This is a genomic window from Aeromonas dhakensis (assembly GCF_000820305.1).
In the GTDB taxonomy this organism is placed as follows: domain Bacteria; phylum Pseudomonadota; class Gammaproteobacteria; order Enterobacterales; family Aeromonadaceae; genus Aeromonas; species Aeromonas dhakensis.
Genome location: NZ_CDBH01000061.1, coordinates 1 through 338,913, shown reverse-complemented (window position 1 = coordinate 338,913; position 338,913 = coordinate 1). Strand labels below are relative to the sequence as shown.

Here is a 338,913-nt window from a genome sequence, read left to right as displayed (position 1 = left end):
TGGGGGTGCGCAGCTCGTGACTGGCGAAGCGGCTGAACTCCTGCTCGCGGGCAAACACGGCAGCCACCTCCTGCTTGCCGGCCAGCAGCGCTAGCTCGATGTCCCTGAGCTCCTGCCAGGGGGCATCGGGCACGAAGTCCGCCTGATCCGGGGTGAGGTGGGCGACCCGCTGCTGCAGCCGTTGCAGCGGCCGGGTGATGTGGCGCACCAGCCAGATGCCGAAGCCGATGCAGCCGAGCAGCAGGGTCAGCCCGATCAGCCGGGTGGCCAGGTGCAGCTGATCCTCGTAGGGATCCAGGTAGTCGTCGGCGTCGTCGTTGAACACCAGATAGAGCAGCCCCTTACCGGACGGATGGGGCCGCACCAGGAAGTGTTTGTCCTCGTCCCCCAGCACGTGTTCGTAGAAGCCCGGGCTCTGGTAGGGCTTGAGCCAGACCGGCAGGCGGCCGGCCTCGGTCCAGTAGCTGGAGAACTGGCGCGGGCTGGGGGCGGGGGCCGCCATGCCGAGCCGCAACCAGTCGTCGCTGTAGCGGGTCACCTCCGCCTCCAACCAGTGGCGCAGGCTGAGCTCCTCCATCTTGTCCTCGGCCACCACCATCAGCAGGCTGATGATGACCAGCAGCAGCAGGCCGGCGCCGCTCAGGGTGAGGATCAGGCGACGGCGCAGGCTGGGCAGGCTCATGATGGCCTCCCTGCGGGCAGGGTCAGGCAGCACTGGCGGCCCATCATGGGGTCACCAGTCGATAGCCCTGGCCGTGCAGGGTTTCCAGCATGGGGGTAGGGAAGGGTTTATCGAGGGCGTTGCGCAGGGCATAGATGTGGCTGCGCAGGGCGTCGGAGTCCGGCTCCTCGTCGCCCCAGACGGTGTCGAGCACCTCCTGGCGGGTGACCAGAGCGGGGGCCCGGCGGGCCAGCAGGGTGAGGATCTGGAACGGGATCTTGCCGAGCTTGAGCTCGACCCCGGCCCGGGTGGCGCGGCCGCTGGCGGGATCCAGGGTCAGCTCGCCCACGCACAGGGCCCCCATGTCGCTGCGGGGGCCGCGCAGGGCCAGCGCCTGCAGCCGCACTTCCAGCTCCTCCATGGCGAACGGCTTGACCAGATAGTCGTCGCCGCCGGCCTTGAAGCCTGCCAGCTTGTCATCCAGGCTGTCGCGGGCGGTGAGAAACAGCACCGGGGTCGGGATCCCCTGCTCCCGCAGGCGGGCTACCGTGCTGAGGCCGTCGAGGCGCGGCATCATGACGTCCATTATGATGACGTCGAAGCGCTGCTCGGCCAGCAACTGCAGGGCCGCCTGGCCGTGATAGGCGCAGTCCAGCCGGTGGCCCGCCAGCTCCAGATAATCCATGATGGTTTCCGCGACCTGGGGATTGTCTTCCACCACCAGTATTTTCATGCTTTGATCTCCTGGTTCCGACCGCCATTTCACGGTCATCTCACACCGGATGAGGCATCCTGTGTGGCAGTGTAACCCCGAGGATCCCCGATGAAGAAGTCTCTCTGCACTCTCCTGCTGCTGATCTTGCTGCCATTCGGCGCTGCGCAGTCGGCGGAGTTCAAATTGACCGGCCGCACCACCTGGCAGCTGGGCCAACTGATGGTCAACGGCATTCCCTTTGTGCTCGACGAACAGACCCGCTTCAAGGACGGGCTGAGAGAGGACGATCTCGGCGGTACCTGGGTCGATCTGGAAGGGGTGGTCGAGGGCGAACTGCGGCTGATCCGGGAGGTCGAGAAGCTGGAAGAGGATGACGAGATGGATCTGGAAGGGCCGGTGGAACAGGGGCGGATCTGGGGTTATGTCACCTCGGACGACAGCCTGGCCCCGTTCGAAGGACGCTGGCTGGAGCTGGAGTGCAAGTTTGACGGCATGCGCCTGAGCCGCTGCCGCGAGGATGACTGATGCACGGCAAGACGAACCGGGCGGAAAAAACCACTCACCGGGCCCATAGTTAAACCTCGCACGGTTTGACCATGGGCCTTCTGCTATGACACGCACCTCCCTCCTGCTGCTGACACTGCCGCTCTGCGCTCTGGCCGCCGATGGCGAACTCTGGCTGGTGGAGCTGGAACACAACGATGGCCTGCGCCTGCAGTTTCAGGGGGCTGAGGTGGAGCTTGGGAGCGCCCCGGTCTGGCGGCTTGGTGAGCCGTGGCAGCACCCCTTGCGGCCGGGTGATCACCTGGCCCTGCAGGTGACTGATGGGGTGGCTACCCGGATTGAGCTGTTGGCGGCCGGATCTCCGGCGATATCAGGCCGTTGGCAGCGGGCAGAGGATCGTTTGCGATCCTTCGATGGTCGGCACCTGGTGCTGGCTACACTCGGCACCTTGTCGCTCGACCGAAATGTGCGTTGGGTCAACGGTTCGGCTACCGACTTGCACGAGGGTAGTGCGCTGGTGCTGCTGCGTTCTGCAGATGGAATTTTACGTGAGATAACCATAATTAATCCGGAAGAGTAATTCAGGAACTTCTTATTTAATAAACGCCGTCATGTCCTGGATTGATATTAAATTATCCCGCCAGAATAATTATGATTAATCCCTCAATAAAGTTGCCGCTCTAATTATTTTCCCGCCTTGTATATATTTTGTTTGTCATGGATGAATTTTGGTGGTTTATTTTGTCTGTGGCGGGGCTCATTGGAGTTCATGCCTGTCAAAATGAAAGGTGTTATTTCTGCATAATAAAAACTATCGTCTGTCTGAAAGAGGAATAAATGATGAATAAAATAATAACAGTCAATCTGGTGCTGTTGGCATCTTCATTGATGCTCGTCCAGGCCCAGGCGGCTGAGCCAGTCTATCCTGACCAGGTCAAATGGTTCGGTCTGGGGGAGGGAGTCTGTGCCAGCAGCTATCGCCCCCTTACCCGTGATGAAGCCATGAGCATCAAGGGCAATCTGGTCAGCCGTATGGGACAGTGGCAGATTACCGGGCTGGCCAATCGCTGGGTGATCATGGGACCTGGATATAATGGAGAAATAAAACAGGGAACGGCGGGTGAAACATGGTGTTACCCCAACGCCCCTATCTCTGGAGAAATTCCTTCCCTCTCCGCATGGAATATTCCGGCAGGTGATGAAGTCGATGTGCAATGGCGAATGGTGCATGACAAAGATTATTTCATCAAACCTGTGAGCTATCTTGCCCACTATTTGGGATACGCCTGGGTGGGCGGGAATCATAGCCCCTATGTCGGGGAAGATATGGATGTGACCAGGCTCAGCGATGGCTGGTTGATAAAGGGAAATAATGATGGTGGTTGCTCTGGATACCGTTGTGGGGAGAAAAGTTCCATCAAGGTGAGCAACTTCTCGTACACGCTGGAGCCGGATTCCTTCAGTCATGGCCAGGTTACCGAGAGTGGCAAACAGCTGATCAAGACCATCACCGCCAATGCGACCAACTACACGGATCTGCCTCAGCAGGTGGTGGTTACCCTTAAGTATGACAAGGCCACCAACTGGTCCAAGACGGATACCTACAGTCTCAGCGAGAAGGTCGGCATCAAGAAGACGTTCCAGATCCCGCAGGTTTCCAGCACTGAATACTCGGTCGAGATTTCTTCAACCCAGAGCTGGGCCGAACAGAAGGGGGGAGCGACCACCGAGACCGTGTCGGTCGAGGCTCGCCCCACTGTGCCACCCCACTCCAGCGTGCCGGTGCGCGTCGCTCTCTACAAGTCCAACATCTCCTACCCCTATGAGTTCAAGGCCGAGGTGAATTATGACCTGACCATGAAGGGGTTCCTGCGCTGGGGAGGCAATGCCTGGTACACCCATCCGACCAATCGTCCGACCTGGGAACATACCTTTGCCGTTGGCCCGTTCCGCGACAAGGCCAGCAGCATCCGTTATCAGTGGGACAAACGCTACATCCCGGGTGAAGTGAAGTGGTGGGACTGGAACTGGACCATCGGCGAGTATGGCCTGTCGACCATGCAGAATAACCTTGGCCGCGTGTTGCGTCCGACCCGTTCGGCCGTGACCGGCGACTTCTATGCCGAAAGCCAGTTTGCCGGCGATATCGAGATTGGGCAGCCCCAGACTCGCGCCGCAGCGGCTGTTCAGCAACGAAGCGCTTCTGCCGAAGGGGTGGCTCTCACCGCTCTGGAACTGGATCAGGATACGCTTGCCAGCGAAGGCTTTGGCAATGTGACCCTGACCATTACTCCAGCTCAATAATCCTCTTTAGCAGGCCACTTCATGGGGTCTGCTGCTGACGCTTGCGGTGAACCATTTTTCCATTGGGGAGACCTGAGCTCTTGCTATCTATGTCGCCCGGTTTTCTTGGCCTTCGATGATGCGACTTGCTGACGGAATGATTGCGGGTTGAGCTTCAGCCGGACTGAAAACGGGGACAGAGTGGTAGCGAATAGTGTCGTCTGACCGGGTGGAGATGCATAGCTAAAGCAGCGCCACTGAGTGGCGCTGCTTTTCCTGTCACTGAAAGTGCATGTTTTCGAGAGGGATCTGGATGGCGTTCCAGGAGGTGGCACAGGGGATTGCACTCGGATAGGTAAACTCGAAGAGTTTCTGCTTCTCCTTGTTTATGCCTTGAATGATAACCCTGGTCCGGTTGTCGGCTGCTGCATAGTTGATGAGATAATCCCCTTGAGCTGCCAGCTTGTCTTCATAGATGCTGGAACAGATATCGGAATAGATGCCATCGTCAAAACTCCAGACCACTTGAGCCGTCTTGCTCTGGCTGTCGATAGCAAAGATGGCGGTCTGGCTGGTGGCCAGATCTATGCCGCTCGGGGTGCCGATAGGGTTGTTGAAACTCCTTCGCCCGTTGTTGAACAACATCAGTTTGCCATCCTTGGTCATGGAGATGGCATGCTGTCCTACCGGTGTCTGTCCGGAGGAGAGCGACAACGCCAGCTTCTGCAGGGAAGGATAGGAGTACCAGTGTTTGGTTTCATCACCAAGCAACCAGATCAGCTTGCCGGTGTTGTAGTCCAATTTGACGACAAAATTTTCCCGGCTGGAGACTACCAAAGTGTCATCGGACGGGTCATAGGTAGCTGCGTTCATGTGGAACCAGTCAGCACCGTTTCTGACAAAATTGCTGGGGTCGTCCCCCTCTTGCAACATGTATTCAGAAAATATCTTGCCGAGATCCCACTCCTTGATGACCTTGCCGTCAGTATTTATTTCACTGAGGAAAGATTCTAATTTCAATGCACCATCAGTGGTTCCATCCAGTTCAATCAATATTCCATGCTTGCCCTGATCAATATTATGATGGAAATATGCATCATTTTCCATGGCTGTGCCATTGACTTCAAGTGAGGTTGCTTTCCCATAAAGAGTGGTAGCGTATATCAATTTATTTTTTACATCCCCTGTCAGAAATTCTCCATCAATAAACACTGATGACCCAGATGCTCTTTTTATATTGGCATCCCAACGAATTTCTCCATCAATATCCATGATGATAGGAGACTTTAATGAGCCTTTTATATAAAAATAACTATAAGTCGGTGTAGCAGAGGGTTTGATACTGATTCCTACGTTGTCATAGACTCCTGCGCTGTCGATATAGGTATCGGTGGCAATTGTCTTTTTAAATACATAGTTACTGGTATCAACAAACTGAATGTTGACGGTCACTTCATTGGTATAGGCGCTGTATAAACCAAAGATGGGAAGCTGGACTCTGTTGCTGGATGCATCATACAACCCATTGGTTAAAATATATTGCCAATCATATGTGGCTGTAACCGGTTTGGCATAATTTCCTACTTTGGGGTTTATGGTGAAAGCGATGCTTTTAATTTTACTATTATCCAACCCTGACAAGTCCAGTGCCGAAATAAAAACGGAGTCATGGATGTCATTTTCAACAACTTGGGTTGCAGGATCATACTTGAATTGTTCAGCCAGTGTTTTACTGTTGTCACTTCCTCCGTTACAACCATATAGTCCGAGACATACGAGACTGAACAAAAATGACTTTTTCATGTACATAGCAAACACCATCCCTGTGTTAATGAATTGCCCCAGTGTAGCGAAAAAATCAGGGTTGAGTAAAAAAATAAGCCATATATACTGGCGCCATCTTGTCGGAGTGCTGACCGTCGAACGACGCTAAGCTGAGACCGTTAATTCGGGATCCGTGGAACCTGATCAGGTTAAGACCTGCGAAGGGAAACAAGGGTAACTTGCGGGTTACCGCGCCGGGGAAGGAGCACCTTCCCGCCAGCCAGAGGCAGACCGCCTCTGGCCGCTACAGGCGCACAGGGGGAGGCTGCCCCTACCGGTCGTCCATCAGGCACCGGCTCTCCTGTCAGGGAGAGAGGGGCAGCAGGGCAGAAGAGATCCATCGCCCACTCCCCCGAGCACACCCCGCCGCAAGTTCATCTTCTCCTCGAACTCCAGACAAGCAAACACCCATAACTTCAACCAGTTAATGTGAGTTTTGCTATGTCTACCAATGTTTCTGATACCAATAAATCCAGCCGCCGCGAGCAGCGCTCCAGCGCCCAGACCTTTATCGATAACCTGAAGGGGATGGCTCACCCCAACTCCCGCCGCATCTTTATTGAAGGTTCTCGCCCCGACATCCGGGTGCCCCTGCGTGAAATCCAGCTGGCCGATACCTTCGTCGGCGGCACCAAGGAAGCCCCCCAGTTCGAGCCCAACGAGCCGGTGCCGGTCTACGACACTTCGGGTCCCTATGGGGAAGAGGCCGCCCCCATCGACGTGCGCCGCGGCCTGCCGCGCCTGCGCGAGGAGTGGGTGCTGGAGCGCGCTGACACCGAGGCGCTGGAAGGGCTGAGCTCCACCTTCACCCAGGAGCGCCTGGCCGACGAGGGGCTGGATCACCTGCGGTTCGAACACCTGCCGAGCGCTCGGCGCGCCAAGCCGGGCCGCCGGGTCACCCAGCTGCACTACGCCCGCGCCGGCATCGTCACCCCCGAGATGGAATTTATCGCCCTGCGCGAGAACATGGGCCGCGAGCGGGTTCGCTCAGAACTCTTGCGCACCCAGCATCCGGGTCAGGGCTTTGGCGCCAGACTGCCCCAGAACATCACCCCTGAGTTCGTGCGGGGTGAAGTGGCCGCCGGCCGCGCCATCATCCCCAGCAACATCAACCACCCGGAAGCGGAGCCCATGATCATCGGCCGCAACTTCCTGGTGAAGATCAACGCCAACATCGGCAACTCGGCGGTCACCTCCAGCATCGAGGAGGAAGTGGAGAAGCTGGTGTGGTCGACCCGCTGGGGCGCCGACACCGTGATGGATCTCTCCACCGGCCGCTACATCCACGAGACCCGCGAGTGGATCCTGCGCAACAGTCCGGTGCCCATCGGTACCGTGCCCATCTACCAGGCGCTGGAGAAGACGGGCGGCATCGCCGAGGATCTCACCTGGGAGCTGTTCCGCGACACCCTGCTCGAACAAGCCGAGCAGGGGGTGGACTACTTCACCATCCATGCCGGCGTCTTGCTGCGCTTCGTGCCCATGACCGCCAAGCGCCTCACCGGCATCGTGTCGCGCGGTGGCAGCATCATGGCCAAGTGGTGCCTCTCCCACCACAAGGAGAACTTCCTCTACGAGCACTTCCGCGAGATCTGCGAGATCTGCGCCGCCTACGACGTCAGCCTGTCGCTGGGTGATGGCCTGCGTCCGGGCTCCGTCTATGACGCCAACGACGAGGCCCAGTTCGCCGAGCTGCGCACCCTGGGCGAGCTCACCAAAATTGCCTGGGAATACGACGTGCAGGTGATGATCGAGGGCCCCGGCCACGTGCCCATGCACATGATCGAGCGCAACATGACCGAGCAGCTTGAGCACTGCCACGAGGCCCCCTTCTATACCCTGGGCCCGCTCACCACCGATATCGCCCCGGGCTACGATCACTTCACCTCCGGCATCGGCGCCGCGCTTATCGGCTGGTACGGCTGCGCCATGCTCTGCTACGTGACCCCCAAGGAGCACCTGGGCCTGCCGAACAAGGAGGACGTGAAGCAGGGGCTCATCACCTACAAGATCGCCGCCCACGCAGCTGACCTTGCCAAGGGCCACCCGGGCGCCCAGATCCGCGACAACGCCATGTCCAAGGCGCGCTTCGAGTTCCGCTGGGAGGATCAGTTCAATCTGGCGCTGGATCCCGACACCGCCCGTGCCTATCACGACGAGACCCTGCCCCAGGAGTCCGGCAAGGTGGCCCACTTCTGCTCCATGTGCGGGCCCAAGTTCTGCTCCATGAAGATCACCCAGGACGTGCGCGACTACGCCGCCAAGCTGGAAGCGGTGGAGATCAAGATGGTGGGCATGGACGGCCAGCAGGAGCGGGTCGTGGCCGAGGTGGAGAGCGGCATGGCGCGGATGGCCGAGACCTTCAAGGAGACCGGCGGCGAGATCTACCACCAGGCGGCGACCCTGAAGCAGGCCGCAGGGGAGGAGGCGTGAGCAGCGAGCGCGGGGCTGTCAGCCCCGCCGACCAGTCGCCCGTGACCGACTCTCGCCCTGTGGTCTGGACCATCGCCGGTTCAGACTCCGGCGGTGGCGCCGGCATTCAGGCCGACCTGCACACCCTGCACGACCTCGGCGTGCACGGCTGCTCGGTCATCTCCGCCATCACGGCCCAGAACTCGGTGGCGGTGAAGATGGTCGACCCCGTGTTGATGCAGACCTTCACCGCCCAGATCGACGCCCTGGGGCTGGATCTGCCACCCGCCGCCATCAAGATTGGCCTGCTGCCGACCCGGCTGCACGTGGAGGTGCTGGCCCGCAGGTTGTCGACCGTCGATGCTCCCTTCGTGGTCTACGATCCGGTGGCCATCGCCAGCACCGGCACCCCCATGGCGGAGCCCGGCATGCTGGCGGCGGTGCGCGAGCACCTGCTGCCGCGCCTCTCCTTGATCACCCCCAACGGCCCCGAGCTGGAGGCCCTGACCGGCTTGCCGGTCAGCAGCCCCGAGCTGGTGCGCCTCGCCGCACGGCGCCTGCGCGAACTCGGCGCCCGCGCCGTGCTGGTGAAGGGGGGCCACCTTGCGTGGGGCGGGGATCTCTGCCTCGACTACTACCAGGACGAGAGCCGCGAATTCTGGCTTGCCGCGCCGCGCCTCGATACCCGCCACGGCCACGGCACCGGCTGCTGCTACGCCAGCGCCATCGCCGCCGTGGTGGCACAGGACTACCCGGTGGAAGACGCCATCACCCTGGCGCGCGCCTACCTGCAACAGGGCTTGGCGGCGGCACAGGGGGTGGGGGCAGGCCCAGGCCCCATCGCCCACCTGGGTTGGCCAGACAATCTCGCCCACTTCCCCCGTGCCGTATTGGCGGGATCAAAGCTCGATCGCCGTTTCGGCCTGTATGAGGCGAGCAGCGCCCGCCTGCCGCAGGGCCCCTTCGCGCCGACCGAACAGAGCCTCGGCCTCTATCCGGTGGTGGATTCGGTCAAGTGGCTCAAGCGCCTGCTGGGGCAGGGGGTCAAGACCATCCAGCTGCGCATCAAGGATCTGCCCGCCGCCCAGGTGGCGCCGGCCATTGCCGAGGCGGTCGCGCTCGGTCGCCGTCATGGGGCACGGCTCTTTATCAACGACTACTGGCAGCAGGCCATCGAGGCGGGCGCCTGGGGCGTGCACCTGGGGCAGGAGGACATGGAGACCTCCGATCTCGCCGCCATTCAGGCCGCCGGGCTGCGCCTTGGCATATCCACCCACGGTTACTTCGAGCTGATGCGGGCCCGCGAGCTGGCCCCCTCCTATATCGCACTCGGCCATATCTTCCCGACCAACACCAAGGCGATGCCTTCGCGCCCCCAGGGGCTGGAGCGGCTGCACCGCTACCGCGCCCTGATGTGCGACTGGCCGACGGTCGCCATCGGCGGCATCAGCGAGGAGCGGGTGGCGGCGGTCAAGGGGAGCGGGGTCGGCAGCATTGCGCTGGTCTCGGCCATCACTGCCAGCGACGACTGGCAGGGAGCGACCGAGTGGCTGCTCGCGGCCGTGGGGGCAGGGGATGAGCCGCGCTCGGCCACTGACATAAGAGAGGTGGAACATGCGCTCTGATGCCACGTCTCTCAGTGACGAAGAGTATTTGCGCTATGGTCGCCAGCTGATGCTGGGGGAGATCGGGGAAGACGGTCAGGCGCGGCTAAAAGGCAAATCCGTGTTGATCGTGGGCCTGGGCGGGCTCGGCTCGCCGCTGGCCCTCTATCTGGCCGGGGCTGGTGTGGGCACCTTGTGGCTCGCCGATGGCGACACGGTGGATTCCAGCAATCTGCCGCGCCAGATCCTGTTCGATGTTGATGCGGTCAACCACTCCAAGGCGGAGCTGGCCCGCGAGCGCTTGGCCGCCCACAACCCGCTGGTGGAGCTGATTGCCATCAACCAGCGGCTCGATGCCGCCAGCCTGCCCGGTTTTGTGGCCGAGGTGGATCTGGTTGTCGACTGCTGCGACAACCTGGCCACCCGCCAGGCCATCAACGCCGCCTGCGTGGCTCAGGGCAAGCCCTGGATCTCCGCCGCGGCGGTGGGTTGGCAGGGGCAGCTGATGGCACGAGTAAACAGCGATCACGCCTGCTACGCCTGCCTCTATCCGCAGGATACGAAAGTCAGTCAGAGCTGCGAGACCAGCGGCGTCACCGGCCCGCTGGTCGGGGTGATGGGCACCCTGCAGGCGCTGGAGGCACTGAAACTGTTGCTCGGCCTGCCGAGCCCGGTCGCCGGCACATTGCGCCGCTTCGATGCGCTGGCCCATCAGTGGCAGACCCTCACTCTGGCCCCCGATCCCGATTGCCCGGTTTGCGGGCCGCACAAGGAGATCACCCCATGACCTTGACCATTCGACTCAATGATGAAGCCCAGCCGCTGGCGGCAGGGCAGAGTGTCGCCGACCTGCTGGCGGCGCAAGACGTTAATCCACAGGGGGTAGCGGTGGCCCTTAACGGCGCCGTGCTGCCACGTGGCCGCTGGGCCGAGACCCGTCTCAATGATGGGGACGAACTTCACCTCTTTACCGCCATTGCAGGAGGCTGACCCATGATGCTCACAGTCCCATCTTCGCGTGCTCTGCCTTGCTGCGGGGCCTCATCTCTTCTTACCACTGTGGCTGGAGGCTGACATGCTCACCATTGCCGATCACACCTTCTCTTCGCGCCTCTTTACCGGCACCGGCAAGTTTGCCCGTCCGGATCTGATGGCCGCCGCCATCGAGGCAAGCGGCTCCCAGCTGGTCACCATGGCCATCAAGCGGCTGGAACCGGGCAAGGCCCACGACGATATCCTGAGCCCCTTGCTGCAACTCGGGGTCAAGCTGCTGCCCAACACCTCCGGCGCCAAGACCGCCGCCGAGGCGGTATTTGCCGCCCACCTCGCCCGCGAGGCGCTGGGGACGAACTGGCTCAAGCTGGAGATCCACCCCGACCCGCGCTATCTCTTGCCCGATCCCATCGAGACGCTCAAGGCCGCCGAGCAGCTGGTGAAAGAGGGGTTTGTGGTGTTGCCCTACTGCGGGGCGGATCCCGTGCTGTGCAAGCGGCTGGAAGAGGTGGGCTGCGCCGCCGTGATGCCGCTCGGTGCGCCCATCGGCTCCAATCAGGGGCTGGTGACCCGGGAGTTTCTCTCCATCATCGCCCTGCAGGCCAATGTACCCGTGGTGGTGGATGCGGGCATCGGTGCCCCGAGCCACGCTGCAGCCGCCTTTGAGCTGGGTGCCGACGCCGTGCTGGTCAACACCGCCATCGCCGTCAGCGGCGATCCGGTCGCCATGGGCCGCGCCTTCGCGTTGGCCTGTGAGGCAGGTCGCAGCGCCTATGAGGCTGGTCTAGGCGCCCGCGCCCTGCAGGCGCAAGCCTCCAGCCCGCTCACCGATTTTCTGGGGGCGCTATGAGTCATGATGCAGGTGCGATCATGAATACTTCCCCCTTACCCCAAACGCAGTCAGAGGCTTGCCCCCCTCTCGGCTCTTCACAAAATAAGGGAGAGGGGCTGGGGGTGAGGGCGCCGGGGGCAATGGAATCAGAGACCGCCCCTTCCTTTCTCGACCGTTGGCAGGAGCTGGAGTGGGACGACGTGGGCATGCAGATCCGCGCCAAGACTGCCGCGGACGTGGAGCGCGCCCTGAGCACCCCGCGCCGCACCCTGGCGGACTTTATGGCGCTGATCTCGCCAGCTGCCGAAGCCTATTTGCCGCAGATGGCAGCCGAGGCCGAGCGCCTCACCCGCCAGCGCTTTGGCAACACCATCGGCTTCTATGTGCCGCTCTATCTGTCGAACCTGTGCGCCAACGACTGCACCTACTGCGGCTTCTCCATGAGCAACCGTCTCAAGCGCAAGACCTTGAATAGCGAGGAGATAGAGCGCGAGTGTCTGGCCATCAAGGCGCGCGGTTTCGACAGCGTGCTGCTGGTGACCGGCGAGCATGAGCACAAGGTGGGGCTCGCCTATTTTCGGCAGGTGATGCCCATCATCCGCCGCCACTTCAGCACGGTGGCGATGGAGGTGCAGCCCCTCTCGCAAGACGAATACGCCGAGCTCAAGACCCTCGGCCTCGATTCGGTCATGGTCTATCAGGAGACTTACCACGCCCCCACCTACGCCCGCCACCATCTGCGCGGCAACAAGCAGGACATCGCATGGCGACTCGCCACGCCGGACCGGCTGGGTCGTGCCGGCATCGACAAGATAGGGTTGGGGGCGCTGATCGGTCTCTCCTCGGACTGGCGTGCCGACAGCTATTTTGTCGCCGAGCACCTCACCTGGCTCGAGCGTCACCACTGGCAGAGCCGCTATTCCCTCTCCTTCCCGCGCCTGCGTCCCTGCACCGGTGGGCTGGAGCCGGAAGTTATCATGTCGGATCGCCAGCTGGCCCAGCTTATCTGCGCCTGGCGCCTCTTCTCGCCGACCCTGGACTTGTCCCTCTCGACCCGGGAATCGCCGGCGTTTCGCAACGGCGCGGTGCGCCTTGGCATTACCCAGATGTCGGCCGAGTCGCGCACTCAGCCGGGTGGCTATGCCGAGGGGGATAAAGAGGAGCTGGAGCAGTTCGCCATCCACGACGACCGCCCGGTAGGGGAAGTGGCCGCCGCCGTGCGGCAGGCAGGGTTGCAGCCGGTGTTCAAGGATTGGGAACCCTTCCTGGGCCGATAGGGGCGGCCACGCCCCTTTGCCGGTGGCATCCCGACGTCCAGCCAGACTCCGTGCCTGTGGCAATCAGGCACGGCTACACCGTGCAATCGTAGGGTCGATTAGCCGTCAGGCGTAATCGTCCGTACCGTGTGATGGGGGGCATGGCACGGCCTTGCCGTGCAGGACGCGAGGCCGCTGGCCTCGAAGAGGTTTCGCCCGCCCTTCGGGCTGGGGCGAGTGACTTTGGAAAGACCCAAAGTCACCAAAGGTCTTCTCCCCCGCCAATCCGACCGCTACGCGGTTTCCCTCGAATAAGGTGCAAGGTCGGACGGACCGCCGCAGACGGCACATCCCTGTGCCGACTGCGTCTGCGCCATCATCCCTGATGGCGCTCCTGACCTTGCCCCTTCCCCTCGGCGGATTGGAGGGGGAACCAAAACCGTGCCCGCCATTACCTCAGGGGAATCGTAGGGTGCAATAATCAGATCGCATTAAACCGATTTTTTGAATATAGAGGTGCAATTCACCTCGTTCACTGCATCCTACGAATCTATTCATTTACGTAATTAATTAGCGTTGAAATTGGTATGAAACCATGCAGTTTTGTCGAGTGATCATGTTTAGCAGAGCCTATAGAGGCAATACCGATGACTTCAAGCTTTTCATTTAGTACCGGGCCTCCGCTGTTTCCATGAATTACAGGAATGTCAAGTAGCCATACATTGTTTCCAAACAAAATTTTGGATTGTACTATTTTTCCACTATTAATATATGCTGTCTCTCCTGGTGAATATTGAGGGAAACCCATAACAGTTACTTTTGAACCTATTTTTAAAATTGAGTCATCTCCAACTTTAAGTCTTTTTATTCCGTTGAAATCTGTTGTTGGTTTTAGAATGGCTAAGTCTTTTGCACGACATGATTTATCAAAGTTTGATTTACGCTTTTTGTCTTGCTCAAAATGACGATAAATCTCAAGCAACACGCTGTTATCTTTGTCAATGCCATCAACAACATGCTGATTGGTTACTAATCCAATGCCATCAAGTAGAAATCCAGTTCCCTGAGAATCATCTAACGCATTTTCAATGATGAAAATAGATTCGCCAATTTTATCCAATGGTGTGTTAATTAGCGATTTATTTGGTTTTCCTATGCGCTCAGTGTATGAGTAAAGGATTTCTCTAAAGAGGCGATCACTTTTACCTCGAACCATGCCAATGAAATTAATCCTACCTAAAACAATTTCACTAAAGAAAAAACCCTGATCTTCATTATTTTTTATAAATATCTGATGTTTTTCTAAAATAGATTTGTCGTGATATTTTGATAGATACTCTAATGCGGCATTAACAAGTCCAAATTTCTTCCAAGCGTATATCATAGACCTTGTTTGGCGAATAAAAGCTCTCGAAACATTGACTCTTTCATTGACAACTAAACCAGTTACAACTTGTCTGAAGTTTTGTGAGAAACATCTGGACTTTTCATTGTTAATTTTAAATCCATTCTTTTCAATGATAGAGATAAGTTTTTCACCTAGCTTTAAGTTATTCTCTTTTAATACAGTAGCGATATCTCTGGGAAGCCTGCGTCTAGACTGGGTGAATGAAAAAGTAATATCATCAACATATCTTGTATATGTAGAGCGATTATTTGCAGCTAGCTGATGAAGATCTTTATCAAGCTTATATGCAATCATGTTGGAAATTATAGGGGATGTTGGAGCACCCTGAGGTAATTTTCCGTTCAAGCAACATATATGGGCTAAAACTGTTGCAACAGGTGGTGCAAGATTTAATGGATAAGATTGAAATAAATTTCGCACTCGACCAAAATGCAAAGAGTCAAAGAACCCAAGCAGTTCAATATTTAAAACGAATTTTTTACCAACATGCATGGATGCATTTGTTAATATGCTTTTTCCTTGAATGAATCCATGCGCTGATTTTCTAGGGGAGTAAACATTGTTGAGGGATTGAGATATTGCTCTCTGAATTGACTTTAACTTTTTATTGGGCGCTGAAATCAGCCTTTTATCTCCATTTTTCTTATCTATATAAAAAGGTCTATATAGATTATTTACTGATGGATAAATTAACTCTTGGAGTTCATTATAATTCTGAAATCCCAAGAATAAGGCTAGGGCATCAGTAGAATGACAACACGTAATGCAAGTTGGTTTGACCGGTTTAAGATGTTGTTTCACTGCACTGGGTGAAAGAAAGGTCGCATTTGGCTGTGTCATAGGAAAGTCCAGAATGGTGAAGAAGGGGCGAATATGCTTTCTCTTTTACCATGTGCCGGTGGCAACCGTGACGAGTGCAACCGGGAAAAAGAAACATGTAAATGACCACCGCAGATTAACGGCAGAAAGTTAAACTCTCGCCCCTTCCATTAAAAAACTATCCCAAAAAAATATAAATCAACGGCATATTGGTGATTATGTTATTTGTATCACACTAAAAGACAAGGTGGGGCGAATTAATCTCCATCCAGCAAGATGGTAGATGCCCTATTGCAGAACGCTATTCGATGGCGAGTGATGCCATCATGTTTCATCTGTGGAAACAAGCGAATAGATATATGCATCAAGAGGCTGGCCACGGAGGAATATGCGATTCCTTGCCCGACACTCAAAGGTAGCGCCGGCAGCGATGGCAACGGCTTCGCTGGCGGTGTTACCGACTCCCATCACGATCTCCAGCCGAAATAGCCCCAACTGCTGAAAGCCAAAGTCACGGAGCAGGGCGACCGCCTGTCGGGCGATGCCGCAGCCTTGGCGGGACTGGCGCACCCAATAACCTATATTGCCGTAGCGATGATGGGGCGACAGCTGGTTGATTCCGGCGCCACCCAAGAGCTGGCCGGTGGCGGCGCAGAAGAGGCCCATATCAAAGGCGCGTCCCGCCTTGCGATCCTGATCGCAGGCAGCAAACCAGGCCAGCGCCTGCTCCCTGTTGAACGAGGGAGTGCACCAGCTCATCCAGCTGCCGACCGTCTCGACCGATTCGTGGGCCGCGCGGACAAACTCGTCGGCATCGCCCGCTTCGAAGGGGCGAATAACGAGTATGTCGTTGGCAAGGGGCTGGAATGTCATTGGCTGTCCTGCTTTTTCATCTGGATGATTGGTCAGGACTTTACGACGGCAACCCGCTTAAGCCCCATACCAACACTGGCAGGAGCCGTGAGCGAGAAACCGAATTGTTGATAGAGTCGGTAAGCCTCCCCATCTGCCAGCAAGCTGACATAGCCTGACTCCGGTACTTCGCGGGCGATATAGTCCGCGATCTCCGCCATGATCTTTTTGCCTACCCCCTGACCCTGATATTCAGGCAGTACTGCAATATCAACCACTTGATAAAATGTCCCGCCATCTCCGATGATGCGACCCATGCCGATGGCGGTCTGACCGCAAAATATCTGGACGGCAAACAGCGTATTGGGCAGACCAAGCTCTGCGGCTTCAAGCGTCTTTGGGCTAAGTCCGGCAGCGGTTCGAAGATAGCGATAGGTTTCGACGGGCGGCGTTGAGTGGACGACAGTGAAAACGGGTGTTGGTGCGGTCATTCGGGTAACTCCATGTAGGGCCTGATTGTTTTAAATGCCCATGTAACGCACTGATCTGGTGATGGATCCGTGCTCTCCAGGGCTGTAGGGGGAGGTTCTAGGTGGGCAGCTATCACCCCACCCTCTCCAACTCGCCAATTTCCCCGCTGCTTATCAGCGGCAGGTGGCGGCTAATTTGCTCCACCGGCCAGTCCCACCAGGTGAGGGCGTTGAGGCGCGCTATGGTGTCGTCATCGAAGCGGTAGCGGATCACTTTAGCCGGGTTGCCACCGACCACGGCGTAGTCGGGCACATCAGTGGTGACTACGGAGCGGGCGGCGATAATGGCGCCGTTACCGACCTTGGCCCCCGGCATTATCAGTGCCTCATAGCCAATCCAGACGTCGTTGCCGATGACGGTATCCCCCTTGTAGGGGAGGCTGCCCGGGGCGGGTGCGGCATGCTCCCAGCCGTTGCCGAAGATAAAGAAGGGGTAGGTGGAGAAGCCGGAGGTCTGGTGGTTGGCGCCGTTCATGATGAACTTGACCCCGCGGGCGATGGCGCAGAACTTGCCGATGATGAGCTTGTCGCCGACGAAGGGGAAGTGGTAGAGGACGTTGCGCTCGAAGCCCGCCGAATCCTCCGGATCGTCGTAATAGGTGTAATCACCCACCTCGATATTGGGCCCCTTGATGGTGTTCTTGATAAAGCACACCTGGGGGAAGCCCGCCATGGGGTGCGGGTTGGCGGGGTCGGGTCCGTGCATGGGGTGCTCCTCTGGCGTTTGGGCTCAGGCTACCCTAACGGAATCGGGTGGAGCCGTGCCAGCTTTTTGTGGGCCCAGGTTCGCCAGTCTCTGTCGCCCGGTGGTGGTGGGCGCATCGACCCCGCCGGGGTTTGTCTCTAGCATAAGGAGGATGCGGGGCAGGGGCTCCGCCATGCGGGCGGTGGTTGATGCCCGTTTACGGACTTCTGGCGGAGAGAAAAGATGAAGCTGCGTTCCTTGTTGATGGTGGGGGCCCTGATGCTGGGCGGTTGTGCGGTCAATCCCTACGGCGGCACTCAGGCCCCGGTGAGCGAGCCGGATGCCCCCGTGGTGCAGCCGGACAAGCCGGTAACCAAGCCGGATACCGGGGCGCCGCTGCCCAAGCCGGTGGCGCCGACCGGGTTGGCGCTGGCCATGGCCGATGCCTTTGTGCAGGCACCCGAGGTGCGGGAGCTGGCGCAAACCGGTCAGCCGGTGCTGCTGCTCACTCCGCCCCAGAACGGTACCGGCGAGCCGGTGGATACCCGCGCCATGGCGGCAGCCATGAGCAAGCGCATCCAGAGCAAGAGCGGTTTTCGCTTTGTCGACCCGGGTCAGGTGGCCGCCATCACCGGCCAGCTTGAGTATCAGCAGGGCAGGATGAACCCTGCCTCCCTGGTGCGGCTCGGTCGCCAGACCGGCGCCAGTTACATGCTCTACGGGGATCTGGTGGCCGAGGGCAGCCGCTATCGGTTGTCGATGACTCTGATGGAGCTGCGCAGCGGCGAGCTGCTCTGGAGCGGCAGTCGCTCCGCCAGCCACTGAGGATGCCGAAGGGCTGACAAGTTTGTCAGCCCTTCACGCTTTGGACGGTGCCAGCAGGTTGAGGTAATCGAGCAGTGAGAAAGGGTGCGCAAAGCCCGTCAGCTTGGCCAGCCTGTCCAGCTCTGTCTGTCCAACTTGCTGTAACTGTGCCTGCTGAGCCGGCGTGAGCGTCGTGGCTCTTGCTTTGATCAGGGCATCGAGCAAGGTGCGGTCTCCGGCGACTGCCTGATGAAACGCCTTGATCGCCAGCGCATCTACCTCTGCTGCGGTGCAGCGTTCCATGCTCTTCTCATGCAGGTAGACAAGCACCGTCACCTGCTGCTCTCTTTCCAGCAACCAGAAGCGGTCCTCTTTGGGAGGCAACGCGGGTTTGTGGCGGGCCTTGCTTGCCTCACAACGCGCAAACGCCGGATCCAGATCGTGCAACGACAGGGCCATGGCACTCTGGCTTGTGGTCAGCAACAGACACAGTGCACCCAAGGCCGGGCTGAGAAGCTTGGGTTTGGCCTTGCCCTTGGTGGTGAGTGGCGACAGCGGCCTCATACCTGCTTTTTCAGAAAATAGGTGATGTGCCCAGGCGGCATGTCCGGCAGTTCGCCAAAGACCTGGTAACCCTGCTTCTGGTAGAAGGGCAGCGCCTGGAAGCTGGTGGTTTCCAGATGAAAGTTGCTGATGCCCTTGCTTTTGGCGTACTGCTCCATGGTGGCGAGCAATCGGCCGCCCCAGCCATCCTGGCGGATGCGCTCGTCAATCCAGAGCCAGTCCACGTGCAGCCAACCCCACTTGAGGTCGGCGGTGATGCCGCCGTGCACCTTGCCCGCTTCATCCTTGATAAAACTGGCGATGTGCTCGCGCAGGTGGGTGCCGGCCTGGCTGATGTTGTAGCCCGACAGGCCGATGCGCAGCGCGTCGACATCCTGCTCGGCAGGGGGTTGGGGCGGGGTCAGGTGCATGGTCTCTCCAGAGCCGGATCAAGGGCCTCTATCAATAACCGTTCAGACTCAATCTGGTCAAGCCATTGCCCCTTCCCGGCTGCCGCCGGCCCGGCGTCACAGCTGCGGGAAGTAGCAGGCGGCCATGTCGACCGGGTGATCGGGGCTGCCGGGCAGGTAGAAGTGCCAGCCCGCATCGGTGAAGGCGCGCAGCTCGCTCTCCACGAACTTGAGGGCGAGGCTGAGGGCCTGCAGGGCATCGACGCCATAGATGAAGGTCTTGTTGCCAAGGCCGTCCAGCTTCACCTTGCAGCGCCAGTCGCCGCCGGCGGACTTGGGATCCGGCTCGGGGGCTCCGATGGCAACCTTCACGGTCAGCTGTTCCCCCTCGATGCTGATGGCATCGAAGCGCGCTTTCACTATGGCTCTCTTCATCTGGACGATCCTTTTCCGGGGCCGGCGTCTGCCTGGCCGGGCTGATGGGGGGTGAGTCGGCAAGGAGGGCAGACTCAGGAAGGTCAGCCTAATGGATGCGGGCGCCACAGACAACGGGCGCAGCGGCGGCTTGTGAGGTGGCTTGAAGATCCGTGATTGCTGCTCTTTTGATCAGCGGGCGGCGGGGCAAGCGCTATTTTCCCGTATTGCTTGATGCGCATCCATGAATGGCCGGATTCGCTGCTGGTTCGGCGCCGCACCCAGCCCGATAATTGGGGCAGGCGGCCAGCCCGGCGTGCGCCTCTCGTTCCCCGGATCCAAGGAAACCGCATGGCACTTTCGGTCGAGCAATTATATGAAGTGATGGCCCAGCTGCCCGATCCCGTCTTCATCCTGAGCGAAGACGGCTACTACATCGAATACATCGGCGGGGTGGAGCAGCAATCCTATCAGGATGGCAACCCGCTGGCGGGCAAGCGACTGGCCGATGTGCTGCCCGCCGACATGACCCGCTGGGTGATGGAGCAGGTGACCCTGGCGCTGGATTCGGGCCAGGTGCAGGTGGTGGAGTACGAGCTGGCGGCGGTGGAGGTGGAGGGGATCGACGCCTCGGTCGGACCGCAGGGGATGCAGCGCTTCGAGGGCAAGATTGCGCCGCTGCCCTCCCGCTATGACGGCAAGCGGGCGGTGGCCTGGGTGACCCGCAACATTACCGGCCAGCACGAGCTGCAGCAGCGGCTCAAGCTGCAGAGCGAAACCGACCAGCTGACCGGCCTCTACAACCGCCGCTATTTCTTCGAGCACTGCCGGCAGCGGCGGGAGAGAGAGGCTCCCTGCAGTCTGGTGATGCTGGACATAGACCACTTCAAGCAGATCAACGATCGCTTCGGCCATCAGCAGGGCGACCGGGCGCTGCAGCGCTTCTGCGACTGCGTGGCCGCCCAGCTGCGGGCGGACGATCTGTTCGTGCGCAGCGGCGGCGAGGAGTTTCTGATCCTGCTACCCGGCATGAGCGAGCCGGATCTGCAGGCGCTGCCGGCGGATCCGGTGGCCTTTACCGTCAGTCTGGGCACCACCCTGGTGCAGCCGGGGGAGGAGATCAACCAGGCGCTGGCCCGCGCCGACGAGTGGCTCTATCGGGCCAAGCGGGCGGGTCGCAACCGGGTCGCTCACTGCCCTGCGGGTGGCCGTCGCAAGGAGGCAAAACAGGGGAAGCCAACCCCCTGATATATGGCGGCAGGACCGGCACCAATATATTGGCGGCGGTCGGGGCCATTTATTGCATAATTGGCTGATATTGCCGGGCTGATGCTGTTAATATTAACGGGCCACTCTCTGGCCTTATTCAAGTTGTTGAGCAACTCATCGAGGTTTTGTCGTTATGTTATCAGACGGAGCTGAATTGATTATCTTGAGGCCAAAATGACACATCTTATTTCCTTTTGAAACAAGCTGATTCAAACAGTCATGAATTATTAACCTTGACCTTTATGGCGATTTCAACGATGGTAGCGTGGCATCCCCGTTTCCTCTTGGTGATCATGTTGATCGCAGGCGGGCTTGTTTTTTCTACGATCCGGTCGATATGCCGCGGCATGTCGCCACGCCTAATTACACGGGCCAATAAAATATAAGATGACAGATTAATAAGGTGTATATCGCAATGAGTGTTGCTATTGCTGAGAAGAGTAATTCCGCATCAAAGTTGAAATGGGAGAAAAGTGATTCGGTATGGACCATGGGCTTATATGCCACTGCAGTCGGTGCCGGTACACTGTTTCTCCCAATTACCGTTGGCAGTAATTCGCCGGTTATTTTGCTGTTTATATTATTGATGGCATTTCCGCTTTCTTATTATTCCCATCGGGCATTGAGTCGTTTCGTATTATCCAGCTCTCACCGGGAAGGGGATATTACCCACGTGGTGGAAGAGCACTTCGGTGCGCGGGCAGGCAAGCTGCTGATGCTGGTCTACCTGATGGCCTTCTACCCCATCATTCTGGTCTACAGCATCTCCATCACCAACGCGATCCAGAGTTTTGTGGTGCACCAGCTGGGCAATGCCGAGATCCCGCGCGGCCTGCTGGTGCTGGGGGTAATGCTGGGGCTGCACCTGGTGCTGCTGGCGGGCAAGCAGATCGTGGTGTCGGCCATCAGCGTGCTGGCCCTGCCCATGGTTGCCTTTCTCATCGGCCTCTCCATTTATCTGCTGCCCCAGTGGAGCCTCTCCTACTTCAGCGAGAGTCAGGGGGTGGACTGGCGTGATCCGGCGTTCTGGAAATCCCTCTGGCTGATCGTGCCGGTGATGGTGTTCTCCTTCAGCCACGCCCCCATCATCTCCTCCTTCAGTGCGGCGCAGAAGAAGCGCTGTCAGGCGAGCGCCGACCAGCGCGCCAAACGGATCATCAAGTGCAGCAGCCTGCTGATTTGCGGCAGCGTGCTGTTCTTCGTGGTGAGCTGCGTGATGAGCCTGAGTCAGGCCGAGATGGCGCAGGCCCGCATCGACAATATTTCGGTGCTGTCGGCGCTGGCGAACAAGTTCTCCAATCCGCTGATCGCCTACGTGGGGCCGCTCATCGCCATTCTGGCCATGTCCAAATCCTTCCTCGGCACCTCCATGGGGGTGAGCGAGGGGACGGTGAGCATGGTGAACGGTGCCTGTCAGGGGCTGGGGCTGTCGCTGCGTGAAGCGACCATAGCGCGGGTCTCGTCGGTCATCCTGTTCGTGGTGACCGGGGTCATCACCTACTTGAACCCGAACGTGCTGGAGATCATCGAGAAGGTGAGCGGGCCGCTCATCGCGGTGATCCTGTTCCTGCTGCCGGCCTGCTCCATCTATCGTCTGCCTGCCCTCAAGCGTTATCGCGGGGCGAGCACCCTCTTCGTGCTGGTGATCGGGCTGCTGGCCATCTCGGCCCTTATCTACGATCTGCTGTAACGGCGGATCCCGCACAAGTCAAAAAGGGCGACCCATGGGTCGCCCTTTTTCTTGGTGTTGCCGTTAGCCGAACAGGGTGGAGACGCTCTGGCCGGCCATCAGCAGGCCGATGGCCAGGGCGCTGAACCAGACCAGGGTGGCGCTCACCAGCAGGTAGCCGCTGGCGACGAACAGGCCGTCGCGCTGCAGCATGCCGATGGCCAGCAGCAGGATGGCCCAGGCCGGCATGGCGTTGGTGAAGGGGATGGCGCCCAGCGGCAGCATCAGCAGCAGGGCCGCCAGCATGATCAGCAGGCCGTTGCAGCGGTTGATGGTGCTGCTGCCGGTCAGCAGCAGCAGGCGCGGGCGGATGAAGCGGTCGATGCGGGCCAGCAGATCCGCCCCCTTGTGCAGGGTCGGCTTGAGCTGATCGGCGGCGAAGCGGCGCTCCATCAGGATGGCTGGCAGCCAGGGCACCCGGTTGAGGGTGATGCCGATGCCGATAAACAGGATCAACAGGCCAAAGGGGGTGCTGACGCCGGGGATGGAGACCGGCAGCAGGAAGGGCACGGTGAGCAGCACGCAAAACAGCAGCATGCCCTGCTCGCCGACCAGGGCCAGCATCTGGCGCAGGCTGATATGGCTATCCTCGATGGCGTGAGCGGTGGCCCGCAGGGTGTCGGAGAGCTTGTTCTGGGGGTCGTTGAGTTGCGCGGCAACCATTCCCTGTGTCCTTCTGGTGAGTGGCACCGGCCCACCATGAGCCGGCTGCCGGCCAGCATACGGGGCAGAGGTTAATCGAGGATGAATAACGGGCGGGACGGCCGAGTGTGATCCTTGCGGCGAAAACGGCGCGATACAGGCTGGGTTTAGGATAGGGGCCAGGGGGCTCTGATATGCTTGACGGGCACTGGTGCAGCGCACGGAGGAGCCGTGATGAAACGAGCAGGGATCATGATGATGGGGCTGTTGTTGCCGCTGGGGCAGGCCTGGAGCGCAGAGGGGGAGGCCGCCCCCGGCTGGCAGGTGACGCCGTTCTTCGGTTACAGCTCGGCCATCGACTTCGAGGCCAATGACGACCCCCAACCGACGCCTGTCGCCACCCGGCTGGAGTCCTTGCAGGGGGAGCGCTCCGGCAGTTGGGGCCTGTTCATCAGCAGGGAGGTGGACGACCCCGGCATGATAGAGCTGCTCTACAGCCATCAGTCCACCCACCTCTCCCCCGATCAGCCGGAGCGGTTGACGGTGGATACCCTCCACTTCGCCGGGGCGCTCACCCTGTCGGACAACCTGATGGCCCCCTATATCGGCGCCGGGATCGGGGCGACCCGCTTCGCCGCCTACGACAGCGACGTCGCTCCCTCCATGTCGCTGGCGCTCGGGGTGCAGCCGCGCTTGACCGAGCATCTGGCGCTGCGGGCCGAGGTGCGCGGTTATGGCGCCCTGGTCAACGACAACAGCGAGTTTCTCTGCAACCCGGATCAGTGCGTGTTCAAGGTGCGCGGCGAGCTGGTGACCCAGTGGCAGGCCAATATCGGCCTGACCCTGCGCTTTTGAGCACCATGCACCGCAGCGCCCTGCCGCCCCTGCCTCGTGCACTGCCCTCGCTGTCGACCCCGCGCTTGCTGCTGCGGGCGTTTGATGCCAAAGACAGTGCCGATCTGTTCGCCATCTACGGGGATCCCCTGGTCATGCGTTTCGTCGGCGAGCCGCCGTTTCCCTCCCTCGCCACCGTGGCGCAGATGCTGGCGAGCGTGGAGCGGTTGCTGGCCGCCGGCGAGTCGCTGGAGTGGGGGCTGGTGGCGCGCGACAGCGAGCGCCTTATCGGCACCTGCGGCCTGCACAGCTTTGCAAACGAGGTCGGTCTGCGCCAGGCAGAGGTGGGCTGCATGCTGGCTCGCCGACATTGGGGAGAGGGATGGATGGCAGAGGCGCTGACGGCCCTGATTGCCTATGCCCGCCGGCTCGGCCTTGCCACGCTGCTGGCGGATATCGAGCCGGACAATCTGCCCAGCCAGCGGTTGTTTGAACGGCTGGGCTTTGTCTGGCAGCAGGATGGCTGCTACCGCCTGGCGCTGGGCGAGGGGATCACTGCAGACCGCGGGTGAGGCGGCTGAGGGGCTCGTTGACGTCGAACAGCTTGAACTGCACCGCGCTGGCGCCCATGGCGAGCACCCGCTGCTCGTGCATGGTGGCGTAGGCGAGGGCGCTCGCCTCATCCTCGAACAGATAGATGCCGCCCGCCTCGCCGGTGCGCGGGTTTTCGGTCCAGATCTTGGAGATGAAGCCCGGCTCCCTGGTGATGGACTCGGCCAGCGGCATGGCCGCGCTCGTGAGGGCCGGCCCCATCAGCTCGGCGGGGAAGTTGAAATGGATCTGCAGCAGGCTGGGCATGGTGCACCTCTCGTGGGTGTTGATTGACGGAGTCCGCATCATAGGAAGCCGGCATCTTGGCTGCAAGAAGGCACATTTTCGTGGCATAGTTACCGCAAAGTAACCACTCGCGAGCCATCCCTTGTCCTCATTGCCCTGTCCCGCCTATCGGGTGCTGCGCCTGCTGGCCGGCAAATGGAAACCGGCCATCCTGTTTCATCTGTGCGCGCAGACCCTGCGCTTTGGCGACCTGCGTCGCAGCCTGCCCGAGGTGAGCCAGAAGGTGCTCACCGCCCAGCTCAAGGAGCTGGAGAGCGACGGCGTCATCATCCGCACCCTCTACCCGGACGTGCCGCCCCGGGTGGAGTACAGCCTGAGCCCGCTCGGGGTCGCCTTGACCCCCCTGCTCCAGCAGATGCACGACTTCGCGCTGAGCCACGGCGATCTGCTGGCGCTGAGTGAAGCGGAGGCGGCCCGCGAGGAGCCCCATCCCGCCAAGCGCCGTTAAGCCTGCGCCGGCCAGACCATTACCCACTCGGCGCAGCCGGTGTGGGGATCCACGGCGTCGGCCGCCACCTGAAATCCTTGCGCGCGATAGAAGTCGCACGCGGTCCGGTTCTGCTGATAGACCTGCAGCCGCAGGGTCGGCAACTGCCCCTTGGCGTGCTCGAGCAGGGCCTTGCCCAACCCTTTCCCTTGCTGCGCGGGGGCCACGAAGAGGGCGGCCAGGGATCCCTCGTGCAGGGAGTAGAAGCCCAGTACCTGCCGATCCCGACAGATCAGCTGGCTGTCGGCGGCGGGCAGATAGATCTCCCGCATCGGCGCCAGGTTGGCGTGCCAGTAAGCGGGCTCGATGAAGTGGTGGGCCTGCAGGGAGGCCTCCAGCCAGATGGCGAGGACGGCCTCGGTGTCGGCCGGGGTGAAGGGGCGTATCTGCATGAGTGTCTCGTCTGGATTCGTCAAAAGAGGGGCATGGTAGCAGCACAGGCTCTGCCGTCACCCGCCAGCGGGCAAAAGTGGAGCCCTCGTAACAAAAAAGGCGACCCGCAGGCCGCCTGTTGCCGTTAGCCGGCGTAGGGGAGGGAGGAGTGGTGCAGCACGATGCGCACCTTGCCGTCGTCCCCCTTCTTGAAGCCCCAGGTCTTGTCGACCGTGGTCTGCTTGTTGTCTCGGTCGGTCAGGTGCACCTTGCCCATGGTGAGGGCCATGTCGCCGTTGATGTAGACGGCGGCATTGCTGTAGTCGTAGCTCTGCCAGTTCTTGAGGGCGAAGCCGCTGTCGGCGGGATAGGCCTTGTTGTTGCCGACGAAGTAGGCCAGCGCCCCCTCCCGGTTGATGCGAAAGGTCTGCTCGCCGCCGGCCAGGGTTGGCTTGAACAGTACCGGCCCCTGAGCGTAGCCGTAGGCGCTGTCGAGCACGGCGCCGGCGGTGGCTCTGGCCTTGTCGATGCCGCCGCTGCGGTAGTCGTCGCTGATCTGGATCAGGGCCTTGCCCCAGGCATCCTGGGCGGCCTTGATCTCGGCTTCGGTGATGTTGTTGTTGGCGATTTCGGCGGCGCTGAGGGAGCCGCTGGCGGCGAGCAGAACGAGGACAAGGCCGGCTTGCTTGGTAAACAGGGTCTTGGTGAACAACGTCATGGGATGATGACTCCTGGGTTCGCGTTTAAGGAGTCCCGGAGTTTATCTATCCGCGATGAATAAAAATTGAACCCATCATTCAGCCTCGAGTAGGGAGGGATCTGCCTCCCTCCCATCCTCTATTCCCCTCAGCGGGCCCGCAGCAGCCGGCGACTGACCGGGAGCGCCGCCAACAGCCGATAGCCGAGCAGGGAGAGCGCCAGCAGCGCCGGCACCTTCAGCAGCTCCCACCACACCAGCTTGCCCTGGGGGCCGAAGATCATCAGCCACGCCACCAGCATCATGTGCAGACAATAGAGACCCAGCACCTTGGGGGCCTGGCGCTCGAGCCAGCTGCCCCGGCCCCAGCCGGGGTTGGCCAGCAGCAGGCCGAACAGTCCCAGCGCCCAGGGGAGCGAACCCAGCAGGAAGTCGTGGCGATTGAGGGGCACGGCGGCCAGGTGCAGCAGGCCTGCGGCCTCCAGGGCGTAGAGCCCCATCCCGGCCGCCATCAGCAGGGTGCAGCGCCTGGCGTCCGGCTGCCAGACGCGCAGGCGCAGCTCGGCGCCGAGGGCCACGAACAGCAGTGAGAAGAAGGGGCCGTTGCGGGTCAGCAGGGCCCACTCGCCCCCCAGCAGCGGTGGGCCATAGGAGCCACCGAGCAGGGCCAGCCCGTAGAGCAGGACGCCCAGCAGCAGGGCCAGCCGGGGTAGACGGGCCTGCTGGCAGAGCGCCAGGATCAGCACCGCCAGCATCAGGGCGGGCAGGAACCAGAGGTGGATCATGCCGCCCACCCACCAGACGTTGAGCGGATCCCCCAGCTGCATCTGCCACTGGCCTGCCATGGCTGGCAGGTAGCCCTCGCTCACCGCCGCGAGCGGGTTGAAGGGGATCAGCAGGTAGAGCAGGCTCCACGCCAGCCAGAGCCCCAGCAGGGGGCGGCAGTAGCGCAGCGCCACCGTCAGGGGGCGGCCTGCGGCGAGGGCGGGTTGCAGAAAGTAGCCGGCGCAGAGGAAGAACAGCGGTACCGCGAAGCGGCAGAGCTGGTTGATGATGGCCCCGAGCAGGGGGTAGGGCGTGCCGTCCCACAGGGTGGGATCGAAGGGATTGCTGAAGGGGGAGAGGTGAATGGTCATCACCGCCAGGATGGCCACTACCCGTCCGCATTCGATGCTGGAGATGCGCATGCTGCCTCTTGCCGCTGGGATTGAGGGCGCACCCTAGCAGCTGCGGGCGGCCCCCATCCAGCCGCCAGGCCGGCAACTGTGAACCCCATCGGCGGCCGGTTACCCTTTGTTACCCGAGGTGCAGGCAAGGTTACCGCCGCCGAGAGGCCGATCCCGTTTTGTCGTCGGTAAACGCCCTAGAGCAGGGCCACCAGCACGGTGACCAGGGCGCCCAGCAGCAGCAGGGCGATGCCGCGCGCGGCCGGGCCATGCAGCTTGTTCCACATCAGCAGGCTGGTGAGGGCCAGCAGCAGCATGGCCAGCGCCGCCAGATCCCCCACCAGCTGCCACGGCAGGCCGGTGCCCATGCCACGGTGCAGCCGGTTGAGGCTGGCGGCGAAGTTGGCCTGTTGCAGTTCGGTGCGCACCAGCAGGGTGCCTTCCACATAGCTGGCGGCCACGCTTTCGCTCAGGATGACGCCGCGCATCTCCCAGCGGGCCGGCAGGGTGAGCGGGCCGTCGGGGGTGGGCAGGGTCTGGGGCGGGCTGAGCTGGACGCGCCCCTCCTCGAACCCTGCTGGATAGCGTTGTTGCAGCAGGCTTTTCAGCTCATCCGGGCTGGTCAGCGGCGCGCTCAGTACTATCTCTTCACTGGATTTCTCGGTATGGGGGCCGGGCAGCGGCAGCACGGCCCTGTGTTGCAGCCAGAGGCCGGTGAGGCCGTAGAGCAGCATCAGGGTGAGGGTGGCAAAGCCGGCCCAGGCGTGGATGCGGCGCACCCACTTGTTGTTGTGCAGGGGGAGTTTTCTGCGTCTCATTGCTCGGTGCTTCATAAAAATCTGGCCAGCAGGAGCTGGCCAGAGGGATCGGGAAAAGGGAGGGATCAGAAGCGGTAGGCGGCGCTCAGATGCAGCTGACGGGGTGTGCCCGGCATGATCTGGGAGGCGCTGGTGGCGCTGACGAAGTAGTCGTGATCGGTCAGGTTCTCCACGCTCAGCTGGGCTTCCCACTGCTGCCAGCGGTAGCCGGCACGGGCGTCGAAGCGGGCGTAACCGGGCAGGGTGGTGGTGTTGGCGTTGTCGGCGAAGCGATCGCCCACCGCGGTCACCCCGGTCTCGCCGAACCAGCCCTGCTTGCCGCTCTGATAGCCGGCGAACAGCTCGCCGTTCTGGCGAGAGACGTTCATCGGCCGCTTGCCTTGCAGATCGGCGTCCGCCTTGACCTGCTCGGCATCCTGGATGGCGATGCCGCCGCGCAGGTAGAGCTCGTCGGTCAGCTGGGCGCGGGCGCTCAGCTCGATCCCCTCGGTGCGCTGCAGGCCGGTGAGGATCACCTTGGTGGGATCCAGCGGATCCTTGCTGCGCTTGTTGTACATCTCCAGCCGGTAGAGGGAGAGGGTGGTCGCCAGGCGGCCATCCAGCCAGTCGCTCTTCACGCCGCCCTCGTACAGCCGGGTGTGTTGGGGATCCAGGTTGTTGTTCTTGTCGCCCGGGGTGATGCCGATAAGCTCGCCGCCCACCGGGGTGAAGGTCTTGCTGTAGGAGGCGTAGAAGGCGTGCTCCTCGATCGGGTTCCACACCAGGCCCAGGCGCGGGCTCAGGCTGGTGACCGAGACGGTCTCCTCCTTGTTGAGGTCGTTGCGGCGGCTGGTGACGGTGAAGTCGTCGCGGCGCAGACCCGCCAGCAGGTGCCAGTCGCCCAGGCTGAGCTGATCCTGCACATAGAGGCCATAGCCGCGCACCTTGTGGTTGGCGTCGCTGGAGAGCTTCATGGCGCCGTCGTAGGTGGGCAGGGAGCCCGGATCATAGAGGTTGCCGGCCGGGATCGCGGTGGCGTTCTGGTAGAGCTTGGGGGTGCGCTCCTGCCAGTTCTGCTCGAAGCCCACCAGCAGGCGGTGCTCGACGGGGCCGGTCTGCAGCTGGCCTTCGACCTCGGTGTTGCTGATCAGGCTGCTGGCCTTGAGATCCTGTTGCCAGCGGGCGCGGGTCACCTTGTCACCCTTGACGCTGGTGACATAGGTGTTGTCGAACTGGCTGTCGAGGCTGGTGTAGCCCAGCTGCTGGCGCAGTTGCCACTGATCGTTGATGTCCCAGCTGAGGCGCGAGCGGGTGGACTGGGCCACATCGTCGATGAAGTCGCGGCGGGTATCGCTGTAGACATACTCCTTCGGCACGTCGGCCGGGCGACCGTTGACGCCGGGGATGCCGCGATCCGGGGTGCGGTCGTGCTCGTTGCGCTCGTACTGCAGCAGCCAGTTCAGCTTGTCGTTGATCTCCCAGTTGACGGAGGGGGCCAGCAGGGTGCGTTTGCTGGTCACGCCGTTGCGAAAGCTCTCCTTGTCTTCCTGAGCCAGGTTGAGGCGCACCTGCACCTGCTCACCCGCTTCGCCGTTGAGATCGGCAGCCAGTCGGCGGCTGTCGAAGCTGCCGACCTGGGCGCTGACGCTGGACTCCAGCCCTTTCTGCGGCTTCTTGCTGACCCGGTTGACGATGCCGCCTGTGCTGCCACGGCCGTAGAGCACCGCCGCCGGCCCCTTGAGCACTTCGACCCGCTCGGTGTTGCCAAGGTCGCGGGTGTACTGCATGTCGTCGCGAAAACCGTCCAGATAGAAGTCGTTGCTGGCGCTGAAGCCGCGGATGTTGACCCCATCGAAGCGGGTGTCACCGCTGGCGTTGACGCCGGGGATGCCGGTCAGGGCCTCGCTCAGGGTGGGCTGGCCGAAGGCGGTCAGCTCGCTCGCCTTGACGCTGTCGATGGCCTGCGGCACCAACTTGGCCGGGGTGTTGGTACGGGTCGCAGTGGCGACCTCTTCATGTTGGCTGCGTTTGCCGACCACTGTCATGGTCTCGTCTTCGGCGTGCGCGCCGGCGCTCAGGGCCAGCAGGGCGACACTCAGCAGAGTGCGCGGGTGGTGAGGTGTGTGCATGTTGCGTGTTGACTCTTGAAGAAGCGACCTGATGGTCTGAACTTATTGATTTATTTGTAATTATTTTGTTCTCTCTCATTTGAGAGGATGCTAATGATATTGATTTTCATTAGCTGTGCAATAGAAACATGTTTTGACGATGGGGCTGGGTATCGGATGACTCGCCCTGCCGGCAGGGGGCCCTGTCGGCAAGGTAACGGGAGGAGAGAAGAAGGGGGATGAGGGGCTCAGTGGTCGGCGGCGGCGGGGGCGATCCCGGCCAGCTGCTTGCCCAGCACCAGCCGCGGCGCCGGGTCGGTCTGCAGCGGGATATCCTGCAGCGGGGTGCCCTGCAGGTTGCGGTGGATGATGTTGGCCGCCATCCGGCCGAGGGCCTGATAGCTGCTGATGGTGCCGATGGTGCAGCCGTGCTCCACATAGAGCTCGGCGCTGCAGATGGTGGGGATGCCAGCCTCGTTGAGGGCGGCCAGCAGCTCGGGGGCGATGGAGAGCAGGTAGCTGTCGGCGGCGAGAAACACGATGCTCTCTTTGGCGTCGCGCTGCAGCCGCTTGAGCTCGTTGGCCAGTCGCCGCTTGTCCGGTGCGATGCGCCAGGTGGTGAGTTCCCACTGGTAGCGCCGGGCCTCGCGCAGCAGCATCTCGCCGGTCAGCAGGGTGTTTTGCTCGCGCGGGTTGAACGGCAGCAGCAGCCCCTTGCTGGCGGGCAGATAGCGGCGGGCGTTGGCGAGCTGCAGCGCCATCGGCACCATGTTGCTGGTGCCGGCCACCATCCGGTTTTCCGTCTTGTCGTCGGACAGGAAGCCGGCCCCGACGGGGTCGGACACTATGCTGAAAATCAGCGGCTTGCGGTTGCCCACCAGGCTCTTGACCATGGCCGTGGCGGTGGTGCCGAAGCAGTAGATGTAGTCGTAGTCGGCGAGGGAGGGCAGCAGCTGCTGGCGCAGCAGGGTGGCCAGCGCGGTTCTGTCCTGATTGGCGTTGAAGGTGACGAAGGTGGGGTGATGACCGAGCCGGTTGAGCTCGTCGCGAAAGCCGCGCTCGGCGTCCGTTTCGCCGCGCCACAGCACCATGGCGATGGTCAGCGCCTGAACGGGCAGGGCGCAGAGCAGGCAGCAGCAGATGAGCAGGCGTAGCGGCATGTTGATCTCCTCGTCTTGGCTCTGTTGAGCCTAGATCATGGAGGGCCGGGCGCGTCGGGGCGGACAAAAAAGAGCGCGCCGGCATCAGCCGGCGCGCGCAGAGCAGAGGGGCCCGACTTAGAAGTCGTAGCGGGCCGCCAGCTGGAAGTCATCCTTGACGTTGAGCTTGCCGCTCTCTTTGCTGTCGAGGTTGTTGATGCGGTACTCGCCGATGACGCGCAGGTTCTTGTTGAACTTGTACTGGGCGCCCAGGGTGTAGTAGTCGATGGAGTCGTAGTCGGCCTTGCCGGACTGCTCCACCTTCTGTTTGTTCCACAGCGCCATCAGGCCGAAGCCGTTCTCGAAGTTGTAGCCGAGCGCCCCTTCCCAGCCGGTGTGATCCTTGCCGGTGGCCAGGAAGTCGCTGCCGTCCGCATAGCTCAGGGCGGCGTAGACGGCCTTGTTGTCGTACTTGGCGGAGAGCAGCCACAGCTTGGCATCCTCTTCCCCGTTCTTGTCGCGGATACCCACGTTGTAGGCGGTACCCAGTGCCAGATTGAACGGGAAGGTGTAGGCCACGGCGGCGCCGTAGGCGGCATCGCTGTCCTTGCTGGTGGTCTCTTCGGTGTCACCGCCGTCGAACTTGTAGCTGGTATCGATCTGGAAGCCGTTGAACAGACCTGAGTACTTCAGCACGGAACCGGCGCGGTTGGTGGCGAAGGTGTCGGTCTTGGCGCCGAGGGCCTCGTTGCCGTAGCCGTCGGAGAGGGAAACGTCAGTCCAGTCGGCCAGGAAGCCCGGAGCCCCCTTCTGGCGACCGAAGGTGATGTTGCCCCAGTCGGCGCCGACACCGGCGAACGCCAGACGGGTGCGCAGGTTGTCGGAGTTCTCGCTGATGGTCTTCTCGCTGTCGTTGATGTACATCTGCACTTCGTACTGGGCCAGCGCCTTCAGTTGGCTGTTGATCTGGCTGTCGACCTTGGCGCCGAAGCGGACGAACTGGTTGGCGCCCTGCTTGTCGCTGTACTCCTGGGTGCCGTTCGGATGGGTGCTGTCGACCCCTTCCTTCTTGTCACCGAAGAACTGGCCGGCGTAGATGCGGCCGTACAGATCCAGGGTGGTGGTGTCATTCTTGTAAACTTCAACGGCTTGAGCCTGGAAGGCCGCGGTGAGAGCCAGTGCCACTACAGTCAGCTTTTTCATCTTAATCCCTTGTGTTGCAAGCTTTGTTGTAAAAGACGGGGGCCATGCTAGGCAGGGGGGATGACAGCGGGGTGACACTCTCGTGAAGTGTCGGTGGCGGTTTGATGTCAAATTGGTGAAAGGGCCGTGTTTTGTGTGACGAACCGCCACTTTTGCGCGCAAAGGTTTGCCCTTGTGGTAGAATGCCGCCCGTTTTCGAGCTCCAAAGGTTGGATATGCGATGAGACGTGAACTGGCAATCGAGTTTTCCCGAGTGACGGAAGCGGCTGCACTGGCTGGCTACAAGTGGCTCGGACGTGGTGACAAGAATATCGCCGATGGGGCGGCCGTTGCGGCCATGCGCCATATCCTCAATCAGATCCAGATCGATGGTGAGATTGTGATCGGCGAGGGTGAAATTGACGAAGCTCCCATGCTCTACATCGGCGAGAAGGTGGGCACCGGCATGGGCGACGCGGTGGACATCGCGGTCGATCCCATCGAGGGTACCCGCATGACCGCCATGGGTCAGGCCAATGCCCTGGCCGTGCTGGCCGTCGGCGACAAGGGCTCCTTCCTCAAGGCCCCCGACATGTACATGGAGAAGCTGATCGTGGGTCCCAAGGCCAAGGGTGCCATCGACCTCGATCAGGCCCTCGAGCTGAACCTCAAGGCCGTGGCCAAGGCGCTCGGCAAGCCGCTCTCCCGCCTGACCGTGATCACCCTGGCCAAGCCGCGTCACGACAAGGCGATCAAGGAGATGCAGGGTCTGGGTGTGCGGGTGTTCGCCATTCCCGACGGCGACGTGGCCGCCTCCATCCTCACCTGTCTGCCGGACAGCGAAGTGGACATGCTGTATGGCATCGGTGGCGCGCCGGAAGGGGTGATCTCGGCGGCGGTGATCCGCGCGCTGGACGGCGACATGCAGGCCCGCCTGGTGCCCCGTCATCAGGTCAAGGGCGACAGCCCGGAAGTGCGTGCGCTGGGCGAGCAGGAAATTGCCCGCTGCGAGGCGCTCGGCATCGACGTGAGCAAGGTGCTCAAGCTGGAAGACCTGGCCAAGAATGACAACGTCATCTTCTCGGCCACCGGCATCACCAAGGGTGATCTGCTGGACGGCATCACCAGCGACGGCGTCATGGCGACTACCGAGACCCTGCTGATCCGTGGCAAGTCGCGGACCATCCGTCGCATCAAGTCGATCCACTTCCTGGACCGCAAAGACAGCGTGGTGCGCGACATCATCCTGTAAGAAGGAAGATGGCTGTTGCTGAACGACCAAAGCCCGACACTGTCGGGCTTTTTGTTGCCGGTCGGCAAGGGTTATTTCATGGTGTGGCCGGGATAACAGTGAGTAAAATTCCCGCCCTTTGCTACACTGGCGCACCCTGCCGAGGAAAGCATTACATGGAATGTCGTCAAGGTTGCGGTGCCTGCTGCATTGCCCCCAGTATCAGCAGCGCCATTCCCGGCATGCCCGACGGCAAACCGGCCGGCGTGCCCTGTGTGCAGCTCGATGCGCGGCTGGGTTGCAAGATCTTCGGCCAGCCCGAGCGCCCGGCGGTGTGCAGCGGCTTTCGTCCCATGCAGGACGTGTGCGGCTACCACAGGGAAGAGGCCATCTGGCTTATCGGTGAGCTGGAGCGACTGACGGCCTGACCCCTTGACCCTCTCCCTCAGGGAGAGGGTAGGGTGAGGGTGGTAGCTGGTTCCCCCTCATCCCCGACCCTTCTCCCGCGAGGGGAGAAGGGAAATCTGCCATTCGGAACAATCCCAATAAAAAGAGGCCGCAAATGCGGCCTCTTTTTATTTCGCGACGAACTGCGTCAAACATCTGCCAGCTGCAATGCCTGGCGGTAGTACTCGTTGGCCTTGTTGGTGAGGCGGCGCTTGTCCATCACCTGACCGAGAGCGTGGTAGACGGCGGCATTGGGCGCCTTCGCCACCTCCTGCTCCAGCAGGCGCTGGGCCTCGTCCAGCTGACCGGCCAGCAGGTAGACCTGGGCCAGCGCGGCGTCGACGCCCGGCTGATCCTGGATCTTCTGCAGCAGGGTCAGCAGGGGCTGGTAGCTGTCGAGCCTGAGCTTGGGCAGACGGGCCAGCAGCTGGGGCGAGACCTGCTTGCGCAGTGCATCCAGCCACAGCTCGGCCGCTTCATTGTCGGCCCCCAGCTGGCGCAGGCGATCGCCATAGGCGGCCAGCAGCTCGGGATCCTGGCGTAGCTTGCGCGGCAGTGCCTGCCACACCGGGCGCAGGGTATCGAGGGCGCCGCTGGCGGCGTTCAGGCGGCCACGCCAGGCCTGTTGCAGCAGATCCTCTTCCTGTTTGGGGGTCAGCTTGCCCACCTTGTGCAGCGCCGGAATGAGGTCGATGAGGGCGGTCCAGTCCTCGCGGGCCAGGTGCACCTGACGCAGCTGATCCAGCACCATGGGATGGCGCGGGTTGAGGGAGTAGACGGATTCCAGCATGGCCAGCGCGGTGTCGTACTGGCCCTGCTCGATCTGCAGCTGGGTCTGGGTCAGGGTCAGCGCCAGCTCGGCCTTGGGGTTCTCCTCCTGCGCCTTTTGCAGGTATTGATCCCGGCGCACGTCATCGCCCCGTGCCTGGGCCGCCTTGGCGGCGCTCAGGTAGTTGAGCAGCGGGGTGTCGCTGTTGCTGGCGCCCTTGAGCATCAGCTTCTCGGCCTGGCTGTAGTGTCCCTCGGCCATGGCCAGGGTAGCGGCCACGGTCTGCTGGTTGGCCTTGCGGCGCCGGCGCGAGCCATACCAGCCCAGCGTCTTGCGGCGCAGGCCGAATACCCGGCCCAGCACCCACTCGACAATGAGCAGCAGACCGTAGAACAGCACCGCCAGGATCACCGCGCTGGTGACCGAAGACTCCACCGTGTAGTTGCCCAGCGAGATCAGCACATAACCCTTGTTGCCGGAGGCCTGCGGGCCGAAGATGAGGCCGGCCACCATCACGGCCACCAGTACAATCAGACGAATCATGGTGCCCTCCTCAGTTGCTGGCCAGAATGCGCTGCAGGCGCTCGGTCAGCACCTCTTCCAGCATGGCCTGGGTCTTGAAGCGATCCGGGTAGTTGAACTGGATCTGCTCCCCCTTGAGCTTGTCCAGCTCGGACTGCATGTAGTGGGTGGCGCTGTTGTCGGTGTCGAAATACTGGGTCAGCCAGCGCTGGGCCTTGTCCAGGCTGTCGTCATAGAGAGCCTGCTGCTCACGGTAGACGGCGAGCTGGGCCTGCAGCAGCTTGGTCTTGAGGTTCTCGCGCAGGAAGATCTCCTGCTGCGGGGAGAGCAGGGCCTCCACCGCGCCGTCGCGACGGCGGATGGTGATGAAGTTTTCGGTGAACTTGACCCAGTTCTTCTTCAGGTTGCTTTCCCACTCGTCTGGGTTGGTGCTGACGGTCTGATCCGGCTCTGCCTTGGCTTCCGGCATGCTGACGGTGGAGAGCGGCAGCAGCTCGATCTGATCGGAGAGGGCGGCCAGCTTCAGGGTCAGCCCCTCGCGGTCGATGCGCGGCATCCCCTTGAGCTGGGCGATGTCTTCGGCCAGCGCCTTGCGAATGGGCATCAGGCTGGGATCGTTGAGGGCCTTGATGCGCTCGTCTGCATTGCCGAGCAATGTGATGGCGGAGACGAGGTCGTGTTCCAGCCACAGCTTGCGACCGGCCATCCGCACCAGGTATTCGGATTCGGCCAGCATCCAGTCGTTGGGGCGCTTATCGTTGAGATCCAGCACCCGGGTCTGCAGACCCTTGAGCTCGTCCTGCAGCAGTTGTTGCTGCTTGCCGAGGGCGGCCAGCTGTTCGCCATCCTTGCTGTTGCTCTGATCCAGTTTGGCCATGGCGTCAGCCAGCTGCTGCTTGAGGGCGCCAAGTTCGGCCTGCTGGGCCACTGCGTTCTGGTGGCCATGCAGATAGAGTCCGCCGGTCAGGCCGAGAGCCAGCAGGATGGCGATACCGCCGAGCACTGCACCCGAGCCGCCCTTCTTGTTGTTGGTGACCTGCTGGCCGGGTTGCTTGTTGTCGGCCACGGAGGCCGCGGCACTCGGCTGGACTTCTTGCTGTTCAGTCATTCCATCTTCCTCAGTTCCAGAGCGGCCGTCAGGGCCTGGTTGGATGCACCCTGGGCAATCGTGATATGGGTAAAGCCCGCCGCCGCGGCCATCTCGGCCACCCGCGGGCTGGGGACCACCAGCAGGCGGTCGTGCAGCCAGGGCTGCTGCCGGTCCGGGACCAGTTCCAGCAGCCGTTGCAGCAGTTCGCCACTGGTGACGAGCAGGCTGTCGAGCCCGGCCGCCTGCCAGTGGCGGGTCAATGCGTCCCCGTCCAGAGCGGGGTAGTGGCGCTCATAGGCCGCACAATAGTGCACCAGTGCGCCGCGTGAGGCCAGCGTCCGGGCGATGAGATCCCGGCCGCCATTGCCGCGCAGGATCAGCACCCGCTTGCCGTTCACCTGTTGCAGGCCGGACAGGGCCAGCAGCCCCTCGCTGCGCGGATCCTCCGGGCAGGCTGCCGTGATACCGACGGCCGAAAAGGCGTCCGCGCTGGCCTGGCCGACTGCAAAGTAGTCAATATTTGGCCAGGTCTGACCAGTTTGCAACAGAAAATGATGAGTGAAATTAACTGCATGCATGCTGACGGCGATGACGATGTCGGCCTGGGGCAGCAGTTCGGGCAGGCGCTGCAGCTCGCCGCCCGCCACGGTTTCCAGCAGCGGGCAGCAGAGCGGTGCGTGGCCGTGCTGGCGCAGCAGTGCCACCAGTTCGGCGGCCTGGGCGGCCGGGCGCACCACCAGCGGGACCATCAGGGCTGGCTCCGGCATGCAGGCCATGCTTCGAACCGGCCCGCACTCATGCCCGGTAGACCTCGGCCAGGATGGCATCGGCACCATCGGCCAGCAGGCGCTGGGCCAGGGTGTGACCGAGGGCCTCGCCGTCGGCCAGCGGGCCGCGGATCTCGTCGCGGATGACGCGGCTGCCATCCGGGCTGCCCACCAGGCCGCGCAGCCACACTTCTTCTCCCTCTACCAGGGCGTAGGCCCCGATGGGGACCTGACAGCCCCCCTGCAGGGCACGGTTCATGGCGCGCTCGGTCAGCACCCGGATCCGGGTTTCGGGGTGCTCGAGCGGGGCCAGCAGGGCGTGCAGTTCGTGATCGTCGAGGCGGCACTCGATGCCGACCGCGCCCTGGCCATTGGCGGGCAGGCTCTGTTCCGGCTCGATGAAGGCGGTGATGCGGTGCGCCATCTCCAGCCGTTTCAGGCCGGCGGCGGCGAGGATGATGGCGTCGTATTCACCGGCGTCCAGCTTGGCGAGACGGGTGTTGACGTTGCCGCGCAGGTCGCGAATGACCAGATCCGGGCGTGCCGCTCGCAGCTGGCACTGGCGACGCAGGCTGGAGGTGCCGACCACGGCGCCTTGCGGCAGCTCGTCAATGGCGGTGAAGCGGTTGGAGACGAAGGCATCGCGCGGATCTTCGCGCTCGCAGATGGTGTGCAGGCCGAGCCCCTCGGGGAACTCAACCGGCACGTCTTTCATGGAGTGCACGGCGATGTCGGCCCGTCCCTCCAGCATGGCCGTTTCCAGCTCCTTGACGAACAACCCCTTGCCGCCGACCTTGGCGAGCGGGGTATCCAGGATCTTGTCACCCTGAGTGCTCATGGGGACCAGCTCGACCTGCAACTCGGGGTACAGGGCTTCCAGCCGGTCTTTGACGAAGTTGGCCTGCCACATGGCCAGGGGGCTCTTGCGAGTGGCAATTTTCAGGGTTCGGGCTGCCATATCAATCAGTTGTTTCATCTTTAGAAGGAAAACGATCTTACCACCCTTTGCAGGGGCTTTCATGGCACAGCCGGCAAAAGCGGGGCCAAGCTCAAAAACAGCGGCTGAAAATGATTTTCATTAAACTAAAATGCAAGGTTAATTGATTGAAATTTAAAAAAATTATTGCTTTCCAATGATACTGTTTAGTGACTTGTCATAAATAATCCGGCGATTGTGTGCGGGCTTGTTTACCGCCGCTGTTTGCATTGTTAACATGATCACACTTTTTTGACGTCTCCCCGTTTTGGTGCGTCATTTATCACCTCGTATAGGCAGGGCATTGCTGGTAAAACTCGACACGCTGGTGGCGCGCTACGACGACATCAATCGTCTCAAGACGCAGCGGGCGTTAGGTCTCATGAGTCGCTACGGGCAGCAGGTCTTCCAGCTGTTACCCGTCATGCTGCACTTCAATCACCCCCTGCTGCCCGGTTATGTGGCGGGGGATGTGCCGCACGGCATCTGGAGTTTTACCGCCAACGACGCCCAGCAGGCCTTCATCGAGGATCTCTGCCAGAACGCCAACTGCCAGAACGGCCTCACCACCCATGACAAGTCGATCCAGGGGCTCTACTCCATGGGCAGCACCTCGTCCATCGGTCAGTGCTGCCACTCGGATCTCGACATCTGGGTCTGCCACGTGGCCGGTCTGTCGCAGGAACGGCTCGCGCTGCTGGATCTCAAGTGTCAGCAACTCTCAAAGTGGGCCGAGCAGCGGGGGGTCGATCTCAACTTCTTCCTGATCCCCGAGGACAAGTTCCGCCAGCGCAACGACGCCCAGATGCAGGGGGAGAGCTGCGGCAGCGCCCAGCACCTGCTGCTGCTCGACGAGTTCTACCGCAGCGCTATGCACATCGCCGGCAAGCGGCTGCTCTGGTATCTGGTGCCGGCCGAGTATGACGATCACTACGACGACTACGTCAACGGCCTGTTTGCCCACGGCAAGCTGAGCCAGGATGACTGGCTCGATCTGGGGGGGTTCAACCGCATTCCGGCCGAGGAGTATTTCGGCTCTGCCCTCTGGCAGCTCTACAAGGGCATCGACTCCCCCTACAAGGCAGTGCTCAAGTCGGTGCTGATGGAGGCCTACTCCCACGAGTACCCCAACACCCGCCTGCTGTCGGTGACCAGCCGCGACTGGTTCCAGCACAACGAGGGGATGCACTACCGGCTCGACAACTACTGCCTGATGCTGGACAAGGTGACCAACTACCTCAAGTCCATCGGCGACATGCAGCGGCTCGATCTGGTGCGCCGCTGTTTCTATCTCAAAGTGTGCGACGGCCTCAGCCATCCGAAAGAGGATCACTCCCCGGCCTGGCGCCGCGAGCTGATGACCCAGCTGGTGGACTACTGGGGCTGGAGCCGGGAGAGGCTGCAGCATCTGGATCACCGCCAGGAGTGGAAGGTGGAGGACGTCAAGGTGGCCTACGCCGAGCTGCTGGAGGCCCTGATGCAGAGCTACCGCAACCTCATCCAGTTTGCCCGGCGCAACAACATCAGCGAGTCCATCAACCCGGAAGACATCGGCATACTGTCGCGCAAGCTCTATGCCGCGTTCGAGAGCCTGCCGGGCAAGGTGCAGCGTATCAACCTCAAGATAGCGCCGGACTTGAGCGAGCCGGATCTCAGCTTCGTGCAGGTGCCGCACGGCCGTCTGAACCGCGCCGGCTGGTATCTCTACAAGCATTCGCTGGAGCCGGTGGACATCATAGGCCGGGCGCCGCTCGAATATAACGGCTACATCAGCAAGCTGGTCTCCTGGGCCTACTTCAACGGTCTGCTGACGCCCCAGTCCCGGGTGCACCTGTTCAATCAGGGCTCGGATCTGCACATCGACAACCTGCACCAGTTCTGTCGCGATCTCTCCGGCACCTTCCCGGTCAAGTATCCCCGTGCCACCAACCTGGCCCTGAGCCGGCCCTGCGAAATTCGCCAGCTCTCCATCTTCCTCAACCTGGAGACGGACCCAACCAGCCACTGGGTGGGTCAGGTGATCGAATTCGACGCCAATGCCGCCGACGTCTTCTCGTTCGGCCGCAATCTGGAGTGTCTGGTGGGCTCGGTGGACCTGGTCTATCGCAACTCCTGGAGCGAGATCCGTACCCTCCACTTCCAGGGGGACGAAGCCGTGGTCGACGCCCTCACCACCATACTCGGCAAGATGCACCAGGATGCCGCCGCCCCCGAGATGATCGAGGTGTTCTGCTACAGCCAGCACTTCCGCTCCCTGGTGCGCAGCCGCTTCCAGCAGCTGGTGGCCGAGTGCATCGAGCTGCGTCTGGCCCGCGACAAGCAGCAGCTGGTCAAGACGCTGGCGCTTGGCAAGGAGAAGTACGGCATCTTCTTCGAGCGGCGCGGGGTGTCGGTCAAGAAGCTGGAGAACGCGGTCGACTTCTACCGCCACATCTCCCACAACAAGCTGGATCACCTGCCGCTGCGGCTCGACAAGACCCACAGCCAGCACCTGCCCGGCATCGTCGACGCCTACGCCAGCGAGGGGTTGGTGCAGTTCTTCTTCGATACCCGGGATGCGGGCACCAACATCTATATCCTGGATGAGGCGAACCGGGTGGAGATCTACCAGCACTTCGCCGGCAACAAGGATGAGCTGGTGCAGGGGGTGAACCGCTTCTACACCTCCAGCCACGAGCGCTTCAGCGACGCGGGCCAGTTCAGCAACTTCAACTTGCCCCAGTACTACGAGATAGTGCAGATCAATGGCGAGCTGGAGGTGATCCCCTATCGCAGCCAGGGTCAGCTGCGCGATGGCGGCCAGGGGCGCGAACTCGGCTCCGCCGCAGGCGCGGGGTAGGGCAGGGGCCGGTCCGGCGTGCGCGCAAGCGCCCCGGTCTCGGCCCCCTGCTGCACAGGATCATCGCCCATATCGAATGAAAACGGCCTGCATCTGCAGGCCGTTTGGCTATCCGAAGTTGACTCAGCCCGCGAGGCGGGCCAGCAGCCACTGGCGGATGTCGTCGAGCTGCGGGCGGCAGATCTCGTGGCGCATGGGGTACTCGTGCCACTCGGGGGAGAGTCCGGCCGCTTCCAGCCGGTTCTTGGCGTCCCAGCCCATGGAGAGGCTCACCACGTCGTCATAGATGCCGTGCATATAGCAGATGGGCAGGTCGCGGGCGGCTTCGCTCATCTCGCCAAGCAGGGCGTCGGGCGCCGCCAGGTAGGTGGACATGCAGAGCAGGCCCGCCAGGCGCTGCGGCAGGTGCAGGGCGGTGAAGGAGGCAATCACGCCCCCTTGGGAGAAGCCGGCCAGCACGATGCACTCGGGGGCGAAGCCCTCGGCCACCAGTTGCTCGATCAGCGCGGCGATGCGGGCCGCAGACTCCCTGACGTGGGACTCCACGGCGCGATCCGCCGGGTCCTCGAAGCTTCTGATGTCGTACCAGCCGCGCATCTTGTAGCCCATGTTGATGGTGATGGGCCGCTCGGGTGCATCGGGCAGCAGGTGACGCACCGGCAGGTCGGCGGGCAGGGCCAGCGCATCCACCAAGGGGGCCAGGCCGGCGCCGGAATCCCCCAACCCGTGCAGCCAGATCACCGCATGACGGGCATCGGCAGGGTGCAGGTCGATCATGGGAACTGGACGGGCTCGCCCGCCTGGGAGCTACAGGCCTGGCTCAGCAGGGTCTTGAGCTCGTGGCCGAAGCGGTTGTCGATCCAGCTTTCCCCTTGCAGCTCGAAGTGGAAGCCGTTCTCGCGGGTGGCGACCCAGATCTGGTGCAGGGGCTCCTGCTTGTTGATGATGACCTTGGTCTTGTTCTCGAAGCTCAGGGTCAAGACCCCGCCAGCGCGTTCGCAGTCGATATCCGGATACCCCTCGTCGATGGTGTCTTCCACATACTGGAAAAAGGCGTCGGTCAGGGCGTGATACTCGTGATCCTTCATCGGTTTATCCTGTTGCTTTTAACAATGTGAGTGCGATTATAGAGGGCCAAAAATTTTTTCGCAGCGAACCATTATGATTACCCAGCTTACCAAGTGTCTGCTTGCCACTCTTCTGTCTCTTGGTTTGGCCGCGTGTGGCCTGACGGGACCGCTCTACATGCCACCCCCCGAGCAGCCCCAGACCCAGAGCACACAGCAAGCACAGACGCCTGCGACCGCCGAGGCAGCCCCAGAGGCCGCGCCGCAATAATTTAGGAAGGAACCGCCCCCTTGGATCACTTTAACTACGACGCCGATGGCCAGCTTCAGGCCGAACACACCTCGCTGCAACAACTTGCCGAGCAGTACGGCACCCCGCTGTACGTCTACTCCCGCGCCACCCTGGAACGCCACTGGCACGCCTTCGACAAGGCAGCGGGCGACATCCCCCATCTGATCTGCTACGCGGTCAAGGCCAACTCCAACCTGGCGCTGCTCAACCTTCTGGCCCGCCTGGGTTCGGGTTTTGACATCGTCTCCGGCGGCGAGCTGTCGCGGGTGCTGGCGGCGGGCGGCGATCCGGCCAAGGTGGTCTTCTCCGGCGTCGCCAAGAGCGAGGCCGAGATGCGCCTCGCGCTGGATAAAGAGATCCTCTGCTTCAACCTGGAGTCGGAAGCCGAACTGGAGCGTCTGAACCGGGTGGCGGGCAGCATGGGCAAGAAGGCCCGGGTGTCGGTGCGGGTCAACCCCGACATCGACGCCGGTACTCATCCCTATATCTCCACCGGCCTCAAGCAGAACAAGTTCGGCATTCCCATCGAGCTGGCGCCCGCCATCTACCGCAAGGCGGCGGCCATGGCCAACATCGAGATCGTCGGGGTGGATTGCCATATCGGCTCGCAACTCACTGAATTGAATCCCTTTATGGAGGCGGCCGACAAGCTGCTGCGGCTGATCGACGGCCTGGCGGCGGAAGGCATCCACATCCACCACCTGGACGTGGGTGGCGGCCTGGGAGTCAACTATGGCGCCGAGCAGCCGCCCCATCCCAGCGAATATGCCGAGGCGCTCAAGCAGAAGCTCGCGGGCCGGGATCTGACCCTGCTGTTCGAACCGGGCCGTGCCATCGTCGCCAATGCCGGCGTGCTGCTGACCCGGGTCGAGTACCTCAAGCCGGGCGAGAGCCGCAACTTCGCCCTGATCGACGCCGGTATGAACGATCTGCTGCGCCCCTCTCTCTACGGCGCCTGGATGAACATCATCGAGGTGGACAGCCGCGCGAGCCACGAGCAGGCGGTTTACGACGTGGTCGGCCCGGTGTGCGAGACCGGCGACTTCCTCGGCAAGGAGCGCACCCTGGCGATCGCCGAGGGCTCCTTGCTGGCGGTGCGTTCCGCCGGTGCCTACGGCTTTACCATGTCCTCCAACTACAACACCCGTCCGCGCGCCGCCGAAGTGCTGGTGGACGGGGCGCAGTCGTTCCTCATCAGAGAGCGCGAGCAGTTGGCGGATCTCTGGCGCGGTGAGCACTTGCTGCCCTGATGGTTGATGGATTTCTCTAAGCGTTCCTCCGGGTGAGAGCGTGAACAAGGGTACAGGAACGCACGATGTTGATAGATTTTTCCAAGATGCACGGCCTCGGGAACGACTTCATGGTGGTGGATGGCGTCACCCAGAAGGTGTTTTTCAGCAATGACGTCATCAAGAAGCTGGCGGATCGCCACTTCGGCATCGGCTTCGACCAGCTGCTGCTGGTGGAGCCGCCTTATGATCCCGAGCTCGACTTTCACTACCGCATCTTCAATGCCGATGGCAGCGAGGTGGAGCAGTGCGGCAACGGTGCCCGCTGTTTCGCCCGCTTCGTCCGCCTCAAGGGGCTGATCAACCGGGATCGCATCGCGGTGAGCACGGCGCGCGGCCGCATCGTGCTGCAGCTGGAGGGGGAGAACCAGGTCACGGTCAACATGGGGGTGCCCCAGTTCGAGCCGGGCAAGATCCCGTTTCGGGCCCAGAAGGCGGAAAAAACCTACCTGCTGCGGGCCCAGGAGCATACTGTGATGTGCGGGGCCGTCTCCATGGGCAATCCCCACTGCGTCATCGAGGTGCCTTCGGTGGCCGATGCGCCGGTGGAGACCCTGGGTCCCATCATGGAGCGCCATGAACGCTTTCCCGAGCGGGTCAACGTCGGCTTCATGGAGACGGTCAACGCCAGCGAGATCAAGCTGCGGGTGTTCGAGCGCGGGGTGGGCGAGACGCTCGCCTGCGGCACCGGCGCCTGCGCCGCCGTGGTGATCGGCATCAGCCAGGGCAAGCTCAAGGAGCGGGTCACCGTCACCCTGCCGGGTGGCAAGCTGACCATCGCCTGGAAGGGGCCGGGTCAGCCGGTCTACATGACCGGGCCGGCCGAGCACGTGTTTGACGGCCAGATAGAGTTATAGGCACGGGCGGGGAGCCCCCGCACTGCCAAGCACTAATGTCGGGGCCCTTGGCCCCTTTTTCGGATGGACCAACCAAGTTATGAGCGAACTCAAACGGCAGGAACCACTGGTGGATGAAGCCACAGTGCTGGAGTACCTGGCCCGTTATCCCGAGTTTTTCCAGCGCCACGCGGCCATGCTGGACCGGATCCGCATTCCCCATGAACAAAAGGGTGCCATCTCCCTGGTGGAGCGCCAACTGGATCGCCAGCGCGAGCGCATCGAGCAGCTGGAGCAGGAGATCACCGAGCTGATGGGGATCGCCAGCGAGAACGAGCGGATCTTCCGGGTCTATGCCGATCTCTACGGCGAGCTGTACGGCTGTCGGAGCCTGTTCGAGGTGAGCGCGGTGATGGGCAAGGCGTTCGTGCAGCGGCTGCGACTGACCGGCCTGCGGCTCTGGCTCAGCCCGAAAAAATTCCAGTTGAGCGGCCCCGAGCAGAAGTTCATGGCGGAGGGCAAACAGCTCGAACAGCTGCTGGGTCAGCGCCTGCCGGGTCAGGATTATTACTTCGGCCGGCTCAACCAGAGCGAGAAGCAGGCGCTGTTCGGTCACGACGTGCTGGTCAACTCGGTGGCCCTGATGCGGCTCGGCGATCTCGGCGTGCTGGCCTTCGCCAGCTCGGACCCGAGCCACTTCACTCCCCACAACGACACCCTGCTGCTGGGTCAGCTCGGCCGCCTGCTGCAGCTGCGCCTGCCCGAGCTGGCCCGTGGCTAAGGCGCCAGCCAGCCCCTCCACCAAGGCGGCGCCTGCCGCCGAGCTCCTGCCGGCCGCGCTGGCGGGGGAGCTTGCGGCCTTCATCGAATACCTGCGGGTCGAGCGCCAGCTCAGCCCCCACACCCGCAGCAACTACCAGGCCCATCTGGAAGCCATGACCGCCGAGCTGGTGAAGCTCGGGGTCGATGACTGGGCCCGACTCGAGGCGAGCCAGGTGCGCAGCCTGGTGACCCGGATGCACAAGGCCGGGCTCGCGCCCCGCTCGCTCGCCACCAAGGTCTCCGCCCTGCGCAGCTTCTGTGACTGGCAGGTGCGCCAGGGGCGGCTGGTCGCCAATCCGGCCCGGGGCATCGTCACCCCCAAGCAGGGGCGGCCGCTGCCCAAGAATCTGGACGTGGACGAGATGTATCAGCTGCTCAACATCACCGACGAGCAGGATCCGCTGGCGGTGCGGGATCGCGCCATCATGGAGCTGATGTACTCCTCCGGCCTGCGGCTCGCCGAGCTGGTGGGGCTCAATCTGGCGGACGTGAAGCTCGACGAGCGCCAGCTCAGGGTGACCGGCAAGGGCTCGCGGGAGCGGGTGCTGCCGGTGGGGCGGATGGCGGTGGAGTGGCTGCAAAAATGGCTCAAGCTGCGCCCGCTGCTGGCCGGCGACGAGCAGGAGGCGCTGTTCGTCTCCAAACGCCGGCAGCGCCTGTCGGCCCGCTCGGTGCAGGAGCGGCTCGACGGCTGGGGCAACAAACAGGCGCTCAACGCCCATGTCCATCCCCACAAGCTGCGCCACAGCTTCGCCACCCACATGCTGGAGTCCTCCGGCGATCTGCGGGCGGTGCAGGAGCTGCTGGGGCACGCCGATCTCTCTACCACCCAGATCTACACCCACCTCGACTTCCAGCACCTGGCCAAGGTGTATGACAGCGCCCACCCACGGGCGAAGCGGGATCCCGCTACCCCGGACGACGAATGACGGGGGCCGGGTAGCCGGCCCCGACAAGAGGAGAGACCATGCAGTTCTATCGCCGCTGGCAGCCGGTGGCCGCCATCTCGTTTGACCTCGACGACACCCTCTATGACAACGGCCCCGCCATCGAGCGAGCCGAGCAGTGGATGCTGGCCCACCTGCGCAGCGAATACCTGGCCACCGCCATGCTGGACAGGCCGCGCTGGCTGGAGCTCAAGCGCAACCTGCTGCTGGAACAACCTGCGCTGCGCGACGACGTCAGCCTGGCGCGCCGGCACGGCATCCAGGCCGCGCTGATGGCGGGAGGCATGGCCGAGACCCGGGCCGCGCAGGAAGCTGAGTCGGTGTTCGCCGCGTTTCTGGCCGAGCGCTCGAAGATAGAGGTGAGCGACGAGACCCATGCCCTGCTGGCCCGGCTGGCGGCACGCTACCCGCTGGCAGTCATCACCAACGGCAACCTGGATCTGGTCCAGGCTGGCCTCGCGGATTACTTCACCCTGGTCTGCAAGGCTGGTCTTGGCAGCAGAATGAAGCCGGCGTCGGACATGTTCGTGCAGGTGCAAAAGACCCTGGGGCTCGCCCCCGACCGCATTTTGCACGTGGGGGACCACCCGCAGACCGACGTGCTTGGGGCCCGGCTGCACGGCTTCAAGGCCGCCTGGCTCAATGAGCATCAGCAACCCGGAGAGCGGCTGCAACTGCTGCCGGACGTGGAGCTGGCCGCGCTGGGCGAGCTAGCCGACCTGCTGCTCTAGTCAGACCTCAACAGCCGCCATGCATCCCTTGTCGGCCGCTCATTCACTGTTGGTCGAAACCGATACTCGGTCATGCCGGAGCAGTCACTCGCTGCGGCAAATCAGACCACGGAGATCGTAAGGGGCGGGCTGGTTGACCCGGCAGTAGCCTAACCCGGCGGGCAGCGCCTGTTGCAGGGTGATGGCAGTCTCCCGGTAGTGGCAGACCAGATAGAAGGGGCGCGGATTGTGGCGATCCAGGCTCCAGTAGTGGATGGCATGGCTGTCGCCGTTGTCCGGCTTGAGCTGGGCGCGCTCGTCGGGGTCGCCGTCGAACAGGGCCAGGTTCTCCAGCCGGTGGCGAAGAGGCTGGTGCTGCTCCCCCAGCTCGTTGCGGATAACGGCCTGCCACCCCTGGGTCGTGCCCAGCAGTTGCTGGCGGGTCTCGATGGTGGCGGGGCAGTCAAATTGCAGGGTGGCGCTCAGGGCCAGCGGGGTCAGCAGCATGGAACACGTCTCGAATGGAAAGTATGGGCTCCCATGCTACGTCATCGACCGCCAAACAGCGCCATCAGTTTGTCCAGCAGATCCCGTGGCGGGGCTATCTGCTTCATGGCCTCCGCCTCCCGTGCCAGCAGCTCCTGCTGCTCCTGCTGACGGGCACTCAACACCTTGTAGAGCGGCTCGAGCAGGGAGCCACGCTGGGCCACCAGCTCCTGGAACATGGCCTGATTGATGCGATAGGTTTCGACGGTCCCCTGGGCCCGCACCGTGAACGGGCTGGGCTCGCCGGTGAGCAGGCTCAACTCGCCGAAGAAGTCGCCGGCATTGAGGGTGCCGAGCGGCAGCTCGCGCCCCTCCACCTCCACCAGCATCTGGGCATCCCCCTTCACCAGCACGAACAGCCAGCCGGAGATCTCCCCCTGGCTCAGCATCCGATCGCCGTTGACGAAGGGGGCGAATTTGACCTGATCCGCCAGCCGCAGCAGCTCCTCCTCCTGCAGCATGGCGAACAGCGGCAGGCGGCGCAGGGTGTCGGTTCGCTCGGCGGTATGGCGCTTGTGGCGCTGATCCTTGTGATCCTGATCCGAGGTCATGAAGACGTTGAAGATGGGCGGTGTGAGGCGCCGGTCGTTGCGGCGCAGGGCGGCATCGATCAGGGTGCGCACCGCCGAGTCGGTGGGGTCGTCCACCGCCAGATCGGTGAGCCAGTAGCGCACCGCGTAGCGGGCGATGCCGTTCTCCACGTTCATCAGCAGGCAGTCCGGCTGCGGGCTGGCGGAGACGTTGCGGATGCGGGTCTCCCGCAGTGAGTGTTCCACCAGGGCGATGATCTGGGTGGGCAGGGTGTCCAGGGTGATGTCGAACCAGACCCAGCGACGCCACTGCAGGGGGGCGTCGCGGCGTCGCCCGAGCACGGTGAAGCGCTGCTTGAGCAGGTGGCTGTTGGGGATCACCACAGTCTCCCAGTTGCGGGTCTCTATGGTGGTGGCGCGCCAGTTGATCTCCACCACCCGGCCCTGGGTGGTCTCCACTTGTAGCCAGTCGCCGATGGCGATGGAGTTGTCGAGCTGGATCGAGACCCCGGCCAGCAGGTTGCCCAGGGTGTCCTGCATGGAGAAGGCGATGACGGCGGTGATGACGGCGGAGGTGGTGACTATCTCGCCGAGGGCCATGCCGGAGGCGTAGAGACGGAACAGGCACCAGCCGATGTAGCCAACCGTGATGACGATGTCGGCGATGATGCGCGGGATGCGGATCTGGCACAGGGGTAGCAGAAACTGGAACAGCAGGATCCCCCAGATCTTCACCAGCACCAGCCCGGCCAGCAGGCTGGAGATCTCCACCAGCCAGTGGCGGGGCAGGGGCAGGCGAAACCAGCCGCCTTCTAGCTGGATCAGCAGGATCACCACCAGGCTTATCATCACGAAGCCGAGCTCGCTCACCAGCTCACGGCGGCGACCCGGGCTGCGCAGGAAATGGGTGAAGAGCAGGAACAGGGTCAGCAGGGTCCAGAACGGGTGGTCGCCAATCCACAGCATGGTAGGTAGCGCAACGAGGTTATCGCCAAACATAGCAGCCCCTTATCATTGGTTATTTCCAGCATAGTTGGTTTCAATCCGCTAAATGGGTGCGGGGTCGAGGCAATTTCTTTATGCTGGGCACCTGTCTGACAAGGGAGTGGAGCGCGTGCGCAAGTGGAGCAAGGTGGCCTGGATTGCCGGGGCCTGGCTGCTGGTGGGTTGTGATCAGCTGGCCGACAAGTATCGGGTCGAGTTTCGTGATGGATCCTGGCGCGAGATCGCCATCACCCCCTTTTCAGACGAGGCGCGCTGGCGCGAGGGGTGTGCCACCGGTGAGGTGCTGAGCGACATGACGCTGCCGCTCAAGCGCGGCAAGACGGTCAACGGCCGCGAGCAGCTCTTGATCGGCGGCGAGCTGTTCGAGCTGGACGACAACGCCCTCTATCGCAGCAACGGCATGGTGTTCGGCCACACGCCGGATCACATCCAGCGCGGGCTCAAGGGGATGGAGGTGTGCCGTACCCTGCGCCCGTCTCGCGGTGCGCTGCCCAAGCTCAAGGCGCGCGGGTTCGGCGACTAGCCGGCGTCGTCAGACGCCGGTCAGGCGGGCCCGGCAGGCGTCGCCAAAGGCCTCGAAGATCTTGATGGAGTGAGGGTTCTGGCTCGCCTTCCACTCCGGATGCCACTGCACCGCCAGCAGGAAGGGGGAGAGGGCGGGGGCGTGGATCGCCTCGATCAGCCCGTCTTCGGCATGGGCCAGCGGCACCAGTCCCTTGGCCAGGGTCTTGATCCCCTGCCCGTGCAGCGAATTGACCGGGATCGATGGCTGTCCCATCAGCTCCGCCAGCCAGCTGCCCGGCACCAGTGTCACCTGATGGCTCTCACCATACTGGTCGTCCACCGGATCGTCCGCATCCTCCCGATGATCGTCATAGCCCGGCTCGCTGTAGACCTTCTGGTGGATGTCTCCCCCCAGTGCCACGTTGATCTCCTGCATGCCGCGGCAGATGCCGAGGATCGGCAGACCGCGGTCGAGGGCGGCGCGAACCAGCGCCATGTCGAACAGATCCCTGTCTCTGTCTTGCTGCTTCTCCGGGGTGAGGTTCTCCTGGCCGTAGAGGGTTGGATCTATGTTGGATCCGGCGCCGCTCAGATAGACCCCATCCGCCAGATCCAGATATTGCGCCAGATCCTCGGTGCCGCAGCAGGTGGGCACCAGCAGGGGGACGCAGCCGCTGATCTCCACCAGCGGCTGAATGTATTTGTGGGTCATCACCTGATAGGCGTGACCATTGCGGGGCTGGGCGCCCATGGTCATCAGTACGACGGGTTTACGCGGGGTGTGGGTGCTGCGAGTCATGATTCACCTTGGCTGTCCTTAGCGGTCCTGCGCCTTGGGCAGACCCTTGCCAGCGCAAGGGCATGCCTCAAGGCATGGTCGTGGGATCGGGGTCGTGCCGCAGTACCAGAATCGTCGGTCAGCCTGGGCAACGACAGCCTGGATCCTGATCCCAGTCTGCCAAGGCCGTTCAATATGTCAAACAAAATGATGCCAAAATGTTAAATATATTCTGCGCTCGGCTGGCTTGAGTCCCATTAAAAGGGGGCTGTAGCGAAGGGGAAGCGAGGGAAGGGTATTGTCGTGGTGGATATATTAAACATGTGGCCCCGCTTCCCAGACAGACCCGGACAGCAAAAGGGGCCCGCAGGCCCCTTGTCGACTCAGGCGTTCAAGATGAAATGCTCGATCACTTGGGCGACCCCGTCTTCATCGTTGCGCCCCGTGGTGTGCTGGGCCAGCGCCTTGATGTCGTCGGTGGCGTTGCCCATGGCCACCCCCAGCCCGGCGTACTCGATCATGTGGTGATCGTTGCCCGCATCCCCCACCGCGATGACCTGGGAGGCATCCAGCCCCAGGTGCTCGGCCAGAGCGGCAACGCCGGTCCCCTTGTTGCTCCGCTTGTTCATGAACTCGAGGAAGTAGGGGGCGCTGCGCACCACGGTATAGCGCTGGTAGAGCTCGGCCGGCAGCTTGGCGATGGCGGGGGAGAGCAGCGGCTCGGGATCGATCATCATCACCTTGAGGATCTGCTCGTCGGCGGGCAGGGTGGCGAAGTCCAGCAGCTTGATGGGCATGTCGATGAGGCGGGATTCGTGCTCGGTGTAGGGGCTGACCCTGGGGCTGATGAGTCCCTGGCTGACCGAGAAGCCGTGCACGTTGACGCCCAGCTCGTCGGCCAGGGCGGCGATGGCGCTGGCGTCGCTGCCGCTGAGCAGCTGGCTGCGGATGATGCGCTGATCGGCAACCTGCTGCACCAGGGCGCCGTTGTAGCAGATGACGTAGTCATCCTGGCCGGTGAGGCCGAGCTCGGCCAGATAGCGGCTCATCCCCTCCAGCGGGCGGCCGGAGGCCAGCACGACCGTGACTCCCCTGGCGCGGGCGGCGGCGATGGCCGCATGGGTGCGGGGGGAAATCTGGCCCTGAGAGTTCAACAGGGTGCCATCCATATCCAATGCGATCAGCTTGTACATCTCTCACTATCCTGCAGTCTGGCTGGCCCGCACTATGGGGCCAATGGGAGAGGGAGTGTAGCGAAATTCACCGTCCGGATCACGGCCGGAGGTGTGCGACGGGGGTGGCGGCGCTCACTTGTGGGGTTCGTAAGGGGTCAGCTGCAGCTGATCCTCGCGGATGGCGAAGTGGATGGGGCCGTGCTCTATGTCGACCCGGTAGTGGTGGTGGGCCATCTCCACCTCGACCCCGGGGAAGGCGTGCTGGGTGGCGATGATGTCCATCTCCGCCATCAGTTTCTGCAGCTCTTCCTGCGCCGCCTCCAGCTGCTCGTCGAGCTGCTTGCTCTCCTCGAGGCGCTGGACCCGGATCAGTTTGATCTTCTGCAGGGTCTGGGGATTGCGCTTGTCGCTCGGCAGCTGCAAGAGCTTGAGCAGCAGATCCTGCAGCTTGTCCAGCTGCTCCCGGCACTCCTGCTTGCGCTGGCGCAGCGCCTGCTCCTGCTCCTTGTGGGTGAAGTAGCCGCCGAGGATCTGCAACCGGGTCTGGTTGTGGGCCGAGGCCCCCAGGATCGGCGCCATGATGAGGCGGTTGGCGATGCTGATGCCCCCCAGCAGGTGGCCCTTGCGCATGGCGCTGTCGCCCACCTTGAGGTCCTGGCCGCTGCGGCTGTAGCTGTGGCTGAGCTGGGTCAGGACGTGGATGTCGCCGCCGGCCTCCAGCTTGGCGTACTGGGCATAGCTGGCGTGGATCTCCCCCTGGGCGTTGAGGTGGCAGAGGTACTCGTTGCTCTGCTCCAGCTTGCGGCCAATGACGCCGTTGCGCACCGTGATGGTGCCGCCCGATTCGATGTAGCCCCCCTCCACGAAGCCGCCGATCACCACGTCGCCGCTGGTCTTGACCTTCATGCCTGGGGTGACGTCTCCCGCCACGATCAGCGCCCCCTCGAAGATGATGTGGCCGTGGCGGATATCCACCTGCTTGACGCTCAGCACGTCGTCCACCTTCATGCCGCTCTTCTCCTGGCGCGGCAGGCCCGGGCGACTGGCCAGCAGCAGATTGGGGTCATCCGGCGAGATGAAGGTGCCTTCGCCGGCCACCATGGGGCTCTCCTTGCCATGTTTGGCGGGCAGCTCCTGGCCGGTGACGGTGAAGCCCGGCACGCCGGTGGTGGCCGGGTGGCGGCGCATCAGCTGGGCGCCGGCCTTGACGGTGAGCATGGTGCCGAGGTCGCGCATGTCGACCCGGCCGTGATCCAGCTCCTGGGGCTTGAGAATACGCTCGGCCGGGGTCTCCACCAGCCGCTCGAAGCGGGTGTCCTGACCGTTGACGGCGGCCTTGCCCTGCGCTACCGGCAACCTGAGCAGGGTGCCTGGCGTCGCCTCCTTGGCCGCCAGCACGGCGGCGGCGATGAGCTGGGGTTGTACCCCCTGCTTGATCTCGCTGGCCTGGATCGCCTGCTCCAGCTGTTCGCTGGTGAGGTATTTTCCGCCCCAGTCGGCGGTGATCTGGGCGGTGGCGCTCATCCGATCCTTCTCCACCAGCAGCAGGACGCTGGCATCGTGGCGCTGGGCGATGGGCACCGGATTGCCGGGCAGGGGGGCGGCAGGATCATTGAACAGGGTGTTGAGCAGGCTGATGGCCTGCTTGACCCCCTCCGCCAGCGGCTGATAGCGGCGGCAGTTGGAGGCCAGCAGCAGGGCCTGGATATCGTTTTCCGAGATGGGTTTGGTCAGCCCCGGCGCGATGCGCAGGCAGGCGTATTCCATATCGGCTGACAACAGTAACCACTCTGTGCTTAACACCGGATCCCTTCCCTCGCTGGCATCCCTGTCGGGATGGCTGCCTGTTTCCAGTTAATCGGCATCTTGTTAAAAATGCTAATCATCAACATAGTGCTGGTCTGCAGTATCCAGACATTTCTCCTTTTTGGTCAATGAGCTAAGCACAAATGGGTGAACTGGAGCGAGGAAATGAAAAGTAACAGCGAGTATGCTGACGGCACCGGGAGTCCGTCCGCAGGCCACCACTGGCCGTCGCCCACCGCGAAAGGAGTGTCAACCTTGCGTCATTGTCTGCTGCCTCTGGCCCTGACGGGCCTGCTCAGTGCCTGCCAGCCGCAGGCCCCCGCCACCGCCCTCGGCACTCTGGAGCGAGATCGGGTGCTGCTCACCGCCACCGCCGGCGAAATCATCCGCGCCCTGCCGGTAGCGGAGGGCAGCCAGGTGCAGGAGGGCACCCTGCTGGCCCGCCTCGATGACAGGCGCCAGCAGGCGGTGCTGGCCCAGGCGCGGGCGCGGGAGGCCCAGGCACGGGCCGCCCTCGCCCGGTTGACCAATGGCGAGCGGCCGGAAGACATCGCTGCCGCCCGGGCCAGCCTCGACAAGGCGCAGGCCGCCGTCAGGGAGAGCGAGCGCAACTTTGAGCGCGTAGACCGGCTGGTGCGCCAGAAGCTGGTGAGCCCGGCGGATCTCGACAAGGCCCGCGCCCAGCGCGACAGCGCCCTGGCCGAGCAGGATGGCGCACATCAGCAGCTCGACAAGCTGACGCGGGGTGTGCGGCGTGAAGATATCGACGAGGCGCACGCCGCCCTGCAGGCCGCCGGTGCCGAGGTGGCGCTGGCCGAGCGGGAACTGGCGGATCTCTCCATCGTCGCCACTCGCAGCGGCCGGCTCGACAGCCTGCCCTATCACCTCGGCGAGCGGGTGGCGGTCGGTGCCGTGCTGGCCGCGATCCAGGCAGATCAGGCCCCCTATGCCCGGGTCTATGTGCCCGAGCCCTCCCTCTCCGGCTATGGCGTCGGCAACCCTGTATTGGTGCGAGTGGACGGGGTGGCCGAGCCCTTCACCGGCCGGCTGCGCTGGATCTCGAAAGAGCCGGCCTTTACCCCCTATTACGCCCTCAACGAACGGGATCGGGCCCGGCTGGTCTACCTGGCAGAGATCGATCTGCCGGCGACGGCGCAGGATCTGCCGAGCGGTCTGCCGCTGCAGGCCGAGCCTGCCGGTGCAGGGGCCGGCCATGAGTGAGCTGGCGATCCGGGCAGAGGGAGTTAGCCGCCGTTTCGGCCAGTTTCTGGCGGTGGACGGGCTGGATCTCTGCGTGCCCAAGGGGCAGATCCACGGCTTTCTCGGCCCCAACGGCTGCGGCAAGTCCACCACCCTGCGCATGCTGACCGGCCTGCTCACCCCCTCGGCGGGGGAGGTGGAGGTGCTGGGGCTGAGCATCCCCCGCGAGGCCGAGACCCTGCGCCGGCGGATCGGCTACATGACCCAGAAGTTCTCCCTCTATGACGAGCTGACCGCCTGGGAGAACCTGGAGTTCATGGGGCGGATCCACGGCATGGGCGGCGCCGGGCTGGCCGCCCGCCTGCACGAGCTGCTTGCCACCTATGAGCTGGCGCCGCTGGCGCGGCAGCGGGCCGGTGCCATGAGCGGCGGCCAGAAGCAGCGGCTGGCGCTGGCGGCGGCGGTGATCCACCAGCCGGCGCTGCTGCTGCTCGATGAACCCACCTCGGCGGTGGACCCGCAGAACCGGCGCGATTTCTGGGAGAAGCTGTTCGACCTGAGCGAAGGGGGCACCACCATTCTGGTCACCACCCACTACATGGACGAGGCGGAACGCTGCCACCAGCTGGCCATCATGGAGGCGGGCCGGGTGCGGGCCCAGGGGGCGCCACAGGAGCTGATGGATGCCATGAGCACCCGGGTAGTGGAGGTGCAGGCTGCCGATCTGCGGCTGCTCAAGCAGCAACTGGTGCAGCTGGCGCCGGTGCGCTCCGCCGCCCAGCTCGGCCAGCGCCTGCGGGTGCTGGTGGACAAGGAGCTGGCGGAGCCGGTGGACTGGTTGCAGCAGGCCTGTCCGGCGCTGGCTGGCGCCAGCCTGGCGCTGGTCAGGCCGAGCCTCGAGGATGTGTTCGTCAGCTGCACCGGTCAGGAGCCAAGGGCATGAACGGCTGGCAAGGGCTCTGGACCATGACCCGGCAAGTACTTCGCCAGCCTGCAGGAGCGAATCGATGAACAGTCTGCGACGGCTCTGGGCCATTACCCAGAAAGAACTGCGCCAGCTGGCCAGAGACAGACTGACCTTTGGCATGGTAGTGATGATCCCGTTGATCCAGCTGCTGCTGTTCGGCTACGCCATCAACACCGACGTGCGCCAGATCCCGGTGGGACTGGTCGACATGAGCCAGAGCGTGCCGGGCCGCCTGCTGGTGGAGGCGGTGAAAGCGAGCCAGGTGGTGCACATCAAGCAGCAATATGTCGGGGTGCAGCAGGCCGAAGCGGCGCTGACCCGGGGCGAGGTGCGCGCCGTGCTGGTGCTGCCCGCCGATCTGAGTCGTCGGCTCAGCGCCGGCGAGACGGCGGGCCAGTGGCTGGTGGATGGCTCGGACACCATGATCGCCAGCGCCCTGCTCGGCCTTCGCAACATGCCGCTCTCCGATCTGAAACCCGACTTCAAGCCGGTTCCGCCCACCTTCGAGACCGTGCTCTACTTCAACCCGGCGCGCCGCTCGGCGGTCAACATAGTGCCCGGCCTGCTCGGGGTGATCCTCACCATGACCATGATCATGTTCACCTCGGCGGCCATAGTGCGGGAGCGGGAGCGCGGCAATCTGGAGCTGCTCATCACCACCCCGGTCAGCTCGATGGAGCTGATGCTGGGCAAGATCCTGCCCTATATCGGGGTGGGGCTGATCCAGGTGGCCATCATCCTCGGCCTTGGCCACTTCATCTTCGCGGTGCCCATCAACGGCGCCCTGAGCCAGGTGCTGCTGGCGACCCTGCTGTTCATCGCCGCCAGCCTGACCCTGGGGCTGCTCATCTCTACCCTGGCGCAGACCCAGCTGCAGGCGATGCAGATGACGGTGTTCATCCTGCTGCCCTCGATCCTGTTGTCGGGCTTCATGTTCCCCTACGAGGGGATGCCGCTGCCGGCCCAGTGGATTGCCGAGGTGCTGCCGGCTACCCACTTCATGCGGCTGATCCGGGGCATAGTGCTGCGCGGCGGCGAGCTTTCCGAGCTGCTGCCGGACGTGCTCTGGCTGGCGGGCTTCACCCTGCTGGTGCTGACCCTGGCCGCCCATCGCTTCAAGAAGAGTCTGGATTGATGCCCCGGGAGGGGTGAGAGCCTGGCTGCTGGCTGCTGGCTGCTGGCTGCTGGCTGCTGGCTGCTGGCTACTGGTTGTTAACGGCTGGCGGTGCGGGTCAGGGTGCGGTAGTCGCCGAGCACCGGCAGCCCCAGCAGGTGGCGGCGCAGCATGTCGAGGGCGGCGAAGGCGAGGATCCGGCGGCCGCTGTCGGGATCCGGGTGGCTGACCTTGAGGGTCTGGCCGTGCAGTTGCCCGTCGGCGCAAAGCAGCAGCGGCACGCCGTCCGGGCCTGCCCGGCCCAGGGTCAGGCTCAAAGGGGCCGCAGGCGCCGCCAGTTGCATCAGGTCACTGCTCAGGGTGTGGCTGAAGCCGGCCGCCAGGGCCGGGTGCTCGTGACACATGGCCAGCAGGGCGCCCCGGCTCTCCCCCTCCAGCAGCGTCAGCGGTCTCTCTCCCAACAGATCCAGGATCTGCCGCGCCGGCTCCTCGTCTCCCCGTCCCACCAGCCAGGGCTCGATGGCCGTTAGCAGCCGTGCCTCGGCGGCGTCCATGTCCGCCGCCGAGGCTCCGTGGCCGATGAGCTTGAGCTCGATGAGGGGCATGGAGGAGCGGTAGCCGAGCTCGATGCCGGCGGGCCAGGGGGCGGCATCCAGCATGTCGCTGAGGGCCGACTCCGAGACGCCAAACGTGTAGAAGCGGCGCAGCTCGGTGTCACTCTCTGCGCCGGCCATCGCCTTGAGGCGCGGCAAGATCTGTTCGCGCACCATCTGCTTGAACTCGAACGGCACGCCCGGGGTGAAGAAGAGCCGGCTCGGGCCCGCCTGCACCAGGAAGCCACAGGCTGTGCCCACCGGGTTGTCGAGGGGCTCGCACCCCTGCGGCAGCCAGGCCTGCTTGGCGTTGCTGGCGGGCATGGGTCGGCCGCGGCTGGCGTAGCGCGCTTCGATAGTGGCGAGCCAGTCCGGGAAGAGGGTGAGCGGCTGGTCGAAGGCCTCGGCCGCCGCCTGGGCGGTGAGGTCGTCGGCGGTGGGGCCGAGCCCGCCGCACACCAGCACCACCTCGGCGCGGGCGGCACTCTCTTGCAGCACAACCTTCAAGTCCTTGAGGTTGTCCCCCACGGTGACGCGGCGGCGCACCTGCCAGCCCTGCTCCAGCAGGAGGGCGCTGAGCCAGGCGGCGTTGGTGTCCACCACCAGGCCCGTCACTATCTCGTCGCCGGTGCTGATGATTTCGATGCGCATGAAGGGCTCCTCGGGGCTGGCGGTGGGGTTGGGGTGGCCACCTAGGTGGCCGGGTCAATCAGGGCTTGTTGTGTTCGAAGTAGTAGCTGATGCGGGTGCGCGGGTTGAGGTACTCAAACACCGCTGGCGGCAGTCGCTTGGGATGGATCACCTTGGCGATGGAGAGCTCGGCCTGCTGCAGGTCGATGATGGCCGCCTCCTGGCGCGGAATGCGCGGATCGTACACCAGCACCGAGGGGTAGAGCAGGCGAGAGGTGTTGACCGACATCACCAGCCCCACCTGCCCGTTGGAGAGCTGCACCACGCTGCCCGGCGGGTAGATCCCCATCAGCCGGATCAGCATGCCGAGGTAGTCCGGGTTGAACTGGGCCTTGCGCTGCTTGTAGAGACCGCTCAGGGCCGAGTAGGGCACCTTGGCCTGCATGTGGCAGAGGTTATCGTATTCGTTGATCAGCGAGACTATCTGGGTCAGCGGGTCGAGCTGCCCCTTCTTGAGCCCCTCCGGCCCGCTGCCGTCCAGGTATTCGTGGTGGTGCAGCACTATCCCCTTTGCCTCGGCCGGGAAGTCCTTGGCCAGGTTGAGCAGATCCAGCCCGTAGCGCGGGTGCTGGGCCATCAGGTTCCGTTCCGGTTTGGTGAGAGGCTCGGTCTTGCGCAGGATCTGGCTCGGGATCTTCAGCTTGCCGATGTCGTGGAACAGGGCCCCCATGCCGACCCGGCGGATTTCGTCGGCCGACATGTTGCACTCCTTGGCCAGCAGCATGCTGAGCACGCTGACGTTGAGGGAGTGGAAGTAGAGGTTGTTGCCATCCTCGCTGTCGGAGACCAGGTGCAGCACCATCTCGTCCACCGACAGCAGCTGCTCGGTCATGGCGTTTATCAGCTCCTGCGCCTCGCCGATGGCGTTGAGGGGGCGGGACTGGATCTTGCCCATCACGTTGCGCACCTGGGCCAGCGACTGCTGGAACTGCTTCTCGCACTGCTGCAGGTCGCGGCGGTACTGCTGCAACTGCTCGATGCGGCGCTCCTTCTCCTGCTGCATCTCGGCCTGACGCTGGGCCGTGTCTGGCGCCTCCTGCGGCTGGGCCTGAACCTGGTTCAGCGGCTTGGGCGGGGCGTCGCTCTTGTCCGGGATGATGGTGACGAGCTTGAGACCGAGTCGGCGAATGAGCTCGATCTCCTCTTCGTTCTTGAGTTTGAAGCTGGAAAACAGGAAGGGGTGTTCGCGCCAGCCAAGTGGCAGAGAGACGTAATTGCCGACTTGCAGCCGGTCTACTGAAATCTTGATACCTGTCATTGTCTTGGATGCGAGAGACACATTGAGCCGTATGCTAGTCAAAGGTGGGGGTGAATACAAAAGGTATCTGATGACAGGGTAGTCTCTTTATTATAGGCTTCTGGATGTCCAGACATATTTACCGATGCAGTACAGGGAGTAAGCATGCCGATCAAGATCCCGGATCAGTTACCCGCCGCCGAAGTGCTGGGGCAGGAGAACATCTTCGTGATGACGGAGTCCCGGGCCGTCACCCAGAACATCCGCCCGCTGCGGGTGCTCATCCTCAACCTGATGCCCAAGAAGATAGAGACCGAGATCCAGCTGATGCGGATGCTCTCCAACTCGCCGTTGCAGGTGGACGTGGATCTACTGCGCATCGACGATCGGGAGTCGAAGAACACCCCTCAGGCGCACCTGGAAAACTTCTATCACGACTTCGAACAGGTGCGGGGCAACAACTACGACGGCATGATCATCACGGGGGCGCCGCTCGGGCTGGTGGAGTTCGAGGAGGTGGTCTACTGGCCGCGTGTCGTCGAGATCATCGAGTGGTCCCATCAGCACGTCACCTCCACCCTGTTCCTCTGCTGGGCGGTGCAGGCGGCGCTGAAGGCCCTGTACGGCATGGAGAAGCAGACTCACGGCGAGAAGCTCTCCGGGGTCTATCGTCACCACAGGCTCGATGAACACGAGCCGCTGCTGCGCGGTTTCGATGACGAGTTTGTGGCGCCTCACTCCCGTTATGCGGCGTTTGACGGAGATCTTATCCGCGCCAACACGGATCTGCAGATTTTTGCCGAATCGGCAGAGGCGGGGGTCTATCTGGCGGCCACCAAGGATTGTCGCCAGGTGTTTGTCACCGGCCATCCCGAATACGATGCGCTGACCCTGGATGGCGAGTATCAGCGGGATCTGGCCGCCGGGCTTGAGCCCGTCATCCCTGTCAACTACTACCCGAACAACGACCCGAGCCAGACCCCGCGCGCCAGCTGGCGCAGCCACGGCCACCTGCTGTTTGCCAACTGGCTCAACTACTACGTCTACCAGCTCACCAGCTATCGGGTGGAGGATATCGGCAAGGTCTTCACCTACGACCAGGGTGGCAAGTAATCAGGCGTACTGATCCAGCTGCTCGGCCAGTTGGTCGAGCCATTGGCGGTGGCAGGCCAGGGTGAACGCCTTGGGTCTGTGAGCCTTGATGGCGGCCATCGCCTCCTGCTGGGGCTGGCCCAGGCTCATCAGCAGGGCTGCCGCCACCAGCCCGGTGCGACCGCTGCCGCCCTTGCAGTGGATGGCCAGGTGCCGCCCCTCGCGCAGCAGGGCCAGCAGCTGCGGCAGCGTCTGTTGCCAGGCGAGTTCGAAGGTGGCGTCGGGGGCCTGGTCATCCTCGATGGGCAGGTGAAACCAGTGCAATCCCTCGCGCGCGACCGTCTCGCCAAGGTGGGCCAGCTCGAGGCGGGCCAGTTCGGCGTCAGTCATCAGCGTGATGACGGCGCGGGCGCCGGCCAGCCTGAGCTGATCGAGGGCCAGCGGCAACGCGACCTGTTGGGTGCCGGGGCAGGGGGTCAGCAGCAGCTGGCCGTCGAGGCGCGGCACCTCCTGGCTCCAGAAGGGGTGGGACGGGTGCATAAAGCTCCTTATGAAGCCAGTGGCAGCGGGCGTGAGCTGGGTTTTGAGTGCGCCAAAGCATAGGGGGCGCGGCCCCGATGTCAATCTGCGTTGTGTTCAGCTCGGTTTACGGGCAGAGTCTAAAAAATTGAGCGGTTCAAGGAGTAAAGATGAGAAACCTGGATCAACTGGATTTGGATATCCTGGCCCATCTGTTTCGCGATGCGGGCATGACCAACAAGGATCTGGCCGCGCTGGTCGGGGTGGCACCGTCCACCTGTCTGGAGCGAGTGCGCAAGCTGCAGCAGGATGGGGTGCTCAAGGGCGCCCACTGCGAGGTGGATTACCAGGCGCTGGGGGGTCACATCCAGGCCATGGTGTCGCTGCAGCTGGCCCGCCACAGCCGCCAGATCATCGATGCGTTTCGCGATGCCATTCTGGCGCTGCCCGAGGTGATCAGCCTGTTCCACATGGGGGGCAAGGATGATTTCCTGGTGCATCTGTGCGTCTCTGACACCGAACACCTGCGCAACTTCGTGTTCGATCACTTCACCTCCCGCGAAGAGGTAGTGCACCTCGAGACCTCGCTGGTGTTCGAGCACAAGTTCAGCCGCTCGCTGCCCTGCTTCCTCAACACCTGATGCCTGTTGTCTTCCACAAAAAACCCGCCAATCGGCGGGTTTTGTTTTATGGCGCTCAGTTCAGCACGGTGCGGGTGTCCGGCGCCGTCCGGTAGAGCCCCTGCTGGTAGGCGAGGCTGCCCCAGAGGGCGAGGCCGAGGGCCGCGTCCTTCATGGTGGCCGGCTGCGGCGCCGGGGTGAGCGTCTCTGTCGCATCCTCATAGATGAAGCCTTCCGGCGCCCGCTCCGGCTGCAGGATCACCACGTCCTTGCCACGCATCAGGGCGAAGTTCTTGTCGTACTGCATGATGGCGCGTCCCGGCCAGTCGGCGGGCATGCGGGTCAGATCCTTGCCGAGCATGGGATAGTCGGCGCTGATCCCCATCAGGGAGAGCAGGGTCGGTGCCATGTCGATCTGGCTGACGATGCGGGGATCCTGTCTCGGCGCTATGCCGTCACCCACGATGATTCCCGGAATGTGGAAGCGGGGGATGGGCACCAGGCTGGCGCCGCTGACCCGGCTGTCGTGATCGGCGATGACCAGGAACAGGGTGTCCTGCCAGTAGTCCGACCGCTTCGCCTTCTTGAAGAACTCGCCGATGGCGTAGTCCGCATACTTGGCTGCGTTGTTGCGGGTCTGTTTGGGCTGCTCATAGAGGGCGATGCGATCGTCGGGAAACTCGAACGGATCGTGGTTGCTCGAGCTGAACACCAGGCTGAAGAAGGGTTTGCCCTGTTTGTGCAGGGCCTGGAAGGTCTGGTCGGCCTTGGCCATCAGATCTTCGTCAGAGGCGCCCCAGGAGCCCTCGAACACCGGGTTCTTGAAGTCCTTCTGCTCGACTATGGTGGTGAAGCCGTTGCCGAGGAAGAAGCTGCGCATGTTGTCGAAGTGGCTCTCGCCGCCGTAGATGAAGCTGGTGTCGTAGCCCCGCTGCTTGAGCAGATCGGCGATGGTGAAGAAGTTGGTCTGGCTCTTGCCAAGCTTGACCACGGCCTGGGCCGGGGTCGGAGTGAAGCCGGTCAGCACCGCCTCGATGCCGCGTACCGAACGGGTGCCGGTGGCGTAGAGCTGCTCGAACGCCCAACCCTCTTTCGACAAGGCATCGATGTTGGGGGTGAGCGGCAGGCCGCCGAGGGAGCCGACGAACTGGGCGCCCAGGCTCTCCTGCAGCAGGATCACCAGGTTCTTCGGCTTGCCGCCGTAGCTGGCCTCGTTGAAGGTCTGGCTGGGCAGGGTGTCGGAGCTGAACTCATGGGATTCGCGGCCGCTCTCCTGGCGTACCAGATCCAGGATGTGCTGGCGGGGCAGCTCACCGTAGAACTGGCTGGCATCCTCCTCGGCCCGCATCTGCTTGATGGCGAAGAAGAGGGAGTAGGAGGAGTTGACGGTGAGCGCATTGACCAGGGGATCGCTGGCAAATGCCACCATGGCCGGGTTGAGGGCGCGGTGGCCCAGGCTGGAGCGGGCACCGAGAAAACCGATGGCCAGGATCAGCAGGGCAAACGCCGGACGCAGATACCAGCGCGGGAAGCTGATGCCGCGCAAAAGACGGCCGCTCAGCCACCAGCCGCCCGCCAGCACGGCGCAACTGAACACCATCGCCAGCAGCAGCTCGCCCTTGCGGCCGGCCCACAGCATGGCGAACACCTCTTTGGGATAGATGAGGTACTCCACGTAGAGGCGGTTGGGGCGTACCCCGTACTCGGTCACGAAGGAGGGGGTGGAGATCTCCAGGAAGAGCAGCAGCCAGAGCCCCAGGGTCAGCCAGACCCGGATGAACTGCAGCCAGGCACGGCCCACGGCATGGGGGCCGGCCAGCAGCAGGGTGAATACGGCGGGCACGCCCCACAGCCAGCAGAGAGTGGCGAAGTCGACCCGCACTCCCTGCAGCAGCATCTCCTGCCAGCCGGCGACGGCGTCGACCCGCTCCAGTTGCCAGAGGCCGAGGGCGAGCCGGCTGATGGAGAGAGAGACGAGCGCGATCAATGAAAAAACGGCGATGGGCCAAAACGGTCCCAGCCATCGTCTGATAGTGGTCATTGTTGTTCCTACAAGCCTGTTTGCACCCGTCCACGGGCGCATTGTTTTTATATTGCAGGGTTATGACAGTGGTGGCGGGCAAAGGTTGCGTCGGGATCGTGCGAAAGCGCAACTTTTGGCACGTTTTATGATATTTCTGTGATGGCGGACAAGGGTTGCAGACAGCAGAAACGACTGGAAAAACTGTGATCCTGCCTGCAAAGCGAGGGCGGGGGCTTATCTATAATGGCGCCGATTTTTCTCAATCGGAGCCGAAGGGATGCCGGTCTTTATCGATGTGGAATATTTGCAGGGGTGGAGCCTGTTCGTGGTGCTCTCGGACGGTACCACGGGGGCGCTGGATCTCGCCCCCTGGCGCACCCAGCCGCTGTTCGCGGCGCTGGATTCGGAGCGACGCTTCGCCCGGGTCTTCATCAATCGTCACCATCAGCTGGAGTGGCCCGCCGGCTGTACCCTGTCGGCTCACGAGGTCTATCACCTGATCAAGCCCATCGACGAGCGGGAGGCCTTCAGCTAACTCCCTGTTTTTGTGAGCCATCACAAGATTCCTGTAACGGGAATGTTTGAGCGTTTGCCTTCCTCACCCATTTTGGGTAAAACCTGCGCAACATTTTGCCAACCCTAGCCTGGTTTCGCTTCTCAGGGCTTGCCGCCACCGCGCCGCAGGCCTTTTTTGCAGCCTGACGGCAAACCTTCCAGCAACTGAATGGTTTGGCAGTTGGAATTAAAACAACAAAATAAACAGAGAGATAAGGAAAGAGTATGGCTTGTCATATGCGCACCCCGCTGGCCCTGCTGGTGGGTGGTCTCGCCTGTCACGGCGCCGCCGGCCAGGAGACCGTTCAGCAGCTGGAACCCATGGTGGTGGTCGCCAGTCGCCCCGCCAGCACCCTGGAGGTGACCCTGGATCCCAAGAAACCGGGCTCCCCCATGCCGGCGGCCGACGGCGCCGGTTACCTCAAGAACGTCACCGGCATGAGCATGGTGCGCAAGGGGGGCCTGGGTGGCGATCCCGTGCTGCGGGGGATGGGCATGTCCCGCCTCAACGTGCAGATGGATGGCGGCATGCTGGCCGGCGGCTGCGGCGGCCGGATGGATCCACCCACCGCCTACGTCTTTCCTCAATCTTTCGACCGGATCCGGGTGCTGAAGGGGCCGCAATCCCTCGAGCAGGGGGCCACGCTGGCGGGGACCGTGCTGTTCGAGCGGGACAGGCCCGAGTTCACCGCCCCCGGCGTCAAGGCCGAGGCGTCGGCGCTCTATGGCAGCTTCGGGCGCGACGACCAGATGCTGGACGCCACGGTAGGGGCACCGCAGGGTTATCTGCGCGGCCAGTTCACCCACTCCGACAGCGATGACTATCGGGACGGCCACGGCGACAAGGTGCGCTCTTTCTACCGGCGCGAGAACGGCACCGCCCAGCTTGGCTGGACGCCCAGCGAGCACACCTGGCTGGAACTCACCGCCGAGCGCAGCAACGCCCGCGCCGCCTATGCGGATCGCACCATGGACGGCCCCATGTTCGACCGTGAATCCTTCGGCCTCAAGCTCAGGCAGGAGCAGATCACCACCCACTGGCAGCGCAGCGAGCTGACCCTGTGGGACAACGACATCGACCACATCATGGACAACTTCAGCCTGCGGCCGAACAGCGGCATGAAGATGCTCTCCAACCCGGATCGGCGCAACAGCGGCGGGCGCTGGGCCAACGACATCGCCCTGCCGGCCGACTGGCTGCTGACCGCCGGGCTCGATGCCAACCGGGATCAGCACAGGGCCCGCAGCGGGGTGGATTACGCCAGCCAGCCGCGCCAGCGCACCCTGCGTTTCGAGCAGCAGGGGGGCTTTGCCGAGCTGGGCCGTCAGCAGGGGGCCCACAGCTACAAGGGGGGCTACCGGCAGGACAGGGTCGAGACCACCCGTTACGGCGCGGGGGATCAGACCCTCTACAGCGATACCCTGACCCTGGACAGCGGCTTTGGCCGCTACGAATACCTGTGGTCGCCGGCCTGGTCGAGCTACCTGGCCTGGGGCCAGGCGAAACGGGCACCAGACTACTGGGAGCGCAGCAAGGACAGCGTGCCCTTCACCCTCAACCCCGAGCGCAGCCGCCAGTGGGATGCGGGGCTGGCCCTGCGCAGCCGCGATCTGGACCTGACCCTCTCCCTGTTCAGCGCCGACATTCAGGACTATCTGCTCTACAACAACAAGTCGAACAAGGTGCGCAACATCGACGCCCAGACCCGCGGCGGCGAGCTGGAGGGGCGCTGGCAGTTTGCCGAGCAGTGGCGTCTCGATGGCGGCCTGGCGGTGGTCTACGGCGAAAACCGCAGCGACAACAAGCCGCTGGCCCAGATGCCGCCCCTCGATGGCAAGCTGGCGCTCGGCTGGCAGCCAGCCGAGGCGTGGAACCTGACCCTGCTGGGCCGCGCCGTGGCCGCCCAGGAGCGGGTGGATGTGGGTTCCGGCACCGTAGCCGGCCAGGATCAGGGGGAGACCCCGGGCTTCTTCACCATGAACCTGAGCGCCGCCTGGCAGTTCCACCCGGGCTGGCAGCTGTCGGCCGGGGTGGACAACCTGTTCGACACCTTCTACTACGAGCACCTCTCCAAGTCGGTGCACGCCAGTCAGGCCGGGCTGGGCTACGAGCAGGTAGGGCGCATCCCGGAGCCGGGTCGTGCCTACTGGCTCTCCCTCAGCTATCGCTTCGCCTCGGCCGGCGTGCTCTGAGCGGGGATTAGCTAACCGGCTGAATCGGGTAACGTTTTCAGTCACAGACCCGTGCGGGCTGGGTCGCTATCATGGCCCCAGTGCGGCGCTTTGGGCGTCGATACCACCACAGCGGGAACATAACAATGAAACAAGGAACGTTGCGTCGTGGCGGCCTCATCGGGGCCGCCCTGTTACTTACGGCTTGCGGCAGCGGAGGCGGGAGCGGTTCCAGCGAGCCCCAGCCCCCGGTCATCAACCCGCCGCCGGCCACCGCCAGCCGCGCCTGCTACGGCAATGACCAGCCGGCCTGCAACCTGCGCACCTATCAGGTGATGGTGGAGTCCTTCGTCGACGGTGACGGCAGCGCCAACTACGGCGTCGGCTACGGCCCCTCCCAGCACAACGGCGATCTGCAGGGGATCATCGACAGCCTGGATCACATCAAGAGCCTCAACGTCAATGCCATCTGGCTGACCCCGGTGTTCGACTCCTGCGCCGGCCAGAGCGGGGATGACAGACTGGATGCCACCGGCTACTTCGCCTGCGACTTCTTCAACGTGGATCCCAACTTCGGCAGCAACGCCCAGCTCAAGAAGCTGGTGGACGGGGCGCACCAGCGCGGTCTCTACGTCTTCCTAGACGGGGTGTTCGGTCACGTCAACAAGGTGGGGGTGAGCAAGCCCTCGCCCGAGGGACGGCTGCCCGCCCTCAAGAGTGGCGGTGCCGGCTACCCGGGCCAGCTGGTGGATTACAGCCAGCCCGAGAGCCTGGCCTACTTCAAGGAGGTGGCCCGCTACTGGGTCGAGCAGTACGGCATCGACGGCTGGCGCCTCGATCAGGCCTATCAGCTCGATCTTGACGACTGGCGTGCCATTCGCAGCGAGGTGGAGCGGGCCAGCGCGGCGCGCAAGGCCGCCGGCCAGCAGTGGGGCACCCTCGGCTATATGGTCGGGGAAGTGTGGAAAGGGGCCGACGAGATCCGGGCCCAGGCGTATGGGCCGAGCGACAACCCGGCGCTCTCCTCGGCGTTCGACTTCCCGCTGCGCTACGGCCTGGTGCAGGCACTGGCGGTGGAGGAGTCCGGCAAGGGCGGGCAGGGGGCCAGCGTGCTCGATGCCAGCTGGAACAAGGTGGAAAACTACCCGGACCACGCCATGCCCAACCTGATGCTGGGCAACCACGATCTGGTGCGCTTCGGCGATCTGCTGGAGCGTGGCAACTTCAATCCGGCGGACTACTGGCAGCGGCACAAGGCGGCTTTCAGCTTCCTGGCGGCCCGCTCCGGCCCCATTACCCTCTACTACGGCGAGGAGTTTGGCGACGAGGTGCCTGGCTTTGCCAAGCAGGTGGGTGGCGACTGCGCCGCGCAGGGGCTCTGTGACGATCACGTGGCCCGCAGCGATGGCAAGGTGCCGGGTGCCACCGGTTTTGTGCCGAGCAGCGAGCAGAGCGAGCTGAAACAGTGGCTCAGCCAGTTGCTGGCCCTGCGTGCCGCCCACCCAGCCCTCTATCAGGGGGAGCGGGTCAAGCTGGTGGCCGAGGGCAGCGTTTATGGCGACATCAAGCAGACGGCGGCGGAGCAAGTAGTCTACCTGCTCAACGTCTCCGGCACGCCCCAGAGCTACGCGGTGCCGGTCGGCAAGCTGCGCAGTGGCAGCGCCCTGGTGGATCTGCAAAGCGGCGAGAGCCTGGCCATCGGCGGCAGCAGCGTGACGGTGGACTTGCCGCCGCTCACCGGCCGCTTCCTGCTGGTGCGCTGAGGCTGGTAAACAACAAGGGCTCCGTGATGGAGCCCTTGTTCATTGGGACGTTACTTCTCGATGCCGCTGCCGAGCTCGTCCTGATGGGGATCGGCCCGGCCGTTGCCATTGCCGTGCCGCCAGCTCTCCAGCCGGTTGTGCACGCCGCGGCGCAGGCCTTTGAAGCTGGTCTCCAGGTAGTCCACCCCCACCAGGATGGAGAGGGTGACGCCGGTGAGCAGCAGCGCCTGGTGCAGCATCTGCATGCCGATGAGGGCGCCGAGGGCGGCTAGCATCCAGACGGTGGCGGCGGAGGTGACCCCCAGTACCTGGCCATCCCGGGTCATCATCACCCCGGCGCCGAGAAAGCCGATGCCGGTGATGAGCTGGCCCAGTACCCGCGCCTGATCGGCGCTCTGGGGGCTGACGGCGGCACCGATGGCGAGAAAACAGTAGGTGCCGAGGATGATGAGCGAGGAGGTGCGGATGCCGACCGGCTTGCCGCGCAGTTGCCGCTCCAGCCCCACCAGGGTGCCGCACACCAGACAGACCAGGATGTTCTCCCAGCCAAGGGGCGCTATGTCCCACCAATCAGTCGTCATCATATCCACCTCTGCTCTCGATGCTTGTTATCCGGCCGCGCTCTGCCCCCGGTTTTCCAGCCGCTGGCGGAAGGCCCGGGCGAGGCGCTCGTAGAGGTCCTTTGCCTCTCTGTCCTCAATATCGCCACGTATCCAGGGATTGTCGATGATTTCCAGCAGCACGCAGTCACGCCCCTGCTGGCGCAGATCGACCCCGAACAGGCCGTTGCCGAGCTGATGGACGGCGCGGCGGGCGGTCTGCAACACCCGCTCCGGCACCTCGTTGAGCGGCAACGCCTCGATGCGGCTCATGTCGAGGGGGTGTTTGCGGCGGCGGATGCGGTTGCCGGGCTCGGGCCGGAAGCGGCGGCAGGCAAACAGCGGCGAGCCATCGAGAAAGCCGATGCGCCAGTCGAACTCGGCGGGGATCCGGCTCTGCACCAGCAGCAAGGCGGAGCGCCCCAGCCCCTCATCCAGCAGGCGAGCCAGCTGCTGCTCGTCGCTGGCCATGGCCAGATCGCGCCCCTGCGCCCCGTCGGGCACCTTCACCATCAGCGGCAGGCCGAGCCGCTGTACCAGCTCGTCCACGTGATGGCGGCCGCGGCGGGTCACCACCATGGTGGGCGGCATGGGCACGCCGCTGCGCACCATCAGCTCGTAGAGGTAGAGCTTGTTGCTGCAGGCGAGGATGGCGCGGGAGCTGTCGATCACCGGCATCTTGAGCTGCTCGGCGCGGCGGGCAAACTCGAAGGTGTAGTGGCCGACCGCGGTCTCGGAGCGTAGCCAGAGGGTATCGAACTCCGGCAGCCGCTCGATGGCGGATGGCGCCAGGATCTCGGCCCGGATCCCTTGGGCCGCGGCCGCCTGGATGAAGCGCTCCAGCGCCAGCGCATCGCTGCTGGCACGGCCGTCGTTGGGGTCGACCAGGATGGCGAGCTGGTAGAGCGGCGCCGCCTGCTCCTCGTCGCCGGTGCCCACCAGCGCCTGGGCGTGGTGCAGCATCAGTGTCTGCTCGCTTGGGCTCAGCGCCAGCGGCGACAGGCTCTGCTGCTGGCGCACCGACCAGCCGTGGCGGCCGCGCTTGAGGGTCAGCTCCTGCAGCGGCAACTGGCTCAGGCCGTAGTAGTAGCGGGCCAGCCCCGCCAGCTCGCTCTGCTCGCACTGGCCGAAGATGGCGCGCACCCGGATCCGATCCTCGCTCTGCTGGGCCAGCCAGCCCTGCAGCTTGCGCCACAGCTTGGCCGGCGGCTGCTGGGGTTGCAGCTGGCTGATGGCCTGCAGGCCCGGCAGGCAGTGGTGACCGCGGGCCTGGGCCAGCAGCGAGCAGTAGTAGCCGGCACCGAGGTGTTCCAGGTTGCGGCAGAGGTTGATGATGCGGGGACGGCCGCCGGTGGTGGGCACCCCGTGTTGCAGGTAGGTGCGGGCGGTCAGCAGATAATCGGCATGGCAAGGCCAGTCGCCCAGCTCTTCGACGATGACGTAGGTACTCATATTTTCGGCTCCACAGATGAAACTGCCTTAAGCGGCAGGATCCCCAGTGGGCTTCGATGCACCGACAAGCACGACAATGGCGCGAGGGGAAACAAGAGGTTACAGTGCCTAATATGCCGCCTTGGTAACTTGTGATACAAGTCGCATTTTTGGTGATGAAGATAAATAACCGAACAAGGATTCCCCGTGTTGACCGTGCGCGCGGCCCGGACCGATGATCTGGGCGCCATCGTTAAGCTGGAACGCTACTGTTTTCCCCCCGAAGTCGCCTTTGGCCGCAGCCGCTGGCACTATCTGCTGACCCAGGCTAAGGGGCGCACCCTGCTGGTGCTGGACCAGCAGGAGCAGCTGATGGGCTACCTCTGTTTGCTGGAGCACAGGGGCTGGGATCGGCTGATCATCCAGACCCTCGCCATCCGCTGGACCATCCGCCGCCAGGGTTGGGCCCGCCGCCTGCTGGAGCAGGTTATTCAGGAGGGCAAAGAGGCCGGCTGGGGGGCGATCCGGCTGGAGGTGGGCGATGCCAATGAAGAGGCGCAGGCCCTCTACCGCGGGCTGGGTTTTCGGCCAAGGCAGAAGCTGCTGGATTATTATGGCCACGGTCAGCATGCCCACCGGCTGGTGCTGAAGCTGGCCGGAGAGAGGAGAGAAGAGGAGAGGGGATGAGCTGCGACAACTGCCTCGCCACCGCCATCAGGGCCAAGCTGGGGCGCTGCCCGGTCTGCGCCGGCCAGACCTTCGCCATCGGCCTGGTAGGCTGGCTGGTCTGGTGGTGGTGTGGCGCCGACACCTCGGTCAATGCCCTCACCGGCCTGCTGTTCGCGTTGGGGGGCTCGGGCCTGTTTTTGCTCCACCTGCTGGTGTTCATCTGGCGCAAGGCGAGCGGGCGTGAATTGAGCGACGAATAGATAAGATTGATTTCAAACAGATAAATAACAATAGCGCTGTAGAAATGGAGGTTCAGATGATTGCAATGGTAACGGGCGCCTCGTCCGGTTTTGGTGAATCCATCAGCCGTCAGCTGGTGCAGGCGGGCTACAAGGTGATCGGCACCGGCCGCCGCGCCGAACGGCTGGCCGCCCTGGCCGACGAGCTGGGCGCCCAGTTCCTGCCGCTGGTGTTCGACGTGCAGGACAAGGCGGACACCCGCGCCGCCATCGACGGGCTGCCGGCCGAGTGGCGCGAGGTGGATCTGCTGGTCAACAACGCCGGGTTGGCGCTGGGGCTGGAGCCGGCCCACAAGGCAGACCTCGAGGACTGGGAGCAGATGATCGCCACCAACATCAGCGGTCTGACCCTGCTGACCCGCCTGCTGCTGCCGGGCATGGTCGAACGCAATCGCGGCCACGTCATCAACATCGGTTCCATCGCCGGCACCTACCCCTATCCGGGCGGCAACGTCTACGGCGCCACCAAGGCGTTCGTGAAGCAGTTCAGCCTCAACCTGCGCGCCGATCTGGCGGGCACCGCCATCCGTGTCACCAACGTGGAGCCAGGTCTGTGCGGCGGCACCGAGTTCTCCAACGTGCGCTTCCACGGTGACGACGCCAAGGCGGCCACCGTCTATCAGGGCGTGCAGGCGATCCAGCCGGAAGACATCGCCAATACCGTGCTCTGGATCAGCCAGCAGCCGGCTCACGTCAACATCAACAGCATCGAGATCATGCCGGTGGCGCAGACCTTCGGCCCGCTTCATATCAGCCGTCGCTGATGGCTGCTGCGGATGAAACAAGAGAGGCTCCCCTGGGAGCCTCTCTGTTTTGGGGCCTGTTTACAGGCTCATGATCTTCTTGAACTCCTCCGGCGAATACTTCTGCTCGGTGCGCTTGGTGAGATCCGTCATCAGCTTGTAGCGCAACTCTTTGGCCATCTGATAGCTCTTCTCCAGCTGGCCATAGGAGTAGTCGGATGCCAGCCCGATGGCGGTGGCCTTGTCGCTGGCATAGGCCTGCTTGAGGCTCTTGTCGAGCAGGGCCACCTCCTTGTAGAGCTTGCTGCTCTCCTTGCTCCAGACACCGCGCAGCAGCGGCAGGTATTTGTCCGGATCGGCGCTGGCCAGCGCGGTCAGGCTGCGGAACTGCCAGTAGGCGGAATCATCGGAGTAGCTGTCGCTGCCGGTGCGGTAGGGCAGGGGATAGGACTCCAGGGTGTTGTAGAGCGGCACCATCACGGATTCGGCCAGCACGCCGTAGCTCTGCCAGATGAGCCCCTGCAGCTCTTTGGGCATCTCCTTGCGCAGCTGGATGACGTGGGATTCGAGCTGGCGATCGATGCGGATCGGCCGCTCTGCCTTGCCCGCCAGTGGCGTACCCTCATAGGTGGCGCTCAGCAACCTGGCCACGTCCGGCACGGCGATGGGGGCATCCGGCTTCATGAAGAGCGGGTACTGCGCCTGCCGGGTTGGCTGCTTGTGAGAGGCCGTCAGCATTTTCTGGCCGAGCCACTCCCGATCCACGTTGTAGGGGTCGGCAATCACCCCGAATGCCTTGGCGAAGTTGAACTCTTTCGGGTCGGCGTTATCCAGCAGTTTGTGCTCGCGCACAAACTCCAGCAGTCTGGGCGAGTGCAGCACGTCGGCGCCGTCGAGATCGACGCCGTGGATGCGCAGGCCGTTGGCCACCATGGCGTAGCTGTCGTCCGGCACCCGCACTGCGATCCAGTGGTGGCCGGAGCCGATCTCCATCAGCCAGGCCTCGTTCACATCCGCCAGATAGAGGCTGTTGCCCTCACCGGCGCCATATTGCTCCACATAGCGGCCGAGCAGCTCGACCCCCTCTTTGGCCGTCCTGGCCTGCGGCAGGATCAGGGTCGGAATGATGGCCTCGATGACCCCCTTCTCAATCAGTGGATCGGCCTTCTGGGCCTTGTCGTTGACCTCGGCACTGGTGGTGGCCGAGATGGCGACGTTGGCCTCGTTGATGCCGCGCTCCTCGTAATACTTGCCGTCCGGGTCGCTGCCGGCGGCATCCCAGTCACGGATGGCGGAGTAGGCCAAGAAGGCTTTGGGCATCGGCACTTCCAGCCCGTTGCCCAGTTTCCAGGTCTTGCCCTCGTTTTGCTGCGCGGGCCGGAAGGCCAGGTATTTGTTCCAGTTGTTGACGCCAAAATCCTCGTTTCTGGCGATCATCACGCTGCCATCGGCACTGGCGCCCTTGCCGACGATGAGGCCGGTACAGGCGTCGGCACTGGTGCCAAGCAGGGTGAGCAGGGTGGCGGAGAGAAGACTCAAGGTGTGTTTTTTCATGGTTATGCCCGAAAGGTTGCGGTGGATGCGCGTCAGGGGGCGGGAGAAGCGGCCGGGAGTGACCGGACTGGGTCGGGGATCCGACGGTAGACAGGTCTGCATCTGCTTGATTTCGCAAACATATCATCCATAACGCTGCTTGCTTGCCCGATGGTGCGCCAAAATTGTATGCCTCACTGGTTGTTTGTTTTGTGATCGACAAGGCGTTCCTGCTGTTTATGTGGCGAGGAGTTTTATAGGTAGTTGTATGTGTCGGAAATCGGGATAAAAGCAGCGGATGAGTCATGATTCTGACGCCACATCAGGTCCGTGACCGGCGGCAGGCTTGCCACGGTGGGGATCTCGTTCACCCTGACAAGTTGGCCTGCAACTTGCTGGTTTTATTGCCAATGATGGGGCCAGGCGCCTCATACCATCGAATCAGCGACCTCGTCATGCCGGTTTGGCATGCAGACTGGAGCCCCCATGGATATCAAACCCTACAGCCAGCAGCTTGCCCAGAGCGCCTCCAACAATCGCGCCCTCGCGACCCTCAGCAGCGCCGACAGCGGTCAGGGTGGCGGCGGTTGGGAAGATCTGGTCAACCTCTCCTCCCAACGGATAACCGGCCAGGCCCAGCAGGCGCTGACCTATGAACACCTGGCCAAGAACAGCAAGCTGCCGCCGGCGCTCGACATGAGTTCCGACAAGGGGGGCGTGCTGCAGCAGCTGGTGGACAAGGCGCTCGGCTTTGATCGCAAGCAGTTCAACGAGATAGAAGAGAAGCTCAAGGCGATTGCCGACAACAAGCAGCTGAGCGCCGAGGAGCGGGCGGAGCAGAGCAAGCCGTTGAACGAGCAGCGGGACGCCATGCTGCAAGACGCCATGGACCGCCTCACCGGCAAGAAGAGCAGCAAGGAAGAGAGCAAGAGCGCCTGAGCAGCGGAATGACTCGAACGGCAATCCATGGTCAGCGGGGGCAAGCCCTTGCCCCCGCTGACCACAGTGGATGAGCGGCCCTGCCGGCAACCCGCATCCGCGGTGCAATGTGAGGGCGTGCCCGCGTTCTTTGACCTGTGGGGGCCACAGGCGCACAATCCCTCTGCATGCATTCAACCGAGGGCTCTGCCGTGTACAACTTCCAATATGCCAACCCCACCCGCGTCTGTTTCGGTGAAGGCCAGATCGCCAAACTGCCCGAACTGATCCCGGCCGGCAGCCGCCTGCTGGTGCTCTACGGCGGCGGCAGCATCAAGCAGAACGGGGTCTATGACCAGTTGACCCAGGCGCTGGCAGGCCGGGAGTGGCTGGAGTTCCCCGGCATCGGCGCCAATCCCCAGTACGACCAGCTGATGGAGGCGGTGGATCTGGTCAAGCGCGAGCGCATCGACTTCCTGCTGGCGGTGGGTGGCGGCTCAGTGGTGGACGGCAGCAAGTTCGTGGCCGCCGCGGCCCGTTTCGAGGGGGACGATCCCTGGGAGATCCTGCTGCACAAGGCCCCCATCAAGGCGGCGCTGCCGCTCGGCTGCGTGCTGACCCTGCCGGCCACCGGTTCGGAGAGCAACCCGGCCGCCGTGGTGAGCCGGGGGGAGGCGAAGCTCTCCTTCATGAACCCGCTGGTGCAGCCGGTGTTTGCGGTGCTGGATCCCACCACCACCTACAGCCTGCCGCCGCGCCAGGTGGGCAACGGGGTGGTGGATGCCTTCGTCCACATCCTCGAGCAGTACCTCACCTTCCCGGTGGGGGGCGAGGTGCAGGACCGGTTGGCGGAAGGCCTGCTGCAGGTGTTGGTGGACAACGGCCCGCGGGCGCTGGCGGAGCCCACCAACTACCAGGTGCGCGCCAACCTGATGTGGGCGGCCAGCCTGGCCCTCAACGGCCTCATCGGTCGCGGCGTGCCTCAGGACTGGTCCACCCACGCCATCGGTCACCAGCTCACCGCCCTGCACGGACTGGATCATGCCCAGAGTCTGGCGGTGGTGTTGCCCTCCCTGCTGCGCGAACAAGCGGCCCAGAAGCAGGAGAAGCTGGCCCAGTTCGCCGAGCGGGTGTGGCACTCCAGCCGCGAGGACAAGGCGTTGCGCATCGAGGAGGCGATCATCCGCACCGAGCAGTTCTTCCAGCAGATGGGGGTGGGCACCCGTCTCGCCGACTATGGCCTGGATGCGCGCTGCATCCCGGGGATCTGCTCCAACCTCAAGCTGTTCGGCCTGACCGCCCTCGGGGAGCAGCAGGACATAGATCCGGACAAGGTAGCCAGGATCCTCTCCCACGCGCTGTAAGTCATCCTGGCAACCATAGTGGCGCGGATCCTTTCCCACGCCCTCTGATCACTGACAGGCCAACGGAAAAGAAAACGCCCCGATCATCGGGGCGTTTTTCATGGTGGCGCCGGGCGCCAGGCCGCTTATCCGGCGCTGCGATCCAGCTCGCGCTCCAGCGCCGCCGCCTTCTGGCGGGCCGGATGAGTGTTGAGCCGCTGCCAGTAGGCCTGCAAATGCGGGAACTGGGCCAGTTGGCCGCTTTGCGCCAGCAGATCCACCAGGAAGGAGTTCAGGATGTCGGCGCCGGTGAGGCGAGCGGCCACCAGATAGCGGCGGCTTGCCAGCACCTCGTCGAGATAGCCCAGCACCTTGGCGCACTCGGCTTTGGCGTAGTCCGGCAGGAAGCGCATCGGGCTGCCGTCCTTGCGCACGAACATGTCGAGCAGCAGCGGCAAAATGCCCGAGCTCTCGGCGAAGTGGAGCCACTGCAGGTACTCGGCATAGTCCGGGCTGTCGGCGGCTGGCGCCAGCCGTTGCGGGGCGTGGCGGGCGATCAGGTATTCGGTGATGGCACCGGATTCTGCCAGCACCCGGCCGTCGAACTCGATGACCGGCGACTTGCCGAGGGGGTGGATGGCCTTGAGCTCGGGCGGTGCCAGAAAAGTGGCGGCATCGCGCTGGTAGGCCTTGATCTCATAGGGCAGGCCCAGCTCTTCGAGCAGCCAGATGATGCGCTGGGAGCGGGATTTGTTCAGGTGGTGCAGGACTATCATGGATACCTCGACGCAGTGACAAGAAGCGGTAGTACGCAGCGGCGCGGCGACGGGTTCACCGCTGCAGATAAAAAAGAGCGGGCTGATGCCCGCTCCCGCACCGTTTGCGTCAGGCCTCCAGCGCCTGATCCAGATCCGCCAGTATGTCCTCGATGGCCTCGATCCCCACCGACAGCCGGATCATCTCAGGTTTCACCCCGGCCTTGGCCTGCTCCTCTTCGCTGAGCTGGCGATGGGTGGTGGAGGCGGGGTGGCAGGCCAGCGACTTGGCGTCGCCGATGTTGACCAGCCGCTTGAAGATCTTGAGCGCATCGTAGAAGCGCACCCCCGCCTCGTAGCCCTCTTTCAGGCCGAACGAGAGGATGGCGGAGGGGCGGCCGGCCATGTACTTCTCCGCCAGCAGGTAGTGGGGGTGACCCGGCAGCCCGGCGTAGCTGACCCAGGCTACCTTGGGATGGTGCTTGAGGTGGTGGGCCACCTGCAAGGCGTTGTCCACGTGGCGCTCCATGCGCAGGCTCAGGGTCTCCAGCCCCTGCAGCAGCAGGAAGGCGTTCATCGGCGCCAGCGCCGCGCCGGTATTGCGCAGCGGCACGGTGCGCACCCGCCCGATGAAGGCGGCCGGACCGAAGGCCTCGGTGTAGACCACTCCGTGATAGGAGGGCTCGGGCTGGGTCAATTGGGGGAAGCGCTCGGCGTGATCCGCCCAGGGGAACTTGCCCGAGTCGACCACCACGCCCCCCAGCGAGTTGCCGTGGCCGCCGACATATTTGGTCAGGCTGTGCACCACGATGTCGGCGCCGTGCTCGATGGGTTTGCACAAGACCGGGGTGGCGACCGTGTTGTCGACGATGAGCGGCACGCCGCGGGCGTGGGCCACCTTGGCCAGGGCGGCTATGTCCACTATGTTGCCGGCCGGGTTGCCGATGCTCTCGCAGTAGACCGCCTTGGTCTTGTCGTCGATGAGGGCGGCGATGGCCTCGGCGCTGTCATCCTTGGCGAAGCGCACCTCGACCCCGAAGCTTGGCAGCATGTGGGCGAACAGGGTGTAGGTGCCGCCATAGAGCTGGGGGGTGGAGACGATATTGTCGCCGGCGGCGGTCAGCGCCTGGATGGCGTAGGTGATGGCGGCGGAACCCGCCGAGACCACTAGGCCGGCAATGCCCCCTTCCAGCGCGGCCATGCGCTGCTCCAGCACATCGTTGGTGGGGTTCATGATGCGGGTGTAGATGTTGCCAGGCACCGCCAGGTTGAACAGATCCGCCCCGTGCTGGGCGCTCTCGAACTCGTAGGCCACCGTCTGGTAGATGGGCACGGCAACGGCCTTGGTGGTGGGGTCGTTGGCAAAGCCGTGGTGCAGGGCCAGGGTCGCATCTTTCATCACACACTCCTTGTTGGATGTTGCTGGATAGCAGTCATAGATGGATAGACGTCCAATCTATCAGGCCCTTGGCCGATGTAAACCATCAGATCCGGCAAAGCAATCTCGTCGGGGCGTGAGGGAGGCCGGCTCAGAGGCGGCGGCGATACTCCTTGTCGTCGATCTGGTGCATGTCCCACTGCATCAGACGGTTGAGCTGGCTCATGGGATCCTCGATGAGCGGCAGCGGGCGGGGCAGGATCCGCTTGAAGTAACGGCGCAGGATCTGCTGGATCCGGTTCGGTTTGATGGGGTTGGCGTGGCTCATGATGGGGCTCCTGTGCTGTGGTTCTCACGTTCGCCAGCAGTATTGAGCTAAAATGCGGAAGTAAAAACTGATGACTTTCAGCACAAGGATTTCCTCTTTTATGCCCACCAGCCGCCTCTACCAGCAATTCCAACGGCTCGCCCAGCAGCTCGGTTGCGACGAGCGTGAAATCAGCCTCGCCGAGGTAGCGGATCTGCTCTGCTGTACCCCGCGCAACGCCCGCCTGCTGCTGCGCCGCATGCAGGAGCAGGGCTGGCTCGGCTGGTCCGCCGAGGCCGGGCGGGGACGGCGCTCCCGCCTCACCCTGCTGGACAACCAGGAGAGCCTGACCCGGCGCCGACTGCGGGAGCTGCTGAGCCAGGGCCAGCTGGCTCAGGCGGTGCGGCTGGCGGAAGATCGCCTCGATCTGCTCACCCCGCTGCTGATCGAACAGCTCGGGCAGGCCACCCGGGCAGGGCGCCAGATCCTGCGGGTGCCCTACTACCGGCCACTGCCCCAGCTACTGCCCACCGGCCCGCTGCGCCGATCAGAAATCCACCTGAGCCGCCAGATCTTCAATGGCCTGACCCGGCGAAATGAGGAAAATGGGGAAATCGAGGGGGATCTGGCCCACCACTGGGAGTGCCTCGGCCCCTGCCACTGGCGCTTCTACCTGAGGCCGGCGGTGCGTTTTCACCACGGCCGCGCCCTGACGGTGGAGGACGTGACGGAGAGCCTGCAGAGCCTGCGGGATCGTCCGCTGTTCGCCCATCTGGCGCGGCTGGAGAGCCCCTGGCCGCGCACCCTGGATCTGCACCTCGACAGCCCGGATCCCCTGCTGCCCCACCTGCTGGCCGAGCCGGTGGCCGTCATCCTGCCGCGCGAGCTCAAGGGGGAGGCGGGCTTTGCCCTGCAGCCGGTGGGCACCGGCCCCTATCGGGTGACCGCCAACGATCCCATGCACCTGTGCCTGGAGGCATTCGACGACTACTTCGGTCTGCGCGCCCTGCTCGACGAAATCGACATCTGGATGCTGCCGGAGCTGGCGGAACGGCTGGAGAGCCACCTGCAACTGGGGCGTGACAGCCCGGAGCTCGGCACCATGCGTGGCGAGTCCGAGCTGGAATCGGGTTGCTACTTCCTGCTGCAGGATGAGCGCTCCGGTGCCCTGCAGGATCCCGCCCTGCGCCAGTGGCTGGCCGGCCTGCTCAACCCCATCGCCCTGATGGCGCGGGTCGCCCCCGAGCTGCAGCGGGGCTGGACCAGTGCGCTGGGTCTCTTGCCCCACTGGCGGGAGGCGCAGCCGGCCCCGTTGCCGGCGCCGGCCGGGCGGCCACGTCAGCTGGTGCTGGCCTGCTTCAACCAGCACCTGGAGTTCAACGAGTGTGCCAACGCCATGAGCAGCCTGCTGGCAGAGCAGGGCATCGAGCTCGAGGTACGCACCCTGGATTACGGCCGCTGGGTGAGCGGGGCGGACGAGGACGTGGATCTCTGGCTCGGCACCCTCAACCTGGAGCACGAACACGCCTTCGCCCCCTACGCCTGGCTGCAGGGGACCCCGCTGCTGCGCAAGGTGTGGGGCGGCCAGCATGGCCTGTGGCAGGGGCTGACGCAGTGGCGTGCCAGCGGCGAGGAGCCGGGGCCGCGCGCGCTGCTGGCAAATGTGCAGCGGCAGGGCTGGTTCGTGCCGCTGTTTCACCACTGGCTGGAGCTGGAGAGCCGGGTCGGCGTGCACGGGGTGCGGATGACGGCGCTCGGCTGGTTCGATTTTCGCAGCGCCTGGCTGCGCCCGGAGCTGGCCGTCGGTGCCGGCGATACGACGGGGGAGCTTGAGTCCAGAGGCGGGCCGCGTTAGCCTGAGCGCGGTCCAACGACAAGGAGTCGATATCCATGCTGGAAATGCAGATCCAACCCCGTTTTCAAGAGACAGATGCCCTCGGCCACATCAACAACACGGTGCCGGCGGTCTGGTTTGAATCGGCCCGCGACCCGCTGTTTCGCATCTTCTCCCCCGAGCTGGATGTGCACAACTGGCATCTGATCATCGCGGGCTACACGGTGCAGTTCAAACGGGAGCTGTTCTACGGCCAGCAGGTATTGATCAAAACCGGGGTCCGCCGCATCGGCTCCAGCTCCTTCACGCTCTGGCAGGAAGCCTGGCAGGAGGGCGAGCTGGCGGTGACCGCCGAAACCACCCTGATCCATTTTGACTACCAGTCCCGCCAGTCCATCCCCCTGGGCGATCGCCACCGGGAGGAGCTGCGGGTCTGGCTGATAGAAAGCTAACCTTGGCCCTTCGGCCAATCACAGGACATTTATGCGCAATACCGTGATCGCCCTGAGCCTCGGCCTGGGACTGGGGCTCTGCTCCCTGCCTTCGATGGCGGCCTCCCTCGCCGAGCAGTTCTCCCTGATGGAAAAGGGGGCCGAGAGCGCCCTCGATACCCGTCTGTTCAGCCACGACGGCATAGACATCAAGGCCTGGGTGGATGGCGCTCCCGTCATCATCGCCGTGCCCATCATGAACGAGCAGGGCAAGCAGGAAGGGGAGAGCCGTTACTACTTCAAGGGCGGCAAGTTGTTCGGGGTGAAGGAGCCCGCCGCCCAGTTCGCCTTTGACGACGGCGGCAAGCTGACCCGGTGGCTGGACGAGAAGGGACAGCCCGCCGAGTTCGTCAGCAAGATGAGCATGCAGCAGCGTGAAGTCTGGCTCACCAAACGGGCGGCCGAGCTGGGCCAACTGTTTGCACCGAGCGCCGCCGAACAGAAGGTGGCCAAGGGGGGCGTCAAGCTCAAGGGGGCGGAGCTGGCCCACTGGCTCTGCAACGGCAAGCTGATGGCGCTGGCCGGGGGGGACAAGGTGACCTTCGAGCCGGCCAAGCTCAAGAGCCGTGCCGAGGGCATCGAGGGGGAGGTCTCCCTGCGCCAGGATAAGGGGTGGCAGGATCTGAGCCTCAAGTGCGAGGTGCAGGGTCCCCAGGTGACCCGCCTGACCTGGCAGCCGCTGCCGGGTGCCAACAAGCCGCAGTAAGCACGGCAGCAGCAAAGCAAGGGGCCCAGATGTGGGCCCCTTTTTATTTTGGTTATTGTGGCGGTCACTCGCCCAGCCTGAGCCGGGTGAGGGCTTCCACCCGTCGCCACTGGCCGGGCTCGAACCAGCGCGCCAGGATCTCCGACTGCTGCTCGGCCCGCCGCTCGGCGGGCAGGGGCTTGAGTTCGGCCAGATAGCCGGCCAGCTGCTGCTCGAACCCCTGCTGACTCTCCGTCAGCTGGTGCAGCCGGTCCGCTGCCTCCGGCCCCAGCTGCTCGCGCAGCATTGTGTCGCGCTCGGTTGCGGGCAGCCGCTCCAGACTCTGCAGATCGCCGAGCAGGCGGCTGTTGGCCTCCGCTTCCCGAAACCACTGGGGCTGCTCCGCCAGCCAGAGTTCGAGCTCGCTCGCCAGCAGCGGCTTGTCGGTATCGCTGGCCTCCGCCAGCGCCTTGCGGCGCAGGGTCCACTGCTCCATCAACCGATCCTCGGCAAACAGCTGCTCCTGTTCAGCCGGGGTGAAGCTCTGCTGGCGCAACTGCTCGCGCTCGTCGAACAGCACCTGCAGGCTGGCCAGGCCCGGATCGGTCGGCACCGTCAGGCTGCTTTCGGCGGCAAGAAAGGCCTCATAGCGAGCCTGCAGCGAGTGCTCAGCGGACGAAGAGGCGGCCTGCCGGGCGAGGGGGGAGGCCGGCTCGGCCTCTTGCGCCAAGGGGGCGGCCGAGTCGGGGCGCGGGGCGGGCCACAGCTGCCAACCCCCCAGCAGCAGGGCCGCTCCCAGCAAAGCGGCCATCAACCAGGCCTTGTTCATAACCCCAGTCTCTGCAGGCGGTTGGCGTGCTGGCGATAGAGGCCGACCGGGTCGGTCTCGAACAGGTGGCGAATGCCAAACGACTGGTTCACCTCGTCCAGATGGTTCATCCGGTAGTCGGTGCCGATCACCTTGCCGAGGTGGCTGCTGCACACTCCGACCAGGCCGTCGTTGGGCTCCTTGAAGAAGCTGCCGGTCAGCGCCAGCGCCGGATCCACCGGATCCAGGATGTTGGTCATGGTGCCGCGCCCGCTCCAGGAGAAGTAGTAGACCCCGTTGGCAGCCTGCATGGGCCCTTCGCCGCAATACTGGCTGGGCAGCCCTTCCGGGTAGCGCTGGTTGAAGCGCTGGGCGCCGGCGCTGGTGAGGGCGTCGAGGGCGGCGAGGGGATCCTGTGGCAGCTGGCTGCCCCCGGAGAGCAGTGAGATGACCCCGGACAGGGCCGAGGCGGCGGCCACCGCCAGCTTCTCGGCCACCGAGCCCGGTGCCACGTTGGCGCGCACCAGATCGGCGATCTCCGAGCCGTAGTTGACCCCGCCCACGCTGGTGGCGGAGGCGACCAGCTCGGGAGCGACCGAGGCGACGTAGCGAATGGTGGGGCCGCCGTGGGAGTGGCCGATGAGGTTCACCTTCTCCGCCCCGGTGATGGCGAGCACCTGCTGTACCTGCTTGAGTAGCTGCTCACCGCGCAGTTCCGAGCTCTGGGTGGCGGAGACCTGGGCCACGTAGACCCTGGCGCCATCCCGGGTCAGGGCCTGGGGGATGCCGTAGAAGTAATCGACCCCGAGCAGCTTGTCGAAACCGAACAGACCGTGCACCAGCACTATGGGGTAGCGGGTCTGGGTATAACCTGCCGCCTGGCCCAGCATGGGCAGGGCGCACAACAGCACCAATAGCCATTTTTTCATCTTGTCCATCCTTGTGAAGAGAGACTGCCGCAGCGGCAGCCACCGGCATCATGCCGATACCGACCAGCATGGCGGAACGGGACGTTTGCATCTGTGCAAATGATCACCAAACAGACAGATTCAAAAAAGCCCTACCCATATGGGCAGGGCTGTTGGCTGTGCCGGCACAACTATCCCTTGTGTTCGCCCCTCATATAAGTTAAATAATAATTATTATCATTTGTGGTGTTGGAGCCTATGTCGGCAAGCTGGGTAAGAGGTTGGGTAGGGACGGGGGAGAGCGACAGCAGCATGGTGCACTGGAAGGTGCAGACCATGAGCGGCAACCGCCATTTCGATGCCGGTGAGCACGCCAAGGCGCTCTCCTGCTATCAGCAGGCGCTGTGGCTGGCCCGCCAGCAGTTTGCCGACTGGCACGATGTGGACGAGGCGGTGGCCGCGCTGGTGGTGGCCCACCACAACCTGGCGGATCTGCTGGTGGCGATGACGCTGCCGGATCGGGCCGCCGACCTGCTGTGTCACATCCACGACTGCCTGCTCGCCACCAGCCAGTCCCCCGCCAGCTCCGGAGCCCTGCGGGATGCCGCCCTGCGCCACACCCGCAGCACCCATACCGAATTGCTCGCCTTCGTGCGCAAGCACGGCAGCCACGACGGCATCCGCCGCTGCCTCGGCCAGTGTCTGTGCCAGACCGAGCCAGCCCCGCAACTGCATTAATCACAATAAACAGAGGTGACCATGAGCCATACCCTGCCTGCCCTTGCCTATGCCTACGACGCACTGGAACCCCATATCGACGCGCTGACCATGGAGATCCATCACAGTCGCCATCACCAGACTTACATCAACAACCTCAATGCGGCGCTGGCCGATCACCCCGAACTGGCGGCGTTGCCGGTGGAGGAGCTGCTTGCCCGCTTCGACAGCCTGCCTGCCAAAGTGCAGGGGGCGGTGCGCAATCACGGTGGCGGTCACGCCAACCACAGCCTGTTCTGGCGGGTGATGAGCCCGCAGGGCGGCGGCGAGCCGGCCGGCGAGCTGGCTGCGGCGATCCAGCGGGATCTGGGTGGACTGGAGGCCTTCAAACAGGCCTTTACCCAGGCGGCGCTGAGCCGCTTTGGCAGCGGCTGGGCCTGGCTGGTGGTCGATCGCAGCGGCAAGCTGCAGGTAGTGAGCAGCGCTAACCAGGACAGCCCCCTGCAGGATGGGCTGGTACCCATTTTGGGGCTGGATGTGTGGGAGCACGCCTACTACCTCAAGTACCAGAACAAGCGTCCTGACTACATAGCCGCGTTTTACAAGGTGATCGACTGGAACGAGGTGGCGCGGCGTTACGTGGCGGCGCTGGCCTGATCGCTGGAAATACCAAGCCAATGAAAGAGACCCGCCTGATGGCGGGTCTCTGCTATTGAGGGGTCAGCGTGCTGCCGGTTGGCGGGGCCGCACTGGCGGCAGCCGGTTTGTCAGCAGCGGTAACTTCGCTCGGTACGGCGGCGCTGGTGGCTTGGGCACTGCTGGTTGGCGTTGCTGCATTGGTGATGGCTGGTTTGTCCGCAGTGGTGACTTCGCTCGGCACGGCGGCGCTGGTGGCCGTGGCTCCGCTGGTAGCGGCCGCCGCACTGGTGGCAGTTGCTGCACTCACCACCGCTGCCGGCTTGGCCTTCGGCTGATGAGAGGGCGGCTTGATGGGCAGGCAGGGTTGGCTCGCTCCTATGGTGCTCAACGCCTGGCAGGGAACCGGGCCGCCGATGACGATGGGCTCGCCGAGGAACTTGGGTCCCTTGTCCAGCACGTAGAGGTCGAGCAGCCCCATCAGGCGGGCGAACACCTCGCGTACCCGGGTCTTGATGCCCTGATAGGCGCTGGGATCCACGGCGTTGAAGCCGACCGCCTCGATACCGAAATGGCGGGCGATGAAGATGGCGCGCTCGTTGTGAAAGGCCTGCGAGACCACGGTGAAGTGGGCCTGACCGAACACCTCCTTGGCCCGCACGATGGAGTCCAGAGTCCGAAAGCCGGCGTAGTCGCTGTAGATGGCGCTGGCAGGGATGCCGGCCTGGATCAGGGCTCGCCGCATCTGGCGCGGCTCGTTGTACTGCACGGTGGCGTTGTCGCCGGAGACCAGGATGTAGTCCACCTTGCCGTTGTTGTAGAGCTCGGCGGCGGCCTTGATCCGGTATTTGAAGTAGTGGTTCGGGCTGCCGCCAATCAGGTATTTGGAGGTGCCGAGCACCAGGGCGACCCGGTTGTAGGGCACCGCATTGACGTCGTCATAGGTGTAGTGACGGGCGTCCGAGACGGTCCACTCGCTGTAGCCAAGCAGGGCGGCGGCAGAGGCCAGCAACAGGCAGAGGCAGGCGAGCAGGATCTTGGCAAACTTCTTCATGCGCGGTGCGGTTCGGGTCTGAAGTAAGAGATGACAGGGGGTCATTCTATTACAAGTTGCCGCCGCGCGTCAGGCTTGATGACCGCAGATGGCGTCACTCGGGCAGAGGTTGTCGCATGGCGGGAGTGGCTAACTGATTGATCCTGTGCTGCTTATCATCCTCCAATAAAAAGGGCGGCCATGGCCGCCCTTGGGTATTGATGCCAGCGCTTCAGTGGGAAGAGTCGTTGGCCTTGCACTCGTCGGAGTCCTTGTTGGCTTCCCACCAGGGCAGCAGCTCGCGGCCGAGCCACTGCTGGTAGGCCTCGCTGTCATTGGCAATGAGCTGGTCCAGCTCGGCTTCGAAGGCGCTCATCGCCTGCTGCTGATCCGGGTTGCGCAGGGCCTGGGCCATGGCCAGCCAGCTGGCGCCGCGACCGGTCTCGTTCAGGAAGCGATGCACCGTGTAGGACCAGGAGTAGACCATCTCGCCACCCTTGTCGTAATCCAGGTGCAGGATGTCGGCCAGGGCAGGACGATCGCCTGCCGGGCGGCCGGCGACGTTGTCCAGACCGCGGGCGAAGCACTGGCCGTGGGCGATGAATTCCGCCAGCCCTTCCGACCACCAGGTGGTGCGGTTGAGCGGGTAGTGGCCGAAGCTGCCGTACTGGTTGAAGCGGCCGTCCAGGTAGTGCACGTACTCGTGGCGCAGGTTCCACACCTGGAACGCAGGACGCTTCCACTCCGCCTCGTAGGCGAAGAAGCGGGCCTGGTTGCCGGGGCGAGCCGGATCTCCCTCAATGTAGATACCGCCGTTGTCGGTGGAAACGCCGCCAAACAGTGCGCTGCCGTAGCGTTTCCAGTCGGCGGAGGAGTCAAAGATCACCAGCTCCAGTGCCTCGTTGTGATCGTCCGCCACCGGCTGCCAGCCAGTTTCCATCTGCTGATGGAACTGCTGCTCTTCGGCGCCCAGTTCACGGCAGATCCCCTCGGCCTGATCCATGGTCAGATCCTGGGCTCGCAGGCGCAGGGTCGGCGAGCAGGTGTGCTCGAACGGCAGCACGTCTTCCACCCGGATCGGGGTGCAGAGCCCGGCGAAGTCGCCGCTAATGCAGGCTTCGCTGGTGCGGTCCGTGTAGGTCAGGTAGTAGGTGGAGAGGGTCAGCGACATGTCTTCCAGCAGATCCTGGCTCTGCTGACCACCGGGGATCAGGTCGTGGTGGCGAACGAGGGCGATAACGGAGTCATCCAGCAGCTTGCGGTAGCCGTCGAGCTCGTCCGGGCGGGTATAGCGGGCGATCCGGTAGAGGCGGGTGTAGGCATCCAGCACGTTGTTGAGCAAGAACAGATCGGCGCCATCCCGCCCTTTCCACAACGCGAGCTCGCTCATGCCGAGGGCGTGCAGTTGCTTGCGCAGCTCGCCATCCTGCTGGCGGAAATCGTTGGCGAAGGGATCGCTGTAGTCGCTGGCGAAGTCGAGGAAGTTGAGCAGATCGAACAGGCCGGTCGCCCAGGCGTGCTGGCCGTTGATCTCGCTGGCATGGCGGGTGCTGTAGGCCAGCATCTGGTTGAACTCGCCGAGCAGGGTACCAAAGCGGCTCTGTACTGCCGGGCTCTTGAACTGGCCGTGCAGGGCGATGCTCCAGGCACCGATCACGGAGCCCACCTCATCGGTGGGTTGCTCCGGGAAGAGCAGCGGATGGGCACCGAGCGCGGTCAGCGCCTCGGCCAGCGCCTCGGCGGCGGCCGGGCCGTCTTCCTTGTGCTTGCCGTAGTTGTGGTAGTTGTGGGCACGTACGTATTCCAGCAGCAGCTTCATGGCCGGATGGGCCGGCTGATTGGCCGCCAACAGGCTCTGGATGCCGCGGGACACGGCCAGCAGCTTGGCATCGTCGTGACCATAGTTCTCCTGCCAGACAGGGGCGGGCTGGCCACTGGCATCCTGCACTATCCTGGCCGCTTCGGCGTCCAGCAGATCGGTATCGGGCAGGTCCGGCTCGGAGCAGGCGCGGCCGTCGGCACGGCGGCAGTCGAGCTGCTCCTCCTTGCTGGCCAGCATGATGGGGCGATTGAGCACCCGGCTCTCCTGCCATTCGGTTGTTTCCGGCAGGGTCTGCCATTCGCTGCCCCCCACCGGGTATTGATAGCCGGTGTCCTTCAACACCACCTGCACCTCGCTGCCGGCGGGCAGGGTCTGACGGCACACCCGATAGCTGATGGTCTTGTCCCCTTCCTGACGAGTCTGGGGTTCATCGCACTCCTGCTGGGTCTTGGCCTGTTCCAGCAACCAGGTGTACTGGCGCCAGACGTGCAGCTCGCTCACCTGACGGGCTGCCTGGCTGCCCGCAACCGGCTGCAGACGGAAGAAGATCTGCTCGAGGCGGCCATCCCGCTCGTTGGGGGTCTCTTCCAGTACCTTCAACTGCTGCCAGTTTTGCGGCTGGTACTGCCATGCCTGCTCGGCGCAGCGCCCCTCGGCGTTGAGCTCGCAGCGATCCAGCTCCTGCTCGCTGTGACCCAGGATGACCCGCTCCGCCAGCGGCAGACGATCCTGACGCGGCGCGGTCGGGGTGCCTGCCAGGGGCTCCCAGCGGCCTTGTTTCATGCCGTAGCCAAAGTCATAGCTGCTGGCCGGGACGGCCTTGCCGGCCGGTACCACCTCTTCACAGCTGAGGTAGCGGATCTGCCAGCCCTGCTCGATCTTGAGTTGCGGCTCGCCGCACTGCTGTTCTGCCAGCGCAGCCAGGTTGGCTTCGCTCCAGTCGAAGCGACGATACACCCTCAGCTGTTGATAGGGGGCGTCGGTGCTGCGGGCGCTCAGCTCGTAGGTCACTTCGGTGAGCTGATCCCCCAGCTGACGGCTGGATTCACCTTTGAGTTGATACTGTTGCCAGTCGGAGGGGGAGTAGTTGGCCAGCGCCGAAGTGGCAAGCAGGCCCGGTGCTGCCAGCAGCAGCAACCTGGTACCCAGATTGTTCATTTTTATCCCTTTGCTTGATTGTCTGCGTGATTGACGCGTGCAATCTATTCAGCTCCAAAAGGATATCAACCCACCAATCAGGCCATATAAATCATTTATTTAGATTGAATCAAAACAAAGTGAGCCCCATTGGGGGCCTGGCTGATAGCAAGGACTCATCTGCCATCTGGGGGGGATCTCAGTCTGAGGCTGGCAACTGTGATCAAAGTCTCGTTTGAGATGTGCTGGTCATGTGGCGTCGCGACAATGCGAAGCCGGCAAACCCGCAGAAAAAGCGCTGACTTGTCTGAGCAGAAAGTTGGGGGCGTAGTGAGAAGGCAGTTGGCTGCGCTCGGTATGGACGCAGAAAAAATAGGAGGAAAAGTGATGGGGAGTCGCGGGCAGGCGTTATCAGCCGCTGCCTGAGCATGGCAGTGGGTGCTCACCCTTCACGGTGCGAGCAGATCCGCCCGAGGCAATGAACAACCTCGGGCGGGTGACGGAAATGACGGGATCAGAGGTAGCTGACGGTCACTATGGCCATGTTGCTGCTGCCAGCAGACAGCTTGTACTGCATGGTGCTGCTGATGGTATTGAGGCTGCCGGCCTGCTGCAGGCTGGCCAGATCCATGGTTTGACGCTGGGTGCCCGAGTAGCAGGTCACGCTGTTGTCGGCGAAGTCACAGGGGGCTTCGTAGATGGTACCGGTGAAGGTGACGCTGCCATCGTAGGCGGAGGCAGTAGCTGGCAACAAAGCGGCACCCAGCAGCATGGCTGCGGCGGCAGAAGAGGCAAAACGGATGGCGTTGTTGCGAACGGAAGCGGTGGAAGTGTTCATTTTTATGTCCTTTTCGTCACATGTCGTTGTACGAAAAGGGCAACGCAATCAAAGAGAATGACACAGATACAGCTGATGACATCGCTCTTCTCAGATGGCAGCTCCGCTGTCTTAGGTTATGAACCCTTAGACCGGTGGCTTTGCGTCCCGACCTTTCGATCGGTTTGCCCTTTACTCTATGTCTAGATGATAACATCGCACTTTGAGAAATCAATCACCATAAAAAAGTGTGAGGTATGGGTCACAAATAGTTTTTTATTCTCCGCGGTTCAGGATAAACGGCTGGTTTTCCTTAATGTTTTTTTGAATGAATATCCTGAAAAATTCATTCTTATCTCCCTTGCCATTATGATTAACGGGCGAACTCAGTATTTTTATGTCGATCACAAACATGGTTCAGCATGACCTTGGGAGTGAACAGGGGGATAATAAAAGGAAACATGTTGGAGTTTCCCTTCACAAATGGAACCTGGTTAGAATGATTACCTGATTACCTGATTACCTGATTACCTGATTACCTGAGCTGTTTTATGTATGACGTCAGGGGTATTCAAGAAACAAAAAACGTGATCTGGAATTATTTTGTTGTTGTGTTTTTGTTAATTGCTGTTAAGCGGTTGAGGTTGTCTGATTTAAAATAATCCAATCCGTGTTTGCTATATGAACGATATTTATTTTACGGCATTCATAAATGTGTTGTCATGGATGTAAGTAATTGTTTTTTATGTGTTTATAAAAGAATTTATAAAAATCAAAATGTATTTGATGTGCATCATATGAGTCGTTAATTTGTTCATCAAGCAAAAGCGGAGCACGGCTTTCTGCACAGACGACAGGGATGTATGTAGTTGTGCAGTTGAGGTGTAGCGGGAACTGCTCCTTATGCGGTGAGCTGCTTTTGCTTATTTAGATAAACCATAAAGGCACAGCAAGTTATTGATGCCGCCTCTCACCGGCTTAATGAGAGAACAGGCACCGGCATGCTGTGCAGTATATCGCGGCATCACTGAAGATCGTGACTCCAGCATGATTGGAGTGATGCAGTACAACACACGTTAATGTAGGTATAAACGAATGAAAGCTAACAAAATTCTGGTTGCTATGGGTGTTGGTTCCATGCTGCTGTGCGGCACCGCTTTTGCTGCCGGTGGCGCTGGTTCAGGCAAAGTCACCTTCAACGGTGAAATCATCAACGCTCCTTGCTCCGTTGCTCCTGAGTCTGTTGACCAGGTAGTTGAAATGGGTCAGATCAGCACCAAAGAGCTGGCCAACGGTGGCGAGTCCAACTCCAAGCCGTTCAGCATCAAGCTGCTGAATTGTGAAATCTCCGACAAGGAAGATGCCGTCAAGGTTACCTTCAGCGGTGCCAAAGACCCGGTAGATTCCAGCCTGCTGGTTATCGGTGGTGGTGACGCCAAGGGTGCCGGTATCAAGATGACCGCTCCGGGTGGTGCCGCTATCGTACTGGGTACCCCGACTGCCGCCTTCGGCCTGGTCAACGGTGACAACGAGCTGCCCTTCAGCGCCGTGCTGAAAGGTTATGCCGATCAGACCGCTAACCCGCTGCAGGCCGGTGCTTTCACTGCAGTGACCAACTTTACTCTCTCCTACGAGTAATCGACTGCCTTAACGTGTGACCAGGGTTGTGGTGGCTGATGCCACCACAACTTCACACCTTCTGTCTCCTCACATCGAACCTTGATCATGAAAACTTCAATGATGGCAGCCATGGTGCTGCAGCTGGTGATGATGGCGGGATCAGTCCACGCCAACGAGATTTCGGATGGGCTGGCCGAGTCGGGCTGTACCCTGGACGTGCAGCGCAGCATTCCTTTGCAGGCCAGGCAACCGGGCACGTTGAAAATCAGCGGCTGTCAGGTTGAAGGAGCAGCAGAGGCATCACTGCCTTTTATTTCCATGTCCGTGCGCGGTGCCATGAGCGATGAGCTTGGCATTCTCAACAACGGCCAATATCACAAGGTGTCCGGCGAGAGCTTTATTATTTCGGATATCGTCAACAGTGATCTGGAATTCAATTTGGGTCTGACCAGCAGTCAACTGTTTTTTCCTGACAGTACGACGCTGTTTGAACTCAATTATATGTAAGCAAGCCAATTGCTTAGTGTAGATACCTCATTACGTGAGACCGTTATGCAATTCCTAGAGTAAATATATGAGCGTTTCAACATCAGACTCTGTGAGAAAAAAACATTATTCCAAAATGGCTTTTATGCTGTGCGTGCCCGGCCTGATGGCGGTGGCGAATCATGCATGGGCAGAGACGGAGTTTAATATTGATGCGCTCGATCTGGACGAACGGACCAAGATCGACCTCTCCCAGTTTGCCGACGAAGGCTACATCCTGCCCGGCGACTACTACCTCGAGATCGAGGTCAACAAGAACAAGCTGCCCCTGCAGAAAATCCCCTTCTACGAGACCGACACCGGCAAGGGGAAGGGCGGGGTGGCCTGCCTGCCGCAAGAGGTGATCCCCAAGCTGGCGCTGATCGACGAGGCCATCGCCAAGATCGACAGCTGGCACGACGGTCAGTGTGCCAACCTGCTGGCGCTGGATGGCGTGGTGATCGCCAACGACATCGGCAACGGCCTGCTGCGCATCGCCGTGCCCCAGGCGTGGATGAAGTACAGCGATCCCAACTGGATTCCGCCCGAGCAGTGGGATGAAGGGATCCCGGGGATGATGCTGGACTACAACATCAACGCCCAGATCAACGAGGGCGATGGCTACTCCAACCGCAACATCAGCAGCTACGGCACCCTGGGGTTCAACTACGGCGCCTGGCGCCTGCGTGGCGACTATCAGGCCAATGCCTACTGGGGCGACAACGATCGGACCACTTCCGAGCTGAACCGCATCTATGCCTATCGTCCGCTGCCGAACATGGCCGCCAAGTTGACGGTGGGCGAGCAGCAGCTCAACTCCCAGCTGATCGACGGTTTTCGCTATACCGGCGTCAACCTGGCCAACGACGAGCGCATGCTGCCGCCGAGCCTGCAGGGTTATGCGCCGGAAGTGAGCGGCATCGCCAAGACCAACGCCAAGGTCACCATCTCTCAGTCCGGCCGGATCATCTATGAGACCAACGTGCCAGCCGGTCCGTTTCGCATCCAGGGGCTGGACAGCTCGGTGCGCGGCCGTCTCGATGTGCGGGTGGAGGAGCAGGATGGCAGTGTCAGCTCGTTCCAGGTCGACACCGCGACCGTCCCCTATCTGACTCGCCCCGGTTATGTCAGATACAACCTGGCGGTCGGCGCCCCTTCCGAACAGACGGATTCGGTGCACGATGTGCACGGCCCTGCCTTTGTGACCGGTGATTTCTCCTGGGGGGTGGCAAACTCCTGGTCGCTCTATGGCGGCAGTCTGGTTGCGGGTGAATACAACTCCATGGGACTGGGTATCGGTCGCGATCTCTATGCCTTCGGTGCCATTTCCGCCGACCTGACCCAATCCATTTCCAAGCTGCCCGGCCTGTCGACCAAGATTGGCCAGTCGGTGCGGGTGAACTACGCCAAGCAGTTCGATGAATACAACAGCTCGATCACCTTCGCCGGTTATCGCTTCTCCCAGCATGACTTCATGACCATGTCGCAGTTCCTCAATAACAAGGATCGGCTGGAGAAGAACGAGAACACCTCGAGCGATGACTACAACAACTGGGGTGACAAGGAGCTCTACACCATCACCGCCAACAAGACCTTCTGGGCGGATGATGCGGCCAAGGCGCTGACCGTCTACCTGGACTACACCCACAGAACCTATTGGGAACATGACGCCGAGGATCGCTACGGCCTCACCATCAACAAGAACGTGAACATCGGCAGCTTCAAGGATGTCTCCGTCTATGTGTCGGCCTACAAGACCAAGACCGAGAACTACGAGGATGACAAGAGCGTCATGCTGACCCTGAGCATGCCGATCGGGGACAGAAAGAGCGCGGGATACAGCGTGCAGTCCTCCAACGGCAAGGTGACCCACCTGGCCACCTATCAGGACTACAGCCGGCCGGATGATACCTATCAGCTGGGGGCGGGCGTGCAGAGCAATGGTCACGCCGTGGCGCGGGGTTACTACAACCACAACAGCGATATCGGGGCGGTCAGCCTCAATGCCTACAGCGTGCAGAGCGAGTACACCTCGGTCGGTGCCAGCCTGCGCGGTGGCCTGACGGCGACCGAGCACGGAGCAGCTCTGCATCAGGCGACCCGTCGTGGCGGCACCCGCATGATGGTGGATACCGACAAGACCTCCGGTGTCTCCTTCAACAACGGCCGCGCCGTGACCAACCGCTTTGGCGTCGCGGTGATCAGCGACATGACCGACTATCGCAAGAGCGACACCCGGGTCGACGTGGATCAGCTGAGCGACGACATCGATGCGATGAACGCCATCAAGCAGGGGACCCTGACCGAGGGGGCAATTGGGTATAATGCCTTCGAAATCGCCGAAGGATTCAAGCTGCTGGCCAACGTCAAGCTGTCCGATGGCTCAGTGCCGCCGTTTGGTGCCACCGTCGTCAGGGATTCCGGCCGTGTGCTCTCGGTGGTGGATGAAGATGGCCTGGTCTATCTGACCGGGGTGAAACCGAATGAAGCGTTTGAACTCTCCTGGGGCGGCGCCCGCCAGTGCAAGATAGTGGCACCGCAACAAGTAACCGATCTGTCGATGAAGACTCTCACTTGCAAGTAATGGGATACCGATGAAAAAGCTGCTCTCTTATACCTGTCTGGCCGTGCTGGGCATGACCTCGCTCAACGTCAGCGCTGCCATCGTGCTGGACCGTACTCGCGCCGTCTATCCGGGTGGTGCCAAGTCCATCAGCCTCAACATCAAGAACGAGAACCAGAAGCTGCCCTATCTGGCGCAGTCCTGGATTGAAGATGCCCAGGGGCAGAAGATCTCTTCACCCTTCGTGGTGCTGCCGCCGGTACAGCGGGTGGATGCCAACCAGAAGTCCATCGTGCGGATCGCCAGCGTGCCGGCCATCGACAGCCTGCCCAAGGATCGCGAGTCGATCTACTACTTCAACCTGCGCGAGATCCCGCCCAAGAGCGAGAAGAGCAACGTGATGCAGATTGCCGTGCAGTCCAAGATCAAGCTGTTCTACCGCCCCGAGGCCATTTTGCCCGAGCGCGGCGCCATCTGGCAGGATCAGGTGCTGATCACCAAGCAGGGCAAGGCCCTGCAGGTGAACAACCCCACCCCTTACTACATCACCTACGTGGGCCTGGGCCATCCGCAGGGCAAGGGGAGAACCGCCATCAAGGGCTTCTCCGCCTTTATGGTGGCACCCAAGTCCGAGCAGACGGTCAACATCCCGGAAGCGCTGGGCAATGAATTTGTGATCAGCTACGTCAATGACTACGGCGGATATATGGATATCAAATACCAGTGCGCAGGCAATGCCTGTAAAGCCGTGAAGAGCGAGTAAGGCCTATGCTACGTTCCATCTTCTGTTCAAGCCTTATGCTGTTTGCAGGAACGGCATTGGCAAATGGCTATGTGACGCCCAACCCAACCCATGATTACTATATATCGTTGGATAAGGCTGATATTCAAAACAAACCTGATTTTACTACCAAGGCGTTTGAGTGGAACTTGGGGGGGCAATATTCGGGTATCGTTACCTGCCCGGATAGAAGCATTCCACAATCTCCAGTGTACTATAAGGCGACCATGACGGATGGCTTGCCTCAAGCCGGTGATGGTTTTGTAAAACTAAATGACTTTCTGGATATGAAGGTCGAAATTTGGATAGCTGGTTGGAAGAAAAAGTTTGTTACGGCCCCATTTCCTAATGAAAGTAATGATTACCCAAATTACTCTTGTACTAAAGGAAAAGAGACAAGAATAAATAATTTCGAAAGTGGTAGCCGTGGGCGAGTAACCTTCCGTGTAAGAAAACAAATAATTAATGGTGTGCAAATATCGGATCGTCAAGTCGTAGAGATGTATGGCCGCTTAGGCTCTACTACTACAGATTTCAATAATTTGCCAATGTCTCGAATTACGATTACATCTGCAATTTTATATGTGCCGGAAGAATGCGTGATTAACGGTGGGCAGACTATTGAAGTGGAATTTGGTGATTTGCCAGGCTCGGGATTGGATGGGAATAATTTTGAAAAGACGGTCCCTCTGACATTTCAATGTCGCGGTGGTGTTTTCGAAGGGGATGCCTTGAAGATCAATCTTGGTATTTCTGGAAAACCAACCTCTTTCAACCAAGACTATCTGCGGACAACTCGGGATGGCTATCAGGGTGGAAATGTCATTTCCGATTTGGGCATAAAGTTCAAGCAGCTGGATGGTTCTCAGCTGAATTTGAATACATTTTATCCGGTTTCCATGCAAGGAAACATTGGTGACTGGGGCTTTATTGCCGCGCCGATAACACCGGTAGGCGCTGATATTCCTGCGGGTGACTTTTACGCCACCGCCACCATAGTTGCCGAATTTCAGTGAGGAATTGTCATATGTTGCGGACATTGTGGATAGGCCTGGCGCTGTGCCCGCTGTTGGCGGTAACGGCAGCTCCCCGTGCCAGCAATGATCTGGAGTTGCTTGGCAACACGGTCCACCTCCATGGCCGGATCATCGATCAGCCGTGCGAGATTGCTCCCGAATCCATCGAGCAGGAGGTCGAGATGGGGGTGGTCGACGTGAAGGAGCTCTATGCCAACGGGGCCGGGGTCCAGGTGCCTTTCTCCATCCGGCTGACCAACTGCAAGCCGGGGATCTTTCGCATGGCCAAGGTGACCTTTACCGGCTCGCAGGATCCCCAGCTAGGCGGCGGGTTGGCGTTTACCGCCGGGATGGCCAAGGGCGCCGGGATCCGCCTCTATGACGTGACCCAGTCACCACTGGATCTGGGCACCCCCTCCCGCGGTTATCTGCTGGGCGGTGCGGCGGACAATGAGCTGCAGTTCTTTGCCCGGGTGGAAGCGCATCCGGACGCGCTGGCAGCCAAGACTATCCAGCCCGGGGATTATTCCGCCGTGGCCAACTTTATCGTTGCCTATGAATAAGGTCAGAAGTCATTGCGCTGAATGACCTTTGAATTACCCAGACTGGGCCAATTGATGACGCCGCCCAGATAACTGGAGAGGTAAATGCCCCCCGGCAACTGCACAAACTGTGCTTTCTGTTTAGGGGGGGTCAAGGCGGCCACCAGGGTTGCCACCATGCCGTTATTGGTCAGTGCCTTTTGATCGATGTAATTGACGATGGTATTTTTTACCTCTACCGAAATATCGCCATCATCCCGCTCCAGATCCCCGACGGAATCCAGATTGAACAGCGTCTGACCCTGGCTGTCGGTAGCTATAATGGTTGCCACGACTATTTCACGGCTCAACGTAACAATAAATTTGTTCTTTCTGGTCAGCTCAACCCAGTTGTCCGGCGCCTGGCAATTGCTGTGATATCGAACTGTGGTGTCGGTATTGTTGTAATAGTTGTGGGAAACATTCTTTCCCTGCTGAGCCATGGTGGAAATAACGCATTGCACCTCTTCGGCAAGCGGATGACCATTGCGCAATAAAAAGACATTTTCTGACAGCTGGCGACTGTTGTTGTCGATGGAGAAATAGCTGATGGCTTCTTTTCCGACCAGCAGGGATACCTGCTCATCATCCTTGCGCGAAATTTTCTGGACCAGCGGTGAGAGCGCATCGATCTTTACCTTCAATGCTTGCTCGGTATCACTGGTCATATAAAGAGAAACATGGCCAAGATTGATGGTGCGCAGCGTATTGGCCGTTGCATAGTGATATATGCTGATGACCAGCGCGGTCAGCGATACCAGCAAGAGTACAACCAGCAAAATACGCTGCGGGCTGAAATAGCGATCATATTTACGGCGGGTATATTGCCGTCTGACCTGGGGCACATTGGCGGTTGCGACCGTCTGAATTTCTTCATTCGGCACTGCCTCCTCGGTCTCTCCGGCCACTTCAATGGGGGCGCAGAAGATATATCCCACCCGCGGGATAGTATCGATCGCATCCATCAAACCGAATGATTCCAGCTTTCGTCTCAACGAGAGGATCTGCCGGTTCAGGTTGGTGTCGGTATTGTCCTGGTTCGGCCACAAGGCATCCTGCAGCTTGCTTCTGGCAATGACAGTACCTGCCTCATCACACAGCATCTCGAGCAGCTCGGCTTCCTTGTTGCTGAGCTTGATGTCCTTGTCTCCTTTCGAGAGTCGGAATATTGCAGCGGAGAAAAAGATATCCTCTGCAATTTTATAATTTTTGTTACTCATGTGTGACTCGTCTTACTGCCAAGGAGAGCATTTTACCACCATGCAGTCTTTGTTCAAATAATGGGAAATTAGCAATATCTTTAACTATCAACTAGTTACCTTTGCGTTTAAATGCATGGCGGGGAATATGGTACTACAGGCGGCTCGTTCAGTTCAAAAAACACGCAAAAAGAGGGTCGTGTATGTAATCGTTCTCACTTCCTCCTGCCTGTGAGGGGTATTTTGACGCCCCCAGCATTTTCTTTCGAATAAAGTGTGTATTTGGATGGCTCCACCATGTCTGAAATTGTCGCATGGCTGATCATTGTTCCTGCAGCATGCGCTGATATTGCCTGCGCTGCGGCTTGAGCTGCCCCCCGAGATCGGGCCAGGGATGCCACTGATCCGGCACCATGAAGCCGGGCAGGGTCTGCCGGATCCAGGTTGCCAGCTCGGCATAAGGCCGCGGCTCGCCATGCCAGTCGATAAAGGCCGCCGGCCTCTGCCCCCACTCGTCGCTCGGCACCGGTACCACCAGCGCCTGCGCCACGGCGGGGTGATCCACCAGCCGCTGCTCTATGGTTTCGGGCTGGATGTTTTCCCCCCCCGAGATGAAGAGGTTGTCGAGCCGCCCCTCCACCACCAGTTCGCCATTCGCGGTGAAATGCCCCTTGTCGCGGGTGTGGAACCAGCCGTCCTCGTCGAGCGACCGCGCCAGCCCCCCTTCCTTGAAGTAGCCCGCAAACAGGGTGTCGCCGCGCACGCAGATCTCCCCCTGGCGGATACAGACCTCCCGTCCCGGCAGCGCCTTGCCCACCACGCCGGCGGCGGCCGGCCGGCCGGTGCAGACCTGGCTGCCCATCTCGGAGAGGCCGTAGCTCACCTTGGGCACCAGTCCCATGGCGGTGAGCCTGTGCACCAGCGGCAGGGGGATGGCGGCGCCGCCGAGCAGCAGCTCGCGCAGCCGGGTGCGAGCGGGATCGAAGCCCTGCGCCAGCAGTCGCCAGAGCTGGGTCGGCACCAGGGATAGATGGGTGATGGGTTGTTGTTCGAGCCGCTCCCTGAGCGGGCGGCTGCGATCGTCCAGCACCAGGGCTGCGCCCGCCAGAAAGACCCGAAACAGGATGGCGTAGCCGCCGACATGAAACAGCGGCAGGGAGAGCAGCCAGCCGCACTCGGCATCGAGCGGGATCTGGCTGGTGGAGCCTCGCGCCGAGGCCAGGTGGTTGACCAGCCGGTGCACCACGGCCTTGGGAGTGCCGCTGGAACCCGAGGTGAGGATCATGTTGTTGAGCCGGGCAGGATCCAGCATGCAGTCGCCTTCGTCCGCCACCAGCTCACGGGTGAAGTCGAGCCGTAGCGGTTGCCAGCTGCCGGCCGGGATCTCGCTCGCCGACCAGCAGGCCCTGACGTCGAGCAGGGTCGCGAGCTCCGTTTGCCGGGTCAGCGGAAAGGCGGGGTTGAGCGGGCAGAAGACGATGGCGCTGCGCACGCAGGCCCAGGCCAGCAGCACATCTTCCAGCGCACCGCGTACCACGGCGGCGAGGCGATCTCCCGGTTGCAAGCCGGCCATGGCCAGCTGTTGGCACAGGCTGTTGAGCCTGGCGTCCAGTTGCCGGTAGGTGAGCGGGACGGCGGCATGAATAGCGATGCGAGCGGGAGCGGATCGCGCCCAGTGACGGACCGGGCAGGGTTCGGGATGGGAGTGATGGTCAGACAAGGGTGGCATGCAGGCCCCTTCAATCGTGGTGAAACAGGGGCTCCAGCAGGCTTGGATCGGGTTTGCCGGCGGCGTCCAGCAGATCGGCGGCCAGCCAGCGCCTAGTATCCAGGCCGGGGGCCTGTTCCGGTGCCCATTCGCTGGCCAGATGGAACAGCTGGTTCAGACCGACGCCGGATTCGAAACAGGAAGAGACGATGACCTTGAGGCGCAGCTCGTGGGCCCGGGCCACCAGCGCCTCGCAATGGGCCAGCGAACCGAGCAGGGTCGGCTTGAGCACCAGGGCGCGCAGCTGGGGAATAGGCTCCCACGGCTTGCCCTGGGCCAGCAGCTCGTCGATGGCCACCGGCATGCTGGTGCGATTGGCCACGAAGGCGATGTCGGCAAAGTCGGCGCAGGGGTCTTCCAGATATTCGATCCGGTTTGGATCCAGATGACCGCAGAAGGCCCAGGCCTCCTCGCGGGTCCAGCCTTGGTTGGCGTCCAGCACCAGCTTGAGGGTGGGAATGCGGTCGCACAGCAGGCGGATCAGCGCCAGCTCGTCGCGCATGGGGTAACGGGCCACCTTCAGCTTGGCCTTGTTCGGGGTCTTGTGCAGCCAGTTCTTCCAGTTCTTCAGCAGCTCCTGGGGGGAGCCCTGAATAAGGGGATAGGGTTCGGGCAGCGGGGCTGTCTGGGCAGGCCAGCAGCGGCGGGCACAGTCCAGCCCGAATTGCACCGAAGGGAGCTGCGGGGCGATATCTTGCCCCGCAGCCAGCCGTTCCAGACAGGCGATGGCCTCGGCTTGCGCCTCGGCCAGGCTCTCGCGGGAGAAGCCGGGCAGGGGGGCGATTTCCCCCCAGCCGTCATCAACGCGAACCAGCAGGCCCTCTCGCGCCACCTCCACCTTGCCGTGAAAGGTCAGGGGCTGGGTAAAAGGCAGTTGGTAGCGATAGAGAGCGAGTGTCATCAGGGATTCCGCTTGTATTTGGAGAAGTCGGGACGGCGTTTCTCGTTGAACGCGTTGCGCCCTTCCTGACCCTCTTCGGTCATGTAGAACAGCATGGTGGCATTCCCCGCCAGCTCCTGCAAGCCGGCCTGGCCGTCGCAGTCGGCGTTGAGGGCGGCCTTCAGGCAGCGCAGCGCCATCGGGCTGTTCTGCAGCATCTCGCGGCACCAGCGCACGGTTTCACGCTCCAGCTCCGCCAGCGGCACGACGGTATTGACCAGCCCCATGTCGAGGGCTTGCTTGGCATCGTACATGCGGCAGAGGAACCAGATTTCGCGGGCCTTCTTCTGGCCGACGATGCGGGCCATGTAGGAGGCACCCCAGCCGCCGTCGAAGGAGCCCACTTTCGGGCCGGTCTGGCCGAACTGGGCGTTGTCGGCGGCGATGGTCAGATCGCACATCATGTGCAGCACGTGGCCGCCACCGACCGCATAGCCGGCCACCATGGCAACGACCGGTTTCGGGCAGGTGCGGATGTCGCGCTGGAAGTCGAGCACGTTGAGGTGATGGGTGCCCTCGTCATCGCGGTAGCCACCGTAGTCGCCACGGATCTTCTGGTCGCCACCGGCGCAGAAGGCTTTTTCACCGAAGCCGGTTAGGATGATGGTGCCGACCTGATCGTCGTAGCGGGCATCGGCCAGCGCCTGCAGCATCTCTTTGACGGTGCGGGGGCGGAAGGCGTTGCGCACCTGGGGGCGGTTGATGGTGATCTTGGCAATGCCATCGCCGGACTTGTGATAGAGGATGTCCTCGTAACCGGCGGAGCAATCACGCCACTCGACGGGGGCATAGAGTTCCGCTTCAGTCATTGCTTCAATCATGACGCTTCTCTTCTTGTTGTTGGTTGACCCACTCCGCGAGGAGCCGGGCAAAGGCCTCAGGCTGGTGGGCATGCAGGTTGTGGCCGCCATCCAGCTCCAAGTGGTTGATTTTGCTCTGCTGACTCGCCATGAGGCAAGCCAGCTGATGGAATTTGTGATCCCGCTTGCCGCTCACCCAGGTGACCGGCAGCGTGCCTTGCGCCAGCCAGGGGGCCAGGTTCGGCTGCTTGCCAAGGGAGGTGGCGCGCAGCATGGCGGCCACGGCCTGGCCGTCGTTGCCAAGGCGGTGGGCTATCTGGCGGGCGCGGGCAGCATCGTCCAGATCGGCGAACACCCCCTGCCGATACCAGTCCGCCAGCACGCTGGCCAGGGGCTCCTGCTCGAAGCGCCGGGCCCAGCTTTCGTCGTGGGCGAGGCGAGCCGGCCGCTCTGTCGGTGGCAGGCCGGGGTGGCAGTTCTCCAGCAGCAGGGCCTGCAACCCAGCCGGGGCCTGGCTGGCGTGATAGAGGGCGAGCCGCCCCCCCAGCGAATAGCCCGCCAACCGGTAGTGGTCGATGCCGCGCGCGGCCAGCTCGTCGCACAGCCAGCGATGGGCCTGCTCGAACCCTGCTACCCGCACAGCCTGGTTGCTGCCGTGACCCGGCAGATCCAGCGCCAGGCTGGGGAGGTCGGCCAGGGCTGCCTGCACGGGTTGCCAGTCGTTGGCATCGCCGAGCAGACCGTGCAGCAGCACCAGCGTCGGCTGGTCGGCACTAGCTGCCACGGATCGCGCTTCCCAGTGCCTTCAGATCCTCGGCGACTTCGCTGCTGGGGACCTTGATTTCAATCAGCGTTACCCCCTTTTCCAGCGCGGCGGCGTAGTCCCGCTCAAAGTCGGCGAGGGTAGTCGGCGCCCGGTAGTGGAGGCCGAACATGGTGGCGGCGTGCTCGAAGTGCAGGCCGTGGGGCAGGCAGTAGTAGGTCTCCAGCAGTGCGTCCTGGGTCGGCACCGGCAGCATGCGAAAGATGCTGCCGCCGTCGTTGTTGAGCAGGATCACCACCAGCGGCCGGCTCGCCTTGCCGAGCAGCGCCAGGCTGTTGAGATCGTGCAGGGCGCTGAGATCGCCGAGCAGCAGGGTGGTGGGCTCGTCGCTGCCCGGCTCGATCGATTGTGCGAAGCCGTAGGCGGTGGCGATGAGGCCGTCGATGCCGGAGGCGCCGCGGTTGGTCATCACCCGGCTAGGGCCCTTGCCCGCCTCGCCGAGCATGTCCATCAGCCGGGCCGGCATGCTGTTGCCAACGAACAGCTGGCCCCTGATCAGCTGGTTCAGGCGATGGCACACCCCGAGCTCGGAGAAACGCTCGCAGGCGCTGCGCACCTGCAGACTCACGGACTGCTGGCGCTCCGCCAGCCGGTGCCAGGGCAGGTGAGAATGCGCCACCGGATGGGCGGCGGCAAAGGCGTCGGGTTCGCACAGCAGGCGGCGGCGCAGCCGGTAGTCCGGGTCGAGCCGGGCTGGCTGCGGATCCACCAGCCAGTAATCCTGCCAGGAGTGCTGCTTGATGAACTGACCGAGTCGCTTGGAGATGAGACGGGCGCCAAATTGCAGCAGCACCTCGGCGCGGGCCAGTTCGGCCACGAAGCCGCTGTGTTGCAGGGCGAGATCGGCGTGCACCAGGTTGCGGCCATCAAAGCGCAGCTGGCTCTGCAGATCGGCCAGCAGGGGCCAGCCGAGCCGCTCGGCCAGGGCGGCGACTGCCTTGGCCTGGGCGGGATCCTGAATGCGGCCGGCGACGATGAGGCCGCGCTTGCCCTGCAGCTCGTCCCAGTCGGGTTGACGAGGGCAGGGGGCCTCGGCCTGCTGCCAGGGGCTCCAGGGCTCGGACGAGTGAAGCCAGTCGCCGAGGGGGGCCAGGTAGGCGGAAAAATCCAGGTACTCATCGCCCGGATAGAGGGGCTCCGGGTACATGCAGTTGAAGTGCACCGGCCCCGGCGTGCGCGCCTGCTGGGCCAGCGCCTGATCCACCGAGCTCAGCACGAAGGCGGCCGGGATGGTGGCGGTGGGGCTCGGCAGGTTCTGCTGATAGACGGGGTAGCGGCCGAAGATCCCCTGCTGGTCGATGGCCTGGTTGGCCCCGTTGTCGATGAGCTCGGGCGGCCGGTCGGCCGAGAGAATGATGAGCGACACGCCGGTGAGCTGGGCCTCGGCCACCGCCGGCCAGAGGTTGGCCACCGCGGTGCCCGAGGTCATGATCACCGCCACCGGGCGGCCACTGCCCTTGGCCAGCCCCAGCGCCATGAAGCCGAGGCCGCGCTCGTCAAAGTGCAGATGGCGGCGAAAGCCGGGGTGCGCGGCGGCCGCCATGGTGAGCGGCGCCGAGCGCGAGCCGGAGGCCAGTGCGATGTCGCGCACGCCGAGGCGAAAGAGTTCCTCCAGCAAGAGGGAAGACCAGACGTGGTTGAAGGTGGCATGGTGACTGGCGAACGCTTGGCTGGCAGACATGAGGCTCTCGTGGTGAGGAGTCGATGAGAAACGCTATCCCAGCAGGGAGAGCACATTGGCGATCTTGTTGTCGAGTTCGGCCCACTCGGCGGCAGGCTCGGATCCCGCGACGATACCGGCGCCGGCAAACAGGGTAATGGCCTGCGCCGTGATGCGGGCGCTGCGGATGGCGACCGAGAACTCGGAGGTCTCCTGGCTCAGCATGCCGCAGGCGCCGGCATACCAGCCGCGATCATAGGGCTCGCGTTCGCGGATGAAGGCCAACGCCGCCTCGCGCGGAGCGCCGCCCACCGCCGGGGTGGGGTGCAGCGCCTCCAGCAGTTGCCAGTCGCAGACGCCGGGCTTGAGTTCGGCCTCGATGTCGCACTTGAGGTGCTGCAGCAGCCGCAGTTTGAGAATGCGCGGCTCGGTCAGGGTGGCATCCGTGGTGAGCGGCGCCAGCCGGCTGAGGATGTCGGCGTGCACCAGCCGGTTTTCCAGCCGGTTCTTGCTGTCGGCCAGCAGCTCGGCGGCCAGCGCCGCGTCGGTCGCCTCGTCGCCGGAGCGGCGGATGGTGCCCGCCAGCGCCTCGGTGAAGAGGTGCTGCTGTTCGCGGCGGTAGAGCCGCTCGGGGGAGCAGGCGATGAAGCTCTGCTCGGGGGAAAACTGGAAGCCGAAGTGAAAGCAGTCCTGACCGTGCTGTGCCCAACTGGCCAGCAGCGACCAGGGGGCGACAGCCTGCGGCTCGGTGGCATTCGTCGCACCCTCATGGGTGAGCCGGCTCTGGCGCGACAGCACCACCTTGGGGGTGTGGGCTTGAAAGTCGGGGGCGGTCACCTGCTCGACCAGGGTCTGCCACTGGGGCTGGCTCGGACAATCTTCCCGCTGCCACGGGTGGCGGGCCAGCGGGGGCAGGGGCGCCTCCGGCTGGAGGGCGTCGAGGGCGGCGGCGGCGGCCTGCAGTTCGGCCTCGAAGGCATCGCCGCCGGTCTGCTCCGGCAGCCAGAGGTTGAGGCAGAGGGTGACGCACTCGCCACGGCGCACCAGCTCGATGCGGGGCAGCACGAAACGACAGGGGCCGAACCCCTGCCAGCCAGGCTGGGTGGGGTCGAATGCCAGTCCGCCATAGTAGCGAGGGCTGTCATCATGGGGCTGGCAGGTGTGCTCGCAGACCTGGCGGATCGCCCTGGGCTCGGTCAGCTCGCGCAGGCAGCCCAGTGCCACGTATTCGGGTTTGTCCTGTCCTCTGGCATGCCAATAGATGCGGGGATAGAGAGTCTGCGCCGCCAGCCAGCCCAGAAAGGAGCGAACCTCGATCGCGACGCGCAGTCGCACGAAGCCGCTGGCATTGCCATGACGCAGGGCGTCCAGTTGTTGCTTGATATGGGTCTGAGCCAACATGGATTTCGTCTATGAGCCGATAGTGACGGTCCATCCTGCAGAAGGATGCCGTTGGTTTATGCCAAAGGAGCGATTATTCCTATATATTATCTGCCCATTCGTCCATGTAAATCGCCCGGGGAGCCAACTCCCGAGGGGCCAAGTATACCGAAATCCGGTTCGATAACCCTTAACACGATCAATATCTGATTGTTTGGCCATCACAATATGACAAATACCTTATCTATTTGGTTGCTGGCGGCGCGTTTGCGAACGTTGCCGCTGGCGTGCTCCTCCATTTTGCTGGGATCTGGGCTTGCGGCCAGCCGCGGCGCCTTCGACGGCACCATCATGGCGCTCTCCCTGCTGACCGCCATTCTGCTGCAGATCCTCTCCAATCTGGCCAATGACTATGGGGATGCGGTATCCGGGGCGGACAATGGCGAGCGGATCGGCCCCCAGCGCGCCGTGGTCTCCGGCCTCATCACCCGCAAGCAGATGTGCGTGGCCATGGCGCTGACCGCGTTGGCCGCCGTGGTCAGCGGCCTCGCCCTGCTGGGCTGTGCCTTCGGCGATCAGTGGCTGCAGATCCTCACCTTCGTGTTGCTGGGCGGTGCCGCCATCGTGGCCGCCGTTACCTACACGGTGGGCAAGACCCCCTATGGCTATCGCGGCTTCGGCGACATCTCGGTGTTTCTCTTCTTCGGTCTGCTGGGGGTACTCGGCTCCTACTACCTGTTCACCAAGACCCTGCAGTGGGATCTGCTGCTGCCGGCCACCGCCTGCGGCCTGCTGGCGACCGCCGTGCTCAACATCAACAACGTGCGCGACATCGAGACCGACGCCGCCAGCGGCAAGATCACCCTGGCGGTGCGGCTCGGCCGCAACCGGGCCATCGCCTATCACTGGGTGCTGCTGGGAGCGGCGCTGCTGGCGACCATCGCCTTCATCCTGACCCAGCCTGCCAGCTTCTGGCCCTGGATCTTCCTGCCTGCCATGAAGCCGCTCACCGATGCCGCCAGAACCCTGCGCCAGAGCTTCGACGGTGAGGTGCTGACCGGTTCGCTCAAGAAGACCGCCATCAGCGCCTTCCTCTACAGCCTGCTGCTCTCCATCGGGCTGGCGCTATCCTGACGACCTTGTCTGGCAATGAAGAAAGGCTCCCGCAGGGGAGCCTTTTTGCTGGTTGGGGTATGCTGTCCGGCCATTCACTCATCGGCCAGGAGGGCCGCCATGCGCGACTCGCTCAAGCAGAAAATCATCCAGGTGTGCCAGCAGAAGATTGCCCAGAAGGGGGAGACGGTCGGCGTCTCCTTCTATGCGTTTTTTGCCAACCGCAATGACGACCCCGAGCTGCTGATGGAGGCGGCGACCTGGTGGATCCAGACCCAGCGCCTCGATCACTTCGAGAAGGCGAGGAAGATCCTCCAGCTGGTGAAGCTGGAGTAAAGATGGGTTGAAAACAAGCGGGCTCCCATTCGGGAGCCCGCTGGCTGGTGCGTCAGGTTGAGGTAACGCTAGCTGGCCCGTGCCAGCTTGGGAGCCCGACGGCGGGCGAAGAGCAGGCTGTCCAGCAGCCAGATCACCAGCATGGAGCCCCCCACCAGCGGGAAGCAGATGCCGAGCAGGATCAGCAGGGCAAGGGCGCCGCGCATGGGGGGCAGGGTGGTCGGCAGCGGCGGGGCGGCGAGGCGGCCCTGCGGACGACGGCTCCACCAGATCCAGAGCCCGCTCACCGAGCTCAGCAGCACCAGCAGGCAGATGAGCAGCATGGCGAGCTGATGCGGCCAGCCGTAGAGCTTGCCCATGTGCAGCATGACGCCGGTTTCCACCGTCTTGGCGACCGGGCCGTAGTCTTGCCAGCGCACGTCGGCCAATACCTTGCCACTGTATTGATCGATGTGCAGGGTGGCGTCGTTGCGCGGATCATCGGCAAAGATGGCGATGGTGTAGACACCGCTCGCCCCGGCCGGTGGCGTGATGCTGTAGCCCGGCGTGACCTGGCGCGCAGCGGCGATCTCCACCACCTGCTGCAGCGGGATGCGGTGCTCCGCCATCACCATGCCGTCATGCTCGCCACCGTGCCCCATGGCGCTGTGGTCGTGGGCCTTGGGCTCGGTCGAGCTGGGGATAGGGGTGTTCTCCACCGCCCAGGGCACGGTCTGCTGGTGGGCATGGTTGAGGCTGCGGGCCAGGGGCGCCGACTTGGGCACCTCGTTCCACATGGCGGCCGGGAAGCGGTTCCAGACGGCGGCAAACTGATCGCCCCAGAAACCGGTCCAGGTCATGCCGCTCAAGAGCAGCAGCAGCAGGAAACCGGCCCCCCAGAAGCCGACCACGGCGTGCAGGTCGCGCCACCAGAGCCGGCCACGCTGGCTCCAGCGAGGCCACAGGATGCCGCCAACCCCTGGCCCCTTGCGTGGCCACCAGAGATAGAGCCCGCTCAGGAGCAGCACTATGCCCCAGCCGGCGGCCAGCTCGATCAGCCTATCTCCGGTGGTGCCGAGCAGCAGATCGGCGTGCAGGGCGCGCGCCACCGCCTGCAGATTCCACTTGTTGTCCATGGTGCCGAGCAGGGCGCCGCTGGCGGGATCGAGGAACAGGGTCAGCTCGCTGCCCCCCTGGCGGACGATGAACTGGGCGCTGGCCTCCGGGCCTGTGGGGGGCAGGTATTTGCTCAGGCTGGCGTCCGGCATCGCCGCCATCGCCTTGACCAGCAGCTGGTCGGCGCTGAGCGGTTGGCTGACGGAGACGACCTTCATCAGCTCGGGATACATGAGGTTGTCGAGCTGGGGCTTGAACAGATAGACGATCCCGGTCAGCGAGAGCAGGATCAGGAAGGGGGCGACGAAGAGACCCGCATAGAAGTGCCAGCGCCAGATGCGCTGATAGTGGTTCGCGTCCCGATTTTTCATCTCTGTTCCTTGCGCCGTGAATTAACGTTTCAGTTGGTGGAATGTTGGTGGCGGCGCGGATGATAACAGCAACGTTTTATTAACTGCAACAGAACATGAGGGCTGGCCGTGGAGGTAGCCGAGTGCACGCAGAACCGGTTTGCCGCCGGTCAGAAGGTGGCGCAAACCCCTCTGGGCGAACCTGTCAAAATGGACTTTTGGCAGAGAGATCATTACCTTGTTGCAACATAAGAGAGTGCTTGCACGGCGAAGAATCCAGGGAAGGAGGCAGACGTGAAGTTGCGACCCCACGGCCATTTCGAGATGCAGCGACAGGGCCAGGTGCTGATCTGCCGGCCGAGCGGCCCCTTCAATCTGGCGGGGGCCATGGCCTATGAGGCGCAGTTCAGCCAGCAGATCGCCAGCCTGAGTGCCGGGCCCTGGGGCATAGTCGAGGTGGCGACCGAATTCGAGGCGGCCGGGCCCGAGGTGCTTGCCCGTTTTCGCCGTCAGTTCGAGTGGTGCGCCAACAACGGCTGCGCCTTTCTGGCGGTGGTGCTGGCGGGCAGTTTCAAGCAGTATCTGGCGGATCAGGTATTCAGCGGGTTGCCGTTTCAGGGGATCCGTTACTTCGAGCAGACCGACGAGGCGCTGCACTGGCTGGAGCAGCAACTGGCCGGGCTAGTCTGACCGCACATCATCGCGGTGAGTGCGATCGAGGGGCGGCTCAATCTAGCTTGATAAACCACTTGTCCCATTCGTCGATACAGTCCGGTTCACCCATCTCGAATTCACGGCAGATAAGGGGGCGCACCTCATGGATGCGGCACATCATCGCGGTGAGTGCGATCGAGGGGCGGCTCAATCGAGCTTGATAAACCACTTGTCCCGTTCGTCGATACAGTCCGGCTCACCCATCTCGAATTCCCGGCAGATCAGGGGGCGCACCTCATGGATGCGGCACATCATCGCGGTGAGTGCGATCGAGGGGCGGCTCACTCGAGCTTGATAAACCACTTGTCCCGCTCGTCGATACAGTCCGGTTCACCCATCTCGAACTCACGACAGATCAGGGGGCGTACCTCGTAGATGCGGCACATCATGGTGTTGCGATCGAGCGCCGCACACCAGCCATCTTCCAGCCGGTGCATTACCGGCACCTCGCCTTCCCGCTCTTCCACATAGCGATCCGGCACGCCGGTATCGGTAAACAGCATCACCTCGAGGCGGCAGCAGCAGGCCTCGCAGTTCTGGCAGCTCACATCTGGGGTCGTCATGGCACCTGCCTTGTTCTCATGGGCACGGATAAATATGAAACAGGCGCCGCTGGGGCGCCTGTGGTCTGAACCTTAGCCCAGTTTGCGGGCACGGTAGCTGCGCCCCTTGATCTTGCCTTCCTGCAGTCGCTTGAGCGCAGCCTTGGCCACGCCCTGCTTGACCGCCACGTAGGAGTACTGCTCGGCGATCTGGATCTTGCCCACATCGCTGCCGGCAATGCCGCCTTCGCCGGTCAGGGCGCCCAGGATGTCACCGGCGCGCACCTTGCTCTTGCGGCCCGCATCGATGGAGAGGGTCACCATCTGCGGGGCTATGGGTTTGATGGCGCGGCCGATGGCATCGAGATCCCCCAGCGGCAGCGGGGCCTGCTGGTACTCCTCGATGATGTTGACGCGCTGGGCCTCGTTCGGCTGATAGAGGCTCAGGGCCAGGCCCTGCTGGCCGGCGCGGCCGGTCCGACCGATGCGGTGCACGTGCACCTCGGGGTCATAGGTGAGCTCGTAGTTGATGACGGCGCCCAGCTCCTTGATATCCAGCCCGCGGGCCGCCACGTCGGTGGCCACCAGTATGGTGGCGCTGCCGTTGGCGAAGCGCACCAGCACCTGATCCCGCTCGCGCTGCTCCAGATCGCCGTTCAGCGCCAGGGCCGAGAAGCCCTTGGCGGCCAGGTGATCGGCCACGTCGTTGCAGGCCCGCTTGGTGTTGCAGAACACCACGCAGGAGCCCGGCTGATAGTGACTGAGCAGCCAGCCGAGGGCCTCGAGGCGCTGACCGGCCGGCACTTCATACAGCTTCTGTTCGATGGCGCTCTCCTCGTGCAGGGACTCCACGCTCACCTCGACCGGGTTGCGCTGCACGCCACGGCTCATCTGGGCGATCCCTTCCGGATAGGTGGCGGAGAAGAGCAGGGTCTGTCGATCCCGCGGGGCGTGGCTGATGACCCGGTTGATGTCTTCGCCAAAGCCCATGTCCAGCATGCGATCCGCTTCGTCCAGCACCAGCGTCTTGAGGCTGTCGAGCGCCAGGGTGCCCTGCTCCAGGTGCTTGAGGATCCGGCCCGGGGTGCCGACGGCGATATGGGCACCGAAGCTCAGGGTGGCCGATTGCGGTGCGGTCGGAGTGCCGCCGCACAGGGTCACCAGCTTGACGTTGGGCAGGGTACGGGCGAGACGACGGATCTCGGTGGCAACCTGATCCGCCAGCTCGCGAGTCGGGCAGAGTACCAGCGCCTGTACCTCGAGCCGGTTGACGTCGAGGTTGGCGAGCAGGCCGAGGCCGAAGGCCGCGGTCTTGCCGCTGCCGGTTTTTGCCTTGGCGATCAAGTCTTTGCCGTCGAGTACCAGGGGCAGGCTCTGGGCCTGGATCGGGGTCATCTGCAGATAACCCAGGCTGGCGAGGTTCTCGAGCAGGGCGGGGGAGAGGTTCAGGCTGCTAAATTCGTTGTTCACAAAAGGACTCTATATGGGAGAAAACGGGCTGCGCCGGGCGCAAGGGCGCGCATTGTACCAGAATCCGCCGTTGGATGTGCTGCAAATTTGAGCGACTGCTTCTGTTCGTGACTGTCAGCCCGGTGGCAAGGGGCCGGCTCACCGACCGCCCCCTGGCAATCCGGAGCAGCGGTTCGTGGTCGCGGAAATATGTATTTGGCTCCGTCAGTATTCATCGCAAATAAGATAAACGTTTTTCACCCTGCCTTGATTAAATAAATTTGTCGTAAATTTGTTCTGACCACTTCTACGTGGCCTTGCGAGTATTAAGTGAATGTAATTAAGCTGTAAAAACAGGACTTTACAAATACCTGATTTATTTTTAAGTGATTGTTTATATTGTATTTTGTTATTTATTGAACAATGATTGGATGCTTGTGTGAGCGTTTAATTAATTTAAAAACGTTTGTATTATCCAACATGCATATTTTTACCGCAGATTGTGATGGCTATCTGAATTTTTAAATATGCAAATGTCTATGATGGCGCCGGTCAAAAATTACAATTCACTCAGGTGCTACAGGTATGGAATACGTTCACTTTGTGCTCGGACTCGTCATGGTCCTCGCTCTGGCGTTGCTGGCAAACCGCCGCAACTGGAAACTGATCAAGCCGCGCTATATCGGCCAACTGCTGGTCGTCGAACTGGCGCTGGCCTGGTTCATGCTGAACTCCGAAGTGGGTCTGGCGGTAGTGGGTGGCTTTGCCGCCGGCTTCACCAAGCTGATGGAGTTTGCCAAACAGGGTACCGACTTCGTGTTCGGCGGCCTGGTCAATGAAGGGGCCTTCTCCTTCTTCCTGATGGTGCTGATGCCCATCGTCTTCATCTCTGTGCTGATCGGCATCCTGCAGTACATCCGTCTGCTGCCGCTGGTGATCCGCGGCATCGGTACCGTGCTGGCCAAGATCAACGGCATGGGCAAGCTGGAATCCTTCAACGCCATCAGCTCCATGATCGTCGGCCAGTCCGAGAACTTCATCGCGCTCAAGAACATACTGCCGCACCTGAACGAGAAGCAGATGTACACCCTGGCCGCTACCGCCATGTCCACCGTCTCCATGTCCATCGTCGGTGCCTACATGCAGCTGATCGAGCCGCGCTACGTGGTCGCCGCCCTGGTGCTCAACATGTTCAGCACCTTCGTCGTGCTGTCCCTCATCAACCCCTACGAGCCGGACAATACCGTGACCGACGCCAAGGCGCTGTCCGAGGGTGACGAGCACCACACCCCGAAGAAAGAGAACTTCTTCGAGATGCTGGGCGAGTACATCATGGCCGGTTTCACCGTGGCGGTGATCGTGGGTGCCATGCTGGTGGGCTTCATCGCCCTGATCGCCCTCATCAACTACCTGTTCGAGATGGCGTTCGGCGTCAACTTCCAGCACGTCATGGGCTACATCTTCTACCCCATCGCCTGGATCCTGGGCATCCCGGGCAGTGAAGCGCTGCAGGCCGGTTCCATCATGGCGACCAAGCTGGTGACCAACGAGTTCGTGGCCATGATGGATCTGGGCAAGATCGCGGCCCAGCTCTCTCCGCGCACCGTCGGCATCCTCTCCATCTTCATGGTGTCGTTCGCCAACTTCAGCTCCATCGGCATCATCGCCGGTGCGGTGAAGGCGCTGAATGAAGAGAAGGGCAACATGGTCTCCCGCTTCGGTCTGAAGCTGGTGTACGGCTCCACCCTAGTGAGCCTGCTCTCCGCCGTGATCGCCGGTGTGATGCTGTAAGCCATCCACCCGCTCTCACCACGACAACCCCCTGCCTCGGCAGGGGGTTGTTTTTTTGGCGGCCGACCACCTAGCCGGGCCAGTGGGCCCAGTAACCGGCGGCCAGCAGGGTGAGGGTGCAAAAGCCGGTCTCGAGGGCGCCGCCGCTTCTGAGTGGCCAGCCCGGCAGCCGGTAGCGGCGCTTGCTGGGCCAGAAGAGCGGGATGCCGGCCGGGGTGAGCCAGTCCCCCAGCAGGTGGCTGAGGTAGCCGATGATGAGGGCATCCTTGACCCCGACCGGCAGGGTGTCGGGCGGCAACTGCTGGTTGAGCCCCCAGATGGCGACCGCCACCGCCAGCAGGCTGTGGGTGAAGCCGCGATGACCGAACAGGCGAGAGAGGGGTTTCGAGATCCAGGGCAGCCGCTGCCCCAATACCGACTTGGGGTGGTCGAGGTCGGGCAGCAGGGCGCTGGCCAGGGCGGCGGGCACGGTCTGCCACAGGCTGGTGTCGGCCAGGGCCGGCGTCAGCTGGAGTTTGTGGGCGATCAGGGTGCAGGTAACGGAAAACAGCAGGTGCCCTTGGGCGGTCATGATGGCTACGACATGGGAAAATGGCGGCGCATCTTACCAGTGTCGCGGGCCATTGCAGCAAAAAACCGGGGCCCGGCGGGCGGCCCGGTCATTAACTGCGCGGATCTTCCACCTTGGTGTCGGCGGGCACCCGTTTCTTGCCCAGCACCATGGCGCGTACCAGGTCGCTGCGGGTGAGGCGATCGGTCAGGATCACCACGGCCGCATGGACACCGACGGCGGCCATCAGGGTGTTGGCAAGGATGCCGTGCAGCTCCTCCAGCCAGTCCTCGCCCCAGAAGGCATCCCAGGTGGTGAGCCAGCCGGTGACCACGGTGCCGACCAGAGACAGCAGCAGCAGCCAGATCATCAGGGCGCCGACCGGGTTGTGGCCGAGGTAGTAGGGGTGATGCCCGCTGGCCAGCTGGCGCAGGTAGTAGCGCACCCGGGCCGGGGTTGGCCACCACTGGCCGAAGCGGGCGTAATGAGGGCCGATCAGCCCCCACAGCAGGCGGATGATGAGCAGGATGCCCACCGCGTAGCCGGCGTACTTGTGGAGCTTGCTCCCCTCTTCCAGGATGAAGAAGTTGAGCAGGCAGAGGGTGACGGTAGCCCAGTGAAATACCCGGATGAGGGGATCCCAGACTTTCACTTCAGAGGTAGGGGTCATGGCAAGGCTCCAAGGCTGGGGCCGGCGCATTGCCGGCCCAACGCGGCGTTATTCGTCGATCTCTTCTTTCACTTTCTTCAGATCGGTCGGGTCGAAGTAGATCTCGACCTTGCGCTTATCCTTGTCCCAACCGTAAATCTCGTAGCAGTTGGTCTCGGTGACCTTGAACTTCTTGATGTCATAGCCCATCGCCTTGATCTGCTGTTGGGCGTCGGCTTCGCTCATCCACTTGCTCTTGTCGGCCTGGGTGCATTGGGGATCGGCCAGGGCTGCGCCGCTCAACAGAGGGATCAGTAACAACAGGGGGGTCAGTTTCATTGCTTGCTCCTTGCGGGTGGTTGGGTCAACAGCCACAAGGTTAGTTCAGCTCCCTTAAGAAAGAATTAAGCGCAGAAGGGGATGAACGGGTCTCCCCGGCAGGGTGCCGGGGAGCGGGCTCAGCTCAGCTTGCCCCTGACCAGCCACTTGTCCAGCGCGTTGGCGAAGCGCTGCTTGTCGGCCGCGTTGAGGGGGGCCGGGCCGCCGGTCTGGACCCCGGCCGAGCGCAGCTCTTCCATGAAGTTGCGCATGCCGAGCCGCGCCTTGATGGTCTCGCGGGTGTAGATCTCGCCGCGGGGATTGAGCGCCTCGCCGCCGGCATCGATCACCAGGGCGGCGAGGGGGATGTCGCCGGTGATCACCAGATCGCCGGGTTTGACCTGCTGGGCGATGACATGATCTGCCACATCGAAGCCCTTCTCCACCTGCTGGGTCTTGATGAAGGGGGAGGGGGGCACCCGCAGCCCCTGATTGGCCACCAGGGTTGTCACCACCTGGGCGCGGTGGGCGGCACGGTAGAGGATCTCCTTGACCGGAATGGGGCAGGCATCGGCATCAACCCAGATGGGCATGGCAGGGCTTCCTGTGTCTGAAACGAGTGGCGCATCTTAGCACGGCCGGGGGCGGCCGGCTGCCCCGGGGCTGAGTCGGGTCCGGCTTTGGTGTAAGCTGGGCCGATGAACATGAGCGAGAAGGACGAGCAGATGGATCGGGTGCCCAGTGACGTGATTTATGGCCTGACCCTGGATGGCAGGGGGGGCATGCAGCCGCTGGCGGCGGGCAGCGAGATTCCGGCAGCGCAGCCGGGTTGGCTGCATCTGGACTATGGCAACCCGGAGGCGGCGCGCTGGCTGTTGCAGACGCCGCTGCTGGGTGACGCGGCACGCGAATCCCTGCTCGGCCAGAGCAATCGCCCCAAGCTGGTGCGGATGGGCGAGACGGTGCTGCTGATCCTGCGCGGCATCAACCACAACAAGGATCACAGGCCCGAAGAGATGGTGGCGCTGCGGATCTTCATCACGCCGGACCTCATCATCAGCAGTCGGCGGCGGCCGCTGCTGTCGGAAAAAGATGTCTTCGAACAGCTGAAGCAGGGGGGCGGCGCCGACACCCCGGCCGACTGGCTGGTGGAGATCTGCGACGCCCTGACCGATCGGGCCGGAGAGTTCGTCGAGGAGCTGCACGATCAGATCCTGGATCTGGAAGAGCAGGTGCTGATGCGCGACCTGCCCGCCAACGGTAGGCTGGCGCTGATCCGCAAGCAGCTTATCATGATCCGCCGCTACCTCTCGCCGCAGCGGGATCTGGTGGCGCGCCTCGCCAACGAGAAGATCAGCTGGCTGGACGAGGACGACCGGCGCCGCCTGCTCGACATCGCCGATCGGCTGCGGCGCTGGCTCGACGATCTGGATGCCGGGGTGGCGCGCACCGCCGTGCTGGCGGACGAGATCAACAACCTGATGGCGGAGGCGACCAACCGCCGCGCCTACCAGATGTCGGTGATGGCGCTGCTGTTTCTGCCCGCCAGCTTCCTGACCGGCCTGTTCGGCATCAACCTGGGAGGCATCCCCGGAGCCGAGAGCCCGACCGCCTTCTGGATCTTCTGCGGATCCCTGGTGGCGCTGGCCGCCGGGCTGGCGGTCTGGCTCAAACACAGACGCTGGTGGTAAGGAGCCGACATGACCACATGGGAATCTTTTGGCGTGACCCTGCTGCTGTTGCTGGGCCACACCCTCATTCGCGGCCTCATTCACAAGAGCCTGATGGCCCTCGGCCAGAGCCGGCAGGTGAGCGAGAACCGGGTGCTCTACGTGGAGCACGTGTTCCACTTCCTGCTCGGTTGCGCCACCCTGCTGATCCTGGCAGGGGTGTGGGGGCTCGACTTCTCGCGGCTGGTGGTGCTGGCCTCCTCCTTCTTCGCTGTGCTGGGGGTCGCCATGGTGGCGCAGTGGTCGATCCTCTCCAACATCACCGCCAGCATCACCATCTTCTTCGCCTTCCCCTACCGGATTGGCGATCGGATCCGGATCCTCGACAAGGATGATTCCGTCACCGGGGTCATCACCGAGATCGGTCTCTTCTACGTGCGGGTGCGCGATGACAACGGCGATCTGGTCACCTATCCCGCCAACCTGATCCTGCAAAAGCCGGTCAGACGGCTGGAGGGCAAGGGGGCTGACCCCCTGCAACCGGAATGAGAAAAGGCTCCCGTGGGAGCCTTTTTTGCGCCTGCCAGCTTCTCAGCGTTCGAAGAAGCGGTAGAGGTGCTCGATCTGGATCGGGCAGTCCGCCACCAGATGCACATGCTGGCGGGCCTCTTCGACCGAGCCGAAGCTGAGGGGGCAACCCAGGGTGTCGGTCATCTCGTACAGTTTGCCGTCCTGTCCCCTGAACTCAACGATCCAGCCGGGCAGGATGGCATCCTGCAGGATCTCGGCTTCCTTGAAGGCTTGTTGCTGGTAGAGCAGACGAAGTTCATTGACTGTCATGACATCCTCCCGTGACGCTTGATGCCACTTCAAGTCTAGTGGTTGCGGCCGCCATCAGGCGGCTCATTTGGCCGTCTTGAGGTGTTCCCAGGCCCAGCGCAGGCGGATGAAGGTGTCGGCATCGCCCCCCCGATCCGGATGGTGTTGCAGTGCCAGCTCACGCCAGCGGCGGCGGATGGCGTCAGGCCCCGCCCCGGCCGGCAGGGCGAACAGGGTCAGCGCCTCGGCCCTGTGTTCATCCCGTGCGTAGGCCCGCCAGAAACTGCCGAGCAGCGCCTCCACCTCCTCCCGGTCGGTCTGCCAGAACACCTGCCAGTCGAGGTAGTAACTGCGCAGCGCCTCGCCCCGGGCGAGGGCGCTTCCCCCCTCGCGGGTGGCGAGTGGTTCGAGCCGGATATCCAGGGTGCTGATCAGCAGCCACCACCCTTCGCCATGAAGCTCGGCCTGCAGCTGGTAGAGGGCGTTCATGATGAGGAAGTTGAGCCGAAACAGCTGCAGCTGCTCATCCCCCGGCAGGGGCGGGATGGCCTCCAGGCGGCGCAGCTCGGCCAGCAGCTCGTGCACCTTGTAGCTGCCGCTGGCCTGCCTGAGCAGTGCCAGCAGCGGGGCGAGCAGCGGGTTGGCGGTCGGCTCGGCGGTCGATTCGGCAGAGTTCACTGGCCGGCTCCCTCTTTGGGGGGCTGCAGGGCGATCAGCAGCTCCCCGGCCAGTGGCTCGACGGGACCGGTGACGATGCGGGTCCGCCCCTTGCCATCCAGCACGAACAGCGGGATGGCGCCCGGGTTGGCCTCCTGATACTGGGCCCAGTCGAACGCCTCGCTCAGCCGGGTCGCCTTGATCTGGCCACCCCGGCTCAGCAGGCCGCTCAACCGGGCGTAGTTGATATCGGGACCGAACAGGTTCTGACGGGCGCGGAAGGTGGCGCTCTCCCGGTTGGCCTTGCCGTGCTGCTCGCTGGAGCGCAACGAGTAGACCTTCTCCTCGCCGTAGAGGTGGGCGAAGTGCAGCACGCCGAGGGCGTTGTTGTGGCGGTTGGGGGAGAGCGCCAGCACGGTACTGATGCTGGTGAGCGGCAGGTGCAGCTCGGCGTGTTCGGATTGCGGGTTGCCGAAGTAGCAGGGCAGGTTGCTCATGCGCGCCTGACGGCAGAACTCCCAGGCTGGATCGCAGAGCTGGACCGGCACCCCCTGATCTGCCAGCGCCCGGCCGATGGCCCGCGCCACCGAGTTGGCCCCGATGATGAGCCAGGTGTTGGGGGCGCTTTGGCGCATCTTGAGCAGCCCGGCCAGCGGTGCCGAAGTGAGGCTCTGCAGCACCACGGTGGAGATGATCACCGCAAACACCAGCGGCACCAGCTTGTCCGCATCGGCAATGCCGGCTTCATGCAGGCTGATGGCGAAGGAGGCGCTGACCGCCGCCGCCACTATGCCGCGCGGCGCGATCCAGCCGAGCAGGGCACGGGCCCGCCAGGAGAGATCGGATCCCCAGGTGGAGACCAGGATGCAGAGCGGACGCGCCACGAACTGCACCACGCACAGCAGCGCCAGCACCATGGGGCCGAGCTGCCAGAGCTGGGCAAGATCGAGGCGGGCCGCCAGCAGGATGAAGAGGGAGGAGATGAGGATGACGGCGAGATCCTCCTTGAAGGCCAGCACCTCCTCCAGATCCAGCCCCTCCTGATTGGCGAGCCAGATGCCGAACACGGTCACCGCCAGCAGGCCGGATTCGTGGCTGAGCCAGTTGGAGAGGCTGAAGGTGACCAGCACCAGCGCCAGCACCCCGAACTTGTGCAGACTGACCGGCAGCCAGTCCTTGCGGATCAGCAGGGTGGTGAGCCAGCCGGCACCGACCCCGATGAGCGAGCCCACCCCCACCGTCTTGGCCAGCGCCAGCAGGGTGTGGCCGACCAGATCCCCCTGGCTGCCGAGGCGCACCGCCTCGAACACCAGCACCGCAAACAGGGCGCCGATGGGATCGATGACGATCCCCTCCCAGCGCAGGATGCGGTCCACCTCCCGGGTCGGGCGGATCACGTTGAGCATGGGGGCGACCACGGTGGGGCCGGTCACCACCAGCACGGCGCCGAGTACCATGGCGACCCGCCAGTCCAGCCCCAGCAGGAAGTAACCGGCGCTGCCGATGACGGCGAAGCTCACCAGCATGCCGGTGGAGCAGAGGTTGCGCACCACCTTGCCGATCCCCTTGAGCTCGGCAAGGTGCAGGGTGAGCGCCCCCTCGAACAGGATGATGGCGACCGACAGGGAGACCAGCGGGAACAGCAGGTCGCCGAGCAGGGCATCGGGGTCGAGCAGGCCGCCGACCGGTCCCAGCAACAGGCCGGTGAGCAGCAGAAACAGGATGGCGGGTACCCGCAGCGACCAGGCGAGCCACTGGGCCAGCACTGAGACCAGGGCGATCCCGGCCAGGGAGAGAGCGATCATGCAGACCTCGGTTGGGGCAATGGACCTGGAGGAAGTGTAGTGGGGAAGATGGTCAGATTGACACCAGCCGGCGGCGGGAGCAAGGGGGGAAGCGGGTCGCGCGACAGCGGGCGTCACGGTTGCTGGGAAGGCGAGGCAGGGGGCCGCAGGTTGCGGCCATCAGCCGGATTAGATGGGGCTCTCTTTGTGGAGTTCGGTGACGCAGTCGGCCACCGCCAGCACCAGCGCCGAGCGCACCACCTGATCGAGCCGGTTCAGCTGCATCTGGTAGAAGGGCCAGTCCTCCTCGTTGGCGGGGGCCTCCTGCGGCATCATGCCGCCCTGGTTGACGCCGTGCAGGCGTGCCAGCAGATCGCGGATCGGCTTGTCGCTGAAGCGGTAATCCTTGGGGTCGCGCACCAGAAAATCGCGGATCTTCAGGTAAGCCTCGAGATCCTGATAGCGCTCGAGGGAGATGAGGCCGAGGGCGAAGATGAGCTTGAGGCGTACCTCCAGCTGGCCGAGGGGGCCGCTCTGGTTGAGCAAAGGTTCGATGGCGTATTTGACGGCATACTCCTCCTGACGGAACGCGCGTCGCATCAGGGAGTCGACCGCCTCTTCCAGGATGGTCACGACTTCGAGAAAGAAGCCGCGGGGGCCATCCTGCTCGTTCAGTCGTTCCAGTACTTCATCTTCCTGGTGTGTGGTCATAAGTGCATTGGGTCCAGCTGACTGGGAGAGAGTGGGCCTCTCTCCCGGTTTTTATCGTATGAGGCGCTTTGGTGGCCGGCCTGAGCGGGCCGGCACGGTGGCGCCTCATCAGGTCACTTCAAATTGCCATAACGGGTGACGATGGCGCTGACGATGTCGCTGTCGGCGGTCAGGCCGGTGATGCGCGCCAGGGCCTGGGCCGGGCCCAGCTCCGCCAGCAGCTGTTGCAGCTCCACCGCCTGCGGGTCATCGGCATTGCGATAGTGCAGCGCAGCGGCGATCCCCTCCTGCAGGTGATCGCTGGGCAGGCCGTACTCCAGGGTGCCGAGCAACGGCTTCACCAGCCGATCCCCCGCCGCCAGCTTGCGCAGCGGCTGACGGCCGACCCGGTCAATCTCGTCCACCAGATAGGGGTTGGCGAAGCGGGCCAGGATCTTCTCGATGTAGGCGGCGTGCAGGCGCGGGTCGAAACCGTAGCGTTGCACCAGCACGGCGCCGCTCTCCTCCATGGCGCGGCGTACCTTGCTGCGGATCAGCGGATCCTCGATCGCCTCGCGAATGGTGCGATAGCCCCTCAGCTTGCCGAGGTAGGCAGTGACGATGTGGCCGGTGTTGAGGGTGAACAGCTTGCGCTCGACGAAGGCCATCAGGTTGTCGGTGGGCTCCATGCCCGCCACCTGGGGCAGCTTGCCCTTGAACTGGGTCTGGTCGACGATCCACTCGCTGAAGCTCTCCACCGTCACTTCCAGCGGATCATCGTTGGCCGCAGCCGGCGGGACGATGCGGTCCACCGCCGAGTCGACGAAGCCGATGCAGGCGTCGAGGGTGGCATGATACGCGACCGGCAGGTACTTGAGTACCTCCTGCTTGAGGTGGCTGGTGCCGCGCACCATGTTCTCGCAGGCGATGACGTTGAGCGGCGTCAGGTTGCCGGCATCGAAGCGGGCCTGCAGCCCCTGGGCCAGGGTGCTGGCAATCTTGTCCAGAATGTTGGGGCCGACCGCGGTGGTGACCAGATCGGCGGTGATGATGCGGGCGATCACCTCGTGGCCGGCGGAGCTCACCGCCGCCACGTTGCGCACCACGTCCAGCTTCTGATCCGCTCCCACCACGTGCACCTTGTACTCTTGGCGGTGGTTGAGCTGGTCGATCAGGGTCTCGTTGACGTCGGCGAAGGTGACCTGGTGGCTGGCGTCAGCCAGCAGTTTTCCGATGAAGCCGCGACCGATATTACCGGCACCAAAATGCAATGTTTTCATGATATTAACCTCTTGAACCAAAGACGATGAAGGACGATCAGGCCGCCTGTTCGGCACCCAGCAGATCCAGGAACTCCTGGGGATCCTGGGTGCTGGCCAGCCGGTCGATGAGACCGGGTTCGTCCAGTGCATTGGTCAGGCGGGTTATCACCTGCATGTGTTCGTCGTTGCGGGCGGCGATGCCGATCACCAGCCGCGCCACTTCATCGGCCGCCTCGCCGAAGGCGACCCCGGCCGGGTATTGGCAGATGACGATGCCGGTGCGCTTCACAAACTCCTTGGCGGCGATGGTGCCATGGGGCACGGCGATGGATTCACCAAGGTAGGTGGAGACCAGCTGTTCGCGCTCCAGCATGGCGTTGACGTAGTCGGGCGCCACGTAGCCCCGTTCCGCCAGCAGCTTGCCGGCAGCCCGGATGGCGGCCTCCTTGTTGTCGGCCTTGAGCCCCAGGTGCACGTCATGCCGGCTCAGGGTGAACACTTCGGCCGCTTGCGGCTCGTAGCTGTCGTCGTTGGCAGCCACCAGCAGCTGCGGGTTGGCGACGTCATCGTTGGCGGCCTGGGTCAGGCTCTGTACCAGCTCCTGATAGAGACCGTTGTCGAGGAAGTTGGTGAGCGAGATGTGGTGGGCGTGCGGCGCGTGGCGACGGGCCCGCTCGGTCAGATCCTGGTGGGTGATGACCCAGTCCACCTGATCGTCAAGCTGATCGATGGCACGGTTGGTGACGCTGATGTCGAGGCCGGCGGCCTGCACCCGCTTGCGCAGCAGGCCGGCGCCCATGGCGCTGGATCCCATGCCCGCATCGCAGGCGACGACGATGTTGCGCACCGCCATCAGTTCACCGCCCGGCTTCTTGGCTGCGGCGGTCTCGGGCTTGGCACCCTTCATGGCTTTCATCTTGCGGGTGGCTTCACCCAATGCATCGGCCTCGTCGGCTTCCGGCTGCTGGGCACGCACGAACACGGCGGCGACCAGGAAGGAGACCAGGGTGGCGCTGATGATGGAGAGGGCGACCCCGATCAGGGAGGCTTTCGGTGTCATCAACAGCACGGCGAAGATGGAACCCGGCGAGGCGGGTGAGACCAGACCTGCGTTGAACAGGGTCAGGGTGAACACCCCGGTCATGCCGCCGGCGATCACCGCTAGGATGAGGCGCGGGTTCATCAGCACGTACGGGAAGTAGATCTCGTGGATGCCGCCGAAGAAGTGAATGATGGAGGCACCAGCAGCGGACTGCTTGGCGGCGCCGCGACCGAACACCATGTAGGCCAGCAGCACGCCCATGCCCGGGCCCGGGTTCGCTTCGATCAGGAAGAAGATGGAGCGGCCGTGCTCGGTGGCCTGCTGGATCCCCAGCGGCGAGAAGATGCCGTGGTTGATGGCATTGTTGAGGAACAGGATCTTGGCCGGTTCGACGAAGATGGAGGTGAGCGGCAGCAGGTTGTTGTCCACCAGGAAGCCGACGCCACCGGCCAGTACGCCGGAGAGCACCTTGACGAAGGGGCCGATCACGAAGAAGGCGAGGATTGCCAGCAGCATGCCGATGAGGCCGGCGGAGAAGTTGTTGACTAGCATCTCGAAGCCGCTCTTGACGCGACCTTCCATCGCCTTGTCAAACCGCTTGATGGCCCAGCCACCGAGCGGGCCGACCATCATGGCGCCCATGAACATGGGAATGTCGGTCCCCACGATGACGCCCATGGTGGTGATGGCACCGACCACGCCGCCGCGCTCACCGCCCATCAGCTTGCCGCCGGTATAGCCAATCAGCAGTGGCAGCAGGTAGGTGATCATGGGGCCGACCAGCTTGGCCAAGGTTTCGCTCGGCAGCCAGCCGGTGGGGATGAAGAGGGCGGTAATAAAGCCCCAGGCGATGAAGGCGCCTATGTTGGGCATGACCATATTGGACAGGAAGCGTCCAAAATTCTGTATCTTGACTTTGGTATCCGGTGATAACATGTCGGGACCCCGTTTTAAGCCTGTTTGATTAAAAGTGGTAGTCGGGCTGGCCGGTTTTGCCGAACCGCCATCCCTGTCGTCTAAGCAACTTCAATCTACCAGCTTGTGATCAAATTAGGCTGAAAACGGGGTGTCTTGTGACGCAGATCTCAAATACCTCGACCTCCCCCCTCCCTTCATAGTGACGTTGATCACATTCATTCTCTGTATTTCGGCTACATTTCGATCTTTGCTGCCGCGAGTATCGTTTTTATGTGATTCCAGTCACTCTTTGCTGTTTGCGCAAACCTGCTGTCAATGTGATCTGCTTCTCATTTTCATTATTTGTATTCAAATGGGGCGATCCGTCCGACCTGAAAACTGAGGGTGTTGACGATGGATTTCTTGAATCCACATTCAAATAACCAATGAGTCAATTATTTTGTAACCCACTTTCAGTTTTTCATGATCTCCTTCAGCCGCAGAGCCGACGCATCAGCCACTCCAGCGGGCCTCTCTCGAAGCGCTGACTCCAGAGATTGGCAAACAGCAGCGCCGCCAGGGTGAAGAGGCCGGCGGCCAGCACCACCTCGGGCAGATCCTGCCCCTGCAGCCAGCCGATGGCCTCCAGCATCCCCATGCCGAGCATGATGTGAGCCAGATAGAGGGTCAGGGTCTGCCGGCCGACCGGCAGCCACACTCGCCACCAGCGGGCCTCGGGCAGGGCGCGTCCCAGCCAGAGACAGAGGGCGATCAGGGTACTGGCCGCGCCCATGCCGAACAGCAGGTAGAGCGGCGCCGGGGGAATGGGCTGGGTCGCCAGCAACGGCGCCAGCTCTGGGTTCGGCAAGAGGGTCGGCAACCAGAGCGACAGCCCCCTGGCCAGCGCCATGGCACTCACCCCGCCGGCCAACAGCCAGCGCTGGGTGAGCGGATTGGCCAGAGATTGGCGGCTCAGCCAGAGGCCGTAGAGCAGAAAGCCCAGCCAGGGCACCACCGGGTGCCAGCCGTTGAACAGCAGATTGCGGACGAAACCGGCCAGGGTCCAGAACTCGGGATAGCTGAAGCTGTGCCACTGCCAGCCCCGATCGTAATCGAGCAGGAACAGCAGGCCGACGAAGCTTGCCGCCAGCAGCGGGATCAGGGCCAGCAGCCAGGGGGAGGGAAGCCGGAGACAGCAGGCCCCCAGCAGAAAGTAGACGGCGTAGTAGTGGATGATGTCGGCCGGAAACACCAGGTAGTTGAGCAGCCCCACGATCAGCAGAAACAGGGCCCGCCTGGCGGTGTGGGTTATGGCCGCCGACCACGCCAGCTTGCGGGTCGACAGTCCGAGCCCGATGCCGGCCAGCACCACGAAGCTGGCGGCGGAGCGCCCCTCCAGCACATCCAGCAGGGGCTTGAGCCAGGCCGGCCCGCCCGCCAACACCCCCATGGCGATGCGAAAATTCACCAGCACCATGCCGAGCAGGGCCATGGCGCGGGCCAGATCCAGTCCTTCCAGTCGATTGTGCGGGGTCGTCATGGTGGTGACTCCTTGGGGTGATCAGCAGGCCGGGCCTAACAGCTGCTCCAGCAGGGACGGCAACCTTTGCTCCACCGGCGCCTGCTCTGGATGCAGGGCCAGGGCGTGGCGCACCGCCTGACCTTCCAACGCGTCCAGCAGCAGCTGGGCCGTGAGATCCGGCTGCAGGTGGGCGGCCAGCTCTCCCGCCTGCTGGCCACGGTGCACCGTCGCCGCCAGGGCATCGCACAGCTGGCGCTGGTTACTGGCGAAGGTGGCTGCCATCTCGGGGTGGCGGGCCAGCTCGGCCAGGATCTCGGTGCCGAGCAGCAGGTTTTCCGGGGCCAGCGACCAGGCGAGGTAGCCGGCGGCGAAGCGGGCCAGCGCCGCCCGGGCCGGCCCCTGGACCAGCTCATCCAGCAGGGGTTGCAGCTCGGCCGCCTCCAGCGAGGCGATGTGGGCGATCAGCTCTTCCTTGCGGGCGAAGTGGTTGTAGAGGTTGCCGAGGCTCACCCCGGCGGCGGCGGCGATGTCGCGCATGCCGGTCTGGTGGAAGCCCCGCTCGATAAAGCAGCCGAGCGCCGCCTGGATGATCTGCTCGCGCCGCTGCTCCAGCCGCAGGTTGTTGGTGGTCATAGGGATGCCTCTTGCCTGAAAACTCTTTATGAGCGAACGTTCGTTCATTTGTGGATTCACTCTATGCCCGTGACGAGCCACTGGCAAGCTCGGGGCGTACAAAAAGTGATCTGCTGACTCGGCGGGCGGCATGACCCAATAAAAAAGCCCGCAGGGTGCGGGCTTTTGCAAGGAGGGAAGATCTGGCTTATTCGGCCTTGGGAGCTTCCGCCGCCGGTGCGGCTTCGGCTTCGCTCACCGGGGCGACCGGCGCCGGGCCCGGCACCAGCTCCACCGCCGGCTTGGCGATGAGGGAGCGGGTCTCTTCCACCGCTTCGGTCAGCTTGACCTCGATGATCTGGCCGAGCTCGTAGACCACCTCGGTCTTGTCCAGATAGACGCGGCCGTTGTCCCAGTTGCACTCCAGCCGCTCCTTGTTGTCGAGGATGTGGCGGGCGGGCATGAACACCACGGCACCGTTCTCCTGCAGGCGCAGCTTGAGGCCGGCACGCATCACGTCGATGATCTCGGCGTTGAACACCTTGTCGGTGCCCGCATCGGCCTTCAGGTAGCGCACATAGAGCCAGTCGCCGATGTCGCGCTCCACCATGCGGTGCAGGCGACGGCAGGCGGTCAGGTGCTCGGTCAGCTCCAGGCTCGGGCGCTCACCCGGGGTCTTGCCGGCGATGACGGCCTTGAGCAGGCGATGGTTGACCATGTCGCCGTACTTGCGGATCGGTGAGGTCCAGGTGGCGTAGGCATCCAGCCCCAGGCCGTAGTGGGCACCCGGTTCGGCGGACATCAGGGCATAGCTCTGGAAGCGGCGGATCTTGCCGTCCAGCCAGCGGGTGTCCAGGCTGTCGATCCAGCGGCGCAGGGCGCAGAAGCCGGACAGGCTGGCGATCTCTTCCTTCTCGAACGGGGCCTCGGCGCTTTTCAGCAGATCGATGGCGCCGTCGAGGGACTCCTCGTCAAAGCCGGTGTGGACGTTGAAGATGCCGTAGCCGACGCTCTTGCCCAGCACACGACCGGCGCAGATGTTGGCGGCGATCATCGACTCTTCCACCATGCGGTTGGCGATGCGGCGTGGCTCGACGTGGATGGCCAGCACAGCGCCGTTCTCTCCCAGCTCGAAGTCGTAGTCGGGGCGGTCCGGGAACACCAGGGCGTGCTCGGTGCGCCACTTGATGCGCGCCTCGGTCATCGCCTTCATCAACGGCAGCTGGGCCAGCACGCCTGCGTCGATATCCAGCGCTTTGCCGTGTTCGGCCCAGTCGGAGACGTCGTCATAGTTGAGGCGGGCGTGGGAGCAGATGCGGGCGGCGAAGAACTCGGTCTCCTCCAGCAGCAGGCCATCCTCGGCGATCAGCAGGCGGGCGCACAGGGTGTTGCGCTCCTCGCCCTCTTTCAGGGAGCAGAGCTCGTCGGAGAGGGTGCGCGGGATCATCGGCACGTTGCGGCCCGGCATGTAGACGGTGAAGGCGCGCTGGGCGGCCTCCTTGTCCAGCTCGCTCCCTTCGGCCACATAGGCGGTCGGGTCGGCGATGGCGACCAGCAGCTCCCAGCCGTTGTCCAGCTTGCGGATGGCCAGGGCATCGTCCATGTCCTTGGTCTTGGCGCCGTCGATGGTGAAGAAGGGGGTCGCGGTCAGATCGGTGCGGGGCAGCTCTTCCTCTTCGATCACCTTCCACTCCGGCAGATCCGCCGGCTCGACCTGGGCCAGGTTGTGGCGCGCCAGCACCACCCACCAGGGCACGTTGTGATCTTCCTGGGCGGCGATCTTCTGGGTGATCTCGGCGGAGAAGTTGCCGTCCACCAGGGCGTGACGCTTGAGGGTGGCGACCACCCAGTCCCCTTCCTTGAACTCTTTCTCGTCCAGCCCCTTCTTGACGCGGGCCTTGATGGCATCCTTGATCAGCGGATGATCGGCCACCACGTTGAGGCGGTCGCGGAACATCTTGACGCGGGCCACGAAGCGGGTGACGGACTGCTCCAGCAGCTCATCCGGCTCGGCCACTTCCTTCTCTTTCTCGGTGCGGATCAGGGCGGTCACCCGGTCACCGTGCATCACCTTTTTCATGTAGGGAGGCGGCACGAAATAGCTGGTCTTCTCATCGACCTCCAGGAAGCCGAAGCCCCGATCGGAGGCGCGGATCACACCCTCTTTCTTGGGGATGTTTTCGCGGATTTGTTGCTTGAGCTGGGCCAGCAGCGGATTGTCTTGGAACATAAATGGGGAACCTGAGTGGAGACCTGGTGGTTAATCGCCCAGCACTATACGTTTTTACCCCTCCAAAGCCAAGGTGAATGGCCCTGTCAGGGGCGTTGCAGCGCCCGGCGACCCTGCTCGATCAGACGCTGGGATATCTGTTTGTGCAGCCCGCGCTCCAGCACCCAGCGGTGCCAGTAGAGTCGCTCTATCAGGTGCTGTTCCGGGTTGAGATCGAGCAATGACCCCTCCGCCAGCTGGCGACGGATCTGCAGTTCCGGGATGAGGCAGCAGGCCAGCCCCTGCTCGGCCATGGCGACGAAGGCCTCCGACGAGCGCACCGTGTGGCAGGGGTAGCCGCCGGGCTCCAGCCCGAAGTGGCGGGCCATGTAGCTGACATGCATGTCGTCGCGCTGATCGAAGGCCACCGCCGGCGCCTTGGCCAGCGCCGCCAGGGTCAACCCCTGCGGGAAGTGGCGCTCGACGAAGGCGGGGTTGGCGGTGAGCAGGTAACGCATCTCGCCGAGCTCGTCGACGCAGCAGCCCGCCAGCGGCTGGCCGTGCAGGCTGACGGCGCCGAACGCCTGCCCCTCGCGCACCCGATCCAGGGTGCGGCTCTCGTCATCTACCAGCAGGTTGAGCTCGATGGGGTGCTGTTCCAGCAGCGGCGCCAGGGCGGGCAGAAACCAGGTGGCCAGGCTGTCGGCATTGACGGCAATGCTGACCCGGATCGGCGCCTGGGGTTCGGCGGGAGAGAGCTCGCCGGCCAGCTCCAGTTCCAGCTGGCGTACCTGGCGGTAGTGGGCCAGCAGCTTCTGCCCGAGCGCGGTGGCCTGCAGCGGCTGGCCGCGAATGATCAGCGGCTCGGCAAACTGCTGCTCCAGCTGCTTGATGCGCTGGGAGATGGCGGACTGGGTGATGTGCAGGCGCTGGGCGGCGCGCTCGAAGTTCTGCTCCTGCATCACCGCATCCAGCGCCAGCAGCAGCTTGTAGTCCAACGCCTTCATCAGCATTCCTTATCAGCAGGGAGATTGAGAAGGGATGCTACTCAAGTGGTGGCGAGAGAACAACCGAAGAGCGCTGAAAATGTCGGCAGCGCAGGCGGGACAAGGGCTGTGGGGTCAAAGCGGGTTTGTCACTGTGAGATGTGACAGTGGTGGTCAAAAGGCATTCAGTGGATACTCTTTTGCGTCCGTTTTTGCATGGGGTGGAAACGGGCCATAGCGAGAACTTTTAATCCCGGGTCTTACCCCGGGATTTTTTTGCGTCACCCTTATTCGGTGACCAGCTCGCGGGCTTCGTCATAGGCACCCTGCAGGGGCTGACCGACGGCACGGGCGAAACGCTCGTCCAGATGGAAGCGGATCCCCACCCCGCGCACGGCGCCCAGATCCACCGCCTGGCGGTGACCGAGCCGCTCGATGGGCAGGCCGAGGCGGCGGAAGATCCGCTCTACCGGCAGGCTGACCACGGCAACCAGCTCGCGGATCCCCTTCGCCCTGGCGAAGGCATAGACCTCGCGGAAGATGACGCAGGTCAGCTCGCTGACCCCGTTGCCCAGGCGCGGTGCCCGTTCGGCATCGATGGCGAGGCGGGTCAGTTCCCACACGTCGTTGCTGCGCGGCGGGGCTTCGCCGGCGAGGGCGGTGGGGAAGATGCTGGGCAGCATGTAATCCTGGGCACAGCTGAGCAGACGGATGCAGCCACACAGGCCTTCTTCGTCCTCAATCAGAACCCAGTGGGTGTCCGGGGTATCGAAACTGTCCTGCTCCAGACCACGGTGAGATTCCACATCCCAGCCGAGGCGATCGGAGAAGACGCGATTGCGAAAGCGATAAAGCTCGTTTTCTACCTCCCATCTGGGGTGTTCTTTTAATTTTCCTTTGAAAACAAGCATTCAGATGTCTCCATTTCAGTGTTCGGCGCTATAATCGAGGCCCTGGCCAGGGGGGCTAGCCTATGAAACAAGACCAACTGCTTGAGTACCTCGAACATTTCACTTCGGTAACGGACGGGGATCGTCTGGCCGAGTTGATCGGTCGGTTCACGCTCGGTATGGGTTACGACTACTACCGGTTTGCGCTGATCATTCCCATGTCGATGCAAAGACCCAAGGTGGTGCTGTTCAATCAGTGCCCCGACTCCTGGGTGCAGGCCTATACGGCAAACCATATGCTGGCCTGTGATCCCATCATTCAATTGGCCCGCAAGCAGACCTTGCCCATTTACTGGAACCGGCTGGATGAGCGAGCACGTTTTCTGCAAGAGGGCAGTCTGGACGTGATGGGGTTGGCGGCGGAGTTCGGGCTGCGCAACGGCATCTCGTTTCCGTTGCACGGGGCGGCGGGGGAAAACGGCATACTGTCGTTCATCACCGCCGAGCGGGCATCGAGCGATCTGCTGCTGGAGTCCTCGCCCGTCCTCTCCTGGATGTCCAACTACATCTTCGAGGCGGCGATCCGGATTGTGCGGGTCAGTCTGCGGGACGATGACCCTCAGGAGGCCCTGACTGACCGGGAGACCGAATGCCTGTTCTGGGCCAGTGAAGGGAAAACGTCGAGTGAAATCGCCTGCATCCTGGGGATCACGGAGCGAACCGTGAACTACCACCTCAATCAGGTCACCCGTAAAACGGGGTCGATGAATCGCTACCAGGCCATCGCCAAGGGGGTGAGCAGTGGCATCTTGCTGCCCAATCTCGAGCAGGTCGTGGTCACCAACTTCCCCAAGCTGATGCAATAAAACCCGATGATTCTCGGGGCAGAGTGACTGGCTAACAATTGTCAGATCCTGCAATTGACAGCCATGAACGGGTCTAGCCCCTTCTACCTCGAAGGGGTTGGGTCGAGCCCTCTGTCATTAGCAAAACAAATTGCTCAGCAGATTAATGAATTTCTCTAAACGTCTGGCCGCCCCTTATAGTGCCGTCCAATCACTCTGCTGGACGGTTCATCCATGTTTGCTACCACCCTGCAAGGCTTCACCCTAGGCCTTGCCATGATCATCCCCATCGGTGCCCAGAATGCCTTCGTGCTGAGCCGGGGTATCCACCGCAACCACCATCTGCTGACGGCGACCCTCTGCTGCCTGTGCGATCTCGTGCTGATCGGCATCGGGGTGTTCGGCGGGGCCAACCTGCTGGCGGCCAGCCCGATCGGACTGGCCCTGCTGACCTGGGGCGGCGTGCTGTTCCTCGGCTGGTTCGGTATCCGTTCCCTGCGCAGCGCCTGGCGTGGGCAGGGGGCTTCGCTTGCGGACTCACCCCAGTTGATGGGGGTCAAGAGCGTGCTGGCCATGACGCTCGGGGTGACCCTGCTCAACCCCCACGTCTACCTGGATACCCTGATGCTGCTCGGATCCTTCGGCAGCCAGTTTGCCGAAGAGTTGCGGCCCGCCTTTGCGGCGGGGGCCATGCTGGCCTCGCTGGTCTGGTTCTACAGCCTGGCGTTCGGGGCGGCCGCTCTCTCGCCCTGGCTCGCCCGCGGCAGGGTACAGCAAGCTATTGATACTATTGTTGGTTTCATCATGCTGGGGTTGGCGTTGCAGCTGGCGAGCGGGGCTTTGCTGGCGTCATAAGGCTATTTTTGTGCCGCACCTCATAAAAATTCACCCCGGCTTCATCCGCTGACATATTCGTCTGTTAAATTCCCGTCGCTGGTAAAGCGACACTCTAATAAAAGGGACAAGACAGTGAATAAATCCATGAAGCTGGGTGCTATTGCAGCCATCGTGCTGTTGTCTGCCTGTAGCAATGAAAACGACAGCAAGGCGCAACCGGGCGAGGTTGCCCTGCGTCTGATCCAGACCTCCGATATCCACTCCAACGTGCTGGGGTATGACTACTACCAGAACAAGGAGGATCGCAAGTTCGGCCTCTCCCGCACCGCGCTGCTGATCCGCGCGGCCCGCGCCGAAAACCCCAACAACCTGCTGCTCGACAACGGCGACCTGATCCAGGGCACGCCGCTGGCTGACTACATCTTCGAGCAGTCCGGTGCCGGTTACCTCGACAAGCAGGCCCACCCGGTGTTCAAGGCGATGAACGAGCTCGGCTACGACGCCGGCAACCTGGGTAACCACGAATTCAACTACGGTCTGGATTACCTCACCAAGACCCTGCAGGGGGCCAAGTTCCCCTATGTGAACGCCAACGTGTTCGAGGCGGGCGCCTTCAAGCGGGATGCCAAGGGGCAGATTGACTGGAGCGGCAACAAGTTCACCCCCTACCTGCTGCTGGAGCGCAAGGTGAAGGATGACAAGGGCCAGCTGCAGACCGTCAAGGTCGGCATCCTGGGGCTGACCCCGCCGCAGGTGCTGCAGTGGGACAAGCGCCATCTGGAAGGCAAGGTGGTGGTGGCCGACATGGTCGAGACCGCCAACCACTATGTGCCCGAGCTGCGCGCCAAGGGCGCCGACGTGGTCGTCGTTGTTGCCCACACCGGCATCAACGCCAGCAGCTACGAGGCCATGATGGAGAACTCCGCCTGGCACCTGGCCAAGGTGAAGGGGGTGGATGCCCTGATGCTGGGCCACGCCCACAAGAACTTCCCGGGTGACTTCCCGGATCTGCCGGAGGTGGACAACCAGGCCGGTACCCTGAGCGGCATTCCGACCGTGATGCCGGGTTACTGGGGCAACCACCTCGGCATCATCGACCTCAAGCTGGAGCAGGTGGACGGCAAGTGGCAGGTGAAACAGAGCCAGGCCAGCCTGCGCAAGATCGACTCCAGCGAAGGCAGCGCGGTGGATCAACGGGTGGTGGACCTGGTACAGGCCGACCACGACGCCACCAACCAGTGGCTGGATGAGCCGCTCGGCAAGATCACCTCCTCCATCCACAGCTTCTTCGCCCTGGTGCAGGATGATCCTTCGGTGCAGCTGGTGAGCGATGCCCAGCGCCGCTATGCCGAGCAGCTGCAAAAAGACGGCCTGCTCAAGGAGTCCTACCCCATCCTGTCGGTGGCGGCACCGTTCCGTGGCGGTCGCAACGGCATCAATGACTTCACCTACGTGGCCCAGGGCGACATCTCCCTGCGCAACGTCTCCGACCTCTACATCTATCCGAACACCCTGCAGGTGGTCGAGGTGAACGGGGCCACCGTCAAGGAGTGGCTGGAGATGAGTGCCGGCCAGTTCAACCAGATCGACACCGGCAAGACCGAGGTGCAGTGGCTGGTGAACGAGAAGTTCCCCACCTACAACTTCGACGTGATCGACGGGGTCAACTACGAGGTGGATATCACCCAGCCGGCCCGTTACAACAAGGAAGGGGCCAAGGTCAGCGACGGCCAGCGTATCAGCAGCCTCACCTTCAATGGTCAGCCCATCGATCCGGCCCAGAAGTTCTACGTGGTGACCAACAACTACCGCGCCAGCGGCGGCGGCCACTTCCCGGGTATCGACGGCAGCAACATCGTCCATGAAGATCCCTTCGAGACGCGCGAGATCATCGCCCAGTACCTGAAGGCCCAGTCTGCCGACAACCCGGCCGGCTTCAGCCCGGCGGCCAACAACAACTGGCACATGAAGGCCCTGCCGGCCAACGTGGACGTGCGGCTCTACTCCTCGCCCCGCGAGGAGGCCAAGCAGCTGGCCGGTGCGGATCTGGAGTACAAGTCCACCCTGCCGATGGATGACGCCCAGCACCCTGGCTACGCCATCTTCCGGCTGATCCGTCAGTAATTCCCGGCCGACATGACAATAAAAAAAGCCCTCGCACTGCGAGGGCTTTTTCATGGGCGGAGGGCTTAGTTGACCACGGCCACGTTGATGGTGCCGTTGCCCTGGGTCATGCGGACCCGGGCGCCCGGCACGAAGGTGGGGCTAGCCTTTTGCACCACCACGATGGATTCGCCGTTCTCTTTCTTGATCTCGAGTTCGACGCCGTCCACCTGGTTGAGCTTGTCCCCGGCTGCCTTGCCCGCTGCCGCACCCGCGATGGCGCCACCGGCCGCGGCGATGTCGCTGCCGCGCCCGCCGCCGATGGTGCTGCCGAGCAGGCCGCCGACCACGGCACCGCCGATGGTGCCGATCAGCGAGTTCTCATCGGCCTGGATCTTGACCGGGCGTGTGGAGAGGATGGTGCCGTAGCTGACGGTCTGTACCTGCTTGGCGCGATCCTTGGTGTAGACATCGCCGGAGTAGACGTCGCTGTTGGCGCAGCCGCTGAGGGTGGTGGCTGTGGTGGTGGCCAACAGGGCGATGAGGGTAATGCGTTTCAACATGATGGGCCTCCTGGGCTGGCATCTAATCTGGTTTGTTCGGTCAGTGATTCAACTCTACGCCAACCGGATTGAGCATGAAACCAGCAAAGTGTAACCAATTATAAGGCCCGGGCCCCGCAAACCCCGTCACCGCCGGCTCAGCCGAGCCGTTTTTCCAGCAGCAGGCGATCCTCGCCCTGGCCGAAATAGTCGCGCTCCTCGGCCAGTTGCTGATAACCGAGTCGAAAGTAGAGGCGCTGGGCCGGATTGGCCGGATCCACCGTCAGTCTGACCCGCTCGATCCCCAGTGTCAGCAGTGACTGCTCCACCTGCAGCATCATGCGTTCGGCCAGACCGAAGCCGCGCGCCCCCGGCAGCACCGCCAGCGACAGCAGCCAGCCCTGCGACCGATCCTGTCCCAGTCCACCCAGGGCATAGCCCAGCAGCTTGCCGTCCAGCTCGGCCACCAGCAGCAGCTCGGGCCACAGGTCCATGGCCTGGCGGAAGAAGAAGCCGGGATAGACATCCTCCCCGAACACATTGACGTCGATCTGCCAGATGGCGTGCATGTCGGTGTGGCGCGCCACTCTCAAAACGGGGGGCTGGTGCATCCGGGCTCCTGTAGTGTCGTACGTGCTGCCGGGCGGCAGTCAAAAAGGAGCCACAGGGTAGTGGGCCCGCCGGACTGATGCAAGCGGGTCTGGGGTTCTGAGCGTCAGGGCGGCCCCGGCTCAGGGCGGCAGGGGGCGGCTGCCCGGTCGCTTGGGGGCCTTGCGACGACTGTCCAGCAGGTGGCGCAGGGCCAGCCAGGGGTGATGCCACAGCATGCGCGGGCCGCTCCACTTCATTACCAGCTGGATCTGCTTGCGCATGGCCGGGGCATAGCAGTGGATGTGGCAGTTGGCACAGGTGGGCTTGTGGCCGTGACCATAGCGGCAGCGGCGCAGCCGCTGGTGGGCGAACTCCTGCAACTGCTGGCAGTGCCGGCAAGCGGGATCCTGATGATGGTGGTCGCAGTAGAGGCGGATCATGGCGCTGACCGTCTGCTGCTCCCGCTTGAGCCTGGGATGCACGGGCGCCTTGTCGGCACGGGCCGGGCGTGCGGGGTGGGTGTGATGGGTCGTCATGCAAGGCATTGTCCGGACCTGGGGCGACGGGGTCTTGATACAGGTCAAACCGGCGGGCAAAAAAACAGGGCCTGCAGGCCCTGTTTCATCAGACAACTTCGATTGTCTGCGCTTAGATAAGGCTGGTTGCCTGCTCCAGCCAGGCGAGATCCTCGCCCTCCAGCAGCGGGCTCAGGCGGCGGTAGACCTCGGCGTGGTACTCGTTGATCCAGCGGAACTCGGCCGGGCTCAGCAGGCTGCGATCGATGAGGCGGGTATCGAACGGTACATAGGTCAGCCGCTCGAAGCCCAGCATCGGCAGCTCGCCGATCTGCTCCTGTTCGGTAACCACCACCAGGTTCTCGCAACGGATGCCGAAGGCATCTTCCCGGTAGTAGCCGGGTTCGTTGGAGAGCACCATGCCCGGTTGCAGGGCCACCAGGCTGCCCTTGGGGGCGATGCGCTGCGGGCCTTCGTGCACGCTGAGGAAGTGGCCGACGCCGTGGCCGGTGCCGTGGTCGTAGTTGTAACCGGCCTGCCACAGCGGCATGCGGGCCAGCACGTCGAGCTGGATGCCGGCGGTGCCGCGCGGGAAGCGGGCCTGATCCAGCGCGATGTGACCCTGCAACACCCGGGTGAACATCGCCTTGTGCTCGTCGCTCAGCTCACCCACCTTGATGGTGCGGGTGATGTCGGTGGTGCCGTCCAGATACTGGGCGCCGGAGTCCACCAGATAGATGCTGTCCTGACCAAAGGTACGCGGGGTGCCGTTGGTGTGGCGGTAGTGGCACATGGCGGCGTTGGGGCCGAGCGCCGAGATGGTGTCGAAGCTCGGCTCGACGTAGTGCTCCTGCTCGCGGCGGAAGGTTTCCAGCTGGTCGGCCAGGGTGCCTTCATCCACGCCGTCGAACTCGCCGCTGGCGATCAGCCGATCCAGCCAGGCCAGGAAGCGGGTGACGGCGACACCATCGCGCAGATGGGCGGCGCGCATGCCGGCCAGCTCCACTTCGTTCTTGCACGCCTTCGGCAGCATGGTCGGATCCTGACCGGCTACCAGGATGGCGCCCGCTTCTTCCATGACCAGCTGGGTCCAGGCGTTGGCGGTGTTGGGATCGGCCAGCACCTTCTGCTGATCCTCGCCGATGCGTTTGAGCACGTCACCCAGCTTGTCGATGGGGTAGACGGAGACATCCTGCCCCACGTGCTGGCTGAAGGCGAAGCAGTCGATCTTGTCGGTGTCGACGAAGAAATCCATGGTGGCGTTGGCGTAGAGCACCGCAAAGCCCAGCACCACCGGCAGCCGCTCCACGTCGCGACCGCGCAGGTTGAGCAGCCAGTTGATGGGCTCGGCCTGGGTCAGCAGCACAGCATCCAGACCGCGCTTGCGCAGATCGCTGGCCAGCAGCTCGCGCTTGGCCTGGCTGGACTGGCCCGCCAGCGCCTCGCTGTAGAGGATGGCCGGATTCTTGGTGGGAGCGGGGCGATCGCTCCAGTGCAGATCGATGGGGTTCTGATCAACACGCACCAGCTCGATGCCGCGCTCGGTCAGGATCTCTTTGGCGTGTCGATACCAGGCCAGGCTGTGCAGGCGGGCATCGAAGCCGACCCGGGAACCGGCAGGCAGCTGCTCGGCCAGCCACTGCACGTGGGGATCTTCGTTCAGATGGAGAAACTCGAAGAGCTCGGCCGGTGCCTGCATGCGGGCCTGCACCGTGTAACGACCGTCGATGAACAGGGCCGCCCGCTGCGCCAGTATGATGGCGAGGCCGGCGGAGCCGTTGAAACCCGTGATCCAGTCCAGTCGCTCGGCGTAGGCGGGAATGTACTCCCCCAGGTGCTCGTCGTCATGGGGGACGATGAAGGCGTCCAGCTCCATCATGGCCAGTTCGGCCCTGACCTGGGCGACGCGGGTTTCAATAATCTCGAAATGATTCATGTCGTTAATGCCAGATTGTAGTGATGTGAGTGTTCAGTGGTTGTGGCCGCTGTCCAGGATCCGCTTGATTGACTGGCCAGCCGCCTCGATATGTTGCTTGAGCAGTACCACCGCCTCGTGCTTGCGGCGGGCGCGGCACAGCTCCAGCAGCTGGGCGTGTTCCCGCTCCGCCTTGTCGACGCCATCGCTGGCGAACAGCAGCTCGAAGCGCACATAGCGGTCACAGCTCAGATTGATCTGGGCGATCAGCTCCAGTGCCTGGGGGCGGCCGGCGGCCTGATAGAGGGTGGCGTGAAAACTGTGGTTCAGTTCGGCCCAGTGTTCGATCTGGGTGCCCGACTCGAGGGCCTGGTCGAACTGGGCGAGGATCGCCTGCGCCTTGGCGAAGGTCTCCTCCGTCATCAGGTCGACGGCGTGGAACAGGGTATCGGCTTCCAGCAGGGCTCGCAAATAAAAGAGCTCCTCGATGGCCGCGGCGTCCAGCATGGTGACCACGGCGCCGCGGTGGGCCTCGAACTTCACCAGCCCCTGAGCCTCCAGTTGCATCAGGGCCTCCCGCACCGGGATGCGGCTCACCGCCAACTCCTTGGCGATGGCGTCCTGGCGCAGGGGGGCGCCGGCGGGAAACTCACCGCGCAGGATCCGGCCACGGAGGTTTTCCATCACCATTTGGGTACGGGTCTTGTAGGGTGGGGTCATGATCGGGTCACAGGGGAATCGTTACAAAATTGTATATTGTATAAAGTTGGGCTGAATCTAACGCGCAAGGGCCCACAAGGCAAGGTTTGGCGGGAGTCAAACGCCGCGCTCTGCTCAAAAAAATACCGGTCAGCTGGGCTGACCGGTATGAGATTGGTTGTGAACGGGGTCGCTGTTACAGCTGCGGACCCGCCGCGACCAGACGCTTGCCTTCGTCGTTGTCGGTGAAGCGCTCGAAGTTCTTGATGAAACGCTGGGCCAGATCCTGCGCCTTGGCATCCCACTCGGCCTTGTTGGCGTAAGTGTCGCGCGGGTCGAGGATCGCCGGGTTCACGTCGTGCAGGGCGGTCGGCACTTCCAGATTGAAGATCGGCAGCACCTTGGTCTCGGCCTTCTCGATGGAGCCATCCAGGATGGCGTCGATGATGGCGCGGGTATCCTTGATGGAGATGCGCTTGCCGGTGCCGTTCCAGCCGGTGTTGACCAGGTAGGCTTCCGCGCCGGCCGCTTCCATCCGCTTCACCAGCTCCTGACCGTACTTGGTCGGGTGCAGGGAGAGGAAGGCCGCGCCGAAGCAGGAGGAGAAGGTCGGGGTCGGCTCTGTGATGCCGCGCTCGGTACCGGCCAGCTTGGCGGTGAAGCCAGACAGGAAGTGGTACTTGGTCTGCTCCTTGGTCAGCTTGGAGACCGGGGGCAGCACGCCGAAGGCGTCGGCGGTCAGGAAGATCACCTTGGTGGCGTGACCCGCCTTGGAGACCGGCTTGACGATGTTCTCGATGTGATAGATGGGGTAGGAGACCCGGGTGTTCTCGGTCTTGGAGCCATCGTCGAAGTCGATGGTGCCGTCGGCCGCCACGGTCACGTTTTCCAGCAGCGCATCGCGACGGATGGCGTTGTAGATGTCCGGCTCGGCTTCCTTGGAGAGCTTGATGGTCTTGGCGTAGCAGCCCCCTTCGAAGTTGAACACGCCGTCGTCGTCCCAGCCGTGCTCGTCATCGCCGATCAGCTGACGCTTGGGATCGGTGGAGAGGGTGGTCTTGCCGGTGCCGGAGAGGCCGAAGAAGATGGCCACGTCGCCGTCCTGACCCACGTTGGCGGAGCAGTGCATGGAGGCGATGCCGCGCAGGGGCAGGAAGTAGTTCATCATGGAGAACATCCCCTTCTTCATCTCGCCACCGTACCAGGTGCCGCCGATGAGCTGGATCTTCTCGGTCAGGTTGAAGGCGACGAAGTTCTCGGAGTTGAGACCCTGCTCCTTCCAGTTCGGGTTGGTGCACTTGGCACCGTTCATCACCACGAAGTCCGGTTTGAAGGTTTTCAGCTCTTCATCGCTCGGGCGAATGAACATGTTTTTCACGAAGTGAGCCTGCCAGGCCACCTCGGTGATGATGCGCACGGCCAGGCGGGTGTCCGGGTTGGCACCGCAGAAGCCGTCCACCACGAACAGGCGCTTGCCGGAGAGCTGCTTGGTCACCAGGGATTTCAGATGTGACCACACTTCCGGGCTGATGGCTTTGTTATCGTTTTTACCCTGGTCAGACCACCACACAGTATTCTGGGTAGTGGCGTCTTTGACGATATATTTATCTTTCGGGGAGCGGCCGGTGAAGATGCCGGTATTGACATTGACGGCCCCCAGTTCGGTCACTACGCCGCGCTCGAACCCTTCCAGGTCGGCACGAGTCTCTTCCGCGAACAGCTGGTCGTAGGAAGGGTTGCGCAGGATTTCAGTGGAGTTCTTGATACCGTACTGGTCCAGTCCTAATTGTTGGGCCAGGGTGGGTTCTGCCACGATTGTCATTGTATTCTCCTGGGTTCAGAGGTTGGTAGGGTTCTATCTGGCGTTCATCCTATCACTTAGGTGGTAGAGTTTAGCGATCGCCATCAAACTTTATAAAATAGGGTATTTTTTTGTTATTTAAGTTAAAGGCGGGTTTTGCCCGCCTTCAATTAGTGTAACTTGTTTGCATCATTACCGGGAGCCCCGCTGAACAGGGTTTCGACATCGATCCCGTCAAATTCGTACTGGGCGCCACAATAATCACAGTGCATGCCGATCTTGCCGAGCTCCTGCACCATCTCCATTACCTCTTCCTTCTCGATCTGCAACAGGGCCCCTTCGCAACGCTCGCGGGAGCAGGTGCAGCGGAATTCGACCGCCTGCGGATCGAACACCCGCACCTTGTCCTGGTGGTAGAGACGGTAGAGGATCTCTTCCGCTTCCAGACCGAACAGCTCTTCATCCTTGATGGTGCTGGTGAGCTGGGTCAGGTGCTCGAAGTCGTCGCCGTGATCCTCGCTCTGGGCGGGCAGCTCCTGCAGCAGGATCCCGGCGGCACGCGGCGCGCCTTCGTGGTAGCCGGTGCGGATCCAGAGCTTGGTCGCCAGCTGTTCGGACTGGGTAAAGTACTGCTCCAGGCAGCCGGCCAGGGTGTCGGCGTCCAGCGCTATGATGCCCTGATAGCGTTCACCCTGCTCCGGGGTGATGGTGATGACCAGCTGGCCTTCCCCGATCAGGCTCTGCAACTTGCCGTCGCTCGGCAGTTCACCCTCGTAGCGGGCCACGCCGCGCAACTGCTGGTTGTTGTCGCCGTTGATGACGGCCAGCCGTACCGGGCCGTTGCCCTGCAGCTGCACCGTGATGGAGCCTTCGAACTTGAGGGTGGCGGTCAGCAGGCTGGTGGCGACCAGCAGTTCACCCAGCAGTTTTTGCACCTGTACCGGGTAGTTCTGAGCCTCCACCACGTGGCGGTAGGTGTGGTCCAGCTGGACCAGCTCGCCCCGGACTTCGTACTCTTCGAACAGATAGCGATACAGGAGATCTTGGTTACTCATCATGCATTCCTGGGTTCTTCGGTGGGGTAAATAGATAAAAACATTAATAAACAGGTGGTTAGGAACTTATTCCGCCATCTGTCGTCATAAAAGGGCCATCTTGGCGGGTCAATATTGCTTGACCTTGATCAGCTGGCGCCGCTCCTGCTTGTCGGGACGACGCTCGGGGCTCGGGGCAAACTGGCTGTTGAAGCGGCGTGCCTCGCTGTTTTCCGCCCGTCGTTTCAGGCTGGCCTCGGTCTCTTCATAGAGCTGCTGGGCCAGCGGGGCGGATTTGCGCTGCTCGCTCACCTCGAGCACCCGCACTTCCCGCTCGTCCTGGCCCTGCCAGAAACGAATGAGGGCGCCGACCTCGACATGCTTGCCCGGCTTGCTGCGCTGGCCGTTGTAGTGCACCTTGCCCCCTTCAATCTGGTCGCGGGCCAGGCTGCGGGTCTTGTAAAAACGTGCCGCCCACAACCACTTGTCGAGACGGACCTGGGTTGGGATTTCTGCGGGGTTCGGCATGAATCGACTCCGGAATGGCTGAAAGGGGTGCCTGATTATACCAGAGGCAGGCCCCGGGATAGAAACAGGGGGCCCAAGGGTGTGACGGAATGTCAATTTTCGCAGCTTACTCCCATCCGGTCGGTTGTCTCTGGGTCCATTGCCGTACACAATAGCCAACCGATTTGGATGCCAGAAAATATTGATAAACATGACGCTACCGTTCAGGGATGACTTGTTGAGCTCCCTTCTGGCCCGTTGTAAAACCGTGCCACTCTCCCGTTTCAGCCAGCCTCTGTTCTGGCTTCTGCTGCTGTTGCTGGCCCACCAGTGTGCCGGCCTCACCTGGCGTCTGCTGGATCTCGGCAGCCGCCCCGTCAGTCAGCCCTGGCAGCCGTCGGTGGTAGCCAGTCAGGGCCAGGGTTCAAACCGGCTCGATCTGAGCGGCGTCAGCCGGTTGGCGCTGTTCGGCAAGGCCAGGCAGCAGGCCCAGGCGGCCGATGTTGTCGCAGCCGATGCTCCCAAGACCCAGCTCAACGCCCAGCTCAATGGCGTGCTGGCCAGTTCGGATCCCGCCAAGTCCATCGCCATCATCGCCCACAACGGGCTGCAGAACTCCTATGGCATCGGTGACCTCATCGACGGCACCCAGGCCAAGATCCGCCAGGTATTTGCCGATCGTGTCATCATCGAGCGGGATGGGCGCGACGAGACCCTGATGCTGGACGGGGAGGAGTACGGCAAGCCGCTGCCCCAGCAGGGCAAGCAGGACGACAAGCTCTCCTCGGTACGCAACGAACTGATGGGCAACCCCGGCAAGATCACCGATTACCTCAATATTTCCCCGGTCCGGGTCGATGGTCGCATGGTCGGCTATCGTCTCAATCCGGGTCGCAATCCGGAACTGTTCAATCAACTCGGGCTGGTCGCCAACGACATGGCGGTCAGCATCAACGGACTGGATCTGCGGGATAACGCTCAGGCCATGCAGGCGATGCAGCAGGTGGCTGGCGCAACGGAAATGACCGTCACCGTCGAGCGGCAAGGACAGCTCTACGACGTTTATGTCGGCTTGTCAGAATAATGAATTGGAGTAGCACCAAGAATGACAAATAAAGGGAAGGGCTGGCGTCTGGCCACCGTGGCCGCGGCGTTGATGATGGCAGGCTCAGCCTGGGCCACCGAATACTCCGCCAGCTTCAAGAATGCCGACATCGAAGAGTTCATCAACACGGTCGGCAAGAACCTGAACAAGACCATCATCATAGAGCCGTCGGTACGGGGCAAGATCAACGTCCGCAGCTATGACCTGCTCAACGAAGACCAGTACTACCAGTTCTTCCTGAGCGTGCTCGACGTCTATGGCTTCGCCGTGGTCCCGATGGACAACGGCGTGCTCAAGGTGGTGCGCTCCAAGGATGCCAAGACCTCCGCCATCCCGGTGGTGGACGAGAGCAACCCCGGCAGCGGTGACGAGATGGTGACCCGGGTCGTGCCGGTGCGCAACGTCTCGGTGCGCGAGCTGGCGCCGCTGCTGCGCCAGCTCAATGACAACGCCGGCGGCGGCAACGTGGTCCATTACGACCCCTCCAACGTGCTGCTGATTACCGGCCGCGCCGCCGTGGTCAACCGGCTGGTGGAAGTAGTGCGCCGGGTCGACAAGGCGGGCGACCAGGAAGTGGACATCGTCAAGCTGAAGTACGCCTCCGCCGGTGAAATGGTGCGGCTGGTGACCAACCTCAACAAGGATGGCAACAACCAGGGGGCCAACACCTCCCTGCTGCTGGCCCCCAAGGTGGTGGCCGACGAGCGCACCAACTCCGTGGTGGTGAGCGGCGAGCCCAAGGCGCGCGCCCGCATCATCCAGATGGTGCACCAGCTCGACCGTGACCTGCAGAGCCAGGGCAACACCCGGGTCTTCTATCTGAAATACGGCAAGGCCAAGGATCTGGTGGAGGTGCTCAAGGGCGTCAGCTCCAGCATTGAAGCGGACAAGAAGGGCGGCGCGGCCACCACCACAGGCGGTGGTGCCAGCATCGGCGGTGGCAAGCTGGCCATCTCTGCCGACGAGACCACCAATGCGCTGGTGATCACCGCCCAGCCGGACGTGATGGCCGAGCTGGAGCAGGTGGTGGCCAAGCTCGATATCCGCCGTGCCCAGGTGCTGGTGGAGGCGATCATCGTCGAGATCGCCGATGGCGACGGCCTCAACCTCGGGGTGCAGTGGGCCAACACCAATGGCGGTGGCACCCAGTTTACCGACACCAACCTGCCCATCGGCTCGGTGGCCATCGCGGCCAAGGATTACAAGGACAATGGCAATACGGACTCCTTGTCCAAGCTGGCGGGTGGCTTCAACGGCATGGCGGCCGGTTTCTACAGAGGCAACTGGGCCGCGCTGGTGACGGCCCTGTCGACCAATACCAAGAGCGATATTCTCTCCACCCCGAGTATCGTCACCATGGACAACAAGGAAGCCTCCTTCAACGTCGGCCAGGAAGTGCCGGTGCAGAGCGGCTCCCAGAGCTCTACCACCAGCGACCAGGTGTTCAACACCATAGAGCGCAAGACGGTGGGGACCAAGCTGGTGGTGACGCCGCAGATCAACGAAGGGGACTCCGTGCTGCTCAACATCGAGCAGGAGGTCTCCAGCGTGGCGCAGAAACAGGCGACCGGTACGGCTGATCTGGGCCCGACCTTCGATACCCGTACCATCAAGAACGCCGTGCTGGTGAAGAGTGGCGAGACAGTGGTGCTGGGCGGCCTGATGGACGAACAGAATCAGGAGAAGGTCTCCAAGGTGCCGCTGCTCGGCGACATCCCGGTGCTGGGCTATCTGTTCCGCTCCACCACCAATACCACCTCCAAGCGCAATCTGATGGTCTTTATCCGACCGACCATTTTGCGTGATGCAGACATCTACACCAGCCTCTCCAGCAACAAGTACTCCCAGTTCCGCTCCGAACAGCAGGAGGCGGCGGCGCAGGAAGGCTACCTCACCTCGCCCAAGCGTCAGGTGCTGCCCCAGTACGGCCAGGACGTGACCGTCTCGCCAGAGGCACAAAAGCAGCTCCAGCAGATGCAGTCGGCCCCGCAGACGAGCGGCGGATCCCAGCCATTCGTGGGTAACAAGTAATGGCGGCATACCAGCTGGATGGCGTCGATATGCCGGCAGCCCTGCCCGAGCTGCCGTTTGCCTTCGCCCGCAACTTCGGGGTGATCCTGACCGAGCGGCAGGGGACCCCGGTGCTGCTTTGCCGCCAGGGAGTGACGCCGCAAACCCTGCTGGAAGTGCGGCGGGTGGCGGGTTGTGCCTTCACGGTGGAGCAGATGGACGGCGAGGCCTTCGAAGAGCTGCTGATGGCCCACTACCAGCGTGACTCCTCCGAGGCGCGCCAGCTGATGGAGGATCTTGGCAACGAGATGGACTTCTTCGCACTGGCCGAAGAGCTGCCCCAGAGCGAAGACCTGCTGGATGCCGACGACGACGCCCCCATCATCCGCCTCATCAACGCCATGTTGAGCGAGGCGATCAAGGAAGAGGCGTCCGACATCCATATCGAGACCTTCGAGCGCGCCCTGGTGATCCGTTTTCGCATCGATGGGGTGCTGCGAGAGATCCTGCGCCCCCATCGCAAGCTCGCCTCCTTGCTGGTGTCGCGCATCAAGGTCATGTCTCGGATGGACATCGCCGAGAAGCGGGTGCCGCAGGATGGCCGCATCTCGTTGCGCATCGGCGGCCGGGCGGTGGACGTGCGGGTCTCCACCATGCCGTCCAGCTATGGCGAGCGGGTGGTATTGCGACTGCTCGACAAGAACAACGTGCGGCTCGAGCTCAAGCAGCTCGGCATGACGCTGGCCAACCGCAACATCATCAGCGAACTCATTCGCAAGCCTCACGGCATCATTCTGGTGACGGGCCCGACCGGTTCGGGCAAGTCGACTACCCTCTACGCGGCCCTCTCCGAGATCAACTCGCGGGATCGCAACATCCTGACCGTCGAAGACCCCATCGAATATGACCTCGAAGGGGTGGGCCAGACCCAGGTCAACAGCAAGGTGGACATGACCTTCGCCCGCGGTCTGCGCGCCATTCTGCGCCAAGACCCGGACGTGGTGATGGTGGGGGAAATCCGTGACCTCGAGACCGCCCAGATCGCGGTGCAGGCGTCGCTGACCGGTCACCTGGTGATGTCGACCCTGCACACCAACACCGCCATCGGTGCCATCACCCGGATGCGGGACATGGGCATCGAGCCCTTCCTGCTCTCCTCGTCACTGCTGGCGGTACTGGCCCAGCGGCTGGTGCGCACCCTCTGCCCCGATTGCCGCGCCCCGCGCCCCATCACCGAGCAGGAGCGCCTGGCCATGGGCATCGAGCTGGCGCCGGATCAGCAGGTGTGGCGACCGGTGGGCTGCGAGCAGTGCAACCACACCGGCTATCGCGGCCGGACCGGCATCCACGAGCTGGTGGTGGTAGACGAAGCGGTACGCGAGGCGATCCACAGCGCCAGCGGCGAGCTGGCCATCGAGCGACTGATCCGGGGCCATACCCCCAGCATCCGCCGCGACGGCATCGACAAGGTACTCAAGGGGCAGACCAGCCTCGAAGAGGTGCTGCGCGTGACCCGGGAAGACTGAGATGGCAGCATTCGAATACAAGGCCCTCGACGGCAAGGGACGCAACAAGAGTGGCGTGCTGGAGGGGGATTCCGCCCGTCAGGTACGCCAGCTGTTGCGCGAGCAGGGGCTGACCCCGCTCGAGGTGAACGAGACCACCGAGAAGGCCAAGCGCGAGGCGAACCGCTTCGTGTTGTTCCGCCGTGGTGCCAGCACCGCCGAGCTTGCGATGATCACCCGCCAGCTGGCGACCCTGGTGGGGGCCGGCCTCACCATCGAGGAGGCGCTCAAGGCCGTCGCCGAGCAGTGCGAGAAGGCCCACCTGCGCAGCATGGTGGCCACGGTGCGCAGCAAGGTGGTGGAGGGCTATTCGCTGGCCGATTCGCTGGGGGCCTTCCCCCATGTGTTCGATCAGCTGTTCCGCTCCATGGTGGCGGCCGGCGAGAAGTCCGGTCACCTGGAGAAGGTGCTCAACCGCCTCGCCGATTACACAGAGCAGCGCCAGCACATGCGCACCAAGCTGCTGCAGGCGATGATCTACCCCATCGTATTGACCTGCGTCGCCATCGGCGTCATCTCCATCCTGCTCACCGCCGTGGTGCCCAAGGTGGTGGCCCAGTTCGAACACATGGGTCAGCAACTGCCGGCCACCACCCGCTTCCTCATCGGTACCAGCGAGTTGATGCAGCACTACGGCCTCTGGTTCCTGTTGCTGCTGCTGGTGGGCGGCTTTGTCTGGCGCTGGTGGCTGACCGACGACAAGCGTCGCCGTCACTGGCACCAGCTAATCCTGCGCCTGCCGGTGATCGGCCGGGTCAGCCGCGGTCTCAACACCGCCCGCTTCGCCCGCACCTTAAGCATCCTCAACGCCAGCGCCGTGCCGCTGCTGGAGGGGATGAAGATCTCCGGCGAAGTGCTTTCCAACGACTTTGCCCGCATGCGTATCGGTGAGGCCACCGAGCGGGTGCGGGAGGGGACCAGCCTGCGCAAGTCGCTGGATGAAACCAAGATTTTTCCGCCCATGATGCTGCACATGATTGCCTCCGGCGAGCAGAGTGGTGAGCTCGACAACATGCTGGAGCGGGCGGCGGACAACCAGGATCGGGAGTTCGAAACCCAGGTGAACATCGCCCTCGGGGTGTTCGAACCCATGCTGGTGGTCTCCATGGCCGGGGTGGTGCTGTTTATCGTGATGTCGATCCTGCAGCCGATCCTCGAGCTCAACAATATGGTGAATTTGTAAGGTTCGGACGTTCGAATATGCTTCGCTATTCGAACCTACCAATCCAATCAACTCCGTAGGTTCGATTAGCCGACAGGCGTCATCGAACGATCGTGGTTTAACAGTTAATCGTTGATGGTTCATGCCATCTCATTTCGTGAGGGAGTAAGTCATGCAAAAGCGTCGTCAATCGGGTTTTACCCTGCTGGAAGTGATGGTGGTCATCGTGATCCTGGGGATCCTGGCCAGCCTGGTGGTGCCCAACCTGATGGGCAACAAGGAGAAGGCCGACCAGCAGAAAGCGGTCTCCGACATAGTGGCGCTGGAAAACGCCCTCGACATGTACAAGCTGGACAACAACCGCTACCCGACCACCGAGCAGGGGCTGGACGCACTGGTCAACAAGCCGACCGCCGCACCTGAGCCGCGCAGCTACCGGGAAGGGGGCTACATCAAGCGCCTGCCGCAGGATCCCTGGGGCAACCCGTATCAGATGCTGAGCCCGGGCCAGTTCGGCAAGATCGACATCTTCTCCATGGGGCTGGATGGCGAAGCCGGTACCGATGACGACATCGGCAACTGGAACCTGAAGGATTTCCAATAAGTGATCCCGCCGCGTCGCGCTCACCGAGACATGCCGAGGCTGCCTGAATGAAGGTGGCCTCTTCTGCCCGTCGCCAGGCCGGTTTTACCCTGCTGGAAGTGTTGCTGGTGGCCATGTTGATGGGTCTGGTGGCCACTGCCGTCACCCTCAGCATGGGCGGTGCCAGGGGGGATAGAGAGCTCGACAAGCAGGCACGCCGCTTCATGGCCGTGCTGCAGCAGGCGCAGGAGTACTCGGTGATGGATGGCCGGCTGGTGGGCCTGCGTGTCGAGGACAACGGCTGGCAGTTCATGCAGCGCGCGGCCAAGGATCGCAAGTGGCAGGTGATGAGCGGCGACAAGCTGCTGGATCGGGTCGAGCTGCCCGACAACATGCAGCTGGCCATCGAGCTCGAGGGTTTCAGCTGGCGGACCGACTCCGACGAAAAGTACGAGAAGGGGCGCGACGAGAAGGAGCGCACGCCCCAGGTGTTCATCTTTCCCGGTGGCGAGCTGACCCCCTTCGTGCTGACCCTGACCCAGCAGGACGACGATCAGCGCTATGTGCGCACGGTCAAGGCGGACGAGTTCGGCCGCCTGCGCCTGCTGCAGGACGAGGAGGAAGAGGAATGAACGCCCGCGGCATGACCCTGCTGGAAGTCATGGTGGCACTGGCGGTGTTCGCCATCGCCGGGCTGGCGGTGATGAAGACCGCCAGCGAACACCTCTCCGGCCTCAACTATCTGGAACAGAAGACCCTGGCAACCTGGGTGGTGGAGAACCAGCTGGTGCAGCAGAAGCTCGAAGCCAAGTGGCCAGGTGACAGCTGGGTGGAGGGGGACGAGCAGATGGCGGGCCAGACCTGGTACTGGCGCTATCGCGGCGTCGCCACCGCCGACAGCAACTTCAAGGCGCTGGACATGGAAGTGCGCACTGCGCCCAAGGCCGACAGCCCGGTGGCCATGATCCGGACCTATATCAGCCGATGAACCTGCATCAAGGTGTCTCCATAAGCCGGAGCCGGCATCAGCCGATGAACATTCACCAACGTCTCTCCATTAGCCGGCGTCAGGCGGGGTTTACCCTGCTGGAGATGCTGGTGGCCATCGCCATCTTCGCTGGCCTGAGCCTGGGCGCCTATCAGGTGCTGCAAGGAGTGCTCACCAGCGACGAGGTGGCCAAGCGCAAGGAGGCACGTCTCTCCGAACTGCAGCTGGCCTTCTCCGTGCTGGAGCGGGACGTCACCCAGATGGTGCCGCGCAGCGGCCGCATCGACGGCGAGAGCAACAAGGTGCTGCTGGCGGCCTCCCGCTTCGGTCAGCAGAGCGACGACTGGGGCATGGCCTTCATGCGCGGCGGCTGGCTCAACCCCGATGGCATGCTGCCGCGCTCCGGCCTGCAGCGGGTCGGCTGGCGGCTCAAGGATCACAAGCTGGAGCGGCTGAGCTACCTCTACCCGGATCCGGTGATAGGCACCGAGCCGCGCATTCAGCTGATGCTGGATCGGGTGACGGCGCTGCGACTCTACTTCTACGACAAGGGCAGCTGGAAAGAGGAGTGGACCCAGCGCAACGTGCTGCCCTACGGGTTGGCGGTAGAGCTGGATCTGGAAGACTATGGAACCATTCGCCGCCAGTTCCTGATCGGCGCCGGCGGCCAGCGAGCGGACAATGGCAATTAAGCGCGGCCGGGGCCGATCCCGCACCACACCGGGCCGTCAGGGGGGCATGGCCCTGCTGGTGGTGCTGCTCATCCTGTCGGTGATGGTGATCATCGCCAGCAACATGAGCGGTCGCCTGCAGCTGGAGCTGCGCCGCACCGCCAACCTCACCGCCGGCAAGCAGGCCTGGTGGTATGCCATGTCGGCGGAGGCACTGGTGAGCAAGGTGCTGGCCCAGGATTTCAAGGACGACCCCAACGTGGTCAGCCTGGGGCAGAACTGGGCGCGCCAGGATGCGGTCTTCCCGGTGGATGACGGCAAGCTCACCGGCCGGGTGCGGGATCTGCAATCCTGCTTCAACCTCAACAGCCTGAGCGTGCCGTTGAAGGACGGGATCAGCGGCGACGATCTGGAGAAGCAGCCCTATCCGGTCAAGGTGTTCAAGGCGTTGCTCAAGCAGCTCGAGGTGGAAGATTACGAGGCGGTGCAGTTGACCGATGCCATCCGCGACTGGACCGACAAGGATACCGTGCTGGTATCGAGCTACGGCGCCGAGGATGCCTATTACGAAGGGCTCACTCCCCCTTATCTGACCGCCAACCAGTGGATGCTCGGCACCGACGAGCTGCGGGCGGTGCGCGGGGTGAGCGCCAAACTGTACGCCCGGCTGGCGCCCTATGTGTGCGCCCTGCCCAACGACAAGCTGGTGGTGAACGTCAACACCATCCGGCCGGAGCAGTCGGCCCTGCTGGTGGCGCTCTATCTGGACAAGGTGGGGCTGGACGATGCCAAGCGGGTGCTGACCAGCCGTCCCCAGAAGGGGTGGAAGAACAAGAAGGAGATGACGGACCAGATGCCGGTGCAGGTGGGCAACATCCAGGGTCTGGATGCGGCGCTGGACGTCAAGAGCAGCTATTTCGAGGCCAGGCTGCTTGCCGAGGTGGGTGACACCCGGGCCAGGCTGGAGAGCGTCTTCGTGCGCGGCAAGGACAACAAGCTGGTGATGCTGCGCCGTCTGAACGGCGGCGCCGAATAACAAGGGAGGCGGGTGACGGTCGTTGGCCGGCCCGCGCCATCCCCCGATTGGACTGCAGCCCATGGCTGCGCGCCCGCCCATCCCGAGGGATGCGAGCGAGCATGGCAGGAGAGACATTAGTGAGCGAGAGTCTGGTCATCCGTCTGGGGACCAATGCGCAGCAGCCGGTCGAGTGGCTGGTGTGGTCGGGCGGGGAAGAGGAGGTGATCGCCTCCGGTACCCTGGCCTCGGCCCATGCCCTTGGCGAGCTGCAGGAGCGGGCCGGTGGCCGCCCGGCGGTGGTGCTGGTGCCCGGCAGCGATCTTATCTTCCGGCGGGTGAGCCTGCCGGGCAAATACAGCCGCCAGAGTGCGGCAGCGCTTCCCTATCTGCTAGAGGAGCAAATCGCCTCCGACGTGGATGAGCTGCACCTGGTGGTGCTGGGTCATCAGGGTCACGAGGTGGACCTGATGGCGGTCGACAAGGAGAAGATGCAGACCTGGCTCGGCTGGCTGGAGCAGGCCGGTCTCAAGAGCCGGCAGCTGCTGCCGGACGTGCTGGCGCTGCCGCAGGCGAGCGAGGGCTGGTCGGCGCTGCAGCTGGGCAAGGAGTGGCTGCTGCGCCAGGGGCCCTGTCAGGGCATCGTCGCCGACGAGCCGCTGCTGGCCATGCTGCTGTCGGCGGAGCCGGCGCCGGTGACCATTCACAGCCATACCCCGCCGCCGGCCATTGCGGCGGCCAGCTGGCAGGCGGCCGATCCCGAGCTGCCCATGCTGCTGCTGGCCCGGGGTGCGCTCGCCAGTCAGGCCAACCTGCTGCAGGGGCCCTACCGGCCGCAGACCGAATACTCCCGCTACTGGCAGCAGTGGCGCAAGGTGGCGGTGGTGGCCGGAGCGCTGCTGGTGGTGGCGTTTGCCCAGCGCGGCGTGCAGCTCTACCAGCTGGCGGAGCAGGACAAGGCGCTCAAGGCGGAGATCCGGCAGGTCTACACCCGGATCTTCCCGGGGGAGAGCCGTATCGTCAACGTGCGCAGCCAGATGACCCAGCACCTCCAGCAGCTGGGGCAGACGCCCCAGGACGGGGTGTTGATGGTGCTGACCGAGCTGGCGCCCACCTTCGCCGAAGTACCCGGCCTCAAGCCCGAGGTGCTGCGTTTCGATGCGGCTCGCGGCGAGCTCAGGCTGCAGGTGACGGCCCCCGGTTTTGCCGAGATCGAGCGTTTTCGCGAGCTGGCCGGCAAGCGCTTCGAGGTGCAGCAGGGGGAGGTGCGCAGTACCGAAGGCAAGGTTGAAGGGGCACTGGTGCTGAAGGGGAAATCATCATGATGGACAAACTACAAGGCTGGTGGCGGAGCATCAGCGCCCGCGAGCAGCGGCTGGTGGCGGTGGGTGGCAGCGTACTGTTGATCGGCTTCTGCTACTGGGTCATCTGGCAGCCCATCGGCAACCGCATCGACGAGCGCGAGCGGCAGGTATTGAGCCAGCAGCAGACTCTCGCCTGGCTGAAAGAGAAGGGTGAAGAGGTGCTGGCGCTGCAGGGTGGCCAGGGCCGCCAGCTCGATACCAGTGGCACCCTGGAAGGGGTGGTCAACCGCACCGCCTTCAACCAGAAGATCAAGATTGCCCGGCTGCAGCCCCAGGGCCAGGAGCTGCAGGTATGGATCGACACTGTGGCGTTCGATGATCTGTTGATCTGGCTGGCGACCCTGGCGGATCGCCATGGCGTGCAGGTACAGGTGATCGAGCTGGCCAGCGAGAATCTGGCGCCCGGTCTGGTCAAGGTACGCCGCTTGCAACTGAGCCGTCCCCAATGAAACCACGCGTCCCGAGCAGAGCCTCGCGCCTGATCGGGCGTTTGTAGTCGAGTCGTTTTCTATGAAGCAAAGAGTGCTGATTGCCGTGCTGTTTCTGGCGGCCTATCTGGTTTTCCTGTTGGCCAAGCTGCCGGCCTCTCTGGTGGTGCGCTACCTGCCGCTGCCGCCCCTGGTGCAGTTGGAAGGGGTGAGCGGCACCCTCTGGAGCGGCCAGGTTGCCCGCCTGCAATACGCCAGCGAGTCGCTGACCCAGCTGCGCTGGGAGCTCAACGGCTGGTCGCTGCTGCGCTTTGCCCCTGAGGTCTCCCTGCGCTTTGGTGAGCGCAGCGGCCTCAACGGGCAGGGGGTGGTTGGCTGGAGCGGCGCCGCCTTTGGCCGCGACATCACCCTCAACGTGCCGGCGCCCTGGCTGCTGGCGCGGGTGCCGATGCAGTTGCCGGTGCCGGTGACGGTGGCTGGCCAGCTGCAGCTCAAGCTCGATCAGTTTGCCCAGGGCAACCCCTGGTGCGACAACCTCTACGGCAACCTCTACTGGTACGGGGCCGATGCCGATACCCCGGCCGGCAAGCTGGTGCTGGGGGATCCCGAGATCAAGCTGACCTGCATCGACTCCCGGCTGGTGGCCGAGCTCAAGCAGGGCTCGGAGGCGGTACAGGTGCAGGGCAAGCTGGAGCTGCAGGCCAATCGCCAGTACCTGTTCCAGGGCACCCTCAAACCCGGGCCCGATCTGCCGGAGCAGATGAAGCAGGGACTTCCCTTCCTCGGCCAGCCCGATGGGCAGGGGCGCTTCCCGCTGCGCTACCAGGGCCGCATCTGACGGCGTAGCTGTTTGATCTGGCATGCATCAACACCACCCCGCCTCGGCGGGGTGGTGTCGTTATGGGGAGGTGCCGGCCGGCGCCGTGATGAGGTGATTGAGAAAGAAGCGGAACAGCTCGGCCCGCGAGCGCAGGTGCAGCTTGGCGTAGAGGTGCTTGCGATGATTTTTCACCGTGCCGCTGCCGATGCCAAGCGCTCCGGCAATGGCCTCGGTGTCGAGCCCCTGCAACAGCAATCCCGCCACTTGGCGCTCGCGACGGGTGAGGCTTGCGCCCCCCACGCTGGCGATGGCCTGCTCCACCGTCGCCTTGAGATCGGCGCCACCCGGCAGTGCCGGGCTTTGGGCCAGCAACGCGGCTCCCTCCCGCCAGTGCTGGCGGCACAGCGAATGCACCAGCGGAAACAGCGCCTCCAGACGGGCCAGCTCGTCACGACAGAGGGAGCTGCGCTTGTCGAGCCGACCCAGAAACAGCATCAGGGTGAGGCCGTCGCGTACCGGCAGGATCAGTCCCACCTCCTCCTGCCAGCCGGTGGCCTGATAGAAGTGGTGGCGATACTCGGGGTCGAGCCGCCCCCGCGACACCTGCGCCAGGGTCCAGACCCCGGCCCCCAGACCCTGTTCCAGCGCCTGCATAAAGGGATCCTGACTGAAGTGGCGGGTGAGGTAGCGGTCGAACAGCAGGGCCCGCTGATGGTGCAGGTTGTCGTAGAGGTAGACGGGGCGCTGCCCCACCCCGAGCAGCAGGGCACAGTCGAATGCCACCTGCTGCTGGATCAGGCGCACCAGGGCTGCCGGGAAGCCGCTGCCATGCAGGGCATCGACTACCTCGGTCATGCTGCGGGTCAGGGCATCTGTGGCGAGGGGCTGGGTCATGGGCGTTGGGTCATGGCGGTGGCTTCCGGGTGGCGGGCTTCCCGCGATGGTTGTGCGATGGTCACACGATAGCCGGATGCTAGCACGAGAGTGGCAAAACTGTCCCCTGGGGGACATATTCGGCGCAGGCCAGAGCGGCGAGGATGTGGCCTTTTCCCCTGCTGTTGGAACCCTCCATGACAAATCCTCACCTACTCGATGAGCTGACCCAACGCGGCCTGGTGGCCCAGAATTCCGACCCGGTGGCGCTGCGCGATCATCTAGCCACCCCGCGCACCGTCTACTGCGGGTTCGATCCCACCGCCGGCAGCCTGCATATCGGCCATCTGGTACCGCTGTTGATGCTGCGCCGCTTCCAGCTGGCGGGCCATACCCCGGTAGCGCTGGTGGGCGGTGCCACTGGCCTGATCGGCGATCCCAGCTTCAAGGCAAGCGAGCGCAGCCTCAACAGCGCCGAGACGGTGCAGGGCTGGGTAGCCAGCCTGTCGGCCCAGATAAGCGCGCTGCTGCCGGCCAGCGAAGGGCTGGCGGTGCCACTGCTGGTCAACAACGCCGACTGGATGGGGCAGATGTCGGTCCTCGATTTTCTGCGCGACATCGGCAAGCACTTCTCGGTCAACGCCATGCTGGCCCGCGAATCGGTGCGCCAGCGCCTGGCCCGTCCGGATCAGGGCATCTCGTTCACCGAGTTCTCCTACACCCTGCTGCAATCCCAGGACTTCGCCGTGCTCAACCAGCGCCTCGGCTGCACCCTGCAGATCGGCGGCAACGACCAGTGGGGCAACATCACCAGCGGCATGGATCTCACCCGGCGGCTGCATCAGGCCCAGGTCTATGGCATGACCCTGCCGCTCATCACCAAGGCGGACGGCACCAAGTTTGGCAAGACCGAGGGCGGCGCAATCTGGCTCGATCCGGCGCTCACCTCGCCCTACGCCTTCTACCAGTTCTGGCTCGGTACCGCGGATGAGGATGTCTACCGCTTCCTGCGCTACTACAGCTTTATGGCGCTGGCCGAGATTGAGGCGCTGGAGGCTGAGGATGCCAAGCGGCAGGGGCGCAAGCTGGCCCAGCAGGTGCTGGCTGACGAGCTGACCGAGCTGGTGCACGGCAAAGGGGCGCTGGCGGCGGCGCGGCGCATCAGCGAGCTGCTGTTCAGCGGTGACGTGGCCCACCTTGGCGAGAGCGATTTGGCTCAGCTGGCCCAGGATGGCCTGCCGAGCAGCCCCATCGAGGGGGAAACGGATCTGGTGACCCTGCTGGTGGCGTGTGGCCTGGCGAACTCCAGGCGCATCGCCCGCGAGCTGCTGGCGGCGGGGGCGGTCAGCCTCAACGGCGCTATCCGCCAGGATGGGCCAGTGACCGATGGCGACTGGCTGTTTGGCCGCTACCTGCTGCTGCGCCGGGGCAAGAAGCAGTACCACCTGGTGATCCGCTCATGAGGGGGTGAGCGCCTCGATGACGTAGTCGAGGAAGTGGCCGACCAGGGCCGACTCGGCCCGGCGCTGGGTGTAGAGGGCGTAGAAGCCGGTACCCTTGGGACGGTAGTCGGGCAGCACCTCGCGCACCACCCCCTCGGCCAGCTCGGCCGCCACCAGGTAGCGCGGCAGGCGGGCGATCCCCAGCCCCTGGCGCATCGCCTGGTGAATCGCCTTCTTGCTGCTGAAGGCCAGCTCGCCCGCCACTTCCAGCGGGATCTCGCGCCCCTGGGCAAGCAGGGTCCAGTGCTCGTGGCGGCTGTACTCCTGGCAGCGGGTGATGAGGGGGTGCTGCTGCAGATCCTGCGGCTCGCTCAAGGGCGGGTGGCAGTCCAGGTAGTCGGCGCTGGCGCAGAGCACCAGATCATCCACCGCGATGGGGCGCGCCAGATAGGGCTGAGTGCCGAGCTCGGTGCTGCGAAACGCCACGTGCAGGTTGTCGCGCAGCAGGTCGGCCGGGGTATTGCTGAAGTCGGCGATGATCCGTACCTCGGGGTGGTCGGCGCGAAAGCGCAGCAGCACCGGGGTCAGCACCACCTCGCCCCACAGATCCGGCGCCGTGATGCGCAGCTCCCCGCACAGGGCCGAGCGGCGGCGCTGCAGGCCGTCCAGCAACTGCTCGTGCAGGGCGATCATCTGGTCAGCCTGGCGGTAGGCGAGCTCCCCCGCGTCGGTCAGCTGCACCCGGCGGGTGGTGCGGCTCAGGAGCGTGTTGCCGAGGCTCTGCTCCAGGTGGCGCAGATCCTTGGACGCCTTGCTCGGGGTGATGCCGAGCTGGGCCGCCGCCGCGGCGAAGGATCCGCAGCGGACGATGGCGACCAGCAGGCGCATCAGGTAGAGGGTGTCGAGCTTGTGGTGACTCATGGGGGTGGCCTATTGTGTCTTGCTGGGAATGAATGCCTTGCTTGTGTGCCTGATTATATCCTCAACGCCCGGGTTTATAGTGGCGGCCATTCCATTGCGATCCCGGGAGAGGGCGATGAACAAGGCACTTGGCGACAGCTTCCACTTCGAACGGGCCGGATTGCGGCTCAAGAACCGGGCCGTGCTGGCCCCTTTGACCCACAACATGAGCGGTGCCGGCGGCGATCCCGCTCAGGCCGAGCTCGACTGGCTGGCGCGCTGCGCCCGCGGCGGTTTCGGCCTGCTCATCGCCGCCGCTACCCAGGTACAGCCCGGCGGACGCTGCTGGGCGGGGCAGCCGGCCCTGATGACCGACACCCAGCAGCAGGCCTTCACGGCCCTGGCCGACAGTGCGCGGCAGGCCGGGGCGCTGGCGGTGGTGCAGCTGCATCACGGCGGGATGCGGGCCCTGCCCGAGCTGAACGACGGGGCGCCAGTCGGCCCGTGCGAACTGGCACCGGGTGGACGCTACCCGCTCGGGGTCAAGGGGTTGATGGAAGAGGGGATTCTTACGCTCATTGAAGCCTTCATGGGCGCCGCCGAGCGGGCTCATGACGCCGGCCTGCACGGGGTCGAGCTGCACGGGGCCCACAACTTCCTGCTCTGCAACTTCCTCAACCCCCTGCACAACCGGCGTACCGACCGCTGGGGAGGTAGCATCGCCAACCGGGCGCGGATCCTGGTGGAGATAGTGCGCGGCATCCGCGCCCGTCTGCCCCGGGACTTTTTGGTCGGGGTGCGCCTCTCCCCCGAAAACTATGCCCATATCCAGGGCATAGAGCTGCCCCATCAGCTGGCGGTGGCGCACCTGCTGGCGGACGAGGGGATCGACTACCTGCACTTCTCCATGGGGGACAGCTTCAAGGCGGTGGCGGGGGATCCCGATGGCGGCGCCCTGCTGGAGGCGGTGCGGGTCGGGTTGGCCGGGCGGGTGCCGCTCATGGTGGCGGGCAAGATCCACGACGCCGCCTCGGCCGAGCTGGCTCTGGCCGGCGGCGCCGACCTGGTAGCGGTGGGCACGGCGGCGATCGGCAATCCGGACTGGATGGAACGGGTGAGCCGCGGCCTGCCCCTGCAGCGCGCCCCCTTCACGGCGGCGCACCTAGCGGAGATCGGATTCACCCCGAGCGCCCTCGACTACCTGGCCGGCATGGGGGTACTGGCCCCGCGCGATGCGGCCTGAGGGCTTTAATCAGCGGACTGGCTGCTGAGCCGATATGACAAGGCCCTCGCGATGAGGGCCTTGAGCGTATCAGGTGCCGAGGGGCAACAGCTCGGCGTAGTCGCGGATCGCCGGGAAGGCGGTGATGCGCTGCTCGGGCTGCCGGCTGTCCGGGTTCTGGATGGCGAGCTGGTAGCCGATGCCGTAATCGGCGGCGGCGCGCAGGATCCGCTCGCTGTCATCCACGAACAGGGTGCGGGCCGGGTCGAACGCCAGCCGCTCGGCCAGCGCTTGCCAGCAGTGCTGGCTCTCCTTTGACCAGCCCAGCTCGTGGGTGCTCACCATCAGATCGAGGTGCTTGGCGAGGCCGAGGTGCGCATCCTTGACCGACAGGCTGGCGGGGTGGGCATTGGTGAAGAGCACCAGCTGCTTGCCGGCGGCCTTGAGCGCGGCCAGGAAGGGGATGACGTTGGGGCGCCACTGGATCTTCTCCAGGATCTCCTGCTTGAAGGCGCGGATGTCGAGCCCGAGCGTCTCGCTCCAGTAATCTACGCAGTACCAGTCGAGGGTGCCGCTGACGGCCTGGTAGTGCGCCTCGATCTGCACTCTGGCCTCGGCCAGCGGCAGGCCGAGTCGCTCGGCATAGCGCTCGGGGACCAGCTGTTGCCAGAGGTGGTTGTCAAAATGGAGATCGATCAGGGTGCCATCCATATCGAGCAGGACAGTGTCTATCTGGTGCCAGGGCAGTGGGGTCGGCATGGGGCCTCGGTGGTCGGGTCGAAACGGGCGGGCATTATAACGGATTTTTCCCGCCGCTTTCCCACCCTTGCCCCGTGGTGTTCGAGAGGGGAGTCGTTTACTCTTGAAACACGATTTTTTAACGAGCAGCCAGCCCCGATGAGTGATCACCACCAACGCAAACCCGTCCACCTCAGCGTCGACACCATGGCGCACGACAAGAGCAAGCCGGAGATCCTCAAGGCCGAGATCGTGGCCGAGAGCCGGCTGTTCAAGGTGGAGTCGCTCCACCTCAAGTTTTCCAACGGCGAGGAGCGGGTCTACGAGCGGATGCGTGGCGGCAACCGGGGCGCCGTCATGGTGGTGCCGCTGTTTGATGCCCACACCCTGCTGCTGGTGCGCGAGTACGCGGCGGGCACCCACTCCTACGAGATGGGCTTTCCCAAGGGACTGATCGACCCGGGCGAAGATGCCTTCGAGGCGGGCAACCGGGAGCTGATGGAGGAGGCGGGCTTCGGGGCCAACAGCCTGACCCTGCTCAAGCAGGTGTCGCTGGCGCCGGGCTACTTCTCCAGCCGGATGGACATCTTGCTGGCGCGGGATCTCTTCCCCGAGCAGCGGGTGGGTGACGAGCCCGAGCCCCTCGAGGTGATCCCCTGGCCGCTGAACCGGATCGACGAATTGCTGGCGCGACCCGACTTCACGGAGTCGCGCAGCATCAGTGCGCTGCTGCTGGCCCAACGCTGGCTGGCGGAGCAGGCAGAGTAGCCCGCAGGGGCAGTTTGAATACAGAGGATAACAAGATGCAGGAGTTGTTGGCCTGGGTGCCGGGGGTCAAGGAGATCGCGCGCGAAGCGGGCAGGATCCTTCACGAAATCTATCACGGCGGTCAGTTCGAGCGTCAGCTGAAGGAGGATGCGACCCCGGTCACCAGTGCCGATCTTGCTGCCGATGCCTACCTCAAACAGGCGCTGTCGGCGCTCACTCCCCACGTGCCCGTGCTGACCGAAGAGGCGGCCGACATCCCCTTCAGTCAGCGCGCCAACTGGCGTCAGTACTGGCTGGTGGATCCCCTCGACGGCACCGGCGAGTTCATCGCCGGCAGCGGTGACTTCGCCACCCTGATCGCCCTGGTACAGGACAATGTGCCGGTACTCGGCGTCATCTATGCCCCCGAGTCGGACGTGCTCTACTGGGCGGTACGCGGTCATGGCGCCTTCAAGGAGGCGAACGGCGAGGTGCACCCCATCAGTGCCATGCACCACGAACACGATCAGCCCGATTCGCTGGTGGTGGCCATCAGCCGCCGCCAGAAGCTGGAGAATCTGACCCGCCGCCTCAACCCGGCCATCAACTACGAGCTGATCCCGCTCGGCTCCAGCTCCCTCAAGTCCTGTCTGGTGGCGGAAGGGGCGGCCGACTGCTACGTGCGGCTCGGCCCCACCGGCGAGTGGGACACCGCGGCCGCCCAGTGCATCGTCGAGGCGGCCGGTGGTCGCATCCTCAGCCTGGCACTGCAGCCGCTGCGCTACAACGAGACGGAGTCGCTGGAGAACCCGGACTTCATCGTGATGGGGGATCCGGATCTCGCCTGGGGCAGCATTCTGGCCCATTGAGCGGGTAAACAGGTCATCGTTGACGGCAATCAGGCGGCCCCATGGCCGCCTGATTGCATGGTGTGATCCGCTGGTTTTATCGGGGATGAACAGGAATATCCGCTGGCAAAGCGCGGGAATGACAGTGAATCATCACAAGAGAGGGCGGCGGAATGGCACGATTTTTCAGGTAATTCTGCAAACAATCATTTGGCCAAAATAAAAAATTGACCATTAATGAAAATTTGGTTTTAAATTTCGCTAATTTTACTGAATTTAGTTTTACTCATTTATGTGATCCCGATTCCATTCCCAATCTCACTGGCTGAAGCCCGTAATGGTAGTGATATGTTTCAGGGGGGATTTTTGAGAATTAAATCCCGATAAACCACAATGAACTCAGATTAAAACACTGACAAAAAGTGAATTAGTAATGAGTTTATCTGTAGACGTCACAGGGGAGCTGTCCGGTTCCCGCTCCACCACCGTCAGCGCCACCCCCTGGCGCCGCCACGACACCCACTGGGTCATCAGCCTGTTTGGTACCGCCGTCGGTGCCGGCATCCTGTTCCTGCCCATCAACCTGGGTCTGGGCGGGATCTGGCCTCTCATCATAGTCGCCGCGCTGGCCGGCCCCATGACCTTCCTGGCCCACCGCGGGCTGGCGCGCTTCGTGCTTTCCTCTTCGCGCCCCCACGCCGACTTCACCGAGGTGGCCCAGGAGCACTTCGGCAAGATGGCCGGCCGCCTCATCTCGGCGCTCTATTTCCTCTCCATCTTCCCGATCCTGCTCATCTACGGGGTCGGGCTGACCAACACGGTGGAGAGCTTCATGATCAATCAGCTCGGCATGGCGACCCCGAACCGGGTGATGCTCTCCGGCATGCTGGTGTTCGCCATGATCGCCGTGATGCTGGCCGGTGAGAAGGCGATGCTGCGCGCCTTTGCCGTCATGGTCTATCCGCTGGCGGCCATCCTGGCGGCGCTCTCCTGCTACCTGATCCCCCAGTGGCAGTGGCCACAGTTGGGCAGCCTGGAGGGCGGCAGTTTCCTCAACACCGTCTGGCTGGCGCTGCCGGTCACCGTGTTCGCCTTCAGTCACGCCGCCGCCATCTCCGGCTTTGCCAACGTGCAGCGCCGGGAGTACGGCGAGCAGGCGGAAGCAAAGAGCAGTCTGATCCTGCGCAACACCACCGTCATGCTGGTGGGCTTCGTGCTGTTCTTCGTCTTCTCCTGCGTGCTGAGCCTCTCGCCGGCCCAGCTGGCCGAGGCCAAGGCCCAGAACGTCTCGGTGCTCTCCTATCTTGCCAACATCACCGACAACCCGGTGATCGTGACCCTGGGGCCGCTCATCGCCTTCATCGCCATCAGCTCCTCCTTCCTCGGTCACTTCCTCGGTGCCCGCGAGAGCCTTAAAAGCCTGATCGCCAAGCCCACCGGCCTGTCGCTGGCGAAGGCGGACAAGCTCGGCATCGCCCTGATGTTCTTCTCCATCTGGGGCGCTGCCATCATCAACCCGGGGATCCTGGGGCTGATGGAGACCCTCTCCGGCCCGGTGATCGCCATGATCCTGTTCATCATGCCGGTGGTGGCCATCTACAAGGTGGAGGCGCTGGCGCGCTTCCGCCAGCGCTGGGCCAACGGCTTCATCCTGCTGACCGGCTCGCTGGCGGTGTCGGCGCTGATTTTCAGCCTGCTGAAGTAACGGCGGGCAACCAGCCGCAAAAGAGAGAGGCGACCCCAGGGTCGCCTCTCTTGTATCCGTCCGGTGATGGCATCAGCCGAGCTTGGCACCGTTCTCCACCGCCTGCTCGGGGATGGCGATCACTACGGCGCCATCCGGCCGGTAGAAGCCGGTCAGCAGAAACTCCGACTGGATCGGGCCTATCTGCTTGGGGGGGAAGTTCACCACGGCGACAATCTGGCGACCTACCAGATCCTCCGGTTGGTAGAGGTCGGTGATCTGGGCGCTGCTCTTGCGCACCCCGAGCTCGGGGCCGAAATCCGCCCACACCTTGTAGGCCGGGCGGCGCGCCTCGGGGAAGGGCTCGACCCGCACCAGGGTGCCCACCCTGAGCTCCACCATCTCGAAATCCTGCCAGCTTATGGTCTGCATCTTGGCTCCTCGTTGCCCATACCTTGCATGAGCCTCAGCATGCCTCGAAACCACCTGCGCCGTCTTCGGCAAACGGCCGCCCGGTTACGGCAAGCGGCCGTTTTGTTGGCGCCAGAGGGAAGGGGTTACTCCGGTTTCGGCCAGGAAGCGCTCGCCGAAGGCCCCCTGATTCTGGTAACCGCAGCGGCTGGCCACGTCGCCGACGGGCAGGGCGGTGTGGGCGAGCAGGGTACGCGCCAGTGCCATGCGCCGCGCCCGGATGTAGTGGGAGACGCTCATCCCCACCTGCTGCTGGAAGGCGTGCTTGAACTGGCTCTGGCCGAGGCAGGCGATGGCGGCCAGCCGCTCGTTGCTGAGAGGTTCGGCGAGATGCGCCTCGATATGACGCTGCACCTTGCCGATGCGCGGGGCGAGGCGGGCACGGCCGCGCGAGCCTGCCTGCTGCGCGTCTGCCAGCAGACCCAGCCACACCTGCTCCATGCCGGCCACGTGGCGCCCCTCGGCCACCATGCGGTGCAGGAAGGCGAGGTAGTGGCGCTGGGCCTCGTCCAGCTCGATGAAGGGGCGTTCGCCCAGCTCGCCGGGCAGCCAGTGACTCTCCTGCACCAGAAACGAGAGCGCCGGATCGGCGGCGTAGTCGTGCCGCTCACCGGGGGCGATGATGCAGGCAAAGCCGGGCGCAAGCCGCCGTCCCTGGCCCTGCACCTCGATCTCGATGGGACCGTCGAGGGGGATCACCAGCTGGGCATAGTCGTGGCTGTGGCTGCAGACGTCGCTCTGGTAGCGACGCAGGCTGAAAGGGGCGGATAGCGATGACGCGGCCTGGGGCCGCGTCATCGAAGGGGGTTTGCTGTTTGGCATCTGCTGCAGGATTACTCGGCGTCGAAATCTTCGATCTCTTTGCCCAGTGCTTCCATGATGGCACGCGCCTCGGCAGGGACGCTGTCCGGATGATCCTTGCGCAGATCTTCGTCGCAGGGCAGCGGCTGACCGGTGAAGGCGTGCAGGAAGGCTTCGCAGAGCAGCTCGCTGTTGGTCGCATGACGCAGGTTGTTCACCTGACGGCGGGTGCGCTCATCGGTCAACACCTTCAGCACCTTGAGCGGGATCGAGACGGTAATCTTCTTGACCTGTTCGCTCTTCTTGCCGTGCTCCGCGTAGGGGCTGACGTAGTCGCCGTTCCACTCTGTACCCATGATCCACCTGTTCTCGTTTAGCCGTGAGCGCGGATTTTAACCCTTAAGGAAATCAATGGCAATCCAACAGCAAAGCCATTTAGACGTCTAGAAGTGTTGACGGCCTTTTTAAGCTGGCGTAGTGTGGGTCACCATGAGCCTGCAATGGCGGGATGCGCGTGGCAGAAACAGCATGCCAGCGTGTGAAGAGACATCAAGGAGAGTGACATGACCCACAAGGCCACCCAGGCAGTGCGCACCGGGATTGAGACTGACCAGCAACACGGTGCCGTGGTGCCGCCCATTTACCTCTCCAGCAACTACACCTTTGCCGACTTTGGCGAGCCCCGTCAATACGATTATGCCCGCTCCGGCAACCCGACCCGCACCAATCTGGCGGACGCCCTGGCGGCCCTGGAAGGGGGCGCCGGCGCCGTGGTGACCGGCACCGGCATGGGGGCCGTTCATCTGGTCACCACCGCCCTGCTCAAGGCGGGGGATCTGCTGATCGCCCCCCACGACTGCTACGGCGGCACCTGGCGCCTGTTCGAGTACCTGGCGGCCAAGGGCCACTACCGGGTGCAGTTCGTTGATCAGGGGGATGCGGCGGCACTGGCCGAGGCACTGGCCCAGCAGCCTGCGCTGGTGTGGGTGGAGACCCCCTCCAACCCGCTGCTGCGGGTGGTGGACATCGCCGCCATCGCCGAGGCGTCCCACGCGGCGGGGGCCAAGGTGGCGGTGGACAACACCTTCCTCTCGCCACTGCTGCAACAGCCGCTGGCGCTGGGGGCCGATCTGGTGGTGCACTCCACCACCAAGTACATCAACGGCCACTCCGACGTGGTGGGCGGGGTGGCGATCGCCAAGGAACCCGAGCTGGCCGACTCACTGGTGTGGTGGGCCAACTGTCTGGGACTCACCTCCGGGGCATTCGACTCCTACCTCACCCTGCGCGGCCTGCGCACCCTGGCTCCCAGGTTGCGCGCCCATCAGGAGAACACCGACCGCATCCTCGCCTTCCTGCAGCAGCAGCCGCTGGTCAAACGCATCTATCACCCCAGCCTGCCGAGCCATCCGGGCCACGATATTGCGCGCCGTCAACAGTCCGGTTTCGGCGCCATGCTAAGTTTTGAGCTCGATTGCAGCGAGGCGGGCATTCGCGCCTTCCTGGCGGCCCTCACCCTCTTCTCGGTGGCCGAATCCCTTGGCGGGGTGGAGAGTCTGGTGGCCCATCCGGCCAGCATGACCCACAGGGCTATGACCCCGGCCGCCCAGCAGGCGGCAGGCATCAGCAGTCAGCTGCTGCGCCTGTCGGTCGGTATCGAGCACGGTGAGGATCTGGTGGCCGATCTGGCCCAGGCGTTTGCACAAGCACAGCAGGCACAGCAGGTGGCGAAGTAATGGAACAGCAGCAACAAGGAGAGATCGCGGTGGCAACAGAAGCAGGCTTGAAGCGACGTCACGTCCACAAATTCGGTGGCAGCAGCCTGGCGGATCCGGTCTGTTACCGCCGGGTCGCCAGCATTCTCGAACAACAAGCCGAGCAGCAGGGGGGCGGGCGAGAGCTGGTGGTGGTCTCCGCCGCCGGCAAGACCACCAACCGGCTGATCCAGCTGGTGGAGCTGGCCGAAGCCGGGGATGAAGCCGCCGGCGAGGCCATCTCGGCCCTGCAGGCCTATCAGCAGAGCCTGATCGACGGTCTGCTGGAAGGAGAGCTTCACCTCGAACTGAGCCAGCAGCTGGCCGACGACATGCAGCTCATCGCCAAGACCCTGGAGGGGCAGTTTGACCGCTTCGAGCGCAACGGCCTGCTCGCCTTTGGCGAGGTGTGGTCGGCGCGCCTGCTGGCCGCCCTGCTCACCAGTCGCGGTGACAAGGCCATCTGGCTCGATGCCCGCAGTTTCCTGCGCGCCGAGGATGGCGCCCTGGTCAAGGTGGATACCGCGCTCTCCAGCGAACTGCTCAAGGCGCGACTGGCCGAGCACACCGGTCGCATCGTGGTGACCGGTTTTATCGCCGCCGACATGGAGGGACGCTCCCTGCTGCTCGGCCGTAACGGCTCCGACTACAGCGCCAGCCTGTTGGCCCTGCTGGCGGACGGCGAATCCACCACCATCTGGAGCGACGTGGCCGGGGTCTACAGCGCCGACCCGCGCCGGGTCAAGGAGGCGCGCCTGCTGGAGCGCCTGAGCCTGGCCGAAGCCAACGAGCTGGCCCGCCTCGGCTCCTCGGTGCTGCACTCGCGCACCCTGCAGCCGGTGGCCGACAGCCGCCAGCGGCTCACCCTGCGCTGCAGCTACAACCCGGACGAGGGCTGCACTCACATCCTGCGCCGTGCCCCCCGCTCCGGCGGCGCCCGCATCGTCTCCTCGGTGGATCAGATCGCCCTCATCGAGCTCAAGGTGCTGCCGCAGACTGATTTTGAGCAGACAGTGGCAACCATCGAGGCTTATCTGGCCCGCCATCGCCTCAACCCGCTCACCTTGCAGCGCCAGCCGGATCGCCGGATCCTGCGCCTCGCCTACACCCTCGAGGTGGCGCAGGGGGCGTTCGAGCTGCTGCGCGACTTCCAGCTGCAGGGCAGCTTCACCGCTCTTATCCAGCGTGAAGGCTACAGCCTGGTGGCGCTGGTGGGGGCCGGCGTCACCGACAACGCCGAGCAGTGTCACCGCTTCTACCAGCTGCTGGCGGATCAGCCGCTGGAGTTCGTGCAGGTGGCCAAAGATGGCCTGAGCCTGGTGGCCGTGCTGCGCCAGGTGGTGCTGGAGCCGCTGCTGATCGCCCTGCACAGCGCCTTGTTCAGCCGCCCGAACCGGGTCGGGCTGGTGGTGTTCGGCAAGGGCAACATCGGCGGTCACTGGCTGAACCTCTATGCCCGGGAAAAGGCACGGCTCGAGCATGAACTGAACCTGGCGCTCACCCTCTACGGGGTGTTCAGCTCGGAAGGGGGCCTGCTGGATGAAGAGGGGCTGGATCCGCTCAAGGTGCAGGACAACTTCAATCCCAAGCCGCTGATCTGGCCCGAGCTGCTGGCCCAGCTGGAGCAACACGGCTTCGATACCCTGATTGCGCTGGACATGACCGCCAGCGAGACGGTGAGCCGCTACTACCCGGACTTCGCCCAGCTCGGCATTCACATCATCGCCGCCAACAAGTTTGCCGGCGCCGCCGACAGCGAGTTCTACCAGCGCATCAAGCAGACCTGCCGCGACCATCAGGTGCAGTGGCGCTACAACGCCACCGTCGGCGCCGGGCTGCCGATCCAGTCCAGCATCCAGATGCTGCGCCAGAGCGGCGACCGCATCCAGGGGGTCTCCGGCATCTTCTCCGGCACCCTCTCCTGGCTGTTCCAGCAGTATGACGGCAGTCGCCCCTTCTCCGAGCTGGTGGACGAGGCGTGGCAACACGGTCTGACCGAGCCGGATCCCCGCGAGGATCTCTCCGGCCAGGATGTGCGCCGCAAGCTGCTCATTCTGGCGCGGGAGGCGGGTTTCGAGCTCGACTCCGCCGACATCGAGCTGGAGAACCTGGTGCCCGTCTCCCTGCGCAAGGTGAGCACGGATCAGTTCATGGACAGGCTGAAAGAGCTGGATGACCCGATCCAGACCGCCTTCGAGGGGGCGCGCCGGGTCGGCAAGGTGCTGCGCTACGTCGCCCGTTTCGAGCACGACGGCAAGGCGCGGGTCGGGCTGGAGGCGCTGGAGCCGCACCACCCGTTCGCCAACCTCTTGCCCTGCGACAACGTGTTCGCCATCGAGAGCGACAGCTATCGCACCAACCCGCTGGTCATCCAGGGCCCGGGCGCCGGTCGGGAAGTGACGGCCGCCGCCATCCAGTACGACCTCTGGCAGATCTGTGCCAGCCTGTAACAGCGGACAAGCCGTTCAGTCAAAGAGGCGCCAGTGGCGCCTCTTTTTATTGTTTAGCGGCAGGTTTTTAGGTCTGCCGGCTGATTTCCCTATCCCGTAAGCGGCCCGTTTTTTAGCTTCTTCAACAGGTCGTTGGCAGGAGTCAGGTAATAATCGGACTTGCACAGGTAGCATGAACGGGCATTGCTCCCGCACAGACTGGTCAAGAACGGGCACGGTATTGGTTCCCCCTCTTATTCGCTGAGGCGAGTACGCTTGTCCAGGTCGCGAGACAGGATGTCGAGCGAGTGGCGCCGGGCCATGGATGGCCCGTCGGCGCGTGCCGTCGGACATGCGGGTGAGCCGAAGGTACCCGACGTAGTCGGGCGAAGAAGCGGGGGAGAAGACCTTTGGTGACTTTGGGTCTTTCCAAAGTCACTCGCCCCAGCCCGAAGGGCGGGCGACACCCCTTCGAGACCGGCAGGCTTGCATCCACCATCCTCTAAAGCTGTAAAGCGGGCGATTGCGCCTGATAGTTAATCGACCCTGCGATTCCATGGCAACGCCTAACGACCAAGGATTCTCCGGCAATATGGCTCCAGCATGCCCTGTAGATATGACAAAGGGCGCCGAGGCGCCCTTTGTCATTGAGGGGAGCTTGATAGCCCCGAGACTATCAACCGGTGTTGCGCATACCGGCGGCGATGCCGGCGATGGTGACCATCAGCGCCTGATCCAGCTCGGGATGCAGAGTTTCGGCATGGTTGCGCGAGCGGCCCAGCAGCTCGACCTGCAGCACGTTGAGCGGGTCTGTGTAGGGGTTGCGCAGCTTGATGGACTCCTTGATCCAGGGCTGGTCGTCGAGCAAGTCGCCCTGCGGGCGCAGCTCCAGCACCACCTGGATGGAGTCGGCAAGCTCCTGACGCAGCTGTTTGCCGAGGCCCCACAGCTCCTTGGGCACCAGCCGGGTGTCGTAGTACTCGGCCAGCCAGACGTCAGCCTTGAGGAACACCATCTCCAGCATCTCGAGGCGAGTGCGGAAGAAGGGCCACTGACGGCTCATCTCTTCCAGCACACCTTTCTGACCGTCGGCGATGGCTTGCTGCAGCCCCTTGTGGGCACCGAGCCAGGCCGGCAGCATCAGCCGGTTCTGGGTCCAGGCGAAGATCCAGGGGATGGCGCGCAGGCTCTCGACCCCACCGTTGGGTTTGCGCTTGGAGGGGCGCGAACCGAGCGGCAGCTTGCCAAGCTCCATCTCGGGGGTGGCGGCGCGGAAGTAGGGCACGAAGTCCGGGTGACCGCGCACGATACTGCGGTAGTGATCGCAGGAGACGGACGCCAGCTGCTCCATCACGGCGCGCCAGCACTCCTTGGGCTTGGGCGGCGGCAGCAGGTTCCCCTCCAGCACGGCGCTGGTGTAGAGGTTGAGGCTCTGGATGGCCACCTTGGGCAGGCCGAACTTGAAGCGGATCATCTCGCCCTGTTCGGTCACCCGCAGGCCACCGCGCAGGGATCCCGGCGGTTGCGACAGGATGGCCTGATGGGCAGGGGCGCCACCACGGCCCACGGTGCCGCCACGGCCATGGAACAGGGTGAGGCGCAGATTGTTGGCCTCGGCCAGTGCCACCAGGGATTCCATGGCGGCGTACTGGGCCCAGCCGGCGGCCATCATGCCCGCGTCCTTGGCAGAGTCGGAGTAGCCGATCATCACGTACTGACGGCCCTGGATGTAGCCGCGATACCAGTCCACCGACAGCAGGCGTTCCATCACGGCGGTGCCCGCCATCAGGTCTTCCTGGGTTTCGAACAGCGGGGCGACCGGCATGCGGAACTTGCAGCCGGCCTCTTTGAGCAACAGCTGCACCGCCAGCACGTCGGACGGCGCGCCAGCCATGGAGATGATGTAGATGCCGAACGCATCGGGATCGTGCTGGGCGATGACCTTGCAGGTGTCCAGGGTCTCGCGGGTCTCGTCGCTCGGCGCCCAGTCGCTCGGGATGAGCGGGCGGCGGGAGTTGAGTTCGTTGAGCAGGAAGGCCTGTTTGTCGTCCTCGCTCCACTCGGCGTAGTCACCCATGCCGAGGTAGCGGGTCAGCTCGGAGAAGACCTGGCCGTGGCGCTCGCCATCCTGACGGATGTCCAGCTTGACCAGGTGGATGCCGAAACAGGCCAGCTTGCGCAGCACGTCAAGCAGCATGCCATCGGCGATGTTGCCCATGCCGCAGGCGTGCAGGGAGTGGTAGCAGAGCTCCAGCGGCTCGCGCAGCTGGGCGGTGGTCTTGACCAGATCCCGGCTCTCGCTCGCCTGGCCCTGCACCTTGGCGGTCAGGAACTCCTGGGTCTCGCGCAACTGTTCGCGCAGCTCGCGGACCAGGGCGCGGTAGGGCTCGGGGTGATCGCCGACCCGTTCGCGCACGGCGTCGGTGCAGTCGGACATGGAGAGCTCGGAGGTGAGCTCCTTGATGTCCTTGTAGAACAGGCTCACCGCCATCCAGCGGCCCAGCTCCAGCACTTCGGCGGTCACCTTGGCGGTGACGAAGGGGTTGCCGTCGCGGTCACCGCCCATCCAGGAGGTGAACTTGACCGGCGCGGCATCCAGCGGCAGCCGCACACCCAGGTGGTGTTGCAGCCGCTCGTCCAGATTGCGCATGAATTCGGGGATGGCCGGCCACAGGCTGTTTTCCACCACGGCGAAGCCCCACTTGGCCTCGTCCACCGGGGTCGGGCGCTGTTCGCGGATCTCGTTGGTGTGCCAGGCCTGGTTGACCAGCTGTTCGATGCGATTGAGGATCTTGTCCCGCTCGCGGGGCAGCAGATCGGAGAGCTCCAGCGCCTCGAGGCAGTCGTTGAGCTGCACGTGCTTGTGGATCAGGGTGCGACGGGTCACCTCGGTGGGGTGGGCGGTCAGCACCAGATCGATGTCCAGCTCGCGCACGGCCTGGATGATGGCCTCCTGCGACAGGTTGGAGGCTTTCAGCTTGTCAAACATCTGCTCCAGCGGATCCGGGGTGCAGACCTGCTCTTCGCAGCGACGGGAGATGGTGTGGAACTGTTCGGCCACGTTGGCCAGGTTGAGGAACTGGCTGAAGGCGCGGGCCACCGGCAGCAGCTCGTCGTCGCTCAGGTTGCGCAGGGTGTCGAGCAGACGTTCCCGGTCCGTCTCATTGCCTTTGCGGGAGGATTTGGCCAGCTGGCGAATGGTTTCGATCTTGTCGAGGAAGGCCTGTCCCTGATGATCCTTGATGGACTTGCCCAGCAGTTGACCCAGCATGCCTACGTTGGCGCGTAGTGCGGCGTACTTTTCGTTCATTCCACATCCTTATCTTGTTGGTGCCTGACACCCATCCGGGGTGCGAGACGACCTCACTTATTGTTGTGCGATTACAACATATGCTCCGTCATCTTAGGGTGACAATCTACCCAGATTGTCTGCGCAAGGTCAAATAACAGGCCGATTCAGAACATGTATTTCCATCACCTGTCCCGAGGTGCGATGTCATGTAACTTACTTACATTCCCGTCAGTTCAGAGGCAGAAACGGCGGATCAGGTGCTGCAATACGCTGGTGGTCGGTTTAACGAACGACAGATCGAGATATTCGTCCGGCTGGTGGGCCTGGGCGATGTGGCCGGGACCCAGCACTATGGTTTCACAACCGAGCTGCTGGATGAAGGGGGCCTCGGTGCAATAGTTCACGGATTCGGCGGCCCGACCACTGGCCCGCTCGGCCTCGCGCACCAGCTCGGAGTCATCGGCGCAGGCATAGGCGGGGATTGGCTCGTGCAGGTGCTGCAGGTGCAGACAGCCAGGCTGGTGGATCTCGATGGGGGAGAGCGCTTCTTTGAGCATGCCCATCAGCTCGTCTGGGCCCACCTGCGGGGTGGGGCGCATGTCGATGTGCAGTTCGCAGCAGCCGCAGATGCGGTTCGGGCTGTCGCCCCCCTGGATGTAGCCGAGGTTCAGTGTCGGCTGCGGCACGGCGAATCTGTGGTCGGCGTACTTCTCCTTCAGGCTGTGCTGCAGCTTGAGCACCTGGCCCATGGCCTGGTGCATGATCTCCAGCGCGTTGACGCCGTTGGCGGGATCCGAGCTGTGACCGCTCTTGCCTGTGATGCGGATGGCTTCCGACATGTGGCCCTTGTGGGCCACCACCGGCACCAGCCCGGTTGGCTCGCCGATCACCGCGTAGTCGGGTTTCAGCTCGGCCGCGGCGGCGATGGCGCGGGCCCCTGCCATGGTGGTCTCTTCATCGGCGGTGGCCAGGATCCGCAGCGGCTTGCTGAGGGTCTTGAGGTCGATCTCCTTGAGCGCCTCGACGATAAAGGCGAAGAAGCCCTTCATGTCGATGGTACCGAGGCCATAGAGGCGGTTGCCCTCCTCGGTCACCTTGAAGGGATCCTTGCGCCAGGCTCCCTCGTCGAACGGCACAGTATCTGTGTGGCCCGCCAGCAGCAGCCCCCCTTCACCTTGACCTATCGTCGCCACCAGATTGAACTTGCCCGGCAGATCGGGCAGGGCGGTCACCTCGCACTGAAAGCCGAGCTGAGCGAACCAGTCGGCCAGCAGCCGGATCACCGCCTCATTGCTCTGATCCCAGCGGGGATCCGTGCTGCTGATGGACGGAATCGCAATAATATTCTTGTAGAGTGAAAAAAAATCCAGATTGGCCACCTGCTCCTCCTTGCTTCCCCGGAATGTTTCTGTTAGAAAATACAAATGCAAAGTGAGTGCATGAATATTCTGTAAGTTTGCCTGAATACGTGGCTCATCGACAAGGCTTCTAGTTGTAAGGGAAAGTTAATGTTCTGTCACCTGATCTATAACCGACGACACACACCCGCCTGAATTGCCCCTCCGCACTCGTGCATGGGGCATCGAACCCCCTTGCGCACCGCAGCACCATGCTGTGAATCTCGAACTCTGACTTGGAATACTCAACATGCTTAACACCGTTATCGTCGGTGCCAGTGGCTACGCGGGAGCCGAGCTGGCCGCCCTGGTCCAGAACCATCCACAACTCAAGCTGTTCGGCCTCTATGTTTCCGCCGGCAGCCAGGACGCCCACAAGCGTTTCTCTTCTCTGCATCCCCAGTGGGTCGGCGCGCTCGATCAGCCGCTGCTGCCGCTGGACGAAGATGGCATGACCCGGATCCTGACCCAGGCCGACCTGGTGCTGCTGGCCACCGCCCACGAGGTGAGCGCGGAACTTGCGCCCAAGTTCCTGGCCAAGGGGCTGCCGGTGTTCGATCTCTCCGGTGCCTTCCGGGTCAGGGATCAGCAGTTCTACGCCTCCTACTACGGCTTCACCCATGAGAGCGAGCAGTGGCTGGATCAGGCCGCCTACGGCCTGGCCGAGTGGAATGCCGAAGCGGTGAAGGCGGCCCAGCTGATTGCCGTGCCAGGTTGCTACCCGACCGCCTCCCTCTGCGCCCTCAAGCCGCTGCAGCAGGCTGGTCTCATCGCCAAGGGGTGGCAGCCCATCATCAACGCCGTCTCCGGGGTCTCCGGGGCCGGTCGCAAGGCGGCCATCAACACCAGCTTCTGCGAGGTGAGCCTCAACCCCTACGGCACCTTCAATCACAGGCACCAGCCGGAGATCAGCCACCACCTGGGCAAGGAGGTGCTGTTCCAGCCTCACCTTGGCAACTATGTGCGCGGCATCCTGGCCACCATCTATGTGCAGTTGGCGGACGGCGTGACACCGACCCAGGTGGATCAGGCCTACCTCAAGGCCTACGAGGGCAAGCCGCTGGTGCGTCTGACCGGCCAAATGCCCTCCATTCGTGGCGTCGCGGGCACCCCTTACTGCGACCTCGCCTGGCAACAGCAGGGCAACATGCTGGTGGTGGTATCCGCCATCGACAACCTGCTCAAGGGCGCCACCTCCCAGGCCATGCAGTGCATAAATATCAAATTCGGATTTGAACCGGCCACCGGCCTGATTTAAGGACTCAAGGAAGGATCGCAACGATGAACAAGCAGACTCTGGTAATCAAGCTGGGCGGCGCACTGATCGAGAACGACGAGGCGCTGACCGCCCTGTTCGCCACCCTCAAAAGCTTTCTGGATGAGCAGCACAGACCCCTGGTGCTGGTGCACGGCGGCGGCTGCCTGGTGGATGACCTGCTCAAGGGGCTGGGTCTCACCTCCACCAAGAAGAACGGTCTGCGGGTGACCCCGTTCGAGCAGATCCCGTTTATCGCCGGCGCGCTGGCCGGTACCGCCAACAAGCAGATGATGGCCAAGGCCATCGCCACCGGCATTCCGGCGGTGGGGCTCTGTCTGGCGGATGGCGGTCTGTGCCAGGTGACCCAGCTCGACCCGGCACTCGGCGCGGTCGGTGACTGCCAGCCGGGCAACCCGGCGCTGGTGGCGGGGATCCTCGCTCAGGGCTTCCTGCCGGTGGTGAGCTCCATCGGCATCACCGCAGACGGCCAGCTGATGAACGTCAACGCGGATCAGGCGGCTACCGCCATTGCCGAGGCGCTCGGCGCCGACCTGGTGATGCTCTCCGACGTGAGCGGCATCCTGGATGGCAAGGGCAAGCTGGTGCCCCAGCTCGACAAGGTGACCGCGCTGGATCTGATGGAGAAGGGGGTGATCAGCGACGGCATGGCGGTCAAGGTGAAAGCCGCCCTGCATGCCGCCGAGACCCTGGGCAAACCGGTCTGTGTCGCCAGCTGGCGCTACCCGGATCAGCTGCTCAAGCTGCTGGCTGGCGGTGCGGTCGGCACCCAGGTCTCTCTCTGATCTCCACCGGAACAAGGAACATCCGATGCAACATCTTCTGAAAGACAGCGACTTGAGCAAGGCCCAGATCGAGGCGCTGATCGCGCTAGGCAAATCGGTCAAGGCCGATCCGAAAAAGTACGGCCAGGCACTGGCGGGCAAGAGCGTGGTGACCCTGTTCGAGAAACCCTCCCTGCGCACCCGGGTCACCTTCGACATCGGCATCGCCAAACTGGGCGGCCACAGCGTCTATCTGGATCAGCAGAACGGCGCGCTCGGCAAGCGCGAATCGGTGAAGGATTTCGCCGCCAACCTGTCGCGCTGGTGTGACGCCATCGTCGCCCGGGTGTTCGATCACCAGACTCTGGTCGAGCTGGCGGAGCACGGCACTGTGCCGGTGGTGAACAGCCTGTGCAACCTCTACCACCCCTGCCAGGGGCTGGCGGACTTCATGACCATCAGCGAGCACTACGGGGATCTGTCCAAGGTGAAGCTGGCCTATCTCGGCGATGGCAACAACGTCAGCCACTCATTGCTGCTGCTGGGGGCGACTCTGGGCACCGACGTGACCCTGGTCTGCCCGAAAGGCCACGGCCCGGATACCCAGATCTTCCTGCAGGCCCAGGCGCTGGCGGCCCAGTCGGGGGCGACCATCCACATCAGCGACGACGTGGCGGCCATCGAAGGGTTTGACGTGGCCTACACGGATACCTGGGTCTCCATGGGTGACAACACGCCAATGGAGCAGGTAAAAGATATCTTTATGCCTTATCAGATCAACCAGGCCCTGCTCGACCGCACCGGCATCCAGCACGTGCTGCACTGCCAGCCGGCGCACCGGGAGCTGGAGATCACCTCTCAGGTCATGGACGGGTCTGGCTCCCTCATCATGGACGAGGCAGAAAACCGGATGCATATCCAGAACGCCGTACTGCTGACCCTGCTTGGGCACAAATAACGGCAACCGACCCCAAATCACACCCTTTATCGAATCATCATGGAGAGAAGTAAATGAGCGGAATCAACAAGATCGTACTGGCTTACTCGGGCGGACTGGATACCTCGGCCATCATTCCCTGGCTGAAGGAAAACTATGACGCGGAGATCATCGCCTTCGTCGCCGACGTCGGTCAGGAGCGTGACGATCTGGAAGGGATCGAGCAAAAAGCCATCGCCTCCGGCGCCACCAAGTGCATCGTCAAGGATCTGCGGGAAGAGTTCGTCAAAGAGTACGTCTACCCGACCCTGAAGACCGGCGCCGTTTATGAGGGCTCCTACCTGCTGGGGACCTCCATGGCCCGTCCGGTGATCGCCAAGGCGATGGTCGAGGCTGCGTTGGCGGAAGGGGCCGACGCCATCTCCCACGGTTGCACCGGCAAGGGTAACGATCAGGTGCGTTTCGAAGGTGCGGTCGCCGCACTGGCGCCCCAGCTGAAAGTGATCGCCCCCTGGCGTCTGTGGGACATGCGCTCCCGGGAAGATCTGCTGGCCTACCTAGAAGCCCGTCAGATCCCCTGCAAGGCGACCCTGAAGAAGATCTACAGTCGCGATGCCAACGCCTGGCACATCTCCACCGAGGGTGGCGAGCTGGAGAGCACCTGGAACGAGCCGTCCGAAGCGGTCTGGCAGTGGACCGTACCGGCCGAACAGGCACCGGATCAGCCGGAGTACGTCAAGCTGACCGTGGCCCAGGGTGAAGTGGTGGCCGTTGACGACCAGCCGCTCAGCCCGCACCAGATCCTGATGACCCTGAACGAGCGTGCCGGCAAGCACGGCGTGGGCCGCATCGACATCACCGAAAACCGGATGGTGGGCATGAAGTCACGCGGCTGCTACGAGACCCCGGGCGGTACCGTGATGGTCGCTGCGCTGCGCGCGGTAGAGGAGCTGGTCTTGGATCGCCCGACCCGCGCCTGGCGGGAAAAGCTGGGTGCCGAGTTCTCCCACCTGGTCTATGACGGTCGCTGGTTCACCCCGCTGTGCAAGGCCATCGTCGCCTCTGCCAACGCCATTGCCGAAGATCTGGACGGTGAAGTGGTGCTGAAGATGTACAAGGGTCAGGTCACCGCGGTGCAGAAGAAGTCGCCGAACAGTCTCTACTCCGAAGACTTCGCCACCTTCGGCGCCGACGAAGTGTACGACCAGAGCCATGCCGAAGGCTTTATCCGTCTCTACACCCTGGCCAGCCGGATCCGCGCCATGAAAGAGCAGCATCAGGCGATCGGTGGTGATCACACCCACGGCTAACCCTATAGGTTCCAAGCCGCAGAAACAGGTGAGGGGGCTTGGCCCCCTCACTCATAAGCGGCGACCTGATTCCCTCGCCTGTGAGCGGGGGAAGGATAACCGATGAGCTGTGACAAGAGGGCTGCGCCTGGGACATGTCTATGAGATAACAGGGGCGGCTTTCAATGAGGGGTGTGCTTTGCCCCCTTCTCCCGCTTACGTGGAAAACAGGGGGAGAAGGGTTGGGGATGAGGGGGGAAATTGCCCTCACCCTAGCCCTCTCCCAAAGGGAGAGGGGATCGGTTCGTAGTTGCTGGGTGTGACGTGTTCAACGGCAACAGCACTCCTCACCAGCGCACTGTTATACAGAAAAATACAGGGCAAGATTTCTGTGCGCAGGCCAAGAGGCCGCGCGAGTATGGCAGGCGCAAACGCCTACCGACAACGCATTCAAGGAGAGCAGTATGGCACTTTGGGGTGGACGCTTCAGTCAGGGAGCTGATAGCCGGTTCAAGCAGTTCAACGATTCGCTGCGGTTCGATTACCGGCTGGCGGAGCAGGATATTCAAGGCTCCATGGCCTGGGCCAAAGCGCTGGTCAAGGTGGGCGTGTTGACCGAGGGTGAACAGGGCAAGCTGCAACAGGCGATGGAAGTGCTGCTCGCCTCGGTGCAGCAGGATCCCCAGCAGATCCTGAGCTCGGACGCCGAAGATATCCACTCCTGGGTCGAGAGCCAGCTTATCGCCGCGGTCGGCGATCTTGGCAAGAAGCTGCACACCGGCCGCTCGCGCAACGATCAGGTCGCCACCGACCTCAAACTCTGGTGCAAGGCACAGGGTGAGCTGCTGCTCGGCTCCATCACCGCTCTGCAACAGGGGCTGGTGGCCTCCGCCCGCGCCAATCAGGCCGCCGTGCTGCCGGGCTACACCCATCTGCAGCGGGCCCAGCCGGTCACCTACGCCCACTGGGCGCTGGCCTATGTGGAGATGCTGGAGCGGGATTATTCCCGGCTGCAGGATGCCCTCAAGCGCCTCGACACCAGCCCGCTCGGCTGCGGTGCGCTGGCGGGCACCGCCTACGCCATCGACCGCGAAGCCTTGGCGCTCGATATGGGGTTTGCTGGCGCCACCCGCAACAGCCTGGATTCGGTCTCCGATCGGGATCACGTGGTGGAGCTGATGCACGTGGCGTCCCTCTCCATGACCCACCTGTCGCGCTTTGCCGAAGATCTCATCTTCTACAACACCGGCGAGGCGGGTTTTGTCGAGCTCTCCGATGCGGTTACTTCCGGCTCGTCGCTGATGCCGCAGAAGAAGAACCCGGATGCGCTGGAGCTTATTCGTGGCAAGACCGGCCGGGTGGTCGGCGCCCAGATGGGCATGCTGATGAGCCTCAAGGCGCTGCCGCTGGCCTACAACAAGGACATGCAGGAAGACAAAGAGGGGCTGTTCGATGCCCTCGACACCTGGCACGACTGCCTCGACATGGCGGCCCTGGTGCTGATCGATCTGAAGGTCAACGGCGAGCGCACCATGGCGGCGGCCCAGGGCGGCTACGCCAACGCCACCGAGCTGGCGGACTATCTGGTGGCCAAGGGCATTCCGTTCCGTGAGGCGCACCATATCGTCGGTGAAACCGTGGTCTACGCGATCCAGGTGAAGAAGCCGCTGGAGGAGCTGACCATCGGCGAGTTCCAGCGCTTCAGCCCGGTGGTGGGGGAGGATGTCTATCCGAACCTGGAGCTGGAGGCGACCCTGGCCAAGCGGGTCGCCAAGGGCGGCGTCGCCCGCGAGCAGATCGAGTTGGCCCTCACCGCCGCCGAACAGTGGCTGGCCAAACGCGCCTAAACGCACAGGAACATCCAGAGAGGGCGTCAGCCCTCTTTTTTATGTCGGCTTATCAGCCTGTTTCGCTTGCCCCGAGGGCGGCAAAGTGGGCATAAATCCCTGACCAGGCTGAATGGAACTCAGCGCCAACCAGAAGGAACCTGCATGTACCTGCCACCCCATTTTGCCGTCACCGACTCCGAGAGGCTGCACCAGCTGATCCGGGCCTATCCGCTGGGGGCTCTGATCACCCATGGTGAAGGGGGGCTGGATGCCAACCACCTGCCGTTCGAATTCGATGCTGGAGCAGGGGAACATGGCGTCCTGCGTGCCCATGTTGCCCGCAACAATCCACTCTGGCAGGAGGTGAAAGACGGTGACGAGGTGCTGGTGATCTTCAAGGCTGCAGATGGCTACATCTCTCCCAGCTGGTATCCGGGCAAGCAGGAGCATCACAAGCTGGTGCCGACCTGGAACTACAGCGTGGTGCATGCTCACGGTCGCATCCAGATCCGCGACGATGCCCGCTTCGTGCGCCGGCTGCTGGCAAATCTGACTCGTCATCATGAGGCCGGGGAGACGACCCCATGGAAGATGGCGGATGCGCCGCGAGACTATCTCGAGACCATGGTGCAGGCGGTCGTCGGCATTGAAATCGAGATAACCGGGCTGGTCGGCAAGTTCAAGTTGGGTCAGAACAAGGAGGCGGCCGACAGGTTGGGGGCTGTCGAGGCTCTACGAGGGCAGGGTAGGGGGGAGTTGGCCGCAGCCATACAAAGGTTGCTCGAACCGCTGGTATAGTATCTGCAGCTTTAATTTTTATCAGCAGTAAATGGCAGCCTTATTGGCTGCCATTTACTTAAAAATTATTGTAGATACATGCTGAGGGTTGGATCTTTCAGCAGGATTTCTTTCACGACAAAATCTGCTCCAGACGTGGATAAGTGGCCATAATCCCATACCAATGGCGTATTTTTGTCATCGACCTTGGCAAGACATTTTCCGTCCTCACAGAGGTGGTCAAGTAAAGATATATAGTTGGTTGAATTATATCCTGACATCATATCTTTCATTCTCCGGTCACTGGTAAAGAGGGACTGGTCAAATGAATTGTCATTGAATCTAACTTCATGTGTTGAAAAATGTCTAAGGGCTATCGTCCTTGGCAAGGATGGTTGCCATTGTGGTACAGGCCCTAATATAACGATATGTTTTATACCAATACCATCAAGGTGCTCAATGATATTGCTGAAATTGTTTTTATCATGATCACCTTTCTGAACCATGATGACTATTTCAGGCTTTAAACGAGCTATTTCATGCAAAGCAAATTCGTTGGACCGGTCACATGCCAGCTTGAACTCACCCTTAGTTGCAGAGTCCCCACCTAGATGTGGCTGACATGCAGAGGTAGCGACTTGGTATAATGATGTGTCTTTTTTGAGATGCAGTCTAAGACCATAGGATAGCGCTTGTGCGTGTGAATCTCCCCAAAGAAATACCCCACGCATTCCCTCTTGTTTCTGGGTGCAGGAAGCAGCTATTTCACCATGCTTTGCAATGTATTTTTCATCATCAAAAAAATCACATTCCAATCTGTATTCTGCCCTGGTAGAGGGCGTTAGATAATTATCTCTTGAATATTTGTCCATATACTCTGAAGATAATGATGAAGCACCTTGTCGCCACACATAATTGGCACCTTTGGTTGCAATGACACCATATGATGTAATGAGTATGAGCATTGCTGGGACGCCGATAAGTATCGGTTCTTTATACCTGCTCAGCTTGCCAAGGGTTATCCTGCTTGGGTTTTCAACAAACCGGAATGAGCACTCACCAGCTATAAGTGAGAGTAAAATCCCCAAGATTATTAAAGTGATGTTGCTCGTTTCCCCAAGATAATTCAATATGACGACCAATGGCCAATGCCATAAATAAATTGAATAGGAGCTTGCACCAAGATGTCGTGCGATGAAATTGCTAGTGAACAACGAGTTTTGTCTACCAGCAGCCAGTATTAACATAGCTCCTGCTGTTGGTAGCAGTGCATAAAATCCAGGCCATCCCATGGAGGCATCAAAGAACGCAATGGCACTCACTATCATGAGCATACCAACAGCTTCCATGACCTTTGCCGGCTGTACAGGAATGGTCCTTGATCTTATAGCCCACCATATAAACCCTCCTGCCAGCATTTCCCATGCTCTGGTTGGTAACAGGTAAAATGCAGCACTTGGCCAGCGTTGAGTTGTATAAATGGAAAGCACGAAAGAAGATAGGCCGATAATAGCCAAGGCTATTCTGACTCCTCGCTTTCCAAATAAACGCCACGCTAATATTACAACCAATGGTAATAGTATATAAAATTGCCACTCCACGGATAATGACCAGGTATGCAACAGCCATTTTTCATGTGACGCCGCATCAAAATAACCAGCTTCACGCCAAAACTGCATATTTGATAGGAAAGTAGTAGCTGCTGCAGTATGGGTTGCCAACATATTATAGTCAGCACTTGGTAACCAGAACCAACCAATGATCAGTAGAGCTGCGCATAGTACTAACAAGGCTGGAATTATTCTCCTGGCTCGGGCAAGGTAGAACTCCCAAAGAGAAAATTGACCACGCTCTACTCCGGAGATAATAATCCGAGTCATTAGAAAACCGGATATGACGAAAAAAACATCAACGCCAACAAATCCTCCGGAAAAACCGGGTACACCAAAATGGTACAGCACAACCGCTATGACAGCCCATGCTCTCAGGCCATTAATATCCTGCCGAAACGCTTTTGGCTGGACAGGAACAGAAGGTGTGAACATCGCTCAAGACTCGAATTAACGCGGGGTTCCGCAGGTATGAAAAGTCTGCACTATACCACAGACCCTTCTGTTATCTTCAGCCTCCCGAACGAAAGATAATCATCTTGTTAAACAAGGTTGTTGTCGTAAATTTTTTCTCACGCACTGGCATTGAGCAGCTTGCCGACGCCTTCCCCCTTGCCATTGGGCAGGGTCTGCTTGAAGGCGAAGAGCAGCTGATCGAGGCTGAGGTCGCTGTTGCCAAGGGAGCCCTTGAGGGTGTCGAGCTCGCCCTGCAGGGCGTCGAGACGGGTGCTCTGAGTGCCGTTTGCCAGCTGGGTGCGGGCGGCGTCGATGGCCTGGGGCAGGGACTGGCCCGAGTACTCCTGCCCCAGGGTCTGCATCAGCGCCCCCATGAAGTGGTTGATGGCGGGGCGGTTTTGCTCGCTGTTTGCCTCCTTGACGCCAAGTCGCTGGAACAGGCTCTGCACCGTGGGGGCGAGCCGCTCTTCCTGCACGGGGGGCTCGGCCTGGGCCGGTGGCGTGCTGTCCCCAAGCAGCTTGCTGCCGAGCTTGAGGGCGAGGGAGGCGAGGGGAAGCAGGGTGCCGATGGCGATCATGATGTCACTCTCCGTACTACTGATGTCATGACGGAGCAGGGAACGGGCCAGCTTGGCGAAAATTTAGTCTGAAAATGGCAGGGGACTGATCCTGCGGTGAATTTAGTTTTTGCCAGGCAGAGGGCGGGCGAGTGCGAGAGGGGGCGGCGGCAAACCCTTGCAGCCCGGGGGCTGGCGGTTTGCCGCCCGGCTTGCCGGATCAGAGCTCCTTGAACGGGCGGCGCTTCTCCTCCTCGATGACGATGGCCTCCAGATTGGCGATGCGCTCCTGCAGCTCGTTGATGAGCATGTCCTGCTTGCCGAGACGATCGGTGATGCGGGCATCCCCCAACTGGTAGCGGGCCCGCTTGCTGAGAAAGCCGAACAGAGCGCTGATGAAGACGATCAGCACGATACCGGTCCACATGGTCATGAATGACTCCTTGCCGATGAATAAACGAGAAAACAGCCTTGTTGTCATCTGTTGTCTCATACCCGATTGCCGGCTGCAATGGCCGGCAAGGGGGTGGACGGGAATGTCGAGAGGCTGCTTTGCCCGCGTCAGACCGTCTGCCAGAGCGGACGGCCGAGCCAGAGCCCCCACAGGGTCAGGTGCAGCAGCACGATGAACCAGAATACCCTGCGATAGCTCCCCTTCTGGGTCTTGTGGCGCAGCCAGTGGCGGGCCAGCAGGGCGCCGGGCCAGCCGCCGAACAGCTCGAGCAGATGGAGCCGGGACTCGGGGATGCGCCAGCCGCCGCGCACCGCCTGGCGCTTGTCGTGGGCGTAGGCCAGCATCGTCAGCAGACTCATGGTGGTGACTATGGCCAGCGGCCACCAGTTGGCGTCGGCCAGGCCGAGCCAGGCCGTCCACAGCAGGGGGAGCAGGGCGAGCCAGATCACAGGGCCAGCTCCCAGCCGCGGGGGGCGTCCGGGCTCAGGCTGCGGATCACGCGCGCCGGGTTGCCCACCGCCACCGAGTCGGCCGGGATGTCGCGGGTGACCACGGCGCCGGCCCCTATGATGGAACGGGGTCCTATGGTGACGCCGGGGCAGATGATGGCGCCACCGCCAATCCAGCAGTCATCGCCGATCCGCACCGGCTTGTTGTAGGCGGTCCAGTTGCGTCGTTCCAGATAGTCCATGGTGTGGGTGGCGGTGTAGATCTGCACGTTGGGGGCCAGCAGCACATGGCTGCCGATGTACACCTCGCCCACGTCGAGAATGGTGATGTTGAAGTTGAAGAAGCTCTTCTCGCCGATATGGATGTTGCGGCCGAATTCGCAGGTGAAGGGAGTGCTGATCCAGCAGGAGTCGGGGCAGTGACCGAACAGCTCGCCGCACAGGCGCTGGCGCAGGGCTTGGTCACCGGCCGGGGAGGCGTTGAGTTGTGCCAGCAGCGCCTGACCGCGGATCCGGTCGTTCGCTATCTCCTCGCTCTGGCTGTCCAGGGCGCCGCCCGCCAGAACCTTGTCCCAATCGCTTGCCATGCTACCGCTCCTCTCATGTGCCAAGAGGAGCCAGTATACGCGAGCACTTTGGCGGCGTCAGGCTGTCACTTGCTGCAACCTCAGGCGCCGGGCCAGATCAGCGGCAGGATCAGCAGGGCCGAGACGAAGTAGGGCAGCAGCACCCGCAGCCCCAGCCGGCGGCCGCCGATCCCCAGGGCCAGCAGCCCCTTCACCAGCGAGTTGACCAGCCCGGCCAGCAGGATGCCGCGGGCTGCCACCTCCAGCGCCAGCTCCTTGTGGGAGAGCTGGGAGAGCGACAAGGTGATGGCGTCCACGTCGGTGATGCCGGAGACCAGCGACAGCAGATAGACCCCGGAGTTGCCCACCTTGTTCTGCAACAGGGTGGCCATAAAGCCGATCAGCGCCAGCAGCAGGCCGAACTTGATGGCGGTGGCGAGATCGAGCGGGTTGCTGGTCTGGGGTTGCACCGGGCCGTCGGTCAGCTCCTCGCGCTGGCGCCAGAACCAGAAGGCGAAGCCGTAGACGGTGGCTGCCAGCAGCAGCAGGGGCGCCGCCAGGCGCATCGCCAGCTCGTTGTGGATGAGCAGCACCAGCACCAGCAGTCGCAGCCACATGGTGGCTCCCGCCAGCAGGATGCCGGTGGCCAGCAGCCGCTCCAGCCCCCCCTGCTCCTTGTTGAGACGGGCAAACTGCAGGGTGAGGGCGGTGGAGGAGGCGAGCCCGGCCAGCATGCTGGTGAGCACCAGCCCGGCGCGGGTGCCGAGCAGGCGTACCGCGAAGTGACCGCAGAACGAGATGCCGGCGATCACCACCACCATCAGCCAGATCTTGAAGGGGTTGAAGGCATCGAGCGGGCCCATCTCCTCGTTGGGCAGCACCGGCAGCAGCACCAGCGAGATGAGCAAAAAGCGCAGGGTGGCGTGAAATTCGGTCTCGCTCAGAAACAGCATCCCCTGCTGGATCTTGCCCTTGAGCCCCATCAGCAGGGCCGCCAGCACGGCGCAGGCCACTGCCTCGCTCGGGCTCAGCAGCACCGACATCAGCCCCAGCAGATAGGTGAGCAGCATGGCCACCGAGCTGGTGAGGCCGAACTCCCCCTGCCAGCGCTGGGCCAGCCAGACCGAGAGGCCGCAGCCAATCACCACCGCCAGCAGGCCGAGCAGCGGCAGCCAGGGGCCCAGGGTGGGCAGCAGCAGGGCGCAGACCCCACCTAGCAGGCCGATGAGACCGTAGGTCCGCATCCCGGCGATGCGTTGGTTGTCCCCCAGCTGGCGCACCTGCCAGCCGCGCTCCAGCCCGATGATGAGGCCGATGGCCAGCGACACCAGGGCACCATTGACGGGTTCTGCGTTGATCCACATAACGACTTCCTGTTCGTCATCTGCCTGCCTTGTTTCCATGATGGCACAGCTAGCACCGGGCCAGCGCGGCCTGGCTCACAGAGTGCGCGAATGGCGCCTTTGCCCTCCTGATATGAGCAAATGAGATAAGCAAAGCGTTATTTCTTGGTTCTCGGCATAACAAGCCCGCGGCATGCTGAACTCAACCCAACGAGATATGGAGTATCCCCATGAAACTGCGAACGACCGCCCTGACCCTGCTCTCCCTGCTGGCCCTCGGTCAGGCCAATGCCGCCGAGATCCGCCTGCTCAACGTCTCCTACGATCCGACCCGCGAACTGTTTCAGGAGTACAACGGCGCCTTCGCCAGGGAGTGGAAGGCGAAGACCGGCGACGATGTGGTGGTCAGCCAGTCCCATGGTGGCTCCGGCAAGCAGGCGCGCGCCGTGGTGGACGGGCTGGAAGCGGACGTGGTGTCGCTGGCGCTGGCCTACGACGTCAATGCCGTGGCCAGGCAGGGGCTGATTGGCGCCGACTGGCAGAGCCGGCTGGCCAACAATGCGGCGCCCTACACCTCCACCATCGTGTTCCTGGTGCGCAAGGACAATCCCAAGCAGATCAAGGACTGGGATGATCTGGTGCGCAAGGACGTGGCCATCGTCACCCCCAACCCCAAGACCTCCGGCGGGGCGCGCTGGAACTACCTGGCTGCCTGGGGCTACGCCCTGAAGAAGAGTGGCAGCGAGGAGGGAGCCAGGCAGTTCGTCGGCGATCTCTACAAGAACGTGAAGGTGCTGGACTCCGGCGCCCGTGGCGCCACCACCAGCTTCATCGAGCGCGGCCTCGGCGACGTGCTGCTGGCCTGGGAGAACGAAGCCCTGCTGGTGCTGGGTCAGCCCGGCAATCGCGACAAGTTTGAGCTGGTGGTGCCGTCGGTCTCCATCCTGGCCGAGCCGCCGGTGGCGGTGGTGGACAAGGTGGCCAGGAAGCACGGCACCGAGGCGGTGGCCAAGGCTTACCTCGACTATCTCTACTCCGACGAGGGGCAGCGCATCGTCGCCAAATATCACTACCGCCCCAGCAACCCGGCGATCCTGAAGGAGACCGCAGCCCAGTTCCCGCAGCTGACCCTGTTCACCGTCAAGGATCTGGAAGGGGACTGGGACAAGGCGCAGAAGAAGCACTTCGCCCAGGGCGCCCTGTTTGACCAGATCTACCAGCCGGGTCGCTGAGCGGCCGGCCATCGTCAACTGAACTGGCCCCTGTGCCAGCTGATAGGAGCACCAAGATGAACAAGATCCTCCTGGTTCCCGGTCTGCACAACAGCGGGCCGGATCACTGGCAGAGCCGCTGGCACCAACAATTCCCCCACTGGCAGCGGATGGTGGGGCTGCCGTGGGATCGGCCCGACCTCACGGTCTGGAGCGCCAAGCTGGCGAGCAAGCTCAAAAGCCGGCGCGGGCGGGCTCACCTGGTGGCCCACTCCTTCGGCGCGCTGGCAGCCATCACGGCGGCGCGCCGGCAGCCCGACAAGGTGGCCTCGCTGTTTATCGTGGCGCCGGCGGATCCGGCCCGCTTCGGCTTGCCAGACGAACTGCTGGCAGGCTCGCTCAAGGTGTCGGCCCAGCTGGTGGCCAGCCGCAACGATCCCTGGATGAGCTTTGAGCGGGCCGAATACTGGAGCCGCCAGTGGCAGGTGCCGCTGTTCGATGCCGGCGAGGTGGGCCACCTCAATGCCCAGTCCGGCCACGGTGAGTGGCACCAGGGGCTCAACCTGCTCGGCACCCTCTATCGGCGGGCCGAGATGGTGGTGGCGCCGACGCCGGCGGTGTGGGAACGGCGGGCGGCCTTGAGTTTTCGCTAAGCGGCGAGCGTTGAACACACAGATTTGAAATAGAGAAGGAGGGCAGGCAGCCGATACCACGACAGTTTGATTTGGATAGCTTGGTACATTGCACGACGCTCCATTTTTAGGTCTTTTATTTATATAAAAGACCTTTTTTTAATTTTATGGCTCTAAAAGCCTTGTATGTCGTTGTTAGATAAAAAAGTGCTTAGCAAAGGCGTTATTGGTGTTTGTTGCCCCTGACAGGAGTGCGCAGAATCGCTGTATCTAATGTTTTTCATAACAAACGGATGCGTTATGCGATTTGGTTCTTACTCCGTGCTGCCGGGCTTCGGCCCGACCCTCGGCTTCAGCCTGCTCTATCTGGGCGTGCTGGTGCTGCTGCCGCTCTCGGCGCTGGTGCTGTTTGCTGTGAACAATCTGACCCTGGCCGAGTTCTGGCAGGTGATAGGTTCACCGCGGGTGCTCGCCTCCTTTCGTCTGAGCTTCGGGGCCGCCCTGGTGGCGGCGCAGCTCAACGCCCTGTTCGGCCTGATCCTGGCCTGGGTGCTGGTGCGTTATACCTTCCCCGGTCGTCGACTGGTGGATGCCCTGATCGACCTGCCGTTCGCCATGCCCACCGCCGTCTCCGGCATCGCCCTGTGCGCCATCTTCGCCCCTAACGGCTGGATCGGGCAGTGGGTCGCCCCGTTTGGCATCGAGCTCGCCTACAACCCCATCGGCGTGGTGATTGCGCTCACCTTCATCGGGTTGCCGTTCGTGGTGCGCACCCTGCAGCCGGTGCTGCGGGAAGCCGAGACCGAGCAGGAGGAGGCCGCCGCCAGCCTGGGCGCCGATCGCTGGCAGACCTTCATCCGGGTGCTGTGGCCGACCCTGGTGCCGGCCCTGCTGACCGGCTTTGCCCTGGCCTTCGCGCGGGCGGTGGGGGAGTACGGCTCAGTCATCTTTATCGCCGGCAACCTGCCGATGGTGTCGGAGATCGCGCCGCTGATGATCATGAGCCACCTGGAGGAGTACGACTATGCCGGCGCCTCTGCCATCGCCGTGGTCATGCTGCTGATCTCTTTCATTTTGTTACTGCTTATCAACAAGTTGCAGGCCTGGAGCTGGGCCCGTATCGGGGGGAGCCGGATATGAACGCATCCAACGCAAGCCTGGCGCTGGCCACGGGCGAGGTGGCGCCGACCCCCTCGGTGCGCCAGCCCCCCGTCATCCGCGAGCCGGTCTGGGTCAAGTGGTTGCTGATCACGGTCGGCCTCGGCTGGTTTGCCGCCCTGCTGCTGCTGCCGCTGGCCACCGTCTTTATCCAGGCCTTGTCCCCCGGACTGAGCTTCTTCTGGCACGCCATCAGCGAGCCGGACGCCCTCAGTGCCCTCGGCCTCACCGCCCTGGTGACCCTCTGCTCGGTACCCCTCAACCTGCTGTTCGGGGTCGCCGCGGCCTGGGCCATCGCCCGCTTCCGCTTCCCGGGCCGGCAACTGCTCATCACCCTCATCGATCTGCCGTTCTCCGTGTCGCCGGTGATCGCGGGGCTGATGTTCGTGCTGATGTTCGGCAGCCGCGGCTGGTTTGGCGAATGGCTGAGCGAGCACGACATCAAGGTGATCTTCGCCACCCCCGGCATCATCCTGGCCACCACCTTCATCACTGTGCCCTTCGTGGTGCGCGAGCTGCTGCCCCAGATGGAGGCGCGCGGCCCGGAAGAGGAGGAGGCCGCCATCATGCTGGGGGCGAGCGGCCTGCAGATGTTCTGGCGGGTCACCCTGCCCGGCATCCGCTGGAGCCTGATGTACGGCCTGCTGCTCTGTACCGCCCGGGCGGTGGGGGAGTTTGGCGCCGTGTCGGTGGTCTCCGGCCACATTCGCGGCCAGACCAACACCCTGCCGCTGCACATCGAGATCCTCTACAACGAGTACCAGACCGGCGCGGCCTTCGCGGTAGCCAGCCTGTTGGCCCTGTTCGGGATCTTCACCCTGCTGGGGGAAACCCTGCTGGCCCGGCTGCGTGCCCAGCCCGTTCACTCTCACTGATCACCGAATTCAAGAGGCTGCCATGAGCATTCAGGTACAAGGACTCAACAAGCATTTCAACCAGTACGCGGCGCTGGCCGACATCAACCTCGACTTTCACGACGGTGAGCTGGTGGCGCTGCTCGGCCCCTCCGGCTGCGGCAAGACCACTCTGCTGCGGATCATCGCCGGGCTGGAGCAGGCCGACAGCGGCCACGTCATCATCCGCGGCGAGGATGCCTCGGATCTGCACGTGCGCGAGCGCAACGTCGGCTTCGTGTTCCAGCACTACGCCCTGTTTCGCCACATGACGGTGTTCGAGAACGTGGCGTTTGGCCTTAGGGTCAAGCCGCGCCGCGAGCGACCGGCCGAGGCGGCGATCCGCGCCAGGGTCAAGGAGCTGCTGGATCTGGTGCAGCTCAGCCACGTGGCCGCGCGCTACCCAACCCAGCTCTCCGGCGGTCAGCGTCAGCGGGTCGCCCTGGCCCGCGCGCTGGCGGTGCAGCCCAAGGTGTTGCTGCTGGACGAGCCCTTCGGCGCCCTCGACGCCCAGGTGCGCAAGGAGCTGCGCCGCTGGCTGCGCGAATTGCACGACGAGCTGCACGTCACCAGCCTGTTCGTCACCCACGATCAGGAGGAGGCGCTGGAGGTGGCGGATCGGGTGGTGCTGATGAACGCCGGCAAGGTCGAGCAGATCGGTACCCCGGCCGAGGTCTACGACCAGCCTGCCAGCTCCTTCGTGCACAGCTTCCTCGGCAGTGTGAACCTGTTTCGCGGCCGGGTGGCCGGGCAGGGGCTCGGCATCGGCGAGCAGCTACTGGGCGGGCCCATCAGCTCCCAGCTGGCGGAGGGCAGCGCCGCCGTCGCCTATGTGCGCCCCCACGAGCTGGAGATAGTGCCGGCGGATGCGCCGGGCGGCATCAGCGCCACCATCACCCGATTGCTGCCCATGGGGCCGCGCATCCGGGTGGAACTGCGTGGCAATGGGGATACAAACGGTGCACACTTCGAGGCCGAGCTGAGCAAGGAGGCAGCCCGTGCCTTCCACCCGGGCCAGGGGGTGCGGCTGGTGGCCAGACAGGCCCAGCTCTACCCGGATTACCAGATTTAAGTAGCAGGCCCCTGGGGGGCCGCGCAGGCAAGCAGCGTGACCAGGGCGGAGTCTGCCCGCCTGGGATGCAACAGGGTTAGTATGGCGGCCAGAGTTCAGGCTCGGGCAGTCAGACAAGATAACAACAAGGCGGCGGGGAGGGCCCCGACCGGCCGGTCAGCGCAGGAGGCGATGACGTGAATTTTCAGCAGTTGCGAATCATTCGGGAGGCGGCACGGCGGGATTACAACCTGACCGAGGTGGCCAATGCCCTGTTTACCTCCCAGTCCGGGGTCAGCCGCCATATCCGCGAGCTGGAAGAGGAGCTGGGGATCGAGTTGTTCATCCGCTACGGCAAGCGGCTGCTCGGCATGACAGAGCCGGGCAAGGAGCTGCTGGTGATCGCCGAGCGCATCCTCGGGGATGCCGAGAACATCCGCAAGCTGGCCAGCACCTTCGCCAACCGCGACTCGGGCCGGCTGCTGGTGGCGACCACCCATACCCAGGCTCGCTACGCCCTGCCGCGGGTGGTGAAGGCGTTTCGCGAGCAGTTCCCGCTGGTGCAGCTGGAACTGCGTCAGGGCGGTCCGGAGGAGATAGTGCGGTTGGTGCAGACCGGCGAGGTGGACATCGGCATCAGCAGCGAGCAGCTCGACAAGAGCGAAGGGGTGGTGGCGTTTCCCTACTACCGCTGGCACCACAACATAGTGGTGCCGGAGCAGCATCCGCTCAGTGCCGAGCAGGAGCTGACCCTGGCGGCGCTGGCCCAGTGGCCCATCATCACCTATCAGGCCGGGCTGACCGGGCGGGCGCGGGTGGACGAGGCGTTTGCCGAGGCCGGCATAGCCCCGCAGATCCTGCTGACCGCGCAGGACTCCGACGTCATCAAGACCTATGTCGAGCTGGAGATGGGGGTGGGCATACTGGCGGACATGGCGTTCGACACCCAGCGCGACAAGGGGCTGGTGCAGCTGGACGGCAGCCGGTTGTTTGCGCCCCACACCGCCTGGATCGGTCTCAAGCAGGGGCAGTTCCAGCACAACTTCGCCTGGCAGTTCATCCAGCTCTGCAACCCTGAGCTGGCGCTGGCGGACATTCAGGCCCGCGCCATGGGCGGCGAGCCCGCCATCGACTTCCAGATCTGAGCTGTCACACCAGAGAACACCAGAGAAAACGGGGAGCCAGTGGCTCCCCGTTTTGTTGATGGCGTCATGCTGCGCCTGAGGATCAGTTCACCAGGATCCAGGCATCCTGCCAATTGCTACCGACCCCGGGTTCATACTGGGTGGCGCTGGCCGACCACTGGCTGCACCAGCCGCGATAGGGGAAGGGCTTGCACTGGTAGATCTTGCCGTTCTTGGGCTGCAGCACCCTGGTGCCGTCGGTGTAGGACTTGAGCCCGTCCGGGAAGGTGAACTGGTAGTCACCGCCGGCGGCCGGATCCTTGAGCATCAGGTCCAGGGTCTGCTGCACCGCCTCGCCACCGGCCTTGGGTTTGCCTTCGATCACCAGCTGGTGGTGACCGGCGCTGAGCCCGGAGAGCGGCATGGTGAAGCTGTGGCTGCTGTCCTTGATGTCGGCGCTGGTCTGCCCCTTGGCGGCCCCACCGTGATCATACAGGGTATTGGTGACGGTCAGATCGCCCTCGGCGGCCACGGTAAAGTTGAGGGTCAGCTTGCCCTCGTCGAGCAGGTAGTCGCTCTCCAGGCCGCTCACGCTGACGCCGTTGCTCACCGGTGGCTGCTGCTGTTCGAGCTGGATCTCGACCCGCTCCAGCGCGCTGCCGGCCTTGAAGTAGACCGGGTTCTGGCCGTAGACGGGGTTGAACTGGCCTTCACCGCTCTGCTGGCCGGCGCGGATCTGGCTCTGCTCTGCATTGATCTTGCTCGCCAGGGCGTGGGTCCAGTTGTTCTTCTGGCCCTGCTCCGGGCTGGCGATGGTCAGCTCGGTCTGCAGATCGGGGCGCACGCCGTTGGCGTCGAACACCAGAGTTCTGGCCTTGTCGCCGACCGCCAGCTCGGTGGAGGGGTAGATGGTGCCGCCCTGGCTCCATTCCAGCGGTGGCTGGGTGCCACCCTGGAAGTTGGCATCGATCACGTTATAGAAGCTGTTGCTGGTGTCCCCCACTTCCCACACCCCCAGGATCACCTGATAGCCGGTGCGCTCGGGCAGGTTGCACTGGTGGGTGACCTGCTTGGGCGGCTGGGTCATGTTGCCGTCCACCACGCAGAAGGGGGTGAGCTCGAAGGAGGCGCGAGTCAGCGGCTGGTTCGGGTTCCAGTCCTGCTTGGTGAGGTAGTAGCGCCAGTTGCGGGTGACGTGGTTGGCGGTGAAGGTCCAGCTGATGGCGAAGGGGCCGGCTTGTACCTCGCGGCGGGTCCAGCGGTCGCTGGTCTGGGCGTTCAGCTCGCCCCAGCTGGCGCTGCCGGCCGAGGCGATCTGGCCGTCGGCAGGGCCGCCATTCGGGAAGCCGGAGGGGCCTTCCACGCTCTGGGGTTCCCATTGCACCGCGCCGCACTGGCTGTTGCCGCCGGTCTTGCACAGGTAGTTGCGCGATTCCGGCTGGCTGATGTAGCCGTGGGCGAGCACGCTGCCACTGACCAGCAGGGCCAGGGTTGCAGCGACGTGATTGAGTTGGATTTTTGCTGCCATACATTCCTCTGTTCGACAGATGTGGGCAGTCAAGTTGGCAGGGGCGTTCCCCGAAACACTGTGTGGCAACCCCGCTATCCTGGACGACATGTCTTTAGACCGGAGGCTTTGCGTCCTGGCCTTTCAACCAGTTTGCCAAATGACTACATAAAGGGTCATGGTGTCGCGTTTGGCGACAACTCATCATGACTATTTTTGATTAAATAATTAAGTGTAAATCTTTACAGCTTGACCTCATCGGAGTAGAGCAAACACTTAACTTTCTGTTTTTAAATGGCTATTAACTCGGCGTCACGGCATCAAGTTCGTCGAACAGGTCGACAAGATGCAAATATTTGGCATTTTTTCGCAATGAAAAACGCCCCCGTCAGCCGATCTGGCGGGGGCGTGCGCTGCGACAAGCCAGGACGGATCAGTGGCGGATGCGCGGGCGATCCGCCTGCTGCGGCGGTTGCGGCATCCGTGGCTGGGTTGCCGGCTGGTGGTTGGCCGAGCCCAGTTTGAACAGGGCCAGCCGCTCGTCCAGGCTGCGGGAGAGTCCGGCCAGCAGCTCGCTCTCCTGAGCCAGCTGGGAGGCGGACTGAGACATCTCCAGCGCCGAGTCGTTGATGCCGCTGACGTTGCGGTTCATGTCCTCCGCCACCATGCTCTGCTGCTCCGCCGCGGTGGCGATCTGGGTCGCCATGTCGCTGACGTGCTGGATGTGGTTGACGATGAGGGAGAGATCCTGGCCTGCCTTCTCCGACTGGCCGACGCTGCTCTCCGCCAGCTTGCGGCTGGCGTCCATGGCGTCGGCCGCACTCACCGCCCGCTGCTGCAGCTGGGCTATGGTGCTCTGGATCTCCTCGGTGGACTGGCGGGTGCGGCTCGCCAGCTGGCGCACCTCGTCGGCCACCACGGCAAAGCCGCGGCCCTGCTCGCCGGCGCGGGCCGCCTCGATGGCGGCGTTGAGGGCCAGCAGGTTGGTCTGCTCCGAGATGGCGCTGATGACCGCCGTCACCTCGCTTATCTGCATCACCCCCTCCTTGAGCTGGTTGACCTGCAAGGTGGCCTGCTCCACCTCGCTGGCCAGCGCCTGGATGCCGTGCACGCTGGCGTGCACGTCCCGGTTGCCGAGGCCGGCCTCGCTGGTGGCGTCCTGGGTGTCGCGGGCGGTGTTCTCGGCGTGGCCGGCCACGTCAGCGATGGTGGCGCTCATCTCGTTCATGGCGGTGGCGAGCTGGGCCAGCTGATCCCGCTGGCTGTTGACCGCCTGGTTGGTCTGTTCGGCGGAGGCGGCGATGCGCAGGGCGGCATCCGCCACGTTGCCGGCCCCCTGGCTTGCCTCCAGCAGGGCGTGCCGGATGGCGCTGAGCCCCTGATTGGTGCAGCTGGCGACGGCCCCCAGCTCATCCTTGCCATGCACCGGGATGCTCACCACCAGATCGCCGGCGGCCACCTGCTGCATGGCCCGGTTGATCTCGGCCAGCGGGTTGACGATGGAGCGGCTGATGGCAAAGCCCAGCAGCCCCATCAGCAGGGTCACCAGCAGGGTAGCGCCCCCCATCAGCTGGTACTGGGACCAGATGGTGGCCTGGATGTCCTGCAGCAGCACGCCGGAGCCGAGGATCCAGCCCCAGGGCTGATAGCCGGCCACCAGCGACAGTTTCTGGGCCGATTCGCCGGAGGGGGAGACCCACTGGTACTCCAGCCGACCCTGCTGACCCCCTCTGCCGAGATCCACCATCCGCTGCCAGTGCGCGCCGGCGGTGGCGGATCCGCTCTCGCCCATCTGCTGGCCGACCAGCTCGGGCCGGACGGGGTGCACCAGCATCCGGCGGTTCTCGTCCAGCACGAACAGGTAGTTGTCACCGTCAAAGCGCATGCTGTTGAGCATGGCCCTGGCCTCGGCCTGCGCCTGCGGGGCGGGCAGGGTGGCGGCCAGCGCCTGGATCCGGCTCATGGCCAGATCCAGCACAGCCTGCAGCCTGGCTTCCCGTTCACTCATCAGATTGCGCTGCAGGGCACTGGCGGAGATGAGCAGCAGTGCGATGAAGCCGACCAGCGCCAGTGAGAGCAACAGCATCAATTTGCGGCTCACGGCAATATCACCGAGCTTGAACATAGTCTCTTCCTTAACTTTCCCATGCGGGTCTGGTGGTGACCAGTCTGTCGGCTGGCCCTGATTATTTTTCATTTAACATTTAATTAACTTTCAAAGGCTTGGCGCGACAGCACGCCAATTGAGAAGTTTGACACCAGTATAGCCAGCAGACAGAAACCCTCGCTTTTGGTAGCGTGTTCGCGCGCATCCCGGCGCACCATTTGCCGGATTATTTGCAGAAAATGTGAATGAGTCAGCATTTCACCAAAAAGGAGTGGGCACCCCGTGCTGCCCCATAACAAGAGGGAATTTATGAGTTCCATTGCCAGGAATTATCTCAACCAGCTCAACGCCGACTACCTGCAGGTGCACAGGCGCAAGGAGGATCTGTTCTGGTCCACCTACATGGGCACCAGCGACGATCAGGCCGGTTTCACCGCCGCCGAGCAGGCCTACAAGGCGTTTTGCGCCGACCCGGCGCGCTTGCCGGTGCTGCGGGAGATGCATGCCATGGCCGAGGAGACCGAGCTCAAGCGCGGTCTGGCAGGCTGGATCGCCTTCTTCGAATGCAACGTCATCGAGGCGCCGGCCGCTGCCGCCCTGATGGACGAGCTGGTGGCCGCCGAGGCGGCGCTGTTCGCCCGCCGTCGGGAGCTGAAGCTGACCTTGCTGGACGAGCAGGGCCGCCAAGTGGCAGGCAGTCTGCCCGCCGCCAGCACGGCATTGGCCGCCAGTAGCAACGAGGCGGTGCGCCAGAGCGCGCTCGCCATGTTCCACACCCTGGAGAACTGGGTGGTCGACAACGGCTACCTGGCCATAGTCACGCTGCGCAACCGTTTCGCCCGGGCCATGGGTTATCGCGACTACTTCGACTACAAGGTGCACAAGAACGAGCAGATGAGCCCGGCGCAGCTGTTCGCCATCCTCGACGACTTCATCGCCGGCACCGAGCAGCGGCTGCACCAGAGCCTGGCCGAGCTGAAAGCGGCCAAGGGGGAGGCGGCTCTGCTGCCCCACAACCTGCGCTACAGCGTGAGCGGCGACGTGACTCGCCAGCTCGACCCTTACGTACCCTTCTCCCGCGCCTTGCAGGATTGGGTCGAGAGCTTCCGCCGCCTCGGCATCCAGTACCGCGGCGCCAGCCTCACTCTGGATCTGCTGACCCGGGAAGGGAAATACGAGAACGGCTTTTGCCACGGCCCGGTGCCGAGCTTCTGGCAGGAGGGGGAGTGGGTGCCGGCGGTGGTCAATTTCACCAGCCTGGCCGACCCGGCCCAGGTGGGCAGCGGCTGGAGCGGGCTCAACACCCTGTTCCACGAGGGGGGCCATGCGGCGCACTTTGCCAATGTCACCGGCAACGCCCCCTGCTTCTCCCAGGAGTTCCCGCCTACCTCCATGGCCTACGCCGAGACCCAGTCCATGTTCTGCGACAGCCTGCTGGATGACGCGGACTGGCTCAAGCGCTACGCCAGGAACGCGGCGGGGGAGCCGATCCCGGATGCGCTGATCAAGGCGATGATCGAGGCACGCCAGCCGTTTCGCGCCTTCAACGAGCGCCAGATCGCGCTGGTGGCCTACTTCGAGCGGGATCTCTACGCCATGGACGAGGCCGAACGCACCCCGGCTGCCGTGCTGGCGCTGGCCCGCCGCTGGGAGCGCCAGATCCTGGGGGTGGAGAGCCCGCGTCCGCTGCTGGCCATCCCGCACCTGCTCAACCAGGAGTCGGCCTGTGCCTATCACGGCTACCTGCTGGCGCTGATGGCGGTGGAGCAGACCCGCGCCTATTTCCTGAAGCGCGACGGCTACCTCACCGACAACCCGCGCATCGGGCCGGATCTGGCCGCCCACTACTGGGGGCCGGGCAACGGCATGACCCATGACGAGACCCTGCGCAGCCTGACCGGCAAGGGCTTCAGCGCCGGCCCGCTGGCCGCGGTGTGCAACCAGAGCGTGGCCGAGGCGTGGCAACAGGCCGAGGCCTGCATGGCGGCGGCCCGTCAGCGTCCGCCGGCCGGCGAGGGGGCACCGCTCGATGCCCGCATTCGGGTAGTTCACGGCGACCAGCTTATCGCCGACAATAGCGACTCAGAGGAAGCCATGCTGGCCGGCTTCGAACGCTGGATCCGCCACCACTACCAGGAGGCGGCCACCAGTCACTGAGGCGCAAGCCGGTGAACATGCGTTATGTCAGACCCCTGCCGCGGCAGGGGTCTGTTTTTCATGGGAAGGAGTCGAGGGTGGGAACAACAGTGCGGTGGAGATGGCTGCTGGCCACGCTGCTGCTGACGGGGTCGCTGGCGCAGCCGGCCCGGGCACTGCAGGCGCTGACCGAGCAGATGCCCCCTTACAACTACCAGCTGGCCGGCCAGCCGGTGAGCGGTTTCTCGGTGGATCTGCTGCAGGCTCTGCTGGCGCGCAGCGGCCTGGCGCTGCGCGGCGACATCCAGCTGCTGCCCTGGGCGCGGGCCTATCAGAATACCCGTTATCGGGCGGGCAGCATCCTCTTCTCGGTGGCGCGCACCCCGGAGCGGGAGCACCAGTTCCAGTGGGTGGGGCCGGTCGGGCCGCGCACCATCAGGGTGTGGCGGCTGAGTTCGCGCACCGACATCCAGCCCCGCAGCCTGCAGGAGGCGGGCGACTACCGGATCGCCGTGGTACGCAACTCGGCTTCGGCCCAGCAGCTGATCCGCCAGGGGCTGGCGCCGGTCAGCGTCAACAGCGAGGAGGACAAGTTTCGCATGCTGCTGCGCGGCCGGGTGGAGCTGGTGACGGCGCTGGATCTGGGGGCGGCCTTCCACATGCACCAGCTGGGGCACGGCTTCGAGGCGCTCACCCCGCTGTTCGTCTATGACGACAGCGAGCAGTACTACTTTGCCCTCAACCTGGCGACGGAGCCGGCCAAGGTGCAGGCCCTGCAGCAGGCCCTCGACCAGATGCGCCAGGATGGCTCGCTGGAGACCCTGCGCCGGCGCTGGCTCAACCTCCATGCGCAGCCCGCCGTCTCGCTCGGCGGGGCGGCCCCTTTCTGATCCCCCGTCACCCCGCCGGGTCTAGCCCTGGATCTTCAGCACGCTGACCGGTTTGCCCTTGAGCGCCACCAGCAGCTGCCGGCCCGCCAGCTTGTGGCCGTCGATCATGATGGAGTTGTGGCTGAAGTTGGCCACCAGCCGGCTGCCGTCGGAGAAGCGGGTCTCCTGCACCCGGCCCACCCCGTCACGCCAGCGAAAGCCCACCAGCGCTTTGTCCCACAGCGCCTCGTGCAGCGGGGTGAACTGCTCGCTCAGCCGGGTCAGCTCCGGCAGGCGACTGGCCAGCGTGCTGCGGCTCAGGTTGACCAGCGGCGGGGTGTTGTAGAGCAGGCCGAGCAGGGCGCGCTCCTCCTTGATGCCGGGGAATTTCAGGTTGTCCAGCAGCCAGTGGTGGCTGTTGAGCACGGAGTCGTGGAACACCGCCTGATAGAGGGGCAGCCGATCCGCCGGATTGAACACCGTCTTCAGGTAGCGCGGCTTGAGCCGGGCGGGCTGGAAGAAGACTTGCGGCGCTTCGTCCGGCCACCACTTGCCGAGGTAGTAGGGGGACTTGGCCTGCTTGCGCATGGCGGCATCCTCCCAGCCAAAGCCCCAGCTCTGGATACCGTGGGCAAACAACAGCGGCTTGCTGGTGAGGGCGTTGCCATCCTCCGAGCCCAGCACCAGGCCGAGGTGCTCCCCCACCCAGCTCATGCGGGCGTTGCGGTCGGCGACCATGGCCTGACTGCCCTGCTGGTGGGCCGGGTTGTAGTCGTTGGAGGCCATGGCGGTGCCATCCACGTCGAGGAACAGGCTGTTGATGCCGCTGGCCTTGGCCAGCTCGCTCATGCGGCTCTTGGCAAAGGGCAGGGTGCAGCCGGGGTTGAGATAGACCCCCTCGCCGCCAAAGCCCGGCTTGGGCTTGCCGTTGGCCTCGACGATGGCGCAGCGCTTGCCGATCTCCGGCGGCAGCTGGGCGGTGAGCCAGCTGTCGTTGGTGCCGGGCGCGATGGCGGTGTCGTAGGAGTCATAGCTGCCTACCAGATAGCCCTGGCGCTGGGCGGCGGTGAGGGCATAGCCCTGCTGCAGGGCCGCCGTCCACTGCGGAGTGCCGAGCCACAGCTTGCGCAGTCCCGCCTGCTGCAGCGCCTCGATCACCGGCAGCGACAGCCCCTGGCCCCAGCGCTCCTGGGGCACCAGCAGATCCCCCAGCTGACCCTTGACCCACTGCTGGCGCAGGGCCAGCACCTTGCTCTGGGCCTGCGGGCCCTGCTGGGCAGGCAGCGGCAGCTGGCTGGCAATCAGCCGGTTGAGGCCGGCCATGATCAGGCTCTGCTGCCAGATCTCGGGATGGGCGGCGGCCAGCGCCTCCCGCTCCTCGGCATTGAAGATCTGCAGCCATTCCGGCTTTTGCTGCAATCTGGCCTGCAAAGCGGGCCACGCTTTCACGTCCTGCCGATCGAGCAGGGCATCCCCCCACAGGTAGACATGGCTGGCGCCGATCAGTCGCCGGCCGGCCGGGACGCGGGCAATCTTGTCGGCCAGGGATTGCCAGGCCCCCTCGCTCTGCAACCACGCCCGGTAGCGGCGGGCGCCGGCCAGCCAGTCATCTCCCACGCTCAGCCGCACCACCATGCGCGCCTGAGCGTTGAAGCTGCTGAATTCGTGGCTGGCGCTCAGCTGCAGCCGGCCCCCCTGGCGGCTGAACTTGAGCCGGTTGTCGTAGGGGCTCTGCAGGATCCAGCTGTAGGTCTGCTTGCCCGCATCCTGGCTCCAGAGCGGCAGCTTGAGGTCGTAGTGGGTGTTGAGCTCGGCCAGCTCGTCGCCGACATAGCCGAGCCAGTCGCTGTCGCGCACCGAGAAGCGGCTGCCCTCGCCGATGGCGAGGGAGAGGTGGGTCTGGTTTCGCGGCAGGCTGTACCAGGTCAGCTGACGGGGACTGTCGCTGGCAAGCGTCAGCAGCAGGTCGTCGCCATCCAGCCTGACCTCCACCCTGGCCTCCTGGGCGGGCCAGCGCCAGCTGGCCTGCTGGTCATCCTGCTGCAGCTGATCGACCTGGCGGGCGGGCTGGCCCGCGCTGACCGGGATCCGGTTCACCGCAATGGCCAGGGTATCGGGATCGATGCTGTAACTTTGAGTCCCGCCCTGCAGGGTCAGGGGGGCGGCGGCCAGCGGCGCCGCCAGCCATGAAATTGCCAGCCAGCCCAGTGCTGGCGCCGTTATCCGCAAACCGTTCATGCAACATCCTTGACCTGATCAATGCCATCAGGGTACGCCGCAGCCCGCCTCCCGGTACAGCCAAATTTGTTTAACCCATATGGGGTGAAGGGAGTCATGCCGGTCGCTTTCACGGACGTTTTATCGCAGTAAAAAAGCATCATTCGAACCCTTCCTCAGCCCCCGCCAGCGCTGGCTTTGTCGACTCAAATGGATGTGCGCAAACACTAGCGTCGATTTTTCAGACGCCCCATATAGGGGGGTGCCAGCCTTGTCGCCAGTTTCTAGCATGCCCCCTCACTTTGAATGCAATTCATTGTTTTATAAGGATTGTTTTTGACTGGAGTATCAGTATGAAGAGAGCGAAATGGGGGCTTGGGCTGGCATTGTGCGCCCTCTTGGCCGGGGTGATCGGCTGGTGGCTGTGGTCGCAGCCGGTGGCGCCCGGCGCAGTGACGACAGGGGATGAGGCGCGTGCGGCAGAGTCGGCCCCGCTGGTGGAGCTGACGCCACTCGCCGCCATGCCGGTACCCGCGCTCAAGCCGGCGCCGGTCACGCCCCCCGCCAAGCAGGATCGGCTGCGGGAAGATGGCAGCCAGCAGCTGGAGACCCCCTGGCAGGCGGCCGAGGTGGATGCGGACTTTCCGCTGGCGGAGCCCGGCGATGCGGTCGAGCAACCCCAGCCGATCGCCCTGCAGGGCAGCGATCTGGAGCGGGCCCAGGTGGGTGACAGCGTGGCCCTGCCGCTGCCGGACGGCAGCACCCTGCAGGCCAGGGTGACCAAGGTCGAGCTGCAGCGGGGCGGGGAGCGCAACTGGCAAGGGGAGATTCGGGTCGACGGTGACAGCTACCCGGTCAATTTCACCGTCGGCAAGCAAGCGACTTTCGGGTTCATCGGCACGCCGCAAGGCAGTTACTCCGTCGAGACCCTGGGAGGCAAGGGCTGGGTTTACAAGAACCCGCCGCTGGATCTGGGTCATGGCGGCGATGACGCCCTGATCCCGACTCACCAATAACAACATAAAAGGAAGATCACATGCAGAAAACTACCTTGGGGATCATGATTGCGGGATTGCTCGGGGCGACCCCCGTGCTGGCGGAAACCATCGACCTGATGGTGCTGCACAGCCCGGGGCTGGCGGCCCGCTATCAGGGGGATGCGCAGACCCGGATCCAGCACATGATCAACGTCACCAACCAGATCTATGCCGCCAGCGGCCTGGATCTGACGGTGCGGAGCGTGCACGACCAGCAGGTCAATTACCCGGATGGCGGCACCGACGAATCCGCGCTCAACGCGGTGACCTACCAGCAGGATCCGGCTTTCAAGCAGGTACCGACCCTGCGCACCCGTTATGGCGCCGACATGGTGGTGCTGATGCGCCCCCAGACCGGTGACCACGGCAGCTGCGGGCTGGCCTGGGTTGGTGGTTCCGCGACCTATAGCGATGGCCGCAAGGCGTATGCCGACGGGGATGTCTCCCAGGATGCCGGCAGCATGTTCAGCCATGTCACGGCCACCGGCTGTGGCGACGTGGTGCTGGCACACGAGCTGGGTCACAACATGGGGCTCAACCACTCCCGCCTGCAAGATGGCACGGGGGGCACTTACCACTATGCGCTGGGACACGGGGTGCGGGGTTCCTTCGCCACCGTGATGGCCTATCCCTCCAGCTTCGGGGTCTACAGCCACGAGTACAAGTTCTCCAGCCCGGACCTGGTCTGCAAGGGGCAGCCGTGCGGCGTGGATTACCGGGATCAGGCCAACGGGGCCGATGCGGTGCGGGCGCTGAAGGTGACCACGCCGCAGATCGCCGCCTTCTACCCCACCATGGTGACGGAAGCGCTGCCGGATCTGGGCGAGCTGGAACGCTCCCTCGAAACCCGGCGCCAGGACCTGGCGGCGGCCCAGGAGCACTACAGCCAGCAGGTGGCGGCCAGAACCACCCTGCAGGATCGCCAGCAGACGCTCAAGGGCAACTTTGATCGCTACCAGCGCGAGCTGAACCAGCTGAACCAGCGCAACCGCCAGACGGTGCAGGAGATCAACCGGCTGGTGCGCGAGTACAACAGCTACAGCGGCAGCTACGGCCCGGAAGAGTATCGCCGGATCCGCGCCATCCAGGCGGGCCTGAGCACCCGCATCGATCAGCTGCACGATGAGAACAACGCCATCATTCGCCAGTCCAACGAGATCAGCCAGCGTTACCAGGCCGAGGTGAAGGAGTACAACGGCAGCTGGGATCGCTACAACCAGCTGGTGGCGGCGGTGAAGAGCGCCGACGGCAAGGTGGACGAGGCGCGCCGCGAGCTGGAGCTGGCCGAGCACAGGTATCAACTGGCATTGGCCCGTCAGCCGGCCGAGACGCAGCCGGCCTGATGCAACAAGGGCGCCCCGCAACAGGCGGGGCGCACGCTAGCTTGCTGGCACAGAGGAGCCGACCGGACAAGCCCGGTCGGCTCCTCTTTTTATGGCGGACTTATCTGGCCGCCGGTAGCTGGGCGAGGGCGGCCTGCACCGCGGCTGCCAGCTGGGGATCGCGCCCTGCCACCATGTCGGCCGGGGTCAGCGCCACCTGCACGTCCGGGATCAGCTCCTGATTCTCGTACAGAGTGCCGTCGGGGTTGCGCAGCCCCAGGGTCGGGATGCCGTAGGCAAGGCCCGGGATCAGCCTGGAGGTGTGGCCGTACACCATGGTGCCGGTGCCCGGCACTGGCTCACCGACGATGGGGCCCACCTTGAGGGTGCGGTAGTACTGGGGAAAGGCCGAGCCTTCCGAGTAGCTGCCCGCATTGACCAGCACCACCGAGGGCTTGGTCCACTGGCGGGTGGCGGCGTCCGTCTCACCCTTGCCAAGGCGCGGCCAGCTGCTGGCCATGCCCTGGGCGCTGCCGCTGCCGGTCAGGAACTCCACCAGGGTGTTGGCCAGATAGCCCCCCTTGTTGAAGCGCACGTCGACGATCAGCGCCTCGCGGTTGCGCTGGCGACCGAGGGCGTCGGCTACCACCTCCTCATAGACGGCGCTGCTCATCTCCGGCAGATAGACATAGCCGACCCGCCCCTGACTCAACTGTTCCACCTGGCTGCGGCGCTTGGCGATCCAGCCGTCGAGCTGCAGCTGATACTCCTGCTGCTGGTCGATGGCGGTGACCTCCAGCTGGTGCGGCTCCTTGGCCCCCTTGGGCAGCAGGGTGAGGGCCAGCCGCTGGCCGGCCTGATGGTTGAGCAGGGCATCCAGCTCGTTGAGGCTGTGCAGCTCGGTGCCGTTGATGGCCAGCAGGTGGGCGCCCGGCGCCAGATCCGTCTCCTGCTCCAGCGGGCCGCCGGCCAGCAGGGCGGCCAGCTCGACCGCTCCCTGCCGCTCGCGCCAGTAGCCGCCGAGGCTGGCGGTGTCGTCCGGCATGCGCTGGGAGGAGTCGGGGACGCTGCCCCAGGTGTGAGAAACATTGAGCTCGCCGGCCAGCTCCGCCAGCAGGTTGCCGAAGTCACGCTCGTTGCTGATGCCGGGCAGCAGGCGGCGATAGGCGGCCACGTAGCCGTCCCAGTCCATCCCGTTCATGTCGGCCCGGTAGAATTCGTCCCGGGTGAGGCGGGTGATCTGGTCGAAGGCAGCTGTCATCCGATCCTGCCAGCTGGCGGTGATCAGCAGAGTGAAGGGGTGGCTGCTGGCCTCGCCTGAGCGGGTATCGATGAGGGCTATTTCCCCCTCCCGCACCAGGGTGGCGAGGCTGGCATCCTGGTTGAGGCTGGCCAGCGCCGGCCCCGGCTGTTCGGCAAACAGCAGCTTGGTCTCGCCCTTGCGCAGATCCCGGGCGTAGCCCTTGATCTCGCTCTCGCCGTTGGCCCCGCTGGTCTCCACCAGATAGACCAGGTGATCGTCGACGATGCGGCTGGCGAGGACGGTGCCTTCTGGCTGCAACTGCAGCGCCTCGCGGTGTGCCAGCCGGTCGGTTTCGAAGCCGTAGCCAGCCTTGGGCGGCGCCTGTTCGGCAAGGAAGTCGCTTCTGGCGGCGCGGCTGCTGTAGAGGCCGAGCAGGCTGCCGCCGAGGGGCTCGCCATCGGCCCCCAGCACGCCGTACTTGGTGGATTGCCAATAGAGGATGCCGCCATCCTGACTCCAGGCCGGCTCACCATCCCGATAGCCGTTGAGGCTGACGTTGACCGGCTTGGCCTTGGCATCCCGGGTGTCGATGACGGCGATCTCCTGCTGGCTGGAGTCGGGCTGCACGGTCAGCGCCAGGTGGCGCGAGTCGGGGGCAAAGGCCAGCTCCACCGCATGGCGGGAGGGGTTGAACTCGGCGGCGACCAGCTGGCGCTGCTTGCCGCTGGCCAGATCCAGCAGATGGACGGCCTGGCCATCCACCACGAAGGCGAGCTGCTTGCCGTCGGGGGAGAGGGCGGGCTCGCGCAGCCAGAGCGGCTCGGCCGCCTGCAGGGGGGAGCAGATCAGCAAGAGCAGCAGGGATAGTCGGTATCGCATCGTGAGGTTCCTGAGAGGTGAAAAGCGCCTTATCTTCCCCCAATGTCCCGCCCGGGACTATCCCGAGATAGGGGGGTATCCCGTTGTTTTGGCAGTTAATTGTAACAATCTATAAAAGATGGCGCGGGATATGTTTCTCTGGATATATTGAGTATTGATGGCGATCCAATATGATGGCGCTCGCCCGCCACACCAGGCGGTGCAGTTCAGATGATTTGGTAACAGAAAAGCCCTTACCAGAGGCTTGCCGAGGGATGGAATGAGAGCCGTATTACTGTGTTTGCTGGGGCTGTGGCCCGCATTGAGTTTTGCCACCCTGTCCGCCGATATGGTGGTGGTGAAGAAATCGAGTTATAGCCTGACCCTGATGAAGGATGGCAAGGAGGTCAAACGCTACTGGATCGCTCTGGGTCCGGCTCCCAAGGGGCACAAGCAGCGGGAAGGGGATCAGCGCACGCCGGAAGGCCGTTACATCCTCGACTACAAGAAGACCAACTCCAACTATTACAAGGCCATCCATATCAACTACCCGAATCTGGACGACATCAAGGCGGCCAACGAGATGGGTGTGCGACCGGGCGGCATGATCATGATCCACGGTCAGCGCAACAGCATAGGCAACACCCGTTTGCAGCCGTCCAACTGGACCAATGGCTGCATCGCCATGCTCAACAAGGATCTGGACGAAGTGTGGAACGCCATCGAACCCGGCACTCCCATCATCATTCAGCCCTGACTCTCTGCAGCGCGCCACCTTCGGGTGGCGTTCTGTTTTTTGGCTCCCTCCTTTCTTTACCCGCAGCCTCTTGGTATCCGTCCCCGTGCTGTGCTAGTTTTTCCGGCTCGCCGTGGCCGCAACAAGGATGATCCCATGCCGTCAGCAACCCTCTCTCCGTCCGTCGGTGCCGAGAGTACCCGCGCGCTCTGGTGGCGCGCCTCCATCGATATTCTGCCGCTCTCCATCTCGGTGATCCCCTGGGGGATCCTGTGCGGCGCCCTGGCGCTGCAGGTGGGACTGAGCCCGCTGCAGGCCCAGCTGATGTCGCTGCTGGTCTATGCCGGCGCCGCCCAGCTCTCGGCCACCACCCTGTTCGGGGCAGGCACGCCGCTGCTGCCCATCATGGGCTCCACCTTCGTCATCACCTCCCAGCACCTGCTCTACGGCTTTACCTTTCGCCGCGACGTGCTGCCGCTCTCCCTGCGCTGGCGCGCCAGTCTCGCCTTCTTCCTGACCGACGAGATGTTCGCGGTGGCGCTCAAAGACAGGGAGCGCAGCGGCCGCTTCGATCCGGCCTACGCGCTCATCGCCGGCTTCGTCTTCTATCTGTTCTGGAATGCGGCGACCCTGCTCGGCATCGCCGCCGGCCAGTACATCGACGGGCTGGATCAGATGGGGCTGGACTTCGCCATCGCCGCCACCTTCATCGCCATGACCATTCCCGCCATGAAGAACCTGCCCATGGTGGCGGCCACCCTGGTGAGCGGGGCCATGGCGCTGCTCACCAAGCCGCTGCTGGCGGAGGTCTACATCATCATCTCGGCGCTCTCCGGCATGCTGGTGGGTTATGTGCTGCACCGGATGAGGAGGTAATCATGAGCTGGCTGATGATAGGCCTGCTGGCCCTGATCACCTTCTTCAACCGCTTCGCCTTCTTCTCGCGGCTGACCCGCTATCAGCCGGGCGCCGAGATGGGGGCCTTCCTCAGCTTCTCGGCCCAGTCGGTGCTGACCGCCATCTGGCTGCCCATCGTCTTCAGCTACCAGCCGGGCGCTGGGCTGAGCTGGGATCCGGACTACCTGGTCGCCACCCTGCTGGTGACGGCGCTGACCCTGCTGCGGCTGCCGACCCTGCTGGTGGTGGTGGTCGGCATGGGGGGCTTCTTCCTGCTGCGCTGGCAGGGGGGCATGGCCCAGCTGCTGCCCTGGCTGGACTAGGCCCGTGATCCTGCATGGCGGATGTCTTAATTGGATATCCGCCATGTTGTGAATGTCACTTCAAAAAACACCTCCCAAGTGTGAGGATTTAGCTCCCATCCGTCGAGGAGCGAGCCATGTCCTTCACCGAAACCTGCCAGCGCATCGTGCGCGATCCCCTGTTGTCACCGGCCCAGAAGAGCCATGCCCTGGCGCTGGCCGCCGAGAATGCGCTGCCCTATCCCGAGCTGCCTGCCGAGGTGAGCGAGGCGATGGCCAAGGGCTTTGTCTGCGACATGTTCGAGGGGCACGCTCCCTACAAGCCGCGCTATGTGCTGCCGGATTACGAGAAGTTTCTGCGCCAGGGCTCCGCCTGGCTGGAGCTGGCACCGCCGCAGGATTTCGACGAGGCGCTCGATGCTCTGCGCATCCTCTACCACCACGTGCCCTCCGTCACCGGCATGCCGGTCTGGCTGGGCCGGCTCGACCACCTGCTGCTGCCCTTCGTCGGTGAGCTGGATGACGAGGCCCTCTATCGCAAGCTGAAGGGGTTCTGGATCTACCTGGACCGGGTGCTGCCGGATGCCTTCATGCACGTCAACATAGGCCCGGATGACAACCGGCTCTGCCGGCTGATCCTGCGCATCGACGGCGAGCTCAAGCAGGTGGCCCCCAACCTCACCCTGTTCCACGATCCGGCGCAGACCCCGGACAGCCTGTTGCTGCAGGGGGTGCAGAACATCGCGGCCTGCAGCAAGCCCCACATCGCCAACTACCCGCTGCATCGCAACACCTTCGACGAGCGCGGCTTCGGCATCGTCAGCTGCTACAACGCCCTGCCCCAGGCGGGCGGTGCCAACACCCTGGTGCGGGTCTCCCTCAAGCGGGTGGCCGAGCAGGCCCACGGCATCGACGACTTCCTGGGCTGCCTGCTGCCCCACTACTGTCGCCTCGCCTCCCGTCTGATCGAGGTGCGCGCCGCCTTCCTGCACCAGGAGTCCGGCTTCTTCGACAGCTTCCTGGTGCAGGAGGGGCTGCTGGAGGAGGGGCGCTTCGTGCCGATGTTTGGCATCTACGGCATGGCCGAGGCGGTCAACCTTCTGATGGACAAGGAGAATCTGCCGGAGCGCTACGGCCGTGACGAGGAGGCGAACCAGCTGGGCTATCGCATCTCGGCCCAGCTCGCCCGCCACGTGAGCGAGACGCCGCAGCGCCACGCCTGGGGCGGCCGCGCCCTGCTCCACTCCCAGGGCGGGCTCAGCGTGGATCGCGGGGTGACCCCCGGGGTGCGCATCCCCTATGGCGAGGAGCCGGATCCCGCCAGCCACGTGCTGGCGCTGGCACCCCACCATGGCTTCTATCACTCCGGGATCAGCGAGATCCTCACCCTGGATCCCACCATCCGCCAGAACCCGCAGGCGTTGCTGCAGCTCTGCAAGGGGGCGCTTGCCATCGGCATGCGCGAGTTCACCGCCAACGTGGCGGACAGCGACCTGGTGCGGGTGACCGGCTACATGATCCGCAAGAGCGACGTGGCCCGCTTCGCGACCGAGGGCTCGCGGCTGCAGACCACCTGCCTCGGCGCCGAGGCGAGCGAGCTGACCGGGATCCGCCAGCGGGCGCCGCGGGTGGTGGGACGCGAGGCGACCCTGTGTGACTACTGAGTGCGACAGGCGGGCAGGGGCGGCGCGCAGCGCAACGGTGAGCCGCTGGCTGCCCTTCTCCTGCGTGGACGGCCCCGGCAACCGGCTGGTGCTGTTTCTGCAGGGCTGCAACTTCGCCTGCCCCGGTTGTCACAACCCGCACACCATCGGCCTCTGCGATCACTGCGGTGAGTGTGTGCCGGGCTGTCCGAGCGGGGCGCTGACCCTGCACGAGGGACGGGTGAGCTGGCAGGCGGCGCGCTGCACCGACTGCGATGCCTGTCTCGATGTCTGCCCCCGCAGCGCCAGCCCCAAGACCGCCACCATGACGGTGGCCGAGGTGCTGGCCCTGCTGCGCCGCTACGGCCCGTTGCTGACCGGCATCACCGTCTCCGGCGGTGAGGCCACCACCCAGCTGCCGTTCGTGATCGCGCTGTTCACGGCCATCAAGGGGGCGCCGGATCTGGCCCGTCTCGATTGCCTGCTCGACAGCAACGGTTCGCTCGCCGAGGCAGGCTGGCAGCGGCTGCTGCCGGTGCTGGACGGCGCCATGATCGACCTCAAGGGGTGGCGCGACTCTGTGCATCACACGCTGACCGGCTATGGCCGCGAGCGGGTGCTGGCCTCTCTGCAACTGCTGGCGCGGGCGGGCAAGCTGGCGGAGGTGCGTCTGCTGCAGGTGCCGGGGCAGAGCGATTATCTCGCCGCCGACGGCACGTTGGATGGCGGGCTCGCCGCCTTCTTGGACGCCCTCGGGCCCGTGCCCATCCGCCTCAACGGCTTTCGCCATCACGGCGTGCGCGGGGTGGCACTCGGCTGGCCAGAGGCGATGCGAGAGGAGCTGGAGCAACTGGCCGCGGCGCTGGCGGCGGCGAGGCTTGGCCCCGTCACTCTGCCGCCGCTGCTCTGAGTCGCTTGATGCTAATCAACTGATCGCAAAGGGATTTAATACGACAAGGCAAGATTGGACGGCGAACCGAGCGGTTCGGCGTGGCTTTTATGCTGCCTGAGTCTTGAGATGACGTAACTGTGATTGCTGTCTATTTGAGCTCTGCGAGGGGGCGGCTAGAATGGGTCAATCGCCCACCATCAACAGACGAACATGAGTGAATCCAACGCCTTATATCGAGTGCAGTTCATTTGTCACAACGAGCGTTACGAAGTCTATGTCAGGGAAGTGAGCCAGGGTCAGCTGTTCGGCTTTATCGAGATCGCCAACTTCGTGTGGGACAACCACACGGCGCTTATCGTCGACCCCAGCCACGAGAAGTTGAAGAGTGAGTTTGCCGACGTCAATCGCACCATGATCCCCATGCACCACGTGCTGCGGGTCGATCAGGTGCGCAAGCAGGGGGCCGCCCGCATCACCGAGCTGGGCAACAACGTCTCTCCTTTCCCCGGTCCCATCTACACCAAGAAACCCTGAGCACAGTCGTGCCTGGCACTGCCTGTGCCGGGCATGGCCCCCATCATGCCAGCGCGCGGGCCAGCTGCAGGATCCGCTGGCGAAACCAGCGCCGCGCCGGCTCCTCTCCTGCCGGGCCGTACCATACCAGGCTGTGGGTGACGGCGCCGTAATCAAACGGTACCGGCCGGCTCACCAGATTGTGCGGGGCCGCCTGCTCGGCCCAGCCGTTGACGGCGGTGAGGATCAGATCGCTCTGGCGCAGCAGGGTCGCCGCACTGCCAAAATCGGGCAGGATGGCGGCGATCTGCCGGCGTACCTGCAACTGGGCCAGGCTCTGCTCGAAGAAGGGGTTGGCCAGCTCCTGATCGCGAATGGCGATATGGCGCCAGCTCAGGTAGGCATCGAGATCCCAGGGCCGCGCCAGCGCCGGGTGATCCGCACGCAGCAGGCAGACCAGCTTGTCCTCTCGCAGTGTCTCCCACACCAGCCCTTGCTGGCGGGGCAGGGGCTGGCTCTGATCGTGGGGCAGGATCACGAAGTCCAGCTTGCCCGCCGCCAGGGCCGCCAGCCCCTGCTCATCCTTGTTGCGAATGTCGGGCACCAGGCCAGGCACCTCGCGCATCAGCTGTGCCAGGATGGGCCCCATGGGCCAGACCATGCCGCTCTCGCGCAGGGCAAATTTCAGCTGTCCCTGCCAGCTGGCGGGATCGAAGCCGCCCTGGCCGGTGAGGCCGTTGAGTTCGCTCAGCAGCCGGTGCAGGGTGGGGCCGAGCCGCTCGGCGAACGGGGTCAGCAACAGCTGGTTGCCCTGGCGGTAGAGCAGCTGATCGCCGAGCAGATCCCGCAACTGGTTGAGGGTCTTGCTGACGGTGGAGGGGGTGGTGCAGAGCCGCTCGGCGGTGCGGGTGACGCTCTGGCTGTCGAGCAGCAGGTGCAGGGTAACCAGGTGGCGGCCGCCGAGGCGGGAGAGGGCAATGAGATCCATAAGGGTTCCACGAGCAAACGGGACAAACAAAAAGCCCCGCCTGAGCGGGGCTTGCGGGGATCAGCCCTTGAGCACGGCGGCCATGGCGTCGGCCACGTAGTCGACGTTGCGGCTGTTGAGGCCCGCCACGCACATGCGACCGGAGCGCACCAGATAGACGGCGAACTCTTCGCGCAGGCGGTCCACCTGCTCCGGGGTGAAGCCGGTGTAGCTGAACATGCCGCGCTGGTTGATGAAGTAACTGAAGTCACGGCCCGGCACCTTGGCGCTCAGCACCTCGAACAGTTTCTGGCGCATCGCCTTGATGCGGGTGCGCATCTCGGTCACTTCACCGACCCACATGGCGTGCAGTTCGGGCTGGCTCATCACCGCTGCGGTGATCTGGCCACCGTGGGTGGGGGGGCTGGAGTAGTTGCGGCGCACGGTGGCCTTCATCTGGCCCAGTACCCGACCCGCCTCTTCGGCATCCTGGCAGATGACCGACAGGCCGCCGCAGCGCTCGCCGTAGAAGGAGAGGTTCTTGGAGAAGGAGTTGCTGACGAAGAAGCTGACGCCGGCGGCCACCATGGCGCGAATGGCATAGGCATCCTCCTCCAGCCCGTCGCCGAAGCCCTGATAGGCGATATCCATAAAGGGGATCAGCTGGCGTTCCACCACGAGTGTAATGACCTGGTCCCACTGGGCGCGGGAGAGATCCACCCCGGTCGGGTTGTGGCAGCAGGGGTGCAGCAGCACGATGCTCTTGGCCGGCAGGCTGCTCAGGCAGTCGATCATGGCGTCGAATTGCACGCCGCCGGTGGCCGCATCGTAGTAGGGATAGTCGTGCACCTTGATGCCGGCCCCCTCGAACATCGCCTTGTGGTTGTCCCAGGTGGGATTGCTGACCCACACCTCTGAGGTCGGGAAGTAGCGCTTGAGCAGATCGGCGCCGATCTTCAGCGCGCCTGAGCCGCCGATGGTCTGGATGGTGGCGATGCGACCCGCCTTGACCGCTTCGTGGTCGGCACCGAACAGCAGGTGCTGCACCGCGGTACGGTAGTTGGCGGCGCCTTCCATCGGCTGGTAGGGGCGCGGGGCCGGGGCGGCGGCGCGCTGGGCTTCGGCCTGCTGTACCGAGGCCAGCAGCGGAATGCGGCCCTGCTCGTCGTAATAGAGGCCGATCCCCAGGTTCACCTTCTGCTCGCGGGTGTCTTTGTGGAAGGTTTCGACCAGGGTCAGGATGGGGTCGCCAGCATAGGCATCGACGTGTTCAAACATGAGGGGTCCTTGCGAAATGGAATCCAGGGTATGGCGATCAATGATCGGCGGTCATCATGGCGTAAAGCCGGCGAGGGCTCAAGTCTGAAAGGGGCGCGGGCCGTGGGGCCGACGCCGCCCAGCCGTAAACGGGATGATGCGGCCCGCTCCACCGGCCTTACTTCAGATAGGATCGCAACACCCGCACCACCTGATCCAGATCCTCCAGCCGCTCGGCCGGGGTCGCCTCTTCGGCGCCGAGATGCTCGCGCATGTGGCCCTCCAGCACCTCCAGCATCAGGCCGTTGACGGCGCCGCGAATGGCGGCTATCTGCTGCAAGATGGCGGCGCAGTCGCTCTCCTGCTCCAGCGCGCTCTCCAGTGCCCCTGCCTGCCCCTTGATGCGGCGCACCCGCGCCAGCAGCTTCTTCTTGCCGTGAATGGTGTGTGACATGCAGGATCCTCTCGACCAATAAAACTATACTGGGGTATAGTATATTGCATCCTCGTCCTCAGGAGAAATCCATGTCACCCCTCGCCTCATCCCACTGCCACCAACCCGTCGTTCACGAAGGGAATCCGCTGGCCGAACAGAAGACCCGCTGGGCCGTGCTGCTGACCGTCGTCATGATGGTGGCGGAGATCGGTGGCGGCTGGTTCTACAACTCCATGGCACTGCTGGCCGACGGCTGGCACATGAGCTCCCATGCGCTGGCGCTCGGCCTGTCGGTGCTGGCCTACCGCGCCGCCCGCCACTTCGCCCGCGACCACAGATTCAGCTTCGGCACCTGGAAGATCGAGGTGCTGGGCGGCTTCACCAGCGCCCTCTTGCTGGTGGGGGTGGCCGGCATGATGCTGTTCGAGTCGGTGTTCCGGCTGCTGGATCCCAGCCCGATCCACTACCAGCAGGCCATCGCCATCGCCATCGTCGGCCTGCTGGTGAACCTGGCCTGTGCCTGGCTGCTCAAGGACGATCACGGTCATCACCACCATCACCACGACCACCATCATGATCATCACGACCAGGATCACTCACACGATCATCACGGCCATCAGGATCTCAATCTGCGCGCCGCCTACATCCACGTGCTGGCGGATGCGGCCACCTCGGTGCTGGCGATTCTGGCGCTGGTGGGGGGCATGCTGTGGGGGGCCGACTGGCTCGACCCCCTGATGGGCATAGTGGGCGCCGTGCTGGTGGCGGTGTGGGCCTGGGGCCTGCTGCGCGACTCCGGCCGGGTGCTGCTGGATGCCGAGATGGATGCGCCGCTGGTGGCAGAGATCCGCGAGGTGATAGCCGACTTGCCGGAAACCGAGATCAGCGATCTGCACGTCTGGCGGGTGGGCCAGCAGCAGTATGCCTGCGTGCTCTCCCTGCTGATGGCGGTGCCGCTCTCCGCCAGCGAGATCCGCGCCCGGCTCGCCATCCACGAGGAGCTGGTGCACGTCACCATAGAGGTGGGCACCCCCTGATCCTGGCCGGTGTGTCGCCCGCAACAGCAAGAAGGGGCCAATGCCCCTTCCTGTTTTTCTGGCTCAGTGCGGCGGGCCCTGCACATCGTCCGGTTTGTGCTGCCAGATGGCGCCGAGCAGCAGCTTGAGCAGCAGCCCGGGCGGATTGTCCAGCAGCCGGCCCGACTCCAGCTGCAGCTGGCCGTCGGGATGAAAGCCGAGGCTGGCGTGGACGGTGCCATCCTCGCCGCACACCTGGATGAGACCGCTCAGGCTGCCGCGCTCCCCCGGCTGGCAGCGCAGCCGCAGCTCCCGTGGCTCCCCCAGCAGGGTGAAGGCGCGGGCGAGGGGCGGGGTATCCTCGTAATCCGGCCAGTTGAAGAAGTGGTACTGCTCGGCCAGGGTGCCCGCCTGCTGGCAGAACTGGTCGAACAGCTGGGCAATCCCCTGATACTCCTGATCCAGCCGCCTGGCCTGCTCCTCAATCCGTTTCATCTCCGGTTGCTCCTTTGCTCGCTCTTGTTCACTTATCCATTTGATCGGAAATCTTTTTTTCCGAAATTGGACGCGCCTTCCGCTGGTATGGGCCGAAACGGACGACGGGTCTGTGAGCCCGATCCGATTTTCGTTATGAAAACGTTATCTTGTTGAAAGAGGTTAACTTTTTTGCCTTCCTGCTCACATTTGAAACGATTTCAGCTGATTAATATGGCCCCGCTCGGCAATGACCGGGTACTCGAATATCGAGACTAACTACAGCGGGAATTATAAAAAAATGGATATGAAAAAGACCAAGGTGGCGCTGGTAACAGCCTCACTGCTCGCGCTTTTGTCCGGCTGCAATGACAACAGCACTTCCCCCACCCCGGAACCCTCGGACGGCCCAGTCGCCCGTCTGCCCAATGTACAACCCCCGGCCGAACAGCTGGTGGCCGGGCCCGATCAGGCGGTGATCGCCCTGGTGGATACCCAGACCAGCGCCGCCCGCGGGGTCACTGGCCCCTTCGCCAACTACAGCCTGCACCTGTGGAACAACGACGCCTGCAACGCCACCGCCGAGAGCGGCCTCAACGCGGGCTGGGACGACAAGGCCAACACCCCGGCCGCGGTCGACGGCTTCGGCCCGAGCTGGGTGGTGCCCCTCAGCAAGGTGGAAGGGTGCATCAACTTCATCGCCCGCAACGGCGATCTGGCCAACCTGACCGGTAGCGACATGAAGGTGGTCTTCAGCGATCATCCGGACCGCACCGTGGCCATCGTCGCCGGCAAGAACGAGATCTTCGGCAGCCGGGCCGAGGCCTTCACCGCTGCCTTCGGTGTGGCGGGGGCCAGTGCCCACCTGATCGACGGCAGCACCCTGATCTGGCAAGGGGGCAAGGACAAGCCCCATGTCCGCCTCTACTACACCGACTCCGGCACCATCAAGGCCAATGCGGAAGGGGTGTTCGACTTCCCCTACATCACCCTTACCCCGACCAGCCTGACCGCCGAGCAGCAGGCCAAGTATCCGCATCTCAAGGATGCCGCCGCCTTCGCCCTGCCGGCTGGCAAGGATCTCAAGCCGCTGCTCAAGGGTGAGCTGGTGGCCATCGGTACCGACGCCGACGGCATTCTGCAGGGGGCGACCCTGGTACAGAGCGCCGGCGCCCTCGATGCCCTCTACAGCGAGGCGGCCACCAAGCTGAGCTATGGCGCCGTGGTCGAGGGGGGCAATGTCACCTTCCGGCTGTGGGCGCCGACCGCAAGATCGGTCAAGCTGGCGCTGTTCGACGAGCAGCACAAGTCGCTCGGCGAGCGCACCATGACCCTGGACGAGGCCAGCGGCAGCTGGAGCGTGCAGGGTGGCAGCGAGCTGGTGGGCAAGTTCTACCGCTACGACATCCAGGTCTATCACCCGGTCAGCCGCAAGCTGGAATCCTATCAGGTGACCGACCCCTACTCCCTGAGCCTGGCGATGAACTCCGAGTTCAGCCAGGTGGTGGATCTCAACGATCCGGCCCTCAAGCCGGAAGGGTGGGACAGCCTGAAGGCGCCCCACAGCCAGCAGAACCCCGCCGACATCACCATCTATGAGGCCCATGTCCGCGATCTGACCGGCAACGACGACTCCACCCCGGCCGAGCACCGCGGCAAGTTCCTCGGTCTGACCGATACCGACACGGCGCCGGTCAAGCACCTGCAGGCGCTGGCCAAGAGCGGCGTCAGCCACCTGCACCTGCTGCCGGTGTTCGACATCGCCACCGTCAATGAAGATCCGGCCAAGGTCGCCAACATCGGCGATGACTTCGGCAAGCTGTGCCAGGTCAACCCCGAGGTGCAGAACTCCAAGTTCGCCGGCTACTGCAGCAGCGGCCAGACCATCGCAGCCGTGCTCGGCGATCTGCAAGGGGGCGACAGCAAGGAGAACCCGCAGGTGCAGGAGCTCTACGGCTACCTGCGCGGCGTCGACTCCTTCAACTGGGGTTATGACCCCTACCACTACACCACCCCGGAAGGCTCCTACGCCACCAACGCCGAGGGCAGCCAGCGCATCCTGGAGTTCCGCGAAATGGTCAAGGCCATCAAGCAGAACATCGGCATGAACGTGGTGATGGACGTGGTCTACAACCACACCAACGAGGCGGGTCTGGGGCCCAAGTCGGTGCTCGACAAGATAGTGCCCTGGTACTATCAGCGCCTCAATCCGGAGACCGGCTCGGTGGAGAACTCCACCTGCTGCTCCAACACGGCGCCGGAACACGCCATGTTCGCCAAGCTGATGGATGACTCCCTGGTCACCTGGGCCCGCGACTACAAGATCGATGCCTTCCGCTTCGACCTGATGGGCCACCACCCGAAAGATCAGATGGTGCAGGCGCTGGCCGCGGTGAAGCAGGTCAACCCCGAGATGTACTTCTACGGCGAGGGCTGGAACTTCGGCGAGGTGCAGGATGACAAGCGCTTCGTGCAGGCGACCCAGAAACACCTGGCCGGCACCGGCATCGGCTCCTTCTCCGACCGGCTGCGGGATGCGGTGCGCGGTGGCAGTCCGTTCGACGGCGGCGACACCATTCGCAAGACCCAGGGCTTTGGCAACGGCGCCCTGGTGGATGCCAACGAGATGGATGGCGTCGATCGCGCCACTGCCTTGCATCAGAGCGACCTGGTGCGCCTCGGCATGGCCGGCAACCTGAAGGACTTCATTCTGACCGACAAGGACGGGATGCCGAAGAAGGGGGCCGACATCGACTACAACGGTCAGCCGGCGGGCTATGCCCAGGATCCGACCGAAATCCAGAACTACGTCGACAAGCACGACAACCAGACCCTGTTCGACAACCTGATCTACAAGGCGCCGCAAGGGGCCGATCTGGTGCGGATGCAGGGGGTATCGCTCGCCACCGCCATGCTGGGGCAGGGCATTCCCTTCACCCACGCCGGTGTCGAGCTGCTGCGCTCCAAGTCCATGGAGCGGGACAGCTACGACTCGGGTGACTGGTACAACCGGGTCGACTATACCCTGGCCGACAACAACTTCGACAAGGGGCTGCCGCGCAAGGACAAGGATGGCGACAACTATCCGCTGATCGAGAAAGTACTCGGCACGCACGTCAAGCCGAGCGGTGCCGACATGGCGACCATGGTGGGCTTCTATCAGGAGCTGGCCGAGCTGCGTCAATCCTCCCGTCTGCTGCGTCTGGGCAGTGGCACCGAGGTGATCAAGCGGGTCGATTTTCGCAATACCGGCCCGGATCAGGTGCCCGGCCTCATCGTGATGACGGTGGATGACGGCATCAATGCGGGTGCGGATCTGGATCCGGCCATCGACGGTCTGGTGGTGATGATCAACGCCACCAATGCTCCCCAGAGCGTCAACGACTTCCGTGACGGCAACGATCAGCCCATCGACCTGGCCAGCCTGCAGCTGAGCCCGGCCCACCACGGCGGCGAGAGCATCGCCCGCGATGCCGCCGTCAATGGCGGTACCCTGACCCTGGGGGCCTGGTCGGCGGCGGTGTTCGTCAAGCCGCAGAGCGGTGCCCAGGGCAGCGGCCTGCCGGTCGGCAAGAAGACTGATCTGAGCACGGTACCGCCGTTCGGTGACACCGCCGTCTATCTGAAGGGGTTTCTCGATGAGTGGGGCAACACCAACCAGATGACCTTCACCAGCAACTTCATGTACGAGTTCACCACCGAGGTGAGCAGCGACAAGCTGGGCACCACCAACGTCAAGATCGCGGATGCCAGCTGGGGTCCCCTCAACTACGGCAGCTGCAACGCCGGTGACAAGCTGGTGGTCGGCACTCCGCTGACCCTCTGCAAGGGTGGCGATACCGGCAACATCGGGCTCGATCTGGCCAAGGCGGGCAGCTACAAGTTCGTGTTTACCGCCATGAACAAGGACAAGCCCACCCTGAGCGTCAGCTTCACCGAGCCGGTGCAGAGCTGCAAGGTGCTGGACACAGTGGCGGGCAATCCGCTCGGCTACAACCTGTTCGTCAAGGGCGAGCTCTCCGGCTGGGCCGCTCAGTCACAGTACCAGTTGAGCTACAAGGGGATGGATGGCGATCTTGCCATCTATCAGGCGGCCTTCAACTACACCGGCAGCACCGAGTTCAAGGTGGCCAACGAGGACTGGAGCAAGGAGTTCCTGCTCAACGGTGGCGGTGCGCTGAAGGCGGAGACCGGTTACCCGTTCGCCTTCTCCCAGGCGGGCAGCGCCAACAACAGCATCACCTTGCCGCAAGGGCTGTGGAGCGTGCTGGTGAAGGTTGACCCGGCCGGTGCCAAGGCGGGTACCGCGGTGATCCAGGAGTGCAGCGCCAAGTAGTCATTCCCATCGAGCCCGGGGCTGACTCGGCAGCCCAGGGTTGAATTCCACCTTGCCAAGGGTGGGATAACACCGAGAGAGTAAGCAAAGCGCGACTGCCGACCGGCAGCCGCGCTTTTTCTTTGTCGTCGAAGGCGGTGCAATAAAAAAGCCGCCCACTAGGGGCGGCTTTAAGTTGTGCCGTTAACGGCCGGCTTAGCGCTTGCGCAGCAGACGCAGGGCGTTGGCGGTGACCAGGGCGGTGGCGCCGGTATCGGCCAGCACCGCAATCCACAGGCCGGTGATGCCGAGCAGGCTGGTGACCAGGAAGATGGCCTTGAGCCCCAGCGCCAGCGCTATGTTCTGGTGGATGTTGGCCAGTGCCGCGCGGGAGAGCCGGATCATGGCGGCGACCCCGCCGAGCTGGTTGTGGGTCAGCGCCGCATCGGCGGTCTCCAGCGCCACGTCGGTGCCGCCCCCCATGGCGATGCCGATGCTGGCCCGTTTCATGGCCGGCGCGTCGTTGATGCCGTCGCCGATCATCGCGACCTTTTGCGTCAGACCGAGCTTGGCGATCTCATCGACCTTGCCCTCCGGCAGCAGGCCGGCGCGCCAGCCCATGCCGAGCTCGCCGGCGATCGCCTCGGCGGCGCGGGGGTTGTCACCGGTCAGCATGATGCTCTGCAGGCCAAGCTCGCTCAGCTCGCGCAGGGCCGGGGCCGCCTCGGGGCGGATCTGGTCGCGCAGGGCCAGCAGGGCCGCTGGAGTGGCATCAGGCTGACCGAGCACCACCACCGTCTTGCCTTGCTGCTCCAGGGTGGCAACCCGGGCCTGCATCGCCGCATCCAGGGTGGCGACCCGGCTCGGTGCCAGCAGCTGCCAGAGGATGCCGTCGATGCGACCTTCCACCCCCATGCCGGGCAGGGCGCGCAGCTCCTGGGCCGCGGCCAGGCTGAGGCCCCGTTCGCCGGCCGCCGTCACCACGGCGCGGGCCAACGGGTGGTGGGAGCCCTGCTCGATGGCTGCCGCCAGTGCCAGCAGCTCGGCCTCAGGCTGGCCATTGAGGCTCACCAGTTCGGTCAGCTGCGGCTTGCCCAGGGTCAGGGTGCCGGTCTTGTCAAAGGCCAGGGTATCGATGTGGGCGAGGCGCTCCAGCGCGGCGCCCCCCTTGATGAGGGCCCCCTGCCGGGTGGCTGCCGCCAGCGCCGAGGTGACCGCCGCCGGGGTGGAGATGACCAGGGCACAGGGGCAACCGATCAGCAGCAGCGCCAGCCCGCGATAGACCCACTCGTCCCAGCTCTGGCCGAAGGCGAGCGGTGGTACCAGCACCACCAGCAGGGCGACCAGCATCATGGCCGGGGTATACCAGCGGCTGAAACGGTCGATGAAGCGCTCGATGGGGGCGCGCTGGGTCTCGGCCTCTTCGATGAGATGCAGGATGCGGTCGATGGCGTTGTTGCCGGGCTCGGACACCACCTCGAGGCGCAGCACCCGATCCGCCGCCAGGCTGCCGGCGGGCACCTTGTCACCCTGGCGGCGCTCCACCGGGATGGATTCGCCGGTCAGGGCGCTCTCGTCAAAGGCGCCGAGGGCGTCGAGCAGGCGGGCATCGGCCGGCAGACGGGCGCCCGGGGCGATCTCTATGATGTCGCCTGGACGCAGTTCATCGGCGGCCACCTCTTCCCGCACCTCGCCCTCGGCAGTAGTGCGGATGCGCAGCGCCTTGTCAGGCACCAGCGCCATCAGGGCGGTGACCCCGGCGCGGGCGCGGCCGGCGGCGTAGGCCTCCAGGTGTTCGCCCAGCATGAACAGCAGCAGCACCATGGCCGCTTCGGCGGTTTCACCGAGGAACAGGGCCCCCACGGCGGCGACCGTCATCAGGGTCTCGATGGCGAAGGGGGAGCCGCTCTTGGTCAGCGCCCACGCCTTGCGAGAGATGGGCCACAGCCCCCACAGGGTGGCCAGGGTAAACAGCGGCTGACCGATCTGGCTCGGCAGCAGGGCCGCTACCAGCATCAGGCCGGCCAGCGACAGCGGTTGCCAATATTTGCCGAGCAGGGTCTGCAGCGGGCCGCGTTCGCGGCCGGACTCCTGCTTGCCGGCGCGCTCGCCCTTGAGCTGAAAGCCGGCGGCCAGCACGGCGGCGGTGACGGGATCGGGGGAGAGGCCGGGGGCCAGATCCACCACCAGCTTCTCGGTGGCAAACAGCACGCGGGCCTGCTGCACGCCGCTCACCCGGCTGACGGCCGTCTCTATCTTGCGGGCGCAGCTGGGGCAGTCCATCCCCAGCACCTGCCAGCTGTGGCGGCGGCTGTTCTGCTCGGGGGCGTCCAGCGGCGGCTCGTCCGCGGCGGAGGCGTGATCGTGCGCATGACCCTGCTCATGGTGATGGCCGTGGTCGTGTTTGATGTCGGTGCAGCAGCCCCCTCTGGGGGGCTCTTCGTCGCCGGGGACGTCGGCGACCCCGCGCGCCTGATGATCGTGGGGAGCCGGGGTGGCCGCGCAACTGGCCGTTGCCGTGTTGTCACAGCAGTGGCTGGTGTGGCTGTGCTCGGCCTGGGAGGCGGCCGCCTTGCTGACGGCCTTGATGGGGGCGGCGTGTTGATGGCTGCAGCAGGATTTACTCATGGTGCGTTCCTCTTGAGGGACCCCGCCCCTGCGGGATCCTGGATGACTGAGCCGAGTGTAAACCTTGGTGTTAAGTCCAAGGTCAACCCCCTTTCTCTCTGCTCCTCCAGACGGGTGCTTTGGCGATCCTATATCCCTGTGATTGGCGGGTGTTTGTCCCCGCCCGGCGGGCCTATACTGGAGGCCCTGATCCTCCCTCGATAATCAAGGACATAACATGAGCAATACCGTTACTCTGCAAGGCAACCCGGTTTCCGTCGCCGGTCACTTCCCGGTTGCCGGCGAACAGGCCAAGCCCTTCTCCCTGGTGGCCAAGGATCTCTGTGACGTGACCCTGGCGAACTTCGCCGGTCAGCGCAAAATCCTGAACATCTTCCCGAGCGTCGATACCCCGACCTGCGCCACCTCAGTGCGCAAGTTCAACGAGCAGGCAAGCAGCCTGAACAACGCCGTGGTGCTGTGCATCTCCGCCGACCTGCCGTTCGCCCAGGCCCGCTTCTGCGGCGCCGAGGGTCTGGACAAGGTGGTGAACCTGTCCACCCTGCGTGGCGTCTCCTTCCTGCAGGACTACGGCGTGGCCTTCTCCTCCGGCCCGCTGGTGGGTCTGGCTGCCCGCGCCATCGTGGTGCTGGATGAGCACGACAAGGTGCTGCACAGCGAGCTGGTGGCCGAAGTGGCCGACGAGCCGAACTACGCCGCCGCCCTGGCCGTGCTGTAATCGCGTCGGGTCGACAAAAATCCCGCCGGGGCCATGCCCCGGCGGGATTTTTTATGGGCGGCTGCCGTCAGGGGGAGGTGGCGAGCGGCTGTGATGGGGGCTTGGGTTGCCACTCCACATAGGGGCGGTGCAACCTGGCGTAGATCTCGGCCAGCTTGCCGGAGGCGGCGAGCCGGTCAATCGCCTCGCCGAGGAAGCGATCCATTTCGTCGCCGGCAGGCCCTTTGGCGATGATGAAGACATCCTCGAAATCCCCCAAGTGTTCCCGATGGATGTTGGTGAGCTTGAGCCGGCGCAGCATCAGGTCGGCCTCCTCCTGGGCCCAGATGAAGGCATCGATGCGACCGCGGGATAGCTTGCGCAGGGACTGCTCTATGCTCATCGACCGCTGCAGCGGAATGGGCAGAAAGCCGGGGGTGGCCTCGATCAGCAGATCCCGCTTGGTGGGCACTATGCCGTAGGCCATGTCGGGGGTGATGATGTGGTCGGTATTGCTGTAGAGCACGTGGGTCACCTTGCCGAAACTGCGGGTGCTGAAGCGATAGGGCAGCAGGTCGGCATCCTGCAGGTTGCGGATGGCGGGCAGGCTGAAGTCGGCGGTGCCAGCGATCACCCCGGCCATGGCCCGGGCGAGGGGATAGATGGTGATCCGGATGCTGATATCCGGATAGAGATCGTCGATGGCGCGCACCAGATCGACAAAAGGACCTGTCTTGTCGGCATTGATCAGCCCCGGCAGCTCGCCGAGGTGGGCGTTGATGATGCGCACCGGTTTGGCGGCGGGGGTGGCCTGGGGATCGGCACGGGAGAGCCCCAGGCTGGTCAGCCCCAGCAGGGCGAGCAGCAGCAAGAGGGGCAGGGTGGGGGATCGGGTCATGGTCGGGTAGCTCCGCCTTGAGAGGTTTTCTGAAGTGTAGCCAGCGGCACCCTGGCGCGGCGGCCCGGCACCTGAGCGGATTGGGTTTTACTTATGGGCCCCCGCTCACTAGACTTCGCCCTCCCACTTGCTTATCCGTACCGTACCATGACCTTTGACCAACTCGCCCTTGCCCCCGCCCTGCTGGCGGCCCTGCCAACCAATCTTCAGCACCCGACCCGGGTACAACAACTGGCCATCCCGGCCGCGCTGGCGGGACGGGATCTGCTGGCGCTGGCCCGCACCGGCAGCGGCAAGACCCTGGCGTTCGGCTTGCCGCTGCTGCAGCGGCTGGATCCCGCCCTGGCAGAGGTGCAGGGGCTGGTGCTGGTACCGACCCGCGAGCTGGCGGTGCAGGTGAGCGAGGCGTTGCAGGGGCCGGCCGCCGGGCTGGGTCTGCGGCTGGTGACCCTGTGCGGCGGGGTGGAACAGGCGCAGCAACAGGCCGAGCTGGCGCTGGGGCCGCAGCTGCTGGTGGCGACCCCGGGGCGGCTGCGGGATCTGCTGGGCCAGCAGTTGCTGACCCTGGCCGGCCTGCGCACTCTGGTGCTGGACGAGGCGGACCGCCTGCTGGAGATGGGGTTCTGGCCCGATATTCAGTGGCTGATGAAGGCCATGCCGGTCGAGCGTCAGACTCTGCTGTTCTCCGCCACCCTGCCCGCCGAACTGGAGGCGCTGGCAACCGGTTTGCTGAAAGAGCCCGCGCGGGTGGAGGCGGATCCTCGCAACAGCGTGGCCGACGACATCGAAGAGCGGCTCTATCTGGTCAACAAGAGCAGCAAGGTGCCGGCGCTCATTAGCCTGCTCAAGGCCCACGAGTGGCCGCAGGTGCTGGTCTTCATCAGTGCGCGGGACGACGCCGACGGGGTGGCGAAGAAGCTCGCGAAGGCGGGCATCGCGGTGGCGGCCCTGCACGGTGAGAAGGAGCAGGCGGTGCGCGAGCAGGCGCTCGGCGACTTCAAGGCGGGCAAGGTGCGGGTGCTGGTGGCCACCGATCTGATGGCGCGCGGCATTCACGTGGAGGCGCTGCAGCTGGTGATCAACCTGGACTTGCCCGCCAGCGCCCCCGTCTACGTGCATCGTATCGGCCGCACCGCTCGGGCAGGGCGCAGCGGGCTCGCCATCTCCCTCACCTGCCATGGCGAGGCCGACACCCTGGCGGCGATCCGCACCCTCACCGGGCGTGAGCTGCCGCTGGCCGATCTCGCCGGCTTCCCGGTGACCGACAAGCCAGCCAGCGGGGAGGGCAAGCGCGCCCCCCGTGACAAACAGGCCAACCGTCGCACCCAGGCCAAGCGCAGCGTCAAGCAGTTCAAGGGCAAGGCGTAGCGCCCCTGCCATGACCGGTGTGACAGGCCGGTTCATCGCAGCGTCAAACAGTGAAAGGGTCGGGGCCAAACCCTGACCCTTTCTGTTTGCCCACCTGGTCACTATCAAACAGCGGTCGCTTCGCTATGCTCCATGGGTTTCACCATGGAGGGATGACGAATGACCAGTCTGGTAATGGGCCCCCTGCTGGGCCTCGAGTCAGAGACCGAGTACAGCATCTGTTTTATGGCGCAGGCCAGCTGCAAGAGTGCTGCCGTGCGGATCAACGGCGAGCTGCTGGCCGCCAGCAAGCAGGCGGATACCCCGAGAGGCGGCTTCTGGCGGCTGGTCTGGCAGGCCAGTCCCAAAAGCAAGGCCGGCACCCCCGTCGACTACGAGATCCTGCTGGACAAGCAGCCGGCGCAGGATCTGGCGGGATACGACAAGTGGCAGTTCCATCTGCCGGGCAAGAAGGAGCCGGTGCGGATAGGCTACGCCTCCTGCAACGGTTTCTCCGACTTCAAGCTGCTCACCTCCACTCCGGCCCCCTACGTCATGTGGGACAAGCTGGCCGCGGAGCACAAGGCCCATCCCTTCTCCCTGTTGCTGATGGGAGGAGATCAGATCTATGCGGACTCCCTCTGGACGAACGTGCCGACCCTCAAGGCCTGGAACGAGCTGGACCGGGCAGAGAAGGTCAAGCGCAAGGCGACCCGGGCCATGGTGGAGCAGCTCGACCGCTTCTATTGCGATCTCTACTGCAAACAGTGGGGCCGCCTCGAGGTTGCCTTCATGCTGGCCCGGGTGCCGAGCGCCATGATGTGGGACGACCACGACATCTTCGATGGCTGGGGCAGCTACCCCGAGGATCTGCAGCGCTGCGAGGTCTATCAGGCCATCTATGCCGCCGCCACCAAGTACTTCCGGCTGTTCCAGCTGCGCACCGGTGCCAACGGGGCGCTGCTGGACAAGACGCTGAATCACCACTCCTGGCGGCTCGGTTTCAGGGGCTACCAGATCCTGGCGCTGGACAACCGGGCCAATCGCACCCGCGACCAGGTGATGAGCCCGTCCCAGTGGGAACAGGTCAACGCCGCGCTGGCGGCCTGCGACACGGGCCACCTGCTGGTGTTGGCGGGGGTGCCCGTGGTCTATCGCGACTTCTCCTTCACCGAGGCGGCGTTCGATGCCACCCCCTGGGAGGAGGAGCTGACCGACGATCTCAAGGATCACTGGCGGGCCAAGGCCCATCAGGGGGAGCGGGCCCGCCTCATCATGCGGCTGCTGGACAACGCCAGGCAGCGGCGCCAGAAGGAGCCTGGCTGCAAGACCCTGATCCTCTCCGGCGACGTGCACGTGGGTTGCCTCGGGGTCATTCAGGACAAGCGGGAGGGGCTCAACGTGCACCAGCTGGTCTCCTCCGGCATCGTCCACCCCTGTCCCACCCAGTTCCAGTGGATGGGGATCCTCGCCATGACCAACGACGATCCCGAATACCTCGACGAGAGCCGGCTGATCCGCGCCGAGCTTATCAAGCCGTTCGGCGCCCCCGTCTACCTGCGTACCCGCAACTTCGCCACCCTGCTGATGGGCAGTGACGACAAGCTGTGGGCCAACTGGCATTGCGAGAACGGCCTGGCGGCCAGCTACCCGCTGGCCTGATGGCCGGGGAAATACGAAGGGCCCGTCAGGGCCCTTTTTTCATTGCGTTGGTGTGGCGGAGTCACGGGCGAAGAAGTCGCGCCGGAACTGGCCGAGCACCGCCTCCCTGTGCTGCTGCCAGCTCGCCTCGTCCATGTTGCCCCGGCTGGCTGCCAGCTGCTGCTCGAGCTCGGTCAACTGCTGCTGGTAGCGGCTGCGCTGATCCAGCTGCTGCTGGCGGCTGGCGGCAAACTGCAGGGTCGCCTCGGCCTCTGCAGCCGGCAGGAAGTGGTGGGCCAGGGTGGCGAGCTCCTCGTCTCCCCACAGCTGGCGTGCCTGCTGCAGCCGGGCCGCCGGGTTGAACAGTTCAGTCGCCAGATCCGGGTGCTCCGCCACCCACTCATCCTGCAAGCGGCTGAGGGCATCCAGCCGCTCGGCCAGCGGCAACTGCTCGTTCTCCTGCGCCAGCTGCTCGAGCGCCAGGGCGTAGCGCCCCTGCAACCGAAACAGACTCTCCCCCTCGCCAAGCCAGCTGGCCTCTGCACCTTCCAGATTGACGAGCCGCTCGGCCAGCGGCAGATCGCTGTCGCTTACCTCGCTGGCGAGCTGCTGGCTCAGCGCCTCCGGCATGGCTCGCCAGCTGGCGGGAGGTGGCTCGGAGCCGGTCTGTGTGGCGGCAACCGGCGAGGCGAGCGCCGGGGAGCCTGACAGCTGTGCCTGCACGGGCGCAGCGGTGCCCGATGGGGCCTGGCTGGAGGGGGCCGGGCGCGCCGGCTCCTCCTGTGCACTCAGGTTGAGCAGCAACAAGGCCAGCAGCGCCAGCGCCAGCAAGCCGTAACGGCGCTTCATCGGCTGATCTCTCCCTTGACCGGGAAGTGATCGGAGAGGTTGCTGGCGGGCCAGAGGCTGCCGTCGCTGCTGCGCGGGATCCAGACGCTGTTGAGGTTGTGGCTTGCGGCGCCGTACTCCCGGCTCACCACCAGATAGTCGAGGTACTCCACGTTGGCGCCGCCGGAGAGCGGGCCACCGGCATAGGGGTTGATCCTGGGATCGAAGGTGGCCTCGGTGTAGCCGCCGTAGGCCGGCTCGTCGGCGTTGAGATTGGCCAGCATGCCGGCGTAGTCATCGGCAAACTTGCGCTTGTTGACGTTGAAGTCGCCGCCGTAGATGACGGTGTCGCTGGCGGGAATATTGAGGCTGGCGGCCAGGGTGCGCATCTGGCCGAACTGGATCTGGCGCAGGCGGCGCGCCTCGTCGGTGTCGAAGCTGGCGGTGTGGGTGGCGAACAGGTGCCAGGCCTTGCCCCCCTTGATCACCTCCGCATACATCACCCCCTTGTCGGCGAAGCAGTCGGTGCCGGTGCACTGGGGATAGACCAGCTGGGCCTCGCGCACTATGGGGTAGCGGCTGACGATCACCACGCCGCCGTCGTGGATGTTGACCCCCGGCTTATCGAGCACCTTGGTCTGGTAGGGATACTCTTTGGCCAGCGCCTGCAGGAAGCCCTCGCGGCGGCCATCGAACACTTCCTGCAGCAGCAGGGCGTCATAGCCCTTGAGGTGTTCGGGCAGCAGCGCCAGCCGCTCGCCAATGCTGGAGGCGATCACCGGCAGTGCCCAGATGTTGTAGCTGGCCACCTTCAACCTGGTTTCGGCAGGCTCGGGTTGCTCCACCTGTTTGGGCGGGGTCAGCATGTAGTGCAGATCGTCGTAGCGACCGGTGAACTTGGCGGCAAAGGCCAGCTCCTGCGGCCCGTTCAGGCGGTGGATGGCGCGATCGCTCTGCCAGCCTGAGTTGTCTGCCGGCGTCTCGCCGCCGTGTTGCAGGGTGCTGTTCCACCAGGTGCCCTCCATCCGCTGGTTGAGGCGATAGGTGTCGCCGCTGGGGGTGGTGACCCGGGTTTCGAACAGATAGCTCTTGCCCGCCTTCACCCCCTCGTAGCGGTTGAAGCTGAGCACCATGGCGCTCTCCCAGGGGCCCAGCTCAGTCCTGTGCTGGATCCACTGGCTGCCGGCCTGCAGCTCGCCGGAGCCGCTCTGGCGGATCTCCAGCTGGACCGGATCCGGGCTGTTGTTGGTGAGGTAGACATCGGTATCGGCCAGCGCCTGCAGCGGAAACTGGCTGGCCAGCAGCAGGGCGGCATAACTGACGGGCTTGTGCATCATGAAGTCCTTTTGGTTGAGACACGCAGGAAAGTGACTGTTATGGCGGGCACAGAGGTCATTTCATTTACATTTTTGTTACAAACAAATGAAAGGCCCCATATGGGGAGGCAGGGCAAGCGGACAGGTTGGCGAAGAGGCGGGGCGTGCCGGTTGGCACGCCCCGAGGGGATCAGCGGCTGGCCAGCGGGTAGGTGAAGAGGGCCAGGTGGGCGAAGTTGAACAGGAAGTGGATCGCGATGGCGACGCTGAGGCGCCCGCTCAGCAGGAAGGCCAGACCATAGCAGGCCCCCGCCAGCGCGGCGAACAGCACCAGCAGCGGGCCACCGGCCAGGTGGGCGGCGCCGAACAGCAGGCTGGCTACCAGCACCCCAAGCCAGCGCCGGCTGTGTGCGGCGATCCCCTGCTGCAGGAAGCCGCGAAACAGCGCCTCTTCCGCCACGCAGGTAAACAGCAGGTTGTTGATGGCAAACAGCCACCACCAGCCGGGCAGGCCCACTTCGGGCTTGAGGGCTCCCAGCTGCCAGGCGGCGATCAGCAGGGCCGCCAGCGGCACCAGCAGCAGCGCCAGCCTGCGCCACTGAATGGCGCCGCCCGGGCCCAGCAAGGCGGGCCAGGCCAGCAGCAGGCCGAAGAAGACCAGCGGCTTGTCGAGGTTGAGGTACATGTTGAAGGGCACGCTGGCGGGGCCGGCCTGCACCTGATCCAGCACCTTCAGGTTGGTGAAGCCGGGGATGAGGTGCAGCATCAGCGCCACCGCCCACAGCAGTACGGCGCCCAGGGCGACGGCGCGCCAGGGCTGGGGCAGGGAGGGGGTACGCCAGGCCAGCAGCAGACCCGCCGCGCTGGCCAGCAGGGCGACAGGGCTCAGGTGGCCGAGGCCAAGAGCCGCCAGCAGGGCGACCGCCAGCATGATGAAGCCGGGCAGACGCTGCCGGGCCAGACAGAGCAAGACGGCCAGCGCCAGTGCTCCCCAGATGAGTGAATCAGGTAGAGGTAACATTGAGTCTCCAGGGCCGATGAAAGTGCCGCACCTTAACAATGGGACATCCCATGAGACAAGGCTCAATAAGCTGGTCGGATCCCCACGCGGCAGGAGAGAGCAGGCGAGCGGCCATAAAAAAACCGGAGCTGGGCTCCGGTTTTGGCAAGGGTGACAAGGCGTCTCAGCGGCCGGATTCGGCGATCACCCGGGCGATGATGTCGGCCCGCAGGTTGGCGTCCAGCTCGCCCAGGGCGATCAGGCCGGCCTTGAAGATCACGTTCTTCGGCAGGCTGACGTCGTCCAGGGTGGTGATGGCCTCTACGTGCAGGCCGTTCAGGCGGCTGGCATCGCGCGGGCTCAGGTTGACCTGGGTGTTCAGCACCTGCTTGCCCTTTTTCTTGGGCTGGGCGGGTTTCTTCGGCTGCTCTTCCAGGTCGTCTTCCGGCAGTTCGTCATCAAAATCGTAAATAGACATAGTCAATCCTGTTGGTTGGGCGAGGGGCCTTGAGCCCGACGTGGTTGTTCCGATGGGGTCAATCAGCCCATATCCTCGTTGCGGATAAAGGCGCGCCAGGAGACGAGCACCTGGGCAAAATCTTCCAGCCCGCACATGGCCAGCTGTTCATCATCGTAGTAGGCGAGATCGTCGAGATCCTCATCCTGCTCGATATTGAGGACGTTGGCCTTCACCTCGGCCTCCTCGTGGGTCAGCAGCAGGGAGTAGTCGCCGCCAAGCAGCCGGTATTCGGTGCGGGCCCGGCTGGAGAGCTGATCGATGATGGCGAACAGCTCGTCGAGTTTCTCCTCGTCCTTGCCCACTTCGTCGATCAGCCACTGACCGATGGCCTCGTGGCCCATGGAGAACCGGGCGCGATAACCGCCAAACGGATCGCGGCGAAATTCATAATCCATAGTTCAGTCCATAGCGGAAGGGTGAGTCGTCATGGGCAGGGGAAAATCCTGCTCCATGGCGGGGCGCATATAGCGTAAAGTGGCCTATTCTAGCGAGCCCCCCCTCGCTTGTCTTGAAGATGTGGCATCTTTGCCCCGGTGCAGGCGCTTTGTGGCCGGTCCGGCCCCCGCTTTGGAGATGTGATGCAGCTAGACGATACCCTCGCACGCCAGAGAGTCAGTCGGGCGATGAAGATCCTGTCGTGCTCGGTCAACATGATGGACGAGCACGGTCTTATCATCGCCTCAAGCTATGCCCGGTTCGTTCAGCGGAGTACCTATGCAGCTCAATGACACCCTCGCACGGCAGATTGTCAGCCGGGCCATGAAGATCCTCTCTTTCTCGGTCAACGTGATGGACGAGCACGGCCTGATCATCGCGTCCGGCAACCCGGAGCGGCTCCATCAGCGTCATGAGGGGGCCGTGCTGGCGCTGACCGAGAACCGGGTGGTGGAGATCAGCGACGCCACCGCCCGCGAGCTCAAGGGGGTGCGCCCCGGCATCAACCTGCCCATCGCCTATCAGGGGGAGCTGCTCGGGGTCATCGGCATCTCGGGCGATCCGGACGAAGTGCGTGCTTACGCCGAACTGGTGCGGATGACCGCCGAGCTCATTCTGGAGCAGGCGGCGCTCACCGAGCAGCTGCAGTGGGACAAGCGTCACAAGGAGGAGCTGGTGCTGCAGCTCATCCGTGGTGAAGGGCGCGAGGATCAGTTGCAGCAGGCGGCCCGCTTTCTCGGGCTGGATCTGGCCCAGCCGCGGGTGGTGGCGGTGCTGGCGCTGGAGGAGGCCGACCCGGCCCGGCTGCGGGAGCTGGTACACCTGCTGGAAAACCCGGAGCGGGACAACCTGGTGGCCATCAACGGCCTGGACGAGATAGTGGTGCTCAAGCCCGCCCAGCTCAGCGACGGCATCTGGCAGTCAGAGCAGGAGCGCAGTCGCATCAAGCAGTTGCTGGCCCGCATCCCCCACTTTCGGGTGCGCATCGGGGTGGGTGATTACTTCGCTGGCACCGGCGGGCTGGCGCGTTCCTACCAGACGGCGCGGGACACCTTGCGCCGCGGCATGCGGCAGGCGCCGCGCAAGCAGGTCTATTTCTTCGAGGATTACCGGTTGCCGGTGCTGCTCGGCAGTCTGGCGGACTCCTGGCAGGCGGATCAGCTGCGGGCCCCGCTGCACAAGCTGGCACAGGAGGATACAAAGGGAACACTGCAGAAGACGCTGCGCCAATATTTCTTGCAGGATTGTGATCTGCATCCCTGTGCCGAAGCCCTGTTCATCCACCCCAATACCCTGCGCTATCGGCTGACCCGGATCGAGCAGATAACCGGGTTGAATTTCAACAAGTTAGATGACAAGTTCCTGCTCTATCTCGGGCTCAATCTCGACAGCTGACTTGTTCATTCATACAAAAATCAGCGTTTTTATAAGGTGATGTTTGGTTTTTAGACCAAAGCATTCCGATCCCGGATCACCATAATGGCCACCATTCACTCACTAGAAAGGTGCCCGTCATGACCCCGGTTACAGCCCTTGGCGCCCTCGCGGCGCTCTCCATCGCCATCTTCCTGATCCTGAAGAAGGTGCCACCCGCTTACGGCATGATCGTCGGCGCCCTGGCCGGCGGCCTGATCGGCGGCGCCGATCTGACCCAGACCGTCGCCCTGATGATCGGCGGCGCCCAGGGGATCACCACGGCGGTGATGCGGATCCTGGCGGCGGGCGTACTGGCCGGCGTGCTGATCGAATCGGGCGCCGCCACCACCATCGCCGAGACCATCGTCAAGAAGCTGGGCGAAACCCGCGCCCTGCTGGCGCTGGCGCTGGCCACCCTGATCCTGACCGCGGTCGGCGTGTTCGTGGACGTGGCCGTCATCACGGTCGCCCCCATTGCGCTGGCCATCGCCCGCCGTGCCGATCTCTCCAAGGCGGCCATCCTGCTGGCGATGATCGGCGGCGGCAAGGCGGGCAACGTCATGTCGCCCAACCCCAACGCCATCGCGGCGGCGGACGCCTTCCACCTGCCGCTCACCTCTGTGATGGCGGCCGGCATCATCCCGGGCCTGTTCGGTCTGGTGATGGCCTACTGGCTGGCCAAGCGCCTCAACAACAAGGGCAGCAAGGTCGCCGCCGACGAGGTGGTGAGCTTCGATGGCAGCAAGCTGCCGGGCTTTGCCGCCGCCATCAGTGCGCCGCTGGTGGCCATCCTGCTGCTGGCCCTGCGCCCCATCGCCGGCATCGTTGTGGATCCGCTCATCGCACTGCCTCTCGGTGGTCTGGTAGGTGCCCTGATGATGGGCAAGTTCGGCAAGGTGAACCAGTTTGCCGTTTCGGGTCTCGCCCGCATGGCGCCGGTGGCCATCATGCTGCTGGGTACCGGTACCCTGGCGGGCATCATCGCCAACTCCGGCCTCAAGGATGTGCTGATCAGCGGCCTGACCGCCTCCGGCCTGCCCTCCTACCTGCTGGCCCCCATTTCCGGTGCCCTGATGTCGCTGGCGACCGCCTCGACCACCGCCGGTACTGTGGTAGCCTCCAACGTGTTCAGCTCCACCCTGCTCGAGCTTGGCATCAGCAGCCTGGCGGGGGCCGCCATGATCCACGCTGGTGCCACCGTATTCGACCACATGCCCCACGGCTCCTTCTTCCATGCCACCGGCGGCAGCGTCCACATGGGCGTGGGTGAGCGGCTCAAGCTCATCCCCTACGAAACCGCGGTCGGTCTGACCATCGCCGTTGTCTCCACCCTGATGTTTGGCGTGTTTGGCCTCGCCTAAGGAATTGATATGAAAATTGTTATCGCCCCCGATTCATTCAAGGAGAGCCTGAGCGCCATGGCGGTGGCCGATGCCATCGAGGCCGGTTTCAAGCAGGTGTTGCCGGATGCCACCTACGTCAAATTGCCGATGGCAGATGGCGGCGAGGGGACTGTGCAGTCCCTGGTGGACGCCACCGGTGGTCGCATTCTGCCCTTCCATGTGACCGCTCCCCTCGGCAACCAGGTAGAGGGCTTCGTCGGTCTGCTGGGGGATGGCGAGCGCGCGGTCATCGAGATGGCGGCGGCCTCCGGCCTGCATCTGGTGGCGCCTGAGCTGCGCAATCCGCTGCACACCTCGAGCAGTGGCACCGGCGAGCTGATCCTGGCAGCCCTCGACATGGGGGTGAAGCACCTGATCCTCGGCATCGGCGGCAGCGCCACCAATGACGGCGGTGCCGGCATGATCCAGGCGCTTGGCGGCAAGCTGCTCAAACGCGACGGCAGCCCCATAGCGCCGGGCGGCGCCGGTCTGGCCGAGCTGGCCACCATCGATCTGAGCGGGCTCGACTCGCGCCTTGCCAAGATCACCATCGAGGTGGCCTGCGATGTGGACAACCCGCTGTGCGGGCCGAAAGGGGCCTCCGCCGTGTTCGGTCCGCAGAAGGGGGCGACCCCCGCGATGGTGGCGCAGCTGGACGCCAACCTGGCCCACTATGCCGACTGCATCGAGCAGGCCCTCGGCAAGCAGGTGAAGGAGATCCCGGGGGCGGGCGCCGCCGGCGGCATGGGGGCGGCCCTGGTGGGCCTGCTCGGCGCCGAGCTCAAGCCCGGCATCCAGATCGTCATCGAGGCGTTGAAGTTGGCCGAGGCGGTGGCCGACGCGGATCTGGTCATCACCGGCGAGGGGCGCATCGACAGCCAGACCATTCACGGCAAGACGCCAATCGGTGTCGCACGCTGCGCCAAGCGGTTCGGCAAGCCGGTGATCGGCATCGCGGGTTGTCTGACCGACGACTGCGGCGTGGTGCACGAGCACGGGCTGGATGCGGTGTTTGCCGTGGTCAACCGCGCCATGTCCCTGCCGGAGGCGCTGGCCACCGCCACCACCAACCTGCAGCTCACGGCCCGCAACGTGGCGGCGCTCTACCTGCTGCGACCCTGACCCTCTTCTGGCCGGTGCCTGGCGCCGGCCAACCCCGCCCCGTGTTGCGGTGACGCCCGCTCAACTGCGGGTCAGCCCGAAACACCTTGCCGATCAGTCGATCGGCTTTTTTCATTATCCTGCTGTATCCCCAGTGCTTTTCTGCGGTTTCTGTATTCTGGCCGCCGACTTTGCGGCATAGTGATCCCCCATAGTACAAGGAGCGACCCATGATCTTGCTGACCCTGGGGGTACTGCTGTTTACCCTGACTCACCTCTACCCCTGCTTCGCGCCCGACCACAGGATCCGGCTGCGCGAGCGGTTGGGGGAGCATCGCTACAAGGGACTCTTCTCGCTGGTGCTGTTTATCGGCATCGCCTGCATCATCGCCGGCTGGCGCACCTCCAGCCCCTTGCCGCTCTATTTTCTGCCCGCCTGGGGACCGACCCTGATGATGGCGGTGATGCCCATCGCCCTGATCCTGTTCTGCTCCGGTCAGGGCCCCAACCACCTGCGGCGCTGGCTGGTGCATCCCCAACTGCTCGGCACCCTGCTCTGGGCCGGTGCCCATCTGGCGGTCAACAGCGAGGCCCGCTCCCTGGTGCTGTTTGGCGGCATCGGCCTGTGGGCGCTGGTGAGCATCGTCTGGATTTCGGTGCGGGACTGGCAGCGCCATCCCCGTCCGGTGGCCAACTGGTACGGCACCGGGCTCAGCGTGGGGGCCGGGCTGGCGCTCACCGCCCTGCTGATCTTCTGGGGACACGGCATGCTCACCGGCATCCCGCTCTATTGAGCCGGTGAACCGGCCGGCGTGTTCGCGCGTATGTCACTCATCTGCCTGACAGGAGTTACTCGATGAAAAGGATTGTCTTGTTGCTGACGCTGGCATCCGGCATGGCCGGCGCCGCCTGCCCCGACTACTTCAACGTGGAGATGCGGGAGCTCAACAGCACCCAGCGCCACAACCTCTGCCAGCTGACCGAGGGCAAGGTGGTGCTGGTGGTCAACACCGCCTCTTATTGTGGCTACAGCGGCCAGTTCCGGGATCTGGAGCGGCTCTATCAGGGCTACAAGGAGCAGGGACTGGTGGTGCTGGGCTTCCCCTCCAACGACTTCAGACAGGAGGCGGGCAACGAGAACAAGACCGCCGAGGTGTGCCGGCGCGACTACGGGGTCACCTTCCCCATGTTCAACCGGGTGGCGGTGCGGGGCTCGGATGCGGTACCCCTGTTCAAGGGGTTGGCGGCGGCAGCCGATGGCGATGCCCCCAACTGGAACTTCCACAAATACCTAGTGGGGCGCGACGGCAAACTCATCGGCAGCTACGGTGCCAACCAGAATCCGGCGGACGATCCCCTGCAACAAGAGGTCAAACGGGCGCTCGGCCTTTAGCGCTACCCCGCGGCGGGCCGCTCTGGAATAATGGGGGCCCGCTCTCCAGTCTGGTAATCCCGTGTTGCAACGTCTGCCCCAAATGGTGATCTTCGATGCCCTGGTCCGTGAACAGGGCATCTCTGCCGCCGCCCGGCGGCTCGGCGTCTCCAAATCCCACATCAGCAAGCAGCTGGCCCAGCTGGAGACCGAACTCGGCGCCCAGCTGGTGCAGCGCACCACCCGCCGCTTCTCCCTCACCGAACTCGGCCAAGAGTATGCCCGCCACTGCCGTGCCCTGGTGGCGGTGGCGCTGGAGGCGGACTCCATGGTGGCGGAGCGGCGCGGCAAGGTGAGCGGTGTGCTCCATCTGGGGGTCGGTCAATCCTTCGGCCGGCTGCACGTGATCCCGCGCCTCAAGGCGTTTCAGGATCGCTACCCCGAGCTGGAGCTGGAAGTCTCATTGTTCGATCACCGCACCAATCTGGTGGATGAGGGGCTGGATCTCTGGATCACCACCTACGAGGACAAACCCGAGGCCCTGGTGGGGCAGCGGCTGGCGGACATCGGCTTCGTGCTGGTGGCCTCGCCGGACTATCTCTTGAGCCACGGCACCCCGCTCCATCCCAAGGATCTGGCCCAGCACAACTGCATCACCTACCAGAGCCGGGAGCGGCGCTACCACGAGTGGTCGTTTCGCCAGGGCAAGGAGCGCCAGACGGTGCAGGTGGCCGGCAACTACCGGGTGGATCTGGCGGAGGCGGTGCGCGATGCCGCCCTGGCCGGGCTCGGCATCGCCTACGTGGCCAACTACCTGCTGGACAAGGAGTTGCAGACCGGCCAGCTGATCCCGCTGTTGCCCCAGTGGCGACCCAACCAGAAGATGGCGGTGCACGCCGTCTATGCCAGGCGCGAGCACCTGGATCCCAAGATCCGGCTGTTCATCGATTTCCTCAAGGAGGGTTTCGGCCCCCATCCCTACTGGGAACAGCGGCTGGCCCCCTGGCTCGGTGGCAAATTGTCCGGTACAGAGGAATAATCGTTTCCATATAAGAACACTGGCTTTCGCTTGATACCAAAATCGAGCCAAATCAGCCAGTTGCCGCAACCGGTATCGTGAAAACGTTTTTGCTAACAGGGCTGTAACCAACTGGACTTGCAGTGGCGAGGCTGGGAGAGCAGAATCCGCGCCCATCTTTTGCCCCACCTGATGGAGTCCCTATGATTGCCCTGCTCGGCATCCTGAGCATCCTGGCCCTGGCCACGCTCTGCTCTGATAATCGTCGTCGTATCCCGTTGCGAACAGTGGGCCTGGCCCTCTGCCTGCAGATCCTCTTCGCCGGCCTGGTGCTCTGGCTGCCCGCCGGTCAGCACGTGCTGAACGGGGTGAGCGAGAGCGTGAGCAGCGTGATCGGTTACGGTCAGGAGGGGATCGCCTTCCTGTTCGGCGATCTGGCCAAGTTCAAGCTGGGCTTCATTTTTGCCTTCAACGTGTTGCCGGTCATCATCTTCTTCTCCGCGGTGATCGCCATCCTCTACCACATCGGCCTGATGCCGAAAGTGATCGCCCTGCTTGGCGGCGGCCTGCAGAAGCTGCTGGGCACCGGCCGCGCCGAGAGCCTCTCTGCAACCGCCAACATCTTCGTCGGCATGGTGGAGGCGCCGCTGGTGGTCAAACCCTATCTCTCCAAGATGTCCGACTCCCAGTTCTTCGCGGTGATGAGCTGCGGCCTAGCCTCCGTGGCGGGCGGTACCCTGGTGGGTTACGCCAGCATCGGGGTCGAGCTGAAATACCTGATCGCGGCGGCCTTCATGTCGGCGCCGGCCGGTCTGGCCATGGCCAAGATCCTGGTGCCGCCTGCCGCCGAAGAAGAGGACCATCATCAGGACGTGGTGATCCCGCGTGCCACCAACGTGATTGAAGCGGCCGCCGATGGTGCCATGTCCGGTCTCAACATCGCGGTCGCCGTGGGGGCCACCCTGCTGGCCTTCGTCGGCGTGATCGCCATGCTCAACGGCCTGCTGGGCTGGGCCGGCGACCTGGTGGGGCTGGAGCTGAGCTTCCAGATCATCCTGGGCTGGCTGTTCGCTCCCGTCTCCTGGCTGATCGGCATCCCCTGGGAGCAGGCTCAGGCCGCCGGCGCCCTGATCGGCACCAAGATAGTGGTGAACGAGTTCGTTGCCTTCATCGCCCTGGTGCAGGACCAGACCCTGAGCGAATCGAGCAAGGCCATCGTCACCTTCGCTCTGTGCGGTTTCGCCAACATCTCCTCCATGGCGATCCTGATTGGCGGCCTGGGTGCCATGGTGCCCGAGCGCAAATCCTTCATCGCCCGTTACGGCATGCGCGCCATCCTGGCGGGGGTGCTGGCGAACCTGATGAGCGCCTCGCTGGCCGGCCTGTTCCTCGCCCTCTGATTGACCCCAGAAGTTAGCACCTTCCGGTCAGAGCCCGCTTCGGCGGGCTTTTTTGCGCCCGTCTGCCGGCAAAAAAAAAGCGCCTCAGGGAGGCGCGGGGGAAAAAGACAGATTGGAAGCGTCACATGGGTGCCACTTGAATGAGGGATGAGCCATGCCATCCAAGTGTGAAGCTATGATGCCTGAGGCTGTCTGAAGCCCTTCTGAGGCGATTCTTCATACTATGTTCATTTTGCTAAACGCAATGCGGGCTGGCTGGTCAGTGGCTCAGGGAGGCAGCGCGACGTCGTCTGCGGTCTGCTGTTCCAGCGCCGGCAACCAGGTTGCTAACGGGATGCCAGCCGCGGCTCAGGGGGTCAGCACAAAATGATCGGCAGTCTGCTGCTCCAGTGCCAGCAGCCAGCGTTTGATGGGGATGCCGCCGGCATAACCGGTCAGCTCGCCGCTGCGGCCGATCACCCGGTGGCAGGGCACTATGATGCTGAGCGGATTGCGGCCGTTGGCGGCACCCACCGCCCGCACCGCCTTGGGATTGCCGATGGCCTGGGCTATCTCGAGGTAGCTGACTGTCTCACCGTAGGGAATGTCGCCCAGGGCGCGCCATACCGATTGCTGAAAAGGGGTGCCCCGGGCGGCGAGCGGCAGATCGAAGCGGCGCAGCCGGCCGGCGAAGTAGGCAGCGAACTGCTCGATGAAAGGGGCGAGCGCCAGGTCGTCCCGCAGCCACTGGTCGGTCGGGGTCACCGGTTGCTCGCCTCGCACGAACTCCACGTAGCGCAGCCCGTCCCGATCGATGGCGATGAGCAGGGGGCCGTGGGCGCTGTCGCAAAAACTGTATTGCATGTTGTCATCCTCGGGTGTCGGGCCTAGTCCACGACCGGCTTGCCGCGGGTCGATTTGATCTCCCCCTTGCGCTTCTTGGCATCGACCCGCTTGCGCTGGGAGCTGCGGGTCGGCTTGGTGGCGTGGCGCGCCTTGGGGCGCCAGGCTGCTTTTTTCAGCAGCTCCACCAGGCGGTTCATCGCCTCCTTGCGATTCATGTCCTGACTGCGATGGGTCTCGACCCGGATCAGGATGAAGCCGTCGTGAACCCGGCTGTCGCTCAGCTTGTCGAGCCCCTCCTTGTAGAGCGGGGTGAGGCTGGGGGAGCTGCGGTAATCGAAGCGCAACCAGACGGCGGAGTCGGTCTTGTTGACGTGCTGGCCGCCGTTGCCCTGTGCCCGCATGGTCTGGAATTGCAGCTCATGCCAGGGCAGGGTGACGCTGTTGGAGATGACTAACATACTGCTGTGCTCTTGTTTGGTGCAGCGGCGCTGGCTGGTTCAGCTTGGTGCCTCATAATGGGGCGAGCTGCGCTCCCTTGGTGATGTCGGGAGAGTCCTGCTCCAGACGTAAATGCTATCTTTTTGAAATTAAACAATAAAAAGACTTGGCACAAGAATTGATTCCCCATTCATGACATACCATGGATTGGGAGCAACCAGATGAAGCTGATTACTGCGATTATCAAACCCTTCAAGTTGGATGACGTGCGCGAGGCCGTCGCCATCTTGGGGGTCGAGGGTCTGACCGTGTCCGAGGTCAAAGGGTTTGGCCGCCAGAAGGGGCACACCGAATTATACCGGGGAGCCGAGTATCAGGTCGACTTCCTGCCCAAGGTCAAGCTGGAGATCGCCACCGCCGATGACAACGTCGAAGGGGTGATCGAGGCGATCTGCAAGGCCGCTTACACCGGCAAGATAGGTGACGGCAAGATCTTCGTCTACGACCTGCTGCAGGCCGTGCGTATTCGGACCGGCGAGAACGACGACGAGGCGCTCTGACGGCCCTGACGGGGCTGGTGGTCGATGGGGTGTCGCTGATTGACTCCATGGTGGGGCTGGATAGGATTCTATCCGGCCCCTTTGTTTGAACGGCGTTTAAATATGTGATCCCGCAACGTCAGGATTTCTTGATCCTGCTGTCGAGCTCAATGCAAAATGCAAACAGCAATGGTTCTCACTCGGTATAGCAACTCAAGGAATGGATGATGAAAATGAAGATGTTGGCACTGGCTTTCTCTGCGTTGGCGGCTCAGTCGGCGTTTGCAGCAGGGGAAGTGAATGTCTACTCCAACCGCCAGGATGAGCTGATCAAGCCCATCATCCAGCAGTTCGAGAAAGAGTCTGGCATCAAGGTCAACGTGGTGTTCGCCAAAGAGGGTCTGAACGAGCGTCTGGAGCGGGAAGGCAAGCTCTCCCCGGCGGATCTGATGCTGACCGTCGACATCAGCCGGCTGACCGACCTGGTGGACAAGGGGCTGGTGCAGCCGGTGGACAGCAAGATCCTGCAGGAGAACATCCCCGCCATCTATCGCGATCCGGACAACCGCTGGTTCGCCCTGACCACCCGCGTGCGCGCCATCTATTCCAGCAAGGATCGCCTCGGCAAGCTGGACACTATCAGCTACGAAGATCTGGCCAAGCCTGAATTCAAAGGAAAAATCTGCACCCGCAGCGGCAAGCATGAGTACAATGTGGCGCTGGTCTCCTCCATGATCGCTCATCACGGCATGGCGGATGCTAAAACCTGGCTGGAAGGGGTCAAGGCCAACCTGGCGCGCAAGCCGCAGGGCAACGACCGGGATCAGGTCAAGGCGATCAAGGATGGTATCTGTGACCTGTCGCTCGGCAACAGCTACTACCTGGGCGCCATGCTGAAGGATCCGGCGCAGAAATCCTGGGCCGATGCCGTCTACATCAACTTCCCGAACCAGGGGGATCGCGGTGCCCACGTCAACGTGAGCGGCGTGGCCATGACCAAATATGCCAAGAACAAGGCCGAGGCCCAGAAGCTGATGGAGTTTCTGGCCGGCGACACCGCCCAGCACATGTATGCGGACGTGAATGCCGAGTATCCGGTCAAGGCCGGGGTCGAGCCTTCCGCCATGGTCAAGTCCTGGGGCAGTTTCAAGTCTGACGCCCTGCCGGTCAGCGATTACGCCAAGCACCGCAAGGACGCCTTGCAGCTGCTGGATGAAGTGAAATTCGACTTGTAATCAGATGGGGCCAACGGCCCCATCAACCTCTGTGGTCTCATGAAAAATTTTGGATGGATTACCGGCAGCTGGGCCAGCGCCCTGCTGCTGGCCTTGCCGGTGCTTGCCCTGGTCTTCTCCGCCTTCTCGGCCGACGGAGATCTGTTTAGCCACCTCGCCGATACCGTACTGTTCGACTATCTGACCAATACCCTGGGGCTGGTGGTTGGTGTTGTGCTGCTCAGCCTGCTGTTCGGCGTGCCGACCGCCTGGCTGGTGGCCATGTGTCAGGTGCCGGGGCGGCGGGCCCTGCAGTGGGCGCTGATGCTGCCCATGGCCATGCCCTCCTACATAGTGGCTTACGTCTACACGGATCTGCTCGACTACTCGGGTCCGCTGCAGGCGGGGCTGCGCCAGCTGTTTGGCTGGAGCAGTCCGGCCGATTACTGGTTTCCGGCCATCCGCTCCCTTGGCGGCGCCGCCTGGGTGCTGGCGCTGGTACTGTTTCCCTACGTCTATCTGCTGACCCGCGCCTCCTTTCTGGAGCAGTCGGTCAGCCTCATTCACTCCAGCCGTCTGCTGGGTTGCAGCCCCTGGCAGAGTTTTCGCCGCCTCAGCCTGCCGCTGGCGCGCCCGGCCATCATGGTGGCGGTATCACTGGTAGCGATGGAGACATTGGCCGACTTTGCCACTGTCCACTTCTTTGCCATCAACACCCTGACCACGGCGGTCTACGACACCTGGCTTGGCTACGGCAGTCTGGCCACCGCCGCCAAGCTCTCCTGCCTGATGCTGCTGGCGGTGGTGCTGCTGATCGCGTTGGAGCGCCGCTCCCGCAGTCGGCAGCAGGTGTTCCAGAAGTCCATGGGCCACGAACAGCCGCTGCGCTACCCGCTCAAGGGTGCGCGGCGCTGGCTGGCCGGTCTCTGGTGCTGGGGGCTGGTGCTGGCCGGCTTCGGCCTGCCGTTCGTCATTTTGCTGGACTACGGGGTGCGCTACTTCGAATTGTCGTGGACGCCGGAGTTTGTCCGCTTCGCCGGCAACAGCTTGGCTATCTCGGCGCTGACCGCCCTGCTGGCCATGGGCATCGCCCTGCTGCTCGGCTTCTGCCGTCGCCTTGATGGCGGGCCCAAGAGCCTGTTGCCCCTGCGCATCGCTGCCATGGGTTACGCCATGCCGGGTACCGTGCTCGCCATCGGGGTGCTGGTGCCGCTCACCGCCCTCGACTTTGCCATCAACGATCTGGCCGAGTGGCTGGGGCGTCAGGGGCCTGGGTTGCTGCTGACCGGCACCCTCACCGCCATCGTGTTCGGCTATCTGGTGCGTTTCGTGGCCATCGCCATCGGCTCGGTGGAGAGCAGCATGGGCAAGATCTCCCCCAGCCTCGACATGGCGGCCCGCTCCCTGGGGCAGGGGGATGGCGCCATGCTGCGGCGGGTGCACCTGCCACTGGTGCGGCGCGGCCTGTTTGCCGGTGCCATGCTGGTGTTCATCGAATCCATGAAGGAGCTGCCTGCCGCCCTGCTGCTGCGGCCGTTCAACTTCGATACCCTGGCTACCCACGTCTACCAGTTCGTGTCGGACGAGATGCTGGAGCGCGGCGCGCTCGGCGCCATCGTCATCGTGCTGGTAGGGCTGTTGCCGCTCATCTGGGTCAACCGCAACCTGGATGGGGCGGGGCACTGAGTCCGCCCACCCTGGAATGTTGTCCGGCCGCCGGTCGGTCTGGTTCAAAAGAATATGAGGAAGTCAGCCTTGTCCTGTTTGCAGGTTGAAAATGTCAGTTGCCGTTACAACGGCCGCAATGTGCTGGAACAGCTCTCCCTGACGGTGGCCGACAACGAGATCGTCTGCCTGCTGGGGGCCAGCGGTTGCGGCAAGACCACGCTGCTCAAGGCCATCGCTGGCCTGCTGCCGCTGGCGGAGGGCACGATTCGCCTCGGCGATACCCTGCTCGACGGGCCGGGTGCCAGCGTGCCGCCCGAGGCGCGCAACATCGGCATGATCTTTCAGGATTACGCCCTCTTCCCCCACCTGACGGTGGCGGACAACGTCGGTTTCGGTCTGACCCGGCTCGATCGCCGTGTCCGCCAGCAACAGGTGGACGAAGCGCTGGCGCTGGTCAATCTGCAGGGGCTGGGGGATCGCTATCCGCACCAGCTCTCCGGCGGCCAGCAGCAGCGGGTGGCCATCGCCCGCGCCCTGGTGTGCAAGCCGCGGCTGATGCTGCTGGACGAGCCCTTCTCCAACATCGACACCCAGGTGCGAATGAAGTTGATCCTTGAGATCCGCGCCCTGCTCAAGCAGCAGGGGATCGGCGCCATCTTCGTCAGCCACAGCAAGGAAGAGGCCTTTGCCTTCGCCGATCGGCTGGCGCTGTTTCGCGCGGGTCACATCGAGCAGGTGGGCCAGCCTGAGCAGCTCTATCGTCGCCCGCAGAATCGCTTCGTGGCGGAGTTTCTCGGCGGGGTCAACTACCTGGCGGCCGAGGTGGTGGACAGCCACTGCGTGCGCACGGCGCTCGGGGTCATCTGCGGCAGCGAGCCTCACGGCCGGGCTGTGGGTGAGTTGCTGCAACTGATGCTCAGGCCCCAGCAGTTGCTGCTGGAGAGCGCCGCGGATGGCGAGCTCAAGGTGGTGGAGCAGCAGTTCTTAGGCCACCACTGCCGGGTGCTGTTCGAGAGCGGCGAGTTGCGGCTGGAGGCGAGCATCGGCGAGCCGCTGGAGGGCGCGCGGGCGCGGGTCAGGGTGACCCCTCACGCCCTGGTGTTGTTTGACCCTTTACCCTGAACGCGTGATATCGTCGTGAAATCAATGAACTGGAACCGCGCTGGTTTATAATCGCGCAACGCCAATTGCCCATATCGCCAATGTCTGTTCAGGGGAGAGATATATGAAAGCCCAAGCCGGGATCTGCGCAGAGCCCAATCTGCACGCCCTCTATCTGATGTTCAACCGCACCGGTGACGCCGCCGAGCTGGTGGCCCGTCTGGCCAGGTTGCCGGCCCTGTGGGAGGCGGTGGCCGCCGATTTCCCCGCTGCCGGCTTCAGCGGTCTGGTGGCCGTCGGTGCCGACGCCTGGGATGGCCTCTATCCTGCCGCCCGTCCACCCCAGTTCCGCGGCTTCATGGCGCAATCCGCCAACGGTCAGGAGGCCCCTAACACCCCGTTCGATCTGTTCGTGCAGTTGCGCGCCGATCGGGTGGATGTGCTGCACCACGCCGGTCAGCGCGTCATGGCTCTGCTGGCCGGGCTGGTGGAGCTGGCGGAAGAGGTGCGCGGTTTTCGCAACCTCGACTGCCGCGATCTGACCGGTTTCGTCGACGGCACCGAGAACCCGCAGGATGAGCACCGCGCCGAAGTGGCGCTGCTGGCCGATGGCGAGTTTGCCGGCGGCTCCTACATCCACGTGCAGCGCTGGGTCCACGCCATGAGCGACTGGGAGAAGCTGGCGCAAAAAGAGCAGGAAGACATCATAGGTCGCACCAAGGTCGACAACATCGAGTACGAGTCGGCTGACAAGCCGCTGACCGCCCACATCAAGCGGGTCAACCTCAAGACGCCGAAAGGGGAGTCCATGGAGATCCTGCGCCAGAGCATGCCATGGGGCACCATGACCGAGCAGGGGCTCTACTTCATCTCCTGCTGTCGCACCCCGCTGCACTTCAACGCCATGCTGGCCAGCATGTACAAGGGGGAGGGCAGTCACTTCGATCACCTGCTGCGCTTCACCAGGGCGGTGACCGGCGCGGCCTTCTTCGCCCCCTCAGAAGATTTTCTGGTAGGGCAGGGCAAATAAGCCCGACCTGCAGATAACAAAAATCCCGGCCTTGGCCGGGATTTTGCGTTCTGGTGCAACAGCCACAGGGCGGTTGCCACCCTTACGGCGTCTGTTCGAACAGCTCGAGGGCGGAGAGATAGAGCTCCTCGATGTCGGTGTCGCTGGTCGGGGTGATGAAGATGGTGTCGTCACCGGCGATGGTGCCGAGGATCCCTTCGGCCTTGCCGAGGGAGTCGAGCAGGCGGGCGATCAGCTGGGCCGCACCCGGGCTAGTGTGGATCACCACCAGAGCGCCGTTGTGGTCGACATCCAGCACCAGATTCTTGAGCGGGCTGGAGGTGGTGGGCACGCCCAGTTCCACCGGCAGGCAGTAGACCATCTCCATCTTGGCATTGCGGGTGCGAACGGCGCCGAAGCGGCTCAACATGCGCGATACCTTGGACTGGTTGATGTTTTCGAAGCCCATCTCTTGCAGGGCAGTTACTATCTCTGCCTGGGAGCCAAATCGTTCTTCTTTCAGCAAGGCTTTAAAGGCCTTGGCCAGTTTTTCTTGCTTGTCGTTATGCTTCATCTTGGACTCACGAATGAGGAGGTTTGGCTGCCTGTCACGCTCAGGCGGCAGATATGAACAGCGTGCCCATTTTGCATTCATATGCCTATTTTTGCAAGGAAGCGGCGCTTGTTCTGCATATTGATTCAAATATAGCTTGCATCCACCCATGCCAGCGTTAGAATCAGGACGAAATTTTGAAAACTTATTCAATTGGGCTGTATGGGTATTGAATTAATCGGTATCGAAAAATCCTGGCACAAGGTGCCGGTACTGCAACAGGTCAGCTTTCGGACCGCGCCCGGTGAAACCCTGGTGCTGCTGGGTCCGAGCGGTGCCGGCAAGAGCTCTCTGCTGCGCATGATGAACCTGCTGGACACCCCGGATGCCGGTGTCCTGCGCATCGGTGAAAGTGAATTTTCTTTCCCCTCCAGCCTCTCCACCGCCGAGTTCAACCGCCAGACCCAGGCGCTGCGCCGCAAGGTGGGCATGGTGTTCCAGCAGTACAACCTGTGGCCCCATCTCACCGTGATGGAGAACCTCATCGAGGCGCCGGTCAAGCTGCTCGGCATGAGCAAGGCGGCGGCCATGGAGAAGGGGGGCTATCTGCTGGCCCAGCTGCAACTGGCCGACAAGCGCGACGCCTGGCCGGCGCGGCTGTCTGGCGGTCAGCAGCAGCGGGTGGCCATCGCCCGTACCCTGATGATGGACCCCCAGGTGCTGCTGTTTGACGAGCCGACCGCCGCCCTCGACCCCGAGATCACCAAGGAAGTGGCGGAGATCATCCGCAACCTTGGCCAGACCGGCATCACCCAGGTGGTGGTGACTCACGAGGTGGAGTTCGCCCGCAAGGTGGCCAGCCAGGTGATCTATCTGGAGAAGGGGCGGATCATCGAAGCGGGCTCCGCCGCCATTTTCCAAGCCCCGCAAACCAGCCGGTTTGCCGAATTCTTGATGCATTGATATTCAAATCGATAAGGAAGCTGTCATGAAAAAGAGTCTGTTGCTGATCGCGGCCATGGGCCTGCTGAGCACCCAGGTGCTGGCGAAAGAGATCAAGTTCGCCACCGAGGCCACCTACGCACCGTTCGAATACCTGGACGACAAGAACGAGTTCCAGGGGTTTGACATCGACCTGGCCCGCGCCATCTGTGAACAGGCCAAGCTGGAGTGCAGCTTCCACAACCAGGCTTTTGACAGCCTGATCCCCAGCCTGAAATTCCGTCGCTACGACGCCGCCATCGCCGCCATGGACGTGACCCCGGAGCGGGCCGCCCAGGTCGACTTCTCCGACATCTATTATCAGAACTCCGCCGTGTTCGTGACCAAGAAGGGTGACTTCAAGGGGCCGGAAGATCTGGTGGACAAGACTGTCGGCGTGCAGAACGGCAGCTCCCACCAGTCCTATCTGGTGGACAACTGGGTGAGCAAGGGGCTGCTGACCGTGCCCTACGCCAGCTACCAGAGTGCCTTCCTCGACATGATGAACGGCCGTACCGACGGCGTGTTTGCCGATACCGCGGTCGCCGCCGACTGGCTCAAGCAGCACAAGGAGTATGCCGTGATCGGCACGCCGGTGACTGACGCCAAGTACTTCGGTACCGGTTTTGGCATCGCGGTGGCCAAGGGCAATCAGGAACTGCTGACCCAGCTGAACAAGGGGCTGGCCGACATCAAGGCCAACGGCACCTATCAGAAGATCTACGACAAATATTTCGCGCACTAAGCCATGTTGAGCCTGTTGTTGGATGCAGCCTGGATGACCCTCGGGCTGGCCCTGGCCTCCCTGGTAGGGGGCATGGTGCTGGCGCTGGCGTTCAGCGCCGCCGAGCTGAGCAAGCAGCGCGCTCTGGTGTGGCCGGTGGCCACCCTCACCACGCTTATTCGCGGGTTGCCCGAGTTGCTGGTGGTGCTGTTCATCTACTTCGGCTCTACCCAGGTGCTGTTCCTCATCACCGGCGAGTACGTGGAGTTCAGCCCGTTCGCCTGCGGCGTGCTGGCGCTCTCCCTGCTGTTCGCCAGCTACGCCACCCAGACCCTGCGGGCCGCCCTCAATGCGGTGCCTGCCGGGCAGCGGCTGGCGGCGCTGGCGCTCGGCCTTGGCAAGCGTCACATCTTCTTTCGCATCGTGCTGCCCCAGGCCTGGCGTCACGCCCTGCCGGGGCTAGGCAACCAGTGGCTGGTGTTGCTCAAAGACACCGCACTGGTGTCGCTTATCGGGGTGAACGAGATGATGCGCCAGGCCCAGATGGCCTCGGCCAGTACCTATCAACCCTTCACTTGGTATGCCGCTGCCGCCCTCATCTACCTGGCCATCAGCCTGGTGAGTGAGTTCGGCTTGAAGCAGGCTGCCCGTTACACCCGCCGTTACGGAGGCTGATCATGCAGGATTACCTGATGACCCTGCTGGGTGGCCTGGCGATTACCCTGCAACTGACCGCCGGCAGTCTGCTGCTGGGCGTGCTGATGGCGGCGGCCATGACCTGGGTGCTGGAGCGCCGCATCCCGGTGGCGACCCAGCTGGTGCAGCTGTGGGTGCTGGTCTTCACCGGCACGCCGCTGCTGATCCAGATCTTCCTCATCTACTACGGGCCGGGCCAGTTTGCCTGGCTCAAGGAGGGGCCGCTCTGGCCGCTGCTCAAGCAGCCCTGGTTCTGCGCCGTGCTGGCGCTCGGTTTCAATACCGCCGCCTACTCCACCCGGCTGTTCAAGGGGGCGCTCGATGCCATCCCGGCCGGCGAGGTAGAGGCCTGCCGTGCGCTCGGCTTCTCCGCCGGCCAGACCCTGTGGATGAAGGTGCGTCATGCCGCCCGGCGACTGGTGCCCGCTTACTCCAACGAGGTGATCCTGGTACTCAAGGGGAGTTCGCTCGCCAGTACCATCACCATCATGGATGTGATGGGGCTGGCCCAGCGCCTCAATGCCCAGACCTATGACACCCTGGCGGTGTTCACCGTGGCCGGTGCCCTCTACCTGACCATGAACGGATTGTTAACAATTGGTTTTCGTTGGTGTGAACGCAGGGCGTTGGCCTTCCAGGGCTGAAATCGGCAGATCTACCTATTAATGGTGAGGGGGAGTGCAGGAAATCTGTGCTTCCCCTCCAATTTTTTGCATTTCCCCCCATTTTTATTCGCCGCCTGTTTATTGGCTCACAGAACCTGTGATTACAACTGTTATCAGATTGTTTTTTAGGGGGGGATCCTTTAAGGTTGGGCGCACAACAAGAAACAACCTTAAACCTACGCTTAAACATGGAGTTGATCATGAAAGTTGCCGTTCTGGGTGCCGCCGGTGGCATCGGCCAAGCCCTCGCTCTGCTGTTGAAAAACCGTCTGCCTGCTGGTTCCGAATTGAGCCTGTATGACATCGCTCCGGTGACCCCGGGCGTGGCGGTCGATCTGAGCCATATCCCGACTGACGTGAAAGTAAAAGGTTTCTGCGGTGAAGATCCGAGCCCGGCTCTGGTCGGCGCCGATGTCGTGCTGATCTCCGCCGGCGTGGCGCGCAAGCCCGGCATGGATCGTTCCGACCTGTTCAACATCAACGCCGGCATCGTCAAGAATCTGGTGGAAAAGTGCGCCGCCTCCTGCCCGAAAGCGCTGATCGGCATCATCACCAACCCGGTCAACACCACGGTCGCCATCGCTGCCGAAGTGCTGAAGAAGGCCGGTGTCTATGACAAGCGTCGCCTGTTCGGCGTCACCACCTTGGACGTGATCCGTGCCGAGACCTTCGTGGCCGACGCCAAGGGTCTGAACGTCGACAAGGTGCGCGTCAACGTGATCGGTGGCCACAGTGGCGTGACCATTCTGCCGCTGCTCTCCCAGATCGAAGGTGCCAGCTTCACCGCCGACGAAGTGGCCGCCATGACCAAGCGTATCCAGAACGCCGGTACCGAAGTGGTGGAAGCCAAGGCCGGTGGCGGTTCCGCCACTCTCTCCATGGGTCAGGCGGCCTGCCGTTTCGGTCTGTCGCTGATCAAGGGTCTGCAGGGTGAAGCCAACGTCATCGAGTGCGCCTACGTGGAAGGCGACGGCAAGCACGCCACTTTCTTCGCGCAGCCCATCCTGCTTGGCAAGAACGGCGTCGAAACCGTGCTGGACTACGGCAAGCTGAGCGCCTTCGAACAAGAGGCGATGGATGGCATGCTGGCCACCCTGAAAGCCGATATCCAGCTGGGTGTCGACTTCGTCAAGTAAGGCGTCCGGATGGACAGCAAGGGGAGCTTCGGCTCCCCTTTGTCGTTATGGGCAGGCGGTGCCGGACTAAGGGGATGCCGCCGGCTGCCGATAACAGGGTGCTGCAGGAGATCCTTATGATGAAACCCATTACCCTTGTCGGCCTGCTCTGTTTGCTGACGCCCCCATTGCTGACGGGCCAGGCGCAGGGGGCCGAGCCTTCCACCTCTGCCGCCGCCGCGACGAGCGGGGCCACGCCGGCGACCACTGCGCCGGCGCAGCCGGAGGTTGCCGCCCAGCCCTCTGCGGCTGCCCCGTCCTCTGCTGCGGCTCCCGCACCGGCTGCCGTGCCAACCACGGCAACGCCAGCCGCCAACCCCTCTGCACCGGTTGCGGCAGCGAGTGCAACACCCGCCGCTGCGCCAGCGGCAGCCCCCATTCCCGCGCCTGTCGCTGCAGAGGGCGACCGTTCGCCGAACAATCGTCCCATGACCAGCACCCCGGCCAGCGGTCTGACCGTGGACAGCGGCGCGCTGCAGGCGGTGCCGCTCTATCGCCAGGACGAGCTGCTCAACTGGATTGAGCAGGGCCGCCACCTGCAGCAGGTCAAGCAGGACAGGTGCCAGCTCACCCAGGATATCGAGGTGCGGGCCGAGGTGATGAAGATCCCCTCTTATCAGTTTCTGTGGGGGGACATGCTGGCCTGGGGGGTCTGCATCAAGCCCAATGCGGAGCTGGGGGTGAAATTCATGTGGGATGCGGCCAACCAGGGGCTGGCGCCGGCGCTGGAGCAGCTGGGTCGCTACTACTGGAAGGGCACCCTGGTGCAAAAGGACCTGCTCAAGGCCGAGACCCTGATGCGGGAGGCCGCCAGTCTGGGCTTCCAGCGGGCGCAGATCGAGTGGGTGGAGATGCTGTTGCAGGGGATGGGTAGCCCGCTCGACTACGAGGAGGCGTATCACTGGCTGCACGGCGCCGTCATCGGTGACAAGACCACCCACCAGAAGGCGGCGAGCCTGCTCAGCCGGCTCGGCAATCGCATGCCCGCCAATGCCATCGCCCGTGCCAAGGCGATGCACTGATCCCAAAAAATGACCCACGGATCTGCATCCGTGGGTCGGGAGGGGCCAGCCGCCGTGCCGTGACAGGCTGGCCCCTCATCAAGTTATAGGGATCCGCCCGCCTTACAGATCTTGGTGGGGACCAAAAACTTCGTAATGGAGCTGGCCGGCCGGAATACCCGCCGCGACCAGCTGCTGCTTGACGGCCTGCATGAAGCCAAGAGGGCCACAGAAGTAGTAGTGGGCCTGCGGCGTGATGCGCTCCTTCACTGCACTCAGATCCATGGTGCCGGCATGATGGTAGTCTTCGCCCTGCACGTCACTGGCCTGTGGCTCCCGATACCAGACCCGGCTCAGCAGGTTGGCGTGCTGGCGGGATTTTTGCTGAATATCCTCCCTGAAGGCATGCACGGCGCCCTGTTCGCAGGCGTGCAGCCAGGTGATGTCGGCCTGATGGCTGTTCGCCAGCAACTGGTTAAGCATGCTCATCATCGGCGTGACACCCACACCGGCCGAGAGCAGTACCACCGGGGTATGGCCATCGGCTTTCAGGTAGAAATCGCCGGTGGGCGGCATCAGCTCCACTTGATCGCCCTCTTGCAGATGATCGTGCAGCAGGTTGGAGACCTGGCCCTGCGGCTCGCGCTTGACGCTGATGCGGTAGTGCTGGCCGTTGGGGGCATCGGAGAGGGAGTACTGGCGGATCTCCTGATACTCGAGCTCGGGATGGACCAGCTTGATGCTGAGGTACTGGCCCGGCTTGAAGTCCAGCACAGGCTTGCCATCCACCGGTACCAGCAGGAAGGAGGTGATGAGCTCGCTCTCGACCCGCTTCTCCTTGATCAGGAAGGGGCGGGGGCCTTGCCAGCCACCGATCTCGTTCGCCTTCTCCTGATAAATCTCGCTCTCGCGGCCGATGAAGATGCTGGCGAGCACGCCGTAAGCCTTGCCCCAGGCATCCAGCACCTCGTCGGTGACCGCACTTCCGCCCAATTCTTTGAGCGTGGCCAAGAGATGACTACCTACAATGTGATATTGTTCTGGCTGGATCAGGAAACCTGTGTGCTTGTGGGCGATGCGTTCCACGGCACCGGCCAGTGCCCCCAGGTTGTCGATGTTCTTGGCGTAGGCCGCCACCGCATTGAACAGCGCCAACGGCTGACCGCCGCTGCGCTGGTGCGCCAGGTTGAAAATGTCCTTCAGCTCCGGGTTATGGCTGAACATGCGTTGGTAGAAATGCTGGGTGAGCGCGGGGCCCGCTGATTCGAGCAAAGGGATGGTGCTTTTGATGACGGCGATGGTGGCTTGGTCTAACATAGGGGTTCCTTGCTAATTGAACATCTAGAATGTCACTTAATAAGCTGCATCCTAGATGTTTATTTGATCTGAATCAATAATCAATTTCCGCGTGATGCGACACAGGCACTATGAGACTAACTAGCTATACCGATTTTGGATTGAGAGCCCTGCTCTATCTGGCGACCCTGCCGGAGGGCGAATTGTCTAGCGTGGCCAAGGTCTCCGCCTTGTATGACGTCTCCCGCAACCACATGGTGAAGGTGGTGAACCAGCTGGTGAAACTGGGCTACCTGCAGTCCCAGCGCGGCAAGAATGGCGGTATTCGCATGGCCTGCGCGCCGGAGAGCATCAACATCGGCCAGGTGATCCGGGCGCTGGAAGGGAACCTGGACGGCATCGACTGCAACTCGCCGGCCTGCCACATCGTCTCTGTCTGTCTGCTGAAGAGTGCCCTGAAAGAGGCGATGAATGCGTTTCTGGCGGTGATGGACAGCTACACGCTGCAGGATCTGCTGGCCAATCGCGACGAGCTGCAACAGGTCTTCGGCGAGTTGATCCCGACCCTGGTGCTGGAGCCTGGCGACGAAGATGAGTGAGCCGATCGCCGGCCAATGACGCAATAGAAAAAGGCTGCCATCGGCAGCCTTTTTTCAATCTTCCAGTCCCGACTCGTTTCGGTACAACGCCGGCATGATCCGCGCCATCTTCACCATGTTGTTCTCCACTTCCAGGATCTCGATGGGGTAGCCGGCCAGCCGCAGGCTGATGTTGGGCTGGGGGATCTCCTCCAGATATTCGAGGATGACGCCGTTGAGGGTACGGGGCCCGTCGATGGGCAGTTGCCAGTTCATCTCCTTGTTGAGCTCGCGGATGCTGGCCGAGCCCTCCACCAGGAAGGAGCCATCCGGCTGGGGATGGATCTCGTCGCTGGGCGCCGGGGTCATGGAGGTGGTGAAGTCGCCCACTATCTCTTCCAGGATGTCGTCCAGAGTGATCAGCCCCTGAATGTCGCCATACTCGTCGACGATGAGACCAATCCGCTCCTTGTTGCGCTGGAACTTGGCCAGTTGCACGTTGAGGGGCGTCCCTTCCGGAATGAAGTAAATTTCGTCCACTTCCCGCAGCAGGCTCGACTTGTTGAACTGATCCTTGGCCATCAGCCGCAGCGCGTCGCGGGCGTGCAGAAAACCCACCACGTCGTCGATGTTGTCGCGATAGAGCAGGATCTTGGTGTGGGCGCAGTGGGCCAGCTGACGCAGTATGGTCTTCCAGTCATCGTTGATGTCGATGGCGTAGATCTCGCTGCGCGGCACCATGATGTGCTCAACCGTCATCTTGTCCAGATCCAGGATGCTGAGCAGCATCTCCTGATGGCGCTGGGGGATCAGACTGCCCGCCTCGTTGACGATGGTGCGCAGCTCCTCGGTATTGAGGGAGTCATCCTTGTTCGGATTGATCTTCAGCAGCTTGAGCAGGCCGCTGGTGATGCCATTGATCATCCAGACGAAGGGGGCAAGCGGCACCATCAGCCCCTTGAGCACCCAGGAGGCGGGATAGGCGACTTTCTCCGGGAACATGGCCGCCAGGGTCTTTGGAGTCACTTCGCCAAACACCAGCACGATCAGGGTCAGGCCGAAAGTGGCGATGGCCACACCCAGATCCCCGAACAGACGAATACAGACGATGGTGGCGATGGCTGACGCCAGGATGTTGACCAGGTTGTTTCCGATCAGGATCAGCCCCAGCAGGCGGTCTGGTCGGGAGAGCAGTTTCTCCACCCGACGGGCAGCCTTGTGCTTGGTCTGGGCCAGATGCCGCAGCTTGTAGCGGTTGAGCGACATCATGCCGGTTTCAGAACTTGAGAAGAAGGCAGACATGAGGATCAAGATAACGAGAACAATCAGCAATGTACTCGTTGAGATACTGTCCAAGAAGGGCTCCTGTGGGACTGGGTGATGAAGAAGTAGTGGGCGATCAGCTCAGCAGCACTTCTTTGACGAAGCGACTGCCGAAGTAGGCCAGGGTCAGAATGAAGCTGCCGATCAGGCTCAAGGTGATCACCTTGCGACCGCGCCAGCCACGGGTATGGTGGCCCCACAGCAGCAGCACGTAGACGCACCAGGCCAGGATCGAGAGGATGGCCTTGTGGGATTTGCCCTGGGCGAACATGTCTTCGAGGAAGAAGAGGCCGGAGGCAATGGAGAGGGTCAGCAACAGGACACCGGCCGAGATGAGCTGGAACAGCCGCTTCTCGACCGTCATCAGGGGCGGCATGGCCGGCAGCTGGCTGATCTTGCGCGTCTTCAGTTGCCGGTCCAGACAGGCAAGTTGTAGCGCAAACAGGCAGGCGATCATCAATACCGAGTAGGCCATCAGCGCGAGGCCGATGTGCAGCAGCAGCTGGGGATGGGCCTCCAGGTGGGTGATGTAGCGACCGGGAATGAGGGCGCTGGCGGCCAGCAACAGGGCCGAGAAGCTGTAGACCACCGGCAGCAGGATCCAGCCGTTGAAGCGGCGGGTGACGCAGGTCATGAAGCAGCTGATGATGAGACTGACCAGCGATGCCACGTTGAGCATGCTCAGATTCTGCCCGGAGTGGGTCACCAGCACCTCGCCGGAGAGGGCGGCGCCATGGGCGATCAGGGCCAGTCCGATGCAGGCAAACAGGGGGGCTTGTCCCACTGGTTTGGCACTGAGCAGCAGGTGCAGAGAGGCGATGATGGCCAGCAGATAGAACGCCAGGGCCAGAACAGAGATCACGATCATAACCGGGTCGTTGTCGAGCAAGCGATTGGGAATAGGAAGGGCAGTATACCTTGCACAAGATGTGCTCGCCAGTTGTGCTGCCGCCGATCTGCCCATATATAGGCAGCATGTTGGGCCAGCCGCACAGGGCTGACCTCAGCCGAGTGCGGCGAATAATCGTCCTCATCGTGCGAGTGAGGTATAATGCCTCCCATTTGTTACGCCAAGAACCGGAATGCGTCATGTTTGAGAATTTGACTGAACGACTCTCGCGCACCCTGCGCAACGTCAGCGGCCGTGGCCGCCTGACTGAAGAGAACATCAAGGATACCTTGCGCGAAGTTCGCATGGCGCTGCTCGAGGCGGACGTCGCCCTGCCGGTGGTGCGTGACTTCGTCGCGCGCGTCAAGGAGCGGGCGGTGGGCCAGGAAGTGGCCAAGTCCCTGAGCCCGGGCCAGGCCTTCATCAAGATTGTGCACGGCGAACTGGTCTCCGTGATGGGGGAGGCCAACGAGCAGCTCAATCTGGCGGCCCAGCCGCCGGCCATCATCCTGATGGCGGGTCTGCAGGGTGCCGGTAAGACCACCACGGTCGGCAAGCTGGCCAAGCTGCTCAAGGAGCGCAACAAGAAGAAGGTGCTGGTGGTCAGTGCGGACGTCTACCGCCCGGCGGCCATCAAGCAGCTGGAGACCCTGGCCGGCGACATCGGCGTCGACTTCTTCCCGAGCGATGCCAGCCAGAAGCCGGTGGACATCGCCAACGCGGCCATCGATCAGGCGCGCAAGAAGTTCTATGACGTAGTGATCGTCGATACCGCCGGTCGTCTGCACGTCGATGGCGAGATGATGGAGGAGATCAAACACCTTCACGCCACCATCAAGCCGGTGGAGACCCTGTTCGTGGTTGACGCCATGACCGGTCAGGATGCCGCCAATACGGCCAAGGCGTTCAACGAGGCGCTGCCGCTCACCGGCGTGATCCTCACCAAGGCGGACGGCGATGCCCGCGGCGGTGCCGCCTTGTCGGTGCGCCACATCACCGGCAAGCCGGTCAAGTTCATCGGTATGGGCGAGAAGACCGACGCGCTGGAGCCCTTCCACCCGGATCGTCTCGCCTCCCGCATCCTCGGCATGGGCGATGTGCTCTCTCTCATCGAGGAGGTGGAGCGCACCGTCGATAAAGAGAAGGCAGCCAAGCTGGCCAGCAAGGTCAAGAGTGGCAAGGGCTTCGATCTGGAAGACTTCCGTGAGCAACTGGCCCAGATGCGCAACATGGGCGGCATGATGGGGATGCTCGACAAGCTGCCCGGCATGTCCGGCCTGCCGGACAACGTCAAGGATCAGATGGATGACAAGCTCACCGTGCGGATGGAGGCCATCATCAGCTCCATGACTCCCAAGGAGCGTGCCCATCCCGATCTCATCAAGGGCTCTCGCAAGCGCCGTATCGCTGCGGGCTCCGGCATGCAGGTGCAGGACGTCAACAAGCTGCTCAAGCAGTTCACCGAGATGCAGCGGATGATGAAGAAGATGTCCGGCAAGGGTGGCATGCGCAAGATGATGAGCCAGATGAAGAACATGCTGCCTCCCGGCTTCGGTGGCGGCCGCGGTCCGTTCTGATTATTCGGGCTGAGGTAGCGAGTGAGGGTCTGCCAGTGGCAGGCCCTTTTCATTGCGGCTCTGCGCAAAAAATGGCTGGCTTGGTTGCAATTATTACGAATCCAAGTAGAATTATGCGGCTTATTTTAAGCTAGGGTCCGCGTGTTTGCGGGCCTTGTTCATTAGATGTTAATGAGGACGATATGGTAACCATTCGTTTACAACGTGGTGGCGCGAAAAAGCGTCCGTTCTACCAGGTAGTAGTTGCTGACAGCCGTAACGCCCGCGACGGTCGTTTCATCGAGCGCGTTGGTTTCTTCAACCCGGTTGCTTCTGGTAACGCTGAAAAGCTGAACCTGGACCTGGCTCGTATCGAGCATTGGGTTGCTACTGGTGCCGCTGTTTCTGACCGCGTTGCCAAGCTGATCAAAGACGCTGCCAAAGCTGCTTAATCAGCCAAACGGTAAGGAGTTAAGGTGGAAAAACCTGTAGTTCTGGGCACCCTGGGTACCGTTTACGGCATCAAGGGCTGGCTTAAAGTGAACTCCTTCACCGATGTTGCCGAAGCGATTTTCGATTACAACCCCTGGCTGATCAATCAGAACGGGGTGTGGCGTGAAATTCAGGTTTCATCCTGGAAGCGTCACAACAAGGGTCTGATCTGCAAACTCGATGGTATCGACGTGCGCGAGGATGCCCTGGCATTGACCAATGTCGAGATTGGCGTAGCCGCCGATCTGTTGCCTGCGTTGCCTGAGGGCGAGTTCTACTGGCGTGACCTGATTGGTTGCTCCGTAGTGACCACCAAGGGATACGACATGGGCAAGGTGACCGAATTGATGGAAACCGGCTCCAACGATGTGTTGGTGGTTGAGGCCAATGTAAAAGATGCCTTTGGTGCAAAGGAGCGGTTGATTCCGTTCCTGGAAGAGCAGGTGATCAAGAATATTGATCTGACTGCTCGAACAATCGAAGTTGATTGGGATCCTGGTTTCTAGTTTCCCGCGGTAACACGAGTGCCGGAGGTTTCTTATGTGGATTGGGGTGATTAGCCTCTTCCCTGAAATGTTCCGAGCCATTACCGAGCACGGGGTAACGGGTCGGGCCGTCAAGAGTGGCCTGCTGCAGATTGAGTGCTGGAACCCCCGGGACTTTACCCACGACAAACACCGTACGGTCGATGATCGTCCTTATGGTGGTGGGCCCGGCATGCTAATGATGGTTCAGCCGCTGCGTGACGCGATTCATGCAGCCAAGCAAGCGGCGGGAGACGGGGCGAAAGTCATCTATCTCTCTCCTCAGGGACGCAAGCTGACTCAAGCGGGCGTGACCGAGTTGGCGACGAATCAGAAACTGATTCTGGTAGCCGGTCGATACGAAGGTATCGATGAACGCGTGATACAAACCGAAGTCGACGAAGAGTGGTCTATCGGGGATTACGTGTTAAGTGGTGGCGAGTTGCCTGCCATGACCCTGATCGATGCGGTTTCGCGTCTGGTCCCAGGGGTCTTGGGTGATCAGGCCAGTGCCGAGCAGGACTCCTTCACGGACGGTCTGCTGGATCATCCCCACTATACTCGGCCGGAGGTGTTGGATGGGTTGGCGGTGCCCGAGGCGCTGACAAGCGGCAATCACGAAGTGATTCGACGCTGGCGTCTCAAGCAATCGCTCGGACGAACCTGGCAAAGAAGGCCGGAACTTATTAACAACCTAGCTCTGACTGACGAGCAAGAATCACTTCTTGCCGAGTATGTCCGCGAAGTGCGTGACAGCGTTAAGTAGAGTTTTCAGTTTATCCTAGGTAAGGAAAGACAATGAGCAAGATTATTCAGCAGCTTGAACAAGAGCAAATGCGTACCGACATCCCGGCTTTTGCCCAGGGCGACACTGTACGTGTTCAAGTTCGTGTTAAAGAAGGTGGTAAAGAGCGTCTGCAGGCTTTCGAAGGCATCGTGATTGCCAAGCGTAACCGCGGTCTGCACTCTGCTTTCACCGTTCGCAAGATCTCCAACGGCGAAGGTGTTGAGCGTGTATTCCAGACTCACTCTCCGCTGATCCACAGTGTAGAACTGAAGCGTCGTGGTGATGTTCGCCGCGCCAAACTGTACTACCTGCGCAACCTGTCCGGTAAAGCTGCTCGTATCAAAGAGAAGCTCAACTAATTCGATTCGAATTGGTGTCGATATGTCGGCGAAATGCTCGACAGGTAGTGAAAAGGCTCGCCAATGGCGAGCCTTTTTTGTATCCACTTTCGGGTGTGCCGACTCAACCTGGCTGGCTGACCCGCACCACAGAGTTGTCTCGCCCGAAGGGGCCGGGTACGTAGTCATCCGCCGCCCAGTCGTTGTCGTAGCGGGTCTCCCCGTTCGGCTGAACCAGCTGATAGCAGTATTCGAAATGACTGGGGCCATCGGTCGGCAGGTTGAGGGTGGTCTTGAACTCACCGCTCTTCATCCGCTTGAGCTCGATGGGTTGCCACTGGCTAAACTCTCCCAGCAACAACACCTGCTCAGCCTCTCCTGCGGCCTCCCTTTCCACGGCAAAGGTCACCTTGACCTCGGGGCGGGACTTGAGAAATTGCTTGTTGATCGGCATGACGCCTCCTTGTCCTGATTGCGAAAAATAGCGACTGTCTATTTTTATATCACTTTATGACAAGGATGTTGATAACAGAGATCAAGCGGGCAGGGCAAAGTGGCGCTGCAGCAGGCCGTGGGTGAAACCTATCTTGAGGTAAAAACCGCGGGGCAGGGTCAGGATCGGTTGGCCATTGCGACCGATGGCCCGGGTCAGCGCCTTGTTGTTGGCCGCCTTGGGACGAAGTTGCAGCACCTGGCCGTGGCGGGCGCTGATCTGCTCCACCTCTCCCAGCACTATCATGTCCATCAGCTCTTCCCAGTCCTGGCGCAGCAGCATCTCCTCCTCTTCATTCGGGCTCCACAGCAGCGGCATGCCGATCCGGCGCTCGCCGATGGGAATGTCGCGGCTGCCCTCGACCGGGATCCAGAGCACGCGGGAGAGCTTGTTGCGCACGTTGGACTCCTCCCAGCGCTGGCCGCTGACACCGATCAGCGGTGCCACGCAGACGAAGGTGGTTTCCAGCGGCTTGCCCTGAGGATCGATGGGGATCGTCTTGAGCTCGATGCCGAGATCCGGGAAGTCCTGCTCCGGCTTGCTGCCGGCGCTAGCTCCCAGCTGCCACTCGATCAGCTGGCCGACCCAGCCCTTGTCCCGACGCAGATCCGCCGGCACGGCGATGTTGGCGTCGGCGGCCAGCTGGGCCAGGGTGAAGCCGGCCATGGCGTAGGCGCGGGCCAGCAGTTCCTGTTCTGAGCGGGGGTTGGCGGGCATGAGTGACTCCTGCAAAGAGGGATTATTCTAGCAACTCTGATCCTCCCTGAGGATCGCTGTTTTTATAACCGATCCTGGCAGGGGTATGCACAGGGGGGGCGGTTTTGTGTGTAAGTGTTTATCCTAGTGATTTTAAAGGGATTTGTCTCCAATTTATCGATGGGCGTTGCGCTGGATCCCGCCTTGAAATAGTTGTCCAAGGGTTTGCTCGCGCTGTTTCACACAGTTATCCACAGAAATCTTGGATAACTGCTTAAAAGTAGGAATAGTCACCCTGTTGTTACAAAAAAATGTGAAACGGCACCGATTTCTGCGGCGATATCGGGGCAGATAGTGTGCCACTCCTGTGGATAAAATGGCCGTGGTGGATCTTTGAACAGTCGAACTTGTTCACAATCCGGATCCCGGATCGCCGGCGGTAAAAGATATGGATCTTGATCCAGCATTCTTTGTTTAACACCATGTATTTAAATACATATTTTGTTTTATATTGCATCCTGTATGCTGTGGGGCAGTTTGGAGCAGATAAATAAAACTACTGTATATACCCGCTTGCTCACAGGCTTATGCACAGTCTGGGTGGGCAACTTGCAGGATCTGATCCTTTAATTTGTTTATAAGTTTGCTTGAAATCGAAAGTTATTCATGAATGGGGGATTGCAGTCCTTGTTTGCTGCCACGAGGTGAATGTGGAACAATCCCCTTATAGATTCAGCCTTTATAAGGTGATCACGTGATAGATGGCGACGGGTTTCGTCCCAATGTCGGAATCGTGATCTGTAACCGTGACGGACAAGTATTGTGGGCCAAGCGTTATGGGCAGCACTCCTGGCAGTTTCCGCAGGGAGGAGTTGATGACGGTGAGACGCCAGAGCAGGCCATGTATCGTGAGCTGTATGAGGAGATAGGCCTCAAGCCCGAGGATGTGACCATCATGGCGACCAGTCGCAACTGGTTGAAGTATCGCTTGCCAAAACGCCTCGTTCGTTGGGACAGTTCACCGGTCTGTATTGGCCAAAAACAAAAATGGTTTCTGCTGCAGCTGGATCCGGGCAGGGAGTCCAGGATCCAGTTCGGTTGTCATGGTCATCCGGAGTTTGATGACTGGCGTTGGGTCAGCTTCTGGTACCCGGTGCGTCAGGTGGTTTCCTTCAAGCGGGAAGTCTATCGCCGGGTGATGAAGGAGTTTGCCCCGCTGGCGATGCCGGTGCCGGCAGTGCAGGTCAACAAGAAGGATGGGCGGCGTAATCGCGCCCGCTAAGGAGCACAGATTAGTTGTTAACGGAACTCAGACGCATCGTCGAAAGCATGGCCGAAGCCAATACCCTCGAGCTGGCCTTGCAGGCATTGGTCAGCCAGACCCGGCTGGCCATGTCGGTGGACTGCTGTTCCGTTTACGTCTCCGAACCTGAAATGCGCCGCTACCGGCTGGCTGCGACCGACGGTCTGGCCGAGTCGGCGGTGGGCAAGGCCACCCTGCCGTTCGAGCAGGGTATCGTCGGCCTGGTGGGTCAACGTGAAGAGCTGATCAACCTGGCCGATGCCCCCTCCCATCCCAGTTTCAAATTCCTGCCCGATGTGGCCGAAGAGGCGTTTCGCTCCTTCCTCGGCGCCCCCATCATGCATCAGCGCCAGGTGGTGGGTATTCTGGTGGTGCAGCAGAAGGAGAGCCGTCTCTTCGATGAGGGGGAGGAGTCCTTCATGGTCACCCTGGCGGCCCAGCTGGCGGCGCGCATCGCCCAGGCTCAGGCCAAGGGGTGGCTGCAGAAGACCGACTGGAGCAAGCCGCTGCGCGGCATTGCCGGGGCCAGCGGCATCGCCATGGCCAAGGCCTGGGTGTGGCGGCCACGCAAGGAGCTGCGCTCCATCACTCCGCGCAAGGATGAGGATCACGCCAGCCAGCTGGCGCGGCTGAACGTGGCGGTGGAAGAGGTGCGTCACGATCTGGAGAGCCTGGCCCTGCGTTTTCGCGAGAGCTACAGCCAGGACTCGGTGGCCATCTTTGACATCTATCTGCATCTGCTGGACGATCCCGGCTACATCAAGCCGATCCGCAACAAGGTGAGCAAGGAGCACTGGACGGCGGTCTCGGCGGTCAAGCTCATCAGCGATCGTCTCATCGAGCAGTTCAAGGGGATGAAGGATCCCTATCTGCAGGAGCGCTCCACCGATGTGAAGGACATCGCTCAGCGGCTCATCAGCCGGCTGGTGCAAAACGAGCCCGAGCACATCGCCATCGGCGAGCCTGTGGTGCTGGTCGCCGACGAGGTGACGGCAACCATCCTCGCCGAGGTGCCCCGCGAGTTCCTGACCGGGGTGGTGTCGCTCAAGGGGGGGACCAACTCCCACGCCGCCATCCTGGCCCGCGCCATGGGGGTGGCGGCCATCATGGGGGTGGATCTGCCGCTCGGCGACATCGGTGGTCGCATGCTGGTGGTCGACGGTTACAGCGGCGATCTCTTCATCGAGCCCAATCAGGTGATCCTGACCGAGTATCGTCAGCTGCTGAGCGAAGAGCGGGCGCTCGATACCCTGGTGCGCAGCGTCGACAACCAGCCCTCCGAGACCGCCGATGGCGTGCCTGTCTCTCTGCTGCTCAACGCCGGCCTCAGCGCCGACACCGAGATCTCTCTCAATCAGCTGGCGGACGGGGTCGGCCTCTATCGCACCGAGATCCCCTTCATGCTGCAGGACAGCTTCCCCTCCGAGTGGGAGCAGACCGCCCGTTATCGCGGCATTCTGGAGACCTATCGCAACCGGCCGGTCTGCATGCGTACCCTGGATGTGGGGGGTGACAAGCAACTGCCCTATTTCCCCATCGTCGAGGAAAATCCCTTCCTTGGCTGGCGGGGGATCCGGCTCACCCTGGACCACCCCGAACTGTTCCTGGTGCAGCTCAAGGCGATGCTGCGAGCCAGCGAAGGACTGGACAATCTGGCCATCATGCTGCCGATGATCAGCAGCGTCAGCGAAATCAAGGCTTCCCGCCGCCTGCTGGATCAGGCCTGGCGCGAAGTGTCGGAAGAGGCGGCCAGCCGTGAGGCGGTGATCCGCTACCCGAGCCTCGGGGTGATGATCGAGGTGCCCTCCGCTCTCTACATCCTGCCCGAGATGGCCCCGCTCATCGACTTCTGGTCGGTGGGCAGCAACGACCTGACCCAGTACCTGCTGGCGGTGGATCGCAACAACGCCCGGGTCGCCAACATCTACGACGCCTTCCATCCGGCGGTGATCCGCGCCCTGCAGCTGCTGGTCGATGCCTCCCATCGCTACCACAAACCGGTCTCGGTCTGTGGCGAGCTGGCCGGTGATCCGGTCGGGGTGTTGCTGCTGCTGGCCATGGGCTATCGTCGCTTCAGCATGAACACCCACAACATCGCCCGCATCAAGTACGTACTGCGCCAGGCCAACCTGAGCGAGCTGACGGTGCTGCTGACCGACGGCCTCAAACACGACAATCCCCATGTGCTGCGTGGCCTGTTTGCCCGCTATCTGGAAGAGCACGGTCTGGGCGGTTTGCTGCGCGCCGGTCACAAAGCGAAACAGATTGATTGATAATCATGCCTTGTCCCTGCTGACGAATGATCGGAAAATGCGGCTTTTCTTATGACTGGGGCCGCTTATGCAGCACGATGGATATTGGGTTTTCTCGCAGATTGATCCCGTAGCATTCAGTTTGGGACCACTATCGGTACGCTGGTATGGTCTCATGTACCTGTTTGGCTTCGCTTTTGCCATGTGGCTGGCGGGGCGTCGCGCCGATGCGCCGAACAGCGGCTGGACCCGCAACGAGGTGTCCGACCTGCTGTTTTACGGCTTCCTCGGGGTGATCCTGGGTGGTCGGGTCGGTTACGTGCTGTTCTACAACTTCGACATGTTCCTGGCCGATCCTCTCTACCTGTTCAAGATCTGGACCGGTGGCATGTCGTTCCACGGCGGCCTGATCGGGGTCATCACCGCCATGGTCTGGTTTGCCCACAAGACCAAGCGCCACTTCTTTACCGTGGCCGATTTCGTGGCACCGCTCATTCCGTTTGGCCTCGGCGTCGGCCGCATCGGCAACTTCCTCAACGGCGAGCTGTGGGGTCGGGTCACCGATGTGCCTTGGGCCATCATCTTCCCGGAGGCGGGCCCCGAGCCGCGCCACCCCTCCCAGCTCTACCAGTTCGCCCTGGAAGGGGTGGTACTGTTCATCATCCTCAACCTGTTCTGGCGCAAGAACCCGCCGCGCGGCGCCATCTCCGGCATGTTCCTGCTGTTCTACGGCCTGTTCCGCTTCCTGGTGGAGTTCGTACGCCAGCCTGACAGCCAGCTGGGGCTCTACTTCAACGAGATCAGCATGGGCCAGATCCTCTCTACTCCGATGATCCTCATCGGTGCCCTGATGATCTGGGCCGCCTACAAGCGCCCGCAGTTGTTCGGCAACGCCGTGAAGGAGGCAAAACAATGAGAGCCTATCTCGACCTGATGCAGAAGATCCTGGATGAGGGGACCGTCAAGTCCGACCGTACCGGCACCGGCACCGTCTCCCTGTTCGGCCATCAGATGCGCTTCAACCTGGCCGAAGGTTTCCCGCTGGTGACCACCAAGAAGTGCCACCTGCGCTCCATCATTCACGAGCTGCTCTGGTTCCTCAACGGCGACACCAATACCGCCTATCTGAAAGAAAATGGTGTCAGTATCTGGGACGAGTGGGCCGACGAGAACGGCGATCTTGGCCCGGTCTACGGCGCCCAGTGGCGCTCCTGGCCGGCGGCTGATGGGTCTGTTATCGACCAGATCCAGAAGGCGGTGGACGACATCAAGCACAACCCGGATTCCCGTCGCATCATCGTCTCTGCCTGGAACGTGGGCGAGCTGGACAAGATGGCGCTGGCCCCCTGCCACGCCTTTTTCCAGTTCTACGTGGCGGACGGCAAACTCTCCTGCCAGCTCTATCAGCGCAGCTGTGACGTCTTCCTCGGCCTGCCATTCAACATCGCCAGCTATGCTTTGCTGACCCACATGATGGCCCAGCAGTGCGACCTGGAGGTGGGGGACTTCGTCTGGACCGGTGGTGACGTGCACCTCTACTCCAACCACATGGAGCAGACCGCGCTGCAGCTCTCCCGCGAGCCGCGCCCGCTGCCGACCCTGCTGATCAAACGCAAGCCGGACTCCATCTTCGACTACCGGTTCGAGGATTTCGAGATCGAGGGTTACGACCCCCATCCCGGCATCAAGGCGCCCGTCGCCATCTGATGTGAAAGGCGCCCATGAGGCGCCTTTTTTATGCATAAAAACCACAGAATATTCATTCTTATGGGGGAGTTTCGAGTGATATCTGCCCGAGAAAAAACCTGCTTATAGCAGGCATGTTTGATTTTGCCTTCGGTTTTTTCGTTGTATTTCGCAGTAAGAAACGATTTTTCACGGATTGTTATCGGATATAGACTCAAATCAAAGTAAGACTGTGGATATTTTAACCATGAGCGACGTAATCAAAAAGTTCCTCAAACTGGAGGCCGCCTCCGGAATAATTCTGATCATGGCAGCCATGCTGGCCATGATCCTGGCCAACAGCGGCCTGGCTGGCAGCTATCAGGCTTTCCTCGATACCCAGGTACAGGTGCGCATTGCCGCCCTCGACATCAACAAGCCGCTGCTGCTCTGGATCAACGACGGCTTCATGGCGGTCTTCTTCCTGTTGGTCGGCCTCGAGGTGAAGCGCGAGATGCTGGAAGGGGCGCTTTCTTCCCGGGTGCAGGCCACCTTCCCGGCCATCGCGGCGGTGGGTGGCATGCTGGCGCCGGCCCTGATCTATGCCTTCTTCAACTACTCGGACGAAGTGGCGCGTGCCGGCTGGGCCATTCCCGCCGCTACCGACATCGCCTTTGCTCTCGGGGTGATGGCGCTGCTCGGCAAGCGGGTGCCGGTCAGCCTCAAGGTGTTTCTGCTGGCGCTGGCCATCATGGATGACCTGGGGGTCATCATCATCATCGCCCTGTTCTATACCCAGCAGCTGTCGCTGACGGCGCTGGCGATCGGCATCCTGGCGACCCTGACCCTGCTGTGGATGAATCGCCGCGGCGAGGATCGGATCAGCCTCTACATGCTGGTCGGGCTGGTGCTCTGGGTGGCGGTGCTGAAGTCGGGCGTCCATGCGACCCTGGCCGGCGTGGTGGTGGGCTTCATGATCCCGCTCAACGGCAAGCGTTATGAGTCGCCACTCAAGCATCTGGAGCATGCCCTGCACCCCTGGAGTGCCTACCTGATCCTGCCGCTGTTCGCCTTTGCCAATGCCGGGGTGTCGCTGGAGGGGATAGGTCTCTCCTCCCTGCTGAGCCCGGTGCCCATGGGCATCATGCTGGGGCTGTTCATCGGCAAGCCGCTCGGGGTGTTCACCATCAGCTGGCTGTCGGTCAAGCTGGGCATTGCCCAACTGCCACCCGGGGTCAACTTCAGGCAGATCTTTGCGGTCAGCATTCTGTGCGGCATCGGCTTTACCATGTCGATGTTCATCGCCTCGCTGGCCTTCGAGCACGGCGGATTGGATTACGGCAGCTACTCTCGCCTCGGGATCCTGGTGGGATCCACCCTGGCGGCGATCGTCGGTTATCTCGCCCTGCGCATGGCGCTCCCGAACCGGGAGGCCGATCAAAGCACGGAGGGGTTATGAAAAGAGTAGGATGGTTGGCCATGCTGGCGCTGAGCCAGGCGGCCTGGGCCGGCAGTCTGCAGGATTGCCAGCAGGATGCAGCCTCGGCCAGCTGCTCGGCCTACCTCAGCGGCGTGGTCGACAGTGCCCTGCTGCTGGGGGACAAACAGGCCAAGGCGCAGTTTGGCGAGACCTTTGCCGAGCGGGCGCTGAGCAGCCGGGCCGGCGAGCGGGTCAAGCAGTCCAACAAGCGCTACTGCGGGGAACGGATGCCGGATCCGGCCCGCCTCAAGGCCCACCTGCAGGAGCAGTTCGGCGCGAACAAGGTTGACTCGATCAGCGACATGTATGACATTCTGGCGGCTGAACTCAGTTGCTACCGGAGCCCGCGCCAGGCGGGAACCCCATCGGATGTCACACCTTAACTACAATCATCTCTATTATTTTTGGATGACCCAGAAGAAGGGCTCCGTCACGCAAGCGGCGGAAGCCCTCTTTTTGACCCCGCAGACCGTCACCGGCCAGATCAAGCTGCTGGAGCAGCGCCTTGGCGGCAAATTGCTGATAAGAAAGGGGCGCTCCCTGGAGGCGACCGAGCTGGGCCAGCTGGTATTCCGCTATGCCGACAAGATGTTCAGCCTCTCCTACGAGATGCTGGATATCGTCAACTACCGCAAGGAGAGCCAGATCCTGTTCGACGTCGGCATCGCCGACGCCCTCTCCAAACGCCTCGCCAGCCGGGTGCTGCTCTCCGTCATCCCCAATGATGGCTCCATCCACCTGCGCTGCTTCGAATCGACCCACGAGCTGTTGCTGGAGCAGCTGAGCGAACACAAGCTCGACATGATCCTCTCCGACTGCCCGGTGGACTCCAGCCAGCACGCCGGCCTGCTCTCCAAGCGACTCGGTGGTTGCGGGGTCAGCTTCTTCTGCAAGGCGCCGCTGCCATCGCTGCCGTTTCCCGCCTGTCTGGAGGAGCGCAAGCTGCTGATCCCGGGCCGGCGCACTGCCATGGGTCGCCAGCTGACCCAGTGGTTCGAGCAGCAGGGGGTCTCCCCCAGCATTCTCGGCGAGTTTGACGATGCGGCCCTGATGAAGGCGTTCGGCTTCTTCAACCAGGGCATCTTCATGGCACCCACCATCTACCGGGAGGAGATCCTGGAAGGGGAGGGAGTGATGCTGCTGGGCGAGACCCAAGATCTGATGGAGGAGTACTACGTCATCTTTGCCGAGCGGATGATCCAGCACCCGGCGGTAAAACGGGTGTGCGAGAGTGATTTCTCCTTCCTGTTTGCCGGCCAGGAGGACTTTGCCATGATTCAACCGGCAACCCTGTCATTTTAAATTGACGGGCCACAGAGTATGATTCTTGCCTCGAACGAGAGGGAATGAGATGCAACTGGAAGAGATGGAGGCCAATGCGAGCCGGGCGGTGGCACTGCTCAAGGCGCTGGCCAATGAACGGCGGCTGTTTATCCTGTGTCAGCTGCTGGAGCGGGAGCTGTCGGTGGGGGAGCTCAACGAGCGGCTTGGTCTGAGTCAGTCGGCGTTGTCACAACACCTGGCCGTGCTGCGGCGGGATGAACTGGTGGAGACGCGCAAGGAGGCCCAGACGGTCTACTATTCGCTGCGCAGCTACGAGGTGCGCGAGATGATAGGGTTGCTGCACAAGTTGTACTGCAGCGAACAGAAATAAAAAACCGGCACAAAGGCCGGTTTTTTCAGCTTTATCAGCAGACGCTGATTAAGCCATAGCTTTGATCTGGGCAGACAGGCGGCTCTTGTGACGAGCAGCTTTGTTCTTGTGGATCAGGCCTTTGGTCGCCATACGATCCATGATCGGCTGAGCAACAGCGAAAGCGGCAGTCGCAGCAGCCTTGTCGCCAGAGGCGATGGCAGCGATGACTTTCTTCAGGTAGGTACGGGTCATGGAACGACGGCTGGCGTTGTGCTGACGACGTTTCTCTGACTGAAGAGCGCGCTTCTTAGCAGATTTGATGTTAGCCAAGGTAAAACTCCTAAAACTGTCTTAGCGAGTGTATTGAAAAGGCCCGGAAATATGCCTTCTCAACCACATATTGTCAAATGATTTGTGCAAATAAACACCGCCCCCCGGTGGTGTGTCAGGTGGGAGACGGTTAAACTGTCGGCCGATTCTATCAGCATTCTTTTCATTCCGACAGTTCCAGAGGCCTCGTCTTGAGTAAGAAATTGATCAAATCCGGCATGATAGTGTCCGGAATGACGTTGGCGTCCCGCGTGATGGGCTTGGTTCGCGATGTGGTCATCGCCAATCTGCTTGGCGCCGGGGTGGCCGCAGACGTCTTCTTCTTTGCCAACCGCATTCCCAACTTTCTGCGCCGGCTGTTCGCCGAAGGTGCCTTCAACCAGGCCTTTGTTCCCGTGATGACGGAGTACAAGAAAAAGGGTGACGAGAGCGAAGTGCGCGAGCTGCTGGCTGCGGTGGCGGGCACCCTGGGGGGGATCGTTACCGTGGTCACCCTGCTCGGGGTGCTGGGGTCAGGCGTGCTGACCGCCCTGTTTGGCTGGGGCTGGTTCTGGGACTGGCTGCACGGCGGGCCGGCGGCCGAGAAGTTCGAGATGGCGAGCCTGATGCTCAAGATCACCTTCCCCTACCTCTGGTTCATCACCTTCACCGCCATGGCGGGGGCCATTCTCAACACCTTCGGCCGCTTCGGGGTTTCCTCCTTTACCCCCATCTTCCTCAACATCACCATGATTGCCGCCGCCTGGTGGATTTCCCCCTGGCTCGACAATCCCGAGCTGGCGCTGGCCATCGGTGTCTTCCTCGGTGGTCTGGTGCAGTTCCTGTTCCAGTTCCCCTTCCTGCGCCAGCTCAACATGCTGGTGTGGCCCAAGTGGGGTTGGCACCACCCGGGTGTGGTGAAGATCCGCACCCTGATGATCCCGGCCCTGTTCGGGGTCTCGGTCAGCCAGATCAACCTGCTGGTCAACACCATGCTTGCCTCCTTCCTGGCGACCGGTGCCATCAGCTACCTCTATTACTCGGATCGGCTGCTGGAGTTCCCGCTCGGCATGTTCGGCGTCGCCATCAGCACCGTCATTCTGCCGGCGCTGGCCAAGAAGCACGTGGATGCCGACCCGGCCGACTTCTCCCGTACCATGGACTGGGGGGTGCGGATGGTGATGCTGCTCGGCCTGCCGGCCATGGTGGGCATCGCCGTGCTGCGCGAGCCCATCCTGCGGGTACTGTTCATGCGTGGCGAGTTCGGTCTGCACGAAGTGAGTATGTCGAGCGCCAGTTTGCTGGCATCGACCACAGGTTTGCTGTCGCTGATGCTGATCAAGGTGCTGGCACCGGGCTACTACGCCCGCCAGGATACCCGCACGCCGGTAAGGATCGGGATGATCTCGATGGCGGCCAACATGGTCTGCAACCTGCTCTTCATCTATCCGCTCGGGTACGTGGGGCTGGCCCTCTCGACCGCCTGCTCGGGCACGCTGAACGCGGCTTTGCTATTCAGGGGGCTCCATCAGCAGAGCGTCTACCGCCCGTCCCGTCACACCGGGGTATTCTGTCTCAAACTGCTGACCGCCAGCCTGCTGATGGGGGGAGTGCTCTTGTACCTCTCTCCGGATCTGGCCCAGTGGGGCGCCTGGCACATGAGCAAGGCGACCATGCAGCTGGCCATGCTGCTGGTCGTGGGGGGCGCCATCTATGCCGGTGTCCTGCTGGCGCTTGGGATCCGGCCAAGAGATCTGAGAGCGGGGCGGGACGACTGAGTCAGCCCCTGTGGCGAGATAGCCCCGCCTGAACCTGTTGTCGGGGCGGAGCAGCTGAAATCGGGTCAGCAACAGGGCTGACCCGGCGTGCCGCCTGATATATAATCCGGCGATTTTCATAGCAGCAAAGCACAAGGCACTGATGGAGCTTATCCGCGGTATTCACAATATCAAGCCCCGTCACCGGGGGTGTGTATTGACCATTGGCAACTTTGATGGGGTCCATCAGGGTCATCATGCCGTGCTGGCTCGCTTGCAGGAAAAGGCCGCCCAGCTCGGCCTGCCGGCCTGCGTCATGCTGTTCGAGCCGCAGCCACTGGAGCTGTTTGCCGGGGCCGCGGCGCCGGCCCGCCTCAGCCGCCTGCGGGAAAAGTACGAGGCGCTCAAGGGGATGCAGATCGATCGCATGCTCTGCGTGCGCTTCAACCACCGCTTTGCCGAGCAGTCCGCGGACACCTTCATCGAGCAACTGCTGGTGGAGAAACTCGGCGTGCACTATCTGGTGGTCGGCGACGATTTTCGCTTCGGCAAGGGGCGGGAAGGGGACTTCCACCTGCTGGAGGAGGCCGGCCGGCGCTTCGGCTTCGAGGTGATCAGCACCCAGAGTTTCCAGTTGTCCCGTCAGCGGGTCAGCAGCACGCTGGTGCGCGAGGCCCTCGCGGCTGGCCGGATGGCGGAGGTGGAGCTGATGCTCGGCCGTCCCTATACCATCAGCGGTCGGGTGGCCCACGGTGAAAAGCTGGGCCGCACCATAGGTTTTCCCACCGCCAATCTGGCCCTCAAGCGTCAGGTGATCCCGGTCGGTGGCGTGTTCGCGGTGGAAGTGATATGTTCCGGCAAGACCTTCCCCGGTGTCGCCAATGTGGGTGTACGGCCGACCTTGAGCGGTACACAAGCCAGATTGGAAGTACATCTATTTGATTTTTCTGGCGACCTTTATGGTCAACAGGTCAAGGTGCTGCTTCGCCACAAGCTGCGCGAAGAGCAGAAGTTTGCCTCTTTCACCGCCTTGAAAGAGCAGATCGAACGAGATGCCCTGGCGGCCCGAGCCTGGTTCGGGCTGCCACAATTTCATTTACCCAGCACTCTTTTAGAAAAGAAGGGAACCCAGGACTGATGAGCGACTATAAACACACCCTGAATCTTCCGGAAACCGAGTTTCCGATGCGTGGCGATCTGGCCAAGCGCGAACCCAACATGCTGAAACGTTGGTACGATCAGGATCTTTACGGCGCCATTCGCCGCGCCAAAGCGGGCAAGCCTTCGTTCATTCTGCACGATGGCCCCCCCTATGCGAACGGCAGCATTCACATCGGTCACTCGGTCAACAAGATCCTCAAAGACATCATCATCAAGTCCAAGGGCCTCTCCGGCTTCGACTCCCCCTACGTGCCGGGCTGGGATTGCCACGGTCTGCCCATCGAGCTGAAAGTGGAAGGCATGGTCGGCAAGCCGGGTGAGAAGGTTTCCTCCGCCGAATTCCGCGCCGAGTGCCGCAAATACGCCAAGACCCAGATCGAAGCGCAGAAGACCGACTTCATCCGTCTGGGCGTGCTGGGTGACTGGGAACACCCCTACCTGACCATGGATTTTGGCACCGAAGCCAACATCATCCGCTCCATGGCCAAGATCGTTGAAAACGGCCACCTGCACAAAGGCTCCAAGCCGGTGCACTGGTGTACCGATTGCGGCTCCGCGCTGGCTGAAGCCGAGGTGGAGTACTACGACAAGAACTCCCCCTCCATCGACGTGCGCTTCAAGGCCGTCGACGAGGCTGCCGTTGCCGCCAAGTTTGACTGCGCCGAAGGCCACACCGGCAAGGGGCCCCTCTCTGCCGTGATCTGGACCACCACCCCGTGGACCCTGCCGGCCAACCGCGCCATCGCCATGCACGCCGATCTCGACTATGCGTTGGTGCAGGTCGAGGGTGACAATCCCGAGCGTCTGATCCTGGCCGCCGAGCTGGTGAAGGACGTGATGGATCGCGCCGGCATCGAGCACTTCCACAACCTGGGCTACGCCAAGGGCGCGGCGCTCGAGCAGCTGCGCTTCAACCACCCCTTCTACAGCTTCGACGTGCCTGTGGTACTGGGTGATCACGTCACCCTGGACGCCGGTACCGGCGCGGTGCACACCGCTCCTGGTCACGGTCAGGAAGACTTCGTGGTCGGTCAGAAGTACGGTCTGGAAGTGGCCAACCCGGTTGGCAGCAACGGCGTCTATCTGCCGGATACCGAACTGTTTGCCGGCCAGCACGTGTTCAAGGCCAATGCGGCCGTGGTCGAGGTGCTGACCGAGCGTGGCGCCCTGCTGCATCACAAGGTGTTCAACCACTCCTACCCGCACTGCTGGCGTCACAAGACCCCGATCATCTTCCGTGCCACCCCCCAGTGGTTCATCAGCATGGAGCAGAAGGGTCTTCGGCAGCGTGCCCTGGAAGAGATCGAGCGCATCGAGAAAGAGGGCATTGCCCAGCATGGTCAGAGCGGCTGGGTGCCTGCCTGGGGTAAAAACCGCATTCAGGCGATGGTCGAGAACCGTCCTGACTGGTGTATCTCCCGTCAGCGTACCTGGGGCGTGCCCATCTCCCTGTTCGTCCACAAGGATACCCAGGCGCTGCACCCGGATTCCGTGCGTCTGATGGAAGAGGTGGCCAAGCGGGTCGAGCAGTCCGGTATCCAGGCCTGGTGGGATCTGGACAAGGCCGAGCTGCTGGGCGCGGACGCCGACAACTACGAGAAGGTGCCCGATACCCTGGACGTCTGGTTTGACTCCGGCTCTACCCACGCCTCTGTGGTCGATGCCCGTCCCGAGTTCAACGGCAAGCCGGCCGACATGTATCTGGAAGGCTCTGACCAGCACCGCGGCTGGTTCATGTCCTCCCTGATGATCGGCGTCGCCATGAAGGACAAGGCCCCCTACAACCAGGTGCTGACTCATGGCTTCACCGTGGACGGTCAGGGCCGCAAGATGTCCAAGTCCATCGGCAACGTGGTGAGCCCGCAGGACGTGATGAACAAGCTGGGTGCCGACATCCTGCGTCTGTGGGTTGCCAGCACCGACTACACCGGCGAGATGACCGTTTCCGACGAGATCCTCAAGCGCTCCGCCGACGCCTATCGCCGTATCCGCAACACCGCCCGCTTCCTGCTGGCCAACCTGAACGGCTTCAATCCGGCGACCGACATGGTGGCACCGGCCGACATGGTGGTGGTGGATCGCTGGGCGGTGGGCCGTGCCAAAGCGGTACAGGCCGAGATCGTGGCGGCGTTCGACGAGTACAACTTCCACGGTGTGACCCAGAAGCTGATGCAGTTCTGCTCCATCGAGATGGGCTCCTTCTATCTGGACGTCATCAAGGATCGTCAGTACACCGCCAAGGCTGACAGCCTGGCCCGTCGCTCCTGCCAGACCGCCCTCTATCACATCGCCGAGGCCATGGTGCGCTGGATGGCGCCCATCATGAGCTTCACTGCCGACGAGATCTGGGCCCTGCTGCCGGGCGAGCGCGGCGAGTTCGTGTTCACCGAGGAGTGGTACGACGGCCTGTTCGGGCTGGAAGCGGGCGAAGTGCTGAACGACGAGTTCTGGGCCGAGATCCTCACCGTGCGCGGTGAAGTGAACAAGGCGCTGGAAGTGGCCCGTGGCGAGAAGCGCATCGGTGGTTCCCTGCAGGCCGAGCTGACTCTGTTCGCCAAGCCTGAGCTGGCTGCGCGTCTGAACGCCCTGGCCGATGAGCTGCGCTTCGTGCTGCTCACCTCCAAGGCCAAGGTGGTCAGCGTCGATGCCGCACCGGCAGAGGCCGTGGCAACCGAGCGTGATGACTTGTGGCTGAGCGTGGCCCAGTCTGCCGCCGCCAAGTGCGACCGCTGCTGGCACCATGTGGAAGACGTGGGCACCATCGCGGGCCATGAAGAGATCTGTGGCCGCTGCGTCACCAACGTCGAGGGTGACGGCGAAACTCGTCAATTTGCCTGATGAACATGACTCAACATAAAAGCGGCCTGCGTTGGCTGTGGCTGGCGGTGCTGGCCTTCGTACTGGACCAGGCGAGCAAGCTCGCCGTGGTCAAGCTGCTGCCGTTTGGCTACCCGGGGGTGGAGATCACCCCCTTCTTCAACCTGGTCCACGTCTACAACAAGGGGGCGGCTTTCAGCTTCCTGGCGGAGCAGGGGGGCTGGCAGCGCTGGTTCTTCGCCGTACTGGCGTTCGCCATCTGCGGCCTGCTGATCCACTGGCTGCGCAAGCAGTCGGTCACCCAGCGCTGGAGCGGCATCGCCTACAGCCTGATCATCGGCGGGGCGCTCGGCAACGTGTTTGACCGGCTGGTGCTGGGCCATGTGGTCGACTTCCTCGACTTCTACTGGCAGCGTGCCCACTGGCCGGCGTTCAATCTGGCGGACAGCTTCATCTTCATCGGCGCCGCCATGATCGTGCTGGACGGCTTGCGTGGCGAGAAAAAACAGGACGCGACTTCATGAGCCAGCTGATTGCTGCAGACAGCAGTGTACTGTTCCATTTCTCCATCAAGCTGGAAGACGGCTCGGTGGCCGACAGCACGGCGCTGCACGGCAAGCCGGCCCGTCTGCGGATGGGCGACGGCAGCCTGACGCCGAGCTTCGAGCAGTGCCTGCTGGGGCTGCGCGAAGGGGAGAGCAAGAGCTTCACCCTGGCGCCGGAAGAGGCCTTTGGCCTCTCCAACCCCGACAACATCTACCATCTGGACCGCGCCAAGTTCGGCGCCGATGTGGAGCCGAAAGTCGGCACCATCATACTGTTCGACCAGCCCAACGGCAGCGAGCTGCCGGGTATCGTCCGGGCGGTGGCAGGGATGTCGGTGACGGTCGATTTCAACCACCCCTTGGCCGGTCACACCGTCACCTTCGAGGTGGAGATCCTGGGGGTTGATGACGAGGAGAAGGTGCTCTGATGGATATCCTGCTCGCAAATCCCCGCGGCTTCTGTGCCGGTGTCGACCGCGCCATCAGCATCGTCGAGAGTGCGCTGGAGAAGTTCGGTGCCCCCATCTATGTCCGTCATGAAGTGGTGCACAACCGCTACGTGGTGAACAAGCTCAAGGAGGCGGGCGCCGTCTTCGTCGAGGAGCTGGACGAGGTGCCGGATGACAGCATCGTCATCTTCTCTGCTCACGGCGTGGCCAAAACAGTGCGTGAGATGGCCAAGTCCCGCGCCCTCAAGGTATTTGATGCCACCTGTCCGCTGGTGACCAAGGTTCACATGGAAGTCCATCGCGCCAGTCGCAAGGGCTCCGAAGCCGTGCTCATCGGCCACGCCGGCCACCCCGAGGTGATCGGCACCATGGGGCAGTACGAGAATCGCGAGGGCGGCATGTATCTGGTGGAGACGCCGGCAGACGTGGCCAAGCTCAAGGTGAAGAACCCGGACGATCTCTGCTTCGTCACCCAGACCACCCTCAGCGTGGACGAGACCTCGGACGTGATCGATGCGTTGCGTGCCCACTTCCCCAAGATCCAGGGGCCGCGCAAGGATGACATCTGCTACGCCACCCAGAACCGCCAGGACGCGGTGCGGGAGATGGCGGGGCTGGTGGACGCCATGCTGGTGGTGGGGTCGCGCAACTCCTCCAACTCCAACCGCTTGCGGGAGCTGGCCGAGAAGGTGGGTGCCAAAGCCTACCTCATCGACGATGCCTCCATGATCGAGGCCGGTTGGCTGGCGGGAGTCAAGGCGATCGGTGTCACCGCCGGTGCCTCCGCCCCCGAGGTGCTGGTGCAGTCCGTCATCACCCGTCTGCGCGAGCTGGGCGGCAAGGTGGTGGCTGAGCACCCCGGTCGTGAAGAGAACGTGGTGTTTGAAGTGCCGCCGGAACTGCGCATCCTGTGAGCGATGCGCCCCCTGCGGGACTACACCGTCTCTGATTGAGCCACCTCCAGCGAGGTGGCTTTTTCATGGGTGATTCTTATGGCTCTTGTTGGCCGCGTTGCCGTGATATCGCAGCGAAATTTGATGATGTATGTCCAAGATTTGAGTAGATTGAATTGCAAGCGAAGGTTCGCGGCCTAGACTGCTGATGAACTTATCACCGGCTTGATGGCAGATGGATGTGCAGCCGGCCCCCCGACAAAATCAGAGCGAAACAGGATGTTTTTGCGTTCAGGTTTTAGCCTCATCGAGCTGATGGTCACCATTGCGCTCGTTTCTATCCTGCTGACGCTGGGAGTCCCCTCCTTCAGCGCGATAATGCGCAACATGACGTTGACCAGCCAGGCCAACAACTTCGTGGCCGCCATCAACCTTGCCCGCTCCGAAGCCATTCGCCGCAATACGGCGGTCACTCTCTCCGCCTCCACCAGCAATCTGACCCAGAACCACTGGGAATCAGGTTGGCAGATCTGGGTCGACAGCAACGGCAACGGCACCCTGGACAACGGCGAGTTGCTGCGACTCTTTCCCGACATGGGAGCAGGCACCCTGGTCAGCAATACGTCGCTGGTACGTTTCAGTGGCAATGGCTTTCTCGATGGTCGCACCCAGGCGGCGCTGGTGTTTTCCCTGCAGCCGCCCGACTGCGCTCAGGAGGCATCGCGCGACATCACGATCACCCCGGCCGGCCGCCCTTCAATCACGGAGACCAGCTGCATATGAAGCACCAGCAAGGCGTCTCGCTGCTTGAAATTATGATCGCCGTGCTGGTGTTGTCGATCGGCATCCTCGGCATGGCGACCCTGCAGTTGCAGGCACTCAAGAGCAACCAGTCGGCCCTGACCCGGACCGAGGCGACCCAGTTTGCCTACATGATCACCGACATGATGCGGGCCAACCGCAGCGCGGCTCTGCTCGGCCAGTACAACGTCGGCCTGGGGGAGGCGGTCTCCGGCAGCTCAATGGCGATACAGGATGTGCAGTACTGGAAACAGGCGCTCGGCGGCCTGCCCGGCGGTGATGGGGCCATTGCCGTGAGTGCCGGACAGGCGACCATCACCATCCAGTGGGATGCCAGCCGGCTGGCCACCGAGCCTGCGCTGCGCAGCATGACCCTGAGGACGGATCTGTGAACGGGCGGCGCACCTTGCTGCGCCAGGCCGGTGTCGGTCTGGTGGAGGTGATGATCGCCCTGCTGCTGTCGCTGCTGACGGTCGGGATCATCATTCAGGTGCTGCTTGGCAACCACAAAACCTACCTGACCGGTGAGGCCATCGCCCGGGTGCAGGAGGACAGCCGGTTTGCCGTCAACCTGTTGCAACAAGAGCTGCGGATGGTGGGCTACCAGGGCTGCCTCAGCAAGCAGGGGGTCAACATCACCAATACCCTCAACGGGGCGACGGCGCTGCCCTACAACTTCACCGTCTATCTGCGCGGCTATGACAATGTCACGGCGACGCTGCCTGCGCCGCTGTCGGCCCTGTTTACCGCGGCCGAGCCCAAACCCAAGCCGGGAACCGACGTGCTGCTGGTGCAGGGGCCTACCGGCAGCGGTGTGCCGGTGACCCGCAACAACAGCGCCGCCCAGCTGTTCGTGCAGCAACTCTCCAGCAAGGCCAACTACTGCGGCACCGGCAAGCAGGGCTACAGCGACCTGTGCGAGGGGGACATCGTCATGGTCTCCGACTGCCAGAAGGCGCGGATCTTCCAGATCACCCAAACCCAGGTGGTGGGAGGGGGCAGCGAGGTCAACATCGGCCACTCCAACGACAACAAATACACCCCGGGCAATGCCGTCAGCTCCTGGGGTGGGGCCAGCAGCCCGGTCGAGGAGCGCTTCGGCGCCGGTTCGGTATTGAGCCGGATGGAAACCCGGGTCTATTACATCGCCCGTCCCTCGGCCGGCGCACCTTATGCCCTCTATCGCAAGAGTGGGCTGGGGGCGGGCATGCTGCTGGCGGACGGGGTCACCGACATCCAGCTGACCTTCGGTGAGGATCAGAACCGGGATCGGGCGGCGGATCGTTACGTGAGTGCCGCCAGCAACCCGAACTGGGACAACGTGCTGGGGATCGGCGTTCAGCTGTTGATGCGCAGCAACCAGGGCAATGTGGTGTCGGATCCGCAGGCCATCAGCTTCGCCGGGGCTACCTTCCAGGCAACCGACAGCCACTGGTACTGGGTGGCCGAAACCACGGTCGCCTTGCGCAACCGGCTGCCATGAGGAGGGAGGCATGATGGGGCGACAAGGGGGAATGGCACTGGTGATCAGCCTGATTTTTCTCGCGGTAGTGAGCCTGCTGGCGATGGCCAGCATGCAGAGCGCCCTGCTGCAGGAGAAAATGGCGGGCAACCAGAAGGAGTCGCAACAGGCGCTGCAGGCGGCGGAGGCGGCACTGCGCGCTGCCGAGCGCTATCTGGAGGCGGGCAACTCAGGCCCCTACGACAACAGCGCTGGCCTCTATGAGTTCGTCAGCGTGGCGGTGGATCCCGCTTCTCCCTCCACGGCCTGGCGGACCTATGCCAATAGCGGGCTGGTGGGACGGGCCCCAGAGTACTTCATCGAGCGGCTGCCCTACACCCAGAGCAGCAACGAGAGCCTGGCGGTGGACGAGCCCATCAGCGAGCGCCGTCTTTATCGCATCACGGCTCGGGGATTTGGCCTCTCGGACGAGAGCCGGGTGCTGTTGCAATCGACCTACAGCCGCTAGGAGGGAACCATGCGTGCATCTGGCTACGGATTTTGTGCCCTGTTGCTCTGCACCCAGGTGCAGGCGGCGCTCGACATCGCCCAGGTTCCCCTCTATCTCGGCACCCGGGCCGAACCCAACATCATGTTCAGTCTGGATGACTCAGGTTCGATGCACTTCGAGCTGATGCCGGAGGATTTGATCGAAAACAGCGCTCGCTACGTCTATCCCCGTGCCGACAACGTCTATGGCAGCGAGGACTATGACAACCGGACCGTGACTTTCACCAGCAACAACGATCGCAACGCCTACACCCGCTCGAGCAACAACAACAAGCTCTACTACAACCCCTTGCTGAGCTACCGCCCATGGGCCAAGGCGGACGGTACCCTGATGGCGAATGCCAGCATCAGCTGCGCGCCGCACAACCCCTTCAACACCACCGCCGGCTGTCGCGACCTGACCAAGAATAACCGCTCGAAGTCGTTGCGCTACTACACTGGGTTCTCCTCCAGCGACTACAACGATGACGAGACCTTCTGGCCCGCCGTCTATTTCGCCTACAAGGGCAGCGGTGACGTAAAGAGGGCGAGCAGCTATACCCGGGTCGAGATAAAGTCCGGCAGCACCTATGGCGGGCGCCCCAATCGCAGCGACTGCAAGAGCGCACCGGTATGTACCTACGAGGAGGAGATCCAGAACTTCGCCAACTGGTACACCTACTATCGCTCCCGGATCCTGGCGGCCCGGGCCGGGGTCGGTCGTGCCTTCGCCAGTCAGGGACAGGCCCTGCGGGTGGGGTTTGCCACCATCAATGCCAGCGGCAGCGTGATCCGCGGGGTGGCGCCCTTCTCAGGCACCGATCGCAGCGCCTTTTTCAGCGACCTCTACAGCCGCGACATTCCGGCCGCCGGCACGCCGCTGCGCACCAGCCTGAAGGATGTGGGGGAGTATTTCTCCCGCACCGACAACAATGGCCCCTGGGCGGCCAGCGCCGGCAGCACCTTGCCCCACCTCACCTGCCGGCAGAGCTACAACATCCTGATGACCGATGGCTACTGGAACGGGGATACCCCCTCGGTGGGGGATCTGGACAAGGATGGCTACAGCAATACCCTGGCCGACGTGGCCTACAAGTACTGGAAAACAGACCTGCGTGCCGATCTGGCCGACAAGGTGCCGACCAGCACGGCAGATCCTGCCAACTGGCAGCATCTGGTCAACTTTACCGTTGGGCTCGGGGTCAACGGGTCGCTCAATCCGGCCAACGGCATCCCGAACAGCTGGCCCAATCCCCATGATCCGGATGACAAGGAGTACAAGAACGCGACCTATATTCCGGAGTACAAGATCGATGACCTGTGGCACGCGGCGCTCAACAGCAAGGGCAGCTTCTTCAGCGCGGGTGACCCCGACGTCTTTGCCGCGGCCCTGAGCAGCACTCTGGCCCAGATCGCGGCCCGCAACAGCTCCGCCAGTTCGGTGACCGCCAACGCCACCCGGCTGGACAGCAATACCCACATCTATCAGGCCCGCTACAACAGTGGCGACTGGTCCGGGCAGCTCGTCTCCATTCCGCTCAACAGCGACGGCTCGCTGGGCAACATGGCCTGGGATGCCGCAACCCAGATCCCTGCCCATACCGCCCGCAGCCTCTTCACTCGCCAGAACGGGGTCGGCATTCCCTTCACCTGGGCCGATCTCAACGCCACCAATCGCGCCCTGTTCAACCTCGCCGGTGACAACCAGGGGGAAAACCGGGTCGCCTACTTGCGCGGTGATCGCAGTCGCGAGCAGAACAATGGCGGCCTGTTTCGCAGTCGCAGCGACCTGCTGGGGGACATCATCAACTCGGATCCCGTCTATGTCGGCAACCGGGACTACGGCTATGGCAGCGCCACCGGCCTGACCCAGGCCGAGCGGGAGGGCTACCAGAGTTTCCTCGGCTCGACGGCCATCAGTCGCCGCACACCCATGCTCTACGTGGGGGCCAATGACGGAATGCTGCACGGTTTTCGGGTCGCCAACGGGGTGGAGACGCTGGGCTACATCCCGGCCAGCCTGTTGGGGGATCTGAGCCTGCTGACCAAGCCGGATTACAGCCACCGCTACTATGTGGACGGTACGCCCAAAGTGGGGGATGCCTATCTTGGCAGCAGCTGGAAAACCGTGCTGCTGGGGTCGACCGGCGCCGGAGGCAAGGCGGTCTTTGCCATCGACGTAACGGCCCCCGACAACTTCACCGCCGACAAGATGTTGTGGGAGTTTACCAGCGCCGAGATGGGGGTAGCGCTGGCTGCGCCGACCCTGGTCCGGGTGAAGTCCGGCAACAAATGGGTGGCGCTGGTGGCCAACGGCTACAACAGCACCAGCCAGACCGCCCGGCTGTTTGTGCTGGATCTGGCGACCGGCGCCGTGATCAAGGAAATCGATACCCAGGTGGGCTCGGCCAGCGAACCCAATGGCCTCTCATCCCCCCTGCCGGTAGACGAGGACGGCGATCGGGTGGCGGACTATGTCTATGCCGGCGATCTGCAGGGCAATCTGTGGAAATTCGACCTGACCGACAACAACAGCGCCCAGTGGGGGAGTGCCTTCAAGACCGGCAACAAGCCAAAACCGCTGTTTCAGGCGTGCAACGGGACCTGCTCTGCCAGCACGCGCCAACCCATTACCATGCGTCCGTTGGCCATCCGCCATCCCAAGGGGGGCATCATGGTGCTGATGGGAACCGGCAGCTATTTCACCAATGACGACAAGCTGTTGCCGGCAACCCCCAGGCTGGAGGCCGTCTACGGCATCTGGGATGCGGGAGCGACCGTGCTCGCCAGCCAGTTGCAGCAGCAGAGCATTACCCACGAATACTCCGCCAATGGCACCACCATCAAGTTCAATGTGAGGGTGGTCTCCAACACGGCGGTCAACTACACCAGCCAGAAAGGGTGGTATCTGGTGCTCAAATCCCCTGCGTTGAGTAAGGGGGTAGGGGAGCGAGCCGTTTCGGAGATGCTCTACCGCAACAAACGGCTGATCTTCAATACCCTGATCCCCTCGGCGGATGCCTGTGACTTTGGTGGACGCTCCTGGCTGATGGAGCTGGATCCTGTCTCGGGGGCGCGTTTGAGCTACTCGGTGTTCGACGTCAATGGCGATGGAGCCGTCAACGATGACGACTATGTGGGGATCAAGGACGGCAGCGGCAACGACATCAAGGTGCCGGTCAGCGGCAAGCAGTTTGACGAGCTCACCACGACGCCGAGCGTGGTGGAGGATGCCGACATGGAGCGCAAGTACATCAGTGGTTCCAGCGGCAATATCTCGGTCACGCTGGAAGAGGGGGCGGGTGACCTTGGGGGTCGCCAGTCCTGGTTGCAACTGGAGTAGAGGTGGAGATGGAGCGTGGATTTTCCCTGCTGGAGCTGATGATTGCGGTAGCCGTGATGGCGATTCTGACCCTGATTGCCTACCCCAGCTATAACAGCTACATGGCGTCGGCCAAGCGGGCCGAGGCCAAGGCGGCGCTGCTCGAGGCGGCGCAATACATGGAGCGGCAGTTTACCGCCGATGGCAACTATGATGGCGGCAATCTGGCCTCAGCCGGACTGGCCACCTTGCCCAGGGATGGCGGGGCTGCCTATTACAATCTGGCGCTCAATGCCAGCGGTGCCCGCTATACCCTGACGGCGATCCCGACCGGAGTGATGAACGGCGATCCCTGCGGCTTGCTGACTCTGGATCAGGGGGGACAGCAGGGGGTGTCGATGGCCAGCATGACGGCCGCCGAGTGCTGGTAATACGTTACCAGCAGGCGGCTGGGGTCTTGATGTCAGCCTTGTTGAGGGTGAGGGTATCGCAGGCGGTGCTGCCGCTCTTGTCACCCACCTGCGCTCCCTTGCTGGTGGCGATCAGGGTGTAGGTGGTTGCGGTAGCCCCGGAGATGGTGAAGTCGTAGTAGCTGCTGGTGGGGTTGCCCACCTGGGACGGGGTCGTGCCGTAGCTGGTGTTGGAGACTCTGAACTCTTCCTGTTTCAGCTGCATGCTGAGCAAGCCCTTGAACGCCTCGGCTCGACGGGATTTGCGCAAACCGTCGCTGAAACTGGGGTAGGCGATGGATGCAATGATGGCGACGATGGCGACTGCAACGAGCAGTTCCAGCAGCGTGATTCCGGACTGTTTGGCTTTCATGGGGCGGCATGCTTCGTGAAACAGGTTGATACTATAGGATAGTACTGACGGTGTGCTCTACTGGCATGTGCAAAAAGAAAGGAGTCTTGAACGATGGAAGGCAGAAAGGGCAGATCCGCCGGTTTTACCCTGATAGAGCTGATGGTTGCCCTGTCTCTGGTCGCTCTGCTGCTGACCGTTGCGATTCCCAGTTATCAATCACTGCGCCAGGAGCAGATGGTCAAGGCCGCCACCCAGGCGGTGTATACGGATGTGATGTTGCTGAAGTCCGAGGCCATCAAGCGTAATCGCACCCTGCAATTCATCATCTTCAACAGCGGCACCAGCAATTGGTGTTACCGCATTTTTATTGATGGCAGCTGCAACAGTTGTAGCGATCACTGTTCCAGCATTGAGGGGCGCAAGGGGGGCGATGCCAGTGAATATCCCGGTATCAGCCTGGTTGCCAGCTACAGTGAATCGTCGAGCAACATCAGGCCCCTGAGTATCTCTCCCAGAAGGTCCTCCCTGACGGCGGGGAATATTGCCATCTCATCCGGTACCTACTCCATGCAGGTCAAGACCAACAATGTCGGACGTGTGCGTACCTGCGGAGTCAGCAATATCAGTGGAGTGCCTGCATGTTGAGAGCACCAAGGGGATTCAATGTGGTGGAGCTGATGGTTGCCATGGTGGCAGGCCTGCTGCTGGTCGCCGCGGTGACATCCTTGTTCGCCACCATCCTCAGGGTCAATCAAACCTCCATGCAGGTGAGCCGCCTCAATCAGGAGCTGCAGAGCGTCACCGACATGATTGCCCGTGACGTGCAGCGCACCGGTTATGATCAGGGGGCGACAGCCTTTCTCGGCGCGGCATCGGGAGCCAGATCTCCTTTCTATTTCGATACCAGCAGCGATCTGATGAATGAGACGGTCACTGGCTCCAAGATTTATCGCTGCATCAGGCTGAAATACGATGATGATAACAACGGCTCTCTTGGGGCTGATGAAACTTATATCTACAGCTACGACAGTGCCGACAAAGGAGTGCAGCTTGGCACCAGTTGCAGCACCGGCAGCCTGCTGAGTACCGACAATACCATCGAAATTACGGATCTCACCTTCTCGCTGTTGAGTGGCAGCGTCTCGTCAGGTGCACGGACGGTGCGGCTGAACATATCGGGCCAGTTCAAGGCCAACACCGCGCTCAAACTCACCCTGCAGCGTGATATCAAGCTGCGCAACGACGGGTATTGATGTCATGCAACGTCATCTTGGTTTTACCACTTTCACCGTTACCTTGCTGCTTACTGTGATGTTGCTGAGTATCTCGCTGCTGGTGGGCAAGTTGATGGTGTCTGACCGCCGTGTCAGCCTCAACGAAGTGCAGTATCGACAGGCGCTGGCCCTGGCCGAACTGGGTTTATCCGACGGGGTCGGCCGCTTGGCGCAGGACGCAAGTTGGCGTAGCGCCAGCAGTGGCGTGTCGGTCACTGTGTCGGCCGGTACCTATACCCTGTTTGCGCTGGACGACACAGCCGTGACCGTGGGCGGGGCGAGCGTGACGCCGGTCAGGGTGCGAGCTCAGGCTACCCTGGTTGACAGTACTGCCAATGCTGATGTGGAGATAAAGACCATCAAGGTCAGCGTATTGGCTGGCACCCCGGCAGCCCCTCTGACGGTTGCCGGTGGCATGGCCGTTTCCGGCAACTTTACCGTGGTGGCCAATCCCAACGGGGGCGGGCCTGGGGTGCCGCTCTCCATCTGGACCAACGGTAATGTGGATCTGACCAATGGCTCCGGTCAGACCTGCCATCAGGGGGATTACAGCGGAGGGTGCAGTGCCTACATCAGCCAGAAGGGGGACAAGCAGTCGGACATCAAGGACAACGATTCCGCCTTCCCAAGCGATCTGGTCTGGTATCTGTTCAACGAGAATGACGATGCAACAGGATGGGCCAATCTGGAGTCGCGGGCAGTGCAGATGCTGACCAATTGCGATTCGTTGTCGACCGCCTCCCGTGGACTCATCATCGTCGATGGGGACTGCAAGCCGGGCGGCTCGATCGGTTCGGTTGCTGCACCTGTGGTGCTTATCGTGCGCAACGGGGATCTGATGGTCAACGGCAACGCCACCCTCTATGGGCTGGTGTTCGCCTACTCCTCCACACCCGCCACGACTACCAACGATATCAGCTTGAAGGGGGGCGCCATCGTCAATGGCGCAGTGGTTGCCAACTACCAACTGGGCAAGACCGCCAACGGGACCTTCGACGCCAAGTACGACCAGGCGGTGCTGAGCAATATCGAGAATGGAGCCGCATTTCAGATCATTAACCTAGTGCCCGGTAGCTGGCGGGACTGGTAGGAGCGAACATGAAACCGCACAAGGGATTCGGGCTGTTGGAGATCTTGATCACCCTGGTTCTGCTCGGGGTGGGGGTGGCCGGGTTGGTGGCCATGTCGCGCGGGATCCTCGGGGCCTCCCAGGACGGTCGGCGCTATGAGGTGGCGATGCGGCTGGCCGAGTCGAAACTCGATGATTTTCGTACCTTCAACGGCGTGGTGAGTGCCGTCTCTCCGCTCACGGCCTATAACAGCATTGCGGCGGGCACCAGTACGGTCACCCCCGCCGACGGCGGCGGGACCTATACCCTGAGCTGGACCGTCAACAACCAGTACTGGAATGGTACGGCTTGGCAGACGACGGCCCCGGCGGGATACCTGCAGTCCTACCCGGGTCGCAAGGTCGTCAACGTAACCGTCAGCTGGAGCGACAATGACGGGAATCCAGTCTCGTTGTTATTGGCCGGTGCAGTGTCGCCGGCAGAGTCACTGGCCCAGAACCAGTTGAATGGCGGGCTCGATACCAGTCGCGAGCCACCCCAGGTGGTCTATACCCCGGGGGTGGCGCCGGACGTCATCTCCATCCAGATCGATCAGGAAGGGCGCAAGCAGGAGACCAGCAAACCGCTGCCGACGGTGACCTCCAAGGATGGCACCGTCGGCAAGCTGGTGCAGTTCGAGACGGTCACCTACAAGCCCGACAACGGCGGCAACACCCAGCAGGTGCTGCAGGATCTGGCCTCGGTCTCCTGCTCTTGCAGTTACGGCTCGAGCGTCAATGCCTACCTGCCGGGCCAGGCGATCCTGACCGACAGCAATCTTCTCTACTGGAGCGTGGGCTCCCAGGTCACCAAGCAGACCGGCATCCTCAACAGCAGCGTCAAGGATCAACCCACTCTCTGCACCAGTTGCTGCAAGAACCACTTCGATGGCAGCGGCAGCAGCTTTGATCAGTTCTACTCCCCGCTGCACACCAACAGGCAGCGCTATAACAGCTCGCTCACCTCGGTCAACAGTGGCGACTATGTGGATGCCTGCCGCTTCGTCCGGCTCGATGGCTATTATCGCCCTCTGCCCGAGTGGAACCTGATCAAAGTCATAGTGACCAGCGCCGACTTCCTCGCCAAGACGGCCAATCAGACCAGCTACCAGAATTACATCAAGTACGTGGTCACCACCTACATCACCTGGCAGAAGAACACCCTCAACTGGACCGCGAACCCCACCGCCACGCCACCGACCATCACCGAGTTTGCCGACTGGTTGCCTGCCAACGCGGCGGCGGGGGGAGACACCACGACCAAGGTCACCATGAGCACGGGCACGGCCCAGCTGATCGCGCGTGGCATCTATGTGGATGTGCTCTCGCCCACCTATCTGGCCGCACTCGACCTGACCTCGCAGGATCTGCTGGCCAGGGTGCCATTCCAGGATATCAACCTGACCATGCTGGCCGAGTGGAGTCTGGTACCCTTGAGTGGCCAGCTGACCGGCAGTGTCTCCGACTATGTAGGGGTGACCAACGAGACGGTCAAGACGGTGGTCGATCTCAACAACTACTACTTCGGCAGCTACAGTCGCGGTTACCTGTCTGCCAAGAAGAGCACCAAGGATGCCTCCAACGTGTTGCAGAGCGCGTCGATCAAGGTGACCGCCTATCAAGGCAACTCGGGGATCACTGCCTCGCTCATCTCTCCAGTGGATCAGAGTGAAGCCAAGAGCGCCAGCATGCCGGTGGCGATCGATACCAGCGCCCAAACCGTACCGACCCTGACCGTGTCGGGGCGGATCGAGTGTCTGGAGAAGGTCAGCAACAAGGACCCATCCCCCACGGCGTGCAACAAGAACACCTTCAACGGGTTGAGCGTGACCACCACCACCACGGGGGCCACCTGCCGTATCGACAAGCCCCAGGCCAACAACCAGCCGGCCACCTATGTCTGCACGGCGGCACAAAACAGCAGCCTGGTGGTGAGTTTCTCCTACAGTGCCCAGGGCAACACCACCTATCTGCTGAAGCCGGCATCGTTGAGCATCGCCATGACACCGCCCGCCAGCGGTCAGGTGATCACCGGGCCCTGTGGCCTGCTGGTGGACAACGGCGTGACCAACGCGAGCAGCCTGACTTGTACCCCCTGAGTCTTGGGCGCTGGCACAGCCAGCGCCTTTTCTTTATCATTCCCCATCATTTTCGAATTCAAGATGCATCGCCATGGCAAAAGCCCTCTCTCTGATGCTTGCCCAGTTGAATCTGACGGTAGGCGCCATCGAAGATAACTGTGACAAGGTGCTGGCGGCAGCCGCCGAAGCCGATCGGCAAGGCGCCGATCTGCTGGTCTGCTCCGAACTGGCCCTGACCGGCTACCCGCCGGAAGATCTGCTGCTGCGCGCCGACCTGATGGTCCGGGTGGAGGCCGCGCTGACCCGCATCGCGGCATGGCAGGGGGCTTGCGCCATTCTGGTGGGTCACCCCTGGCGTGAAGGGGAGGCGCTCTACAACGCCGCTTCCCTCTATGAGCAGGGGCAACTGGTTGCACGCTACTTCAAGCAGGATCTGCCCAACTACGGGGTCTTCGACGAGAAGCGCTACTTCACCGCGGCAACCGAGACCTGCGTGGTCCCCTTCCGTGGTCATCAGCTGGGCTTGCTCATCTGCGAAGACCTCTGGCAGCCGGGGCCGGCGCTGGCCGCCAAGGCCGCTGGCGCTGAGCTGCTGCTCACCATCAATGCCTCGCCCTACGATCAGGAAAAACCCTGGATCCGCCGCGAGCTGATGGCCGAGCGCTGCGATCAGACTGGTCTGCCGCTCATCTACCTCAACCAGGTATGCGGTCAGGACGAGCTGATCTTCGACGGCTGCTCCAAGGTGTTCAACAGCCAGGGCGAGCTGACTCACAAGCTGGCCCCCTTTGCCGAAGAGCTGGCGCTGGTGCGCTTTGCCGATGGTCAGCCGGTGAAGGAGCGGGAACCCGCCGCACCACTGGAACCCTTGGCCGAGACCTATCAGGCACTGGTACTGGCGTTGCGCGACTACGTCACCAAGAATGGCTTCCACGGCGCCGTGCTGGGCCTCTCCGGCGGCATCGACTCGGCGCTGACCTTGGCCATCGCGGCCGATGCCATCGGCGCCGACAAGGTGCAGGCGGTGATGATGCCATTCCGCTACACCGCCCAGATGAGCGTGGAAGATGCCAAGGAGCAGGCCGAACGGATGGGGGTGGAGTTCAACATCATTTCCATCGAGCCAATGTTCGAAGGCTTTATGGCCCAGCTGGCGCCGCTGTTTGAAGGGACCGCCCGCGACACCACCGAAGAGAACCTGCAGGCTCGCTGCCGTGGTGTGCTGTTGATGGCGCTCTCCAACAAGCGTCGTCGCATCGTGCTGACCACCGGCAACAAGAGCGAGATGGCGGTGGGCTATGCCACCCTGTACGGCGACATGGCCGGCGGTTTCGACGTGCTCAAGGACGTTCCCAAGACGCTGGTCTTCAAGCTGTGCGAATACCGCAATTCCGTCGATTATGTGATCCCGCAGCGGGTCATCGACCGTCCTCCTTCGGCAGAATTGGCACCGGACCAGGTGGATCAGGACAGCCTGCCCCCCTATGACATCCTGGATGCCATCCTCAAGCGCTATGTGGAAGAAGATGCCTCCGTGGCTGACATGGTGGCGGAAGGCTTCGAGGAGGCGGTGGTGCGCAAGGTGATCCGCCTCGTGGATCTCAACGAATACAAGCGCCGTCAGGCGGCGGTCGGGCCCCGCATCACGGCCCGCAACTTTGGTAAGGATCGCCGTTACCCCATCACGTCCGGGTTTGGCAAACAGAACTGGTAAGGAGTCACCATGAAGAAGATTGAAGCCATCATCAAACCGTTCAAGCTGGACGATGTGCGCGAGGCCCTGGCCGAGATCGGCATCAACGGCATGACGGTATCCGAGGTCAAGGGCTTCGGCCGCCAGAAGGGCCATACCGAGCTCTATCGCGGCGCCGAGTACATGGTCGACTTCCTGCCCAAGGTGAAGGTGGAGCTGGTGGTGCAGGACGAGGATCTCGATGCCTGCCTGGAAGCGATCCAGAACACCGCCCGCACCGGCAAGATTGGTGACGGCAAGATCTTCGTCTGCGAGGTGGAGCGGGTCATCCGCATCCGTACCGGCGAAGAGAACGAAGACGCCATCTGACGGATGGCCGAGCCTTGTGATGAGCCAACGAATGGAGACTCGAGCCCGCTGATGTCCTGGATGCGCCTCGTTGCGGTGGCCGGCCTGCTGGCCGGTCTGACCGCCTGCAGTACCCGGCCGCCGGCCCAGCCGGAAAACCTGTGCCAGATCTTTCGCGAGAAGCCGGACTGGCACAAGGCGGCGCTCAAGATGAACGAGAAGTGGGGAACGCCTGTGCAGGTGGTGATGGCCATGATGTATCAGGAGTCCTCCTTCGTGCACGATGCCCAGCCGCCGATGCAGTATTTCCTCTTCATTCCGACCGGGCGGGCCAGCTCGGCTTATGGTTACGCTCAGGTGAAAGACGAGACTTGGGCCGACTATCAGCGGGAGACCGGCAATAGCTGGAGCGATCGCGATGACTTTGCCGACGCCATCGACTTCATGGGCTGGTACACTCACAAGGCCCAGCGGCTGAACGGCACCTCCAAGTGGGATGCGTATGGCCAGTATCTCAACTATCACGAAGGGTGGGGTGGCTATCGGCGTGGCAGCTACCGCAGCAAGGGATGGCTGATGAAGACATCCCGCAAGGTGGAGGCTCGCGCCCAGCGCTACGGCGCCCAGTATCGACAATGCAAGGATCAGCTCTCCAGCGGGGGCTGGTTCTGGTAACCAAATCAGGAGTCAGAAATGCCGTTATTGGACAGTTTTACCGTTGACCACACCCGCATGGCTGCGCCGGCGGTACGTGTGGCCAAGACCATGCAGACCCCGAACAAGGACACCATTACCGTGTTCGACCTGCGTTTCTGCGTGCCGAATCAGGAGATCCTCTCCGAGCGCGGCATCCACACCCTCGAGCACCTGTTTGCCGGTTTCATGCGTGATCACCTGAACGGCAACGGGGTGGAGATCATCGACATCTCTCCCATGGGCTGCCGCACCGGCTTCTACATGAGCCTGATCGGTGCACCGGACGAAGCCCGGGTTGGCGCTGCCTGGCAGGCCGCCATGAGCGACGTGCTGACCGTACAGGAGCAGGGCAAGATCCCTGAGCTGAACGAATATCAGTGCGGTACCTACAGCATGCACTCGCTGGAAGAGGCCCATGCCATCGCCCGCCACGTGCTGGAGCGCGGCATCGGCGTCAACCGCAATGACGAACTGGCCCTGCCGGAAGAGAAGCTGAAAAGCCTCTGATCCCGGGATGGCAAACATGAAAAAGGCCGGTCAATGACCGGCCTTTTTGCGTTTGGCGAGTTCAGGATGGCAGCGGCATCACCCGGTTGCGGCCCAGCTCCTTGGCCTTGTAGAGCAGCTTGTCGGTGCGCTCGACCAGGCTGTCGCCCGTCTCCTGACCGTTGTACTCGCCAACGCCAAACGAGGCGGTGATGTGGTCGATGCGTCGGCCCGACTTGCGATCCAGGATCGACATCTTCTCGATGGCCCGGCGCAGGCTCTCCGCCATCTGGCGGCTCAGCGCCAGGTTGCGCATGGGGAGTAGTAGTGCAAACTCCTCGCCGCCGAGGCGGTAGGCAGTGACGCCCTCCTTGCAGGTCTCCCGCAGTCGCTTGCTGAAGGCGCGCAGTACCTGATCTCCCAGCAGGTGGCCATATTCGTCGTTGAAACTCTTGAAGCGGTCGATATCGGCGAGGATCAGCGAGAAGGGCTGCTTGCTGCGCAACAGGCTCTCTATCTCCAGATCGAAGGCGCGCCGGTTGAGCAGGCTGGTGAGGGCATCCTCGTTGGCCAGCTTGCGGGTCTCGTTGAGCGCCTCGCGCAGCTCCTTGATCTCCTTCTCGGCGCTGCTGAGCTGGTTGCGAAAGTGCATGGTCGACATGCGCACGTCCCGCGATTCGCGCACCAGATCCCGCAGGATCCCCATGGTGTCTTCCAGGCTCAGCCCCTCATCATCGATGAGGCTCAGCCGGTCGAAACTCTTGTCGAGCATCTCCTGGAACATGCCGGTATCCGAGATGGCATCCTGCATGGTGTGGCCGAGCTCGTTGGCCATGGCGGCCAGGTTGAGCTTCATCGCCTCCATCTGCTGCTCGTCCTGGGCGGCGAGGTGCTGGTGATAGAGGCGTTCGCAGGTGGTGAGCGAGCAGGTGCCCTGCAGCTTGATGGCCTGATCGATAGCCTGATTGAGCTCGGGCATGCTGGCCGCCACATAGTTATACCAAAGGGTGTAATTATCCGGCGTGGTGGGGATTTGATACTTGATCATCAGGGGAACCGCCTGCTTGAGATAGGCGGCGGATTGGGCGAACGAATCCTTGCTCATGAGTTCCATGTCTCATCATGACTGCAAACTGTGCATAGTATGACAGAGAGATTGGCCAAAAGGCAGTCGATGGATGCCATTCGCCCCCCCCTCCGATATAATGTCGCCGTTACCACCTACCCTAAGGCCTGCTTATGTCTCAAAAAGATCCTTTCCTCGAACGCGAGGCCGAAAAATACGAGAATCCGATCGCCAGCCGCGAGCTGATCCTCGACCTCATCAAGGGCCATGAAAAGCCCATGTCCCGTGAAGAGTTGGCCAAGGTCCTCAAGCTGACCGAAGAAGAGCCGCTGGAAGCCTTGCGTCGTCGTCTGCGCGCCATGGAGCGCGACGGTCAACTGGTCTTCACCCGCAACCAGTGTTACGCCCTGCCGGATCGCCTGAATCTGGTCAAAGGTTATGTGCTCGGCCACAAGGATGGCTTCGGTTTCCTGCGTCCCGAGGGTGGTGGCCCGGATCTGTTCCTGAACAACCGCGAGATGCAGCGCCTGATGCACGGCGACTATGCCCTGGTGCAGCCCACCGAGATCGACCGCAAGGGTCGCCAGGAGGCGCGTCTGGTGCGCCTGCTCAAGGCCCGCGAGGCGGACATCGTCGGTCGCTATTTCGTCGAGAACGGCGTCGGTTTCGTGGTACCCGACGACAGCCGTATCGGCCAGGACATCATCATCCCGGAAGGGGAGAACAAGGGGGCTCGCCAGAGCCAGGTGGTGGTTGTGCGCATCAACCAGCGCGCCACCGCCCGCTTCAATGCGGTCGGCACCGTATTGGAAGTGCTGGGTGAGAACATGGCCCCCGGCATGGAGATCGAGATTGCCCTGCGTACCCACGGCATCCCGCACACCTGGCCCGAGGAGGTGACCAAGGAGGTTGCCGGTCTCGGCGAACAGGTGCCGGAGAAGGCCAAAGAGGGACGCATCGATCTGCGCGCCCTGCCGCTGGTCACCATCGACGGGGAAGATGCCCGCGACTTCGATGACGCCGTCTTCTGTGAAGCCAAGCGCGGCGGCGGCTGGCGCCTGTGGGTCGCCATTGCCGACGTCTCCGCCTATGTGAAGCCGGGCACCGCCCTCGACACCGAGGCCTACCAGCGCGGCAACTCGGTCTACTTCCCCGAGTTCGTGGTGCCCATGCTGCCGGAGGTGCTCTCCAACGGCCTCTGCTCGCTCAACCCGCAGGTTGACCGACTCTGCATGGTGTGCGAGATGACCATCTCCGCCGCCGGCCGCATGTCCGGCTACAAGTTCTACGAAGCGGTGATGAACTCCCACGCCCGCATGACCTACACCAAGGTGGCGGCGATCCTGGATGGCGATCCCAAGCTGCGCCAGCAGTATGAGCCGCTGGTGGGCCACATCGAGGAGCTCAACAACCTCTACAAGGCGCTCAAGCATGCCCGCCATCAGCGCGGTGCGGTGGAGTTCGAGAGCGAAGAGACCCGCTTCATCTTCAACGCCCAGCGCAAGATCGACCGCATCGTGCCGCTCGTGCGCAACGACGCCCACAAGATCATCGAAGAGTGCATGATCCAGGCGAACGTGGCCGCTGCCCGCTACATCGAGAAGAACGAAGCCGCCGCCCTGTTCCGGGTGCACGACCGCCCGGGCGAAGAGCGCCTCACCGGCTTCCGTGACTTCCTGGCCGAGCTGGGCCTGGAGCTCAAGGGGGGCCTGGAGCCTGAGCCGAAAGACTTTGCCGACCTGGCCGCCAAGTTTGAAGGGCGCCCGGATGCGGAGCTGCTCTCCACCATGTTGCTGCGCTCCATGCGTCAGGCCATCTATCAGGCCGACAACATCGGTCACTTCGGTCTGGCGCTGAAGTCCTACGCGCACTTCACCTCGCCGATCCGTCGTTACCCTGACCTCATCCTACACCGCGCGATCAAGTATCAGACCGCCAAGGAGCAGCAGGGCAACCTGCGTCACAAGTGGACGCCGAGCGGTGGCTACCACTACCAGCTGGAAGAAGTGGATCCCATGGGCGAGCACTGCTCCATGACCGAGCGCCGCGCCGATGACGCCACTCGTGACGTGGCCGACTGGCTCAAGTGCGAGTACATGCTGGATCACGTGGGTGACGAGTTTGACGGCGTCATTGCCAGCGTCACCGGCTTTGGCTTCTTCGTGCGTCTGGCCGAGATCCACATCGACGGTCTGGTGCACGTCAGCACCCTCACCAACGACTACTACCAGTTCGACCCGTTGCACCAGCAGCTGATCGGCGAGAACTTCCGCCGCCGCTACCGTCTGGGTGACAAGGTGCGGGTCAAGGTGATGGGCGTGAACCTGGACGATCGCAAGATCGACTTCGTGATGGTGGAAGAGCCCCTCAAGATCACCGGCAAGAACGCCAAGCAGGCGGTGCGCAAGATGGCCGAGATCAAGAAGGAGAAAGCCAAGAGCGTCGAGCGCCACGACAAACGCAAAGAGAAAGAGGGCAAGGACCACGGCAAATCCGCCAAGGGCGGCCGTGCCAAACCCAGCAACAGACGACCGAGCAAAAAAGCGCGCGACAAGGCCAAGGGGTAAGCCCTTGGCCTATGGCTTGGGTCCGGTGACCCGGACTGAGGCCGTAAGGGGCTGATGGCCCGGGTTATCTTCGCCAGCGCCCGATAGCTCCGGAGACGAAAAAAATCCGAACCCTGTTACCGGGGTTCGGATTTTTTTATGGTCATCGAAGTGGGGAGGGGCTTAGCTTCTGGGCGGGGCTCGGCCAAGCTCCGCGCCTATGACGAAGAGTACACTCCCTGCGCGATTGCCACTCTATTGGCCGCTACGCGGCACTTAGAAAGGTGGGTGTCCCATTGTTCGTTTGTTAGGCTAAATGTTGCCGCTGGCTCAGTACGGTGTTTAAAAACTCTGGAATCCACTCGGGTTTGAATGAAGTAGAGTATTCATTTTGCATTTCTTTAACACCCCGCCATTTCCATTTTTGAATGGTGCATTTTTCTTCGTCAGTCCATTCAGCTGCGAATATATTTGAATCTGATGGGCATTCTACTAAGAAATATTTTCAAGCCAACGCGCAGGTGTTGAGCGTGCTACGGCATATACCTCATCTCGTTCTTTAAGTAGATGCCCTATTTCAAGAGTAAGTCCGGTTTCCTCGTATAGCTCCCTAGCGGCAGCTTCGTTGTAGCTTTCTCCTGATTTAAGTTCACCGCCAGCGGTTGCCCAGAAGGGAGCTTGATGCTCATCCTTGTATAGAAATAGTAAAAGACGGCCTTCGCTATCGATAATAAATAATCTAGAAGATTTCCTGACTTCCATTTCAGCTCCAATTTTAATGCGCAATAAATTTGTATTTAGCCTAACGCCCGCTTAAGGAGCTGCCAACGCTACTACTAGCTTTCTGCATAACACCGTAATCAAACAAACCAACGCATAGTAAAAATGCCATGCGTTGGCTGTCCCTCTTGAAGCGTTTTTTAGCAATAGGTTACGAAAGTCGAACTAACCCTAAGTTACTCGACATTTCTTACTACTGGTATATTACTTCTTGTAGCTGAATACATCTTTGAATACGGATATAATTCGCTCTGAGTTCTCAGGTAAAACGACTTCCCCTGTTTCCATGTCGAAGAACTGTTCCAATACAGCAATATAGGCATGGCCGACAGCTTCTGTGATAGCAACCGCTGTGGCGGCAGAAATCGCGCCGCCGATCAAGGTGCCAGCGCCGGGAATGAATTTCAAGACATTAGACACTACTGTTTTACCCACTTGTGCCAGTGCGGTAACACCCATGATTCCGGTTAAAACAGATGTCATTTTTGAGTTATCCGCATCTAGTTCGAATTCGGTATTAATTTTATAAACCATAGTGCTTTGTATTGCCGCAATAATAGGTGCGTCAGATCCAGGAATCGGTGAAGCCCCGGCTGTTCCCGCTGCGGCGGAAGCGATGTGAACCATTTTTCTCGCTCCCTCTTTCATCGCGGCAAGGCGCTTTTCTATTTTTAAGCGTTGAGCTTTGAGAAAGGCATTTTTTGCCGATTTCTTACCCTCAGGAAATCGCGCCTCAGTGACCTCGATCACGGACTCAAGCCCTTTGACCTTTACCACAATATCTTCATCAACTTCATAGGGGACGGAATTGACGGAAACATAAGCTCCGCGCAAAAAGTCTTTATATTTTTTGTCAATGATAAGCTTTGCTTCTTCAACAAAATCTTTTTCGGCCTTACCTGTGACACGGGTAAAAACTACGATAGCGGGGATATCACGCTTCTTGAGCAAGCCTATTAGCGTAAGGTCGCGATCTTCCACTCGACCGCTGCTGGCTTTAATGCAAACCCAGCCAACATGAGGAATGTCGCAGTCGTCATTGGCGTTATCAATGGCTTCCTTGAATTCATTTTCCAGTGTCGCCATTGTGTCTTTATAGTCCTCAGCCTCTATGCCTTTGGTGTCCCAAAGGCAAATACCTTTTTCAGGGATCGAAACCTTCTCAAGGTGCTGAGTGACAGGCCTTCCTACTCCGACTTTAACAACTTCCTCGCCAAAAATAGCGTTAATCAAAGTGCTTTTACCTACACCGCTAGCACCAGAAATAATGATATTGCATTGTTCTTTTTCATTCACTGCCCTATTTTTGGCACTGTCATGATCAAATTCACCGTTTTCCTCATTGTAGCTATCACCAAGGAAATCTCTATAATCGCCCATTTTTTCTCCTTATTATTTCAGTTAAACCTTAGAGTTATCTATTTTAATTTGCCGACACTGTTCAGTGGTTGCTTTTGCTAACGCATTGCTCATCGGAAAATGACGAGCGCCAGCGAGTTATTTTTCCGGTGCAGTAACTTGTTAGAAGCCCTGTTACTATCCGCAATAAACATACCTACGGCATTTCCAATCAATCACGATCCTGTTTTTTACGTACAGCAAATTGAAATTCGGATAGAGGTCTTCAACCAAGGACTTCCCATCAGAACCGATGTCTGAAGAAAGCCATGAATGAATCGTATCCATCAGTTGGCCATACTCATGGTAGAAAATTCTGAGATCGAGCGTGCGTTTTAAAGCTTGCTCGGAAACCAAATCTAAAACCTGAGCTATTCGGTCTATAGCACCGTCATCGGGCGCCCCTTCTGTGTACAAGGCGGAAAATGGAATTTGACGTCCATCCTCGGAAACAAAATGACCTGGTTTGGCCCCAGCTGGCTCGGATGCGTCATGGAATAGCTTAATCCACTGCTCAAAATCCTGTGTTGGAATGCTATCCCGGAAAAGCTGAATCATACGGAAACTGTTTTCTAGCCTCCGTTGGTTCTGCCCTCGATAGTAGGTGAGTAGCGCCACTACCCCACCGATCACACCAAGCCCCAACATCAACCAACCGCGAACCTCTGTAACCAAAGATATCTCCATACCTAGTTCTTCTAACAGTGATTAGATGGAAGGCGGTACTAATCCGTTAGCAGAGAATTCCATATAACTCCGTAACATCTTTATCGCCGCCAAGTGAAAATTATCATTAAATCATAATGTTACCAGCTTGCTTTTAGTGCCGAGCGTATTCGCTTGCCCCCCTCTTTTGGCGCCACCATTAGCACTGTATGAAAAAACAGCGCACAGATCAGTCTTGGAAAGCGTCGCCTCATCACGCCTGCGTGGACGGCTTAGAAATGAACATGAGATAGTCCCCATTTTGAGTGGCTCGTAGTGGGCAACTCGCTTATCCATTCCAACAGACAGGGCTACCGCCTCTGAATTCCAGCCTCCAGTCTGCTGCTTTTTACCTGCGGGGTTTCGCTGGCCTGGCTCATGGGTGACTCCGACGAGGCTGTTGCCAAACGACTATGTTAGCGAGCGATGCAGGAGAAAGAAGCGGGATATGATTTTTTTCTGAGCAAGATCAATAAATTAATCGTCCTGAGCTGTGTGGAAGTCGACCATCAACAACGAAAGGGCTGATCTTCAATGAACTAAGATTGGGACAGCTACCGTTTTGAGCGCCGCGTAGCGAGCCCACTTAATCACTGCCGGGCCGGGTCAGGTACACCATCAAAGATGATGGTGCAGCCACATCAAGAGGCCTGTCATAGATCCGGAGCTTGGCCGAGCAGCTCCCTCCTCCCTAGATGCCGGTCTCTCTGGTATGATGCGCCATCATTTAGCGACCGGTGACGACGCCAGCATCATGGTGGTCAGGCTGCCGGTAGGGCCATTTTTCTTTGGGGCGCACTGGGTGTGACCCGACACCACGGATCTTGAACATGAGCAGTGAACTGATTTACGGCATCCACGCCGTGGCCGCCCTTCTTGAGCGCGAGCCGGAGCGTTTCATCGAAGTGTGGGCCCTCAAGGGCCGCGATGACGACCGGCTGCAGCCCCTGCTGGCGGAGCTGGATGCGCTCGGCCTCAAGGTGCAGAGCGTGAACCGCAAGACGCTTGACGACAAGGCGGAGGGCAACAATCACCAGGGCATCATGGCCCGGCTGAAGGAGGCGCCCAAGCTGGCCGAGCACGATCTGGCCAGCCTGCTGGACAAGCTGGCCGAGCAAAAAACTGCCCCTTTCCTGCTGGTGCTGGACGGGGTGACCGATCCGCACAACCTGGGGGCCTGCCTGCGCAGCGCCGATGCGGCCGGGGTGCATGCGGTGATCGTGCCGCGCGACAAGGCCACCGGGCTGACCCCTATCGTACGCAAGGTTGCCTGTGGCGCTGCCGAAGTGGTGCCGCTCATTCAGGTCACCAACCTGGCCCGCAGCCTGCGCGAATTGCAGGAGCGTGGCGTCTGGCTGGTCGGCACCGCCGGTGAGGCGGATCACGACCTCTATCAGGCCAAGCTGACCGGCCCCATGGCGCTGGTGATGGGCGCAGAGGGCAAGGGCATGCGTCGCCTCACCCGCGAGCACTGCGACGAGCTGGTGAGCATCCCGATGGCGGGGGCGGTATCGAGCCTCAACGTCTCGGTGGCGACCGGCGTCTGCCTGTTCGAAGCCGTGCGCCAGCGTCGTGCCTGAGGCAAACTGAATGGACAGACCCCCATTTTGCCGGGATCGGATCACGGATGAGCAGGAGGCCGCGCGCCTCCTCTCTTTTGCCCGGCCGCTGACCCTGAGCCCCCGTGCCTGCCTCTGGCATGCTGGCGATCGACCCGATCTGCTGGTGATGGTGGAGCAGGGACTGCTGCGGGCCAAGGTGGTGCTGGCAGACGGCCGCGAGTACATCAAGGAGTTCTACTGGGAGGGTGACGAGTTTCTCGACTTCCACCACCTGCTCAGTGGGGAGCCGGCCCGCTACAGCGTGGAGGCGCTGGAGCCCTGTCGGCTCTTGCTGTTCAATCTGGCCGACCTGCGCACGCTCTCCTGCTGGCCCGCCTGGTATCAGCATCTGCTGGCGGTGCAGCTGCGCATCAAGGAGGAGAAAGAGCTGCTGCTGCTGACCGAGAGCCCGCAGGCCCGCTATCAGCACTTTCTGCGCAGTTTTCCCGCGCTGGAGGCCAGGGTGCCCGATCACCAGATCGCCGCCTATCTCGGTATCACCCCCATCAGCCTGAGCCGCATTCGCAAACGGCTGAAGGATCTTAACAAAGGTTAATGCCGGCCCGCGTGCGGCTGGCTATGCTGCCCTTCTCATCATGAGCAAGGAATCCCCATGAACTGGTCTCTCAAATCTTTCGAACAACTCGACGTCAACGAACTCTATGAACTGCTCACCCTGAGATCCCGGGTCTTCGTGGTGGAGCAGACCTGCGTCTTTCTCGATCTGGACGGCGTCGACAAGCGCCCCGACGTACTGCACCTGCTCGGCTGGCAGGATGGGGCACTGGTGGCCTATGCCAGGCTGATGGCGCCCGGTGTGGCCAAGGCGCAACAGGTGGTGATCGGCCGGGTGGTGACCGCCCCCGAGGCGAGAGGCGATGGCCTGGGCCACCGGCTGATGCAGCAGGCGCTGCAGGAGTGTGCCCGGCTGTGGCCCGGGGTCAGCATCTATCTGGGGGCTCAGGCGCACCTGCAGGGCTTCTACGGCCGTCACGGCTTCACCGCCGTGGGGGAACCCTATCTGGAAGATGACATTCCCCACATCGGCATGAGCTCCTCTTAATGCCTTTTAGGCATAACAATGAAATTATTATGTCTTGAGGTAGTAAAGAAAACGGATGCCTGACGCCATGTTAGTGGGTACCCTCTGAGTGATTAATCGGCAACAGTTGATGGATAGGTTTTAAAAATGGTCTTTTACCCCATTAATACAGAACAAGATTCAGCGATTGAGCCGTTGAGCCATTTTATTTGCGTTCGTCACACGAGCGGTTGTCGCTGATGGAGTTGTTGCGCAAGCGGTTCGCACTGGACCTGCAAACCTTCGCCATCATCACCCTGGTGCTGGGCAATCTGGCCCAGGCCTTCTCCGACGTGCTGGTCAAGCTGATCGGCCCCGGCTTCAGCCCCTTCCAATACATGTTCCTGCGCCAGCTGCTGACCCTGCTGGTGCTGCTGCCCTTCATGCTGCGGGTGCCGCGCTCGGCCTGGGGGCTGGGTGCCTGGAAGTGGCACCTGCTGCGCGGCCACCTCTGCCTGCTCGGCGGCGGTGGCATGATGCTGGCCCTGACCCAGCTGCCGCTGGCCACGGCCAACGCCATCTTCTATGTCTCCCCGCTGCTGACGCTGCCGCTGGCAGCCTGGCTGCTCAAGGAGAAGATCCACCCCAGAGTCTGGCTGCTGAGCGGCATGGGGCTGCTCGGGGTGGTGTTCGTGCTGCGGCCGGGGGATTTCCATCTGGCCGGGCTGGGCGCCCTGGTGACCGCTTTCACCCTGGCGCTGTTCAACATCACGGGACGCAAGTTGCCGGCCGGGATCTCGGTGGTGGCGACCCTGTTCTGGGCCAACCTGCTGGCCATGCCGCTGACCGCGGGTCTGGCGGTGGGTCAGTGGCAGCCGGTGGACTGGCGGCTGCTGGTGCTGATCGGCGGCAGCGGCGTCATGCAACTGCTCTATCACGCCAGCTGCTTCTATTCCTATCGTCAGGTGGAGGCCAACCGCATCGCGGCGACCGAGTACTCGGGCCTGATGTTTGTGGTGCTGCTGGGGGTCTGGCTGTTTGGCGAGATCCCGGCGTGGAACCTCTGGGTCGGGGTGAGCTTCATCCTGCTGGCCATTCACTGGCAGCGCCGGTTGCGCTGAGGCCAGGCCGGCAGCAGGCTGCCGGATGAGAAAAACAGGCATCTTATGAGGCCGCTCTCTGTCATGGCCGGGCAAACCGGGTATGCTGGGCGGCCTGTTGCTATCGGAACCCTGTCGTGACCCCAACCATCTTTGCCGCCATCCTGCTGGCTGCCTTGCTGCACGCGCTCTGGAATGCGCTGGCCAAGCGCCAGGCCGAGGGGCGGGTCAGCGTCCTGCTGGTCTCCCTCTGCTCCGGTCTGTTTGCTGCCCCCTTTCTCCCCTTGGTGGGCTGGCCGGTGGCGGCCGAATATCCCTGGCTGGCACTCTCCATCCTGCTGCACTGCGGCTACTGCCTGTTTCTCGGTCGGGCCTACCGGCTGGGTGAGTTCGGCCAGATCTATCCGCTGGCCCGGGGCAGTGCCCCGCTGGTGACCCTGCTGTTCGGTGCCCTGCTGCTGGGGGAAGTACCGGGAATGGTGGCGGTGACGGGAGCCGTAGTGCTAGTGAGCGGCGTGCTGCTGATGGCGTGGCGCGGCGGCCTGCGGCTGGCACCGGCCGCGCTGCAGGCGGTGCTTGTCACGGCGCTCTTTACCGCCTCCTATACCCTGTCCGATGGGGCGGGGGCCCGCTCGGCCGGCGAGCCGGTGCGTTACACCCTCTGGCTGTTCACCCTCACCGCGCTGATGATGCCGCTGCTGATGCGCTGGCAGAGCCGCACCGCCTGGCGCGAGCTGGGGCCTGCGGCGTGGCGCAGCGGCGCCATCGGTGGCGCCCTGTCGCTGTTGGCCTACGGTATCGTCATCTGGGCCATGACCAGGGCGCCCATCGGCCTGGTGGCGGCCCTGCGCGAGAGCAGCGTGCTGTTTGCGGTGCTGCTCTCCTGGGGTTGGCTGGGGGAGACGCTGGGGCGGGTCAGGCTGCTGGCGGCCCTGATTATCCTGGGCGGGATCCTGCTGATCCGCCTCGGCTAGGGGCGTGCCCCCTCGGTGCTGACGGCCGCCCCCGACCTGGATGCCGGCGGCGGCGACATCAGGCTGGTTGCTGCAAGGCGGCAATGGCTTCCCGGGCGACCCGGTCGAGGGGCTCGCCGAGCCGGCTGACCCGATAGTCGAGGCGCTCTATCAGCTCGTTGCCAAAGCGCAGTTTGTCCAGCGCTGTGAGGGTGGCGTCGTCCAGTCTGCCCAGGCGATCCTCCCGTATCAGCAGCACGGCCCTGTCGACCCCGCCCAGCAGCCCCCCGGGTTCTTTCAACTCACGGATGGGATGGATGGCGTGCAGGAACTGGGGGCGCCACAGGGGCACTATGGCCCAGCGTTGCTCGGCCACGGCCTGCTCAAAGGCGGCCAGACACTGCTCCTGTGTCCCGTTCAGGAAGCGGTAACCCGCCTGCTCGAGCCCGTACACCCTCATGATCTCCCGCGAGAAGCGGCTGATGCCAGCCCCCGGCCCGATCCCCTGGATCTGCGGCGTCATGTGCTGCCTTACCTCGGGGCGCAGCAGGTCGGCGACCTCGGCCACCTGATCGACGGGAACATACTCCGGGACGCCCCACAGGGCATAGGGCTGGTAGTGCAGCCCCAGCTCACGCACGGCCACCTGCTTCTCGACCCCTGCTTTGTAGATGCCGTGGCTGGCAGGCAGCCAGGCGGAGGCCAGCAGATCGATCTCGCCGCTGGCGAGCCGTTCAAAATTGGCCTCATGGGGGGCGTGGCTGCGGGTGACCCGGTAGCCCCGCTGCTCCAGAACGGCAGTCACCAGGGCCCCGGCCATGCGGTGGAATGAGAGATCCGTGATGCCGAGCCTGAGCTGGGGGCCAGCACCCAGGCCTGAAGGGGATCGGGGGTTTGCCAAGGCCCGCCCCGCCACTGCCAGGGTGCCCATGGCAATCGCGCTTTTGATGAAATGTCGTCTGTTACTCATCCCTATCTCCCCCGGTCGTTGGGTTGTCGTGCTGGTCTATGTCCGTCTGGGTGAAGAGCAACTCGACCGGCACCCCGTTGTTATCCCTCAGAAAGAGCTGCAGCTCGTTGCGCTCCGGGATGACCCGGCTGACGAAGGGCACCTCCAGTCGCAGCAGGCGAGCCTGCGTCTCTACAGGATCCGAGGCGCTCAGCGAGATGTGATCGATGCAGCCGCTGCCTTGCTCCGTCTCCCGTTTCCCCAGATAGTCGGTCAGTCCCTCGCCCTGGGTGTTGGCAACGATGTGCAGCAGGGGGCGCCCTCCTGCGTAGAGCCAGCAACCCGGAAAAGGAAAGGGGGGCCGCCCCCCTTCCTGCAGGCCGATGGCATCGCGATAAAACGCTATGGTCTGCTCCAGCTGATCCGTGCGAAGCGTGACGTGGTCGATGGCATGTATGGTCATATGGCCTCCTGTCGGCTCGGAATGCGGGTGAAGGGGTCGTCGCCTAGCAGGCCAGGGCCTTTGGCCGGCCTCTTCGCTCCTGGGTCAGGATGAACAGCAGCCCCAGAGCCGGTACCAGCGACGCGAAGAAGGGGAGGGCTGCCGGTCCCAGCTGACTGTCGACGACGGCGCCACCGATCACTCCGCCCAAGGCGTTGGCGATGTTGAATGCCGAGATGTTGGCGGTGGCCGCCAACTCCGGGGCCTGCCGGCCATATTTCATCACCCGCATCTGCATGGCGGGCAGATTGGCGAAGGTGGCCACACCAAACAGGAAGGTGGCGATCAGGAAAGGCCATGTGTAGTGCTCCACCACGCCGACCAGCAGCAGGGCCAGAATGGTCAGCAGTGGCCACACCAGCAGGGAGCGCCGCAGATTGCGGTCGGCGCTGTGCCCGCCGATGTTGTTGCCGAGCACCAGGCCCAGCCCGACGACCACCAGCACGCCTGTGATGGCGGAACGTTCGAAGCCAGCCACCTCTTCTGCCAGCGGCGCTATGTAGCCATAGAGGGTCATGAAGCCGGCCCAGCCCAGTACGGTAAAGAGCAGGCTGGCCAGCAGGTTCCAACTGCGGAAGGCGGCGAGCTGCTGGCTGATGGAGGCGGCGTTCTCCCTGGGTTGGCGCTCGATGACGAGGGCGATGGCCAGCATGGAGAGCAGACCCAGCCCGGCGACCACTAGGAAGGTGGTATGCCAGTCGAAGGCGTTGCCTATCCAGGCACCCGCCGGCACGCCCAGCACGTTGGCCAGGGTCAGGCCCGCAAACATCTGGCCGACGGCGCGGCCCGCCATCTTGTCGCTCACCATGCGGGTGGCGACCACGGCACCTATGCCATAGAAGGGGCCCTGGGTCAGGCCGGCCAGGATGCGGCTCACGATCAGGGTGACGTAGTCGGTGCTGAAGGCCGCGATCAGGTTGGCGACCACAAACAGCACCATCAGTGCCAGCAGGACGCGACGTTTCTCGAAGCGGGCCAGCCAGAGGGTGAGCAGCGGGCCGCCAAAGACGATGGCCAGGGCATAGGCGGTGATGAGGTTGCCCGCCTGGCCCGTGGTGACCCCCAGCGATTCAGCCACCTGAGGCAGGATGCCGGCGATCAGGAACTCCGCGGTACCGATGGCAAAGGCACTCAGGGTCAGGATCCAGATCCGGGCCGGGAGCGTGTTGGGCTCTTTCATGCTCATTTCCTCAGTTGATCAGGGCGCCGCCATCGATATCTATGGTGGCGCCGGTCATGAAGGGGTTGTCGATGGCCAGCAGATAGCCGGCGGCAAGATCTTCGGCGCGGCCGTGCCGACCGGCAGGCAGGCTGGCGGCGGCCCGGCCCAGCATGGCCTCTCGCGCCTCGGGCGCCATGGCGGCGTAGGCCTCGGTATCGGTCAGCCCCGGGCTGACCACGTTGACCCGGATGGGGGCCAGCTCACGGGCGAGCAGCCTGGCGGCGGCTTCGAGCGCGGCATTCATGGTGGTCTTGACCAGGGTGCCGGGCACCGTCTTGCGGGCCAGGAACCCTGTGGTGAGGGTGATGGTGCCGCCGGGGGCCATATACGGGGCAAGGCTGCGAATGACCGCCAGAGTGCCCCAGAACTTGGTGTCGAAGGCCGCCTTGGCCGCCGTGAGATCCAGCTCGAGCAGAGGCCCACCAGGCGCCTGGGAACCGGCGGTGATGACCAGGTGATCCAGCTGGCCCAGATCGGTCAAGAGGTTATCGATTGAGGTCTGGTCCGTGATATCCAGGCCGCTTTTGCGACTGGCGACGATGACCTGACCGGGGCGCTGGCGCAGGGCATCGGCGACGGCGCGGCCGATACCTGTGTGGCCACCGATGACAAGGGACAGGGTATGTTGATGAAATGCCATGGCAATGTTCCTCTCTGAGACGGCGGGGGATCCGCGCCTGTGTCTGCTGGAGAAGATAGATGTGACGGTGTATTTTGATAATTGCCGCAAAATCTAAAACATAATTCGGATTATCAATACAATCATGCTCGAGAACCTCAATCTGTTCCTGGTCATAGTGGAAAAAGGGGGGCTGGCCGCCGCGGGGCGTGAGCTGGGCTTCTCCCCGGCAACCGTCTCGGAGCGGCTGGCCTCCCTGGAACGCTACTACGGTACGACCCTGCTCAGCAGAACCACTCGCTCCATCAGCCTTACCGAAGAGGGGCGCCTGTTGCTGGAGGAGGGGCGCCATCTGCTGGCCCAGGCCGAGGGGCTCAAGCGCCGTCTGCGCGATGGCGGGGACGAAATGAACGGGTTGCTGCGCATCAGCGCCCCACATGATCTGGGGATCAGCCGGCTGGTGCCGCTGCTCGATCGCTTCATGGCGCAACACCCGGGGATCACGCTGGATCTCAACCTGACCGACGGCTATCTGGATCTGGTGGGGCAGGGGATCGATCTGGCCTTGCGCTACGGAGAGCTGGCCGACAGCACACTGCGCACCCTCTCGCTGGGGGAGAACCGCCGGATCGTCTGTGCCTCACCCGCCTACCTGGCGCGCAAGGGAGTGCCCCGCCATCCGGAAGAGCTTGCCGATCATGACTGCCTGCTAATGCGTTTCGGAGAACATCCGGAGCGCTGGTGGTCTTTTCAGGTTGAGGGCGTGGTGAAGCGGGTGATGGTGCAGGGGCGGCGCATCAGTAACAACGGTTATCTGGTGCGCCAGTGGTGCCTGCAGGGGGAGGGGATCTGCCTCAAGTCCCGCTGGGATGTGGGGGAGGATCTGAGCCGTGGCCGCCTAGTGGAGATCCTGCCCGAGTTCGCCGCCCCGGCATCACGGCTGCAGATCGTCTACCCCTCCGGGCGGCATCAGCCACGTCGGGTGCGCGCCCTGATCGACGCGCTGGTCGCCGAGTTCGGACGCCCTCAGGGGTAGACCCGGGTCATCATGACAAACCCCTCTGCATCGGCGGTGAGGACTGTCTCGATCCGTCCCAGCTCGGCCAGCGTGGCCACATGGGTGCCGCCGCAGGGGATGGTCACTTCCCGCCCTTCCAGCGGGCAGTGCCAGTAACGGGAGTCGATGATCGACTCGCCGGCCCGGCTGCGGCGGATCTCGCCTCCGGTTGCCAGCCAGTCGGCCAGCTGGCGATTGATGTGCGCTTCAATCTGCGCCAGATCCGCCAGCAGGGCCTCACTGTTGACCCCCTTCTTGCGCAGGCTCTTGCCGATCCGGTACTGCTCGCGCGAGCCATTGGGCTCGACCCGCGAGGTCTGGATGGCGAGACGATCGAAGTCCGGCTGCTCCAGCGCATCCCGCTCGCTCACCTCCTTGCGCCAGTAGGGCATCAGCGCCCGGTTTAGGGCCAGTGCCGCCAGGTGGCAGCCGCTGTGACCCAGGCTCAGGGCGTGACGGGCCTCGGCATCCACTTGCAGCGTCACCTGACTGCCCACCGGCAGCGCACAGTGACAGGCCAGCGGGTGCACCACCACGAAACGCCACCCTTCCGCGCCTCGCTTGACCGGGATCGCCTGGTCGACGAACAGCTCCCCATCCGGGCTGATGGCCCCCATGCGGCAGGGGCCGACGGCCGCTTCGCCACCCTCCCAGCGCACTGTGCCCACGTCACCCGGCTGATCGGGCCAGAGGTGGCTCTGGGGATGAAAGGGGGTGAGGTCGGTGACCAGCAGGCTGGTGTCGCCGCTCTGGCAGCAGATGACGCTGGCCTGCTCCTGATGGTGGCCCAGTACGAAGCTGGCTCGGGTATGTGACATGGATGGCTCCCGCAGATCGAAGAGGAAGAGAGCCGCCAGCATACGTCAAAGCGCAGACCGGCTCATTAACCTCGGTTAATGAGCCGGTCCGGAGGCAGGATGATGAGTGCTAGATCATGGCGACCAGCAGGTAGGCGTTGAGCCCGATCACCAGGGCGACGATGAGGCGGCCGAGCGCCTGAGTCACCGGGTGGTTGCGATATTGCCCCATCAGGGCGCGATCGCCGGTCAGCATCAGCAGCGGGATGAGCGCCAGCGCGATGCCGAAGCTCAGCACCACCTGGCTCAACACCAGAATCTCGGTGGTGTTGAGCCCCATGGCGATCACCACGAAGGCGGGGGCCATGGTGATGGCACGGCGCAGCCAGAGCGGGATGGTGAAGCGCACGAAGCCCTGCATCACCACTTGCCCGGCCAGCGTGCCCACCACGGTGGAGCTGATACCGGAGGCAACCAGCGAGAGGCCGAACAGGGTGGCAGCTGCCTGGCCCAGCAGCGGGGTCAGGGTCTGGTAGGCGGACTCCAGTTCGGCCACCTGCTGGTTGCCGGAGCTGTGGAAGGCGGCCGCGGCCATGGCCATCATGGCCAGGTTGACGAAGCCGGCGATGGTCATGGCGATGGCCACGTCGACCCGGGTGGTGTGCAGCCGCTGGGGGACCGAGCCCTGATCCTGGGTGTGCTGGGTCAGTGCCGAATGCAGGTAGATAACGTGCGGCATCACGGTGGCGCCGAGCACCCCGGCCGCCAGATAGACGGCGTCGCTGTTGGGCAGGCCGGGGAAGAGGGCCCCTTCCAGCAGGCTCGGCAGGTGGGGGCGGGAGAACACCAGCTCGACGATGTAGGCCGCCGCCACGAACAGCAGCAGGCCGCCCACCACGAACTCCAGCGGTTTCTGGCCGCGGGACTGCAGCATCAGAATGCCCCAGGTGACCACGGCGGTGATGCCGGCCCCTTCCAGCAGGGTGACCCCGAGCAGCAGCTTGAAGCCGACCGCGGCCCCGATGAATTCGGCCAGATCGGTGGCCATGGCGATGATCTCCGCCTGCACCCAGTAGGCCCAGACCGCCGGCTTGGGCAGTCGGTCGCGAATGTGTTCCGCCAGGTTCTTGCCGGTGACGATGCCGAGCTTGGCCGAGAGAGTCTGCACCAGCATGGCCATCAGGTTGGCCCACACTACGACCCACAGCAGCTGGTAGCCGAAGGTGGAGCCGGCCTGAATGTTGGTGGCAAAGTTGCCCGGATCTATGTAGCCGATGGCGGCGATAAAGGCCGGCCCGAGCAGGGTCAGTTTGAATTTGCGGGCCGGGATGGCCGTGGTCAGCGCGGGTTGCATGGGTTCAGCCTCCATAAGTGCATGGAGATAGAATAGATCTAAATGATAATTATTATCAATTGAAGTTTTATATTGTTCCCATAGATAAAAACATCGGCGGCGGCTGGTTGCAGTGAGGGATGGGATTTCGTACAATACGCCGCCCTAGAAAAGCAGCGTCTAAACACCATTATGTTCCTTGCCTCTGAGGTCTGGCTGCACCTGGGCGGAGGCTGAATTAATCCGTAAGGAGCTAAAATGCGTCATTACGAAATCGTCTTCATGGTTCATCCGGACCAGAGCGAGCAAGTACCTGGCATGATCGAGCGTTACACCGGCGCCATCACCACCTCCGGTGGTACCATTCATCGCCTGGAAGATTGGGGCCGTCGTCAGCTGGCTTACCCGATCGACAAACTGCACAAAGCCCACTACGTTCTGATGAACGTAGAAGCAGAGCAAGCCGTTATCGATGAGCTGGAAACCAACTTCCGCTTCAACGATGCCGTTATCCGCAACATGATCATGCGCACCAAGCACGCCGTGACTGAAGTTTCTCCGATGGCCAAGGCCAAGGAAGAGCGCTTCACCCGTCGTGACGACGAGCGCCGCGAAGAAGCTACTGAAGCTGCTTCCGAAGAGTAATTCTGGATCACTGACTAGAGGATAAAGGCCATGGCACGTTATTTCCGTCGTCGTAAGTTCTGCCGCTTCACCGCCGAGAACGTTACCGAGATCGACTACAAAGATATCGTTACTCTGAAAAACTACATCACTGAATCTGGCAAGATCGTACCGAGCCGTATCACCGGTACCCGCGCCAAGTATCAGCGTCAGCTGGCACGCGCCATCAAGCGTGCTCGTTACCTGGCTCTGCTGCCGTACACCGATCTGCACAACAAGTAAGAATCGGTCCGGCACTTAAGCCTAACTCAACGAAATTTATAGAGGAAAGGTAATGCAAGTTATCCTGCTCGACAAAATCGCCAAACTGGGCGGTCTGGGTGACCAAGTTTCCGTGAAAGCTGGTTACGCCCGTAACTTCCTGATCCCGCAAGGCAAAGCTGTTATGGCCACCAAGGCCAACATCGAAGCTTTCGGTGCTCGTCGCGCTGAGCTGGAAGCCAAACTGGCTGCCAACAAAGCTGCTGCTGAAGAGCGTGCTGCCAAGCTGGCCGAACTGGCTACCGTGGTTATCGCTTCCAAGTCTGGCGACGAAGGCAAGCTGTTCGGTTCCATCGGTACCCGTGACGTGGCTGAAGCCATCACTGCTGCCGGCGTAGCCGTTGCCAAGAGCGAAGTCCGCATGGGCAACGTTCTGCGTAACACCGGTGACTACGAAGTTGCTGTTCAGCTGCACGCTGACGTTAAAGCAACCGTACAGATCCAGGTTGTTGCCCTGTAATAGCGATTCGCTTTTGCAGAAAAAACCCGCGCACTTGCGCGGGTTTTTTATTTTCAGGCCCGGGGGTAGAGTAAAGACCTGTTCCTCTGGAGGAGATCCCTATGGCCTGGGTCGAAGGTCGCGTCCTTGAACGCATCGAGTGGACGCCCACCCTGTTCTCCCTGCGCGTGGCGGCCGAGCTGGCCCCCTACAAGGCGGGGCAATTCACCAAACTGGCCCTCGAGCAGGGCGAACGCCGCGTCCAGCGGGCCTACTCCTTCGTCAATCCGCCTTCGACTCCCTACCACGAGTTCTATTTCGTCGAGATCCCCGATGGGGAGCTGACTCCGACCCTGGGTTCCCTGCGGGCGGGCGACAGCCTGCTGGTGCAATCCCTGGCGACCGGTTTTCTCACCCTGGACGAGGTGCCGGCCGGGCGCGATCTCTGGCTGCTCTCCACCGGGACCGCCATCGGCCCCTTCCTCTCCATGCTGGCGGACGGGGAAGCCTTTGCCCGTTTCGAGAATCTGGTGCTGGTGCACGGGGTGCGCAAGGGGGAGGAGCTGAGCTATCGGGATCTGATAGCGAGCTTTGCCGAGCGTCATGGCGAGCGTTTTCGCTACGTCCCCTTCGTCAGCCGTGAAAGCTGGCCCGGAGCGATGGAGGGGCGGATCCCGGCGGCCATCGCCGATGGTCGCCTGCAGGCGCGAGTGGGGCTGGAATTTTCTCCCGCGCTGAGCCAGGTGCTGATCTGCGGCAACCCGGCCATGGTGAAGGAGACCCAGCAGACCCTGTTGTCATTGGGGTTGGCCAAGAACCTGCGGCGGGCCCCCGGCAACATCAGTGCCGAGAATTACTGGTAGGAAAAGCGAACAAGGGGCCATGGGCCCCTTGTTCATGCTCGACGGCAGTCAGATCAGTGCTTCTTGTTGCCGTGGCCCTTGTCTTTTTCTTTGAATTTGTCATGTCCCTGCCCCGGGTTGTTGCCGCTATGGATGCTGCGGTTGTAGTGATCCCGGTACTTGCCGTCGATCTTGTCGCAGTTGAGCTTGATGCGGCTGTCACCGATGCCGAGATCCAGGCAGTTGTGCTGCCACCAGTCGTACTCCTTGTCATCCCAGTCGACGTTCAGCTTGATGTTGTCGGTGGAGAGCCGGATGCCATCGCCATCCTTGGAGTGGGGTGGGGCGGCAAAGGCAACCCCGTTGGCCAACAGCAGGGAGAGCAGCAGGGCGCCTTTGTTGAACATGGTTGAATGAGTCATGACGAAAGTTCTCCTTGGTTACTGGCCGGTGCCCTGGGTGGCGGGCATCTGGTTGCTGCCGGGGGGATCATTGCGGTGCTCTTCATCGTCGAAGCTGACCCTGCTTTCCCGGCATGGCGTCTGGGTGCCATCGTTCACTCCCGGCTCGAAGCAGTTGGTCGATGACCAGCCAAATTGCTTGTCATCCCAGTCCAGGTTGAAGGTTAGTGCATCGACGGAAAATGCCGTACCACCTTCCTCCTCATACTGCGGTGCTGCCAGCGCGGCGCCGGCAACCAGAAGCAGGGGCAGTAACAAGCTAGTCGTTCGGTTCATTGTGGCCTCGGTGGTTGGTTGTTGCGGGTCAGTGTATGCCAGTCTTGCTGAATCCGGGCAGAATCAGGCTCAATCTCCCATGCTACGAGAGTCGGCAGTGAGTGTATCGACTTTTTGCGGTCGATTTGTCCGTTTTGGTCGCACTCTGGGCAACTGACCAAGGATCTGGTGCAATTATGGTGATTGTCCTTCTCTCGAGGAGTCTGCTGACTATAATCGGCAGCCAACTTTTCCTGCATATCGCGCCCGCTTTCTCATGACCACACAGGCTTCTGCCGTGCTGCGCTACCCCAAGGGGTGGTTCGCACTGACCACGGTGTACAGTTTTACCGGCTTGGCCATTCTGGCCTCCATCGTCTTCTCTCTGCTGCTGTTTCTCTCCATCGACGAGAATCCCCTGATGAAGTGGCTGTTCGGTGGCCTGGCCATCATCTTCGAACTGGGCAAGTTCTACGTCTGGTATGAATACGGGGAGTGCAAGGCGCGTCGCGATCTGGGCGGGGCCTTCTGGTCGCTGCTGTTCTACAGCGTGCTGGCCGCCATCTCCATCGGCGGCAGCATAGGCGGCATCAACAGCGCCACCAACACAATCCTCAACCAGCAGGCGCGCCATGAGCGGGAGATCGCCCGCTTCGACGAGCAGATCGCCAGCATAGAGCGGCAGATCCAGCTCAACGAGGAGGCGGCCCGCAAGTACATCGAGATGGCGCGCATCTCCAGCGGCGTCAGCGGCCTGCAGCAGGCCAACACCAAGCTCAGGCTGCGCCAGGACGAGCTGCGCCAGGAGCGCGACGCCAAGCCCGTCAACGAACAATCCTCCATGCTGGGGCTGATGAGCAGCCTGGCGGACGGGGTGGGCATGAGCATCAGCCAGGTGCAGTTTCTGCTGGTCTGCTTCCTCTCGGTGCTGCTCGACGTGTTCGGCGCCTTCTTCGTCAGTCTGATCGGCGAGGAGAACCGCTTTCGCCGCAGCTGGCTGTGGCAGCGGGACCGCGAGCGGGAACAGATCGTGCTGCAGCAGGCGGAGGCCGCTGCCATGGCGCAGCAGCTGCCCGGCCGGCCGGAGCCCGAGCCAGAGGTGGTGGAGCAGGTGCGCAGCGCGCTGGAGAGCGGCGAGCTCAAGTGCAGCAAGCGCAGCGTCGCACAGGCGCTGTCGCTGTCGCTGGAGGAGGTGGACCGGGTGTTCCAGCATCTGCTGGCCCAGGGCGTGCTGGGGCAGGGTAGCAACCGCCACTACCATCTCAGTTCGCAAGGAAGTTGATCATCAGGCCACCTCGGGGTGGCCTTTTTATTGCGCGCGGGCGCTGTGCTAGTGGGTCAGCACCATCATCAGGCTGAGGAAGGCGGCCAGTCCGCCACCGATGCCGATGATCCAGTAAAACCCCTTGGCCCCCTGCTTGAGCGGGATGCGGAAGTAGAGCAGAAACGCCCACCACCCCAGGGCCAGCAACAGAGGAATAAGAAACATTCGAGCCATGGTGTCCTCGCTGTTATTCTGTTGACCCTTGATCAATCAACAGGATGGATTGTGCAATGACGCAGCTACAGATTACCGCATTCGGCGCCCCCTCGGTACTCAGGCTCAACCCTTCCCAGGACAAGGTGCCTGCCGAGGGCGAAGTGCGGGTGCGCATCTGCTTTGCGGGGGTCAACCCCATCGATGCCAAGACCCGGGCCGGCCTCGGCTGGGCAGCGGCGCAAAACAAGGAGAAGCTGCCCTGGACGCCGGGCTATGACGTGGCCGGCGTGGTCGAGAAGGTCGGCCCTGGTGTCAGTTCGCTGGCCGAGGGGGACAGGGTATGCGGCATGGTGGGCTTTCCCCTCACCGCCGGCGGCTACGGCGAGTCCGTGGTGGCCCGCGAGGAGGAGCTGGTCAGGCTGGAGGATATTGGCCTCAGACAGGGGGCGGCGCTGCCGCTGGCCGGCCTCACCGCCTGGCAGGGGTTGTTCGAGCACGGCGCCCTCAAGGCGGGGCAACGGGTGCTGATCCTGGCCGGTGCCGGCGGCGTCGGCCATCTGGCGGTGCAGTTTGCCAGCGCCTATGGCGCCGAGGTGGTGGCGATGGCGAGCGGTGACAACCACAGCTTCCTGCACGCGCTGGGGGCCAGCAAGATGGTGGATTACCACGATGCGGACTGGGCCGCCCAGGTGGTGGCCGACGGTCCGGTCGATCTGGTGCTGGATCTGGTGGGGGGCGAGAGTGGCCAGGCGGCGCTGGCCTGCGTCAAGCCGGGCGGCCGGCTGGTGACGGTACCCACCATCACCGCCCAGCAGATCAAGGATGCCGCGGCCGGCAGCGCCATCGAGGTGCTTGGCATGCTGGTACATCCTGACCGCCAGCAGTTGAGCCAGATGCTGATCCTGCTGCGTCAGGGGGAGGTGCAGATCACCGTCTCCGGCGAATTCCCGCTGGCGGAAGGGGCCCTGGCCCATCAGGCCATCGAGCAGGGCCACGTGCGCGGCAAGCTGCTGCTGCGCATGCCCGCCGCGGATGAGCTGGCCGGATGAATGGCATCACCGAGCTGGGGCTTGGCTGGCTGTTTCTGAGCGCCTTCACCTCCGCCACCCTGCTGCCCGGCAGCTCGGAAGTGCTGCTGGGGGCCATGGCGACCAAGGGGGAGTGGAGCATGGCCAGCCTGCTGCTGTGGGCGACGCTGGGCAATACCCTCGGCTCCATGACCACCTGGTGGCTCGGCTGGCTCGCCACCTTCAAGAAAAAACCGGAAGATTTTCAAGGCCGTGGGGAACAAAAAGCCCTCGGCTGGCTCAAACAACATGGCCACTGGTGTCTGCTGCTGGCCTGGACGCCTGTGGTCGGCGATGGTCTCTGTCTGCTGGCCGGCTGGCTGCGCCTCTCCTTCTGGCGCTCTCTCATTCTCATCGGGCTCGGCAAATTGTTCCGTTATGCCCTGGTCTTTCTGCTGGCCAGGCAGATCTTCTAGCTTCACTCACGAGGTAACCGTGAACAAACTCATTCCATTAAGCATGCTTCTGGGCCTCTCTCTGCCCGTGCTGGCGGCACCCACCCTGGTGTCGGAACAGGTCAAGGAAGAGGGCAAGCTCGGCATTCCCTATCAGATGTACAAGCTGGACAACGGCCTGACCGTCATTCTGGCGCCCGACCGATCCGATCCCCTGGTGCACCTGGACGTCACCTATCACGTGGGCTCGGCCCGCGAGCAAGTGGGCAAGTCCGGGTTCGCCCACTTCTTCGAGCACATGATGTTCCAGGGCTCCAAGCACGTGGGGGATCAGGAGCACATGCGGATCATCAACGAGGCCGGTGGCGACATGAACGGCACCACCAACAAGGACCGCACCAACTACTACGAGACCGTGCCGGCCAACCAGCTGGAGAAGGTGCTGTGGCTGGAGGCCGACCGCATGGGCTTCTTGCTCGATGCGGTGAGCCAGAAGAAGTTCGAGATCCAGCGTGCCACCGTCAAGAACGAGCGGGCCCAGCGCATCGACAACCAGCCTTACGGTCTGGTGAGCGAGAAGGTGGGGGAGGCGCTCTACCCGCGCACCCACCCCTACTCCTGGCAGCCCATCGGCTATGTGGAGGATCTCGATCGGGTCGACGTCAACGACCTCAAGCAGTTCTTCCTGCGCTGGTACGGCCCCAACAACGCCACCCTCACCCTGGGCGGCGACTTCGACACCAAGCAGGCGCTGGCCTGGATTGAGAAGTACTTCGGCCCGATCCCGCGTGGACCCGAGGTGGCCGAGCCGACCCCCGAGCCGGTGACCCTGCCCGAGACCCGTTACGTGACGCTCGAGGACAAGGTGCACCTGCCGCTGCTCTACATCAGCTACCCGACCGTGTCCCTTGGCGATCCGCAGGAGCCGGCCCTCGACATGTTCGCCGACGTGCTGGGCGGCTCCGCCAGCTCCATGCTCTACCAGTCGCTGGTCAAGAGCGGCAAGGCGATCGATGTGGGGGCCTCCCACTACTGCGAGGAGCTGGCCTGCACCCTGACCGTCTACGCCTATCCCAACCCGGCGGTGGATGGCAGCCTGAAGACCCTCAAGAGCGAGGTGGACAAGGTGATCGGCGAGTTCGCCGGTCGCGGCCTCAAGCCGGAGGATCTGGAGAAGGCGATCAACAGCTATCGTGCCTCGGCCATCTGGGGCCTGGACAGCGTCTCCGGCAAGGTGAGCCAGCTCGCCATGGGCCAGGTGTTCGCCCAGGATCCCAACTATGTGTTCAAGAGCCTGGATGCCATCGGCAAGGTGACGCCGGAGCAGGTCAAGGCTGCCTACGACAAGTTCATCCTGAACAAGCCGGCGGTGGTGCTGAGCGTGGTGCCCAAAGGCAAGAACGACTGGCAGGCCGCCAAGCCCAACTTCACCCCGGCCAAGCGCGAGCTGCCGGATTACGCCAAGCATGACAAGGTGCTGGCCGAACGGCCGGTGAAAGATGACTTCGATCGCAGCGTGCAGCCCAAGGCGGCCGATGCGGTGAGCGTCAAGGTGCCCGCCATCTGGCACGGCAAGCTCGACAAGGGGATCGAGATCATCGGCACCCAGAGCGACGAAATCCCCGCCGTCTCCATCATGGTGGCGCTGCCGGGTGGCATGCGGGCCGAAGGCAAGGGCGAGCTTGGGCTGGCCAGCCTCACCGCCAGCATGATGGGGCAGGGCTCGGTGCGTCTGACCGAGGCCCAGCTCAGCGACGAGCTGCAAAAGCTCGGCTCCAGCGTCAGCGTCTCCAGCGCCCAGTACAACAACCTGGTCACCATCAGCAGCCTGGCCGACAAGCTGCCGCAGACCCTGGCGCTGGTGCGCGAGGTGTATGAGCGGCCCGGCATGCGCGAGGCCGACTTCGAGCGGGTCAAGGCGCAGATGCTGCAAGGGATGAAGCAGAGCGAGCAGCAGCCCGAGTGGCTGGCCGGTCAGGCCTTCCGCGAGCTGATCTACGGCAAGCAGAACCGTCTCGGTCAGCCGGGTGACGGCGTGCTGGCCGATGTGGAGAAGCTGACCCTGGCGGACGTGAAGCGCTTCTACCAGAACTACTACAACCCGACCAACGCCAAGGTGGTGGTAGTGGGTGACGTGACCCAGTCCCAGGTGGAGGATCAACTCGGCTTCCTGACCCAGTGGAAGGGGGCTGCCCCCTCTCTTGGCAGTCTCAAGCCCGAAGGCGAGCAGGCCAAGCCGGGAATCTATCTGGTGGACAAGCCGGGGGCGCCCCAGTCGGTGATCCGTATCGGCCGCCGCGCCATGCCGTTCGATACCACGGGTGACTACTTCACCGCCGGGCTGATGAACTTCAACCTGGGCGGCAACTTCAACAGCCGCATCAACCTCAACCTGCGGGAAGACAAGGGCTATACCTATGGGGCCAGCTCGGGCTTCTCCGCCAACCGGGAGGTGGGTACCTTCGCCACCGGTGCCAACGTGCGGGCCGATGCGACCGTGGATGCCATCCGCCAGTTCCTCAAGGAGATGGACAACTACCGCAAGAGCGGCCCGACCCCGGTCGAGCTCGCCTATATGCGCAGCGCCGTCTCCCAGCAGGATGCGCTCTCTTACGAGACGCTTGGCCAGAAGGCGGGCTTCCTGCTGCAGATGATCATGTATGACCTGAAGCCGGACTATGTGCAGGCCCAGAACAACCTGATCAAGACGGTGTCGGCCGAGACGCTCAAGGCCAGTGCGGCACGCTGGCTTGACCCGGCCGAGATGGTGATTGTGGTGGTGGGGGACAAGCAAAAGCTTGAAAAACCCCTGCAGGAGCTTCATCTTCCCATCTATCCGCTGCAGCTGCCCTGAGGGCGCTACATAAAAATAGTGCCGCCCCCCTGTGGGGCGGCCACACATGAGCCGTGAATATGACTACGACAAGCTTGTCACTCACCGAGTTGTTGACCGCCCTGGGTTCGCCGGAACGGCTGACCGCCCTCAAGGGGATCCGGCGCGGGATCGAACGTGAATGTCTGCGCATCACCCCACAGGGGACCCTGGCCCAGACCGATCACCCCAGAAGTCTGGGCTCGGCACTGACCCATGCCAACATCACCACCGACTACTCGGAGAGCCTGCTGGAGTTCATCACGCCGGCCACCGACTCTATCGACAGCCTGCTGGAACAGCTTGGCGACATCCACCGTCACACCATTCATCACCTGGGTGATGAGCGGATCTGGCCGCTCTCCATGCCCTGCTTCGTCGGCGACGAGGAGAACATCCGGCTGGCCCAGTACGGCAGCTCCAACATCGGCCGGATGAAGACCCTCTACCGGCAGGGGCTGAAGAACCGCTACGGCAGCCTGATGCAGGTGATCGCCGGGGTGCACTTCAACTTCTCCATGCCGGACAGCTTCTGGTGCGAGTGGCAGGAGCTGGTGTGCGAGGGGTGCTGCAGCCAGCGCTTCATCTCCGACAAGTACATGGGGCTTATCCGCAACGTCTACCGCTTCGGCTGGCTGGTGCCCTACCTGTTCGGCGCCTCGCCGGCCATCTGCGAATCCTTCCTCAAGGGGCGCAAGAGCAACCTGCCGTTCCAGAAGACCGGTAAGGGCACCCTCTACCTGCCTTATGCCACCGCCCTGCGGCTGTCGGATCTGGGTTACACCAACAGCGCCCAGGCGGGGCTCAAGATCAGCCACGACAACCTGCCGGCCTATGTGAGCAGCCTGCGCCGCGCCATCAACACCCATGATCCCGACTTCGCCAAGATCGGTGTCAAGGTAAATGGCGAGTACCGCCAGCTCAACGACAACGTGCTGCAGCTGGAGAACGAGCTGTACGCGCCGATCCGCCCCAAGCGCACCCCGCGCAGCGGCGAGAAGCCGTCCGACGCGCTGGAGCAGCGTGGCATCGAATACATCGAGCTGCGCACCGTGGACGTCAACCCCTTCACCCCGTACGGCATCGAGGTGGATCAGATCCGCTTCTTCGACCTGTTCCTGGTCTGGTGCCTGCTGCGCCCGTCCCCTGTGCTGGGTGACGAGGAGATCGCCCGCAATCGCCGCAACCAGACCAAGGTGGTGCTGGAGGGGCGCCGTCCCGGCCTCGAGCTGGAGGACGAACAGGGCAACCCCATCGGCCTCAAGGAGTTCGGCCTCAAGCTGTTCGACGAGCTGGCCGAGGTCGCCGCGCTGCTGGATCGCTGCTGCGGCCGCAACCGCTACCGCGAGACCCTGGCGATGCACCGCGAGAAGCTGCTCAACCCCGAGCTCACCTACTCCGCCCGCCTGCTCAAGCAGCTGCTGGAGAGCGGCAAGGACAACGGCGCTTTCGCCGACGAGCTGGCGAGCCGCTACCGGGAAGAGATGCTGGCTGGCGAGCTGCAGTACTGGGACGAAGCCTATTTTGCCGGCGAGGCACGGGAGTCCCTGGCCAAGCAGCGGGAGCGGGAGCGCAGCGACAGCCTGTCGTTTGACGACTTCCTGGCCGACTACTTCGGGACCAGCAAGACCCCGGCCTGATGACAGGCAACAAAAAAAGCCGCTCTTGAAGCGGCTTTTTTATTTCCCTCAACCCGAGCGGTCTCAGACGTGGTTGTACTCAGACATGGTTATACATGGCCTCGATCTCGCTCTGGTACTTGGACTCGATGATCTTGCGGCGCAGCTTCATGGTGGGGGTCAGCTCTCCCAGCTCCATGGAGAAGGCGCTCGGCAACAGGGTGAACTTCTTCACCTGTTCGAACTTGGCCAGCTCCTTTTGCAGATCCTGGATGCGCGCCTCGAAGAACTCCACCACCTTGGAGTGGCGCAGCAGTTCGGTCTTGCACTGGTACTGCAGGTTGATGGAGCGGGCGTACTCCTCCAGCGACTCGAAGCAGGGCACGATCAGCGCGGAGACGAAGTGGCGGGCATCGGCGACGATGGCGATCTGCTCGATGAAGCGATCCTTGCCGAGGGTCCCCTCCACCAGTTGCGGCGCCACGTACTTGCCGTTGGAGGTCTTCATCAGCTCCTTGAGGCGCTCGGTGAAGTAGATGTTGCCTTCGCCGTCGAGCTCGCCGGCATCGCCGGTGCGCAGGAAGCCATCCTCGGTCATCACCTCGGCGGTGGCCTCGGGCTTGTTGTAGTAGCCGCGCATCACGGTGGGGGAGCGCACCAGCAGCTCGTTGTTCTCACCCAGCTTCACCTCGATGCCGCTGAGCGCCGTGCCGATGGAGCCCAGCTTGAACTGGCTGTCTTCGTAGCAGCAGACGGTGGCGGTGGTCTCGGTCATGCCGTAACCGTACTTGAGGTTGAGCCCCATGGCCTGGAAGAAGAAGTTCACCTCGTCGGCGAGGCGGGCGCCGGCCACCGGCAGGAAGCGGGTGCGGCCGCCGAAACGGGCGCGCAGCTTGCGAAACACCAGCCGCTCGGCGAGCCAGAGCTGGCCGTAGAGCAGGGGGGAAGCGGCTTTACCCGCCTGGCGGGTGGCGACCATCTGCTTGCCGACCCGGGTGGCCCAGCCGAACAGGGCCTGGCGCAGACGCGGGGCCTGGGCGACGCGAGCCTGGATCATGGCGTAGGCCTTCTCGTAGAGGCGCGGCACGGCGCACATCACGGTGGGCTGCACCTCGCCGATGACATCCATCACCTTCTGCGGATCGCGGATGTAGACGTTCTCGGCGCCGCAATAGAGCACGTAGTAGGTCCAGGCCCGCTCGAACACGTGGCTGAGCGGCAGCATGCAGAGCGACACATCCTGCTCGTTCAGATCGAGGCGGCTGTTGTGCATCTCGAAGCAGGCGGCGATGTTGGCGAAATCGAGCATCACCCCCTTGGGCTCGCCGGTGGTGCCCGAGGTGTAGATCAGGGTCAGCAGGTCGTCCATCCGGTACTGGCCCTCGCGCTCGCGCAGTACCTGTTCGCTGGGCTGGTGATTGCCGGAAGAGAGGAACTCCTGGAAGTGGCTCGCCTGCGGGCAGCCGCGCAGGTTGACGCTGCCGTCGAGGGCGATGAGCTGCTGGATCTCGCCGCTTTCAATGAGTTGCAGTGCTTGGTCGAACTGGGGCTGTTCGCCGACGAACAGCACCTTGATGCCGGCATCTTTGACGATGTAGCGCAGCTGATCCAGAGTGCTGGTGGGGTAGATAGGGACGCTGACGCCGCGGGCGGCCAGGATGCCGAGATCGGCCTGGGTCCACTCCGGCATGTTGCGGGCATAGATGCCGACCATCTCGGTAGGCTGGTGGCCGGCGCGGATCAGCGCCTGTGCGCAGTAATCCATGGCCTGCCCCAGGGTACGCCAGCCGATGGCACGCCACTGGCCATCCTGTTGTACGCGCAGGGCGGCCTTGTTGCCAAGCCGGGCGATACGTTCCCGCATCAGTCGAACCAGGTGGTGTTTCGGCATCAGTCAGACATCCTCAAGTAACAGTTGTACGCCCTAAGGGGCACTGAAAAATCGCGCTGGAGTTTAAACTCTAAGATTACAGCTTACAAGTGTTCGCCATTTGTCTTGGATCACAAAGTCGTCAATTAGGGGGCGCTTGAGGCATGATGGTGGCTGACGTGTGGAGCCATTCAGGGAGGGAGCATAATGAGTGTCGGTATCAAGGGGGTGGTGACCGGGGTATTGCTGTTGCTGGCGGGGGCCGGCGGGCTCTGGTTTACGCTGGGAGGCTCGGGTAGCGAGGAGGACAACCCCTGGCTGAGCGGCGCCGAAGGCTACGCCCAGGCGCAGCAGCTGGCCCTGCAGAAGGGCTATCCGCTGCTCTACGTGATCGAACGCGCCAAATGCCGGCGCTGCAAACTGCTGGATACCACCCTGTGGCAGACAGAGGAGATGGCGCCTGTGCTGGCCCGGCTGGTCAAGGTGCGTCTCAACCCGAATGCCGGGGATGGCAGCGAGCAGATACTGCGCCGCTTCCCGCAGGTGGCAACCCCGCCCGGCATCTATGTGCAGCAGCCGGGCGAGCCGCTCAAGCCCATCAAGATAGTGGTGGATATCCAGCAGATCTGGATGCCCGGGGTGACCTGGCAGCGCGGCTTCTTCATGCCGCTCTCCGCCGCCGGCTTCGAGGCAGTGCTGCACACTACCCAGAGCCTGCAGGATCCGGCCCTCGACAACGCGCCGCTGCTCTAGTGCTGCAGATGTAGCGCGGCGGCTTAGCCGAAGTCGAACAGGCGGGACATCAGCACGGCATCTTCCCGATCCTGACCGGTGCCGTAGTAGTCGGCGCGCCGGCAGTACTCGGCAAACCCCTCGCTCTCGTAGAGGCTGATGGCGGTGCTGTTGCCGGCCCGCACCTCGAGGAACCAGGCCTCGGCCTTGTTGGCCTTGCTGCGGCTCAGGTACTCCCTGAGCAGCGCCCGCCCCAGCCCCTTGCCCTGAAAGTCGGGATGCACGCAGATGTTCATCAGCGAGCTGTCGCCCGCCACCAGATCCGAGATGTAGAAGCCGGCCGGCTGGCCGTCGACCAGCAGCAGGCCGTTGAGATAGCGTGGCCCGAAGCAGGAGAGCAGGTTGGCCTGGCTCCAGGGCTCCTTGTGGGCAGCCTGTTCTATGGGGTAGACGAGCTCGAAGTCGGTCTCAAGCAGGGGACGAAATTGCACCATGGTGGCTCCGGGTCGGGCGGCTGAACGAAGAGAGATGCGGGGCGCACGGCTGGTCAGCCGAGGCGCCCCTTGAGCTGTTGCCACAGGGCCCGTTTCTGGGCCGGACTGGGGGTGAGCGGGCAGATCAGAGCCTCTGGCCAGGCGGGATCGGCCGCCTCCAGCCAGAGCAGGGGCGGGGTGTGGCCGGCGGGCAGGCTGCTCAGCAGGCTGACCTCGTCGCTGCCGATGCCGAGCAGCTGGCAGAGATCCGCCAGCAGGCCGGGGGCGGGCAGCCGGCTCGCCAGGATCCAGAGCTTGCCGCTCGGCACGGCCGGGGCGGGGGCCGCCTCCTGCTGATTTGCCTGGGGCTCATTGGCCGGTGCGGGCGCAGCCTGATGGCCCGCCAGCAGGGCCGGCCGGCGCAGTTGCCAGCTAGGGATGCCCATCCGGGCCAGCAGGTGTTGCCGCAGGCGAGCGGATGCCTGGTCGGGTTGCTCGGGGACGGACTCCCGCGCCGTGGTCAGCTGCACTGGATCTTGCATGGGCGATGACTCAGTCTTGATCTGCATTGATGAAAAAAGCTCTGCGCAGGGTACACTCGAACGCGTTTTGCTGCATCTTTTGCGGTATGTTTTAGCCAGGAGAGGCGCTCCGACGCCCGGCAACCGACCGGTGCGAGCCAGAGGCGACCTCCCGACAATACAACAAGCAGGACAGGGAACCTTCGATCGCGTCGCGGGTGTGCCGGTTCCAGACAACCCCAGTATCGGAAGTGCGCCTATGCCACCTTTAGCATCACAGAATCTTCGTCTCGCCCCCATTCACGAACGGCTGCCACGCCTGCTGTCGGCCCTCGGCGAGGGGCTTTACGAGCGCCAGGATGCCCTGCGGCTTGGTCTGCTGGCGGCCCTGTCCGGTGAGAGCGTGTTTCTGCTGGGCCCGCCCGGCATCGCCAAGAGCCTGATTGCGCGGCGCCTCAAGCTGGCCTTTCATGAGGCGCGCCACTTCGAGTACCTGATGACCCGTTTCAGCACGCCGGAGGAGGTGTTCGGCCCCCTCTCCATCCAGGCGCTGAAGGAGGATGGCAAGTACCTGCGCCTCACCGCCGGCTACCTGCCTGAGGCCGAGGTGGTGTTTCTCGACGAGATCTGGAAGGCGGGCCCCGCCATCCTCAACACCCTGCTCACCGCCATCAACGAGCGGCAGTTTCGCAACGGCGACAGCCAGCACCCCATCCCGATGCGGCTGCTGGTGACCGCCTCCAACGAGCTGCCGGCCCCCGACAGCGGGCTGGAGGCGCTTTACGACCGCATGCTGGTACGGATCTGGATGGACCGGGTGCAGGAGAAGGCCAACTTCCAGGCCATGCTGGCCAGTGACGGCCAGTCCCACCAGAATCTGCCGCCCTCGGTGCAGATCCACGGCGACGAGTATCTGGAGTGGCAGGAGCAGATCGACCGGGTCCGGCTGCCGGACGACTGCTTCGAGCTCATCTATCAGTTGCGCCAGCAGCTCGACAGCCAGCTGGCCCACAGCTGCTACGTGTCGGATCGGCGCTGGAAGAAGGCCGTGCGGCTGATCAAGGCGAGCGCGTTTTTCAACGGCCGCGACGAGGTGGCCCCGCTCGATCTGCTGCTGTTCAAGGATTGCCTCTGGCATGACGAGGCCTCGCGTACAGCCCTGCTGGAGATGATGACCGAATTCTCCCGCCTCTACGGCTACCAGCAGCTGACCATGACCCGTCAGCTGATGGGGCTGCGGGACAAGTTCAAACAGCTCAAACAGAGCGTGGCCCAGCGCCTGTGCTGCAAGGCCAGAAAGCGCCAGCAGTGGTTCGGGCGCCGCGCCCGCGGCATCCAGATCCCGCTGGCCAACGCCCGTCCGTTCGGCAAGCTGGTGCACTTCCATCTGCTCACCCCGGCGGCGCTGGATGGCGACGACTCGGAGCGGCTGGTGGAGACGCTGGTGTTCGACCGCACCCTGCTCTCCCACTGGCACCCCACCGGCGAGTCGCTGGTGGGCTGGCCGCTTGGCAACCCCAAGGAGGGCCACTACGAGTTGGTGCTGGACGACGAGCTGCGGCTGCACGTGCTGGATCTGCAACGCCAGCAGATCCCGCTGGTGCTGGTGGAGCGCACCCCCATCCCCGAGGTGGTGATCACCCCCTGGCAGGCGGCCCTGACCGAGCTGCTGGCGGAGGCCGGCGTGCTGGCGCAGGAGCTCAAGCGCCAGCGCAACCTGTTCGAGCGCCATCAGCAGCACCTCTTCATCGGTCGTCACTGGTTGCAGCAGGTGGAGGACAGCTTCTTCGTGCTGAACCGGGATCTGGATCAGCTGCGCACCGACATCAGCCAGTGGCACGACCGGCTGCCGCAACTGGACGCCTGAGCCATGGCGAGCGCGAAGGGGGCGGTCGTGAGCCAGGTCAGCGGAGGTTGCCATGCTTGAGATCGGCATGATGGATCTGGGGCTGCTTATGGGCGAGGGGGAGCTGGCGGGCGAAATGGCGCTCTTGCTGGCCTCCACCCCCAAGATCTCCGAGTTCATCAAACGTTCCCCGCTGCAGGGCAAGTTGTTGCAAAAGCGCATCCGCCGCTGGAGCGATCAGCTGGGGGAGGAGATGCGCCACAAGCCGGTGCCGGTGGCGCTGGAGCAGGAGTATCGCCTCTATCAGGCCCACAAGGGGTTGCCGCTGGCCGAGCTGATGGGGCGTCTGCCGGCGCTGCTGGACGGACTTGAGCAGTACAGCCCCTTCGCCGGCGAGGCGCGCAGCCTGGTGCGCCAGCTGATGGCTCACCCCACCGACAGCCAGCGCCAGCTGCTGATCGAGAAGTGGCGCACCAGCCTGGTGGGCAGCCTGCTGCAGCTGCAGCAGCAGATCGCCGAGGCGGAGCGGGAGAAGCAGCGCCAGGAGATCGAAGATCAGCTGCTGGCGAGCCGTACCCTGGCTGATGCGCTGGACCCCAACCAGATCTCCGCCGGCGGGCTCTGGGATCTGGCGCAGGGCAGCTGGCACAAGCGCAGCCTGGTGCTGGTCAAGCAGTACGCCCGCATGTTGCAGCGCGAGCCGCTGCTGGCTGAGATCGCCAACCTGCTGGGGCGCAGCGAGCAGGACAACCGGGCCAACGACTCGCCGGTGCCACCGGTGCAGGTGCACGAGCTGGAAGAGGTGCAGACCGACGACGTGCCGGACGATCTGGTGGGCATCCACCCCGCCAGCGACCTGATGCGCCTCTTGCCGAGCGAGGCGGTGATGCTGGCGCTGCCGGAGCTGGAGCTGGAGTTCTATCGCCGCTATCTGGAGCGGCGCCTGCTCAGCTACCAGTCGCGCGGCACCCTGCCGCGTCAGCGCATCATGCTGCGCACCCCTGAGCTTGGCGGACGGCAGTTGCAGCAGCGGGGGCCCTTCATCGTCTGCATCGACACCTCTGGCTCCATGGGGGGCTACCCGGAGGAGTGCGCCAAGGCGCTGTTTCTGGCGCTGCTCAAGGTGGCGATGGACGAGAAGCGGGGCTGCTACCTGATGCTCTTCTCCACCGAGGTGGCGACCCTGGAGATCACCGCCGACACCGGGCTCGACAAGGCGGAGCGCTTCCTCTCCATGAGTTTTCACGGCGGCACCGATCTGGTGCCCTGCCTCGAGAAGGCCCTGATCAAGCTGGATGACCCCGCCTTTGCCAGAGCGGACGTACTGGTGGTCTCCGACTTTATCGCCCAGAGCCTGCCTCACAGCCTGCTGGATCGGATGAACCGCCAGCGCAAGCAGCAGACCCGCTTCCACGCGGTGGCCATGTCCCGCCACGCCAAACCGGCGCTGCTGCGGGTGTTCGACAACAGCTGGCTACTCGACTGCGGCCTGCGCGGTCGCCTGTTGCGCCGCTGGCAGCGCAGCTGAAACCCGCCGTGCCGGCAGACTGGCCAGCACCACCCCGACACACAAGAGGCCAAGCGCCAGCCACACCGGCGGCGTGACGCTCTCCCCCAGCAGCCACCAGGCCAGCATGGCCGCCATCACGGGCGTGAGCGAGCCCAGCGCCGAGCTGACCTCGGCGCCCAGGGTACGGATGGCGTGGGCGTAACAGAGCGCCGCCAGCAAGCCGGCGCCTATCCCTTGCAGCAGACCCTGCCAGAGCCAGACGCTGGCATGGCTCACGGTGGGCAAGGGGCTCCACAGGAGCGTCGGCAGCAGCAACAGGGCCGACGGCACCGCCACCAGCGCGGCCGCATCCAGCGCCGCCAGTCCGCTGCGTCTGACCGCCAGGGTAAACAGGGCCCACAGCAGGGCCGCCCCCAGAAAGCAGAGCTGTCCCTGCCATAATCCCGGTTCTCCGCCCAGCAACAGGATGGCGGTGGCCAGGGCGATGAGGGCAAGCCCCCAGCACCGCTGCAGGGGGCAGGGGGCGCGCCACAACAGCAAGCCGAGCAGGCTGACCATGAGGGGCACAGTGCCCGGGATCAGGGCGCTGCCCTGGGCCACCGGGGCCAGCTGCATGCCGGTGGCGCCGAGCCAGAAGAAGGGCAGGCCGGCTCCCGCCAGCATGGCCAGCTGCCAGCGCAGGGGCGTGCGGCGCAGACGGATGCGGTGACGCCAGTAATAGGGGAGCAGCAGCAGGGCCGGGATACCGAAGCGCAGCAGCGCCAGTGCCTGTGGCGGGAGTTTCTCCTCGGCGCCCAGGCGCAGGGAGAGAAAGAAACCGGACCAGAGCAGCACGGTGGCGAGGGCGGCGGCCCAGCCGCTGCAACGGGGTGATGGTGTGAATGACATCGGGCTCCCTCCATGGCGTGTCCCGGCTCATTATCCCGCCAGGGGGGAGGGTGTTGCAGGGCAAACTGTTTGAGATATTCGGGGGTAATTGCTAGTTTCAGCCAATCCAAAAGGGATTTTTACCGGATATCACCAAGATGCTCGACAGGATTGATTTACATCTGCTGCGCTTGCTGCAACAGGATGGGCGCCTCACGACCGTGGAGCTGGCGGAGCAGGTCGGCTTGTCCGCCTCCCCCTGTGCCCGGCGCCTGAAGCGGCTGGAGGGGGAGGGCCATATACGGGGGTATCGTGCCGTGCTGGCACGGGAGATGCTCGGGCTTGGCATCACCATCTTCGTCAACGTGCGGCTCAGTCAGCACAGGGAGCCGCTGGTGGAGGCCTTCGAGCAGGCGGTGGCGGCCATGGCGGAGGTGATCAGCTGTCACACCGTCTCCGGCAACTACGACTACCTGCTGGAGGTGGTGGTACCCGACCTGCCCGCCTATGAGCAATGGATCCGGCGGTTGCAGTCCCAGGACATGGTCAACGACATCAGCAGCCACTTCGCCATTCGGGCGGTCAAGGTGATGGGGCCGCTGCCCATCTGACCCTGTTCAGGGGCGGGGCTGGTGGCCGAGCCCGCGCTCGTTGACCTGCTCCTGATCCAGCAGTGGCTGGCCACTCGGCCGGGCGACATGAAAGCCCCGCTTGCCGCCGCGCTTGACTCGGTACATGGCATGATCGGCCCGGGCCAGCGCCGTGCTGAAATCATCCTGCGGCCGGATTGCCGCAATCCCCATGCTCAAGCCCACCGAGGCGTCGCCGTTGGGCAGCTCGAACGGGGTGGCGATGGCGTCGATGCACTGGCTGGCCAGCTGGCTGGTGCGGGGATCGTCGCTGGCCCAGGGTAGCAGCAGCACGAATTCGTCGCCGCCGAGCCGGCCTATCTTCACCCCCTCCTCGCAACAGTCGCGCAGCCGACGGGTGAGGGCGATCAGCAGCTCGTCACCGGCGCGGTGGCCCAGGTTGTCGTTGACCTGCTTGAAGTCGTCCAGATCGATGAAGCAGATGGCTTTGAAACCCTGGTTGAACTTGCGTTGCAGGGCGGTGCGGTTGGCAAGGCCGGTGAGGGGATCCCGGTGGGCGAGCCGGGCCAGCTGCTGCTCGTACTCCTTCTCGTGGGTGATGTCGATGTGGGTGCCCATCACCCGAACGGGGTTGCCCTGTGCGTCCCGCTCCACCACCCGGCCCCGGTCCAGCACCCAGGTGGTCTTGCCGTCCTTGGCGATCATCCGGTGCATCACCTGATAAAACGGGCTCTTGCCGCTCAGGTGATCGAAGAAGGCCTGCAGCACCCGCTCCCTGTCTTCCGGATGCAGATGCTCGCGCCAGACGTCGAAGTGGGCCGACAGCTCCTTGGGCTGATAGCCGAGCATGGAACCCCAGCGCCGGTTGAAGATGATGAGCTTGCCGGTGGGCACATGATTCTGCCAGATGCACAGGCCGGTGCCGTCCATGGCGGCTTCCAGCTTCTCCCGCGCATCGTCGGCGACCCGCCTGAGCCGTTCGTTCTCCTGCAGCAGCTTGTCGTAGGCCGCCTGCAGCTCCTGATATGTCATCAACCTGCGCTTCCCTGTGTTGGATGGCGCCTATAGTCGATGCTGATTTTCCATCTGTAAAGGGGCGCGTTCGGTCTGCGTGAGAGCCTGCCGGATCTGGCCTATCTCCTCTCTTTTTCCATGGTTGCTGTGTGTTGCTGCAAGGCGAGATATGATGGGGGGAGTGAGCATATTCGTGTACTAGCACCACCTGAGGGGAAACCGAACCGGCATGAAACGCATCATGACCCTGATCCTGTTGACGGGATTGTGTACGCCCCTCGCCTGGGCGGCCCGGGCGCCGCTGACCGAGCCCCAGCTCTCCCGCGAGTTGCAGCTGCTGGAGGAGGGGTTCCAGCCCGATCGCATGTTCCGGCTGCGCATCGCCGCCCTGGTGGCGAGCAAGGAGGCCTATCCCCCCGACGTGCAGGGGCGCATCGTGCGGCTGCAGTGCTGGGCCATGCCTTCCGAGTGGGACGACGAGTACCGTGCCGTGGTGAACTTTGCCGACCAGGAACTGGCCGGTGCCCGGGCCCGCAAGGACAGGATCACCGAGACAGGTCTGCTGGCCTGCCGCGCCTTTCATCAGCAGATGCTCGGCAACATGGAGCAGGCCAAGGAGGACTACCAGCAGGCGCTGGTGCTGGCCCGCCGGCTCGGCGATCGGGTGCAGGAGGCGGACATCCTCAGCTTGCGCGGCGACATGTACGCCTATCAGGGGGAGCTGGCGGAGGGGCTGATGGAGCTCATCGAGGCGCACAAGCGCTTCGAGTCGCTGGGGTTGGATGGCAAGGCGCGGGAGGTGCTGGCCCAGATCGCCAACGCCTATCGGCGGATGGGGCTCTATGAGCGGGCCGAGGGGTATTTCGAAGAGCTGGCCCATGACTACAGCGCCCTGCGCGCCCAGGAGCCGCTGGTGAGGATCCGCTCCCAGCAGGGGCTGCTCTACTCCGAGATGGGGGAGTCTGACCGGGCGCTGCCGCTGATGAAGATGGCCGAGCAGTTCTATCGTTCTCAGCAGAAAGAGGGGCTGCTGGCCTGGGTCCGGATCGAGATCGCCACCATACTGCTCAATCAGGGCAAGGTGACCGAGGCGGTGAGCAAGTTGCGCCAGGCTGACGCCATTTTGCAGGGGCGCGAGAGCTCCGACAGCGTGACCCTGGGTCACTGGCAACTGGTGATGGGGATGGCGGAGGCGGCGCAGGGCAACCCGACCAAGGCGCTCTACTATCTGGCCCACGCCGAACCCATCTTCGTCAAGGAGAAGAACCAGCGCTTCCTGGCGCGGGTCTACGAGGTGCGGGCGCGGATCCTGGAGCAGCAGGGGCAGATCAGCGCCGCCCTCAGCAACCTCAAGCTGTTTGTCGAGACCAAGCACTCGCTGGAACGGGTGCTCAGGGAGCAGCGCTCGCTGCAGATGCGCTTCGAGTTCGACCTGGCCCGCAAGGAGCTGGAGAACCAGGCCCTCAAGACCAAGCAGCTGCTGCAGGAGGCCAAGCTCAAGCAGCTGCAGGAGCGGCGCCACTGGCAGTACGTGGTGGTGGCCCTGTTGTTGCTGGTGATGGGTATGCTGGCGCTGCACCAGTTCAATCGCTCCCGCCAGATGCGCCGGCTTGCCATGACCGACGATCTGACCGGGCTGCACAACCGCCGCCAGATCCAGAACAAGGGCCAGCACTGGTTCAGACAGGCGCGCGAGCAGGGCAAGCCCTTCTCGGTGCTGCTGCTGGACATCGATCACTTCAAGCTGGTCAATGACCAGCTGGGCCACCACGTGGGGGATCTGGTGCTGGCCGCCGTGGCCAAGTGCATCGCCGCCCAGCTGCGTTCGCTGGACAGAGTGGGGCGCAACGGCGGCGAAGAGTTTCTGGTGCTGCTGCCCGACACCTGTCTGGACGAGGCGATGGAGGTAGCGGAGCGGATCCGTCATCGCGTCTCCCAGCTGCGTATCGAGGGGATGCCGGAGGGGCGTTTTGTCAACGTCAGCATCGGCTGTGCCCAGCAGGGTCCTCTCGACGAGAGCCTGGGGGGGTTGGTGCAGCGGGCCGACGAGGCCATGTACCGGGCCAAGCAGGCCGGCCGCAACCAGGTGATGCGGGCCGAATAGGGTGCCCCACCCTGCAAAGCCGGGCTGGGTATTTTTCACTCGCGCGGGTATAATGTCGCGCAATTTTGCTTTGGCTCAGGTGAGAAGACCCATGTAACGCAACCCTCTTCCTCTCTCCACCGGCGGATCTGATGCCCGCCCGAGTGGCCCGTTGCGTATCCATGCCGGACCGTGAGTCAATGCGGCATCCCGGAATTATTCCCACGGTGGCCAAGGCCGCCGCCCAATAGAAGAACGTTGAATTATGTCAGCTGAATTTCTGAGTGAAGTCTCCAAGAGACGCACTTTTGCGATCATCTCGCACCCGGATGCGGGTAAAACCACCATCACCGAAAAGGTTCTGTTGTTCGGACAGGCCATTCAGCGCGCCGGTACCGTCAAGGGCCGTGGCTCGGGCCAGCACGCCAAATCCGACTGGATGGAGATGGAGAAGCAGCGTGGTATCTCCATCACCACCTCGGTGATGCAGTTCCCCTACGCCGACTGCCTGGTCAACCTGCTCGATACCCCGGGTCACGAGGACTTCTCCGAAGATACCTACCGTACCCTGACGGCGGTCGACTGTTGCCTGATGGTCATCGACGCCGCCAAGGGTGTTGAAGACCGGACCCGCAAGCTGATGGAAGTGACCCGGCTGCGCGACACCCCCATCCTCACCTTCATGAACAAGCTGGACCGCGAAGTGCGCGATCCCATGGAGGTCATGGACGAGGTGGAGCGCGAGCTCAACATCATGTGCGCCCCCATCACCTGGCCCATCGGTTGCGGCAAATCCTTCAAGGGTGTCTATCACCTCTACAAGGACGAGACCTATCTGTATCAGAGCGGTCAGGGCCACACCATCCAGGAGAAGCGGGTGGTCAAGGGGCTGAACAACCCCGAGCTGGACGCGGCCATCGGCGACGATCTGGCGGCCCAGCTGCGTGGTGAACTGGAGTTGGTGCAGGGCGCCTCCCCCGAGTTCGATCACGACGCCTTCATCGCCGGTGAGATGACCCCGGTCTTCTTCGGTACCGCACTCGGCAACTTCGGTGTCGACCACATGCTGGACGGTCTGACCGACTGGGCGCCGGCCCCCATGCCGCGCAAGGCCGAGAGCCGCGAAGTGGTGGCGACCGAGGAGAAGTTCTCCGGCTTCGTGTTCAAGATCCAGGCAAACATGGATCCGAAGCACCGCGACCGTATCGCCTTTATGCGCATCGTCTCCGGCACCTATTCCAAGGGCATGAAGATGCGCCACGTGCGCATCGGCAAGGACGTGAACATCTCCGATGCCGTGACCTTCATGGCCGGTGACCGGGAGCAGGCGGAAGACGCCTTCGCCGGCGACATCATCGGTCTGCACAACCACGGCACCATCCAGATCGGCGACACCTTCACCCAGGGTGAGGATCTGAAGTTCACCGGCATCCCGAACTTCGCGCCGGAACTGTTCCGCCGCATCCGCCTGCGCGACCCGCTCAAGCAGAAGCAGCTGCTCAAGGGGCTGGTGCAGCTCTCCGAAGAGGGGGCGGTGCAGGTGTTCCGTCCGCTCATCAGCAACGATCTCATCGTCGGTGCGGTCGGTGTGCTGCAGTTCGACGTAGTGGTCTCGCGCCTGAAGAGCGAGTACAACGTCGAGGCCATCTACGAGGCGGTCAACGTCGCCACTGCCCGCTGGGTGGAAGGGACCGACGTCAAGAAGTTCGAGGAGTTCAAGCGCAAGAACGAGGTCAACCTAGCCCTCGATGGCGGTGACAACCTCACCTACATCGCGCCGACCATGGTCAACCTGCGCCTGGCCCAGGAGCGTCACCCTGACGTCCAGTTCCGCCAGACCCGCGAGCACTGACAAGGGCTTGCCGACAGGCAGACAGGATAAAAAGAGACCCCGCTTCGGCGGGGTCTCTTTTTGGATGGCGAACAGGGCGCGGATGGGGGGAGCGCCGCCGTCACCGGTCGACAAGGGGAGCAATGCCCCCTATAAAGGGGGCTCACACATGATTCAGGGAGTGATGCATGTCGGTCGAACTGCCCGTCGAGGCACAATTTAACGCTTACAACGCCCACGATCTCGAAGCCTTCCTGGCCTGCTTCTCCGATGCGTTCAAGGGATACCGGATGCCGACGGAGAGCCCGAGCACAGTGGGCAAGGAGGCGCTCAGCGCCTTCTATGCCGAGCATCGTTTCAACAACCCGGCCCTGCGTGCCGAGCTGCTGTCGCGGACCGTCATCGGCAACAAGGTGTTCGATCACGAGTTGATTTATGGCCTCTCCCCCGACCCCATCGAAAGCATGGCGGTGTTCGAAGTGGAGGCCGGCCTTATCAAAACGGCATGGTTCTACTTTCCTTCCTGACCCCAATAGTCAGTTGTTTCCCATATGGTGCCAATATACGGTTCCTCTTCGCCACGAAGATTCCAGCATGAACAGCAATAAGGACATTGCATGTACATTTTCCAGACTACCCCGGCCGATCTTGAAGAAACTAGCTATCTATTTGATGCCTAACGTCAATTTTATGGGCAGGAACCGGATCATGGTGCCGCAGCCGGGTTTATTGCTGAGCGCCTCGCCAACGCAGATTCAGTGATCTTTCTTGCTCGCAATGAGATGGGGGAAGCCATGGGATTTGTCCAGCTCTACCCTGCCTTTTCATCCGTTGCCATGAAGCGGATGTGGTATCTCAACGATCTCTTTGTCGCCGAGTCAGCTCGCCAGCAGGGGGTGGCAAGAGCTCTGTTAAAACGAGTAGCCAGCTTTGCCAAAGAGACAGACGCATTAACCGTAAAACTGGCAACATCCATCTCCAATCACCCAGCAAAATCGCTGTACGAATCAGAGGGATATCAAAAGGTCATCGCTTTTGATCACTACACCCAACGGGTTTAAGTGAGATAGAGGGCCCATCCACCATTAGTTATTGCTGACACCCTTCTCCCCTTGAGAGAGAAGGGTTGGGATGAGGGGGGACAGGAACTCACATTTACTCTGTTGGCATGAGCGCCAGCACCATGCAGATCTCGCAGGCATCGTGGCCCGTGCTGCCGAGCGGCCCCGGCAGGTGCTCGAAGCCCAGGGACTCGTAGAGTGCGGTGGCCTCGCGCAGCACGGCGGTGGTCTCCAGGTAGCAGCGCTGATAGCCGAGCGCGCGCGCCTCGTCCAGCGCCTGCAGCACCAGCCGTCGCCCCAGTCCCAGCCCGCGCAGGGAGGGCATGAAGTACATCTTCTGCAGCTCGCAGACTTGCCCCTCTTCCCCCGCCAGCGGCGCTATGCCGCCGCCGCCCAGAATGGAGCCATCGGGTCCCTCGATCACCCAGTAGCGGCTGCGCTCACTCAGGTAGGTTTCATGGAGAAAGTCGAGATTGGGATCCGCTACGCCGTAGCCCTTGTCGGCGGTGAGGCCGTATTCGGCGGAGACGGCGCGCACCACGGCAGCGATGGCAGGGTTATCGGCCTGGGTGATGGGGCGAATGCGATAGCCCTGCTGGCGACGGGCACGGGAGAGGGCGCTGCGATAGAGGCGCAGGCCTTCCCACAGCTGCTCGCGCTCGGCGAGGGTGAGCTGGGCCAGGGTCTCCTCCATGGCGCTGTCCATCTCCTGATGCAGATCCAGCAGCTGAGCCTGGCCGGCGATGGTGAGGCGCGCCTCCTTGCTGCGACCATCGGACGGATGGGGATGCCAGCTGATGAGCTCGCGCTCGGCCAGGCGGGCCAGCGGGCGGCTGGCGTTTGACTTGTCGATGCGCAGGCGCTCCGCCAGTTGCTGGTTGGTGGCGGGGCCGCTCTCCAGCTCGATCAGCAGATGGGCTTCGAGCGGGCTGAGCGCCAGTTCGCCGCACTGCTGGGAGAGCATGCCGAGTTCGCGTACCAGATCGCGCGACAGGGCGCGCAGGGGGCGGGGATCCATATCAGGGCTTCCTATTTGGTTGTCATCAACAACCAATATAGCCAACTAGTTGTTACTAGCAACTTTTTATTGGGTCAGCCAAGGATCACGAAACCGGCGGGCATGACGAGCGGACACAAAAAAGGGCCCGAGAGGGGCCCAAACATTGGAAACCCGCGCGAGGGCGCGGATCCCATCCTTGGTCAGGCAAGGTGCCGGCGAGCGTTAGACCAGCTCGGCCAGCATGGTGTCGGCATAGGGAACCAGGGCGTCGCCCTGCTTCACTTTGGCGAGGTAGTCCGGGTTGGCGATGAGCGGGCGACCGATGGCGACCAGGTCGAAGCGGTCGGCCTTGATGGCTTCGGCTGCGGTCTCGGCGCTGTAGTTGCCCACCCCCACCAGATGGCCGTCGTAGCGGGCGCGCAGGTAGTCGGAGGCGCGGCCGTCCAGGTAGTCGAAGGTGAGGCTGTCATCGAAGATGCCGAGGTGCACATAGGCCAGGTTGCGCTGGTTCAGCTCGGTCAGCAGGTGGTCGAACACGGCGCGATCCCGGGCATCCCCTTCCAGGTGCACATAGGCGCCGGGGGAGAGGCGCAGGCCCACCCGATCCCCGCCGATGCGGGCATTGATGGCATCCACCACTTCCAGCGCGAAGCGGCTCATGTTCTCCGGGCTGCCGCCGTAGTTGTCGGTGCGCAGGTTGCTGGCGTGGTGCAGGAACTGATCGATGAGGTAGCCGTTGGCACCGTGGATCTCCACCCCGTCAAAGCCCGCTTCGATGGCGTTGGCGGCGGCCTGGGCGTAATCCTCGACCAGCTGGGCGATTTCGCTCTCGGTCAGGGCACGTGGCACCTGATAGACCAGCTCGCGCATGCGCGGCACCGTGCCCTCATGGGCGACGGCGGAGGGGGCCAGCACTTCGGCGTGGTGGAAGAAGGGGTGGGAGAGACGACCCACGTGCCACAGCTGGGCGAAGATCTTGCCGCCGTTGGCATGCACGGCGCCGGTCACTTTTTTCCAGCCGGCGATCTGCTCGGCGCTGTAGATCCCCGGGGTATTGGGGTAGCCCTGACCGTCCGGCCGGATGATGGTGGCTTCGGAGATGATGAGGCCGATGTCGGCGCGGCGCGCGTAATAGGCGGCCATCTGCTCGGTGGGCACCAGGCCCGGGCCTGCCATGCAGCGGGTGAGGGGAGCCATCATGAAACGGTTGGCGAGGGTGAGGGTGTCGTTGAGGCGATAGGGCTGAAACAGGGTATTCATGATCGTCTGTCCTGAGGGAGTGATTCTTGAACGTGCATTCAAGACGTTTTTTGTTTTGTGTGCAAGTCTTTTTTGAACGAGCATTCAACATGGGTTGGTGTTGCCGGTCCGCTGGGGTAAACTTGCCGCCCTCTTATTTCCCCTCGCCGGCCCCTGGTCGGTGAATCCGCTTTTTCAACGGAGAAACCATGCGCAGCGCCGAGTTCAACCGGGACGACGTCTTGCGAAATGCCATGGAGGCATTTCGGGCCAAGGGTTACGCCAAGACCACCATGCAGGAGCTGGTGGCGGCGACCGGGTTGCATCCGGGCAGCCTCTACGCGGCGTTTGGCAACAAGCGCGGCCTGCTGCTGGCGGCGGNNCGCAGTTTCTTCGCCGCCGCGAGCCCGCTGGCGGGGGTGCAGGCCTACCTCGAGCAAGTGGTGAACGACGCCCTCTGTGGCACCTGTCTGGTGACCCGCACCCTGATGGAGCTGGCGGAGCAGGACGAGGAGCTGCACCTGAAGCTCAAGGCCATCTATGGCGAGCTGGATGCCGATCTGGCGGCGGTGCTGAGCCTTGCTCTCGAGCGCGGCGAGCTGGCGGCCGGGCGCGACATTCCGACCCTGACCGCCTTCCTGCTCATCAACATCCAGGGCCTGGTCACCTTCGCCCAGTGCCGCCCCGATCCCGCCCTGCTGGGCGGCGTGGTCACCCAGCTGATGACGGCCCTGCGGGCGTGATGCCTCGCCCAGAAACAACCATGGCTCCCGCGGGAGCCATGGTTGTTTCTGGGTATGCCACACGCAGCCGGGTTGTTTGCTCCCTTCTCCCCTCGCGGGAGCCATGGTTGTTTCTGGGGATGTCACACGCAGCCGGGTTGTTTGCTCCCTTCTCCCCTCGCGGGAGAAGGGTTGGGGATGAGGGGGAGGGCTCTGCTCAGCGCAATGAGAGCAAAAGAAGTTCCAGTACGGCCTCCATCCGACTCAACACATCGTTATTCCACACCCTGATCACCCGGAAGCCCTGCTGATTGAGGTAGGCCGTTCTTGCACCATCATATTGCCACCCTGCCGGTTCGTTGTGCTGTGACCCGTCTACCTCGATGATCAGCCTCTGCTCAAGAGAGATGAAATCGACAATGTAGGGCCCGATGGGCATCTGGCGACGGAATTTCACCCCGGCCAGACGGCGGTCGCGCAATTGCAGCCACAGCTTCTGTTCGGCAAGGGTGGCTTCTCGCCTCATGCGCTTGGCAAACGGATGGGTTCTCATGGTGCCTATCCAGAGCTATTTGACCCTAATAGATATAGCCATTCTCCTGTCTGGTGACTGAGTGGGTGGCGTCCCCTCACCCTGACCCTCTCCCAGAGGGAGAGGGGACAGATCGAGTGACGGTGGGCATCTTGTCGGTCATCTCGGGCTTGAGTGGGGTTTTGTGACAATGAACTGATGAACTGATGAACTGATGAACTGATGAACTGATGAACTGATGAACTGATGAACTGATGAACTGATGAACTGATGAACTGATGAGTCGATAGGTCGATGTGCTGGTGGGATGGATATGCTTCACCCCGGCAGGCAGACAGGCAAGTAGGCAGGCTGTCAGCCATGTCGCGAGTGGCACGGAACCAGCTCCCTTCTCCCCTTGCGGGAGAAGGGTTGGGGATGAGGGGAGGTCACACCCAGCAGGCTTACACCGGATTCACCAACTCCTTCATCAGATGCTTGAGCCACACCAGAGCGGGTTGTTGCACGTAGCCAGGTCTGGCCCCCTTCTCCCCTTGCGGGAGAAGGGTTGGGGATGAGGGGGAGGGCACTCCCAGCCGGGTTACTCCGAATTCACCAACTCCTTCATTAGCGCCTTCAACCAGATCAACGCCGGTTGCTGCGCATGCACCGGGTGCCAGACGCAGTTGAGGTGATAATCCGGCACATCTTCGGGCAGCGGCAGGCTTTTCAGCGGCCAGTGGCTGGCGAGCAGCTCGGCCACCATGCTGGGCAGCACCAGCAGGTGATCGCTTTGGCTGACGATGGCGGCGGCGGACATATAACTCTGGCTGTTGACCGAAATGGTGCGGCTGAACCCCAGCGTCTTCAGATAGCGATCCAGGCTCGCCTCCGAGGTGCCAAGCGGCGAGTGGAACACATGGGGCATCTCGATCAGCTGCGCCAAGCTGATGCGCTCGGCCGGCAGCGCCGGGTCATCCCCACTCTCGGCGAGCGTCGGGGTGGCCATCGGCAGATCGGCGCGCACCAGCCCGGCCAGCGGCTCGGTGAGCCAGGTCTCCTTGCCCAGATACCCCGGCACCTGCATGTATTCGTCAAAGCCCAGCACCAGGTCTATCTCGCCGCTCGCCAGCTCGGCTTCGGGCAGGGTGTCGCGCAGGATGCGGATCTCGATGGTGACCCCGGGCGCCAGCCGTTTGAGGCGCTGGATAAGCGGCGGGATCAGCACGCACTCCACGTAATCCGTGGTGCAGAGCACGAAGCGGCGCTTCGACTGGCTCGGCTCGAACACCTCCTCGTCGCTGAGTTGCTGCTCCAGCAGCCGCAGTGCCTGCTGCACTCCCAGGTGCAGCCGCTGGGCGCGCGGGGTCGGCAGCATCCCCTGCGGGGTGCGCACCAAGAGCGGATCGCCAAAGAAGGTGCGCAGGCGATTGAGTGCATGGCTCATGGCGGGCTGGCTGATAAAGAGGGTTTCGGCGGCGCGGGTGACGCTGCCCTGCGCCATCAGGGCGTCAAAGGCGAGCAGCAGGTTGAGGTCGAGCTGGTGCAGTTTCATCAAGATTATTTGCCAGGCTTATGGGACAATCCATCCTATTCATTTGATGGATGTGAGCGCAACTTCTTACACTGCGACCACTGTTATTTTTCCAGGATCCCCGCGCCGCGTTTTCACGCCTGCGGGGTCTCAATCCATGCAAGGAGCCTTGCGATGAGCATCAAGACCATGAACACCACGCCGGCCGCCGACGGCTTCACCATGCCCGCCGAGTGGGCACACCAGCAGGCCGTCTGGATGATCTGGCCGTTTCGCCCGGACAACTGGCGTGAGGCCGGTCGCTTCGCGCAAGCCACCTTCGCCAAGGTGGCGGATGCCATCGGGCAAGCCACTCCGGTCTTTATGGGGGTGCCGGCCCAGTTTATGGAGCAGGCTCGCGCCATCATGCCTGCCCATGTCACCCTGGTCGAAATGAACAGCGATGACTGCTGGGCCCGCGACAGCGGCCCCACCATCGTCACCAACGCAGCCGGTGAGTGCCGTGGGGTGGATTGGGGCTTCAACGCCTGGGGCGGCCACAAGGGCGGTCTCTACTACCCCTGGGATCAAGACGAGCAAGTGGCGGCCCAGATGCTGGCACAGCACGGCATGGATCGTTACGACGCGCCGCTCATTCTGGAAGGGGGCTCCATCCACGTCGACGGCGAAGGCACCTGCCTGACCACCGCCGAGTGCCTGCTCAACGAAAACCGCAACCCGCACCTGACCAAAGAGCAGATCGAAGCTCACCTGCGCGACTATCTGGGCGTGAAGAGCTTTATCTGGTTGGACGAAGGCGTCTACATGGACGAGACCGACGGTCACATCGACAACATGTGCTGCTTCGTGCGTCCGGGTGAAGTGGCCCTGCACTGGACTGACGACCAGAACGACCCCCAGTACGAGCGCTCCGTGGCCGCCCTCAAGGTGCTGGAAGCGGCGGTCGACGCCAAGGGTCGCAAGCTGAAAGTGTGGAAGCTGCCCCAGCCGGGCCCGCTCTACTGCACCCAGGAAGAGTCTGCCGGCGTCGAGAGCGGTACCGGTGTGCCGCGCGAGGCAGAAGGGCGTCTGGCCGGCTCCTACGTGAACTTCCTCATCACCAACGATCGCATCGTCTACCCGCTGCTGGATGCCGCCACCGACGGCGAAGCCCAGCGCATTCTGGAAGAGATCTTCCCAGAGCATAAGGTCGTCGGCGTACCGGCCCGCGAGATCCTGCTGGGCGGTGGCAATATTCACTGCATTACCCAGCAGATCCCCTCAGGGAAATAAGCTGCAGGCTCGACTAACTCGACAAAACCCCACGCCGTGGGGTTTTATCTCTTGATGACGTGATGGTCGCAGGTGCTAATGCGGCGATCATCATGACAAACCGTCACCCTTTACAGGAGATCCTAAATGATCGAAGTGACCGAGGTTTCCATTGCCGAGCTGCGCGGTGCGCTCGAAGCAGGCCGCACCACAGCGGTCGAACTGGTCAAGGCCTATCTGGCCCGTATCGAGGCTTACAACGGCCCCGAGACACAAACCCGCCTCAACGCTCTGGTGGTGCCCAATCCCGATGCACTGAAAGAGGCGCAAGCGTCTGATGAGCGCCGCGCTCGTGGCGAAACTCTGGGGCCGCTCGACGGCATCCCCTACACCGCCAAAGACAGCTATCTGGTCAAGGGGCTGACCGCCGCCTCCGGCAGCCCGGCCTTCAAGGATCTGGTGGCCCAGCGCGATGCCTTTACCGTTGAGCGGCTGCGCGCCGCCGGTGCCATCTGCCTTGGCAAAACCAATATGCCGCCGATGGCCAATGGCGGCATGCAGCGCGGCGTCTATGGCCGTGCCGAGAGCCCCTACAACGCCGACTACCTGACCGCGCCGTTTGCCTCCGGCTCCTCCAACGGCGCCGGTACCGCCACCGCCGCCAGCTTCTCCGCCTTTGGTCTGGCGGAAGAGACCTGGTCGAGCGGTCGTGGCCCTGCCTCCAACAACGGCCTGTGCGCCTACACCCCGTCCCGTGGCGTCATCTCGGTGCGCGGCAACTGGCCGCTGACGCCGACCATGGATGTGGTGGTGCCCTATGCCCGCACCATGAACGATCTCTTGGAAGTGCTGGATGTGGTAGTGGCTGACGATGCCGACACCCGTGGCGATCTGTGGCGCATGCAGCCTTGGGTGCAGCTGCCCAAGGCCTCCGAGGTGCGTCCGGCTTCCTATCTGGAGCTGGCTGCCAAGGGCGATGCCCTCAAGGGCAAGCGTCTCGGCGTGCCGCGCATGTTTATCAACAAGGATGAACTGGCTGGCACCAGCGAAAACCCCGGCATCGGCGGCCCGACCGGTCAGCGCATCCATACCCGCGAGGCCGTGATTGCGCTGTGGGAACAGGCCCGTCAGGCGCTGGAAGCGGCTGGCGCCGAAGTCATCGAAGTGGGCTTCCCGCTGGTTTCCAACTGCGAAGGGGACAGACCCGGCGCGCCGACCGTGTTCAATCGCGGCATCGTGAGCCCGGAGTTTCTCAACGACGAGCTGTGGGAGCTCTCCGGCTGGGCGTTCGACGACTTCCTGCGCGCCAACGGCGATCCCAAGCTCAACAAGCTTGAGGATGTCGATGGTCCCCAGATCTTCCCCCACGATCCGGGCACCCTGCCGAACCGCGAAGGCGATCTGGCTGCGGGCATGGACGAGTACGTCAATATGGCCAAGCGCGGCCTCAAACGCTTCGACGAGATTGCCTCGGTGCCGGACGGTCTGCGCGGGCTGGAAAAGACCCGCAAACTGGACTTGGAGGACTGGATGGACGGGCTCAAGCTCGACGCCGTGCTGTTCCCCACCGTCGCCGACGTCGCCCCGGCTGATGCGGATGTGAATCCGGCCTCCGCCGATATCGCCTGGAGCAACGGCATCTGGGTTGCCAATGGCAACCTCGCCATTCGCCATCTCGGTGTGCCGACCGTCACCGTCCCCATGGGCGTGATGGCCGATATCGGTATGCCGGTGGGGCTGACCTTCGCCGGTCGCGCCTATGACGACAACAAGCTGCTGCGCATCGCCTCGGCCTTTGAGTCTACCGGCAACAAGCGCAGGGTGCCGCCGCGCACGCCGCCGTTGGCTTGATTGCTGTTCAGAGTTAAATCTCTCTGGATCATTCTGAGATAATGGAAAAAACCACCCGTAATTTGCGGGTGGTTTTTTCTACGGATATTAACAAAGCAACCCCTTCCAGGTAACTCAATGTTATAATTTTAGCATTAAAGTTATTGTATATCCTGTTGAACTATATTTGCTGGGATGAATATGACATGGAAGTTATACTTCCGAAATTTTTCATATCTTCTTTGCTATGAGGCGCTTGCTCTAAAAGTATGCTGTATCCATTATCAAAAACAGGAGGGGGATAAATATTTTCGGCGCTTATTAATAAGCCAGAGCCAAGCCATTTTTTTATTTTGCCAACGTTCATTTCGATTGCTAGACAGACATTTTTGGCCAAGTCAACATCTTGGATTTTTTGATTGATTTTAGGTTTGATTAGTATGGCGTGCTGTGCATGCGGTCTTAGAAAAACAGATGGTGCAGCAACTCTTAAATCAACTAGTTCGGTAGTTTTTCCAACGTAATATCCATCGGTGACAGGAGATTTTACATCCGCATCAGAAAAAACCATTAGTATATAAGCGGATGATTCATCGTCATCACGAGCATATACATATTCATATGTTCTATCATGCGTACTGGTTTTATATTTATGGATGCTAAACCAAAGCGCAATCCATAAGTTATCAACTAAGTCCAGCCATCTTGTCTTTATTCCATAATGTTGTAGTAACGGTTCCCTGACATTGATATTGATATTTGAAATGCATGGCATTCCACTAGTACAGGTATTGATATAGGTTGATATCTTACGGTTTCTTGTTGCTACAGATGAATTACTTGTACCATACCTATATATACTTGGTAGTAAATTTTTATATAAATCACACTGCCCTCTAAAGTAAACCTCACCGACGGATTTATTTAAAAACTTCACATATCCGACAACTTGGTTTAATGCATGTATTGACTCTACCCTAATAATAGGGCAACTATGTCCACAGTCAAAAGAGAAAGAACCTTGATGTATTGCATCGGGGTGGACCCATGAACTCGATATTATCTCCAAAATGCCTCCTGAAATTGACACGAAAATAGATAAAATCCTTTACAGTGTATTCAATTTGTGGATGCTTATGAAGTCCTCAATGAGAATGAATGGGTCGTGGCCGAGAAGCAGGTGATATTCAGAGTTTCCTGTTGGTCTTGCCATGACTCGGTGCGCTGCGGTAAACGGACGATTACGCTACGCTAATCGACCCTACATTATGTGGTTTATGGTTACCTCCCCCTCATCCCCAGCCCTTCTCCCGCAAGGGGAGAAGGGGG

At 62.9% G+C, this 338,913-nt stretch carries 322 protein-coding genes, 3 pseudogenes and 3 riboswitches; of the genes and pseudogenes, 184 read left to right on the top strand and 141 right to left on the bottom strand.

All coding sequences use genetic code 11. The features are described 5' to 3' along the window. Positions 1–682, bottom strand: a pseudogene (locus tag BN1143_RS17745) (HAMP domain-containing protein); the annotation flags it as partial. Between the two features lie 43 nt (positions 683–725). Continuing rightward, complete coding sequence (locus BN1143_RS22680; protein ID WP_016349215.1) at positions 726–1,394, bottom strand: response regulator transcription factor; 669 nt, start codon at positions 1,392–1,394, stop codon at positions 726–728. Positions 1,395–1,484: 90 nt separating this feature from the next. Here BN1143_RS22680 and BN1143_RS22675 point away from each other — a divergent pair, with 90 nt between their 5' ends. The 3 genes from BN1143_RS22675 to BN1143_RS17725 all read left to right on the top strand — a co-directional run bounded on the left by BN1143_RS22675 (position 1,485) and on the right by BN1143_RS17725 (position 4,184). Next, positions 1,485–1,901, top strand: a complete 417-nt coding sequence (locus tag BN1143_RS22675) for a hypothetical protein (protein WP_010635345.1) — start codon at positions 1,485–1,487, stop codon at positions 1,899–1,901. An 85-nt stretch (positions 1,902–1,986) separates the two neighbouring features. Beyond that, positions 1,987–2,460 carry a hypothetical protein gene (locus BN1143_RS17730; RefSeq protein ID WP_042051567.1) on the top strand — a complete coding sequence of 158 codons (474 nt, stop codon included), beginning with the start codon at positions 1,987–1,989 and terminating at the stop codon, positions 2,458–2,460. A gap of 260 nt (positions 2,461–2,720) precedes the next feature. Then, the gene (locus BN1143_RS17725) at positions 2,721–4,184 is read left to right on the top strand and encodes an aerolysin family beta-barrel pore-forming toxin (RefSeq protein WP_197069883.1); all 1,464 of its coding nucleotides are present in this window, start codon (positions 2,721–2,723) and stop codon (positions 4,182–4,184) included. Between the two features lie 258 nt (positions 4,185–4,442). On the opposite strand, the gene BN1143_RS22135 is transcribed toward BN1143_RS17725, so the two are convergent. Beyond that, positions 4,443–5,972, bottom strand: a complete 1,530-nt coding sequence (locus BN1143_RS22135) for an aryl-sulfate sulfotransferase (protein WP_197069881.1) — start codon at positions 5,970–5,972, stop codon at positions 4,443–4,445. Positions 5,973–6,058: 86 nt separating this feature from the next. Then, a riboswitch (TPP riboswitch) is annotated at positions 6,059–6,172 on the top strand. A gap of 256 nt (positions 6,173–6,428) precedes the next feature. On the opposite strand from BN1143_RS22135, the gene thiC reads away from it, so the two are divergent. From thiC to thiH, 6 genes are all read left to right on the top strand, one after another. Continuing rightward, positions 6,429–8,420: a phosphomethylpyrimidine synthase ThiC gene (gene thiC, locus BN1143_RS17715; RefSeq protein WP_042051562.1), complete on the top strand. Its 1,992-nt coding sequence runs from the start codon at positions 6,429–6,431 to the stop codon at positions 8,418–8,420. After that, positions 8,417–10,024 (top strand): thiamine phosphate synthase, encoded by a 1,608-nt coding sequence (gene thiE / locus BN1143_RS17710; RefSeq protein ID WP_042051561.1) that lies wholly within the window; start codon positions 8,417–8,419, stop codon positions 10,022–10,024. Before thiC ends, thiE begins: the two co-directional genes overlap by 4 nt. Continuing rightward, positions 10,014–10,790 carry a HesA/MoeB/ThiF family protein gene (locus BN1143_RS17705; protein ID WP_042051560.1) on the top strand — a complete coding sequence of 259 codons (777 nt, stop codon included), beginning with the start codon at positions 10,014–10,016 and terminating at the stop codon, positions 10,788–10,790. Before thiE ends, BN1143_RS17705 begins: the two co-directional genes overlap by 11 nt. Next, positions 10,787–10,993, top strand: a complete 207-nt coding sequence (gene thiS, locus BN1143_RS17700; RefSeq protein ID WP_042051559.1) for a sulfur carrier protein ThiS — start codon at positions 10,787–10,789, stop codon at positions 10,991–10,993. The genes BN1143_RS17705 and thiS overlap by 4 nt, the downstream gene beginning before the upstream one ends. Before the next feature lie 85 nt (positions 10,994–11,078). Next, positions 11,079–11,846, top strand: coding sequence for a thiazole synthase (locus BN1143_RS17695; RefSeq protein WP_042051558.1), 768 nt, complete (start codon positions 11,079–11,081; stop codon positions 11,844–11,846). A gap of 122 nt (positions 11,847–11,968) precedes the next feature. After that, on the top strand, positions 11,969–13,105 hold the full coding sequence (thiH, locus tag BN1143_RS17690; protein ID WP_042051556.1) for a 2-iminoacetate synthase ThiH: 1,137 nt from the start codon (positions 11,969–11,971) through the stop codon (positions 13,103–13,105). A gap of 529 nt (positions 13,106–13,634) precedes the next feature. Here the strand turns inward: thiH and BN1143_RS22130 are convergent. The 4 genes from BN1143_RS22130 to BN1143_RS17675 all read right to left on the bottom strand — a co-directional run bounded on the left by BN1143_RS22130 (position 13,635) and on the right by BN1143_RS17675 (position 17,399). Further along, positions 13,635–15,332 (bottom strand): reverse transcriptase domain-containing protein, encoded by a 1,698-nt coding sequence (locus BN1143_RS22130; RefSeq protein WP_082038619.1) that lies wholly within the window; start codon positions 15,330–15,332, stop codon positions 13,635–13,637. Between the two features lie 303 nt (positions 15,333–15,635). Continuing rightward, complete coding sequence (locus BN1143_RS17685; RefSeq protein ID WP_042051555.1) at positions 15,636–16,184, bottom strand: GNAT family N-acetyltransferase; 549 nt, start codon at positions 16,182–16,184, stop codon at positions 15,636–15,638. Positions 16,185–16,216: 32 nt separating this feature from the next. Next, the gene (locus tag BN1143_RS17680) at positions 16,217–16,654 is read right to left on the bottom strand and encodes a GNAT family N-acetyltransferase (protein ID WP_017787373.1); all 438 of its coding nucleotides are present in this window, start codon (positions 16,652–16,654) and stop codon (positions 16,217–16,219) included. A gap of 112 nt (positions 16,655–16,766) precedes the next feature. After that, positions 16,767–17,399 (bottom strand): Vat family streptogramin A O-acetyltransferase, encoded by a 633-nt coding sequence (locus tag BN1143_RS17675; protein ID WP_042051554.1) that lies wholly within the window; start codon positions 17,397–17,399, stop codon positions 16,767–16,769. A gap of 222 nt (positions 17,400–17,621) precedes the next feature. On the opposite strand from BN1143_RS17675, the gene BN1143_RS17670 reads away from it, so the two are divergent. After that, positions 17,622–18,203: a hypothetical protein gene (locus BN1143_RS17670; protein ID WP_017787374.1), complete on the top strand. Its 582-nt coding sequence runs from the start codon at positions 17,622–17,624 to the stop codon at positions 18,201–18,203. Positions 18,204–18,236: 33 nt separating this feature from the next. On the opposite strand, the gene BN1143_RS17665 is transcribed toward BN1143_RS17670, so the two are convergent. From BN1143_RS17665 to BN1143_RS17655, 3 genes are all read right to left on the bottom strand, one after another. Further along, on the bottom strand, positions 18,237–18,746 hold the full coding sequence (locus tag BN1143_RS17665) for a hypothetical protein (RefSeq protein WP_042051552.1): 510 nt from the start codon (positions 18,744–18,746) through the stop codon (positions 18,237–18,239). After that, positions 18,743–19,156: a GNAT family N-acetyltransferase gene (locus BN1143_RS17660; protein ID WP_042051551.1), complete on the bottom strand. Its 414-nt coding sequence runs from the start codon at positions 19,154–19,156 to the stop codon at positions 18,743–18,745. Before BN1143_RS17660 ends, BN1143_RS17665 begins: the two co-directional genes overlap by 4 nt. A gap of 96 nt (positions 19,157–19,252) precedes the next feature. Further along, positions 19,253–19,570 carry a DUF6968 family protein gene (locus BN1143_RS17655; protein WP_017779798.1) on the bottom strand — a complete coding sequence of 106 codons (318 nt, stop codon included), beginning with the start codon at positions 19,568–19,570 and terminating at the stop codon, positions 19,253–19,255. A gap of 330 nt (positions 19,571–19,900) precedes the next feature. Between BN1143_RS17655 and BN1143_RS17650 the strand changes: the two genes are divergently transcribed. Next, complete coding sequence (locus tag BN1143_RS17650) at positions 19,901–20,797, top strand: GGDEF domain-containing protein (protein WP_042051550.1); 897 nt, start codon at positions 19,901–19,903, stop codon at positions 20,795–20,797. A gap of 436 nt (positions 20,798–21,233) precedes the next feature. Beyond that, on the top strand, positions 21,234–22,508 hold the full coding sequence (locus tag BN1143_RS17645) for an amino acid permease (protein ID WP_005308207.1): 1,275 nt from the start codon (positions 21,234–21,236) through the stop codon (positions 22,506–22,508). 63 nt (positions 22,509–22,571) lie between these two features. On the opposite strand, the gene BN1143_RS17640 is transcribed toward BN1143_RS17645, so the two are convergent. Continuing rightward, complete coding sequence (locus tag BN1143_RS17640) at positions 22,572–23,210, bottom strand: exopolysaccharide biosynthesis protein (protein ID WP_005308210.1); 639 nt, start codon at positions 23,208–23,210, stop codon at positions 22,572–22,574. A gap of 213 nt (positions 23,211–23,423) precedes the next feature. Between BN1143_RS17640 and BN1143_RS17635 the strand changes: the two genes are divergently transcribed. Further along, on the top strand, positions 23,424–24,044 hold the full coding sequence (locus BN1143_RS17635) for an outer membrane beta-barrel protein (protein WP_042051549.1): 621 nt from the start codon (positions 23,424–23,426) through the stop codon (positions 24,042–24,044). Positions 24,045–24,049: 5 nt separating this feature from the next. Continuing rightward, entirely contained in the window at positions 24,050–24,595 is a 546-nt protein-coding gene (locus tag BN1143_RS17630) for a GNAT family N-acetyltransferase (RefSeq protein ID WP_042051548.1), read from the top strand. On the opposite strand, the gene BN1143_RS17625 is transcribed toward BN1143_RS17630, so the two are convergent. Next, positions 24,576–24,881, bottom strand: coding sequence for a monooxygenase (locus BN1143_RS17625; RefSeq protein WP_010635324.1), 306 nt, complete (start codon positions 24,879–24,881; stop codon positions 24,576–24,578). The two genes, BN1143_RS17630 and BN1143_RS17625, sit on opposite strands and share 20 nt — an antisense overlap. A gap of 121 nt (positions 24,882–25,002) precedes the next feature. On the opposite strand from BN1143_RS17625, the gene BN1143_RS17620 reads away from it, so the two are divergent. Next, positions 25,003–25,368, top strand: coding sequence for a winged helix-turn-helix transcriptional regulator (locus tag BN1143_RS17620; protein ID WP_025202308.1), 366 nt, complete (start codon positions 25,003–25,005; stop codon positions 25,366–25,368). Here the strand turns inward: BN1143_RS17620 and BN1143_RS17615 are convergent. The 7 genes from BN1143_RS17615 to BN1143_RS17585 all read right to left on the bottom strand — a co-directional run bounded on the left by BN1143_RS17615 (position 25,365) and on the right by BN1143_RS17585 (position 32,889). Then, the gene (locus BN1143_RS17615; RefSeq protein WP_010635322.1) at positions 25,365–25,799 is read right to left on the bottom strand and encodes an N-acetyltransferase; all 435 of its coding nucleotides are present in this window, start codon (positions 25,797–25,799) and stop codon (positions 25,365–25,367) included. The genes BN1143_RS17620 and BN1143_RS17615 overlap by 4 nt on opposite strands. Positions 25,800–25,924: 125 nt before the next feature. After that, the gene (locus tag BN1143_RS17610; RefSeq protein ID WP_005308223.1) at positions 25,925–26,497 is read right to left on the bottom strand and encodes a hypothetical protein; all 573 of its coding nucleotides are present in this window, start codon (positions 26,495–26,497) and stop codon (positions 25,925–25,927) included. A gap of 128 nt (positions 26,498–26,625) precedes the next feature. After that, positions 26,626–27,663, bottom strand: a complete 1,038-nt coding sequence (locus BN1143_RS17605; RefSeq protein WP_042051547.1) for an acyltransferase — start codon at positions 27,661–27,663, stop codon at positions 26,626–26,628. 176 nt (positions 27,664–27,839) lie between these two features. Continuing rightward, positions 27,840–28,460, bottom strand: a complete 621-nt coding sequence (locus tag BN1143_RS17600) for a PepSY-associated TM helix domain-containing protein (protein ID WP_042051546.1) — start codon at positions 28,458–28,460, stop codon at positions 27,840–27,842. A gap of 65 nt (positions 28,461–28,525) precedes the next feature. Next, a complete protein-coding gene (locus BN1143_RS17595) occupies positions 28,526–30,568 on the bottom strand; it encodes a TonB-dependent receptor (RefSeq protein WP_042051544.1) in 2,043 nt (680 codons plus the stop codon). 227 nt (positions 30,569–30,795) lie between these two features. Next, positions 30,796–31,707: an ABC transporter substrate-binding protein gene (locus BN1143_RS17590; protein ID WP_005308231.1), complete on the bottom strand. Its 912-nt coding sequence runs from the start codon at positions 31,705–31,707 to the stop codon at positions 30,796–30,798. A 117-nt stretch (positions 31,708–31,824) separates the two neighbouring features. Then, entirely contained in the window at positions 31,825–32,889 is a 1,065-nt protein-coding gene (locus BN1143_RS17585) for a porin (RefSeq protein WP_010635316.1), read from the bottom strand. A 220-nt stretch (positions 32,890–33,109) separates the two neighbouring features. Here BN1143_RS17585 and glpX point away from each other — a divergent pair, with 220 nt between their 5' ends. After that, positions 33,110–34,120 carry a class II fructose-bisphosphatase gene (glpX, locus tag BN1143_RS17580; protein WP_005308234.1) on the top strand — a complete coding sequence of 337 codons (1,011 nt, stop codon included), beginning with the start codon at positions 33,110–33,112 and terminating at the stop codon, positions 34,118–34,120. 155 nt (positions 34,121–34,275) lie between these two features. Then, the gene (locus BN1143_RS17575; RefSeq protein ID WP_042009009.1) at positions 34,276–34,527 is read left to right on the top strand and encodes a YkgJ family cysteine cluster protein; all 252 of its coding nucleotides are present in this window, start codon (positions 34,276–34,278) and stop codon (positions 34,525–34,527) included. Between the two features lie 167 nt (positions 34,528–34,694). Here BN1143_RS17575 and BN1143_RS17570 read toward each other — a convergent pair whose 3' ends face one another. The 4 genes from BN1143_RS17570 to hemC are packed head-to-tail and all read right to left on the bottom strand — an operon-like array spanning position 34,695 to position 38,652. Beyond that, the gene (locus BN1143_RS17570; RefSeq protein ID WP_042009007.1) at positions 34,695–35,858 is read right to left on the bottom strand and encodes a heme biosynthesis HemY N-terminal domain-containing protein; all 1,164 of its coding nucleotides are present in this window, start codon (positions 35,856–35,858) and stop codon (positions 34,695–34,697) included. Between the two features lie 10 nt (positions 35,859–35,868). After that, positions 35,869–36,945, bottom strand: coding sequence for a uroporphyrinogen-III C-methyltransferase (locus tag BN1143_RS17565; RefSeq protein ID WP_042051543.1), 1,077 nt, complete (start codon positions 36,943–36,945; stop codon positions 35,869–35,871). Then, entirely contained in the window at positions 36,942–37,676 is a 735-nt protein-coding gene (locus BN1143_RS17560) for a uroporphyrinogen-III synthase (protein ID WP_042051574.1), read from the bottom strand. Before BN1143_RS17560 ends, BN1143_RS17565 begins: the two co-directional genes overlap by 4 nt. A 46-nt stretch (positions 37,677–37,722) precedes the next feature. After that, positions 37,723–38,652 carry a hydroxymethylbilane synthase gene (gene hemC, locus BN1143_RS17555; protein WP_010635311.1) on the bottom strand — a complete coding sequence of 310 codons (930 nt, stop codon included), beginning with the start codon at positions 38,650–38,652 and terminating at the stop codon, positions 37,723–37,725. A gap of 322 nt (positions 38,653–38,974) precedes the next feature. On the opposite strand from hemC, the gene BN1143_RS17550 reads away from it, so the two are divergent. Then, positions 38,975–41,509 (top strand): class I adenylate cyclase, encoded by a 2,535-nt coding sequence (locus tag BN1143_RS17550; RefSeq protein WP_010635310.1) that lies wholly within the window; start codon positions 38,975–38,977, stop codon positions 41,507–41,509. A gap of 123 nt (positions 41,510–41,632) precedes the next feature. Here the strand turns inward: BN1143_RS17550 and BN1143_RS17545 are convergent, their stop codons facing one another. Next, positions 41,633–42,286, bottom strand: a complete 654-nt coding sequence (locus BN1143_RS17545) for an alpha/beta hydrolase (protein WP_042051542.1) — start codon at positions 42,284–42,286, stop codon at positions 41,633–41,635. After that, positions 42,283–42,597 carry an iron donor protein CyaY gene (gene cyaY / locus BN1143_RS17540; protein WP_005308252.1) on the bottom strand — a complete coding sequence of 105 codons (315 nt, stop codon included), beginning with the start codon at positions 42,595–42,597 and terminating at the stop codon, positions 42,283–42,285. The genes BN1143_RS17545 and cyaY overlap by 4 nt, the downstream gene beginning before the upstream one ends. Before the next feature lie 73 nt (positions 42,598–42,670). On the opposite strand from cyaY, the gene lptM reads away from it, so the two are divergent. From lptM to BN1143_RS17515, 6 genes are all read left to right on the top strand, one after another. Continuing rightward, complete coding sequence (gene lptM, locus BN1143_RS22485; RefSeq protein WP_139431278.1) at positions 42,671–42,847, top strand: LPS translocon maturation chaperone LptM; 177 nt, start codon at positions 42,671–42,673, stop codon at positions 42,845–42,847. Between the two features lie 20 nt (positions 42,848–42,867). Then, the gene (lysA, locus tag BN1143_RS17535) at positions 42,868–44,118 is read left to right on the top strand and encodes a diaminopimelate decarboxylase (RefSeq protein WP_005308254.1); all 1,251 of its coding nucleotides are present in this window, start codon (positions 42,868–42,870) and stop codon (positions 44,116–44,118) included. Positions 44,119–44,183: 65 nt separating this feature from the next. After that, positions 44,184–45,014: a diaminopimelate epimerase gene (gene dapF, locus BN1143_RS17530; RefSeq protein ID WP_005308255.1), complete on the top strand. Its 831-nt coding sequence runs from the start codon at positions 44,184–44,186 to the stop codon at positions 45,012–45,014. A gap of 79 nt (positions 45,015–45,093) precedes the next feature. Then, complete coding sequence (locus tag BN1143_RS17525) at positions 45,094–45,774, top strand: DUF484 family protein (RefSeq protein ID WP_005308258.1); 681 nt, start codon at positions 45,094–45,096, stop codon at positions 45,772–45,774. Then, positions 45,767–46,744, top strand: a complete 978-nt coding sequence (gene xerC / locus BN1143_RS17520; protein WP_042051541.1) for a tyrosine recombinase XerC — start codon at positions 45,767–45,769, stop codon at positions 46,742–46,744. Before BN1143_RS17525 ends, xerC begins: the two co-directional genes overlap by 8 nt. A gap of 38 nt (positions 46,745–46,782) precedes the next feature. Further along, complete coding sequence (locus BN1143_RS17515) at positions 46,783–47,493, top strand: HAD-IA family hydrolase (RefSeq protein WP_042051540.1); 711 nt, start codon at positions 46,783–46,785, stop codon at positions 47,491–47,493. Positions 47,494–47,577: 84 nt separating this feature from the next. Here BN1143_RS17515 and BN1143_RS17510 read toward each other — a convergent pair whose 3' ends face one another. Beyond that, entirely contained in the window at positions 47,578–47,979 is a 402-nt protein-coding gene (locus BN1143_RS17510; protein ID WP_042051538.1) for an STY0301 family protein, read from the bottom strand. A gap of 41 nt (positions 47,980–48,020) precedes the next feature. Then, a complete protein-coding gene (locus BN1143_RS17505) occupies positions 48,021–49,547 on the bottom strand; it encodes a mechanosensitive ion channel family protein (RefSeq protein ID WP_005308266.1) in 1,527 nt (508 codons plus the stop codon). Positions 49,548–49,662: 115 nt separating this feature from the next. Here BN1143_RS17505 and BN1143_RS17500 point away from each other — a divergent pair, with 115 nt between their 5' ends. Then, positions 49,663–50,076: a hypothetical protein gene (locus BN1143_RS17500; protein WP_005308268.1), complete on the top strand. Its 414-nt coding sequence runs from the start codon at positions 49,663–49,665 to the stop codon at positions 50,074–50,076. 9 nt (positions 50,077–50,085) lie between these two features. On the opposite strand, the gene BN1143_RS17495 is transcribed toward BN1143_RS17500, so the two are convergent. The 3 genes from BN1143_RS17495 to BN1143_RS17485 all read right to left on the bottom strand — a co-directional run bounded on the left by BN1143_RS17495 (position 50,086) and on the right by BN1143_RS17485 (position 53,813). Beyond that, on the bottom strand, positions 50,086–50,856 hold the full coding sequence (locus tag BN1143_RS17495) for a gamma-glutamyl-gamma-aminobutyrate hydrolase family protein (RefSeq protein WP_042051536.1): 771 nt from the start codon (positions 50,854–50,856) through the stop codon (positions 50,086–50,088). 362 nt (positions 50,857–51,218) lie between these two features. Beyond that, positions 51,219–52,028 carry a sugar-phosphatase gene (gene yidA, locus BN1143_RS17490; RefSeq protein WP_042051534.1) on the bottom strand — a complete coding sequence of 270 codons (810 nt, stop codon included), beginning with the start codon at positions 52,026–52,028 and terminating at the stop codon, positions 51,219–51,221. 114 nt (positions 52,029–52,142) lie between these two features. Continuing rightward, positions 52,143–53,813 (bottom strand): flagellar assembly protein A, encoded by a 1,671-nt coding sequence (locus BN1143_RS17485; protein WP_042051533.1) that lies wholly within the window; start codon positions 53,811–53,813, stop codon positions 52,143–52,145. 249 nt (positions 53,814–54,062) lie between these two features. Between BN1143_RS17485 and BN1143_RS17480 the strand changes: the two genes are divergently transcribed. The 3 genes from BN1143_RS17480 (at position 54,063) to BN1143_RS17470 (ending at position 57,118) form a co-directional block, all read left to right on the top strand. Beyond that, complete coding sequence (locus BN1143_RS17480; RefSeq protein ID WP_082038616.1) at positions 54,063–55,037, top strand: HlyD family secretion protein; 975 nt, start codon at positions 54,063–54,065, stop codon at positions 55,035–55,037. Then, complete coding sequence (locus BN1143_RS17475) at positions 55,030–55,959, top strand: ABC transporter ATP-binding protein (protein ID WP_042051530.1); 930 nt, start codon at positions 55,030–55,032, stop codon at positions 55,957–55,959. Before BN1143_RS17480 ends, BN1143_RS17475 begins: the two co-directional genes overlap by 8 nt. 64 nt (positions 55,960–56,023) lie before the next feature. Next, entirely contained in the window at positions 56,024–57,118 is a 1,095-nt protein-coding gene (locus BN1143_RS17470) for an ABC transporter permease (protein ID WP_042051529.1), read from the top strand. 77 nt (positions 57,119–57,195) lie between these two features. On the opposite strand, the gene BN1143_RS17465 is transcribed toward BN1143_RS17470, so the two are convergent. Continuing rightward, entirely contained in the window at positions 57,196–58,341 is a 1,146-nt protein-coding gene (locus tag BN1143_RS17465) for a competence/damage-inducible protein A (protein WP_042051527.1), read from the bottom strand. A gap of 58 nt (positions 58,342–58,399) precedes the next feature. Continuing rightward, positions 58,400–59,638, bottom strand: coding sequence for a cyclic di-GMP phosphodiesterase (locus tag BN1143_RS17460; protein ID WP_005308285.1), 1,239 nt, complete (start codon positions 59,636–59,638; stop codon positions 58,400–58,402). A 144-nt stretch (positions 59,639–59,782) separates the two neighbouring features. Here BN1143_RS17460 and metA point away from each other — a divergent pair, with 144 nt between their 5' ends. Further along, on the top strand, positions 59,783–60,730 hold the full coding sequence (gene metA, locus BN1143_RS17455; RefSeq protein WP_005308287.1) for a homoserine O-acetyltransferase MetA: 948 nt from the start codon (positions 59,783–59,785) through the stop codon (positions 60,728–60,730). Here metA and BN1143_RS17450 read toward each other — a convergent pair whose 3' ends face one another. Then, positions 60,731–61,249, bottom strand: coding sequence for a cyclin-dependent kinase inhibitor 3 family protein (locus tag BN1143_RS17450; RefSeq protein WP_042051526.1), 519 nt, complete (start codon positions 61,247–61,249; stop codon positions 60,731–60,733). 149 nt (positions 61,250–61,398) lie between these two features. On the opposite strand from BN1143_RS17450, the gene BN1143_RS17445 reads away from it, so the two are divergent. After that, entirely contained in the window at positions 61,399–61,869 is a 471-nt protein-coding gene (locus tag BN1143_RS17445; protein ID WP_005308292.1) for an Lrp/AsnC family transcriptional regulator, read from the top strand. A gap of 55 nt (positions 61,870–61,924) precedes the next feature. On the opposite strand, the gene BN1143_RS17440 is transcribed toward BN1143_RS17445, so the two are convergent. Continuing rightward, on the bottom strand, positions 61,925–63,889 hold the full coding sequence (locus BN1143_RS17440; RefSeq protein WP_042051525.1) for an LTA synthase family protein: 1,965 nt from the start codon (positions 63,887–63,889) through the stop codon (positions 61,925–61,927). 259 nt (positions 63,890–64,148) lie between these two features. Here BN1143_RS17440 and BN1143_RS17435 point away from each other — a divergent pair, with 259 nt between their 5' ends. The 3 genes from BN1143_RS17435 (at position 64,149) to BN1143_RS17425 (ending at position 68,361) form a co-directional block, all read left to right on the top strand. Next, the gene (locus tag BN1143_RS17435; protein ID WP_010635292.1) at positions 64,149–64,406 is read left to right on the top strand and encodes a DUF2442 domain-containing protein; all 258 of its coding nucleotides are present in this window, start codon (positions 64,149–64,151) and stop codon (positions 64,404–64,406) included. 245 nt (positions 64,407–64,651) lie between these two features. Further along, entirely contained in the window at positions 64,652–66,619 is a 1,968-nt protein-coding gene (locus BN1143_RS17430) for a TonB-dependent copper receptor (protein WP_042051524.1), read from the top strand. Between the two features lie 125 nt (positions 66,620–66,744). Beyond that, positions 66,745–68,361: an alpha-amylase family protein gene (locus BN1143_RS17425; protein ID WP_042051523.1), complete on the top strand. Its 1,617-nt coding sequence runs from the start codon at positions 66,745–66,747 to the stop codon at positions 68,359–68,361. A 50-nt stretch (positions 68,362–68,411) separates the two neighbouring features. On the opposite strand, the gene BN1143_RS17420 is transcribed toward BN1143_RS17425, so the two are convergent. Beyond that, positions 68,412–68,945 (bottom strand): MgtC/SapB family protein, encoded by a 534-nt coding sequence (locus BN1143_RS17420; protein WP_005308304.1) that lies wholly within the window; start codon positions 68,943–68,945, stop codon positions 68,412–68,414. A gap of 24 nt (positions 68,946–68,969) precedes the next feature. Next, a complete protein-coding gene (locus tag BN1143_RS17415; RefSeq protein ID WP_042051522.1) occupies positions 68,970–70,412 on the bottom strand; it encodes a RimK family protein in 1,443 nt (480 codons plus the stop codon). Positions 70,413–70,598: 186 nt separating this feature from the next. Here BN1143_RS17415 and BN1143_RS17410 point away from each other — a divergent pair, with 186 nt between their 5' ends. From BN1143_RS17410 to BN1143_RS17400, 3 genes are read left to right on the top strand one after another with little or no spacing between them, the layout of a single operon-like run. Then, entirely contained in the window at positions 70,599–71,078 is a 480-nt protein-coding gene (locus BN1143_RS17410) for a GNAT family N-acetyltransferase (protein ID WP_042051521.1), read from the top strand. Further along, on the top strand, positions 71,075–71,320 hold the full coding sequence (locus tag BN1143_RS17405; protein WP_005308310.1) for a DUF3624 domain-containing protein: 246 nt from the start codon (positions 71,075–71,077) through the stop codon (positions 71,318–71,320). The genes BN1143_RS17410 and BN1143_RS17405 overlap by 4 nt, the downstream gene beginning before the upstream one ends. 56 nt (positions 71,321–71,376) lie before the next feature. Next, complete coding sequence (locus tag BN1143_RS17400; protein ID WP_042051520.1) at positions 71,377–72,123, top strand: SDR family oxidoreductase; 747 nt, start codon at positions 71,377–71,379, stop codon at positions 72,121–72,123. A gap of 60 nt (positions 72,124–72,183) precedes the next feature. On the opposite strand, the gene BN1143_RS17395 is transcribed toward BN1143_RS17400, so the two are convergent. Continuing rightward, the gene (locus BN1143_RS17395; protein ID WP_042051519.1) at positions 72,184–73,656 is read right to left on the bottom strand and encodes a C69 family dipeptidase; all 1,473 of its coding nucleotides are present in this window, start codon (positions 73,654–73,656) and stop codon (positions 72,184–72,186) included. 465 nt (positions 73,657–74,121) lie between these two features. Between BN1143_RS17395 and BN1143_RS17390 the strand changes: the two genes are divergently transcribed. Together BN1143_RS17390 and BN1143_RS17385 are read left to right on the top strand one after the other, a co-directional pair. Beyond that, positions 74,122–74,574, top strand: a complete 453-nt coding sequence (locus BN1143_RS17390) for a hypothetical protein (protein ID WP_005308316.1) — start codon at positions 74,122–74,124, stop codon at positions 74,572–74,574. A 167-nt stretch (positions 74,575–74,741) separates the two neighbouring features. Further along, positions 74,742–75,917 carry an iron-containing alcohol dehydrogenase gene (locus BN1143_RS17385; protein ID WP_082038613.1) on the top strand — a complete coding sequence of 392 codons (1,176 nt, stop codon included), beginning with the start codon at positions 74,742–74,744 and terminating at the stop codon, positions 75,915–75,917. Between the two features lie 125 nt (positions 75,918–76,042). On the opposite strand, the gene BN1143_RS17380 is transcribed toward BN1143_RS17385, so the two are convergent. The 3 genes from BN1143_RS17380 to BN1143_RS22125 all read right to left on the bottom strand — a co-directional run bounded on the left by BN1143_RS17380 (position 76,043) and on the right by BN1143_RS22125 (position 78,357). Beyond that, positions 76,043–76,672 (bottom strand): glutathione S-transferase family protein, encoded by a 630-nt coding sequence (locus BN1143_RS17380; protein WP_042051518.1) that lies wholly within the window; start codon positions 76,670–76,672, stop codon positions 76,043–76,045. A gap of 109 nt (positions 76,673–76,781) precedes the next feature. After that, a complete protein-coding gene (locus BN1143_RS17375; RefSeq protein ID WP_017764595.1) occupies positions 76,782–78,050 on the bottom strand; it encodes an O-acetylhomoserine aminocarboxypropyltransferase/cysteine synthase family protein in 1,269 nt (422 codons plus the stop codon). Positions 78,051–78,180: 130 nt separating this feature from the next. Next, positions 78,181–78,357 (bottom strand): hypothetical protein, encoded by a 177-nt coding sequence (locus BN1143_RS22125; RefSeq protein WP_017764594.1) that lies wholly within the window; start codon positions 78,355–78,357, stop codon positions 78,181–78,183. Between the two features lie 100 nt (positions 78,358–78,457). Between BN1143_RS22125 and sgrR the strand changes: the two genes are divergently transcribed. From sgrR to BN1143_RS17360, 3 genes are read left to right on the top strand one after another with little or no spacing between them, the layout of a single operon-like run. Further along, the gene (gene sgrR, locus BN1143_RS17370) at positions 78,458–80,191 is read left to right on the top strand and encodes an HTH-type transcriptional regulator SgrR (RefSeq protein WP_042051517.1); all 1,734 of its coding nucleotides are present in this window, start codon (positions 78,458–78,460) and stop codon (positions 80,189–80,191) included. Between the two features lie 35 nt (positions 80,192–80,226). Further along, positions 80,227–80,622 (top strand): acyl-CoA thioesterase, encoded by a 396-nt coding sequence (locus BN1143_RS17365; protein ID WP_010635278.1) that lies wholly within the window; start codon positions 80,227–80,229, stop codon positions 80,620–80,622. 31 nt (positions 80,623–80,653) lie between these two features. After that, a complete protein-coding gene (locus tag BN1143_RS17360) occupies positions 80,654–81,367 on the top strand; it encodes a hypothetical protein (protein ID WP_042051516.1) in 714 nt (237 codons plus the stop codon). A 64-nt stretch (positions 81,368–81,431) separates the two neighbouring features. On the opposite strand, the gene BN1143_RS17355 is transcribed toward BN1143_RS17360, so the two are convergent. Further along, on the bottom strand, positions 81,432–82,175 hold the full coding sequence (locus BN1143_RS17355) for a lipase secretion chaperone (RefSeq protein WP_042051515.1): 744 nt from the start codon (positions 82,173–82,175) through the stop codon (positions 81,432–81,434). Beyond that, positions 82,172–83,083: a lipase family alpha/beta hydrolase gene (locus BN1143_RS17350; RefSeq protein ID WP_005308335.1), complete on the bottom strand. Its 912-nt coding sequence runs from the start codon at positions 83,081–83,083 to the stop codon at positions 82,172–82,174. Before BN1143_RS17350 ends, BN1143_RS17355 begins: the two co-directional genes overlap by 4 nt. A gap of 291 nt (positions 83,084–83,374) precedes the next feature. Between BN1143_RS17350 and BN1143_RS17345 the strand changes: the two genes are divergently transcribed. Then, positions 83,375–83,800 (top strand): hypothetical protein, encoded by a 426-nt coding sequence (locus BN1143_RS17345; RefSeq protein WP_042051514.1) that lies wholly within the window; start codon positions 83,375–83,377, stop codon positions 83,798–83,800. A 21-nt stretch (positions 83,801–83,821) separates the two neighbouring features. Further along, the gene (locus BN1143_RS17340) at positions 83,822–84,436 is read left to right on the top strand and encodes a superoxide dismutase (protein ID WP_042051513.1); all 615 of its coding nucleotides are present in this window, start codon (positions 83,822–83,824) and stop codon (positions 84,434–84,436) included. A gap of 52 nt (positions 84,437–84,488) precedes the next feature. On the opposite strand, the gene BN1143_RS17335 is transcribed toward BN1143_RS17340, so the two are convergent. From BN1143_RS17335 to BN1143_RS17325, 3 genes are all read right to left on the bottom strand, one after another. Continuing rightward, complete coding sequence (locus tag BN1143_RS17335) at positions 84,489–85,469, bottom strand: SanA/YdcF family protein (protein ID WP_197069880.1); 981 nt, start codon at positions 85,467–85,469, stop codon at positions 84,489–84,491. Positions 85,470–85,680: 211 nt separating this feature from the next. Next, positions 85,681–88,428, bottom strand: a complete 2,748-nt coding sequence (locus tag BN1143_RS17330) for a collagenase (RefSeq protein ID WP_042051511.1) — start codon at positions 88,426–88,428, stop codon at positions 85,681–85,683. Between the two features lie 493 nt (positions 88,429–88,921). Continuing rightward, positions 88,922–89,245: a hypothetical protein gene (locus BN1143_RS17325; protein WP_042051510.1), complete on the bottom strand. Its 324-nt coding sequence runs from the start codon at positions 89,243–89,245 to the stop codon at positions 88,922–88,924. 93 nt (positions 89,246–89,338) lie between these two features. Then, positions 89,339–89,424: riboswitch (cyclic di-GMP riboswitch) on the bottom strand. Between the two features lie 895 nt (positions 89,425–90,319). Here BN1143_RS17325 and BN1143_RS17320 point away from each other — a divergent pair. The 6 genes from BN1143_RS17320 (at position 90,320) to BN1143_RS17295 (ending at position 96,292) form a co-directional block, all read left to right on the top strand. Beyond that, positions 90,320–90,862, top strand: a complete 543-nt coding sequence (locus tag BN1143_RS17320) for a fimbrial protein (RefSeq protein WP_042051509.1) — start codon at positions 90,320–90,322, stop codon at positions 90,860–90,862. A 99-nt stretch (positions 90,863–90,961) separates the two neighbouring features. Continuing rightward, positions 90,962–91,351, top strand: a complete 390-nt coding sequence (locus BN1143_RS17315) for a hypothetical protein (protein ID WP_010635268.1) — start codon at positions 90,962–90,964, stop codon at positions 91,349–91,351. 67 nt (positions 91,352–91,418) lie between these two features. Beyond that, a complete protein-coding gene (locus BN1143_RS17310) occupies positions 91,419–93,953 on the top strand; it encodes a fimbria/pilus outer membrane usher protein (RefSeq protein WP_042051508.1) in 2,535 nt (844 codons plus the stop codon). Positions 93,954–93,963: 10 nt separating this feature from the next. Next, on the top strand, positions 93,964–94,695 hold the full coding sequence (locus BN1143_RS17305) for a fimbrial biogenesis chaperone (RefSeq protein WP_005308356.1): 732 nt from the start codon (positions 93,964–93,966) through the stop codon (positions 94,693–94,695). A gap of 5 nt (positions 94,696–94,700) precedes the next feature. Next, positions 94,701–95,729, top strand: a complete 1,029-nt coding sequence (locus BN1143_RS17300; RefSeq protein WP_042051507.1) for a fimbrial protein — start codon at positions 94,701–94,703, stop codon at positions 95,727–95,729. Positions 95,730–95,740: 11 nt separating this feature from the next. After that, positions 95,741–96,292 carry a fimbrial protein gene (locus tag BN1143_RS17295; RefSeq protein ID WP_042051506.1) on the top strand — a complete coding sequence of 184 codons (552 nt, stop codon included), beginning with the start codon at positions 95,741–95,743 and terminating at the stop codon, positions 96,290–96,292. 2 nt (positions 96,293–96,294) lie between these two features. Here BN1143_RS17295 and BN1143_RS17290 read toward each other — a convergent pair whose 3' ends face one another. The 7 genes from BN1143_RS17290 to BN1143_RS17260 all read right to left on the bottom strand — a co-directional run bounded on the left by BN1143_RS17290 (position 96,295) and on the right by BN1143_RS17260 (position 104,901). Beyond that, a complete protein-coding gene (locus tag BN1143_RS17290; protein ID WP_042051505.1) occupies positions 96,295–97,530 on the bottom strand; it encodes a winged helix-turn-helix domain-containing protein in 1,236 nt (411 codons plus the stop codon). A 301-nt stretch (positions 97,531–97,831) separates the two neighbouring features. After that, entirely contained in the window at positions 97,832–99,238 is a 1,407-nt protein-coding gene (locus tag BN1143_RS17285) for a 2-succinylbenzoate--CoA ligase (RefSeq protein WP_042051504.1), read from the bottom strand. A gap of 10 nt (positions 99,239–99,248) precedes the next feature. Then, positions 99,249–100,178 (bottom strand): o-succinylbenzoate synthase, encoded by a 930-nt coding sequence (menC, locus tag BN1143_RS17280; protein ID WP_042051503.1) that lies wholly within the window; start codon positions 100,176–100,178, stop codon positions 99,249–99,251. Then, the gene (menB, locus tag BN1143_RS17275) at positions 100,178–101,038 is read right to left on the bottom strand and encodes a 1,4-dihydroxy-2-naphthoyl-CoA synthase (protein ID WP_005308376.1); all 861 of its coding nucleotides are present in this window, start codon (positions 101,036–101,038) and stop codon (positions 100,178–100,180) included. The genes menC and menB overlap by 1 nt, the downstream gene beginning before the upstream one ends. After that, positions 101,031–101,801 carry a 2-succinyl-6-hydroxy-2,4-cyclohexadiene-1-carboxylate synthase gene (menH, locus tag BN1143_RS17270; RefSeq protein WP_042051502.1) on the bottom strand — a complete coding sequence of 257 codons (771 nt, stop codon included), beginning with the start codon at positions 101,799–101,801 and terminating at the stop codon, positions 101,031–101,033. Before menH ends, menB begins: the two co-directional genes overlap by 8 nt. Then, positions 101,791–103,521, bottom strand: a complete 1,731-nt coding sequence (gene menD, locus BN1143_RS17265; RefSeq protein WP_042051501.1) for a 2-succinyl-5-enolpyruvyl-6-hydroxy-3-cyclohexene-1-carboxylic-acid synthase — start codon at positions 103,519–103,521, stop codon at positions 101,791–101,793. Before menD ends, menH begins: the two co-directional genes overlap by 11 nt. Positions 103,522–103,554: 33 nt before the next feature. Then, a complete protein-coding gene (locus tag BN1143_RS17260; RefSeq protein ID WP_042051500.1) occupies positions 103,555–104,901 on the bottom strand; it encodes an isochorismate synthase in 1,347 nt (448 codons plus the stop codon). A gap of 207 nt (positions 104,902–105,108) precedes the next feature. On the opposite strand from BN1143_RS17260, the gene BN1143_RS17255 reads away from it, so the two are divergent. After that, positions 105,109–106,014 carry a 1,4-dihydroxy-2-naphthoate polyprenyltransferase gene (locus BN1143_RS17255; RefSeq protein ID WP_005308387.1) on the top strand — a complete coding sequence of 302 codons (906 nt, stop codon included), beginning with the start codon at positions 105,109–105,111 and terminating at the stop codon, positions 106,012–106,014. Positions 106,015–106,113: 99 nt separating this feature from the next. Then, the gene (locus tag BN1143_RS17250; protein WP_042051499.1) at positions 106,114–106,329 is read left to right on the top strand and encodes a DUF6500 family protein; all 216 of its coding nucleotides are present in this window, start codon (positions 106,114–106,116) and stop codon (positions 106,327–106,329) included. Positions 106,330–106,397: 68 nt separating this feature from the next. Here BN1143_RS17250 and BN1143_RS17245 read toward each other — a convergent pair whose 3' ends face one another. Continuing rightward, positions 106,398–107,795, bottom strand: coding sequence for a PepSY-associated TM helix domain-containing protein (locus tag BN1143_RS17245; protein ID WP_042051498.1), 1,398 nt, complete (start codon positions 107,793–107,795; stop codon positions 106,398–106,400). A gap of 273 nt (positions 107,796–108,068) precedes the next feature. Between BN1143_RS17245 and BN1143_RS17240 the strand changes: the two genes are divergently transcribed. Next, positions 108,069–108,464 (top strand): hypothetical protein, encoded by a 396-nt coding sequence (locus BN1143_RS17240; RefSeq protein WP_017765203.1) that lies wholly within the window; start codon positions 108,069–108,071, stop codon positions 108,462–108,464. A 171-nt stretch (positions 108,465–108,635) separates the two neighbouring features. On the opposite strand, the gene BN1143_RS22470 is transcribed toward BN1143_RS17240, so the two are convergent. The 3 genes from BN1143_RS22470 to dbpA all read right to left on the bottom strand — a co-directional run bounded on the left by BN1143_RS22470 (position 108,636) and on the right by dbpA (position 110,500). After that, positions 108,636–108,773 (bottom strand): hypothetical protein, encoded by a 138-nt coding sequence (locus tag BN1143_RS22470; protein WP_156141315.1) that lies wholly within the window; start codon positions 108,771–108,773, stop codon positions 108,636–108,638. Further along, entirely contained in the window at positions 108,770–109,051 is a 282-nt protein-coding gene (locus BN1143_RS17235; protein WP_042051496.1) for a YkgJ family cysteine cluster protein, read from the bottom strand. Before BN1143_RS17235 ends, BN1143_RS22470 begins: the two co-directional genes overlap by 4 nt. A gap of 72 nt (positions 109,052–109,123) precedes the next feature. Further along, positions 109,124–110,500 (bottom strand): ATP-dependent RNA helicase DbpA, encoded by a 1,377-nt coding sequence (gene dbpA, locus BN1143_RS17230; RefSeq protein ID WP_042051495.1) that lies wholly within the window; start codon positions 110,498–110,500, stop codon positions 109,124–109,126. Between the two features lie 564 nt (positions 110,501–111,064). Between dbpA and BN1143_RS17225 the strand changes: the two genes are divergently transcribed. Continuing rightward, entirely contained in the window at positions 111,065–112,270 is a 1,206-nt protein-coding gene (locus BN1143_RS17225) for a NupC/NupG family nucleoside CNT transporter (protein WP_005308404.1), read from the top strand. A gap of 70 nt (positions 112,271–112,340) precedes the next feature. On the opposite strand, the gene BN1143_RS17220 is transcribed toward BN1143_RS17225, so the two are convergent. From BN1143_RS17220 to BN1143_RS17205, 4 genes are all read right to left on the bottom strand, one after another. Next, positions 112,341–112,841: a metal-dependent hydrolase gene (locus BN1143_RS17220; protein ID WP_042051494.1), complete on the bottom strand. Its 501-nt coding sequence runs from the start codon at positions 112,839–112,841 to the stop codon at positions 112,341–112,343. A gap of 91 nt (positions 112,842–112,932) precedes the next feature. Continuing rightward, complete coding sequence (locus BN1143_RS17215) at positions 112,933–113,490, bottom strand: cytochrome b/b6 domain-containing protein (RefSeq protein ID WP_005308410.1); 558 nt, start codon at positions 113,488–113,490, stop codon at positions 112,933–112,935. A 48-nt stretch (positions 113,491–113,538) separates the two neighbouring features. Then, entirely contained in the window at positions 113,539–113,808 is a 270-nt protein-coding gene (locus BN1143_RS17210) for a PepSY domain-containing protein (protein WP_017785821.1), read from the bottom strand. Between the two features lie 119 nt (positions 113,809–113,927). Next, positions 113,928–114,380, bottom strand: a complete 453-nt coding sequence (locus BN1143_RS17205) for a YaiI/YqxD family protein (RefSeq protein ID WP_005308419.1) — start codon at positions 114,378–114,380, stop codon at positions 113,928–113,930. A gap of 105 nt (positions 114,381–114,485) precedes the next feature. On the opposite strand from BN1143_RS17205, the gene zntB reads away from it, so the two are divergent. After that, positions 114,486–115,478: a zinc transporter ZntB gene (gene zntB / locus BN1143_RS17200; protein ID WP_010635250.1), complete on the top strand. Its 993-nt coding sequence runs from the start codon at positions 114,486–114,488 to the stop codon at positions 115,476–115,478. Positions 115,479–115,487: 9 nt separating this feature from the next. Beyond that, entirely contained in the window at positions 115,488–116,006 is a 519-nt protein-coding gene (locus BN1143_RS17195; protein WP_005308424.1) for a mechanosensitive ion channel domain-containing protein, read from the top strand. Between the two features lie 42 nt (positions 116,007–116,048). On the opposite strand, the gene BN1143_RS17190 is transcribed toward BN1143_RS17195, so the two are convergent. From BN1143_RS17190 to BN1143_RS17140, 11 genes are all read right to left on the bottom strand, one after another. Beyond that, a complete protein-coding gene (locus tag BN1143_RS17190) occupies positions 116,049–116,297 on the bottom strand; it encodes a Rieske (2Fe-2S) protein (protein ID WP_005308429.1) in 249 nt (82 codons plus the stop codon). Between the two features lie 63 nt (positions 116,298–116,360). Continuing rightward, positions 116,361–116,954, bottom strand: coding sequence for a DNA-J related domain-containing protein (locus BN1143_RS17185; protein ID WP_042051493.1), 594 nt, complete (start codon positions 116,952–116,954; stop codon positions 116,361–116,363). After that, positions 116,951–118,738, bottom strand: coding sequence for a cation:proton antiporter (locus BN1143_RS17180; protein ID WP_010635247.1), 1,788 nt, complete (start codon positions 118,736–118,738; stop codon positions 116,951–116,953). Before BN1143_RS17180 ends, BN1143_RS17185 begins: the two co-directional genes overlap by 4 nt. 168 nt (positions 118,739–118,906) lie before the next feature. After that, positions 118,907–119,428, bottom strand: a complete 522-nt coding sequence (locus BN1143_RS17175) for an MltR family transcriptional regulator (protein ID WP_017787436.1) — start codon at positions 119,426–119,428, stop codon at positions 118,907–118,909. A 113-nt stretch (positions 119,429–119,541) separates the two neighbouring features. After that, entirely contained in the window at positions 119,542–120,687 is a 1,146-nt protein-coding gene (locus tag BN1143_RS17170; protein ID WP_042051492.1) for a mannitol-1-phosphate 5-dehydrogenase, read from the bottom strand. Positions 120,688–120,724: 37 nt separating this feature from the next. Beyond that, positions 120,725–122,647, bottom strand: coding sequence for a PTS mannitol transporter subunit IICBA (locus tag BN1143_RS17165; protein WP_042051491.1), 1,923 nt, complete (start codon positions 122,645–122,647; stop codon positions 120,725–120,727). A 454-nt stretch (positions 122,648–123,101) separates the two neighbouring features. Beyond that, positions 123,102–124,148, bottom strand: a complete 1,047-nt coding sequence (locus BN1143_RS17160) for a DUF418 domain-containing protein (RefSeq protein ID WP_042051490.1) — start codon at positions 124,146–124,148, stop codon at positions 123,102–123,104. A gap of 21 nt (positions 124,149–124,169) precedes the next feature. Further along, the gene (locus BN1143_RS17155) at positions 124,170–124,763 is read right to left on the bottom strand and encodes a TetR/AcrR family transcriptional regulator (protein WP_042051489.1); all 594 of its coding nucleotides are present in this window, start codon (positions 124,761–124,763) and stop codon (positions 124,170–124,172) included. A 187-nt stretch (positions 124,764–124,950) separates the two neighbouring features. Next, on the bottom strand, positions 124,951–126,972 hold the full coding sequence (locus tag BN1143_RS17150) for an exoribonuclease II (RefSeq protein WP_042008632.1): 2,022 nt from the start codon (positions 126,970–126,972) through the stop codon (positions 124,951–124,953). 86 nt (positions 126,973–127,058) lie between these two features. Beyond that, entirely contained in the window at positions 127,059–127,958 is a 900-nt protein-coding gene (locus tag BN1143_RS17145; RefSeq protein ID WP_042051487.1) for a LysR family transcriptional regulator ArgP, read from the bottom strand. 266 nt (positions 127,959–128,224) lie between these two features. Continuing rightward, positions 128,225–128,848 (bottom strand): acyl-homoserine-lactone synthase, encoded by a 624-nt coding sequence (locus tag BN1143_RS17140; RefSeq protein ID WP_017765215.1) that lies wholly within the window; start codon positions 128,846–128,848, stop codon positions 128,225–128,227. A gap of 62 nt (positions 128,849–128,910) precedes the next feature. On the opposite strand from BN1143_RS17140, the gene BN1143_RS17135 reads away from it, so the two are divergent. The 3 genes from BN1143_RS17135 to BN1143_RS17125 all read left to right on the top strand — a co-directional run bounded on the left by BN1143_RS17135 (position 128,911) and on the right by BN1143_RS17125 (position 132,633). After that, complete coding sequence (locus tag BN1143_RS17135; RefSeq protein ID WP_005308457.1) at positions 128,911–129,693, top strand: LuxR family transcriptional regulator; 783 nt, start codon at positions 128,911–128,913, stop codon at positions 129,691–129,693. 213 nt (positions 129,694–129,906) lie between these two features. Next, the gene (gene lysE, locus BN1143_RS17130) at positions 129,907–130,527 is read left to right on the top strand and encodes an L-lysine exporter (RefSeq protein ID WP_017780388.1); all 621 of its coding nucleotides are present in this window, start codon (positions 129,907–129,909) and stop codon (positions 130,525–130,527) included. A 126-nt stretch (positions 130,528–130,653) separates the two neighbouring features. After that, positions 130,654–132,633, top strand: coding sequence for a bifunctional 2',3'-cyclic-nucleotide 2'-phosphodiesterase/3'-nucleotidase (locus BN1143_RS17125; RefSeq protein ID WP_042051486.1), 1,980 nt, complete (start codon positions 130,654–130,656; stop codon positions 132,631–132,633). Positions 132,634–132,698: 65 nt separating this feature from the next. Here BN1143_RS17125 and BN1143_RS17120 read toward each other — a convergent pair whose 3' ends face one another. The 8 genes from BN1143_RS17120 to hslR form a co-directional block, all read right to left on the bottom strand. Beyond that, entirely contained in the window at positions 132,699–133,175 is a 477-nt protein-coding gene (locus BN1143_RS17120) for an outer membrane lipoprotein (RefSeq protein WP_005308463.1), read from the bottom strand. Between the two features lie 137 nt (positions 133,176–133,312). Further along, positions 133,313–133,765: a GNAT family N-acetyltransferase gene (locus BN1143_RS17115; protein WP_042051485.1), complete on the bottom strand. Its 453-nt coding sequence runs from the start codon at positions 133,763–133,765 to the stop codon at positions 133,313–133,315. 120 nt (positions 133,766–133,885) lie between these two features. Beyond that, complete coding sequence (locus BN1143_RS17110; protein ID WP_042051483.1) at positions 133,886–134,281, bottom strand: nitrous oxide-stimulated promoter family protein; 396 nt, start codon at positions 134,279–134,281, stop codon at positions 133,886–133,888. Positions 134,282–134,393: 112 nt separating this feature from the next. Next, positions 134,394–136,196 carry an aminopeptidase P family protein gene (locus tag BN1143_RS17105; RefSeq protein WP_042051482.1) on the bottom strand — a complete coding sequence of 601 codons (1,803 nt, stop codon included), beginning with the start codon at positions 136,194–136,196 and terminating at the stop codon, positions 134,394–134,396. Positions 136,197–136,229: 33 nt separating this feature from the next. Further along, a complete protein-coding gene (locus BN1143_RS17100) occupies positions 136,230–136,895 on the bottom strand; it encodes a GntR family transcriptional regulator (protein ID WP_017783592.1) in 666 nt (221 codons plus the stop codon). A 175-nt stretch (positions 136,896–137,070) separates the two neighbouring features. Further along, positions 137,071–138,696: a phosphoenolpyruvate carboxykinase (ATP) gene (gene pckA, locus BN1143_RS17095; RefSeq protein WP_017765220.1), complete on the bottom strand. Its 1,626-nt coding sequence runs from the start codon at positions 138,694–138,696 to the stop codon at positions 137,071–137,073. 149 nt (positions 138,697–138,845) lie between these two features. After that, positions 138,846–139,730, bottom strand: a complete 885-nt coding sequence (gene hslO / locus BN1143_RS17090; protein ID WP_005308471.1) for an Hsp33 family molecular chaperone HslO — start codon at positions 139,728–139,730, stop codon at positions 138,846–138,848. Positions 139,731–139,838: 108 nt separating this feature from the next. After that, a complete protein-coding gene (gene hslR / locus BN1143_RS17085; protein ID WP_017765222.1) occupies positions 139,839–140,237 on the bottom strand; it encodes a ribosome-associated heat shock protein Hsp15 in 399 nt (132 codons plus the stop codon). Positions 140,238–140,451: 214 nt separating this feature from the next. Here hslR and exeC point away from each other — a divergent pair, with 214 nt between their 5' ends. The 12 genes from exeC (at position 140,452) to exeN (ending at position 151,945) form a co-directional block, all read left to right on the top strand. Further along, on the top strand, positions 140,452–141,300 hold the full coding sequence (gene exeC, locus BN1143_RS17080; RefSeq protein WP_275065591.1) for a GspC family type II secretion system variant ExeC: 849 nt from the start codon (positions 140,452–140,454) through the stop codon (positions 141,298–141,300). A gap of 21 nt (positions 141,301–141,321) precedes the next feature. After that, positions 141,322–143,352 carry a GspD family T2SS secretin variant ExeD gene (exeD, locus tag BN1143_RS17075; RefSeq protein WP_017765224.1) on the top strand — a complete coding sequence of 677 codons (2,031 nt, stop codon included), beginning with the start codon at positions 141,322–141,324 and terminating at the stop codon, positions 143,350–143,352. Further along, a complete protein-coding gene (gene exeE / locus BN1143_RS17070) occupies positions 143,352–144,857 on the top strand; it encodes a GspE family T2SS ATPase variant ExeE (protein WP_042051480.1) in 1,506 nt (501 codons plus the stop codon). The genes exeD and exeE overlap by 1 nt, the downstream gene beginning before the upstream one ends. Before the next feature lies 1 nt (position 144,858). Next, a complete protein-coding gene (gene exeF, locus BN1143_RS17065; RefSeq protein ID WP_017765226.1) occupies positions 144,859–146,079 on the top strand; it encodes a GspF family T2SS innner membrane protein variant ExeF in 1,221 nt (406 codons plus the stop codon). Positions 146,080–146,230: 151 nt separating this feature from the next. Continuing rightward, positions 146,231–146,662, top strand: coding sequence for a GspG family T2SS major pseudopilin variant ExeG (exeG, locus tag BN1143_RS17060; protein WP_005308483.1), 432 nt, complete (start codon positions 146,231–146,233; stop codon positions 146,660–146,662). Positions 146,663–146,709: 47 nt separating this feature from the next. Further along, positions 146,710–147,273, top strand: coding sequence for a GspH family T2SS minor pseudopilin variant ExeH (gene exeH / locus BN1143_RS17055; protein WP_017765227.1), 564 nt, complete (start codon positions 146,710–146,712; stop codon positions 147,271–147,273). Further along, positions 147,270–147,629, top strand: a complete 360-nt coding sequence (gene exeI, locus BN1143_RS17050) for a GspI family T2SS minor pseudopilin variant ExeI (RefSeq protein WP_005308487.1) — start codon at positions 147,270–147,272, stop codon at positions 147,627–147,629. The genes exeH and exeI overlap by 4 nt, the downstream gene beginning before the upstream one ends. 44 nt (positions 147,630–147,673) lie before the next feature. After that, on the top strand, positions 147,674–148,321 hold the full coding sequence (exeJ, locus tag BN1143_RS17045) for a GspJ family T2SS minor pseudopilin variant ExeJ (RefSeq protein WP_042051479.1): 648 nt from the start codon (positions 147,674–147,676) through the stop codon (positions 148,319–148,321). After that, positions 148,311–149,336 (top strand): GspK family T2SS minor pseudopilin variant ExeK, encoded by a 1,026-nt coding sequence (gene exeK / locus BN1143_RS17040; protein WP_017780398.1) that lies wholly within the window; start codon positions 148,311–148,313, stop codon positions 149,334–149,336. The genes exeJ and exeK overlap by 11 nt, the downstream gene beginning before the upstream one ends. A gap of 119 nt (positions 149,337–149,455) precedes the next feature. After that, a complete protein-coding gene (exeL, locus tag BN1143_RS17035; RefSeq protein ID WP_082038604.1) occupies positions 149,456–150,640 on the top strand; it encodes a GspL family type II secretion system protein ExeL in 1,185 nt (394 codons plus the stop codon). Then, entirely contained in the window at positions 150,637–151,128 is a 492-nt protein-coding gene (gene exeM, locus BN1143_RS17030) for a GspM family type II secretion system protein ExeM (protein ID WP_005308496.1), read from the top strand. Before exeL ends, exeM begins: the two co-directional genes overlap by 4 nt. A gap of 61 nt (positions 151,129–151,189) precedes the next feature. Continuing rightward, positions 151,190–151,945: a GspN family type II secretion system protein ExeN gene (gene exeN / locus BN1143_RS17025; protein ID WP_042051477.1), complete on the top strand. Its 756-nt coding sequence runs from the start codon at positions 151,190–151,192 to the stop codon at positions 151,943–151,945. 60 nt (positions 151,946–152,005) lie between these two features. Here the strand turns inward: exeN and BN1143_RS17020 are convergent, their stop codons facing one another. Beyond that, positions 152,006–152,821 (bottom strand): helix-turn-helix transcriptional regulator, encoded by an 816-nt coding sequence (locus BN1143_RS17020; RefSeq protein ID WP_042051476.1) that lies wholly within the window; start codon positions 152,819–152,821, stop codon positions 152,006–152,008. Positions 152,822–152,997: 176 nt separating this feature from the next. Between BN1143_RS17020 and tyrS the strand changes: the two genes are divergently transcribed. Beyond that, positions 152,998–154,263 carry a tyrosine--tRNA ligase gene (gene tyrS, locus BN1143_RS17015; protein ID WP_042051572.1) on the top strand — a complete coding sequence of 422 codons (1,266 nt, stop codon included), beginning with the start codon at positions 152,998–153,000 and terminating at the stop codon, positions 154,261–154,263. Here the strand turns inward: tyrS and BN1143_RS17010 are convergent. Continuing rightward, complete coding sequence (locus tag BN1143_RS17010) at positions 154,258–155,163, bottom strand: LysR family transcriptional regulator (RefSeq protein ID WP_042051475.1); 906 nt, start codon at positions 155,161–155,163, stop codon at positions 154,258–154,260. The two genes, tyrS and BN1143_RS17010, sit on opposite strands and share 6 nt — an antisense overlap. A 115-nt stretch (positions 155,164–155,278) precedes the next feature. Here BN1143_RS17010 and BN1143_RS17005 point away from each other — a divergent pair, with 115 nt between their 5' ends. Then, positions 155,279–156,385 carry an NADH:flavin oxidoreductase gene (locus tag BN1143_RS17005; protein WP_042051474.1) on the top strand — a complete coding sequence of 369 codons (1,107 nt, stop codon included), beginning with the start codon at positions 155,279–155,281 and terminating at the stop codon, positions 156,383–156,385. Positions 156,386–156,454: 69 nt separating this feature from the next. Here the strand turns inward: BN1143_RS17005 and yrfG are convergent, their stop codons facing one another. Then, a complete protein-coding gene (gene yrfG, locus BN1143_RS17000) occupies positions 156,455–157,123 on the bottom strand; it encodes a GMP/IMP nucleotidase (RefSeq protein ID WP_042051473.1) in 669 nt (222 codons plus the stop codon). A 138-nt stretch (positions 157,124–157,261) separates the two neighbouring features. Here yrfG and nudE point away from each other — a divergent pair, with 138 nt between their 5' ends. From nudE to BN1143_RS16985, 3 genes are all read left to right on the top strand, one after another. Continuing rightward, positions 157,262–157,870: an ADP compounds hydrolase NudE gene (gene nudE / locus BN1143_RS16995; protein ID WP_042051472.1), complete on the top strand. Its 609-nt coding sequence runs from the start codon at positions 157,262–157,264 to the stop codon at positions 157,868–157,870. Positions 157,871–157,905: 35 nt separating this feature from the next. Next, positions 157,906–158,718 (top strand): 3'(2'),5'-bisphosphate nucleotidase CysQ, encoded by an 813-nt coding sequence (cysQ, locus tag BN1143_RS16990; RefSeq protein WP_005308514.1) that lies wholly within the window; start codon positions 157,906–157,908, stop codon positions 158,716–158,718. A gap of 412 nt (positions 158,719–159,130) precedes the next feature. Next, positions 159,131–160,402 (top strand): SLC5/6 family protein, encoded by a 1,272-nt coding sequence (locus BN1143_RS16985; RefSeq protein WP_042051471.1) that lies wholly within the window; start codon positions 159,131–159,133, stop codon positions 160,400–160,402. A 72-nt stretch (positions 160,403–160,474) separates the two neighbouring features. Here the strand turns inward: BN1143_RS16985 and BN1143_RS16980 are convergent, their stop codons facing one another. From BN1143_RS16980 to metJ, 3 genes are all read right to left on the bottom strand, one after another. Beyond that, positions 160,475–160,813, bottom strand: a complete 339-nt coding sequence (locus tag BN1143_RS16980; protein ID WP_017783578.1) for a tRNA-binding protein — start codon at positions 160,811–160,813, stop codon at positions 160,475–160,477. Between the two features lie 84 nt (positions 160,814–160,897). Then, the gene (locus BN1143_RS16975; RefSeq protein ID WP_042051469.1) at positions 160,898–161,650 is read right to left on the bottom strand and encodes an AraC family transcriptional regulator; all 753 of its coding nucleotides are present in this window, start codon (positions 161,648–161,650) and stop codon (positions 160,898–160,900) included. Positions 161,651–161,685: 35 nt separating this feature from the next. Beyond that, positions 161,686–162,009: a met regulon transcriptional regulator MetJ gene (gene metJ / locus BN1143_RS16970; RefSeq protein WP_005308521.1), complete on the bottom strand. Its 324-nt coding sequence runs from the start codon at positions 162,007–162,009 to the stop codon at positions 161,686–161,688. Positions 162,010–162,216: 207 nt separating this feature from the next. Between metJ and metB the strand changes: the two genes are divergently transcribed. After that, on the top strand, positions 162,217–163,389 hold the full coding sequence (gene metB, locus BN1143_RS16965) for a cystathionine gamma-synthase (protein ID WP_042051468.1): 1,173 nt from the start codon (positions 162,217–162,219) through the stop codon (positions 163,387–163,389). Continuing rightward, positions 163,389–165,857: a bifunctional aspartate kinase/homoserine dehydrogenase II gene (locus tag BN1143_RS16960; protein ID WP_042051467.1), complete on the top strand. Its 2,469-nt coding sequence runs from the start codon at positions 163,389–163,391 to the stop codon at positions 165,855–165,857. Before metB ends, BN1143_RS16960 begins: the two co-directional genes overlap by 1 nt. Before the next feature lie 655 nt (positions 165,858–166,512). Here BN1143_RS16960 and ppc read toward each other — a convergent pair. Together ppc and argE are read right to left on the bottom strand one after the other, a co-directional pair. Continuing rightward, a complete protein-coding gene (gene ppc / locus BN1143_RS16955) occupies positions 166,513–169,146 on the bottom strand; it encodes a phosphoenolpyruvate carboxylase (protein ID WP_042051466.1) in 2,634 nt (877 codons plus the stop codon). 215 nt (positions 169,147–169,361) lie between these two features. Continuing rightward, a complete protein-coding gene (argE, locus tag BN1143_RS16950) occupies positions 169,362–170,507 on the bottom strand; it encodes an acetylornithine deacetylase (protein WP_010635207.1) in 1,146 nt (381 codons plus the stop codon). Positions 170,508–170,775: 268 nt separating this feature from the next. Here argE and argC point away from each other — a divergent pair, with 268 nt between their 5' ends. The 6 genes from argC to BN1143_RS16920 all read left to right on the top strand — a co-directional run bounded on the left by argC (position 170,776) and on the right by BN1143_RS16920 (position 177,418). Further along, positions 170,776–171,783, top strand: a complete 1,008-nt coding sequence (gene argC, locus BN1143_RS16945; RefSeq protein WP_042051465.1) for an N-acetyl-gamma-glutamyl-phosphate reductase — start codon at positions 170,776–170,778, stop codon at positions 171,781–171,783. Positions 171,784–171,806: 23 nt separating this feature from the next. Then, on the top strand, positions 171,807–172,586 hold the full coding sequence (argB, locus tag BN1143_RS16940) for an acetylglutamate kinase (RefSeq protein ID WP_005308537.1): 780 nt from the start codon (positions 171,807–171,809) through the stop codon (positions 172,584–172,586). 25 nt (positions 172,587–172,611) lie between these two features. Further along, a complete protein-coding gene (locus BN1143_RS16935; RefSeq protein WP_042051464.1) occupies positions 172,612–173,523 on the top strand; it encodes an ornithine carbamoyltransferase in 912 nt (303 codons plus the stop codon). 53 nt (positions 173,524–173,576) lie between these two features. Next, on the top strand, positions 173,577–174,812 hold the full coding sequence (locus tag BN1143_RS16930; protein WP_042051463.1) for an argininosuccinate synthase: 1,236 nt from the start codon (positions 173,577–173,579) through the stop codon (positions 174,810–174,812). Between the two features lie 443 nt (positions 174,813–175,255). Then, positions 175,256–176,638: an argininosuccinate lyase gene (argH, locus tag BN1143_RS16925; RefSeq protein WP_042051462.1), complete on the top strand. Its 1,383-nt coding sequence runs from the start codon at positions 175,256–175,258 to the stop codon at positions 176,636–176,638. Between the two features lie 144 nt (positions 176,639–176,782). Continuing rightward, complete coding sequence (locus BN1143_RS16920; protein ID WP_042051461.1) at positions 176,783–177,418, top strand: FMN-binding negative transcriptional regulator; 636 nt, start codon at positions 176,783–176,785, stop codon at positions 177,416–177,418. Between the two features lie 65 nt (positions 177,419–177,483). On the opposite strand, the gene BN1143_RS22120 is transcribed toward BN1143_RS16920, so the two are convergent. The 6 genes from BN1143_RS22120 to BN1143_RS16895 all read right to left on the bottom strand — a co-directional run bounded on the left by BN1143_RS22120 (position 177,484) and on the right by BN1143_RS16895 (position 182,853). Continuing rightward, entirely contained in the window at positions 177,484–179,442 is a 1,959-nt protein-coding gene (locus tag BN1143_RS22120; RefSeq protein WP_082038601.1) for an acyltransferase family protein, read from the bottom strand. A 137-nt stretch (positions 179,443–179,579) separates the two neighbouring features. Next, positions 179,580–180,041, bottom strand: a complete 462-nt coding sequence (locus tag BN1143_RS16915; RefSeq protein WP_042051460.1) for a hypothetical protein — start codon at positions 180,039–180,041, stop codon at positions 179,580–179,582. A 199-nt stretch (positions 180,042–180,240) separates the two neighbouring features. Beyond that, a complete protein-coding gene (locus BN1143_RS16910) occupies positions 180,241–180,453 on the bottom strand; it encodes a hypothetical protein (protein WP_005308557.1) in 213 nt (70 codons plus the stop codon). Positions 180,454–180,581: 128 nt separating this feature from the next. Next, positions 180,582–180,923, bottom strand: a complete 342-nt coding sequence (locus tag BN1143_RS16905) for a DUF1294 domain-containing protein (RefSeq protein ID WP_005308559.1) — start codon at positions 180,921–180,923, stop codon at positions 180,582–180,584. After that, entirely contained in the window at positions 180,920–181,510 is a 591-nt protein-coding gene (locus tag BN1143_RS16900; RefSeq protein WP_042051459.1) for a sugar O-acetyltransferase, read from the bottom strand. Before BN1143_RS16900 ends, BN1143_RS16905 begins: the two co-directional genes overlap by 4 nt. Positions 181,511–181,590: 80 nt before the next feature. Then, positions 181,591–182,853: an MgtC/SapB family protein gene (locus BN1143_RS16895; RefSeq protein ID WP_005308564.1), complete on the bottom strand. Its 1,263-nt coding sequence runs from the start codon at positions 182,851–182,853 to the stop codon at positions 181,591–181,593. A gap of 209 nt (positions 182,854–183,062) precedes the next feature. On the opposite strand from BN1143_RS16895, the gene BN1143_RS16890 reads away from it, so the two are divergent. From BN1143_RS16890 to cbl, 6 genes are all read left to right on the top strand, one after another. Next, entirely contained in the window at positions 183,063–184,064 is a 1,002-nt protein-coding gene (locus BN1143_RS16890; protein WP_019840783.1) for a sulfate ABC transporter substrate-binding protein, read from the top strand. 56 nt (positions 184,065–184,120) lie between these two features. After that, positions 184,121–184,696 carry an RBBP9/YdeN family alpha/beta hydrolase gene (locus BN1143_RS16885; protein WP_010635195.1) on the top strand — a complete coding sequence of 192 codons (576 nt, stop codon included), beginning with the start codon at positions 184,121–184,123 and terminating at the stop codon, positions 184,694–184,696. 279 nt (positions 184,697–184,975) lie between these two features. After that, positions 184,976–185,815, top strand: a complete 840-nt coding sequence (cysT, locus tag BN1143_RS16880) for a sulfate ABC transporter permease subunit CysT (protein ID WP_197069879.1) — start codon at positions 184,976–184,978, stop codon at positions 185,813–185,815. Beyond that, positions 185,812–186,708: a sulfate ABC transporter permease subunit CysW gene (gene cysW, locus BN1143_RS16875; protein ID WP_042051457.1), complete on the top strand. Its 897-nt coding sequence runs from the start codon at positions 185,812–185,814 to the stop codon at positions 186,706–186,708. The genes cysT and cysW overlap by 4 nt, the downstream gene beginning before the upstream one ends. Before the next feature lie 22 nt (positions 186,709–186,730). After that, a complete protein-coding gene (locus tag BN1143_RS16870) occupies positions 186,731–187,798 on the top strand; it encodes a sulfate/molybdate ABC transporter ATP-binding protein (RefSeq protein ID WP_010635192.1) in 1,068 nt (355 codons plus the stop codon). A 176-nt stretch (positions 187,799–187,974) separates the two neighbouring features. After that, positions 187,975–188,922: an HTH-type transcriptional regulator Cbl gene (gene cbl / locus BN1143_RS16865; RefSeq protein ID WP_005308577.1), complete on the top strand. Its 948-nt coding sequence runs from the start codon at positions 187,975–187,977 to the stop codon at positions 188,920–188,922. Between the two features lie 82 nt (positions 188,923–189,004). On the opposite strand, the gene gbpA is transcribed toward cbl, so the two are convergent. Further along, positions 189,005–190,429, bottom strand: a complete 1,425-nt coding sequence (gene gbpA, locus BN1143_RS16860) for an N-acetylglucosamine-binding protein GbpA (RefSeq protein WP_042051456.1) — start codon at positions 190,427–190,429, stop codon at positions 189,005–189,007. Positions 190,430–190,490: 61 nt separating this feature from the next. Next, a riboswitch (cyclic di-GMP riboswitch) is annotated at positions 190,491–190,576 on the bottom strand. A 265-nt stretch (positions 190,577–190,841) separates the two neighbouring features. Next, the gene (locus BN1143_RS16855; RefSeq protein WP_042051455.1) at positions 190,842–192,533 is read right to left on the bottom strand and encodes a methyl-accepting chemotaxis protein; all 1,692 of its coding nucleotides are present in this window, start codon (positions 192,531–192,533) and stop codon (positions 190,842–190,844) included. Between the two features lie 291 nt (positions 192,534–192,824). On the opposite strand from BN1143_RS16855, the gene BN1143_RS16850 reads away from it, so the two are divergent. Further along, on the top strand, positions 192,825–194,672 hold the full coding sequence (locus tag BN1143_RS16850) for a M3 family metallopeptidase (protein WP_042051454.1): 1,848 nt from the start codon (positions 192,825–192,827) through the stop codon (positions 194,670–194,672). Between the two features lie 77 nt (positions 194,673–194,749). After that, positions 194,750–195,541 (top strand): substrate-binding periplasmic protein, encoded by a 792-nt coding sequence (locus tag BN1143_RS16845; RefSeq protein ID WP_042051452.1) that lies wholly within the window; start codon positions 194,750–194,752, stop codon positions 195,539–195,541. 21 nt (positions 195,542–195,562) lie between these two features. Here the strand turns inward: BN1143_RS16845 and BN1143_RS16840 are convergent, their stop codons facing one another. Beyond that, positions 195,563–197,758 carry a glycoside hydrolase gene (locus BN1143_RS16840; RefSeq protein ID WP_042051451.1) on the bottom strand — a complete coding sequence of 732 codons (2,196 nt, stop codon included), beginning with the start codon at positions 197,756–197,758 and terminating at the stop codon, positions 195,563–195,565. Positions 197,759–198,090: 332 nt separating this feature from the next. Between BN1143_RS16840 and BN1143_RS16835 the strand changes: the two genes are divergently transcribed. Further along, entirely contained in the window at positions 198,091–198,753 is a 663-nt protein-coding gene (locus BN1143_RS16835; protein WP_042051450.1) for a hypothetical protein, read from the top strand. A 20-nt stretch (positions 198,754–198,773) separates the two neighbouring features. Beyond that, positions 198,774–200,117, top strand: a complete 1,344-nt coding sequence (locus BN1143_RS16830) for a zinc-dependent metalloprotease (RefSeq protein ID WP_042051449.1) — start codon at positions 198,774–198,776, stop codon at positions 200,115–200,117. Between the two features lie 100 nt (positions 200,118–200,217). On the opposite strand, the pseudogene BN1143_RS16825 reads toward BN1143_RS16830, so the two are convergent. Continuing rightward, positions 200,218–202,140 (bottom strand): annotated as a pseudogene (locus BN1143_RS16825) (S41 family peptidase); the annotation flags it as partial. A gap of 337 nt (positions 202,141–202,477) precedes the next feature. Between BN1143_RS16825 and BN1143_RS16820 the strand changes: the two are divergent. The 6 genes from BN1143_RS16820 (at position 202,478) to BN1143_RS16795 (ending at position 207,201) form a co-directional block, all read left to right on the top strand. Continuing rightward, positions 202,478–202,954, top strand: coding sequence for a L,D-transpeptidase family protein (locus BN1143_RS16820; protein ID WP_005308598.1), 477 nt, complete (start codon positions 202,478–202,480; stop codon positions 202,952–202,954). A 135-nt stretch (positions 202,955–203,089) separates the two neighbouring features. Continuing rightward, the gene (locus BN1143_RS16815) at positions 203,090–203,809 is read left to right on the top strand and encodes an AzlC family ABC transporter permease (protein ID WP_042051448.1); all 720 of its coding nucleotides are present in this window, start codon (positions 203,090–203,092) and stop codon (positions 203,807–203,809) included. A gap of 2 nt (positions 203,810–203,811) precedes the next feature. Beyond that, positions 203,812–204,153 carry an AzlD domain-containing protein gene (locus tag BN1143_RS16810; protein ID WP_042051447.1) on the top strand — a complete coding sequence of 114 codons (342 nt, stop codon included), beginning with the start codon at positions 203,812–203,814 and terminating at the stop codon, positions 204,151–204,153. A gap of 116 nt (positions 204,154–204,269) precedes the next feature. Continuing rightward, on the top strand, positions 204,270–205,796 hold the full coding sequence (locus tag BN1143_RS16805; protein WP_042051446.1) for a YjjI family glycine radical enzyme: 1,527 nt from the start codon (positions 204,270–204,272) through the stop codon (positions 205,794–205,796). Positions 205,797–205,833: 37 nt separating this feature from the next. Then, positions 205,834–206,685 (top strand): YjjW family glycine radical enzyme activase, encoded by an 852-nt coding sequence (locus BN1143_RS16800; RefSeq protein ID WP_042051445.1) that lies wholly within the window; start codon positions 205,834–205,836, stop codon positions 206,683–206,685. 192 nt (positions 206,686–206,877) lie between these two features. Then, entirely contained in the window at positions 206,878–207,201 is a 324-nt protein-coding gene (locus BN1143_RS16795; protein WP_005308607.1) for a DUF1820 family protein, read from the top strand. A gap of 43 nt (positions 207,202–207,244) precedes the next feature. On the opposite strand, the gene BN1143_RS16790 is transcribed toward BN1143_RS16795, so the two are convergent. The 3 genes from BN1143_RS16790 to BN1143_RS16780 form a co-directional block, all read right to left on the bottom strand. Next, positions 207,245–208,168, bottom strand: coding sequence for a LysR family transcriptional regulator (locus tag BN1143_RS16790; RefSeq protein ID WP_042051444.1), 924 nt, complete (start codon positions 208,166–208,168; stop codon positions 207,245–207,247). 60 nt (positions 208,169–208,228) lie between these two features. Further along, a complete protein-coding gene (locus BN1143_RS16785) occupies positions 208,229–209,425 on the bottom strand; it encodes an amino acid aminotransferase (RefSeq protein ID WP_042051443.1) in 1,197 nt (398 codons plus the stop codon). Between the two features lie 157 nt (positions 209,426–209,582). Next, positions 209,583–209,858, bottom strand: a complete 276-nt coding sequence (locus BN1143_RS16780) for a metal/formaldehyde-sensitive transcriptional repressor (RefSeq protein WP_005308614.1) — start codon at positions 209,856–209,858, stop codon at positions 209,583–209,585. A 71-nt stretch (positions 209,859–209,929) separates the two neighbouring features. On the opposite strand from BN1143_RS16780, the gene dmeF reads away from it, so the two are divergent. Then, a complete protein-coding gene (dmeF, locus tag BN1143_RS16775) occupies positions 209,930–210,877 on the top strand; it encodes a CDF family Co(II)/Ni(II) efflux transporter DmeF (RefSeq protein WP_042051442.1) in 948 nt (315 codons plus the stop codon). 63 nt (positions 210,878–210,940) lie between these two features. Here dmeF and BN1143_RS16770 read toward each other — a convergent pair whose 3' ends face one another. Further along, entirely contained in the window at positions 210,941–211,351 is a 411-nt protein-coding gene (locus tag BN1143_RS16770; protein ID WP_005308618.1) for a hypothetical protein, read from the bottom strand. Positions 211,352–211,631: 280 nt separating this feature from the next. On the opposite strand from BN1143_RS16770, the gene pulA reads away from it, so the two are divergent. Continuing rightward, entirely contained in the window at positions 211,632–215,666 is a 4,035-nt protein-coding gene (gene pulA / locus BN1143_RS16765; protein ID WP_156141313.1) for a pullulanase-type alpha-1,6-glucosidase, read from the top strand. Positions 215,667–215,861: 195 nt separating this feature from the next. Here the strand turns inward: pulA and BN1143_RS16760 are convergent, their stop codons facing one another. Then, on the bottom strand, positions 215,862–218,273 hold the full coding sequence (locus BN1143_RS16760; protein ID WP_042051440.1) for a zinc/cadmium/mercury/lead-transporting ATPase: 2,412 nt from the start codon (positions 218,271–218,273) through the stop codon (positions 215,862–215,864). 217 nt (positions 218,274–218,490) lie between these two features. On the opposite strand from BN1143_RS16760, the gene tpx reads away from it, so the two are divergent. Beyond that, positions 218,491–218,991, top strand: coding sequence for a thiol peroxidase (gene tpx / locus BN1143_RS16755; RefSeq protein ID WP_005308624.1), 501 nt, complete (start codon positions 218,491–218,493; stop codon positions 218,989–218,991). 67 nt (positions 218,992–219,058) lie between these two features. On the opposite strand, the gene BN1143_RS16750 is transcribed toward tpx, so the two are convergent. After that, positions 219,059–219,868 carry a type 2 periplasmic-binding domain-containing protein gene (locus tag BN1143_RS16750; protein WP_019840840.1) on the bottom strand — a complete coding sequence of 270 codons (810 nt, stop codon included), beginning with the start codon at positions 219,866–219,868 and terminating at the stop codon, positions 219,059–219,061. Positions 219,869–220,015: 147 nt separating this feature from the next. On the opposite strand from BN1143_RS16750, the gene BN1143_RS16745 reads away from it, so the two are divergent. Together BN1143_RS16745 and BN1143_RS16740 are read left to right on the top strand one after the other, a co-directional pair. Further along, positions 220,016–221,236, top strand: a complete 1,221-nt coding sequence (locus tag BN1143_RS16745; protein WP_042051439.1) for a DEAD/DEAH box helicase — start codon at positions 220,016–220,018, stop codon at positions 221,234–221,236. 159 nt (positions 221,237–221,395) lie between these two features. Then, positions 221,396–222,877: an alkaline phosphatase D family protein gene (locus tag BN1143_RS16740; protein ID WP_042051438.1), complete on the top strand. Its 1,482-nt coding sequence runs from the start codon at positions 221,396–221,398 to the stop codon at positions 222,875–222,877. Between the two features lie 39 nt (positions 222,878–222,916). On the opposite strand, the gene BN1143_RS16735 is transcribed toward BN1143_RS16740, so the two are convergent. The 5 genes from BN1143_RS16735 to BN1143_RS16715 form a co-directional block, all read right to left on the bottom strand. Continuing rightward, the gene (locus BN1143_RS16735; protein WP_042051437.1) at positions 222,917–223,705 is read right to left on the bottom strand and encodes a hypothetical protein; all 789 of its coding nucleotides are present in this window, start codon (positions 223,703–223,705) and stop codon (positions 222,917–222,919) included. Beyond that, the gene (locus BN1143_RS16730; RefSeq protein WP_042051436.1) at positions 223,702–225,018 is read right to left on the bottom strand and encodes a sphingomyelin phosphodiesterase; all 1,317 of its coding nucleotides are present in this window, start codon (positions 225,016–225,018) and stop codon (positions 223,702–223,704) included. The genes BN1143_RS16735 and BN1143_RS16730 overlap by 4 nt, the downstream gene beginning before the upstream one ends. Before the next feature lie 172 nt (positions 225,019–225,190). Next, entirely contained in the window at positions 225,191–226,021 is an 831-nt protein-coding gene (locus BN1143_RS16725) for a CPBP family intramembrane glutamic endopeptidase (RefSeq protein ID WP_042051435.1), read from the bottom strand. 163 nt (positions 226,022–226,184) lie between these two features. Continuing rightward, positions 226,185–226,478: a hypothetical protein gene (locus tag BN1143_RS16720; RefSeq protein WP_042051434.1), complete on the bottom strand. Its 294-nt coding sequence runs from the start codon at positions 226,476–226,478 to the stop codon at positions 226,185–226,187. A gap of 62 nt (positions 226,479–226,540) precedes the next feature. Then, positions 226,541–226,915 carry a YacL family protein gene (locus tag BN1143_RS16715; RefSeq protein WP_005308639.1) on the bottom strand — a complete coding sequence of 125 codons (375 nt, stop codon included), beginning with the start codon at positions 226,913–226,915 and terminating at the stop codon, positions 226,541–226,543. Positions 226,916–227,098: 183 nt separating this feature from the next. Between BN1143_RS16715 and BN1143_RS22940 the strand changes: the two genes are divergently transcribed. From BN1143_RS22940 to BN1143_RS16680, 8 genes are all read left to right on the top strand, one after another. Beyond that, positions 227,099–227,248 (top strand): sugar diacid recognition domain-containing protein, encoded by a 150-nt coding sequence (locus BN1143_RS22940; protein ID WP_017785566.1) that lies wholly within the window; start codon positions 227,099–227,101, stop codon positions 227,246–227,248. Beyond that, on the top strand, positions 227,235–228,350 hold the full coding sequence (locus BN1143_RS16710) for a sugar diacid recognition domain-containing protein (RefSeq protein ID WP_017782234.1): 1,116 nt from the start codon (positions 227,235–227,237) through the stop codon (positions 228,348–228,350). Before BN1143_RS22940 ends, BN1143_RS16710 begins: the two co-directional genes overlap by 14 nt. Positions 228,351–228,469: 119 nt before the next feature. After that, a complete protein-coding gene (locus BN1143_RS16705) occupies positions 228,470–229,732 on the top strand; it encodes a GntP family permease (RefSeq protein WP_005308643.1) in 1,263 nt (420 codons plus the stop codon). A 9-nt stretch (positions 229,733–229,741) separates the two neighbouring features. Next, a complete protein-coding gene (locus BN1143_RS16700) occupies positions 229,742–230,875 on the top strand; it encodes a glycerate kinase (protein WP_017785567.1) in 1,134 nt (377 codons plus the stop codon). 209 nt (positions 230,876–231,084) lie between these two features. Next, positions 231,085–231,648 (top strand): NnrU family protein, encoded by a 564-nt coding sequence (locus BN1143_RS16695; RefSeq protein ID WP_042051433.1) that lies wholly within the window; start codon positions 231,085–231,087, stop codon positions 231,646–231,648. Positions 231,649–231,710: 62 nt separating this feature from the next. Next, positions 231,711–232,247, top strand: coding sequence for a glutathione peroxidase (locus BN1143_RS16690; protein ID WP_017782231.1), 537 nt, complete (start codon positions 231,711–231,713; stop codon positions 232,245–232,247). A gap of 82 nt (positions 232,248–232,329) precedes the next feature. Then, a complete protein-coding gene (locus BN1143_RS16685; protein ID WP_026141712.1) occupies positions 232,330–233,265 on the top strand; it encodes a LysR family transcriptional regulator in 936 nt (311 codons plus the stop codon). Between the two features lie 182 nt (positions 233,266–233,447). Next, complete coding sequence (locus tag BN1143_RS16680; RefSeq protein ID WP_005308649.1) at positions 233,448–234,644, top strand: NupC/NupG family nucleoside CNT transporter; 1,197 nt, start codon at positions 233,448–233,450, stop codon at positions 234,642–234,644. Positions 234,645–234,992: 348 nt separating this feature from the next. Here BN1143_RS16680 and BN1143_RS16675 read toward each other — a convergent pair whose 3' ends face one another. Together BN1143_RS16675 and arfB are read right to left on the bottom strand one after the other, a co-directional pair. Next, on the bottom strand, positions 234,993–235,487 hold the full coding sequence (locus tag BN1143_RS16675; RefSeq protein WP_042051432.1) for a methylated-DNA--[protein]-cysteine S-methyltransferase: 495 nt from the start codon (positions 235,485–235,487) through the stop codon (positions 234,993–234,995). Positions 235,488–235,510: 23 nt separating this feature from the next. Next, positions 235,511–235,927: an alternative ribosome rescue aminoacyl-tRNA hydrolase ArfB gene (gene arfB, locus BN1143_RS16670; protein WP_005308653.1), complete on the bottom strand. Its 417-nt coding sequence runs from the start codon at positions 235,925–235,927 to the stop codon at positions 235,511–235,513. A gap of 201 nt (positions 235,928–236,128) precedes the next feature. Here arfB and glnK point away from each other — a divergent pair, with 201 nt between their 5' ends. From glnK to BN1143_RS16645, 5 genes are all read left to right on the top strand, one after another. Then, positions 236,129–236,467, top strand: a complete 339-nt coding sequence (gene glnK, locus BN1143_RS16665) for a P-II family nitrogen regulator (RefSeq protein ID WP_005308655.1) — start codon at positions 236,129–236,131, stop codon at positions 236,465–236,467. Between the two features lie 206 nt (positions 236,468–236,673). Next, entirely contained in the window at positions 236,674–237,681 is a 1,008-nt protein-coding gene (locus BN1143_RS16660; RefSeq protein WP_017782229.1) for a Fe(3+) ABC transporter substrate-binding protein, read from the top strand. 39 nt (positions 237,682–237,720) lie between these two features. Continuing rightward, entirely contained in the window at positions 237,721–239,346 is a 1,626-nt protein-coding gene (locus BN1143_RS16655) for an ABC transporter permease (RefSeq protein ID WP_042051431.1), read from the top strand. Positions 239,347–239,415: 69 nt separating this feature from the next. Then, on the top strand, positions 239,416–240,450 hold the full coding sequence (locus tag BN1143_RS16650; protein ID WP_042051430.1) for an ABC transporter ATP-binding protein: 1,035 nt from the start codon (positions 239,416–239,418) through the stop codon (positions 240,448–240,450). A gap of 103 nt (positions 240,451–240,553) precedes the next feature. Continuing rightward, positions 240,554–241,459, top strand: a complete 906-nt coding sequence (locus BN1143_RS16645; RefSeq protein ID WP_024942028.1) for a Dyp-type peroxidase — start codon at positions 240,554–240,556, stop codon at positions 241,457–241,459. An 82-nt stretch (positions 241,460–241,541) separates the two neighbouring features. Here BN1143_RS16645 and argR read toward each other — a convergent pair whose 3' ends face one another. Beyond that, the gene (gene argR, locus BN1143_RS16640) at positions 241,542–242,012 is read right to left on the bottom strand and encodes a transcriptional regulator ArgR (protein WP_005308670.1); all 471 of its coding nucleotides are present in this window, start codon (positions 242,010–242,012) and stop codon (positions 241,542–241,544) included. Positions 242,013–242,213: 201 nt separating this feature from the next. On the opposite strand from argR, the gene BN1143_RS16635 reads away from it, so the two are divergent. From BN1143_RS16635 to BN1143_RS22670, 6 genes are all read left to right on the top strand, one after another. Further along, positions 242,214–242,954 (top strand): ATP-binding cassette domain-containing protein, encoded by a 741-nt coding sequence (locus BN1143_RS16635; RefSeq protein ID WP_005308671.1) that lies wholly within the window; start codon positions 242,214–242,216, stop codon positions 242,952–242,954. A 25-nt stretch (positions 242,955–242,979) separates the two neighbouring features. After that, positions 242,980–243,717 carry a transporter substrate-binding domain-containing protein gene (locus tag BN1143_RS16630; RefSeq protein ID WP_042051429.1) on the top strand — a complete coding sequence of 246 codons (738 nt, stop codon included), beginning with the start codon at positions 242,980–242,982 and terminating at the stop codon, positions 243,715–243,717. A gap of 3 nt (positions 243,718–243,720) precedes the next feature. Continuing rightward, positions 243,721–244,371, top strand: a complete 651-nt coding sequence (artQ, locus tag BN1143_RS16625; protein ID WP_017782223.1) for an arginine ABC transporter permease ArtQ — start codon at positions 243,721–243,723, stop codon at positions 244,369–244,371. Between the two features lie 2 nt (positions 244,372–244,373). Further along, positions 244,374–245,036 (top strand): arginine ABC transporter permease ArtM, encoded by a 663-nt coding sequence (artM, locus tag BN1143_RS16620; RefSeq protein ID WP_017780274.1) that lies wholly within the window; start codon positions 244,374–244,376, stop codon positions 245,034–245,036. Between the two features lie 221 nt (positions 245,037–245,257). Beyond that, positions 245,258–246,193 carry a malate dehydrogenase gene (gene mdh / locus BN1143_RS16615; RefSeq protein WP_017780273.1) on the top strand — a complete coding sequence of 312 codons (936 nt, stop codon included), beginning with the start codon at positions 245,258–245,260 and terminating at the stop codon, positions 246,191–246,193. 467 nt (positions 246,194–246,660) lie between these two features. Then, positions 246,661–247,254, top strand: a complete 594-nt coding sequence (locus BN1143_RS22670; protein WP_042051428.1) for a tetratricopeptide repeat protein — start codon at positions 246,661–246,663, stop codon at positions 247,252–247,254. A gap of 102 nt (positions 247,255–247,356) precedes the next feature. Here the strand turns inward: BN1143_RS22670 and hmpA are convergent, their stop codons facing one another. After that, entirely contained in the window at positions 247,357–248,550 is a 1,194-nt protein-coding gene (gene hmpA, locus BN1143_RS16605) for an NO-inducible flavohemoprotein (RefSeq protein WP_042051427.1), read from the bottom strand. Positions 248,551–248,660: 110 nt separating this feature from the next. Here hmpA and BN1143_RS16600 point away from each other — a divergent pair, with 110 nt between their 5' ends. Further along, positions 248,661–249,128, top strand: coding sequence for an Rrf2 family transcriptional regulator (locus tag BN1143_RS16600; protein WP_005308686.1), 468 nt, complete (start codon positions 248,661–248,663; stop codon positions 249,126–249,128). A gap of 54 nt (positions 249,129–249,182) precedes the next feature. On the opposite strand, the gene BN1143_RS16595 is transcribed toward BN1143_RS16600, so the two are convergent. Both BN1143_RS16595 and BN1143_RS16590 read right to left on the bottom strand, forming a co-directional pair. Beyond that, on the bottom strand, positions 249,183–250,463 hold the full coding sequence (locus BN1143_RS16595; RefSeq protein ID WP_005308688.1) for an HlyC/CorC family transporter: 1,281 nt from the start codon (positions 250,461–250,463) through the stop codon (positions 249,183–249,185). Positions 250,464–250,506: 43 nt separating this feature from the next. Next, a complete protein-coding gene (locus tag BN1143_RS16590; protein ID WP_005308690.1) occupies positions 250,507–251,298 on the bottom strand; it encodes a cytochrome C assembly family protein in 792 nt (263 codons plus the stop codon). Between the two features lie 221 nt (positions 251,299–251,519). Between BN1143_RS16590 and ffh the strand changes: the two genes are divergently transcribed. The 5 genes from ffh (at position 251,520) to rplS (ending at position 255,037) form a co-directional block, all read left to right on the top strand. Continuing rightward, positions 251,520–252,896 (top strand): signal recognition particle protein, encoded by a 1,377-nt coding sequence (ffh, locus tag BN1143_RS16585; protein WP_005308693.1) that lies wholly within the window; start codon positions 251,520–251,522, stop codon positions 252,894–252,896. 182 nt (positions 252,897–253,078) lie between these two features. Further along, positions 253,079–253,327: a 30S ribosomal protein S16 gene (gene rpsP, locus BN1143_RS16580; RefSeq protein ID WP_005308695.1), complete on the top strand. Its 249-nt coding sequence runs from the start codon at positions 253,079–253,081 to the stop codon at positions 253,325–253,327. Between the two features lie 24 nt (positions 253,328–253,351). After that, on the top strand, positions 253,352–253,873 hold the full coding sequence (gene rimM, locus BN1143_RS16575; RefSeq protein ID WP_005308697.1) for a ribosome maturation factor RimM: 522 nt from the start codon (positions 253,352–253,354) through the stop codon (positions 253,871–253,873). 34 nt (positions 253,874–253,907) lie between these two features. Continuing rightward, a complete protein-coding gene (trmD, locus tag BN1143_RS16570; RefSeq protein ID WP_005308699.1) occupies positions 253,908–254,657 on the top strand; it encodes a tRNA (guanosine(37)-N1)-methyltransferase TrmD in 750 nt (249 codons plus the stop codon). Positions 254,658–254,689: 32 nt separating this feature from the next. Further along, positions 254,690–255,037, top strand: a complete 348-nt coding sequence (gene rplS, locus BN1143_RS16565) for a 50S ribosomal protein L19 (RefSeq protein WP_005308701.1) — start codon at positions 254,690–254,692, stop codon at positions 255,035–255,037. 103 nt (positions 255,038–255,140) lie between these two features. On the opposite strand, the gene BN1143_RS16560 is transcribed toward rplS, so the two are convergent. Together BN1143_RS16560 and mutH are read right to left on the bottom strand one after the other, a co-directional pair. Continuing rightward, positions 255,141–255,470 carry an isoamylase early set domain-containing protein gene (locus BN1143_RS16560; RefSeq protein WP_005308703.1) on the bottom strand — a complete coding sequence of 110 codons (330 nt, stop codon included), beginning with the start codon at positions 255,468–255,470 and terminating at the stop codon, positions 255,141–255,143. An 81-nt stretch (positions 255,471–255,551) separates the two neighbouring features. Beyond that, positions 255,552–256,226 carry a DNA mismatch repair endonuclease MutH gene (gene mutH, locus BN1143_RS16555; RefSeq protein WP_017787501.1) on the bottom strand — a complete coding sequence of 225 codons (675 nt, stop codon included), beginning with the start codon at positions 256,224–256,226 and terminating at the stop codon, positions 255,552–255,554. Positions 256,227–256,959: 733 nt separating this feature from the next. Between mutH and rppH the strand changes: the two genes are divergently transcribed. The 8 genes from rppH to BN1143_RS16515 all read left to right on the top strand — a co-directional run bounded on the left by rppH (position 256,960) and on the right by BN1143_RS16515 (position 264,559). Continuing rightward, positions 256,960–257,487, top strand: a complete 528-nt coding sequence (rppH, locus tag BN1143_RS16550) for an RNA pyrophosphohydrolase (protein WP_005308708.1) — start codon at positions 256,960–256,962, stop codon at positions 257,485–257,487. A 14-nt stretch (positions 257,488–257,501) separates the two neighbouring features. Beyond that, complete coding sequence (gene ptsP / locus BN1143_RS16545; protein ID WP_017780269.1) at positions 257,502–259,781, top strand: phosphoenolpyruvate--protein phosphotransferase; 2,280 nt, start codon at positions 257,502–257,504, stop codon at positions 259,779–259,781. Positions 259,782–259,848: 67 nt separating this feature from the next. Further along, positions 259,849–260,676 carry a prolipoprotein diacylglyceryl transferase gene (gene lgt / locus BN1143_RS16540; protein ID WP_017765294.1) on the top strand — a complete coding sequence of 276 codons (828 nt, stop codon included), beginning with the start codon at positions 259,849–259,851 and terminating at the stop codon, positions 260,674–260,676. After that, positions 260,673–261,467 (top strand): thymidylate synthase, encoded by a 795-nt coding sequence (thyA, locus tag BN1143_RS16535; protein WP_042008720.1) that lies wholly within the window; start codon positions 260,673–260,675, stop codon positions 261,465–261,467. Before lgt ends, thyA begins: the two co-directional genes overlap by 4 nt. A 226-nt stretch (positions 261,468–261,693) precedes the next feature. Next, positions 261,694–262,884: a Na+/H+ antiporter NhaA gene (gene nhaA, locus BN1143_RS16530; protein WP_005308714.1), complete on the top strand. Its 1,191-nt coding sequence runs from the start codon at positions 261,694–261,696 to the stop codon at positions 262,882–262,884. Between the two features lie 20 nt (positions 262,885–262,904). Then, positions 262,905–263,288 carry a Rossmann-fold NAD(P)-binding domain-containing protein gene (locus tag BN1143_RS16525; protein WP_197069882.1) on the top strand — a complete coding sequence of 128 codons (384 nt, stop codon included), beginning with the start codon at positions 262,905–262,907 and terminating at the stop codon, positions 263,286–263,288. Next, positions 263,275–264,207 (top strand): transcriptional activator NhaR, encoded by a 933-nt coding sequence (gene nhaR, locus BN1143_RS16520; RefSeq protein ID WP_005308802.1) that lies wholly within the window; start codon positions 263,275–263,277, stop codon positions 264,205–264,207. Before BN1143_RS16525 ends, nhaR begins: the two co-directional genes overlap by 14 nt. Positions 264,208–264,256: 49 nt before the next feature. Next, positions 264,257–264,559 carry an ArsR/SmtB family transcription factor gene (locus BN1143_RS16515; RefSeq protein ID WP_005308804.1) on the top strand — a complete coding sequence of 101 codons (303 nt, stop codon included), beginning with the start codon at positions 264,257–264,259 and terminating at the stop codon, positions 264,557–264,559. Between the two features lie 48 nt (positions 264,560–264,607). Here BN1143_RS16515 and rpsT read toward each other — a convergent pair whose 3' ends face one another. Next, positions 264,608–264,871, bottom strand: coding sequence for a 30S ribosomal protein S20 (rpsT, locus tag BN1143_RS16510; protein WP_005308808.1), 264 nt, complete (start codon positions 264,869–264,871; stop codon positions 264,608–264,610). A gap of 191 nt (positions 264,872–265,062) precedes the next feature. On the opposite strand from rpsT, the gene murJ reads away from it, so the two are divergent. From murJ to tppA, 12 genes are all read left to right on the top strand, one after another. Continuing rightward, positions 265,063–266,628: a murein biosynthesis integral membrane protein MurJ gene (gene murJ / locus BN1143_RS16505; RefSeq protein ID WP_010635140.1), complete on the top strand. Its 1,566-nt coding sequence runs from the start codon at positions 265,063–265,065 to the stop codon at positions 266,626–266,628. A gap of 142 nt (positions 266,629–266,770) precedes the next feature. Beyond that, the gene (gene ribF, locus BN1143_RS16500; RefSeq protein WP_017763993.1) at positions 266,771–267,745 is read left to right on the top strand and encodes a bifunctional riboflavin kinase/FAD synthetase; all 975 of its coding nucleotides are present in this window, start codon (positions 266,771–266,773) and stop codon (positions 267,743–267,745) included. Next, on the top strand, positions 267,745–270,606 hold the full coding sequence (gene ileS / locus BN1143_RS16495) for an isoleucine--tRNA ligase (protein ID WP_042051426.1): 2,862 nt from the start codon (positions 267,745–267,747) through the stop codon (positions 270,604–270,606). The genes ribF and ileS overlap by 1 nt, the downstream gene beginning before the upstream one ends. Continuing rightward, a complete protein-coding gene (gene lspA, locus BN1143_RS16490) occupies positions 270,606–271,109 on the top strand; it encodes a signal peptidase II (protein ID WP_042051425.1) in 504 nt (167 codons plus the stop codon). Before ileS ends, lspA begins: the two co-directional genes overlap by 1 nt. Next, positions 271,106–271,558 (top strand): FKBP-type peptidyl-prolyl cis-trans isomerase, encoded by a 453-nt coding sequence (gene fkpB, locus BN1143_RS16485; protein ID WP_042051424.1) that lies wholly within the window; start codon positions 271,106–271,108, stop codon positions 271,556–271,558. Before lspA ends, fkpB begins: the two co-directional genes overlap by 4 nt. Then, positions 271,558–272,493 (top strand): 4-hydroxy-3-methylbut-2-enyl diphosphate reductase, encoded by a 936-nt coding sequence (gene ispH / locus BN1143_RS16480; RefSeq protein WP_042051423.1) that lies wholly within the window; start codon positions 271,558–271,560, stop codon positions 272,491–272,493. Before fkpB ends, ispH begins: the two co-directional genes overlap by 1 nt. A gap of 258 nt (positions 272,494–272,751) precedes the next feature. After that, complete coding sequence (gene tppE / locus BN1143_RS16475; RefSeq protein ID WP_010635136.1) at positions 272,752–273,255, top strand: type IVa pilus pseudopilin TppE; 504 nt, start codon at positions 272,752–272,754, stop codon at positions 273,253–273,255. Continuing rightward, positions 273,252–273,665 carry a type IVa pilus pseudopilin TppB gene (gene tppB / locus BN1143_RS16470; protein ID WP_005308826.1) on the top strand — a complete coding sequence of 138 codons (414 nt, stop codon included), beginning with the start codon at positions 273,252–273,254 and terminating at the stop codon, positions 273,663–273,665. Before tppE ends, tppB begins: the two co-directional genes overlap by 4 nt. Continuing rightward, complete coding sequence (locus tag BN1143_RS16465) at positions 273,662–274,756, top strand: PilW family protein (protein ID WP_010635135.1); 1,095 nt, start codon at positions 273,662–273,664, stop codon at positions 274,754–274,756. Before tppB ends, BN1143_RS16465 begins: the two co-directional genes overlap by 4 nt. A 10-nt stretch (positions 274,757–274,766) precedes the next feature. Beyond that, entirely contained in the window at positions 274,767–275,243 is a 477-nt protein-coding gene (locus BN1143_RS16460) for a pilus assembly PilX family protein (RefSeq protein WP_082038598.1), read from the top strand. 9 nt (positions 275,244–275,252) lie between these two features. After that, positions 275,253–278,606, top strand: a complete 3,354-nt coding sequence (locus BN1143_RS16455) for a pilus assembly protein (RefSeq protein ID WP_042051421.1) — start codon at positions 275,253–275,255, stop codon at positions 278,604–278,606. Positions 278,607–278,614: 8 nt separating this feature from the next. Continuing rightward, complete coding sequence (gene tppA / locus BN1143_RS16450; RefSeq protein WP_017763999.1) at positions 278,615–279,016, top strand: type IVa pilus pseudopilin TppA; 402 nt, start codon at positions 278,615–278,617, stop codon at positions 279,014–279,016. 4 nt (positions 279,017–279,020) lie between these two features. On the opposite strand, the gene BN1143_RS16445 is transcribed toward tppA, so the two are convergent. After that, positions 279,021–279,407, bottom strand: a complete 387-nt coding sequence (locus BN1143_RS16445; RefSeq protein WP_005308836.1) for a type IV pilin protein — start codon at positions 279,405–279,407, stop codon at positions 279,021–279,023. A 93-nt stretch (positions 279,408–279,500) separates the two neighbouring features. Here BN1143_RS16445 and BN1143_RS16440 point away from each other — a divergent pair, with 93 nt between their 5' ends. The 8 genes from BN1143_RS16440 (at position 279,501) to luxS (ending at position 287,096) form a co-directional block, all read left to right on the top strand. Beyond that, positions 279,501–280,034, top strand: coding sequence for a GspH/FimT family pseudopilin (locus tag BN1143_RS16440; protein WP_042051420.1), 534 nt, complete (start codon positions 279,501–279,503; stop codon positions 280,032–280,034). Between the two features lie 20 nt (positions 280,035–280,054). Continuing rightward, positions 280,055–280,642, top strand: coding sequence for a PilW family protein (locus tag BN1143_RS16435; protein ID WP_005308840.1), 588 nt, complete (start codon positions 280,055–280,057; stop codon positions 280,640–280,642). A gap of 4 nt (positions 280,643–280,646) precedes the next feature. Further along, positions 280,647–281,753 (top strand): hypothetical protein, encoded by a 1,107-nt coding sequence (locus tag BN1143_RS16430; protein ID WP_042051419.1) that lies wholly within the window; start codon positions 280,647–280,649, stop codon positions 281,751–281,753. An 8-nt stretch (positions 281,754–281,761) separates the two neighbouring features. After that, a complete protein-coding gene (locus tag BN1143_RS16425) occupies positions 281,762–283,870 on the top strand; it encodes a type IV pilus modification PilV family protein (protein ID WP_017782211.1) in 2,109 nt (702 codons plus the stop codon). A 73-nt stretch (positions 283,871–283,943) separates the two neighbouring features. Next, the gene (locus BN1143_RS16420; protein ID WP_042051418.1) at positions 283,944–285,566 is read left to right on the top strand and encodes an NAD+ synthase; all 1,623 of its coding nucleotides are present in this window, start codon (positions 283,944–283,946) and stop codon (positions 285,564–285,566) included. 9 nt (positions 285,567–285,575) lie between these two features. Continuing rightward, the gene (gene glnB / locus BN1143_RS16415) at positions 285,576–285,914 is read left to right on the top strand and encodes a nitrogen regulatory protein P-II (protein WP_005308848.1); all 339 of its coding nucleotides are present in this window, start codon (positions 285,576–285,578) and stop codon (positions 285,912–285,914) included. 60 nt (positions 285,915–285,974) lie between these two features. Further along, complete coding sequence (locus tag BN1143_RS16410) at positions 285,975–286,568, top strand: transglycosylase SLT domain-containing protein (RefSeq protein WP_272943021.1); 594 nt, start codon at positions 285,975–285,977, stop codon at positions 286,566–286,568. Between the two features lie 18 nt (positions 286,569–286,586). Beyond that, on the top strand, positions 286,587–287,096 hold the full coding sequence (gene luxS / locus BN1143_RS16405; RefSeq protein WP_011704660.1) for an S-ribosylhomocysteine lyase: 510 nt from the start codon (positions 286,587–286,589) through the stop codon (positions 287,094–287,096). 61 nt (positions 287,097–287,157) lie between these two features. Here the strand turns inward: luxS and BN1143_RS16400 are convergent, their stop codons facing one another. After that, on the bottom strand, positions 287,158–288,180 hold the full coding sequence (locus BN1143_RS16400; protein WP_042051569.1) for a GGDEF domain-containing protein: 1,023 nt from the start codon (positions 288,178–288,180) through the stop codon (positions 287,158–287,160). A 134-nt stretch (positions 288,181–288,314) separates the two neighbouring features. Here BN1143_RS16400 and rnr point away from each other — a divergent pair, with 134 nt between their 5' ends. Next, on the top strand, positions 288,315–290,708 hold the full coding sequence (rnr, locus tag BN1143_RS16395; RefSeq protein ID WP_042051417.1) for a ribonuclease R: 2,394 nt from the start codon (positions 288,315–288,317) through the stop codon (positions 290,706–290,708). Between the two features lie 471 nt (positions 290,709–291,179). Here the strand turns inward: rnr and BN1143_RS22665 are convergent, their stop codons facing one another. The 3 genes from BN1143_RS22665 to BN1143_RS16385 all read right to left on the bottom strand — a co-directional run bounded on the left by BN1143_RS22665 (position 291,180) and on the right by BN1143_RS16385 (position 293,552). After that, positions 291,180–291,449, bottom strand: a complete 270-nt coding sequence (locus tag BN1143_RS22665; protein ID WP_197069878.1) for an NUDIX domain-containing protein — start codon at positions 291,447–291,449, stop codon at positions 291,180–291,182. Between the two features lie 222 nt (positions 291,450–291,671). Beyond that, positions 291,672–292,847, bottom strand: coding sequence for a YcjF family protein (locus tag BN1143_RS16390; protein ID WP_042051416.1), 1,176 nt, complete (start codon positions 292,845–292,847; stop codon positions 291,672–291,674). 156 nt (positions 292,848–293,003) lie between these two features. Then, positions 293,004–293,552, bottom strand: coding sequence for a hypothetical protein (locus tag BN1143_RS16385; RefSeq protein WP_042051415.1), 549 nt, complete (start codon positions 293,550–293,552; stop codon positions 293,004–293,006). 848 nt (positions 293,553–294,400) lie between these two features. Here BN1143_RS16385 and rlmB point away from each other — a divergent pair. The 5 genes from rlmB (at position 294,401) to BN1143_RS16360 (ending at position 298,266) form a co-directional block, all read left to right on the top strand. Then, a complete protein-coding gene (gene rlmB / locus BN1143_RS16380) occupies positions 294,401–295,150 on the top strand; it encodes a 23S rRNA (guanosine(2251)-2'-O)-methyltransferase RlmB (protein WP_005308859.1) in 750 nt (249 codons plus the stop codon). Between the two features lie 10 nt (positions 295,151–295,160). Beyond that, positions 295,161–295,727 (top strand): Crp/Fnr family transcriptional regulator, encoded by a 567-nt coding sequence (locus BN1143_RS16375; protein WP_010635121.1) that lies wholly within the window; start codon positions 295,161–295,163, stop codon positions 295,725–295,727. A gap of 57 nt (positions 295,728–295,784) precedes the next feature. Then, positions 295,785–296,234: a GNAT family N-acetyltransferase gene (locus BN1143_RS16370; RefSeq protein WP_011704664.1), complete on the top strand. Its 450-nt coding sequence runs from the start codon at positions 295,785–295,787 to the stop codon at positions 296,232–296,234. Positions 296,235–296,452: 218 nt separating this feature from the next. Further along, positions 296,453–297,313 (top strand): DMT family transporter, encoded by an 861-nt coding sequence (locus BN1143_RS16365; RefSeq protein ID WP_010635120.1) that lies wholly within the window; start codon positions 296,453–296,455, stop codon positions 297,311–297,313. Positions 297,314–297,429: 116 nt separating this feature from the next. Next, on the top strand, positions 297,430–298,266 hold the full coding sequence (locus BN1143_RS16360; RefSeq protein WP_017785601.1) for a DMT family transporter: 837 nt from the start codon (positions 297,430–297,432) through the stop codon (positions 298,264–298,266). Positions 298,267–298,324: 58 nt separating this feature from the next. Here the strand turns inward: BN1143_RS16360 and BN1143_RS16355 are convergent, their stop codons facing one another. Genes BN1143_RS16355 through BN1143_RS16340 form a run of 4 tightly spaced genes read right to left on the bottom strand, consistent with a single transcriptional unit; the run spans position 298,325 to position 301,558 of the window. Next, positions 298,325–299,176 carry a glycine betaine ABC transporter substrate-binding protein gene (locus tag BN1143_RS16355; protein WP_042051414.1) on the bottom strand — a complete coding sequence of 284 codons (852 nt, stop codon included), beginning with the start codon at positions 299,174–299,176 and terminating at the stop codon, positions 298,325–298,327. 31 nt (positions 299,177–299,207) lie between these two features. Beyond that, on the bottom strand, positions 299,208–299,657 hold the full coding sequence (locus BN1143_RS16350) for a VOC family protein (protein WP_042051413.1): 450 nt from the start codon (positions 299,655–299,657) through the stop codon (positions 299,208–299,210). A 43-nt stretch (positions 299,658–299,700) separates the two neighbouring features. Then, entirely contained in the window at positions 299,701–300,876 is a 1,176-nt protein-coding gene (locus tag BN1143_RS16345) for an MFS transporter (protein ID WP_082038597.1), read from the bottom strand. 10 nt (positions 300,877–300,886) lie between these two features. Next, positions 300,887–301,558, bottom strand: a complete 672-nt coding sequence (locus BN1143_RS16340) for an SDR family oxidoreductase (protein WP_042051411.1) — start codon at positions 301,556–301,558, stop codon at positions 300,887–300,889. Positions 301,559–301,682: 124 nt separating this feature from the next. On the opposite strand from BN1143_RS16340, the gene BN1143_RS16335 reads away from it, so the two are divergent. Beyond that, the gene (locus BN1143_RS16335; protein ID WP_017764022.1) at positions 301,683–302,573 is read left to right on the top strand and encodes a LysR family transcriptional regulator; all 891 of its coding nucleotides are present in this window, start codon (positions 301,683–301,685) and stop codon (positions 302,571–302,573) included. Here BN1143_RS16335 and BN1143_RS16330 read toward each other — a convergent pair. Together BN1143_RS16330 and BN1143_RS16325 are read right to left on the bottom strand one after the other, a co-directional pair. Further along, on the bottom strand, positions 302,564–303,454 hold the full coding sequence (locus BN1143_RS16330) for an alanyl-tRNA editing protein (RefSeq protein ID WP_042051410.1): 891 nt from the start codon (positions 303,452–303,454) through the stop codon (positions 302,564–302,566). The two genes, BN1143_RS16335 and BN1143_RS16330, sit on opposite strands and share 10 nt — an antisense overlap. Positions 303,455–303,521: 67 nt before the next feature. Continuing rightward, positions 303,522–304,745: an Nramp family divalent metal transporter gene (locus BN1143_RS16325; RefSeq protein ID WP_026141721.1), complete on the bottom strand. Its 1,224-nt coding sequence runs from the start codon at positions 304,743–304,745 to the stop codon at positions 303,522–303,524. 237 nt (positions 304,746–304,982) lie between these two features. Here BN1143_RS16325 and rpsF point away from each other — a divergent pair, with 237 nt between their 5' ends. From rpsF to BN1143_RS16305, 4 genes are all read left to right on the top strand, one after another. After that, positions 304,983–305,369, top strand: coding sequence for a 30S ribosomal protein S6 (gene rpsF, locus BN1143_RS16320; RefSeq protein WP_005308887.1), 387 nt, complete (start codon positions 304,983–304,985; stop codon positions 305,367–305,369). 30 nt (positions 305,370–305,399) lie between these two features. Next, the gene (gene rpsR / locus BN1143_RS16315) at positions 305,400–305,630 is read left to right on the top strand and encodes a 30S ribosomal protein S18 (RefSeq protein ID WP_005308890.1); all 231 of its coding nucleotides are present in this window, start codon (positions 305,400–305,402) and stop codon (positions 305,628–305,630) included. Positions 305,631–305,682: 52 nt separating this feature from the next. Beyond that, a complete protein-coding gene (gene rplI / locus BN1143_RS16310) occupies positions 305,683–306,129 on the top strand; it encodes a 50S ribosomal protein L9 (protein ID WP_005308892.1) in 447 nt (148 codons plus the stop codon). 101 nt (positions 306,130–306,230) lie between these two features. Continuing rightward, a complete protein-coding gene (locus tag BN1143_RS16305; RefSeq protein WP_042051409.1) occupies positions 306,231–306,971 on the top strand; it encodes a ferredoxin--NADP reductase in 741 nt (246 codons plus the stop codon). A gap of 53 nt (positions 306,972–307,024) precedes the next feature. Here BN1143_RS16305 and BN1143_RS16300 read toward each other — a convergent pair whose 3' ends face one another. Both BN1143_RS16300 and BN1143_RS16295 read right to left on the bottom strand, forming a co-directional pair. Further along, positions 307,025–307,357, bottom strand: coding sequence for a hypothetical protein (locus tag BN1143_RS16300; protein WP_017780242.1), 333 nt, complete (start codon positions 307,355–307,357; stop codon positions 307,025–307,027). Positions 307,358–307,390: 33 nt separating this feature from the next. Next, on the bottom strand, positions 307,391–307,669 hold the full coding sequence (locus BN1143_RS16295) for a hypothetical protein (RefSeq protein WP_017780241.1): 279 nt from the start codon (positions 307,667–307,669) through the stop codon (positions 307,391–307,393). A 274-nt stretch (positions 307,670–307,943) separates the two neighbouring features. Between BN1143_RS16295 and BN1143_RS16290 the strand changes: the two genes are divergently transcribed. Then, positions 307,944–308,948: a hypothetical protein gene (locus BN1143_RS16290; protein ID WP_026141415.1), complete on the top strand. Its 1,005-nt coding sequence runs from the start codon at positions 307,944–307,946 to the stop codon at positions 308,946–308,948. A 48-nt stretch (positions 308,949–308,996) separates the two neighbouring features. On the opposite strand, the gene BN1143_RS22095 is transcribed toward BN1143_RS16290, so the two are convergent. Beyond that, positions 308,997–309,164 carry a hypothetical protein gene (locus tag BN1143_RS22095; protein WP_005308905.1) on the bottom strand — a complete coding sequence of 56 codons (168 nt, stop codon included), beginning with the start codon at positions 309,162–309,164 and terminating at the stop codon, positions 308,997–308,999. A gap of 56 nt (positions 309,165–309,220) precedes the next feature. On the opposite strand from BN1143_RS22095, the gene BN1143_RS16285 reads away from it, so the two are divergent. From BN1143_RS16285 to gshA, 4 genes are read left to right on the top strand one after another with little or no spacing between them, the layout of a single operon-like run. After that, positions 309,221–310,195 carry an NADP-dependent oxidoreductase gene (locus BN1143_RS16285; RefSeq protein WP_026141414.1) on the top strand — a complete coding sequence of 325 codons (975 nt, stop codon included), beginning with the start codon at positions 309,221–309,223 and terminating at the stop codon, positions 310,193–310,195. Then, a complete protein-coding gene (locus BN1143_RS16280) occupies positions 310,192–310,629 on the top strand; it encodes a YqaA family protein (RefSeq protein ID WP_017780238.1) in 438 nt (145 codons plus the stop codon). The genes BN1143_RS16285 and BN1143_RS16280 overlap by 4 nt, the downstream gene beginning before the upstream one ends. Before the next feature lie 19 nt (positions 310,630–310,648). After that, positions 310,649–313,462 carry a M16 family metallopeptidase gene (locus BN1143_RS16275; RefSeq protein WP_042051407.1) on the top strand — a complete coding sequence of 938 codons (2,814 nt, stop codon included), beginning with the start codon at positions 310,649–310,651 and terminating at the stop codon, positions 313,460–313,462. Between the two features lie 59 nt (positions 313,463–313,521). Beyond that, positions 313,522–315,120: a glutamate--cysteine ligase gene (gene gshA / locus BN1143_RS16270; RefSeq protein ID WP_042051406.1), complete on the top strand. Its 1,599-nt coding sequence runs from the start codon at positions 313,522–313,524 to the stop codon at positions 315,118–315,120. Between the two features lie 79 nt (positions 315,121–315,199). Here gshA and BN1143_RS16265 read toward each other — a convergent pair whose 3' ends face one another. Then, a complete protein-coding gene (locus BN1143_RS16265) occupies positions 315,200–316,990 on the bottom strand; it encodes an AMP-dependent synthetase/ligase (protein ID WP_042051405.1) in 1,791 nt (596 codons plus the stop codon). A gap of 186 nt (positions 316,991–317,176) precedes the next feature. Here BN1143_RS16265 and BN1143_RS16260 point away from each other — a divergent pair, with 186 nt between their 5' ends. Next, on the top strand, positions 317,177–317,722 hold the full coding sequence (locus BN1143_RS16260; RefSeq protein ID WP_025202220.1) for a thioredoxin domain-containing protein: 546 nt from the start codon (positions 317,177–317,179) through the stop codon (positions 317,720–317,722). Between the two features lie 23 nt (positions 317,723–317,745). On the opposite strand, the gene rimI is transcribed toward BN1143_RS16260, so the two are convergent. Beyond that, a complete protein-coding gene (rimI, locus tag BN1143_RS16255) occupies positions 317,746–318,195 on the bottom strand; it encodes a ribosomal protein S18-alanine N-acetyltransferase (protein WP_005308924.1) in 450 nt (149 codons plus the stop codon). A gap of 53 nt (positions 318,196–318,248) precedes the next feature. Beyond that, positions 318,249–318,716, bottom strand: coding sequence for a DNA polymerase III subunit psi (locus tag BN1143_RS16250; RefSeq protein WP_042051404.1), 468 nt, complete (start codon positions 318,714–318,716; stop codon positions 318,249–318,251). A 238-nt stretch (positions 318,717–318,954) separates the two neighbouring features. Here BN1143_RS16250 and BN1143_RS16245 point away from each other — a divergent pair, with 238 nt between their 5' ends. Beyond that, positions 318,955–320,562 carry an ATPase RavA domain-containing protein gene (locus BN1143_RS16245; RefSeq protein WP_042051403.1) on the top strand — a complete coding sequence of 536 codons (1,608 nt, stop codon included), beginning with the start codon at positions 318,955–318,957 and terminating at the stop codon, positions 320,560–320,562. Positions 320,563–320,614: 52 nt separating this feature from the next. After that, complete coding sequence (viaA, locus tag BN1143_RS16240; protein WP_025202217.1) at positions 320,615–322,069, top strand: ATPase RavA stimulator ViaA; 1,455 nt, start codon at positions 320,615–320,617, stop codon at positions 322,067–322,069. Here the strand turns inward: viaA and BN1143_RS16235 are convergent. After that, a complete protein-coding gene (locus tag BN1143_RS16235) occupies positions 322,016–322,939 on the bottom strand; it encodes a DMT family transporter (protein ID WP_042051402.1) in 924 nt (307 codons plus the stop codon). The genes viaA and BN1143_RS16235 overlap by 54 nt on opposite strands. A 137-nt stretch (positions 322,940–323,076) precedes the next feature. On the opposite strand from BN1143_RS16235, the gene BN1143_RS16230 reads away from it, so the two are divergent. After that, on the top strand, positions 323,077–323,529 hold the full coding sequence (locus tag BN1143_RS16230) for an Lrp/AsnC family transcriptional regulator (RefSeq protein WP_010635095.1): 453 nt from the start codon (positions 323,077–323,079) through the stop codon (positions 323,527–323,529). Positions 323,530–323,535: 6 nt separating this feature from the next. Here BN1143_RS16230 and BN1143_RS16225 read toward each other — a convergent pair whose 3' ends face one another. Continuing rightward, a complete protein-coding gene (locus tag BN1143_RS16225; protein ID WP_042051401.1) occupies positions 323,536–324,540 on the bottom strand; it encodes a sensor domain-containing diguanylate cyclase in 1,005 nt (334 codons plus the stop codon). A gap of 223 nt (positions 324,541–324,763) precedes the next feature. Between BN1143_RS16225 and BN1143_RS16220 the strand changes: the two genes are divergently transcribed. The 4 genes and pseudogenes from BN1143_RS16220 to BN1143_RS22800 form a co-directional block, all read left to right on the top strand. Then, positions 324,764–326,626, top strand: a complete 1,863-nt coding sequence (locus tag BN1143_RS16220) for a diguanylate cyclase (protein ID WP_042051400.1) — start codon at positions 324,764–324,766, stop codon at positions 326,624–326,626. A gap of 241 nt (positions 326,627–326,867) precedes the next feature. Further along, on the top strand, positions 326,868–328,457 hold the full coding sequence (gene prfC / locus BN1143_RS16215) for a peptide chain release factor 3 (protein WP_117405039.1): 1,590 nt from the start codon (positions 326,868–326,870) through the stop codon (positions 328,455–328,457). A gap of 167 nt (positions 328,458–328,624) precedes the next feature. Next, on the top strand, positions 328,625–328,963 hold the full coding sequence (locus tag BN1143_RS16210) for a nuclear transport factor 2 family protein (protein WP_042051398.1): 339 nt from the start codon (positions 328,625–328,627) through the stop codon (positions 328,961–328,963). Positions 328,964–329,143: 180 nt separating this feature from the next. After that, a pseudogene (locus tag BN1143_RS22800) lies at positions 329,144–329,497 on the top strand (GNAT family N-acetyltransferase); the annotation flags it as partial. A 94-nt stretch (positions 329,498–329,591) separates the two neighbouring features. On the opposite strand, the gene BN1143_RS22090 reads toward BN1143_RS22800, so the two are convergent. Both BN1143_RS22090 and BN1143_RS16195 read right to left on the bottom strand, forming a co-directional pair. Then, positions 329,592–330,515 carry a bifunctional helix-turn-helix transcriptional regulator/GNAT family N-acetyltransferase gene (locus BN1143_RS22090; RefSeq protein WP_042051397.1) on the bottom strand — a complete coding sequence of 308 codons (924 nt, stop codon included), beginning with the start codon at positions 330,513–330,515 and terminating at the stop codon, positions 329,592–329,594. Positions 330,516–330,719: 204 nt separating this feature from the next. After that, entirely contained in the window at positions 330,720–331,757 is a 1,038-nt protein-coding gene (locus BN1143_RS16195; RefSeq protein WP_042051396.1) for an alkene reductase, read from the bottom strand. A 188-nt stretch (positions 331,758–331,945) separates the two neighbouring features. Here BN1143_RS16195 and BN1143_RS16190 point away from each other — a divergent pair, with 188 nt between their 5' ends. After that, a complete protein-coding gene (locus tag BN1143_RS16190) occupies positions 331,946–332,479 on the top strand; it encodes a TetR/AcrR family transcriptional regulator (RefSeq protein ID WP_042051395.1) in 534 nt (177 codons plus the stop codon). A gap of 196 nt (positions 332,480–332,675) precedes the next feature. Here BN1143_RS16190 and BN1143_RS16185 read toward each other — a convergent pair whose 3' ends face one another. After that, positions 332,676–333,011 carry an endonuclease domain-containing protein gene (locus BN1143_RS16185; RefSeq protein WP_042051394.1) on the bottom strand — a complete coding sequence of 112 codons (336 nt, stop codon included), beginning with the start codon at positions 333,009–333,011 and terminating at the stop codon, positions 332,676–332,678. Positions 333,012–333,570: 559 nt separating this feature from the next. Then, positions 333,571–334,524, bottom strand: coding sequence for a LysR family transcriptional regulator (locus BN1143_RS16180; protein WP_010635087.1), 954 nt, complete (start codon positions 334,522–334,524; stop codon positions 333,571–333,573). Between the two features lie 153 nt (positions 334,525–334,677). Between BN1143_RS16180 and aguA the strand changes: the two genes are divergently transcribed. After that, the gene (aguA, locus tag BN1143_RS16175) at positions 334,678–335,775 is read left to right on the top strand and encodes an agmatine deiminase (protein WP_042051393.1); all 1,098 of its coding nucleotides are present in this window, start codon (positions 334,678–334,680) and stop codon (positions 335,773–335,775) included. Between the two features lie 126 nt (positions 335,776–335,901). Further along, a complete protein-coding gene (locus tag BN1143_RS16170; protein WP_042051391.1) occupies positions 335,902–337,605 on the top strand; it encodes an amidase in 1,704 nt (567 codons plus the stop codon). Positions 337,606–337,765: 160 nt separating this feature from the next. On the opposite strand, the gene BN1143_RS22080 is transcribed toward BN1143_RS16170, so the two are convergent. Then, complete coding sequence (locus BN1143_RS22080; protein ID WP_197069877.1) at positions 337,766–338,653, bottom strand: FRG domain-containing protein; 888 nt, start codon at positions 338,651–338,653, stop codon at positions 337,766–337,768. Positions 338,654–338,913: the final 260 nt, after the last annotated feature.

Bases quoted from the DNA above. Each gene is read 5' to 3' on its own strand.
- tppB (WP_005308826.1), top strand. From the start codon at position 273,252: ATGAAGCACCAGCAAGGCGTCTCGCTGCTTGAAATTATGATCGCCGTG.
- BN1143_RS17685 (WP_042051555.1), bottom strand. From the start codon at position 16,184: ATGACATTCCAGCCCCTTGCCAACGACATACTCGTTATTCGCCCCTTC.
- cysQ (WP_005308514.1), top strand. From the start codon at position 157,906: ATGCAGGAGTTGTTGGCCTGGGTGCCGGGGGTCAAGGAGATCGCGCGC.
- BN1143_RS16370 (WP_011704664.1), top strand. From the start codon at position 295,785: ATGAACTGGTCTCTCAAATCTTTCGAACAACTCGACGTCAACGAACTC.
- viaA (WP_025202217.1), top strand. From the start codon at position 320,615: ATGCTTGAGATCGGCATGATGGATCTGGGGCTGCTTATGGGCGAGGGG.
- rplI (WP_005308892.1), top strand. From the start codon at position 305,683: ATGCAAGTTATCCTGCTCGACAAAATCGCCAAACTGGGCGGTCTGGGT.
- BN1143_RS16385 (WP_042051415.1), bottom strand. From the start codon at position 293,552: ATGGAGATATCTTTGGTTACAGAGGTTCGCGGTTGGTTGATGTTGGGG.
- BN1143_RS17725 (WP_197069883.1), top strand. From the start codon at position 2,721: ATGAATAAAATAATAACAGTCAATCTGGTGCTGTTGGCATCTTCATTG.
- BN1143_RS17515 (WP_042051540.1), top strand. From the start codon at position 46,783: ATGCAGTTCTATCGCCGCTGGCAGCCGGTGGCCGCCATCTCGTTTGAC.
- BN1143_RS16695 (WP_042051433.1), top strand. From the start codon at position 231,085: ATGATCTTGCTGACCCTGGGGGTACTGCTGTTTACCCTGACTCACCTC.
- BN1143_RS17425 (WP_042051523.1), top strand. From the start codon at position 66,745: ATGAAACAAGGAACGTTGCGTCGTGGCGGCCTCATCGGGGCCGCCCTG.
- BN1143_RS16350 (WP_042051413.1), bottom strand. From the start codon at position 299,657: ATGACCATACATGCCATCGACCACGTCACGCTTCGCACGGATCAGCTG.
- menC (WP_042051503.1), bottom strand. From the start codon at position 100,178: ATGACACTCGCTCTCTATCGCTACCAACTGCCTTTTACCCAGCCCCTG.
- BN1143_RS22940 (WP_017785566.1), top strand. From the start codon at position 227,099: ATGCAGCTAGACGATACCCTCGCACGCCAGAGAGTCAGTCGGGCGATG.
- BN1143_RS16690 (WP_017782231.1), top strand. From the start codon at position 231,711: ATGAAAAGGATTGTCTTGTTGCTGACGCTGGCATCCGGCATGGCCGGC.
- BN1143_RS16235 (WP_042051402.1), bottom strand. From the start codon at position 322,939: ATGTCATTCACACCATCACCCCGTTGCAGCGGCTGGGCCGCCGCCCTC.
- exeN (WP_042051477.1), top strand. From the start codon at position 151,190: ATGAAGCAAAGAGTGCTGATTGCCGTGCTGTTTCTGGCGGCCTATCTG.
- tppE (WP_010635136.1), top strand. From the start codon at position 272,752: ATGTTTTTGCGTTCAGGTTTTAGCCTCATCGAGCTGATGGTCACCATT.
- argB (WP_005308537.1), top strand. From the start codon at position 171,807: ATGAACAAGCAGACTCTGGTAATCAAGCTGGGCGGCGCACTGATCGAG.
- BN1143_RS16210 (WP_042051398.1), top strand. From the start codon at position 328,625: ATGTCGGTCGAACTGCCCGTCGAGGCACAATTTAACGCTTACAACGCC.
- BN1143_RS17565 (WP_042051543.1), bottom strand. From the start codon at position 36,945: ATGACTGAACAGCAAGAAGTCCAGCCGAGTGCCGCGGCCTCCGTGGCC.
- BN1143_RS16735 (WP_042051437.1), bottom strand. From the start codon at position 223,705: ATGAAGCGCCGTTACGGCTTGCTGGCGCTGGCGCTGCTGGCCTTGTTG.
- arfB (WP_005308653.1), bottom strand. From the start codon at position 235,927: ATGTTAGTCATCTCCAACAGCGTCACCCTGCCCTGGCATGAGCTGCAA.
- BN1143_RS17020 (WP_042051476.1), bottom strand. From the start codon at position 152,821: ATGACCCAGCCCCTCGCCACAGATGCCCTGACCCGCAGCATGACCGAG.
- BN1143_RS16645 (WP_024942028.1), top strand. From the start codon at position 240,554: ATGAAAGCCCAAGCCGGGATCTGCGCAGAGCCCAATCTGCACGCCCTC.
- BN1143_RS16715 (WP_005308639.1), bottom strand. From the start codon at position 226,915: ATGGATTATGAATTTCGCCGCGATCCGTTTGGCGGTTATCGCGCCCGG.
- exeK (WP_017780398.1), top strand. From the start codon at position 148,311: ATGGCAATTAAGCGCGGCCGGGGCCGATCCCGCACCACACCGGGCCGT.
- BN1143_RS16220 (WP_042051400.1), top strand. From the start codon at position 324,764: ATGACCCTGATCCTGTTGACGGGATTGTGTACGCCCCTCGCCTGGGCG.
- BN1143_RS17390 (WP_005308316.1), top strand. From the start codon at position 74,122: ATGGATATCAAACCCTACAGCCAGCAGCTTGCCCAGAGCGCCTCCAAC.
- BN1143_RS17585 (WP_010635316.1), bottom strand. From the start codon at position 32,889: ATGAAAAAGCTGACTGTAGTGGCACTGGCTCTCACCGCGGCCTTCCAG.
- BN1143_RS16445 (WP_005308836.1), bottom strand. From the start codon at position 279,407: ATGAAAGCCAAACAGTCCGGAATCACGCTGCTGGAACTGCTCGTTGCA.
- artQ (WP_017782223.1), top strand. From the start codon at position 243,721: ATGTTGAGCCTGTTGTTGGATGCAGCCTGGATGACCCTCGGGCTGGCC.
- BN1143_RS17010 (WP_042051475.1), bottom strand. From the start codon at position 155,163: ATGAGTCACCACAAGCTCGACACCCTCTACCTGATGCGCCTGCTGGTC.
- BN1143_RS17310 (WP_042051508.1), top strand. From the start codon at position 91,419: ATGAGCGTTTCAACATCAGACTCTGTGAGAAAAAAACATTATTCCAAA.
- BN1143_RS16890 (WP_019840783.1), top strand. From the start codon at position 183,063: ATGAAACTGCGAACGACCGCCCTGACCCTGCTCTCCCTGCTGGCCCTC.
- BN1143_RS16460 (WP_082038598.1), top strand. From the start codon at position 274,767: ATGATGGGGCGACAAGGGGGAATGGCACTGGTGATCAGCCTGATTTTT.
- BN1143_RS17525 (WP_005308258.1), top strand. From the start codon at position 45,094: ATGAGCGAACTCAAACGGCAGGAACCACTGGTGGATGAAGCCACAGTG.
- BN1143_RS16725 (WP_042051435.1), bottom strand. From the start codon at position 226,021: ATGTTACCTCTACCTGATTCACTCATCTGGGGAGCACTGGCGCTGGCC.
- ispH (WP_042051423.1), top strand. From the start codon at position 271,558: ATGGATATCCTGCTCGCAAATCCCCGCGGCTTCTGTGCCGGTGTCGAC.
- pckA (WP_017765220.1), bottom strand. From the start codon at position 138,696: ATGACAATCGTGGCAGAACCCACCCTGGCCCAACAATTAGGACTGGAC.
- fkpB (WP_042051424.1), top strand. From the start codon at position 271,106: ATGAGCCAGCTGATTGCTGCAGACAGCAGTGTACTGTTCCATTTCTCC.
- luxS (WP_011704660.1), top strand. From the start codon at position 286,587: ATGCCGTTATTGGACAGTTTTACCGTTGACCACACCCGCATGGCTGCG.
- BN1143_RS16280 (WP_017780238.1), top strand. From the start codon at position 310,192: ATGAATGGCATCACCGAGCTGGGGCTTGGCTGGCTGTTTCTGAGCGCC.
- BN1143_RS16920 (WP_042051461.1), top strand. From the start codon at position 176,783: ATGTACCTGCCACCCCATTTTGCCGTCACCGACTCCGAGAGGCTGCAC.
- BN1143_RS17400 (WP_042051520.1), top strand. From the start codon at position 71,377: ATGATTGCAATGGTAACGGGCGCCTCGTCCGGTTTTGGTGAATCCATC.
- BN1143_RS17180 (WP_010635247.1), bottom strand. From the start codon at position 118,738: ATGATCGCTCTCTCCCTGGCCGGGATCGCCCTGGTCTCAGTGCTGGCC.
- nhaA (WP_005308714.1), top strand. From the start codon at position 261,694: ATGAGCGACGTAATCAAAAAGTTCCTCAAACTGGAGGCCGCCTCCGGA.
- BN1143_RS17365 (WP_010635278.1), top strand. From the start codon at position 80,227: ATGCTGGAAATGCAGATCCAACCCCGTTTTCAAGAGACAGATGCCCTC.
- BN1143_RS17595 (WP_042051544.1), bottom strand. From the start codon at position 30,568: ATGCACACACCTCACCACCCGCGCACTCTGCTGAGTGTCGCCCTGCTG.
- BN1143_RS16795 (WP_005308607.1), top strand. From the start codon at position 206,878: ATGAGTGAATCCAACGCCTTATATCGAGTGCAGTTCATTTGTCACAAC.
- BN1143_RS16195 (WP_042051396.1), bottom strand. From the start codon at position 331,757: ATGAATACCCTGTTTCAGCCCTATCGCCTCAACGACACCCTCACCCTC.
- BN1143_RS17165 (WP_042051491.1), bottom strand. From the start codon at position 122,647: ATGTTATCACCGGATACCAAAGTCAAGATACAGAATTTTGGACGCTTC.
- ribF (WP_017763993.1), top strand. From the start codon at position 266,771: ATGGAGCTTATCCGCGGTATTCACAATATCAAGCCCCGTCACCGGGGG.
- BN1143_RS17135 (WP_005308457.1), top strand. From the start codon at position 128,911: ATGAAACAAGACCAACTGCTTGAGTACCTCGAACATTTCACTTCGGTA.
- argR (WP_005308670.1), bottom strand. From the start codon at position 242,012: ATGAAGCATAACGACAAGCAAGAAAAACTGGCCAAGGCCTTTAAAGCC.
- BN1143_RS16805 (WP_042051446.1), top strand. From the start codon at position 204,270: ATGTCCTTCACCGAAACCTGCCAGCGCATCGTGCGCGATCCCCTGTTG.
- BN1143_RS17260 (WP_042051500.1), bottom strand. From the start codon at position 104,901: ATGTTGGCTCAGACCCATATCAAGCAACAACTGGACGCCCTGCGTCAT.
- BN1143_RS16720 (WP_042051434.1), bottom strand. From the start codon at position 226,478: ATGTCTATTTACGATTTTGATGACGAACTGCCGGAAGACGACCTGGAA.
- BN1143_RS16330 (WP_042051410.1), bottom strand. From the start codon at position 303,454: ATGCTGGCGGCTCTCTTCCTCTTCGATCTGCGGGAGCCATCCATGTCA.
- BN1143_RS16590 (WP_005308690.1), bottom strand. From the start codon at position 251,298: ATGATCGTGATCTCTGTTCTGGCCCTGGCGTTCTATCTGCTGGCCATC.
- BN1143_RS17510 (WP_042051538.1), bottom strand. From the start codon at position 47,979: ATGCTGCTGACCCCGCTGGCCCTGAGCGCCACCCTGCAATTTGACTGC.
- BN1143_RS16740 (WP_042051438.1), top strand. From the start codon at position 221,396: ATGACCAGTCTGGTAATGGGCCCCCTGCTGGGCCTCGAGTCAGAGACC.
- BN1143_RS17335 (WP_197069880.1), bottom strand. From the start codon at position 85,469: ATGAAGAAGTTTGCCAAGATCCTGCTCGCCTGCCTCTGCCTGTTGCTG.
- BN1143_RS16700 (WP_017785567.1), top strand. From the start codon at position 229,742: ATGAAAATTGTTATCGCCCCCGATTCATTCAAGGAGAGCCTGAGCGCC.
- BN1143_RS16375 (WP_010635121.1), top strand. From the start codon at position 295,161: ATGGACAGACCCCCATTTTGCCGGGATCGGATCACGGATGAGCAGGAG.
- BN1143_RS17175 (WP_017787436.1), bottom strand. From the start codon at position 119,428: ATGACCACACACCAGGAAGATGAAGTACTGGAACGACTGAACGAGCAG.
- BN1143_RS16980 (WP_017783578.1), bottom strand. From the start codon at position 160,813: ATGCAGACCATAAGCTGGCAGGATTTCGAGATGGTGGAGCTCAGGGTG.
- BN1143_RS16630 (WP_042051429.1), top strand. From the start codon at position 242,980: ATGAAAAAGAGTCTGTTGCTGATCGCGGCCATGGGCCTGCTGAGCACC.
- BN1143_RS17395 (WP_042051519.1), bottom strand. From the start codon at position 73,656: ATGAAAAAACACACCTTGAGTCTTCTCTCCGCCACCCTGCTCACCCTG.
- BN1143_RS16525 (WP_197069882.1), top strand. From the start codon at position 262,905: ATGCTGGCGCTGAGCCAGGCGGCCTGGGCCGGCAGTCTGCAGGATTGC.
- BN1143_RS16335 (WP_017764022.1), top strand. From the start codon at position 301,683: ATGCTCGAGAACCTCAATCTGTTCCTGGTCATAGTGGAAAAAGGGGGG.
- exeH (WP_017765227.1), top strand. From the start codon at position 146,710: ATGAAGGTGGCCTCTTCTGCCCGTCGCCAGGCCGGTTTTACCCTGCTG.
- argH (WP_042051462.1), top strand. From the start codon at position 175,256: ATGGCACTTTGGGGTGGACGCTTCAGTCAGGGAGCTGATAGCCGGTTC.
- BN1143_RS16910 (WP_005308557.1), bottom strand. From the start codon at position 180,453: ATGACCATGTGGACCGGTATCGTGCTGATCGTCTTCATCAGCGCTCTG.
- BN1143_RS17105 (WP_042051482.1), bottom strand. From the start codon at position 136,196: ATGAATCATTTCGAGATTATTGAAACCCGCGTCGCCCAGGTCAGGGCC.
- glnK (WP_005308655.1), top strand. From the start codon at position 236,129: ATGAAGCTGATTACTGCGATTATCAAACCCTTCAAGTTGGATGACGTG.
- lspA (WP_042051425.1), top strand. From the start codon at position 270,606: ATGAACATGACTCAACATAAAAGCGGCCTGCGTTGGCTGTGGCTGGCG.
- BN1143_RS17005 (WP_042051474.1), top strand. From the start codon at position 155,279: ATGAACAAGGCACTTGGCGACAGCTTCCACTTCGAACGGGCCGGATTG.
- BN1143_RS17630 (WP_042051548.1), top strand. From the start codon at position 24,050: ATGCACCGCAGCGCCCTGCCGCCCCTGCCTCGTGCACTGCCCTCGCTG.
- BN1143_RS16680 (WP_005308649.1), top strand. From the start codon at position 233,448: ATGATTGCCCTGCTCGGCATCCTGAGCATCCTGGCCCTGGCCACGCTC.
- exeG (WP_005308483.1), top strand. From the start codon at position 146,231: ATGCAAAAGCGTCGTCAATCGGGTTTTACCCTGCTGGAAGTGATGGTG.
- BN1143_RS16730 (WP_042051436.1), bottom strand. From the start codon at position 225,018: ATGCACAAGCCCGTCAGTTATGCCGCCCTGCTGCTGGCCAGCCAGTTT.
- BN1143_RS16430 (WP_042051419.1), top strand. From the start codon at position 280,647: ATGCAACGTCATCTTGGTTTTACCACTTTCACCGTTACCTTGCTGCTT.
- glpX (WP_005308234.1), top strand. From the start codon at position 33,110: ATGAGACGTGAACTGGCAATCGAGTTTTCCCGAGTGACGGAAGCGGCT.
- BN1143_RS17625 (WP_010635324.1), bottom strand. From the start codon at position 24,881: ATGCCCAGCCTGCTGCAGATCCATTTCAACTTCCCCGCCGAGCTGATG.
- BN1143_RS17225 (WP_005308404.1), top strand. From the start codon at position 111,065: ATGGAATACGTTCACTTTGTGCTCGGACTCGTCATGGTCCTCGCTCTG.
- hslO (WP_005308471.1), bottom strand. From the start codon at position 139,730: ATGAGTAACCAAGATCTCCTGTATCGCTATCTGTTCGAAGAGTACGAA.
- gbpA (WP_042051456.1), bottom strand. From the start codon at position 190,429: ATGGCAGCAAAAATCCAACTCAATCACGTCGCTGCAACCCTGGCCCTG.
- ppc (WP_042051466.1), bottom strand. From the start codon at position 169,146: ATGAACGAAAAGTACGCCGCACTACGCGCCAACGTAGGCATGCTGGGT.
- BN1143_RS17100 (WP_017783592.1), bottom strand. From the start codon at position 136,895: ATGACCCCACCCTACAAGACCCGTACCCAAATGGTGATGGAAAACCTC.
- BN1143_RS17325 (WP_042051510.1), bottom strand. From the start codon at position 89,245: ATGAACACTTCCACCGCTTCCGTTCGCAACAACGCCATCCGTTTTGCC.
- BN1143_RS16225 (WP_042051401.1), bottom strand. From the start codon at position 324,540: ATGACATATCAGGAGCTGCAGGCGGCCTACGACAAGCTGCTGCAGGAG.
- BN1143_RS16660 (WP_017782229.1), top strand. From the start codon at position 236,674: ATGAAAATGAAGATGTTGGCACTGGCTTTCTCTGCGTTGGCGGCTCAG.
- BN1143_RS16300 (WP_017780242.1), bottom strand. From the start codon at position 307,357: ATGTTCAACAAAGGCGCCCTGCTGCTCTCCCTGCTGTTGGCCAACGGG.
- hemC (WP_010635311.1), bottom strand. From the start codon at position 38,652: ATGGCAGCCCGAACCCTGAAAATTGCCACTCGCAAGAGCCCCCTGGCC.
- BN1143_RS16290 (WP_026141415.1), top strand. From the start codon at position 307,944: ATGACCACACAGGCTTCTGCCGTGCTGCGCTACCCCAAGGGGTGGTTC.
- BN1143_RS17435 (WP_010635292.1), top strand. From the start codon at position 64,149: ATGCCGGTCTTTATCGATGTGGAATATTTGCAGGGGTGGAGCCTGTTC.
- BN1143_RS17110 (WP_042051483.1), bottom strand. From the start codon at position 134,281: ATGACGACCCATCACACCCACCCCGCACGCCCGGCCCGTGCCGACAAG.
- BN1143_RS17295 (WP_042051506.1), top strand. From the start codon at position 95,741: ATGTTGCGGACATTGTGGATAGGCCTGGCGCTGTGCCCGCTGTTGGCG.
- rimI (WP_005308924.1), bottom strand. From the start codon at position 318,195: ATGGTGCAATTTCGTCCCCTGCTTGAGACCGACTTCGAGCTCGTCTAC.
- BN1143_RS16230 (WP_010635095.1), top strand. From the start codon at position 323,077: ATGCTCGACAGGATTGATTTACATCTGCTGCGCTTGCTGCAACAGGAT.
- lysE (WP_017780388.1), top strand. From the start codon at position 129,907: ATGTTTGCTACCACCCTGCAAGGCTTCACCCTAGGCCTTGCCATGATC.
- BN1143_RS17600 (WP_042051546.1), bottom strand. From the start codon at position 28,460: ATGAGACGCAGAAAACTCCCCCTGCACAACAACAAGTGGGTGCGCCGC.
- BN1143_RS17285 (WP_042051504.1), bottom strand. From the start codon at position 99,238: ATGCCACCCTTGTCTGACCATCACTCCCATCCCGAACCCTGCCCGGTC.
- BN1143_RS16390 (WP_042051416.1), bottom strand. From the start codon at position 292,847: ATGGGCGATTATAGAGATTTCCTTGGTGATAGCTACAATGAGGAAAAC.
- BN1143_RS16785 (WP_042051443.1), bottom strand. From the start codon at position 209,425: ATGTTTGAACACGTCGATGCCTATGCTGGCGACCCCATCCTGACCCTG.
- BN1143_RS16600 (WP_005308686.1), top strand. From the start codon at position 248,661: ATGAGACTAACTAGCTATACCGATTTTGGATTGAGAGCCCTGCTCTAT.
- BN1143_RS17560 (WP_042051574.1), bottom strand. From the start codon at position 37,676: ATGGTCCCGCTGGTGGTGCGCCCGGCCGCCCAGGCCGCCGAACTGGTG.
- BN1143_RS17210 (WP_017785821.1), bottom strand. From the start codon at position 113,808: ATGAAACTGACCCCCCTGTTGTTACTGATCCCTCTGTTGAGCGGCGCA.
- BN1143_RS17315 (WP_010635268.1), top strand. From the start codon at position 90,962: ATGATGGCAGCCATGGTGCTGCAGCTGGTGATGATGGCGGGATCAGTC.
- BN1143_RS17665 (WP_042051552.1), bottom strand. From the start codon at position 18,746: ATGAGGCCGCTGTCGCCACTCACCACCAAGGGCAAGGCCAAACCCAAG.
- ffh (WP_005308693.1), top strand. From the start codon at position 251,520: ATGTTTGAGAATTTGACTGAACGACTCTCGCGCACCCTGCGCAACGTC.
- cyaY (WP_005308252.1), bottom strand. From the start codon at position 42,597: ATGAAGGATCACGAGTATCACGCCCTGACCGACGCCTTTTTCCAGTAT.
- dmeF (WP_042051442.1), top strand. From the start codon at position 209,930: ATGTCACCCCTCGCCTCATCCCACTGCCACCAACCCGTCGTTCACGAA.
- BN1143_RS17360 (WP_042051516.1), top strand. From the start codon at position 80,654: ATGCGCAATACCGTGATCGCCCTGAGCCTCGGCCTGGGACTGGGGCTC.
- BN1143_RS17205 (WP_005308419.1), bottom strand. From the start codon at position 114,380: ATGCCCATCTGGGTTGATGCCGATGCCTGCCCCATTCCGGTCAAGGAG.
- BN1143_RS17255 (WP_005308387.1), top strand. From the start codon at position 105,109: ATGACAAATACCTTATCTATTTGGTTGCTGGCGGCGCGTTTGCGAACG.
- BN1143_RS16985 (WP_042051471.1), top strand. From the start codon at position 159,131: ATGAGTTTATCTGTAGACGTCACAGGGGAGCTGTCCGGTTCCCGCTCC.
- BN1143_RS17505 (WP_005308266.1), bottom strand. From the start codon at position 49,547: ATGTTTGGCGATAACCTCGTTGCGCTACCTACCATGCTGTGGATTGGC.
- BN1143_RS17655 (WP_017779798.1), bottom strand. From the start codon at position 19,570: ATGAAGAGAGCCATAGTGAAAGCGCGCTTCGATGCCATCAGCATCGAG.
- nudE (WP_042051472.1), top strand. From the start codon at position 157,262: ATGAGTGATCACCACCAACGCAAACCCGTCCACCTCAGCGTCGACACC.
- tpx (WP_005308624.1), top strand. From the start codon at position 218,491: ATGAGCAATACCGTTACTCTGCAAGGCAACCCGGTTTCCGTCGCCGGT.
- BN1143_RS16355 (WP_042051414.1), bottom strand. From the start codon at position 299,176: ATGGGCACCCTGGCAGTGGCGGGGCGGGCCTTGGCAAACCCCCGATCC.
- BN1143_RS16835 (WP_042051450.1), top strand. From the start codon at position 198,091: ATGAAGAGAGCGAAATGGGGGCTTGGGCTGGCATTGTGCGCCCTCTTG.
- BN1143_RS17235 (WP_042051496.1), bottom strand. From the start codon at position 109,051: ATGACGACCCCAGATGTGAGCTGCCAGAACTGCGAGGCCTGCTGCTGC.
- BN1143_RS17445 (WP_005308292.1), top strand. From the start codon at position 61,399: ATGAGAAACCTGGATCAACTGGATTTGGATATCCTGGCCCATCTGTTT.
- BN1143_RS17330 (WP_042051511.1), bottom strand. From the start codon at position 88,428: ATGAACAATCTGGGTACCAGGTTGCTGCTGCTGGCAGCACCGGGCCTG.
- trmD (WP_005308699.1), top strand. From the start codon at position 253,908: ATGTGGATTGGGGTGATTAGCCTCTTCCCTGAAATGTTCCGAGCCATT.
- glnB (WP_005308848.1), top strand. From the start codon at position 285,576: ATGAAGAAGATTGAAGCCATCATCAAACCGTTCAAGCTGGACGATGTG.
- BN1143_RS17650 (WP_042051550.1), top strand. From the start codon at position 19,901: ATGGCACTTTCGGTCGAGCAATTATATGAAGTGATGGCCCAGCTGCCC.
- ileS (WP_042051426.1), top strand. From the start codon at position 267,745: ATGAGCGACTATAAACACACCCTGAATCTTCCGGAAACCGAGTTTCCG.
- rnr (WP_042051417.1), top strand. From the start codon at position 288,315: ATGTCTCAAAAAGATCCTTTCCTCGAACGCGAGGCCGAAAAATACGAG.
- BN1143_RS17380 (WP_042051518.1), bottom strand. From the start codon at position 76,672: ATGATAGTCCTGCACCACCTGAACAAATCCCGCTCCCAGCGCATCATC.
- lptM (WP_139431278.1), top strand. From the start codon at position 42,671: ATGATTACCCAGCTTACCAAGTGTCTGCTTGCCACTCTTCTGTCTCTT.
- BN1143_RS16325 (WP_026141721.1), bottom strand. From the start codon at position 304,745: ATGCAACCCGCGCTGACCACGGCCATCCCGGCCCGCAAATTCAAACTG.
- tppA (WP_017763999.1), top strand. From the start codon at position 278,615: ATGGAGCGTGGATTTTCCCTGCTGGAGCTGATGATTGCGGTAGCCGTG.
- BN1143_RS16900 (WP_042051459.1), bottom strand. From the start codon at position 181,510: ATGGCAAGCGATTGGGACAAGGTTCTGGCGGGCGGCGCCCTGGACAGC.
- BN1143_RS17430 (WP_042051524.1), top strand. From the start codon at position 64,652: ATGGCTTGTCATATGCGCACCCCGCTGGCCCTGCTGGTGGGTGGTCTC.
- BN1143_RS16850 (WP_042051454.1), top strand. From the start codon at position 192,825: ATGAGTTCCATTGCCAGGAATTATCTCAACCAGCTCAACGCCGACTAC.
- BN1143_RS17300 (WP_042051507.1), top strand. From the start codon at position 94,701: ATGCTACGTTCCATCTTCTGTTCAAGCCTTATGCTGTTTGCAGGAACG.
- BN1143_RS16855 (WP_042051455.1), bottom strand. From the start codon at position 192,533: ATGTTCAAGCTCGGTGATATTGCCGTGAGCCGCAAATTGATGCTGTTG.
- BN1143_RS17640 (WP_005308210.1), bottom strand. From the start codon at position 23,210: ATGGTTGCCGCGCAACTCAACGACCCCCAGAACAAGCTCTCCGACACC.
- BN1143_RS17460 (WP_005308285.1), bottom strand. From the start codon at position 59,638: ATGACAGGTATCAAGATTTCAGTAGACCGGCTGCAAGTCGGCAATTAC.
- BN1143_RS16840 (WP_042051451.1), bottom strand. From the start codon at position 197,758: ATGAACGGTTTGCGGATAACGGCGCCAGCACTGGGCTGGCTGGCAATT.
- BN1143_RS16655 (WP_042051431.1), top strand. From the start codon at position 237,721: ATGAAAAATTTTGGATGGATTACCGGCAGCTGGGCCAGCGCCCTGCTG.
- menD (WP_042051501.1), bottom strand. From the start codon at position 103,521: ATGTCTGCCAGCCAAGCGTTCGCCAGTCACCATGCCACCTTCAACCAC.
- yidA (WP_042051534.1), bottom strand. From the start codon at position 52,028: ATGTACAAGCTGATCGCATTGGATATGGATGGCACCCTGTTGAACTCT.
- BN1143_RS17730 (WP_042051567.1), top strand. From the start codon at position 1,987: ATGACACGCACCTCCCTCCTGCTGCTGACACTGCCGCTCTGCGCTCTG.
- BN1143_RS17645 (WP_005308207.1), top strand. From the start codon at position 21,234: ATGAGTGTTGCTATTGCTGAGAAGAGTAATTCCGCATCAAAGTTGAAA.
- tyrS (WP_042051572.1), top strand. From the start codon at position 152,998: ATGACAAATCCTCACCTACTCGATGAGCTGACCCAACGCGGCCTGGTG.
- BN1143_RS17120 (WP_005308463.1), bottom strand. From the start codon at position 133,175: ATGTTGAAACGCATTACCCTCATCGCCCTGTTGGCCACCACCACAGCC.
- nhaR (WP_005308802.1), top strand. From the start codon at position 263,275: ATGTCACACCTTAACTACAATCATCTCTATTATTTTTGGATGACCCAG.
- BN1143_RS17470 (WP_042051529.1), top strand. From the start codon at position 56,024: ATGAACAGTCTGCGACGGCTCTGGGCCATTACCCAGAAAGAACTGCGC.
- BN1143_RS17415 (WP_042051522.1), bottom strand. From the start codon at position 70,412: ATGAGTACCTACGTCATCGTCGAAGAGCTGGGCGACTGGCCTTGCCAT.
- rpsP (WP_005308695.1), top strand. From the start codon at position 253,079: ATGGTAACCATTCGTTTACAACGTGGTGGCGCGAAAAAGCGTCCGTTC.
- BN1143_RS22130 (WP_082038619.1), bottom strand. From the start codon at position 15,332: ATGACACAGCCAAATGCGACCTTTCTTTCACCCAGTGCAGTGAAACAA.
- BN1143_RS17375 (WP_017764595.1), bottom strand. From the start codon at position 78,050: ATGAAAGATGCGACCCTGGCCCTGCACCACGGCTTTGCCAACGACCCC.
- BN1143_RS22090 (WP_042051397.1), bottom strand. From the start codon at position 330,515: ATGGATCCCCGCCCCCTGCGCGCCCTGTCGCGCGATCTGGTACGCGAA.
- BN1143_RS16975 (WP_042051469.1), bottom strand. From the start codon at position 161,650: ATGACGCGGCCCCAGGCCGCGTCATCGCTATCCGCCCCTTTCAGCCTG.
- BN1143_RS17440 (WP_042051525.1), bottom strand. From the start codon at position 63,889: ATGACCACTATCAGACGATGGCTGGGACCGTTTTGGCCCATCGCCGTT.
- exeD (WP_017765224.1), top strand. From the start codon at position 141,322: ATGACAAATAAAGGGAAGGGCTGGCGTCTGGCCACCGTGGCCGCGGCG.
- BN1143_RS17150 (WP_042008632.1), bottom strand. From the start codon at position 126,972: ATGTTCCAAGACAATCCGCTGCTGGCCCAGCTCAAGCAACAAATCCGC.
- BN1143_RS16260 (WP_025202220.1), top strand. From the start codon at position 317,177: ATGAGTGTCGGTATCAAGGGGGTGGTGACCGGGGTATTGCTGTTGCTG.
- BN1143_RS17305 (WP_005308356.1), top strand. From the start codon at position 93,964: ATGAAAAAGCTGCTCTCTTATACCTGTCTGGCCGTGCTGGGCATGACC.
- BN1143_RS17245 (WP_042051498.1), bottom strand. From the start codon at position 107,795: ATGAAAAATCGGGACGCGAACCACTATCAGCGCATCTGGCGCTGGCAC.
- cysW (WP_042051457.1), top strand. From the start codon at position 185,812: ATGAACGCATCCAACGCAAGCCTGGCGCTGGCCACGGGCGAGGTGGCG.
- exeI (WP_005308487.1), top strand. From the start codon at position 147,270: ATGAACGCCCGCGGCATGACCCTGCTGGAAGTCATGGTGGCACTGGCG.
- BN1143_RS17405 (WP_005308310.1), top strand. From the start codon at position 71,075: ATGAGCTGCGACAACTGCCTCGCCACCGCCATCAGGGCCAAGCTGGGG.
- pulA (WP_156141313.1), top strand. From the start codon at position 211,632: ATGGATATGAAAAAGACCAAGGTGGCGCTGGTAACAGCCTCACTGCTC.
- BN1143_RS16400 (WP_042051569.1), bottom strand. From the start codon at position 288,180: ATGAGCAAGGATTCGTTCGCCCAATCCGCCGCCTATCTCAAGCAGGCG.
- BN1143_RS16440 (WP_042051420.1), top strand. From the start codon at position 279,501: ATGGAAGGCAGAAAGGGCAGATCCGCCGGTTTTACCCTGATAGAGCTG.
- BN1143_RS17680 (WP_017787373.1), bottom strand. From the start codon at position 16,654: ATGACCGCACCAACACCCGTTTTCACTGTCGTCCACTCAACGCCGCCC.
- BN1143_RS22665 (WP_197069878.1), bottom strand. From the start codon at position 291,449: ATGGAAGTCAGGAAATCTTCTAGATTATTTATTATCGATAGCGAAGGC.
- argC (WP_042051465.1), top strand. From the start codon at position 170,776: ATGCTTAACACCGTTATCGTCGGTGCCAGTGGCTACGCGGGAGCCGAG.
- BN1143_RS17670 (WP_017787374.1), top strand. From the start codon at position 17,622: ATGAAGCTGCGTTCCTTGTTGATGGTGGGGGCCCTGATGCTGGGCGGT.
- BN1143_RS16760 (WP_042051440.1), bottom strand. From the start codon at position 218,273: ATGAGTAAATCCTGCTGCAGCCATCAACACGCCGCCCCCATCAAGGCC.
- BN1143_RS17660 (WP_042051551.1), bottom strand. From the start codon at position 19,156: ATGCACCTGACCCCGCCCCAACCCCCTGCCGAGCAGGATGTCGACGCG.
- BN1143_RS17355 (WP_042051515.1), bottom strand. From the start codon at position 82,175: ATGAACAAGGCCTGGTTGATGGCCGCTTTGCTGGGAGCGGCCCTGCTG.
- BN1143_RS16265 (WP_042051405.1), bottom strand. From the start codon at position 316,990: ATGCCGAAACACCACCTGGTTCGACTGATGCGGGAACGTATCGCCCGG.
- BN1143_RS16930 (WP_042051463.1), top strand. From the start codon at position 173,577: ATGAGCGGAATCAACAAGATCGTACTGGCTTACTCGGGCGGACTGGAT.
- BN1143_RS16780 (WP_005308614.1), bottom strand. From the start codon at position 209,858: ATGTCACACACCATTCACGGCAAGAAGAAGCTGCTGGCGCGGGTGCGC.
- BN1143_RS17575 (WP_042009009.1), top strand. From the start codon at position 34,276: ATGGAATGTCGTCAAGGTTGCGGTGCCTGCTGCATTGCCCCCAGTATC.
- BN1143_RS16935 (WP_042051464.1), top strand. From the start codon at position 172,612: ATGCAACATCTTCTGAAAGACAGCGACTTGAGCAAGGCCCAGATCGAG.
- BN1143_RS22095 (WP_005308905.1), bottom strand. From the start codon at position 309,164: ATGGCTCGAATGTTTCTTATTCCTCTGTTGCTGGCCCTGGGGTGGTGG.
- BN1143_RS16710 (WP_017782234.1), top strand. From the start codon at position 227,235: ATGCAGCTCAATGACACCCTCGCACGGCAGATTGTCAGCCGGGCCATG.
- BN1143_RS16675 (WP_042051432.1), bottom strand. From the start codon at position 235,487: ATGCAATACAGTTTTTGCGACAGCGCCCACGGCCCCCTGCTCATCGCC.
- BN1143_RS17695 (WP_042051558.1), top strand. From the start codon at position 11,079: ATGCTCACCATTGCCGATCACACCTTCTCTTCGCGCCTCTTTACCGGC.
- BN1143_RS17635 (WP_042051549.1), top strand. From the start codon at position 23,424: ATGAAACGAGCAGGGATCATGATGATGGGGCTGTTGTTGCCGCTGGGG.
- BN1143_RS17610 (WP_005308223.1), bottom strand. From the start codon at position 26,497: ATGACGTTGTTCACCAAGACCCTGTTTACCAAGCAAGCCGGCCTTGTC.
- BN1143_RS16185 (WP_042051394.1), bottom strand. From the start codon at position 333,011: ATGAGAACCCATCCGTTTGCCAAGCGCATGAGGCGAGAAGCCACCCTT.
- mutH (WP_017787501.1), bottom strand. From the start codon at position 256,226: ATGCCCGCCAACCCCCGCTCAGAACAGGAACTGCTGGCCCGCGCCTAC.
- lgt (WP_017765294.1), top strand. From the start codon at position 259,849: ATGCAGCACGATGGATATTGGGTTTTCTCGCAGATTGATCCCGTAGCA.
- gshA (WP_042051406.1), top strand. From the start codon at position 313,522: ATGACTACGACAAGCTTGTCACTCACCGAGTTGTTGACCGCCCTGGGT.
- rplS (WP_005308701.1), top strand. From the start codon at position 254,690: ATGAGCAAGATTATTCAGCAGCTTGAACAAGAGCAAATGCGTACCGAC.
- BN1143_RS17190 (WP_005308429.1), bottom strand. From the start codon at position 116,297: ATGACAGTCAATGAACTTCGTCTGCTCTACCAGCAACAAGCCTTCAAG.
- BN1143_RS16560 (WP_005308703.1), bottom strand. From the start codon at position 255,470: ATGCCGATCAACAAGCAATTTCTCAAGTCCCGCCCCGAGGTCAAGGTG.
- rpsR (WP_005308890.1), top strand. From the start codon at position 305,400: ATGGCACGTTATTTCCGTCGTCGTAAGTTCTGCCGCTTCACCGCCGAG.
- BN1143_RS16685 (WP_026141712.1), top strand. From the start codon at position 232,330: ATGGTGATCTTCGATGCCCTGGTCCGTGAACAGGGCATCTCTGCCGCC.
- menB (WP_005308376.1), bottom strand. From the start codon at position 101,038: ATGATTGAAGCAATGACTGAAGCGGAACTCTATGCCCCCGTCGAGTGG.
- BN1143_RS16305 (WP_042051409.1), top strand. From the start codon at position 306,231: ATGGCCTGGGTCGAAGGTCGCGTCCTTGAACGCATCGAGTGGACGCCC.
- BN1143_RS16285 (WP_026141414.1), top strand. From the start codon at position 309,221: ATGACGCAGCTACAGATTACCGCATTCGGCGCCCCCTCGGTACTCAGG.
- BN1143_RS16790 (WP_042051444.1), bottom strand. From the start codon at position 208,168: ATGGATCTCATTGCCCTCTCCCGCCTCGGCGGCCGCCACCTGGTTACC.
- exeE (WP_042051480.1), top strand. From the start codon at position 143,352: ATGGCGGCATACCAGCTGGATGGCGTCGATATGCCGGCAGCCCTGCCC.
- BN1143_RS16770 (WP_005308618.1), bottom strand. From the start codon at position 211,351: ATGAAACGGATTGAGGAGCAGGCCAGGCGGCTGGATCAGGAGTATCAG.
- thiS (WP_042051559.1), top strand. From the start codon at position 10,787: ATGACCTTGACCATTCGACTCAATGATGAAGCCCAGCCGCTGGCGGCA.
- mdh (WP_017780273.1), top strand. From the start codon at position 245,258: ATGAAAGTTGCCGTTCTGGGTGCCGCCGGTGGCATCGGCCAAGCCCTC.
- thyA (WP_042008720.1), top strand. From the start codon at position 260,673: ATGAGAGCCTATCTCGACCTGATGCAGAAGATCCTGGATGAGGGGACC.
- BN1143_RS17465 (WP_042051527.1), bottom strand. From the start codon at position 58,341: ATGCGCATCGAAATCATCAGCACCGGCGACGAGATAGTGACGGGCCTG.
- cysT (WP_197069879.1), top strand. From the start codon at position 184,976: ATGCGATTTGGTTCTTACTCCGTGCTGCCGGGCTTCGGCCCGACCCTC.
- BN1143_RS22680 (WP_016349215.1), bottom strand. From the start codon at position 1,394: ATGAAAATACTGGTGGTGGAAGACAATCCCCAGGTCGCGGAAACCATC.
- BN1143_RS16960 (WP_042051467.1), top strand. From the start codon at position 163,389: ATGGAACAGCAGCAACAAGGAGAGATCGCGGTGGCAACAGAAGCAGGC.
- BN1143_RS22120 (WP_082038601.1), bottom strand. From the start codon at position 179,442: ATGTTCACACCTTCTGTTCCTGTCCAGCCAAAAGCGTTTCGGCAGGAT.
- BN1143_RS16455 (WP_042051421.1), top strand. From the start codon at position 275,253: ATGCGTGCATCTGGCTACGGATTTTGTGCCCTGTTGCTCTGCACCCAG.
- BN1143_RS17145 (WP_042051487.1), bottom strand. From the start codon at position 127,958: ATGAAGGCGTTGGACTACAAGCTGCTGCTGGCGCTGGATGCGGTGATG.
- BN1143_RS17605 (WP_042051547.1), bottom strand. From the start codon at position 27,663: ATGCGCATCTCCAGCATCGAATGCGGACGGGTAGTGGCCATCCTGGCG.
- BN1143_RS16365 (WP_010635120.1), top strand. From the start codon at position 296,453: ATGGAGTTGTTGCGCAAGCGGTTCGCACTGGACCTGCAAACCTTCGCC.
- BN1143_RS17155 (WP_042051489.1), bottom strand. From the start codon at position 124,763: ATGACCACCAACAACCTGCGGCTGGAGCAGCGGCGCGAGCAGATCATC.
- BN1143_RS17495 (WP_042051536.1), bottom strand. From the start codon at position 50,856: ATGACTCGCAGCACCCACACCCCGCGTAAACCCGTCGTACTGATGACC.
- BN1143_RS17545 (WP_042051542.1), bottom strand. From the start codon at position 42,286: ATGATCGACCTGCACCCTGCCGATGCCCGTCATGCGGTGATCTGGCTG.
- BN1143_RS17385 (WP_082038613.1), top strand. From the start codon at position 74,742: ATGCATTCAACCGAGGGCTCTGCCGTGTACAACTTCCAATATGCCAAC.
- BN1143_RS16425 (WP_017782211.1), top strand. From the start codon at position 281,762: ATGAAACCGCACAAGGGATTCGGGCTGTTGGAGATCTTGATCACCCTG.
- BN1143_RS16830 (WP_042051449.1), top strand. From the start codon at position 198,774: ATGCAGAAAACTACCTTGGGGATCATGATTGCGGGATTGCTCGGGGCG.
- BN1143_RS16180 (WP_010635087.1), bottom strand. From the start codon at position 334,524: ATGAAACTGCACCAGCTCGACCTCAACCTGCTGCTCGCCTTTGACGCC.
- thiC (WP_042051562.1), top strand. From the start codon at position 6,429: ATGTCTACCAATGTTTCTGATACCAATAAATCCAGCCGCCGCGAGCAG.
- BN1143_RS17450 (WP_042051526.1), bottom strand. From the start codon at position 61,249: ATGCACCCGTCCCACCCCTTCTGGAGCCAGGAGGTGCCGCGCCTCGAC.
- hslR (WP_017765222.1), bottom strand. From the start codon at position 140,237: ATGCCGAACCCCGCAGAAATCCCAACCCAGGTCCGTCTCGACAAGTGG.
- BN1143_RS17115 (WP_042051485.1), bottom strand. From the start codon at position 133,765: ATGCACCAGCCCCCCGTTTTGAGAGTGGCGCGCCACACCGACATGCAC.
- BN1143_RS16915 (WP_042051460.1), bottom strand. From the start codon at position 180,041: ATGATCGCCATCGGCACCCTGCTTCCCCTCGCCTCCCTCGCCCTCAAG.
- BN1143_RS17420 (WP_005308304.1), bottom strand. From the start codon at position 68,945: ATGATGACGACTGATTGGTGGGACATAGCGCCCCTTGGCTGGGAGAAC.
- BN1143_RS17195 (WP_005308424.1), top strand. From the start codon at position 115,488: ATGACCACATGGGAATCTTTTGGCGTGACCCTGCTGCTGTTGCTGGGC.
- BN1143_RS16170 (WP_042051391.1), top strand. From the start codon at position 335,902: ATGATCGAAGTGACCGAGGTTTCCATTGCCGAGCTGCGCGGTGCGCTC.
- BN1143_RS17675 (WP_042051554.1), bottom strand. From the start codon at position 17,399: ATGCACGGACCCGACCCCGCCAACCCGCACCCCATGGCGGGCTTCCCC.
- BN1143_RS16895 (WP_005308564.1), bottom strand. From the start codon at position 182,853: ATGTGGATCAACGCAGAACCCGTCAATGGTGCCCTGGTGTCGCTGGCC.
- metA (WP_005308287.1), top strand. From the start codon at position 59,783: ATGCCGATCAAGATCCCGGATCAGTTACCCGCCGCCGAAGTGCTGGGG.
- BN1143_RS17170 (WP_042051492.1), bottom strand. From the start codon at position 120,687: ATGAAAACATTGCATTTTGGTGCCGGTAATATCGGTCGCGGCTTCATC.
- rlmB (WP_005308859.1), top strand. From the start codon at position 294,401: ATGAGCAGTGAACTGATTTACGGCATCCACGCCGTGGCCGCCCTTCTT.
- exeF (WP_017765226.1), top strand. From the start codon at position 144,859: ATGGCAGCATTCGAATACAAGGCCCTCGACGGCAAGGGACGCAACAAG.
- BN1143_RS16810 (WP_042051447.1), top strand. From the start codon at position 203,812: ATGAGCTGGCTGATGATAGGCCTGCTGGCCCTGATCACCTTCTTCAAC.
- BN1143_RS17220 (WP_042051494.1), bottom strand. From the start codon at position 112,841: ATGACCGCCCAAGGGCACCTGCTGTTTTCCGTTACCTGCACCCTGATC.
- yrfG (WP_042051473.1), bottom strand. From the start codon at position 157,123: ATGCCGACCCCACTGCCCTGGCACCAGATAGACACTGTCCTGCTCGAT.
- hmpA (WP_042051427.1), bottom strand. From the start codon at position 248,550: ATGTTAGACCAAGCCACCATCGCCGTCATCAAAAGCACCATCCCTTTG.
- rpsF (WP_005308887.1), top strand. From the start codon at position 304,983: ATGCGTCATTACGAAATCGTCTTCATGGTTCATCCGGACCAGAGCGAG.
- metJ (WP_005308521.1), bottom strand. From the start codon at position 162,009: ATGGGTACAGAGTGGAACGGCGACTACGTCAGCCCCTACGCGGAGCAC.
- BN1143_RS16820 (WP_005308598.1), top strand. From the start codon at position 202,478: ATGAGAGCCGTATTACTGTGTTTGCTGGGGCTGTGGCCCGCATTGAGT.
- thiH (WP_042051556.1), top strand. From the start codon at position 11,969: ATGGAATCAGAGACCGCCCCTTCCTTTCTCGACCGTTGGCAGGAGCTG.
- BN1143_RS16340 (WP_042051411.1), bottom strand. From the start codon at position 301,558: ATGGCATTTCATCAACATACCCTGTCCCTTGTCATCGGTGGCCACACA.
- BN1143_RS17250 (WP_042051499.1), top strand. From the start codon at position 106,114: ATGCGCGACTCGCTCAAGCAGAAAATCATCCAGGTGTGCCAGCAGAAG.
- artM (WP_017780274.1), top strand. From the start codon at position 244,374: ATGCAGGATTACCTGATGACCCTGCTGGGTGGCCTGGCGATTACCCTG.
- BN1143_RS22125 (WP_017764594.1), bottom strand. From the start codon at position 78,357: ATGAGCCACGCCAACCCCATCAAACCGAACCGGATCCAGCAGATCCTG.
- BN1143_RS22675 (WP_010635345.1), top strand. From the start codon at position 1,485: ATGAAGAAGTCTCTCTGCACTCTCCTGCTGCTGATCTTGCTGCCATTC.
- BN1143_RS17215 (WP_005308410.1), bottom strand. From the start codon at position 113,490: ATGACCCCTACCTCTGAAGTGAAAGTCTGGGATCCCCTCATCCGGGTA.
- exeJ (WP_042051479.1), top strand. From the start codon at position 147,674: ATGAACATTCACCAACGTCTCTCCATTAGCCGGCGTCAGGCGGGGTTT.
- BN1143_RS16870 (WP_010635192.1), top strand. From the start codon at position 186,731: ATGAGCATTCAGGTACAAGGACTCAACAAGCATTTCAACCAGTACGCG.
- BN1143_RS17705 (WP_042051560.1), top strand. From the start codon at position 10,014: ATGCGCTCTGATGCCACGTCTCTCAGTGACGAAGAGTATTTGCGCTAT.
- BN1143_RS16815 (WP_042051448.1), top strand. From the start codon at position 203,090: ATGCCGTCAGCAACCCTCTCTCCGTCCGTCGGTGCCGAGAGTACCCGC.
- dapF (WP_005308255.1), top strand. From the start codon at position 44,184: ATGTTGATAGATTTTTCCAAGATGCACGGCCTCGGGAACGACTTCATG.
- BN1143_RS17320 (WP_042051509.1), top strand. From the start codon at position 90,320: ATGAAAGCTAACAAAATTCTGGTTGCTATGGGTGTTGGTTCCATGCTG.
- BN1143_RS16515 (WP_005308804.1), top strand. From the start codon at position 264,257: ATGCAACTGGAAGAGATGGAGGCCAATGCGAGCCGGGCGGTGGCACTG.
- BN1143_RS17345 (WP_042051514.1), top strand. From the start codon at position 83,375: ATGGTGCACTGGAAGGTGCAGACCATGAGCGGCAACCGCCATTTCGAT.
- exeM (WP_005308496.1), top strand. From the start codon at position 150,637: ATGATGGACAAACTACAAGGCTGGTGGCGGAGCATCAGCGCCCGCGAG.
- zntB (WP_010635250.1), top strand. From the start codon at position 114,486: ATGAACATGAGCGAGAAGGACGAGCAGATGGATCGGGTGCCCAGTGAC.
- BN1143_RS17570 (WP_042009007.1), bottom strand. From the start codon at position 35,858: ATGATTCGTCTGATTGTACTGGTGGCCGTGATGGTGGCCGGCCTCATC.
- BN1143_RS17350 (WP_005308335.1), bottom strand. From the start codon at position 83,083: ATGAAAAAATGGCTATTGGTGCTGTTGTGCGCCCTGCCCATGCTGGGC.
- BN1143_RS17615 (WP_010635322.1), bottom strand. From the start codon at position 25,799: ATGCAGATACGCCCCTTCACCCCGGCCGACACCGAGGCCGTCCTCGCC.
- BN1143_RS16705 (WP_005308643.1), top strand. From the start codon at position 228,470: ATGACCCCGGTTACAGCCCTTGGCGCCCTCGCGGCGCTCTCCATCGCC.
- BN1143_RS17475 (WP_042051530.1), top strand. From the start codon at position 55,030: ATGAGTGAGCTGGCGATCCGGGCAGAGGGAGTTAGCCGCCGTTTCGGC.
- BN1143_RS17140 (WP_017765215.1), bottom strand. From the start codon at position 128,848: ATGCTTGTTTTCAAAGGAAAATTAAAAGAACACCCCAGATGGGAGGTA.
- BN1143_RS16345 (WP_082038597.1), bottom strand. From the start codon at position 300,876: ATGAAAGAGCCCAACACGCTCCCGGCCCGGATCTGGATCCTGACCCTG.
- BN1143_RS16635 (WP_005308671.1), top strand. From the start codon at position 242,214: ATGGGTATTGAATTAATCGGTATCGAAAAATCCTGGCACAAGGTGCCG.
- BN1143_RS16250 (WP_042051404.1), bottom strand. From the start codon at position 318,716: ATGCAAGATCCAGTGCAGCTGACCACGGCGCGGGAGTCCGTCCCCGAG.
- BN1143_RS17340 (WP_042051513.1), top strand. From the start codon at position 83,822: ATGAGCCATACCCTGCCTGCCCTTGCCTATGCCTACGACGCACTGGAA.
- BN1143_RS16745 (WP_042051439.1), top strand. From the start codon at position 220,016: ATGACCTTTGACCAACTCGCCCTTGCCCCCGCCCTGCTGGCGGCCCTG.
- BN1143_RS16420 (WP_042051418.1), top strand. From the start codon at position 283,944: ATGGCAAAAGCCCTCTCTCTGATGCTTGCCCAGTTGAATCTGACGGTA.
- metB (WP_042051468.1), top strand. From the start codon at position 162,217: ATGACCCACAAGGCCACCCAGGCAGTGCGCACCGGGATTGAGACTGAC.
- BN1143_RS16885 (WP_010635195.1), top strand. From the start codon at position 184,121: ATGAACAAGATCCTCCTGGTTCCCGGTCTGCACAACAGCGGGCCGGAT.
- BN1143_RS17160 (WP_042051490.1), bottom strand. From the start codon at position 124,148: ATGACGACCCCGCACAATCGACTGGAAGGACTGGATCTGGCCCGCGCC.
- BN1143_RS17290 (WP_042051505.1), bottom strand. From the start codon at position 97,530: ATGAGTAACAAAAATTATAAAATTGCAGAGGATATCTTTTTCTCCGCT.
- sgrR (WP_042051517.1), top strand. From the start codon at position 78,458: ATGCCCACCAGCCGCCTCTACCAGCAATTCCAACGGCTCGCCCAGCAG.
- aguA (WP_042051393.1), top strand. From the start codon at position 334,678: ATGAGCATCAAGACCATGAACACCACGCCGGCCGCCGACGGCTTCACC.
- BN1143_RS16410 (WP_272943021.1), top strand. From the start codon at position 285,975: ATGCGCCTCGTTGCGGTGGCCGGCCTGCTGGCCGGTCTGACCGCCTGC.
- BN1143_RS16750 (WP_019840840.1), bottom strand. From the start codon at position 219,868: ATGACCCGATCCCCCACCCTGCCCCTCTTGCTGCTGCTCGCCCTGCTG.
- BN1143_RS17590 (WP_005308231.1), bottom strand. From the start codon at position 31,707: ATGCCGCTACGCCTGCTCATCTGCTGCTGCCTGCTCTGCGCCCTGCCC.
- BN1143_RS22670 (WP_042051428.1), top strand. From the start codon at position 246,661: ATGACCAGCACCCCGGCCAGCGGTCTGACCGTGGACAGCGGCGCGCTG.
- BN1143_RS22135 (WP_197069881.1), bottom strand. From the start codon at position 5,972: ATGTACATGAAAAAGTCATTTTTGTTCAGTCTCGTATGTCTCGGACTA.
- BN1143_RS17125 (WP_042051486.1), top strand. From the start codon at position 130,654: ATGAAGCTGGGTGCTATTGCAGCCATCGTGCTGTTGTCTGCCTGTAGC.
- BN1143_RS16245 (WP_042051403.1), top strand. From the start codon at position 318,955: ATGCCACCTTTAGCATCACAGAATCTTCGTCTCGCCCCCATTCACGAA.